The organism is Moritella sp. JT01 (genome assembly GCF_001574435.1).
Lineage (GTDB): Bacteria > Pseudomonadota > Gammaproteobacteria > Enterobacterales > Moritellaceae > Moritella.
In genome coordinates, this window is sequence record NZ_LOCN01000001.1 from 130,116 (window position 1) to 517,497 (window position 387,382).

The 387,382-nt window shown below is 40.3% G+C and carries 337 protein-coding genes, 10 tRNA genes, 1 pseudogene and 1 riboswitch (1 of these 349 running past the window's edge); of the genes and pseudogenes, 229 read left to right on the plus strand and 119 right to left on the minus strand.

Features of this window, described 5'->3' with window-relative positions:
- Together cls and AKG98_RS00545 are read left to right on the plus strand one after the other, a co-directional pair.
- Window positions 1-843, plus strand: the 3' portion of a protein-coding gene (cls, locus tag AKG98_RS00540) for a cardiolipin synthase (protein WP_067039759.1). It extends 630 nt beyond the left edge of the window; only the last 843 of its 1,473 coding nucleotides appear in the window; its start codon lies beyond the left edge, outside the window; its stop codon occupies window positions 841-843.
- 42 nt (window positions 844-885) lie between these two features.
- Window positions 886-1,152 carry a lipoprotein gene (locus AKG98_RS00545; protein ID WP_067039761.1) on the plus strand — a complete coding sequence of 89 codons (267 nt, stop codon included), beginning with the start codon at window positions 886-888 and terminating at the stop codon, window positions 1,150-1,152.
- 131 nt (window positions 1,153-1,283) lie between these two features.
- On the opposite strand, the gene AKG98_RS00550 is transcribed toward AKG98_RS00545, so the two are convergent.
- The gene (locus tag AKG98_RS00550; protein WP_067039764.1) at window positions 1,284-2,384 is read right to left on the minus strand and encodes a ketoacyl-ACP synthase III; all 1,101 of its coding nucleotides are present in this window, start codon (window positions 2,382-2,384) and stop codon (window positions 1,284-1,286) included.
- A 579-nt stretch (window positions 2,385-2,963) separates the two neighbouring features.
- On the opposite strand from AKG98_RS00550, the gene AKG98_RS00555 reads away from it, so the two are divergent.
- Window positions 2,964-3,437, plus strand: coding sequence for an Lrp/AsnC family transcriptional regulator (locus AKG98_RS00555; protein ID WP_067039766.1), 474 nt, complete (start codon window positions 2,964-2,966; stop codon window positions 3,435-3,437).
- 4 nt (window positions 3,438-3,441) lie between these two features.
- On the opposite strand, the gene AKG98_RS00560 is transcribed toward AKG98_RS00555, so the two are convergent.
- The 5 genes from AKG98_RS00560 to AKG98_RS00580 all read right to left on the minus strand — a co-directional run bounded on the left by AKG98_RS00560 (window position 3,442) and on the right by AKG98_RS00580 (window position 7,041).
- Window positions 3,442-4,158, minus strand: coding sequence for a DUF3581 family protein (locus tag AKG98_RS00560; RefSeq protein ID WP_067039769.1), 717 nt, complete (start codon window positions 4,156-4,158; stop codon window positions 3,442-3,444).
- Between the two features lie 143 nt (window positions 4,159-4,301).
- Window positions 4,302-4,742: a hypothetical protein gene (locus AKG98_RS00565; protein WP_067039772.1), complete on the minus strand. Its 441-nt coding sequence runs from the start codon at window positions 4,740-4,742 to the stop codon at window positions 4,302-4,304.
- Between the two features lie 135 nt (window positions 4,743-4,877).
- Window positions 4,878-5,711, minus strand: a complete 834-nt coding sequence (gene purU, locus AKG98_RS00570; RefSeq protein ID WP_067039774.1) for a formyltetrahydrofolate deformylase — start codon at window positions 5,709-5,711, stop codon at window positions 4,878-4,880.
- Between the two features lie 358 nt (window positions 5,712-6,069).
- Window positions 6,070-6,537: a YchJ family protein gene (locus AKG98_RS00575; RefSeq protein WP_067039777.1), complete on the minus strand. Its 468-nt coding sequence runs from the start codon at window positions 6,535-6,537 to the stop codon at window positions 6,070-6,072.
- Window positions 6,538-6,546: 9 nt separating this feature from the next.
- Window positions 6,547-7,041 (minus strand): DUF2947 domain-containing protein, encoded by a 495-nt coding sequence (locus AKG98_RS00580; RefSeq protein WP_067039780.1) that lies wholly within the window; start codon window positions 7,039-7,041, stop codon window positions 6,547-6,549.
- Between the two features lie 195 nt (window positions 7,042-7,236).
- On the opposite strand from AKG98_RS00580, the gene AKG98_RS00585 reads away from it, so the two are divergent.
- Entirely contained in the window at window positions 7,237-8,241 is a 1,005-nt protein-coding gene (locus AKG98_RS00585) for a hydrolase (protein WP_067039782.1), read from the plus strand.
- 310 nt (window positions 8,242-8,551) lie between these two features.
- Here AKG98_RS00585 and AKG98_RS00590 read toward each other — a convergent pair whose 3' ends face one another.
- From AKG98_RS00590 to AKG98_RS00600, 3 genes are all read right to left on the minus strand, one after another.
- A complete protein-coding gene (locus AKG98_RS00590) occupies window positions 8,552-8,983 on the minus strand; it encodes a universal stress protein (protein ID WP_067039784.1) in 432 nt (143 codons plus the stop codon).
- A 343-nt stretch (window positions 8,984-9,326) separates the two neighbouring features.
- Window positions 9,327-10,196, minus strand: coding sequence for a class A beta-lactamase (gene bla / locus AKG98_RS00595; RefSeq protein WP_067039786.1), 870 nt, complete (start codon window positions 10,194-10,196; stop codon window positions 9,327-9,329).
- 51 nt (window positions 10,197-10,247) lie between these two features.
- Window positions 10,248-11,012 carry an OmpA family protein gene (locus AKG98_RS00600; RefSeq protein WP_067039788.1) on the minus strand — a complete coding sequence of 255 codons (765 nt, stop codon included), beginning with the start codon at window positions 11,010-11,012 and terminating at the stop codon, window positions 10,248-10,250.
- A 309-nt stretch (window positions 11,013-11,321) separates the two neighbouring features.
- Between AKG98_RS00600 and AKG98_RS00605 the strand changes: the two genes are divergently transcribed.
- The 4 genes from AKG98_RS00605 to AKG98_RS00620 all read left to right on the plus strand — a co-directional run bounded on the left by AKG98_RS00605 (window position 11,322) and on the right by AKG98_RS00620 (window position 15,269).
- Window positions 11,322-12,380, plus strand: a complete 1,059-nt coding sequence (locus AKG98_RS00605; protein ID WP_067039790.1) for a hypothetical protein — start codon at window positions 11,322-11,324, stop codon at window positions 12,378-12,380.
- A 216-nt stretch (window positions 12,381-12,596) separates the two neighbouring features.
- On the plus strand, window positions 12,597-13,466 hold the full coding sequence (locus tag AKG98_RS00610; protein WP_157534039.1) for an XRE family transcriptional regulator: 870 nt from the start codon (window positions 12,597-12,599) through the stop codon (window positions 13,464-13,466).
- Between the two features lie 267 nt (window positions 13,467-13,733).
- Window positions 13,734-14,090 (plus strand): winged helix-turn-helix domain-containing protein, encoded by a 357-nt coding sequence (locus AKG98_RS00615; RefSeq protein ID WP_067039802.1) that lies wholly within the window; start codon window positions 13,734-13,736, stop codon window positions 14,088-14,090.
- 396 nt (window positions 14,091-14,486) lie between these two features.
- Window positions 14,487-15,269 carry an EAL domain-containing protein gene (locus AKG98_RS00620; protein ID WP_067039804.1) on the plus strand — a complete coding sequence of 261 codons (783 nt, stop codon included), beginning with the start codon at window positions 14,487-14,489 and terminating at the stop codon, window positions 15,267-15,269.
- 73 nt (window positions 15,270-15,342) lie between these two features.
- Here the strand turns inward: AKG98_RS00620 and AKG98_RS00625 are convergent, their stop codons facing one another.
- Window positions 15,343-16,101: an EAL domain-containing protein gene (locus AKG98_RS00625; protein ID WP_067039806.1), complete on the minus strand. Its 759-nt coding sequence runs from the start codon at window positions 16,099-16,101 to the stop codon at window positions 15,343-15,345.
- On the minus strand, window positions 16,073-16,474 hold the full coding sequence (locus AKG98_RS22945) for a helix-turn-helix domain-containing protein (RefSeq protein ID WP_083543844.1): 402 nt from the start codon (window positions 16,472-16,474) through the stop codon (window positions 16,073-16,075). The genes AKG98_RS00625 and AKG98_RS22945 overlap by 29 nt, the downstream gene beginning before the upstream one ends.
- Before the next feature lie 997 nt (window positions 16,475-17,471).
- Between AKG98_RS22945 and AKG98_RS00635 the strand changes: the two genes are divergently transcribed.
- A complete protein-coding gene (locus AKG98_RS00635) occupies window positions 17,472-18,776 on the plus strand; it encodes an OmpP1/FadL family transporter (protein ID WP_228140169.1) in 1,305 nt (434 codons plus the stop codon).
- A gap of 9 nt (window positions 18,777-18,785) precedes the next feature.
- Complete coding sequence (locus tag AKG98_RS00640; protein WP_067039816.1) at window positions 18,786-21,911, plus strand: Ig-like domain-containing protein; 3,126 nt, start codon at window positions 18,786-18,788, stop codon at window positions 21,909-21,911.
- 102 nt (window positions 21,912-22,013) lie between these two features.
- Here the strand turns inward: AKG98_RS00640 and norR are convergent, their stop codons facing one another.
- Window positions 22,014-23,555, minus strand: a complete 1,542-nt coding sequence (norR, locus tag AKG98_RS00645) for a nitric oxide reductase transcriptional regulator NorR (RefSeq protein WP_157534041.1) — start codon at window positions 23,553-23,555, stop codon at window positions 22,014-22,016.
- Window positions 23,556-23,736: 181 nt separating this feature from the next.
- On the opposite strand from norR, the gene norV reads away from it, so the two are divergent.
- The 3 genes from norV (at window position 23,737) to AKG98_RS00660 (ending at window position 27,680) form a co-directional block, all read left to right on the plus strand.
- Window positions 23,737-25,230, plus strand: a complete 1,494-nt coding sequence (gene norV / locus AKG98_RS00650) for an anaerobic nitric oxide reductase flavorubredoxin (protein WP_067039823.1) — start codon at window positions 23,737-23,739, stop codon at window positions 25,228-25,230.
- On the plus strand, window positions 25,227-26,390 hold the full coding sequence (norW, locus tag AKG98_RS00655) for an NADH:flavorubredoxin reductase NorW (protein WP_067039826.1): 1,164 nt from the start codon (window positions 25,227-25,229) through the stop codon (window positions 26,388-26,390). Before norV ends, norW begins: the two co-directional genes overlap by 4 nt.
- Window positions 26,391-26,801: 411 nt before the next feature.
- A complete protein-coding gene (locus AKG98_RS00660; RefSeq protein ID WP_067039829.1) occupies window positions 26,802-27,680 on the plus strand; it encodes an AraC family transcriptional regulator in 879 nt (292 codons plus the stop codon).
- A 61-nt stretch (window positions 27,681-27,741) separates the two neighbouring features.
- Here the strand turns inward: AKG98_RS00660 and AKG98_RS00665 are convergent, their stop codons facing one another.
- The 4 genes from AKG98_RS00665 to AKG98_RS00680 all read right to left on the minus strand — a co-directional run bounded on the left by AKG98_RS00665 (window position 27,742) and on the right by AKG98_RS00680 (window position 31,629).
- A complete protein-coding gene (locus AKG98_RS00665; RefSeq protein ID WP_067039832.1) occupies window positions 27,742-29,232 on the minus strand; it encodes a carboxypeptidase M32 in 1,491 nt (496 codons plus the stop codon).
- Window positions 29,233-29,268: 36 nt separating this feature from the next.
- Window positions 29,269-30,093 (minus strand): SDR family oxidoreductase, encoded by an 825-nt coding sequence (locus AKG98_RS00670; RefSeq protein ID WP_067039834.1) that lies wholly within the window; start codon window positions 30,091-30,093, stop codon window positions 29,269-29,271.
- 157 nt (window positions 30,094-30,250) lie between these two features.
- Window positions 30,251-31,228: a DUF2333 family protein gene (locus tag AKG98_RS00675; RefSeq protein WP_067039837.1), complete on the minus strand. Its 978-nt coding sequence runs from the start codon at window positions 31,226-31,228 to the stop codon at window positions 30,251-30,253.
- Between the two features lie 125 nt (window positions 31,229-31,353).
- Entirely contained in the window at window positions 31,354-31,629 is a 276-nt protein-coding gene (locus tag AKG98_RS00680) for a hypothetical protein (protein ID WP_067039840.1), read from the minus strand.
- Window positions 31,630-31,863: 234 nt separating this feature from the next.
- Here AKG98_RS00680 and AKG98_RS00685 point away from each other — a divergent pair, with 234 nt between their 5' ends.
- The 3 genes from AKG98_RS00685 to hemF all read left to right on the plus strand — a co-directional run bounded on the left by AKG98_RS00685 (window position 31,864) and on the right by hemF (window position 34,498).
- Window positions 31,864-32,643, plus strand: coding sequence for a DeoR/GlpR family transcriptional regulator (locus tag AKG98_RS00685; protein ID WP_067039843.1), 780 nt, complete (start codon window positions 31,864-31,866; stop codon window positions 32,641-32,643).
- A gap of 34 nt (window positions 32,644-32,677) precedes the next feature.
- Window positions 32,678-33,442, plus strand: coding sequence for a ParA family protein (locus tag AKG98_RS00690; protein ID WP_067039846.1), 765 nt, complete (start codon window positions 32,678-32,680; stop codon window positions 33,440-33,442).
- Window positions 33,443-33,595: 153 nt separating this feature from the next.
- The gene (gene hemF, locus AKG98_RS00695) at window positions 33,596-34,498 is read left to right on the plus strand and encodes an oxygen-dependent coproporphyrinogen oxidase (protein WP_067039849.1); all 903 of its coding nucleotides are present in this window, start codon (window positions 33,596-33,598) and stop codon (window positions 34,496-34,498) included.
- Window positions 34,499-34,538: 40 nt separating this feature from the next.
- Here hemF and AKG98_RS00700 read toward each other — a convergent pair whose 3' ends face one another.
- Both AKG98_RS00700 and AKG98_RS21775 read right to left on the minus strand, forming a co-directional pair.
- Window positions 34,539-35,108, minus strand: coding sequence for a CoA pyrophosphatase (locus AKG98_RS00700; protein ID WP_067039851.1), 570 nt, complete (start codon window positions 35,106-35,108; stop codon window positions 34,539-34,541).
- A 203-nt stretch (window positions 35,109-35,311) separates the two neighbouring features.
- Window positions 35,312-35,656 carry a tyrosine-type recombinase/integrase gene (locus AKG98_RS21775; RefSeq protein WP_083543845.1) on the minus strand — a complete coding sequence of 115 codons (345 nt, stop codon included), beginning with the start codon at window positions 35,654-35,656 and terminating at the stop codon, window positions 35,312-35,314.
- A 209-nt stretch (window positions 35,657-35,865) separates the two neighbouring features.
- Between AKG98_RS21775 and AKG98_RS00705 the strand changes: the two genes are divergently transcribed.
- Complete coding sequence (locus AKG98_RS00705; protein WP_067039854.1) at window positions 35,866-36,519, plus strand: beta/gamma crystallin domain-containing protein; 654 nt, start codon at window positions 35,866-35,868, stop codon at window positions 36,517-36,519.
- A gap of 520 nt (window positions 36,520-37,039) precedes the next feature.
- Here the strand turns inward: AKG98_RS00705 and pabB are convergent.
- Window positions 37,040-38,434 carry an aminodeoxychorismate synthase component I gene (pabB, locus tag AKG98_RS00710; protein ID WP_067039859.1) on the minus strand — a complete coding sequence of 465 codons (1,395 nt, stop codon included), beginning with the start codon at window positions 38,432-38,434 and terminating at the stop codon, window positions 37,040-37,042.
- A gap of 296 nt (window positions 38,435-38,730) precedes the next feature.
- Here pabB and AKG98_RS00715 point away from each other — a divergent pair, with 296 nt between their 5' ends.
- The 3 genes from AKG98_RS00715 (at window position 38,731) to AKG98_RS00725 (ending at window position 43,567) form a co-directional block, all read left to right on the plus strand.
- The gene (locus AKG98_RS00715) at window positions 38,731-40,239 is read left to right on the plus strand and encodes a fumarate hydratase (RefSeq protein ID WP_067039862.1); all 1,509 of its coding nucleotides are present in this window, start codon (window positions 38,731-38,733) and stop codon (window positions 40,237-40,239) included.
- Between the two features lie 306 nt (window positions 40,240-40,545).
- A complete protein-coding gene (locus AKG98_RS00720; protein WP_067039865.1) occupies window positions 40,546-41,193 on the plus strand; it encodes a TetR/AcrR family transcriptional regulator in 648 nt (215 codons plus the stop codon).
- Between the two features lie 85 nt (window positions 41,194-41,278).
- Window positions 41,279-43,567: an acyl-CoA dehydrogenase gene (locus AKG98_RS00725; RefSeq protein WP_067039868.1), complete on the plus strand. Its 2,289-nt coding sequence runs from the start codon at window positions 41,279-41,281 to the stop codon at window positions 43,565-43,567.
- 183 nt (window positions 43,568-43,750) lie between these two features.
- On the opposite strand, the gene pyk is transcribed toward AKG98_RS00725, so the two are convergent.
- Together pyk and AKG98_RS00735 are read right to left on the minus strand one after the other, a co-directional pair.
- Window positions 43,751-45,187, minus strand: a complete 1,437-nt coding sequence (gene pyk, locus AKG98_RS00730) for a pyruvate kinase (protein WP_067039870.1) — start codon at window positions 45,185-45,187, stop codon at window positions 43,751-43,753.
- 177 nt (window positions 45,188-45,364) lie between these two features.
- Window positions 45,365-46,213 carry a MurR/RpiR family transcriptional regulator gene (locus AKG98_RS00735; RefSeq protein ID WP_067039873.1) on the minus strand — a complete coding sequence of 283 codons (849 nt, stop codon included), beginning with the start codon at window positions 46,211-46,213 and terminating at the stop codon, window positions 45,365-45,367.
- Between the two features lie 369 nt (window positions 46,214-46,582).
- Here AKG98_RS00735 and AKG98_RS00740 point away from each other — a divergent pair, with 369 nt between their 5' ends.
- On the plus strand, window positions 46,583-47,950 hold the full coding sequence (locus AKG98_RS00740) for an L-serine ammonia-lyase (protein WP_067039876.1): 1,368 nt from the start codon (window positions 46,583-46,585) through the stop codon (window positions 47,948-47,950).
- A gap of 53 nt (window positions 47,951-48,003) precedes the next feature.
- Here the strand turns inward: AKG98_RS00740 and AKG98_RS00745 are convergent, their stop codons facing one another.
- The 3 genes from AKG98_RS00745 to flgA form a co-directional block, all read right to left on the minus strand.
- Complete coding sequence (locus AKG98_RS00745) at window positions 48,004-48,426, minus strand: flagella synthesis protein FlgN (protein ID WP_228140170.1); 423 nt, start codon at window positions 48,424-48,426, stop codon at window positions 48,004-48,006.
- A gap of 24 nt (window positions 48,427-48,450) precedes the next feature.
- Window positions 48,451-48,765, minus strand: coding sequence for a flagellar biosynthesis anti-sigma factor FlgM (gene flgM, locus AKG98_RS00750; RefSeq protein WP_067039882.1), 315 nt, complete (start codon window positions 48,763-48,765; stop codon window positions 48,451-48,453).
- 73 nt (window positions 48,766-48,838) lie between these two features.
- Window positions 48,839-49,540, minus strand: a complete 702-nt coding sequence (gene flgA, locus AKG98_RS00755) for a flagellar basal body P-ring formation chaperone FlgA (RefSeq protein ID WP_067039883.1) — start codon at window positions 49,538-49,540, stop codon at window positions 48,839-48,841.
- Between the two features lie 165 nt (window positions 49,541-49,705).
- Here flgA and AKG98_RS00760 point away from each other — a divergent pair, with 165 nt between their 5' ends.
- The 23 genes from AKG98_RS00760 to AKG98_RS00870 all read left to right on the plus strand — a co-directional run bounded on the left by AKG98_RS00760 (window position 49,706) and on the right by AKG98_RS00870 (window position 74,092).
- A complete protein-coding gene (locus AKG98_RS00760) occupies window positions 49,706-50,641 on the plus strand; it encodes a chemotaxis protein CheV (RefSeq protein WP_067039886.1) in 936 nt (311 codons plus the stop codon).
- 55 nt (window positions 50,642-50,696) lie between these two features.
- Complete coding sequence (locus AKG98_RS00765) at window positions 50,697-51,521, plus strand: protein-glutamate O-methyltransferase CheR (RefSeq protein ID WP_067039889.1); 825 nt, start codon at window positions 50,697-50,699, stop codon at window positions 51,519-51,521.
- A gap of 311 nt (window positions 51,522-51,832) precedes the next feature.
- Complete coding sequence (gene flgB / locus AKG98_RS00770) at window positions 51,833-52,228, plus strand: flagellar basal body rod protein FlgB (protein ID WP_067039891.1); 396 nt, start codon at window positions 51,833-51,835, stop codon at window positions 52,226-52,228.
- 2 nt (window positions 52,229-52,230) lie between these two features.
- Window positions 52,231-52,650 (plus strand): flagellar basal body rod protein FlgC, encoded by a 420-nt coding sequence (gene flgC / locus AKG98_RS00775; RefSeq protein ID WP_067039895.1) that lies wholly within the window; start codon window positions 52,231-52,233, stop codon window positions 52,648-52,650.
- 16 nt (window positions 52,651-52,666) lie between these two features.
- On the plus strand, window positions 52,667-53,377 hold the full coding sequence (locus AKG98_RS00780; RefSeq protein ID WP_067039898.1) for a flagellar hook assembly protein FlgD: 711 nt from the start codon (window positions 52,667-52,669) through the stop codon (window positions 53,375-53,377).
- A gap of 22 nt (window positions 53,378-53,399) precedes the next feature.
- On the plus strand, window positions 53,400-54,707 hold the full coding sequence (gene flgE, locus AKG98_RS00785) for a flagellar hook protein FlgE (RefSeq protein ID WP_067039901.1): 1,308 nt from the start codon (window positions 53,400-53,402) through the stop codon (window positions 54,705-54,707).
- A 185-nt stretch (window positions 54,708-54,892) separates the two neighbouring features.
- Complete coding sequence (flgF, locus tag AKG98_RS00790; protein WP_067039904.1) at window positions 54,893-55,636, plus strand: flagellar basal-body rod protein FlgF; 744 nt, start codon at window positions 54,893-54,895, stop codon at window positions 55,634-55,636.
- A gap of 49 nt (window positions 55,637-55,685) precedes the next feature.
- The gene (gene flgG / locus AKG98_RS00795; RefSeq protein ID WP_067039908.1) at window positions 55,686-56,474 is read left to right on the plus strand and encodes a flagellar basal-body rod protein FlgG; all 789 of its coding nucleotides are present in this window, start codon (window positions 55,686-55,688) and stop codon (window positions 56,472-56,474) included.
- Between the two features lie 47 nt (window positions 56,475-56,521).
- Window positions 56,522-57,277, plus strand: a complete 756-nt coding sequence (locus AKG98_RS00800) for a flagellar basal body L-ring protein FlgH (RefSeq protein WP_067039911.1) — start codon at window positions 56,522-56,524, stop codon at window positions 57,275-57,277.
- A gap of 141 nt (window positions 57,278-57,418) precedes the next feature.
- Window positions 57,419-58,555, plus strand: a complete 1,137-nt coding sequence (locus AKG98_RS00805; protein ID WP_067039915.1) for a flagellar basal body P-ring protein FlgI — start codon at window positions 57,419-57,421, stop codon at window positions 58,553-58,555.
- Between the two features lie 279 nt (window positions 58,556-58,834).
- A complete protein-coding gene (gene flgJ / locus AKG98_RS00810) occupies window positions 58,835-59,818 on the plus strand; it encodes a flagellar assembly peptidoglycan hydrolase FlgJ (RefSeq protein WP_067039918.1) in 984 nt (327 codons plus the stop codon).
- A 99-nt stretch (window positions 59,819-59,917) separates the two neighbouring features.
- Entirely contained in the window at window positions 59,918-61,897 is a 1,980-nt protein-coding gene (locus AKG98_RS00815) for a flagellar basal body rod C-terminal domain-containing protein (protein WP_067039921.1), read from the plus strand.
- A gap of 5 nt (window positions 61,898-61,902) precedes the next feature.
- On the plus strand, window positions 61,903-63,141 hold the full coding sequence (gene flgL, locus AKG98_RS00820) for a flagellar hook-associated protein FlgL (protein ID WP_067039923.1): 1,239 nt from the start codon (window positions 61,903-61,905) through the stop codon (window positions 63,139-63,141).
- 115 nt (window positions 63,142-63,256) lie between these two features.
- Complete coding sequence (locus AKG98_RS00825) at window positions 63,257-64,081, plus strand: flagellin (protein ID WP_067039926.1); 825 nt, start codon at window positions 63,257-63,259, stop codon at window positions 64,079-64,081.
- Between the two features lie 474 nt (window positions 64,082-64,555).
- A complete protein-coding gene (locus AKG98_RS00830) occupies window positions 64,556-65,383 on the plus strand; it encodes a flagellin (protein WP_067039930.1) in 828 nt (275 codons plus the stop codon).
- A 432-nt stretch (window positions 65,384-65,815) separates the two neighbouring features.
- Window positions 65,816-66,637, plus strand: a complete 822-nt coding sequence (locus AKG98_RS00835; protein WP_067039932.1) for a flagellin — start codon at window positions 65,816-65,818, stop codon at window positions 66,635-66,637.
- A 59-nt stretch (window positions 66,638-66,696) separates the two neighbouring features.
- Window positions 66,697-67,110, plus strand: coding sequence for a flagellar protein FlaG (locus tag AKG98_RS00840; RefSeq protein ID WP_067039935.1), 414 nt, complete (start codon window positions 66,697-66,699; stop codon window positions 67,108-67,110).
- A gap of 90 nt (window positions 67,111-67,200) precedes the next feature.
- Window positions 67,201-68,595: a flagellar filament capping protein FliD gene (gene fliD / locus AKG98_RS00845; RefSeq protein ID WP_067039938.1), complete on the plus strand. Its 1,395-nt coding sequence runs from the start codon at window positions 67,201-67,203 to the stop codon at window positions 68,593-68,595.
- Between the two features lie 47 nt (window positions 68,596-68,642).
- Window positions 68,643-69,065 carry a flagellar export chaperone FliS gene (gene fliS / locus AKG98_RS00850; RefSeq protein WP_067039941.1) on the plus strand — a complete coding sequence of 141 codons (423 nt, stop codon included), beginning with the start codon at window positions 68,643-68,645 and terminating at the stop codon, window positions 69,063-69,065.
- On the plus strand, window positions 69,065-69,385 hold the full coding sequence (locus tag AKG98_RS00855; RefSeq protein WP_198155365.1) for a hypothetical protein: 321 nt from the start codon (window positions 69,065-69,067) through the stop codon (window positions 69,383-69,385). The genes fliS and AKG98_RS00855 overlap by 1 nt, the downstream gene beginning before the upstream one ends.
- A 9-nt stretch (window positions 69,386-69,394) precedes the next feature.
- The gene (locus AKG98_RS00860; protein ID WP_067039946.1) at window positions 69,395-71,506 is read left to right on the plus strand and encodes a 6-hydroxymethylpterin diphosphokinase MptE-like protein; all 2,112 of its coding nucleotides are present in this window, start codon (window positions 69,395-69,397) and stop codon (window positions 71,504-71,506) included.
- A gap of 115 nt (window positions 71,507-71,621) precedes the next feature.
- A complete protein-coding gene (locus tag AKG98_RS00865) occupies window positions 71,622-72,809 on the plus strand; it encodes a Bcr/CflA family multidrug efflux MFS transporter (protein WP_228140171.1) in 1,188 nt (395 codons plus the stop codon).
- Window positions 72,809-74,092: a CinA family nicotinamide mononucleotide deamidase-related protein gene (locus AKG98_RS00870; RefSeq protein ID WP_067039952.1), complete on the plus strand. Its 1,284-nt coding sequence runs from the start codon at window positions 72,809-72,811 to the stop codon at window positions 74,090-74,092. The genes AKG98_RS00865 and AKG98_RS00870 overlap by 1 nt, the downstream gene beginning before the upstream one ends.
- A 64-nt stretch (window positions 74,093-74,156) precedes the next feature.
- Here the strand turns inward: AKG98_RS00870 and AKG98_RS00875 are convergent, their stop codons facing one another.
- A complete protein-coding gene (locus AKG98_RS00875) occupies window positions 74,157-74,930 on the minus strand; it encodes a DNA repair protein (protein ID WP_067039955.1) in 774 nt (257 codons plus the stop codon).
- 56 nt (window positions 74,931-74,986) lie between these two features.
- Window positions 74,987-75,724: a sensor histidine kinase KdpD gene (locus AKG98_RS00880; protein ID WP_198155367.1), complete on the minus strand. Its 738-nt coding sequence runs from the start codon at window positions 75,722-75,724 to the stop codon at window positions 74,987-74,989.
- 104 nt (window positions 75,725-75,828) lie between these two features.
- Between AKG98_RS00880 and cysB the strand changes: the two genes are divergently transcribed.
- On the plus strand, window positions 75,829-76,803 hold the full coding sequence (gene cysB, locus AKG98_RS00885) for an HTH-type transcriptional regulator CysB (RefSeq protein ID WP_067039958.1): 975 nt from the start codon (window positions 75,829-75,831) through the stop codon (window positions 76,801-76,803).
- 49 nt (window positions 76,804-76,852) lie between these two features.
- Here cysB and AKG98_RS00890 read toward each other — a convergent pair whose 3' ends face one another.
- The 13 genes from AKG98_RS00890 to AKG98_RS00950 all read right to left on the minus strand — a co-directional run bounded on the left by AKG98_RS00890 (window position 76,853) and on the right by AKG98_RS00950 (window position 91,521).
- Window positions 76,853-78,457 carry a wax ester/triacylglycerol synthase family O-acyltransferase gene (locus AKG98_RS00890; protein ID WP_067039961.1) on the minus strand — a complete coding sequence of 535 codons (1,605 nt, stop codon included), beginning with the start codon at window positions 78,455-78,457 and terminating at the stop codon, window positions 76,853-76,855.
- A 339-nt stretch (window positions 78,458-78,796) separates the two neighbouring features.
- A complete protein-coding gene (locus AKG98_RS00895; RefSeq protein WP_067039964.1) occupies window positions 78,797-80,188 on the minus strand; it encodes an L-serine ammonia-lyase in 1,392 nt (463 codons plus the stop codon).
- 353 nt (window positions 80,189-80,541) lie between these two features.
- Window positions 80,542-81,438 carry a heme o synthase gene (gene cyoE / locus AKG98_RS00900; protein WP_067039967.1) on the minus strand — a complete coding sequence of 299 codons (897 nt, stop codon included), beginning with the start codon at window positions 81,436-81,438 and terminating at the stop codon, window positions 80,542-80,544.
- A complete protein-coding gene (locus AKG98_RS00905) occupies window positions 81,435-82,463 on the minus strand; it encodes a heme A synthase (RefSeq protein WP_067039970.1) in 1,029 nt (342 codons plus the stop codon). Before AKG98_RS00905 ends, cyoE begins: the two co-directional genes overlap by 4 nt.
- A 25-nt stretch (window positions 82,464-82,488) precedes the next feature.
- The gene (locus AKG98_RS00910) at window positions 82,489-83,019 is read right to left on the minus strand and encodes a hypothetical protein (RefSeq protein ID WP_067039973.1); all 531 of its coding nucleotides are present in this window, start codon (window positions 83,017-83,019) and stop codon (window positions 82,489-82,491) included.
- A 2-nt stretch (window positions 83,020-83,021) separates the two neighbouring features.
- Entirely contained in the window at window positions 83,022-83,762 is a 741-nt protein-coding gene (locus AKG98_RS00915; protein WP_067039976.1) for an SURF1 family protein, read from the minus strand.
- A gap of 218 nt (window positions 83,763-83,980) precedes the next feature.
- The gene (gene pyrC, locus AKG98_RS00920) at window positions 83,981-85,012 is read right to left on the minus strand and encodes a dihydroorotase (protein WP_067039979.1); all 1,032 of its coding nucleotides are present in this window, start codon (window positions 85,010-85,012) and stop codon (window positions 83,981-83,983) included.
- Between the two features lie 145 nt (window positions 85,013-85,157).
- Complete coding sequence (locus tag AKG98_RS00925; RefSeq protein ID WP_067039982.1) at window positions 85,158-86,408, minus strand: DUF819 domain-containing protein; 1,251 nt, start codon at window positions 86,406-86,408, stop codon at window positions 85,158-85,160.
- A gap of 433 nt (window positions 86,409-86,841) precedes the next feature.
- A complete protein-coding gene (locus AKG98_RS00930) occupies window positions 86,842-87,738 on the minus strand; it encodes a cytochrome c oxidase subunit 3 (RefSeq protein ID WP_067039985.1) in 897 nt (298 codons plus the stop codon).
- Window positions 87,739-87,748: 10 nt separating this feature from the next.
- Window positions 87,749-88,288: a cytochrome c oxidase assembly protein gene (locus AKG98_RS00935; RefSeq protein ID WP_067039988.1), complete on the minus strand. Its 540-nt coding sequence runs from the start codon at window positions 88,286-88,288 to the stop codon at window positions 87,749-87,751.
- The gene (ctaD, locus tag AKG98_RS00940; protein WP_083543846.1) at window positions 88,288-89,910 is read right to left on the minus strand and encodes a cytochrome c oxidase subunit I; all 1,623 of its coding nucleotides are present in this window, start codon (window positions 89,908-89,910) and stop codon (window positions 88,288-88,290) included. The genes AKG98_RS00935 and ctaD overlap by 1 nt, the downstream gene beginning before the upstream one ends.
- A gap of 16 nt (window positions 89,911-89,926) precedes the next feature.
- Window positions 89,927-91,099 (minus strand): cytochrome c oxidase subunit II, encoded by a 1,173-nt coding sequence (gene coxB / locus AKG98_RS00945; protein WP_067039991.1) that lies wholly within the window; start codon window positions 91,097-91,099, stop codon window positions 89,927-89,929.
- 149 nt (window positions 91,100-91,248) lie between these two features.
- A complete protein-coding gene (locus AKG98_RS00950) occupies window positions 91,249-91,521 on the minus strand; it encodes a hypothetical protein (protein ID WP_067039994.1) in 273 nt (90 codons plus the stop codon).
- 458 nt (window positions 91,522-91,979) lie between these two features.
- Here AKG98_RS00950 and tig point away from each other — a divergent pair, with 458 nt between their 5' ends.
- From tig to AKG98_RS00985, 7 genes are all read left to right on the plus strand, one after another.
- Window positions 91,980-93,290, plus strand: coding sequence for a trigger factor (gene tig / locus AKG98_RS00955; RefSeq protein ID WP_067039998.1), 1,311 nt, complete (start codon window positions 91,980-91,982; stop codon window positions 93,288-93,290).
- A 95-nt stretch (window positions 93,291-93,385) separates the two neighbouring features.
- Window positions 93,386-94,009, plus strand: a complete 624-nt coding sequence (clpP, locus tag AKG98_RS00960; RefSeq protein ID WP_067040001.1) for an ATP-dependent Clp endopeptidase proteolytic subunit ClpP — start codon at window positions 93,386-93,388, stop codon at window positions 94,007-94,009.
- An 81-nt stretch (window positions 94,010-94,090) separates the two neighbouring features.
- Window positions 94,091-95,365, plus strand: coding sequence for an ATP-dependent protease ATP-binding subunit ClpX (gene clpX, locus AKG98_RS00965; RefSeq protein WP_067040004.1), 1,275 nt, complete (start codon window positions 94,091-94,093; stop codon window positions 95,363-95,365).
- Window positions 95,366-95,520: 155 nt separating this feature from the next.
- Complete coding sequence (gene lon, locus AKG98_RS00970) at window positions 95,521-97,872, plus strand: endopeptidase La (RefSeq protein ID WP_067040007.1); 2,352 nt, start codon at window positions 95,521-95,523, stop codon at window positions 97,870-97,872.
- A 129-nt stretch (window positions 97,873-98,001) separates the two neighbouring features.
- Entirely contained in the window at window positions 98,002-98,277 is a 276-nt protein-coding gene (locus AKG98_RS00975) for an HU family DNA-binding protein (RefSeq protein ID WP_067040010.1), read from the plus strand.
- An 87-nt stretch (window positions 98,278-98,364) separates the two neighbouring features.
- The gene (locus AKG98_RS00980) at window positions 98,365-100,269 is read left to right on the plus strand and encodes a SurA N-terminal domain-containing protein (RefSeq protein ID WP_067040012.1); all 1,905 of its coding nucleotides are present in this window, start codon (window positions 98,365-98,367) and stop codon (window positions 100,267-100,269) included.
- Window positions 100,270-100,394: 125 nt separating this feature from the next.
- Complete coding sequence (locus AKG98_RS00985) at window positions 100,395-100,775, plus strand: hypothetical protein (RefSeq protein WP_067040015.1); 381 nt, start codon at window positions 100,395-100,397, stop codon at window positions 100,773-100,775.
- A 5-nt stretch (window positions 100,776-100,780) separates the two neighbouring features.
- Here AKG98_RS00985 and AKG98_RS00990 read toward each other — a convergent pair whose 3' ends face one another.
- The 5 genes from AKG98_RS00990 to sapA are packed head-to-tail and all read right to left on the minus strand — an operon-like array spanning window position 100,781 to window position 106,062.
- Entirely contained in the window at window positions 100,781-101,605 is an 825-nt protein-coding gene (locus tag AKG98_RS00990) for an ATP-binding cassette domain-containing protein (protein WP_067040018.1), read from the minus strand.
- Window positions 101,590-102,603, minus strand: coding sequence for an oligopeptide/dipeptide ABC transporter ATP-binding protein (locus AKG98_RS00995; protein WP_067040021.1), 1,014 nt, complete (start codon window positions 102,601-102,603; stop codon window positions 101,590-101,592). The genes AKG98_RS00990 and AKG98_RS00995 overlap by 16 nt, the downstream gene beginning before the upstream one ends.
- Window positions 102,603-103,493, minus strand: a complete 891-nt coding sequence (locus tag AKG98_RS01000) for an ABC transporter permease subunit (protein ID WP_067040025.1) — start codon at window positions 103,491-103,493, stop codon at window positions 102,603-102,605. Before AKG98_RS01000 ends, AKG98_RS00995 begins: the two co-directional genes overlap by 1 nt.
- Complete coding sequence (locus AKG98_RS01005) at window positions 103,480-104,445, minus strand: ABC transporter permease subunit (RefSeq protein ID WP_067040029.1); 966 nt, start codon at window positions 104,443-104,445, stop codon at window positions 103,480-103,482. The genes AKG98_RS01000 and AKG98_RS01005 overlap by 14 nt, the downstream gene beginning before the upstream one ends.
- Before the next feature lie 3 nt (window positions 104,446-104,448).
- Entirely contained in the window at window positions 104,449-106,062 is a 1,614-nt protein-coding gene (gene sapA / locus AKG98_RS01010; RefSeq protein ID WP_067040032.1) for an ABC transporter substrate-binding protein SapA, read from the minus strand.
- Window positions 106,063-106,355: 293 nt separating this feature from the next.
- Here sapA and tyrR point away from each other — a divergent pair, with 293 nt between their 5' ends.
- From tyrR to AKG98_RS01025, 3 genes are all read left to right on the plus strand, one after another.
- Window positions 106,356-107,918: a transcriptional regulator TyrR gene (gene tyrR / locus AKG98_RS01015; RefSeq protein WP_067040035.1), complete on the plus strand. Its 1,563-nt coding sequence runs from the start codon at window positions 106,356-106,358 to the stop codon at window positions 107,916-107,918.
- 105 nt (window positions 107,919-108,023) lie between these two features.
- On the plus strand, window positions 108,024-108,734 hold the full coding sequence (locus AKG98_RS01020) for a DUF3108 domain-containing protein (RefSeq protein ID WP_228140172.1): 711 nt from the start codon (window positions 108,024-108,026) through the stop codon (window positions 108,732-108,734).
- Between the two features lie 22 nt (window positions 108,735-108,756).
- Entirely contained in the window at window positions 108,757-110,160 is a 1,404-nt protein-coding gene (locus AKG98_RS01025) for a cobyric acid synthase (RefSeq protein WP_067040041.1), read from the plus strand.
- 104 nt (window positions 110,161-110,264) lie between these two features.
- Here the strand turns inward: AKG98_RS01025 and pdxH are convergent, their stop codons facing one another.
- Together pdxH and AKG98_RS01035 are read right to left on the minus strand one after the other, a co-directional pair.
- Window positions 110,265-110,918, minus strand: a complete 654-nt coding sequence (gene pdxH, locus AKG98_RS01030; RefSeq protein ID WP_067040043.1) for a pyridoxamine 5'-phosphate oxidase — start codon at window positions 110,916-110,918, stop codon at window positions 110,265-110,267.
- Window positions 110,919-110,927: 9 nt separating this feature from the next.
- Window positions 110,928-111,191, minus strand: a complete 264-nt coding sequence (locus AKG98_RS01035) for a GrxA family glutaredoxin (RefSeq protein WP_045111421.1) — start codon at window positions 111,189-111,191, stop codon at window positions 110,928-110,930.
- A 315-nt stretch (window positions 111,192-111,506) separates the two neighbouring features.
- Here AKG98_RS01035 and pssA point away from each other — a divergent pair, with 315 nt between their 5' ends.
- The 4 genes from pssA (at window position 111,507) to AKG98_RS01055 (ending at window position 114,766) form a co-directional block, all read left to right on the plus strand.
- Entirely contained in the window at window positions 111,507-112,856 is a 1,350-nt protein-coding gene (gene pssA, locus AKG98_RS01040; RefSeq protein WP_067040046.1) for a CDP-diacylglycerol--serine O-phosphatidyltransferase, read from the plus strand.
- Window positions 112,857-113,112: 256 nt separating this feature from the next.
- On the plus strand, window positions 113,113-113,445 hold the full coding sequence (locus AKG98_RS01045) for an HlyU family transcriptional regulator (RefSeq protein ID WP_067040049.1): 333 nt from the start codon (window positions 113,113-113,115) through the stop codon (window positions 113,443-113,445).
- A gap of 35 nt (window positions 113,446-113,480) precedes the next feature.
- Window positions 113,481-114,122 carry a peptide-methionine (S)-S-oxide reductase MsrA gene (gene msrA / locus AKG98_RS01050; RefSeq protein ID WP_067040052.1) on the plus strand — a complete coding sequence of 214 codons (642 nt, stop codon included), beginning with the start codon at window positions 113,481-113,483 and terminating at the stop codon, window positions 114,120-114,122.
- The gene (locus AKG98_RS01055) at window positions 114,122-114,766 is read left to right on the plus strand and encodes a M50 family metallopeptidase (protein ID WP_228140173.1); all 645 of its coding nucleotides are present in this window, start codon (window positions 114,122-114,124) and stop codon (window positions 114,764-114,766) included. Before msrA ends, AKG98_RS01055 begins: the two co-directional genes overlap by 1 nt.
- Here the strand turns inward: AKG98_RS01055 and AKG98_RS01060 are convergent.
- Window positions 114,742-115,500 (minus strand): 4'-phosphopantetheinyl transferase superfamily protein, encoded by a 759-nt coding sequence (locus AKG98_RS01060; protein WP_067040055.1) that lies wholly within the window; start codon window positions 115,498-115,500, stop codon window positions 114,742-114,744. The two genes, AKG98_RS01055 and AKG98_RS01060, sit on opposite strands and share 25 nt — an antisense overlap.
- 158 nt (window positions 115,501-115,658) lie before the next feature.
- On the opposite strand from AKG98_RS01060, the gene AKG98_RS01065 reads away from it, so the two are divergent.
- The 4 genes from AKG98_RS01065 to AKG98_RS01080 all read left to right on the plus strand — a co-directional run bounded on the left by AKG98_RS01065 (window position 115,659) and on the right by AKG98_RS01080 (window position 120,448).
- The gene (locus AKG98_RS01065; RefSeq protein ID WP_067040058.1) at window positions 115,659-116,423 is read left to right on the plus strand and encodes an AraC family transcriptional regulator; all 765 of its coding nucleotides are present in this window, start codon (window positions 115,659-115,661) and stop codon (window positions 116,421-116,423) included.
- Window positions 116,424-116,563: 140 nt separating this feature from the next.
- A complete protein-coding gene (locus AKG98_RS01070) occupies window positions 116,564-118,291 on the plus strand; it encodes an MOSC domain-containing protein (protein WP_067040062.1) in 1,728 nt (575 codons plus the stop codon).
- Window positions 118,292-118,469: 178 nt separating this feature from the next.
- The gene (locus AKG98_RS01075) at window positions 118,470-119,189 is read left to right on the plus strand and encodes an AraC family transcriptional regulator (protein ID WP_067040064.1); all 720 of its coding nucleotides are present in this window, start codon (window positions 118,470-118,472) and stop codon (window positions 119,187-119,189) included.
- A gap of 101 nt (window positions 119,190-119,290) precedes the next feature.
- Window positions 119,291-120,448, plus strand: a complete 1,158-nt coding sequence (locus tag AKG98_RS01080) for a multidrug effflux MFS transporter (RefSeq protein ID WP_067040066.1) — start codon at window positions 119,291-119,293, stop codon at window positions 120,446-120,448.
- 84 nt (window positions 120,449-120,532) lie between these two features.
- On the opposite strand, the gene AKG98_RS01085 is transcribed toward AKG98_RS01080, so the two are convergent.
- Both AKG98_RS01085 and AKG98_RS01090 read right to left on the minus strand, forming a co-directional pair.
- A complete protein-coding gene (locus tag AKG98_RS01085) occupies window positions 120,533-121,315 on the minus strand; it encodes a TSUP family transporter (protein ID WP_067040069.1) in 783 nt (260 codons plus the stop codon).
- A 26-nt stretch (window positions 121,316-121,341) separates the two neighbouring features.
- Entirely contained in the window at window positions 121,342-122,223 is an 882-nt protein-coding gene (locus AKG98_RS01090) for an NAD(P)-dependent oxidoreductase (RefSeq protein ID WP_067040072.1), read from the minus strand.
- A gap of 215 nt (window positions 122,224-122,438) precedes the next feature.
- Between AKG98_RS01090 and AKG98_RS01095 the strand changes: the two genes are divergently transcribed.
- Genes AKG98_RS01095 through AKG98_RS01105 form a run of 3 tightly spaced genes read left to right on the plus strand, consistent with a single transcriptional unit; the run spans window position 122,439 to window position 125,326 of the window.
- Window positions 122,439-123,785 (plus strand): PLP-dependent aminotransferase family protein, encoded by a 1,347-nt coding sequence (locus AKG98_RS01095; RefSeq protein WP_067040075.1) that lies wholly within the window; start codon window positions 122,439-122,441, stop codon window positions 123,783-123,785.
- A 57-nt stretch (window positions 123,786-123,842) separates the two neighbouring features.
- The gene (locus tag AKG98_RS01100) at window positions 123,843-124,481 is read left to right on the plus strand and encodes a hypothetical protein (protein WP_067040077.1); all 639 of its coding nucleotides are present in this window, start codon (window positions 123,843-123,845) and stop codon (window positions 124,479-124,481) included.
- Window positions 124,482-124,516: 35 nt separating this feature from the next.
- Window positions 124,517-125,326 carry a DUF4344 domain-containing metallopeptidase gene (locus AKG98_RS01105; RefSeq protein ID WP_228140174.1) on the plus strand — a complete coding sequence of 270 codons (810 nt, stop codon included), beginning with the start codon at window positions 124,517-124,519 and terminating at the stop codon, window positions 125,324-125,326.
- A gap of 26 nt (window positions 125,327-125,352) precedes the next feature.
- Here AKG98_RS01105 and yfbR read toward each other — a convergent pair whose 3' ends face one another.
- Window positions 125,353-125,931 (minus strand): 5'-deoxynucleotidase, encoded by a 579-nt coding sequence (gene yfbR / locus AKG98_RS01110; protein ID WP_067040080.1) that lies wholly within the window; start codon window positions 125,929-125,931, stop codon window positions 125,353-125,355.
- A gap of 189 nt (window positions 125,932-126,120) precedes the next feature.
- Between yfbR and AKG98_RS01115 the strand changes: the two genes are divergently transcribed.
- From AKG98_RS01115 to AKG98_RS01140, 6 genes are all read left to right on the plus strand, one after another.
- Entirely contained in the window at window positions 126,121-127,269 is a 1,149-nt protein-coding gene (locus AKG98_RS01115) for a hypothetical protein (protein WP_369814908.1), read from the plus strand.
- Complete coding sequence (locus AKG98_RS01120; RefSeq protein ID WP_067040086.1) at window positions 127,259-128,164, plus strand: metal ABC transporter solute-binding protein, Zn/Mn family; 906 nt, start codon at window positions 127,259-127,261, stop codon at window positions 128,162-128,164. The genes AKG98_RS01115 and AKG98_RS01120 overlap by 11 nt, the downstream gene beginning before the upstream one ends.
- 3 nt (window positions 128,165-128,167) lie before the next feature.
- Complete coding sequence (locus tag AKG98_RS01125; RefSeq protein ID WP_067040090.1) at window positions 128,168-128,956, plus strand: metal ABC transporter permease; 789 nt, start codon at window positions 128,168-128,170, stop codon at window positions 128,954-128,956.
- Window positions 128,957-129,193: 237 nt separating this feature from the next.
- Window positions 129,194-129,610, plus strand: a complete 417-nt coding sequence (locus tag AKG98_RS01130) for a GFA family protein (protein ID WP_067040093.1) — start codon at window positions 129,194-129,196, stop codon at window positions 129,608-129,610.
- Window positions 129,611-129,815: 205 nt separating this feature from the next.
- On the plus strand, window positions 129,816-130,520 hold the full coding sequence (locus AKG98_RS01135; protein ID WP_067040096.1) for a hypothetical protein: 705 nt from the start codon (window positions 129,816-129,818) through the stop codon (window positions 130,518-130,520).
- A gap of 2 nt (window positions 130,521-130,522) precedes the next feature.
- A complete protein-coding gene (locus tag AKG98_RS01140) occupies window positions 130,523-130,705 on the plus strand; it encodes a hypothetical protein (RefSeq protein ID WP_067040099.1) in 183 nt (60 codons plus the stop codon).
- Between the two features lie 87 nt (window positions 130,706-130,792).
- Here the strand turns inward: AKG98_RS01140 and AKG98_RS01145 are convergent, their stop codons facing one another.
- Window positions 130,793-132,010, minus strand: coding sequence for a pyridoxal phosphate-dependent aminotransferase (locus AKG98_RS01145; RefSeq protein ID WP_067040102.1), 1,218 nt, complete (start codon window positions 132,008-132,010; stop codon window positions 130,793-130,795).
- 238 nt (window positions 132,011-132,248) lie between these two features.
- Here AKG98_RS01145 and AKG98_RS01150 point away from each other — a divergent pair, with 238 nt between their 5' ends.
- From AKG98_RS01150 to pabC, 4 genes are read left to right on the plus strand one after another with little or no spacing between them, the layout of a single operon-like run.
- Window positions 132,249-132,701 (plus strand): PaaI family thioesterase, encoded by a 453-nt coding sequence (locus tag AKG98_RS01150; protein WP_067040105.1) that lies wholly within the window; start codon window positions 132,249-132,251, stop codon window positions 132,699-132,701.
- A 38-nt stretch (window positions 132,702-132,739) separates the two neighbouring features.
- Window positions 132,740-133,543, plus strand: a complete 804-nt coding sequence (locus AKG98_RS01155) for a glycerophosphoryl diester phosphodiesterase (RefSeq protein ID WP_067040108.1) — start codon at window positions 132,740-132,742, stop codon at window positions 133,541-133,543.
- A 57-nt stretch (window positions 133,544-133,600) separates the two neighbouring features.
- Window positions 133,601-134,314, plus strand: a complete 714-nt coding sequence (locus tag AKG98_RS01160) for a hypothetical protein (RefSeq protein WP_067040112.1) — start codon at window positions 133,601-133,603, stop codon at window positions 134,312-134,314.
- Between the two features lie 15 nt (window positions 134,315-134,329).
- Entirely contained in the window at window positions 134,330-135,181 is an 852-nt protein-coding gene (gene pabC, locus AKG98_RS01165; RefSeq protein ID WP_067040115.1) for an aminodeoxychorismate lyase, read from the plus strand.
- Window positions 135,182-135,253: 72 nt separating this feature from the next.
- Here pabC and AKG98_RS01170 read toward each other — a convergent pair whose 3' ends face one another.
- A complete protein-coding gene (locus AKG98_RS01170; protein ID WP_067040118.1) occupies window positions 135,254-136,063 on the minus strand; it encodes a pyruvate, water dikinase regulatory protein in 810 nt (269 codons plus the stop codon).
- 190 nt (window positions 136,064-136,253) lie between these two features.
- On the opposite strand from AKG98_RS01170, the gene ppsA reads away from it, so the two are divergent.
- Window positions 136,254-138,629, plus strand: a complete 2,376-nt coding sequence (gene ppsA / locus AKG98_RS01175; protein ID WP_067040120.1) for a phosphoenolpyruvate synthase — start codon at window positions 136,254-136,256, stop codon at window positions 138,627-138,629.
- An 87-nt stretch (window positions 138,630-138,716) separates the two neighbouring features.
- On the opposite strand, the gene AKG98_RS01180 is transcribed toward ppsA, so the two are convergent.
- The 3 genes from AKG98_RS01180 to AKG98_RS01190 form a co-directional block, all read right to left on the minus strand.
- Entirely contained in the window at window positions 138,717-139,565 is an 849-nt protein-coding gene (locus tag AKG98_RS01180; RefSeq protein WP_067040124.1) for a hypothetical protein, read from the minus strand.
- Between the two features lie 271 nt (window positions 139,566-139,836).
- Window positions 139,837-141,684, minus strand: coding sequence for a formylglycine-generating enzyme family protein (locus tag AKG98_RS01185; protein ID WP_067040127.1), 1,848 nt, complete (start codon window positions 141,682-141,684; stop codon window positions 139,837-139,839).
- A 411-nt stretch (window positions 141,685-142,095) separates the two neighbouring features.
- Entirely contained in the window at window positions 142,096-143,940 is a 1,845-nt protein-coding gene (locus AKG98_RS01190; RefSeq protein ID WP_067040130.1) for an SUMF1/EgtB/PvdO family nonheme iron enzyme, read from the minus strand.
- 323 nt (window positions 143,941-144,263) lie between these two features.
- Here AKG98_RS01190 and AKG98_RS01195 point away from each other — a divergent pair, with 323 nt between their 5' ends.
- Both AKG98_RS01195 and AKG98_RS01200 read left to right on the plus strand, forming a co-directional pair.
- Complete coding sequence (locus AKG98_RS01195) at window positions 144,264-147,338, plus strand: FAD-binding and (Fe-S)-binding domain-containing protein (RefSeq protein WP_067040133.1); 3,075 nt, start codon at window positions 144,264-144,266, stop codon at window positions 147,336-147,338.
- 190 nt (window positions 147,339-147,528) lie between these two features.
- On the plus strand, window positions 147,529-148,698 hold the full coding sequence (locus tag AKG98_RS01200; RefSeq protein WP_228140175.1) for a hypothetical protein: 1,170 nt from the start codon (window positions 147,529-147,531) through the stop codon (window positions 148,696-148,698).
- A 73-nt stretch (window positions 148,699-148,771) separates the two neighbouring features.
- Here AKG98_RS01200 and AKG98_RS01205 read toward each other — a convergent pair whose 3' ends face one another.
- The gene (locus tag AKG98_RS01205; RefSeq protein ID WP_067040138.1) at window positions 148,772-149,659 is read right to left on the minus strand and encodes a D-hexose-6-phosphate mutarotase; all 888 of its coding nucleotides are present in this window, start codon (window positions 149,657-149,659) and stop codon (window positions 148,772-148,774) included.
- Window positions 149,660-149,742: 83 nt separating this feature from the next.
- Window positions 149,743-150,756, minus strand: a complete 1,014-nt coding sequence (gene gap / locus AKG98_RS01210) for a type I glyceraldehyde-3-phosphate dehydrogenase (protein WP_067040141.1) — start codon at window positions 150,754-150,756, stop codon at window positions 149,743-149,745.
- A 497-nt stretch (window positions 150,757-151,253) separates the two neighbouring features.
- On the opposite strand from gap, the gene AKG98_RS01215 reads away from it, so the two are divergent.
- Window positions 151,254-152,573: a hypothetical protein gene (locus AKG98_RS01215; protein ID WP_067040144.1), complete on the plus strand. Its 1,320-nt coding sequence runs from the start codon at window positions 151,254-151,256 to the stop codon at window positions 152,571-152,573.
- A gap of 32 nt (window positions 152,574-152,605) precedes the next feature.
- On the opposite strand, the gene AKG98_RS01220 is transcribed toward AKG98_RS01215, so the two are convergent.
- Window positions 152,606-153,439 carry a DUF2989 domain-containing protein gene (locus tag AKG98_RS01220; RefSeq protein WP_067040147.1) on the minus strand — a complete coding sequence of 278 codons (834 nt, stop codon included), beginning with the start codon at window positions 153,437-153,439 and terminating at the stop codon, window positions 152,606-152,608.
- Between the two features lie 364 nt (window positions 153,440-153,803).
- Between AKG98_RS01220 and AKG98_RS01225 the strand changes: the two genes are divergently transcribed.
- Together AKG98_RS01225 and AKG98_RS01230 are read left to right on the plus strand one after the other, a co-directional pair.
- A complete protein-coding gene (locus tag AKG98_RS01225; protein ID WP_067040149.1) occupies window positions 153,804-155,231 on the plus strand; it encodes a glyceraldehyde-3-phosphate dehydrogenase in 1,428 nt (475 codons plus the stop codon).
- Between the two features lie 208 nt (window positions 155,232-155,439).
- Window positions 155,440-155,730 (plus strand): YeaC family protein, encoded by a 291-nt coding sequence (locus AKG98_RS01230; protein WP_067040153.1) that lies wholly within the window; start codon window positions 155,440-155,442, stop codon window positions 155,728-155,730.
- 102 nt (window positions 155,731-155,832) lie between these two features.
- On the opposite strand, the gene infA is transcribed toward AKG98_RS01230, so the two are convergent.
- The 4 genes from infA to trxB all read right to left on the minus strand — a co-directional run bounded on the left by infA (window position 155,833) and on the right by trxB (window position 158,643).
- Window positions 155,833-156,051 (minus strand): translation initiation factor IF-1, encoded by a 219-nt coding sequence (gene infA, locus AKG98_RS01235; protein ID WP_006032603.1) that lies wholly within the window; start codon window positions 156,049-156,051, stop codon window positions 155,833-155,835.
- Window positions 156,052-156,188: 137 nt separating this feature from the next.
- Window positions 156,189-156,872: an arginyltransferase gene (locus tag AKG98_RS01240; protein ID WP_067040156.1), complete on the minus strand. Its 684-nt coding sequence runs from the start codon at window positions 156,870-156,872 to the stop codon at window positions 156,189-156,191.
- A gap of 11 nt (window positions 156,873-156,883) precedes the next feature.
- Window positions 156,884-157,612, minus strand: coding sequence for a leucyl/phenylalanyl-tRNA--protein transferase (gene aat / locus AKG98_RS01245; RefSeq protein ID WP_067040159.1), 729 nt, complete (start codon window positions 157,610-157,612; stop codon window positions 156,884-156,886).
- Window positions 157,613-157,686: 74 nt separating this feature from the next.
- A complete protein-coding gene (gene trxB / locus AKG98_RS01250; RefSeq protein WP_067040162.1) occupies window positions 157,687-158,643 on the minus strand; it encodes a thioredoxin-disulfide reductase in 957 nt (318 codons plus the stop codon).
- A 447-nt stretch (window positions 158,644-159,090) separates the two neighbouring features.
- Between trxB and lrp the strand changes: the two genes are divergently transcribed.
- The 6 genes from lrp to serS all read left to right on the plus strand — a co-directional run bounded on the left by lrp (window position 159,091) and on the right by serS (window position 166,300).
- Window positions 159,091-159,585 carry a leucine-responsive transcriptional regulator Lrp gene (lrp, locus tag AKG98_RS01255; protein WP_019440948.1) on the plus strand — a complete coding sequence of 165 codons (495 nt, stop codon included), beginning with the start codon at window positions 159,091-159,093 and terminating at the stop codon, window positions 159,583-159,585.
- 228 nt (window positions 159,586-159,813) lie between these two features.
- Window positions 159,814-162,465: a DNA translocase FtsK gene (locus AKG98_RS01260; protein ID WP_067040165.1), complete on the plus strand. Its 2,652-nt coding sequence runs from the start codon at window positions 159,814-159,816 to the stop codon at window positions 162,463-162,465.
- Window positions 162,466-162,468: 3 nt separating this feature from the next.
- Window positions 162,469-163,089 (plus strand): outer membrane lipoprotein chaperone LolA, encoded by a 621-nt coding sequence (lolA, locus tag AKG98_RS01265; protein WP_067040168.1) that lies wholly within the window; start codon window positions 162,469-162,471, stop codon window positions 163,087-163,089.
- On the plus strand, window positions 163,089-164,426 hold the full coding sequence (locus AKG98_RS01270; RefSeq protein ID WP_067040171.1) for a replication-associated recombination protein A: 1,338 nt from the start codon (window positions 163,089-163,091) through the stop codon (window positions 164,424-164,426). The genes lolA and AKG98_RS01270 overlap by 1 nt, the downstream gene beginning before the upstream one ends.
- A gap of 59 nt (window positions 164,427-164,485) precedes the next feature.
- On the plus strand, window positions 164,486-164,869 hold the full coding sequence (crcB, locus tag AKG98_RS01275) for a fluoride efflux transporter CrcB (protein ID WP_067040174.1): 384 nt from the start codon (window positions 164,486-164,488) through the stop codon (window positions 164,867-164,869).
- A 144-nt stretch (window positions 164,870-165,013) separates the two neighbouring features.
- Complete coding sequence (gene serS / locus AKG98_RS01280) at window positions 165,014-166,300, plus strand: serine--tRNA ligase (RefSeq protein WP_067040176.1); 1,287 nt, start codon at window positions 165,014-165,016, stop codon at window positions 166,298-166,300.
- A gap of 130 nt (window positions 166,301-166,430) precedes the next feature.
- On the opposite strand, the gene AKG98_RS01285 is transcribed toward serS, so the two are convergent.
- Both AKG98_RS01285 and AKG98_RS01290 read right to left on the minus strand, forming a co-directional pair.
- On the minus strand, window positions 166,431-166,760 hold the full coding sequence (locus AKG98_RS01285) for a TusE/DsrC/DsvC family sulfur relay protein (protein ID WP_067040179.1): 330 nt from the start codon (window positions 166,758-166,760) through the stop codon (window positions 166,431-166,433).
- 185 nt (window positions 166,761-166,945) lie between these two features.
- A complete protein-coding gene (locus tag AKG98_RS01290; RefSeq protein ID WP_067040182.1) occupies window positions 166,946-167,608 on the minus strand; it encodes a Bax inhibitor-1/YccA family protein in 663 nt (220 codons plus the stop codon).
- Window positions 167,609-167,801: 193 nt separating this feature from the next.
- Between AKG98_RS01290 and AKG98_RS01295 the strand changes: the two genes are divergently transcribed.
- The 3 genes from AKG98_RS01295 to AKG98_RS01305 all read left to right on the plus strand — a co-directional run bounded on the left by AKG98_RS01295 (window position 167,802) and on the right by AKG98_RS01305 (window position 168,669).
- Window positions 167,802-167,892: transfer RNA gene (locus AKG98_RS01295), tRNA-Ser, on the plus strand.
- Window positions 167,893-168,203: 311 nt separating this feature from the next.
- A tRNA-Ser gene (locus tag AKG98_RS01300) sits at window positions 168,204-168,294 on the plus strand.
- Window positions 168,295-168,578: 284 nt separating this feature from the next.
- A tRNA-Ser gene (locus AKG98_RS01305) sits at window positions 168,579-168,669 on the plus strand.
- A 75-nt stretch (window positions 168,670-168,744) separates the two neighbouring features.
- Here AKG98_RS01305 and AKG98_RS21780 read toward each other — a convergent pair.
- A complete protein-coding gene (locus AKG98_RS21780) occupies window positions 168,745-168,906 on the minus strand; it encodes an oxidoreductase-like domain-containing protein (RefSeq protein ID WP_083543850.1) in 162 nt (53 codons plus the stop codon).
- A gap of 374 nt (window positions 168,907-169,280) precedes the next feature.
- Here AKG98_RS21780 and uvrY point away from each other — a divergent pair, with 374 nt between their 5' ends.
- From uvrY to AKG98_RS01565, 52 genes are all read left to right on the plus strand, one after another.
- Window positions 169,281-169,925, plus strand: coding sequence for a UvrY/SirA/GacA family response regulator transcription factor (gene uvrY / locus AKG98_RS01310; RefSeq protein WP_067040185.1), 645 nt, complete (start codon window positions 169,281-169,283; stop codon window positions 169,923-169,925).
- Window positions 169,926-169,960: 35 nt separating this feature from the next.
- Window positions 169,961-171,838, plus strand: a complete 1,878-nt coding sequence (gene uvrC / locus AKG98_RS01315; protein ID WP_067040188.1) for an excinuclease ABC subunit UvrC — start codon at window positions 169,961-169,963, stop codon at window positions 171,836-171,838.
- Window positions 171,839-171,887: 49 nt separating this feature from the next.
- Window positions 171,888-172,466 carry a CDP-diacylglycerol--glycerol-3-phosphate 3-phosphatidyltransferase gene (gene pgsA / locus AKG98_RS01320; protein ID WP_067040192.1) on the plus strand — a complete coding sequence of 193 codons (579 nt, stop codon included), beginning with the start codon at window positions 171,888-171,890 and terminating at the stop codon, window positions 172,464-172,466.
- A 230-nt stretch (window positions 172,467-172,696) separates the two neighbouring features.
- Window positions 172,697-172,782: transfer RNA gene (locus AKG98_RS01325), tRNA-Leu, on the plus strand.
- A 51-nt stretch (window positions 172,783-172,833) separates the two neighbouring features.
- A tRNA-Cys gene (locus tag AKG98_RS01330) sits at window positions 172,834-172,907 on the plus strand.
- Between the two features lie 67 nt (window positions 172,908-172,974).
- Window positions 172,975-173,060, plus strand: a tRNA-Leu gene (locus tag AKG98_RS01335).
- Between the two features lie 88 nt (window positions 173,061-173,148).
- Window positions 173,149-173,222: transfer RNA gene (locus tag AKG98_RS01340), tRNA-Cys, on the plus strand.
- A gap of 67 nt (window positions 173,223-173,289) precedes the next feature.
- Window positions 173,290-173,375 (plus strand) — tRNA-Leu (locus tag AKG98_RS01345).
- Window positions 173,376-173,704: 329 nt separating this feature from the next.
- Window positions 173,705-173,790, plus strand: a tRNA-Leu gene (locus AKG98_RS01350).
- Window positions 173,791-173,928: 138 nt separating this feature from the next.
- On the plus strand, window positions 173,929-174,387 hold the full coding sequence (locus AKG98_RS01355; protein ID WP_067040195.1) for a hypothetical protein: 459 nt from the start codon (window positions 173,929-173,931) through the stop codon (window positions 174,385-174,387).
- Between the two features lie 223 nt (window positions 174,388-174,610).
- The gene (gene secD, locus AKG98_RS01360) at window positions 174,611-176,449 is read left to right on the plus strand and encodes a protein translocase subunit SecD (RefSeq protein ID WP_067040198.1); all 1,839 of its coding nucleotides are present in this window, start codon (window positions 174,611-174,613) and stop codon (window positions 176,447-176,449) included.
- 5 nt (window positions 176,450-176,454) lie between these two features.
- The gene (gene secF / locus AKG98_RS01365) at window positions 176,455-177,369 is read left to right on the plus strand and encodes a protein translocase subunit SecF (RefSeq protein ID WP_067040201.1); all 915 of its coding nucleotides are present in this window, start codon (window positions 176,455-176,457) and stop codon (window positions 177,367-177,369) included.
- Window positions 177,370-177,641: 272 nt separating this feature from the next.
- Window positions 177,642-179,108, plus strand: coding sequence for a sigma-54 dependent transcriptional regulator (locus AKG98_RS01370; RefSeq protein ID WP_067040204.1), 1,467 nt, complete (start codon window positions 177,642-177,644; stop codon window positions 179,106-179,108).
- Window positions 179,109-179,272: 164 nt separating this feature from the next.
- A complete protein-coding gene (locus AKG98_RS01375) occupies window positions 179,273-180,328 on the plus strand; it encodes a PAS domain-containing sensor histidine kinase (protein ID WP_067040207.1) in 1,056 nt (351 codons plus the stop codon).
- Window positions 180,329-180,332: 4 nt separating this feature from the next.
- Window positions 180,333-181,724 (plus strand): sigma-54 dependent transcriptional regulator, encoded by a 1,392-nt coding sequence (locus tag AKG98_RS01380; protein ID WP_067040721.1) that lies wholly within the window; start codon window positions 180,333-180,335, stop codon window positions 181,722-181,724.
- A gap of 121 nt (window positions 181,725-181,845) precedes the next feature.
- Complete coding sequence (gene fliE, locus AKG98_RS01385; RefSeq protein WP_067040211.1) at window positions 181,846-182,175, plus strand: flagellar hook-basal body complex protein FliE; 330 nt, start codon at window positions 181,846-181,848, stop codon at window positions 182,173-182,175.
- A gap of 22 nt (window positions 182,176-182,197) precedes the next feature.
- Window positions 182,198-183,907: a flagellar basal-body MS-ring/collar protein FliF gene (fliF, locus tag AKG98_RS01390; protein ID WP_067040214.1), complete on the plus strand. Its 1,710-nt coding sequence runs from the start codon at window positions 182,198-182,200 to the stop codon at window positions 183,905-183,907.
- A complete protein-coding gene (fliG, locus tag AKG98_RS01395; RefSeq protein WP_067040217.1) occupies window positions 183,900-184,943 on the plus strand; it encodes a flagellar motor switch protein FliG in 1,044 nt (347 codons plus the stop codon). Before fliF ends, fliG begins: the two co-directional genes overlap by 8 nt.
- 27 nt (window positions 184,944-184,970) lie before the next feature.
- Complete coding sequence (locus AKG98_RS01400) at window positions 184,971-185,774, plus strand: flagellar assembly protein FliH (RefSeq protein ID WP_067040220.1); 804 nt, start codon at window positions 184,971-184,973, stop codon at window positions 185,772-185,774.
- Window positions 185,774-187,111 carry a flagellar protein export ATPase FliI gene (gene fliI / locus AKG98_RS01405; protein WP_067040223.1) on the plus strand — a complete coding sequence of 446 codons (1,338 nt, stop codon included), beginning with the start codon at window positions 185,774-185,776 and terminating at the stop codon, window positions 187,109-187,111. Before AKG98_RS01400 ends, fliI begins: the two co-directional genes overlap by 1 nt.
- An 18-nt stretch (window positions 187,112-187,129) precedes the next feature.
- Window positions 187,130-187,576, plus strand: coding sequence for a flagellar export protein FliJ (gene fliJ / locus AKG98_RS01410; RefSeq protein ID WP_067040226.1), 447 nt, complete (start codon window positions 187,130-187,132; stop codon window positions 187,574-187,576).
- Window positions 187,577-187,696: 120 nt separating this feature from the next.
- Entirely contained in the window at window positions 187,697-189,286 is a 1,590-nt protein-coding gene (locus AKG98_RS01415) for a flagellar hook-length control protein FliK (RefSeq protein WP_067040229.1), read from the plus strand.
- A gap of 54 nt (window positions 189,287-189,340) precedes the next feature.
- Window positions 189,341-189,850 (plus strand): flagellar basal body-associated protein FliL, encoded by a 510-nt coding sequence (gene fliL / locus AKG98_RS01420; RefSeq protein ID WP_067040232.1) that lies wholly within the window; start codon window positions 189,341-189,343, stop codon window positions 189,848-189,850.
- Window positions 189,851-189,857: 7 nt separating this feature from the next.
- Window positions 189,858-190,904, plus strand: a complete 1,047-nt coding sequence (fliM, locus tag AKG98_RS01425) for a flagellar motor switch protein FliM (protein WP_067040235.1) — start codon at window positions 189,858-189,860, stop codon at window positions 190,902-190,904.
- Window positions 190,905-190,913: 9 nt separating this feature from the next.
- Complete coding sequence (gene fliN / locus AKG98_RS01430) at window positions 190,914-191,297, plus strand: flagellar motor switch protein FliN (protein WP_067040238.1); 384 nt, start codon at window positions 190,914-190,916, stop codon at window positions 191,295-191,297.
- 1 nt (window position 191,298) lies between these two features.
- Window positions 191,299-191,622: a flagellar biosynthetic protein FliO gene (gene fliO, locus AKG98_RS01435; RefSeq protein ID WP_067040241.1), complete on the plus strand. Its 324-nt coding sequence runs from the start codon at window positions 191,299-191,301 to the stop codon at window positions 191,620-191,622.
- Window positions 191,612-192,358, plus strand: coding sequence for a flagellar type III secretion system pore protein FliP (gene fliP / locus AKG98_RS01440; RefSeq protein ID WP_067040244.1), 747 nt, complete (start codon window positions 191,612-191,614; stop codon window positions 192,356-192,358). The genes fliO and fliP overlap by 11 nt, the downstream gene beginning before the upstream one ends.
- A gap of 66 nt (window positions 192,359-192,424) precedes the next feature.
- Window positions 192,425-192,694 carry a flagellar biosynthesis protein FliQ gene (gene fliQ, locus AKG98_RS01445; RefSeq protein WP_067040247.1) on the plus strand — a complete coding sequence of 90 codons (270 nt, stop codon included), beginning with the start codon at window positions 192,425-192,427 and terminating at the stop codon, window positions 192,692-192,694.
- Between the two features lie 3 nt (window positions 192,695-192,697).
- On the plus strand, window positions 192,698-193,483 hold the full coding sequence (gene fliR, locus AKG98_RS01450; protein ID WP_067040250.1) for a flagellar biosynthetic protein FliR: 786 nt from the start codon (window positions 192,698-192,700) through the stop codon (window positions 193,481-193,483).
- Window positions 193,484-193,518: 35 nt separating this feature from the next.
- Entirely contained in the window at window positions 193,519-194,649 is a 1,131-nt protein-coding gene (gene flhB, locus AKG98_RS01455) for a flagellar biosynthesis protein FlhB (protein WP_067040253.1), read from the plus strand.
- An 89-nt stretch (window positions 194,650-194,738) separates the two neighbouring features.
- On the plus strand, window positions 194,739-196,838 hold the full coding sequence (flhA, locus tag AKG98_RS01460) for a flagellar biosynthesis protein FlhA (protein WP_067040256.1): 2,100 nt from the start codon (window positions 194,739-194,741) through the stop codon (window positions 196,836-196,838).
- Window positions 196,839-196,885: 47 nt separating this feature from the next.
- Window positions 196,886-198,382: a flagellar biosynthesis protein FlhF gene (flhF, locus tag AKG98_RS01465; protein WP_067040258.1), complete on the plus strand. Its 1,497-nt coding sequence runs from the start codon at window positions 196,886-196,888 to the stop codon at window positions 198,380-198,382.
- 2 nt (window positions 198,383-198,384) lie between these two features.
- The gene (locus AKG98_RS01470) at window positions 198,385-199,260 is read left to right on the plus strand and encodes a MinD/ParA family protein (protein WP_067040261.1); all 876 of its coding nucleotides are present in this window, start codon (window positions 198,385-198,387) and stop codon (window positions 199,258-199,260) included.
- A 1-nt stretch (window position 199,261) separates the two neighbouring features.
- Entirely contained in the window at window positions 199,262-199,987 is a 726-nt protein-coding gene (locus AKG98_RS01475) for an RNA polymerase sigma factor FliA (protein ID WP_067040264.1), read from the plus strand.
- A gap of 99 nt (window positions 199,988-200,086) precedes the next feature.
- Window positions 200,087-200,470 carry a chemotaxis response regulator CheY gene (gene cheY / locus AKG98_RS01480; protein ID WP_017220961.1) on the plus strand — a complete coding sequence of 128 codons (384 nt, stop codon included), beginning with the start codon at window positions 200,087-200,089 and terminating at the stop codon, window positions 200,468-200,470.
- Between the two features lie 12 nt (window positions 200,471-200,482).
- Complete coding sequence (locus AKG98_RS01485; RefSeq protein ID WP_067040267.1) at window positions 200,483-201,235, plus strand: protein phosphatase CheZ; 753 nt, start codon at window positions 200,483-200,485, stop codon at window positions 201,233-201,235.
- Between the two features lie 11 nt (window positions 201,236-201,246).
- Entirely contained in the window at window positions 201,247-203,394 is a 2,148-nt protein-coding gene (locus AKG98_RS01490) for a chemotaxis protein CheA (protein WP_067040270.1), read from the plus strand.
- Between the two features lie 70 nt (window positions 203,395-203,464).
- Window positions 203,465-204,667, plus strand: coding sequence for a chemotaxis response regulator protein-glutamate methylesterase (locus tag AKG98_RS01495; RefSeq protein WP_067040273.1), 1,203 nt, complete (start codon window positions 203,465-203,467; stop codon window positions 204,665-204,667).
- A gap of 26 nt (window positions 204,668-204,693) precedes the next feature.
- Window positions 204,694-205,482: a ParA family protein gene (locus tag AKG98_RS01500; RefSeq protein WP_067040275.1), complete on the plus strand. Its 789-nt coding sequence runs from the start codon at window positions 204,694-204,696 to the stop codon at window positions 205,480-205,482.
- A complete protein-coding gene (locus AKG98_RS01505) occupies window positions 205,475-206,404 on the plus strand; it encodes a chemotaxis protein CheW (RefSeq protein ID WP_067040278.1) in 930 nt (309 codons plus the stop codon). Before AKG98_RS01500 ends, AKG98_RS01505 begins: the two co-directional genes overlap by 8 nt.
- 16 nt (window positions 206,405-206,420) lie before the next feature.
- Window positions 206,421-206,909, plus strand: coding sequence for a chemotaxis protein CheW (locus tag AKG98_RS01510; protein ID WP_067040281.1), 489 nt, complete (start codon window positions 206,421-206,423; stop codon window positions 206,907-206,909).
- 95 nt (window positions 206,910-207,004) lie between these two features.
- On the plus strand, window positions 207,005-207,418 hold the full coding sequence (locus tag AKG98_RS01515; RefSeq protein WP_067040284.1) for a DUF2802 domain-containing protein: 414 nt from the start codon (window positions 207,005-207,007) through the stop codon (window positions 207,416-207,418).
- Window positions 207,419-207,521: 103 nt separating this feature from the next.
- Window positions 207,522-208,154 (plus strand): cytochrome c biogenesis heme-transporting ATPase CcmA, encoded by a 633-nt coding sequence (gene ccmA / locus AKG98_RS01520; RefSeq protein WP_067040287.1) that lies wholly within the window; start codon window positions 207,522-207,524, stop codon window positions 208,152-208,154.
- A 1-nt stretch (window position 208,155) separates the two neighbouring features.
- Window positions 208,156-208,824, plus strand: coding sequence for a heme exporter protein CcmB (gene ccmB, locus AKG98_RS01525; RefSeq protein ID WP_067040290.1), 669 nt, complete (start codon window positions 208,156-208,158; stop codon window positions 208,822-208,824).
- Between the two features lie 98 nt (window positions 208,825-208,922).
- Window positions 208,923-209,663 carry a heme ABC transporter permease gene (locus AKG98_RS01530; protein ID WP_067040293.1) on the plus strand — a complete coding sequence of 247 codons (741 nt, stop codon included), beginning with the start codon at window positions 208,923-208,925 and terminating at the stop codon, window positions 209,661-209,663.
- Window position 209,664: 1 nt separating this feature from the next.
- Entirely contained in the window at window positions 209,665-209,871 is a 207-nt protein-coding gene (gene ccmD / locus AKG98_RS01535) for a heme exporter protein CcmD (protein WP_067040296.1), read from the plus strand.
- Window positions 209,868-210,347: a cytochrome c maturation protein CcmE gene (gene ccmE / locus AKG98_RS01540; RefSeq protein ID WP_067040299.1), complete on the plus strand. Its 480-nt coding sequence runs from the start codon at window positions 209,868-209,870 to the stop codon at window positions 210,345-210,347. Before ccmD ends, ccmE begins: the two co-directional genes overlap by 4 nt.
- 11 nt (window positions 210,348-210,358) lie before the next feature.
- Window positions 210,359-212,323, plus strand: a complete 1,965-nt coding sequence (locus AKG98_RS01545) for a heme lyase CcmF/NrfE family subunit (protein ID WP_067040302.1) — start codon at window positions 210,359-210,361, stop codon at window positions 212,321-212,323.
- 14 nt (window positions 212,324-212,337) lie between these two features.
- Window positions 212,338-212,886 carry a DsbE family thiol:disulfide interchange protein gene (locus AKG98_RS01550; protein WP_067040306.1) on the plus strand — a complete coding sequence of 183 codons (549 nt, stop codon included), beginning with the start codon at window positions 212,338-212,340 and terminating at the stop codon, window positions 212,884-212,886.
- Window positions 212,887-212,895: 9 nt separating this feature from the next.
- On the plus strand, window positions 212,896-213,363 hold the full coding sequence (locus AKG98_RS01555; RefSeq protein ID WP_067040309.1) for a cytochrome c-type biogenesis protein: 468 nt from the start codon (window positions 212,896-212,898) through the stop codon (window positions 213,361-213,363).
- Window position 213,364: 1 nt separating this feature from the next.
- Window positions 213,365-214,633, plus strand: coding sequence for a c-type cytochrome biogenesis protein CcmI (gene ccmI, locus AKG98_RS01560; protein ID WP_067040313.1), 1,269 nt, complete (start codon window positions 213,365-213,367; stop codon window positions 214,631-214,633).
- Between the two features lie 213 nt (window positions 214,634-214,846).
- Window positions 214,847-215,599 carry a hypothetical protein gene (locus AKG98_RS01565; protein ID WP_228140177.1) on the plus strand — a complete coding sequence of 251 codons (753 nt, stop codon included), beginning with the start codon at window positions 214,847-214,849 and terminating at the stop codon, window positions 215,597-215,599.
- 221 nt (window positions 215,600-215,820) lie between these two features.
- Here the strand turns inward: AKG98_RS01565 and AKG98_RS01570 are convergent, their stop codons facing one another.
- Complete coding sequence (locus AKG98_RS01570) at window positions 215,821-216,747, minus strand: patatin family protein (protein ID WP_067040319.1); 927 nt, start codon at window positions 216,745-216,747, stop codon at window positions 215,821-215,823.
- Window positions 216,748-217,132: 385 nt separating this feature from the next.
- On the opposite strand from AKG98_RS01570, the gene AKG98_RS01575 reads away from it, so the two are divergent.
- A complete protein-coding gene (locus AKG98_RS01575) occupies window positions 217,133-218,272 on the plus strand; it encodes a cupin domain-containing protein (RefSeq protein WP_067040322.1) in 1,140 nt (379 codons plus the stop codon).
- 271 nt (window positions 218,273-218,543) lie between these two features.
- Here AKG98_RS01575 and fusA read toward each other — a convergent pair whose 3' ends face one another.
- The 3 genes from fusA to AKG98_RS01590 all read right to left on the minus strand — a co-directional run bounded on the left by fusA (window position 218,544) and on the right by AKG98_RS01590 (window position 223,005).
- Window positions 218,544-220,631, minus strand: a complete 2,088-nt coding sequence (fusA, locus tag AKG98_RS01580) for an elongation factor G (protein WP_067040324.1) — start codon at window positions 220,629-220,631, stop codon at window positions 218,544-218,546.
- Between the two features lie 237 nt (window positions 220,632-220,868).
- Window positions 220,869-221,384 (minus strand): DUF3087 family protein, encoded by a 516-nt coding sequence (locus AKG98_RS01585; RefSeq protein ID WP_067040327.1) that lies wholly within the window; start codon window positions 221,382-221,384, stop codon window positions 220,869-220,871.
- A 271-nt stretch (window positions 221,385-221,655) separates the two neighbouring features.
- On the minus strand, window positions 221,656-223,005 hold the full coding sequence (locus tag AKG98_RS01590) for a DEAD/DEAH box helicase (protein WP_067040330.1): 1,350 nt from the start codon (window positions 223,003-223,005) through the stop codon (window positions 221,656-221,658).
- A gap of 329 nt (window positions 223,006-223,334) precedes the next feature.
- On the opposite strand from AKG98_RS01590, the gene AKG98_RS01595 reads away from it, so the two are divergent.
- Together AKG98_RS01595 and dbpA are read left to right on the plus strand one after the other, a co-directional pair.
- A complete protein-coding gene (locus AKG98_RS01595; protein WP_067040335.1) occupies window positions 223,335-223,541 on the plus strand; it encodes a cold-shock protein in 207 nt (68 codons plus the stop codon).
- A 130-nt stretch (window positions 223,542-223,671) separates the two neighbouring features.
- Window positions 223,672-225,072, plus strand: a complete 1,401-nt coding sequence (gene dbpA / locus AKG98_RS01600) for an ATP-dependent RNA helicase DbpA (protein WP_198155369.1) — start codon at window positions 223,672-223,674, stop codon at window positions 225,070-225,072.
- A gap of 184 nt (window positions 225,073-225,256) precedes the next feature.
- Here dbpA and glpC read toward each other — a convergent pair whose 3' ends face one another.
- From glpC to AKG98_RS01620, 4 genes are all read right to left on the minus strand, one after another.
- The gene (gene glpC / locus AKG98_RS01605; RefSeq protein ID WP_067040341.1) at window positions 225,257-226,465 is read right to left on the minus strand and encodes an anaerobic glycerol-3-phosphate dehydrogenase subunit GlpC; all 1,209 of its coding nucleotides are present in this window, start codon (window positions 226,463-226,465) and stop codon (window positions 225,257-225,259) included.
- A 12-nt stretch (window positions 226,466-226,477) separates the two neighbouring features.
- Window positions 226,478-227,818 (minus strand): glycerol-3-phosphate dehydrogenase subunit GlpB, encoded by a 1,341-nt coding sequence (gene glpB, locus AKG98_RS01610; protein WP_067040344.1) that lies wholly within the window; start codon window positions 227,816-227,818, stop codon window positions 226,478-226,480.
- Window positions 227,808-229,451, minus strand: coding sequence for an anaerobic glycerol-3-phosphate dehydrogenase subunit A (gene glpA / locus AKG98_RS01615; protein ID WP_067040347.1), 1,644 nt, complete (start codon window positions 229,449-229,451; stop codon window positions 227,808-227,810). The genes glpB and glpA overlap by 11 nt, the downstream gene beginning before the upstream one ends.
- A 169-nt stretch (window positions 229,452-229,620) precedes the next feature.
- Window positions 229,621-230,550 carry a LysR family transcriptional regulator gene (locus AKG98_RS01620; protein ID WP_067040350.1) on the minus strand — a complete coding sequence of 310 codons (930 nt, stop codon included), beginning with the start codon at window positions 230,548-230,550 and terminating at the stop codon, window positions 229,621-229,623.
- A 195-nt stretch (window positions 230,551-230,745) separates the two neighbouring features.
- Here AKG98_RS01620 and AKG98_RS01625 point away from each other — a divergent pair, with 195 nt between their 5' ends.
- The 9 genes from AKG98_RS01625 (at window position 230,746) to AKG98_RS01665 (ending at window position 238,878) form a co-directional block, all read left to right on the plus strand.
- Window positions 230,746-231,465: an SDR family oxidoreductase gene (locus tag AKG98_RS01625; RefSeq protein ID WP_067040724.1), complete on the plus strand. Its 720-nt coding sequence runs from the start codon at window positions 230,746-230,748 to the stop codon at window positions 231,463-231,465.
- 178 nt (window positions 231,466-231,643) lie between these two features.
- Window positions 231,644-231,952, plus strand: coding sequence for a hypothetical protein (locus AKG98_RS01630; protein ID WP_067040353.1), 309 nt, complete (start codon window positions 231,644-231,646; stop codon window positions 231,950-231,952).
- Between the two features lie 786 nt (window positions 231,953-232,738).
- On the plus strand, window positions 232,739-233,752 hold the full coding sequence (locus tag AKG98_RS01635) for an amino acid ABC transporter substrate-binding protein (RefSeq protein WP_067040356.1): 1,014 nt from the start codon (window positions 232,739-232,741) through the stop codon (window positions 233,750-233,752).
- A 100-nt stretch (window positions 233,753-233,852) separates the two neighbouring features.
- Entirely contained in the window at window positions 233,853-235,037 is a 1,185-nt protein-coding gene (locus AKG98_RS01640; protein WP_083543852.1) for an amino acid ABC transporter permease, read from the plus strand.
- 1 nt (window position 235,038) lies between these two features.
- Window positions 235,039-236,118 carry an amino acid ABC transporter permease gene (locus AKG98_RS01645; RefSeq protein WP_067040359.1) on the plus strand — a complete coding sequence of 360 codons (1,080 nt, stop codon included), beginning with the start codon at window positions 235,039-235,041 and terminating at the stop codon, window positions 236,116-236,118.
- 66 nt (window positions 236,119-236,184) lie between these two features.
- Complete coding sequence (locus AKG98_RS01650) at window positions 236,185-236,931, plus strand: amino acid ABC transporter ATP-binding protein (protein WP_067040362.1); 747 nt, start codon at window positions 236,185-236,187, stop codon at window positions 236,929-236,931.
- Between the two features lie 229 nt (window positions 236,932-237,160).
- On the plus strand, window positions 237,161-237,634 hold the full coding sequence (locus AKG98_RS01655) for a GNAT family N-acetyltransferase (RefSeq protein ID WP_067040365.1): 474 nt from the start codon (window positions 237,161-237,163) through the stop codon (window positions 237,632-237,634).
- 21 nt (window positions 237,635-237,655) lie between these two features.
- The gene (locus AKG98_RS01660) at window positions 237,656-238,423 is read left to right on the plus strand and encodes an AAA family ATPase (RefSeq protein ID WP_067040368.1); all 768 of its coding nucleotides are present in this window, start codon (window positions 237,656-237,658) and stop codon (window positions 238,421-238,423) included.
- Window positions 238,424-238,500: 77 nt separating this feature from the next.
- Complete coding sequence (locus AKG98_RS01665) at window positions 238,501-238,878, plus strand: DUF4440 domain-containing protein (protein WP_067040371.1); 378 nt, start codon at window positions 238,501-238,503, stop codon at window positions 238,876-238,878.
- Window positions 238,879-239,140: 262 nt separating this feature from the next.
- Here the strand turns inward: AKG98_RS01665 and ahpF are convergent, their stop codons facing one another.
- Both ahpF and ahpC read right to left on the minus strand, forming a co-directional pair.
- Entirely contained in the window at window positions 239,141-240,730 is a 1,590-nt protein-coding gene (ahpF, locus tag AKG98_RS01670) for an alkyl hydroperoxide reductase subunit F (RefSeq protein ID WP_067040374.1), read from the minus strand.
- A 220-nt stretch (window positions 240,731-240,950) separates the two neighbouring features.
- Window positions 240,951-241,508, minus strand: coding sequence for an alkyl hydroperoxide reductase subunit C (gene ahpC / locus AKG98_RS01675; RefSeq protein ID WP_067040377.1), 558 nt, complete (start codon window positions 241,506-241,508; stop codon window positions 240,951-240,953).
- 236 nt (window positions 241,509-241,744) lie between these two features.
- Between ahpC and AKG98_RS01680 the strand changes: the two genes are divergently transcribed.
- A complete protein-coding gene (locus AKG98_RS01680; protein WP_228140178.1) occupies window positions 241,745-242,239 on the plus strand; it encodes a GNAT family N-acetyltransferase in 495 nt (164 codons plus the stop codon).
- A gap of 78 nt (window positions 242,240-242,317) precedes the next feature.
- Here AKG98_RS01680 and AKG98_RS01685 read toward each other — a convergent pair whose 3' ends face one another.
- Window positions 242,318-242,947, minus strand: coding sequence for an outer membrane beta-barrel protein (locus AKG98_RS01685; RefSeq protein WP_067040382.1), 630 nt, complete (start codon window positions 242,945-242,947; stop codon window positions 242,318-242,320).
- A 224-nt stretch (window positions 242,948-243,171) separates the two neighbouring features.
- Between AKG98_RS01685 and AKG98_RS01690 the strand changes: the two genes are divergently transcribed.
- From AKG98_RS01690 to AKG98_RS01700, 3 genes are all read left to right on the plus strand, one after another.
- Entirely contained in the window at window positions 243,172-243,618 is a 447-nt protein-coding gene (locus tag AKG98_RS01690) for an N-acetyltransferase (protein WP_067040385.1), read from the plus strand.
- A 166-nt stretch (window positions 243,619-243,784) separates the two neighbouring features.
- Complete coding sequence (locus AKG98_RS01695) at window positions 243,785-244,423, plus strand: YqiJ family protein (protein ID WP_067040388.1); 639 nt, start codon at window positions 243,785-243,787, stop codon at window positions 244,421-244,423.
- 53 nt (window positions 244,424-244,476) lie between these two features.
- The gene (locus AKG98_RS01700) at window positions 244,477-246,228 is read left to right on the plus strand and encodes a flotillin family protein (protein ID WP_067040391.1); all 1,752 of its coding nucleotides are present in this window, start codon (window positions 244,477-244,479) and stop codon (window positions 246,226-246,228) included.
- Window positions 246,229-246,339: 111 nt separating this feature from the next.
- Here AKG98_RS01700 and AKG98_RS01705 read toward each other — a convergent pair whose 3' ends face one another.
- Both AKG98_RS01705 and AKG98_RS01710 read right to left on the minus strand, forming a co-directional pair.
- Complete coding sequence (locus AKG98_RS01705) at window positions 246,340-247,578, minus strand: cysteine desulfurase-like protein (RefSeq protein ID WP_067040394.1); 1,239 nt, start codon at window positions 247,576-247,578, stop codon at window positions 246,340-246,342.
- A 141-nt stretch (window positions 247,579-247,719) separates the two neighbouring features.
- Complete coding sequence (locus AKG98_RS01710) at window positions 247,720-248,352, minus strand: 2OG-Fe dioxygenase family protein (protein ID WP_067040397.1); 633 nt, start codon at window positions 248,350-248,352, stop codon at window positions 247,720-247,722.
- 439 nt (window positions 248,353-248,791) lie between these two features.
- Here AKG98_RS01710 and AKG98_RS01715 point away from each other — a divergent pair, with 439 nt between their 5' ends.
- The 3 genes from AKG98_RS01715 (at window position 248,792) to AKG98_RS01725 (ending at window position 252,955) form a co-directional block, all read left to right on the plus strand.
- Complete coding sequence (locus AKG98_RS01715; RefSeq protein ID WP_157534047.1) at window positions 248,792-249,649, plus strand: DUF547 domain-containing protein; 858 nt, start codon at window positions 248,792-248,794, stop codon at window positions 249,647-249,649.
- Window positions 249,650-249,772: 123 nt separating this feature from the next.
- On the plus strand, window positions 249,773-251,557 hold the full coding sequence (locus AKG98_RS01720; protein ID WP_067040400.1) for a DUF1302 domain-containing protein: 1,785 nt from the start codon (window positions 249,773-249,775) through the stop codon (window positions 251,555-251,557).
- Window positions 251,558-251,581: 24 nt separating this feature from the next.
- Window positions 251,582-252,955, plus strand: coding sequence for a DUF1329 domain-containing protein (locus AKG98_RS01725; protein ID WP_067040403.1), 1,374 nt, complete (start codon window positions 251,582-251,584; stop codon window positions 252,953-252,955).
- A 106-nt stretch (window positions 252,956-253,061) separates the two neighbouring features.
- Here the strand turns inward: AKG98_RS01725 and purB are convergent, their stop codons facing one another.
- The 7 genes from purB to rhtB form a co-directional block, all read right to left on the minus strand.
- Entirely contained in the window at window positions 253,062-254,429 is a 1,368-nt protein-coding gene (gene purB, locus AKG98_RS01730; RefSeq protein WP_067040406.1) for an adenylosuccinate lyase, read from the minus strand.
- Between the two features lie 24 nt (window positions 254,430-254,453).
- Entirely contained in the window at window positions 254,454-255,077 is a 624-nt protein-coding gene (gene hflD / locus AKG98_RS01735) for a high frequency lysogenization protein HflD (RefSeq protein ID WP_067040409.1), read from the minus strand.
- Between the two features lie 2 nt (window positions 255,078-255,079).
- Window positions 255,080-256,219, minus strand: a complete 1,140-nt coding sequence (gene mnmA, locus AKG98_RS01740; RefSeq protein WP_067040412.1) for a tRNA 2-thiouridine(34) synthase MnmA — start codon at window positions 256,217-256,219, stop codon at window positions 255,080-255,082.
- Between the two features lie 176 nt (window positions 256,220-256,395).
- A complete protein-coding gene (locus AKG98_RS01745; RefSeq protein WP_067040416.1) occupies window positions 256,396-257,103 on the minus strand; it encodes a pseudouridine synthase in 708 nt (235 codons plus the stop codon).
- Window positions 257,104-257,283: 180 nt separating this feature from the next.
- On the minus strand, window positions 257,284-259,161 hold the full coding sequence (locus tag AKG98_RS01750; RefSeq protein ID WP_228140179.1) for an acyltransferase family protein: 1,878 nt from the start codon (window positions 259,159-259,161) through the stop codon (window positions 257,284-257,286).
- 341 nt (window positions 259,162-259,502) lie between these two features.
- A complete protein-coding gene (locus tag AKG98_RS01755; protein ID WP_067040420.1) occupies window positions 259,503-261,740 on the minus strand; it encodes an NADP-dependent isocitrate dehydrogenase in 2,238 nt (745 codons plus the stop codon).
- A 774-nt stretch (window positions 261,741-262,514) separates the two neighbouring features.
- A complete protein-coding gene (gene rhtB, locus AKG98_RS01760; protein WP_067040425.1) occupies window positions 262,515-263,138 on the minus strand; it encodes a homoserine/homoserine lactone efflux protein in 624 nt (207 codons plus the stop codon).
- A gap of 116 nt (window positions 263,139-263,254) precedes the next feature.
- Between rhtB and AKG98_RS01765 the strand changes: the two genes are divergently transcribed.
- Window positions 263,255-264,139: a LysR family transcriptional regulator gene (locus AKG98_RS01765; protein WP_067040428.1), complete on the plus strand. Its 885-nt coding sequence runs from the start codon at window positions 263,255-263,257 to the stop codon at window positions 264,137-264,139.
- A gap of 62 nt (window positions 264,140-264,201) precedes the next feature.
- On the opposite strand, the gene AKG98_RS01770 is transcribed toward AKG98_RS01765, so the two are convergent.
- Window positions 264,202-265,053 carry a tetratricopeptide repeat protein gene (locus AKG98_RS01770; protein ID WP_067040431.1) on the minus strand — a complete coding sequence of 284 codons (852 nt, stop codon included), beginning with the start codon at window positions 265,051-265,053 and terminating at the stop codon, window positions 264,202-264,204.
- 177 nt (window positions 265,054-265,230) lie between these two features.
- Between AKG98_RS01770 and AKG98_RS01775 the strand changes: the two genes are divergently transcribed.
- The 10 genes from AKG98_RS01775 (at window position 265,231) to AKG98_RS01820 (ending at window position 278,267) form a co-directional block, all read left to right on the plus strand.
- Window positions 265,231-266,229: a DUF1800 family protein gene (locus AKG98_RS01775; protein WP_228140180.1), complete on the plus strand. Its 999-nt coding sequence runs from the start codon at window positions 265,231-265,233 to the stop codon at window positions 266,227-266,229.
- Between the two features lie 407 nt (window positions 266,230-266,636).
- Entirely contained in the window at window positions 266,637-266,933 is a 297-nt protein-coding gene (locus tag AKG98_RS01780) for a GGDEF domain-containing protein (protein WP_228140184.1), read from the plus strand.
- Window positions 266,934-267,250: 317 nt separating this feature from the next.
- A complete protein-coding gene (locus AKG98_RS01785) occupies window positions 267,251-268,867 on the plus strand; it encodes a BCCT family transporter (protein WP_067040437.1) in 1,617 nt (538 codons plus the stop codon).
- 204 nt (window positions 268,868-269,071) lie between these two features.
- A complete protein-coding gene (locus AKG98_RS01790) occupies window positions 269,072-269,482 on the plus strand; it encodes a nitrilase-related carbon-nitrogen hydrolase (RefSeq protein WP_083543854.1) in 411 nt (136 codons plus the stop codon).
- A gap of 302 nt (window positions 269,483-269,784) precedes the next feature.
- On the plus strand, window positions 269,785-271,401 hold the full coding sequence (locus AKG98_RS01795) for a BCCT family transporter (protein WP_067040440.1): 1,617 nt from the start codon (window positions 269,785-269,787) through the stop codon (window positions 271,399-271,401).
- Between the two features lie 222 nt (window positions 271,402-271,623).
- A complete protein-coding gene (locus tag AKG98_RS01800; RefSeq protein WP_067040444.1) occupies window positions 271,624-271,899 on the plus strand; it encodes a putative quinol monooxygenase in 276 nt (91 codons plus the stop codon).
- A 165-nt stretch (window positions 271,900-272,064) separates the two neighbouring features.
- A complete protein-coding gene (locus AKG98_RS01805) occupies window positions 272,065-272,694 on the plus strand; it encodes a LysE family translocator (RefSeq protein WP_067040447.1) in 630 nt (209 codons plus the stop codon).
- Window positions 272,695-272,731: 37 nt separating this feature from the next.
- On the plus strand, window positions 272,732-273,322 hold the full coding sequence (locus tag AKG98_RS01810) for a DJ-1/PfpI family protein (protein WP_083543855.1): 591 nt from the start codon (window positions 272,732-272,734) through the stop codon (window positions 273,320-273,322).
- Between the two features lie 302 nt (window positions 273,323-273,624).
- The gene (locus tag AKG98_RS01815; protein WP_067040453.1) at window positions 273,625-275,346 is read left to right on the plus strand and encodes a phospho-sugar mutase; all 1,722 of its coding nucleotides are present in this window, start codon (window positions 273,625-273,627) and stop codon (window positions 275,344-275,346) included.
- A 248-nt stretch (window positions 275,347-275,594) separates the two neighbouring features.
- Window positions 275,595-278,267, plus strand: coding sequence for a nitrate reductase (locus tag AKG98_RS01820; protein WP_067040456.1), 2,673 nt, complete (start codon window positions 275,595-275,597; stop codon window positions 278,265-278,267).
- Between the two features lie 16 nt (window positions 278,268-278,283).
- Here AKG98_RS01820 and AKG98_RS01825 read toward each other — a convergent pair whose 3' ends face one another.
- The gene (locus tag AKG98_RS01825; RefSeq protein WP_067040459.1) at window positions 278,284-278,970 is read right to left on the minus strand and encodes a hemolysin III family protein; all 687 of its coding nucleotides are present in this window, start codon (window positions 278,968-278,970) and stop codon (window positions 278,284-278,286) included.
- A gap of 235 nt (window positions 278,971-279,205) precedes the next feature.
- Here AKG98_RS01825 and AKG98_RS01830 point away from each other — a divergent pair, with 235 nt between their 5' ends.
- From AKG98_RS01830 to AKG98_RS01855, 6 genes are all read left to right on the plus strand, one after another.
- Window positions 279,206-280,162 carry a hypothetical protein gene (locus AKG98_RS01830; protein ID WP_067040461.1) on the plus strand — a complete coding sequence of 319 codons (957 nt, stop codon included), beginning with the start codon at window positions 279,206-279,208 and terminating at the stop codon, window positions 280,160-280,162.
- Window positions 280,163-280,299: 137 nt separating this feature from the next.
- On the plus strand, window positions 280,300-280,914 hold the full coding sequence (locus AKG98_RS01835; protein WP_067040465.1) for an elongation factor P hydroxylase: 615 nt from the start codon (window positions 280,300-280,302) through the stop codon (window positions 280,912-280,914).
- Window positions 280,904-282,037: an ATP-NAD kinase family protein gene (locus tag AKG98_RS01840; RefSeq protein ID WP_067040468.1), complete on the plus strand. Its 1,134-nt coding sequence runs from the start codon at window positions 280,904-280,906 to the stop codon at window positions 282,035-282,037. Before AKG98_RS01835 ends, AKG98_RS01840 begins: the two co-directional genes overlap by 11 nt.
- A gap of 3 nt (window positions 282,038-282,040) precedes the next feature.
- On the plus strand, window positions 282,041-282,310 hold the full coding sequence (locus AKG98_RS01845; RefSeq protein ID WP_067040471.1) for a YfcL family protein: 270 nt from the start codon (window positions 282,041-282,043) through the stop codon (window positions 282,308-282,310).
- A 595-nt stretch (window positions 282,311-282,905) separates the two neighbouring features.
- The gene (locus tag AKG98_RS01850; RefSeq protein ID WP_067040474.1) at window positions 282,906-283,895 is read left to right on the plus strand and encodes a triacylglycerol lipase; all 990 of its coding nucleotides are present in this window, start codon (window positions 282,906-282,908) and stop codon (window positions 283,893-283,895) included.
- Between the two features lie 71 nt (window positions 283,896-283,966).
- On the plus strand, window positions 283,967-285,088 hold the full coding sequence (locus tag AKG98_RS01855; protein ID WP_067040477.1) for a lipase secretion chaperone: 1,122 nt from the start codon (window positions 283,967-283,969) through the stop codon (window positions 285,086-285,088).
- Here AKG98_RS01855 and glgX read toward each other — a convergent pair.
- From glgX to AKG98_RS01885, 6 genes are all read right to left on the minus strand, one after another.
- Window positions 285,059-287,026: a glycogen debranching protein GlgX gene (gene glgX / locus AKG98_RS01860; RefSeq protein ID WP_067040480.1), complete on the minus strand. Its 1,968-nt coding sequence runs from the start codon at window positions 287,024-287,026 to the stop codon at window positions 285,059-285,061. The two genes, AKG98_RS01855 and glgX, sit on opposite strands and share 30 nt — an antisense overlap.
- Before the next feature lie 214 nt (window positions 287,027-287,240).
- On the minus strand, window positions 287,241-287,792 hold the full coding sequence (locus AKG98_RS01865; RefSeq protein WP_067040483.1) for an EF-hand domain-containing protein: 552 nt from the start codon (window positions 287,790-287,792) through the stop codon (window positions 287,241-287,243).
- Window positions 287,793-287,908: 116 nt separating this feature from the next.
- Entirely contained in the window at window positions 287,909-288,586 is a 678-nt protein-coding gene (locus AKG98_RS01870; protein ID WP_067040486.1) for a response regulator, read from the minus strand.
- Between the two features lie 3 nt (window positions 288,587-288,589).
- Complete coding sequence (locus AKG98_RS01875; RefSeq protein WP_067040489.1) at window positions 288,590-290,011, minus strand: ATP-binding protein; 1,422 nt, start codon at window positions 290,009-290,011, stop codon at window positions 288,590-288,592.
- Between the two features lie 217 nt (window positions 290,012-290,228).
- On the minus strand, window positions 290,229-290,759 hold the full coding sequence (locus tag AKG98_RS01880; RefSeq protein ID WP_067040492.1) for a hypothetical protein: 531 nt from the start codon (window positions 290,757-290,759) through the stop codon (window positions 290,229-290,231).
- 9 nt (window positions 290,760-290,768) lie between these two features.
- Window positions 290,769-292,895, minus strand: coding sequence for an LruC domain-containing protein (locus AKG98_RS01885; protein ID WP_083543856.1), 2,127 nt, complete (start codon window positions 292,893-292,895; stop codon window positions 290,769-290,771).
- Window positions 292,896-293,545: 650 nt separating this feature from the next.
- On the opposite strand from AKG98_RS01885, the gene lamB reads away from it, so the two are divergent.
- Entirely contained in the window at window positions 293,546-294,784 is a 1,239-nt protein-coding gene (lamB, locus tag AKG98_RS01890) for a maltoporin LamB (protein ID WP_067040495.1), read from the plus strand.
- 192 nt (window positions 294,785-294,976) lie between these two features.
- Here the strand turns inward: lamB and AKG98_RS01895 are convergent, their stop codons facing one another.
- Complete coding sequence (locus AKG98_RS01895; RefSeq protein ID WP_083543857.1) at window positions 294,977-296,053, minus strand: alanine/ornithine racemase family PLP-dependent enzyme; 1,077 nt, start codon at window positions 296,051-296,053, stop codon at window positions 294,977-294,979.
- Window positions 296,050-297,207 carry a DUF1611 domain-containing protein gene (locus tag AKG98_RS01900; RefSeq protein ID WP_067040498.1) on the minus strand — a complete coding sequence of 386 codons (1,158 nt, stop codon included), beginning with the start codon at window positions 297,205-297,207 and terminating at the stop codon, window positions 296,050-296,052. The genes AKG98_RS01895 and AKG98_RS01900 overlap by 4 nt, the downstream gene beginning before the upstream one ends.
- A 329-nt stretch (window positions 297,208-297,536) precedes the next feature.
- Between AKG98_RS01900 and AKG98_RS01905 the strand changes: the two genes are divergently transcribed.
- Window positions 297,537-299,099 (plus strand): BCCT family transporter, encoded by a 1,563-nt coding sequence (locus AKG98_RS01905; protein WP_067040501.1) that lies wholly within the window; start codon window positions 297,537-297,539, stop codon window positions 299,097-299,099.
- A 143-nt stretch (window positions 299,100-299,242) separates the two neighbouring features.
- On the opposite strand, the gene AKG98_RS01910 is transcribed toward AKG98_RS01905, so the two are convergent.
- Both AKG98_RS01910 and malK read right to left on the minus strand, forming a co-directional pair.
- Window positions 299,243-300,922 carry a methyl-accepting chemotaxis protein gene (locus AKG98_RS01910; RefSeq protein WP_067040503.1) on the minus strand — a complete coding sequence of 560 codons (1,680 nt, stop codon included), beginning with the start codon at window positions 300,920-300,922 and terminating at the stop codon, window positions 299,243-299,245.
- A gap of 393 nt (window positions 300,923-301,315) precedes the next feature.
- The gene (gene malK / locus AKG98_RS01915; RefSeq protein ID WP_067040505.1) at window positions 301,316-302,425 is read right to left on the minus strand and encodes a maltose/maltodextrin ABC transporter ATP-binding protein MalK; all 1,110 of its coding nucleotides are present in this window, start codon (window positions 302,423-302,425) and stop codon (window positions 301,316-301,318) included.
- A gap of 396 nt (window positions 302,426-302,821) precedes the next feature.
- Here malK and malE point away from each other — a divergent pair, with 396 nt between their 5' ends.
- The 7 genes from malE to AKG98_RS01950 all read left to right on the plus strand — a co-directional run bounded on the left by malE (window position 302,822) and on the right by AKG98_RS01950 (window position 310,671).
- Window positions 302,822-303,997: a maltose/maltodextrin ABC transporter substrate-binding protein MalE gene (gene malE, locus AKG98_RS01920; RefSeq protein ID WP_067040507.1), complete on the plus strand. Its 1,176-nt coding sequence runs from the start codon at window positions 302,822-302,824 to the stop codon at window positions 303,995-303,997.
- 142 nt (window positions 303,998-304,139) lie between these two features.
- Entirely contained in the window at window positions 304,140-305,738 is a 1,599-nt protein-coding gene (gene malF / locus AKG98_RS01925; protein ID WP_067040510.1) for a maltose ABC transporter permease MalF, read from the plus strand.
- A 51-nt stretch (window positions 305,739-305,789) separates the two neighbouring features.
- Window positions 305,790-306,680 carry a maltose ABC transporter permease MalG gene (malG, locus tag AKG98_RS01930; protein WP_067040513.1) on the plus strand — a complete coding sequence of 297 codons (891 nt, stop codon included), beginning with the start codon at window positions 305,790-305,792 and terminating at the stop codon, window positions 306,678-306,680.
- Window positions 306,681-307,071: 391 nt separating this feature from the next.
- Window positions 307,072-307,431, plus strand: a complete 360-nt coding sequence (locus tag AKG98_RS01935) for an Imm51 family immunity protein (protein ID WP_067040516.1) — start codon at window positions 307,072-307,074, stop codon at window positions 307,429-307,431.
- Between the two features lie 484 nt (window positions 307,432-307,915).
- Window positions 307,916-308,590, plus strand: coding sequence for a M15 family metallopeptidase (locus AKG98_RS01940; RefSeq protein WP_067040518.1), 675 nt, complete (start codon window positions 307,916-307,918; stop codon window positions 308,588-308,590).
- A gap of 97 nt (window positions 308,591-308,687) precedes the next feature.
- Entirely contained in the window at window positions 308,688-309,479 is a 792-nt protein-coding gene (locus AKG98_RS01945) for a PhzF family phenazine biosynthesis protein (RefSeq protein ID WP_067040529.1), read from the plus strand.
- A gap of 310 nt (window positions 309,480-309,789) precedes the next feature.
- On the plus strand, window positions 309,790-310,671 hold the full coding sequence (locus AKG98_RS01950) for an NAD(P)-dependent oxidoreductase (protein WP_067040532.1): 882 nt from the start codon (window positions 309,790-309,792) through the stop codon (window positions 310,669-310,671).
- A gap of 228 nt (window positions 310,672-310,899) precedes the next feature.
- Here the strand turns inward: AKG98_RS01950 and AKG98_RS01955 are convergent, their stop codons facing one another.
- Window positions 310,900-311,115 (minus strand): DUF2798 domain-containing protein, encoded by a 216-nt coding sequence (locus AKG98_RS01955; RefSeq protein WP_067040537.1) that lies wholly within the window; start codon window positions 311,113-311,115, stop codon window positions 310,900-310,902.
- Between the two features lie 109 nt (window positions 311,116-311,224).
- Here AKG98_RS01955 and AKG98_RS01960 point away from each other — a divergent pair, with 109 nt between their 5' ends.
- Window positions 311,225-312,109 (plus strand): LysR family transcriptional regulator, encoded by an 885-nt coding sequence (locus AKG98_RS01960; protein WP_067040539.1) that lies wholly within the window; start codon window positions 311,225-311,227, stop codon window positions 312,107-312,109.
- Window positions 312,110-312,233: 124 nt separating this feature from the next.
- Here the strand turns inward: AKG98_RS01960 and malT are convergent, their stop codons facing one another.
- Window positions 312,234-314,945, minus strand: coding sequence for an HTH-type transcriptional regulator MalT (gene malT, locus AKG98_RS01965; protein ID WP_067040542.1), 2,712 nt, complete (start codon window positions 314,943-314,945; stop codon window positions 312,234-312,236).
- Window positions 314,946-315,327: 382 nt separating this feature from the next.
- On the opposite strand from malT, the gene AKG98_RS01970 reads away from it, so the two are divergent.
- From AKG98_RS01970 to AKG98_RS01990, 5 genes are all read left to right on the plus strand, one after another.
- Window positions 315,328-317,784 carry a glycogen/starch/alpha-glucan phosphorylase gene (locus tag AKG98_RS01970; protein WP_067040544.1) on the plus strand — a complete coding sequence of 819 codons (2,457 nt, stop codon included), beginning with the start codon at window positions 315,328-315,330 and terminating at the stop codon, window positions 317,782-317,784.
- A gap of 18 nt (window positions 317,785-317,802) precedes the next feature.
- Window positions 317,803-320,010: a 4-alpha-glucanotransferase gene (gene malQ, locus AKG98_RS01975; protein WP_067040546.1), complete on the plus strand. Its 2,208-nt coding sequence runs from the start codon at window positions 317,803-317,805 to the stop codon at window positions 320,008-320,010.
- Window positions 320,011-320,032: 22 nt separating this feature from the next.
- Window positions 320,033-321,967 (plus strand): 1,4-alpha-glucan branching protein GlgB, encoded by a 1,935-nt coding sequence (glgB, locus tag AKG98_RS01980; RefSeq protein WP_067040548.1) that lies wholly within the window; start codon window positions 320,033-320,035, stop codon window positions 321,965-321,967.
- 701 nt (window positions 321,968-322,668) lie between these two features.
- Window positions 322,669-323,763 (plus strand): OmpA family protein, encoded by a 1,095-nt coding sequence (locus AKG98_RS01985; RefSeq protein ID WP_067040550.1) that lies wholly within the window; start codon window positions 322,669-322,671, stop codon window positions 323,761-323,763.
- A gap of 228 nt (window positions 323,764-323,991) precedes the next feature.
- Window positions 323,992-325,641 carry a response regulator gene (locus AKG98_RS01990; RefSeq protein WP_157534050.1) on the plus strand — a complete coding sequence of 550 codons (1,650 nt, stop codon included), beginning with the start codon at window positions 323,992-323,994 and terminating at the stop codon, window positions 325,639-325,641.
- Between the two features lie 96 nt (window positions 325,642-325,737).
- Here AKG98_RS01990 and AKG98_RS01995 read toward each other — a convergent pair whose 3' ends face one another.
- The gene (locus tag AKG98_RS01995; RefSeq protein ID WP_067040554.1) at window positions 325,738-326,184 is read right to left on the minus strand and encodes an Rrf2 family transcriptional regulator; all 447 of its coding nucleotides are present in this window, start codon (window positions 326,182-326,184) and stop codon (window positions 325,738-325,740) included.
- Between the two features lie 279 nt (window positions 326,185-326,463).
- Between AKG98_RS01995 and AKG98_RS02000 the strand changes: the two genes are divergently transcribed.
- Window positions 326,464-327,099, plus strand: a complete 636-nt coding sequence (locus tag AKG98_RS02000; RefSeq protein ID WP_067040557.1) for an alternative oxidase — start codon at window positions 326,464-326,466, stop codon at window positions 327,097-327,099.
- Between the two features lie 241 nt (window positions 327,100-327,340).
- Here AKG98_RS02000 and AKG98_RS02005 read toward each other — a convergent pair whose 3' ends face one another.
- Entirely contained in the window at window positions 327,341-327,874 is a 534-nt protein-coding gene (locus tag AKG98_RS02005) for a cobalamin adenosyltransferase (protein WP_067040562.1), read from the minus strand.
- Between the two features lie 75 nt (window positions 327,875-327,949).
- A riboswitch (cobalamin riboswitch) is annotated at window positions 327,950-328,033 on the plus strand.
- A gap of 61 nt (window positions 328,034-328,094) precedes the next feature.
- Between AKG98_RS02005 and AKG98_RS02010 the strand changes: the two genes are divergently transcribed.
- The 5 genes and pseudogenes from AKG98_RS02010 to AKG98_RS22950 all read left to right on the plus strand — a co-directional run bounded on the left by AKG98_RS02010 (window position 328,095) and on the right by AKG98_RS22950 (window position 331,197).
- Window positions 328,095-329,009: an ABC transporter substrate-binding protein gene (locus AKG98_RS02010; RefSeq protein ID WP_067040563.1), complete on the plus strand. Its 915-nt coding sequence runs from the start codon at window positions 328,095-328,097 to the stop codon at window positions 329,007-329,009.
- Between the two features lie 2 nt (window positions 329,010-329,011).
- Window positions 329,012-330,052, plus strand: a complete 1,041-nt coding sequence (locus AKG98_RS02015; protein ID WP_067040564.1) for an iron ABC transporter permease — start codon at window positions 329,012-329,014, stop codon at window positions 330,050-330,052.
- Window positions 330,049-330,831: an ABC transporter ATP-binding protein gene (locus AKG98_RS02020; protein WP_067040565.1), complete on the plus strand. Its 783-nt coding sequence runs from the start codon at window positions 330,049-330,051 to the stop codon at window positions 330,829-330,831. Before AKG98_RS02015 ends, AKG98_RS02020 begins: the two co-directional genes overlap by 4 nt.
- Before the next feature lie 103 nt (window positions 330,832-330,934).
- A tRNA-Arg gene (locus AKG98_RS02025) sits at window positions 330,935-331,011 on the plus strand.
- Window positions 331,012-331,066: 55 nt separating this feature from the next.
- Window positions 331,067-331,197: pseudogene (locus AKG98_RS22950) on the plus strand (helix-turn-helix domain-containing protein).
- Window positions 331,198-331,200: 3 nt separating this feature from the next.
- Here the strand turns inward: AKG98_RS22950 and AKG98_RS02030 are convergent.
- Window positions 331,201-331,857: a nitroreductase family protein gene (locus AKG98_RS02030; protein WP_067040571.1), complete on the minus strand. Its 657-nt coding sequence runs from the start codon at window positions 331,855-331,857 to the stop codon at window positions 331,201-331,203.
- A gap of 88 nt (window positions 331,858-331,945) precedes the next feature.
- Window positions 331,946-332,239, minus strand: a complete 294-nt coding sequence (locus AKG98_RS02035) for a putative quinol monooxygenase (RefSeq protein WP_067040579.1) — start codon at window positions 332,237-332,239, stop codon at window positions 331,946-331,948.
- Window positions 332,240-332,352: 113 nt separating this feature from the next.
- On the opposite strand from AKG98_RS02035, the gene AKG98_RS02040 reads away from it, so the two are divergent.
- From AKG98_RS02040 to AKG98_RS02050, 3 genes are all read left to right on the plus strand, one after another.
- Window positions 332,353-333,270: a LysR family transcriptional regulator gene (locus tag AKG98_RS02040; RefSeq protein ID WP_067040581.1), complete on the plus strand. Its 918-nt coding sequence runs from the start codon at window positions 332,353-332,355 to the stop codon at window positions 333,268-333,270.
- Window positions 333,271-333,358: 88 nt separating this feature from the next.
- Window positions 333,359-334,576, plus strand: a complete 1,218-nt coding sequence (locus tag AKG98_RS02045; protein ID WP_067040583.1) for a Xaa-Pro peptidase family protein — start codon at window positions 333,359-333,361, stop codon at window positions 334,574-334,576.
- Window positions 334,577-334,895: 319 nt separating this feature from the next.
- Window positions 334,896-336,926, plus strand: a complete 2,031-nt coding sequence (locus tag AKG98_RS02050; RefSeq protein WP_067040586.1) for a M4 family metallopeptidase — start codon at window positions 334,896-334,898, stop codon at window positions 336,924-336,926.
- A gap of 109 nt (window positions 336,927-337,035) precedes the next feature.
- Here the strand turns inward: AKG98_RS02050 and gfa are convergent, their stop codons facing one another.
- The 3 genes from gfa to AKG98_RS02065 form a co-directional block, all read right to left on the minus strand.
- Entirely contained in the window at window positions 337,036-337,641 is a 606-nt protein-coding gene (gene gfa, locus AKG98_RS02055; RefSeq protein ID WP_067040588.1) for an S-(hydroxymethyl)glutathione synthase, read from the minus strand.
- Window positions 337,642-337,653: 12 nt separating this feature from the next.
- Window positions 337,654-338,049, minus strand: coding sequence for a hypothetical protein (locus AKG98_RS02060; RefSeq protein WP_067040598.1), 396 nt, complete (start codon window positions 338,047-338,049; stop codon window positions 337,654-337,656).
- Window positions 338,050-338,461: 412 nt separating this feature from the next.
- Entirely contained in the window at window positions 338,462-338,746 is a 285-nt protein-coding gene (locus AKG98_RS02065; protein ID WP_067040600.1) for a CHASE3 domain-containing protein, read from the minus strand.
- 939 nt (window positions 338,747-339,685) lie between these two features.
- On the opposite strand from AKG98_RS02065, the gene AKG98_RS02070 reads away from it, so the two are divergent.
- The 19 genes from AKG98_RS02070 (at window position 339,686) to AKG98_RS02160 (ending at window position 364,288) form a co-directional block, all read left to right on the plus strand.
- Window positions 339,686-341,038 (plus strand): ImpA family type VI secretion system protein, encoded by a 1,353-nt coding sequence (locus AKG98_RS02070; RefSeq protein WP_067040602.1) that lies wholly within the window; start codon window positions 339,686-339,688, stop codon window positions 341,036-341,038.
- Window positions 341,039-341,077: 39 nt separating this feature from the next.
- Window positions 341,078-341,596, plus strand: coding sequence for a type VI secretion system tube protein Hcp (locus tag AKG98_RS02075; RefSeq protein ID WP_067040604.1), 519 nt, complete (start codon window positions 341,078-341,080; stop codon window positions 341,594-341,596).
- 67 nt (window positions 341,597-341,663) lie between these two features.
- Window positions 341,664-342,173, plus strand: coding sequence for a type VI secretion system contractile sheath small subunit (gene tssB / locus AKG98_RS02080; RefSeq protein WP_067040606.1), 510 nt, complete (start codon window positions 341,664-341,666; stop codon window positions 342,171-342,173).
- The gene (gene tssC, locus AKG98_RS02085) at window positions 342,173-343,654 is read left to right on the plus strand and encodes a type VI secretion system contractile sheath large subunit (RefSeq protein ID WP_067040609.1); all 1,482 of its coding nucleotides are present in this window, start codon (window positions 342,173-342,175) and stop codon (window positions 343,652-343,654) included. The genes tssB and tssC overlap by 1 nt, the downstream gene beginning before the upstream one ends.
- Window positions 343,655-343,695: 41 nt before the next feature.
- On the plus strand, window positions 343,696-345,066 hold the full coding sequence (locus AKG98_RS02090; protein WP_067040611.1) for a type VI secretion system contractile sheath domain-containing protein: 1,371 nt from the start codon (window positions 343,696-343,698) through the stop codon (window positions 345,064-345,066).
- 2 nt (window positions 345,067-345,068) lie between these two features.
- Window positions 345,069-345,491: a type VI secretion system baseplate subunit TssE gene (tssE, locus tag AKG98_RS02095; protein ID WP_067040613.1), complete on the plus strand. Its 423-nt coding sequence runs from the start codon at window positions 345,069-345,071 to the stop codon at window positions 345,489-345,491.
- The gene (tssF, locus tag AKG98_RS02100; RefSeq protein ID WP_067040615.1) at window positions 345,484-347,268 is read left to right on the plus strand and encodes a type VI secretion system baseplate subunit TssF; all 1,785 of its coding nucleotides are present in this window, start codon (window positions 345,484-345,486) and stop codon (window positions 347,266-347,268) included. The genes tssE and tssF overlap by 8 nt, the downstream gene beginning before the upstream one ends.
- On the plus strand, window positions 347,250-348,230 hold the full coding sequence (locus tag AKG98_RS02105; protein WP_067040617.1) for a type VI secretion system baseplate subunit TssG: 981 nt from the start codon (window positions 347,250-347,252) through the stop codon (window positions 348,228-348,230). Before tssF ends, AKG98_RS02105 begins: the two co-directional genes overlap by 19 nt.
- 8 nt (window positions 348,231-348,238) lie before the next feature.
- Complete coding sequence (gene tssH / locus AKG98_RS02110; protein WP_067040620.1) at window positions 348,239-350,848, plus strand: type VI secretion system ATPase TssH; 2,610 nt, start codon at window positions 348,239-348,241, stop codon at window positions 350,846-350,848.
- 61 nt (window positions 350,849-350,909) lie between these two features.
- Window positions 350,910-352,064, plus strand: a complete 1,155-nt coding sequence (locus AKG98_RS02115) for a D-alanine--D-alanine ligase (protein WP_067040623.1) — start codon at window positions 350,910-350,912, stop codon at window positions 352,062-352,064.
- Between the two features lie 8 nt (window positions 352,065-352,072).
- Window positions 352,073-354,295, plus strand: coding sequence for an MFS transporter (locus AKG98_RS02120; RefSeq protein ID WP_228140181.1), 2,223 nt, complete (start codon window positions 352,073-352,075; stop codon window positions 354,293-354,295).
- On the plus strand, window positions 354,292-355,428 hold the full coding sequence (locus tag AKG98_RS02125; protein WP_067040626.1) for an ABC transporter substrate binding protein: 1,137 nt from the start codon (window positions 354,292-354,294) through the stop codon (window positions 355,426-355,428). Before AKG98_RS02120 ends, AKG98_RS02125 begins: the two co-directional genes overlap by 4 nt.
- Window positions 355,429-355,499: 71 nt before the next feature.
- Window positions 355,500-356,153, plus strand: a complete 654-nt coding sequence (locus tag AKG98_RS02130; protein ID WP_228140182.1) for an ABC transporter substrate-binding protein — start codon at window positions 355,500-355,502, stop codon at window positions 356,151-356,153.
- A gap of 1 nt (window position 356,154) precedes the next feature.
- The gene (locus AKG98_RS02135) at window positions 356,155-357,177 is read left to right on the plus strand and encodes a type VI secretion system-associated FHA domain protein (protein WP_067040629.1); all 1,023 of its coding nucleotides are present in this window, start codon (window positions 356,155-356,157) and stop codon (window positions 357,175-357,177) included.
- A 1-nt stretch (window position 357,178) separates the two neighbouring features.
- The gene (gene tssJ, locus AKG98_RS02140; RefSeq protein WP_067040631.1) at window positions 357,179-357,652 is read left to right on the plus strand and encodes a type VI secretion system lipoprotein TssJ; all 474 of its coding nucleotides are present in this window, start codon (window positions 357,179-357,181) and stop codon (window positions 357,650-357,652) included.
- Between the two features lie 2 nt (window positions 357,653-357,654).
- Window positions 357,655-358,977, plus strand: a complete 1,323-nt coding sequence (gene tssK / locus AKG98_RS02145) for a type VI secretion system baseplate subunit TssK (protein WP_067040633.1) — start codon at window positions 357,655-357,657, stop codon at window positions 358,975-358,977.
- Between the two features lie 8 nt (window positions 358,978-358,985).
- The gene (gene icmH / locus AKG98_RS02150; protein ID WP_067040637.1) at window positions 358,986-360,134 is read left to right on the plus strand and encodes a type IVB secretion system protein IcmH/DotU; all 1,149 of its coding nucleotides are present in this window, start codon (window positions 358,986-358,988) and stop codon (window positions 360,132-360,134) included.
- Complete coding sequence (tssM, locus tag AKG98_RS02155; RefSeq protein ID WP_067040639.1) at window positions 360,134-363,589, plus strand: type VI secretion system membrane subunit TssM; 3,456 nt, start codon at window positions 360,134-360,136, stop codon at window positions 363,587-363,589. The genes icmH and tssM overlap by 1 nt, the downstream gene beginning before the upstream one ends.
- A 3-nt stretch (window positions 363,590-363,592) precedes the next feature.
- Window positions 363,593-364,288, plus strand: coding sequence for an RIO1 family regulatory kinase/ATPase (locus AKG98_RS02160; protein ID WP_067040641.1), 696 nt, complete (start codon window positions 363,593-363,595; stop codon window positions 364,286-364,288).
- Here the strand turns inward: AKG98_RS02160 and AKG98_RS02165 are convergent.
- From AKG98_RS02165 to AKG98_RS02190, 6 genes are all read right to left on the minus strand, one after another.
- Complete coding sequence (locus AKG98_RS02165; protein ID WP_067040643.1) at window positions 364,274-364,570, minus strand: PAAR domain-containing protein; 297 nt, start codon at window positions 364,568-364,570, stop codon at window positions 364,274-364,276. The two genes, AKG98_RS02160 and AKG98_RS02165, sit on opposite strands and share 15 nt — an antisense overlap.
- A gap of 1 nt (window position 364,571) precedes the next feature.
- On the minus strand, window positions 364,572-365,141 hold the full coding sequence (locus AKG98_RS02170) for a Twin-arginine translocation pathway signal (RefSeq protein ID WP_067040646.1): 570 nt from the start codon (window positions 365,139-365,141) through the stop codon (window positions 364,572-364,574).
- Window positions 365,141-367,147, minus strand: coding sequence for a type VI secretion system Vgr family protein (locus AKG98_RS02175; protein WP_067040649.1), 2,007 nt, complete (start codon window positions 367,145-367,147; stop codon window positions 365,141-365,143). Before AKG98_RS02175 ends, AKG98_RS02170 begins: the two co-directional genes overlap by 1 nt.
- A gap of 262 nt (window positions 367,148-367,409) precedes the next feature.
- The gene (locus tag AKG98_RS02180; protein ID WP_067040652.1) at window positions 367,410-368,144 is read right to left on the minus strand and encodes a glutathione peroxidase; all 735 of its coding nucleotides are present in this window, start codon (window positions 368,142-368,144) and stop codon (window positions 367,410-367,412) included.
- 234 nt (window positions 368,145-368,378) lie between these two features.
- The gene (locus tag AKG98_RS02185) at window positions 368,379-369,737 is read right to left on the minus strand and encodes a heavy metal sensor histidine kinase (RefSeq protein ID WP_067040655.1); all 1,359 of its coding nucleotides are present in this window, start codon (window positions 369,735-369,737) and stop codon (window positions 368,379-368,381) included.
- On the minus strand, window positions 369,734-370,408 hold the full coding sequence (locus AKG98_RS02190) for a heavy metal response regulator transcription factor (protein ID WP_067040658.1): 675 nt from the start codon (window positions 370,406-370,408) through the stop codon (window positions 369,734-369,736). The genes AKG98_RS02185 and AKG98_RS02190 overlap by 4 nt, the downstream gene beginning before the upstream one ends.
- 283 nt (window positions 370,409-370,691) lie before the next feature.
- On the opposite strand from AKG98_RS02190, the gene AKG98_RS02195 reads away from it, so the two are divergent.
- Complete coding sequence (locus AKG98_RS02195; protein WP_067040659.1) at window positions 370,692-371,036, plus strand: DUF3316 domain-containing protein; 345 nt, start codon at window positions 370,692-370,694, stop codon at window positions 371,034-371,036.
- Between the two features lie 73 nt (window positions 371,037-371,109).
- Here the strand turns inward: AKG98_RS02195 and AKG98_RS02200 are convergent, their stop codons facing one another.
- The 7 genes from AKG98_RS02200 to gndA all read right to left on the minus strand — a co-directional run bounded on the left by AKG98_RS02200 (window position 371,110) and on the right by gndA (window position 379,652).
- Complete coding sequence (locus AKG98_RS02200) at window positions 371,110-371,610, minus strand: plastocyanin/azurin family copper-binding protein (RefSeq protein ID WP_067040661.1); 501 nt, start codon at window positions 371,608-371,610, stop codon at window positions 371,110-371,112.
- A gap of 130 nt (window positions 371,611-371,740) precedes the next feature.
- Window positions 371,741-372,619 (minus strand): copper resistance protein B, encoded by an 879-nt coding sequence (locus tag AKG98_RS02205; RefSeq protein WP_067040662.1) that lies wholly within the window; start codon window positions 372,617-372,619, stop codon window positions 371,741-371,743.
- Window positions 372,616-374,466: a copper resistance system multicopper oxidase gene (locus tag AKG98_RS02210; RefSeq protein WP_067040664.1), complete on the minus strand. Its 1,851-nt coding sequence runs from the start codon at window positions 374,464-374,466 to the stop codon at window positions 372,616-372,618. The genes AKG98_RS02205 and AKG98_RS02210 overlap by 4 nt, the downstream gene beginning before the upstream one ends.
- 299 nt (window positions 374,467-374,765) lie before the next feature.
- Window positions 374,766-376,598 (minus strand): glutamine--fructose-6-phosphate transaminase (isomerizing), encoded by a 1,833-nt coding sequence (gene glmS, locus AKG98_RS02215; protein ID WP_067040666.1) that lies wholly within the window; start codon window positions 376,596-376,598, stop codon window positions 374,766-374,768.
- A 352-nt stretch (window positions 376,599-376,950) separates the two neighbouring features.
- The gene (locus AKG98_RS02220; protein WP_067040668.1) at window positions 376,951-377,253 is read right to left on the minus strand and encodes an AzlD domain-containing protein; all 303 of its coding nucleotides are present in this window, start codon (window positions 377,251-377,253) and stop codon (window positions 376,951-376,953) included.
- A complete protein-coding gene (locus AKG98_RS02225) occupies window positions 377,250-378,011 on the minus strand; it encodes an AzlC family ABC transporter permease (protein ID WP_067040670.1) in 762 nt (253 codons plus the stop codon). The genes AKG98_RS02220 and AKG98_RS02225 overlap by 4 nt, the downstream gene beginning before the upstream one ends.
- 138 nt (window positions 378,012-378,149) lie before the next feature.
- Window positions 378,150-379,652 carry an NADP-dependent phosphogluconate dehydrogenase gene (gene gndA / locus AKG98_RS02230; protein WP_067040673.1) on the minus strand — a complete coding sequence of 501 codons (1,503 nt, stop codon included), beginning with the start codon at window positions 379,650-379,652 and terminating at the stop codon, window positions 378,150-378,152.
- 398 nt (window positions 379,653-380,050) lie between these two features.
- Here gndA and AKG98_RS02235 point away from each other — a divergent pair, with 398 nt between their 5' ends.
- From AKG98_RS02235 to AKG98_RS02260, 6 genes are all read left to right on the plus strand, one after another.
- Entirely contained in the window at window positions 380,051-381,064 is a 1,014-nt protein-coding gene (locus AKG98_RS02235) for a LacI family DNA-binding transcriptional regulator (RefSeq protein WP_067040676.1), read from the plus strand.
- A gap of 84 nt (window positions 381,065-381,148) precedes the next feature.
- The gene (locus AKG98_RS02240) at window positions 381,149-381,661 is read left to right on the plus strand and encodes a gluconokinase (protein ID WP_067040679.1); all 513 of its coding nucleotides are present in this window, start codon (window positions 381,149-381,151) and stop codon (window positions 381,659-381,661) included.
- 316 nt (window positions 381,662-381,977) lie between these two features.
- Window positions 381,978-382,994: a TRAP transporter substrate-binding protein gene (locus AKG98_RS02245; RefSeq protein WP_067040682.1), complete on the plus strand. Its 1,017-nt coding sequence runs from the start codon at window positions 381,978-381,980 to the stop codon at window positions 382,992-382,994.
- Between the two features lie 18 nt (window positions 382,995-383,012).
- Window positions 383,013-383,594, plus strand: coding sequence for a TRAP transporter small permease subunit (locus AKG98_RS02250; RefSeq protein ID WP_067040685.1), 582 nt, complete (start codon window positions 383,013-383,015; stop codon window positions 383,592-383,594).
- A gap of 1 nt (window position 383,595) precedes the next feature.
- Window positions 383,596-384,918: a TRAP transporter large permease subunit gene (locus tag AKG98_RS02255; RefSeq protein ID WP_067040688.1), complete on the plus strand. Its 1,323-nt coding sequence runs from the start codon at window positions 383,596-383,598 to the stop codon at window positions 384,916-384,918.
- A 407-nt stretch (window positions 384,919-385,325) separates the two neighbouring features.
- Window positions 385,326-387,382 (plus strand): Ig-like domain-containing protein (locus tag AKG98_RS02260; protein WP_157534054.1); only part of this gene is annotated, 2,057 nt, incomplete at its 3' end.

Consider the following 387,382-nt stretch of genomic DNA (forward strand, 5'->3'; position numbering starts at 1 on the left):
TTACCTGTAGGGCCAATGCGGATATTCTTCCATCGTCAAGATTTACGTATGCACCGCAAGCTCATTGCTATTGATAGTAATGTTGGCTACACCGGGAGCATGAACTTGATCGATCCTCAAGTATTTAAACAAAATGCCGGCGTGGGTGAGTGGATTGATATTATGATCCGCATGCAAGGGCCGATTATTCCTATTACTGGTTCATTACTTGAATGGGACTGGGAAATGGAAACTGGAGATAGTTTAGTTAATACCACTATTTCTAAGTACAAGGAAAGTTCGGTCTTTGAAGAGAATAGCCAAGTACAAATGATTCCATCTGGTCCTTATTTTGATGATGATAATATCCATCAAGTATTGGTTTCGGCAATTTATTTAGCACAAAAATCATTAATTCTAACCACGCCTTATTTTGTGCCTGATGAAGCGCTACAGGCGGCGCTTAAAACGGCCAGTGCGCGCGGTGTTAAGGTACAAATTATTCTGCCAGAAAAAAATGACTCACGTATGGTGGATTATGCATGCAAAGGTTTTTTTGATGAATTGTTAGTTTGCGGCGTCGAAATATATCAATATCAGGATGGCCTACTGCACACTAAAAGTATACTTGTAGATAATGAATTATGTTTGGTAGGGACGGTTAACTTGGATAAACGTAGCTTTTGGCTTAATTTTGAGGTCACATTACTTATAGACCGATCCCCTTTTATTGCCGAACTTTATCAATTACAGCTATCCTATATAGCACATTCACATAAAGTTTGTTTAACGGAATGGCGACAACGAAGTCGAGTACAACGGTTTTTGGAAAGCCTATTTTATTTATTTAATCCACTATTGTAGATATAAATAAGCAGCAATAATAAATGATTAGCAGGTATTAAAATGAAAAAAATTATTTTATTGGCGTTAACGGTATTTGGCCTAGCAGCGTGTAGTAACTCTGAAACCACGGCTGAGACAGCAAAACCATTACCCATATTACCAAGCTACAGCCATAGTTGCCCTGATGAACGTCCACAAATGTGTACGATGGATTACCGTCCTGTGTGCGGCACTACGACGTCGGGTGAATTGAAAACATTTGGTAATGCGTGTGGTGCATGTACAGATGCCAGTGTTAGTGGCTATTCAGAAGGTGAGTGTAAGTAGTGATATGAATGTAAGTAGTTTGGGTATAGATCGTCCATATAAAAAAGCCAAGCGTATGAGTTTCATCCACTTGGCTTTTTTGTACTTTTAACAAGTTAATAAGTTAATTCATCAACGCGTTAGCTATTATATTAATCGGTTTGTGATTCACTGGCTAATTTAGCATCTTGGCAGCCTTTAATTGCATCTTGGATTAGATCTAAAGCAGTACCATTGTACTCAGGTAGAGCCACTTCTGATGTTGCGATAGGCGTGGTGCGTTCACCCCATTTGATCATCGTTGCCCCCCAAGTCAGGCCTCCACCAAATGCAGCAAGTAGCACATTATCACCCGCCTTAATACGGCCCTCTTCTAGCGCTTCACACAGTGCAATCGGCACTGTCGCAGATGAAGTATTCCCGTATTTATGTACGTTAACCATGACTTTTTCTTTGCTGGCACCCATGCGTTTTGCCAAGAAATCAATGATACGTAAGTTAGCTTGATGTGGGATTATGAAATCAACATCTTCAGCTGTCATGCCAGCTTTCTCGAGTGCGATAGCAGAGGCTTCACCCATGCGTGTTACGGCGCGTTTAAAGATCTCTTTACCCTCGAAGTTGAAGTCAAATAGACCATCAACATTCTTGAAACGGGCTCTGTCTGTACCAAAATTAGGGACTGAAAGGATATGGCCAGCATCGCCATCACAGCCAATTTTATTACTTAAAATACCCTGCTTCTCAGTACTTGATTCCAGGATCACAGCACCAGCACCGTCACCGAACAGCACTGCGGTGCTACGCTCTGTCCAGTCAAGGAAATAACTGATACGTTCAGCACCAATCACTAAAATCTTGTTCATTTGACCACTTTGGATGAACGCATTTGCTGTACTTAGGCCATAAATAAAACCCGTACACGCTGCGTTCATATCAAATACTGCCGCGTTGCTTGCGCCTAATTTTGCTTGTACTTTTGATGCCGCACTTGGCAGTGTGCAATCGGCAGTACAAGTGGCAAAGAAAATACCGTCAAGTTCTGATGCATTAATGCCTGCTGCGGCAATAGCTTGGCACGCAGCAACATAGGCTAACTCTGATGTACTTACATGGGAGATACGACGTTCTTGCATACCTGTTCGAGATTGGATCCACTCGTCATTAGTATCAAGAAAAGTGCTTAGGTCATCGTTTGTTAATGTCGCGGGTGGCAGGCATTTACCCCAACCGGTGATGTTTGCATAATGCATTGAAATTTACCTGTGTTTTGTGACTGGCTAATACAGACGGAGTCGCGAAATGTACGCAATACGAAGTGATTAAGTACTTTATTATACGCTGTATAGCGAAATGACAGTGATTGAAATTGAAATTATTTTGTCAATTATAGAGGCTCGCCTTTGAAAGTGGTAGCTAAATTGTCATTGAAGGGTAGCGGTGGTAAAAATTAGGCACAAAAAAGGCATCGTTTAGGATGCCTATCTTTGTGTTAATATTGCCGGTCACTTGTGGTGAAGATTATCCTGGATAAGGAGTTGTGCCTGATTGGTCGCAAGAAGGGTACTTCTATCACCGCATCGACCTAGGTTAAGGTGTCTGCTAATCAGCTTTTGGCGTAATCTTTAACTGGGTTTAGTATAGCCAAGTTGATGGGGTATGTGGTTGCGATGTTTGCACTAATAGTGGATTTTTTAGCAATTAAATTTGCAGTAATGATGATAATTAGCAATAATTAACCCTAGGTATATTATCGTGCGCTATTTGTAGTCTCTATTTTTAATTTAGAGGGAATACGAAACAAGTAAAAAGATGAAATAGGGGTGATGAACATGAAATTAGACAGAACAGATAAGTTAATTCTTAATTTAATACAAGAAAATGGCCGGATCAGTAATTTAGAGTTAGCGGATAAAATTGGCTTGTCAGCGTCGCCTTGCTCCCGACGTGTGAAGCATTTAGAAGAGTTAGGCTTAATTGATAAACATGTCACCTTACTTAACCAAGCTAAACTTGGTTTAAAGTTGACGGCTTATATCCATATTAGTATGGATCGACATACACCTGAACGTTTTGAGAATTTTGAATCTGAGATCGCTGCTATTCCAGATGTGATGGAGTGCTGTATTATTACCGGTAGTGATGCTGATTTTCAATTAAAGGTTATCGTGCCAGATATGGAGCATTACCAAGAGCTACTGTTAGGAAAACTAACGGGGATTAAAGGAGTAACGGGCGTGAGATCGAGCTTTATGTTACGTAATGTTTTAAGCCGAACGGTATTACCGCTCGACCACATTAAATAGGTGACTAGCTTGCTGCAGAAAGGTACTTGTTTTTTGCAGCTTGATAATCGGCAATGACACCATCCATTACAGATTCTTCATATGGGATCAAACCGCTTAATAGCATTTCTTTTTGGCCAGTTCCGACTTTTTCATCACCTTCGTAGAAATCAAATTTAAAGGTGACGGTTGCACGTTTACCATGTACGTTGATGATCGCTTCATCAAACTTCAGCGCAATACTTTTAACGTCGACACGTGTCAGGCTTATTTGCATGCATTTATACATAATTAATGCACGAGCAGGGTTAAACATGAGATTTTCGCTGCGCATGAGCGGCACCATTATTTCAGGAAAATTCTTTCCTGAAAATTGCACATACTCTTTAATGATCTTACTGATAATTTCTTCATCATGAGATGTGTTTCCGCCGAGCTCTAATTCCATAAATGCTTGTTCATCAGCATTCACTATCGCTGTTTTATTGTTTAATAGTGGTGAAAATTGCAGATCAACGTCATTTTTCACCATACCGGTAAAATCAATCTTCATCGTTTCTGATAAGCCGAACTTAGCCAAAGAAACAGCAAAAAGTAAATCACCTGGTACACAAAAGCGTTTATTATCCACATCATGGATCTTGTTATAATCGTTCGCTACAGCTTTAGCGAATCGACTAGCTTGTTGTTGAGTAAAGCGAAAAGAGCTGTCTTTTTGAGAATAGAATTCGTTTAGAAACATATTTAATTAAACTACGGGAATGAAAAATCCAGTTTACATTACTTTTGTTTATAGGCAGGTCGATCCAGTTGCAAATATGACGTTTTTAAATGCAACGTGGATCACGTGATGGGACTCTTGACTCAATGAATGACTGTAAATGACTACTTTTTAATATCTGGAGTGACACTTCGTAAGATGCCAATACCGGTACTGAGTAACGTTGAGCTAGTTTTGAGAAGCGTTTCTGCCGGTATTGCTGCAGCAGACCCCATCATGGTCGGAATAAACTTTTTAAAGGCATTATCGACACCATCTTCAACTTCTTTACTGAGTTGGGGTAAGAACTCATCAATAATTTGATCTAACTCTTGTTTTACATGTGCTTCTAATTCAGGTTGTATTTCTGCAATTTTGGCCTCGATAGCGTTCGCAATGTCTTTACTTATTTGGGGTGATACTTGATTGATCGTAGCTTCTGCTTCTGTTTTTATTAAGGCGATTTGTGTGGCTAAATAGGGCTTAATTACGTTATTGAATACATATAAGAAAGCAAGTGCAGTAAAGATGCTACTGAGTAAGGCCGTAAAGATAATTGTTAACATGATGAGCCATTAAATGATGAATAAGCTATTAATATTAACAATTTAGTGATTGCTGTAAAGGGATATCTGAAAGGAAGCAGGGATGGACCCAAAATGATTTATGGATCCTCCATGGTTTATGAAATCGAAAGTGAGCTAAAATACCACCGTTCGGTTTTCATAAATAAATACGCGCTCTTCAAGCACCAGACGCAATGCTTTACTGAGTACTGATTTTTCTACATCTTTGCCTGAACGCGCCATATCTTCGGCGTTGTATTTATGATCTACATGAATGACATCTTGTAAAATAATCGGCCCTTCATCTAAGTTGTTTGTTACATAGTGGGCTGTTGCACCAATAATTTTTACACCACGTTCGAAAGCTTGTTTGTATGGCTGTGCGCCAATAAAAGCCGGTAAAAATGAATGATGGATATTGATGATTTTGTTTTCAAATGCAGCCACAAAATTAGGCGTTAGAATACGCATGTATTTAGCTAAAATAACATAATCAGGCTGGTATTTTGATACTGTGTCAATGATACGCTGTTCATGTTCCTCTCGGCTGATATCGAGATGAGAAACTGTGTGATAAGGCACATCAAATTTTTCTGTTAATTCAGCAAGGTTATCGTAATTACCTACCACTGCAGCGATCTCAACATCCAAACCGCCGTAATAATTCTTCATTAAAATGTCGCCAAGGCAATGCGCTTCTTTGGTGACTAAAATAACGATGCGTTTACGACCCGCAGAAACGAGCTTACGGTGTGACCCCGTTGGTAGCGCGCTATCGAGGTCGGCAAGTAAGGTTTCATCGTTGAATATCCCTTCGAGCTCGGTACGCATAAAAAATCGATTGTGGGTGTTATCGACAAACTCGGTGTTATTGACAATATTGAGTTGATGTTTATAACATATGTTGGTGATCTTCGAGATAAGTCCTTTTTGATCGGGACAGTCGGCCAGTAATATTTTCTTTTCCATAATATCTACTACTTTATTTGATGTTTAATATGATATACCCAAGTTACTTCAAGATGCTATATCAGAGACGAGAAGGGATATCAGAACAAGGCTCAATATGTAGATAATGGTTATTCCATTTTCAAATATTGTAACGCTGTGCTGTTATTTCTGCTCGCCTCCCGTAGGGCAATCCGAAAGAATCTTCGGCGTTATGAAGTCTTGATTTAGAATAACTAAATCCTCGACTTCATGCCTTGAAAATCCTCTCCTTTCGGTTTGCTGATTGTGCATTTTGAAGTAGCTTGGGTATATGACTAAATGCAATACTTATTTCTAGTATGCCGTTAGCCATATTTACTGTATTTAGCAATGACGGTTAGCCACAGCACTTCTTATATTTTTTACCACTGTCACATAAGCAAGGATCATTACGGCCTTGTTTTAGGGGCGCTGGGTTTAATTCGCCATTGGTATAAAACCACTGCTGATCTTGAAATACGAAGTTGGAGCGTTCATGCAAACACGCCTCTTCTTCACCTTCTTGAAACCACGCTTTGAACTCGACAATGCCAGTCGCGCTTTCTTCATCACCTTGGCTCATCATTATTTCTAACCGTAGCCACTGGGTATGTTCGGCTGTTTCTGCAATCAAGTCTTCATTTAAATCGGCAATAAAGTCAGGGTGATGTGTTGCCATTAAATAAACGGGTACATTGTTTACATAAGCACTGTAGCGTGAACGCATCAGTTGCTCTGCGGTTACTGGTATCGCGGTACCATAAATGTATTTACCGCAGCAATCTTTAAAGGGCATTGCTAAACCACAGCTACAAGAAGTATGCATAATGGCGCTTTATTTCGCTTGCTGAATAGGAGTTCGAGTACCAATTAATACAGTACCGCTCTCTTTAAATGAAAGGACTTCTTTACGTTTCGCCGAGATTAATAATGCACCGTCATCATAGAATAAAAAATTTTTCCAGTTACGTTTAAATGTGCCCCAATTCGTTTCAATCATATTGAAACGTTCATAGCAAAAATAAATTTTACTGTTATCATCCCAAGTTAAATGTGCGAGCACTTCTTCAGGTAATTCATTACTATCATCATTGTCCCAAGCTTGCTGCCAATTAGCTTCTTGCAACCAGGTATTTTGGTCATGTGGCCAGTCGCCTTTACTGAATTGATCGGTAAAGTTACATTGCGAGCTAATAAGTTGGCTCCATAATTGACCGGCTCTTGCTTTGCTAAAGGGCTTGATATTAGCGAGATCATCCGCATTCACGGGTAACGACGAATGATTAAATATCCATTTTCGAGAATAAGATTCAAGTTCTATATAATTCATTAATGACACTGGTTATAAGTAAAATTGTTTTCAGTTTACAACATTATTAACCTTGGCGGTATCAATTACTCAACGGGGCCCAATTAAACGAGTGTAGTGTTATTATAAAATATCCTAGAGGTGTTATTATAAAATATCCAATAAAATGCAAGACGTTGTTTAAACAACCAATTGGTTAACTTAAGGTATTCAAAGATGTTTCAACCGAGCCAATTTCAGCCGCAGTGGTGGATTCGTAATGCGCATTTACAAACAATGTTGCCGACGATTAGCCGCCGAAATCTGACGTTTCCGACAATTAATGAAAGATTAGAACTTGAAGATGGTGATTTTCTTGATCTTGCTTGGACTGCTCTGCCAACAGCTGAAAATAATAAACCGATTGTTATTATTTTTCATGGTCTTGAAGGCTCTGTGGAGTCGCCTTATGTCAAAGGGATTATGCGTGCGATCAGTGCGGCAGGCTGGATTGGTTTAGTCATGCACTTTCGTGGTTGTAGTGAAGAATCAAATCGTTTATTACGGGCTTATCATTCTGGTGATACCAGTGATGCAAGTTATGTGATTGGTTTGATTGCTAAGCGCTACCCTCATGCTCCGTTATTTGCTGTCGGGTATTCGCTCGGAGGTAGTGTGTTAACGCATTATTTGGCCCAAACAGGCAAGCAATCTCAATTATTAGCAGCATCTGTTGTATCTGCCCCCTTATTGTTAGCTGAAAGTGCTGAGCGGATTAAAAAAGGCTTTTCTAAAGCGTACCAACGACGATTGATTAAACGTCTGCAGGCCAGTGTAGTACGTAAATTCGAACATTTGGATATGCGCACTGCGTTGAATTTGACGACCAAGCAAGTCAAAAAATTAAACACGTTTGTCGAATTTGATGATCGTGTGACAGCGCCGCTACATGGTTTTAAAGATGCTCTGGATTATTATCGGCAATGCAGTAGTTTACAGTTTTTACACAAGATCCAAACGCCTACATTATTTATTCATGCCGAAGATGATCCATTTTTAACTAAAAAAGTGATCCCTGAGTTAAAAGATATGTCGGCAAATATATTATTCGAATTAAGTCGCTATGGCGGGCACGTCGGTTTTGTATATGGCTCAATTCTAAATCCAAAATATTGGCTGGAAGAGCGAATACCCACTTGGTTTAGTGAATTCACTAAAGATAAAAAGACTAATACCAAATAGTTAACCCTATTTAATTCACCTATTTTTTGAGACCGAAATTGCATTGGCAATGAATCTTAAAAAAGTGTTCTATTTTTAATGGTAGCGACTTTTTGTAGCACTATTTCATACTAATTTAGAAACTTGGGCTAGAGAGTACGGTTCTGCTTATCCATCAATTTACAAACGAGTATCGACAAAAAATAGCAACGAGCACCGCGCCGCTTATTTCAGCAGAACGTTTAGTTATCATGGAAGGTAAGGCTGTTATTTAAGTTAATCAAAAGCCCCATTAAATTATCTGAGTTAATGGGGCTGGCTCATGTTTATTTTATTTCACGATTAAGACAGGGCAGTGAGAATGGCGAGTCACTGATTCTGCGACACTGCCAATTAGGATATGCTCTAATCCAGTACGACCATGACTTGCTATGACGATCATATCACAATCAAAATTAACAGCGGCTTGCGTAATTTCCGTTGATGGGTGTCCCTCTAATACCGCAGTATGTAATGGTATGCTTGGCTTAATATCAGTGGTTAATTCATCGAGCTTTTCTTGCGTTATCTTTAGCATGTGTTCGTGAATGTCATTGGGGGTGATTGCAAGTACTTGAAAGCTATCAAAGCCATGGATCTCATTAATCACACTGACTAAATGCAAGGTAGCATCATATTTTAATGCCATTTCTGCCGCATAGCTTATCGCTTTATTCGCTGTATTTGAAAAGTCGGTTGGGCAAAGGATATTGTTAATGGTCATGATGAGGCTCCTAGTTAAGATGGGACTAACGAAATAGTCGTGAAATACACTATTAAATATACTCACTTGGGGCTAGTAAACTGTTACTTAGATCATAAAATATAACTTAAATATTTTGCGATGACCATTTCAGTATAGGACAATAATATTTCAGTATAAAACAAGTGCATCTAAGTTTTAAAAAGAGTCACGGACTAAATAATCATGCCTAACGAGGTAAATGTGGGATACGGGAAATGAAAAATGGGAGGGGCAGCTGATGATAATGAAAAGACTAGCGAATCATCACTAGTCTTTATAGTAAGGAGGTGACTCTTATGCAGTTAGTGTAAGTGCATTATAGTTAGTTAGTTACTTGCGGAGTTATCTGGTATTTATCAAAAACTTGCTTACTGATATCTGCTACCACTTTATTTAGCTCTAGTAATGTTTTTAATTTTGAGTTCGCGATAAAGATACCGACAAACACCGGCTTATGATCTTTCTTCCAAACCATGGCCGTTAATGTACGAGAGCCATTTACCCCACCCCCACTGCGATCCGCAATTTTCCAACCTTTGGGTAAAACGGCACGCGCCAAACCATCAGACACCATATTATTAGTCATCCACACTTGAAGTTGAGCTTTACTTTCAGCATCAAGTACATTACCTATTAACAGCTTTCTGATGGTGTTCATCATCGCAACAGGAGTTGTTGTGTCGTTTTTAGCACCTTTCTTAACATAGTTTACCTTGGGTTCAAAATGGTCAAGACGAGTTTCATTATCACCAATAGAACGAAGAAACGCAGTTACTCCTTTCGGTCCATCTATCTGTTCTAATGCTAAATTAGCCGCATAATTATCACTCATTATCATTGCTGCCCCACAAACACTTTTAAGTGACATTTGAGCACCAATAAAGTGTTGAGTGATTGGATTCCAATTGATTAACCCTTCTTTACTCACGTTAATTTTTTGGGTTAAGCTCAACATATTATGTTGTACGTCGTACAGCACGTTAGCACAGGCTAATGTTTTAAATGTACTCATCATTGGGAATCTTTCTGTTCCATTAAAACTCCACTGAGTATTATTTTCGGTATCAATCACTGAAACACCAATTTGTCCCTCTATCTGTTGCTCAATGTGACGCAATGATGCATCAATATTTGCGGCCGAAGCCGTATAAGAACACAACAAGAATAGACTATACGCTAAATGTTTTTCCATTATTCTTATCCATTAAGGGAGTAGGTGGTTGATTATGCTTAGCTATTGCACTTAGATTTGCATGGCTATTTCATCTGTAACGCTATCATGTAAATTGTTTTCTCGACCATCGATAAATTCGATACTCACTTTGCGATCTCGTGGATATTGAATAAGATCTCCTAGCTCAGAACTGGCTAATTCCGCACCAAAAGAGTGTACTTGGATATTGCTTTCGTTCACCCCTAACGAGATAAGCTGATCATGAACTGCTACTGCTCTTTGCTGTGCTAAATTAATGTTCAGTTCTTCTTGTCCGCTTGGATCCGCGTGACCTGATAGAACGATGCTTATGGTTGGGTTTTCTATTAAGTAATCTGCTATTTGTGTTAACCGTGCTTGATTCGTTATATCAATCACGCTTTGATTGACTGCAAAGAGTAGGTCTAACTGTAATGCATCCAATACTAATTGTTGGTTTAACTCGTCTGTTTCTGATATTTGTTGGATCTGTTGGTCCAAAATTAATACATCTTGTTGCAGCTGATTATTCTGCAATTCACTTGCCAATAGATTCTCTGCTATCTGCTGGTTTTCTGAAATAAGCTGATCAGATTCAATTGATTTGTCCCAGGTATTATTAATCCAATCTCCGGCGGCAACACCGAGTATTAAGCCAATTGGACCACCTGCAATGGTGCCGACGATAATGGTTGATGAAAATACACCTGCTTTTTCCCATGTTGTTAGTGGTTCTTGTTCTGCTGCATTTGCTGAGATGCTCGTGAATGCCATTGACGTAATAAGTAATGTTTTTGCGAAGATAGATTTTTTCATGGTCAGTTTCCTTTTGATTAAGACTGCTTAACAAGCTATGACTCTATTAAAGCAACCAATAAAGGCTTTTTACTGCCAACAAAATGACAAGTTAGGTATCAATAATGACGAAAAATGACAATGTTCGAAAAGAGCGATACCCAAGTTACTTAACTATACATGTGCGAGAAGAATTAAATTAACGTCAGTACAAAGTACTATTTTGATATCTGTGTGAGATTAAACACGCATTAACTGTTTTCGATATCGCGTTATTTGTTATTTTAATGAAGTTATATTTAAGGGGGCAGGTCATTATTGGATGGTGTTATGGATGGTTATACATTGAAAGTTTTTTTCAGCAGCGTTATGGCGGGGTTGCTATCTGGTTGTGCTACGTCTGTGGATGATTTATTGCTACATGATAATTTAGCGTTTCGAAATATAAATGAACAATCGTTAGTCAGTGGCGATAAAAAGCTCGATATCCAATATCTCGGCGTCGGGGGATACTTATTTCAATATGGTGACGATAGCATTATGACTGCACCTTCGTTTACCAATCCGGGCTTAATTAATGTGTCTTTGCCATTACCTATTGAACCAGACCATGCCCTGATTGATGAATTATTACCTGTAGAGGCAAAGCAAGCCGAATTTATTTTAGTCGGTCACGCGCACTATGATCATTTGATGGACGTGCCTTATATTATGCAGCAGCATATGCCGACGACAATTGCTGTTGGTTCAACGACGATGACGAATATTGTGACAGCTGTTATCGCTGATGAGCGTTTACTTGATATTACGGATTATGCTGCAGAAGGTCAACAACCGGGTCGGTGGATATATAACCGTCATAACACCATTCGTTTTATGCCTATAAAATCAGATCATGCACCGCATTTCATGGGTATTAAAGTGATGTCTGGTACCTATGAAGACGCATTAACGGAATTACCCAGTACAGCTTATGGTTGGAAGGAGGGGCAAACCTATGCTTATGTCATCGACTTTTTAGATAATCAACAACAACCGATTTATCGTATCCACTATCAAGATGCCGCAAGTAACTCTCCGGACGGATTAATGCCCGTGATGAATGATACTAAAGCGGTCGATATGACCATTTTATGTGTTGCTGCATTTCATCAAGTTGATGATTATCCTGAAGCTATTTTGCAACAGACACAGCCAAACACAATTGTGCTAGGACACTGGGAAGACTTCTTTAATAACAACAGTTTTGATAATCAGAATAAACCGGTTAAAGGTGTGCGGATGACCAATATCGATGATTTTATTCAGCGGGTTGATGCGGTAAAAAAGGTCGGAGCTAGATCGATATTACCAACCCCTTTTTCTTTTTTTATCAACCATATTCTTTAATAAAAGTATTGGTTATTGGACAACATCGATAGAAGTGCTTGTGACAGCTTACACTCCCTTACTCTTCCTTACACTTTAATTGAGTTACCTTAAGGTTTCTGCACTTTCCTACGCTTTTTTGCGCAACCTTAAGTTTGCTTACAATACTTTGAGTTTAATTACATTATTATCATGTGAAGTTAGTCTAATCCATATATTTTGGTCATTTATCTCCCCATGAAAAAAAATAATAAAGTACTTCATACTCTGGCTGATCATTTAACAATAGGAGCAAGGATTGCATTAAGATGCCGGGATGTGGGCTGTAGTCATTACGACATTGCTAAATGCTGTAATGTGACAGAGCGCACAGTGTATAACTGGTGTAAAAGCAAGAGCATACCTGAATTAAGATATATTCCATCCCTTTGTTTTATCCTTCGCTCACAGATCTCTTGGTTGGTTACAGGACGTATAGATAAATACCAATGGGTTGATGAGTTCCCTATTGGTTTTTTTGATTTTCTTGTTTCTATTCGTACTATCAATATTGAAAACCGTGGCGACGTTCTTCGTAGTGTGTTTGAAATGGCGATGACATTACATTTTAGTATCAATAATAGCGCTCATAAAAAACACAGTTTTAATTGCTTTGTGGGTAAAGAGCCTACGCATAAAGTACATGAATTTAAGTGTTTTATGAATAGAGTAACGACAAATAGTCCATTTCATCATGTGGAAGAAGTTAAACATGAGGTGCAAGAAAACCTAACTTTTAGTGGTCGCTTCAATATACGAAAATCGGAATTAGAGTTATCAAATAAAGGCATCTCATTATTTTGTGGCGTTTCTGAAAAAACAGTCTACAACTGGGGAAAAGGAAAGTCCTTACCAACAATTATGCAATTTCCTGCATTATGTTCCATTTTAGATGCTGATATGAGTTGGTTGGTCACAGGCTGCTGTGATCTTCCACAGTGGATAGGTATGACTCCTACGGAGTTAAAGGTAATGCTGGATAATTTAAATCGCTTACCGAGCCGAACTGTTAATCAAATATATCTATCTGTATCTGTAATTGTTCACGAACTTGATACTATAAATTAGTTATATGATATAACCGTTTTGCATAGTCACAGAAATAGTAGCGCAAACACTTTAGGTGTATGTTTATAATAGATTTATTATATGAGCGAATGTCTCTCATATAGGTTATTCGAATGGAATAAGATTTCAATATAAAATGGTAAATGGCGGAAACAGACGCCCGAAATGGCAATTTAAAATTTACTTATCTAATTTATAGGGTAATGTCTTTACTAGCTTGTAGCTAACCCTAAAGTAGTTGAATTAAAAGTGGAGGTTGTTCAAATAATGTATATATCAAAGAATGAAGTTAATATTGAAAGGAATGAAGTTAATATTGGTTATATTAAAATCAACCTCAACAGTGGGTTGATAAAGCACCAAAAACCAAATTTTAAAATTGAACGGATGGGGAAAAGAGAGCTAAATGCTTTAAATGTTCTACTTCATAATGAGAACGATGTTGTGAGTAAAATTACCTTGATTGATTCAGTCTGGAAAGATCGTGTTGTAACAGAAAGCTCTTTAAATGTTGCAATATTCAACTTGAGGAAACTACTTGATAAATATGACGAAAATAATCACTACAGTTTAGTCAATGTAAGTGGTTATGGCTATGGTTTATACAGTAATATTCTTAGCTAAATATACCGTAATAACTAGATTGATAACTATCATTTTATGGAGGTTATTAATCTGAAGTTATATTATTTAATAATTAAAAATATTGTTTATTTTAAATAAAAAGTCTGAAATCTAATTAAGTTAGTAATTATTTTATACGTATTTATAAGGAGAAGATTAACTTACGTGAAATAAATTGTTTTAAAGAATATCGGAGAGCAAGGTAAATGAAATTTGGATAGGTGGAATAACATGTCTGTTTATTATTAAATAATTATAAATTTGTTAAATGTCGATTTATTATGATTATGGATAATAAATAAGGTTATAATTAATTTTATTTATTATTGATGTTATATTTTATGATGGTAATGAATCGTATTGATAGCGCCTACTATATGTATAGAAGAGGTTGTGATGAAAATTTATTTTTGTGATGTAAAGGAAGCATACTGCCTGCTATTTAATAATTATATTATTAGAAGTGCTTTTCAAGCGATTGTAGATGTTGATGGACATATTATTGGGTATGAAGCTTTAGCTCGAATATGTTTAAGAGATAGTGGGTTAGTAGTTCGACCTGATGTGTTTTTTTCTATCTTGAAAAGTAATGATGAATCACGAGATTTATTATTTTTAATTAATCGTTTACATTTATGCAGTTATCGCTCATCTAAATTTTTTAAAAAACATCATAAAATATTTCTCAATTTGACGCCAGATTTTTTTGAACTCTTATCTGATTCCCCTCGAATTATTGTGGAGGTAAATAAGATGCTTAAAGAGTTTGATATTCCTTTAAGTAATGTCGTCGCTGAAGTAACTGAGAGCAGTGCTGTTTGTGAAGATAAGTTGGCTCGAGGTGTAAAGTTGATATCGGAATATGGTTACATTCTAGCACTTGATGATTATGGTGATGAAGCGTCTGATTTTGAACGCTATAAGCTGTGTCACCCTGAAATCGTAAAAATTAGTCGAGATTTCTTTCTATCTCATAAGGCAAGTGGCTCTTATATAATCTTTAAAACTCTTATTGATGCATTTAAAGGATATGGCTCAAAAGTGTTAGTTGAGGGGATTGAATTACAAGATGATTACAAAGTATTGTTATCATTGGGTGTTGATTATTTTCAAGGTTTTTTCTTTCATAAGCCAGAATGTGTTTCCCCCTGTGTTTTGGTAAAGGGAGCTGTCGCATAATGCCTTTCGATTACATTACGTTCAGTTCAGTATTTTTATATGCAAATGCTTCTCAATAATTCTTTTATTCGGATTAGAGTGATAGTGAAGTAAATTGATGCTCTCGGATGCTTTCTAAGTTAAACGATCTACAATAGAGAAATCCTTGGCAAAGACAATTCAGCTTTGCAACCCGATCATGCTGGTAATCAGATTCGATTCCTTCAAAGATCAAATTATTTAACGAATTTTTAGATACTAAATGATATAAAGCTAAAACGATAGAGTGATTATTCATATGTTTATAAATAAATGTTCTATCAATTTTAACTCTATCCCAAAGTAATATATGTAATACATCAATAGGTGTTTCTTCAGACATAAAATTATCCAACCATAGCTCATGACCTTGTGATTTTAGTATACGAATAGATCTCTTTGCACTGTCGGTTATTGTGTTACTTTTAAAGTTACAGATTTCAAATGCAAATCTAACTTTGCTTAAAGAGACGACTTCTTTAACAAATACACTGTCAGATAATAAACTGAATGGACAATTTATAGATGCTATAATTCGTTCCGAATTTAATTTGTACTCACTCATATTGAGTTCTTCAATTTGTATTAAAATTAACTCTTTTACAAAATCACCTGATATAGTTTTAAAAAATTCTTCTGTGTTGATATTTCCCTTAGAATTGTGGTTGAAACTGGTTGTTATTTCTAGTGCAAATACCTGCTTGTTTTTGGGATTGACAATTGATTGAGCAAGTAAAGTGAAATCGGCAGCGGAATTGTTATTAATGTTTTTTATGGTCACAGAGTTATGATTCTGTACTTTTATATAAGACATAACCTACTCCTGAAAAGTTTTTTATTATAATATCACTGGATACAGATTTTATAAATTGTCTTAAATTATGAACGGTTACATTTAATGAACTATCGGTCACTATTCGGTTGGACCAGACTGTTTTTACGATTAACTCTTTTTCTATTATATTTGCAGGGCTTTTAAGTAAAAAATCGAGTAATAATAATTCTCTTTTACCTAGTTTTTTATATGTTGATATATCTAACTTATTACCGACGTTACAATACAAACCTGAACGTAAGTTTAGTTCGACATTACCGATCTGCATACACGTTGTAGTCACCGTTTCACAATAGTTCATAATTATCCTTAAAGATGTGCGAGACACCCTGTCATGTTGTTTTAGGACCATTTTATAGAAATTAAAAGAATAATCATTACTAAATAATTATATTTTTATTAAATAACGGTGTTTATTTAAAAATGACAATGCACACATGTAAATATTCATGTATGTACACCCTAGCGTTTATTAATTTAAACGATTTAAGTTTGTTGTAATGAAAATTAATATCTTGTTTATTTATATATTTATATGTTTTTTGTTTAATAAATATATGAATAATTAAGTTGTATAGATAGGGTGTAGTAGTGAGAGCTTATTATTGTAAACATAAAGATAGTTATGGCCTTTCTTTTAAGGAATAGATTATCCGTAGTGCACTAAGTATTACTGCCGTATTGTGTGCATTATTTGTATCGTTAAGAATAGCTTTATGTCACCGCACGTTAACGTGCACATCCTAACGATATGAAGGTGCAGAAATTACAGTTACTGCATTTTAATTTATATTCCTTTTTATGTATAAATGTCTCTTCAATAAATGTTCTTTTTACTCGCATGAGTAAACCTTTCCCATTGCATTTATTGCACTTTTTTTGAAACATAGCTGATACCCGCTAAAAACTAGAATTATATTTGATTGATTAAATACCAATCTTAAAAGAATGTAATGATTATTTTATTAAAAAAATATTAATTTCATTGGTCGCTGATTATTTCAAATTAATATGAAAAATATTCTACTCATATGCAGGAGGGAGCCTTTGAGTACCAGTAGGCAAAACAATGAGTATGATGTGAGGAGATGTCAGATAGCTAAGTAGATTTAGATTCGTTAAAAATGAGTACGGGATCTGAATTGGTACTTTCTCCTGATTACACGCTGAATAACTAAATAACACGAGTTAGGCACTGACATTTTATAGGTTAATCAATGTACATTTGCAGTTATAAAAATGACAAGGTGTCCACTCGGGCATGTCTAACAATTTGACTGTATTCCGTTGTTGTGGCTGGAGCCACTAGAGAATACTTATTTTAGTTTCGCTAAATGGAGTTAGCAACAATGACTAAGAAGACACTTTCTAACAATATCTCTCTACTTTCTGTATCCGTGGCATTAGCACTGACTGCGGGAACTGCTCAGGCGAGTTTAGGTAACTTAGGTACAACGTTTGGCTTATCACCTGTTGATATTGCTTCTGCACAGTCTTTTTCTTTATTTAATTCACAATCATCAGCGGCATATTACAATCCATCAGCACTTGCCGCGACGGATCAAGGCGAGATGTATGTGGGTTTATTATCAGCCACTCCGGACATTACTGCTGGCGATCAAAAATTTGATGACGCAACGCAGCCGATACTCGCGGGTATGAATGTGAATATAACCAACCTTTTTAATTTTTCTTACCCAATTTATTTTGGTCTGATTGCTGGTATCGAAAATTATGGTACTGAAATGATGGCGTTTAGTTCGGCAACGTCAGAGACAGGTCAGTTAGTTAATTATGGTGAGAAGCCATTATTTGTTGCTGCATCGGGTTCAATTCAAATTATGCCAGGTTTAACCATTGGTGGTGGTGCTCAAGTATCATTGCATGCTGATGCTGATATGAGTCTAGAAAGTGAATTAGACGGTACTGCGTCAGGCAATGAACGTGTCTCGGTTGCTGCAGAGCCAGTTATCACCCCCATCGCTGGTATTACCTTAGATTTAGGGCGTATGGCATGTGGCAGTGATAAGAGCTGTGCGGGTAATGGTATTGCATTTGCTGTCGCTTTTCGTGGTGAAAGTTACGGTCAAGCAAACATTAAAGCGGCCGCAACGATTACACAAACTGTATCCGATTTACCCATCAACCTACTCACGTATGATGCATACCAGCCAGATATTATTTCTGCGGGTGTGCGTATTAAAGCGGGAATGGTGAGTTTAGCATTCAGTGCCGAACAACAAAAATGGTCAGATTTGAATGGTTTGATGCTCGGCGACACAGTGAAAGATCAAGCGAGTGTAGGCTTTGAAGACATCATTATTCCACGCGCAGGTATTGAGCTGAACTTCAACGATACAGTTAGATTAATGGCGGGTGCAAGTTATGAAAAATCGCCATTAGACGCTGATAAAGCAACGTTGGATGTGAATTATTTAAGTGCCGATAAATTAGTGGTTGGTGCTGGTTTCTCTTATTTCCATAAAGGTACTGGTTTAACGGCTTACCCTTGGCAGATTGATTTTGCGTATCAACTACAAGTACTTGATCCAACAGATCACACTATCTCACATCATGATAGTGCAAACAATTCTTCAGTTGAGTTAGAAGGCACGGTGTCAACCATTTCACTTTCATTTTCGACTAAGTTTTAAGGGGGCTTTATGAAAACAGTTAACTTTCGTTTAAATTCTTTTTTTAGCTCTTTTGTGAAGAGTGGCCTCGTTGCCTCGGCTGTTATGCTTGCTGGTTGTGGTCTTGAACCACAAGATAATGAGAAAGTGGAAGAACCAATTTTAACGGCAGAAGAAAGCCGGGATGAATTAGCAAAACGTCGTGCTAAAAGTTTATTTGATGCGCATGAATTCTATTCATTCCCATCGAATGGTCAAGGTGATGTCGCGGTTAATACCTCTGTACTACTATCATTCTCGCATCCGTTAGATAGCTTTTCGGCGCAAGATTTTAGTTTAATAGACAGTGATGGTAATGTAGTTGAAGTGACCTCGGTCGAAGTAACTGAGGGGAGTTTTGCGACTGATCCTGAAAACAAAAAAGCGAATGGTTTGGCATTTAAACCAAAACGCGCACTTAAAGCGGGCGAACAGTATTCCGTTATTTATGAAATAGGCTTGATTAATGAAGTCGAGGGTAATAAAGAATTAACCGTAGAAAGAACGGCGAAAAATTCCCTGACGTTCACGACGCGATTAGGTAAAGATTCAGCTAATTTTGCATTGGATAAAAATGGTTTTTATCCAACGGATGATTTGCCGTTTACGACGTTTACATCATTACGTCTACGCATGACCAATGAAATTGATATAAAGACTCTGGTAGTAGGTGATACATTTAAATTCCAAAAAGTCGGTTCGACAGAGCAAGTTGCGGGTGATTTAATTGCCAAGGGTCGTTATGTCACATTCGATCCAACGGTTGACCTTGATGTTGATGCTACGTATGAATTAATCGTCAGTAATGGCGTAAAGGATAAGGTGGGGAATAGCTTTGCGGGTTTAGAAAAAACATTTACCGTATTAGACCCAGGTGAACGAGCATTTAAGCCAATGAACATAACCTTGAATAATGGCAGTCAGGAGTCACCTTATTCTGGTGAACTCATTAATGCGGTAACCATTAAATCAGTACTGATTGGTGCTAATGATACAACTTATGTTGATTCGGACCTGATCACTGAATTAGCGAATCTGGGTAACTTCAAAGGTTCGGCTCCACTTGTTATCCGCAAAGGTTCTATTTTAAATAGTTCTAACCTGACGGTTAAAGTGGGGGGGGTATTTCCAACGGGTTTCGATACCGGTAATATTCGCATGACTAATATTTCTGATGCGACGGGTTATTTAATTAATAATACCAGTTCAGATCATAAATATGCCCCTAAGCAATTGCATCTGTTTATGGATGTCGCCATGACTACTGATGGCTATAACGAAGACGGCAAGCTTAATGGTAAAGCTAATGGCGGCTTAAGTCAGAATATTATGCATCTTGAATTGATGGGGACTGTCAGAACGGAAGGCCCTGCGATGATCATTGATGCTGTCAGTGAAATTGATTTGAAAATTTTAGGTGTTGATGATGCACATGCGCAAGTATCATTCCATATGGAGTCGTATACTGAAGCAGAAACACCCGCACCAGCTGTCGATCTACTCTCACCAGTATTCCATTCTGCTTACCCTAATATGAACACCGCGCACTTTAGCTTAGGTGACAATGTTACGATTACTTATAATGAAGCGCTAGATTTAGCGTCATTACAGAATCTTATTCTTAAAGATGAAAATGGTATTAGTGTAGATACATTTATTTCACAGGACGGTGCTTCCATTATTATTGACCCGACAGATAATTTAATTCCTTTAACGGATTATACCGTCACTGGTGTAATTAAAGATCTTTCGGGTAATAGTACCTATGTAATGCAAAATTTTTATACCCCAAATAAAGAGCAAGGTACAGAATTTGAAGAGCATGATGAGATTGCAGCTCGCTATACAGCCCCTATGGTAGAAGGCATGGTGCCGGGTTACTCATGTGCCTTTGAAGATACAGATTTAGGGCTTGATTTTGCGGGTCGTTGTGCCGGAGGTAAAACGACTGACCAAAAACTGAATGTGTTTAGTTTAGCTGAAAATCGCGATATTTTTATTGTTTTCAGTCAGCAGATGGATGAAGCGAGTATCCGTTTAGGTGAAACGTGTAATACAGGTTCATTCCGTGTGGAAATTGTAGAACCTAATGGTCTAGGTCATTGTGTTGGAACCGTTCCTGGTGTGCTCAATTATGAGAATAAAATATTAACCTTCTCTCCAGACGAGAACTGGCAAGATCAAGGTTCAAATTTATATCGTTATTCTTTAATTTCTTCAGAAGGTGCGACCAAAGGTGGTGTTGATTGTTCTACAGGTGAGGTTCTATGTAGCGTACAAGGTTACCCTTTACAAACAACCTTGTTAAAGTCTGACAGTCGTGAAGATCACGGTGGTCCAGATATGCTAATGCCATTTCGTGCGGTTCCCGCTAGTAAGTTAGTGTTTAACCCATTAATGATGCCAACAACCGATACGAATCGTGATTACCGTTGGGATGATATAAAGGAAGAGGTTGTCAGTGGTAACTTGGCCAAACTATCTCTACTTAAAACGAGTGGTGCATTAATTCGAGCGACGGTTGGTTGTGAGTTAGATCAAACTTGTAGTGACGATTATGCTAAAACGTATATCAGTGGCTTTATGCCAACGGAAGTTGGGGAGTACGATTTCGAGAATAACCGTATTCCTGTTAAGGTCCATGCCGAGCAACTGATATCTTCAAATGTAAACGTTGCAGCTATACTTGGTTTCTTGAACATTGGTCTTATTAAATCTGAAGTACCAACAGGCACTATGGTTATGCGTCCAATGTATCCGGTCGTAAATGGGAAAACAGAAGTACCAACGGGCTATATTATTTGGAATGAAGAAGAGAACAGACTTAATTTCAAAATTGACTTAGATATCTATATGGATAATCCATTCATGAGCGTGTTAGGTGGTGTTGTTTCACATAATCTACATAGTTATCCAATTAAAGCTAAGTTACAAGGTCCGTTGACGTTTTTAGATGATGGCCGAATGAATATTGAATTAATGAATTTAGATCAGATTGAGCTGGATGTAGTCCTCAACCTTGGTGGCTTTAATTCAAAAGGTGGGATCGCTGGAATGACGCTTATTATTGAACCTGGTGACATGTCACTACAGCAGATTTCACAGCCAATGAAATAATCATTTATATCAGTTAAGTAAAAGTTAATAAAACACAGGCCGCACATCTTTATTAATATAAATGTGCGGCCTTTTTATTTTTCAACGTTACTTTTTCAATTGCTATTGTTTCAATTCAATTCGCTTAGCTAATCGGTGCAGGTTACCAACATCGACAGAAAGGTGGCGTGCCGTTGCAGCCCAGTTATTGTTGTTTTCTTTGAGTGCTTTGCTAATTAACTGTCGTTGAAATTGCTCGGTCGCGTCACGTAAATTATCGACGGGTATGCTGGTGATGGGCATCATTGGTTTTTCAGTCGTATCTGTTACTCCAACTGAAAAATGCTCAAGCTTAAAATGTGCAGGTTGAAGCACCACGTATTCATCTTTAGCTTCTGCTCTGGCCAGAATCGCAGCGCGATTAATACTGTGCTCCAATTCTCTGATATTACCTGGCCATGGATAATTCATCAATATAGCTTGGCAGGTGGAGCTTAAACTCAGGTGGCTTAATTGCAGTTTGCTGCGACAGCGTTCAATGAAAAAACCAGCCAGTAATATAATGTCTTCGCCACGTTCGCGCAACGGTGATACTGTAATGGGAAATACGCTAAGGCGATGATAAAGATCTGCTCTAAAACGACCTGCAAGTACTTCTTCTTTTAAATCTTTGTTGGTTGCCGCTATGATGCGCGTATCGACTTTTAAGTTTCGGTCATCACCAATACGTTGTAAGTCGCCATATTGTAATACCCGTAATAGCTTTGCTTGTAAAGTCAGGGTTAACTCACCAATTTCATCAAGAAACAGGGTGCCTTTATCTGCTAATTCAAATTTACCACTGCGGTTACTTATCGCACCGGTAAATGCGCCTTTTACATGTCCAAATAATTCACTTTCTGCAATAGATTCTGGTAAAGCTGCGCAGTTAAGGTATATCAGAGGTTTGTCGGCTCGGGAAGATTGCTGGTGGATTGCGGTGGCGACTAATTCTTTACCAACCCCTGTTTCTCCCAAGATTAATGCGGTCATATCGGTGCTCGCAACGACGCTTATCTCTTTTTTTAAGGCTTGGATCTGCGCGGATTGACCAATAATTTCAGTGTTACTTTGGGGTTGATGTTTGGCGGGATCTGATTCTGTCATATCGCCTGCCGCTTTTTCCAGTTTATCCATCAATAATGCAATATTAAGTGTTGCGGCTGCAAGCGCACTCACTGTGCGTAGTTCATCATTGCTGAAGTTATCAAACTGGTGGGGATCAAAGCTATCGAGGGTAAGAGCACCAATCAGGCGTTGGTTTGCCATTAAAGGTAAACCAACACAGGCATGCACATGCAAATTACCTTCATGTGAGGTAATCAGGGCGTCATAAGGATCGGGCAGAGAACTGTCTGCAGGAAACCTGACCACATCACCAGCTCTGGCAATGGCTTCTAATCTAGGGTGTTCACTGATATTGAATTGTCTGCCCAATACGTCAGCATTAAGGCCATTAATTGCTAAGGGTTTGAAATGCAGTCCCTTAAACTCTAATAGCGCAGATGCATCACACTTGAATAGTCTACGCATTGTTGTAAGTAGGCGTTCGAAACGATCCTGACTGGAGATATTGGTTGTTAAATCTAAGGCGATATGGATAAGGTCTTTAGTACTAGTTTGCATAATGTCAGCCATATTAAATACTGTCTTATCGACAGTGTATAGTCATAATGACAATATGTAAAGATAGTCATAATGACAGTGATACTTGGATATTCTCTTTAAAATCAATGCATTAACTTTTGGCATGGTACCTGCAATTAGAGACGATATAAATTCGTTAACTCTTTAATTGGAATACAATATGGCTATTCATGTAAAAAATAATATTTCTTGGGTTGGACAGCGTGATTGGGAAGTGCGTGATTTTCACGGTACTGAATTTAAAACAGAAAAAGGCACTAGTTATAATAGTTATCTTATTCAAGAGGAAAAGACGGTACTGATTGATACGGTTGACCACAAGTTCTGCTACGAATTTATTCAACAATTAGAACTGGAAGTTGATCTTAACAAAATTGATTACATTGTGATTAATCATGCTGAAGAAGATCATGCAGGTGCATTAGCTGCGTTATTAAATAAAATACCGAACACCCCTATTTATTGTACTGAAAATGCGATTGACTCAATTACTGGTCATCACCACCACCCAGAGTGGAACTTCAACGTGGTTAAGACGGGCGATAGTTTAGATTTAGGTAATGGTAAGCAGCTGGTCTTTATTGAAACACCCATGTTGCATTGGCCTGACAGTATGATGACGTATATGACCGGTGATGCGATTCTGTTTAGTAATGATGCATTCGGTCAGCATTATTGTGATGAACGTTTATTCAATGATGAAGTTGATACCAAAGAGTTAATGGATCAATGTTTACGTTATTATGCCAATATTCTTACTCCGTTTAGCCCGCTCGTTACCGCAAAGATTAAAGAAATATTAGGCTTTAATTTACCCGTCGATATGATCGCGACAGCACACGGTGTTGTGTGGCGTGATAATCCGATTCAGATCATTGAACAATATCTGGCGTGGGCAGATAAATATCAAGAAGATCGCATCACTATTTTTTATGATTCTATGTCGAATAATACTCGCACGATGGCGGATGCTATTGCACAGGGCATTCATGAGGTGGATAGTAATGTTGCGGTGAAAGTATTCAATGTGGCACGTCATGATAAAAATGAAATTTTATCGAATGCCTTTATTTCCAAAGGCATCTTAGTGGGTTCATCAACGATGAATAATGTGATGATGCCTAAAGTCGCCGCCATGCTTGAAGAGATTACTGGTCTGCGTTTTAAAAATAAAAAAGCGGCGGCATTTGGCAGTTATGGTTGGACTGGTGGGGCGATTGATCGCATTGAAAACCGACTGCATGAAGCGGGCTTTGCACGTTACCCAAGTCTTAAAACAAAATGGAAACCAGATGGTAAAGCGATATTAGCATGCCGTGAATATGGACGCACGCTAGCGAAAGAGTGGGCGTTAACAAATCATACGGTTGCAGATGTAGTCGCACCCGTAAAAAATCAAGCTGTACTAGAAAAATCTCCGCAGACCGTTGCAGTTGAAAAGTCAATACCAGAAAGTGCAGTGGCACAGTTTGACGCAGAGAGTTCGATGTTATGTACTGTATGTCAGTGGGTATATGATCCTGCGCAAGGAGAACCAAATCAAGATATTGCACCGGGTACAGCATGGTCAGACGTACCTGATTATTTCCTTTGTCCCGAGTGCGGTTTAGGTAAAGATGTGTTTGAAGAGATAAAAACTAAGGATACAGCATGAGTTCACCCATCGTTATCATAGGCAGTGGATTTGCTGCTTATCAATTAGTTAAATCAATTCGTCGGTTAAGCAAGGAACAAGCAATCATTGTGATCACTGCTGGCAGTGGTGATGATTATGTCAAACCGGAACTGAGTCATGTATTTAGCAAAAAATTGACTGCGCAAGATATGGTTAAGCAAAGTGGGATAGATTTTGCGGCTGAATATAATATTATCCTGATGAAAAATACCTATGTTGATGAAATCAATCGCACGGAAAAAACAGTGAGTTGTCACGGTATCGAGATAGCATACGATAACTTAGTACTTGCTACGGGGGCACAATCGTTTGTGCCATTTGTTGATGGGGATGCTGCCAAAGAGATTATTACGCTGAACAGTCTGGATGAATATCAGCAGTCACAGGAACAATTAGCGAATGCTAAATCTGTATTAGTTGTTGGCGCTGGCTTAGTTGGAACTGAAATTGCGATGGATTTAGCCATCGCTCATTATGATGTCATATTAAGCGACCGGTCAGATTCATTACTGCCGAATTTACTACCTGAATTTATATCATCTCAGCTGTATCAAGCAATGAGAAGGCAGGGAGTTCAGTTGCAGCTGGGTAATGAACTCAGCAAGATGACAAAAACGGATGCTGGTATCGAGGTTCGTTTTAAGAGCGGACATAGCGCCAAGGTTGATTGCGTGGTGTGTGCAGCTGGTTTGAAACCTAATACTACATTAGCGAGTCTGGTTGGACTCGCGGTCAATTGTGGTATTGTTGTTGATAAGCAATTAAGAACAAACGATCCACATATTTTTGCAATCGGCGATTGCGCTGAGATTGACGGTAAACATTTGGCTTTCTTACAGCCAATAATACTCAGTGCTAATGCGTTAGCAAAAACGCTAACGAATGCCGCGACGAATGTGATTTTTCCTGCGATGTTAGTCAAAGTTAAAACGCCGCTATATCCTATTCAATTAAGTGGGAATACCACTGCGGCAGATGCGCGTTGGCAAGTAGAATTTACTACCTCGGGAATGACTGCAAAGGCTTTTGATCGTGATGAGGTGTTAATGGGTTTTGTGGTGACGCAGGCAAACATGCCTGAAGCGTTTAAGTTATTACGCTTGTTACCTAACGTACCCCAAGTGGCTAAAATATTATAAGACGATTCTTAAATAATTTAAAATTGAAAGCAGCAGGCGATAGAAGTTAGCCTGGTGCTTGTTCGATTAAATCACTACTGCTTAATAGAAAAGTATTTTATTAAGTCTTGGCTATAATCTTCTATTGATGTGTATCCGTAGTACTTGAGTGCATCATTACTGTCAATACCGTATCCATAGGTAATTAGTCCAATCCATTCACTACGGTTTTCGATAATTAGTTGATTAATTCTGTTTATTAAAGCATTCATATTATTATCTCCAGTTGAGTCGTTCACTTACTTTCAAGTTTACTCTGTTGGCGACAACACATGAGTGTTACCCATCCACATAGCAATACTATTCGCTCATTAGTTACGTTATCATTACTTATTAGTACTAATCAGTATTATTGTTCTATAGGTCGAGTATATGAAAGAATATATTGAGAAGGTACCGCAACGTATTGGAGTGTCTTGGCGGTATAAGAAAGTATTGGAAGAAGTAAAAAATTTTGATTGGCACCAACATGAAGAATATGAAATTGCCATACACCGCAATTTTAATGGGCTAAGTCTTATTGGAAACTATTGCAGCGATATCAATCATAATCACATGGTATTATTAGCGCCAAGTATCCCACATGCATTTTGCTCTGATAAACTGCCGATATCGCAGCGTTGTGAAACGCACGTGTTATGGTTTAAAAAAGAATGGATCGAGCAGTTAATCTATTGCTGCAGCGAACTCAAACCATTACGTTCTGTTTTAAGCGAAGCGCAAAAAGGCATACAGTTTTCACATACGACTGCAGAGCAAGTTTTCTTGTTGCTAGATGACGTGTTATTACTCAATCCCGTTGAGCAATTAGCAACTTTAATGCGTGTTTTTTCGCTTTTAATTGATGATGAACAGCAAACGCCATTGTTATTGAGAAAGACCGTTCAAGGTGATCCGGATAATCACGTTGAAAATAAGCTTAGAAAGGCAGAAACGTTTCTTCTTAAAAATTTTCAGCGTCCTATTTATCAAGCGGATTTAGCGCGCCATTTATATGTTAGCGAGAGTACGATTAGACGGTTTTTCTTCAAACATTATAAAGAAAGTTTTTCACAACATTTGATGAAAATTAGGTTAAACGTTGCCTGTGAACTGCTCGTTAACACTCAATTACCAATAAATATAATCATGGAAAAAGTGGGTTACTTTAATCAAGCCAACTTTAATCGTCAGTTTAAAGCCTATAAGCACGTGCCCCCAAATAGCTACCGAAAAGCATTGAAACTGTTAGATGATGGTAAACAAAACTAAAAAGGCCGCGAACTTGAAGTTGCAGCCTTTTTATCGTTTATTCATTTAAATTAAATGGGCATTACAAATAACGCGCCTGTAAATGGGTTTTAAAGTGCGCAGGGTTTAATGTTTCACCTGTAGCTTTAGCGACTAAATCATTGGTACTTAGCAATGATGCATTTTGCCAAATATTGGTTTTAAGCCAGTTAAAGATAGGCGATAAATCACCACTGGTAATGATTGCTGGCACATCCATCTGTTGGTTAATCGTCGCCATGAACTGCGCCGCATACATAGCGCCAAGTGTATAAGACGGGAAATAACCAAAGCTACCATCAGTCCAATGTACATCTTGCATACAGCCATTACGGTAATTCCCTTTGGTATCTACACCAAGGTATTGCTGCATTTTAAGCGCCCACAACTCAGGAATATCATCAACTTCAATATCGCCATTCATCAATGCTTGTTCGATTTCGTAGCGTAACATTACATGGGCAGGGTAAGTGACTTCATCGGCATCAACACGGATAAAATCAGGTTTAACTCGGGTATAGCATTGGCTTAAATTCAGCGGGTTATAAATTGCTTTATCTGTGCCTGAAAATGCTTTTTGTATTTCTGGTGTTAGTAACGTTAAAAACTCTTTACTACGGCCTAATTGCATTTCAAATAACAAGCTTTGGCTTTCATGAATGCCCATCGAGCGCGCTTGACCTACAGGCAGGTGGTTCAATGCTTTTGGTAGACCTTGCTCATAACGTGCGTGACCCGTTTCATGGACCACCCCCATCAGGCTTTGGGTGAAATCATCTTCTTCGTATCTCGTTGTTATCCGCACGTCTGATGCAACACCACCACAGAATGGATGCGTTGATACGTCAAGACGACCATGATTAAAATCAAAACCGAGGATCTGCATGGTCTTTAAACCAAGCTGTTGTTGTGCTGCAATTGGAAAATGTCCTGTTGGCATGATGACATTGTCACTGCGTTGTTTTTCCTGGGCTGCGAGCGTTAATTCCGGTAACCAAGATTTTACTTCATCAAAAATAGGGTTTAGTTGTGCACTGGTCATGCCCGGTTCGTACAAATCCATCAAGGCATCGTAGTTACTGCAATTGTTAGCTTGAGCGCGAATACTGGCTTCTTCGCGAGACAGTTCTACAACGGTTTTTAAGTTTTTAGAAAAACCTTCCCAATCATTTTCTTTACGCTGAGTACGCCAAGCGTGTTCACATTTAGAGCCTGCGAGGGATTGAGCTGCAACGAGGGCTTCTGGTACGACATTGGCTTGTTGCCAGCTACGATCAATTTCGGCCAAGCTTGCTTGTTGTTCACTTGACAGGTTTTCAGTTTGAGCTTGGTTAATTAAGTCGGCCAGTTGTGGTGCGGTACTTTGCTGGTGGATCATGACAGCTAGTTCAGCCATTGCTTCAGAGCGTGCTTCATTACCGCCTGCTGGCATCATGGCTGCTTGATCCCAACCACAAATAGAAGATAGGTGGCTTAGGTTATGGATCTTTTTAAAGTGCTTAGATAACTCTTCATATGCTGAACTCGTTGTCATGTTAACTCCAAGGTTGAGACTATTAATAGGGGAATATCAGCCTGATTTAGCTAATATTTTATCTAATACTCTAAAGGGTAAAATACGTTTTAACAAGGCAAATAAATAGGTTGGAAAGGTCACGTAATAACGTACTTTCGGATTTTTGCTTTCTATCGCATGAATAAGTGCTTTAGTTACCGCCTCAGGGCCAAGGGTAAACTGACTGCTGACGTCTTTTTTACCTAACCGACTAATTTGCTGCTGGTAATCAGCACTGTGGATACTATTTTCGATATCAATATTGGCTTGAAAGGCTGACAATGAATTAGCTCTAAATTGGCTTACAATAGGACCAGGTTCAATAAGTGACACCTTGATTGGGGAATCCAATAACTCCAGTCTTAACGTGTCTGTTAGTCCTTCTAGCGCAAATTTACTTGCGTTGTATGCCCCGCGATATTTCATCGTCACTAAACCTAGAACTGAGCTGTTTTGAATAATGCGGCCGCGGCCATTGGCGCGCATTAATGGAATAATTTGTGTGGTTAGCTCGTGCCAGCCAAAGACATTGGTTTCAAATTGAACACGCAACGCATCTGTCGGTAAATCTTCGACAGCGCCCGGTTGACCATAAGCGCCGTTATTAAAGAGTACATCAATCTTACCATCGGTGAGTTGCGTTATATGTGCGACCGCAGCAGTAATAGAGGCTGTAGAATTTAAGTCCAATTGTACACTTTCAAAACCTTGTTCAATTAACTTAGTCACGTCTTGCGTCTTTCTCGCCGTTGCAAAAACACGATAACCTGCCGCTTTCAGGGTGACAGCAGCGTGATAACCTATCCCTGTTGAAGCGCCGGTAATTAATACTGTTTGCATTGTTTATATCCCCATGTTGCTTTGTGCTTAACGTATAATAAAGAGTTGATGGTTTTTTGTTAGGTATGCAGTTTGTCATGAATTTCAGACACAAAAAAGCCCGTTACTATTTTAAACATAGAGTGACGGGCTTAAGCGTTATTTATACCAACAAAGATTAACCTTGTTCTAGTAATCTGCGTAGGTCAATTACGGCCGCATTAGCACGAGACAGGTAGTTTGCCATTACCAGAGAGTGGTTAGCAAACATACCAAAACCAGCACCGTTTAGAATGATAGGGCTGCTTACAGGCTGAAGTGATGCCTCTAATTCAAGAATGATTTGGTCAACACTTGCCAGTGCATTCTTCTTCTCTAATACGCCTTTAAAGTCAATACGTGCTGCTTTTAAATAATGATATAGTGCCCAAGAAGAACCACGTGCTTCCCAGAATACATTATCGATTTCTAACCATGGTGTTTTAACGGTAGAACCAGATTCTGTGAATGTGGATTGCTCCGCGCCAAGATCTCCCGATAAATCAGTATTGATACGGTATTGACCAACAGATGCACTTAAACGTTGTGATAATGAACCAAGACGTTTTTCCACTTGTTTAAACCATTCTGCCAGGTTATCAGCACGCGCATAAAATTGTGCATTTTTTGATTGTGAATCGTTTAATTTATCTAGGTATGTTTGAAGATTAGAAATTGTTTTTTTGTATTCAGAATTGGCATTGGTTGGGAATAAACGTGTATGTTCAACGTTTAACGAACCGTGGGCTTTCTGTAGGTCTTTATTTTCAGTTGACTGCGTTTGTGAGCGGCTTAAGTCACGACGTAATACTAACATCAGATCACGTGATTGCTCTAATAATCCATATTCCCATGATGGCATGTTATCCATCAAGATCGCAGGTGGTAATACGGAATTACTGAGATAACCGCCATTTTTGTCGTCTAATGTTTGGAGTGTTTTAATCAGGGTGGCAGTGGTGTAAGAACCTACCGCAATATCAGCATTATTCTTAGTTAACTCTTCCGTGACTTGTGTTGGACTGAAATTAGCGGGTTCAGCACTCCAATAAATAGTCGTTGCATAAAAGATAATACTGACGGCAGCAATACCTGCAATGATTTTAGATTTACTCATCTGGTCGTTCCCTCGAATCATACATTAAGTTTAGTAATATTTACTCTAGTGTAACTCGCTGAAATGCTTGCAACAAGCCTAATCACAATATAATAAAATACAGGCCAATACTGACATAAAGTACGTTATGTTTTTTTAATTCTGACTACATGCATAATTTCTATCTTGAATCCTGCGACGTTTTCGACCTCAGGGTAATAAGTCAGATTTACGTATACGCCGGTTAATGATCTATAAGCCTTTTTGCGTTTAAATTTGAACGGTACACGGTGGCCTTCTATCATGACAGTATTGAGGTACCATTCGTCTTTTTCTCTTTGTACATGGGAAGTGACTTTTTGGAGTTCTGAATGGGTTAATCCGGGATGCTTGTTGAGTAATTTATCGGGATCGGAAGCCATTTATTATAGTCTCATTGTATTTTAGTTACTTGAATATAGACGTTGCTTGCAATGTTGAACTTGTTGACTGCAACTTGAAATTATCGATGTTCTGCCATGAGTATATCTCAAAATGGCGTTAAACTTTGTTTATTGACGCTATTTTTCAGGTTTACGGGTGTAAATATGATATAAACTAAGAGTAAATTTCAACTCCCTTTCGATAATTACATTAGGGGTAACAGGGAGAAAGATGTGAGACAAAATACACGTCATCAAAAAATAATTTCGCTGGTTAAAGAAGAAGGGTTTGTCAGTACTGAAGTCTTAGTTGAACATTTCTCAGTCAGCCCACAAACAATCCGTCGAGATTTAAATGAATTAGCGGATAAAAACTTGGTTCGCCGTCATCATGGTGGCGCCTCATTACTAGAAAGCAGTGTAGTTAATGATACATACGTTAACCGCAAACAAAAAACAGCTAAAGGTAAAATGAAAATAGCGCAAGCGATGGCGGAACGCATTCCTGATGGTTCATCGTTATTTATTGATATTGGCACCACATCAGAAGCCTTAGCGCACGCATTACTTAATCATACTAATTTACGTATTGTTACCAACAACTTGAATGTTGCGACTATTTTGATGCAGAAGCCTGATTTTAGAGTGATTGTCGCTGGTGGTGAAGTACGTAATAAAGACGCCGGTGTTGTGGGTGAAGCAACGGTCGATTTTATTAAACAGTTTAGAATGGATTTCGGTATTGTGACTATCAGTGGTTTAGATATGGACGGTTCATTACTCGACTTCGATTATCAAGAAGTGCGAGTGACACAAGCGATTATCGAATGTTCACAAGAAGTATTTTTACCTGTTGACCACACTAAATTTGGCCGTAATGCTATGGTTAACATTGGTAATGTAAATCAAGTTAATAAATTATTTACAGATATCGAACCGCCAGAAGAACTTGCGAAGTTATTGTTGTTACATCAGGTCGAGTCGATAGTCTGTAAATCAACGTTAGAGAGTTAAACTATTAAATAATTATTAGAGAAGGGAGTGTCTCGTGATCCGTGTTGTTTTTAATCAAAAAGGTGGCGTAGGTAAATCTACGATCTGTAGTAATTTAGCTGCTATAGCTGCATCAGAAGGTAAGCGTACGCTTATTATTGATTTAGATAGTCAATGTAATACCAGCGCCTATTTATTAGGAAATGATTATAAGGTTGATTTTAGTGCTGCTGAGTTTTTTGAGCAGACATTAAATATTATTATGAAAGGGCGACCTTATAATGATTTTATCACGCCGACGCCATTTCCTAACCTTGCTATTATGCCAGCGTCAGAATTGCTTGGTGAATTGATTGTTAAATTAGAACAACGCCATAAGATCTATAAATTGCGTGATGCTATGGTGAAGTTAAGACGTGATTACGATGAGATTTACATCGATACGCCGCCAGCATTTAACTTTTATAGTTTGTCGGCCTTGATTGCCGCGGATACTTGTTTGATTCCCTTCGATTGTGATGATTTCTCACGTCGTGGTTTATATAGTTTATTAGCCAATATTGAAGAAACACGACAAGATCATAATGATAAATTAAGGGTAGAAGGGATTGTGGTTAACCAGTACCAAGGGCAAGCAAGTTTACCAAAAAAACTGGTTGCAGAATTAAGAGCGGAAAATTTACCGATTTTAAATACCCTGATCCACAGCTCAGTGAAAGTAAAAGAATCACATAATATTTCCCAACCCTTGATCAATTGTGCGCCTAAGCATAAAGTGACGCTGCAATTTTGCGATCTCTACGCTGAGATCTCTGCATAATATTTTCGATTGCTTTGGCTAAGGATATGAAGCCTTGGCTAAAGCGGTTTGACTTCTTTTCATACTCATTTGTGTGAGTGTATTTTTATTAATCATCTTTTTAGACAGCATTCGGCCTCAATGTTTGCTGTTTAAGTGATAAGCAAGGTAGTTATGTCAGTTAGTATTAATGACCTAGAATCATTTTTTCGTAATATCCAACAATCCATTATCACGGCTTTTCAGGCTGAAGAAACCAATGGCGAGTTTATCGCTGATCATTGGACCAGTCATCTCGGTCGGGGCACTAGCTGTGTATTACGCGATGGTGAAGTATATGAAAGCGCGGGTGTAAACTTTTCGATGGTAAGCGGCGATAAATTACCGGCAGCTGCATCGGCTAAACGTCCACAATTTACCGGAATGTCATATCAAGCGATGGGCGTGTCGGTAGTAGTTCATCCACGTAACCCGCATGCACCGACAAGTCATGCCAATGTACGCATGTTTATGGTGACTGATAACGACGGTCAACAGCACTGGTGGTTGGGTGGTGGTTTTGATCTAACGCCAATTCATTTGTACGCGGATGATGCCCGTCATTTTCATACTGCGGCGCGTGATGCTGTCGCTCCATTTGGTGATGAGCTGTACCCACAGTTCAAACAAGATGCAGATGAATATTTCTATATGCCACACCGTGAAGAATATCGTGGTATTGGCGGCATTATTTATGATGACCTGAATCAGTGGGACATTGAAAAAAGTTTAAGCTTTATTGAATCTGTTGCTAAAGGTTATACGCAAGCTTATGCGCCAATTATTGCTAAACGTAAAAATCAGCCGTACACAGAACAAGAACGCCAGTTCCAATTGTTCCGTCGTACTCGTTATGCCGAATTTAATTTGATTGTTGACCGTGGCACTATTTTTGGTCTGCAAAGCAAGGGGAGAACGAAGTCTATTTTGATGTCTATGCCTCCGCTTGCCAGTTGGCACTATGATGATCTAGAGCCGCAGAACGAGGCACAACAAGCGTTAGTTGATGTTGTTTCACAACCTCGGACTTGGCTATAGTTTTTATTTTGGGCCACGCTTAATTGCGTGGTTTTAACGTTCAATTCGAACGAATGTGTTTCGAAAAATCTTTAATTATCGCCGCTGTTGTTCCCCATATCGGATATTTACCCCAAGGCATAAAGGTGACTTCACGGTACTTACCTTTAAATAAACTTCTTTCGATAATGTGATTGTCATCATCGAGCAGGAAAGATAAAGGCACTTCAAATATTTCATCAACTTCATTGGGGTCAATCTTGGATTGGTAATCACTGTCGATCAAAGCCACGACGGGGGTGACATAATAGCGGCTAATCGTGACTCGACTGGGTAGTGTTCCTAATACGGTGATTTTATCGGCTGGAATACCAATTTCTTCATGGGTTTCACGTAATGCGGTGGCAATGGATGAACTATCGGTTTCTTCGGATTTACCACCGGGTAGCGCTATTTGACCACTGTGGTGGCGTAGATGTGACGCGCGACGAGTCAAAATTAAATTCAGTTCTTGCTCTCGTTCGACAATAGGAAATAGGACGGCCGCAGGCGTAAACATTTTGGATAATTTACTCACCGATTTACTGCCAGGCGACAGTACAAAACGTGAAGTTAAAGAATTAATATCCATACGCGTCCCTGCAACTAATTAAGTTGAAATAAGTACTTTAGTTTATTCACTGATTTATTACGTTCATTAACTAAAGTACTGGATGACTCATTTAAAGTATAGGTAATATTTTACTTATAAAGAGTTAGTATTTTATAATCTTTAAAATCAACCACTTAAATTTAATGCTTTTTACAGTGGCGATTAAGTGGCGATCCCATATTCTAACAGCCTTTTCTTTTCTTCATATCAACAGGGTTAAGCAATATCGCATCATTCAAATGTGACGGTGCGAAATGAGAATATGTCATCGTCTGCTTAATATTAGTATGGCCTAATATTTGCTGTAACACTAAGATATTGCCGCCATTCATCATAAAGTGACTTGCAAATGTATGCCGCAATATGTGGGGTGCTTGTCCTTGTGGCAATTCATCTATACTACTTTTTATCCTATCTCTAATGTCATTATAAGTGCAGGAAAATAATGGACCAGCAGCATCGCTGTGTATTTCGTTGTATAGGTCTTTTGAGATGGGTACCGTTCTGTTGCGTTTGCTAATGAACACTTAGCACACGAATAATGATTATTATGGCAAACAGTTATTGTTACTAAGTAATATTTCGGTGTTTGTACTATTGAATAAGCAATTACCTTATGTGATTTGCATCCCTAAAGTGTTACTTGGTGATTTAATTTTCTTTTAGTGTTGTTATATTTAATTGTGCTTTTAATTAAGACATTCTTTCAATATATAAAAGGGAAATTACACATATTATGGAAAACACTAAAATTACTGCTCGTACTGTATTATTCTTTTCAGATTTTAGCTTCGAAGGTTCTCAATATGGTCCTTATGAGGTTACTGATAAGGTGTATGACTGTGTTAGAGAAGGTTTCAATGACAAAGCTTATTCAGTTAAAGTTGGATCTGCTTGCTCTCTCCACTGCTGGGAACACCAAGGCGCAGCGGGTGTTTATCGAGAGTACAAAGAAGACCAGGCTAATATAAATGAACTCCATGGACTCTCTTGCTTTAAAATTGTTCCAGAAGAAAACCAAGTTGTTAAAATTCGTCTCATCGACCATTCAGGCTCTAATTCTAACGAATACACCTTGTTCGCTAAAATCGCAGGTAGCATTGGCGTTATGCCTGAAGTCATTACAACGTCTAATGATAATGATTATATTGCTGTTGGGGATATGACTCCTGAGCATGATATGTACATTTCGGTACAAGTTCGTGACACTGACCGTGCATCTAGCAATTATGGTGAATTTGTTGCTAATGGGGCGCTGTATTTTAAAACCGATGGTGTTGAAGCATCTGTTGATTGGGACGCTTCTCTGAATTATCCTAAAAATATGACTGTAGAGATTAAAGGTAACAATTTATTCAATTTGATCATTGATACTGTCAATTTTATGTAAACCAACGACGAGAATCGCGTTATAACCCTTTCGTCAGATTATTTTAACACTAACACGTATGGGTTGCATGTTTCACCATGTTAAGGCAAGTTTAAAATGTCACATCGGTTATTTATTTAGAAATGTCACATTGTTGATATCTTTAATCCCAAGATTAACTTGCCTTGATTTACTGCTCCAACATTACCACTGCGAATAACGAATTTTATGGTTAGTGGGGATAAATAGAACCGCTTGATTTCTTCATTACCTCTACAAAATATAATGTGTATTGACTAGGCTAGTACAATAACTTTAAGCCATTTTTGTCCAAATATAAGATAGAAGACGTTAATGAAATACTTTCTACCCCTGCACTGCGTTTGTATTAAACATTTTCACAGTCTGGATAACGGCGATTAAATGGCGGTCAACAGGTGACTTTGTGCAATTAAATGTAACTATATGCATAGCGAGGGGAATAGAATAAACATTGAAAAACAATGATTTACTTGTTTTTCAATGCGTTACCATTAATCAGCTAAAGAATAGGTAATATTTTTGCTAATTTATCGAATGTTTCTTGATATTCCTCTTCGCCTACCGAGTCTGCGACAATACCACCGCCAGCCCAGCAATATATCTCACCGCTATCACATAATAGAGTGCGGATAGTAATACTGGTATCCATATGCCCGTGTGCCGATAAATAACCGATGCTACCGCAATACAATGAACGACGATGGGGTTCTAATTCTTCAATAATTTGCATTGCTCTTATTTTTGGCGCACCAGTGATTGAGCCGCCAGGGAAACACGCTCGTAATAATTCACTTGGTTTTTTGTCTGCTGGCATCTGACCGATGACCGTGCTTACTAAATGATGGACTGCGGGAAAACTCTCGACATCAAATAATTTAGGAACACGGACCGAACCTGGTACTGCAATTTTACCAATATCATTACGCAGTAAGTCGACAATCATTAAATTTTCAGCTCGGTCTTTCTCTGCACTTTGCAATGCCTGTGCATTCGCACGATCAATGCTCGGATCTTGACTGCGTGGACGGGTACCTTTAATCGGCTTTGTCTCAATCTGCGTATCTTTAACTTGAATAAAACGCTCTGGCGAAATAGATAATATCGCTTTATCTTCGAGGCGCATAAATGCAGAGAAGGGCGCTTTATTATGCTGACTTAAAGTGCAGTAGGCTTGCCATTCATCGCCTTGATATTGATTGTTAAAGCGTTGGGCTAAATTAATTTGATAACAATCACCCGAGCGTAGATATTGCTGGATTTGATCAAATTTTTGGAGGTATGTCTGTTCTGACATATTAGAAATCCAGCTGTTTTTCAATTCAAATGTTGTTGCAGTTTTTTTGTCTGATAATTGTCTGCCTACACCTTGCTGTACTAACCAATCATAACGATCTTGCCAAGCTTGTTCGGCATTGTCACTAAATTGTATTTGCCATGCTTGTTGCTGCTTAATATCAACGACAATCGCCCAATCATATAAACCAACCGCCATATCTGGGAAGTTCAGATCGTCCTTGGCAAGGTTGCCAATTTTTTCAATATTTCGTCCTAAGTCATAACCCAAATAACCCAGCGCACCGGCAATGAAAGGTAAATCAACATCCAGCGTATGCGGTGCTATGTCGCCAATAAGTTGTTGGTTAAGGGTTTGTAATACTGAAAATGAATCTTCGGTGGTGACGGTTTTACCACTGGCCTGATTAATGGTTGTTTGGGTCTCTTCTGTGACGAGGGTTGCAATCGGATCCGCCACAATAATGTGGAAGCGACTATCAATGTGATCAACAGAACCTGACTCGAGTAAAATTGACCAAGGGGCAGCACTTAGCGGGGAAAAAAGTGAGTGAATGCCATTGCTAGGAAAGGCGATTGATTTTATTACAAGTGTTTTCATCGGTACAGCATATCCCTCAATTTTGATGCGCGCAGATTATCATAAATCGTCTGATTAATCTTGGCTCTAAGGCGATATAAAATGAATTCGGTGTTGCTATCAAGTTGTGCTGCTGTTGTTATTTCGTATAGATTAAGCACAGTTTTTAGTGGAGAGAAGTGATCAGCAAAGGTATGATAGAGAAAAATTTAGAAGTAAATACCTTAACGTTAACTATTTTGAGGCCGTTCTATTGCCTTGAACATGATAAATATAATAATTAGTTAGCACAGTGAGTAAGCAAAAGGGAGTTGACCATGAGTACAGTTATCCGTAAAGCGGACTTTATCGACAGTATTGCAGATTCGCTACAATACATTTCATATTACCATCCGCTTGATTTTATCCAAGCAATGGAAAAAGCCTACAACGCAGAAAAAAGCCAAGCCGCTAAAGATGCGATTGCACAAATCCTCATTAATTCACGTATGTCTGCGGAAGGTAAGCGTCCAATCTGTCAAGATACTGGTATTGTGACTTGTTTCGTTAAAATCGGCATGAATGTGCAGTGGGAAACGGATCAAACAGTGCAAGAAATGGTTGATGAAGGGATTCGTCGTGGTTATGGATTTGAAGGTAACCCACTCCGTGCTTCAATTGTCGCTGATCCCGCTGGCGCACGTAAAAATACCAAAGATAATACCCCTGGCGTCGTGCATGTCGAAATGGTACCTGGCGCGAAAGTTGAAGTGATGATCGCAGCGAAAGGCGGCGGTTCTGAAAACAAAAGTAAGATGGTGATGTTAAACCCGTCTGATGACGTTGCTGAATGGGTTGAGAAAACAGTTCCTACAATGGGCGCAGGTTGGTGTCCACCGGGTATGTTAGGTATAGGCATTGGTGGCACTGCTGAAAAAGCGGCAATCATGGCCAAAGAATCATTAATGGAACCGGTTGATATCCACGAGTTGATGGCGCGTGGTGCGGAAACAACGGATGAAAAAATGCGTTTAGACATTTTTGACCGTGTCAATAAACTCGGTATTGGCGCGCAAGGTTTAGGCGGAATGGCAACGGTATTGGATATTAAAATTAAATCTTGCCCAACTCATGCAGCATCAAAACCTGTCGTTATGATCCCGAACTGTGCAGCGACACGTCATACTCACTTTATCCTTGATGGTTCAGGTCCTGCAGAATTGCATGTACCAAGATTAGAAGATTGGCCTGAAGTGACTTGGGAAGTAAGCGATAGCGTTCGTCGTGTTAATGTTAATGACATCAAACCTGAGTCAGTACTCGAATGGAAAACCGGCGAAACGGTTTTATTATCAGGTAAGATCTTAACAGGTCGTGATGCGGCGCATAAACGTATTAAAGACATGTTAGACAGAGGTGAAGGCTTGCCAGAAGGCGTAGACTTTACTAACCGCTTTATCTATTACGTTGGTCCGGTTGACGCTGTGGGTGATGAAGTCGTCGGTCCTGCTGGTCCAACAACTGCAACACGTATGGATAAGTTTACCGATACTATGTTAGAACAGACGGGTTTATTAGGCATGATCGGTAAATCAGAACGTGGTCCTGCAACCGTTGAAAGTATCAAGAAGCATAAAGCCGTTTATCTGATGGCCGTTGGTGGCGCTGCGTATCTAGTATCAAAAGCGATTAAGAAGTCACGTGTTGTCGCGTTTGAAGACTTAGGTATGGAAGCGATTTACGAATTTGATGTTGTTGATATGCCAATGACAGTTGCAGTGGATACTAATGGTGTATCTGCACATGTCGAAGGTCCAGCTATCTGGAAAATAAAACTGAATGAATAACGCGAAAATAACGCATTAGTGTTTTAAAAAACTGTTTGAAAATGAATAAAGCGGCAACCTAGGTTGCCGCTTTATTCATTTTAACTGTGCTATTTTTAAGGAATTGAAGATAAATATCGGCGCTCGTGTTTATCTTTAAAACCTTAGCTGTGGATACCTACTAATGGGTGCTTTTTATTTTATATACGTAGAAAAATGCGAACTAGGGCAAGTTCAAAACATTTGTTTCAAACATTTGTTTACATTGTGTTGACATTTTGTCCGTCAGAACGTAATTTTAAAACGTTCGTTTAAAAAGGGTTAATTATGGTTAGTAAGTTGGATACAAAAACTCGCATTCTCGATGCAGCCGAAAGCTTGTTCGCTGAACATGGGTTTTCAGATACTTCTTTACGCTTGATAACTACACGAGCAAGTGTGAATTTGGCATCGGTTAATTATCATTTTGGTTCTAAGAAAGAATTGATTCAGGCGGTTATCGCCCGACATCTCGAACTCTTCATGCCTCTACTGAATGAGAAGTTAACCGCCTTATGTGCACAAGCTGAAAAACCATCGTTGTTAGATGTGTTTAACAGTTTTGTTGATCCGCTATTAGCGTTAGAGCAACAAAGTAAAAATGGTACCGTGATTTTTATGCAGTTGCTTGGTCGAAGCTATACTGATGAGCAAGGGCATTTACGTTGGTACACCACAACGCATTACGGTGAAGTCTTAGCCAACATAACTAAGGCTTTATTGAAAGCGAACCCAGCGTTGTCATCGCAAGAACTCTTTTGGCGATTACATTTTACCTTGGGTACAGCAGTATTTACGATGGGCTCAAGTGGCGCATTGATGGATATTGCGAAAGCAGATTTTAATCAAGATATTGATGTCGAGGGACTAATTCGTAAAGTGATCCCTTATTTGGCATCTGGAATGAATACCTCAACAGAAACTACAAGCATGTAGATGCAATTTAGCTATTTGGATGTTGTGAATTCAGATCCAAAGTTGTAAATACAGCATCAAAATAGTGAAACAAAAGGAAATCGTTATGAGCGCAATGAGTGAGTTTAGAAAGAAAAATATCACAGCACCATTATTTAAAGTGTTTAAGAGCATCTTGCCACCGCTTTCACAAACAGAGCAGGAAGCAATGGAATCTGGTAGTGTGTGGTGGGATGGTGATTTATTCGCAGGTAGCCCTGATTGGAATAAAATGCTTAGCTACCCAACGCCTAAGTTAACGAAAGATGAGCAAAGCTTCATTGATAACGAACTTAAAACACTAATGTCGATGCTGGATGATTATAAAATCGTTCATGAAGATCGTGATTTACCAAAACCAGTTTGGGATTTCATTAAATCAAACGGTTTCTTTGCGCTTATCATTCCAACAGAATACGGCGGTAAAGCATTCTCTGCTTACGCTAACTCAACAATTGTAACAACGATTGCTACACGTAGTTTATCTACGGCTGTAACAGTAATGGTTCCTAACTCATTAGGTCCAGGCGAATTACTTGCACATTACGGCACACAAGCAGAAAAAGATCGTTGGTTACCAGGTCTAGCAAACGGTACTGAAGTACCATGTTTCGCACTGACTGGTCCTGAAGCGGGCTCTGATGCTGGTGGTATTCCAGATATGGGTCGCGTTGTTAAAGAAGAATTTGAAGGTAAAGAAACGCTTGGTATCCGCGTATCGTGGAGTAAGCGTTATATTACGTTAGCACCTGTTGCTACTGTACTTGGTCTGGCATTTAAACTGCAAGATCCTGATGGTCTACTGGGTGACAAAGTTGATATCGGCATTACCTGTGCATTAATCCCAACGTCACACGAAGGTGTTGAAATTGGCGACCGTCACTTCCCAATGGGTCTGGCATTCATGAATGGTACCACTTATGGTGACGATGTATTCATTCCTATGGATTGGGTTATCGGTGGCGCACCAATGGTTGGTAAAGGCTGGCGTATGTTGGTTGAATGTCTATCTGCTGGTCGTGGTATTTCTTTACCCGCTCTAGGCAGTGCTTGTGGTCATTTAACTGCACGTATGACGGGTGCTTACTCATATGTACGTAAACAGTTTGGTTTATCAATTGGTAAATTTGAAGGTGTGCAAGAGTCTCTGGCTCGTATTGGTGGTCTAACTTACCAACTTGAAGCTGCGCGTAAATTTACAACAGGTGCACTAGATCTCGGTCAAAGTCCTGCGATTGTTACGGCAATCTCTAAATACCACATGACTGAAATGGCGCGTACTGTTATTGATGATGCACTTGATATACAAGCTGGTAGTGGTATTCAGTGTGGTCCTAAGAACTATTTAGCCAGCGCTTACTGGGGTATTCCGGTAGCGATTACGGTTGAGGGTGCAAATATCCTTACACGTAACCTAATGATCTTCGGTCAAGGTGCAACACGTTGTCACCCATATGTACTCGGTGAATTACAAGCGGCTGCAAATCCAAATGAAAAAGAAGGTTTAGCGCAATTTGACGAATTATTGTTTAAGCATATTGCCTTTGGTACGAAAAACTTCTTTGGTGCATTAGGTCAAGGTCTGACTGGTGGTCAGTTAAACTCTGCACCAGTATCGGGTCCAACGAAGAAATACTACAAACAACTTACTCGCATGAGTAAAGCATTAGCATTGTGTGCTGACGTATCTATGCTTGTGCTTGGTGGTGACTTGAAACGTCGTGAAATGATTTCTGCACGTTTAGGTGATGTACTAAGTAACTTGTACCTTGCGTCTGCAACGTTGAAACATTTTGAAGAGCAAGGTCGTCAAGCTGAAGATCTACCTATGCTGTCTTGGGCTATCGAACGTAACTTGTTTGAAATTGGTAAAGCATTTTCTGGTTTCTTCCAAAACTTCGGTAACAAAGCCATTGCGAATACACTTAAAGTGGTGGTATTCCCATTCGGCATCAGCTACAAAATGCCTGCTGATGATATTGCAAAAGATATTTGTAAAGTACTGCTTAAACCAAGCGAAGCGCGTGACCGTCTGACACACCTTTGTTATGTTGGTGACGAGAAAGATGCAAACACGGCAATGTTCGATATGGAATCTGCGTTCCAAGCTATGTATAAAGTGGAGCCAATCGAGAAGAAAATCGCGATTGCTGCATCTAAAGGTACTATTCCACGTAAGTTAGCTGCAAAAGTTGCTGCGCCACTTGCTGTTGAAAAAGGTATCATTACACAAGTTGAAGCAGACGAATTACTTGCTGCTGATGAACTACGTTTTGCTGCGATTAACGTTGACTCATTCACACCTGAAGAGTTTGCGGGTATTTCAAAAGTAATAAAAGACGATAAAGTAGCTTAAGTTTTAACTGAGCGACTCATTAAAAATCTAGCTTACGGGCTAGATTTTTAATAAATAAAAAAAACCGAGACTGCTATCAGTCTCGGTTTTTTTATGTCTGTATTATTTCTACAAGGTTAAGCATAGTTATAAAATGACGCTTAACCTTTATTCGTGCAGGACTCATTGAGTACAGGAATACAGTTATTTTACTTTTAGGATTTTACTGGTGTTGGTTGAACCAACGGTATCCATTTTATCGCCTAATGTGAACAAGATAATATCACCTGATTGCACTTGACCTGTTTCTTTAAGTACCGCGTAAGTACCTTCTACGATTTGTTCCTGAGATAAACCTTCCGTGTTAAATTGTAGTGGGGTTACACCACGGTAAAGGGCTGTCGCATTCAATGTTTTTTGATGTGGAGACAAGCAGAAGATCGGTAAGCCAGAGCTAATACGTGACATCAATAATGGCGTAGTACCTGACTCACTCAATGCAACAATAGCCTTTACACCTTTTAAGTGATTCGCAGCATACATCGTCGACATCGCAATGGTTTCTTCAATTGAATCGAATGTATACTCGATACGGTGGTTCGAGACATTCATGCTTGGGTGTGTTTCTGCACCTAAACATACTTCTGCCATTGCTTTCACTGTTTCTACAGGGAAGTCACCGGCCGCTGTTTCTGCAGATAGCATGACCGCATCTGTACCATCAAGAACCGCATTTGCCACGTCCATCACTTCTGCACGCGTTGGCATTGGGCTCGTGATCATTGATTCCATCATTTGTGTTGCGGTGATCACGACACGGTTATATTTACGTGATAAGTGGATCAGTGATTTTTGTACACCCACAAGTGCTGCATCACCAATTTCAACGCCTAAATCGCCACGTGCAACCATAATTGCGTCAGATGCGAGAATGATATCTATCATGCTTTCTTTTGTTGCTACAGTCTCTGCACGCTCAACTTTGGCACAGATTTTCGCATTAGAGCCCGCAGCACGAACAAGTTCACGCGCATAATTGATATCACTGCCGTTACGCGGGAAAGAAACCGCAATAAAGTCGACGTCAATTTTAGCTGCGGTTAGAATATCTGCTTTATCTTTGTCGGTAAGCGCTTCGGCAGATAACCCTCCACCTTGCTTATTGATACCTTTGTTATTTGATAATGGACCCGCTACCGTCACTTCTGTGTGGATCTGTTGACCTTTAATCTCGGTTACTTTTAACTGTACACGACCGTCATCAAGTAGCAGTACATCACCCGCGAAAACATCATTAGCTAGTTCTGGATAATCGATACTAACGCGTTCTTGGTTACCCGCTGTTTTATCAAATGTTGCGTCTAAACAGAATTTATCACCTAAATTTAGTTGGATCTTACCGTCTGTAAATTTAGATACACGGATTTTAGGCCCTTGTAAGTCACCTAAAATAGCCACGTGTTTATTGTGTTTTTTAGCAATAGCACGAACCTCTTCGGCACGCTTGATGTGGTCTTCCGCGTTACCGTGAGAAAAGTTCATACGTACCATATTGGCACCAGCAAGAATAATTTTTTCTAGATTATTATCGCGATCTGTTGCTGGACCTAAAGTGGTTACAATTTTAGTTCGACGTAACATAATGACTCCATATGAATAATGAGATGATATTTTAAAGTATGCTATTTAAATACTGTCAGACAAAAGGTGATCTTCAATCGTATTAGTATGCAAAAGGTTGATTACCGTTTGGTGACAAGAATAAGTAAAAAGTGACAGGGGAAATAAAAATGGCCACATATCAGCGGCCATTTTGGATTAATCTATTTTGTTAAAGCGTGAATCCTTGATTGCGGATTTTACTTTCTTCAAGTTCTCTCTGAACTTTTCACCGCGACGTAATGTGAAGCCTGTCGCCAGTACATCAACCAGTACCAATTGCGCGACACGTGATGCCATTGGCATATAAACGTCAGTATCTTCCATTACATCAAGTGAAATAACCAGATTCGAGTACTCTGCAAGTGGAGAATTTTCAGCTGTGATACCAATCACGATTGCATCATTTTCACGTGCGAGTTTCGCCACATCAACCATACTTTTAGTACGGCCTGTATGTGAGAACAATACCACTACCGAGTCTTCAGTACTGTTAATTACACTCATGCGTTGCATCATAATGTCATCAAAACAAATGACGGGTACGTTGAAACGGAAGAATTTATTTTCAGCGTCACGGGCAACCGATGCCGAAGCACCTAAGCCGAAAAACGAAATTTGTTTCGATTGAATAAGCAGATCAACCGCTTTATTAATTATTTCTGGATCTAAGCTGTTTTTTGCTAAGTCTAAGTGAGCGATTGTGGTTTCAAAGATCTTCTGAGTATAAACTTCTGGGCCATCGTTTGCTTCTACGTTTCTGTTTACGTATGGGGTACCGTTGGCTAAGCTTTGCGCTAAATGCAATTTAAAATCAGGGTAACCTTTGGTATCTAGACGACGGCAAAAACGGTTAACTGTCGGTTCACTTACATCTGCAACTTTGGCAAGTGTCGCAATACTTGAATGAATAGCTGATTGCGGAGATTCTAGAATAACATCAGCAACCTTTTTTTCAGACTTACTGAATATTTCTAAATTTTGGATTATTTTTTCGAGCATACTCATGATATTTCCCTGGCAAGCTCCGCAATGGGCGCATGATAAAGTAATGAAGGTTAATGCGAATCTATAGCGGCATTATAAACCTTGCTGGATATTTATTACGTGAATTATGTAAAAAATATGAAGTAAGTCGAACTATTATTACATTTTTTACTTATGTTTAGCATCGTTCCATATGTTTTTGTGACTTTATTATGGTTAAAGCAGCTTAAACAGCATAAACGTGGTGCTAATGACGATTTTACAGGCAAAGTATATGTAGGTTTATAACTAATTATAGTCGTAATATTTGTTCAAAATAGTAATTAAATTGCACAAACAATCATGTGCTATACCTACAGTAAGTCATATTCATTAATCAGGGAGTATTTTATGATCAGTACCTTTGATATGTTTAGTATTGGTATTGGGCCGTCGAGTTCACATACTGTTGGTCCTATGCGCGCTGCATTTGACTTTTTACAACAGCTTAAAGCACTCAATAATCGTGAACCTATTTTAGGTATTAACGCTGCACTCTTTGGTTCGTTAGGACAAACAGGTGTTGGTCATAGCAGTGATATTGCTGTTATTTTGGGGCTAGCAGGTTATGAGCCAGACAAGATCGATTCTGAGCTAGTGCCCGCTATATTAACGAAAATAGAGGAACAACAAGGCATTGACCTGAACGATATTGGCTTTGTGCCTTTTACGCGTGCTGAAAACATCATACTGCACCAGCGTAAAACTTTGTCTTATCACAGTAATGGGATGACGATAACTGCTTTAAGCCAAGATAATATTGTATTGAGTAAGACATATTATTCAATTGGCGGAGGTTTTATTCTTGACCATGACCACATCGAACAGCCATTGGAAGTGAATGCCCAAACACCGCCTAAATATAAATTTGATAGTGCTGATGAACTCCTCACTATTTGTCGATTACACGGCTTATCTATTGCCAAGCTTATGTATGAAAATGAGCGCCAATTAAATCCCGATGATGTCATCAACAAAAAGCTATTACAGTTGCATAGCATCATGGTTGATTGTATTCATCGAGGTTGTCGTAATGAAGGGATTTTACCCGGTGGTTTAAAGGTTCGCCGTCGTGCACCTGGATTATACCAGCGATTACAAGCGCCAGATGCCAAAGATGATACGTTTCACGGCATGGACTTTGTTAATATGTATGCGATGGCTGTTAATGAAGAAAATGCGGCTGGTGGACGTGTTGTTACGGCGCCGACCAATGGTGCTGCGGGTATAATTCCTGCGGTGATGTATTTTTATGATCAGTTCGTTAGCCCGTTAACGGAAGAAAAAATAAAAAACTACCTATTAACCTGCGCCGCAATTGGTACTTTATATAAGAAAAATGCCTCTATTTCTGGTGCTGAAGTGGGTTGTCAGGGCGAGGTTGGTGTTGCTTGCTCTATGGCCGCAGCTGGCTTGACGGCTATAAGGGGCGGGACACTTGAACAAGTCGAGCACGCTGCTGAAATTGGCATGGAACATAATTTGGGGCTGACTTGTGATCCGGTGGCAGGCTTGGTACAGATTCCTTGCATCGAACGTAATGCGATTGGTGCGGTGAAAGCGATTAATGCGTCACGGATGGCGCGTATGGGATCTGGAGACCACAAGGTATCGCTTGATCAGGTGATTAAAACCATGAAAGCCACAGGTGATGATATGAAGAATAAATACAAAGAGACATCGAAAGGTGGTTTAGCGATTAATGTGACGGTTTGTTAACTTAAATGTGACAGTAAAGGGAATTAAATCAGAGGGTTCAGTAAGGCGCTGGCTCAGGATTTGAATGTTAGCCCCAGTGTCGAAGATGATCCGCGAGTACGGCCTAACTTATCATAGGTAATATTATTACGTGAGCGACTGCGGATGATCGTATCGGTTAGCCGTTTGGCATTACGCAGATTGAGTTCAATCAGTTTACCATTAACGTCATTTAATTCTTGGCATTGAGTAAGTTCAGTTTCAATTTGTTGTTTTTGAGAGAGATAGGTAGACAATAATTCAGCAGCATCAGGGTGCTGGTTTATTTGGACATCAAGTTCGGCAATTTGGGTTATTTTTTGTTGCTTATCTTGACTGAGTTTTTCTAGTGCCGTGACGTCGCGTGACTCTAACGCTGATTTTTCAGCTGTCAGTAGAGCCAGTAATTGTTCTACATAAGATACTTGTAAAACGAGTAATTCGGGTAATTCTTGCATTTTCATGTCTGTTACGGTACTCGGTTATGCAAGTAAAGATTCGAAGTTAGACATATTCTTTGCTAATTTATTCGCATCAACGTGATAGCTACCATCAGCAATGGCCTTTTTCAAACTCTCGACTTTCGATTCGTTAACAGGTGTACCTTGAGCTAAATCATGTTCCATAGCGGTCAAACTTTTGGCTTGTGATGTAATGTTAACTGAGTCGCCTTGTGCTATACGTTGCGGTGAAGTTTGAGTCGGATTACCATTTTGAACTCTGGTTTTCTGCTGCGCACTTCTTGCTTGATCTAGCTGGAGACTACGGTTATTTAAATTGGTTAAATTTATGGCCATTTTTCTACCTATTGAATTGTAAACAGGTGTACTAAAAGATTATCGACTTATGACAATAAAACTTTAGCAAAATTTAATAGTTTATTTGGATGGTTCCTGCTGCTTGGACAACACCCGAAACAATTCGTTTCGATTTACTGTTACGCACCTTGATTTTTTCATCCAAAATACCGTTAGCCAATGCTACACCATCAGTTTTTACGGTTAGATTTCCCACTGAACTGGTAATTGTAACGCTTTCGCCTTTACACACAAGACATATATCTCGTGTTGAGATCATTTGTTCAGTCGAGAGGGGTCTTTTTAAGCGTGCCCTATTAACAAAAGCCAAATCTGAAATATAACCCGAGCGTAATAATACACGGTTCATATATTCTATTTTAGTATTGTTTTTAGTTAATCGGCTACCTTTTGATAAAGGTCGATTGCTAACCATCACAGGTACTAGTCGAATAATCTTTAACGGTACGTAAAGTTGCCAGTTATCAGCATTATCGCAACTTATTTTTACCGTCGCGGAGCGTTGTAAACTTTTATTACCAACTAACTCTGCAGACATATTACCTTCACACTGAGTTACTGCTATTCTGCGGTCAATTTTTGTTACTTTTATACTTACTCTTTCATTCTGAGAGCTAGGTAGTTGCGCTTTGATAAAAGATTCCGCAAACTCTTCAATAACTTGATGTTGGTCTATTGTTGCGTTCGCAAGTGGTAAATAACTCATTAAACTGAAACAATAGAAAAACAACAATGAAAAAATATATTTAAGCATTTAGGTTTCTAAGCCGATATAAGATTAACGATTACGTATAAAGTGATTTAAGAGCCAATTTTTTGACTGCTTTATACTGTAAACAACAAATATAAATGAACAATACAGTGGTAAGCAATATTTAAGCCATGTTGAAAATAAGCGACATTTACCTGAGGATGAATAATGGCAGGATTACTCGATACGGTTAATCAACGTACACAATTGGTAGGACAAAACCGTCTAGAATTACTGATGTTCCGTTTAAACGGGCGTCAGCGTTTTGGTATCAATGTATTTAAAGTAAAAGAAGTATTACAATGCCCGCCATTAACGACTCTTCCAAAGCTTCATCCTGTAGTGCGTGGCGTTGCCCATATACGTGGTAAAACGATCTCTGTGATTGATTTAAGCTTAGCCACGGGTGGTCGTCCAATTGAGGATTTAAGTAAAGCATTTATCATTATTTCTGAATATAACCGTTCAGTGCAGGGCTTTTTAGTCTCGAGTGTTGAACGTATTATCAACATTAATTGGGAAGCTATTTTACCACCGCCAAAAGGTACAGGCCGGTTTAGTTATTTAACGGCGGTGACAGAAGTAGATAAAGAACTCGTTGAAGTCCTCGATGTGGAGAAAATCCTGCATGAAGTTGCGCCAGTGAAAATGGAAATTAGTGAAGAAATACTTGAAACGGCAACACAAATTAATAAGACAGAAATAGAGAAAGTGATTCTTGTTGTGGATGATTCAAGAGTTGCACGTAATCAGATTAAAAAGGCGGTTTCTGATCTTGGCTTTAAGATTGTATTAGCTAAAGATGGCCGAGACGGATTAAATAAACTCCGTGAAATGGCAGCCAATGGCCCAATTACCGACCAAATCGCATTGATGATTTCAGATATTGAGATGCCAGAAATGGATGGTTATACGCTTACTGCCGAAGTGAGAAATGATCAGTCATTGAATGGTTTATATATTATTTTACATACGTCGTTAAGTGGTGTATTTAATCAGGCGATGGTAACTAAAGTTGGCGCAAACGATTTTATCGCAAAATTTAATCCCGATGAACTTGCGGGTGCGGTTTTAAAAGCATTAAAAGCAGCTGACCCTAGCTAGGGGCATCGTTGTGTTGAATAAATGTATTTTCATATAGAAAGTTGAGTAAAAAATAGTGCAAACATTGTCAAATGAAGTTTATACCCGTTTTAGTGAATTTCTTGAAATTCAGTGCGGTATTGTATTAGGGCAAAATAAACAATATTTAGTTAAAAGTCGCTTATTGCCACTATTGGCAAAGCATAAAATGACCAGTTTAACTGAGCTAGTACAAAAATCGATGACTATGTTAGCGCGTGATTTACGTAATGATGTTATTGATGCGATGACCACTAATGAAACGTTGTGGTTTCGTGATATTTACCCGTTTGAGTACTTACAGGCACAAATCTTACCTGAATTTATTAATAAAGGTCAGCCAATTAAGATCTGGTCTGCCGCCTCTTCATCTGGACAAGAACCATTTTCGATTGCCATGTCAGCGATTGAAACGCAAGAAAGGCTCAAGCGTTTAGTTAAACCTAATGTGCAAATTATTGGTACGGATATATCACCGACAATGATTCAACACTGTAAGAAAGGGGTATATGACCGCTTGGCGCTTGGTCGTGGTTTGTCTCCTGAACGTAAGCGTCAGTTTTTCACGACACTACCTGATGATAAAATGCAGGTGAATCGTGACGTGCAGCAGTTAACGACATTTCGTGAAATCAATTTATTGGAAAGTTATGCTTTGCTCGGTAAGTTCGATATTATTTTTTGTCGTAATGTACTGATTTACTTTTCCCCGAAGATTAAAAGTCAGATCCTTAATCAATTTGCGGGATCATTAAAACCGGGTGGGTACCTCTTCTTAGGTGCATCAGAATCCTTGACTGGGTTAACGGATAAGTTCGAAATGGTCCGTTGTAATCCAGGGATCGTATATAGGTTAAAATAGCTTATTTTATGACGGTTACTGTTTGAACATGGATGTTCGTTTATTGGCGGTAACCGACCGCCATACACCGTCAAAAAATTGATTTTTTAGATACACTTTACTATTTTCATCTACAACGCTTATTTTCAAAGTATCGCTACATTTCACGGTTTAATTTAAGCTATTGATTTCAATTGCTTTTATCCATTCACGCTGTAGATTCAATAAAACTTTACTGTTACTTATTATTTTGGCACATATGTTGCTTCCATTATTTGTATCATCGTAATTATCATACGATTGATTACGATATAAATATATAGGAGGCGTTCATGGCTATTAATTTTGATAATGCATTGGGTATACACCAATATTCTGTTGGCGTAAGAGAGCGTCGTGCAGAGGTATTAGCCAGTAATATTGCCAATGCGGACACGCCGGGGTTTAAAGCAAGAGATTTAAGCTTTAAGGATGCACTTGCCAGTGCGACCCAGGGCAGTAGTTTTAATTTATTAAAAACCAGCGAACGTCATATATCAGGCGGCAGAAGTATGGCGTCTGATCTTCAATATAGAATTCCGAATCAACCCGATACTGGTGACGGTAATACTGTCGATGTACAAATTGAGCGTGCGAGTTTTATGCAAAATAGCATGGAATACCAGGCATCACTGTCATTTTTGAGCAGTAAAATTCAAACTATGCGTAAGGCAATTAAAGGGCAATAATTATGAGTTTATTTCGAGTCTTTGACGTTGCCGGTTCGGCAATGAGTGCACAATCGGTTCGTTTAAATACAACCGCGAGTAACCTTGCTAACGCGAATAGTGTGAGTAGTAGCGCCGGTGAGACCTATAAAGCACGTTATCCTATTTTCCAAGCTCAATTTGATCAAGCTAATGCTGCGCAAAATGAAGCTGTTGGCGTAAATGTTGCAGGGATTGTAGAAAGTGATGCGCCATTAGTTAATGAATTTAATCCAAATCATCCATTAGCTGACGAAAATGGCTATGTATATCGTCCGAATGTAAACATAATGGAAGAGATGGCAAACATGATTAGCGCATCTCGTTCATACCAGACTAACGTGCAAATAGCTGATTCTGCTAAACAAATGCTGAATAAGACATTAACGTTAGGCCAAGGTTAATAGAGGATATTGGGCTGTGACGACAATTAATAACAGTAATAACATAGCTGACTTTAGCAGTCAGTTTAAAACAGACAAAAAGGATGCGGCAGAGCAAGCGGCAGAAACTACCCGCAAAAAACTCGGTCAAGAAGACTTTTTCTCATTATTAACACAAGAGCTGGCTTATCAAGACCCGTTCAAACCCGTAGAAAACTCAGAGATGGTGGGGCAGATGGCGTCATTCACTACTGCTGATGGTATTACTAATATGGGTCACAAGTTTGATCAGTTAACTACAATCATGAGCTCAAACCAAGCGCTACAAGCCTCTAGTCTTGTGGGGACGAAGGTATTAGCCCCGGCATCGTCAGCATTTTTATCTGATGGTGAAAATGTATCTGGGCGTATTGATTTGCCTCAGAGTGCACCTAATTTACGTTTGCAAATTGCCAATCAAGTCGGTGAAGTCGTTAACGTTATCGATTTGGGTGAACAAAAAAGCGGTGCTATTGCCTTTGATTGGGATGGTACTGACATGAATGGCAATAAAGTGGCGGAAGGAAGTTACCGCTTAAAAGCATCGGCCTCGATAGACGGCAATGCACAAGACCTCAAAATATCAAGTTTTCAGCATGTTGAAAGTGTCAATATTGGCAATACTGGTAACGGTATTATGCTAAATCTGAAAGGTATGGGTAGTCTTCCTCTGAGCCAAGCAACAGAAGTTGCAGCTAAAACTTACTAAATTTATCGAATAAGGAAATCTTATGTCATTTAACATCGCCTTGAGTGGGATTAATGCTGCTCAGAAAGACCTTAATACAACGGCAAATAACATTGCTAACGTTAATACCACGGGTTTTAAAGAGTCTCGCGCCGAGTTTGGCGATGTTTATGCAACATCGATTTTCTCAAATGCAAAAACGTCTGTTGGTAACGGTGTGGCAACTGCCCATGTTGCACAGCAGTTCCAACAAGGTAGCCTGAACTTTACCGAGAACTCACTTGATTTGGCGATTAACGGTAATGGTTTCTTCGTTATGTCTGATGGACTTGAGTCTATGGACCGTAATTATACGCGTGCAGGTGCCTTTAAGCTTGATGCAAATAGTTTTGTGACTAATTCAGCGGGTAATTATCTGCAAGTTTATGATGTTAATGAAGATGGTTCACCAAAAGCGGTGAGTATGGCGTCAACAAAACCGCTACAAATACCTGATACCGCAGGTGTGCCAGAGTCAACTAGCAATGTTGATATGACGATGAATTTACCGGCGACATCACCAGGATTAGACCCATTGAAATTTGATCCCGCAGACAGTGGTACCTATACCTCTTCGACGTCTGTCTCTATTTATGATTCGTTAGGTGAGTCTCATACCTTATCAACTTATTATATAAAAGATGGCTCAGCGGGTGCACCATCAAACTCTTGGTTAGAACTTAACTACGTGGATGATCAACCTCTTGATATTGTTGGTGGTCAGGCTGTTGCATCCGCTCCAGGAACACCAGTAAAACCGACCGCCATGCGAATGACGTTTGATTCATCAGGGCTATTGCAACAGCAACTCCCTGCGATCGCAGAGACCGTGCCACTCGGTGCTATTTTAATCAATGGTGCGGATACTACTCAGACGATAAAACTTAATATTAATAACCCGACTCAGTTTGCGTCTGCGTTTGAAGTTTCAAAGCTTGAGCAAGATGGGGCGACTGTGGGTCGATTAACGGGGATTGATATAGGCCCGGATGGTATGGTTGCGGCGAGTTACAGTAATGGTCGTAATGACAAGTTGGGTATGATTGCGATGGCGAAGTTTGCCAATGAACAAGGATTGAGCCAGACGGGTGATACGGGCTGGCGTGCATCACAACTTTCGGGTAATGCGATTGCTGGCGAAGCCAACTCAGGTACCTTTGGTAAAATTAATTCATCAGCACTAGAGCAATCAAATGTAAACTTGACCAGTGAGCTTGTTAACTTAATTACGGCACAACGTAACTACCAAGCCAATTCAAGAACGTTAGAAGTTAACTCTAAATTACAAGATACAGTATTACAGATCCGTTAATGTAACGGGCGAGTAAGCCATAGAGCAAGCGGAATTATTCGACATATAATTTACCAAAGAGATACATTTTTGATAAAAAGCCATCCTATTTAGGGTGGCTTTTTCATTTTGGCACTTTAATTGCTTATTGTTGATATTAGACGGGTAATTAACGATTTCAACGAAAAGTGACAGAGGATTGACGAATGGACAATATGCTTTATATCTCGATGTCGGGTGCCAAAGAAAATATGAATGCATTGGCTGTTCGTGCCAATAATATCGCCAATGTGAATACACATGGTTTTAAGGCTGATTTTGAACAAGCGCGTTCAATGCAAGCTTTTGGTGAAGGCCTACCAACCCGTGTATTTGCTATTACCGAAAGTCCGGGGCAGGATTTTACTGCTGGGGGACTACAACAAACGGGTAATGCACTCGATGTGGCGATCCAAGGTGATGGTTGGTTAAGTGTGCTGGATGATCAGAATAAGGAAAGTTATACCCGTAGCGGCAGTTTGCACATGAGTCCGACTGGCGAGTTATTGACATCGTCAGGTCGTTCTGTACTTGGTGAAAACGGTCCTATCGTGATCCCTGTACCCGTTGAACAAATAAAAATCCATGCCGATGGCCGTATCGAGGTTCGTCCTCAGGGGGCTCCGGCAAATGCATTGGAAGAAGTCGACCAATTAAAGCTGGTTAATCCTGATGTTCGAAATTTAGTTAAAGGCTATGATGGTATGTTTCGACAAGCGGATGGTATGCCAGCCGCCGTCGATTTAAATGTCCAAGTAGCAGGTGGCGCGTTAGAAACCAGTAATGTTAGTGCTGTTGGTGAACTCACCGGAATGATTAATTTGCAACGTCAATTTGAAATGCAGATAAAAATGATGAAAACAGCAGAAGAAAATGACAAAGCATCAGATTCGCTATTACGAGTGAATTAATTGTTCATTGATGAGTCCACACAAAGTATAAATTAGACGAGGAAATGTTATGAATCCTGCATTATGGATAAGTAAAACCGGTTTAGAAGCACAGCAAATGAATATCTCAACGATTTCAAATAACTTAGCCAATGCCAGTACGGTTGGTTTTAAGAAAGAACGCGCTATCTTTGAAGATCTATTGTACCAAGCGATAAATCAGCCGGGTGGTCAATCTTCGCAAAATACCAAATTACCGTCTGGGTTAATGGTTGGTTCGGGTGCGCGGGTTGTTGCGACCCAAAAAGATCATTCTCAAGGCAATATGCTGACGACTGATAACTCGCTGGATTTAATGGTCAGTGGCCGTGGTTTTTTCGAAATTGAAATGCCGGATGGCACTACGTCATATACCCGTAACGGTCAATTCACCTTAAATGATGAAGGGATTATCGTGACACCAGGCTCGGGTTATCCATTGCAGCCGCAGATCCAAATACCTGCAGATGCACAAACTATTACCGTTTCGGAAGATGGTGAAGTCTCGGTAAGTTTACCGGGTCAGACAAACAACCAAACCGTTGGCCAGATTAATATTTCAGACTTTGTTAACCCTGGTGGTTTACAGCCAATTGGACAAAACATGTATATTCAAACGGGTGCGAGTGGTGATCCGGTACAAGGTCTTCCAAGTACTGAAGGCCTGGGTAAATTAGTGCAAGGTGCGATTGAAACATCGAATGTAAACGTGACGGAAGAATTAGTAAACCTGATTGAAAGCCAACGTGTATATGAGATGAATTCGAAAGTAATCTCAGCGGTTGATGAAATGTTAAGTTACACCAATCAACAGCTATAATTTAACGGCTAACCGTTAAACATTAATTAATAACATCGAGAATTATAATGCGTAATTTTATCCTTGCTCTGTTTGTTTTTATCCAGCTAACGGGTTGTGCATCTTTAATTAAAGTAAAAGAAAATGCAGTCTCTAAAAATGAAGACGCGACCAAAACCGAAGATGCGGAAGAACCTGCTGATGTGAACGAAACGCCACAGCAAGACTCACCTGATTATGCACCGATTGTACCCGATGATAATCCAGTACAAGCGAAAGTAACGGGATCGTTATTTAATCCACAATACAATAATAATATTTTCTCGGATATTAAAGCACGTCGTGTCGGTGACATCATTACTGTCATATTGACAGAGTCAACCAGTGCTAAAAAGAAAGCCAGCTCAAACCTAGGTAAAGATAACTCGTTTGAATTAGACCCTATTAAGCTTGGTGGTGAAGAGGTGGTTATTGGCGGTTATACAATTGAAGGTAGTTTAAATCAAAAGAGTTCTTTTTCTGGAAATGGTTCTGCCGATCAGAGTAACAGTTTAGTAGGTAATATCTCTGTTACCGTCGTGCGTGTGTTACCTAATAATAACTTAGTTATTCGTGGTGAGAAGTGGCTCATGCTGAATAATGGGAGTGAGTATATTCGTCTTACTGGCTTATTACGTCCACAAGATGTAGACGCAGATAATAAAGTGAATTCATCTTTGATCGCGAACGCGCGTATTCAATATGGCGCAATTGATGATTTGGGGGACGCGCAGGTACAAGGTTGGGCAACTAAATTCCTGAATGGTAATAAATGGCCTTTCTAATCTGAGTCAGTGTGTAAATAGCATCTTGGTATGACAATTGCTTTTAGCTCTATAACGCCCATTATTTAGCGGTTGTCATAATTTTGGCAGTAAGTAGTACAAACCAAAATAATGACAATTCTTATAGCACAGGTTATTTAGATGAAATTATCAACTCGGATTAAACGACAACAACATGTTTTATTTGGCATTAGCATTGCTTTGTTAAGCTTTTTTGTTGTTACGATCAGTACTGCACATGCAGCGCGAATTAAAGATATAAGTTCTGTGCAAGGGGTTCGTGATAACCAATTAATCGGTTATGGCTTAGTGGTTGGTTTACCGGGCACAGGTGAAAAAAGTAATGCGTTTTCAGCGCAAAGTTTTAAAACCATGCTGAATAATTTTGGCATCACCATGCCAGAAGGCGCGAAGGTTAAAATTAAAAATGTCGCGGCCGTTGCGGTAAGTGCGATATTACCCGCATTCACGAAACCAGGTCAAACGATTGATGTAACGGTTGCAGCTATCGGTGAAGCGAAAAGTCTACGTGGTGGTTTATTATTGCAGACCTTCCTAAAAGGTGCTGATGGACAAGTGTATGCGTTAGCGCAAGGTAGCCTTGTTGTCGGTGGCCTTGGCGTTGAAGGGAGAGATGGTTCAAAGGTGATTATTAATACGCCTACCGTCGGCCGTATCAGTAGCGGTGCTATTGTTGAAAAGGAAGTTGCGAATCCGTTTGGCGATGGTGATTACCTCACATTTAATTTACATCGTGGCGATTTTACGAACGCGAAACGTCTTGCAGACTCAATTAATAATCTGGTCGGTCCTAATACTGCTTATCCAATGGACGCGACGTCAGTACGGGTACTTGCTCCTCGTGATATTTCCCAACGTGTTGCTTATTTAGCGACATTAGAAAATCTTGAATTAAAAATGGCGGACGAATCAGCAAAAATTATTGTTAATTCACGTACCGGCACCATTGTTATTGGCCAAAACGTCAGGCTAAAACCCGCTGCAATCACTCATGGTGGATTAACGGTTACCATTAATGAAACTCAAGAAGTCTCACAACCCAACGCCTTCGCTAATGGTGAAACTGTGGTTACTAATAAATCGACCATTAATGTGACTCAAGAAGATGCACGTATGTTTAAACTTGATGCGGGGGCGACACTCGATGATTTGATCCGCGCTGTCAATCAGGTTGGTATCGCGCCGGGTGATTTAATGTCAATTTTAGAAGCGCTTAAAGATGCGGGTGCATTAGATGGGCAGCTAATTATCATTTAATGACGTGAAGCTAATTAAGCACGCTATGATTTATTTTATGAGCGCTATAACCAGTGATTGGCTATAGCGCTTTTTTGTATCTATTTCATTCTATTATCAGAGTTGGTTTAAGAATTGCATTGTTATATATAAAGGTTGAAATTAATACATGATTTACTTTAAGTGATTGATTATATTGTTTTTAACAGTGGCAGGTAAATGGCAGTAGCTTTCAATTATTAATTAATACGAATAACTGACTGATAAATAATAATTATCGAAAATAGTAACGGGCTGGGTATGGATAATTCATTTAAAACAAATGTAAGCAGTAACGTCTTAGATACACATAATCTGGATTCTTTGCGTAAGCGAGCGCTGAATAATGATGAAACGGCATTGAAAGAAGTCGCAAAGCAGTTTGAGTCTTTGTTTACCAACATGCTGATGAAAAGCATGCGTGACGCGAATGCCGCATTTGAAACTGAAAGTCCAATGAATAACAACTACACCCAATTTTATCGTGATATGCAAGATAAGCAGATGGCCGCGGATATGAGTCAGTCAGGCAGCATGGGGTTAGCGGATGTTATTGTTAGGCAGTTGTCGAATAATGGCGGCAATTATATGCCAGCCTCGTCATTGCAAGGGGATACTAACCCACTGCAGAATCTGCAAGCCGCTAAGGCTGTAGACAAAGGGTCGGTAGAAGATAAAGACGCAGCTGTAGTCCCTACTATTGATAAGGAGGGGAGTTCTATCGCTGATGGGAAACAAGCGAATGCCACATTATCAACGGCAGAAAAGCCTCGCCAGATACAATTCAACAGCCCTGAAGAGTTCGTTGCTTCATTAACGCCTTTTGCGGACTCAGTAGCAAAACGCTTGAATGTCTCTCCAGATGTATTACTTGCTCAAGCTGCGTTAGAAACAGGCTGGGGTAAGAAGGTATCGACTGATAATCAAGGCGATAGCTCACACAACTTATTCAATATCAAAGCAGATAAACGTTGGGAAGGTCCGACAGCAAGTGTGGATACCTTAGAGTTTACCGACGGTGTAGCTAAACGTGAAAAACATCAATTTAGAAGTTATCAAAATTTTCAGTCTAGCTTTAATGATTTTGCTGATTTCTTGCAATCAGGCGATCGTTACAGTGAGGCGTTACGCAATTCTGCAGACTCGGCACAGTTCTTGAATGGTTTACAGAACGCGGGTTATGCAACAGATCCTAACTATGCAGCGAAAATACAAAACGTCATGAAACATGATGCATTTAAATAGCCGTGCTTAGTTGAGTAACTGAATAAGTAATAACTGAATATAAAGAAATACAGATAATCTATTTTGGAGTGATGATCTGATGGTTGGAGCAGTAATCTGATGGCAAATTTATTACAAATAGGCACGTCTGGTGTTTTAGGTCACCAGCAAATGCTTAATACCACAGGTAATAACATTTCGAATGTTAATACGGATGGATATAGTCGCCAGCGCACCCAGCATAACTCACAAACAGATAACATGGGGCTTGCGCGATCCGTCACTGGTCGAGAAGTGAATAAATTTGCACAAGCAGAGTTATTAATTGATACCAGCGCTTCTAGTAATAAAGATAAGTTTCTTGCTGAAATTACGCGTACCGATCAAGTATTATCTGATGACTCAAATAATATGGCGGCTGGTGTATCGCAACTATTTGAATCTTTTCACACTGCTAACGATGATCCAACCTCTATCTCTAATCGCCAGTTGGTTATTTCTGATGCGCAAACATTGGCTGCCAGCTTCCGTAATGTTGGTGAGCAGTTAAATAATCAAGCAAAAACAGTAAACAGTGAACTTACAGAGAAACCAGCGTTACTGAACTCTTTAATTAAAGAAGTTCAAGGGTTTAATAAGCAGGTGATGATTGCGGAAAATACCTCACGAGGTGCTTCTGGCACGTTACTTGATCAGCGTGATGTTACGATCGAAGCGCTCGCAAAAGAACTCGACATATCAACGATTGTGAATGACAACAAAAGCATTTCAATTAACTTGCTTAACGGGCAACCGTTAGTAATGCAAGACAGTATTAGTCAATTTCAGGCTATTGGTGGAGATCCAGATCCAAGCAATATAGAACTGGTCTTAAATATCAATAAAAATACGATGCCGCTACAAGATATTGAGCTTGGTGGACGTATTGGCGCATTGATAGAATTCCGCGATAAAACCATTAATTCATCGTTACGAGAGATAGGCCAATTAAGCCTTGGTATTGCTGATGCAGTGAACACTCAAAACAAAATGGGCTTAGACTTGAATGGCGAAATGGGTAAAGAGATATACACAATTCCGTCAACACAAGCAAAACATTATTCAGGTAACTCTAATCCTGCGCATGTGATCACAACTCAACTAATCGCAGGCGAGGGGAGTTCGTTAACAACCAGCCAATATCAAGTATCGATGACCAGCTCGATGACTTTCGATGTTTATGAAATTAAAAATGGTGAGCGCAGCGCGAATCCGCTGGCGATTAATGGTGCTTACCCTGGTCCTATCGAAGTCACTGACCATGGTTTTGAAATCGATTTTTCTGCAGCAACTGGTGGTTTTCAAAGTGGAGATAAATTTTTAATGAGTCCGACATTGTTTAATCTTAATGATTATGATGTCACCCGCTCGCAACCAGAAGATATTGCTTTAGCCTCGATCTTACGAGCAAAGACAGGGCAGGCCAATACGACAATGAGCCGAATTTCCGTTACGGAAATATCAGATTCAACCCTCTCTTTTAAACATAACGATTTAAATATAACAGCACCGCAACAGATCTCAGTGAATAACAGCGGTGACTTTGATATTTATGATGGTAATGGTCGTTATATGGCAACCAGTTCTGGCGCATTGAATGGACAGGATTTATTTGCGAATGCTATTCCTCCTTTAAACCCAGGTGTGGGTTATGAAATTAAAATGGATGGTAAACCAAATCCAGGCGAAATTTTCACGTTAGCTTACAACCGCGATGCCATTGCAGATAACAGTAATGGTTTAAAACTAGCGGGCTTAGAAAATGACGCCAAATTACGTAAAAATCATAAAAACAATGGTGAAAACCAGATGACGTTTGCGGAGGGTATTTCAACCATGATCTCAACGGTTGGTAATAAAACCCGTGCCGCACGCGTTGATTCAGCTGCAAATGAAGCGAAATTAGTGCAAAGCCGTAATTGGATTGAAAGTGTGTCTGGAGTTAATCTTGATGAAGAGGCTGCAAATATGGTGCGTTATGAACAGGCTTACAATGCATCCGCACAAGTGGTGAGTATTTCTCAAAAAATATTCGATACCATTCTGAATGCAGCGAGGTAATTTAGATGCGATTAACCAATAACCAAATATTTTCTCGCTCGATGCAAGACATGTCGCAAACACAAAAGCGCTTGAATACGGCACATTCGCAAGTCACCTCTCAAGAAAAATTTCGTACTTCGGGTGATGCACCAGCTGAAATAGCGAAATCGAGTTACCTGAATGATGAAATCAAAAAAAATACCCAATACCAAACCAATGGTTTGATGCTGAAAAGTACATTAGGCTTAGAAGAAACAACACTCAATAACTTACATACTGCGATGGAACGTGGACGGGTGCTTTCGGTTCGTTCGCTTAATGGTACCGTTGATTCGCAAGACAGATACGCCATTTCGTTAGAAATAGACCAAGTACAGAAAGAAGTATTCAGTTTAGTAAATAGTAAAAATGCCAGTGGCGATTTTATTTTTTCTGGTACAGCGTCGCATCTACAAGCGTATGTCAAAGATGATCAAACGGGAGAATATACCTATCGTGGTAATGAACAAGACAATGATATTCAAATCGCGACCAATGTCTATATTAAGGGGAGCGATAATGGCAAGCGAGTGTTTGAATCTGCTCCTGCTCGGTTAACCACGAATAGCAGTAATCTTACCGGTAATCTCATTACCGTGACGACTGAAGTCGTAGACCAAGGGGAATATGATAATTTCCACGGCAAGAATTATGATCATAGTAACCCAGCAAACAATACCTTTAAGCTTAATATTATAGCGCCGTTACTCCCTGGTAATAGTGATATTTTTGAGATCTTAGATAGTACTAATAGTGTGCTTCAAAGTGGTAATTTCACGTCAGAAAAGGGGATTCGTTTTAATGGTGTCAACATTACGGCGCAAGGGACTTCACCGGGTAGTGTCGATATATCTTTAGAACCACCGAATAATGTCAATATTTTGAACACACTCGAGTCATTAAAAACGGCACTAACGGATACTTCATTATCAAATACCGAATTTCGAGAGCGGATGGCGGATGCACAAATAGGTATTGAAAATGCTAAATATTCAGTGATGTCTACTATGTCTACGGTTGGTGGCCGTAATAACACGATTACACGTGTTACTGAGTCCAATGAATCGTTTAAGGTCATTAATCAGGAAGCGATGGCAATTCTTACCGAGGCAGATCTTGCCGCGGCAATGACGGACTTAACGAAAGAGCAAAACATTCTTGAGATGAGCTATAAGTCATTTAACAAAATCAATAACTTAAGTTTATTTAATTCGGTGTCATAGCTTGGCACACAACTTGCTTTTTAGATGTATAAATAATTTATAAATGGATACTTAAGCACGACTTACATACAAATTATGTCACTGCTTAATCACGTTACACACAGAGGGAAAACGAATGGCTATATATGTAAACACTAATGTTGCGTCTTTAAACTCGCAGCGTAGTTTAACGAACTCAACGAACGCCCTACAAACGTCGTTTGAACGTTTATCATCAGGTAAACGCATTAACTCCGCTGCTGATGATGCTGCGGGCTTACAAATTGGTTCTCGTTTAGAAGCACAAGTAAACGGTTTAAACCAAGGCGCTCGAAATGCCAATGACGGTATCTCAATGGCGCAAACTGCAGAAGGTGCGTTAGATGAAACAACTAATATGTTACAACGTATGCGTGTGCTTTCAATCCAATCTGCCAATGGCTCAAACAGTGATGCAGACCGTACTGCACTTAATAAAGAATTTGGTCAGCTACAAAATGAAATTGATCGTGTAGCAAAAGATACAACGTTTGGTGGCGAGACGTTACTTGATGCATCATTTAATAATGATTTTCAAGTGGGTGCTGATGCTAACCAAGTTATCAATGTTAAAATTACTACAAACATGAACTCACTTGGTTTAGGTGTTGGTACTGCTGCGTCTAATGTACTTACTGTGGCGGCAGCTCAAACTGCTATCCAAAGTTTGGACACGGCGATTGCGTCGGTAACAGATATACGAGGTGATCTGGGTGCGAAACAAAACCGTTTCTCATCAACAATTCGTAATTTATCAAATATCTCTGAGAATGTATCGGCATCTAAATCTCGTATTATGGATGCAGACTTTGCTGCTGAATCGGCGAAACTAGCGCAAAATCAAGTATCTCAGCAAGCTGCAAGCACAATGCTAAGTCAAGCTAATCAGCAATCTCAAGTTGCTATGTCATTATTAGGCTAAGAGGGCGGGCTCCCTCTGGCCCCTTTGGGGCCGCCTAATATATTGCTTTTACCTATATCCTTATCATTATTGCCCTATGTAAGCGTATAGGTAAAAGTATTTACCTTCCTATTCCTACCTTTTACTCTCTTTTATTACACCGAACCTTAATCATTTCGATATTAAATCTTATCTTTTAAAATCATTGTTTTACTTGTACTGGTGGTGTCATTTTTTGTCATCAAAAATATAACTGACAATTATTTGTTGTTGAATATTCGCAACTGGCAATATGATGGCAAAATTTTGTCTTGATGGTTATTAGGGTTTATTAATTATTAATATATCAAGCGATAAAAATTAATAATTGGTTTAATTATATTTAAAAACAATTGGTTATAACTTTTTTTTGTTTTAAATGTATTTGGCATGCAGATTGCTTATCTAAAAGATATAACATTTATTTAATTTGAAACAAGCAAAAAGGAAGATACCGTGGCCTTATATGTAAATACAAATGTAGCATCTTTAAATTCACAACGTAATTTGACGAAGTCTACAAATGCGTTACAAACATCATTTGAGCGCCTATCTTCTGGTAAGCGTATTAACTCTGCTGCTGACGATGCGGCGGGATTACAGATTGGTTCTCGTTTAGAGTCTCAAGTTAATGGCTTAAATCAAGCTGCACGTAATGCCAATGATGGTATATCTCTTGCTCAAACAGCGGAAGGTGCATTAGACGAAACCACCAATATGCTTCAACGTATGCGAGTATTATCAATTCAGTCTGCGAATGGCTCAAATAGTGCCGCAGATCGTGTTGCGCTTGATAACGAATATAGTCAACTGCAGGAAGAAATTAACCGTGTGGCAGAAGATACTACATTTGGTGGTATGGATCTGTTGAATTCGACGTTTAATCAAGATTTCCAAATTGGTCCTGATGCGAATCAAGTCATTAATGTAAAAATATCGACGAACATGAATGCGCTTGGCTTAGGTGTCGGTACCGCCACATCTGATATTTTGACCCCTGTAAATGCGCAAACGGCGATTACTAGTTTGGATGCCGCGATTGCAACGGTGACTGAGATCCGTGGTGATCTGGGTGCGAAGCAAAACCGTTTCTCATCAACGATCCGTAATTTAACTAATATTTCGGAAAATGTGTCTGCGTCTAAGTCACGTATTATGGATGCCGATTTTGCCGCAGAATCAGCAAAACTGGCTCAGAATCAAGTATCGCAACAAGCTGCAAGCACCATGCTTAGCCAAGCGAATCAGCAATCGCAAGTGGCTATGTCATTATTACAAGGTTAATCGTTGCAAGGCTAATCGCCTATTATTTTGGCTCGAAAGGGCCAAAATAGCACATTTCTATTCTTGTAAATTTCCTTTTCAATTTTTCAAGTTACCCCTTCCCCTTTTTTAATCTAGATTAATGTATTGCTCTCTAATAACTGTGACGGTTTCTTTGGTTTGTTATTTATAACATTAGTTTAAATTAATTAACAATGATTCAACACCCCTAGAGGTTGAATTGTAATTGATTGAAATTAAACGGTTAAATGTGGATATCTGTTCAGGTTTAGAACGAAATTAGAAAGAAATTAAATAAAAATAAAAAATAACTCTAAAGGATGTATTTTTATTGTCGATAACTTTCATGACGATACAAATAACTGATTATTAATAAGGGCTGTATTTTATATACACAGCAGTCCTTTACAGGATTTCTTTTAGGAGACGAATATGGCTGTTTATGTAAATACCAATGTAGCATCTTTAAATTCACAACGTCATTTAGGTAATGCTACCAACGAATTACAAACTTCTTTTCAACGTTTATCATCTGGTAAGCGTATCAATAGCGCTGCTGATGATGCTGCTGGTTTACAAATCGGTTCTCGTTTAGAGTCACAAATAAATGGTTTAAACCAAGCATCTCGAAATGCAAATGACGGTATTTCAATGGCGCAAACCGCGGAAGGTGCGCTAGACGAAACAACGAACATGTTACAACGTATGCGTGTACTTTCAATTCAATCTGCGAATGGTTCAAATTCTCAAGCTGATCGTAATGCATTGCAATCAGAGTTCAATGAATTACAAACTGAAATCACGCGTGTATCAACGGATACAACGTTTGGTGGTGAAAAGTTACTTGATGGTAATTTCAATCGTGAGATTCAAGTTGGTGCTGATGCGAACCAAACCATTACACTAAAAATGACAACAAGTATGGATGCGACAGCGTTGGCTGTGGGTAGTGGTACAACGAACGTTTCAACTGCGGGGGGCGCACAATCAGCAATTACGGCTCTTGATGCAGCGCTTGAAACGGTAACGGGTACACGTGCTGACCTAGGTGCGAAACAAAACCGTTTTTCATCAACGATTCGTAACATCAGCAATATTGCTGAAAATGTATCAGCGTCTAAATCACGTATTGTTGATACCGACTTTGCTGCTGAATCCGCTAAACTGGCACAAACTCAAGTACAGCAACAGGCGGCAAGTTCGATGTTAAGCCAAGCCAATCAAACTTCACAAGTAGCACTATCACTGCTTTAATCGTTTAGGTTTATGTTTGCCCTGCACCTTGTAGGGCATTTTGGTCTTTGGGAGTTACCATGTCCATTGATAATAATATGGATCATAAGAGCATTCGTTTTAATCCTGACCCTGTTGTGACAAAAGAACCTGTCATAACGAATCCTGCCGTTTTAATTTCACCAATCGAACAAGTTTTACCAATCGAAAATTTATTATCTGAACCAGAAATAGCGAATGATGTAAATTTGGAACAAAAATTGCTTGAAGCAAAGGATACGCTACAAGCTCATTTTGATGTTAATAATAAGAAGCTAAACTTTAGTGTTCATGGTGACACTGGCCGTATGGTAGTTAAAGTTGTTGATCCCGAAAGTGGTGAAATACTGAAAGAACTACCATCAGAAGCGGTTTTAAAGATGGTCGCTAACATTGAGCAATTTCAAGACAATATATCAGCTAGTTCAGGTCTCTTATTTGATGAGATGGTTTGATTAACATAGCGAGATAAAATAGTAGGATGTTTAATGTGGCAGGCAACTTATTGCCTATCACATTACTATTGATGAAAATTAAGGATACGCATGGCTGGTATTACGATGGCAGGTTCAGGTTCTGGTTTAGATCTGGAAACGATCATTACAACATTTGTAACTGCTGAAAAAATGCCTAAAGAAACACGCTTAAATAAGAAAGAAACTAACCTTACAGCGGAGTTATCTGGTATTGGCACTTTGAAGGCGGGCTTGGCCGATTTTAAGGCCATTACTGGCCAATTGGGTAATGTGGACTCTTTTTATCAAAGTAAAACTAATATTAGTTATCAAGGCCGAAATGTCGAACAAACCACTGCTGGTAACGGTGTTGATAGCGCTGCGTTGCCTATCACTATTAAAACGAAAGGTGTGGTACCAAAAGGTGCATTTGATGTTGAAGTGAAACAGCTTGCACAGGGGGCGCGATTAGAGTCTGATTTTTTACCCGATCGAGAAACCAAACCTGGGCAGGGCATGCTGTACTTTGACGCAGGTAAAGATACTTTCCAAGTAAATGTTAATATCACTGATACATTACAAAACATTCAAAAAAAGATTAATGATGCGCCTGACAATTACGGTATTAGTGCCAATGTAATTAGTTCTGATCTGGGGGCTAAAATTGTCTATACCTCAGAAAAAAGCGGTAAAGCAAATGATTTATCGGTTTTCACCTCGGATTCGAGTTTGAGTATTATTTCATCTAGTATGAACGGGCACCCAGCCACCGATGCGATTATTACGGTGGATGGAAATACTATAACCAGAGAGACTAATGTCTTTAATCATGCGGTATCAGGCGTCACTATTACTGCCAATAGTTTGACTAAACTGAACGAGCCTGCCAATTTTTCAACGTCGACAGATCATGCTGCGGTGCAAGAACTCATTTACGGTTTTGTAGATGGTTATAATACCTTGATGGACAGTATCAATGTATTGACCAACCCTGAGACGGGTGTCTTGAAGTATGACTCAAGTGCACGAAGTATCAAGCAGCAGCTGCAGAGTATTACCGGCGGCGTGGTTAATGATGCCAACAAGAAACTAAACACCTTATACGGCGCAGGTATTTCGTTAGAAGAAGGTGGGATGTTAGCGGTTAACCCATTTGGTATGAATGGGTCTAAGTCTGGTACCCAACGCTTAAATGACGCAGTAAATGACTCATTAGATGATCTTGGCAAACTTTTTGCAGGGAATAATGGTATTGCGGCACAAGTGAATAGCGTGTTGGCAAACAATTTGGGAAATCGGGGGATGATTTCTCAGCAGGAAAATATGCTGAATGATAATTTACGTGATATTGGTGATGATCGCGATAAATTAGATCGTTACATTTCATCATTTGAAGATACATTACGGAAGAAATATACCGCCTTAGATAATACGGTGTCACGTTATAATGCCACCGGTGATTATATTCGTAATGTATTAGGTTAATCATATTATTTTTTGGTATTTAAATAAATCAATAGTTAGGTAAAAACATGAGAGCTAATATAAGACGTTATCAGCAAGTCAGCCGAGAAAGTGGTATTTCTACTGCTGATAACCACCAAGTGATTTTTATGTTGTTACAGGGGTTATTAGATTCTGTAGCAGTAACAAAAGGCTGTATTTTACGTAAAGATATTGAAGGTAAAGCCAAATCTATTAATAAATCAATTAATATTACATCTGGTCTGATCGATGGTATTAACCATAAGATTCATCCCGAGATTGGTGAAAACTTTGATGCGCTTTATCGTTATATACAAGTGCGTTTAAATGATGCGTCATTAGAGCGTTCAGTCGAACCGTTAGATGAAATCACAGCATTAGTCACACCGATTAAAGATGCATGGTTAAACATTCCTCAAGCGGAAAAAGAAAAAGCGGAATCGATGCGTAAGCAAGCTAGCGGTGCTTAATGATGGATACCACTGACGTTGAATTAATGGCGAAGATATCGGCTATCTCCGCGCAAGCAAAGCAAGCAATTATAGAAGAAAAGTTGGCTGAATGTGATCAACTATTAATCCAACGTCAGGTTTTAATTGAGCAGTTAGTGCTGCGTTCGAACCCTGCTCAATCCCTTAATACCCATGCTTTTCTTACTCAGTTAATGGCGGATGACCAAACGCAAATCGCATCATTAAAAAAAACGAAATTAGCCCTTGAATCACAGCAAGCCATCACTAAGCGTAGTGCCAAATTAATTAATCGCTATCTTACTATTAAACAATTTTAGGTTGTTATTATGGACCATTTAAATCACGATATTGCCGCACACATTGCTGCGCTAGAAGTACAACAGCAACAGCGTAAAAAGCAGGTGAGTCTGGCTCATGCCATCGATGCGATTAATGCTAAAGTACAACCTAGCGCAGACCCTATCGCCTTATACCAGGCGAATATGCGTGCGTTTGAGCAGTACATTCCTGATATCTACCAATCTTTTGTCAATTATCAACCGACTAAATTTGAGTTAGCGAGGGTTGATGACGCATTACATTTGGTTGATGTGGATAATAACGTGGTATTAGGTGAAGATTATTTTCATGATAGTTTGATTGATTTTGAGCAATTTCGGGTTAATCCTCAATTGGCTCGTATTGATTTTTCGGAAGAGATCGAGAGTGTTGGTGATTTCATTCATGTGAAATATCTTAATCAATTTATTCGGGCTTTAAAGGGGATTAATAGCAAACATAAAGACGAATTTGTGTTGCCTGAAGCGGTTAATATGATGGTGTTTTTCGGCTTAGGTTTGGGCTATTTCTTACCTGAAATGCTAAGTAAGCACAGTGTAAAACGGTTATACATTTATGAACCAGAGAATGATTTTTTCTATGCGAGTTTATTTACGCTAGATTGGGCTGATATTCTACAACGTCTTGATGATAGCGGCAGCAGTTTACACTTGTGCCTCGGGGCAGATGAAGATGTATTTTTTAATGATATTTCCTATCAATTAATGACCAAAGGTCGTTATGACTCGACATTTAGTTTTTGTTATCAGCATTACCAAACAGAACAAACAAATAGCGCGTTAGAAAAATTCAATCAGAAAAATTTCCATGTCGCGTTCGGTTTAGGCTTTTTTGATGATAGCTTAATGGCGTTAGCACATCAGTATCATACTTTAAATAGTCACGTGCCTTTATTAGCAAAAGTTGAACCGCTACCAGAATGTGCAACACGCTCTGTGTTTATATTAGGGAATGGTCCCTCACTTGATGAGCATATTGACTATATTCGTGAAAATCGAGACAAGGTATTACTTGTTAGTGGAGGGACGACAATTCGTGCCTTACAGCAATATGGTATTACCCCTGATTTCCATCTAGAAATGGAGCGTACTAAGGTGACCTATACGGTTCTAAAATCGGTTGCTGATGATGCCTATTTAAGATCAATCCCACTCTTAACGCTAAACACGGTGACACCTGATGTGCTCAATTTATTTGATCGCAGCTTGATGGGGTTAAAATTACAAGAGCCCTCAACTGAGATAATTCTGAATTCAGAGTTAGGCTGTGACAGTGATAATTTAACGCAATTGGTCTTTGCTAATCCTACGGTGTCTAATTTAGCCTTATCTTATTTCACGCGAATGGGCTTTAAAAACATTTATTTGTTTGGTATTGATCTTGGTTTTTCTGGTGATGCCCATCACAGTAAAAAAAGTATTTATTACCATGAATCTGGAGAAGATAAGTTATTATTTGATAAGAAAAAACTATCTGGTTTTGTCTCTCCTGGTAACCATGTTGAAGAAGTTGAAACGACAATGATTTTCCAAATGTCTGCGAAAGGCATGGGCGAGTTATTAGATTTTTATCCGGATGTTAAATGCTACAATCTCGGCAATGGTATCAAGATTAAAAATGCCATACCAACGTATCAAGCCGATGTTGTATTGACAGATGAAGTGTTTGATAAAACTGAATTTGTTGATCGTATGTTGGCACATTATTCTGCAGATACGACGGTGCTAGCGAAGCAGTACAGTGCGGTCTTAGATCAAGATATATTTGTCCATTTTGTCGATGAAATGATTGCGATGGTTAAATCACCCGTTGCCAGCCGTTATGATGCATTAGAGCAACTACAACAACAATTTATGTTATTAAATAGCCAGCTTAAGACGAAGCATGCATTCTTAGTTGAGTTATTAAACGGTACGTTACAGCATTGTCATGCCGCACTCATTAAAATGTTGTTGTTACCAGCGGCTGCTGAGCAAGGCCTTGTTTATTATCAACAGGGCATCGATATTTATATTAACTACCTTGAAGAAACGAAGGTGAAATATAAGCGAGAACTGTTCGAAGTAGATCAAACGGATATTTCAGATATTTGGAAATAACAGACGTTAGTTTACGCTGGGTTTATTTCGTTAAGTAAGGTGAAAGTCGCGGGATAAGACTGCATCTTACTATTATTTAGGTATATAATCATAAGCCATTCAAACAGTTTGGCTTATGATGAAAACATATTTTTTAATCCCTTTCCTTGCACTATTATCCGCATTAACGCCCCTTGCTGTTGATATGTACCTGCCCGCGATGCCAAGTATTGCGAGCGATTTTAATATCTCGATTGAAATAATTCAAACAACGCTTAGTACCTATCTATTAGGTTTTGCAATTGGTCAGCTTTTTTATGGCCCTCTGGCAGACAGTTATGGCCGTAAACCTGTGCTTATCTGTGGATTAATCACTTATTTAATTGCCAGCATTGGCATTGTTTACGGTGATACAATCGAACAATTTAAGTGGTTACGGTTATTGCAAGCGATAGGTGGCGGGGCTGCATCTGTGGTGGTTAGCTCACTGCTGCGTGATCTATTCTCTGGTTCACTGTTTTCTAAAATGATGTCTTATGTTGTATTATCAATGACATTAGCGCCGTTAGTTGCTCCGTTAATTGGTGCGCAGCTATTAGTGTGGTTTAGCTGGAACAGCATATTTGTGCTGCTCGCGATTATTACTGTGTTATGTATTGTGGTGAGTGCTATCGGCCTTAAAGAAACATTACCGAAAGAACGTCGGGTCGCGTTTAATTTACGGCAGGTATTTCGTAATTATTGGCTGATTTTACGTAACCGTAAAGTGCTTGGTTTAATGCTTTGTGGCGCGTTTAATGTGTCTGGTATGTTTGCCTTTTTAACTGCTTCACCATTTGTTTATATCGATTATTTTGGCATTGATGCACAAAATTATGGTTACCTTTTTTCCTGTAATATTCTAGGCATGATGGTCGTGACATGGATGAATGCCAAGATTGTGATGCGTTATGGTTATCAACAAATATTACGCGCTGGTATTATTATTAGTGCGGTGATCTCGGTATTATTTTGGGTGATAAATGTAAACCTAACATTTGGCTTAGTTGGTCTGATAATTTCGACCGTTGCTTATATATCATTGATTAGTTTAATCGGTTCGAATGTGATGACGGGAGTATTAGCCGAATTCCCTCATATATCGGGGACGGCTTCAGCGTTGTCTGCGACGATCCGATTTGGGTTTGGTGCTATAGCAGGGTTAATTATCAGTATCTTACATGATGGAACACCATTGCCTATGATCATGGTGATTAGTGGTTGTGGTATATTATCTTTCCTCAGTTATTTTATACTGACGGATAGAGCAAATAAGGACAGTTAATGCGAATTGAATTTATTAGTACTGGCGACGAAGTATTATCAGGTCAAATTGTCGATACCAATGCGGCATGGATATCACAATATTTTTTTCATCAAGGTCGAGAGTTTACCCGTCGTCATACCGTCGCGGATGATCTCGAATCGCTCATTGATATCATTACGGAAACAAGCCTTCGTGCTGATGTGGTGATCATGAATGGTGGTTTAGGTCCAACGTCAGATGATTTAAGTGCTGAAGCAGCGGCGAAAGCGATGGGCGTACCATTAACATTATCGCAAGAGTGGTTCGATCATTTAGTGGCTAAATATGCCAAATCTAATCGTACTTTGTCTGTGAGTGACGAAAAACAAGCTTGGTTACCACAGCGTAGCGAAGTGGTTGATAATCCAGTTGGCACTGCATGTGGTTTTAGTTTTCAATTTAATCGTGCTCGTTTTTACTTTACCCCTGGGGTACCAAGTGAATTTAAACATATGGTTACCGAGCAAATACTACCGGATATTCAACAACGTTTTACGCCAGTAACAATACCTACTTTAATCAAGATTAAAACATTTGGTATTTCGGAATCTGTGTTGAATGAACGCTTAGCCGCATTGTCACTTCCGCAGTCAATTACGTTGGGATTTCGTGTTGATTTTCCGACTGTTGAAGTGAAATTATTATCGATAGTTCAAGCTGATTTAGCGAAGGCCAGAGAGCGAGTACTTGCAGAGCTTGGTGAGTTTGTGCTGTTCGAAGGGGATTATTCGTTTGCACAATACTTGCAAAATATAATACTCGAAAAAGGGCAAACATTATCGCTTGCGGAGTCTTGTACTGGTGGACTTATCGCGAGTGAATTAATTGCTGTCGCGGGTAGCTCTGGTTACCTCGATTCGAGTCATGTGACTTATAGTAACGAATCTAAGAGTCGTTTAGTCAATGTTGATAAAACGACGATAGCTAACCACGGGGCTGTTTCAATAGAGGTCGTTGCCGAGATGGCTGAAGGCGCGATGCTGAATGCGGGGGTTGACTTTGGTATTGCGGTGTCCGGTATTGCTGGTCCTGGTGGCGGTAGCGAAGCAAAGCCAGTTGGCACGGTTGCGTTTGCTCTGGCTAGCAAGACACATACTTACAGTCAGTTGCTATTTATCCCTCGATGGAGTCGTCAAGGGATTAGAAAGGTGGCGTTATACGTAGCTTTAGATATGTTGAGAAGAGAGTTGTTGGGATTAGGTTTAGCGGCAGAATTTGGTTCGATAGAGCGTCGAGCTGAACAGGATAAGGTGAAGGACTAGTCTTTTCGTACTGTAATAGCGTTGTGATAGCAGCAATCACAACGCGTTCTTTATTTTGTCCTTGTTACCATTTCTGTTTTGGTTGAAACAGTAGGTCTAATTCATTTTTTTCGTTTTCTTTTTCTTGGCGATCTTTTAAATCATCTGATGAAGCTTGAGTGAGTTGTTCGTTCACATCATTAAGTAAAGAGGTGAGTGTTTGGTGTTTATTGACAAGGGATTCATTTTTATCATTAATATTATTTAAGGTATCTATACCCTTACGGAGTAATTGCTTACAAGAACCAAATTGACTTGTTGCCCGCGCTTCATAAGCACGCTTCAATAAATTATCAATGTTGACGTTCAGTTGCATCAGCTCAAGTTTACGATCTTCAATCACAAATGTTTGGGTATTTAGTTTGCTTTTTGCATGTTCGACACGTAGTACAGCGCGAATTTTTTTAATTTGTTGTAATAATATAATGGCTTCACGATCGGAGTTCGGAGAGCGAAACATTTTGTTTTCAGTCTGAGCGGGTGCATCTTTTAATTGGGCCATTTGCGCTTTAACATTCACTAAGCGTTGACGGACTTGCGGCAGGGAAGGGTCCATTTGTAATGTCGCTGTAAGTGAATCATGCATACGGCTATGTAGCACTAACATAAGAACTTTACTGTAAGGTAGTGATGTTGAATTTAGCAGTAGTTCTTCAGCTTCTTCAATTACTTGTCTGTGTTTTATGATTATCTGGCGTTTTTCGGTTTCAGCTTTACGCTTGTACTGTAAGATGATGTTATAACCGATCACCAAAAATAGTAGAACAGCAATCGCGATAATCATAAGAGTGAACTTCATTGTATAATAGACCTAATTTTGCTGCGGTATATAAGATATTACTATAAATACTTTAGTTAAGGTAGTGTTAACGTGAAGATACCCCCACCAAGACTTCCACCATTTTTTAGCGCGATATGTCCTATTTTCCCTTTAATTATATGCGCGTTAGCAATTAATCGAGCAAAATATAAGCCTAACCCAGTGCGCCCTTGCTTACAACTTAACTCGCCCATTGCACTGTGCTGTGCTTGTAACATGCTGTCAGGGTAGCCATCGCCGTTATCGGCAATTTCGATCACAAGCTGTTTATTGACGATATTCGCCGTTACGAGGATTTGTCCTTTGCTGTAGCGTAATGCATTGATGAATACATCGGATAATAAGTAACTAATTAAATTGTGATCACAATACCAAGCGAGATCGATATCGATGTTAATATTAATTTCAATGTTATGACTGTCACTATACATCTGATTTTTAATGCGAAACTCATTGAAATAATCTGAAATAAAGCATTCGGCAATGTTTAATGGTAGCTGATCATGTTCATCACGGTACAAAGAAAGTACTTGGATTAAGCCGCTATTAAGACGTAATACTTCATAGTGTAAATCAGCGAGTTTAGCGCCGTGTTTACGGTCATCTTGCGAGGGGTTGATATCTGCAGACATCGATTCAATTGATTGTAATAAGAGGCACAAGGAATTTTTCATATCATGTACCGCAGATGTTAGGATCAACGCATAATCAACTGTGTCTTTGCTTGGTTTAATGTTATCGTCTAAAGGTGTCATGATATTTTTGTTCGGCATAAAAGTAATGACCCCTAGGATATATTATTAAGAAGAAATAACAGTATTCTGCTATTGTTTTGTTAGAATACAATTAATTATTTGGTATATAGAGCACATCACGAATGAAGTTACAGCAATTTAGATACATAGTCGAAGTCCTAAACCATAATTTGAATGTGTCGGCGACAGCAGAAAGTCTTTATACTTCGCAGCCTGGTATTAGTAAACAAGTTCGTATGCTAGAAGATGAGCTGGGAGTGCAGATCTTCGAACGTAGTGGCAAACACCTCACCAAAGTGACGCCTGCAGGTAAAGATATAATTCGTATTGCTACTGATATTCTGGGCAAGGTTGAAAGTATTAAAGCTGTTGCAAGTCAACATACGCATCCTTCTAAAGGCACGTTGAACATTTCTACCACGCATACTCAAGCGCGCTATGCCTTGCCAAAAGTAATTAAAGGCTTTATTGAACGTTACCCAGATGTATCACTGAATATGCATCAAGGTACACCTGCACAAATCAGTGATTCAGTTTCTAAAGGTACTGCTGATTTTGCTATCGCCACTGAAGCATTGCATTTATACAGCGACCTAGTAATGCTGCCTTGTTATCACTGGAACCGTTCAATTATTGTTAAACCGGGTCACCCATTAACGAAAGTTGGTAAGATCACGGTTGAAGATATCGCAAAATATTCATTGGTGACTTATGTATTTGGTTTTACTGGTCGTTCAGAATTAGATTGTGCGTTTGATGAAGCGGGCTTAGAGCCTAAAATTGTCTTTACCGCAACCGATGCTGACGTGATTAAAACATACGTGAAATTAGGCATTGGTGTCGGTGTTTTAGCGACAATGGCATTTGATGACGAAATTGATGATGATTTAGTTCGCATCGATGCAAGTCACTTATTTACGTCGAGCACGACTAAAATTGGTTTCCGTAAAGGGACGTTCTTACGTACTTATATGTATGATTTTATGGAACGATTTGCACCGCATTTAACGCGAGATATTGTTGATAAAGCGATTATGCTAAAAACAGCAGAAGAGATTGATGAGATGTTTAAAGATATCCAGCTATCAACGAGGTAACGAGATAACGAGATAACGAAATAGTATTCACTCGGCTAACACAGTGTACTTAGTCGAGGGTGTTTTCAGTCTGTTTAGTTACTTTTTTTGATTTCTTTTTGACTGTCTTTTTATGATTACTTTTTATTTTTCCCACTTCTTTCTTCGCAGACCCCTGCACGACGGTAGAACAAGCATTATCGTTAATAACACTAATTAACGCATGCATACTTTGTGACAGACTATCATCATGGGTAAGCCGTGTTATTTGTTCGCTGACAATATCGATAGCACTACTCATCACGACTTGTTCTAACTCTGTAAAGGCATCTTCGATGTAACCGGATAATTTCGTCAGGTCAGGTAGATTTGTTCGACATGCGATTAAACCAACATTGAGATTATTCATGTAACTGTACAGTGTTATATTCAGTGACATGCCAGGTGGTAATGCTGATAACGGGAAGCATTCTTGCATTTCTGCGCCCATCATATACATGGGCTTGCGCGGTCCCGGCACATTTGAGATCAGCACATTACCGACTGGTGGTAATACATTATCGAGTTTCAACAACTCACTGATTACTGCTAACCCCTGACTTGCTAGTGTGTAACTCGTTAGCGCTTCATCTGATAATGATCTTGCTTCTTTCTTTAATTTATCACAAGACTCTTTAATGGCCATCAATCGAGCGAGTGGAACTGTATTGCTGTGACCTAATTCCACCATAGTAATTGCAATGCGGTTATTTGATGTGGTGTCGTTTGATGCTCTAAGATTCATCGGGATTTGTGCTGTAAGCGGCTGCTTAAGTTTATAATTAAGGTCGGATAAATAACGATGTAATGCGATATCACAAATACATACCACGACATCGTTGATCGTCGTTCCCGCTATTTTGCCTATGTTCTTTACACGCGAAAGTGGCAGTACGCTTGTTGCGGCTCGACGTGCACGTTTAGGACTCACTGAAAAAGGGGTTTTGGGTGCTGTAAATGGCGTTGGTATACTGGTTTTATAAACGTTAGCAGCTTGTAATAACAGCCGAGAACCAAGTCCAATAATCGAGGGTATAGCACGCACTTGTTTTGTTAATAAAGCACTGTTTTGTTTTAATTTATGTACCAAACTCGCTTTAATTTCAGGGTTAGGTTGCTTACCTTCAAAGCCTTTTAGGCTCCAAAATGCTTGTAATGGACCTTCGGCTTGCTGTGATAAATAGCTAAGCATGATTTGGTTACCTTTAGCACCGTCAGTGAAAGCGTGATGCATTTTTAGATAAACCGCAAATTGATTGTTAGCGAGACCTGAAATTAAATGTATTTCCCATAATGGACGGTTACGATCGAGCAGATTTGAGTGGGCGTGTTCTATGTATTCAATGAGTTGCTCTCGTGTTCCCGGTTGAGGTAAGCGAACGCGGCGAACGTGATAATCTAGGTCTATATTATCATCTTCTTGCCAGTACATCATGCCCGAGTAAGCAGTATATAGTTTGTAATTAAAAGGCTTTTCTATTTGCGTGAATTGCATCAGTTGTTGATATAGGTCTGTACCGTAATCGCCTTGATAGTCATTCGGAATATCAAAAATTTGCATTGCAGCTACATGGTTTGGCCGCGATACCGTTTCGCAATATAGGAAACCCATATCGGGTAGAGTGAGCGCTTTCATTATATTTCCCTAATTTTTGCAGAGCGGACAGCTAGCTACGTCGTGCGATTTGAATAGAATAAGTGACCTAATGAGTAGAGAATAATTAAACAGTAAAGTCATTAGTCTCGATGCTAATCACTGCTATTTACACCTAAAAGTATGAGTGTTTATCTCATAGGCTGCTGAGTATTAAAATAAATGCGTAATCAAAGGGGTGAGGGAAGCGTAATACCTGTTATAAGGTAGTCTGTGGTTACTTTCTTTGTGGTATAAAAAAGCCAGAATAGTGACGAGCACATTCTGGCTTTTATTTTATCTACATCTAAATAATTTATGCTTATTTAGGTTAGTGTCAGACTAAGTACAAGTGTGCGCTTTTTTGATGTCGCCTACATTTAATACTTTAATTGCTAAACCACCTTGTGAAGTTTCACGGTATTTAGCATTCATGTCTTTGCCTGTTTCGTACATAGTTTCGATAACTTGGTCTAACGATATACAAGGCTCACTGGTACGACGCATCGCCATACGTGAAGCGTTAATTGCTTTTACAGCTGCAATCGCGTTTCGTTCGATACAAGGTACTTGTACTTGGCCACCAACAGGATCACAAGTTAGACCTAAGTTATGCTCCATGCCGATTTCCGCCGCTTGGCAGACTTGTGAAGGACTCGCCCCCATTAATTCCGCAAGACCAGCGGCCGCCATTGAGCACGATACGCCTACTTCACCTTGGCAGCCTACTTCTGCTCCAGAGATTGATGCATTCGTTTTGTATAGGATACCAATAGCACCTGAAGCAAGGTAAAATTTAGTCTGTTCTTCACGCGTCAGCGGACGAATAAACTTATTGTAATAAGCTAATACTGCCGGAATGATACCCGCAGCGCCATTGGTTGGTGCTGTCACTACTCGGCCACCGGCTGCATTCTCTTCACTAACAGCAAGTGCGAACATGTTAACCCAATCAATAATAGTCATTGGATCAGTGTTAAAACCATCACTGGCTTCTAGTTGGCGTTTAAGCGCGGGAGCACGACGCGGTACACGTAATGGACCAGCAAGTAAACCTTCTGTTTTACAACCGCGTTCGATAGATTCAGACATTGCAGTCCAAATGTTAGAAAACGATTGATATGTTTCATTTTCACTGCGGAAAGAACGCTCATTTTCTAACATTAATGCACTGATAGATAATGCATTTTCGTTACAGTGCTTGACTAATTGAGCCGCGTTGGTAAATGGGTATTTAACGTTTGCCGTTTCACCTTGTGTTAAACCGAAGTTTTCTTCGTCAACGATGAAACCACCACCGGTAGAGTAGTACGTTTTTGTAAACGCAACTTCACCATCGATGTAAGCATGAATTTTCAAACCGTTTTCATGTAGTGCAAGCGGTTCATCAATAAAGTTCATAGCTGAAGCGGGAAAATCAACAGTATGACAGTGTAGACCGATCGTTAAACGACGTGTTTGTTCAACACGGAGGATAAATTCTGGGATTGAGTCAATATCAACAGTTTCAGGTAAATTACCTGCTAAACCCATGATGATAGCAATATCAGTGTGGTGACCTTTACCAGTCAACGATAATGAACCATGCACATCCACTGTGATTTGAGTGACTTCGCGGATCTTCCCTGTCGCTCGTAGGTCGTCGATAAATTGTTTGGCAGCTTTCATTGGACCAACAGTATGAGAACTAGATGGACCAATACCAATTTTGTAGATATCGAATACACTGATCATAGTAATTCCTCAGCAGATGCTTAAGTTATATAAGCTTAAATAAATAAATAGCGCGCTAACAGACTTTTGCTAGGCAGAATAATAGAGACTAAACTTTTTTTTAATCTCTCAAATTTTTAGGTCGTTATCATAGCGCTTTAATTGGAAAACACAACTGCCAATATAGCAGTCTGCACTGTTATTTAGAGGTTGATCCCATATAACAATTCATTATGTTTCATAATTGCAGTGTAAAGCTTTGCTGTATTTATTTAGTGAAGATAATTAGAGTGCGAAGGTAATAATGACGTTTATTTAGAATGTCATCATTACCTTTAATAATGAATGGCTTAGCGTGTTTGTAATGTTTACTGTTAATAGTTAATAATCCAGTGATCAACTAATAATAATATAAATAACACCATTAAATGTATGATTGAGAATTTGAATGTTTGAAATGCAGTTTTACGTGTGGGGCTGAATTTTAAGCGATAAGCGTAATAAATAAAGCTTATTCCTAGGATAGTAGAACCCGTTAAATAGAGTAGACCACTTAACTGGGTGAGCCAAGGTAGCCAGGTTACAGGTAGTAGTAGCAGTGTATAAAGCAATATCAGAGTCTTAGTGTATTCAGCGCCATGGGTAACGGGTAACATAGGTATCTTGGCTTTGGCGTATTCTTTCTCTTTATGGATGGCCAATGCCCAAAAGTGTGGCGGTGTCCAAATGAAAATAATCATCACCAATAATAATGCCTGCCCAGTCACTTCTCCTGTCATTGCGGTCCAGCCAAGCAGTGGTGGTGTTGCACCAGCTAGCCCGCCAATGGCGATATTTTGTGGCGTAGCTCGCTTCAAGTACATAGTGTAAATGACGGCATACCCAATCAGGCTGGCAAAGGTCAACCAGGCGGTTAACGCATTTACAAACACAAAGAGTGTTGCCATACCGATTATTGCCATACTTGTAGCAAAGAATAATGCTTTTGGTGTACTAATCGTGTTCTGTACTAATGGCCGGTGGTGGGTTCTGGTCATGATGGCGTCAATACGCTGGTCAAGAATATGATTGTATGCTGCTGCGGCGGCAGAAAGTAACCCTATGCCGACTAATGCAGGGACTAATAAACTGAGTGAAGGTAAATCGGGCAAGGCGAGTACCATCCCGACTAAAGCGGTCAATAACAATAAGGCAACGACTTTGGGCTTCGTTAGTTGGTAATATGCGCGCCAGTTTGGTGTGAGCGTTAATTTGATTGATTGCGTATTCATAACACCTCTTGCAGTTGCTGTTGGTTTAACCAAAGTAGGGTTACTAAGGTGATGAGTAGGATCGCAGCGACTAAATTATGTGCCACAGCAATGCTAAGTGGTAATTGAAAAAACACGTTTGCTACCCCCAAACTTACTTGTACACATAAAACGATAACGAGTACCTTGGCGGTAAGGCGGATCTTTTTTTCAGGTTGAGATTTAAATAATTGATAGGCGGTTAATAGTAAAAAAATGAAGGTCACACCAGCCCAAATCCGATGAGTAATATGAATATTCATTCTGGCGATCGTATCGCGCACACCGTACTGATAAGTTTCGGCCAAAGGACTCAGGCTAAATACATCACTAAAGTCAAAACGGCTGAGCCAGTCACCGTTGCATATTGGGAACTCAGTGCAGACAATTGCAGCGTAATTTGAGCTTGTCCAGCCACCGAGTGCAATTTGAATGATTAATATCGGCAGGGCAATGCCGCAGTATAATTGGATCCGCATCAACCGTTGCCGCTGTGTTGGTAATATAACCTTGTTATTGAGTGTTTGCGTAGCTTGGATGAGTGTCCCTTTTATATTGGATAGCCGTAATCGCAGTAACACAAGCAGGGTTAAAATACTAAACCCGCCTAATAGGTGCCCCATGACAATAATGGGTTGTAAGTTCATGGTCACTGTCCACATACCTAAAGCAGCTTGAAATAGCACTAATAAGACTAACAAAGTCGCTAATGGAACGTGTTGTTTGCGCTTGCCACACGTGATGAAAATGAGCAGGATAAGCATGCCTAATAGTCCTGCAATATAGCGGTGGATCATTTCGTTCCATGCTTTCTCGGTATGCAGTGGTTTATCAGGATAAGCTAATTGAGCTGATGCGATATCTTTTGCGTTTGCGGGGACTGAGTTAAAACCATAACAGCCCGGCCAATCAGGGCAACCAAGTCCGGCGTCGGTTAAGCGCGTATAAGCCCCGAGTGCAATCACTAGAAAGGCAAGTAGTATCGTCAGGTTGAGCAGTTTTGACATAGACAATCCTTGTATATTCGCTGACTTATCCGATTTTAGATATTTTAAGTAAGCGTTTTAAATCCTTTAATAAGCCCGCTGATACCTTTATTGCCGCTGTCCTATCTGCTGGGTATTGATAGTGCATAAAGATATTTCCATGCGGATCAACTAAATATAGTGTATCCGTGGATAATTGGTTTTGGTTTATCTCACTTAATTGCAATCTTTCTAGGGCTGGTATTTCAACGTTATCGCGAGATAAGTTTGCTGGCGGTATGACGGTTACTGGGTATTTAGTGAGATAGCGCTGTACTCTCGTTCCTTCGGCGGCCAGTAACGTATGTACTTGCTGCATTTGCCATAAACTTTGTTGGCATTGTTGTGCGCATCTATCACTTGGATTATAGAGCAGTAACCATGCTTGCGGTGGCTGTGACATGGTTAGCGGTGGTGATAAAAGTTTTCCTGTATTGGTTTTAGCCCCCTGATACCAGTCATTAACTAGCACTAATTTAGCGATTAAAATGGGCGCTATAAATAAGCCCACGATGATGAATAATGGCTTTTTCTGCATGACTAATCCTTATCTTGCATGTGCTTATATTGAGTTTGATATCTTTTTAACCAATAGCCACTCGATAGGCTTAACGCAAATGCTAAAGCAAACCATTGGACCGCATAAGCCGTATGTTTAGCGGGTGGCATGACCGTTATTGTCCACGTTTTGATAAAGCCGATGTGCGTGTCTGGATTTAGTTGTAATAGTAGTGGATGGAGTGGCATGTCTAGCGTGGTCCGTAGTTGGGGTATATCGGTACGCTGTATTACCAAAGGCCCTTGTGTCGTAGGGGCGATATTCTCACCGAGAAGCAAAGGTGAACCTTGCTGTGCACTTAAAGTACCGTCTAACTGATAATGCCCTATCAGTAGCGGAATATCAGGTAACAATGAACGTGACGCTGAACCAGGTAACCAACCAAGGTTAACGAGAATAGTTTGTTTATCGCTGTGAAAGGGAAGATACAAATGATAGCCAAACTGTTTATTGTAAGTTTGATTATCTAATAATATCGGTGCTTCATTATCAAAGTAACCGTATAAAGATACCTTTCGATGTAAACTGCCAGCGGTTATTTGAGTGAGAGATGTGAGCGTTGGTTGGTTGATATCTAATAGCGCTTGCTTCTCTTGTGCGCGGGCTACTTGCCATAACCCTAATTTTATACAAACGATAATCGCGAGTAGGCTAAACAGAGCAAAACTGATTAAGCGCTTAGAGAGTTTATAGCCTTGCATCGTGCTAAATAAAGTCTGCATATTTAACCTTAAAAAATAACGGCTTGGATCGAGTTATAAATGCCCGTTTTGAGCATACTATTAAGGATAGAGTTATTTTTATAAAGTGGTAGGAAAACAGATGAAAATTGAAGTTAATTAACAGCTTGCAGACGAATATCCCAGCGAATGACGCTGGGATAGAAGCGTTATCAGAATTGCAATGATTAACGTGAAATTAAGGTTAACTTAATCGTGTGTTATTTTACTTGCCAAGCGATAGTTTCGCCCGTTCTGATTGGCACCATTTTAGCGTCACCAAAAGGCAGTGTTTCAGGCACTTTCCATGCAGATTTTTCTAACGTGATAGTGTCCGCGTTACGTGGTAAGTTATAAAAATCAGGACCATTGAAGCTTGCGAATGCTTCTAATTTATCAAGTGCATTTTCTTGTTCAAATACTTCAGCATAAAGCTCAATTGCAGCATGTGATGTATAAGCGCCAGCACAACCACAAGCAGATTCTTTTTTATCATCGGCATGTGGTGCAGAGTCCGTACCAAGAAAAAATTTGTTGCTACCACTTGTTGCAGCTTTAACAAGTGCCGCTTGATGCGTATTACGCTTCAAGATTGGTAAGCAATAGTAGTGAGGTTTAATACCACCCACTAACATATGGTTACGGTTGAATAATAAATGGTGTGCTGTGATGGTCGCAGCAATATTGTCACTGGCATTATTTACAAATTCCACGGCATCAGCAGTGGTAATATGCTCAAGTACAATCTTTAAATTTGGAAAATCAGCAACAACGGGTTTTAATACGGTATCTAGGTAAACTTTTTCACGGTCAAAGATATCAATGTCAGCATCTGTTACTTCACCATGCAATAACAATGGCATACCTGCATCTTGTAACGCTTGTAGTGCAGGGTAAACATTCTTAATTGATGTTACACCCGATGATGAATTTGTCGTTGCACCAGCAGGGTAAAGCTTTGCCGCATAAACAATACCGGTTGCTTTTGCAGTGCGGATATCTTCAGCAGTTGTTTGATCGGTAAGATAGATAGTCATTAATGGACTAAATGAAGAATCGGCTGGTACGTTAGCTAAGATACGTTGGCGGTATTCTTTGGCGATCTCAGCATTTGTTACTGGCGGTACCAGGTTAGGCATAATGATTGCGCGACCCATGTAACGGCTAATGTCAGCAACAGTATGTTTTAAAACATCACCATCTCGAAGGTGCAGGTGCCAGTCATCTGGGCGGGTGATCGTTAAAGTTTCCATTTGATTTCTCCATCGCTAATTTCCGCAGATTCTAAAGAGTAATGTAGGGGAAGTCAAAGACGTAGTCTGAATTGATGATAAAAGACGAAACCAAGTAAGCTTACTATTAATATTAGCTTACTTGGCCTCTATTTTATCAACTTAATTACATGCCGAAGCTAGCAGCCCATTGCATCATTAAACCACTTATATAAGCACCGTACGTTCCTAATGCGTAACCTAATACAGCAAGTAAGATGCCCACGGGTGCTAATGATGGGTGGAACGCAGCCGCAACAACGGGTGCTGATGCTGCGCCACCGACGTTAGCTTGACTACCGACAGCCAGAAAGAATAAGGGTGCACGGATCATTTTAGCGACAATAATCATTAGAATGGCATGGATTGATAACCAGATGATACCAATGAGGAAGTAACCTGGATTGTCAAAAATAGCGGTAATATCCATATTCATACCGATGGTCGCAACCAAGATATAAATAAAGCCTGAGCCAACTTTTGAAGCACCAGCATGTTCAAGTTTACGAGACATAGGTAGGCAAGATGCAATCAGTGCAAATGTTGTCACCAAGACGATTAACCAAAAGAACCCAGATGTTAGGCTGTATTTTGCTAATTCTGGTGCGTTAATTTGGATCCAAGGGGCAATTTTATCACTTAAATAGTGCGCAAGACCGGTTAAACCAAAGCCAACAGCAATAATTGACATGATGTCTGGGGTTGTAATTGGACGTGCATTTTCAGCTTCATATTTTGTAACCGTTTCTTTAAGTTCATCAATTGCACTGGTATCAGCTTTAAGCCATTTATCCACGCGTTTTTGATTACCCGCCATGATCAATAGAATCGCCATCCAAATATTGGCAGTGATAACATCGACAGTGATCATTGCTGAGAATAAACTATCATCAACAGTGAATACTTCTTTCATTGCTGCTTGATTCGCACCACCACCAATCCATGAACCGGCAACGGTTGTGAGGCCACGCCATACATCGCCACTTACAATGTCAGGGTTGATTTGATCAATAATAAGGATCGCGATTGGACCACCAATCATGATACCAAACGTACCGGTTAAGAACATGATAATGGCTTTCGACCCGAGTCCCATGATCTTCTTCAAATCAGCTGAAATGATCAGTAGTACTAACGCTGCAGGTAATAAATAGCGGCTCGCCACAAAATATAGACTTGATGAACTTGCATCGATAATGCCAAATGTATTAAGGAGTGACGGTAGGAAATAGCATAACAAGAGACCTGGAACGAACTTGTAGAACTTCTTCCAAAAAGGATGTTCACTTTTTTCAGTAATGAACACCGCGCCCAAAATTGCTGCGAGTAAACCCATCACCACAGCATCGTTGGTAATAAGATTGATTGAGTTTTCCATCTTCTTCCTTGTGAGATTAACACTGTACAACGCGTTAATACATTGTTGAATTATTTATCACGGAATATACATTAATCACTGCTTTATGATCAATTGGAAGAGTAAGTGAGTGTACTGGTACGCATGGGTGGCGTTATATTCTATTTGTGGGGGTGGTATGAATTATGTGCACATTTAGTTTAATGCGTTTAAATATAGTAATATCTGTATGATATTAGTACATGGTAGAGGCGTTTTAGGAGGGGGTAACTGAGATCACAAAACAGAACTTATTACCCTAAAGAGGTGGGTTTGAATCTCGTTGAATAAACCGATACATAGAAAAAAAGTGTTTAACCGTGAAAAGATCCTCATCACGACACTTATTTAAGTACCGTGACGAGGGTGAGTAATTCGTGCTGCGCAGGTTTATTTATGGCTAAACTATTTATGACTAAATAATATAGACAAAAATGAACAGAATTATCCACACAACATCGACAAAATGCCAATACCAAGCAGACGCTTCAAAAGCAAAATGTTTACCCGGAGTAAAATGCCCGTTGATAATACGAAATAACATGACGGTTAGCATGATGACCCCCAGCGTTACGTGCATGCCATGGAAGCCAGTGAGTAAATAAAAAGTATTGCCATACACACCAGAATCAAATTTTAATGACAATGCGTGGTAAGCATGTACATACTCTTCAGCTTGAAAAAATAAGAAGGTAACCCCTAAAGCAACGGTAATGGCTAGCCAGATGACCAACCTTTTACGTTGTTTTGCTATCAGGCTGTGATGGGAGAAATGTAATGTTACCGATGAACTAATTAGGATAATGGTGTTGATGAGCGGCAAACCATACCAAGGCATTGCTTGTGTTTCTCGTCCATCGGGTGTGATTGTTAATGGCCACTGGGGTATGAAGTCAGCCCAAATCACAGCATGGGTCATGGCATTGTTACCTTCACCGCCCAACCAAGGTATAGATAGATTACGTAGGTAAAACAACACTCCAAAGAGCGCGAAAAAAAACATCACTTCTGAAAAAATAAACCATAACATGCCCATTCTTAAAGAACGATCAAGTTGCTTATTGTACAACCCGTTCATTGATTCGGTGATCACATTTCTAAACCAACTAATGAGCATAAACAATAGTATGCCAATGCCGATTAATAAAATAGGTATCCCGCTGTTACTGCCGTCTTTATCGACTTGCTGAACTGTCGTTGCCGCACCGATGGCAATGATAAAGAGCGCGATAGCACCGACGAAAGGCCAAATACTGCTTGCTGGAACATAGTAGTTTTTTGGGGCTTTGGCATATTCATTATTATCTTGCATTACAGGGCTCCTAGCGCATAGCTACTTCTGTCGGCTCATTTTTAAATAGGGTGTAGGCGAGGGTTAACGTTGATATATCGGATGGTATATTAGGGTCGATATAAAAGATCAGCGGCATCATTGCTTCTTCGTTTGCCGTTAACATTTGTTCTTGAAAACAAAAACATTCTGTTTTTACCAAATATTGCGCACCATAACCAGGGGAAATGGAAGGCACAGCACGGCCGAATGTATCTTGGTCACTTTGATTAATGGCAACAAAACTAACCTGATAGCGTTCGCCTGGATGTAGCTCTACGCTCCTGATTTCAGGTTCGAATGTCCAAGGTAATTGCTTATTTAAATAAGTGACAAACTCAACTTTCACCGTGCGTGATTCATCAACGCTCGTTATTGGTATTGTTGATGCTCGGCTATAATCTTTACCATTGAGTCCCGTAATATCGCAAAACACATCATATAAAGGCACGAGTGCAAAACCAAAACCGAACATACCAACGACGCTGAATATTAATAGCCGTAAGTGCTTTTTCATTTTAGGTGTTGTCATTATTTCACCTCGGGTGGTGTATCAAAAGTGTGATATGGCGCTGGAGATGGTACGGTCCATTCTAATCCTTCGGCACCTTCCCACGGTTTTGCAGGGGCTTTTTTACCACCGCGAATAGCCATCATTACAACAATGACAAAGATGATCTGAGAAAGACCAAACAGGAAACCACCAATACTGACTATTTTATTAATATCGGCAAATTGCAGTGCGTAATCTGGGATCCGACGAGGCATCCCTGCAAGTCCCAAGAAATGCATAGGGAAGAAGAGAATATTGACAGATATTAATGAGCACCAAAAATGTAACTTACCAAGCTTTTCATTAAACATGTATCCGGTCCATTTTGGTAGCCAGTAATAAGCGGCAGCCATGATAGAGAATATGGCACCAGTCACGAGCACATAATGAAAATGCGCCACAACAAAGTAAGTATCATGGTATTGGAAGTCCGCAGGGGTAATCGCCAGCATCAATCCCGAAAAACCACCGATAGTAAATAACACGATAAATGCGAGTGAAAATAGCATGGGTACTTCAAAGGTAATAGAACCACGCCAGAGGGTTGCTATCCAGTTAAATATTTTCACCCCTGTAGGCACGGAAATGAGCATGGTGCAATACATAAAGAACAGTTCAGCGGCCAGCGGTAAACCAACGGTAAACATATGGTGAGCCCATACGGTAAAGCTAAGAATAGCAATGGATACGGTTGCATAGACCATTGAGTGGTAACCGAATAATTGCTTACGTGCAAATGCGGGAACAATCGCTGAAATGATACCAAATGATGGTAAAATCATGATATATACTTCGGGATGACCAAAGAACCAAAAGACATGTTGGAATAACACCGGATCACCACCACCTGCGGCATCAAAGAAACTGGTACCAAAGTATTTATCGGTGAGGATCATGGTGACCGCGCCAGCAAGAACAGGCATGACGGCGATTAATAAAAATGCAGTAATTAGCCAAGTCCATACGAACATTGGCATTTTCATCAATGTCATCCCTGGTGCACGCATATTTAAGATGGTCACGATGACATTAATCGCCCCCATAATCGAACTGATCCCCATTAAATGAATAGAAAATACAAACATGGCGGTACTGTCAGGACTGTATTGAGTCGATAGTGGAGGATAGAAGGTCCAACCAAAGTTAGGCCCACCGCCTTCGGTAAATAATGACAATAGTAATAAAGAGAATGCGAAAGGTAGGATCCAAAAACTCCAGTTATTCATCCGTGGCAATGCCATATCTGGCGCACCAATCATAAGCGGTAGCATCCAGTTCGCAAGTCCTACAAAAGCAGGCATTACCGCCCCAAAGACCATAATTAAACCGTGCGACGTGGTCATTTGATTAAAAAAGTTGGGTTCAATCAATTGTAAGCCAGGTTGGAATAACTCAGCCCTAATGATCATTGCCATCGCCCCACCGATGAAAAACATGGTCAAACTAAACCACAGATATAATGTACCGATATCTTTATGATTTGTTGAAAATAACCACCGTTTATACCCATGGGGAGCGCCATGGTGATCTGTTCGTATTTTTATTGCTGGCACATCCAAGATGGTTTGATCAGCATTATCTTTTAATTGTATCTCACTCATTTTTCTGTCCCTTGAATTACTGATTGATACTATTTAATGCCGCATCTATTTGTGAAGGTTGTATAATATCACCGGTATTATTACCCCATGCATTGCGTTCGTAAGTGATCACTGCCGCGAGTTCTTTTTTGGTTAGTTGTTTTGCGAATGATGCCATTGCAGTACCGGAAACGCCTTGAAGAACAACATTGATATGTTTATCCACATCACCCAGTGCGATAGGACTATTCTGTAATGCTGGGAATGCACCTGGAATACCTTGTCCAGCAACTTGGTGACAAGCGGCACAGGTTCGATTATATACCTCTTCTCCGAGTGTCATCATGGTCGGCATATCCATGGTTGTCGTTAAACTTTGTTGTTCCGCTTGTAACTGCTGTTTTGCCGTGACTTGCGCTTGGGCTAACCAATCATCAAATGCTTCAGGCTCTAATGCCGTAACCACAATTGGCATAAAGCCATGGTCTTTACCGCATAATTCGGCACATTGACCTCGGTAAGTTCCGGGAGTGTCTATTTTGGTCCAAGCCTCATTAATAAAGCCGGGGTTCGCGTCTTTTTTCACTGCAAATGCAGGCACCCACCATGAGTGAATGACATCATCAGCCGTGATTAGAAAACGGACCTTTTTATTGATCGGTAATACGAGTGGATTATCCACCTCTTTTAGGTAGTGCGGTTGCTTCTCTATTTCGTTGTTGATTTCAGCTTGGCTGGTGGTTGAACGGCTATAGAACTCAAGGTCATGGTCAAAATAACGATAGTGCCACTTCCATTGTGAACCGGTGATTTGAATGGTGATATCAGCTTTAGTGGTATCTTCCATTAAGATTAGCGCTTGTGTTGATGGGATCGCCATACCAATTAAGATAACGATGGGGATCGCAGTCCAAATTATCTCAACAGTTGTACTTTCATGGAATGACGCCGACACAGCGCCTTTGGATTTTCGATGACTATATAAGGACCAAAACATGACGCCAAACACAATGAAGGCGATGGCTATGCAAATGTACAAAATTGTCATATGTAAACTGTATACGGTATTACTTATCCCTGTGACCCCTTCAGTCATATTTATATTTGACTGCTGAGCAAATAATGGTGTTGAAACTATCCCTAGCATAAATGTGTTTATTATTTTTTTTGGTTTGAATAAGCGCACATAACCTCCCTCAAAATTATCCATAACGATATAGATTAGATAATGAGTGAATTGTGTTAATTCGCTGCTACAGCCCTAAGCATCTAACAATTCACTGTTATTTGCCAAAGTATAGTTACAGAAATGTTAAATGTGCTACTTTGTTTCTCAGATAATTTCGTTTATATTTTTTCCTATGCCTCAAAGGTGATGACTTCAAATGATTGTTTTAGCGCTGTAATTTGTTTCTGCAGTTTAGCAATGTGATTAGAGACTGAGCACGAGAGGTCCAGCTTGTCTTGTTCTTGAACGCTGTCTAAGCGCATCACTTTTAGTTTGATGATTTGTGTATCGGTCATGAGATTATTAATATGCTGAACCATTTCTGGATTGGGGTACTTCTCTTTGAGTAATTCTAGTTGATTCGAAAAGTCTAAAAAGATACGTTCAATTTCGATAATAGTCATAGCAACCCCTAAACATTATTGTTGATGATCCAAAGAAGATTAATGTGAACAGCTTAAACGTTATTATAGTGTAAATTCCAATTTTCAACGCTGAGACCTAAATACGGGCTGTTTGTTGTTATTTTTGTTGTTATAGTTTGTTACCTTGCGGCGAATGCTTTAATTTAAGGAGAGAGGTGAGTACTTGGTGATGGAATTGATTAACGGGATAAAAGGATGGCGAGTAATTAACCAAACTCAAGATTGAAAACAGTAAATTTCCTGTTTTTCATCTTATTTACCCATAAAAATCATTTTTATTCTTGAATTCTGACTTTTCATCCATACATTATAAGCAAATAAAAATATTAAAGCGTTATTTAGAGTCGCAATGCTCGATTTTATTCTTGCTGCTAGTTATAATATCGCGTCATAAATTTCCAGTTGGAAATGTTAATAAATTCATTAGAGGTATCTAAATGCAAGTTTCTGTAGAAACGACTCAAGGCCTAGAGCGCCGTTTAACTATCACAGTTCCAGCTGCAACAGTTAGCAAAGAAATCGAAAACCGTTTACGTGGTTTAGCAAAAACTCAACGTATCGATGGTTTCCGTCCAGGTAAAGTACCAGCTAAAGTAATCAAAAAACGTTTTGGTGCTGCTGTAGCTGAAGAAGTTGCTGGTGAAATCATGCAACGTAACTTCTACGAAGCAATCGTAGCTGAAAAATTAAACTTAGCTGGCGCACCAACGCTAGAGCCTGCAGAAGTTAAAGAAGGCGAAGACTTCTCTTTCACTGCAACGCTTGAAGTTTACCCAGAGTTTGAAGTTTCAGGTATCGAAGCAATCGAAATCGAAAAATCAGTATCTTCAGTAACAGACACTGATGTTGATGGCATGATCGAAACTTTACGTAAGCAACACGCTGAGTGGGTTACTGCTGATCGCGCTGCTGAAGCTAACGACCAAGTTAAAATTAACTTCAACGGTAGCATCGACGGTGAAGAATTCGAAGGCGGCAAAGCTGAAGACTTCACTCTAGCTATGGGCCAAGGTCGTATGATCCCTGGTTTCGAAGAAGGCATCGTAGGTAAATCTGCGGGCGAAGAGTTCACTGTTGAAGTAACTTTCCCTGAAGAATACCATGCAGAAAACCTAAAAGGTAAAACTGCAAGCTTCGCTATCACGCTAAACGCTGTTGAAGCACAAGAATTGCCAGAAATTAACGCTGAATTCGTTGGTAAATTCGGTGTTGAAGACGGTACGCTTGAGTCTCTAAAAACTGAAATCAGCAAAAACATGAGCCGTGAACTTGAGCAAGCTATCAAAGCTGACACAAAAACTAAAGTTCTTGACGCACTAGTTGAAACAAATGACATCGAAATTCCTGCTGCATTAATTAAGCAAGAAATCGTTACATTACGTCAACAAGCTATGCAACGTTTTGGCCAAATGGCACCACAAAACGCACCAGAACTTCCTGATGAACTATTCACAGAGCAAGCTAGCCGTCGTGTTAAAATCGGTCTAGTTCTTGGTGAATTCATCAAATCAAACGAAATCACAGCGGATGACGCACGTGTTCAAGACATGATCGCATCTATGGCTTCTGCATACGAAGATCCAGCTGAAGTTATCGCACACTACAAAGACAACGACCAAGCTTTAGAAAACGTTCGTAATGTAGCTGTTGAAGACCAAGCTATTGATTTAGTTTTAGAAAAAGCAAATGTAACAGAAAAAGAAGTTGCGTTCGAAGAGCTAATGAATAAAGCGACTCAAAACGCATAATTGTTTATTAGATTGAACAAAATACGTAATTAAGCGCTATAATGGCTCGAGTGGGGGGTATTTCACTTGGGCCATTTTTATTTAGGGATGATAATATGTCACAATTCTTTAATAATATCACAGAGTCGCCGTCAAACACGTTAGTACCTATGGTTGTTGAACAAACAGCTAAAGGCGAACGTTCTTATGACATTTATTCTCGACTTTTAAAAGACCGTGTAATCTTTTTGACTGGCCAGGTCGAAGATCATATGGCGAACCTTGTTGTTGCACAGCTACTGTTCTTAGAATCAGAAAACCCAGATAAAGATATTTTCCTTTATATTAATTCGCCTGGTGGTTCTGTTAGTGCTGGTATGTCAATTTATGACACCATGCAATTTATCAAGCCAAACGTATCTACGATTTGTATGGGTATGGCGGCGAGTATGGGAGCTTTTCTACTTGCTGGTGGCGAAAAAGGTAAGCGTCACGCATTACCTAATGCTAAGATTATGATCCACCAACCTTTAGGTGGTTATCAAGGTCAAGCATCTGATATTGAAATTCACGCGAATGAAATTATTAAAACTAAGCGTAAATTAAATGAAATATTAGCTGAACATACTGGTCAAGAGTATGATCGCCTTGCTACAGATACGGACCGTGATAATTTCATGACGTCAGCTGAAGCGATGGATTATGGTTTGATTGATTCAGTAATAACAAAACGTGATTAAGTAATTTTTGACAGGTCGATTGTCTTTTAGCCATAATGAAGATTAGGCATTGGGCTTTTACTTGTAATATGAGGTTATCGAATGACAGAAACAAAAAGTGGGGATAACGGCAAATTACTCTATTGTTCTTTTTGTGGCAAAAGCCAACATGAAGTGCGCAAGTTAATTGCCGGCCCATCTGTCTACATTTGTGATGAATGTGTTGATCTTTGTAACGATATTATTCGTGAAGAGATTAAAGAAATTGTACCAAAACGTGAAGGTGATGCATTACCGACACCGCATCAAATTCGTGGCAAGCTCGATGATTATGTCATTGGTCAAGACCATGCTAAGAAAGTGTTAGCTGTTGCGGTATACAATCACTACAAGCGTTTACGCAATGGCGATACATCAAATGGTGTAGAACTAGGTAAGAGTAATATCCTGCTAATTGGTCCAACGGGTAGTGGTAAAACATTATTGGCTGAAACACTAGCACGTATTCTTGATGTACCTTTTACTATGGCTGATGCCACGACATTAACTGAAGCGGGTTATGTTGGTGAAGATGTTGAAAATATTATTCAGAAATTATTGCAAAAATGCGATTATGACGTAGAGAAAGCCCAACGTGGTATTGTCTATATCGATGAAATTGATAAAATTTCGCGTAAATCTGATAATCCATCTATTACTCGTGACGTATCGGGTGAAGGTGTTCAGCAAGCATTATTAAAACTGATTGAAGGGACTGTTGCTTCAGTACCGCCACAAGGTGGTCGTAAGCATCCTCAACAAGAGTTTTTACAAGTAGATACATCTAAGATTTTATTCATCTGTGGTGGTGCATTTGCTGGTTTAGACAAAGTTATTGAAATGCGTACTAACAAAAATAGTGGTATTGGTTTCACAGCTGAAGTGAAAGGTGAAGCTGAGAAAGCAACTTTATCTGAAGTCTTCTCTAAAGTTGAACCACAAGATTTGGTTAAATTCGGTCTTATCCCTGAATTTATCGGTCGTTTACCTGTGACTGCGACATTAACAGAACTTGATGAAAGTGCATTAATTCAGATCTTAACAGAACCGAAAAATGCACTGACTAAACAGTATTCTGCACTATTCGATTTAGAAGGTGTTGATCTCGAGTTTTGTGAAGATGCACTTACTGCAATTGCAAAAAAAGCGATGTCTCGAAATACGGGTGCTCGTGGCTTACGTTCAATTGTAGAAGCCATTTTACTGGATACTATGTATGATCTACCTTCTGTTGACAATGTGAGCAAAGTTGTGATTGATGAATCTGTAATTAATGATGAATCAGCACCAATTTTGATTTATGAAAATACAGAGAACAAGGCTGTATCAGCAGATTAGTGTTAGATTTTTAAACACTTAATCTTAAAAAGGGGGCGCAATGCCCCTTTTTTTATATTATTTTTCATATTTTAAGCTCCTAGCATTGATTGTTGAGTAATAACCCCTATATATTCAATATTAGCCCTTAGTCCAGTTTTATAAGTGAGGACAAGATGAGTTTTGAGCGTACGGAACGTGTAGATATACCTGTATTACCATTGCGTGATGTTGTGGTTTATCCCCATATGGTAATCCCTTTGTTTATTGGCCGAGAAAAGTCAATTCGTTGTCTTGAAGCCGCAATGGATACAGATAAGCAAATATTTTTAGTTGCACAAAAAGATGCAGCTCAAGATGATCCCCAAGTTGATGATCTGAATAGCGTGGGTACAGTCGCTAATATTTTACAAATGTTGAAATTGCCTGATGGTACGGTAAAAGTATTGGTCGAAGGCACACAAAGAGCAAAATTAAATAGCTTGAGTGATAGCGATGATTATTTCCAAGCCGAGATTGAATATATTATCTCTGAATCAGTATCTGATGAAGAAGAAGATGTACTTATTCGATCTGCAATTGGCCAGTTTGAAGGCTATATAAAACTAAACAAAAAGATCCCAGCTGAAGTTTTAACCTCAGTGACGGCGATCGATGAAGCTGCGCGTCTTGCTGATACAATGGCTGCTCACATGCCATTAAAATTAGAAGATAAGCAGGTGGTATTAGAGTTAAGTAACGTTGGAGAACGTCTTGAGTTCTTAATGGCACAGATGGAATCTGAAATCGACCTATTACACGTTGAAAAGAAAATTCGAACACGTGTTAAAAAGCAGATGGAAAAAAGCCAGCGCGAATACTATTTGAATGAGCAAATGAAAGCGATTCAAAAAGAGCTTGGTGAGTCTGAAGATGGTGTGGATGAATTTGAACAATTGGCTGATAAAATTGAGCAAGCACAGATGCCTGCTGAGCCTAAAACCAAGACCATCGCTGAGCTGAATAAATTAAAAATGATGTCACCTATGTCTGCAGAAGCAACTGTAGTACGTAGTTATATCGATTGGATGATTTCAGTTCCTTGGAAGAAACGTTCAAAAGTTAAAAAAGACATTGGCAAAGCGTTAGAAGTTCTCGATGCAGACCATTATGGTTTGGATAAAGTAAAAGAACGTATTTTAGAATATCTAGCAGTACAAAGCCGAGTTAATAAACTCAAAGGTCCAATTCTTTGTCTTGTCGGTCCTCCGGGCGTAGGTAAAACCTCGTTAGGTCAATCGATTGCGAAAGCAACAGGACGTAAGTATGTTCGTATGGCTCTGGGTGGCGTACGTGATGAAGCGGAAATTCGTGGTCATCGCCGTACTTATATTGGTTCTATGCCGGGTAAAATCATCCAGAAAATGGCGAAAGTTGAAGTGCGTAATCCGTTATTCTTATTAGATGAAATTGATAAGATGGCATCGGATATGCGTGGTGATCCAGCATCGGCATTATTGGAAGTTTTAGACCCAGAGCAAAATACAACGTTCAACGATCATTATCTTGAAGTTGATTATGATTTGTCTGACGTTATGTTTGTTGCGACATCGAATTCAATGAACATACCAGGTCCGCTACTCGACCGTATGGAAGTGATTCGTTTATCGGGTTATACCGAAGATGAAAAACTGAATATTGCTAAACAGCATTTACTGGATAAGCAAATTGAGCGAAATGGTTTAAAATCAAAAGAGATTACCATTGAAGATAGCGCGATAATGGGTATTATCCGTTATTACACTCGTGAAGCGGGCGTACGTTCACTTGAGCGTGAAATTTCAAAACTATGCCGTAAAGCAGTGAAGCAAATATTGCTGAACAAATCACTTAAGTCAGTGACGATCAATCAAGATAATTTATCTGAATATTTAGGCGTTCAAGTCTTTGATTTTGGTAAAGCTGAAGGTGAAAGTCGTGTCGGTCAAGTAACCGGTCTGGCGTGGACAGAAGTTGGTGGTGAGTTATTGACTATCGAAACTACATCTGTTCCAGGTAAAGGCAAGCTGAATTACACCGGATCATTAGGTGAAGTGATGCAAGAATCTATTCAAGCTGCGATGACGGTTGTTCGCTCTCGCGCGGATAAGTTACGTATCAATGGCGACTTTTATGAAAAGCGTGACATTCATGTGCATGTGCCTGAAGGTGCTACACCAAAAGATGGACCAAGTGCGGGTATTGCCATGTGCACAGCGCTTGTATCTAGCTTAACGGGTAACCCTGTGCGTGCAAACGTTGCAATGACAGGTGAAATCACGTTAAGAGGTGAAGTATTACCCATTGGTGGCTTGAAAGAGAAACTGCTTGCAGCACATCGTGGTGGTATTAAGTGTGTCTTGATTCCAAAAGAAAATGAACGTGATTTAGAAGAGATCCCAGCCAATGTAATTGGTGATCTTGAGATTCATCCCGTTCGTTGGATTGAGGAAGTGCTAGAGCTTGCTTTAGAGCATAGCCCTGCTGGTTTTGAAGTTGTGTCAAAATAGTTTTATTGCTTTAGGTTAGAGTGCTGTAGATACTTGAATAGTAACTCTAACCTTGTTATAAACGCTGTTAAAGTTAGTTATATTGATGTTCAACTATTACATATAAATGATTATAATTAGGGGAAGAAAGTGAATAAAGCTCAACTGATAGATTGTGTTGCCGCTAAAGCTGATATTTCTAAAGCTGCTGCAGGTCGTGCTATTGATGCAATGATCGAATCTGTAACAGAAACACTAGAAAAAGATGAATCTGTTACTTTAGTGGGTTTTGGTACTTTTAGTGTACGAGATCGTGTTGCACGAATTGGTCGTAACCCACAAACCGGCGCAGAGATTCAAATTGCAGCATCTAAACTACCCGTATTTAAAGCTGGGAAGTTATTAAAAGAAGCATTGAAATCTTAAGCTATTGATTTTAATTTTTGAGTAAAGGCGCATCATGAGGTGCGTTTTTATTGTTATTTACTGTATTGCAGTTTAGAGAATACAATTATGTTAGAGAAGTTTCGCGAAGGTTCACAAGGACCGGGTGCTAAGATTATTTTAGGCGCAGTGATCGTTACGTTTGCCCTTGCTGGTGTAAGTAGTTATCTAGGTAGTGGTAGCGCTCAGTCCGCTGCGACAGTGAATGGCGTCGATATTTCAACGCAAGCACTTGAAAATCAAGTTAGAACTGACCGTTCTCGCTTAGAGTCTCAACAGGGTGAATCATTCGCCGCGCGTTGGGAACAACCCGAATTTCAAAATCAAGTACGTCAACAATCATTAAATACATTAGTTGCTCAAAATTTATTACAGAAAATGACAGATGACTTAGCGTTACGTATTGGTGATGAAAAGATCCGTAGTTATATTTTTGCGATGGAACAATTTCAAACGGATGGCGTATTTAATGACGAACGTTACATTAGTTTATTACGTCAAAGCGGCATGACGCCTGCACAATTTGTTGAGCGTTTACGTGCTGATTTTGCACAACAACAATTGACTGATGCATTAGTAAACTCAGAATTTAGCTTACCAAGTGAAGTTAAACTATTAGCTGCGTTACAAAATCAACAGCGTGAATTAAGTCAACTTATCGTGCCAGTAAATAAATTTGCTAGCGATGTGGTGGTGACTGATGCTGAAGTGAGTCGCTATTACGAAGACAACAAAGCGTTCTTTCAAACGCCACAGCAAGCATCTGTTGATTATATCCTAGTTGATATGAAGAACATTAGTGCAGGTATTGAATTAGACGCGGATGCGGCTGAAAATTACTATAACGAACACTTATCATCTTATACTCAAGAAGATAAACGTAAAGTTGCACATATCCTTGTTGCATTCAATGATGATGAATCTGCTGCTGAAGCAAAGGCACAAGACTTACTGGCTCAAATACAATCAGGCGCAGACTTTGCTCAATTAGCTAAATCATCATCTGATGATACGTTTAGCGGTGAAAATGGCGGTGAACTGGATTGGTTAGAAAAAGATATCATGGATCCAGCATTCGAAACGGCTGCATTTGCACTGAAGAATGACGGTGACGTAACGACTGAGCTAGTGCGCAGTGATTTTGGTTTCCATATCATTAAACTATTAGCGGTTGAACCGGGTAAAGTAAAAGCATTTGCAGACGTTAAAACAACAATTGAAACACGTTTGAAGAATGAGCAAGCCGTTACCCATTTTGATGAGTTAGCTGAAACATTAGCAGAGCAAGCATTTGAAGTACCTGATTCACTGGATGTTGCATCTGAAGCAACGGGTTTAACAATTGTATCAACAGAGCTATTTTCTGCGAATGCGATTCCTGCACCCTTGAATGATCCAAGAGTTGCTTCAACGTTATTCGATCAAGACTTTATTGCCGAAGCGCTAAACTCTGAAATCATTAACATTTCTGATGAGCAAAGTATTGTGGTTCGTATTAACGAATATAAACCACAAACAACGAAATCATTAGTGGATGTAAATGATGAAATTGTAGAACGTTTAAAAGCAATGAAAGCAGAACAAAAAGCACGAAGCTTTATGGCTACTGTATCCGCTAAGATTGATGCGGGTGAAAGTGTTGCTGCTGAACTTGCAACGGTTGGTGTAAACTTTACTGCACCTGAATGGTTAAGCCGTTTTGATTATACCAAAGCGGACTTTAAAGTATTGAGTACATTATTCTCAATGCCAAAACCTGCTGCAGAGCAAGTAAGTGTTGCCACTGAGACATCATTGAATGGCGATGTGACACTGCTGAAGTTCACATCTGTTCGTGACGCTGAAGTAAATGCTGAAGAAGCGGCTCGTTTAGGCGATACATTAAAAAATATTAATGCGCAAGCTGACTATGAAATGTTAATACAAACATTGATTAAAGCCGCTGACGTATCTTATCCTGTTGCTGCAGAGTGATATAAAAACTAAGTAATACTATAAAGCATTACTTAGTCGTTTAATTAATCCCAATGTGATTTTATATTGCGTTGGGATTTTTTTGCACTGTAATAATAGGGATTTATTAACTAGAATAAGAAGTTATGGCTAAATACATTATTACATTTATTACTATTACTCTCTTGTTACTCGCTGGCGCATGGTTTTATTCGCCAAAGGATAACCCGATCTTGGGGCATTGGGTGTCGACTGATGATTTTTATGGCAAGCCTGAGCTATTAGTGTTTACAGAATTTGGCATGTTGAAAGATGGTCGGCATGTGCCCGCTGATTTTGTGATTGGTCGTCAAAAGGTGACAGTAACAACTAATATAGCAAGCACCGAATATCTAATTGTGAGTGAGAATATGATTAAGCAGCGTGTGCCACGTCAGACGTGGCGGTTTTACTTACGTGCCGAGGCATTTGAAGATATGGAAGCAGAGTTAAATCAGAATGAGATTAAGCGCTATATTCAAGAATAAGGACATTAGCAGCTGTGTCTCTTCATGTTATATTGATTAGATAATATTTGTCCACATAATGCCGCTGTAGGCCGAGAGAATAGCTGCTCTGTATTACCTTGCTCGATGCATTCCCCTTGATGCATAACAATCATTTTGTCGCTTATGTGCTTAACGAGGCCAATATTATGGGTAACCACAATATAAGAGATGCCAATTGTTTTTTGTAGATCTAGCATCAAATTGATCATTTGTGAGCGCAGCGATATATCCAGCGTTGATAATGTATCATCAGCAATAATAATCTTCGGGTTTAAAATAAGCGCCCTGGCCAGAGCAATACGTTGTTTTTGGCCACTCGATAACATCGGTGGGTAGAAGGTTGCATATTCTGGTAGTAGACCGACCAAACGTAGCGTTTCGGTGATTTTTTCTGCGCGCTTGTTTACTGACATATCCGTATTTAATTGCAATGGCGCATCTAGAATTTGACCGACACTGGTACGGGGATTAAGTGATGTTTCAGGATCTTGAAATACCATTCTGATCGAACGGCAACGTAAGTCTGTATTGCTGTCATCTAGTTTGCAACCATCAATATAAATATTACCTTTAGTCGGCGGTATTATGCCTGCCAGTAAACGTGCTAGTGTCGATTTCCCCGAACCGGTTTCACCAATAATCGCGAGCGTTTCGGAACGGTTTAAATTAAATGAAATATTATTGACCGCCACGACTTCTTCGCGTTTAAAAAAACCCGTTGGATTGATATAGGTTTTCCCTAAGTTTTCTACACGCAGTAAAGGTTGCACACGCTTTTCCGCTGCGATGTCGATTATTTTTTCTGACATTTTGTACCTTTTAATTCATCTGCATTTAACGGGAAATGGCAACTAAACATATGGCCTTTTATCTTTTGCATTGGTGGTGTTATCACACAGTTTTTTTGGGCATTAGGGCAACGCGGTCCAAGTCGGCAACCAATTGGCAAATGGTGTAAGAGCGGAACCTGCCCAGCCAAGGTATTTAACCGTCCTTTATGTGGCACTTGGCTAAAATCTGGATTGGCACGTAATAATGCTGCAGTATAGGGGTGGTGGGTATGATTAAACACTTGATCTATTGTGCCACTTTCAACCATCTGCCCACAGTACATCACGGTCATATTATCTGCTAACAAACTCACTGTTTCTAAATCGTGGCTAATAAGAAGAATGGTGGTGTGTGATAACTTATTTAGCTTATCGAGTAAACGTAAAATTTGGTTTTGCGTTTTAGGCTCCATTGCAGTTGTCGGCTCATCAGCAATCAACAGACGGGGTTTTTTCGCAATTGCCATTGCTATCATCACTTTTTGACAGAGACCTTCAGAGAGCTCAAAAGGGTAGCTATTCATCACCTTTTTATGATCTTTTACACCGACTTTATGCAATAGGGCAATGGCTTGTTTTTTACGCCAGTTAAAACGATTCCAAAAATGGCCGGTAAACTGATCACACGGGATGGCCTCTGCAAGCTGATCGCCGGCTTTTTCTGATGGATCCAAATGCGCGGCTGCATCTTGAAAGATCATACCAATTTCTTTGCCCATCACTCGGCGACGTTGTACAGGGGTTAAGTTAAGTAAATCGATATCACCTAATCGTAAGCGGTCTGCACGAATACGCCAGTTATCTTTGGTGATCCCCATAATTGCTTTTGCAACAAGGCTCTTTCCTGAGCCCGATTCACCTACGAGCCCACGTACTTCACCATCACTGAGGGTCAGGTTAAATCGATCTACCGCTTTTAAGGTACCTTGTGGTGTTTCAATTTCAATGGTGAGATTTCGAATGTCGAGTAGTGCCATTAGTCAATTCCCGCAATAATAGATTGTCTTAAACTTTCGCCAACGACATTAACAATGAAAATAGTCACTAAAATCGCTAGACCAGGTAATACAACGGTCCAAGGTGCGATAAATACAAGGTCGGTTGCACCCGATAACATCGTGCCCCATTCCGAAAGGGGGCGTTGTGCACCTAAGCCTAAAAACCCTAATGCACTTATATCAATTATAGCTGACGAGATCGCACGAGTAAGTAAGTTTACAAGTGTTTCAATGATATTTGGAAATACGCCATAACGAATAATGCGGTAGTGATTTGCACCGTCAAGTTTGAGTGCAATGATGTATTCTTTTTGTAGTTCTTGATAAACCGATAAATAGACACCGCGAATAAATTGTGGGATAGAAGCCAGTAAAATTGCTAATAAGCTGTGATCCAAGCCTGGTCCAAGTATTGAAATAAAGATAATCGCTAATAACAACGACGGAATCGATAACGCTGTATCCATTATATGATGCAAGATGCTGGATAGCAGGCCACGGCTGATTGCAGCGGTAATACCAATTGTTGTGCCGATGATTAAGGCGATAAAGCTAATCAGCAGGGCGTTACCAAAGGTTAAAGGTAAACCATATAATAACCGTGATAGCACATCTCGGCCTAAATCGTCGGTGCCAAAGAAATAGTCAACGGTACCTTGATCATCCCATGAGGGTGGTTGTAAGAGTAAATGGGCTTGTCGTAGGTCTGGTTCATGGGGTGCAATCAAAGGTGCAAAAACCATTAAGAAACATAAAAAACCAAGTGCCCATAGCGCGGCCATCGCAATTTGTTGGGATGAATAGTGCTTCCAGGTTTGTTCGGTAGGGGAAAGAATATGTTCATCCGCAAAGACATTAATGTTGGGCATAAAGTTCTTTCCTGCGAATTGGATGAATGACGACAGTTAATATTTCGGTTAATACATTTGCGGTGACCACAAAGATGGCCACTGTTAACATCCCGCCTTGGATAGCAGCATGGTCTTGCTGATAAATACTGTTAATTAGCCAACGGCCGATGCCGGGCCATGAAAATACAGCTTCAGTGACCATTGCTGTCGTTAATACGGTACTAAATTGCAGACCAAGGTGCGGGATCATGTTTGGGATTGCATTACGCAGTACATGGCGCAGGATAATTTGGGTTTTACTTAAGCCCTTACTGGCTGCGGCTTTAATGTATTTTTGCTTCATGACATCACTGACGTGGTTACGCATTTGGCGAATAACTTCCGTGGTCGGCACCGTTGCTAATACAATTGTCGGTAAAAGTAAGTGCTTAAGCGCATCGTAAAATGCATCTTGGCTATGCGGGTTATCGGAAATAAGTGTATCAATAAGCATAAAGCCAGTTACTGAGTCAATCTCATAAAGTAAGTTCAGTCGACCTGTAACAGGTAGCCAATTCCAGTTAAGGGCAAAATACATCATGACTAACGATGCTAACCAAAATACCGGAATGGAAAAGATAAACAGAGAAATAGCCATGATGGTACTGTCGAGTGAGCTACCACGTTGCATCCCCGCCATTGTGCCAATGGGTACCCCAATTAAAATAGATAATATGAAGGCACTAAAACAAAGCTCTAATGTCGCGGGAAATACCGTTAATATTTCATCGAAAACGGGTTGACCCGTACCCGTGGTAACCCCCAGGTCACCTTGTGAAATTGCCATCAAATAATCAAAATAATTACTGAATACATTCCCATCTAAAGCTAAATCACCGGCCACACGGGTTCGGAGGTAGAAACCAATGACGGTTAATGCTGCGACCGTAATGACCAACAGGTTAATACGTCTTATTATATAAAAAAACATGAGTTACTGCCGTACTGTATTAATGAAATTGATGCCACCGAAAGCGGTTGTTTCAACGCCTTTTAGTCCACTTGTATAGGCATGTAAACGTAACGAATGTGCCAGTGGAATGAGTGGTAGTTCTTGTTGAATAATCTCTTGAGCGCGATAATAGAGTGTTACGCGTTCAATGTATTCTGTTTCAGTGACCGCTTGATTAATTAAATCATCGAATTCTGAGTTACACCAACGGGTATAATTCGATCCCGTGTTAATAGCATTACAACTCAATTGAAAGCGGAAGAAATTATCTGGGTCATTATTATCAGCAACCCAACCTAGTAGGTAACTATCATATTCACTCTGTTGTAATTTCTTTTCCATGAGCTGCCACTCATATTTAATAATTCTTACCTCAATACCGATTTGTGCTAGTTCAGATTGAATAAGTTCCGCCATTTTAACGGCATCTGGATTATAAACTTGTGATGATTTCAGCGCCATAATATCCATGCTAAAACCATTTGGATAGCCGGCTTCGGTCAATAGCTGACGTGCATATGCAAGGTTATATTTATAGCTTTTAAGGTAAGGGTTATAGGCCCAAGACACTGGTGGCAAAATAGATTTAGCATTGACCCCGGTATTGTAATACACCGCTTGTAATAGGGTTTCTTGGTTGATTGTGTGCGCTAATGCACGGCGAATCTTGGGATTGTCAAATGGTGCTTTTTCGGTATTGAATGCCCAATAAGCGACGTTTAAGCCTGTTTCTACTGATATACTGACTCGGTCATGCTCACTGATCATTTCAACCTGGCTGGCCGCTGGATAAGCCATGATATCGCATTCTTGAGTCAGTAATTTCGCTAATCGAGATGATGCATTTGGGGTGATATCAAAGATCAATTGTTTTATTTTGGCATTGTCCCCCCAATAATCATCATGTCTTTGATAGCGAATAAAATTATCAGTGCGGTATTCTTTAAATTTAAATGGGCCTGTACCAATAGGTAGATTGTCTATATCGGCCTTTTTGTTTAACGCAATCAAAGTATCGGCATATTCAGCGGATAAAATCACACTAAAATCACTGGCTAAATTAGCAATAAACGAAGAGTCAGGTCGCACGAGTTTAAATTCAATCGTGTAATCATCAATCTTTACGAGGGCTTGGACTTGTTGGTCTAATTCAATACCTTCAAAGAAAGGGTAGCCCGTCGGAGAAACGTCATGATAAGGATTCGTTTTATCTAAAATACGCGAGAAACTAAAGATGACATCATCAGCATCAAATGGTCGTGTTGGTGTAAAGTAATCGGTTTGATGAAAACGGACATTTTTCCGCAAGAAAAAACGATAAGAGAGGCGGTCTTCAGATATTTCCCAATCAATGGCCAATCCCGCTTTAAATTGCTGCGTATTTGGATCAATAAATAGCAAGCGGTTGTAAAGCTGGCTAGTCGTCGCATCAAGCGTTACATTTGATGTAGCCGTTTGAGGGTTAAATGAGGACGGACTTCCCTCGGTGCAATAAGAGAGACCGTCCTGTTTAATTTTGGTTTGCTTATCACATGCCGTTAAGGAGAACATAACGGTCAATGGCAGTATATATTTAATCAAATTTGGAATATGCATATTGTTTTATCACGATTACTTACCTCGCTAATTTATCACTAAGGTAATGTTCAACCAAGTTAATCTGTGTCTTTTACATCATAATAGTTAAGTTTATTGCAATATGATGTAAAAATTTTAATTATATCAGCTAGTTTTTGCCGTGAACGAGTAATATTTAGCAGTATTATTAAGCGATCTATTCAAATCAGGTATTCGGACTATATTAATCTTAGTGGCTCTATTTTTATTGACGATAGGCCTCTTGTTTACATGCTATTATATGCGCATAGAACTTTATGGTGGTTACAGTAATGCGTTTGGAATTAGTTTGTGAAGATAGAGTCGGTATTAGTCGTGAGATCCTTGATTGTTTTTTAGCTCGAGATATTAATTTATCCGCAATTGAGATCCAGCAACCCGACCGGATATTTATTAAATCACCTAATTTAGAATTTTCTGATTTACAGGCATTAATGACGAGTCTGCGTCGTATCAGTGGTGTATGCGATGTGAAAACAGTCGGTTATTTACCTTCTGAACTCGAGCATCAAGAAATTCAGACTTTGATGACTAACTTACCTGATATCGTATTTTCAGTTGATGTTAAAGGCTCCGTTTCTTTGGTTAACACACCCGCATTGACTGCGCTTGGGCTATCTGAGTCGCAGGTGAAAGGTCATTGTATTAGCCATTTTGTGAAGGGTTTCTCTATCTTAAAATGGTTGGAATCAGATGAAGTTTGTGCGCAAACGCAAAAGCTAACGTTATTGGATGAAGACTTCCTTGGCGATATATTACCCTTGAATATTAGCAGTGATATTAATCAAGTAGCACGTTCAAAAGCAATGGTAACACCAGACGAGCTCGTTGGTGCGGTGATTATTCTTAAATCGGTAGATCGCATTGGCAAGCAGTTTAATTTCTTACGTACTTTCCAGTTTGCTGCATTTGATGAAATTCTCGCCAAAAGCGATAAAATGCATACGCTAATTAATACGGCGAAAAAGTTAGCCATGCTTGATGCGCCGTTAATGATTTTAGGTGAGACAGGGGCGGGTAAAGAACTTATTGCTAAAGCCTGTCACCAAGCAAGTGGGCGCTCACAAAATCAATTTTTAGCATTAAACTGTGCAGCGGTGCCTGATGCGGTTGCAGAGTCTGAATTGTTTGGTGTGGTCACTCATGATGGTGAAACCAAACGTGGTATTTTTGAACTTGCGAATGAAGGTTCGGTATTGCTTGATGAAATTGGTGATATGTCACCTTACTTGCAAACTAAGTTTTTACGCTTGTTAGAAACAGGTTGTTTCCGACGGGTTGGTGACGAGCAAGAGGTATGTGTTGATGTGCGTATTTTTTGCACCACACAAAACGATCTGGCTAAATTAATCAGTGAAGGTAAATTCCGCCAAGATTTATATTATCGTTTAAATGTATTATCGATGACGGTGCCTGCACTGCGTGAACGTAAAGAAGATATTATCCCGCTATGTCACTCTTTCTGTTCCGTGTTCAGTCATGAACTACAGCGTACTAAACCGCTGTTAAGCCGCAATGTATTAGATCTATTACAATCTTACCCTTGGCCGGGTAATGTGCGTGAATTACGTAACGTGTTATATCACGCATTGACCTTGTTAGAGGGGGATACGCTAAACCCATGTGATTTAAATTTACCGAAAGCGAAAAATGAAAGTTATGATGAAGACTTGTTTGATGGCTCATTAGATGAAGCGTGTAAACGTTTTGAAAAGCTGTTACTGCAGCGCCTATATCCGTCTTACCCAAGCACACGTCAATTGGCAAAGCGCTTGGGCGTATCTCATACTGCCATTGCCAATAAACTACGAGATTATAAAATTACTAAAAAATAGTATTACGCCGCAAATGTCGTTATAAGCTAAAATTATTAAGGCTTATAGGCCAAAACAGTGACGGCTTGCATCCCTCGTATGCGAGCTACTGTGAAGGGAGTCCATATGATGGATACATTTGCTAAATTTTTTTACTCGATTGCTTTGAGTATAGGGACTTTCTCTATGACCGTATCTGCAGCCCAAGCTGAAGTCTATCCTTTTCAAGCTAAGTATGCGGTGTATTACAAAGACGTAAAATTTGGTAGTGGTGAGCGTACATTACGTCGTTTAAGTGGTGATAGCTATAAGCTCACGACACAAGCGAGTGTATTATTTGGTACCGGCGGCTATAAAAATAATTCATGGTTTAGCTTTAAAGACAACATCTTAACCACTGACCGTTACGAGCATGAAACATCGGTAATGGGCTTTGGAAACATATCATCAGCTTCCTTTGAAGATAATGGTGACATTTTAATGGATTTTGAAGATGGCCATGTAGAAATTAAATCAAAGCCGGGTGTGATGGATGTTGGTGCCATGACTATTGTTGTTCAAAATGATCTTAAGTTAGGTAAAACAGCATTCAGCTACGAATGGGTATTTGAAAAAAAACTAGAAACCATTCAATTTGAAGTTGTACAGAAAGAAACGATCAACACTATATTTGGCGACATGACAGCGGTTAAAGTCAAAGAAGTTAAAAAGAAGAAAAACCGCGCGACTTATTATTGGTTTATTCCCAAACTAGATTACCAGCTTGGGCAAGTTGAAGTATATAAACATGGCGTACGCAAATCGTACTTAAAACTCACAGATCTTACTTTTCAGTAACCTACCATAATTAGAAGATAAAATGACAAAGCCAATCATGATCATGGGGTGCACGAGCGACGCCGGTAAAAGTTTCGTTGTCGCGGGCTTATGCCGTATGTTTGCCAATCGTGGTATTAATGTCGCGCCATTTAAAGCGCAAAATATGAGTAATAACGCCGCTGTCACAGCACAAGGAGAAGAGATCGGCCGCGCGCAGTATCTACAAGCCATTGCTGCCAAAGTCCTTCCCGATGTACGCATGAACCCTGTATTACTAAAACCCAGTGCGGACACCCAAAGCCAGCTTATTTTAAACGGTAAACCAGCGCCAGAATTAAGTAACATTCCGTGGATGGAACGTAAGTCTCACCTTTTTGAACATGTTGAAAAAGCACTTAACGATTTACAACAAGACTACCAGCAAATCATTATTGAAGGCGCGGGCAGTCCGGCCGAAATTAACTTACGTGCCAGTGATATTGTGAACATGAGTGTTGCGCTGGCTTGTAATGCCGATGTTTATTTAGTTGCTGATATTGATAAAGGCGGTGCATTTGCGCATCTACTCGGTACTTTTATGTGCCTTGCAGAAGAAGAGCAAAAACTGATTAAAGGTTTTGTATTAAATAAATTTCGTGGTGATCCGTTATTATTGGGTAATGCCATGACTTGGTTGGAAGAGAAAACCGGTGTACCGACGGTTGCTAATATTCACTATTTTCCGCATCGTTTACCTGAAGAAGATACCTTACATCACCGTGCAACTTATCAAAGTGGACATATCAATATCGCGTTGATTACTTACCCCTATGCGGCGAACATGGACGAGTTTGATAACTTGATCCACCAAGATAATGTCAGCGTAGTCCCACTACGAGACGGTCAATCATTGGCTGACTTTGATGCCGTTATCTTACCCGGTAGTAAAAATACAGCGGCGAGCTTATTACATTTACGCGAATCCGGCTTAGCCAATGAGATTTACAAAGCGGCGCAGCGTGGGCAGCCTATTATCGGTATTTGTGGGGGCATGCAATTACTTGGTGAACAGATCTTGGATCCGCACCACATTGAAGGCGGTGATGAACAAGGTTTAGGACTGCTCCCTATTATCACATCACACGCCCAGACTAAAACCACCCGGCAGCGTGATATTGACTGGCAAGGTTTTAAATTATCGGGTTATGAAATTCACCACGGTAAAACAACGATTAGCGATGCGAGTCAAACGACGCGTTGTAAAAGCTTTATCGAAACCGATTTAGGCTGGCAGAAAGGGAATGTTTATGGCTGCTATTTACATGGATTGTTTGATAATAAAGGTTTTATCAATCAGTTTTTAGCGAATTTAGGCTGGGTAGGTGAAGCGGACGATCATGCCGTAAGCTTAGATGCGGAACTAAACCGTGTTGGTGATATGTTTGAAAAATTGAACTGGTTATAAAGTGTAGATAAAAATAAAGCAGGTAAACGGAGTTACCTGCTCAAATATAGCTGTGCTAGTAATAAGAGTTTATCAATAATTAATCTTATTAAGGGCGGACCTTATTAAGGCGCTAGGCGATCAACACGCCAGTCATTTCCATTTTTCACATAACTAAAACGATCATGCAAGCGATCGGCTTTACCTTGCCAAAACTCTATACTTGTCGGTTTTACCACGTAGCCACCCCAAAACTCAGGTAGTGGCACTTCTTTATCTGCAAATTTATCGGTGAACTGTTTAACTTGTTGTTCAAGGATTTTGCGTGAAGTGATTACTGCACTTTGCTCTGATGCCCATGCGCCGATTCGGCTACCACGTCCACGAGACTGGAAGTAGGTATTAGAATCTTCAGCTGAGATCTTTTCGACCACACCTTGAATTCGCACTTGACGCTGTAAAATATTCCAATGGAATGTTAACGCGATATGTGGGTTTTGAGCGAGTTCCTTGCCTTTTCGACTGTCGTAATTGGTAAAGAAAACAAAGCCTTCTTTGCTCAATTCTTTGAGTAGTACAACACGACAAGAAGGGTAACCATTCGCATCAACAGTAGACACTGTCATGGATTCAGGTAAGACAATGCCGCAGTCTTGCGCCGCTTTGAACCAGTTCTGGAACTGATCAAATGGATCAACACTCGGATCAAGGTCGGGCAAGTCGACTAATACGCCTTGCCCTAAGGTAAATGCACAACGAATCTTATTTAATAAAGACATTGTTAAGCCTTATGCATATAGACCCAAGTTTTCTTTAGCGTACTGTTCAAACTCAGTACAACCACCAAGGTGTTTTTCATCAATGAAGATTTGTGGAACCGTATTTACTGGTACACCGGCTGATTTTTCTAGGTCAGCTTTACTGATGCCTTCAGCAAGCATATCGATGTAGTTGAAATCAAAATCTTCATGCTCAGCTTTTAATGTTTCTGCAATTTGTTTTGCACGTACGCAGAAAGGGCAACCAGGGCGACCAAAAATAACTGTAAACATAATATAAGATACTCCACGTAAAAAAAATTGGTTAGCATGCTATGTGTACTCTATGATCAAGTACCAGTTGCTAGTGAGTGAGTTCACTCTAATGTGTACATAGTATGTTTTTCTGAAATAAAATGAAATTGTTTATTGAATAATAATTGATAGGTAATAACTATTGATGATGAATTTAACATGATACGTATAACTTCTGTTAATAAATGTAAATTTTTAGCACCGAGTTCTAATAATTGCAGAGATACATAGCAATCACAGTGGGAATCAGTGATAATTATCGATTAACTTTTATAAATCAGCTTGAAACGACATATGAAATCATTAGAGTTTTATCAGTCTACGATTACCAACTTAAAGCAACTGCCAATGTCGGCAGGGCATATTGATGTTTTATTTTCAGCGCGTGATTTTAAAGCAAAAATATTAGACTTAATTGCTTCATCTTCGAAACGCATTTATATTTCGGCTCTTTATATCCAAGACGATGAAGCAGGCAGAGAAATTCTTGATGCGCTTTATCAAGCTCGTGTAAATAATCCTAGATTAGTGATTAAAGTGTTTGTTGATTTTCATCGAGCACAACGCGGTCTTATTGGCCAAAAAGATCATGGTGGTAATGCCGACCTCTATAAAGATATGCGTAAAAGACTCGGTGACAAAGTAACGATCTTAGGCGTGCCAGTGAAAGGTAAAGAAGTATTAGGTGTATTGCATCTAAAAGGCTTTATCTTTGATGAAACCGTGCTTTACAGTGGTGCGAGTATTAATGATATCTACTTACATCAAGCGGATAAATACCGCTGCGATCGCTATCATGTGCTTTATAATCCTGCGCTAGCTGACTCGATGGTCTCTTATTTAGAAGACTATTTTGTAAGTCAAAATGCGGTGACACGACTTGATGATGATATTATTCCGTCAAGCAAAACCTTGAAACAAGATATTCGTCAGTTCAAACAAACGTTACGCAGTGCGCAGTATCATTACATTAATACTACGCCAGAAAGTACTGAAGTGGGTATCACTCCTATTTCTGGTTTTGGTCGTCACGGTAATAAACTAAACCAAACGATCACCAATTTATTACGTGCGGTAGAAAGCGAAATCACTATTTTTACACCGTATTTTAACTTGCCATTATCCATATCAAAAGACATTAAACGTCTGCTAAAACGTAATGTGAAAGTAACCTTGGTTATTGGTGACAAAACGGCTAACGATTTCTATATTCCACCGTCAGAACCGTTTAAAGTTATTTCTGCATTGCCTTATATTTACGAAAGTTACCTGTATAAGTTTGTGAAAAGTTGTCAGTCATTTATCGATCAGGGTCTGCTTAATGTTAGATTATGGAAAGATGAAGGTAACAGTTTCCACCTTAAAGGTCTGTGCTGTGATTATAAGTACCACTTATTAACAGGTAATAACTTGAATCCACGTGCGTGGGGCTTAGATTTAGAGAATGGTATTTTAATTCATGATCCTAAACAGTTATTAAAAGATACTCTACAAGCTGAGCAAGAACATGTGTTGAAAAATACGCGTCGTATTAAGCACCTTTCTGATTTAGACAGTTTGGCGGACTACCCTGCACCAGTACAAAAATTTATGCGTCGTATTAAAACAACACGCTTGGATATGTTACTCAAACGTATTCTATAATTTAGCCGTTCTAAAAAGCTAAATTAATAGGATAGCAAAAGCTTGTTACTGTCTCGGTAACAAGCTTTTTTATTTTTGACTATTTTTAGTTACTAATATTTTGGTACTCGCGTCACTTTCACCATTATGTCTCGTTATATTTACCGCCAACGGATGAAGTAAATTAGTTTCATTCTACGTAAATGCTATTGCTCTGTTCTAGCTTGCTGATTATACTCTGATTAACTATTAAACAACTAAATTGGCTGTTATTTTCATGTTCGGATTTTTAAAACGATTTTTTTCTGATTCAGATGCTAAACCTGTCGACAATACGCCGAGTGTTGAACCTGTACATTACAATGGCTATCTTATCTTTGTTATTCCGAAGGAAGAGGGGGGGCAATATCGTGTTGCGGGTTTAATTGAAAAGCCGATTGGAAAAGACATGGCAGAGCGAGATACGGATGAAAAAGAAAACGAAGTGGAAAATTTAAGACATTCATTTATTCGTTCTGATCTTTGCATGAGCAAGCAGCAAGCTGAACAAATCACGTTACAAAAATGTAAGCTATTTATCGATCAAGTAGGCGATAACATGTTTAAGTAATTTACTTATTCGCCTAATTAACGCTGGAGTTCACTATGTTTTTTGCAAAAAATAAATTAACCATGGTTAGTGAATCAGATGCACTGCCTGATAATCCGACTGCGGTAACCGTTGATGCGTTACATTATGTATCGGCAACGAGTATGGTTCCGCCTTTTATAGATCAACATCAAGTCTGCTATTTTGCGATGGGCTGTTTTTGGGGCGCTGAGCGATTATTCTGGACTGTATCGGGTGTTGTGACGACAGCTGTTGGTTACCAAGGTGGCTACACTGTGCATCCGCGTTATCAGCAAGTTTGCTCAGGTCAAACCGGGCACACGGAATCGGTGCTAGTTGTATTTGATCCTGCAGTAATTAGTTACGCGGAACTTTTGATCTTGTTTTGGGAAAATCATCAGCCAACGCAAGGTATGCGTCAAGGTGCTGACCAAGGTACGCAATATCGTTCTGCGATTTACTGTACTTCACAGCAACAATTAGCTCAGGCTAAAGCGTCTGTTGGCCATTATCAACAAGCGCTTACAGACGCGGGAAGTGCTGACTCAATCACTACTGAGGTCGATCTGGCTGCGCCATTTTATTATGCAGAGCAAGATCACCAGCAATACCTTGCTAAAAACCCACAAGGCTATTGCGCTCTAGGCGGCAGTGGTATCTGCTACCCTGGTAATTAATGATGAAAGCGAGAAATAGACGAATCTTATTTATACTCGTGTTTACCATTCTCGCTTTTATGTGGCAAAGCGCGTTAATTGCTCCACTTAAGATACTGGTTGTTTTTTTACATGAGCTAAGCCATGCGCTTGCGACTTGGTTAACCGGCGGTAAAGTCGTGGAGTTTGTCGTATCTGCCTATCAGAGTGGGCATGTTCGCTCTGCGGGTGGATCGCGGTTTATTATTCTGAGTGCGGGCTATTTGGGATCGTTACTGTTTGGTTTGCTGTTTTATGCTGCCAGTAGTCGCCGTCAAACAACTGATATTAGTTTAGCCTTGTTAGCGCTCACTATGTTGTTGGTTGCCGTGTTCTTTGGTGGCACCTTATATACCATAGGTTTTGCTGCTGTGATTGCAGTGATGATCATGGCATTACTTAAGTATGCGAATACAGGCATTAAGCAAACAGTCTTATTGGTGTTTGCCAGTGCTAGCATGATCTATGTGCCTTTAGATATTTGGCAAGACACCATCATTCACAGCGGATCATTATCTGATGCTCGTATGTTAGCGAACGAAATGGGTGGCGCGACCTTTATGTGGGGGGGATTGTGGTTTCTTGCCAGCTTATATTTTATTTATTTAACGCTACGAAAATCCTGATCTAACACACCCGTTAGTATTTTGATATTATCAGTGAAGACAAGGTCACTGATAATACTTAAATCAAACTCTTCATAACAGCCTGAACGCACATGTAGTTGTTCGCAGTGGTTAAATACATTGTCGCGGAGTAGTGCTGCTATTGGTTGCTTAATTGCTTTTGCTAATGCTTCTTTTAATGTCCAAATACGATAAAAAGCCTGCGCTTTTAATATTAAGGATTGTGCAGTACAAGCCGCCAATTCTTCGGCATGATAATAGTGGTTTGCGATTCTTTCGAGAGAACGTTTGGTTGAAATCCATTCTAAATCGACTCCCAGTTTAATTTGCAGTGTTGTCGGTACTAGGGCAATAAGAACTTGTCCGTGAGAATGAGAAATACAACATTTTAACGGAATTATGTCCTCATTATGGTATATCTTTAAGTCATGTTTTTCAGTATCGAATAACACATAAAGCTCAGCAAAATCATAACCTAAGCATTGGCTAGCATAAGCCTTAATGATAATGCGAGTCGCAAGGTATTCTTGTTGGGCTTGTTGCTGTTTACGCTTCGTAAATACTTCATATTCACGAGGATGCAAATAATGCTCAGCAAATGATGTTATCTGTTCGCTACTGATGGTGTTACTGTTAAATAGGTAAGCCTCAATTGTTGAATCGATATTGGCAGGTAAGTCGGCATGAGAGGTAAACGTTAATTGTTGGCTAAAAAATGATTCAGTGTGTGGCATTAGAGATGAAACCGTTATATCACTATTGATGGAAGTATAACATAAGTAAGATACCGCGTAGTCGTTGTCGTTAAGACTCTATTTGAGGTGGTTTGGGTGTATCGTTTTTCGATTATATTTTCCAGCGTCATGATTGAAGTGATAAAGATAGGTTACATATGTCTATAGTTAAAGGTAGTCATGATTATATTTGTGATGAAGAATTTGATGATGTTTATGGCTTTGTTTCTAATGATCACCAATTTGACTGGGGCATGCATTCCCATCAAGAAAGCCAGTTAATACTGTCTCCTTCAGGTTGTATCACGGTAAATCTTCAATCTCAGAAACTGGTGATTCCACCAAATTGTGCAATTTGGCTACCGCCAAAAATAGAACATAGTATTGAGCGTCGCGGTGGAGAGAGTTTGGTTACATTATTCTTTAAATCAAGCATTGGTTATACAGTCCCCAATGATCTGCGTGTATTAAGATTAAACTCTTTGTTAAATGCATTAATACAGCGAGTATCTTACGCCTCTAGTAATCGCCAATTCCATCCCTCATTGATTGAGTTACTGTGTTATGAAAGTTATCAAGCGCCACTTACTGACTTATCACTGCCATTACCAACGGATAGTCGTTTGTTGGCTTGGTTAAATTCTTTAGAAGAATATTCCCCCCAGAAACTCGGCGTTATGGCAAAGAAAATTGGTGCAAGTGAAAAAACCATCAGCCGTATTTTCTTTAAAGAAACGGGTATGCACTATCAAGAATGGAGAAAAAGGTGGCTGTTATTAAAAGCCATTGAGCTGTTGTCAGAAGGCGAATCTGTGACAGGTTGTGCGTTAACGTTAGATTTTTCAACTACTAGTGCTTTTATATACTTTTTTAAGCAGGCAATGCATACCACTCCAAGTCAATATAGAAAGTACTTTGAATAGCGGTTAGGGTTTATCGTTCTACTTATAAAGAGATATTAAATTGTCTGATTATCGTTACTCAATGTCCCCAGTTTGATAGTCGATAATTATTATCCTGTTAGCATATTTGATTCAATTAAGTTGATAGTGAAGAAATGCTAATGAAAAATTATGTCGTCGCTTTAAGTGTCTCAAAGCCTAAACTTGAGAACATTAATGGAAAAGATTTAAAAACATCAATTGTTAGAGAGCCCCTCTATCATCCCGTTTATTTTGATCAAACGGGCCCCGTTGGAAATAAGCCTGCAGACCATATCGAAGATGTCTTTGTATATTCAGAAAATCATTACGACTATTGGTGTGAAGAATTTAATATTGAGCGTTCGTCATGGAAGCATGCGCATTGGGGAGAAAATATTACCTTAAACCATGCCTGTGAGGAAACGTTACGGATTGGTGACATCGTACGTATTGGAAATGAAGCTGTGTTACAGGTGACGTTTCCTAGAATTCCGTGCTTTAAGCTGTCTTGGCGTTTGGGGCAAGCGATCAGCGTATTATCCGATATTATTGATTCAGGACGAATTGGTTTTTACATGAATGTTATTGAACCGGGAACAATAAAGCCCAACGATACATTCACTGTCATAAAGAGTCATCCACTGCATCCTACCGTCGCTGGCGTATCTCGTATGTTGCAAAGTACAGATACGAGCATGGCACAAATGCTTGAGGTAAAAAATCTGCCAGACCTTAGCCCCTGGGGACTTACGTGGATTAACAAAAAAATACATACTATTGAAGAGCTATCACAGTTAAAAGAATATCGTTGGTTAGGATGGCGGTCGTTTACGATTAATCATATCGTTGCAGAAACCCATGATATCTATTCTTTTTATTTGTCACCATCTGATACACAAGCTATTCCTGTTTTTCGTCCTGGTCAGCATTTAGCTGTACGCTTACAAGTTGAAAATGAAATAATTGAGAGACGATGGAGCCTTTCTGAATATTGCCCAGACAAAATGCAATATCGCATATCAATTAAAAAAGTAGATAATGGTGTAGGATCTTCATGGATGCATGCAGCAAAAGAAGGTATGCAAGTTGAGATTAAAGCACCATCGGGTGATTTTTATTTAGATAACACTGATATTATGCCTATTGTTTTGATATCGGGCGGGATAGGTGTGACACCGATGTTTGCGATGTTACAGGCACACCTTATGAAGAACAGAAACTCGCGAGCACCGATTTATTGGATTCAGTGTGTGAGAAATAAAGATAATCACCCGTTTAAAGATGCTGTGTTAGCAAAAGTTGAAGAGCTAGGTGCGCGTATTCATTTTGTTTATTCAGAGCCCACTGAAAATGAGACGATTGGGCATGATTATCATTCATGCGGCCTGCTGTCTGTTGATAAACTTATGTCTATATTAAAAACAGAAAACATTGAGTTTAACGGTAAAAAAATCGCTATCCCTTCTGCATTTTTTAGTTTCTATCTATGTGGACCTAAACCATTGCAACACGCGTTGTATTCAGGTTTAAAAGAAAAAGGCGTAGAAAGGGTCTTTTTTGAAGAGTTCGTTTCAGGTCTGGTAATGAATAATGCGGATAATAGGTTAGATGTCGCAACGGTTACTTATAAAAACGCGCAAAAGCAATTAAGTTGGCATTTAGAAGATGATGTATCACTTTTGGAATTGGCTGAATTTCATGATTTAAAACCACAGTATCAATGTCGAAGTGGTCAATGCCACCGTTGTAAGGTGAAAGTGCTAGAAGGTAAAGTAAGGCACACATTAAGCGTCGAGGGAGTAGGGGAAGATGAAGTGCTTTTATGTTGCGGTGTTCCAGATAGCTCACAACTCGTCATCGATGTTTAGACAATGCTGCTAAACGCCATTATTTCAGGGTGTATACCTATGTGTTAAGACATTATCGTCAGTATAATCAGCCTTTTAGGTTATCACTCCTGTGTGGGTGTTACATCAGTAAATTGTACAACAATCTAGGGTTCTGGCATATAATCAAATGACCATCTATTGAAGAGTTATATCGTTAATGCCGTTATATCACCACTTAAGAACTGATGTTAAAGTTGCCGAGAATAGCTTTCACCAACACGACGATAAAGTGCAGCTTGTCTACATACACTCTGGCTGTTGTATTATCTCTAGCCGCAGTGATAGCACCCTTGCGGTTAACGGACAGTTACTTTGGATACCTGCTGGTGTCGAACATCGTTTAGAGGTGCTAAAAAGCACGACTTTCAGTGTGCTATTCTCCGCACCTAATGAACTACCGATGTTTAGTAACAACATGTGTGGGCTCACCGTTAATGGTCTATTCGTATCACTGATGGAGTATATTAATGAAATTGAATTGACCGAGGTCGACGATATCCCCGCACATTATTTAGCGGTACTAAAAGATCAAATTAGTCAGCTGAGCATCAAAGAACAAGGCTACAAAGCCACCGGTGAGATCGACAGACGCTTATTACCAGTAATTCAGAGCCTTACCCTTAAGCCCGATATCAAATTATCGCTAGAGGATTTTACCGAGAGTTGTGGCGCCTCGACCAGAACGCTTAATCGGATGTTTCAAAAATGCTTTGAGCAACCGTTCCGCAGCCTGAGGTTGCAGATTGTGATGGAGAAGGCTTTGCAACTCAACCGCCAAGGCATACCGCACACTGAGGTTGCCCTAGAACTTGGTTATAACAGTCTCTCCGCTTTCTCCACGGTGTTCAATAAATACCTTCGCGATAAAAAAATCTGAGCCAAGTTGGCGGCTACGCGCAATAGACTGGCGTTTAGACTAAAGCGGTTGAGTTTATAAGTGAGTAAAATAAAGGCATATTCAATCTAGGAACATCTATTATGCCATTGTTTAAAGTACTCGCAATTAGCCTATTAATGGCAAGCAGTTATTTTTTTGCTGCTGACATGTACGCCCCGAGTCTACCGTATATGGCTAACGCGCTAAACGTCTCAAGTGGCACGGTACAGCAGACTGTCAGCATTTTCTTTATTTTCGTGGCTATAAGCCAGCTGTGTTGCGGCCCCTTATCGGAACGTTTCGGACGCCGTCCTATCGCGATAATAGGTAGTCTGGTATTCGCACTCGGTTCGCTCATTTGCACCAGTAGTCAGGATATTAATGTACTTATTTTAGGCCGCTTAGTGCAGGGCATTGGTGTTGGCGCTCTGTACCTATTGTGTCGAACAATTTTGCAGGACTCTTTTTCTAAGATGCAGCTCGTCGGCATCATGTCTTGGTTCGGTATTTTATTTTTAACCTTGCCGGGACTAACGCCAGCGCTCGGTGGCATATTACAAACGCATTTTGGTTGGCAAGCTAGTTTTTGGTTTATGTTCGGCTTAGCGATAATAATATTTTTGGTCATTACGTTGTGTCTTGGTGAGACGCATCAGCAAAAGAATGTGCATGCAGTGAGATTGTCTAATATTGCGCAAGACTACTGGATGATCGCATCCAACAGTAAGTTCTTGCGTTATTTGTTGCTGATGATTGTCTCAAACGGTGGCGTTATTGTATTCTATCTGATGGGCGCCTTTATATCGCAAGAAAACTATTCGATTGCCCCGCACGCGTTTGGTTTAACCTCACTACTATTGATAGGTAGCACGATCTTTGCACGGCTCGTGTTTAACAGCCTACTCAAACAGCGCTTTAGCGAAAAGCAATTGCTGCTTTCTGCTAGCATCATCATGGTTATTGGTAGTTGTGGTTTATTGGCCAATATTACTTATGCTCACTTTAGCCTAATGATACTTAGCGTCGCTGTTTATTGTTTTGGTGCCGGTCTTATCACCAGTATCGCAGCGGTCAATGCCCTGTACTTATTCCCTGAACACAAGGGACAAACAGGCGCTATCTTCGGCTCGCTGCAAATGGCAGGAATGTTCTTGTTAACGTTATTGGTCAGTCACATCGCTAATACGGAACTTGTTATGGCGGTTGTGTTCGTCATGATGGCCACACTTAGCCTTGCTACCCAGTGGCGGAAAGGCTAAGTGCTAGAGGGATTTGTTGAGACTTGTGTACAAGGCATGCCGCACATAGCGGTTGCCTTGGAACTGGTTTCGACAGCTCTGTCGTTACATCAAAATAAACTTATAGCCTAATGATGCCATCAGTAACATCAGCGATACTGATAGTGTTTTACGTACAAAGCCGGGACCAAATTTCATTGCAGATGCGCTACCTAGGTGATTACCAATTAGATTCATCATGGCTAAAGGGATCGCCAACATATAAAGTAATTTACCTGCCAGCATAAACGCAATCAGTGCGCCGATATTTGACGAAAAGTTGAATAACTTCGACGTTGCAGAAGCCGACACTAAATCAAACTTTAATAAGTAGTGTAAAACTAATATCAAGAAACTACCTGTACCTGGGCCAAAGAATCCATCATAAAAGCCAATGATAAATACAGCCAATGGCACACCAAAATAAATGATCTTCGTGTTGATCTTTTGATCGCTTTGGTGATTTTCTTGCTTTGGAATGAAAGATATCGCGATACCGATGGGCAACATACCGAGAATTATTTTACCGACTGTATCAGGATCAAAGTATAAGATCGCTTCGGCACCCACGTAAGCACCAACTAGACCAGCGGGGATCCCGGATGCCACCGCGGTCCAAATGACCTTTTTGTTTTTGACGAAATTACGGATCGCTGCAATGGTGCCCAGTGTGCTGACTATCTTCTCCTGCCCCAACGCGACCTGTGGTGGTAGCCCAGCTAAGATGAACGAAGGCACCAGTATCAAGCCGCCTCCGCCAGCAATACTGTCAATAAAGCCTGCTGCGAAAGCCGATGCCATTAACGCGATTAGTATCCATACCGTGATATCTGAACCAAAAAATTCCATTTTAATATTCTCCTACGTTGCTATCCTTAGGCTGATTTTATCGCGTTCGCTTTGATGAGCGCTGATGTGTCCATATTCCCCAGTCCGTGCTGCTGTAATATCTGGTAATCACTATCGACTTGACTCGTCAATGGTAATTGCAGTTGATAGCGTGCCGCTTCTTCCAAACAGATCCCGAGATCTTTTCTCATTAGATCTATCGCAAAGCCAAAATCAAATTGATCGTTTGCCATCGTTTCTGCTCGGTTCTCCATCTGCCATGATCCCGCTGCGCCATGCTTAAGTGTCTCTACTACGAGTGCCACATCTAATGATGCCTTTTCTGCTAACGTTAAAGCTTCACTTAAACCTTGTAAAATCCCTGCGATACATATTTGATTGACCATTTTACAACGCTGACCTTGGCCGTGGCTGCCCAGCAACGTTACCTGTTTCGCATAAGCGCTAAGCACTGGTTGAAGTGTCGTGAAGGTCTCAGCGTTACCACCACACATGACGGTTAACGTGCCATTTTCGGCACCTGCTTGCCCTCCTGAAACGGGTGCATCTATAAATTCAACTTCATGGTTTTCACATGCTGCGGCTAATTCTATGGCAAGATGTGCTGATGTCGTTGTGTGATCCACTAAGATCGCGCCCGGTTTTAGGCTGGCTAATACGCCTGATTCACCGTATACCACGCTGCGTACATCGTCGTCGTTACCAACGCAAATGAACACGATATCTGCACTTTCAGCGGCTTCTTTAGGGGACAAGGCTAATTCTCCTTGGTAGTCTTTTACCCACTGTATGGCTTTTTCTGTTGTACGATTAAATACCTTGGTTTGGTATCCAGCACGTTTTAAATAACCCGCCATTGGGTATCCCATGACCCCAAGGCCTACAAACGCAACGTTTAAATAATTCATGTTTTACACTCCAATCAGTAATGACATATGTCAATTTATGTTTGTAATCTATTGTATTACCTAGTGGTAAGTCAATTGTTTTGTACAATTAATTAACAAACATAATTATATGAATAGGAAAATGTTATGGATCTAGCGCTGTATGTTTTATTTCAGCAAGGTAAACTAGGGTTTATCAACGTTATGTTTTTGCAGTGTTCATTAGAGGTAAGTTAATGAGTGATATTAAGTTTCGACAAATCGCCGAAACAATTGAAACTAGAATTAATACTGGTGTATATCAACCTAATACTAAACTACCGCCGCACCGGGTGTTAGCCAATGAGCTTGAGACCACGCCGACAACTGTGTCCAAGGCCTATAAATTATTGGTTGAGAAAAACAAGGTTGAATCCTTTGTTGGCCGTGGCACGTTTGTTTGCGGTAATTCTGAATTGGAAACAGTGATCCAAGCCTCTGACGATGATGCAGATTATAACTTCTCAATTTTACAGCCCTGCCTAAAATATAATGTTTTACCTTTACAGGCTGCATTTCAACAAACGTATGCGGCATTGCCGAGTGAGCTATTGGGTTATATTGAACACTCAGGGCATTTATCTCACCGAGAAGCGGGAGTTAAATGGGCGGCTGAATTTGGTTTATCCGTTTCTGATCCTGACGAAATACTACTTGCCAGTGGCGCGCAGAATGCACTGGAAATACTGATCCAGACCTATACTAATCCAGGTGATTGCATTGCCGTTGAAGCATTTACTTATCCTGGTATTCTTTCTATAGCCAATTTATTGGGTCGCCGCGTTGTTGACGTTGCAATGGATAATGAAGGGATGTGCCCGACTGCACTTAAAGACGCTATTCTTAACGATAAGCCGAAATTGGTTGTCATTGTACCGTCACACCAAAACCCAACGGGTGTGACTATGCCGCAAGCGCGTAGAGAAACCATTGCTAAAGTGATCGAAGAAGGGAATATCTGGTTATTAGAAGATGATATTTATGGCTTCTTAAACCCAATGACGATCCCGGCAATCACAAACTATATACCCGAAAAAAGTTTTCATATTACCAGTCTGTCGAAAGCGATTAGCCCTGCGTTACGTTGTGCATTTATTAAAGCGCCTAAAAGTGAGATTCGTAAAATAGGCGCATGCATCCGTACTTCTATCTGGCTGGCGTCACCACTTAATTTTGCTGTGGCAGCACAATTAATTAACTCTGGTGAGGCTTTTATTATGGCGCATCAACAAAAATTACTGGCCGCGCAGCGACAACAGTTTGTGACAGATAAATTGGGGTTTTTATCTTGCTCTAGCCAGCCGACAAGTTACCATATTTGGGTGGCATTACCGGAACATTGGCGACAAGAGCATTTTGTGATGGAAGCTAAAAACCAAAAATTACTGGTGAGTAGTGGTGGTTACTTCTCGCAACAGAGTGATAAAAGCAATCATATTCGCTTATCTTTAATGGCGATAGATGACGAACAACGCTTTCAGCAAGGTGTTGTATCTCTAGCTAATTTACTCCAAGATGGGCAGGGTTCACACTTCCTGTTTTAATTATTTTAACTGTTCATGATGTAGACCCATAATAGGACATTAGGCTAAGGAGAGTTTATGTTGAAAAATACGATTACGGGTATACTTATTTTAAGTTGTTCTGGCTGTGTTTTGTTAGCCAAAAAAGATCCGACACCACCAGAGATAGATCCGGCGGATGCAGACGTTCCGGTATTACTATTACCGCCAACAGCAACGCCGACCTCGGCAGCGGAATGTGCAGGTGATATGGAATTACCTGTAGAGTTTAGCCGTAAGTTCACAGCTGTATCTGATCCTGAATTATTAGCGCAATCTATTGGTGAACCTGAAGAAGGCAGACTCTGTCAGGGGCAAGTATATGTTGCTAAAAAGAACTCCAAAATTTTACTGTTTCGAGCTTGGAATGGCACTAATCCAACGAGTAAACTCGGTGAGTGGTGGGCATTAAAGAGTCCACGTGGACAAATATCGCAATACCGCAGTGATTATCAAATATGTTATCAATGGTCGCCGTTAGATAAACTCACCTTGTGCAGTTTAAAAGCAGGAGCGAAAGTAGTGATTGGCACTGGCCAAAGTGCGACTTGCTCAGATTATCTTGAATATCCAAGCTCAGGGAAGAAGCAGGTATATCTGGCCAATGCAGACGTGGATCTAGTTGATTGCACTAGCTACAACGCTGAATTTAACTGGACGCCCATTATTAATAATTAATGTGTCCTTAGTCATAAACGATAGGTAGGAAAGGAATGAGATATGATCAACGCAGGTGGTTATTCACCGTAATTTTCTTTTTCTCTAGTATGAGTATCGCTGCTGATAATGTCATTGTGCGTTATCTTCCGACGAATGATATTACGTTACAGCCTATCGCTAAAAAATTGCAGTCAGACAGCAGTATTCAAGATGCAATTACCTTGATGAATGAAGAATTTATTTTTCTTCAACCGTTAACTATCGTCTTTGGTGCTAATGATGGCCCGTTATATGATCCTACCCGTAATGACATTCTAATTCCTTATACTTTTCTAGACGAAGTCGAGCAGCGCTTTAACGCCGTTAATTACGCGGATGATAATCAAGGTAACGCTAATCCAGAAAATCTGGTTCAGGTGGTGATGGATGTGGTGATACATACGTTATTCCACGAACTTGCCCACGCTTTGATTGCGACGTATGAATTACCGATTGTGGGTAAAGAAGAAGATGCGGCAGATAATTTAGCCGCAGTATTGTCGATTGAATACTTTGAAAATGGGGCTGAAATAGCAATTAGCGCAGCCGATCTATTTTATCTTGAAGGCGATGAGATAACCGAATTTGAAGAGGCCGATTTTTGGGATGAACACAGCCTTGATTTACAGCGTTACTATGCCACCCTTTGCCATGTTTATGGCAGTGATGAAACTCAATACGCCTACTTGTTAGAAGAGACTGGATTTTCTGATGAACGCGCTGAACTGTGTATTGGTGATTATGAACGCATGACAAATAACTGGCTAACACTCTTAGACGTTTATATGTCGCCTGAGGTTGATGCTACTACGCCAGCTAAATAAAATCAGGGTGTTTGTCGTACACCAGTTTAGTCCATATCATCAAAAGGCTGACCAATACTCGGTAAAAACACATCAAGGAAATACCGGATTTCATCTGTCATACGCTCGTCTAATGCTTTTTTACAGCGTAATTTGGCTTTCTCAAATTCATGGTTACCACAGCTTTCCTCTTCAATACACTTCATATAAGCACAGAGAATATCTGCATCTTTGACTAATTTTTTATAAATAGGATCAAGATCAGGGGTTGATAATAGTGGTTTATACGCGTCACGTAATTTTGCTGGCAACATATCGAGTAAGGTTTTTTCAGCGGCCAATTCAATCTTGTTATATTCACGAATAATGGCTTTATTATAATATTTCACCGGGGTGGGTAAATCACCGGTAAGCACTTCGGTGGTGTCGTGGAACAATGCCATTGACGCTGCTTTGTCAGGCTCATCGCTTTTACCGTAATAAGTATTCCCGATCAGCACAAGTGCATGGGCAACCATCGCAACCTGTAAACTGTGTTCGGCAATATTCTCATTGGTGACATTACGCATCAGCGGCCAACGATAAATTAACTTCATGCGGGCAAGGTGGGCAAAAAAATGGCTCATGCTTTTCTCCAAATCAAAAGTATCTAATGACGATACAGGCTAAAACCGCGTAAGTCATCGGTTTCATTACTGTAGCACTTCTTTGCATACTCTCAAAATTTCAAATAGTTAGATTTCTCGCTTTGCATTTAAACTGTTATGTTATAACATAACAAAATATGAGTGTTATATTATAACAATAAAGGAAAAATAGTTGTGAAAAAGAAATTGGTTTCCCTCGCGATTGGTAGCATCTTGGTATCCCCTGCTTTTGCTAATACGTTATCAAATCCACAAATTGGCGTTGTACTCGATGGTTATTACCAAAATGGTGAGCGTAATAACTCTGAACGTGGCGAGGGGTTCGGACTTGGGCACACTGAAATTAGTATGTCCGCTAATATTGATGACAAGTTTCACGGTGTATTAACGACAGTGTTAGAGGGTCATGGCGATGAAACCGAGCTTCTTTTAGAAGAGGCGTTTGTTGAAACCGTGGCAATGCCTTATGGTCTTAATATTCGAGCTGGACGATTCTTGTCAGACTTTGGTTATTTGAACAACCAGCATGTACACACGGACAGTTTTGTTGAGCGTCCAATCGCTTACCGTACTTTCTTAGGTTCTCATTATTATGATGATGGTTTGCGTGCAAACCTAGTACTACCAACGGATATGTATGTGAAATTGGGGATTGAGGCATTGAGTGGCAGTAAGATGTCTGCTGTGGAAGATGGTGCTGAAGTGGGTGTTTATACTACGACATTAAAACTGGGTGATGATTTTTCAGAATCGTCTAGCTGGCAGTTTGGTTTAAGTTATCTGCGTAATGACAACGGTAAAACCAAAAAATTGGAAGAGCATGACCACAGTGCGGATTCCGGTCATGATCACGACCACAGCCATGCATCAGCGGTGACGGGGTCAAATCTATACGGCGCTGACTTTGTGTGGAAATGGGCGCCCAATGGCAACTATAAATATCGTAACTTAACGCTATCAGCTGAATACATGTTGTTAGACGATATTCTGGATAGTAAATACAAAGGTGAAAAGAATGCACCAGATAATCTAGCCGCGTATTACGTATCGGGTGTATATCGTTTTACTCCTAGTTGGTCGACAGGTCTACGCTACGGTGAAGCTGAAAGCTATGACGGGCATGCACATGGCGATCATGTACATTTGACCTCTCTAAAAGACCGTGAGTTTGATGCGATGCTGGCGTGGAACTCTTCTCATTTTGGTACCGTTCGTGCCCAATACTCACGTGTTGAAAACCAATCTAAAGAAACGGATAACGTATTTACACTGCAATATGTGATGACGTTTGGGGCGCACGGTGCACATGCGTTTTAAGAAAAGCACATTATTCGTGATCGTGAGTGCGGCAATGTTGTCTGCACCTGCACTCGCGTTGAATATCTTTGTCTGTGAGCCAGAGTGGAAAGCACTATTGGCTGCACATGCACCCAAAGCAACTATCTATTCTGCGACAACAGCACTGCAAGACCCACATTACGTACAAGCGAGGCCATCTTTGATTGCGAGGATGCGCCAAGCGGATATGGCCATGTGCTCTGGTGCTGAGTTGGAAATTGGTTGGTTGCCGATGTTGCAGGCGCGAAGCAGTAATCCGGCGGTGCAAAACAATAAGCAAAGTATGCTGTATGCGTCAGAGATTGTCAGCATGTTGGATACGCATCATCATGTTGACCGCAGTATGGGGGATATTCACGCCTATGGTAATCCGCATGTGCAGTTTGCTGCCAACGATATGATCCGAATTTCTCGCGTGGTGAGCAAACGCTTGGAAAGTATAGATCCCGCTAATGCATTTAGTTACTTAGTCAATGGCGTGAAGTTCCGTGAGCATTGGCGACAAAAGTTAGTTGAATGGGAACTGCGAGCTGAACCGCTGCGAGGTATGCAAGTGGTGAGTTATCACGAGACCTATCGTTATCTGTTTGACTGGTTGGGGATGGGGCAGGTTGCAGACCTTGAGCCTAAGCCGGGTATTTCACCGACGACTGCACATTTGCAATCGTTGACGAAGTTAGACCCAGCGTCGTTTGATGCGATTATTTACTCTTCTCATCAGAATCAACGTCCGGCTAATTGGCTGCATCAGCAAACACAAAAGCCAGTGATTCAATTACCACTCACGGTATCGGAAGGGCAAAGCCTTGACGAACTGTATGATGGCATATTGGATAACTTGCTCGATGTGCTTGTTGAATCAGCGAAGAATTAACCTATGCTCACAGATTATCTTTGGCTAGCCCCGGCGGTGCTGTGTGGTCTGATTGCGCTGGTGGGTAATGTGATATTGGGGCAGCAAGTGCTACAGCGTAAAATCATTTTTATTGATTTAGCCGTGGCTCAAGTTGCTGCATTAGGTGCCGCGTTCAGTCAGTACTGGCTAAGTAGTTTTGATATCTTACCCGAGACTTGGTTAGGGCAGATGATTGGTCCTTGGGTATTGTCGCTGATGCTATGCGGTTTAATTGCTTTGATGGAAAAGCACTATCAACAGCACCTTGAACCTATGATAGGTAGCTTGTTTGCGGTGTCTGCCTCATTGGCTATTTTGCTGGCAAGCAAAGACCCGCACGGTGCTGACTTTATTCAAGGTATCTTAAATGGGCAGTTGTTATGGGCAACATGGGATGATGTTTGGCCGTTGGCTATTATCACCGCCGCGATGGTGACTTTGGTAACGATGAAACCTGAGTTTATGCGCGGCAGTGGTTTTTACGTTATCTTCGCGATATTAATGCCAATAACGGTCAAGTTGACGGGGATTTACCTTGAATTTGCGTTATTAGTGATCCCCGCTCTTTGTGCATCTGCGTTAAAAGGCATACGTTTTTTTATCGCGAGCATGGGAATTGGCGTTACAGGTATTTTGTCTGGTATCGCAATGTCTGCTCACTATGATTTACCCAGTGGTGCAAGTATCGTCATTACCTTGTTTGTATCTGGCGTACTGTTTCATTTATTGCTGCAACCTTTAGTTGTGAAGACTGAGGTTCGCGCTTCATAAAATAAAGTAACACGTTAAACAAAGCCTGATCTCAGAATGCTACTGGGGTCGGGCTTTTTTCATTTCATATCAATATCGCTTACCTTTTTGATTTAGAGATCAACAATTGATTTATAGCCGTCAGGAATAGATTTAATCGACATTAATACCGTCTTAGGGTACTGTTATTATATACAGTGTTTTGTCGGCGTGCTAAATGGAACACATCTATGGTTATAAACTAAGGGAAATATATAAATGTTACATTCAAAAGCAAGCTGCCTCTGTGGAGCAGTAGAAATTACCGCAAACGAAATTAATCCTAAATTTACTGTCTGCCACTGTGACTCATGTAGAGGATGGGGTGGCGCTCCATTTTTTGCTGTTCAATGTGGAACGAATGTAAGCATTACAGGCCTAGATAAAGTGAAGATGTATAATTCATCATCTTGGGCATCTCGTGGTTTTTGCACTGATTGTGGAACCCATTTATTTTTTAAATTTAATGACAGTGGTGATTACAATATGCCAGTGGGCATATTTAAAGATTTGAATGGATTAGAAATGGATATGCAATACTTTAGTGATCAGCGACCTGACTATTATTGCTTTTCAAACGAAACGAAAGAAATGACCAAAGCTGAAATTATGGCTTATTTTGCAAAAAAGATATAACAAGCATGTTTAAAATAGCCAATAAAAAGCATAGATATTAGATTTTTATTAAAAAGGCGTCATTACGACGCCTTTTACTATCGATAATTTGGTACTTTATTAATATTCTTAACTTATAAAAATAAGCTAAGTTAATGCATTGTTTTAGATTAACGTTATTGTTGTTACTTAATTTTTTAGAATAAGCCAAGGGAATGGAGACATTATGGGACAAGTGGAAAATAGGGAGTTAAATGCTTCAATGGCTGCGATGGAAAGTAGTATTACTAATTTTGGTGTTAGATTTATTCCTGACTCAATGGTTAGAGCTGAATATAATATTCAAGCTAAAAAATTATCTAGAGAAATTATATCTGATGTTACTTCAGGAAAAATAACTGCAGCTCAGGGAGCTGAAAGAGCTTCTTCAATGAGAAATCTCATCATGGATACGATGAGAGGAAAAACATCTGAAATAGCCAAAGCTTATGCAGTTAACCAGAAAACAAAAGGTAAATCACTTAGCTTTCTTGAACAGAAATATTCAAAAAAACTATTCAGCGTAGAGTTTGAAAAGCTTAATGGATCTCAGCAAAATAAGATTTGGAAAGAGATTGTCTTTTCAGCAGGACGGCCTCAACTACAGGCTAATAAATTAGCTAAAATACTAGGTCGTGCTGGCAAGGGATTTATCGCACTGACCATTACGATTTCGATCTATAATATTGCAACAGCTGATGATAAGTTAATAGCAACAGCGAAAGAAAGCGCTGTGCTTGGTGGTGGTTTACTTGGTTCCGTTGCGGGAGGTGCGGCTGCTGGTGTTATATGTGGTCCTGGTGCGCCGGTCTGCGTGGGTATTGGTATATTTGTAGGCGGAGTAATGTTTGCTATTGGTTCTGAAATTACATTTAACTCATTCTGGACCTAAATATGAATATTAGATCAATACTTGCTACGGCATTTATCTTTGGCGTTTTTGGCGTATTTTTATTTTGGTTATACTCAATTGGTAAAGTTAGTATTCTAGGGATCGTTGCTATTATCTCTGTGGGTGCCGTATTGATAACGTTGACGCATTATTTTTATAAAAAAATATGGTCTGAATCAGAATGATACAGATATTAATCTGTAATCAAAATACAATAAAGGCGCTAATATTAGCGCCTTTATTCGTTAGGTATTCTTGATAGTAATCAGAAACTAATCCTGACGGTAAGTCTTTAAGAAGTTAGCCAGCTTGTTGATCGCAACCGTTAACTCTTCAACTCGCGGTAAAAATACTACGCGGAAGTGATCAGGGCGAGCCCAGTTAAAACCAGTGCCTTGTACAATCAATAGCTTTTCTTGCTGTAACAGATCTAATGCAAATTTCTGATCGTCTTTGATATTGTACATTTCTATATCAATTTTAGGGAACAGATACATTGCACCTTTTGGTTTTACACACGTGATACCCGGGATATCATTTAACATCTTCCAGGCTAAATCACGTTGTTCCAGTAAACGACCGCCCGGTAGAATCAATTCATTAATACTTTGATAACCACCCAGCGCTGTTTGTATTGCATGTTGCATCGGTACGTTCGAACACAGACGCATCGAGGCGAGCATTTCTAATCCGGCAATATAGTCTTTAGCAAGATGGGTCGCGCCACTTAACACTAACCAACCAGAACGGAAACCGGCAATACGATACGCTTTCGATAAACCATTGAAGGTAACAATCAGAATATCTTGTGCCAGCGTACACATAGGCACGTGCTCAACACCGTCATATAAGATCTTGTCATAGATTTCATCAGAAAAAATGATTAACTGGTGTTGGCGAGCAACTTCAATCACTTCGAGCAAGAATTCTTTGCTGTATACAGCACCCGTTGGGTTGTTCGGATTGATTAACACAATACCTTTGGTATTTGGTGTGATCTTGGCTTTAATGTCATCCAGATCAGGATACCAATCAGATTCTTCATCACAAATGTAGTGCGTTGCTTTACCTCCCGAAAGGGTAATTGCCGCTGTCCACAATGGATAGTCTGGAGACGGTACTAATACTTCATCACCGTTGTTTAGTAATGCCTGCATTGACATCATGATTAATTCTGAAACGCCATTACCCAGAAAAATGTTGTCAATAGACACATTCAGTAGACCTTTCTGTTGATAATGTTGCATCACTGCTTTACGCGCAGAGTATAGCCCTTTTGAGTCACAATAACCTTGGCTCGATGGCAGGTTATGAATAACGTCTTTTACGATTTCCTCTGGGGCTTCAAAACCAAATGGGGCGGGATTCCCGATGTTTAATTTGATTACTCGATGACCTTCTTCTTCTAAGCGATTCGCTTCTTTTAATACTGGTCCACGTATGTCGTAACACACGTTATCTAACTTATGAGATTTTTCTATTGAGTACATCCCGGCTCCAACGCTGTAAATATGTAAATTGTTTTTATTTCTGTAATAAAAGTAACGTATATAAGGCATTGTTGGAAGTGATATTTGGCGTTAAGGTCGATTTATTGTTGCGCGATTGTTAATTGACAAGGTTCTGGTGTAATATTGTCAGTAATGGTTACCAGATTACGGTGATTTTGTGAGAATATTGTTGTAATACAGCAGTTAAATTCAATGTCAATAGAAGCAAGGAAGGCGCATGAGTCAGCAGTTAAACCCAGCAAAAATGAGTGGATTAGAGATACTACAAGCAATGGTTGAAGGGATTTTTCCACATCCTTCGATTTGCCAAACAATGCCAATGCAATTTGTTGATTTAAGCGAAGGGCATATTCACTTTAGTGTGCAAGCCGACGACCGTCACTTAAATCCGATGGGTGGTGTGCATGGTGGTTTTGCGGCAACAGTACTTGATTCTGTCACTGGCTGCGCGGTACATTCCACATTAGCCGCGGGCGAAAGTTACGGCACCGTCGATTTGAATGTAAAAATGGTGCGTCCAATTCCAAAAAATACCGTATTGCAGGCCAAAGGTAAGGTATTAAACGTATCAAAAACCGTCGCAATCTCGGAAGGGGATATTCGTGATGCCGATGGTAAGCTTTATGCGCACTGCACCGCTACGTGTGTCATTACTCGCCCAGCTAAATAGGTTTTCTTTATGATAAACACTACATCTGAGATTAGTTTATGCCAAATAGCTATTCTGAAATAGCACCGCATACATTTCAGTTCAATCCATCGGCCAGTGAAAATGCGGGGAAGATGGTGATGGGGCATCGTGGTGCGTCATCTATAGCCCCAGAAAATACCTTGGCCGCTTTCCAACTAGCAGAGGACAATAATGTGCCTTGGATTGAAGTCGATGCCGATATGCTTGCTGATGGTACTGTGGTTATTTGTCATGACAGAACCCTCGACCGTTGTAGTGATCACAGGGGGTTACTACACGATAAAACTGTCACCGACCTCGATGATATTGACGCGGGTGCTTGGTTCGGACTGGATTTTGTTGGCGAACGCATTCCGACGCTGGTGGATCTTATCTTATTCACCAATGAAACCGGCATGAATCTGAATTTAGAATTGATGTCAGGAGCGGACAAAGCCACGACAGACCGATTGATAGACGGTGTTATTCGCGACATTAACCATCATTGGCAAGGTGGTCAGCAGTTACTTATCTCTAGCTTTAATCATCTATTATTATCTGAGGTCAAACGCCGAGCACCGGAAATAAGTTTAGCGTGCTTGTTCGAAGCGCCATTACCGGATGATTGGCTAACCTCGATGCAATATGTCGGTGCCGAATTTATTCATCCTAAGGATAGTGGTTTGACTGAACTGCAGGTTAACGCCATGACTGACGCTGGTTATAGCGTGAATGTATGGACGGTTAATTGTTTGGCGCGTGCGAACCAGCTCTATAATTGGGGCGTAACGGGGATTTGCACTGACATTCCTCAACAGTTTCCGCCTTGTTACCGGAATTAATAGCGAGATAACTTAAAGTATATTGGTGAAAATATCGTACGGAAAGGACAGCAGTGCATGACGGATAACAATATCAATGCAGTCAGTGAACGTTTAGCCCTGCGTTGGCAATTATTACTGCAAGATAACTTTGCGCATTTGACGATGGCACAAATACAGCAAGCTTGGTCGCGTTTGTTATCCCATTACCAAGAAGTGCATCGGTATTATCATGACCTCTCGCATATTGAAGCCTGCTTTACTTGGTTTGATCTCGTTAAGGAACAGCTTGACGATCCATTAGCGGTTGCATTCGCCATTTGGTTCCACGATGTTATCTATGACGTGAGACGTGCTGACAATGAAGTCAAGAGTGCGCAGTATGCGGTGACTGCACTCACCAACTTTGCGGTATCGACACAGTTAGTACTGCAAGTGTATGAGCTAGTATTGTTAACTCAGCACCCCAGTAAACCAAGTCGTATAATCAAAAGGCAATCGGGAAAGTTTTTATCGAAGACAACCAATACTGTGCGAGCAAGCCTTAATGATCAGGCGTTATTTTTAGACATAGATTTAACTATATTAGGTCAGAATAACGGTATTTATGAAAATTATGAAAACGCCATTCGCAGCGAATACCAACATGTGCCACTGTGGTTGTACAAACGTGCTCGGAAACGTTTGTTAAAACGGTTTTTACGCCAGCCAATTATTTATTACTCTCGTTATTTTAAAGAAAAATTTGAACAGCAAGCCAGAGTGAACATACAATCAGTACTCTGCTCCTAATGGAATACATAAATCATGATTATTAATGGCTCCCCTAGTCAAGATGTTGCAATTGCCGACCGTGGTTTCAATTTTGGTGATGGGCACTTCACCACCATCAAGATGGCAGCAGGGCAAGCCTTATTACTTAATTTACACCTAGCGCGCTTACAGCAAGCATGTACGGTGCTCGCAATCGAGTTTACCCAATGGGATGAACTGGTCGCGGCAATCACTCAGCAAGCACAGGTATTACAAGACGGAGTATTAAAAGTCACCATTACCCGAGGCGAGGGTGGCCGTGGTTATGGCCCGCTAGGTTGCAGTCGCGCAAATTGGTTTTTACAACATCGTTCGATTCCTGCGCAATACAGTGAATGGGCGAGTGTGGGTATTGAATTAATGCTTTGCCAATATCAACAAACCGTGAACCCAGTATTAGCCGGATTGAAGACGTTAAACAGACTTGATCAGGTGATGATTAAGCAAGAACTCGATGCCAATAACATGGCTGATGGACTGGTTTGCTCGACAGACGGTTATGTTATCGAGACATCTGTAGCCAATGTGTTTTGGGTTATTGGGGATAAAGTCTATACACCGAGTACTAAACGCAGTGGTATTGAAGGGGTGATGAAAACGCACATTTTAAACTTGTTGAATAAACTGGGATTGAAGATAGAAACCGGAGATTACACTATTACTGATGTGCTGGGTGCAGATGAAATTTTTATTACCAACTCAGTGATGGAAGTGGTGCCTGTTAACCGTATTTTAAAGCAGGGAGCTCAAGACAATATTCATGTTGTTCGTTATGATCTGGCAGTGAATGATTCATCGGTATGGCGATTATTACAACAAGAATTGCAACAAACTCTGCACGCTTAGTCTATTTGATTAATAAGGATGAATAACGCTAGCTGACTCGCGTTATTCATTATTACTAACATAAATGGGGTGTTAATAAATACGACGTTTAAGCCCTTTCTTATCCAAGATCTTGGTGGCGATCTCTTCAACCGAAAATGACGTACTGTTAATGTACGGAATTTTTTCGCTACGGTATAAATATTCCACTTCCGAAATTTCTAATTTGCATTGACGTAGTGACGCATAAGTACTGTTAGCAATACGTTCACTACGAATATCTTGCAGACGTTTCACATCGATGGTTAAGCCAAATACTTTATGTTTATTGCGTTTTAATGCTGGTGGCAGTGTCAAATGATCCATATCATCGGCAATAAATGGGTAGTTGGCAGTCTTGATACCAAACTGTAATGCCAGATATAAACTGGTTGGTGTTTTGCCACTACGGGATACACCGACTAAGATTAAGTCGGCATCATCGTAATCTTTACAGGTAATGCCATCATCGTTGGCGAGGGCATAATTGACCGCTTCAATACGGGCATCATAAGTGTCATTTTTAAGGCTGTGCGTACGGTGTGATTTTGGCTCTGCTTTGATATTTAATTGTTCAGAAAGCGGCGCAACAAATGTACTCAGAAAGTCGTGAGAATGGCCTTTATTTGATTCGATGATTGTCCTTATTTCAGATGAAACTATCGAATGAAACACTAGTGGCTTCTGTCCTGTTTTAGCAACATGTTCATTAATTTTTTGAGTAACAAATTTTGCTTTTTCTTCGGTTTCAATAAAGGGATAAGTATGCTGATCAAATTCGATCGGAAATTGGCTTAGAAGCGCGTGACCAAAGACTTCGGCGGTGATCGCTGTGCCATCAGAGACATAAAAAACAGTTTGCATTAACTCTATCCTTTTCATAAACAGATGAAATTTTCTAAGTTAGTATCTTACATTGAAATTAATAGCTGTGTATGATTAAAAACACTAAGGAAAGCAAGATGATTATTTTGCATTAATAATATGTGAGCAATATCGAATATAGCCCACAATTAAAATCATTTTTGAGATAGATTAAATCTGGAGAACTGCCGTGATAGAGTACGTAATTGGGTACGAAAAACTTGGAATGAACGACGTAGAACGAGTTGGCGGCAAAAACGCATCTCTAGGTGAGATGATCAGTAACTTAGCTGGCGCAGGCGTGCAAGTTCCTGGTGGTTACGCGACTACCGCTGATGCGTTTAATCAGTTTTTAGAGCAAAGTGGTGTAAACGATAAAATTTATGCACTACTTGACGATCTCAATGTTGATGACATCGCAGCGCTAACTAAAGCGGGTGCCACTATTCGTCAGTGGATCATTGACACACCTTTCCAACCTGAATTAGAAACCGCGATTGCTGAAAGCTATGAAGTACTCGCTGGTGAAGCTGGCGAGCAAGCATCATTTGCAGTACGCTCTTCGGCAACAGCTGAAGATATGCCTGATGCATCATTTGCTGGTCAGCAAGAAACATTCTTAAACGTACGTGGTTATGACAACATCATTGTTGCAATTAAACACGTATTCGCATCACTCTTTAACGATCGTGCTATCTCTTACCGCGTGCATTCTGGTTATGACCACCGTGGCGTGGCATTATCTGCGGGTATTCAACGCATGGTGCGTAGTGATGAAGCATCATCTGGTGTGATGTTCTCTATTGATACTGAGTCTGGTTTTGAAGATGTCGTATTTATTACTTCTTCATACGGTCTTGGTGAAATGGTTGTACAGGGGGCTGTTAACCCTGATGAATTTTATGTTCATAAACCAACACTTGCTAAAGGCAACCCTGCGGTTGTACGCCGTAACATCGGTAGCAAACTGATCCAAATGATCTACTCTGCCGACGAAGGGCATGGCAAACAAGTTCAAATTGTGGATGTTGAAGCAAGCAAGTCACGTCAATTCTCTATTACTGATGAAGAAGTAATGGAACTGGCGAAACAAGCTGTGATCATCGAAAAACATTACGGACATGCGATGGATATCGAATGGGCTAAAGATGCGATTGATGGCAAAATTTATATCGTTCAAGCACGTCCAGAAACGGTACGTAGCCGTGAAGATAAGCAAATTATGGTACGTTTCCACTTAGACGCTAAATCAGCTGTGGTTACTGAAGGCCGTGCGATTGGCGGTAAGATTGGTGCCGGTCCTGCTAAAGTCATTTCATCAATTGCGCAAATGGATGAAGTGAAAGAAGGCGACGTATTAGTAACAGACATGACAGACCCAGATTGGGAACCTATCATGAAACGTGCTTCTGCAATCGTAACAAACCGTGGTGGACGTACTTGTCACGCTGCAATTATTGCACGTGAAATGGGTATCCCTGCTGTTGTTGGTTGTGGTAACGCGACAGACCTAATCGTCAATGGTCAAGAGCTAACAGTATCTTGTGCTGAAGGCGACACTGGCTTTATCTACGAAGGTATCTTACCTTTCCGTGAAACGGCTTCAGAAATTGCTAACTTACCGGACATTCCAGTAAAAGTAATGATGAATGTGGGTAATCCTGATCGTGCATTTGACTTCGCTGCATTACCAAACGAAGGTGTTGGTCTAGCACGTCTTGAGTTCATCATTAATCGCATGATCGGTATTCACCCGAAAGCGCTGCTTAACTTTGATAAGCAATCGCCAGAGCTGCAAGCTGAAATCAATGAAATGATCGCAGGTTATGCATCACCAGTTGAATTCTACATTGCTAAGCTACAAGAAGGTATTTCAACACTGGCTGCAGCTTTCTATCCGAAAAAAGTAATTGTGCGTATGTCTGACTTTAAGTCAAATGAATACGCTAACTTGGTCGGTGGTGAAAATTACGAGCCTGAAGAAGAAAATCCAATGCTAGGTTTCCGTGGTGCATCACGTTATATCTCTGAAGACTTCCGCGATTGTTTCGCGCTAGAAACAGACGCGATTAAACGCGTACGTAACGACATGGGTCTAACCAACGTTGAAATCATGATCCCATTCGTGCGTACATTAAGCGAAGCGGCATCAGTTATCGATTTACTGGCAGAGCACGGCCTGAAACGTGGTGAGAACGGTTTACGCGTTATCATGATGTGCGAGCTGCCTTCAAATGCATTACTGGCTGATAAGTTTCTACAATACTTCGATGGTTTCTCGATTGGTTCAAATGATTTAACCCAGCTAACACTGGGTCTGGATCGTGATTCAGGCATTATCTCTCATTTGTTTGATGAACGTAATGAAGCGGTGAAAGTTCTGCTATCAATGGCAATTAAAGCGGCTAAGAAAGCGGGTAAATACGTTGGTATTTGTGGTCAAGGTCCATCGGATCATGACGACTTCGCTGCTTGGTTAGTTGAACAAGGAATTGACAGCGTATCGTTAAACCCTGATACAGTATTAAGTACTTGGTTATACCTAGCGGATAAACACGCTAAATAAATTAAGCGCGTTTAAACCTGTTTAGTTTAATATAGAGAAAGCCCCAAATCAGTGTTCATTAGCACTGGTTTGGGGCTTTTTCATTGGTTATGCCGCGTACTTATTTATGCTTGTCGATGTGTGCAGTTGATATTCGACATTGTTAAGTTGATTGTCAAAATTGGCTAAAATCATATCGATGGACTCTGTCGCTATATTAAAAAACCGATCCGCTTTTATTGTTGGTCGACTAATCATAATTTCACTCTCAATCACTTTGATCAAATGAGATATTTTTAATAAGTAGTCTGGATTGTGTTGAATATTAATACTTTGTTCTAACGACTGGCAAAGATAGTTAAGTCGAATTTGCTCTGCGCGTGTACAGACTTTGGCTGCCGCAATCCCTGTGCCTAACGCACGTATCTGTGCAATGCTTTCTGCGGTAAATAGTAACTCTTGCCATAAGAATTGGATTGACTCGCTGTTATCATTATTGAGTTGATGTAGCTTATTATCAAACGCAACATCGTTGATAAGGTAGAGTAAATTTAATACTAACTTATTGTGTTGTTCGAGATTATTCCGAGTATTTAAGTTGAAGTAATCGATGGCTAAACGTTGCCAATGGTCAGCCATGGCTTGCCAGCGTTCGTTTTCTAATAAATCAGGATACATATCGATGATTTCTATATTTAATTGATTTATCTGTTCTGTTACCGTTTCTAAACGCGGCTTTAGATCTATTTCGCCGTGTAAAATCCCATTCGATAGCCCACGATGTTGCTGCATACGTGTTAATAACTTACGTATGATATTGAGCTTAATTAAACCATCGAGTTGTAACTGCCGGCGTTTATGTTGCTGCTGCTGCATCTGCAGTAAGAGGAAACATAAGCCAATCAAGGTGCAAAGAATGAGTGCTCCAGTGAGCAGGACGGTTGATAGTGAGTTCATATTGCATACCTTATATCCATCTAGGGTTGTATATACTTAAGCAAGTATAGTACCAGCGTGTAAGTAGGTAAATCGGCCTATATAGCGGTAATCATGCACCGAAATTGTGAAAGTATGACTTTAATTCCCTAAAATGGTGAGAGGTTATAAGAGAGATTAATTTAGGTTTTGTCTACGGGGGGCTTAAAATGCAAAACGCCCGATGTGCTACACCGGGCGTTTTAAGTTATATCTTAGTCAATATCTTTCAAGGTTTTTCATTCTGCTGATTTTAGTTTTCGCGTAGCGCTCTAAAGCCAACGTAATTAGCTCGAAAATTGGGTTTTAGTGCTAAGCGAGCATCAACCAGAGCAAGTTTTGGAGTGAAGTTCCAAGCGCCGCCTCTTGCCACTAAATTATTTCCACTGGTTAGTTCCCAAACGTTACCTACGGTATCATATAGACCAAATTTGTTGGCTTTAAATGATTGTACTGGCGCGGTACTTATATTTGACCATTGGCTGCCACAATAAGCGCAATTGGCTTTTGAGTTGCCCACATCGTTACCCCACCAGTAGTTGTAGCTACTGCCTGCACGCGCCACATATTCCCATTCGCTATTATTAGGTAAACGGTATTTTTGGCCTGTTGCTTTTGATAACCAAGTTAAGTAAGCCTTGGTATCGGCTGAATTGATACAGACAACGGGATGCTCATCGGTCTGTGCGAAACCGGGGTTACGCCAGTTTAAGTCGGCATTATATGTTTCTTTACCGTCAAGGTACTCCATGCAACCATTACCTGATTCTGCTGCGGTCGTATAGTTACTGGCATTAACAAAATGCTTGAAATCAGCGACTGTGATCGGGCTTTGACCTACTGAGAAAGCCTTGATAATTTGCTTTTTGATTTGTTTAACGCCACTATCTGCGGATGCTGTTAATTGGCCCGCTGGCACCGAGATTAATTCTGGACCGCGTTCACCTGACGCCAAAAAGTCTTGTACAGTCTGACCATTTTTCAATGACACAGTGGCTTTAACTAGCTCTGCTCTTACCATCAGGTTGTTTTTTAGTTTAACGTTTTGTTCAAAATCCATGTAGTTCGGTTTTTTTACCACAATATGGTGGGGACCTGGTGATAACATCACTGAAAGTTTGGTCGAACCATAGCTAACGCCATCAATAAATACTTCATCATCATATTGGTTAGAACGGATGGTGAGTTCATATAACGCACCTTTATTATCGTTGTTATCCGCTTTTGTGGTGGTTTGTTCTATTTTCGGTGATTGTTCTGCGCAGTAACGAGTTGAGATATTTAACAGCTTACACGCCTCATTTCTTGGTAAAACGCCCTGCATTGTCACCTGCATGGTCGAGCTATAAGTACCTTGACCACTGAATTCACTGGTTAAAACTTTGTGACCTAATAATTTAACATGCGCGCGAGAGTTCGTTTTATGTTTACTGACTAGTTTAGCTTCTGTTACTGAGTTAAATAGCGTATTTAAATACGTTTTTGAGGCTTTTTGCTTACTCAATAGATTACTACGAGTGATACATTTTGAGAATGAAGTTTGTAGATCACAGCTAACGCTTTGGTTAACATCGAGTGAGTGAGCTTGTTGCATCTCATTTGTCAGGCGGTTTATACGTGAAATATTTATCTCTTCACTGATTGTTTCACGTTGATTTAGTAGTCTAACACGCTCAATATTTTTCTCTGAAACTTGTTTATTGAGTTGTGCTAGGGTGGCAACAGAATCTTTAATGAGTTGCTTATTTTTTTGCTGCTGCTGAATTGCATAGCGGTAGTCATTCTGTGACGTGGTGATGTCTTGCATTGGATTATCAATCATCAATGCATACTGCGCATTCATTTGCGCCAAGGCTTTTACTGTTTGTCCAACAAGTGCTTTTCTTTGCGTTCTTGCTTGTGCTAATTTGGTATTCTCGATAGCTATATTGTCATTTATCACAGCGAGTGATGTGATAAATGTGTCATATTCAGATTGAATACTTTTAAGCTCTGTTTGTAAATTGCCTACAGTGTTATTTTGTTGGTTTGTTTCAGTGGATTGAGCTGTATTCATAATCAAAATACAACTCGCTGTAAGGGCTCTTAAAGCAACACGCATTTTTAATATTTCCTATTGATGTTGTCTGAGATGACAATGAAAAGAACCCTCATCTACGCCCAGAACTGACTAACGTATAAGTTATGTAGTAAATTCTACGCATGATATTTCTTAAGGTGTTAAACTGCAAGTTAAACAATAGTTTGATTTTAATATTATGTTACGTAAAGCATATATTACGATTAAAACAGTGGGTTTTAGGTTAATGCTTATACGTTATTAGAGAGATAAATTTAGCCTTTATCTATGGGAGAGAAGTTAATTCCCTAAAATGGTGAGAGGTTATTAAAGGGCGATTAATTTAGGTTTTGTCTACGGGCGGCTTAAAATTAAAAACGCCCGATGTGCGACACAGGGCGTGCTAAGTGATATTTGAGTCAATATCTTTCAAGGTTTGTCATTCAGCTGATTTTAGTTTTCGCGTAGCGCTCTAAAGCCAACGTAATTAGCTCGGAAACCGGGTTTTAATGCTAAGCGGATATCAATTTGTGACAGTTTTGGGGCGAAGTTCCAAGCACCGCCTCTTGCGACTAAATCATTTCCACTGGTTAGTTCCCAAACGTTACCGACGGTATCATATAGGCCAAATTTATTGGCTTTAAATGATTGTACTGGTGCGGTGCTTTTATTCGACCATTGGCTACCACAGTAAGCGCAATTAGCTTTTGAGTTACCTGCATCGTTACCCCACCAGTAGTTGTCGTTACTGCCTGCTCGCGCTACATATTCCCATTCGCCGTTATTCGGTAAACGGTATTTTTGACCTGTTGCTTTTGATAACCAAGCTAAGTATGCATTGGTATCGGCAGAGCTGATACAGACAACAGGATGCTCGTCGGTCTGCGCAAAACCTGGTTGGCGCCAGTTTAAATTGACATTATATGTTTCTTTGCCGTAAACATACTCCACACAACCACTACCTGATTCTGCGGTTGTAATATAGCGGCTAGCGTTAACAAAACGTTTAAAATCAGCGACAGTGATCGGATTCTTACCGACAGAGAAGGCTTTGATTGTTTGATTATTAGTGTTATCAACCGATGTTGTTAATTGGCCTGCTGGCACCGAAATTAATTCTGGACCGCGTTCACCAGAAGCTAATAAGTCTTGTACTGCTTGACCATATTGCAGTAAAACTAATTTTTTCAACAGCTTAGCTTTTACCATCATGTTGCTCTTTAGTTCAACATTTTGTTCAAAATCTATGTAGTTCGATTTTTTGATTACGACATGGTGGACACCTGGTGACAGCATTACCGAAAGCTTAGTAGAACCATATCTAACGCCATTAATGTACACTTCATCATCGTATTTGTTAGAGCGAATAGTGAGTTGATATAACACATCTTTCTTATCTTTCTTATCTTTTAGATCCTTTTTGATGGCGGGTAGTACCATTTGTGATGCTTGAGCAGCGCAATAACGCATTGCAATATTTAATAGCTTACACGCTTCATTTTTTGGTAATACTCCTTGCATTGTTACCCGTATGGTCGAGCTATAAGTACCTTGCCCACTGAATTCGCCCGTTAATATTTTGTGCCTTATCAGTTTTACATGCGCGCTGGAGTTGGCTCTATATTCACTGACTAGCTTAGATTCTGTTACTGAGTTAAATACTGTATTTAAATACGTCTTCGAAATTGCTTGCTTACTCAATAGGTTACTACGATCAATACATTTTATGAATGAAGCTTTTAGATCACAATTAACGCTTTGGCTAATGTTTTTTGATTGAGTTTTTTGTATCTCATTTTTCAAACGATTAATACGTGCAATGTTTATCTCTTCACTGATTGTTTCACGTTGATTTAGTAGTCTAATGCGTTCAATATTTTTTTCGGATAGTTGTTTGTTCAGTTGCGCTAGGATTGTAACAGAACCTCTAATAAGTAGATTATTTTGTTCCTGCTGTTGAATTGCGGCGCGATAGTTATTTTGTGATGTAGTGATATCTTGCATGGGGTTATCAATCATTAATTGATATTGGGCATTCATTTTGGCCAAGGTTTTTTCCGTTTGCCGATAAAGCATTTTTTTTTGCATTCTTATGTTTGTTAATTTGCTTTTCTCGATAGCTATATCGTCATTTATCACAGCGAGTAATTCGTTGAATACGTCATATTCAGATTGAATACTTTTAAGTGCTATCTGTATATTAACTACTGTCTTTTTTTGTTGTTCTATTTCAGTGGTTTTGGCTGCATTACTAATTAGAATGCAACTCACTGCAAGGACTCTTAAAGCAACACGCATTTTGAATGTTTCCTAATAATTTTTTCTGAAATTACAATGAAATAACCTTCATTTACGTTCAGATCTGATCAACGTATAAGTTATGTAGTAAATGTCGTTTATGGCATTTTTCAAGGTTGAAACCACAAGTTAAACAATAGTTGATGTTACTATTATGTTATATAAAACGCATATTGGCATTAAAATCGTTAATTTTAGGTGAATAGCTTGCCTAATGGAGAGTCGTTATAAGAGAGATAAATTTAGCCTTTATCTATGGGAGAGTAATTAATTCACTCATGTTACACTGTATTTAGTTGAAAATTGTCACAAGGGAATGGATGATGATCCCCGAATTAAGTTATCAGGATGCAGTAAAATCAGAATATCTCGCTTTTTTGGCTGCGTTAGCGCAAAGTAAATTTAGTGGCGATATTGAAAAGTCGTATGCCAGTCGGTTAGCGGTTGCTACCGATAACAGTATTTATCAGTTACTACCACAAGCCGTTATATTACCTCGTAATCATCAAGATTTAGTTATCATGACGACGTTGTCATTACAGGCCGAATTCAAAACGATTACTTTCTCTCCTCGCGGTGGTGGAACAGGTACAAATGGCCAGTCACTCACTGACGGTATTATTGTTGATATGTCGCGACATATGAATAATATTATTGATATCAATGTTGAAGAGGGTTGGGTACAAGTTCAAACGGGTGTTGTTAAAGATCAACTGAACGAATTTCTTAAACCCTATGGTTTCTTTTTCTCTCCTGATTTATCGACCAGTAATCGCGCGACTATTGGTGGCATGATTAACACGGATGCTTCTGGCCAGGGGTCATTAAAATACGGCAAAACCAGTGACCATGTACTGTCTGTTTCGGCAGTATTAATGGATGGCACCGAATTGGTGACAACAAGCCAGTCTGCTGAACAAGTGCAGGAGCAAGCTCAGAGCAATAATTATTTGGGTAAGGTTTGCCATCAAGTTATTGATACGATCGCGCATAAGCAGCAAAAAATTGCAGACACCTTTCCGCCATTAAACCGTTTTCTTACCGGTTATGATTTAGTCCACCTTTATGATAAAAGCACGGATGAATTTGATCTCGGGCGGATCCTGTGTGGTTCTGAAGGATCACTGGCCTTTATTAGTGAAGCGAAACTTAATTTAACACCCATTCCAAAATACCGCTGTTTGGTTAATGTCAAATATGACAGCTTTGACTCTGCTCTGCGTAATGCGCCATTTTTAATTAAAGCTGATGCACTGTCGGTAGAAACCGTTGATTCGGTGGTATTAAATTTAGCCAAGCAAGATATCGTTTGGCACTCAGTAAAGTCACTGATCACTGATATACCAAATAAAGACATGCAAGGTATTAACTTTGTGGAATTTGCTGAAGATGATGGTGATATTCAGCAACAAAAAATAGACTATTTAACGGCTGAACTTGATCGTCTAATGGCGGCTGGAGAAGCGGGGGTCATTGGTTATCAAGTCTGTGATCAGCTAAGTGATGTATTGAAAATATACGGTATGCGTAAAAAAGCCGTTGGTTTGCTTGGGGCTACAAAAGGTCAAGCTAAACCGCTCGCGTTTGCTGAAGATACCGCCGTGCCGCCAGAAAATCTAGCTGACTATATTGTTGAGTTCAGAGCCTTATTAGATAGCTATAAACTTCATTACGGTATGTTTGGACATGTTGATGCGGGGGTTTTACATGTACGTCCAGCACTCGATATGCTGGATCCTCAGCAAGAAGTTATCTTGCGTGAAATATCCGATAAGGTTGTAGCCTTAACGGCTAAATATAAAGGACTAATGTGGGGTGAACATGGCAGAGGTTTCCGTTCAGAATACGGCCCAGAATTCTTTGGTGATGAATTATTCACTGAATTACGCAAGATTAAAGCCGCGTTCGACCCCGATAACCGTTTAAATCCAGGTAAAATATGTACGCCGATTAATAGTGATGCAAAGCTTGTTTCTGTTGATGCGAAAAAGCGTGGTGCTTTTGATCGTCAAATACCCATTTCAATCCGTGAAAGTTTCACCCAGTCCATTGATTGTAACGGTAATGGTTTATGTTTTAACTATGATACCAAAAGCCCTATGTGTCCTTCCTTTAAGCATACTGGCGATCGTCGTCATTCGCCAAAGGGCCGCGCTGGTTTAATGCGCGAATGGTTACGTCAATTGTCTTGTCATGAGATGAATGAGCAAGAGCTAGGTCAACAGTTAACGGTACAGAAAAATGGTGTTGCGACGTTTACCATACGTTTAAAAAACAGCTGGAACAAAGCGCGTGGTCGTTATGATTTTTCACATGAAGTCATGGACGCGATGCAAGGCTGCTTGGCGTGTAAGGCATGTACAGTTCAATGTCCTGTAAAAGTGGATGTACCTGAGTTTAGATCGCGATTTATAGATCAATACCACAGCCGCTATATGCGTCCCGTTAAAGATTTTGCGGTTGGCTATTCAGAAAACTACACCCCTGTGATGGCAAAGATGCCTAACTTCTTTAATTTTTGGTTAGGGCAAGATTGGGTGCAGAGCGCAGTAAAGCATACAATCGGCATGGTGGATATACCGTTATTAAGTACACCGACCTTATCGGAGTCATTACGTGGACATTATGCGCAAAGTTTTGATTTGGCCTTTTTACAGCGATTAAGCGCGGAAGATAAGGCGCAACATGTCTTAATTGTACAAGACCCGTTTACCAGTTTTTATGAAGCCGAATTAGTGGCATCACTGGTGAACCTAGTGGAAAAACTGGGCTTGAAACCGGTTATATTACCGTTCAAACCAAATGGTAAACCGCAACATGTGAAAGGCTTCTTGGCTAAATTTGCCAAAACAGCACAAACGGCCGCTGACTTTTTAAATTCGCTACACGCCTTAGGCATTCCAATGGTCGGTGTCGAGCCTGCATTGGTGCTTTGTTATCGTGATGAATACAACCAAGCACTGGCGGATAAACGCGGAGACTTCTCTGTTCAGCTTATTCAAGAGTGGTTATTGAACGATAAGGTACAAGCAAATTTGAGCGCGTTAATTAAGCGCGAAGCAGGTGACGCTCAACCTTATTACTTATTCGCCCATTGCACTGAAAAAACCAATAAGCCAACAGCTGAACAAGAGTGGCAACGTGTATTTGATGGTTTTGGTTTAGCATTAGAGACTGTGGCGACAGGCTGTTGTGGCATGGCCGGAAGTTATGGGCATGATGCCAAAAATGTAGTCGCATCAAAATCAATTTATGGCCAAAGTTGGAAGCATGCTTTGGCGCAACGAGATTCTTCGCGTTGCTTAGCGACGGGGTACTCTTGTCGTAGCCAGGTTAAACGAATTGATGAAGTACGGTTGAACCATCCGATTAAAGCGTTATTAGGCGCTTTAGGTTAGTCATTATTAAGTATGAGTGGCATTAGTTGTTAATAATATGCTGCTCATACCTTCTCCTCCTTTAGTGTTTAGCCAAGTGTTATTTTATAACGCATTGTCGCATTTATCTTTTTATAGACACATTATTTGATATTAGCAGCGTATGCTGTTGTTGCAACTCAAGTCTGTCTCGAACAAAAGGAAGATGTTCATGCCTATTACATTACCAATCAAACGACAATTTAAATTATCGCTAAAACTCTCTGGTGTTTTATTGGCGACAAGTATGTTTTCTGGCTGTGCATCTATGGCCGATTTTACCAATAGTGCCGATAGTTTTGTTATGTCAGAAGCGGCGCTCGAAGAAATGAATGCGGTAAATGCGGCGATGAATGCGGTAGAGATTTTATATCAACGTGGTCATAAACAAGAGCTTGCTTATTACTCACCGATTCATTTTAAAATAGCTGTTAAAAAACGTGAAAAATTATTGAAAATGTATGAAAGCTATACGCCTAATAACGGTGGTTGGTTTTCTAATTCGGGCAGTGAAGATATTGAAACTGAATCAGCGCTATTTGTTCAGAGTATAAATAAAGCATTTCAGGCTAAACTTATTACAGCACCATTGCTATCAACGATTCGTGACCATGATGAATTTATTCATAATGTCGATATGAATGGTTTTGAAGCACGCCTTAGAAAATTACGAGATTTGACTATTCAGTTTGCGAGCCTCATTGAAAATAGAGGCTCGGGGTTAGGTTTAGAACATCAAAAAATCAAATTAGAGCGTGATTATAAGGTGCTCGAAATTGATATAATAAAACGTAAAGTATTACGTTTACCAACGTCTGAATTTAATTTACTCGATCAGGAAATTATTCCAGAAAGCTACAATCGAGCACTGAATAGTTTATATAGTTTAGAGCGGTTAATTGAAACAGATCCGCGTGATAATACCGCGATTCAACAACAGTTAACAGCGAGTCACAATAAAATAAAACAGGCAGACAGTATTGCGAAAGAAGTGATTTGGGTTAAGTCGAGAATTGAAACATCGGCTGAGCGGGTCGTGATCAATTACCGTGACCACTTAAGCTCGTTAAATAGCTATTTAGGCACGGAAAATTTAACCTCATTGGATTTTCAATCACAGGTGAGTGGTATTAAAGATGCGGTTGCATCGAAATTATCACAACGAGACAAAGAAAAAGTACGCAATGATCAAGATTTACGAAATCAACTTGCAGAGTTAGGTCGTTTGTTAACGGGACAGGATATGAGTAAATACAGTATTCCTCAGCAAGTGGATAACCTTATTTTTGCTGCGCGTTCACTGGTTGATGAGAGTGTGGATACACCGTTAGCACAACGTTAATCGTGTCGTTATACCCAAATTATTTCAAGATGGGCACAAAACTATGTATTATCAGCTCATTTTGAAATTGTATTTATGCTGGCGTTACACTTAAAATAGTTGTTAGTGTATGACTGGCTCCTGCCGCCACTGTCACCGCATTTTTACCTATAATTGCAGGCTCTAAACAAAACATGGTTTGATAACCGTCATCAGACATATCCACAAATGCTTTTGCACCCGCTTCCCAAGGGTTCCAAACAACCATCGCATTGTTACCTTCGTTCTTGATCTTGATCTGATGCTGATGTTGTTTATCATTTAGTGTAATGACTGTGCTTGGGTTTTTATACACGATATCAATATAGCCATCTAATGTGCACGTTGTTTGAGTGTCATTATCTAACCCTGCAACGGAGACTGCATCAGGCTGTGAAATTTGGAAATAACTGTGTAATGCACCACCATAATCAAAACTGTGATTACCTGTGTTGTGGGTGGTGAGGTTTATCGTTAGTGTATCGCTGATAATAAACTCAACAATAAGGTTAAAGCTGTGTGGCCATAATCGTTTGCTTTCAGGACTTTCTGTTAGTTGTAAACGGATACGGCAGGCATTATTATTGCTTTTGCTCTCAAGTAATTGCCAATGATTATTCCGAGCAAAACCGTGAGAGGGGAAATCTTGTGTTTGTGCAAGTGGCTGTACTGTCGGGCTGTCCTTTGCTGGACCAAACCAAGGCCAGCAAATAGGTACGCCACCGCGGATCGCTTTTACACCGTTAAAAATAGCATCATCACTCATCCAGATAACAGGTGCTGAACTTGCCGGTGTGAAGCTAAGTAGATGCGCACCAAACAGACTGATATGTGCAGTCGCTTTTGGGTGTGCAACATGAAGATATTTAAGACCGTTACTTGTGACTAACTGAATGTGCTCAGTTAATTTAATTTGATCCGTGATTGTATTGCGATATGACATAAAGTCCCCAACATAGAAAAGGCGGCCTATTGGCCGCCTTTACATTATAATTCAATTAACTTTGAATTATTAATCAAGTTTGATTATTTAGCGCTCATCAGTAGGATTGCGTTATCTAACATACGGTTAGAGAAGCCCCACTCATTGTCGTACCAAGACATAACTTTAACAAGTTTACCTTGAACTTTAGTTTGAGTCGCATCAAAGTTAGATGTGTGTGCATCGTGGTTGAAGTCACTAGAAACTAGAGGCTCTAAATTAACAGCTAGTGCGCGCGCTAGGATTGGATCCGCAGCGACTGCATCAGTGATAAGTTGGTTGATTTCTTCTGGTGTTGTATCACGGCCAGCTTCAAACGTAAGGTCAACTAGAGATACGTTGATTGTTGGTACACGTACCGCCATTCCTTGGAATTTGCCTTGTAGTTCAGGAACTACTAGGCCTACAGCGGCAGCAGCACCAGTACCTGTTGGGATCATGTTTTGTGCAGCAGCACGAGCACGGTATAGATCTGTGTGATATACATCAGATAGACGTTGATCATTTGTGTAAGCATGAATAGTTGTCATCATACCGCTGACGATACCAACGCTGTCGTTTAAGATTTTAGCAATTGGAGCTAGGCAGTTAGTTGTACATGAAGCGTTTGAAACAACAGTCATGTCAGCAGTCAGTACGTCTTGGTTAACACCGTAAACGATAGTTGCATCTACATCTTTACCAGGTGCAGAAATAAGTACTTTCTTAGCGCCTGCATCAAGGTGTACTTGACATGCGTCTTTACTTGCGAAGATACCAGTACATTCTAGTACTACGTCAACTTCTAGTTCAGCCCAAGGCAAATCTTTTGGGTTGCGTTCTGAGAAAGTTTTGATACGGTCGCCGTTGATGATTAGTGCCTCAGCATCAAAATCAACAGTACCAGGGAAACGACCATGTGCAGTATCATATTTAGTTAGGTGAGCGTTGATTTTTGAATCACCTAGGTCGTTGATTGCAACGATTTCTAGGTCTTGTTCTTTACCACCTTCGTAGAATGCACGAAGTACGTTTCTGCCGATTCGACCATAACCATTGATTGCTACTTTAATTGTCATAACTTGTATCCATTAAATTAAATGTAAGTTTGAATTAATAATCTTGCTTGGTTGTAAATTTACAAGATTTTGATAGAAAGACAAGAATAAATACCAAAATGTATGCGTTGAATCACAAAATGTTGCAAATTTACGAAAATTAACTGATTTATGTCAATTATGTATGTTTTTTTGTACTATTTATTACAAAAGATAAATAATCTAGATCACAAATTGAGATCATAGACCGCTATATTGGCATGAATATTTCCCTGAAATGTTTTTGGGTTTCATTTGTAACCATGTAAAGTTCTGACTAAGTGTCTTATTTGTATCATTTTTTTAATCGATAGATAAAATCTAGATGCATTTGTTTGAATAATACAAATATTCACTTTAGTGGCGTATAGGCAAGCGTAGATAAAAAATAATTAACTGAATTATTGTTATACGGAGTATTCTCGCATCTTAATAGTGATAGCGTATAATGGTGCTAGGTTTACTATTTAAGGTGTCAAATGACAGCACAACACATTCTGCAATTAGGCCAAATGATTGGTCTTAGCTGTACCGAATTAAACGCCAATGGCGAAGAACAAGCGTTACCTGCAACGTTAATTACTCAAGCATTGGCTGATTTTGGTTTTACAGACGAATTAGACGTAAAACTAGAAGAAGAGATTAAGCAGTTTTGGCTACATGCATTACCACCGGTGATAATAGCGGATGAATCAGCGATAATTCAATTTGATCTGCATCTTCCTATTGAGTTTGTGACCGAAGATTTGATCTGGGAAATAAGAGCAAATCGAGCTGTCATTGAGACTGGTGAATTTACACCAATTGAATGGTCATTAAATGGTATTTATCATTTGCATGATATGGAAATGCAGAGCTACCAAATGAGTCTCGAGCAGCCGCTTGCTGTTGGTGTTTATCAATTGGTTATTCTTGACCAAGGCAGTGAAGAACCGTTAGGTGAGACTTGGGTATTTAATCCACCTACCACGTTAGCATCGGTTAATGTCGCTGTAGCGGAACCGACAACCGTGACTGCATTACCAACAACGGATGCATTACTGAGTCAATTGTACATACGCGCGCAGTCTAACTTGTCTGCTTTCGTTACTGATAACTCAGACGCAGAACTGTCCCTGCAAGCGCAATTGCAGCGTCATTTTAATGTCGAGAAAGAGCAAGGCGAATTTGCAACTACACTAAAAATCGTGAGCGAAACGGCAGCGCTTTATCAAACTCATTTAGCACAATATTTAGCTGCTTATGTTAATGATGGTATGACCGCGCCTCGACAAGAAACACAAACGGTTGAATGGCAAGATGCCAATCGTGACAGCTATGATTTTTACCTATGGTTATTAGTATCTGTAAATGACGAGAAGAACAGCGTCTCGCTATTACGCGATGTTAATTTTGCGAATGATAGCGCGAACTCAGGTACATTTACTGCTTGGTTATTAGCGGATTATGAACTAGCGCATTGCCAATTAGACAATGCATTGGTCAGTGGTGTTGTAAAAGGTATTAACAGTTATCAACTTCGCCAAGATAACTATGCGGCGTTTCGTGCGCTTATTGATTTTACGACGGTACAGTCAGCAGGGTTAGTGATTAATCAGCCATTATCGATTATGCAGCAATGGTTAACGCTTGGTGACGCTGGTATATGGCAGAATCATGAGTTTAATGAATTGCTGAGTATTATCTTATTAAGCTGCGAACGTCATGCTTGTGCTTGTTATTATCAAGCGGATAATGCACTGCCTGTCGAATTAACGGTTTATTTAGAAGGGCGTGGCATTCAACCGTTATCACTATAGCGGGTTAGCTTACTTACTGTACGTAACGGGTTTTAAAGCCTGACTGATGAGAGTATGTATTGATAGCTCTCGTCAGTAAATTCTTGATCTTCTATTTGTTCTGCAATCCTTGTTGCCAATATTTCTAAACGTGTCTTTTTAATTTGCGATATTTTGTTATGCGTGAATAGCGTCAGATTTATATTTTCAACCTCTAAAATAATAGCCACATGTGACCATAAATATGCGAGGTCATAATTTCTTTGATGCATATAAGCGGTGATTAACCCATATATAAGCTTTGTTGTCATCTCGTGATCATCGTCGAGTAGACGGATGCCTTTCAATAAATTAACAGCAGCTTTGTCGGTATTGTTGTCATAAATATTAGCAATGGCGAAATACAATACTGGATCATCAAAGCTTTGTTTTTTAGATAGAGCGATAAAGCGTCGTTTTGCCGCTTCATTATTATGAGTGACCCAGTGGTAATTGAGGATATACGGGTTATTGCTGTTAAGTGTCTGTTTTTCTAATGCCAGTAATTCATCATAAGTACTTAACATCGCCGAAACACGTAGGGTTTTTAATTCTGGGTGTGTTCTTGGCTCGATTAGCGCCGCAATTTTTATACATTCTTGATAAGTACTGAGGGATGTTAATAGTGAATACTGTGTTTGTTCTGTCTCATTCTGCTTTAGGTGAAAACGGGCAGTGATAAGACTATCTCTTTCTCTTTGACACCATTGATCTGAATTTAGATCTTGGCAGAGCGCATCATCATTTTCACATATAGTCACTACATGGCTCGGCTCGCCACAGGCTGCCAATAAACTAGCAATAGTAATAACTGGAATTAAACGACCAATAGAGAATAAACGATACATAAAAATAAGACTAAAACGAGTGATTTTGGAACACTACCACAGATTAAGTAATTGTGTCTAACTCCGCTTTTTAAATTACTCGGAGAGTTAAAACTATCGATGTTTGTGTTTAATTTATGCTTCATCGCCTCGGTCATAAAGTGAGCAAGCGGAAAAAGTAAAGCCGTTACTATTTCATTGTTAAATTTTTGTGTTTTGAATGAAAGCAAGAAAGTAAAAAAAGACCTAATTCACATGATTAATTGGTAAGTTAGTGGTTATTTTTGTATGATTACGTTATCTGATTGATTAAAAACCAGCCGTTAGTTAACCGACTGTTGTTTTAATGTTTCTTACATGTAGTTGTGATTAAAAGGGAAAAAAGATGCCATCTGAAAGTCATTTGTTGAACTGGCAAGAGAGCCAAGAACTCGCAGAATCTATGCTACCGTTGTTAGGAAAGCTGTACCGTAATAAAGGCGTTGAAGTATTAATTTACGGTCGTCCATTACAAAATGCCACAGCAATTGATCTCCAAAAAGCACACCGTGTAGTTAAACGTCATGAAGGACGTATATTACGCTTCACTGAAACTTTCCCATTACTGCAAATTATCAGTGAATTACCAATTAGCAATTCTCAAATTGATATCGGTCGTTTGGCTGTACGCTATTGGGCTGATAATGAAGATTCTACTGGTATCGACGCATTCTTACGTGCTGAATTAGCACCTGCATTAAATAACGATACTCAGCCTGAACCTCGTGATGTTGTTCTATATGGTTTTGGCCGTATTGGTCGTTTACTTGCGCGTTTACTTGTTGATAAAACAGGTGAGAGCAATCTATTACGTTTACGTGCAATTGTTGTACGTGGTGGTCCTGGCGATATTGAGAAGCGTGCTTCTTTATTACGTCGTGACTCTGTACATGGTCAGTTTAATGGCACTATTGATATTGATGAAGAAAACAATGCAATCATTGCTAATGGTACTTACATTAAGCTTCTTTATTCAAATGGCCCTGATCAAATCGATTACGCTGCGCACGGCATTAAGAATGCACTCGTAGTAGATAACACGGGTATTTGGCGTGATGCTGATGGTCTAGGTCTGCACTTAAAAGCCAAGGGTACAGAAAAAGTATTATTAACAGCTCCGGGTAAAGGCGATATTAAAAATATCGTTTACGGTGTTAACCATACTGATATCTTACCTGAAGATAAAATTGTATCAGCAGCAAGCTGTACAACGAATGCAATTACACCGGTACTGAAAACAATCCAAGATAGATATGGTATTGCGAACGGTCATGTTGAAACTGTGCATTCATATACCAATGATCAAAACTTGATTGATAACTTCCACAAAGGTGATCGTCGTGGCCGTGGTGCTGCAATGAACATGGTATTAACGTCTACAGGTGCAGCATCGGCTGTAGCAAAAGCACTGCCTGAATTAAAAGGTAAGCTGACTGGTAACGCAATCCGTGTACCTACACCAAACGTATCAATGGCAATCATTAACTTAAACCTTGAGAAAGAAGTTGAAAGAGAATCTCTAAACAGCTACTTACAAGAAATGTCGTTAAGTTCGTCATTACACAATCAAATTGATTTCAGTACGTCTAAAGAACTCGTATCAACAGACATGGTTGGTAGCCGCTTCTCTGGTATTGTTGATTCATTAGCAACGATTGCTGAAGGTAACCGCGCAGTATTATACGTTTGGTATGATAATGAGTTTGGTTATAGCTGCCAAGTATTACGCGTAATGCAAAAAATGGCTGGCATCGAGATGCACGAATTTGCATAAGTAAATCGTTTATTAAGCTTGTCCAGTAAGAACGTTATTAAGGAAGCCAATTGGCTTCCTTTTTTTATAGCAAACTCTGTTCGAATATGTAAATCGAGTAATACGCGAGCGCTGTTATAGTTTAAATCAGCGCGTATTTATAGTAGGGTTGCTGTATATTTTATTATTTAGCAGGGGACGCCCCTGAGCATTAACCAAGGACGTAAAGATGTCAGTTGATAAGTTACTTGAAAGCATGACCCCAGAAGTGTATGAAAAGCTTAGAACGGCGGTAGAGCTCGGTAAGTGGGAAAACGGTGTAGTATTGACATCGGCACAAAAAGATAGCTCACTGCAAGCTGTGATGTTATATCAGTCACGTTTCAATACTGAACCAGAGCATTTTACAATTGGTACTGATGGCGAAATTGCGATGCTTAAAAAAGCGGTATTAAAGCAACAATTCAGAGATGAAAAAGCAGCGCAGGAAGAAGAAATTTTACGCGTTGATGTTGAATGATCGATATGGGCTTGTAATCAGGTAACGGGCTGTGGATTATAAGATATTAAATCGTAGACCTAAAAAAACCAGCCTTACGCTGGTTTTTTTAGAGGCTCGTGATTAACGGGCACGGAAGACGATACGACCTTTAGATAAATCGTAAGGTGTTAGTGCTACAGTTACTTTATCACCAGTAAGAATTCGAATGTAGTTTTTACGCATTTTACCAGAGATATGCGCAGTAACAACGTGGCCGTTTTCTAATTCAACACGAAACATTGTGTTAGGAAGTGTATCTAGAACCGTACCTTGTAGTTCAATGCTGTCTTCTTTTGCCATGAGTCCTCTTAAAATTTAATTATAATAGCTATATTTGACCGCAAGATGATGCCAGATTTACACTGGTCTGTATATATTATAGGTAAGATATTTACGTTTTATTTTTAAAACGCTTTATTATTGACTCTTCGGCAGGATTAGCGCTGCCACTTTCCTGCCACTAAGCGCTCATGCGGGTTAAATTTAACCTTGTAATTCATCTTGCTACACTGGTCAATTTGATAGCCTAAATATAGCCATTGCTTGCCTGTCGACTTTGCTAATAAAAGCTGCTGTAAAATAGCATAGGTACCTAAGGAATTATGTAGAAAATCGGGGTCATAAAAGCAATACATGGCACTCATGCTATCAGCCATCACATCGGTGACAGCTACCGCGATAAGGGTGTCATTAAGATAGAACTCGAGAAAGGTGGGTGTTAACCAAGCGCTGGTAATAAAACCATCATATTGAGATTGGCTGGCGGGGAACATGGCGCCATCACTGTGTAAGGTATTAATGTAACGTTCGTACAATGGATAATAATCCGGCTGTGGCTGATGGCTAACCCGCATTTCAATGTGCTTATTTTTGTTGAGTAAGCGTTTTTGGCTTTTACTTGCCTTAAATAATTGGCAATCAATACGTATTGATTGGCAAGCCTGACATGTTTGACAGTGTGGTCGGTATACGTCATTACCACTGCGACGAAAGCCATTGAGTAATAAGACTTCATAACCCGCTTGGCTGTGTAATTCGTCATCTTGGACAACAAAAATTTGTTCTTGCTGTTCGCTAAGGTAACTGCAAGGCATTGGCGGTGTTAAGGCGACTTTAATCATATTATTGTGTCCTATGTACTGGCCTTATCTATTAAGTCTAATACAAGCGCTTGAGGCTGCCATAGATGTTGGTTCGCGGTTACGTCTCGGTTATTGAGTTGCTTGATAAATGTGTCACGACTAATTTCTGTTGCCCCTAATGAGGCCAAGTGTTCATTATGTAATTGGCAGTCGATCAGCTTACAGCCAATATCCGCCAGATGTTGCTGTAGACCGATGAAGGCGATCTTAGAGGCATCGGTAATAGTATGAAACATCGACTCTCCACAGAAAATATCGCCAATATATAAACCATATAAACCGCCAACTAATTGTTCGTCTTGCCAGACTTCAATAGAGTGTGCGAAACCCATTTCATGCAGTTGTAAATACGCATTTTGCATCGAATCTGTTATCCAAGTCTCACCTGAATAGCCACGAGGCTCTGCGCAAGATTCAATCACCTCTGCAAATGCATGGTTGATAGACAGGCTAAAATTTTGGCGACGATAAGATTTACGTAAGCTACGTGATATATGCATTGCACCTGGGGTTAATACCATGCGTTGACTCGGTGACCACCAAAGAATAGGCTGATCTTCTTCAAACCAAGGAAAGATACCTTGTTGATACGCATTTACAAGCCGCTCAGGGCTGAGATCGCCACCCATAGCAAGTAAACCATCGGGTTCGGTTAACGCGGTGTTGACTGGTGGAAAGTAAGCTAAGTCGTGATTAAGTTCAGGTAAATAGATTGGCATATAGGGGGATCTTGAAAAAGGAGGAGGCTTGAAAAAGGTGATACCTTGGGTATCACCTTAGCAGAATAAACGGATTAATCGCCTAATCCATCAAGAAAGCGCTCTGCATCTAATGCAGCCATACAGCCTGTACCAGCTGATGTAATTGCTTGACGGTAAATGTGATCTGATACATCACCCGCAGCAAATACACCTGGGATAGTGGTTTGCGTTGCGAAGCCTTCTGTGCCTGAATTTACTTTCAAGTAGCCATCTTTCATGGTTAATTGATCAGTGAATAAATCCGTGTTTGGCTGATGACCGATAGCGATAAAGGCACCCATTACATCAAGGTCGTTGGTTTCGTCAGTACGTGTATCACGCATACGGACACCGGTTACACCCATCTCATCACCTAATACTTCATCAAGTGTTTTGTTCAGGTGCAATGTGATATTACCGTTGGCTACTTTTTCTTGTAAGCGCTTAGTTAAGATCTTTTCACTGCGGAATTCTTCACGACGGTGAATTAAATGCACTTCAGATGCGATATTTGATAGATAAAGCGCTTCTTCAACAGCGGTATTACCACCACCAACAACTGCCACTTTTTGATTGCGGTAGAAGAAACCATCACAGGTCGCACAAGCTGATACGCCACGGCCTTTAAATGCTTCTTCTGAAGGTAGACCAAGGTATTTCGCTGATGCGCCAGTACAAATGATGAGTGCATCGCATGTGTACTCAACATCATTGCCTTTTAATTTAAATGGGCGCACTGATAAATCAACATCGTTGATATGATCAAAAATGATCTCTGCTTCAAAACGCTCTGCGTGTGCTTTCATTCGCTCCATCAGTGCAGGACCCGTTAGCCCTTCAGCATCACCCGGCCAGTTTTCAACTTCAGTCGTAGTGGTTAGCTGACCACCTTGCTGCATACCGGTGATTACTACAGGGTTTAGATTAGCACGGGCAGCATAAACTGCTGCGGTGTATCCTGCTGGACCTGAGCCTAATATAAGTAGACGGCAGTGTTTTGTATTACTCATTACGATTCCTTAATACCAATAATTGAGGTCAATTGTAAAAACTTTGTGGCCCGGGGTAAATAGGTGAGTAAAAATATAATTTTAAAATGCATAATAATGCAAAAATAGTGAAAACCGCGCTTCAGCTATATATTTTGTATATCGCCCCTTTCAATGGAATTAATGTTCTGTTAATGTCTATTTAAACCAACGAAACGTCTATTTTGATGGTTGGGACATAAAACATCGATGTTAGCCTATTGTTATGTAAGCAACGTCTTTGTAAATATTATGTTTCTCTAGAGACGGGAACACATAACATAAGCCTCGTAAATTGAATTATTGTAGGCTATTATAATCTTGGTTAGGATTTAGCTAGTACTTTAAGTTAGTTCTAACTATAGCGTATTCAAATGAATGGATTATTTGAAAAACAAAGTTTTACTGGGATGTAAAAGGGTGGAAATGATGATGGAAGTAAAAACTCGACCAATGAAGGAACTAGATCGAATCGACCGTAATATTCTTAATGAATTACAAAAAGACGGCCGAATTTCCAATGTAGAGTTGTCGAAGCGGGTAGGTTTAAGCCCTACACCGTGTTTAGAGCGTGTTCGACGCTTAGAACGCCAAGGATATATTACAGGTTATACCGCAATTCTAAATCCACAATTTCTGGATGCTTCATTGCTTGTTTTTGTTGAAATCACCTTAAATCGTGGTGCTGCTGATGTATTTGAGCAATTTAATAAAGCGGTTCAAGAGCTTGAAGAAATCCAAGAATGTCATTTAGTATCTGGCGACTTCGATTATTTATTAAAAACACGTGTATCTGATATGTCAGCTTACCGTCGTTTACTTGGTGAAACGTTATTACGTCTACCGGGTGTTAATGACACACGTACTTATGTTGTTATGGAAGAAGTAAAACAAAGTAACCGTTTAGTTATTAAAACGCGTTAATTGAACTTATAGCACATAATCTTTTAGCGTAATCCTAGATTAACGCAAATAAAGTGATAAATAATCAACAAGCGGCATATTGCCGCTTGTTTTGTTTCTAGCATTTATTTAAAGTTGATAGCTCATATACCCAAGTTACCTTCATTCGGTTTGCTGATTGTGCATCTTGCAGTAACTTAGGTATAGTAGATAACGTAAAACCGTCGCCTTCAAGAGTCATAAATCAAGATGAACAAATTTAATTTAGCTATTCCATCTAAATATCTTGCCCCATTATCAGGTATCCAGCGCGTTTTTGAAGTTGGATTCATTTTTTCTACCTTTATCGCTTGCTATGCAATGGTCGCATTAGTGACTTTTGATCCTGCAGACCCCTCATGGTCCCAAACTAGCTGGGAAGGCCCTGTAAAGAATGCCGCGGGCTCACTCGGAGCGTGGATGGGCGATGTTTTATTCTTCATTTTTGGTATTTATGCTTATGCAATACCACTTGCATTTGTATCATTGGCTTGGTTTACCTTTTGGCGTCCGAGACAACTTGATGAAATAGACTTTTTTACTGTTGGTTTACGCATGATTGGCGCATTATTGCTGTTAATTGGCGTTTGTGGACTGGCATCTGTTAATTTTGATGATCTTTATTACTTTTCATCAGGTGGTTTAATTGGAGATGTCGTTGAACAAGCGATCAGTGAGTTATTTGGTATATTGGGTTCAACACTTATTTTACTGAGCTTTGTTGCGATTGGTTTTACGCTGTTAACAGGGATATCCTGGTTAACAATTGTTGATATGCTTGGTGCGAGCGTGATTAATGCCTGCCAATTTGTTGTCGATAAAGTGAAAGAACTCAGTAATCGTCCTGCGAAAACAGAAGTAAATGAAGACGCGTTGGTATCTGAAGATGAATCTCAAATAAATAGACAGCATACTCCTACGCCGCAAACACGTATTCCCTCTGTAAATACTCAGGTTGAAAGCGAAAAAGTGATACCTGAACAAGCGGATAAATCACTGACCGATGAATATAATGATGACGCTAATATATCATTCACAGCCGTTGATGAACTTACATCACGCCAAGAGCCGTCAAACTCAGTATTCGATGTTGCTGAGTTTGAGCATATGCAGGACGACTACCCTGCTGATAATGATATTCAAACTGACAATCATGGTATTATCGAACCTAAAAACGTACATACGCAAAGCTTTAATAACCAGCGCGCTGAAGAATCGATTGTCGTAGAGCAAGGCACAGACCAGCAACGAGATGAACCAGTACTGGTACCTGTTTTCCATATTAATAATAACGGCACTGATAATGCCTTTGAAATTGTCGGAGACCAAGTTGTATCAACGAGTCCTCTGCAATTTAAAGAAAAATCATTAACCTTATTGCCGGGTTTAGAGTTATTAGATAAGCCAGACAAGAAAACCAATCCGATATCTCAAGCGGAACTTGACCATGTTGCGCGCTTAGTCGAAGAGAAATTACTCGAATTTAATATTAAAGCACAAGTTGTCGATGTACACCCCGGGCCAGTTATTACACGTTTCGAACTAAATTTAGCGCCCGGTATTAAAGTCAGCAAGATCTCGGCCTTATCGAAAGATTTAGCCCGCTCATTATCTGCAATGAGTGTACGTATTGTCGAAGTTATCCCGGGTAAATCGGTTATTGGTCTTGAACTGCCGAACAAGTATAGAGAAACCGTGTTTCTTTCTGATGTGATGTCGAGCCCATCGTTTACGGAAGCTAAATCAAAAACCTCAATGGTATTGGGGCATGATATTGCTGGTGATGCTGTGGTGGTTGATCTGGCTAAAATGCCACATCTATTGGTTGCGGGTACCACTGGCTCGGGTAAATCGGTTGGTGTGAACGTGATGATCATGAGTTTACTTTATAAGGCCTCGCCAGAAGAAGTACGTATGATCATGATCGATCCAAAAATGTTGGAACTTTCTGTGTACGAAGGTATCCCACATTTATTAACTGAAGTTGTTACCGACATGAAAGATGCGGCTAACGCGTTGCGCTGGTGTGTGGGTGAGATGGAACGTCGTTATAAATTATTATCAGCCGTAGGCGTTCGTAACCTTGCTGGTTTTAATAGCAAAATACAAAAAGCGATTGATGCTGGGCAGCCAATACTGGATCCATTATGGAAGCCGGGCGATAGTATGGATGAGACGGCACCAGCGTTGATTAAGCTGCCTGCGATTGTGGTGATTGTGGATGAATTTGCCGATATGATGATGATTGTCGGTAAAAAAGTTGAAGAGTTAATCGCACGTATTGCCCAAAAAGCGCGTGCTGCGGGTATCCATTTAATCTTAGCAACCCAGCGTCCTTCTGTTGATGTGATCACGGGGTTAATTAAAGCGAATATTCCAACGCGTATTGCGTTCCAAGTATCAAGTAAGATTGACTCTCGTACCATTCTTGATCAAGGCGGTGCTGAGACACTATTAGGTATGGGTGATATGTTGTATCAGCCAGCCGGTACCAGTGTGCCAATTCGTGTTCATGGTGCATTTGTTGACGACCATGAAGTGCATCGTGTTGTAGCGGATTGGAAATTACGTGGCGAACCGAATTATGTCGATGAAATTTTACATGGTGAAGCGACGGCTGATACCTTACTACCCGGTGAAGTCGCTGAAGGTTCATCTGATGTTGATGAGTTATTTGACCAAGCGGTATATCATGTCACAGAAACACGCCGAGGTTCAGTATCGGGCGTACAACGTAAATTTAAAATCGGTTATAACCGTGCAGCACGTATCGTCGAAGAGATGGAAGTGCAGGGCATTGTGAGTTCACCTGGACATAACGGTAATCGAGAAGTATTGGCGCCACCGCCTCCGAAGGATTAATTTATGAAACAGAAAATATCACTAAAAAAAATCGTAGCAACTGCAGTACTCATGACTGCATCAATGCTAACGCACGCACAAAGTGTTAAAGAAGAGCTACAAGGTCAACTTGCTCAGTTAAAACCATTTAGTGCTGACTTTACACAAACGGTTACGTCCGCTGAGGGGGATAACTTATCGACAGCGCAAGGATCTATGCAATTGCAACGCCCGAATCAGTTTCGTTGGGAGACTGTGTCACCTGATGAGCAATTGATCGTATCGAACGGTGAAAGTTTGTGGTTTTACAATCCGTTTGTTGAACAAGTTAGTATTTACTCACTTAAAGATGCGATTGCAAATACACCCTTTATGTTAATTGCAGGCTCAGAGCAAGCTGCATGGGAAAATTATCGAGTAACTAAAAAGGCGGGTATGTATACTGTTATCACGCCTAATGATCCTGCTGCGGCTGTATTCACTTTACAATTTAAGCAAGGTGAAATGTCACAATTCTCGGTACAAGAGCAACAAGGTCAACATAGCCAGTTTGTGTTAACAAATCATAAGACAATGAATAAGATGGATCCTGCGTTGTTTAACTTTATTATCCCGGAAGATACAGATATAGATGATCAACGCTAATGAATAATACGATGTCACTTGATTTTAGTCCTGATTTCCAACCTTTAGCAGCCAGAATGCGACCAGAAAAAATGTCGCAATATATTGGTCAAACTCATATCCTTGGTGAGGGGAAGCCTTTACATCGTGCATTACTGGCTGGTCATGCTCACTCGATGATTTTATGGGGGCCTCCTGGTACAGGTAAAACCACGATCGCAGAGATGATTGCCCATTACTGTGATGCCAGAGTAGAACGAGTACATGCCGTTACATCGGGTATTAAAGATATTCGTTTAGCGATAGAAAAAGCCAAAGATAATGCTATCCAAGGCTATCGCACCATTTTATTTGTGGATGAAGTACATCGCTTTAATAAAAGCCAGCAAGATGCATTTTTACCACATATCGAAGATGGCACCATTATCTTTATCGGCGCGACGACCGAAAACCCGTCATTTGAATTAAACAACGCATTATTATCACGTGCGCGTGTTTATGTGTTGAAAAAGTTAACTGCTAACGAGATCCAACAAGTCGTAGATCAAGCTCTGACTGATACGCGTGGTCTTGCGAATGTTAAATTTAATTTTGCGCCTAGTGTGAAAGAAAAGCTCTGTGAGTTAGCTGATGGCGATGCCAGAAAGAGCCTTAATTATCTCGAGCTATTAAATGATATGGCAGAAGACGAAGGGCAAGGCAAATTTATCACCCTTGAAAGGCTGATGTCTGTTGTGGGTCGTAAAGTAAATAGTTTTGATAACAAAGGTGAGCTTTATTACGATCTGATGTCAGCCCTACACAAATCAATTCGTGGTTCATCACCCGATGCCGCCTTGTATTGGTTTGCACGTATGCTGGCTGGTGGTTGTGACCCACTACACGTAGCACGACGTTTACTTGCGATTGCGTCAGAAGATATCGGTAATGCGGACCCAAGGGCAATGCAAGTTGCTGTGTCAGCATGGGACTGTTTTAGTCGTATTGGTGCATATGAAGGTGAGCGTGCGATTGCACAAGCGATTGTTTACCTTGCGTCAGCAGCAAAGAGTAACTCGGTTTATACCGCCTTTACTCAAGCGAAAATGTTAGTACAAGAACAACCTGATTTTGATGTGCCGATGCACTTACGCAATGCGCCGACGAAGCTAATGTCCGATCTTGGTTATGGGGATGACTATCGTTATGCCCATGATGAAGTCGGGGCGTACGCATCCGGGGAATGTTATATGCCGGAAGCATTACAAGGCACTAAGTTATATCATCCTGTAGACCGCGGTGTTGAAAAGCAAATTAAGCAAAAACTTGATTACTTGCATCAGCTCGATATCAATAGTCCAAGACAACGTTATAAATAAACATGGTGCTATTAATTAATAAACACAGAACTATCAATTAATAAAGCAGGGTACTACCAATGAATAATTTTGCATTATACGGTTTTGTTGCACTTGGCGGAGCAACAGGTGCGGTATTACGGACTGTTATTGCCCAAGCCGCAACGGCGGTACTGGGTAAGGGCTTTCCTTTTGGTACACTAATCGTTAATATTTTAGGTTCGTTATTGATGGGCGTATTGTTCGCCCTACTTGATGATAACATCATTGCAGAAACACCTTGGCGCCAACTTATCGGTTTAGGCTTCTTAGGTGCATTGACGACATTTTCGACATTTTCGATGGATTCATTGTTGCTATTACAAGATGGTCAGTGGTTAAAAGCAGGGCTAAATGTATCTTTAAACGTATTCGTGTGTATTTTTGTTGCATATTTAGGTATGCGCTTAGTATTTCGAGCATAAAGACCCGTTTTTTAACTATAAATACGTGATGAAAGTGTAAAATCACGTTAAAATAATACGTATAAACAATACCAACAGATATTTCTATCTAAGAGCCAGTAACGTGCTTTTAGGTTTAAATTAAACAAGCAGAGTAGGTAAAGAATGTTAGATCCTAAATTTCTTCGCGCAGACTTAGAAGAAGCTAAACAGCGTTTAGCAAGCCGTGGTTTTGAACTAGACGTTGATACGATTAAATCGTTAGAAGAACAGCGTAAAGCATTACAGATCCGTACAGAGCAATTACAAAATGATCGTAACGTACGTTCTAAATCCATTGGTAAAGCAAAAGCAAGTGGTGAAGATATTCAGCCACTATTAGCTGAAGTTGGCAAATTAGGTGAAGAACTTGATGCGGCAAAATTAGAGCTTACTGAGTTATTAGCTCAAATCGAAGCAATTGCATTATCGCTGCCAAACCTACCACATCCATCTGCACCACTAGGTAAAGATGAAGATGACAATGTAGAGCTAAAGCGTTGGGGTCAACCAAAAGAATTTGATTTTGAAATTAAAGATCACGTTGATGTAGGCGAAGCGCTTGGCGGTCTAGATTTTAAAAACGCAGTTAAAATTACCGGTTCACGTTTCATCGTTATGCGTGGCCAAATTGCCCGTATGCACCGTGCTATCGCGCAGTTCATGCTGGATACGCACACTGAAGAACATGGTTATACAGAATTATATGTACCTTACCTTGTTAACACTGATTCGTTATACGGTACGGGTCAATTACCAAAGTTTGGTGAAGATCTGTTCCACATTAAGCCAGCAACAGAAGAAGGCCAAGGTTTAAGCCTGATCCCTACTGCTGAAGTACCTGTGACGAATACGGCACGTGATACCATTACTGACGAAGCTGATTTGCCAGTACGTTTGACTGCTCATACGCCTTGTTTCCGTAGTGAAGCGGGTTCTTATGGTCGTGATACACGTGGTCTAATTCGTCAACATCAGTTTGATAAAGTAGAAATGGTGCAATTAGCACACCCTGAAAAATCATACGAAGCACTTGAAGAGATGCGTCAGCACGCTGAAAACATCTTAATCAAACTTAACTTACCATACCGTGTAGTCACATTGTGTACGGGTGATATGGGCTTTGGCGCAGCGAAAACATACGATCTAGAAGTATGGGTTCCAGCACAGAAAACGTATCGTGAAATCTCTTCAATATCAAACTGTGAAGATTTCCAAGCTCGTCGTCTACACGCGCGTACGCGTCTTAAAGACAATAAGAAGCCGGTACTACTACATACACTAAACGGTTCAGGTTTAGCGGTAGGTCGTACGTTAGTTGCGATTCTAGAGAACTATCAGTTAGAAGATGGCCGTGTTGAAGTGCCTGAAGTATTACAAGGCTACATGGGTGGCCTAACACACATGGGTTAATCAGTTTAATGACGGGTAGTTTTGCTACTCGGTTATGAATGATGAGCTTAATAAAAAGCCTCACTTAGTTATTGCTAAGTGAGGCTTTTTTTTGTGGTCATTAACGTCGCACTTGCGATTAATCAGAGGCCTACAGACATTTAGCCGGTTTAGGTAATCCCGCTATCTTAGTTGCTTGCTTAGCAGGGCCTTTCGGGAACAGTTTATATAAATAGATACTGTTGCCTTTATCTGCACCTAGTTTCTTCGCCATTGCTTTCACTAATGCGCGGATAGCAGGGGAGGTATTGTATTCAAGGTAAAAATTACGCACGAAATGAACGACCTCCCAATGAGGGGGACTAAGGCTGATACCTTCTTGCTCAGCAATAATCGGCGCAAGTGCTTCACTCCAATCGCTAGAGTTAAGTAAATAACCCAGTTTGTCGGTTGCGATTTCTTGTTCATTGATAATTAACATAGGCATAAACTAATCGTAGAGGGAAAACAAAAAAGCCTCGTCAAACGAGGCTTTTTACTATGTATCAATATAACTTAATTTCTTATGCCGCAGTATAACTTAAATCAATTCTGCATGAGTAGCATTTAAATTAACGCGACTTAACTAATACGGCGTTATATTTACTTTATTCACTAACAACGAGATTAGTCGTCGCTACTCATAATACCTAAGATTTGTAATAAGCTAACAAAGATATTATAGAGTGATAGAAAGATAGTGACAGTCGCTGAGATGTAGCTTGTTTCACCACCATGAATGATTGAGCTTGTTTGCATCAAGATCGCAGCCGATGAAAACAGAATGAACATTGCACTGATTGCAAGGCTAAGCGCTGGAATTTGTAAGAAGATGTTACCAATCATAGCCACGATAAGTACCACAAAACCAGCCATCATCATGCCATTAAGGAAAGACATATCCTTCTTTGTTGTTAACACATAGGCAGACAGAGCAAAGAACGTAAATGCAGTACCAGCAAATGCCATTACCACAATGTCACCCATACCGGCACTTATGTATCGGTTAATTAATGGACCAACGGTATAGCCTAAGAAACCGGTGAACAAGAATACAAATAGAATACCCATTGAATTGTTACGGTTCTTTTCTGTTAGGTACATTAAACCATACACACCAACTAGGGTAATGATGAAACCTGGAGAAGGTAAGTTTAATGTAACTACTGCGCCAGCAACTAACGCTGAAAACGCTAGCGTCATCGCTAATAGCATATAGGTATTTTTAAGTACCTTATTCGTCGCGAGTACGCTTGCTTGCGACTGAGTCTGAATCGTACGTTGTTGCATTGTGTCTTTTCCTTAAATAATTAACACTGCTTGTTAGAGTAGTAGTATACCCTAAAGTTCCGACATAATATGACGATGTAGTTAATTTATAGCCAAATAAGTTAAAAACAAGCCTTTCTGTTTAAAAATGTGATTAAATTTCAAAAACACTTTATCTTTAGATAAAACGCTGTATTATACGCTCCATTGCTGCGGAGGGGTGGCAGAGTGGCCGAATGCACTGGTCTTGAAAACCAGCAGGGGTTAATAGCTCCTCGAGAGTTCAAATCTCTCCTCCTCCGCCATCTATATAGAGAAAGGCGCTATCTGAAAAGGTAGCGCCTTTTTTGCATTTTAGCATCCCTCATCTATCTAATTTTGACAGTGAATATTCTCACGATTTTGGTTTAGCCGAACTTCTTGCTTTACTCGCATATTGTGTCGTTTCGTTAACATAACGTTTATTTATCTTTATCCATATCAATTCGCACACTCTATTTGTTGGATTACAGTGCGAAGCGAGTGAAAAGTAAACGGTCAGGTCGTTGGACGTGTTTTTTTAGCTTCTAGATATTTACAACGCTCAATCATATCTCTACTATACGTTCATTGCTGCGGAGGGGTGGCAGAGTGGCCGAATGCACTGGTCTTGAAAACCAGCAGGGGTTAATAGCTCCTCGAGAGTTCAAATCTCTCCTCCTCCGCCATCTATATAGAGAAAGGCGCTATCTGAAAAGGTAGCGCCTTTTTTGCATCTTAAGCCTTATTCTTCTTTCATCACGCCACTGCTTCTTTGCCATTATTCTTCAGTGTAGTTTATTCCCACCGTTATTCTCGGATAAACATATCGAATCTGATATTTTTTAAACACTTGCTTTACGCTGTCGCTAGGAAGTTGATCAAGTTGGTTTTATTTTGTGCGAAGTTTGAAGGTTTGGTCTTTTTACTTTACAACTGGACGCTGTATCTCTATTATACGCTCCATTGCTGCGGAGGGGTGGCAGAGTGGCCGAATGCACTGGTCTTGAAAACCAGCAGGGGTTAATAGCTCCTCGAGAGTTCAAATCTCTCCTCCTCCGCCATCTATATAGAGAAGCCGGTACTTATTTATTTGAGTACCGGCTTTTTGCTATTTGGTATTATTTAATCTCTCTAATTTATTCAGTTTCTTCAAGCTGTGCGGCACGTTGTGCATTCCATCGTTTTCGTTGTTCGTAGTAATAATCCCAAACACAAGGGCAGCAAGCGCCACCACCACAACAATCATCATCTGCGGGTGGGTAGGGTTTTTCTATTAACTGTGGTTGCGGTTTTTCCATTGATTTATCCTTTTCGCTAGCGATAGACAAAATGTAACATATTTTCAATGGCACTGATCAAATCAGTGGTGGTTAATTAATAAGCTGTATTATCAATAATAAAAATGTATAAGGCCTTTATATAGATATATAAAGGCCTTATACATAGCTTGATATTTCATGTTTTTTTAGTAACTATGTTTATTTTGCTAACTGAACCGCATTTTAGCTTTAAAGTAATATAGTTATTAAATTATTGATATATAATGCCATATTATTATTTTGTATAAATATATTAGCTTCTATGGTTAACTTAAGCGTAAAAATAACAACCTATTTTTGGCCATCTAATGTATTATGTTCTTTAGAAATTATGTGTATGCGGAGATATTCTTTTGATTAATGTATTCCTTGTCGATGATCACGAATTAGTCCGTACCGGGATTCGCCGAATTCTTGAAGATGTACGTGGTATTAAAGTCGTGGGTGAAGTTTCATGCGGAGAGGATGCCGTTCAGTTTTGTCGAGAAAATCAACCTGATGTGATCTTGATGGATATGAACATGCCAGGTATTGGCGGATTAGAAGCTACTCGCAAAATTTTACGGAACAATGCTGATATTAAAATTATCGTATTAACGATACACACGGAAGAACCATTCCCAAGCAAAGTAATGCAAGCTGGTGGTGCAGGCTATTTAACTAAAAGTGCAGCACCTGACGAAGTGTTAAGTGCAATTCGTAAAGTACATAGTGGTCAGCGTTATATTGCACCTGAAATTGCACAACAGATGGCATTAAGTCAATTTTCGTCTGCAGATGAAAACCCTTTCCAAAGTCTGTCAGAGCGTGAATTACAAATCATGATGATGATTACGAAAGGGCAACGAGTGGTCGATATTGCCGAACAATTACACCTTAACTCTAAGACGGTTAATGCTTATCGCTATCGCCTATTCAGTAAGCTTAATATTAATGGTGACGTAGAACTGACTCACCTTGCGATCAGGCACGGTATCTTAGATGCAGATACACTATAATCAAGCATGACCTTACTTAATTTAAATTGAGAAAGATGCCTTCGGGCGTCTTTTATTTTATGCCTTCAAAAGAACAATTCAATCATCAAGATTTCTTGAAAACCGTTTCACACCAACCCGGTGTTTACCGTATGTATGACCATAAAGATGTGGTTATTTATGTCGGTAAAGCGAAAGATCTACATAAACGCCTAACCAGTTATTTTAGAAAAACCGTCGATCGTGAAAAAACGCGTGTATTAGTCACCCATATTACGAGTATTGATGTCACCGTTACGCATTCTGAAACCGAAGCGTTAGTGCTTGAGCATACTTATATTAAACGCTATCAGCCACGTTATAATGTTTCACTACGTGATGATAAGTCTTACCCTTACATTTTGATAACCGATCATAAGCATCCGCAATTAACGTCTATTCGTAATAAAAATAAGCGTAAAGGCCAATATTTTGGTCCCTATCCAAGTGGCAGTGCTGTACGAGAAAGTTTGCATTTAATGCAAAAGCTATTTCCTGTGCGTCAGTGTGAAGATAGCTATTATCAAAATCGTTCACGTCCGTGTTTACAATTCCAACTTAAGCGGTGCTTAGGCCCTTGTGTAAAAATGGACAATCCTGAGGAATATCAACAGCAAGTTGAACTGGCTGCACTATTTTTGAAGGGTAAAAATATTGACGTGATTAATGAATTAGTGATTAAGATGGAGAAAGCCAGTCAACAGTTAGCATTTGAAGAAGCGGCACGCTATCGCGATCAGATACAAGCATTAAGAACGATTCAAGAGCAGCAGTATGTAATATCTGATTTAGGTGAGATGGACGTTATCGGGTTTGCCTTTAAAAATGGTATCGCCTGTGTACATTTGTTATTCGTACGCTCGGGTAAAGTGTTTGGTAGTCGTAGTTATTTTCCTAAAGTGCCTGCAAATACAGAAATGAGTGAAGTGATTCAGGCATTTTTATTACAGTATTACTTGAATAAAGAGACTGAACAGGCGATCCCTAAGGAAATATTGTTAACGGAACTTGCTGAAGATAATGACTTGATTGAATCAAGTTTAAGTCAACTTGCGGGTCGTAAAATAAAGCTAACTAGCCCTAAACGAGGGGACAGATCTAAGTTTTTAAGGTTGGCGCTTACTAACGCTGAAACGGCTTTAACAACAAAGCTAGCAACGAAAAGCACGGTACTTAATCGTTTTAAAGAATTAGAAAAAGTATTAAAATTTGATGGTAAAATCCAACGTATGGAATGTTTTGACATTAGTCATACCGGCGGTGAACAGACGGTTGCTTCATGCGTTGTATTTAATCGAGATGGGCCCAATAAAGCAGATTATCGACACTTTAATATCAGTGGGATCACGGGCGGGGATGATTATGCCGCGATGGCACAAGTATTGGAACGCCGCTTTAAGAAGGTTACTGAAGTCGACAAAATACCTGATATTCTATTCATCGATGGTGGTAAAGGGCAAATGACACAGGCGGAGCAAGTGCTAACTCAATACGCTGATAATTTTACTGTTAAACGGCCCAAAATCATTGGTATTGCTAAAGGCGTGACGCGTAAAGCAGGTTTAGAAACGTTAATCTTGTCGGGTGCGTTGGATAATGTACCTGATATAGAATTCTACTTACCCAGTGATTCAGCAGCGTTGCATCTTGTTCAACATATTCGTGATGAATCTCACCGTTTTGCGATTACTGGTCATCGCGCTCGTCGTAATAAAGTTAAACGTACCAGCCCTTTAGAAAATATTGCAGGTGTTGGACCGAAGCGCCGCCAAGCATTACTTAAATTTATGGGCGGATTACAGCAATTACGTCGTGCGAGTAGGGAAGAAATAGCAAAAATACCAGGTATAAGTATTGATTTAGCAGAAAAAATTTATGATTCATTGCATCAATAAGCAAGATATAGGACTATAGGGATGTTTCAATTTCAAAAGCATGAGAATAATGAAAAACATACCAAATATTTTAACTTTGTTTCGCGTGATTTTAATTCCTTTTTTTGTTCTCGCGTTTTATTTACCAATTGAAAATTCGTTTTATATTGCTGCATGGATCTTTTTTGTTGCAGGTGCAACTGACTACCTTGATGGTTATTTAGCTCGACGTTGGGATGTATCAAGTAAACTGGGTGCTTTCCTTGATCCTGTCGCAGATAAAATAATGGTTATCACTGCATTAGTGATGGTTGCGGGTGATCACGACCGTATCGCAGCGACTGTCGGCGAACACAGTGCATTGTGGATCATGATCCCAACACTCATCATGATTGGCCGAGAGTTGGCTATTTCAGGCTTACGAGAATGGATGGCGGACTTGGGCAAACGTGCTAATGTTGCTGTCGGTAATGCGGGTAAATGGAAAACAAGCCTTCAAATGATGGCGTTAGGCGGTTTCGTTTGGCAACAAGGCCCTTGGATGGTTTACCTTGCTTATATCGTGTTTTATGCCGCGATGGTGTTAACGATTATTTCTATGGTGCAGTACTTTTCTGCGGCGTGGGGCGAGTTAATGAGTGATGATTAAAGTATAATTTCTATCGGCGATATCGGTTGTTTTGGAGTATCGCGCCATTTCGGTGGTATTACCCCCTTTTTAGCTAAAAAACAGACCGGTTAGGTTGAAACGTAAGCGTTTTAATCAATGCGATTAAAAGGGTGTTGACTCTGTCTTTTAGGTCTGTAGAATGCGTCAGCACATAGGGGCTAAAGCAGTTTAATTAAAACAGCTTAGATGATATGTAAAAAGAATTCTGTGCCCGAGTGGTGAAATCGGTAGACACAAGGGATTTAAAATCCCTCGCTTAATAGGCGTGCCGGTTCAATTCCGGCCTCGGGCACCAATTTCTTTTTGTTAGATATAACGTTAAACATATACTTTAAATAAAATATTTGGCGGGTTGGCAGAGTGGCTATGCAGCGGATTGCAAATCCGTGGACCTCGATTCGACTTCGGGACCCGCCTCCATGATTTAAGCTTGAAAGAGCAAGTTTGTTGGTTCTGCACTGGAACGAATAAATTATAAAAATTCAGTGCCCGAGTGGTGAAATCGGTAGACACAAGGGATTTAAAATCCCTCGCTTAATAGGCGTGCCGGTTCAATTCCGGCCTCGGGCACCAATTAATACAAATACTAGAAATAGTATATCTCGCTAAGATGTAAAATTAGCACCCTGTATTAGCAACGAAAGTTGTGATGGCAGGATATGGCGGGTTGGCAGAGTGGCTATGCAGCGGATTGCAAATCCGTGGACCTCGATTCGACTTCGGGACCCGCCTCCATGATTTAAGCTTGAAAGAGCAAGTTTATTGGTTCTGCACTGGAACCAATAAATTATAAAAATTCAGTGCCCGAGTGGTGAAATCGGTAGACACAAGGGATTTAAAATCCCTCGCTTAATAGGCGTGCCGGTTCAATTCCGGCCTCGGGCACCAACTTTTATAAAAAACCAGCTTATAGCTGGTTTTTTTATGCCTGAAATTTACCTATGCACTAAAACCAGCGATTTCCTTTGTTCGGAATTATCTGATTTAATCAAAGTCGGCTTGTTCGGATAACGTTTTGTATTGTAGTTTTTGGTGTTAGTCGATTCCACATTGAACTGTAAACAATTGTCGATTGTAAAATCGTTGTGATAATAAGCATATTGAATTTATTTTCAACCATCTGATATATATATAAAGGTTTTCATTGACTCATATTTAGAATGCGGTAAAGTGAGCGCATATCCGGTTAGGCAGCTAGCTTAATTGTTTATCACTCAGCCCGAGTGGTGAAATCGGTAGACACAAGGGATTTAAAATCCCTCGCTTAATAGGCGTGCCGGTTCAATTCCGGCCTCGGGCACCAAATTTAGAAAAAGGCTTACCATTAGGTAAGCCTTTTTTGCTTTCTGGCATTTAAAATAATTCTTGTTTCTTCTATTCCAAGTGCTTATGATACGTAATTATACTTTATGATTATTTGTCTTCTATGCTACTTCGATTGATGCGCTATTTTACTCTGTTATTTGTTATGGTTATGGGCTTTAATGCTCAGGCTGACACATACACAGAATTAGCGATACCATCAACACCGTTATTAGCGCCAGCCTCTTTACTTGTAAATGCGAATGAAGCGGGTACTGCTTACCAAGATGTCGGTGAATCAGAACAACCCCCTGTCTCATCGCCAACTCATGCTTATGAATTTGCTTTAACGGAAACCTCCCGTTATACCAGTGCTGGTCGTTTACGGTTAAATAATCCCGAACCGGACTATCAGATAGAGATTGAATTATCGATTCCACCATCAGCGTCGTTGGTGATCGGCTATGCGGTAAATATTAATTTCGAGCAATACTGGTTAACCGGCACATCTTTTTCTAAGTCGCGAATATCGGGCTGGAAAGACAGTAATTTATTATATTCTCACCGCCAATACCCCGCTGTTATTACCTCTGTTTAGACAAAAATGTAAGTATTAACCATACTGCTTTTTTGTTGTATTTATCTGCTTAACTATCCTAGTTTCACTAGACATAATTACTAGAAATAGTACTGAACATAACGCGTTCATAACGCTCTTGTCAGGCTCTATAAGCAAGTTAATCACCAATATGCCTGCGTTTTATGTAAGAACGTTATATATCTATTTTCTATATATACCTTTTATATAGAAACGGGCATTGATGGACAGCGATCAAATGACAAAAAAATTAAATTCAAAAGCCCAACGTAAACGATTAAACCATTATGCAGGTTGGAAGTATGTGGTTCTAATCTGCACTGTCTTAATTATGCTATTAAGTGCGATCCCTACTTTATATGGTGAAAATCCGGCACTGCAAATTAACCATAAACAAGGTCAACAACCTGCTATTCACGTGCTTAAGCAGACACTAGAAGAAAGTAATATTGCGGTAACACGTATCGATCAAGACATGGATAAAACCACGATAGTGTTAACAGACTCTAGCACTCAAACACGTGCTAAGGCGATACTCGAAGCCATATTGCCTGCAAATGATGACATTACTTTAGCACTCGTTTCTGCCGCGCCGTCTTGGTTACAGAGTATGGGACTAAAGCCGATAAAATTAGGTTTGGATCTACGTGGCGGTGTGCAGTTCTTGCTAGATGTTGATATGGAACCGGTATTCAATATCAGAGCACAGCAATTGGTAGATAACTTACGGGCTGATTTTCGTGAGGAAGGGTTTCGAGGTGTTCGAATTAGCATTAATCATAATAATAGTTTGCAACTGAACTTGCCCACCAATGAAGAAAAAGTCACATTATTGAAATTAATGCACAACAGCTATCCACAATGGAAAGTAACTCAGAGTTCGGGGTTATTGGTTGAGGTGAGTATTCCACAAGCTGAAAAGACCGACATCATTAACCTAACTGTGCAGCAGAATTTACAAACAATGCGCAGTCGTATCGCAGAGTTAGGTATTACTGAAGCGATGGTTCAGCGCCAAGGTGAGCATCGTATCCGTATTGAATTACCCGGTGTGCAAGATCCTGCGACGGCAAAAAACGTTATCGGCGCGACAGCCAGTCTTGCCTTTCATGAGCTTAAAAACACAAGCAATGGAAGTATGCTCGTGAATAATAATCAGGGGATGCCAATACGTATTGATCGTGATGCCATATTAGGTGGTGAACACATTATTGATGCGCGAGCCAGTGTTGGTGAAATGGGGGCAGCAGAAGTTAATATTACGTTAGATAACGCCGGTGGTAAAAAAATGTCGAGCTTTACCAAGCATAATATTGGCAAGCCGATGGCAACGCTCTATAGCGAGTACAGTCGTAACGCGGATGGTTCTACCAAAAAGACTAGCAACATTATTAGTGTCGCCACCATTCAAGCCCAGTTAGGCAGTCAATTTAGAATCACGGGTGCAGGTAGTATGGTTGATGCAAAAGAGCTTGCATTGTTGCTACGTGCGGGGTCGTTAACTGCACCAGTGACGATTGTTGAAGAAAGAACGATAGGTCCTTCACTGGGGGCCGAGAATATTCAAAATGGCTTCTCAGCATTAGCGCTCGGGCTAGGTTTAACCTTGGTATTTATGGCGCTGTGGTATCGTCGCCTAGGCTGGGTTGCGAATGTCGCACTCATTGCCAATATTATTATTTTATTTGGTTTATTGGCTCTGATCCCTGGTGCTGTCTTAACGCTACCGGGTATTGCAGGGTTAGTACTTACTGTTGGTATGGCCGTCGATACAAATGTACTGGTGTTTGAGCGTATTCGAGACAAATTACGAGAAGGACGTAGTTTTGCACAAGCTATTGATCGTGGTTTTGATAGTGCATTCGCTACGATTGTTGATGCCAATATCACCACCTTAATTATTGCGGTTGTACTGTATTCGGTCGGTCGGGGACCTGTGCAAGGATTCGCTTTAACGCTGGGCTTAGGTATCTTAACCAGTATGTTTACAGGCATCTTGGTATCACGTGCATTAATTAATAAATTATGGGGTCGTGATACTCGTCATGACTTGAAGGTATAGTGAATATGAACAAAAACAATAGAAATAAATACAGTACATTACGTTATATCAGTAGTGCTATGTCAGTGGTTTTTATGCTTATCGCAATTGCATTTATTAGTATTAATGGACTGAACTGGGGCTTGGACTTCACTGGTGGCGTTATCACCGAAGTGCAGCTTGATCCAAGCATTACAATGAGTGAGATCTCACCATTATTACAGTCAGTACTTAATCAAAATGTCAGTGTGATTGAAGGGGGAGAACTTGGCCGCTGGATCTTACGTTATGCTGAGCCTGCTGCAGGCATGAGTATTCCGGATATTACGCAGGTACTCGCGCCATTGGCAACCAATATTCAAGTATTAAACACCAGTATTGTTGGCTCTCAAATCGGTCAAGAGTTAGCGGAGCAAGGTGGTCTTGCACTCTTAGTGTCTATGCTGTGTATCATGGCGTATTTAAGCTATCGTTTTGAATGGCGTTTGGCGTCGGGTGCATTATTTGCCTTAATACACGATGTGTTATTTGTACTCGGGGTATTTGCTGCGCTGCAACTTGAGTTTAACCTGACGGTATTTGCGGCGATATTGGCGATTATTGGGTATTCATTGAATGATTCTATTATTATTGGGGATCGTATCCGCGAGTTACTTATTCTTAAGCCAACCTTAGCGATAGCTGATGTGAATAATGAAGCGATTGCGGCAACGTTCTCTCGCACTATGGTGACATCGGGTACCACCTTAATGACAGTTTCGGCATTATGGTTACTTGGCGGAGGACCTTTGAACGGATTCTCTACTGCGATGTTCATTGGTTTAATTGTCGGCACATGGTCATCGATTGCTGTTGCGACGACTTTACCTGAATGTTGGGGCTTAAATGCCAAACATTATCAGGTTGTTGAGCGAGAGGATCGATTTAGCGAAGGCTTGTAAGTTTCAGATTGTTGCTAATTTAAGCGCGTGGGTTTGGCTAATAGCCCCGCGCTTATTTATGATCAGCGGATCTATCTGTAGATATTGTGATATAGCACAGACTATTTTTATCCTAATATCTAATTAACTCATCCGACTATTTCATCTTTATTTAGGAATGTGTACTATAGCGATGTCAATTAATTGGCGGAGGTTAATTTTTGACACACTTTAGCTGTAGTTAAAGTGATTTAATTATTTTAAGTTTAAGCAAGGTTAGCGCAGGCTGTAATATGGATACTACTGAGTCAGTTTTTGTAATTGATGAGAATATTGAACGCAGAAAAAATTTAGAAACAATCTTGTCCTTTCTTGGTGAAAGTTGGCAGAGTTATGATTCCCATATCAATATTAATGCGAAGATCGATCTTGCTGCCAATAGTGTTATCGTTTCTTCAGATAATTACTCAGAAAAGGAATTATCTGCATTACTTGATGCTAACCCAATGAATCCGTTTTTGACTTTTGGTGTACAAAGCACTGCATCAGAGGAAGGTAATTTAATTGGTCATATCGAGCTGCCTTTATCTTATCAACAACTGACACTCTTACTTGGACGTTGCCAATCTTATCGCCAATGTGTGGCGAGTAAGTTAGGACAATCAGCATCCGCGTCAAAAGCATTAATTAAGCAGTTGGTTGGTCGTGGTGATGCGATCCAAAGTGTCCGTCATTTGATCACGCAAGTGGCGAAAAAAAGCGCGAATGTTTTAGTGTTGGGTGAATCCGGCACGGGTAAAGAAGTGATTGCCCGTTCAATCCATGATGCATCATCACGTAACAATGGTCCATTTGTCCCTATTAACTGTGGTGCTATTCCGGCTGAATTATTAGAAAGTGAATTATTCGGTCATGAAAAAGGTGCATTTACCGGCGCGTTTTCAGCCCGTAAAGGACGTTTTGAACTGGCCTGTGGTGGTACTTTATTTCTTGATGAAATCGGTGATATGCCACAGCCAATGCAAGTGAAATTATTACGTGTTTTACAAGAACGTGTTTTTGAACGCGTGGGTGGCAGTAAAGCAATTAAAGCTGATGTCAGGATTATTGCGGCAACACACCGTAATTTAGAAAAAATGATCCTTGATGGTGAATTCCGTGAAGATCTCTATTACCGTTTAAATGTATTTCCAATTGAAAGCCCTGCATTACGTGAGCGCCCAGATGATATCCCATTATTGATCCAAGAGTTATTACGTCGACACGAAGCAGAGCATGATGCGACAATCTTATTTACGCAACGGGCAATGGAATCGTTAATGCAACATTCATGGCCCGGTAATGTACGTGAGCTATCGAATTTGATCGAACGTTTACTTATCATGACGGCTGGTAATATTGTTGATATTGGTGAGCTACCTGCTAAATATCGTTATAACGATGATGGTGAAAGTCAGATTGTGAGTTCAGAATTACCGAGTGAATTAGCAGAGCGTGACGCTATTTCGGCTATGTTTAATGATGATATTTTTGCCGATGTAGAAGAATCACAAGAAGATGGTTTCTTCTCGATGCCAAATAGTTTGCCTGAAACGGGTGTGAATCTTAAAGAGATGCTGGCTGAATTCGAAATTGACATGATCAAACAAGCCCTCGATCAACAAGCGCACGTTGTCGCCAGAGCGGCGGATCAACTTGGCATGCGTAGAACGACACTGGTTGAAAAAATGCGTAAGTATGGATTACAGAAAGAAGCTTAAATAAATGTAACCAAGCGTAAATTTACTTATCATTGATAAAAAACGAGAAAGCTCAACATAATGTTGGGCTTTTTGTGTTTAAAACCAGGTGGTTACATTGTTTGAATTGTTGGCACACTAAATGCATTGTTAGGTGTGAGTCAATTTTTTAGCGGAGTGCTACCATGGTACAAGAATCTTATCCCGGCGAATTAGCAGAACTACGAGCGCACAAAGATCGTAGTGAAAAGTTAGTAGAAGCATTGCCGTCAGGGTTGGTTATTCTTGATGGCAACGGTATTGTCATTGAAGTCAATAAAGTTGCCGTGCAATTACTTGGCGAGCCATTGATCGATTCACGTTGGATGGATGTGATTCAACGTGCGTTTACCCCTAAAGAAGATGACGGACATGAAATATCATTAAAGAATGGCTGTAAAGTTCAACTTTCGATCACGACACTTGGCACGCAACCTGGTCAGTTAATCATGTTGACAGACTTAACGTATACACGTCATTTACAAGAGCGTGTCAGTCATATGAAACAGTTGTCGTCGTTGGGACGAATGGTAGCGTCATTAGCACACCAGATCCGCACGCCATTATCAGCGGCATTATTATACGGCTCTAATCTTGCTAACCCGAATCTCCCGCCAGCATCAAAGAAACGTTTTCAAAGTAAACTGATTCAACGGCTTAATGATTTGGAAAACCAAGTTAATGACATGCTGCTATTTGCACGCACGGGCAAAGATTTAGTGGTTGAAGAGATTTCACTGCAGAACTTATTAGTGCAAGTGCAAGCGGGCAGCGAAGCTATGATGTTGCAGACTGGTAGCAACATGGACGTGACACTACCCGAACCCGATTTATTAATTTTAGCTAATCGCAATGCATTATCTAGCGCGATTGGTAATTTGATACAAAATGCATTACACGCTTGCGGTCAAGGGGCTAACCTCGCTATTTCTGCCGTCCGATCCGGTGACGACAAAGTCGCAATTGTGGTATCTGATGATGGTCCTGGGATCTCAAAACTCATGCAAGTAAAAATTTTAGAACCTTTCTTTACCACCAAATCACAGGGCACGGGTCTTGGCCTCGCCGTTGTACAAAGTGTGGTAAAAGCACACCATGGCAGTTTAGAGTTAGACTCAACTGTCGGTGAAGGCAGTCGTTTTAGTATAATCGTACCGCTACATCGCGTAGCAGAACCTCAACCAATGGTAATAGGTGGATAACAGTATGTCCCATTCTCAAATTCTTGTAGTTGAAGATGATTTAGGTCTTCGTGAAGCCTTGGTTGATACCTTATTAATGGCTGGTTATGAATGCGATGAAGTTGATAGCGGTGAAAGCGCACTGATTGCATTAGGTAAAAAACCCTATGATATGGTCGTGAGTGATATCCAAATGGGTGGCATGACGGGATTAACTTTACTGCATAATATTAAACAAAAATACCCCGATTTACCGGTATTGTTAATGACGGCCTATGCCAAAGTAGATGATGCGGTAACGGCAATGCGTAATGGTGCTGTTGACTACATTGGTAAACCTTTCTCTCCAGAAGTATTGATTAATCAGGTTGGTCGTTATGTACCACCACAAAAAATAGCTAAGCGCACACCTTGTTACGGTGATGAGAAAACAGAGCAACTATTAAGTTTGGCGCGTAAAGTGGCCAAATCAGATGCAACCGTCATGGTGACAGGCCCAAGTGGAACGGGTAAAGAAGTGCTATCACGTTATATTCATGATAATTCGCTGCGTTATGACGGTCCATTTGTGGCGATTAACTGTGCGGCGATCCCAGATAATATGTTAGAAGCAACACTGTTTGGTTATGAAAAAGGCGCATTTACTGGCGCGATACAAGCATGCCCAGGGAAATTTGAGCAAGCACAAAACGGTACCATTTTACTGGATGAAATCTCGGAAATGGATTTATCGCTGCAAGTTAAATTATTACGGGTATTGCAAGAGCGTGAAGTTGAGCGCTTAGGTAGCCGTAAAACCATTAAACTTAATATACGCATCATTGCTACCAGTAACCGTAATATGAAACAAGCTGTCGCGAATGGTGATTTCAGAGAAGATTTATATTATCGCTTAAATGTATTCCCATTAGCTTGGTTACCGTTAACTGAGCGTAAAGGTGATATTTTACCGATAGCAGAGCATTTATTAAAATCACACTGTAAGCAAAATAATATTCCAACACTAGAGTTACTTAACTGCGCGAAGGCGAAGTTACAGATTTATCATTGGCCGGGTAATGTACGTGAATTGGACAACGTGATCCAACGCGCGATGATTTTAGCGGTTGATGGAAAAATAAAAGATGCAGATCTTATTTTAGAAGATTTTACAGCCGCAGATTTACAAGTAATAGTACCGATTGGTCAAGCGCCAAAGCTGAATATTAAAGCAGAAATCCCTATGCGCCGCATTAATTTACCCAATGAGCCTTTAGGTAACGAATTACGTCAACAAGAGTATCAAATTATTTTGGAAACGTTGATCGGCTGTAATGGCGTGCGTAAAAACGTTTCAGAGACATTGGGTATCAGTCCACGTACATTGCGCTATAAATTAGCAAAAATGCGAGAACAAGGCATCGAAATCCCTGCATAACTATTTATAAAAAACAATCGTTATAAAAAAGGCCGTAATCAATTGAAATTACGGCTTTTTTTGTTGGCATGTTAATTGCTAAATTCAAGGTAGGTCAAAAATATGACAATGAGGATAACCAATGAATATCGCAGCCAATAATCTTTACTCTGAAATGCAAAGCATGTCGTTACAGGCGACTAAATTTGAAGCAGATCCTACCGCGATAAAAGTGCCAACCACAACATCAGCCAATTTTGGTGATATGTTGCAGCAAGCAATGGATAGTGTGAACGGATTACAGCAAAATACTGGCGATTTACGCACCCGTTTCGATCAAGGTGATCGCAGTGTGTCCCTAAGTGATGTTATGATAGCATCGCAAAAATCGGGGATAGCATTCGATGCTACGGTACAGGTTCGTAACAAATTGATCGAATCTTATAAAGAAATAATGAGTATGCCTGTTTAATCTCGGGTAAAGGAGTAACTCTGTGGCTGACATAGCTTCAAATACAGGTATCGTAAGTAATGACGATATGGGTAATGATTTAGCGCAATTAGATGAGAATGAGCAAAAAAGCTCAGCATTTGGTTTTTTTACTAATGCCGATATCTTACGTCAAATCATTCTAATCTTAGCATTAGCGATCTCGTTAACCTTAGTGGTATTTATTTTACTCTGGGGAAAAGATCCTGAAATGCGTCCTTTAGGCATGTATCAAACAGCTGAACTCATTGAAACCCTCGAATTTTTAGACCAACAGAAAATAGAATATAAAATTAATGGTGATACGGTCTCTGTTCCTGCTGAGCAGTATCAAGACATTAAATTACGATTACGTCGTTCAGGACTCGTCACTGCTGAATTACAAGGTGACGATATTTTGATGAAAGATATGGGCTTTGGTGTCAGTCAGCGTGTCGAACAAGAACGTTTAAAACTGGGTCGTGAACGTCAAATATCACGGGCATTAACAGAATTTAAACATGTATCAAAGGCACAAGTATTATTAGCAATCCCAAAAGAGAATGTGTTTGCTAAGCGTGATAAGAAACCCAGCGCAACAGTCGTATTGACGGTACGTAACAGCAGCGCAATCTCACAAGAAAATATTGATGCTATGGTGCAATTGGTTGCTTCTGCTGTTCAAGGCTTAGAGCCAACCCGCGTGACCTTGACTGATCAAAATGGCCGTTTATTGAACTCGGGCAGTCAAGACATGATGGCAGTAAAAGGCCGACGTGAATTTGAAATGGTAAAAAATCATGAACGTGAGTACCGAGAAAAAATAGATTCTATACTTATCCCTATCTTAGGTGTCAGTAATTATACCGCTGAAGTTGATGTATCAATGGACTTTAGTGTGACAGAGCAAACACAAAAACGTTTTAATCCCGATTTACCTGCAATACGCAGTGAAATGTTATTGGAGCGTCAATCGATCGGTAATGCTAGTCAAGGTATTCCGGGTGCATTAACCAATCAACCACCATTAGACGCGGATATACCTGAAGAGGCCGCTGGAGACAATGTCGCTGCTCGTCCTATTGGCCAATCTCAAAAAGAATCAACGCGAAATTATGAACTTGATACAACGATCAGTCACACTAAATCACAAACTGGTATTATTCAGCGCTTAAGTGTGTCTGTTGCGATAGATTACATTAATAGTACGGGTGCAGATGGAACATTGGTGAGAGAACCTCGTAGTCAAGCTGAACTCGCCAATATTCGTCGTGTCTTACAAGGTGGTGTGGGCTTTAATGTTAACCGAGGTGATGTTCTTGAGGTTGTTTCAATCCCATTTCATCGTCCTGAATTGGCTGCGATGGCTGAACTTCCAATTTGGGAAGAAGAATGGTTTTGGCGTGCCGTACGTATTGCAGCTAGCCTAATCGTGATTGTGATATTAATCATGGCCATTATTCGTCCTATGATTAAACGCTTAATTAACAATGAACCTGAAGAAAAACTAGAAGATTTAGACTTAGGTATCAGTGCGATTGAAAATGACGAAGATATGCAATTGCTTACTGCCGATACCGATGTTGATACCGACTTTGCAATGCGCAGTGGTCATTTACAGTTACCTAACTTACACAAAGATGAAGACTTGCTCGAAGCGGTTCGTGCACTGGTTGCTAACGAACCTGACTTAACTGCATTAGTAATTAAAGAATGGATGATAGAAGATGCCTGATTCTAATAAACAAGTAGCCACAACGCCAAAGTTTGATGCAACGACCTTAACAGGTATTGAGCGCTCTGCGATCCTAATGTTGAGTTTAAATGAAGCCGATGCTGCCACTATTTTTCGCCAGCTAGAGCCGAAACAAGTACAGCGCCTTGGTATGGCAATGGCATCAATGAAAGATTTTTCTCAGGTTAAAGTAGCAGGTGTACACCGTGCGTTCATTGATGACATTCAAAAGTTCACTAATATTGGCGTGGGCAGTGAAGACTTCGTTCGAAATGCATTAACAGCTGCGCTGGGTGCTGACAAAGCCGGTAATCTGGTTGATCAAATTATCATGGGTAGTGGCGCTAAAGGTCTCGATTCATTGAAATGGATGGATGCACGTCAGGTGGCTAGTATTATCCATAATGAGCATCCGCAGATCCAAACTATTGTATTATCTTATTTAGAACCAGAGCAGTCAGCTGAAATTTTATCGCAGTTCCCAGATAAAGTACGTATCGATTTAATGATGCGTATTGCTAATTTAGAAGAAGTACAGCCAGCCGCACTGCATGAATTAAACGAGATCATGGAGAAACAGTTTGCTGGTCAATCTGGCGCTCAAGCCGCGAAGATGGGTGGCCTGAAAGCGGCCGCCAATATTATGAATTACCTCGATACCAATATCGAAGGCCAATTAATGGATGCTATTCGTGAGTCTGACGAAGAGATCAGTCAGCAGATCCAAGACCTTATGTTTGTGTTTGAAAATCTGATTGATGTGGATGACCGTGGTATTCAAGCATTACTGCGTGAAGTGGCACAAGAGCAATTACAAAAAGCACTTAAAGGTGCTGACGATCAGCTTAAAGATAAGATCTTTAAGAATATGTCGAAACGTCAAGTTGAAATTCTGGAAGATGATCTGGAAGCGATGGGACCAATTCGTGTTAGCGAAGTGGAATCTGCGCAGAAAGAGATCTTATCAATCGCGCGTCGCTTAGCGGATAGTGGTGAAATTATGCTGGGTGGAGGTGGTGGTGATGATTTCTTATAATAACATGATTATTAATGGTAAATTATCATGACTGAGTCTTTGAAGCCAACGTTCGCACCGCTTGATAGTAGTGGTGAACATCAAATTGAAGATTGGTATTTACCGGACTTTGAAAATACGCAAGCTGCCGCACTGAATACTAATGCGCTTGGTATGAAATCCGATTGGTATGAAGGTAAGCTTGCGCCAGGTGAACAGGTTGAAGAAGTTGAACCTCAGCCAATGACGGCCGAAGAACTTGATGCGATACGCCAAGCGGCGTATGACGACGGTTACAATGAAGGGAAAGAGCAGGGCTATCAAGATGGATTTACGAGCGGTACCGCTGAAGGTCTTAGCCAAGGTGAAACGGAAGGTTTGGCGCAAGGTCTAGCGCAAGGCTTAGCTGATGGTCAGCAACAAATTGTTGATAAAGCGGCGGCTTGGGAGCAATTGCAAACGCAAATGCATACACCTCTTGCCGCGGTAAATAGCGAAGTTGAAAACGAATTAATTCGCGTAGCAACAGGCTTAGCAGAAGAATTAATTAAAACCGAAGTGACGTTTAATCACGATATATTACTACAGACATTAAAGCTCGCGTTGGATGCTTTACCTGTGCTTGAACAAAAAATTACCATTACATTACATCCTGATGATTTAGCGGTGATTAATGAATACTATTCGGTTGAAGAGTGCGTAAAGCGTGATTGGGTATTAATTTCAGAGCCGATGATGAAACAAGGTGATCTGGTTATCAATAACGAGGTATCTTCGGTCGAACTGTTAATGGAACAGCGTATAAAACAGATGATGCGTCAGTTCCTTATTGCTAATAAACCGGGTGCATAATGACGGAATTACTGACTCGTTTACAACAACTAAAAACCGACTCATTGGCGAGTAAACCCACTGTCGCCGGTAAGCTGACGCGTGTCGTCGGCTTGACACTCGAAGCCGTTGGTTGCCGGGCTGCGATTGGCAGTTTGTGTTCTGTCGAAACCGATAATAGTTTGATGGATGCCGAGGTTGTCGGTTTTGATGGTGATAAGTTATTCTTAATGCCCAGTGAACAGGTCACTGGTATTATTCCCGGCGCAAAAGTAACACCACTCAATGAAACCCAAGGTATTCCGGTTGGTATGGAACTACTTGGTAGGGTATTAGATGGTGTCGGTAAACCGATTGATGGTAAAGGCGAGATCATTACTGGACAAACTACGTCTTTTACGGCCAAGCGTATTAATCCGTTGGCGCGTAAAAAAATATCACAACCACTTGATGTCGGCGTTAAAGCCATTAATGCCATGCTCACCGTAGGTCAAGGTCAGCGTATGGGGCTTTTCGCTGGTTCTGGTGTCGGTAAGAGTGTGTTGTTAGGTATGATGACGCGTGGTTCGACCGCTGACGTTGTGGTTGTCGGTTTAATTGGTGAGCGTGGCCGTGAAGTAAAAGAATTTATTGAAGAGATCCTCGGTGAAGAAGGGCTTGCGCGCTCTGTTGTTGTTGCTGCGCCTGCAGATTCATCACCACTGATGCGCCTAAAAGGTTGCGAAACATCATTAGCGATAGCAGAATACTTCCGTGACCAAGGCTTGAATGTATTGCTGTTAATGGATTCATTAACCCGTTTTGCACAAGCGCAGCGTGAAATTGCTCTCGCGGTGGGAGAGCCTCCTGCAACGAAAGGTTATCCGCCATCAGTATTTGCAAAATTACCGCAGTTGGTGGAGCGTGCTGGTAATGGCAGTGAGGAGCAGGGCTCGATTACCGCATTCTTTACCGTATTAACCGAAGGTGATGATTTACAAGATCCCATTGCCGATGCATCACGCGCAATTCTTGATGGTCATATCGTATTGTCACGAGAGTTAACGGATGCTGGACACTATCCTGCGATTGATATTGAAAAGTCGATTAGCCGAGTTATGCCAATGGTCACAACTGATTTCCATCAAGCCGCCGCTCGTGGATTCAAGCAAGCTTACTCGCTATATCAGCAGAACAAAGATCTGGTTGCTATTGGTGCTTATAGTCAAGGTGCCGATGCTAAAATTGATCGCGCCATTCGTTTAAAACCAGCAATGGACCAATTCTTACAGCAAGGCATGAAAGAAGTTATTCCGTTCTCGCAATGTGAAGAAATGCTTGCTGCTATCGCGCCGCATCTCGGCGTGGCAACCTCATAATGAAACAGTGTCAATATAATGTCTAATACAGCGCTACAACGAGTCTATCAGCAATTTGAAGAACAAGAAAAACACGCCGCGAGAGCTTATGCGCTGATCCAACAAGATGCTGAGCGTTACCATAGTCAAATGCAGCAATTAAGTGATTATCGTAAACAATATTTACAGCAATTCACTGAACGTGGGGAAGAAGGTATCTCAGGTAGTAGTTATGCGCATTATCATAACTTTATGAAAAAACTAGAATTAGCTGAATTTGAGCAGAAACAAGCACTCGATAATATCAAACAAACAGTCAATAATAAGCATGCGGATTGGATGGAAATTCGTAAGAAGCGTGATGCGCTGGGTTTATTATTAGATAAACGCAAAGTCGCTGCACAGCTTGTCGAACAACGACGCGAGCAAAAAGATCTTGATGAATTTTCTAACTTCCAATATTTCAAGCGTAAAAATAACCGATAATACGATTAATCTAGCCATATTTAGCGATTCATATTTTACCATCATTATTAATAGTAATTTGGCGTGAATTTTGCATTTATTTCGCTATAACTTTTTATTGATGACATTTAGGCTTGAACTATGACTTTCTCTCTACATAAATCAACAGCGATGACTGATACACAGGCGGCGAATAATAAATCGCAAGCGCTTAATGTCAAAGGCGATACAGCTGAAAATATGGCGAGTGATGGGGAGTCGAGTACGCCTGAAAGTAGCTTTTCTAAGCTATTTTCTATCTTTAGTAGCAATAATAAAACAGATGCTATCGTCGGACAAACAGCCATTGATAGCGCTGATAATATAACGGTGGAGAGTGCGGCTGAGAGCTCTTTACTTAGTGCTGAGCCTGGTTCTGACGCGAGTATCGATGATGGTTTTATCGCAGGGCGGATAGCTAAGACTAATGAGGTTGAAGCGATAGCTGGCGATGACTTAAATGTAATAAGCCAAGATGACAGCTTGCTTAAAAATGAAAGTAGCGATGACTTTTTGGCGCGTCTCGATCAATCATCTATGCTGTTGCAAAGTAATGCTGCGAGTGACGCAGGGGCATATATTCAGGGTAAAGCTAACGGTAATGAATTGCCTTTACAAGCAAAGGGGGCGAATATTGCCTCATCAGCCCCCGTTAGTATGACTGACTTATCCACGCCAGATAGTCGTGTGGCAGGTACGACGGATGTTAGTAATAATGAGCTGACACAAGTATTGCAAATGAGCGCGTTATCTACAGAGCTAACAGCTCTAACAGATTCAACAGATTCAATAGATTCAATAGATTCAATAGATTCAATAGATTCAACAGATACGATCACAGCGTCAACGTTAGTCGGTATGTCGACAGTCGCTGGCCTTACTGATAATAATCCTCGATTTACGCAAGGCGATTTATTAGCTACGGGCGATTCAATTAATGATGATGGCACACTTGATCCTGAACTCTTAGGTGGCGCTGGGAAGGTAAACTTAGCCACTGGTTTTGGCGAAACAGGGTTGGCGAAAAATAAACCTGTTGGTCAAGCTAATGGCATGGCCGCAGGGATCAGCAGTGCAGTAACAGAGAGTAATTCAGCACTAGAACAGCTGGATATGACATCGCCTGAACCCATTGAGCAATTAGATTTTGCGCAAATTATGGAATCAGCACGTAAGCAAGAGCCGTTAGACCAAACCACTCGTACCTTGGTAAAGACACCAGTATTAACGGACGCGGAACAACAAGTATTAGAGAAACGGGTTAATCTTAATAACAATCTCGCGACCTCTGAATTAAATGAAAAAATCGCTATTATGGCGGGTAAAGAATTACAAACAGCGACAATCCGCTTAGACCCGGCAGAATTAGGTAGTATGAATATCAAATTGGTTGTGCAAAACGATCAAATACATGTGACAATTCAAGCGCAGAATAATCAAAGCCGCGATTTACTTGAACAACAAATGCCGAGATTACGAGAAATGTTACAGCAACAGGGCATGACACTGGGTGAGACGCAAGTGCAAGCCGACAATGGGCAGCAGCAATCTGCATTTCAACAGTCAAGACAAGAAAACGGACAAAAAAATAGCAATAACGAAGCGAATTATACGATAGATTCACAGACTGAAGTCCCTGTTACTACTCAGTATTGGCAAGACTCGGCTAAAGGGGTAGACTTTTACGCCTAAACAGTTTAATTAGCATTTATTTAGCGTAATATAAGATTCGATTTAAGGACGATAATGGCCGACGACAACGATTTGAAAATAGATGATAAAAGTAAAGGTAATAAAAAAATCATTATTATTGCGGTGATTTTAATATTAACGCTTGCAGGGGCTGGCGCGGCGTTTTTCTTTTTAAGTGGGGATGATAGAGACACTACCGATAGCGCAGAACCTGTGACTGAAAGTGTCGATAGAAGTGTAACTGAAACGGCATATTATGTTGCTATGCCACGTCCTTTTGTTTTTAATATTATAGGATTAAAACGCGAACGCTTAGTGCAGATTAAAGTTCAATTAATGGTACGCGGTAGTGACAATCAAAAATTAGCGAAAACCAATGTCCCTTTAATTGAAAGTACCTTGTTGCAAGTTTTTAGCGCAACCACAGAGCAGCAGCTCGCTACATATGAAGGCAAAGAATTATTGCGTTCAGATTCATTGCTGAGTGTGCATGAAATTTTGATTAAATATACTGGAAAAAGGGTTGTTGAAAAGATCCTATTTTCTGGTTTTGTAATGCAGTAGGTTATGTGTGAGTGATTTATTAAGTCAAGACGAGATTGATGCGCTATTACACGGTGTTGATGATGTTGAAGAAGATGAGTTTGACTCCGTAGAAGAGAGTGGCAATATTGTCGATTTTGACTTTTCATCGCAAGACCGTATTGTGCGTGGACGTATGCCTACGCTGGAGTTGGTGAATGAACGTTTCGCACGGCATATGCGGATCAGCCTATTTAATATGATGCGTCGTACAGCCGAAGTGTCCATTAATGGCGTGCAGATGCTGAAGTTTGGTGAGTATGTTCACACATTATTCGTACCAACCAGTTTAAACATGGTACGTTTTCGTCCATTAAAAGGCACGGCGTTAGTCACCATGGAAGCACGGTTAGTGTTTATTTTGGTCGAAAACTTTTTTGGTGGTGATGGTCGTTATCATGCAAAAATTGAAGGTCGTGAATTTACGCCAACCGAACGCCGTATTATTCAAATGCTATTAAAGATTGTCTTTGAAGATTATCACGAGGCATGGGCACCGGTTATGGATGCGGAATTTGAATATCTTGATTCTGAAGTAAACCCGGCAATGGCAAATATTGTAAGTCCCACCGAAGTGGTGGTGGTGAGTTCATTCCATATCGAGCTTGATGGCGGTGGTGGTGATTTCCATATTACCATGCCATATTCTATGCTCGAACCGATTCGTGAGTTGCTCGACGCGGGTGTGCAAAGTGATAAAGAGGATACTGACGAACGTTGGAGCTCGGCATTACAAGAAGAAATTTTAGATGTTCCGGTAGAGTTAAGTACAAGATTGCTTGAAACTGAGCTTTCATTAAGGCAGATCATGGAATTGAAAGCGGGGGATATCATCCCGATTGATATGCCAGAAGACCTTACCGTTTTTATTGAAGATTTACCGAGTTATAAAGCCAAACTTGGCCGAAATAGAGATAACGTTGCGGTTAAGATTAGTAAAAAGTTAAAAGTAAGTAATTTAACTAAATCAGAGATTGACCACGTTGCATTACGTGGTGGGCTATTGAATTTAGGCGATAAAAATGACGATAAATAAGGTATTGACATGAGTACAGATCAAGATCAGATGGCAAATGATTGGGCTGCAGCAATGGCTGAGCAAAGCAGTGTTGAGGCCACTGAATTAGAAGATTTTAACAATGATGAGGTTCCATTCTCGGCGGTCCAGCAACAAAAGCTAGACAGTATTCTTGATATTCCAGTTGTGATTTCGATGGAAGTTGGTCGTAGTAAAATTAGTATTCGTAATTTATTACAGTTAAACCAAGGCTCTGTTGTTGAACTCGATCGCATTGCGGGTGAACCGCTCGATGTCATGGTTAACGGTACATTGATTGCTCACGGTGAAGTCGTTGTCGTCAATGATAAATTTGGTATTCGTTTAACTGACGTTATCAGTCAAACCGAACGTATTAAAAAGCTTAAATAATATGAACGATATCGATATGCTGCAATGGCTATTATCATTGCTTGTAGTTATTGCGGTTATCGTAATACTCGCTTTTTTGGCGAAAAAGGCGCGTGTATTTGGCAGTAATCACCAACAGCTAAACGTTGTCGCAACATTACCGCTAGGGCCGAAAGAACGTATCATGGTCGTACAAGTGGGGTCAGAACAAGTGCTACTAGGTGTGACAGGACAACAAATCAATCTGCTCAAAGAACTTGAACAACCACTGGTAAATAGCCAACCAGAACTCAATCCATTTGCTACTAAATTAGCCCAGATGATGAAACAGCATAATGAAAAATAAGTTTACGGTATTACTGTCGCTGGTACTGCTCTTCTTCACTTCTGCTGCATGGGCTGATAATTCGGTGATGTCGGCGGTGAAAGTGATCACAAACAGTGATGGCTCACAGGAATATTCGGTGTCATTGCAAATTTTAGCCATGATGACGGCGCTGAGTTTTCTACCCGCTGCGCTGATCATGATGACCTCTTTTACTCGCATCATCATTGTACTGTCTATTTTACGCCAAGCCTTAGGGTTACAACAAAGCCCCTCTAATCAAGTATTAGTGGGTATCACTTTATTCCTGTCCTTTTTCATTATGTCGCCTGTATTTGAGCGTATTAATGACAATGCGCTACAGCCTTATTTGAGTGAAGAACTGACCTCGATGCAAGCCTTTGAACAGGCTAAATTGCCGATGCAACAATTCATGTTGGCACAAACCCGGGTGACCGATATTGATACCTTCATGCGGATAGCGAAAGTCGAAGCTAATTCTCCAGAAGAAGTCCCTTTCCGCGTATTGATCCCCGCATTTGTTACCAGCGAATTAAAAACCGCCTTTCAAATTGGATTTATGGTGTTCATTCCATTTTTGATTATTGACTTGGTAGTGGCGAGTATTTTGATGGCGATGGGTATGATGATGTTATCTCCGATGATTGTTTCATTACCTTTTAAGCTTATGTTGTTCGTGTTAGTCGATGGCTGGAGTTTAATTATGGGCACGCTTGCGGCTAGTTTTGGTTTATGACGACGCTCTTTATATACAAGTTCATCAATCGGCTTATAAGCCTGTTAATAAGTAATAGGGAGCATCATGGCACCTGAAGTCTTTGTCGATATATTTAGACAAGCATTATGGACCGTATTACTGCTGGTATGTGCGGTTGTTGTTCCGGGGTTATTAGTCGGTTTAGTGGTCTCTGTCTTTCAGGCCGCGACCTCAATTAATGAACAAACATTAAGTTTCTTACCACGTTTAATCGCGACCTTGTTGGCACTCATTTATGGTGCGCATTGGGGCTTTGCCCGTTTGATGGATTTTTTTACCAATATGATGCTCCAGATCCCACAAGTTGTAGGCTAATTAGTGGAGATTCTATCGGCTGATATTATGACGTTTATGGCCAGTTATATTTGGCCGTTTGCACGCCTTTCTGGCATGGTTATGGTCATGATAGTCAGTGGTGCGAAAACAACGCCACCCATGATCCGGTTATTTTACTGTCTTGCGCTCACCGCGATGGTCGCGCCTGTATTACCACCTATGCCTAATGTCGAACTGTTCTCTTTGGGCAGTTTTATGATTATCCTGCAACAGAGTCTGATTGGTATTGCGATTGGTTTTGTCACCGTCATGCTGATTCAGACATTTGTTATTGCGGGGCAAATTATTGCGATGCAAACCAGTTTAGGTTTCGCTGCGATGGCCGATCCTGGATCCGGTCAGACTTCACCTGTTATTGGTCAAATCTATATTTTATTAGGCACTCTGGTTTATCTATCCGTTAATGGTCATTTATTTATGATCGAAACAGTCGTTAAATCTTTTGAGACACTTCCGGTGTCCGCGTCTGGTTTAATGGCTGTTCAGTACTATGAAATAGCGGGCTGGATGTCGGTAATGATCGCTGCTGCATTGAGTATGTCATTGTCTGCGGTTGTTGCTATGCTCGTGATTAACTTTTCATTTGGTGTGATGACCAAAGCTGCACCGCAACTAAATGTATTTAGTTTAGGTTTCGCGGTTGGTATGGTGGCAGGCTTATTTATTATTTACTTATCATTAAAAAGTTTTATGTTTCATTTTAATGCCCAATGGCAGAGAGCGGGTGAATTGATTTGTTCGCTGCTCAATAATGCTTGTGCGTATTAACGCCGCTCACCACATTAGGATAAAGGTATTTCCTCATGGCTGAAAAAGACGGACAGGAACAAACCGAAGACGCCACCGAGAAAAAGATCACCCAAGCCAGAGAGAAAGGTCAGGTAGTACGTTCGAAAGAACTCGCGACGACCTTGGTACTGACGGCAAGTGGTGCCGCTTTCCTTGCTTTTGGTGATGCACTCGCCCGTGCGCTAGTGACTAATATGACGCGTTTATTTAAACTCGACCGTGAAGATGTATTCAATCCTGATGCCTTGATCGAAATTGTTGGCGCGAGTGTTAAACCGTTATTTTGGCCCCTGTTCGGTATTATGATTGTGGGATTTTTTGCCGGTATTATTGGTAATGTTATGATGGGGGGCATGGTTTTTAGTGGGGAATCTATTCGTCCGAAAGCATCAAAAATGTCACCTAAAGCAGGTCTTAAAAGAATGATGGGACCGCAAGCCATGGTTGAATTGATTAAATCAATTGCCAAGGTTACGGTTGTCGTGACGATTGCCTTGTTGGTGCTAAAAGTGCAGTTTTTACAGATTATGGAGTTTAGTCTCCAGCCATTGCATATTTCGATTGTCCAATCGCTGAGTTTTTTGACTGATATTTTTATTTGGTTGTGTGCATCTTTGATTATTATTGTCGCGATTGATGTGCCTTACCAATATTGGAAACATGCGAAAGAATTGCGGATGACCAAGCAAGAAGTTAAAGATGAAATGAAAGATGTGAATGGTAATCCACAGTTAAAAGGCAAGATCCGACAAATGCAGATGGAGGTATCGCAACGTCGTATGATGGGTGATGTTCCTGACGCTGATGTGATTATTACCAATCCAACACATTATTCTGTGGCGTTAAAATATGAAAAAACCGGTAACACCGCCCCTAAAGTTGTGGCTAAAGGTGTTGATCAAGTGGCATTCCGTATTCGTGAAATGGCGAAAGAACACAAAGTACCAATCTTAGAGTCTGCGGCTTTAACACGTGCTATTTATCATACCACTGAGATTGATGATCCAATACCTGAAGGGTTATTTATCGCGGTAGCACAGATACTTGCCTATGTTTATCAGCTTGAACAATTTAAACAACGTAAAGGTAATCGGCCTAAACCGCTACCAAAAACCATAGATATTCCTGATGACCTAAAATATTAGTGTCATTTGTGGACTTCAACACTGAATGCTTTTGCCTTCGGTATGATTATTGCTTTATACTATCAAGCATAAAATTTTGAGGTCTCGTAATGCAAGTAGCAGCAAATCTGTCAAAAATCTGGGGTAAAAGAGCGATTGCGCTAGAAAATATCGGTACCCCGATAGTTGTGTTAGCTACACTCGGCATGGTTGTATTACCGATACCTGCATTCCTATTAGATGTGTTCTTTTCTTTTAATATCGCTTTATCGTTATTAATTCTGCTTGTTTCTATATACGTCAATAAACCACTTGATTTTGCTGCATTTCCGACGGTTTTGTTAATTGCAACATTACTACGCTTAGCCCTGAATGTAGCATCAACGCGAGTGGTGTTGTTAGAAGGGCATAATGGCGGTGATGCTGCGGGACAAGTTATCGATGCCTTTGGTTCTGTTGTGATCGGCGGGAATTTGGCGGTGGGCCTCATCGTGTTTATGATTTTAATGATTATTAACTTTGCCGTGGTGACCAAAGGTGCGGGACGTATCTCGGAAGTAAGTGCGCGTTTTACGCTCGATGCTATGCCAGGTAAACAGATGGCCATTGATGCCGATTTGAACGCCGGTATTATTGACCAAGAGCAAGCCAAATTACGCCGAGAAGAAGTTACTCAAGAAGCTGATTTTTATGGTTCGATGGACGGTGCCAGTAAATTTGTAAAAGGTGATGCGGTTGCCGGTTTATTGATTTTATTTATTAATATTATCGGTGGCCTTATCATTGGTGTTTCACAGCATGATTTAAGTTTTGCGGAAGCGGGTGAGATTTACACATTATTGACCATTGGTGATGGTCTGGTTGCGCAGATACCGTCACTACTCTTATCGATCGCTGCAGCGATAATTGTTACCCGTCAAAATAAAGACGAAAAACTCGGCACCCAAGTCACGAGCCAAATGGTGGCTAATCCCAAAGCATTGGCTGTTGTTGCTGTCATTATGACGGTAATGGGGTTAGTACCGGGTATGCCACACCTTGCTTTCATCGGTTCTGGTGTGCTTACTGGCACTTGGGCTTGGTGGTTAATGAAAGCAGCAGCTAAGCGTGAAGAAGAGAAAACCAATATTCCAGAAAATACCGCCATTGACGCGACGTTGAATGATCAAAAAGATCTGGACTGGGATGATGTTAAACCGGTAGATACGATTGGTTTGGAAGTAGGTTACCGTTTAATTCCGATGGTTGATAAGAGCCAAGGTGGTGAGTTATTAAACCGTATTAAGGGTGTTAGAAAGAAACTTTCTCAAGAATTGGGTTTCTTGGTGCCCGCAGTGCATATTCGTGACAATCTCGAATTACCACCAAATTGTTATAGTATTAACATTATGGGGGTCTCAAATGGCGAAATTGAAATTTTCCACGATAAAGAATTAGCCATTAACCCTGGTCAGGTTTACGGCAAGATCGATGGGATTGCAACCATCGATCCTGCTTTTGGCTTACCGGCTTTGTGGATTAATCCCCAACAGCGTGATCAAGCGCAAACCTTGGGTTATACAGCTGTTGACTCTGCGACAGTTGTTGCGACACACTTGAGTCAGTTGTTACTGAACAATGCCGCACAATTACTCGGTTATGAAGAAGTGCAGAATTTATTAGATGTGTTAGCGAAAACACACCCTAAATTGGTCGAAAGCTTAGTCCCTGAAATTTTACCGTTAGGGGTTGTTGTGAAAGTATTGAAAGGACTTTTACATGACAACGTGCCAATTCGAGATATTCGCACCATTGTTGAAACAATGGCTGAATATGGTACCAAAACACAAGATCCAGAAGTGTTGATTTCTGCTTGCCGTGTAAGTTTACGCCGCATGATTGTTCAGGATATAAATGGTATCGACAGTGAATTACCTGTTGTGACACTGGCACCAGAATTAGAGCAAATATTACACCAGTCTTTACAGGCAGCAGGTAGTGAAGGTGCGGGTATTGAACCTGGTTTAGCTGAACGGATGCAAACCTCATTAACAGAGGTAGCACAAAATCAAGAATTAGCGGGACAACCGGCGATCTTACTTACCTCTGGGGTATTAAGGTCAACATTGGCGAAATTTGTGAAATACTCAATACCCTCATTACGCGTATTATCATATCAAGAAGTACCTGATGATAAACAGATTAGAATTGTCAGTGTTGTTGGTCAATAACACGTAAATAAAAAATTTAAGTAGCGAACTGAACTAAGGATGTTAAGTTGAAAATAAAGCGCTTTTTTGCCAAAGATATGCGAGCGGCATTGGCTGAAGTCAAAGAGGTTCTTGGCCCTGACGCTGTTATTATGTCTAACAAAAAGGTCACCGGCGGCATTGAAATAGTTGCTGCTGTGGATTTCTCTGAAAGTAAGCCTGTCGCAGCCGAAAAAGCACGCGAACCAAAAACTGTAGCAAATAAATCAGACCGTCAACTTTCTGAAGACTCCGTCAATTTATCGGCATCTAAATTCAGTTTCAAAAGATTAATCAATAATGAACTGTCACAGCAAGCAGAACCAGATCGAGCCGTCGCGCCAAATGACTCATTAGCGAGCTTATTAGCGCGTCAGCAAGAACATAAACAGCAAATGTCACAAGTAATAAATAACGATGATAATGCGCGTGAAAAAAATAATTGGGATACCAGTTTTTTAAAGAAACCGGTCGCTCGTCGCTTTGCTGAACGTCCAAATACTGCTCCGGCGACACTTGCAGAACAAAATGAAATGCGTGATGGTATGGCGCGCTCTTCTCAACAAAATGGTTATAAGCAGTTTGAGTCTACGGCACCGAAAAGTGACAACCAACAAGACATTAGTGCGATGAAGGCAGAGCTTGCTTCAATCCGAAAGTTGCTTGAGCATCAAGTATCAGGATTACAGTGGCAGGAAGTTGAACGTAATGAACCTATTCGTGCTATGTTGATCAAACATTTGGTTAAGATTGGTTTTACCGAAGAGGTTGCAGACCAACTAGCTAACTCTGTGGCTGAAAACTGTTCGATTGAGTCGGCTTGGGATCAGATTGAAGCGTTACTGACGGACAGCGTTCTCATTGCGCAAGATGATATTTTAAGTAAAGGTGGTGCAGTTGCATTAGTTGGCCCAACGGGCGTGGGCAAAACGACAACTATCGCCAAATTAGCGGCAAAATTTGCCATGTTACATGGTTCAGAGAATGTTGCGCTGATTACGACTGATACATATCGTATTGGTGCTCACGAACAATTAGCGACTTACGGCCGTATTATGGGGTGTGTTGTTAAAGTTGCCCGTGATGAAGCAGAATTGGCACAATACTTGTATCAATTAAGAAGTAAACGTTTAGTTTTGATTGACACTGCCGGTATGGGACAGCGTGACAAACGTTTATCCGAACAGCTAGAAACATTAGTTAATAATGAAAAAGTCGTTATTCGTAACTATTTGGTTGTCCCGGCAACTGCGCAGCGTAGAGTTGTACAAGAAACATTAGAGCATTTTCACCACATTCCGTTAGCGGGCTGCATTTTAAGTAAAGTGGATGAAAGTTTAAGCTTAGGTGAGATTTTAAGCGTATTAATACAACATGAACTACCTATTGCATATATCACAAATGGGCAAAGGGTTCCTGAAGATATAGATTCAGCCAATGCGCAGCAATTAGTTCGTACTGTACTGAACAGAGATACGCTAGAAGAACAAAACGATACGCATTTTTGGTTAGGCGATGATAAATAGTAATGAATAAAAATATTTTTTTCGATCAAGCAAGTGGTCTAAGACAAATGAGTAATAACAAAAAAGTTAAAGTTATTGCCGTTTCAGGTGGCAAAGGTGGCGTAGGTAAAACTAACGTAACACTGAACATGGCAGTATCACTCGCGGCCCAGGGCAAGCGAGTCATGGTTTTAGATGCCGACCTTGGGTTGGCAAATGTCGATGTTTTACTCGGCTTACGTGTACATAAAAATATTTCTCACGTTATTTCAGGGGAATGTACATTAGATGATATTTTGATTGAAGGTCCTAATGGGATCTTAATCGCGCCAGCAACCTCTGGTACGCGTTCGATGGTTGAGTTATCAATACAAGAACATGCTGGCTTAATCCGTGCGTTTGCAGAATTGAAAACACCGATTGATGTGCTGCTGGTTGATACTGCTGCGGGTATTTCGGAGATGGTATTAAGTTTTTGCCGTGCTTCACAAGATATCATCATGGTGGTGTGTGATGAACCGACATCAATCACGGATGCTTATGCATTAATTAAATTACTCTCCAAAGAACACGGTGTTCATCGTTTTAAAATTGTGGCCAATATGGTGCGCAGTTTACGTGAAGGCCAAGAATTATTTACTAAATTGACGCGTGTAACGGATCGGTTTTTAGATGCAACATTAGAGCTTGTTGCTTGTATCCCGTTTGATAACAGTGTTCGTCAAGCCGTTCGTAAACAGAAAGTGGTTGTCGAAGCATTTCCAAAAGCGCCCGCTTCATTGGCGTTTAGAGCGTTAGCAAGTCGAGCTGCAACTTGGCCAGTACCGAATAAAGTCGGCGGTCATTTGGAGTTTTTCATTGAGAACCTGTTTGAAAACAAATCTAGGGTAGAAGATTGAAGTGAATAAGGCATCCGCTTACAGTAACATCCAGTCGCAACAGAATCATGCTGTTGAGCAATTCGGTTTTTTAGTAAAACGAATTGCCCATCACTTGCTTCTCCGTTTGCCGCCGAGTGTTCAGTTAGATGATTTAATCCAGTCGGGTATGATTGGATTACTGGATGCTGCGCGCAACTTTGATGGCTCTAAAGGCGCTAGCTTTGAAACTTATGCCGGTATTCGTATCCGCGGCTCAATGATTGATGAAATGAGACGTGGGGATTGGGTTCCAAGATCGGTACATAAAAATGGCCGTGATATTGCTGCCGCCATTGACCGTATCGAAAAACAAACGGGTACGGATGCAAAAGATACTGATATTGCTGAAGAATTAAGCGTAAGCCTGACTGACTACCATAGTATGTTGATGGATGTTAATAGTGGGCATATATTGGCGGTCGAAGATTTGACCGCGAGTAATGAAGATGCCTATTCAGTTTACGAAGGAAAATCAAGCACCCCTTGTGCTGATTTTTCTGAGCAGCGTTTTCAGCAAGCATTAGCAAACTGCATTAAAACACTACCCGAAAGAGAAAGCTTAGTCTTATCGCTTTATTACGATGAAGAGTTAAACCTAAGAGAGATCGGGGAAGTACTCAGTGTCAGCGAGTCTCGTGTGAGTCAAATACACAGCCAAGCGATGCATCGAGTGAAAGCGCGTATGCATGCTTGGTTAGATGACTAAGTTTAATTGGTACTATTTATCTAGTACTTGAATATTGAAGTAATATATTTATGGGTTCAGGGACTGTAAATATTGTAATTACTTATTTTGGAGAACAACTTGAAAAAGCAAATTAAAATTCTTATTGTCGATGATTTTTCTACGATGAGACGTATCATTAAAAACTTACTTCGTGATCTTGGTTTTAGCAATACCTATGAAGCTGATGACGGCAACACGGCATTACCTATGCTAAAAAATGGCGATTATGACTTTGTTGTCACTGATTGGAATATGCCCGGCATGCAAGGTATCGATCTACTTAAAGAGATCCGTAAAGACCAAGCGCTATGTCATATCCCAGTGTTGATGGTTACCGCTGAAGCGAAACGCGAACAGATTATTGAAGCTGCTCAATCAGGTGTGAACGGTTATATCATTAAACCATTTACAGCAGCGACACTAAAAGAAAAATTAGAGAAAATCTTCGAACGAATTCAATAAGCAAGGATGCGCATGAGTGAACAACAAGAACCGTTGATTTCATTAGAAGAAGCTAAAGAACTGGTGACACTGCTAGAGTGTGGCCAGGTAGAGATGGCAAATGAAATAATTACTAAAATTCAGAATGAAAATTCAGATGCTCTATTTGAAAAAGTGGGCGTGTTAACACGCCAGTTACATGATTCATTAGAAGATTTTCAATTAGACACGCGTATTGAAAGCTTCGCTAACGATGAGTTTCCAGATGCTCGTGAGCGTTTGAATTATGTTATTGAGATGACGGATAAAGCCGCCAATCGAACCATGGATGCTGTTGAAGCCTGCTTACCTATTGCAGATAGTTTTAACGATCGCATTCAACAAGTGATGCCAAATTGGAAAAACTTGATGAGTCGTGATTTACAACTGGGTCAATTTAAAGAACTTTGTAAATTATTAGACGATTTTCTTCAAGTTTCAGTATCTGATGCCGATAGTTTAAGACAGTATTTAACTGAAATTCTCATGGCGCAAGATTTTCAAGATTTGACTGGTCAAATGATCCGTCGCGTGATTAATTTAGTACAAGAAGTTGAAGTTAAATTAGTTGAAATGTTAACGATGTTTGGTGAGGCCTCAAAGCCACTAAGTATAATAACAGAACCAGTTAAAAAAGAAATAAATGGCATTGAGGCGGAAGGTCCAATCATGAATGCGAGTGAACGCGTTGATGTTCTAGACGGCCAAAATGATGTTGATGATTTACTATCAAGTTTAGGATTTTAAGGGAGATATTGATGAGCTTTGATGTTGATGAAGATATTCTACAGGACTTCCTGATTGAAGCATCTGAAATTCTGGAATTACTCTCGGAACAACTCGTTGATTTAGAAAAAAGCCCAGAAGACGCTGAGTTGCTTAATGCAATTTTCAGGGGCTTTCATACCGTTAAAGGTGGCGCAGGGTTCTTAGCATTATCAGAATTAGTTGATATTTGCCACGGTGCAGAAAATGTGTTTGATAGCCTGCGTAACGGCTTAAGAACAGTAACATCAGAGCTGATGGATGTCATTCTTAAATCATTGGATTGTGTCAATGTGATGTTTGTAGCGATTCAAGAACGTGAACCATTAATTGCTGCAGATGCGGAATTAATTCATCAACTTCATTTGCTTACTCAACCTGAATCTGCTGCGACAGAAACTGTCGTAGAGGTGGCTTCTGAACCGGTAATAGCGGCTACAACGTCTGCTACTACTGGTAATGAGTCTGGTATTGAGGGAATGTCAGAACTTGAATTTGAACAATTGCTGGATGAACTACACGGTAAAGGTACCGCACCAACAGCAACGAATGCTGATGCTACGAAGCCGAGCACTGTTACTGTCGCTACCAGTTCCAATTCAGATTTTACGGATGATGAATTTGAAAAACTACTTGATGATCTGCATGGTGTTGGTCAGCATGCTAGCGCGACGAATATAAAGGCAACGTCAGCCCCTGTTGTTGCTACGCCAGCCGCTAGCAGCACTGAACTCAATGACGATGATTTTGAAAACTTACTGGATGAATTATACGGTAAGGGTAATGCACCAAGTGCCGCTGCAACAATCAAGAATGTGGTTAATGCTGCTGATTCTGTGGCAGCTATCAAGCCCGCGCCTGTTGCACAAGCTGCAACTGCTACACCAGTAGCAAAAGTGGCTCCAGCCGCCAAAAAATCGACTGAAACCGTGGCTGTAAAAGTAGAGAAAAAAGCGAAACCACAAGTTGATTCAACAGTGCGTGTAGATACTCGTACCCTCGATGAAATAATGAATATGGTCGGTGAATTAGTACTTGTCCGTAATCGTTTAGTGAGTTTAGGTATTTCAAGTAATGATGAAGACATGACGAAAGCTGTGTCTAATCTTGATGTTGTTACTGCCGATTTACAAGGTGCGGTAATGAAAACACGTATGCAACCAATCAAAAAAGTGTTTGGTCGTTTCCCGCGTGTTGTACGTGATTTAGCACGTAGTTTATCAAAAGACATTAATCTTGAAATGGTTGGCGAAGAAACCGATTTAGATAAGAACTTAGTGGAAGCACTTGCTGATCCACTGGTTCACTTAGTGAGAAACTCGGTGGATCATGGTATTGAAATGCCAGATGTACGTGAAAAAAATGGCAAACCACGACAAGGGAAGATTACCTTATCAGCATCGCAAGAAGGCGATCATATTCGTCTAAAAATTGTAGATGATGGTGCGGGTATGGACCCTGAACGATTAAAAGAAATTGCGATTAAGCGTGGGGTACTTGATGCTGATGCAGCAGCAAGGATCTCAGACAACGAAGCATACAACCTTATTTTTGCTCCAGGTTTCTCAACCAAAGATCAGATATCAGATATTTCTGGTCGTGGTGTTGGTATGGATGTGGTTAAGACGGGTATCAGCAAACTGAATGGTACAATTTCGATCGACTCAAAACTGGGTACTGGTACAACGATTGAAATTAAAGTGCCGTTAACACTGGCGATTCTACCAACCTTGATGGTCGAGGTGGGTAAGCAAATCTTTGCTTTACCATTGACGAGTGTGAATGAAATCTTCCACTTGGATTTAAATAAAACCCATGTCGTCGATAACCAATTAACTATTATTGTCAGAGAAAAAGCGATCCCATTATTTTATCTGCAGGATTGGTTAACTAAAATGGACCCACAAGGCACTACGCGTAATAATCGTGGATTAGGGCATGTGGTTATTGTTCAGCTTGGTATTAAGCAAGTTGGCTTTGTTGTCGATAGCCTTATTGGGCAAGAAGAAGTTGTTATTAAAGCGTTAGATAACTTATTGCAAGGCACGCCGGGTATGGCGGGAGCTACAATCACCAGTGACGGTGGTATTGCGCTGATTTTAGATATTCCAAGTCTCTTAAATCATTACGCAAAACGCTAATTTGTTGATGCAGGGGGAAACCCCTGTGTGCTTTTACATTGAAGTAAACACATTGAAGTAGATAGATTAGATGAAAATAAAAGTTTTAGTCGTTGATGACTCCAGTTTTTTCAGACGTAGAGTAAGTGAAATCATTAATGCAGATCCAGAAATGGAAGTGATTGATACTGCTAAAAATGGTGAAGAGGCTATTACTAAAGCGAAGTCTTTACGTCCTGACGTTATCACCATGGATATTGAAATGCCGGTTCTTGATGGTATTTCCGCTGTTAAAGCGATCATGAAAGATACACCGACACCCATTTTAATGTTTTCGTCATTGACGCATCAAGGTGCTAAGTCAACGATTGCAGCATTAGAAGCGGGAGCGGCTAACTTCTTACCGAAAAAATTTGAAGATATAGCCAAAGACAAAGCGGAAGCGGTTCGATTACTACAACAAAACATTAAAGAAATCAGTAAACGCAGAAGTTTATTGAGAACACCCCGTATCACTCCTGCACCAGTTCGCAGCGCGACAGTTGCAGCTGATAACCGCATTAACACCGCAATTTTACAGCGTAAAAATACAGATGCAAGTCGATTACATACGACGAATTCGGTGAATGTTAGGCACGTTGCTCATGTCGATAACGCGGCAGTTGAAGCCCGAACGCCCGTTACAGTAAGCCGTGTGAGAAAACGTGCATCAGGTAAAAAATACAGTTTAATGGTTATCGGTGCTTCGACAGGCGGTCCTGTGGCATTACAAAATGTATTAACGCCTTTGCGCAGCGATTTTCCTCTGCCTATTTTGTTAATTCAACATATGCCCGCTACCTTTACTGCTGCATTTGCTGCACGACTGAATACCTTATGCCAAATTAAAGTAAAAGAAGCTGAGCATGGTGATCGTTTACAGCCTGGGGTTGCCTATTTAGCGCCTGGTGGTAAGCAGGTGCTAATTGAAAGCAAAGCGGGCGGCTTTACTTTAAAAGTAATAGAAAGTCCTGCGGGAATTAATTATAAACCGAGTGTTGATATTTCATTTGGCTCTGCGGCTCAGTTATATCACGATAAAGTATTAGCGATTGTACTCACGGGTATGGGCGCAGATGGACGTGATGGTGCTAAATTGCTAAAACAAAAAGGCAGTACGATATGGGCGCAAGATGCACAGTCTTGTGTTGTTTATGGTATGCCACAAGCAATTGTGAACGCTGGTTTAGCGGATGATCAGGTGAACCTGCAACAAATTGCAGAGCGCATTAATATTGAAGTTGGCTGTCGATAACGACATGCAGACAAGGTAGGGTAAAGTTGAAAGTTTGGACTGTTGCTAATCAAAAAGGTGGTGTTGGTAAAACGACCACTGCAATCTCTTTAGCAGGCTTACTGGCAGAACAGGGGCAGCGAGTATTATTGATTGATACGGATCCGCATGCATCATTAACCAGTTATCTAAATTATGATAGTGATGATTTAACTGTCGGATTGTTTGACCTTTTTGTCGCAGCCAAATTGGATGCAGAGCTGGTTCATAACGCGATAATAGAAACGCCTTACAACGGCATTAATTTATTACCAGCTACAATGTCACTGGCCACGTTAGATAGAACGTTAGGGCATCGTGATGGTATGGGACTTATTCTTAAGAATATTGTTACTTTAGTTACCGATGATTATGATTTTGTACTTATCGATTGCCCGCCTGTACTGGGCGTGATGATGGTGAATGCACTCGCCAGTTGTGATCGTATTTTAGTGCCAGTACAGACCGAGTTCTTAGCATTAAAGGGCTTAGATCGCATGGTGAAAACCTTTGAAATTATGCAGCGTAGTTGTACTAATAAATTTCAGTATACGGTCATTCCCACCATGTTTGATCGGCGTACTAAAGCATCGTTGATATCGTTACAAACCTTGCAGAAAAATTATAGCCGCAATGTTTGGCGAGCAGTGATCCCTGTAGATACGCAATTTAGAAATGCTAGCTTAAAACATATGCCACCATCTATGTATACTCGAAGTAGTCGAGGTGTTGCAGCCTATGCCGCATTACTACAAGATCTGCTGATTGAGGCAGAACAGGACCGAATGTATGGATAAGCCCACAAAGCATTCTGCGTTGGATGATTATTTTACATCCATGCTATCTGAGCCTGTTGTTGAAAAACCACAGGATGCTAAGGCTGCTGTAGAAAAAACGGTAGAGCCAAAACCTGCATTTAAAAAAGAGTTAACAAAAGAGTCGCAGAAAGTATTAACACCCTTATTTTCTGAAACAGAGCCTACGATAAAAAGTGATTTTAAAATACCTGAACCAGATGGTTCGGGATCATTAAGCGATTTAGATCAGTTGTTAGGTTCTGTCATTGATATTGACTTGGCGGATATTGATTTATCGGTATTAGATAATATTGACGCGACAACAACGCCGATGGTTTCTGAAGTTGAAAGCACTGATACCATGATAACGATCACACCTGCAGAAACTAATACTATCCTAGATAATCATGTGGAAAGTGTGTCGGTATCGGACATTGAGCGAGTACAGGAATCTGAACCTGTTGAGCAATGGAAAAATATTGAGTTAGAAGAGAACTTTCAAGCTCTGTTCTTTGAAGTCGCAGGTGTTATTTTTGCGGTACCATTGACCGAGCTGGGTGGTATTCATCAAGCCGAAACAGTAAACAGCTTATTTGGTAAACCGGATTGGTATTTAGGCCTTATGCAGCACCGAGAGCAGAAATTGAGTGTTGTCGATACTGCACAATGGGTTATGCCAGAGCAAAATATGGGCGAGATAGATTATAAATATCAGATCCAATTAAGTCAGTCGAATTGGGTACTAGGCTGCGAAAGCCTGCATGGTACTGAAACTTTAAACAGTAATGATATTAAATGGCGAAGTACACCTGGTAGTCGACCTTGGTTAGCTGGCATGGTTAAATCCCGCATGTGCGTATTATTACACGTAACCGAAATGATTAAATTGCTGGATAATGGCATCAATATTCATGGGCAATAGTAGAAGGAAATAAAACATGAGTCAGTCTCGAAACCTAGTGGAAAATGTAGCTGAAGATGAAGTACTACAATGGGTTACATTCAAGTTAGAGAATGAAATCTACGGTATTAATGTAATGCAAGTACAAGAAGTATTACGTTATACAGAAATTGCCCCAGTGCCTGGTGCACCAAACTACGTGATTGGTATTATTAATTTACGTGGTAATGTTGTCACTGTGATTGATACACGTGTACGTTTTGGTTTGATGCCATCAGAAGTGAGTGAAAATTCACGTATTGTTATCATCGAAGCTGAAAAACAAGTGATTGGTATTCTCGTTGACGGTGTTGCTGAAGTAGTATATCTACGTTCTTCAGAAATCGATATGGCACCTAGTGTGGGTACTGATGAAAGCGCTAAATTCATCCAAGGTGTATCGAACCGCGACGGCGAGTTACTTATCCTTGTTGATTTGAACAAGTTTTTGAGTGATGACGAATGGGATGAATTAAGCGGTTTATAAGCTTAATCCACCTTACTATCTAGAAAGCACTGTAATGATTGTTACAGTGCTTTTTTAATTGCTTTTTTAATTGCTATTTTATTGAAGGACTCAATATGCTTGCTTTGATTTTGTCTGGCGTTGCGCTTACAACAGCTGTTGCTGCGGTTATTGGCTACGTTGTATTATTTCGTAAGTTAACTAAACTACAGGCAACGCATAATCTATTGCTCAAAGATTTATCTAAATCAAGAGACTCTCTTCAAAAGCGTATCATTGAGTTAAGTACTTCAAATATTAATCTTGGTGGTGCAATTCAAGGAGTGGCCTCGGAATTACAGCAAACTAAATTCCAGCAAGATGAAATGAAAGAAGAGATGACTACACACGAACAACAAGACCCTGACAGCCGTTTTTATACGCGTGCAGTGAAGCTTGTTGAACTTGGCGCTACTCTTGAAGAAATCATGCGTGAGTGCGAACTACCACGCGCAGAAGCAGAATTATTATTAAGTTTCCATAAAAAGTAGCTTTAATTGCTTATATTCGACCAGTTATTGATATTGCTTAATTATGCTTAAAGCAGGAATATGTTAATATTCTTCCAGATTGATGCTGAAAGAATAAAAATGTATGTTGGAAGTTGTTAAGTTAAGCTGTATACGTGAAGATAATGTGTTGTTCTCTGATCTTAGTTTCACCGTTTCTAGTGGTGAAATAATTCAAATCGAAGGCCCGAATGGCGTAGGTAAAACCAGTTTACTGCGTTTATTAGCCGGACTTTCATCGCCAGCAGATGGCCATATTCTTTGGCAGAAAAGCAATACCTTAGAAGATCGTGAGGGCTATCATCAAGACTTACTCTACCTTGGTCATTTACCCGGTGTAAAAGCAGAACTGACCGCATTTGAAAATCTATTCTTTTACCATGCCATGCATAAAGCTGTCGCCAAAGATAAAATTTGGGAAGCACTTGCACAAGTCGGCCTTGCTGGTTATGAAGATCAATTAGCTTGTCACCTTTCAGCAGGACAGCAACGCCGTATTGCTTTAGCACGCCTATGGCTGTCGGACAAAAAGTTGTGGATCCTTGATGAACCTTTTACTGCTATTGATAAAAATGGCGTGAAAGTATTAGAGCGTTTATTTTTAGCCCATGCCGATAAAGGTGGCTGCGTTATTCTGACAACACACCAAGATTTACAATTTTCTGCGGGACGTTTACGTAAGATCACCTTAACCCGTCAACACTTAACTGAGTATTAATATGTTTGCTGTTTTTATACAGGTGATAAAGCGTGAATTGATCACAGCTTTTCGTCGTAAATCAGATATTTTAAATCCACTCTGGTTCTTTATTATTGTGATCACCCTTTTTCCGCTAGGAATAGGCCCTGAGCCAAACTTATTATTACGTATTGCCCCTGGCGTTATCTGGGTCGCTGCATTATTATCGGCATTATTGTCGATGGAACGTTTATTTCGAGATGACTTTCTCGATGGTTCATTAGAGCAGTTAATGCTAACGAACACCCCGTTAGGTGTTATTGTGACGGCGAAAGTTGTCGCACATTGGTTATTAACGGGCTTGCCGATTTTGTTTGTCTCACCTTTACTTGCGGTATTTTTATCGCTGGATAGCAATACATTTATTGCCACCTTTATTACGCTGTTACTCGGTACGCCTGTACTGAGCTTTGTTGGTGCGATTGGCGTGGCATTAACGGTTGGTTTACGTAAAGGAGGGGTATTACTGAGTCTGCTTATTTTACCGTTATTTATTCCGGTATTGATTTTTGCAACAAGTGCCATTGATGCGGCGAGTTTTGGCGTTTCCTATTCTGGACCCGTGGCGATTTTAGGGGCGATGCTCGTGGCGTCGGTTACTTTATCACCGTTTGCAATTGCCGCGTCATTGCGGGTTAGTTTGAGTTAAATTGTTAGTTAAAGCTTTTAATTAAAGAAAAGTAAAGTTAGTTTCAATCACTGTTTAGGTTCATATAATTGAGCCGTTATTTATGTAGAGAGTTTAATATGTGGAAATGGCTCCATCCTTATGCGAAACCAGAAAAAAGTTATAACTTAGCCGGTAAAATGTTGCCTTGGTTTGCATTATTTAGTGTTATATCACTGACAATCGGCATGATTTGGGGTTTTGCATTCGCGCCCGCTGATTATCAACAAGGCGATAGTTTCCGTATTATCTATCTACATGTACCTGCTGCATCACTATCCATGGGTGCATACTTAAGTATGGCGATAGCTGCTTTTATTGGTCTGGTCTGGCAATTAAAAATGGCTGACATGGCTGTGGCTGCGATTGCACCGATTGGTGCTGTATTTACAGCAATCGCATTATTCACTGGCGCTGTATGGGGTAAACCTATGTGGGGCGCTTGGTGGGTATGGGATGCACGTTTAACATCTGAACTTATTCTATTATTTTTATACCTTGGCGTGATTGCCATTTATGGTGCGTTTAGCGACAAAATATTAGCAGGCCGTGCTGCGGGAATTCTTGCTTTAGTGGGGGTCATTAATCTGCCTATCATTCATTATTCTGTTGAATGGTGGAACACCCTACATCAAAAAGCCACTATCAGTAAATTCGATAAACCGTCGATGGATACTGATATGTTGTGGCCATTACTGATTAACTTATTAGGCTTCGGTTTACTGTTTGGTACCTTGACCTTGATGCGCTTTAGAAATGAGTTAATTACCCGTGAGTCGCATAGACCTTGGGTGAAAAAATTATTTATCGAGGACAAGTAACATGCAATTTGATAGCTTTTCTGCTTTTTTAGCGATGGGTGGTTACGGCTTCTATGTCTGGCTAGCTGTGGCTTTTAGCGTACTGACATTGGGCTCATTAACGGTGAGTACTATTGTCAAACGTCGCCAAATTATTAACGAAATTCAAAATAAGCATCAACGTATTCAGCGAATGCGCGCAGCTGAAAAAATGGAGAATACTCTATGAACCCAAGACGTAAAAAACGCTTATCTATCGCTCTGGTGATTATCATTGGTTTAGGTAGTATGACTGGTCTTGTTCTATACGCATTAAAACAGAACATTGATTTATTTTACACGCCGACGCAACTTGTTGAGGGCTTAGGTGAAGATAAGGTCAAGCCTGAAATCGGTCAGCGTTTACGTATTGGTGGCTTAGTAATGCCTGGCACTGTCAAACGTAATATGGAAGATCTTAAAATTAGCTTTGTACTCAGTGATGATGGCGGTGGTCTTGTAACATTGGAATATGAAGGTATTTTACCCGATCTATTCCGTGAGGGGCAGGGTATTGTTGCTCAAGGTGTACTGAAGTCCGCGAATGTTATTGCCGCATCTGAAGTACTTGCTAAACATGACGAAGAATATATGCCACCCGAAGTTGCTGAAGCAATTAAAGGCATTAAGCATATGAAACCAGAATACGGTAACGAAACTAAATAAGGTAATTTGTAATGATTCCTGAGATAGGACATTTTAGTTTAATTGTCGCAACGGCGTTGTCGTTCTTGCTGGCAATTTATCCACTTATAGGCGCAAAGATTAATCATCCTGGTATGATTAATAGTGCTAAACCATTAGCCATTATGCAATTCTTGCTAATGAGTCTTTCATTTGCTGTTTTAGCTTACTCATTCGCGACGGATGATTTTTCAGTCGGTTATGTTGCAACTAACTCAAACTCATTATTACCGATACAGTATAAAATATCTGCTGTGTGGGGCGGTCATGAAGGGTCATTATTACTTTGGTCTTTAACGTTAGCTATTTGGACTGCTGCTGTTGCTGTGTTTAGCCGTGGTATTCCGAAGGTTGCACTCGCTCGCGTGCTTTCTGTGATGGGTATGATTGCGATTGGTTTTAACTTGTTTATTTTGTTAACGTCAAATCCATTTGATCGTACTTTGCCTTACTTACCGCTCGATGGTAATGACTTAAATCCATTGCTCCAAGATGTTGGCCTGATTTTCCATCCACCGATGTTATACATGGGTTATGTTGGCTTTTCTGTTGCTTTTTCTTTTGCGATTGCGGCATTGATGGCTGGTCGTCTTGATTCGGCATGGGCGCGTTGGTCTCGTCCTTGGACATTAATAGCTTGGGTGTTCTTAACATCTGGTATCGCATTGGGTAGTTGGTGGGCTTATTATGAACTCGGCTGGGGTGGTTGGTGGTTCTGGGATCCAGTAGAAAATTCATCATTTATGCCTTGGCTTGCAGGTACTGCGTTGATTCACTCACTTGCGGTAAGTGAAAAACGTGGTGTGTTTAAATCATGGACAGTACTATTATCGATTGCGGCCTTTAGCCTGAGTCTATTAGGTACCTTCTTAGTACGTTCTGGGGTATTGGTATCTGTGCATGCATTTGCGTCAGATCCTGCACGTGGTTTGTTTATTTTAGCCTTCTTAATTGCGGTTGTTGGTGGTTCATTACTGCTCTATGCAGTGAAAGGTTCAGAGATTAAGAGTCGTGGTAAATACGCTCTGTTTTCTCGTGAAACCTTCTTGTTAATGAATAACGTATTATTGATTGCAGCGCTATTAGTTGTACTGATTGGTACTTTGTTACCACTGGTACATAAAGAATTGGGTATGGGCTCGATTTCAATCGGTGTACCATTCTTTAATAATATTTTCTTCTACATGATTATTCCGTTTGCAATTGCCTTGGGTGTTGCTCCGTTATTACGTTGGAAGAAACAAGAAGCAGATTTACGTCCACTGTTTAAACAGTTAGCGGTAATTGCGGTAGCGAGTATCGTGTTAGCCGTTGCATTACCGGCAATCTTTGCGGACAAAATTAAGATTGTTGCAGTTGTTGGTTTTGCATTAGCTTTCTGGGTGATAATCACCAGTGCGCTAGAAGTGTATATCCGTGCAACGCATCGCCATAGTTTTGCTTCTGGTGTGATTAAACTCGGTCGTAGTCATTGGGCTATGGTACTTGGTCACGTTGGTCTAGCGATGATGCTGATTGGTATTTCTGCAACTCAGAATTACAAAATCGAAAAAGACTTACGTATGCAACCGGGCGATGAAGTGGTCTTTGCTGATTACTTATTCGAATTCGAAGGTATTGGTGAAGCGAATGGCTCGAATTACGAAGGTTATAAAGCGGTATTTAATATCAGTAAAAACGGTAAGTTTGTAACTGTAATGAACGCAGAAAAACGTAGCTATTTCGCACAACGTAGTATGCCAATGACTGAAGCCGCTATTGATTGGGGTGTGACGCGCGACCTCTATATAGCACTTGGTGAACAGTTAGAAGATGACTCATGGGCAATTCGTATTTATTACGAACCCTTCATTCGTTTCATCTGGTGGGGTGGCTTAGTCATGGCTATCGGTGGTTTATTAGCTGTATCTGATCGCCGTTACCGTTTTGTGAATAAACGTGTAGCGAAAGCACAATAATTAGGACAAGAATAATGACTAATGATGTGAAAAAAAAGAAACAGTTAATGACACGACTTATACCCTTAATCGTATTTTTATGTGTGTCTATTTTCCTTTACATTGGCTTATTTCGTGACGCAACCGTTTTAGAGTCGACCTTCATTGGTCGACCTGTTCCTGAGTTTGCATTAAACGATTTAGTTGAACCTGAGTTACAGCATGATAAAAGCGTGCTGTCAGGCAAACCTATGCTGTTAAACGTATGGGCTACGTGGTGCCCAACGTGTTACGCCGAGCATAAGTACTTAAATGAACTTGCTGAAGACGGTGTCTACATTGTTGGCATGAACTATAAAGACGAGCGCAAAAAAGCACTAAGATGGTTAGAAGAGCTAGATAACCCATACAAGATCAGTCTTTATGATCCTGATGGCATGCTCGGTCTTGATCTGGGTGTTTACGGCGCGCCTGAAACCTTTTTCATCGACAGCAAAGGCATTATCCAATACAAGCACGTAGGTGACATTAACCCGCGTAATTGGAATGGTGAACTGAAAGCTGTTTATGAGCAGTTAAAATAAGGGGTTAAGATGAAAAAATTATTCGTATTAATGACTTTAATGCTTAGTTTCAGTGTGGCGGCGGTCATCGATGTCTATGACTTTGAGACTGACGAGCAAGAAGCCTTGTTTAGAACATTAACGGCAGAGTTACGCTGCCCTAAATGTCAGAACAATAACCTTGCTGATTCGAATGCTTCGATTGCCAAAGACATGCGTCAAAAAACGTATAACATGGTGATTGAAGGTAAGGAAGAAGATGAGATTGTTACTTATTGGATCGATCGATTTGGTAACTTTGTTTTATACAAACCGCCAGTAACCTTAGGCACGGCCATTTTATGGGTTGGTCCAGGTTTATTTGTATTATTTGGTGGTCTGATTATTGTTCGTAACAGCCGTCGTAAAGTCAGTGTTGAAACGGATGATCGCGACGAAGAGTTATCGAGTGCGGAAAAAGACCGTTTGGCCAAAATTTTAAAGGATAGCGAGAAATAGCATGTTGTTATTTTGGATAGTAAGTATTGTATTAGTGATCGTTGCCGCGCTGGCATTTGTTATCCCTGTTACGGGTAAGAGAAAATTAACTGGCGCGACACGAGACCAATTAAACAAAGACCTTTATAAAAGTCGAATTAGTGAATTGGTTGACGATGAAGATCAAGGTTTGTTAGACAAAAGCGAAGAGTTTATTGATGAAATGCAACGTGGTCTATTGGACGACGTTCTTGATGAGAAAGTGGCAAAAGTAAATACAGCTAACTCACCATTCATCTGGCTTGCTGGTGTTGTGTTTTTAGTTGTGTTCTCTGTGTCTATGTATCTGACATTAGGTGCACGTGACAAGGTAGCTAACTGGGAAGACGTATATTCACGTTTACCTGAGCTAACAAATCGTGTAATGAATGAAGGTGATATAGTTACTGATCAAGAGATTTCAGACTTTAAACTAGCATTGACTACGAAGATGATAGAAGAGCCGGACAATGAATTTGGTTGGTTATTATTGGGACGTTTAAACGTTGCTTTAGGTGATCCAAACGCGGCATTCATTGCGATGGACCGTGCTTATAAGCTAGCTCCGATGAACACATCAATCGTGACTGGTTATGCGCAAGCATTAATGCTGAGTGATGATCCAGAACAAAATAACTTAGCACGTAAAATATTGATGGATCTGAAAAAAGAAAAACCTGATGATATCGAAGTATTATCTACTTCTGCTTTCATGGCGTTAGAAAACCAAGATTATCTTGGTGCAATCGAGCAATGGCAACGTATGTTACCGTTACTTGCTGGCCAACCAGATCGTATCGAGATGATTCAAGGTAGTATTGAGTATGCAAGAAAACAGATTGAAGCGAAAGGTGGTACAGCTCCTGGCATTGCTGACACCGCAACCGATAGCCGCCCTGCAGCAGCCGAAAATGAAGCCGCGGCGGGTAATGAGCAAGTGACGATCACTATCACTGCTGATCAAGCGCAGCTTAAAGGTTACTTGTATATTTACGTGAAAGCGGCTGCGGGCCCTAAAGCACCGCTTGCTGTTAAACGTATCACGAACCCAACATTCCCATTAACTATCTCGTTATCTGATAGTGATGCGATGATGGCGCAAATGAAGATGTCACAATTCCCATCGATCAAAGTGAGCGCTAAGCTTTCTCAAGATGAGAATGTGATGACGAAAGATGATGACATCAATAGTAATATTGTGACGGTTAATGAAGGCGATTCACGTTCTGTGACGCTTAATTTTAGTCGTTAATTTAATGAGCGTGTTACTGATGTTGTGACATTTTATTAGCGCTTGTTAATCAGCCCTGCGGAAATTATTTATATAATATCCGCAGGGCTTTTTAGTATCTGTTATCTGGTTTTTAAATTAAACACTGATAAAAAAGTTTATGATTAAATGCCAAAAAAATACTAAGCTGCACGCCAGTTGATAAGGCGTTAAACAGCATCGAAGGAGTTGTTAGTGCTAAACGTAAGAATGAAAATTTCAGAGAAACAAGCGAAAAAGCTCATTTTTGATCTGGTGAAATATAGTGACCACTCAAATCGAAGTTTGACTGATGGATTGAAAAATAAAACAATTGAGCAGTGGTTCGAGCAGAATAAATACCCTTTTAAGCGTTTAGTCTCAGATACTCGAGATTGGGAATATGTTGTGCCGTTTGTCGAAAATACGATGGATAGCAAGGTTTACATCAGCGGTGCTGGCATTATCAATGTGAGTGATTATCAAGGTGAGTTTGAGTCAGCACTGGAATACCGTAATACGGCTATTAACAACGCTGATATTGAAGCGTACCACGCATGTATTGCTAAACTGTTCGTATCTTTAGCATCATATTTATCGTTTAAAGCTGAATGCTACAATGCTGAAAATGAAGACAAGTTAGAAGACGCTCAAGGAAGCCCTGTTTCTTTAGAAGAAAAAATAAAATTGTGGATTCCAATATTATCTGGCGGCAAAGAACTAGATAGTAGTAAGAAATCTTGGGATCTGTTTCAAGCACAATTGGCTCAGTATAATGAGGACGCTATCAATCCTACATTTTTAGCTCAAGATTTATCCGCTACACAGCTTGCTGAAAAAGTGAATGACTTGCGAGGTGGTATTATCAATATCATGTATGAGCTGCATGTGTTGCTGAGCGATGAAATTAAATCTCAGTTGGTTAGGGCTGTCTATTTTCCCGATGTTTATGTATCCGAGGTCGCTTAGTACTTGATTCAAGTAATCAAGTAATCAAGTACTAAGCCAATCCTGTAGAGCTTAAATATATACCCAAGCATCTTGAAATAGCTTGGGTATAGCGAGTCGTTCGCTTCGCTGTATTTAGCCCTCAGCCTTCTTCGAAATTAGATTGTTTATTACAACACTCTTAATACGATTAAGTTAATAAGAGGTAGTCACACAAATTTGGGGACTGGGTTTCTACATCATTAGTACATATCAATCCCTTGATAAGATTTTAAAAATTGCCGACCACAATCAAGTCCTTGCTGATAATCATAATCAAGTGATGTCTTCTTGCTACCAATCAATTTTGATTTTAATAATTTAGTTGGATGCAGTTCGTATATGGAAACATCTTCTGGTGGACTCTCTAAAAACATCTGAGCTCTGATATACGATTCTTCATGATCGATTAAGTTATTCACTATCTCTTTGGTTTTTAAATTTTTAATATACGGTGTTAGCTTAGCTAAAATTTTATGTTCACTTTTGACCTCTGGCGGTGCAGTTCTAATCACAACAATATGCTTATAGCCTCGTCTATGTACCTCTTCTAGCGGTATTGGCGCCTGCACACCACCATCTAACCAATGATATTTATCGAGTGTAGCAGGCGTATTATAAATGCCTGGAATAGAACAACTCGCTTTTAATGCCAGCTCCCAACCGGCCCCAAATAAATCAAAATAATCCACTTGGTTATTATCAGCTTGAGTTGCTGTTACTAACACTTCACGGTTTTTCATGTTTTCATCACCGCGGTTCCAATCAAGCGGTATCTTTGTTTTTGTTTGTTCAATCAACCAATCAAGATCCATACCTTTATTATCGAATAAAAAAGAGCGCATGTTAAAGAAGTTTTTATGCATTGTGGCTTCTGTAATCACACGATAGGCGTGTCGATATTGTCCACAAATATAGGAGGCAAGATTTAATGCGCCTGCCGATGTACCAATTAATAATGAAAACGGATTAAATTTTTCTTTAAGAAAAGCATCTAGCACCCCCGCAGTGAAAATACCTTTTTGACCGCCACCTTCGACAACAAGCGCAATAGAATTGGCTTTATTAACACTGTAATCTCGGTTTTCTTGGGAACGAATTGCTGAATAGTAGTGGTGATTACCTGGCATTAAAACTCCTAAAGTCATCCTGATCAAGGCTCGTAAAAACACGCGAAATGCACGAATAATTTGTTTAGATAAGTAATTACATCGAGGATGTTATGCTATTTCAGCCATAGTAAATGACCTTCAATAAGCTAATACTACAGGGTATTTTCTTATATGACTTTCGAGTTAGCGACATTATGTTTCTAAAAAACGACAAGATTAATGACAATTTAGGGATTTGAAATCTCATTGAGATGTTTGATGGGCTTGTTGCAAAAACTCCCGTCTAAAAATAAGCCAATAATAAAATTAAAATGGCTACAGTAGGTGAACAGGGACTTGCTATTATCGCGAAAATACCTATGATACGCGCTCTATTACTTCGATTATTGAATGCGGGTTGACTATGTATAAATTAAATCTTGATATTGCTGATTTCATGGAAAATTATTGGCAGAAAAAACCACTGTTAATTAAAGCGGGATTCAAGGACTTTATCGATCCAATCAGCCCGGATGAAATTGCTGGTTTAGCGATGGAAGAAGAGGTTACGTCACGTATGGTTTCACGTGAAGATGGTAAGTGGGAAGCTAAATGCGGTCCGTTTACTGACTTTGAGCGTATGGAAAAACCAGGTGCTGCGATTCTAGTGCAAGCGATTAATCACTGGCATGATCCTTCCGCCGAACTGGCGAATGTGTTTAACTTTATTCCAAGCTGGCGCTTTGATGATCTGATGGTTTCTTACAGTACTGATACAGGTGGTGTGGGTCCGCATATCGATCGTTATTGTGTATTTATCATTCAAGGCTTAGGCAAGCGTCATTGGCGTGTTGGTGCTCAGGATATGAATCCTCAAGAGTTTGCTGCTAACGGCGCTCTGAAGCATTGTGAAGCGTTTGACGCGGTTATTGATACTGTATTAGAACCCGGTGATATTTTATATATCCCACCTTATGCACCGCATGAAGGTTATGCTGTTGGCGAAGCGATTAACTACTCAGTTGGTTTCCGTGCCCAAGATCAAAAAGAACTGTTAAACGACTTTGGTGATTACCTATTACAACAAGACAAAGAGTTTGTTCGTTATAGCGATCCTAAGTTACAACCACGTGCACAGCATGGCTCTATCGAATCTGGTGAAGTGCAAGGTTTAACAGACATAATGACATCATTAATGGCTGATAAAAGCGTTATGCATGATTTCCTTGGTCGTCATTACAGTGAATCTGCACATGAATTAGATTTGGTTGTACCTGAAGGTGGTTACATTGCAGATTACGCGATTGTAGTAGATGAAATCGGTATGGAGTCTTATTTGCGTAAAGTGAACGGACTGAAGACATTATACTTCCCAGAAATGCCAACGAGTTGCTTTATTGATGGTGAGCGTTATGACTTTGATGCCAGCATTGCTGCGAGTGTACAGACGTTATGTAACACCACAGAGCAGACAGCAAAAGAACTTGAAGTATTAATGGAAGATAAAGTATTTGGTCAACTGTTGATTGAATGGGTTAACTTAGGTTACTGGCACTTCGAGTAACGGTTAATACGCTGTTAGGTTAAGTTAAAAGCACAATAAATAGCACTAAGGCTTGATGGTCTTGGTGCTTTTTTTTGTCTGTAATTTGGCCGTAATAGTAAAGCTAGCAGAGTAGAGGGTAAGAAAAGAGTAGAGGGTAAGAAAAGATAAGAGGTTAAATATTATCAGCTAAGCTGGAATCGGGTAGGAGGGTGTTCACTGTTTTTCAGGTAAAAAATAACCCCAGTTATTTACATAACTGGGGTTAGGAAGATTAACTAAAAATAATTACTTATTTTTTAGCGTTCTCTTCTTTAACTTTAGCAATTACGCCTTCAGCTACGTTCATTGGACATGCGTTGTAGTGTGAGAACTCCATAGAGAACTGACCACGACCAGATGTCATAGTACGTAGTGAACCGATGTAACCAAACATTTCTGAAAGAGGTACGTCAGCTTTAATACGAACACCAGTAACACCAGCCATTTGATCTTTGATCATGCCACGACGACGGTTAAGGTCACCAATAACATCACCAACGTGATCGTCTGGAGTGAATACGTCAACAGCCATGATAGGTTCAATCAGTTGTACACCCGCTTTAGGGATAGACTGACGGAACGCGCCACGAGCTGCAAGTTCGAATGCTACTGCTGATGAATCCACTGCGTGGAAGCCACCGTCAAGTAGTTCAATTTCAACATCGATCATAGGGAAACCAGCTAGAACACCAGTATCCATCATGCCTTTAAAGCCTTTTTCAACTGCAGGCCAGAATTCTTTAGGTACGTTACCACCAACAACTGAAGATTTGAACGTGAAACCAGCACCCAGTTCGCCTGGCTTGATGATGTAATCGATTTTACCGAATTGACCACTACCACCAGATTGTTTCTTATGCGTGTAGCTATCTTCAATTTCTTGTGTAATAGTTTCACGGTAAGCAACTTGCGGAGCACCAACAACGAGTTCAACGCCGTATGTACGCTTAAGGATATCAACCTTAATGTCTAGGTGAAGTTCACCCATACCTGAAAGGATTGTTTCACCTGAATCTTGGTCAGTTTCAACTTTAAATGTTGGATCTTCAGCAACCATTTTACCGATCGCAATACCCATTTTCTCAGTTGAACCTTTATCTTTAGGTGTTACACAGATAGAGATTACTGGTTCTGGGAATACCATCGCTTCTAAAATGATAGGATTTTTAGGATCACATAATGTGTGACCTGTTTGAACGTTAGTTTTCATACCAACAATCGCGATAATATCACCCGCTTGTGCGTATGCTAATTCTTTACGTTCATCCGCTTGCATTTCACACATACGGCCTACACGCTCAGTTTTACCTGTTGCAGCGTTAAGGATCGTATCACCTTTTTTCAACGTACCTGAGTAGATACGAACGAAAGTAAGGGCACCAAAACGGTCATCTGAAATTTTAAATGCTAACGCTTTGAATGTTTCTTCAGTTGATACAAGTGCAAATTTACCGTTTGGCTCGCCTTCTTCATCTGTAAGCGGCTGAGGATCAACATCTGTTGGGCTTGGTAGATAATCTACAACAGCGTCAAGAATGTTTTGAACACCCTTGTTCTTAAATGCTGAACCACAGTAAGTTGGGAAGAAGTCCATTGTACGAGTACCTGCACGGATACAACGTTTGATGTCTTCCATAGCTGGCTCGTTGCCTTCCATGTAAGCTTCTAATAGCTCATCATCTTGCTCAAGAGCAGTATCAAGTAACTTTTCACGGTATTCTTCTACTAGTTCAACCATGTCTGCTGGAACAGCAGTGATTTCGAAGTTTTCTGCTTCGCCTGTATCATCCCAAACGTATGCTTGACGCGTAAGAAGGTCAACAACACCTACGAAATCGTCTTCGATACCGATTGGTAAAACCATAACGAGTGGGTTAGCACCAAGTACGTCTTCAGTTTGCTTAACAACGCGTAAGAAATCAGCACCCATACGGTCTAATTTGTTTACGAAGATGATACGTGCAACTCGTGATTCATTCGCATAACGCCAGTTAGTTTCTGATTGTGGTTCAACACCACCAGAACCACAGAATACACCGATACCGCCGTCAAGTACTTTAAGTGAACGGTAAACTTCTACTGTGAAGTCAACGTGTCCAGGAGTATCAATAACGTTAAAACGGTGATCTTTCCAGAAACAAGTTACAGCTGCTGATTGGATAGTAATACCGCGCTCAGCTTCCTGTTCCATGAAATCTGTAGTTGATTCGCCGTCATGTACTTCACCAGTTCTGTGGATCTGACCAGTAAGTTTCAAAATTCGTTCAGTTGTTGTTGTTTTACCAGCATCAACGTGAGCGAAGATACCGATATTTCTGTATTTAGATAAATCTGCCATTATGTTCTCTATAATTTATTTATGTAAAGATTCGCGCGGAGTATATCACGTTTTTTTAGCAACAAAAAAGAGATGGGCGCTTATAAAATGGCATTTACTGGGTTTTTTTCAATATCTATATAATTAATTCGTATTAAGACTATTAAAATTGAAGGTTTGGTTAAAATGTTGGTTTTTTATCCTAAAAACAGGCGCAATTATAGTCGAGCCTGTTTTGATATGCTTACAAAATGTGGTTTAAAACAGTTTTAATAAACTTGGCTGGTAGTCATCTAGGGTAATAGTTAAATTATTTTCTGCTATGAGCTTATCTAATTTTTCTATGTTAGCCATTAAACCTTCCATCGTTAATGTATTGTTGTCTAGATTGTATTGTTGCTTCGATGCCGCGTAATAGTAATTTAGGATGGTGATGGCATCGATATTGGTGTTGTCACTGTCGCTTAATGCCGTTTTTATATGATGCAGTTTGCGGTAAATTTTATTGTTTACTTGTTTTAGGTCCCAGACATACATGACTTCAGCGAGATAAGGATGACGACGAACGAGGCTGAATACGACCAACAAGCTAATCACACCTAGGATCACCCCAGCTAAATTTAATTTAAAATTATTCTCGTCAGCGCCGCCAAAAAAATGGATTAATACTTGGCCATAAAATAATGAAAATGCGATTAACACCGCTGTCGCGACAATACTCGCCATGTTTAAGTGTTTACGGTAACGAGTTTTGTCTATTTGTTGTAATTTCATTTACTTTCCGCTCTTTAATGAAGAGTGAATATTCTAGCAAATAAGGGCGTAAATAATAATATTAATCAGTGATTAATGATTAAATAAATGTAAAGTAATTGATAGCTGATTGAATCGAAGATTATTAATTAAGAATGGGATAAGAATGGGATAAGAAGGGTATCAATGACGTGATAATAAAACGCATCGTCTTTATTGCTAAAGACAATGCGCATAATATTATTTATAGATAAGCGGAGACTTGTATCACGCGCTTATTATAGATAAACGCTTAAGTGTTACTGCTTTTATTTGCAGAACCAGCAGGGCGACGACGATTGCCTTTGTTTGCTGATGGATTTGCTTCACTGCGTGGGCCTGTGTGACGACGGTTTTTACTTGCCGGTTTGTGACCACGTGAATTTTCACCTGAACGTTGACCATCTTGATGATCTTTCTTAGGCTTTTTCTCTTTTGGTGGACGAATACCCGGTGTAGTCGGGAATGAATCCATTGGTGCAAAACCGTCAACAACAACACGCTCAAGGTGTTTTTGCGTTAATTGTTCAATCGCTACTAGCTCTTTCATTTCGTCCTGACAGACTAATGAGATTGCAGTACCTTCAGAGCCAGCACGACCGGTACGACCAATACGGTGAACATAATCTTCTGGTACGTTTGGTAAATCGAAGTTAACGACTTGTGGTAGTTGCACGATATCGATACCACGCGCGGCAATATCAGTGGCAATAAGTGCTCGAACTTCACCTGATTTGAAATTTGCTAGTGCTTTAGTACGTGCACTTTGGCTCTTGTTACCGTGAATCGCTGCAGCATTGATGCCTTGCTCTTCTAGGTGTTTGGTTAACTTGTTCGCGCCGTGTTTAGTTTTGGTAAATACCAATACTTGTTTCCAGTCGTTTTCTTTAATTAGGTGTGTTAACAGCTGTGCTTTTTTCTTCTTATCAACCGGGTGCATCCATTGTTCAACTGATTTAGCAGCTGCATTACGTGGCGTCACTGAAATTTCGACTGGATCGTTGATTAAGCCTCTCGCAAGCTGACGGATGTCATCAGAAAAAGTTGCTGAGAATAATAAGTTTTGACGTTTTTGTGGTAGTACCGCAAGGATTTTACGGATATCACGTAAGAAACCCATATCCAGCATGCGATCGGCTTCATCTAATACCAAAATTTCTAATTGGTGAAAGCGAATAGCGTTTTGATTATATAAATCTAATAAACGGCCAGGCGTTGCCACTAAGATATCAACACCACGACGTAAACGCGTCATTTGTGGGTTAATTTTAACGCCACCAAATACAACGGTTGATGTTAAACGTAAGTGTTTGCTATAGACTTCAACGTTTTCTGCAATCTGTGCTGCGAGTTCACGTGTAGGCGTTAAGATTAATGTACGTGCTTGATTGGCACGTGGGCGCGGGCCTTGGCTTAGCTTTTCTAAAATAGGTAGAGTAAAACCAGCTGTTTTACCTGTCCCTGTTTGTGCCGCAGCCATTACATCCCTACCTGACAGTACAGCTGGTATTGCTTGCGCTTGAATTGCCGATGGTGTGTCGTAGCCTTTTTCTGCTACAGCCTTTAGGATTGGAGCGGATAAACCGAGGTCGGTAAAACTCATATAGTGTCTCTTTATTTATGTGGTTGCTATTTATGTGCTAATACTATGCGTTAGTACTTAGTATAACAGCGGTGCTGCAGGGTACATGATAGGCTAGTTAAGTGCAAACTGGATAATTATTGTTGTCTATAGCGCAATGATAAATAACTTTGTTGACAGCAAATTTTAAGTCTATATAATTCGCTGCAGCTTTAAGGTTAGTTTTATGAATGAATTCCATTTCGAAGTTTTTTTAGTACCTCGTCCTGTTTGATCATAAGTAAGTAGTAACACTTCCAGCAACACCGGCTTTATGCCAATTAAATTACTCTGATAAATAGGATTCTATTATGTCTACAATTACTGGTACAGTAAAATGGTTCAACGAAACTAAAGGTTTCGGTTTCATTCAACAAGAAAACGGCCCTGATGTGTTCGCACATTTCAGCGCTATCAAGAGCGACGGTTTCCGTACTCTTCTTGAAAACCAAAAAGTTGAATTCACTGTTACTGACGGCCAAAAAGGTCCTCAAGCAGAAAACATCGTAGTACTTTAATTCTTCTGAATTAATAGTCACTAAGATTGTTAACTTAAATGGATTGATGGTAAATCAAAAAGTTTAAGTATAAAGGGCATGTTCTTCGGAGCTTGCCCTTTTTGTTTTATCTATTATAACCATTTAAGGTATGCCCGTGAGCCAAACTAATTTTTCTTCTCTCAATTTACGTCCAGAGCTTGTCTCTAATCTGGATACTCTCGGTTATGCCGAAATGACACCGATCCAAGCACAAAGCTTACCGAGTATTCTTGAAGGTAAAGATGTAATTGGTCAAGGTAAAACAGGTTCAGGTAAAACGGCTGCTTTTGGTTTAGGTTTACTTCAGCGCTTAGACGTTGAACGTTTCCGTATTCAAACGTTAGTACTTTGTCCTACACGTGAACTTGCTGATCAAGTAGCGAAAGAAATTCGTAAATTGGCACGTGGTATTCATAACATTAAAGTACTTACATTGTGTGGTGGTATGCCATTTGGCCCACAAATCGGTTCATTAGAACACGGCGCACATATTATTGTTGGTACGCCTGGTCGCGTATTAGATCACTTAACGAAAGGCACGTTACGATTAGATAATCTAACAACATTTGTGCTGGACGAAGCTGATCGCATGTTAGAAATGGGTTTCCAAGACGCACTTGACGCCATTGTTGAGAAAGCACCAAGTGATCGTCAAACATTACTATTTAGTGCTACGTTCCCGAAAAAAATCCAAGCTATTGCAGCGAAAATAATGAACAACCCTGAAATGGTTGAAGTTGCGTCAACGCACGATGACAGCACCATTAAACAACATTTCTATAAAGTAAAAAACTTTGGTGAGCGTTTAGACACAGTACGTGGCTTATTACTACAGCACAAACCTGAATCAACGGTTATCTTTTGTAATACCAAGAAAGACGTGCAAGATGTTGCTGATGAATTAGGCCATTTTGGCTTTAGCGTTATTGCACTGCACGGTGACTTAGAACAGCGTGACCGTGACCAAGCGTTAGTGCGTTTTTCTAATAAAAGTATTTCGGTGATGGTTGCAACTGACGTTGCATCACGTGGTCTTGATATCGAATCATTAGACGCGGTAATCAACTTCCAAGTTTCTCATGATAGTGAAATCCATGTTCACCGTATTGGTCGTACTGGCCGTGCGGGTAGTAAAGGTATGGCTTACACTATATTTGATGATAAAGAAGCATACCAAGTTGCGTTATTAGAAGATCGTTTTGGTATGATCACGCCAGAAGCATTACCGCCAGAAAGTGTGCTAAATGAATCACCAATGACACCACCGATGGAATGTATCCGTATTGATGGTGGTAAAAAGCAGAAAGTACGTGCTGGTGACATTTTAGGTGCATTAACAGGTAAAGATGGTATTGATGGTAAGCTAGTGGGTAAAATCCAGCTGTTTGATAACTGTGCCTATGTTGCTGTTGATACTAAAGTGGCGAAAGCTGCGGTACAGAAAATTGGTAAAGGTAAGTTGAAAGGCCGTATGTTCCGCGCTTGGATTGTACGTTCATTTAACGATTAATCGTTAATATATACCCAAGATACCTTCATTCTGTTTGCCCTACGGGAGGCTAGCAGTTTGAAGCAGTTTGGGTATAACTGTCAGTAGCGATCGAATGACTCGTTACTGACAGTTATTATTTTCTACCTATCTTCATTACTTATTATCGCTTCCTATAAGTGACCTCCGATAAGCGTATAACGCTTTAATCGATTAAACACTGCGCTAATAAACTCACCGGATGGATAGTTTCTAGATCCGAGTTCTCTTCAATCTGCCATTTGCAGGTCTCACAATCGGTGATAGCAAAGTCTGCATCACTCTGCTTAATCTGTTCAAACAAACCTTTACCTATCTTCATCGATACCTCATAGTTTTCTTTCTTAAAACCATACGTACCGGCAGAACCACAACATTCACTGTTCAGTACTATCACGTTTAAACCGGGAATAGTACGTAACAATTCGATAGTAAATATAGCCAAACCACTGCGCTCTAAATGACATGGGGTATGGTAGACAATGGTTTTATTGACGGGTTTTAATGTTGGCATATTACCATTCATAAACTCACGTAATAAAAATGGCGTGATGAACTCAAGCTTATTCGTGATCTTGCTGTTATCAACCTTTAATACATGCGGGTACTCTTGCTTCAAGGTTAACGAACAGGTTGATGATGTCGATAAGATCGGGGTATTAAATTGTTCGACAGCTTCGGTCATGTGTTTAACATTAAACTCTGCATTTTTACGGGCTTTGTCATGAAAGCCATTGGCGATCAGCGGTACACCACAGCATTTTTCTTTCTTCAGCAACTTAACACCAATATTCATGGCATTTAACAGCTTAACTAAATCTTTGCCGAGTTGTGGGTTATTGTAGTTAACATAACAGCCGTGAAAATAACTAATTTGGCGTTCAAACTGTATTTGCGTGTCGGCTTGTTTTTTATACCAATGTCTAAATGAACCAAATGAATATTTAGGTAGAGATTTACGTTTATCAATCGCGACGGTTTTATCCATAATGGTTTTGATGATTTTAGAATCAGTGATCTTATTAACCAAAGGTGCGAGGGGGGTCGATAATGTGCCGAATAAATCTGTGTGGCTTAAAATGTAATCACGCATTAATTTAGGATTAAGTTTTTTCTTCTCAAACTTGCCGCGCGCCACCGCAATAATATCACCGACATTGACGTTGGACGGACAAGCTGTTTCACAGCGCTTACAGTTAGTGCAAAGCTTTAATGCTTCATCGTAATATTCTGGGCTTTTGATTCTTAACCGCTCGCCATCAGGGCCTGATTCTTTTGGCCCTGGATAATTTGGATTAGCTTTGGCAACAGGGCAATATACGGTGCAAATAGTACACTTGATACATTTTTCAAAACGTGTGGATGCTAAATTCATTGTGTTATCCCCTTATACCAAGCTGTTGCTGATAGGTTGTTGTGAATGAGCCTTGCTACGTTGCTGTAATAACTGATTTACGGCGTGATAAGCAGTACTGATCGCGACACCGCTGCCACAGCCTTCAGCGATAGGATCGTAGCCACCTAAATTCGAACCTGCACAAAATAGATTATTGATTATTTTGCCTTTTAGCATGGGGTTAAATACTTGGTTTGTTTTAATACCGAGTGATAAAAATGGCTGTGAGTTGGTAGCAAAAAATTGTGGGTTGTACCAGGTGCTGCGTGCTTCAAGGCTGTTCATGTCTAAGTTAAATACAGGCTCTTGTAATTTGTCATGGTGAGCAATTAAACCTTTATTGAAAAAGCTACCGGATGCGAAGATATAGTTGTCTGCGGTTAATGGCATGCTTTCTAAGTTACGGGTGTAAACGCGCTTAAGGGTTAACTTGCCGTTATCTTCTGCTATATCACCATGAGTGACTTGATCGCCTTTTAACAGCATTCCGCCGCGCTTGATGAATAAGTCAATCATGGTTTCTTCAAGCCGGATCCCCAGCATTGAAGGTGGCATAGTTGGCACTTCATGAAAGGTTAGGTTAGTTAAGGCATGTAATTTGTTAAGTACCGATAGTCCCATGCCATTACCTGTAATTGCAGGTAGGATCACAAGATCATCAGGTGTGGCAATAGCACTGAGCTTAGTCGCTAATGCCTCGACTTCATTTTCGTTCATTAAGATACGTGCAATATCAATCGAGCGCAGCTCACAAGCATTACGTTTCAGTTCTGAGAATCCATCAATGGAAATACTGACATGCGTTATTTCTACGTCTTTAAATTCGGGGATCTGGATTAAATTATCGGTGAGCATCTTGGCATTGAAATCTCGGAAGTCATTAATTTGAACGACCACAATACGCGTGATGGTATGTTCCGTTAGCCGCATTGGTAGCTGTTGTACATAAGGTTGTGATAACCATGTTGATTTTAACGTACCCAGCGGAGTGATGCGAAAGTGATTATCACCATTATCTTGCTGCGTTAGCGGAATACCAGCAGCGGTCAGTAAATTTTTATACCACTCTAGGGATTCAAATACGGTCTCTTTACCAACCTTACTATACGGATGGTCAGGAAACTCATGAGTAAATTTATTAAATATCGCAGCAGGATTACGAACAGCCTTGCTGGTTGGGGTATGTGAAAGCAGGTCGATAGAGCCTGATGAAAAGTGTAGGGCGCTTTGACCATTTGAAATGATAGCTGTTTTTAGTCCAGCTTCGAGGCAGCGTAATCCCGCGGTATAACCCGCAATACCACCGCCAATAATGATGCTATCAAATTTCATAATATTCCTTATCTTGTTGTTTTTCACCTAACTGATTAATATCAGTTACCCCAAACAGCCCTTCATACAACCAATAGGTAAACTCAGCTTCTCGTAGTGCATCACCAAATAACACGGGTTTAATGCCTTTCCAGCGTTCTTCAAAAAACTGCATTAATAATTTACTTGATTCATTTCCGCTACAGTTGGCAAAATCACAAAATAGACTGGAAGCACGATAGGTACACAATTCTCCCTGACACGACCCCATACCGAGGCGAGTGCGTCTTCTTAAATCGACTAAGTTGGTGACATCGAGTTGTTTGATGGCGTATTCAATCTCACCAACAGACACCATTTCACACTCACAGACAATGGATTTACCCTTGGTGCTTTGGTCAAATGTGGCCACTGCATTTTCACCGTGACGGTGAGTGGCTGCTTTGGTTGTGAAGACTGTCTTTTGAGGTTTACTCTTTTTATTAACAACAGAACCGGGCAGTGGTTGTAAATGCGTTGTACAGGTGCTGGCATTCCCTAGTTTACTGGCAATAAGATCGGTGGTCATTTCAGCCATTAAGCGGCTTGTCATTAACTTGCCACCAAGAATACTGTTAAAGCCTGCTAAACCATCGCGTTGTTCATGATCGAGTAATACGATACCACGACTGATATTACGGCCATCTCCACCGCCTACATCGACTAGCGGTCGTACACCTGCATAAGCACGCAATACACGAGTTTGTGCGAGTATGGGCGCGAGTTTTGCCCCTTCTTCAATTAAGATATTGACTTCTTTTTCACTGGTTTTGAGGGAGTCGATATCGTTGTAATCAATTTCTTCGGAAGTGGTGCCAATTAATGAAATTGAATCACCGGGTACTAAAATATCGGCATCGGCAGGCTTACGACAGCGGTTGATCACCATATCGTTAATGCGGTGTTCGAATACTAATAACGATCCTTTAGCTGGTAACATCTGCACGTTTAGTTCTGCGTAGTGGCAAATGTTTTTACCCCAAATACCTGCCGCATTGATAACCTCTTGGGCATAGACTTCAAACCGCTCATTGGTACGAGTATTAATACATTTTGCGCCAATGATACGATCGCCAATACGGATCAAGGATTTTACCATCGAATAGGTAAGCAGTTTTGCACCATGGTTTTTTGCATCTAGTACATTCGATGCACATAAACGGAAGGGGTCAAGGGTGCCATCAGGGACTTTTACTGCGCCGAGTAGACTTCGGTTTACATTTGGTTCAAGGTCGATAGCTTGTTGCGGGGTGAGTTTTTGTGTATCGATACCTGCGCTACTGCAAGCATCAATGAAGGTACGTTGAAAGTCCAGATCATCTTCTGGTAAGGTAATAAATAATCCGCTGGTGTCTTCGATACAGTGACTGGCGATAGTTTTTAGGATCTTGTTTTCTTGAATACATTCACGTGCAGACTCGCTGTCAGTGACCGCGTAACGCGCGCCGGAATGTAATAGGCCATGATTACGGCCTGTTGTACCTGATGCGATATCACCTTTATCAAGCAATATGCATGTTATACCACGTAGTGCGCAATCGCGCATAATACTGGTGCCAGTCGCGCCACCACCAATGATCAATACTTCGGTATTGAAACGGGTTATTTTCCCCATAATTCATCCATATATTCTGGTCAATTAACTACTTATAAGTATGACTAATATATTTGTTGATGAATTGATCTTAATCATTAATGTTCGAATGAGCGACTTTGGAGTTCTTATGCGAACATTTATACGTGAGGCCGTTTTATTACGACTAATGCCCTGTTATTGGCAGATTTTAAAATTGATTAAAGTGTTGGCAAATAAAATCAATTAACACTTTTAATCGTAAGGGTTGATAACGATTGCGATGATACAGCAGAAACAGTGGTACATTTGGTGAGTGCCATTGTTCTTCATGCGATGCTGATATTAAAGCTGGAGCTAAGGTATTGGCCTTAATTTCAGTGTCGCAATACAGCTCGGGTAATCGCACAATACCATTACCATTCTTAGCGGCGTTAATTAATGCGCGACCACTCTTACAACTAAAATTACCCTTCGCGTGTATCTCTACTTCGTGTATTGGCGCATTATTGTGTTGAAGTGATTTTTGATGGAAGCGCCAGCGCTTGATACTACCGGTTAAGCAGTTATGTTGTTCTAAATCTTTTGGATGAGTTATGACAGCGTGCTTGGCAAGGTAATCAGGACTGGCTAACACTTGCACTTTAATGTCTGTGAGCTTTCTAGCGACCAAGCCTGAATCTTCTAACTCCCCCATGCGCACGACCAAATCAAAAGCTTCTGCAATCAAATCTACACGAGGACTACTAAAGTCGAGCTCAACTTCAATATCGGGGTACTGTAAATTAAACTCGCTGATAATGTTCGTTAAGATATCCTCGCCAATCACCCCACCAACACAGTTAATACAAATGCTGCCTTTTAATTGTTCTGTATCATCTTTGGCTGCGATCACGGCTTGGTTAATCGTTTGCAGCGAGTTAAGGCATTGCTGAAAGAATTGTTCGCCAACAGGAGTAAGACGCTGTGCTCGAGTTGTGCGAATAATCAATTGCACACCTAACTGTTGCTCTAGCTGTGCGAGTTGACGGGATACATGGGCGCGAGATGACTGTAGAACTTCAGCGGCTTTGGTAAAGCTTCCTTGTTCAGCAATAGTGACAAAAGCGCGGATGTCGGCAAGAGAAGAGTTACTTTGCATACTATGCCTGTATTGATTAAGTGAATAAAATAAACTTTATTATTGTAGCTTAATACGTAACAGTTATGTTCTTTATTGTGTATATATCAACAATAATCATTTATATATACTCTCTTTCATCCACTCAGAAGCGCTTAGATCTAACATTAAGAGATACGTTTTGGGTATGAATATAATCAAAATAGAGAGTATATGATGAAAAAATTAGTCGTGATCACAGGTGCAAGTTCTGGTATTGGTGAAGCTACAGCGAAGCGTTTAAGCGCAGCTGGTCACCCGTTATTATTAGTTGCTCGTCGTGTTGAAAAACTAGAAGCGCTAGATTTACCAAACTGTTTATGTGAAAAAGTAGACTTAACGGTTCACGCCGAATTCCACGCTGCACTTGCTAAAGCTGAAGCGTTATACGGTCCAACAGATCTATTGATTAACAATGCTGGCATGATGTTATTAGGTCAAATCGATACCCAACCAGCTGAAGAATTCAAAACCATGTTCGATATTAATGTGATTGCATTATTAAACGGCATGCAAGCAGTACTTGCGCCAATGAAAGCCCGTAACACTGGTACTATTATTAACATTAGTTCAGTTGCTGGTCGTAAAACATTCGGTGCGCACGCTGCTTATTGTGGTACTAAATTTGCGGTACACGCTATTACTGAAAATGTTCGTGAAGAAGTGGCAACATCTGATGTGCGTGTAATTACTATCGCTCCAGGTGCTGTTGAAACTGAATTGTTATCACATACAACTTCAGAAGACATTAAAGCGGGCTACGAAGAGTGGAAATCAACGATGGGTAATATTCTTGCCCCTGATGATGTTGCACGTTCAATTGAATTTGCTTATGCACAACCGCAAGATGTATGTATCCGTGAGATCGTATTAGCAAGCACACGTCAAGAACCTTAGTAAATACCTATTATCGCTACTTGTTTGAGTGGTGTTAGATTTTAAAAGTGCGAATAACCCGTTTCACAACGAATAAACGGATTATTCGCACTTATTTCATGCTTGGTGATGACCTTGCTTCGCTAAGATAAAAGGAACAATACAATTGCTATAAACTTTACATTAAGGATGATGTGAAATGAAATTATGGATATACAGACCTGCGCAACTGTTGGATGCGGTGCGAGATTATAAATTATATGCTGATGGTAAATTTGTGACCTACGTGAAACGCGGTCAACGTTTTGCTATTGACGTCCCCGATGATACTCAAATATTGCAAGCCAAGCTCAGTTGGTGTTCTAGTCAACCCATCTATACTAAAGATCTCTCCCACGGTGCCGTTACTGTTAAAAATGCCTTTTCTCATAACCCGATACTCGTTCTATTTTGCTCTACTCTGTTTGCAACATTTGGGCGTAAACATTATTTGAAACTGGTTATTTGAAACTGGTTATTTGATGCGGGTAGATTTATAGATGGAATAACTTGCGCGACCTAAATGAAAGCAAGTTATTCACATTATCTTGACCGACCAACATTAACGTTAAATCAATACTCCGCAATCTCATCATACTCTTCACGCTCACTTTTCGTGTTTAAGACCTATAGTTAATACTGAATTGACTGGCGTATCGGCTGTGTTCGTCACTACCATGGTTCTATTGTGTGAGCTATGCAACAGAATATCGCTGATGCTCATCGGAGGAGAGTCACATGGTATTATCAATCATTTAATACGGACCATAAGATTGTCATTGTTATCGAGAGGGCTAGGTAAGGCTTGGCTTGTCAGTATTGTTACATTTATACATGTTTAAATTAATTCTATATACGAACGACGTTAAAAGTGACTTTAATACTTGATAGGGCTTATGAACAGGGTGATTACCTACGGTGTCGATATAAAATAACTATGTTAAAACACTGCTAATCTTTAAAGCATATTACCTGCCATTATAGAATGAAATATGGATAAAAGCCTTAATGTGAATATCCATAAAGTATTATTCACCTTAAATTACTTAATTTATGTTAATTAAGTGTTAGATATGTGACCGCCATCAAATAGTTGTTAATGCTTTTGTTAATCGATTGTTGCCACGTAGATGTTGTATAAAAATTCCCTTATGATTATTTTGTGTTCCCGAATCAGAGAAAATAACACTTTCAAGTGGTGCTTAGCTGCTTAAAACTGATATTTACAATAATAAAAATAGACAAGGAAATTAATATGAAGGTTACAAAAATAGCTTTAATACTAGGTCTAGCATCAACATTACCGAATTTAGTTAATGCTGCTACATTAGATAAGGTGATGAAAAAAGGCGCATTGAATTGTGGTGTATCGACAGGGATCCCTGGCTTTTCAGCGACTGATTCAAAAGGTGTTTGGAAAGGTATCGATGTTGATTTTTGTCGTTCAGTTGCAGCCGCCGTATTAGGTGATGCATCGAAAGTGAAATTTATTCCACTGACTGCTAAAGAGCGTTTCACAGCATTACAAAGTGGTGAAATTGATGTGTTAGCACGTTCATCTACTTGGACTGCAACGCGTGATACTTCACTTGGCTTAAACTTTGCCGGGGTTAACTATTATGATGGTCAAGGTTTCTTAGTTAAAAAAGAACTTGGTGTAACATCTGCGAAACAACTCGACGGAGCATCTTTCTGTATCCAGGCCGGTACAACAACAGAACTTAACCTAACTGATTATTTCAAATCAAACAACATGGAATATAAAGCCGTTACATTTGATACATCAGGTCAAACAATTGATGCATTCAAAAAAGGCCGTTGTGACGCCGTTACATCTGATGCCTCTCAGTTATACGGTTTAAAAATAAAATTAGACAATCCTAACTCTGCAATAGTGTTACCGGAAATTATTTCTAAAGAACCATTAGGCCCTGTTGTTCGCCAGGGTGATGATGAATGGTTTAACGTAGTACGTTGGAGCCTATTCGCATCACTAGAAGCGGAAGAGCTAGGTGTAACAGCAAGCAATGTTGATAAGCAATTAAAATCAACTAATCCATCTGTGAAACGCTTATTAGGTGTTTCTGGTAAAGCCGGTGAGAACTTAGGGCTTAAATCGGATTGGGCTTACCAAATTATTAAGCAAGTTGGTAACTATGAAGAAATGTTCGAGAACAACGTAGGTAAAAATTCACCTCTTAACATTGATCGCGGCATCAATAATTTATGGAATAAAGGCGGCTTAATGTACGCAATGCCAATTCGATAAATTAATACCTCAGTCACTTCATCTTATTAGCACTACGGTATGTTGAAGTGACCTTGGTATATCGGGGGCTTGGCCCCCTTTTTAAAAGGTTTATTTTGTTATGAATAATTCAAAGCTCGCTCCGACCTCCAACGGTTTATTTAACAGCCCCAAAAATCGCGCTATTATTTTCCAAGTTATTTCTTTGGCTGTTGTGGTTTTATGCATTTTTTACTTCGTTAACAACATGTTTGATAATGTAGCAAAAAGGGGTATTACCACAGGTTTTTCGTTCTTAGGTGACACAGCTGGTTTTGGTATCAGTCAATCGCTTATTCACTATGATGATACAACCTCGACTTTTTTAGATGTATTTATTGTTGGTTTATTAAATACAATCCTAGTGGGTGTTATTGGTATTTTTTTAGCTTCAATTATTGGCTTAATGGTTGGTATTGGTCGCTTATCATCTAATTATTTAATTGCGAAACTGTCTCTGATTTACATTGAAACATTCCGTAATATTCCCATCTTATTACAGATATTATTTTGGTATAACGTAGTACTTGCTACGCTACCAAGTCCGCGTCAAAGTATTTCTTATTTCGACTCTATTTTTATTAATAATCGTGGTTTGATTATTCCAGATCCTATTTTTGAATCTGGTAGCTTCTCTATATTAGTGGCGTTTGTACTTGCTTGTATCAGTGTCGTGTTTTTGTCTAAATGGGCGAATAAGCGACATGATTTAACGGGTGAAGAATTCCCTGTTATTAAGGTTAGCATTAGCATGTTGATCGGTGCGCCATTGTTAATATTTTTCCTTGCTGGACAACCCATCAGTGCTGAATATCCGGCATTGAAAGGTTTTAACTTCAAAGGTGGCATCACCATTATTCCTGAGTTACTGGCGCTGATTTTTGCGTTAAGTATCTATACCGCTACTTATATTGCAGAAGCAGTGCGTGCGGGGATTGAATCTGTACCCCAAGGGCAAAAAGAAGCGGCCAAATCGTTGGGTTTAAAAGAGCATGTAATCTTACGTAAAGTTATTTTACCGCAAGCATTACGCGTGATCATTCCCCCTGTTATTAATCAATATCTTAACCTCGTTAAAAACTCATCACTGGCAACTGCAATTGGTTATCCGGAAATTGTTACCTTGTTTTCGGGGACGACGCTTAACCAAGTTGGGCAGGCTATTGAGATCATTCTAATGACGATGGCTGTGTATCTTGTTTTCAGTATTGTTATATCACTACTGTTGAATTGGGTTAATGCAAGAATGGAAATTAAAGGAAGATAATATGGCTGTTTATACGATTAAAGAGGCCAAACCTGCACCTTCAACCAGTAAGGGTGTTGTATTCTGGTTACGAGAGAATTTATTTTCTACTATTCCTAATACACTGTTAACACTGCTTGGCATCTACTTTATCTATTCTACGATACCACCATTGTTGGATTGGATGATCTTTGATGCGACTTGGAGTGGCACTAAAGAAGAAGTGGTAAAAGAAGGCGCTCGTTGGATATTTATCATCGAAAAGTTCGACCAATTTATGTATGGATTCTATCCAGAAGCCTTACATTGGCGTCCAAACCTGGTTGCAGTGTTGAGTTTAGCGCTTATATTTGGCGTGCCACGCATTGGCAATATTAAGATTAAACTTGCGGCAATGTTATTGTATCCAATTGTATGCTTTATCTTGATCCGTGGTGGGCTAGGGCTTGAAGTTATTGGCACCGAAAAATGGGGCGGCTTAATGCTGACTATTTTGGTTGCTGCAGTCGGTATTATCGCTTCGTTCCCAATCGGTATTTTATTGGCGTTAGGTCGTCAGTCAGACAACATGCCAATTGTTAAAACCTTATGTATTGGTTTTATCGAATTTATTCGTGGTGTGCCGCTCATTACTATTTTGTTTATGGCGTCGGTAGTACTGCCATTGTTCTTTAGCGATGGTATCGAGTTTGATAAGTTATTACGTGCGTTAATTGGTATCACATTGTTCCAAGCTGCTTATATTGCCGAAGTTATTCGTGGTGGTTTACAAGCTATTCCAAAAGGTCAATACGAAGCCAGTGAGTCATTAGGGTTAACCTATTGGCAAGGGATGATTTTTATTATTCTGCCACAGGCGTTAAAGATCTCGATCCCGAACCTAGTGGGTTCTTTCATCTCACTGTTTAAAGATACAACGCTGGTACTTATTATTGGCTTATTCGATATTCTCGCAATGGTCACTCTGACTAATAGTGATACCAGTTGGCTTGGTTTTGAAATCGAAGGGTACGTATTTGTTACTATGATTTATTGGGTGTTTTGTTTCAGCATGTCGCAATACTCGCGCGTGATAGAACGTAAATATAATACCGACCATTAACAATCACCGTAAATTTTACAGTTTAAACTGACCATTTACGTAAGGTAATTGGTATAAGGAAGTATCATGTCAGAACAAGAAAATATGATCAGCATGCAAGGCGTTAACAAATGGTATGGTGATTTTCACGTACTTAAAGACATTAACTTAAATATTAAAAAAGGTGAAAAAGTGGTTATCTGTGGCCCGTCAGGCTCGGGTAAATCCACCACTATTCGTTGCCTGAACCACCTTGAGAAGTTTCAGGAAGGTAAAATTAGTATTAACGGTACTGACCTGATTGATGATGTAAAGGTCGTACGTCATATCCGCTCGCAAGTCGGCATGGTATTCCAGCACTTTAATTTGTTCCCACATCTTTCTGTATTGGAAAACTTGTTATTAGCACCAACTTGGGTGCATAAGAAACCAAGGCATGAAGCGATTAAAACCGCGATGTATTACCTTGAGCGTGTGAAGATTGCCGACCAAGCCCATAAGTTTCCAAATCAGCTTTCTGGTGGTCAGCAGCAACGTGTTGCGATTGCCCGGTGTCTGTGTATCAACCCAGAGATCATGTTGTTTGACGAACCAACATCGGCACTGGATCCAGAAATGGTATCAGAAGTGTTAGACGTAATGGTTGAGCTTGCAGATGAAGGTATCACCATGATTTGTGTAACCCACGAAATGGGCTTTGCAAAGAAAGTTGCAGACCGCGTTATCTTTATGGATGCAGGGCAAATTATTGAAGAAAATGAACCGCATGAGTTCTTTGATAACCCGCAATCAGATCGTTTAAAAATGTTCTTAGATCAGATCTTATCGCACTAAGCTAGTCGGTACTATTAAGAAGCCTTACTCTGAATCCGTTGTTACAATGGAGTCGGGGTAAGGCTTTTTTTATACGTACACCGATGCATAGTTTGATGATAAAATATTATTTTAAATCATGTAACTATGAGCTACATTGATTCAATGCATTCTGCTTTTATTCTGAGCTTAAAATACTTGTATAAGTATTAATTTCAGAACTTGGTACATATTCGTTGTAAGGACTATCATGGAAATTAAATCATATTTTTCCGAATGGGCGACTGAGATTGCTGACTTATTTCATCAATCTGTTCACGCAATAGATCCTTCGGTATATACCCCAGAACAGAAAGAAGCTTGGTCTTCGACGCCTCCTGACTATGCTAAATGGACCCTGCGATTAGACGAGAAAAGACCGTTTGTGGCTATCGTCGATGGTCTTGTCGCTGGTTTTATCGAGCTGGATGCCGATGGTCATATTGATTGTACTTACACACACCCAAACTTTCAGGGGATGGGCGTCGCGTCTGCACTTTATGCGCATTTGCTTGCGGAAGCAAAACTCAGAAATATCGAACGTTTATATGTTGAAGCATCACTCATTGCTAAGCCGTTCTTCGAGCATAGAGGGTTCTCTGTAATAAAGAGAAATACCTTCCTGCGAAATGGTGTTACTTTGGTTAACTTTACAATGGAAAGATATATAAGTGTATCGTTCTGAGAATTAAACAGCCTGGATAATATGAACTTACTCGATTCAAAACACTATTTACTCTCTGCAACGTTGAAAGAAGAGAAAATTGATGGATATGATGCCTACCCTTTATGCTTACCGGCAATCAGAGGGCTAACTGATAAGTTAATGTTTCATGACGCGGTAACATTTATTGTTGGCGAAAATGGCACGGGTAAATCGACTTTACTTGAAGCAATAGCGGTATCTCAAGGGTTTAATCCAGAAGGGGGAACTAAAAATTTCAACTTTTCGACGAGAAGTTCTCACTCCAATCTTAGCGATTACCTCCGTATTGCTAAAGCGATTAAAAGACCAAAAACAGGTTATTTTCTTCGGGCTGAGAGTTTCTATAATGTAGCCACTGAAATCGAGCGGCTTGATAATGAACCGTCATTCGGTCCGCCAGTCATCGACTCCTATGGTGGAGTGTCGTTACACGAACAATCACATGGGGAATCTTTTTTCGCCCTAATGCAAAATCGATTTGGTGCAAATGGCTTATACATTTTAGACGAACCAGAGGCTGCATTATCACCTAACCGACAGATGGCCATGATTACTTTGTTACATCAACTTGTTAACCAAGGCTGCCAGTTTATTATTGCCACTCATTCGCCGATATTACTTTCTTACCCAAACTCAACGATTTATGAAATACGTGAACATGGATTAGTACAAGTTGATTATGAAGATACAGATACATATTCAGTCACCAAGCATTACTTGAATAATCATAGGTCAATGTTAGACATACTTTTAGAGGAAGAAAAATGAGAATATTAAACGGATCATGTTTATGTGGAAAAGTTGGTATTGAAGTACCCGATGATTTTGATTATATGGAGGTCTAGATGAATATTTTAATTGAACAAGAGATCGCGCTTCATCAATATGAAGTAAGACAGAATAAAGCTGACATTATACGCCTATTACATCCTGAATTTAGAGAAGTTGGAGAGTCAGGCTCGAGTTACGATTTCCAAAGTATTAATGCCATGATGGAAGAAGAACAAGTATCAAACGGGTATATTCATTCTCAAGACTTCGAATGTATTAATTTAGAGGCATCCGTGCAAATGCTGCTATACAAATCAGCATCGGTTAATGAATTAGGAATCAAAAGCCACTTTGCGAAACGTGTTTCTATTTGGGTATTAAATGGTGAGCAATGGCAATTGAAATATCATCAAGGTACTCCGTGCGATTCATTCTCAATTACCACATATTAAAGTTGCAGATGGTAAGGGTAAAAGCTCGGCCGCATATTCAAAGTAAGCTATGGCCAACTTTAGTACTGCTAAAAGACGGGCTGGAGGTTACACGTCTTGTCAGACCAACTAGTATAACTGAGGTGCGAGATTTACTGGTTATCATATAGTAAAAACCCAGCAATCATAAGTAATTGCTGGGATAAAACACAGATTTTGGCAGGGATGATAAGCCTTACACGTGGGGACTAGTGTGACGTTTATCTTTTGCTATGTTTTATATTTACGTGTTGTCTGCTGCAATTGGCGCTGGAGTACGAATTAAATGGTCAAATGCACTTAAACTGGCTTTTGAACCTTCACCCATGGCAATAATGATTTGCTTATAAGGCACTGTGGTTACGTCACCGGCTGCAAATACACCTGCAACAGAGGTTTCACCTTTGGCATTCACTTCAATTTCACCACGCGGTGATAAAGCAACACCACTGCCTTTTAAGAAGTCACTGTTTGGCATCAAACCAATTTGTACAAAGATACCAGCAAGTTCGATCTGTTTTATATCACCAGTAGCACGGTCTACATAATTAAGTGCAGTCACACGCGTACCGTCACCGATAACTTCTGTGGTTTGTGCTTGTTTAATTATCTCAATATTAGCCATGCTGTTGGCTTTGTTGACGAGTACTTGATCGGCACGTAAGGTATCTGCAAACTCAAGTACAGTCACATGTTCAACAATACCCGCTAAGTCGATAGCTGCTTCGATACCAGAGTTACCGCCACCGATCACGGCAACTTTCTTCCCTTTGAATAACGGGCCATCGCAGTGTGGGCAGTAAGCAACACCTTTGTTACGGTATTCTTGTTCGCCGTGTACGTTCATTTCTCTCCAACGTGCGCCTGTCGATAAGATCACACTGCGGCTTTTTAATATCGCGCCACTGTCGAGTTCAACATGAATATAGCCATCGGCTGTTTTTTCTGCACTGACTAAACGACTCGCTCTTTGTTCGTTCATGATATCCACATCATATTCTTTTACGTGTTCTTCAAGTGCAGCTGCGAGTTTCGGCCCTTGGGTTTCTTTTACCGAAATAAAGTTCTCGATAGCCATTGTATCCATGACTTGACCACCAAAACGTTCGGCTACGACACCAGTGCGAATACCTTTACGTGCTGCATAGATTGCAGCAGATGCGCCCGCTGGACCACCGCCCACAACAAGCACTTCGTACGGTTCTTTTTCATTTAATGCGATAGCTTGTTTTTTTGCTGCGCCAGTATCCACTTTTGATAATATTTCCGTTAATGAAATACGACCTTGGGTGAATATTTCACCGTTTAAGTAAACACTTGGTACTGCCATGATATTACGTTCAGCGACTTCATCTTGGAACGCAGCACCGTCAATCATGGTTGTTTTAATATTTGGGTTAGTTGCCGCCATCATATTTAATGCTTGCACAACGTCTGGGCAATTCTGACAGCTTAATGAAATGAATATTTCAAAGTGCATCTCACCTTCAAGATTAGCCATTTGCTCAATCACTTCAGCATCTAGCTTCATCGGGTGACCACCACTGTGCAGTAGTGCCAATATCAGTGAGGTAAACTCGTGCCCCATTGGTAAACCCGCAAAACCAATCGCGGTTTGTTTGATGGGATTGACTACCTGCATAATTGGTTTACGCGGGCTTGCACTTTGATCTTCAATTACGATGACTTTGTCGCTTAATGAAGCAATGTCATGTGCTAACGTATGTAATTTTTGCGCGGTATCACTGTCATCAAGACTCAGTACAAGTTGTACTTCTGTCTTTAAATTTTCTAAATACGCCTTTAACTGGGTTTTCATATTTTGGTCTAACATAGTGACACCTTTTAGATTTTGCTTATGGCTATATGAGATACGTTTATTAAAAACGCTATGAGCAATTTGGTTAATTTAAAAATCTACTTTCTTAATGAACAGTCGGCTGTGGTATTGGTACAGAGATGTTCATCGAAAATGTATTTTAAAATGACCTCAGCCACTGCTAAGCGATACTGAGGTCGTCTTATTTTTATTTATCAGTTAATCAATCTTTAAATTAGATTTTACCGACTAGGTCTAGTGAAGGTGCAAGTGTTGCTTCGCCTTCTTTCCATTTAGCTGGACAAACTTCGCCTGGGTTAGCAGCTACGTATTGTGCTGCTTTAACTTTACGCATTAAGTCTTCAGCGTCACGGCCAATACCTTCCGCAGTAATTTCCATTGCTTGGATAACACCTTGTGGGTCAACTAGGAACGTTGCACGGTCTGCAAGACCTTGACCTTCACGCATTACACCGAAGTTGTTTGTAATGTTGCCCGCTTGGTCGCCTACCATGTAGTAGTTGATTTTGCCGATAGTGTCTGAACTGTCGTGCCATGCTTTGTGAGTGAAGTGAGTGTCAGTTGATACTGAGAAAACTTCTACGCCACGTTTTTGTAGTTCTTCGTAATGGTCTGCAACATCACCTAGTTCAGTAGGGCAAACAAACGTGAAATCAGCTGGGTAGAAGAAGAATACAGCCCATTTACCTTCAACGTCTTTTTCAGAGATTTCTACGAATTCGCCTTGTTTGAAAGCGGTTGCGTTAAACGGTTTAATTTTAGTGTTGATCATGTTGTCATCCTATTAATTAGTTGATTACTCGATTGGATTCTGGTTGCGAATCCATGAGAAGGATTATGGGGTAAATAGACGGATAGGTATACTTGATTGAATCTATGAAATCGATAGTTAAAATCTATCACTGGTTTTGAACGTGATTAAGCGCCGTGGTATAGTTCTGTGATTGGTATGATGCGCAGTGATTGTGAGCGTATTGGAAATAGAGATAATCGAGAATGGATAGTGATATGAAAATAGAGCTTGCACACATGGCGCATTTAACCGCCTTCAAATCTTATGTCGATGAATGCGTAGATGATGGTATTAGCCTCTATGAGTTTATCTTCAATAATTACGCTGGCTATCTTAACAAGCGCATTGCTTATGCTCGTGGTGAGCAACTCCCGAAAGGTTGGACACCGATCATTACTTATTTCTGTATCGAGAATGGGGTTATTCTTGGTTCAATACGAGTGAGGCAGGGGACTAATGCTTATATCGAGGACGTTATCGGTCATGTTGGATACGAAACGAGATCATCTGCTAGAGGCAAAGGTGTTGCTAAATTCATGTTAGCGAGTATTCAAAAAACAGTATTAACCGATAATGTTATTATCACTTGTGATCCTGTCAATATTGCGTCACGTAAAGTCATCGAAAGTTGTGACGGCGAATTTATTAATCAATTCTATTGTGAAGAAGAAAACCAACACGTGCTGAGATATCAATTATCTTCGGCATAATCTATTTTTAGATATAACGATGGCAGTTGCAGCGGCTAAATTGTATTAGCCGCTGCAACTGTTTGGTATACCGAGCAATTAAAAGTCAAATTGCAGGCCAAAACCAAACCCTGAGCTTTCTTCATACATCACACCACTTGCGACGAACGCTAGATTTGGCAGTAGATGGGCAACGAGTTCTGCACTGTATTCAATTTCTGACTCATCACCAATCTCGATATAAGCCGCATCAATAATAAACTCTAATTGGTGACTGAATTGCATGGCTAGACCTACAGCCGCATTAAACCCGAATTCACGGTCAAAATCATCATTAGTAACGGAAACTGAATTCGATTTAAGTTCGACTTCTTTACCAAATTCATAAATAGCACCACTTTCAATCGTGAGGTCAATTTTAGGTAATAGCGCCAACCTTGTGCCCATGTTGAATACGGCTTGCATCGACGTTGTTGTCATTGAATTTTGTGCATCAATAATCGTTTCTCTGCTTAAATAGTTGAAGCTTGTTCTGCTAAAGATATAAGGGCTGATTAAGTTGGATATATTGATCTGGTACGTTTTTAACGGGTCATTAGTATCTTCAGCTGTAATTTCTGTATAGTTTAGTTGGTAATAGCGATAGCTAACCGGAGTGTAATTATTATTGGCAAAAGTAGCGCTAGAAAATAGCGTAGCTAATGTGAAGTACAGATATATTAGTTTCATTTTACGTTCCTTGTTAAATGAGCTAAAAAGTCGTGAGTTAATTTTTATTGGTTATAGTGTATCGTAGTATATCGACAAATAATCTGGCTAAAGTATGAATAAATAAGGAGTTTCTGGTTATTGTAATTTAATGAAATATTGATATTCTGGATGAACAACTCGTTAAAATAAAAGTGTGTATTCTTCTGACTACTCGCTATTTATTCATATTTAAAAGGGATTTTATGAATATTAAACAAGCCTCACTTGAAGAGTTAAACGATCTCGTTAGTTTATTTGATCAATATATGGTGTTTTATAAGCAACCTTCTGCACCGCATAAGTATCGCCCGTATTTAGGTGAGCGTTTAATGAATAACGAAGCGACAGTCTTTATTGCTTATAACAAGGTAAATGAAGCAATGGGGTTTGTCCTTAACTATCATTCATTTTCGTCTGTGTCACTGGGTAAGACTATTGTATTGAATGACTTATTTGTTGCACCAGCATACCGCCAACAAGGTGTTGCTAATGAATTGATTCACCGTGTGGTGAGAGAAGCTAAACAAATTGGTGCAATCCGTGTTGGCTTGAATACCGCGAAAGATAACTTTTCAGCGCAAGCATTGTATGAAAAATTGGGATTTGTAAAAGAAACTAAATATTTTTCATATAACCTGTCTGTAAAATAGAGATAGAAAAATGCGTTAAACTAGGCTAAGCATATTTGTGGAATGCTTATAGTATATAAAATAATTTATGTGACTAAAGCCTCGAAATGTAGAATGTTAAGTGGTTTTTTCTATATGATTCAAGTAGCTATATATGTTTGGCTTGGCGATATTTTATGGAGTACACATGCTGGCATTCTTTTTGTCTGATATAAACTTACCTTATACCATCGCGATTAGTATCGTATTTTTGTTTACTCTAATAGAAATACTTGGATTATTCATCGGACTCAGTGTGCTGGGGATGTTTGACAAGATTTCGCCCTTTGAACTAGATGGAAATGCTGATGTATCAGTGGAAGCTGGTGGGTTAACGGCAACTTTAGATTGGTTATGTATTAGTAAATTACCACTTCTTATTTGGTTAATTATTGTCTTCACATTATTTTCTATTTCTGGATTTATCCTTAATTTCATCGCGCTATCGACCTTTCAATGGTCACCATCATTATTGATGACACTGCCGATAACGATCGTTATGACCGTCGTGCTAATACACTTACTTGGTTCAACACTCGCTAAAATATTCCCTCAGCGTGACTCTTCAGTTGTTTCTATTGCTAATTTTCACGGTAAGTTAGCCAAAATCACCATAGGAACAGCAACCAAAGGCAATCCTGCAGAAGCAGTACTCATCGATGATGTTAATCAAAAACATTACTTGATGGTCGAGCCTGCCTATGAACATGAAATATTTCCCCAAGGCACAGACGTTGTCGTGGTAGAAAAATTGAAGTCTAGCTGGCTCGCGATCCCATTTAACTAGACAGTAACTCACTAAGCCGCAACATTATTATTCATACCAAGGAAGATTATTATATGGAATTATCAGAAAATATCACATTCATTCTAACAATAGCGGGTATTGTGTTTACCGCGTTATTGACGATAGGTTTTATCATGGCCAAATTGTATGTGCGTTCAACCAAAGAAGTGGCTTTTGTACGAACAGGGATGGGGGGAGAAAAAATTGCGAAAGATGGTGGTATGTTGGTATTACCGGTATTGCATGAAACCATTCCTGTAAGCATGAATACATTACGTATCGAGGTGGAAAAGACGCAGAAAGATGCGTTGATCACCAAAGACCGCATGCGTGTTGATGTGAAAGCCGACTTCTATTTACGTGTTTCACCGACTAAAGAAGGTATTTCAATGGCGGCGCAAACACTTGGTCTTAGAACCATGCGCGTGGAAGAATTGAAAAAGTTAATGGAGTCTAAATTTGTTGACGTATTACGTGCTGTTGCAGCAGAAATGACGATGACAGAGATGCATGAAAAACGCTCTGACTTTGTGCAAAAAGTGCAGCAAAATGTGATTAATGATTTAGAAAAAAATGGACTGGAACTTGAATCGGTATCGTTAACAGGTTTTGATCAAACAGACCTACAATATTTTAATAAAAATAATGCCTTCGATGCTGAAGGTCGTGCGTTACTTGCACAGATTATTGAGCGTAAACGTAAAGAAACCAATGACATTGAGCAAGAGAATAGAATTCTGATTGAGCAACGTAATGTACTTGCAGAGAAACAATCATTAGAAATTGAACAAGAAAAACTGAATGCACAATTAAACCAAGAGCAAGCTATTGAAATGCGTAAAGCAGAGCAACAAGCGACGATTGTTAAGCAGCGTGAGCAAAGAGCACAGGAAGAACGCGAAGCTGAGATCGCAAAGCAAAGAGCAATTGAAGCGGCTGAAATTGAAAAATCTAAATTCATTGAAACAGCGGAAATTGAAAAAGTAAAAGTATTAGAGCAGTCAAGAATTCAACAGCAGCGTGATATTGAAGTGGCGATGCAAGAAAAGCAAATTGCAGTTGCGGTTAAGTCTGAAGAAGAATCAGCTGCACGTGCTAAAGCGGCGGAAGCAGAGAAGAACAAAGTAGAAAAAGAAGAAGCGGTTATCACTGCACGTGAAGTTGCACAAGCAAACCGTGACAAGCAAATTGAAGTTATCGCGGCAACCAAAGAAGCCGAACGTGAAGCTGTTGGTATTACTGTTCAAGCACATGCGGCAAAACAAGCAGCAGAAGATAATGCCGAATCAATTTTAATTGAAGCAAAAGCATCAGCAGATGCGTTAAAACTGAATGCTGAAGCAAACGAGAAAGTGTATGCCGTTGAAGCTGCAGGTAAACGTTCGCGTTACGAAGCGGATAATATTTTGAGTACTGAGCAGATAGATTTACAAAAATCATTGGCAATTTTACAAGTACTACCAGAGTTAATTGCCAATGCGGTTAAGCCATTAGAGAACATTGAAGGCATCAAGATCCTGCAAGGGTATGGTGGCAATAACGGTCACAGCGTTGCTAGTGTGGGTTCGAATGATGAGCGCTCATCTGCGCCACAAAGCCTATCTGAGCAAGTCACGACTGCAGCGCTAAACTATCGTGCGAATGCCCCCTTGATTGATAATATGCTTAAAGAAATTGGCTTAGTTGATAAAGAAACAGGAACATTAGAAGATCTTATTACAGGAAAGCATAACCTTGTTAAGCAATCGGTTACTCAGGCTCCAACCAATGATCCGATTAATGAATCAGACAGTCATATAGGCTAAGTGAATCACGATCTTTAAGATTGACGTCGTATTTCCCCCTTGTCTGTTTATGTTACAGGCAAGGGGCCCATCCAATCCACTGGGACCTTTAAACGTTGTTGTGTTAAGTACTTATTTAGCTAACACAGTGGATAGAACATCAAATAATGCATCAATTTCGTTAGTGGTATTGTAATGCATAAAGCCAATGCGGATCACACCACCTTTATCTAAGATGTCTAGCTGTTTACATAAGCCGATCGCATAGAAATGACCGTTCCAAACACACATATTATGTTGACCAAGCAGGCCTGATACATCTTCTGGTGAGGCATGGTCAATACGGATAGAGAAGGTAGGGGTACGCTCTGCTAATCGGTCTATATCACTAATGCCATACAGTCTTACGTTGCTGTATTGCGCTAGCTTAGCAAGGAAGTGTTGGCTTAGTTTTTGTTCATGGGTTTGGTATAGCTTAAAGCTTTGTACAAGTCTTTCTCGTAGCGGTAGCGTTTGATCACCTGCATGCGCAAGGTATTCAACTGCAGCGCTAAATCCAGCTAGCGCTTCAAAGCTTTGCGTACCGGTTTCAAAGCGACCTGGCCCTTGGTTTGTAGCGGGTTCTACTTTGTATGGCGATAAGGTATGTAACCATTGAGGTGCCACGTAAGCGATACCTACGTGAGGGCCAAAGAACTTATAGGCCGAACAGGCGAGGAAATCACAACCCAATGCTTGTACATCAACAAGCTTGTGTGGCGCGTAATGTACCGCATCGATATACACTTTAGCGCCCACTGCATGCGCCGCTTCAATGATTGGCTTCACGTCTACCAATGAGCCTGTGGTGTTCGATGCAAACGTTAAAGCCACTAATTTAGTTTTGTTTGAAATTAATGAGATTAAATGTTCGCTATCTAACGTGCAATCGGCTTCATTAACGCGAGCTTGATGCACTACTGCACCTTTGTCATCCGCAGCTTGCTGCCACGTTGATACATTTGAATAATGATCGAGAGCAGTCACAATCACTTCATCACCCGCTTGCCAATCACGGCTAATCGCACGGCTTAATTGGAACGTAAGTGACGTCATGTTAGCACCAAATACGATATTATCTGGTGATTCGGTATTAAGTAATGCTTGGCCGCTTAGGCGTGCGTTACGCATTACATCAACGGTTTTTTCACTTGAGAAAAAACGACCGCCAAGGTTCGAGTTATATTTACCTAAATAAGCAGTCATTGCATCAAGCACTGATTGTGGGACTTGTGAACCACCAGGACCGTCAAAAAAATACACTGACTTGCCATTCACTTGCTGTTGTAAAGCTGGGAAAGCTTGGCGAATTGACTCAATACATAAGTTCATAGGTTATTCCTTTAATAAATTACTTGTTACTTCTGCATCTTCTATTTGTGCAAAGAGTAATCTTGTTCTCTAAGTGTGAGTGATGTTTTGGTTGCTGCTTTATGACAGATTACATTGTTGATTTATCGCTGGTTTTATAGATCAAGCGGTGAAAACAAATACGTCACGCAGTCCGGTTTCATCTTGTTGAGCTGGCAGTGTTTCTGTTACGTAGTGGTAATAGCGACGATCGTTAAAAATGATAAATTGGTTTTCTTCTAACGTGGTGCTCATGTGTGGATGCTGGTCAACGGGCGATGAAAATATCTGTGTAAATGCACCGGCGATGTTGTCTCTTTTTACACAGAAAATACCCACAAAATCAAAACCGTCTTGATGGATACCTTCGGGTGCTGGTGACCCAGACTTATCTTGTGAACAAACAACACGGATCTGGTGAACGCCAATCGGCTGTTTTGTGGTATCGACGTTTGTTCGTTCAAGAAATGCACTTAATAAATTTTGAAAATCAGGATGCTGGTCAAGCGCCGGGGAGATGTCTTCGAACTTGCGTTCAATATTACCGATAAGACGGTTTACATCAGATGACTGCATGAAGGTACTTGTACCTAATTTTTCAAATTTCGTATCGGTCTTTTGATATTGCGAGAATGCGCGGAATCGACAGTTACTTTCAAGGTAAGGATCAGCACCTAAATCATTAAAAAAATCACCTAAGTTTTGCGCGTAGGTTGAGGGTGCTTGAAATGCTTCAATAAGAAATGATCCATTCATGGTGTAAATCCTTGGTTAATCAAATGTAGATAAGGTGCTGATTATCCGTGTATGGAGATTACTTTCAAGATAGGATCTGAACTTCAAAGGTATATTTTACAAGTGACTAATTCGTTGTTTCGAGTTGAAATGTTTGATCTGTTTTTTGATTTCGTTTTGAATTTATATATTGTAAATGTGTACTTTTACAGTCTTAGGTTTATTGATTTACAAAATTGAAGTGATAGCTGGCGCACAAAAAAGACGAAGAAATAACAAACTATTTCATCATTTTTTTAACAATTGATTCGATTTCATAAGGGAACACACACAAACTGGATCTAATTTGTTAACCAATCTTTGTTCGTGCGTTATTTATTGGACAGCTTAATGCTACCTAGTTATATATAGTTACATAATAAGTATATATATGGATGTGTATACATAAAGGGATGTAAGGATGAATCATACGATAGTTCGAGAACAGTTTGAAAAGACCACTAAAATACTGAGGAATAAAATAGTCACACTCGTTTTAATTCTGTTTTCTGGCAATGTTTTTGCCGAACCTGATGTTTATTGGGAGCAAAGTAATGAGTCTGAAGAGCACGTTATTAACCATGATTCGTGGCAATTATTACTCGATAATTATTTAATTGTTTCAGAAGACAAGGCTATCATTAACTTATTCGATTATAAGGCCGTAACAGCAGGTGATAAGCAAATATTGAGTCAGTATTTAACACGTTTACAGGGGCTTAATCCACTCGATTTAAACCGTAATCAACAAAAGGCGTATTGGATAAATCTATATAATGCGCTGACTGTTAAATTGGTGCTAGATAACTATCCAGCATCGTCAATTATCTGGATGGGGGATACATTTTTTGCTATTGGCCCTTGGGATGATGAACTCGCAACAATTAATAATAGAGCGATTAGCTTAAACGATATTGAGCAAACTATATTACGTCCTATCTGGAAAGATCCACGTATACATTATGCAATAAATTGCGCGAGTTATGGGTGCCCCAACTTATCCGCTCAAGCATTCACTGCTGATAATACCGAGCAACAATTAAATACTGCCGCGATAAGCTTTATTAACCATTCTAGGGGGGTAATGGTATCTGGTGATGATTTAGTATTATCCAAAATATACAGTTGGTATGAAGACGATTTTGGAAACAATGAGAATGATCTCATTGAGCATTTAAAGTTGTTTGCTAAACCGACATTAAAACAAGCCTTGGTAAAGTTCCAACAAAACCCCGAAGACATCGATTATGACTATGACTGGCGATTAAACCAGCCATAGCAAGCGATCAGTTCAAATCACGTCTACATCTTTACATCAATCAACAGTGCGTTGTTCGACCCAGTGTGAGCCTTGACATTCGTGCTGGTTAATTTTTAATAAAGGGATGAAATTAAAGTTAGTATGGATGTTATTAAACAGAAAAAAAAATATAAAAGTAAACGCGTTACACTTGCATTAATTGCACTCAGTTACGCGAGTTCGTCAGTTGCACAGGAGTTTAATTGGGGGGACGTAGAAGGTGCGTTTCATTCCCAGTTTTCAGTTGGATCAAGTTGGCGAGTTGAAAGTGCAGATGTGAAAAACTTAGGTAGGCAAAATGGGATCACTTATGCGGGCGCTGCATCACCGGGTATGGTTGGTAACTCCTCGTCTGGAGATGACGGTAATTTGAATTATAATCGCGGTGATGCCTTTTCGCAGACGGCAAAAGGACTTCATGATTTAACATTGCAATATGACAATTTTGGCGCTTTTTTTCGTGGTAAGTATTGGTACGATTATGTGCTTGATCAAAAAAACGTTCACCACGGTAGTGCGACAAATAGTTACGTGCCGAACCAGGTTATTAATGATGATGATTTTAATGCCTTAACAAAAGCGAAGGGCGTAGCATTATTAGATGCCTATATTTTTGCTGATTTTGATATTGGTGATTCGGTTGTTGATCTTCGTCTCGGTAAGCAAGTGGTTAACTGGGGCGAGAGTTCTTATATTCAAGGTGGTATTAACGCGGTTAACCCTGTCGATGCTGCCGCATTTCATCGACCAGGCGCTGAAGTTAAAGAAGGTTTGTTGCCTGTTAATATGTTATTTACAAATATTGGCATTACAGCAGATCTGGCCGTAGAGGCTTTCTATCAACTTAAGTTTGAACCAACTGTCATCGATAGTTGCGGTACTTACTTTTCAACTTCAGATACTTTTTCTGAAGGTTGTAACGTCTCTCTTATTACCGATGCAATTGGTGAACAAGCAGGGTATAACGCAGGTTACTATCAACGTCGTGGCACTGATGAATATGCATCGGATAACGGTCAGTTTGGTCTCGCGTTGAAGTACTATGCAGAGGACCTTAATTCAACAGTATTTGCACTGTATTACATGAATTACCACAGTCGGCTCCCTTACGTTAGTCTAGAGGCCGGACTCTCACCCTTTAATCCTTATGCGTCTGACCCTAGTATACTTGCGAAATATCATACGGCCTATCCTGAAGACATTCAATTACTTGGTTTGAGCTTTAATACGACGCTCAGTGATTGGGCGATATCGGGTGAGGTTAGCCATCGTTTAGGCTTGCCATTACAGATTAATGGTTCTGATTTATTTACGCCTGCGCTATCTGCATCGCCAACAGGATCGCCAATGGATGAAGAATACCGAAGCCTTGCTGTAGGAGATACGATTGATGGTTTTGATCGTTTCGATTATACCCAGACCCAGCTTACTTTTATTCGGTTGTTTGATCAGGTATTAGGTATAGATCGGATTAGTACAGTTGCTGAGTTTGGCTTTGGTCATGTATGGAGTTTAGATAACTCAAGAAAGTATGGTCGTAGCTCTATCTATGGTAACAGCTTTGATACCAGTGATGGTCACAATACTGATGACGGTTTCACGACATCAAATAGTGCGGGTTATCGTTTATCGGTGCAAGCGAATTACCGAAATGTTTTTTCGGGTGTCGATTTATCCCCTTCTATTGCTTGGTCTCACGATGTTTATGGTTATAGCCCTGAACCACAAGGTACCTTTCAAGAAGGACGAAGAGGTATTAATTTGGCATTGAAAGCGGATTACGCACAGCGATATAGCATGTCATTAAGTTATAGCGGATTTGAAGGACGATTTAATCCTATTTCCGACCGTGATTATGTCTCTCTCGTATTTGGTCTGTCATTTTAAAGCAGAGTAAAAAGGATTTAACGAATGAAAGCATTTAATAAAGCACCTTGTGTGGTTGCTCTTTCGATGATGATTATGTCATTAACTGTTGTGGCAAAAGTAAGTAAAGAAGAAGCGAGTCAGTTGGGACGTACATTAACGCCCGTCGGAGCTCTTGTTGCGGGTAATGAAGATGGCTCTATTCCTGCTTGGACTGGTGGAATATCTAATGCGAGCTTAGGTACAAGTTATGGTGAAAACGAGCGTGTCGGAAACCCTTATATAGCAGAAAAACCATTATTCACGATTACGGTTGATAATCTTGAGCAGTATAAAGATAACTTAACACCGGGTCAGATCGCGATGTTTAAGACTTATCCTAAGACGTTCAAAATGCCTATTTATAAAACCCATCGGAGTTTTGCATTAAAAGATGAAATGTATGATGTGATTAAGGCCAATGCGACAACTGCAACATTGACTGAAGGAGGGAACGGCTTGAGTAATTATAATATAGCGATACCTTTCCCGATCCCTAAAAGCGGCTTAGAGGTGATTTGGAATCACATTACCCGTTATCGTGGAGGCCGTGCCGAACGTGTAGTGACGAGCATACCTGTACAACGAAATGGCTCTTATATCAAAATCAAGAGTGAAGAGGTATCTTCAATACCTGAGATGTTAAGAGGTGGGGTCGATATTATTAAAGATGACAACATTCGGTTTTATTATATGCGACGTATTGTGGAGCCTGCGCGTTTAACCGGCACTATTACGCTAGTTCATGAAACCATGAACCAAGTGAAAGAGCCACGTAAAGCTTGGATTTATAATGCAGGCCAGAGACGTGTTCGTCGCGCGCCTAATGTTGCTTATGATAGTGAATCTACTGGCACTGAAGGTTTATCGACATCGGATAATTTCGATATGTATAACGGTGCCCCAGATCGCTATAACTGGAAGCTTGTCGGTAAAAAAGAACTCTATATTCCTTATAATGCCTATCAATTATCATCTACAGATTTAACGTACGATGACATTATAAAACCGGGTCATATTAACCAAGATTATACACGCTATGAGAAGCACCGAGTGTGGGAAGTTCAAGCCACGCTGAAAGAGGGCAAGCGCCATGTTTATGCAAAACGTAATTTCTTTATTGATGAGGATAGCTGGCAAGCGAGTATTGTCGATCACTACGATTCGCATAATGTGTTATGGCGAGTATCTGAAGCGCATGCCGTTCAATATTATAATGTCGGCGTGACTTGGGTGGCCGCCGAAATTTTATATGATCTGATTTCAGGGCGTTATCTAGCGAGTGGATTAACGAATGAAGAAAGTAGAGGAACGCAGTTTGATATTGATGTGAAGCGTAATGATTTTTCAATATTTGCACTGAAACGATTAGGGCGTTAACAGGTACAAAAAAGCCCAAGCAACCTTTCGCTATTTCTAGTTTAAGGTACGAAGCTTGGGCTTTTATTATAAATTATTTACGGTTTAGCGATCATTTACTTGGCAATTATAGTTCGTTAACAAACTCAACAGCACGACCGATATAGTTAGCTGGCGTCATTAATTTTAATTCCGCTTTAACTGCATCAGTGAGTTCTAGTGTATCGATGAATTCTTGCATAGCTGGACCATCAACACGACGACCACGTGTAAGATCTTTTAGCTTTTCGTATGGTTTTTCGATGCCATAGCGACGCATAACTGTTTGGATTGGCTCAGCCAGAACTTCCCAGTTACGATCCAGATCAGCAAGTAGCGCTTCTTCGTTAAGTTGTAATTTACTGATACCTTTTAACGTTGACTCATAGGCAATAACAGAATAACCGATAGCAACACCAAGGTTACGTAATACCGTTGAATCTGTTAAGTCACGCTGCCAGCGAGAAACCGGTAGTTTTGCAGAAAGGTGATTGAATAGTGCGTTAGCAATACCGATGTTACCTTCAGAGTTTTCAAAATCAATCGGGTTCACTTTGTGCGGCATGGTTGAAGAGCCAATTTCACCAGCAATGGTTTTTTGCTTAAAGTGGCCTAGACAAATATAACCCCAAATGTCACGGTCAAAATCAAGAATGATTGTGTTGAAACGTGCAATTGCGTCAAACAGTTCAGCAATGTAATCATGCGGTTCGATCTGTGTTGTGTACGGGTTCCATACAACACCAAGGCTAGAGACGAATTCTTCAGAGAATTCGTTCCAATCAACAGCTGGATAAGCTGAGATGTGTGCGTTGTAGTTACCTACAGCACCGTTGATTTTACCTAAAATTTCGACGTTAGCGATTTGTAGCATTTGACGGCGTAAACGCACAACAACGTTAGCAAATTCTTTACCCATCGTGCTTGGCGTTGCAGGCTGGCCGTGAGTACGTGATAATAATGGTACAGCAGCATATTCTTTTGCTAATACTGTTAGGCTATCGATAAGCTTTTCACAGTAAGGTAAAAGAATTGTTTCACGAGCTTCCGTTAACATTAACGCGTGAGACAAGTTGTTGATGTCTTCTGAAGTACAAGCGAAATGGATGAACTCAGAAACAGCATGTAGCTCTGCGTTATCAGCAACCTTTTCTTTCAGGAAGTATTCAACTGCTTTTACATCGTGGTTTGTTGTGCTTTCAATTGCTTTGATACGCGCAGCGTCAGCTTCAGAGAAGTTATCTGTGATGCTGTTTAATGCAGCATTCGCGTCAGCGCTTAGTGCTGGTACTTCTGCAATTAAGTCACATTCAGCTAGTTTTTGTAACCAGCGAACTTCTACTTGTACACGGTATTTGATTAGACCAAATTCACTAAAAATTGAACGCAGGGCTACTGTTTTACTACCGTAGCGACCATCGACCGGGGAAACAGCTGTTAACGCTGATAATTCCATTACATACTCCTGGGTGTGTTTAGGTTAAATTCGAGCTAATTGTTGCTTAGCTTGTTCTACCATGTGTTTACGATTGAAAACTACTTGGCGACGTTTACCGCCTGTTTGTCGCCATAACACTGCTGAGCGAATACCGGCGAATAATACTGCACGGATCTTATCTCTCACCAATGTTTGTTGTAGGAAACTTGACGTTCCTGCAATTTGGATCTTGGTGCCAAGTGGACTGATTAAGTCCACATAGATTGACGCCATGTTACTTAGAATTTGTGCATCCGTTAACTCATAGTGATGAGTTTGACGTTTCACTTGTGAGATTCGCTCACCTAACATACCAAGAATGTCATTACGTTTAGCAAGTTTACGCTCTAGAGCCACAAGACCAATCATATAGCGTGTTAATGCGCTATCTGGCCCCGTAGACGTATTACTTAACTGTGCAACGAGGGTCTTATACCCTAATTCTAGGTTTGCGTAATCGCCATAAACCTCAATAGTCTGGCTTGGATCCGTTACGATCACACAGCGTAAAGTATTATTTAATTGTGTGTTATCACAATTGCCGGTTGTCGCAAGTTGGTGTACAAGTGCAGCAGCCTGACAAACGCCTGCAAAGGCGATATTTGATTCTTGGAAGTTAGTTGACACTGTTAGCCCCTAATTTGAACGTCAATAATTGCGCCACCTAGGCAAACGTCATCAAGGTAAAATACCGCTGATTGACCTGGTGTAACCGCAAGTTCGGGTTTATCAAAAGTTACTTCTATTTGGTCTTCGCCGATTGGTGTCACTAAACAAGGTACATCAGTCTGACGGTAACGTGTTTTTACAGTGCATCGCAATGGCTGTGTTAATGGTTCGCGGCTAACCCAATGGAGTTGCGAGGCCATTAAACCGGTTGAAAATAAACGCGGGTGGTTGTGACCTTGTGCCACAAGCAATACGTTACGCTCCATATCTTTATCAACGACATACCAAGGTTCTTGGCTGCTGTTGTTTTTCATACCGCCGATATGTAGGCCTTTACGTTGACCCAGTGTGTGGTACATCAGACCTTGGTGTTCACCAATTTCTTCGCCATCAACACTTTCAATTTTACCCGGCTGTGCAGGGAGGTACTTGCTTAAAAATTCAGTGAATTTACGTTCACCAATAAAGCAGATACCAGTACTGTCTTTTTTGTTTGCTGTGATCAGGTCTTGTTCTTGAGCAATTCGACGTACTTCTGGTTTTTCTAATTCACCCACAGGGAACAATGAACGTGAAACCTGTACATGATCGAGCGTGTATAAGAAATAGCTTTGATCTTTATTGCTGTCTAAGCCACGTAACATTTCAAAGGTGCCATCGGCTTTTTGACGACGACTAACGTAGTGACCCATCGCAATATAGTCAGCAGCAAGTACTTCTGATGCAAACTGCAGGAATGCTTTAAATTTGATTTCTTTGTTACAAAGAATATCTGGGTTTGGTGTACGACCTGCTTTGTATTCAGCTAAGAAGTATTCAAATACGTTATCCCAGTATTCAGCAGAGAAATTAATAGCGTGTAACTCGATACCTAATTTATCACATACTGCTTGTGCATCTGCTAGGTCCTCAGCAGCGGCACAATATTCATCATTATCGTCATCTTCCCAGTTCTTCATGAACAGGCCTTCTACTTGATAACCTTGCTGTTGTAACAGGTAAGCAGAAACAGATGAGTCAACACCGCCGGACATGCCAACGATTACTTTTTTAGTACTGTTTAACGCTTTAGTACTGGCGTCGATTGTATTATTTGTCATAGGACCTTTTAATTACTCTTGTAGTAATGCAAATAAAGTTAAAGGCTTTTTTGCTAATGTATTAAATATATAACTGAAATAGGTGTTATGGCCACAGTTAGTTACTGTTCTTAGGATCTCAAGATCCAATCGCGCGAATTTTACCATGAAGGCTAGCGCAAAAACAGACTTTGGTACTAATTCATCACGTTAATACTGCTTTCAACTAGTTCACCTGGTTGGATGTTATCCAACGTCCAAGGACCAATGCGATAGCGGATCAAACGCAGGGTAGGGTGCCCAATGTGTGCTGTCATGCGACGTACTTGACGGTTGCGGCCTTCTATAATGGTAATGGCTAACCATGTCGTTGGGATATTTTGACGTTCACGAATTGGCGGTATACGTGGCCATACCTTAGGTTCTGTCATTATTTCAACTTTAGCTGGCAGCGTTGACCCATCTTTTAATACCACGCCGTAACGTAAATCGTTCAGTTTTTCTGGACTTGGTTCACCTTCAACTTGGACCCAATAGGTCTTTTCTGTTTTTTCACCTGGCTGAGTAAGCTTTGCTTGGAGGCGGCCATTATTGGTTAATAATAATAATCCTTCGCTGTCGCGGTCTAGGCGACCAGCTGCATAAATATCCGGCACCTTGATATAGTCTTTTAAGGTTTCGCGGTTATCGGCGTCGGTAAACTGGGTTAGTACCATGTAAGGCTTATTGAATACATACACTTGTGTTGGACCAGCTTCTTTTGGTTTAGTATGTTGTGGGCGATTGCTCTTACCACGTGGTTTTACCGTATTGGTGTAGCTGATTTGGCTCTTTTTAGCCTGTTCAGATGGGCCTTTCTTTCGACCTAGAGTTAGTTTTGGCTTTGCTGGTGCTGGTGTTGACATGGTATCGCTAATAATTAAAATGCTTATGATGCAATTGTAGCAAATTTTGAAGGGCTATTTATGGGTAATTTAATATAGAGAAGTTTAATAAAGGGTAATTTAATTAGCCGCTAAAATACATTGGTATGACAGCGACTATTGTTAGGTGTTTTTGTTAGATACAGTTTAAGGCTAATCAGTTTAGGGTTCATAGAATTCTGCGGGTAATAGTGGCTTCAACCTGTCAGAGAGATACCTAGCCCCTTGTTTTGTTGTATGTACTTCATCATAGTAAAATGGCAGGCCATTTTTATCGACGACATTACATTTTTTAACTGGGCAGAATGCGTAAGTCATATTAATAAATTGATAACCGGAATCCTGATGTTTACGGAAGAAGTTATTATTTTTAATATTAGTAGCAGGCAGTGATTTGAACACGACTTCGCTTACATCTTGATCATCTTTAAAGGCGTTAAGCATTATAATGGGCAGTGGTTTGTTCATACCTTTATTACCGATAATATATATTTTAGCGTGTGGATTTTTTTGTTTTATCTGTTTAATTGCGTCGAGGTTATAGTCTAAAGACCAGTTACGCCAATTCATCGCAAGAAAAATAAAGTCAGCATTAACTAAGCGAGAGTCCGCTGTTATTTTTCTGATTTTTGCGGCACATTTAAGTAATTTTTTCTCGCCGATATTCTCAGAGAGGTTAATCCTATCGTAGAGCGCATTTAATGGTTTAGGTAGGTGGTAAAAAACACCACATTTGGCTGATATTTTTTGAGCCATAAAATTAATTCGATCATTATTAATGACACTTACTTTCTCATTGATGACATTAACAAAATCAGCAGATTGAGAATCACCGATAAACATAACATTTAATTTATCGTTATCAATCTTGTTCTTTTTTAATGTGTTCATCATTTGCCAAGTATAAAGCTCCCCTTTATCTGATTGGTCTAAATTTGCGGCAATAATGTGTTTCGGCATACCGGATACTTGATATAACAGAAAGGGGGTCGATTTATAAAACATGACAAAAGCCAAGATCGTTATTAGTGTAAAAACAAGTGTGTTTTTTGGGTTTTTAAACTGATTTTGTTCAATGAGATAATAACTAAGTGCACCAAAAACCACAGACAATACTATGCCAATTGGTACCCAGTTATCCAATTGATAATACACGCCATAGACCGCAATAGGCCAATGCCAGAGATAGATTGAGTATGACCATTTTCCGAGTGCTTGAAATAACCTGTTATTAGTAAATATACTCGTCTCTCGGTTACTGAGTAGAATGAGATAGGTACCAAATACAGGCACGCAAGCCACGTAGCCCGGCCAAGGCGTCATTTTAGACGTGAACGTAAATGATAATAATATTAACGTAATACCGATAATTTCGAATAATATTTTTTGATTTCTGTGTAATTTTATCGGATAAAAATAAGCGACACCGCCTAACAACATTTCCCAAGCGCGAGTTGAGAGAGAAAAATAAGCGAAGGTTGGCCATTTTTCTGTTGCTACAACGCAAAATATAAATCCTAGGACAGTGGCTACGATTAACAGGCGTTTTAAATGTTCGAGAGAAAAATAGCGTTTTAAAAACAGCAGTATAATGGGATATATAATATAGAACTGCCATTCGACGGACAATGACCAGGTATGTAGCAACCATTTTTCATAGGCGCTAGCATCAAAGTAACCAGACTCATAATAATAAGTAATGTTTGATAGAAAAGTGATGCTGCTAGCGACATGCTTACCTAAGGTTAGATAGTCTAATGGCGGCAATATAAACCAAGTAACGAATAATAATATGAAGCAAAGGGCTGCGAGCGGGGGAATTATTCGATTTGCTCTGCATAAATAAAAATCAGCTAAATTTAATGAATCTGTGTTTAATCCTTTAAAGATAATACCAGTCATTAAAAAACCAGAAATGACAAAGAAAATATCGACACCAGCAAAACCTCCGGGCGCGATACTCGGATTAAAATGGAACAATACGACAGCAATAAGTGCAATTGCTCTTAACCCATTTATATCGTTTCTAAATTTTATCATGTACACCTTCAGACGTAATTGTCGTGATTTTTGCTTTCAATGTATCGCAACATTCGATTCTACGTCATTGTCACCTTTCATATACTATTTTAAATCACGGTGTCCAAAAAGAAAGCTTTAGCCACAAGAGACATCAAAATTATGATGGGGAATAGGGGGAAATAGGGGGGAATAGGGGGGAATAGGAGGAATAGATATGCGATATATTAATTGACTGTGACTCGTGTCTTTAGAAAATAGGGACAGCCATTAGCAAATAATTACAGTTATTAGAATATAAAAAGTAAAAAGCCCGCAACAGATTAATCTATTGCGGGCTGAATATACGTAGCTGTTATTACTTAGCTAAGCGCAGTACTCAGTAAATCATTGAATGTTTTACTTGGGCGCATAATTGCTTCTAATTTAGCTGGGTCTGCGTTGAAGTAACCACCAATATCGACCGCTTTGCCTTGAACTGAATTTAGCTCTTCGACAATTTTCTGTTCATTTTCAGCGAGACTTGCAGCCAGAGGCGTAAACTGTGTAGCGAGTTCTGTGTCTTCAGTCTGTTCAGATAGGCACTTAGCCCAGAACAGAGACAGGTAGAAGTGACTACCGCGGTTATCCAGCTCACCAGTACGGCGTGATGGTGACTTACCGTTATCAAGTAGCATTTCAGTTGCTTGATCGAGTGTCGCTGCCAGTACTTTTGCTTTCACACTGCCTGATTTCTTCGCCACTGCTTCTAAAGAAACGGTTAACGCCAAGAATTCACCGAGTGAGTCCCAACGTAAATGGTTTTCTTCAACCAGTTGCTGTACGTGTTTAGGCGCTGAACCACCGGCACCCGTTTCAAACAAGCCACCGCCAGCCATTAACGGCACAATAGAAAGCATCTTAGCACTTGTACCTAATTCCATAATTGGGAATAGATCGGTTAGGTAATCACGTAAAATGTTACCTGTCGCTGAAATTGTATCTAGGCCACGTACAACACGTTCAAGTGTGTAACGCATCGCACGTACTTGTGACATGATCTGAATGTCTAAACCTTCAGTGTCGTGATCTTTAAGGTATTCATTTACCTTAGTAATCAGTTCATTTTCATGCGGACGGTAGCGATCTAACCAGAACACGACGGGTGTATCTGAATCTCTTGCACGCTCTACAGACAATTTAACCCAGTCTCGGATTGGCGCGTCTTTAACTTGGCACATACGCCAGATATCGTCTTTCTCAACGTTCTGGATCATCAGTACTTCGCCAGTGTCGATATCAACGATACGTGCTTCACCTGTTGCTGGTGCTTCAAATGTTTTGTCGTGTGAACCGTATTCTTCGGCTTTTTGTGCCATTAAACCAACATTCGGTACGCTACCCATAGTCACAGGATCAAATGCGCCGTTAGTTTTACAGAAGGCAATTATTTCTTGGTAAATACGGGCGAAAGTTGATTCTGGGATCACGGCTTTAGTGTCTTTTGGACGACCATCAGCACCCCACATTTTACCACCACTACGGATCATCGCAGGCATAGACGCATCAACGATAACATCGTTTGGCGCGTGTAGATTCGAGATACCTTTATCGGAATCAACCATCGCCAATTCTGGACGATGTGCGTGACAAGCGTGTAAGTCACGACGAATTTCTTCACGTTGTGAACTTGGTAGATCAGCGATTTTTTCGTAAAGGTTAGATAAACCATTATTTACATTTACGCCAAGCTGTTTAAACAATTCATCATGTTTTGCAAACGCGTCTTTGTAGAAAATTCTTACAGCATGACCAAACACAATCGGGTGAGATACTTTCATCATGGTTGCTTTTACGTGTAGCGAAAACATCATGCCTGTTTCGTAAGCATCTTGCATTTCTTGTTCGTAAAATTCACATAGCGCTGTTTTGCTCATAAACATGCTATCGATAATTTCGCTATCTAGCAGCGCAATTTTTTCTTTAAGCACGATACTTTCGCCAGTTTCTGTAAGCAGTTCCATTCTTACATTACGTGCACGATCTAGTGTTATTGATTTTTCGCCGTGATAGAAATCACCTTTACGCATATGCGCTACGTGAGTTTGTGATGCTTGGCTCCATTTAGCCATTGAATGCGGGTGTTTACGTGCGTAATTTTTTACGGCTTTAGGCGCTCGACGATCTGAATTACCTTCACGAAGTACCGGATTTACCGCGCTACCAAGTGCTGTGGAATAGCGTTGTAAAATCGATTTTTCTTCATCAGACTGCGGGTTTTCTGGAAGGTTTGGAATCGGGAATCCTTGGGATTGCAATTCACTAATTGCTGCCTGTAACTGAGGTACAGATGCACTAATATTTGGCAGTTTAATAATGTTGGTATTTGAGTCTTGAGTTAGACGACCTAGTTCGCTGAGGTTATCTGGTAACTGTTGTTCTTCAGTTAAATAATCTGGAAATTCGGCCAGAATTCTGGCTGCAACGGATATATCACGTTTAACGATATCAATTCCCGCTGTTGACGTGAATGTTTCGATAATAGGTAGCAGTGAGTAGGTTGCCAATAACGGCGCTTCGTCCGTTAATGTATAGATAATCGTTGAATTTTTGTCAGACATATTATTCCCTGGATTACTAGCGTATTGTCCCCCCTGTTACTATTCGGAACATCGTCTGCTAGCGTCTTTTAAATAAGTGCAGATTCTAGAGGGATTGAAAATTGTTATAGCTAGGTTGCAGAAATCGCAACAGCTGTTATCCTAGCAGATGCTCCGTATCTACTTTTTTCATAGTATCATAAAAATCGTATTATCCATCTTGTTTAACTTCAAAATACTTGAAATCATACCACTTTGTAATTATTTATAACGCCAGTACTTGTCATTAAATAGCTATATGTTCGTGTTCATTAAAACTAAACGGTGGGTTGTTAGTAACCATTGATTAACTAAATATCTACATTTTAAGGTTCTGCGGTTCGCTCTCTATATATAATAACGGGACAGTGAACGACTTTTGTTCTTAACTAGTTTATTTACGCAGATTCATATAGTTATATATTGAATTTTGGTGGAATAAAATGCTGCTTTGATTTGAGTATCCATAAGCATTATTTGGTGAAACTGAAGGATTTTGTAATCGGTATATTCACGATAATGCAGCGCAATGTATTGTTGTTGAAAATTCGAAGACAGCGCTAAGAGGTTTTTCTGAAGAGAGATATTTTGTCAAATAGCTTTTAGTTAACGGTCAATATTGAGATGTGAAGCACATGTATATTTTTCGGAATTCAGCTTAGAGGTGTTTTGATGTAACACCTCTAAGCTGAAAAAACTAAGCTGCCCTCCAATTAATATTTAAGACGACAGTTTTGGATTGAGTAAAAGCTAATATTAGTTTCTACTGATCGCTGCCAGTAACGTGCCTGCGCCAATAAACATGCAGCCGAAAATTCGATTCTGAATCATAAGATGGCGTTTGCTCTGTATTAAATGAGCCACTCTGGTCGCTAACATTGAATAACCCGCCATTACCGTCAGATCCACAACGACCATAGTGATACCAAGAATTTGCATTTGCTGTAAGTATGAGCCTAATGGATCGATAAACTGAGGCAATAAGGCAACTAGAAAAACAATGCTTTTAGGATTGGTTATGTTGATAAATACTGCTTGAGTAAACACTTTCCATGCGCTTTCATCTTGACGACGTTCTAATTCATTACAGTCGGTGGTACTTTCTCTGAATTTCTGGATCCCCAGATAAATCAGATAAATAATACCTGCCCACTTGATCGTAAAAAACATGACCTCAGACTGGGCAAGTAATGCACCTAGCCCTGCACCTACAATCGTAATATTAATGATATTACCAACTTGTAATCCAAGGTTAGAGATTAAACTACGTTTAAAGCCATGTTTCATGGCGATAGACATGCTATTTACCGCCCCTGCACCAGGGGATATCGCCAGTACGATGCAGGCAACTAAAAATGCCAGCCATAAATCAAAATTCATAGATTACTCCGGTTAATAGTGACAGCTCTGGACTTGAGCTGTAATTAGAGCTAGTTTAATTAGCATTGTTCGTTAGACATAATATGTTTATGTTTCTTTCTTCGTAAGGAAAAGTGATGGATACTAGATTTATTGATAGCCTGATTGCTGTTGCAGAGGAAGGATCAATTGCTGGGGCTGCAAGGTCACAAATGATAACCGCTGCCGCAGTCAGCCAGAGAATTCAGTCACTCGAGCGTGAATTTAAATGTAAGTTATTCAGCCGAGCTGGCAATACGGTACAGCCAACCGATGCTTGTTTAACTATTCTTCCAAAAGCTAAATCCTTTGTTAGGGAGGCTAGGGATCTACTTGAAGTCGTTCAGGGTTCAGGGTTTAGTGGTACGTTAAGGATTGGGGCTAATTCTACCTCGTTAGCTGCTTTTATTCCGGCGACACTTAAGTCAATTAGAGCCTCGGCACCTGAAGCAAAGTTTCATATTACACCGGGTAATTCGATTGATTTATACCGCAGCCTGATCGATGGTGATATTGACACTGCTATCATGGTTATGCCTGCCTCTACTATCCCTAAATCGTTGAAATACTGGATTCTAAGGGATGAACCTTTGGTTCTAATTCATCATAAAAGCATAAAAGGGACTATAACTGAAATACTTGATAACAACCCTTATATCCGATATGACCCTACTTGTTGGGGAGGGCAGATGTCAGAGTTATGCATGATTGAAAAAGGGATGACTAAAAATACGATCTTCGATCTGGATTCACTTGAAGCGATTGCTCAACTTGTTTCTGAAGAGGTCGGTGTGTCAATGGTACCAGTCTGGGCAGGATTAGAGCAGTACAACGAGACCATTACTAGCGTTATTATTCCTGATAGAAAGTATGATCGAAAAATGGTGCTAATGCATGCTTATCATCCCCGTCAGCCCAGGCTACAGGAACTATTCATGAAGCACTTAAGTGAGCTGGAATCGATTGATGTTACTGAGCCTTAGGGGAGGGCTGTAAAGTACAATAAAACCCTGAGCTTGGTGCATCAGGGTTTATGATTTAACTATCAATACATTAAGCTATAGAGTTTACGGCGGTAGTCTGCCACGAGTGCTGCATCAGTAATTACCGATAATAATTCTAAATAAACTTTTCTTGCGCCACCCTCTAAGAAATCATATTCCGTGCTTAAGATCTTAAATAACAATACTATCGCATCGTTATGTTTGTTGGCAATTTGCAGTTGCAGTGCCAGATCATAAGCAACTTGTAAATCATCTGGGTTTGCTTCATGCGCAGCTGTTAATGCGATGATTTCCGGTGTTTCTGCTGATTTTTTAGCTGTCTCTAAATGTGAACGTAGCGTTTGATATTGGTTACTTTGTTGTTCATCTTCAGCAAATGTATCAAGTAATGCTTCGGTGGCTTCAACTTGGTGTGAACCGAGAAGTGCTTGTGCATAAGCTATTTTGATATCGGTATTATCCGGTGCCAGTTCGTAAGCTTGACCCATTAGCGGCACTGCTTCTGCAAACTTGCTGTCCATTAACAACATCTGTGCTTGTTGCAACAATACTTCTTCTTGCTTTGGTAAATGACGGCTAATGATTTCACGGATAGCCGCTTCTTCTTGTTCTCCGACAAAGCTATCAACGGGTTTACCATCCTTAAAGATGGCAATGGTCGGTAGGCTTTTAATGCCAAATTGCTGAACTAATTCTGGATGACGGTCGCAATTTAATCGAGCCAGAATTATTTGACCATTTAAGCTTTGGGCGATATTTAATAGGCGGGCACTTACCTGGTTTTCTGGCGAACGTTCAGACCAGAAATCAATGACGATTGGTTGCTCGTATTTACCTTGTAGTAAGATCTCTTGAAAGTTTTCACTGGTAAGGTCAAGGATATAATTCTGCACTGATTAACTCCGTCAAATTGCGTATCGATATAAATTCGGTATATGAAAGACATATGGGGGGTAAAGTTAGCATAATCAAGTCTAATGTATCTGTCTATGAGTGAGATCTTGATCACTGTCGTCAAAACAAAAACAGCATATATTGATAGGTTACTGGTATCAAGGATGTGTTCTAGGATGAGTAAGTCTTTATTTATAAACAGCATCAGTTGTGCTCTGCTTGCTTGTTTAAATTCAACTTCTGCGTTTGCCAGCACTAATACAGAAGTGACTACAGAAAATGGCAATGCGGCGGAAAAATTATCGTATCAAGCTAGTTTTGGGCCAACACCTGAAACATTGTTAAGTGCTCAGCAAATCACGCGTCAGCAATGGATTACTGCGCAGCTGCAATTGGCACCCAGTTGGCATTATTCGTTAGCGGCGAAAGATCAATTACATCAACGGGTGGCATTTGCTTTGTCTCAGATTTTTGTGGTGTCGAGTCAAGAACCTGCATTGGCTAAATACAGTGATGGTTTAGTTTGGTATTACGATCTGTTCGTGAAGCATAGCTTTGGTAATTACCGTGATTTATTGCAAGACATCACTTTGTCTCCCACTATGGGGACTTACCTGTCGATGCAAGGTAATCGTAAAGCTAATCTGAATGAAAATACACTCCCAGACGAAAACTATGCCCGTGAAGTGATGCAGTTATTCAGTATTGGCCTGTATCAATTAGATATCAGTGGAGACGTTATTTTAGATAAGCAGGGGAATAAAATTCCGAGCTACCAACAAGCGGACGTTGAAAATTTAGCGCGGATATTTACAGGCTGGGATTTAGTCGAAAACAAACGCTATGGTCATCGTCGTAGTGGGCGTTATGACACCTTTATGGAATTGTCGCCTAAGCAGCATGACTACAACGAAAAAATATTACTTGGTCAGCACATCATAGCGGGAATGAAAGCGGATAAAGAATTGTCTGTCAGTCTCGATGTGTTATTTAATCACCCCAATGTCGGACCTTTTATTAGTCGCCAGCTGATCCAGCGTTTGGTGGAATCAAATCCATCACCTGATTATATTAAACGCATTGCAACGGTATTTAATGATAATGGCGAAGGTATACGCGGTGATTTAAGTGCTGTTGTGCACGCTATTTTACTTGATGATGACGCCCAGGTTTAAAGCTTTATCCTTTTCAGCTTTCATTGCTGTTATGGATATGTAAACCCATGCCATTATATTATTGATATATCTTGGCATGATTAGCCCCCGCTAAATCCTCTGTGAAAACGAAGTCCTCACTCATATGAACTTAACGGGGACGAATAAACCAAATTCCTATATTTGAATGTTCCAGTTAGCCAAACTCTAACGTACCACTGTCATCAGCATTGAAGCTGAGTACATGCTTAGCCGAAATCTTTGTATCCCATCTATATCTTCTTCTATATCGTCATCGATATTTCAATAATTCTTAATTCTAAAATCTCAATTGTTCGCTGTAATAAATCGTACATGTTAGATATTGCATGACTATTTATTACGTCCATTTCTAAATAAATTTTAAACGAACTAAAGCATTATCAAATATTGGTACATTAACCTTGCTGCCGAATAGAAAACGTTGTGTGGAGTTGATGACGTTACAAATGCAAAAGAAAGAATCCTTGTGTTGCTTCTTTATAGACCTAAATGGTTTTAAACAAATTAATGACACGATAGGTTACCAAGGCGGTGATGAGGTGCTTAAAATTATAGCGAAAAGAGTATCGCATAGTATCAGCGGCAGTGATATTTTTGCTCGTCTTGGTGGTGATGAGTTTATTTTAATTCTGTGTGATTATGGCTCGCCGAGTCATATTGATATCATCGTTGAAAGAGGGTAATTCGAGTAATTATCAATATTACTAATTTGTTGTTTTTATCTGAGGGGCTTTTTCTTTTAAGGCATTGAGTATACAAAGTTAAGTAAAGTGTTGGATTTTTTATAGTGGTGGATTGTTATTTTATTGAACATTTATTTATAGGATTACAAGTTATAATCGATTAAAATAGAGGCAAGGTTGAGGTTTTTTGAGTTTCATCACATTTCTGTGCTCTGTTAACCACTATCTATTTCTTGGTAGAATCATTTTTACATTTGATCGCCAATTCGTTTCTACTTTCGATAAAAAGTATTGCAGGATATACCCAAGCATTAATTATGGATAGTTCGTTAAATAAGTACCGTTCGACAGATAAATATAATTCGACAAATAAATACAGTATTGAAACTACTAATTACCAAGTTGGTCAGGACAACATTAAAAAATGGGGTTTCGATATACACAACACTGTATTCGGTATTAGTGCAGGTTTAATCTTCCTGTTAATTTCAGTCCTCCTCTACGTAGACCCTTCCACTGCAAAAGAAGCCCTAACGAATGTTCGAAATAGCATCATGGCAGAATTTGATGTGGTCTTTATGTGGTCAACCAACTTCTTTGTTCTTTTTACTATGCTATTGATTATATCGCCGTTTGGTAAAATCCGTATTGGTGGTAAAGAAGCAAAAACAGATCACTCAACCCTATCTTGGTTAACAATGCTATTTGCCGCGGGTATGGGCATTGGCCTGTTGTTTTGGGGGGTTGCTGAACCAACCGCTTATTTCACTAACTGGTGGGGTACGCCATTAAATGTTGAACCATTTACGGCAGAAGCTAAATCATTAGCGCTGGCGGCAACGGTTTATAACTGGGGGATTCACGGTTGGGCTGTTTACGGCGTTATCGGTCTTGCTCTGGCTTTCTTTTCTTATAACAAAGGTCTGCCACTATCCATTCGTTCGGTATTTTACCCGATTATTGGTGATCGCACGTGGGGTTGGGCTGGCCACATTGTTGATATTATGGCTGTACTGGCGACATTATTTTCGCTAGCGACATCACTTGGCCTCGGCGCACAGCAAGCGGCAAGTGGTATTAATCATGTATTTGGTACTGAAGGCGGCCTTGGCTTGCAGTTGGTTGTCATTGTGCTTGTGACCCTAGTGGCAATAATCTCTGTGATCCGTGGTATTAATGGCGGCGTTAAAGTATTGAGTAATATCAATATGGTTTTTGCATTTGGGTTATTAGCCTTTGTACTGGTTATTAATTTTGATGTCATCATCGTAACAATTCCTGACACATTTATTGCTTACGCAGAAAACTTTGTGACTTTAAGTAACCCGCATGGTCGTGACGATCTGGCGTGGATGCAGGGTTGGACGGTATTCTATTTTGCATGGTGGATTTCATTAGGACCATTCGTCGGTATGTTCATTGCGCGTATTTCCAAAGGCCGTACAGTACGTGAGTTCTTATGTGCAGTGATTTTTGTGCCAACGTTAGTGACACTGATATGGATGGCGACGTTCGGTGGTATTGCTATCGATCAAGTGATTAATAAAGTCGGTGAGCTTGGTACCAATGGTTTAACTGATATTTCTTTATCATTATTCCATGTATACGATGCAATGCCGTATGGTGATATGTTGTCAGTATTATCGATTGTATTGGTGTTAATATTTTTTATTACCTCATCAGATTCAGCTTCGCTAGTCGTCGACAGTATTACGTCGGGCGGTAAAGTGGATGCACCTGTTCCACAACGTATTTTCTGGGCTGTTATACAAGGCTCAATTGCGGCGACGATGCTTTGGATTGGTGGTACCGATGCGCTGCAGGCCTTGCAAGCGGGTGTTGTAACGACAGGACTACCATTTGCCTTGTTAATGTTAGTAATGTGTGTGAGCTTAATGAAAGGCTTGAATTCAGAGTATCATTTATACAAGTAATGATCTCGCTTACAATTTAAGTGCTAACACTTAATATGCTAAATGCCGACGGCCTCAAATGTATGTTTGAGGCCGTTTTTGTTTTTGTTCGCATGGATGGGAATTTATTTTCGGATATTGTAATTTGTCGTTTCAAAACGTTCTCGACTAGACTCATAACTTAGCTTTACTTAAAGTTTATAACTTACTAGGCGGGAGTTAAGTATGGCTAAAATTGCCATTATTCAAGAAGCGCCTTATGTGCTTGATAAAGCGAGAACGGTAGAGCAAGCCGCGAATATTATTAATACGGTCGCCGCTCAAGGCGCTGAACTTATTGTATTTCCAGAAGCGTTTATTCCGGGTTATCCGGCATGGATATGGCGGCTTAGACCCGGTGGTGACTGGGGGGTAAGTGAAGAGTTACATACGCGCTTACTTAGGAACGCCATTGATCTTTCTTCAGATGATCTTAAGCCTATTATTGCCGCTGCAAAATCCAATAAGGTCACTGTCGTTTGTGGTATGAATGAAAGTGATAATGAGAATAGTAGAACAACCCTCAACCTCAAAACGTGCGCTCGATGTCGCCGGACACTATTCAAGGCCAGATGTTTTTACACTAGAAGTGAATAAAGTACGTCAATCACCAATACAATTTAAAAATTAAAACGGATAAAAGCATCTACTCATGTTGATTTAAAGGCCGTTACTCATAGATTGGTTATACATATATAAATGTATATATAGATTTTTATGTGTTTCACATAGTTATCTTGTTGAAAGCCCTATAAATAGAGTTTATTTGAGTTTTAATGGTATCTTTGCTACCCTGCTAGGCGTTTTATTACTGGTATCACCATGGTTGTAACTGGTGAACTTTTCGTTTTTACTTTTCGATTAAAAAGTATTGCAGGATATATGCTTAAGCATAATTTATGGATAGCTCGTTAAAAAATAATAATTCGTTAAACAAAAATAGTACGTTCAACAAATATAGTATTGACACCACTGACTACCAAGTCGGTCAAGATAACGTTCAAAAGTGGGGTTTTGATATACATAACCCCGTATTCGGCATTAGCGCTGGCCTCATTTTCTTCTTCCTTTCTGCACTTCTCCTCGTTGACCCAACTACCGCTAAAGAAACATTAAACAGTGTGAGAAATAACATCATGGCAGATTTTGATGTGTTCTTTATGTGGTCTACTAATTTCTTTGTATTTTTCACTATGGTATTGATCTTATCGCCTCTTGGTAAGATCCGTATTGGTGGTGTAGGAGCAAAAGCAGAGCATTCAACCATTTCTTGGATGGCGATGTTATTTGCAGCAGGTATGGGGATTGGTCTGTTGTTCTGGGGTGTTGCAGAACCTACTGCTTACTTTACTAACTGGTGGGGAACACCATTTAATGTCGAGCCACTAACGCCAGAAGCAAAATCGTTAGCACTTGCTGCAACGATTTATAACTGGGGTATCCATGGCTGGGCTATCTACGCTATCGTTGCTTTATCATTGGCTTTCTTTGCTTATAACAAAGGTCTCCCGTTATCAATTCGTTCGGTGTTCTATCCGATAATTGGTGACAGAGCGTGGGGCTGGGCTGGTCACATTGTTGATATCATGGCTGTGCTTGCGACGTTATTTGGTCTAGCGACATCGCTTGGCTTGGGCGCGCAACAAGCGGCAAGTGGTATCAATCATGTGTTTGGTATTGATGGTGGCATTGGCTTACAATTGATTGTGATTGCCTTTGTGACATTAATTGCGATCTTCTCGGTGATGCGTGGCATTGACGGTGGCGTTAAAGTCTTGAGCAATATCAATATGTTGTTTGCGTTCGCATTACTTATTTTTGTCATGATCATTGGCTTTGATGTGATCACGGTATCAATTCCTGAAACCTTTATTGCTTATGCACAAAATTTTGTTAGTTTAAGTAACCCTCATGGTCGTGATGATACAGCGTGGATGCATGGTTGGACTGTATTCTATTGGGCGTGGTGGATTTCATGGTCACCATTCGTCGGTATGTTCATTGCGCGTATTTCTAAAGGCCGTACAGTACGTGAGTTCCTTTGCGCTGTGATCTTTATTCCAACGTTAGTCACACTTGTGTGGATGGCGACGTTCGGTGGTATTGCTATCGATCAAGTTGTTAATAAAGTCGGTGAATTGGGTACCAATGGTTTAACTGATATTTCACTGTCTTTATTCCAGGTATACGATGCACTGCCGTTTGGTGATGTGTTATCAGTATTATCGATCATCTTAGTATTAATCTTCTTCATTACGTCATCTGACTCTGGCTCACTTGTGATCGACAGCATCACATCGGGCGGTAAGATTGACGCGCCAGTGCCACAACGTATTTTCTGGGCAACTGTAGAAGGTACAATTGCGGGTGTTATGCTATGGGTGGGTGGTACGGAAGTTCTACAAGCGCTGCAAGCTGGTGTTGTAACAACGGCATTACCATTTACGTTTGTATTGCTAATCATGTGTGTCAGCCTCATTAAAGGTCTGAACTCAGAGCGTCATTTATACAAGTAAAAACTGGGCTTAAAGTTAAGTGTTAAAGCTTAAGTATTAAATCTAAGTTTGAAAACGACATCTTTAAAAATGTCATCTGGTGAACGTCTACGGCCTCAAATGTATGTTTGAGGCCGTTTTTTGTTCTAGTCAGATCGCAAATTTCATGCATTATAATTTCAACTGTGTGTTTTACGTTATATTTTAGGATATGGGTTATTTTAAATACACACGGAGATATGGATGAATAAAGTAATTCTAAAAGGGTTTATCATAGTCCCTACGGCTGATTTATCTGCGGTTAAGAAAGCGCTAATAAGTCATAAAGAGTTAACGCGTAATGAACCCGGATGCTTGATGTTTAACGTCACTCAATCTGAAGTTAACCTTAACCGTTTCGATGTGTATGAAGAATTCATTAATAAGGCTGCGTTTGATCAGCACCAAGTCAGGGTTAAAAACTCAGCGTGGGGCAAGGCTGCCGCTAATGTAAAAAGACATTATGAAATACTTGAGTAAGTTATAATCGATTAAAAATGTGAGTTAATACAGAGAAAGGAAGTGCTGATGGATATAGAGGTTTTTGGCCTTGAGTGTATGCTTGAGATAGATTGAATGGCTATGATATAGTCATTTTATTAAACAGTGTTGTTTCTTTAAAGGTTTATTTAAAAGGAGTTATAAATGTCACTTGAGTCCGCAATTACATTTTTTATCGCAATATTTATTTTTGGTATCACACCTGGACCTGGTGTATTTGCGATCTTGGCGCGAGCCATGGTTGATGGACCCAAGAAATGTATCATGCTCGCAATGGGGATGATTGGCAGTGATGTGCTTTATCTGATATTAGCTTGTTTGGGTCTTGCGACAATTGCTGAGAACTGGTCAGAAGTATTCACCGCTATTCGTTATTTAGGTGCCAGTTATTTGATTTATCTTGGTTATAAAATGCTGAAAGCCTTACCTCAGATTAAAAGTGACATTCAAGCGGAAACAACCGCGCAGAAAGAAAAAGCAATGCTAGCGAGTTTTACGCAGGGCTTTTTAATTTCGGCCTCAAACCCGAAAGTGATCTTGTTTTATATTTCATTTTTGCCAACGTTTATCGACTTGACTGTACTAACGGCGCAAGATATTGCGTTAGTGTCCGTCTTGTCATCGATAGCCTTGATGTCTGGGTTGATGTTGATCGCTTTTGGTGCGAGTCGAATGGCTGGAATGCTAAAGACACCAGCGGCACATCAGCGATTAAACCGAGGCGCTGGTGGCATTATGATTGCGGCAGGTGCGTACTTGGCTATAAGTAAGTAATATTGATTTTTTATCTGCAACCACAAAAGAAAACACGATGAAAATTTTAGCGTTGGTATTTGATGATTATGAAACATTGGATTTACATGGGCCAATTGAGATGTTTGGCCATATGGAAAATGTAGAAATAAAACTCGTTGGTGCTAAATATATAACGAGAAGCTATCAAGGACCAAGAGTCGTTACAGATGCTAATTTAGATGCTGTGACTCCATGTGATCTGCTTATTATTCCTGGTGGTTTAGGAACTCGAAAGCTGGTCGAAGATCAAACATTGATGATCTGGTTACAAAAACAGGAAAAAGTGTCCGCAAAGGTATTTTCTATTTGTACTGGTTCAGCTTTATTGGCTCAAGCAGGCATATTGGACGGGATCCAAGCGACGACAAACAAGATGGCTTATAATTGGGTGACGAGTTTATCAAATAAAGTGTATTGGCAGTCTAGTGCTCGTTGGGTTGATGATGGCAAGTTTTTGACTTCTTCAGGTGTCTCCGCGGGCACTGATGCCGCGCTTTTCTATATACAGCAGATCAAAGGTAAGTCTGAGGCTAAACGTATTGAGCATTTGACTGAGTACCATTGGAATGACGACGCGACTAATGACCCTTATGCTGTTATGAGCTGAAGGTCATTTAATCTTTTCTTAGCTCCTAGGAACTAAGGCTTTTTGTAAACTCAGAATATAGAGTCGCTGGTACCGCCAGTGATTACGTCAGTTAGTTTTTTTATGGCTCATCGCTTGTCCCGTTTTGTTTGAACAGTAAGTCACCTATGATGATTAATATCATATTTTTTTATCTACCTTTTCTTCTAAAGTGAAAATTTTCTTGTTCTCTATGGATGCTAGGATTAGTGTAATGATAATTATTTTCATTTGCTGTCACGGTTTTGGCTAGGCAGTACAATTGATACCAGGTGAAGTGAATTATGGACACAAAATTAAAGTTTAAAGTTAATCATTGGATTAAAAACGATCCCGATCCTCGTACTCGACAGGAATTGCAGGCGCTTCTTGATACCAGTAATGAAACTGAGTTGCAGCAACGATTTTCGGGGCGACTGGCATTTGGTACTGCTGGGTTGCGCGGTATTGTTGCCGCTGGTCCTATGAGAATGAATCGTTTAGTCGTGCAGCAAACCTCTGCGGGCTTAGGTGCATACCTTAAACAACAGATAAAAGATATTGAGGCTCGAGGTGTCGTCATTGGATATGATGGCCGCCATGATTCAAAGCAGTTTGCCCACGATGCAGCAGGTGTACTCGCTGCAATGGGAATTAAAGTCTATCTGACCAGTAAGGTTGCGGCGACACCGTTAGTTGCATTTGGGGTAACTCATCTTAATGCCGCTGCGGGTATTGTGGTGACGGCGAGTCATAACCCCCCTCAGTATAATGGGTATAAAGTATATTGGGGGAACGGTGCACAGATCATCCCGCCTCATGATTCAGGAATCGCAGCATGTATCGATAAGGCAGCAACAGAAAGTATTCGTGTACTAACACCGGAAGCCGCGATTGCTGAAGGTCGACTTATTATGCTGGAGGATGATTACTATCAAAGCTACCGCCAAGGAATAAAGGATGCGGCTGTACTGCAGAATCATACCCAGCCAGAGTTAGTTAGCCTATCCTATACCGCCATGCATGGTGTTGGCGCCGAAATGGCTGAAACAGTGCTTAATGATGCTGGTGTCTCTCAGGTTTATTCAGTGGCGTTGCAGCGAGAACCCGATGGAGACTTTCCGACAGTAAATTTTCCTAATCCTGAAGAGAAAGGGGCGATGGATCTCGTTATTGCCGAGGCGCAGAAGTATGATGCAACGCTGGCTTGTGCTAACGATCCGGATGCAGATCGGTTTGCTGTAGCAGTGCGTACAGAGACAGGTAAGTATCAGATGCTCACTGGCGATCAGGTCGGCGTATTATTGGGTCATTACCTCATGAATCATGCAAGTGAACATAATCGTTTAACCTGCACAACTATTGTTTCCTCTAGTTTATTATCGAAAGTAGCAGCGAGCTTAGGTGCGACTTGTTTGACAACTCTGACTGGTTTTAAGTGGTTAACGAATGTGGCTATGGCTGAGCAAAGTGATGATAACCAGTGTCTGTTTGCCTATGAAGAAGCTTTAGGCTATATGGTTGGTTCAATGGTATGGGATAAGGATGGTTTATCTGCACTCGTGGCATTTGCCCAGTTAACGGCTGAATTGGCTAGCCAAGGACAGACTATTTGGGATCGGTTAGAAGAGATTTATCGTGAGCATGGTTTTCACTTAAACACTCAGGTGAGTATCGCCCTTAAGCCTACGACCCCGAACATTGGGGATTGTCTGCGTAAAGATCTACCGACAGAGATTGCTAATAAACAGGTTTTGAGTACAGATGACATTAGCTGCGGTCTGAGAATCTTTAAAGATGGGTCTACAGAGTCAATTGATTTACCTGCTAGTGATGTGCTTATCTTCAAGTTAGAAGGTGGCTCGCGCGTCATTGTTAGACCGTCAGGCACTGAGCCTAAAATTAAATGTTATTATGAAGTGGTCGAAACTATGACCGATGAAGATGGTTTAGATAGTGTTCAGGCTCGAGCCCAGGCAGAGATGGACGCCTTTATTTTGGTCCATCAGGCATCATTGCCTCAGTAACATAGACTTTTATTTTTATTATTTCGCGCACCAACTTGGTGCGCTCAACACTCTCAAGCACTACTATCGTCCTCTTAAACCTTATTTCAAAGTACTAAAATTTACTGTAACCCTTACTTTCACGCATTTTCAATACATTTTCCTCGTGATCTACGTCTACTTCCCCCCAAACGATAGACTTGGCTGAGTTTTTGCTTTATCTATATATATATAAATGAATATGAATATGCGTAAACAAGGATGAACATATGCAGAAGCTAACAAAAATACCCAAGTGGGTTAAAACGACATGTCCTTATTGCGGTACCGGTTGTGGTGTCGAAGCGCAAGTAAATCAAGACAACTCAGTTACTATTCGTGGTGATGAATCACACCCAACCAATTTAGGTAATCTTTGCTCAAAAGGATTAACGCTAGCCGATACCCTAGTCCCAGAAGGACGTCTTACTGAATGTTATATTCGTGGTCAAGCGCAGAGTATGGAAACCACATTAAGCTATGTTGCATCATCGTTTAACAAAGTGATCGCCGAGCACGGCCCTGACGCTGTGGCCTTTTATGTATCGGGTCAGTTGCTCACCGAAGATTACTATATAGCCAACAAATTGATGAAAGGGTTCATCGGCAGCAGTAATATCGACTCTAATTCACGCCTGTGTATGTCTTCTGCCGTAGTCGCGCATAAACGTGCCTTTGGTGAAGATGCGGTACCTGCTTGTTATGCGGATATCGAAGAAGCTGAACATATTTGTTTAGTGGGTTCTAATCTCGCTTGGTGTCATCCCATCTTATTTCGTCGTATTAAACAGGCGAAAATGGCAAATCCGAATTTAAAAATAACCGTCATCGACCCGCGTCGCACGGACACCTGTGATATAGCGAGTTTGCATTTAGCCATTCGACCGGGCACGGATGTCGCACTTTACAATGGTTTGTTAGAGTTTCTTGATCAAGAAAACGCATGTGACCTCGATTATATTGCCCAACATACCGAAGGTTTTTCAGAAGCACTTGCGTCTGCTTATCAATCAACCCCAAGTTGGGTCGAACTGGCTGAATTCTGTAATCTAGAACTCGATACTATGATGGCTTTTTTCCGTCGTTTTACCGATATTGATAAAACCTTAACGCTATTTAGTCAAGGTGTGAATCAATCAACCAGCGGTACTAACAAAGTAAATGCCATTATTAACTGCCACCTAGCAACTGGCCGTGTCGGTAAGCCTGGTGCGAGTCCATTTTCCGTGACCGGTCAGCCAAATGCAATGGGTGGCCGTGAAGTGGGTGGCCTTGCCAGCATGTTAGCCGCGCACATGGACTTTACACCAGAGAGTCATAAGCTGGTGAGTGAATTTTGGCATACCGATAAATTGGCGACCAATACTGGTGCCAAAGCCATTGATATGTTTGACCAAGTGCATCAGGGCAAGATAAAAGCAATTTGGATCATGGGTACTAATCCCGTCGTAAGCTTACCGGATTCAGACAAAATTCAGCAGGCGTTATTAAATTGCCCGCTGGTGGTTGTCTCTGATTGTATCGCTAAATCAGATACCATCGCCTGTGCGGATGTATTGTTACCGGCGCAAGGTTGGGGTGAAAAAACCGGTACAGTGACTAACTCAGAGCGCTGTATATCACGTCAACGTGCTTTTTTACCGAGTGTCGGTGAAGCAAAAGCCGATTGGTGGTTATTAGCGGAAGTGGCCAAACGCATGGGGTTTGGTAAAGCGTTTAGTTTTGACAGCGAAGCGGACGTATTTGCTGAGTATGCGCAGATGACCGGATTTAAACAAGACACTTTACCGCGTGGTTTAGATATTTCGGTATTGGCAGAACAAGATTACCAACAACACCAGCCTATGCAATGGCCAATACATGGCGACGAGTCACAAGCGCGATTATTCACTGATGGCCAGTTTTCAACACCGTCAGGTAAAGCGAATTTCATCCCGCTTTATTACAAATCAGCGGCAAGTGAAGTCTGTAAAGATTACCCGATGATCTTAAATACCGGTCGTAATCGAGATCAATGGCACAGCATGAGCCGAACAGGATTAGCGACCAAACTTAATGGTCATATGCCTGAACCGTTATTGTCGATTAACCCGCAAGATCTAACCGACCGTGGGATCAAGGATGGCAGTTTAGTTGCGGTCGAAAGTTTACAAGGGAAGTTACTGGTCCGTACACATGCCACGGTGAGTCAAAACCCGGGTGAGTTGTTTTTACCTATTCACTGGAGTCGTCAAAATGCCAGTGCAGGGGCCATTTCGAGTTTAGTGGCAGGACATACCGATCCGTTATCTGGACAACCGGAAAACAAATATACTCCGGTGAGCGTCAGTGCGTGGTCACATTCATCTCGTGCTGCGTTATGGAGTCAACGTCGTTTACAAGTTGCTAAGATATTACCTATGGTAGATTACTGGGTTGAGCGTCGTTTAGAACAAGGTTTCTTATATTACCTTGCGAGTGTGACTGAGCCCGCGACTTTCTTTCAGCAATTAAAATTAGCTTTGTATAATGGCTATATGACCAAACAAGTTGATTATGAAAATACGGCAGAAAAAAAATACCGTTTTGCCATGAGCTTCCAAGACAATTTGGATGTCAGCCTAATGGTGACCCTCGCGAACGATGTTGATGATGATTCTTGGTTAGCCAGCCTAACCATGTTAACGCCGGATGTGGGTTTACGTGCGACGCTAAAAGGGGAAGCGGAAACACCGCCTAGTCGTATGGTATGCGCATGTCATCAAGTGACCGAGAATGATATTATTAAAGCCGTTGAATCGGGCGCTGATACCGTTGAAGCGGTTGGTGGTTGCAGCAAAGCGGGGACTGGGTGTGGTTCTTGTATTCCCGAAATTAAACGGGTAATGGCAAGTTGTGAAATTGCCATTACCTTAGTTAGTTGATTATTGGATTATTGGCTTATTGGCTTATTGGCAGTATATAGAAGTAAATCGTCACAAAGTGGCAAGCGCTGCCAAGCAACACGAATATGTGCCAAATAGCATGGTTATACGGAATACGTTTATTGGCATAGAAGATAGCGCCAATTGAATAAGCAAGTCCACCGGCAATCAACCAGTACAGGGCGCCGGTGGCGAGTTTACCTAATAATTCATCGCCAGAAAAAACAATTAACCAACCCATAATAAGATAGAAAAACAGCGATACTTTCTTAAATCGTTCAGCCCAATAGATTTTAGCTATGATACCAAATATCGCCATTGACCAGACTACACCGAAGATACTCCAGCCCAGTACACCACGCAGTTCAATCAGTAACAATGGCGTATAAGTACCTGCGATCAATAAGAAAATAGCACAATGGTCGAGGGTCTTTAATTTCGCTTTAGTCGCTGGATTCGATGCATAGTGATAAGCGCTTGATGCAAAAAATAATAAAAACATCGAGATGCCATAAATACTAAAACTGGTAATACGCCAAGGATCTGCTTGTTGTATTGAGGGTACTAATAGTGCGATAAGCGCGGCAATACTCAGTAATGCACCTATAATATGAGACCAAGTATTCGCGGCTTCTTCTTTTACACTATAAGGGGCGGCGACTGCGCTGGTCGCAGTGATTATCGGTGTAGCACTTTGTGACATACATCATCCTCTGTTAAGTTGTCCTGGCCATTAGGCGTACAAGTGTACGCTTAAAATATTTTAATTTAAAGGCAATAAATTCATTCTATTGTTTTTTAGTATTATCAAATGACTAAATTAATAAAATTAAGTACTATTATCAATATTATAATAGTTACTATATTATTTTATACGTTGGTTGTAGATACCTTATCGTGGATTTTATAGAGAATTAAGAGGGTTATAGATAATTGTTATGACAGTATTGAGATGGACACTGAAAATAGTCGTGTGGGGCTTATTGATTGCAGGCATTGTTGCTGTCATCGGTCATTTTTATTGGTCAAAACCGCTGCAAAACTATCCTGTACTTGAGATACAGATACAAACATCACTACAAAATAGTGTGAAGGAAAGTTCTTCGCTGGCTCAATTTAGCGGCCAAATTTGGACGGCGAACGATAGTGGTGACGGTGCTAATTTATATCAAATAGATGAGAAAACAGGGCAGGTTATTAAACAGGTGCATGTCAATGACGTCATCAGCTATGACTGGGAATCGTTAGCGCAAGATGCCGGTAATCTATTCGTTATGGATTGCGGTAACAACCAGGGAACCCGTGACAGTCGCACCATTATTAACATAGATACTGACGTGCTAATGAAAGCACAGGACGGTTCAAGTATTGCTGCGATTAACACCACTCGTTTTTCAATGGCGGATAAACCAGACGAAGCGTTAACTATGTATATGCATGATTATGATTGTGAGGCGTCGGCTGTGGTTGATGAAGAATTGTGGGTTTTAAGCAAAAATTGGACGAACTTTCAAAGTCGCTTGTATCGTCTAGATTTAATTGAGATTACTCGCGGTACTGCAAGTGATAAGGTAATCCCAGTGATTCCAGACCAAACACTGAATGTGGACGGGTTGATAACAGCGGCAGATTATAATGCTGCCACAGGTCAGCTGGTTTTACTTGGTTATGATGACAATATTATTTACAAACATCCCTTCATTTGGATTATCCCTGTTGAAAATAAAGACTTGAATTGGGATGTGGCAAAGCGCTTTAATCTTGCGCCTTACGGACAATGGGAAAGTATTCTTTGGCAGGGCGAACAACAGCTATTACTGACGGCTGAAGCCAGTTGGTGGAGTGCTGGACGTGTTGGTATTGTGGCATTAAGTTCGTTAACAGTATTAGATTAATATCGCGTAAAGGAGTATTCTACTAGCGAAAATTACCGATTTGAGTACGATATATTAGCGGACATACCACTACCATAGAGGTATAATTCTGCACGTCAACAGCGTATTCAGTGATTTAATGATTAGCTAGGCGCAGTATGCAAGACGATTTACAAAATAACTTACAAGATTGTTTACCAGACGATTTACATAATAAGCATCAGTATCAAGATTTGATTCGTATTTTTAACCACACATTTTCAAGTGAATTTAATACTCAATTAGTCAAAGGCGATGATGAACCAATATACATGCCGATGAATACTGATTTTGAACAATATGTTAGTTGTAATCATCACCGTATTATTTTTGCCCATGGTTTTTTTTCCAGTGGCATGCACGAAATTTCGCATTGGTTAGTGGCGGGATTAACGCGTCATCAATTGGTGGATTTTGGTTACTGGTATATTGCTGATGGTCGTAATGCGCAGCAGCAAGCTGAATTTGAAAAAGTAGAAATTTCGCCTCAGGCGATTGAATGGATTATTTGTGTTGCCGCAGGTACTAAGTATCGTGTCAGTGCAGATAACTTATCTGATATTATTATTGACCGATTGGCTTTTCAGCACAAGATCCACAAGCAAGTACAAATCTATTTAGAAAAAGGCTTATCAACGCGCACGCAAGCTTTGGTAAGTGCACTAAAAGCGTTTTACAAGACCAAACCGCTGACATTAGCAGATTTTGATTATCGAGGTATGTATGAATGTTAAGCCATTTAAACTGGGTATTATTGTTAATCCAGTTGCCGGAGTTGGTGGCAGCGTTGCATTAAAAGGCAGTGATAATGTTGCCCAGCAAGCGCTTAGTTTAGGTGCTATTCCGCAAGCGAACAATCGTATGTTACAAGCATTGGGCCAGTTTTCTGATCTTGCTCAGCGTTTTACCGTTGTGACTGCGGGTGGCGAAATGGGCGAGCGCTGCAGTTTAGAACTAGGGTTTAATGTTGAAGTTGCTTATAGACCTAAAAATGATGTTACAACCGAGCAAGATACCTATGCGGCAGTTGATGCATTATTAACGCAAGATATTGATTTATTATTGTTTGCTGGTGGAGATGGTACCGCGCGTAATATTTGCGCCAGTATTAACGATACCGTCCCTGTATTAGGCGTGCCAGCGGGCTGTAAAATCCATTCTGGTGTTTATGGTGTGACCCCGAAAGCTGCCGGTTGCGTTGTACGTCGACTGATCTTAGGCGAACTTGTTACCTTGGCTGACGCTGATGTTATGGATATTGACGAAGTCGCATTTCGTCAAGGTACAGTAAAAGCGAAACGTTATGGCGAGATGATGGTGCCGTCTGATTTACGTTATGTACAAAGCGTGAAAATGGGGGGGATTGAGTCTGATGAATTAGTGCTAACAGACATAGCTGCCGATGTGATGGCCGATATGGAAGATGAATATTATATTATGGGTTCCGGATCAACGGTGGCATTCACCATGGCTGAACTGGGACTGGATAATACATTATTAGGTGTTGATGTTGTGCATCAGCATGAATTGATCGCTTCGGACCAAACGGCTGCGCAGTTATTAGCGTTGACGGAAGACAAATCCTGTAAATTAGTGATCACCTTAATTGGTGGGCAGGGCCATATTTTTGGACGTGGTAATCAACAATTGTCGCCGCAGTTGATTAAAAAAATCGGCAAAGAAAATATTATTGTGCTGGCAACCAAAACAAAGTTGTCGGCATTAGCAGGACGTCCCTTAATTGTAGACACAGGGGATGTTGAATTAGACCAAGCATTATCAGGTTTTATTCGTGTAACCACAGGTTATCGTGATTACATCATGTATCGTGTCGCCAACCCAGAGTATGAGGAATAATCATTGTCTAAAGCTACTTATCAAAGCAAGCTAATGGAAAAGCTTGATGGATTTGTAGAACAAGGAACGTCGGATCAACTATTTGCGGCTGAATATTTACACGGCCACGTTATTTTCGCAACAGCGAAGTGCGAAAATATAGGTAAAATATATCCCCACGATATTAAATTTCAGGTCGTGCACAGTTTGCGAGATGCGCTTGTTGCTAATGAGTTAACCCCTCATAAACAAGAGCTAGTACTTAGCATGTGGGATGCGATCAATAAACATTGATATTCGATAAAATGATTATTAATAACCAAGCTTGTTAATTATTCACTATAAATTAATGTTGTTTGCCAGTTAAAACCAGCGATTATATTGCTGGTTTTTTTTCGTCTATTATTTACCGTAATTAAGATTACATCTTTTAATAAAGTGCCAACTTGATATCCACATAAATTTAATTTATTTGCTCTGCTTAACGTCCAAGCCATACCTTAGTATGATCTAGGTCTAATAAATATAAATATGTTTATAAAAATAAAGCTTAATTTAAATATTAGTTTTTCACAACAATGTTATTTATTAACAATGAGTTATTTAAAACCATAAAATTAATGATACGAAATCCTTAATGGCAGTGAATTTATCTAACTTGGTGTCTTATGCTGCCATTTTTGTTTATTGTGATTACTAGTGCTAACTTTAAACTTTAAACTTCCCATTTAATTCTGGTATATCTGTTAATTTGATGAATAACACTACTAGATGCAATCTGGTTGTACCTGTTATTTTTTTGCGTTATAACTTTCCTGCACTCAAATCGAGACAGGTTGTCACTATCGGGTGCGTTATTTTGCGATAACTCAAAAATAAAGGATTAGATATGTTAAAAAAAACTCGGACTTTACTCCCTATCTTAATTGGAGCCTTGTGTTTCATCGTCGCACCTGTTCAAGCTGATACCTCGGGTAAAACCAAATATCCGGTGGTATTAGTACATGGACTGGCGGGATTTGATAGTGTGTTAGCAGATTATTTTTATGGTGTTAAGGGGGCATTAGCAGATGTTGGCGCGACTGAAGTATATACACCACAAGTCAGTGGTTATGATACAAGCGAAGTACGTGGCGAACAGTTACTCAGTTATTTAGAAGAACTCAGTGCTATTACTGGCGCGGAAAAATTTAACTTAATTGGTCATTCTCAAGGTGGGATTGATTCACGCTATGTTGCCTCTGTGCGACCAAACCTTGTGGCTTCGGTTACTTCTGTGGGCTCTCCACATCTTGGTACAGGTACCGCCGATTTAATTAAGGACTCGCCATTAGAAGGTCCTGCGATGGCAATCGGTAATGCCATTGCGAGTTTATTAGCTGTTGTAACAGGTAATAATGAGCAGCAAGCAAATGTGATGGGCTCACTCGAAGCTTTGAACTCTAAAGATGCGGCTATTTTTAATGCCAAATACCCTGAGGGTTTAAGACAAGGCGAGTGTAAAGCGACGCCAAGTTATAACGCTGGTTCGTGGTGGTGGCCAAACTGGATTTATGATTACTCAGTCAATGACGGCGATCATAACGTGAATGGTGTTTCTTATTATTCATGGAGTGGGACATACAATCCACTATTCAACTCAAATGTAATTGACCTTGCTGATGGTTTACTTGCTGTTACCTATTTAACGATTGATGAAGCCAATGATGGGCTTGTAGGTCGTTGTTCGTCACACCTAGGTAAAGTGATTCGTGATGATTATACCATGAACCATGCAGATGAAATTAATGGTATGTTTGGTCTACGTGGTTTAGGTAGTACAAGTCCATTACCGTTATATGCTGCACATGCTAAGCGTTTAACGAGCGCAGGCCTGTAACCAACTTATTTTTAATAAAGCACTAAGCACTGTAAATATATTGCAGTGCTTAGCTACGTAGGACGCTTGCTATGTCATTAAAACCAAACGCACTTCTTGTTGTCACTGTATTATTCTGTGGTATCGCCATTGTTGGTGGTACATTATTTCTATCGGAAGGTGATGCTAACTCGATTGCCATAGAGCCAGCCCCAACGTTAGAGCCGCATCAAGATATTTATCCATTATCAACGGAGAAAATTAACGCGCTAGTTAATGTGACAAGAGAGAGTTCGGCTCAGGAACGGGATTCTCAACCAGTACAAGTAATACCTTTGTTACTACCAAGCTCATTATTAGGTTCAACGCTACCATTAACACTTGATGTTAATGAGAGTGGGGAACTGATCATTAATAAAAAAATTCAGCATTTATTCGATTTTTACCTCTCGGCTATGGGTGAGGAAAGTTTAGATATCATCGTTACACGCATTAAACATAGTCTTACATCACAACTCGTTGATCCTGCTCTGACACAAAGTGTGGACATATTAACGGGTTATTTGCAGTACCTTAATGAAGTTTCGGCAATTAAGCAGCAGTTTGAACAGGATATTGATCCAGAGAACATAGGGGAGTATGCATTAGAGAATGTTATTCAAGTCCGAGAAATGGTACTTGATGCCAGGGCGAGTTATCTTGATAGTAATGTGATCGATGCTTTTTTTGGTCAAGCTGATGAGTACGAAGATTACATGTTAAGTCTGGCTATGATTAATAAAAATAATGAATTAGATACTGCCGAAAAGCAATCGGCAAAAGCAGAACTCGATGCCGCAGCACCTGCGTGGTTATTGGCGCAGCAGCGTAATGCAAATCAGCTAAATACATACCGAGATCAATATAAGACGCTGCAAGAACAAGGGGCGAGTCAGACTGAATTACAAGACTTCACTCAACAGTCATTTTCACCAGAAGTGGCTGACCGATTAGCGACACTTGATGAAAAGCGTCAGCAGTGGCAAGTCAAGCTAGACGAATACAGAGAGCAACTTGCTGTTATTACAGCTCGCGCTACTTACAATAATAACGACAATGATAGCGATAGTGAGCAACAACAGCTGGAAATTACACAGTTGCGGAAGGTTTACTTTACCCCCCAGGAAATTAAACGCGTTAGTGCATTAGATGGAATCACGACCACTGCGTTGTAATACCACCATAGAACGGCCTGATAATTGATAGTGATCGTTTACATTCAGAGCGGCTAATTGCATCGAACTGGTATCACAAACACGATGCCAAATTGGCGGTACATTAGGCAGTTTAAAATCGACTGGAATATCGACTTGATTGAATAATAATAATAATTCATCGCCATCAGTGCCTAGGCCTAGATGTAACCCCATGCAGGTTTGGTGCTCCCAGTCATGTTGTTGCATGGTACTACCATCACTGCAGTACCAATGAATGCGGTGGTCATTACGGCCATCCCCCGTAAACGCATTAATGAACGGTAGCATGTATTGCTTACGCACTTTGATCATCTTGCTTAACCAATCTTGGAAATCTTGTTTTACCTCGTCCATTTCCCAGTTTAGCCAGCTGATCTCATTATCTTGGCAGTAGGCATTATTGTTCCCGCCTTGTGTATGAGAAACGGTATCGGCGGCTAATATATGTGGAATACCAAAACTAAACATTAACGTGGTGATCAGATTACGCTTTTGTTTTTCACGAAAAGCGATGATAGCTAAATCATTTGTTTTACCTTCAATACCGCAGTTGTATGAGCGATTGTCACCATGACCATCGCGGTTGTTTTCACCGTTGGCGTTATTATGCTTATCGTTATAAGACACTAAATCTTGTAGAGTAAATCCATCATGATAAGCGATATAATTTACCGGGAGTTTGTGTGGCCAACGTCCACCACTAAAGAAGTGGCGAGAGCCCATGATCCGCGTCGCGAAATCTTTTAGATAACCGTTATCACCTCGCCAAAAACTACGCACTGTGTCACGGAATTTATCATTGCATTCATTCCAACCATCTGGGAAATACCCTAGCTGATAACCGTCAGGACCAATGTCCCACGGCTCGGCGATAAGCTTTGTAGGCTGTAAAATAGGATCTTGCGCAACAGCGTGGAAAAATGGTGCTTGTTGATTGAAACGGTCGCCATCACGGCCAAGTGTCGCGGCTAAATCAAAACGGAAGCCATCAATATGATATTCAGTTACCCAATAACGTAGGCTATCCATGACTAAATTAAGGCTAGCTTGGTGGGTCAGATCCAAGCTATTACCACAACCAGTGTAGTTTCTCAGGCCGTTTTCATCACGTAAATAATAACGGTGATCCAAGGCTTTAAGATTGAATATCGGCCCATCTTGGCCACCTTCTGCGGTGTGGTTGAATACCACGTCCAAGATCACCTCGATGCCGTGTTTATGTAATTCTCTGATCGCTGTTTTTAATTCGATTACTGCATCTTTGCTAGCAAAGCGAGGATCTGGCGCCATAAAGGCGAGGGTGCTATAGCCCCAATAATTTACACCTTGCTGGTTTAATAAGTGCGGCTCGTGCATGCAAACTGCAACAGGTAAGAGTTGTACGCTAGTGATGCCTTGTTGTTTTAATAATGTGATATTGGCCGGATCGGCGAGCGCTTGGTAAGTACCTGGCTGCGCTGAGGTGATGGCAGGGTTGAGTTGAGTAAACCCTTTGGTATGTGTTTCTAGCAATAAGGTTTCTGCCAGGGGGACATCTGGCTGGGGTACACCTTGCCAATCAAATGCGTTATCGATGACAACCGCTTTGGTTAGATGCCAACTTTTTTCAGCATCATAAGGAGGTTGATAATAAGGCGCTTCGCTGACGGCTCTTGCATAAGGGTCGAGTAATAGCCAGTCTTGCCCGTCAATATTGGCGGAGAATCCATACTCTTGTCCCGCGGTGACATCTGGGATAAATATATGGTGAATGCCCGCATATTTTTCTTCGATAGTGAAACTACGTTGTGTTTTGTCATTAAACAATATCAATTGCAAATTGCGGCAGTCTGGTGCGTATATCGCGAAGTTACAGCCTTGCTTTGTTAAAGTGTTGGCTGGTTGTAAGTGCGCTCCAAGGGGATAAGGTTTTGACATAAATCACTCAGTTTGTTAGCTAGGTCACATTTATAGGTTAGCTTCATCTTATGTAATTCAGGGTGTTAAAAGGAGCTTTTACACGAATAAACATGATCGAGTTAACATTATATTTTAACTTTCCGGTTAAAAAGATGTCAACGACCAATAAAAATGCCTGTGAGTTAAAACTCACAGGCATTTTTATATGTAGGGATGAATTATTTTTGATTTATTAACGCTTGTTATGTTGCGCTGCCATGTCTTCTTTCGTGATGAAACCATCGCCGTTAGTGTCTAATTTATCAAAGTATTGATTCATTTCCTCTTTTGAAATTTTACCGTCATTGTTGGTGTCCATTTTCTTGAACATCATGCCTTTATGATGTCTACCACGTTTTGGTAGTTCATCTTTGGTAATGAAGCCGTCGCCATTTTTATCTAATTTATCAAAGTTCTCGGCTAGACGGCCAGTTGCTTCTTCACGAGAAATTTTACCGTCGTTATTGGTGTCCATTGCTTTAAACATTTTACCTCTATGATGTCTGCCTTTGTTTGGTAAATCTGCTTTGGTAACGAAACCATCGTTGTCAGTATCAAATTTATCAAAGTTGTCAGCTAGGCGTCCTGTAGCTTCATTTTTCGAAACTTTACCATCTTGATTGATGTCCATTTTTTCAAAAGACATGTGATGACGCTGATTGTTATCGCTATTTGCATAAGCAAACGTTGTGGTTGTCATCGCTGTTAATAAGGCGGCGGTAATAAAGAATGTCTTTTTCATCATAATCTCACTTTGTTACTTGTTGTTAATCTGTTGATGGGGTAACTATAAGCAACAAATGCGCAGGAATTATGGAGAAAATATGGAGATTAATTGTAATTTTAAAAAAGTATGGATAATCACAAGGTAAACTTATAACCAACCCCATAAATTGATTTGATGTATTCACCCTCTGGATTTGCATCTTGTAGCTTTTTACGTAAATTTTTAATGTGGCTGTCAATGGTACGATCGGTGACTAAGCGATTATCGGCATAAATTTTTTGCATGAGTTGGTCACGGTTAAATACTTGCCCTGGGTGCAGATTAAAGAAACTCAGTAAGCGAAATTCTGCTGGCGTTAATGTTAACTCTTGTTCATTAAATGCTACTTTCATTTGTTTATCATTAATAACCAAGCCATTTTGTTGTGGTGTAGCAGCTTCTACAGTACGACGTAATACATTTTTGATACGCGCCACGACTTCACGCGGGCTATATGGTTTACAAATGTAATCGTCAGCGCCGAGTTCAAGTCCCAATAATCTGTCTATTTCATCCACACGAGCAGTTGCCATGACGACTGGGACTTGGCTAAAAGTACGTAACTCACGATAAATATCTAAACCGTCACGATTAGGCAACATCAAATCAAGGATCAGTAAGTCAGGACTTTTTTGCTTTACCCAGTCAATAACCTCGAGGCCGTTATCAATGATGTGGGTTTGAAATCCTGCCTGGGCGAGGTATTCACATAATACGATAGCAAGGGAAGGTTCATCTTCAACCACGAGTATTTTTTTTGCTAAATTTATCATGGGTTAATTGTCCTTAATCGGAAGTGATATCGCTATTTTTAAGCCGCCAAGTTCGGAGTGCTGTGCACTGATATGACCGTTATGTCTTTTGACGATGTTTTCACAAATGGATAAGCCTAAGCCGGAACCGCCATTGGCACGACTACGGGATTTATCAACGCGGTACAAACGCTCAAACAGCTTTGGTAATGCGGCGTCAGGTACGGTGGGTGCACTATCTTCAATGGTTAATAATATGTTGTCGTTGATTTGTTGTAAGTTGATTTGTATGTGTCCATTTTGATCTGTGTAGCGATAGCTGTTTTCGAACAGGTTACCGATAAGCTGAGCTAATGATTTGGCATCGGCATGTAATAACGTCGGTTGATGGTGATCGTATAAACGTTGTATTACAATATGCTTGTCTGCTAAACGTACTTCGTTTTGGTTGGCGATATTGTTAATGATATTGGTGATATCGACATTGTGTGATGTATCGATAAGGATGCCACTGTCTGACTGTGATAATGAATATAAATCATCAACTAAGCGGGTTAGAGTCATGACTTGATTATGTAATGACTTAATATATTTAGGTTCCGGTTTACGAATACCGTCTTCAATCGCTTCTATTTCGCTGAGCAAGACGGCAATCGGCGTACGCAGTTCATGAGAAATATCGGCGAGCCATTGCTCTCGTGATAATTTCTGAGCCTTTAAGGTGGTGGTTAATAAATTAAATGCGAGTGATAGTTCGGCGAGTTCATCTTTACCGCGCACGTCAATTTGATAATCAAAATTACCATTAGACAGTGATTTCGCTGCGGAATGTAAGTTTTTTAACGGTTTTAAAAAATGACGAACTAATAACGCAGCAACGATAAAGGAAAATAAAGCGGCCCAAGCGGCAATCCAATAAAAGTTGTCCAGTTGTTGCCTTAAGAAACGTTCGGCTAAATGACCTTTAATTTTTTCTCTTTGTAAAATAGATAACCAACCAATGGTTTGTTCATTTTTGGTGATCGCAATCTTAGTAATTTGTATATTTGCATGTAAACGATGAAAATTTTTAGGATCGCCGATAATAGTGTTGCCATTTAGATCTAGTAAGTTAAGGCGTGCTGCGAGTCGGTTGTAATTTGATCTGGTTTTCCTTGATGTCATTTCGGCGACTTTTTTTGGTTTTCTGGGATACTCACCAATGTTTCTTAATAGTCTTCCCCATAATTCTGGCTGCTGTTGTAGCTTGCGCCAGCCTTGGTCTGATGAATAATAATCACTGATATTTTCAGCCATATTTTCAATGCGTTCTACTTCACTTTGATTCAGATAACTTTGAAAACCATTTTGAAAGCTATTGTTAATCAACAACGCCATGCCAATCATCATAATTGAGCTAATTAGCATTAAAGAGATGAACAATTTATGAAAAATGGTTAAACGCATTTAAGTGCCTTTTGAATGAGTGAGTCCATATCATTATATGTGTTTGTGACTGATTATGGAAAATTAAATAGCTGGTCGCGACAGAGGAGGCTGTTTCTCGTTATATAAACTGAAATGAATTTTGGCGGTAAAATAAAAACCACCACCAATTAATATTGTGTGGTGGTTTTTGCTGGAGGATTACTTTTGGAATTAAATTAACGTGCTGTTAGCACCGCTATCGTATTGCAACTTCAATAGCAGTGTTTTGTATTGTTTCCTCATAATAGCTGGTTGTGTCTTCTAGATTTAAGTTAATTACCTCGATTAATAATTTACGTTGCTGACTTAGCAGGTAGATTGAGCCTGAATATGCACAGTTTTCTGAATACATTTGCAGGACTCTGCTGCCTATGGCAGGGGAAAATTTATGCCCTGAGACTTTATTATATTTTGTGTATATATTGATATGACAAGCGTCACCGCTCTGTGATGTTATCGTTAATTCCTGCTGTTTAGCTGCTGTGAATTTTTGTGTTATTGGTGCGACTATATCCTGTAATCTGAGGTCATCACTCTCTGTGGAAATAAACCCATCATCGTCAGAGAGTAATACTTGTTTAGGACCATCGATTGCAGGAGTGGCAACATTCCCTGTGGGGGTACTTACATTTCCTGTTGGGCTGTCGCTTGCACTTCCACTTCCACTATCACTACAAGCAGAAATAAAGGCAATATTACAAATAATCAGTGTTTGAATAAGTTTCATGATCTGCTCCTAATCGACGACTTTATGGAAAACTGGGTTATCAAACCAAAATTCGTTATTGACACCATCACTGGTGATGAATGTATTGAATTCAGGATAAGCACAAGCAATATCTGTTTCTTCGAGTGGTGCTTTCCATTCGGTATTACCTATCTCAGCAGCCCAAGGTAAATTGGTTGAGGTTCTGAATGTGGTAGTCGGTGGATTTGAATCATCATCACCAAGTCCGAAGTAAGCACTGTTACCTAAATCCGTGAGAGGTTTATCTGGTAAATGAATCTCTAAATCACGTCCAATTTGCCCACTAAAGAAATCATTTCTGGTATGGTTTTCGGCCCCAAATATAAAGGGGTTCAGTGGCATTGCTGGCATGCTAGCAACATCAATTGGATTATTCAGTGGAATGTTGACTTCGAATGTAAAGATACTCGTGTTGCCCATACAAGCAGGCTCGGTATTAAAGAAGAACTCTCCACAAGTCGAAGTAAATTCTGTTTTTAAGTTATCAGAAATAACAACGACAGCATCAGTCTGACCCGCTTCTAAAACACCGCTGGTAGGCGCTGATACAGAGTTAAAACTGACTTGTAATAAGTCTTCATCAACATTACTACGCAGTATTCCCGGTAAGTGGACAGCAAAACCGTTGGAATATGAGGCACCATAATTGATGAGTTCACCTTGTATATCGATACGAGAAACTTGATTGTTTTTAACTGTCTGCACTACTCGATAAAAAATAACGACATCGTTAAAATCATAGTCACCTTGTTCTGGCCAGCGATCTTCGTAAGCAAGTGTGACAAATTCATCCTCAGCTGGGTAATAAATACTGGTGGTATTACCATCTACAATGGTAATCGGATAATCTTCGACTTCACCATTTGCGTAACCACCACCACTGGTTATATTATCTTGGTCTCCGACACGGAATCGCGCCCACGTATTACCGATTAATGCGGTAGCTGGCACAGTTAAAGTGAGATTGTGTGAATTTGAGTCTAGCGACCGACTATCAAACACATGCTCACCTGCATCATCAAAATCGCCATCTTGATTCCAATCAAACCAACCATTGAAATAGACACTGTCTTGACCACCACTGATCGTGGCATTTATTTGTGCATCTAAACCTGTGATGAGTGTGGTTTGAAATAGAATGCCATCTTCATCTGCAAGGTTATCTGCATCATCTGTATTGGGTGATACGTTAGCATCATCTTCTGCATCAATAAGGCTACCAAGTATATAGTTGTTGTAGTCAATCAGATGTCTTGCCCCATTTGCCGCTAAGCTTGTTCCATATGAGTCGGGAGCATCACCATAATCCGTATTTGTTGATACAACAGCCGCCTCAGAACAACGAGCACCGTCATTACTGTTACTTGCTGAAGCTTTAGCAAAATACACGGATGCGCCAGTAATATTGTTCGGATCGGTAATGTCAGTCCGGTAAATATTACCGTCATTATTACGGAGGAAATAAAGATAACCAGCGGAGTCGAAGTAAGCAGCACCAAACGCACTACGTGGGGACTTAAACCCGGTGCTGGCTACATTGGTTGCAACACCTGTCGTTGGATCAATACGGTATAAGTTACCCGTTCTACCTTCTACTGCGTATATATTGCCATCGGTCGGGTGGAATGCAAAGTCAGCAATTCTAATGCTTTTATTCGACCCCACTATTTTTGTAATGGTGAGGTAGTCGGGTGCACTGCTGTCTAGATTTGTGTAATAAAGACCAAGGTAGCGGCGATAGAAATAGAACTTATTATCTTTTATATCACCCACATAAAAATTATTGTTTGGTGGGTTAGTAAAGTTTAAAATGGTTGCTTTAAAATCGCTATCAAATTTGACTAATGCCAGTTGATTGCGGTCGAAACCATAGATATATTTATCTGTGTTATTGAAGGCAATTGCATTAATTGAATCAGAGCCTAAGCCATCATCGGTTTGTAGCGTTGTGATTAAACCTGTACTCAGGTCCACCGATTTATAATGTGTTCTACCATTTTTGTATTGGGATAGAAATGCTTCAGTCGGGCAACTAGCAAAAGGCGCCGATATAGCATTTAAGCTATAAAGGCAGGTAGACATTAATAATAGTGTCTTGTACTGACATGTTTTCATAAGCAGTCCCTTGATTGCGAAGTATAAAAAGAAATATCATTGGTACCGTTGTTATGGCATATCTCGTGCCATATTTTTTGTACTTTAAAAACATAGATTTATTTTTTTTGTTGTTTTTTTTTTGTTAAATCGATCGCATTTTAAGAATTAATTTTCGCAAAATGCAATTTTAATTCGCAGTTTGCAAAGAACACAATGGCTTGTTAATTTGTTTTTATTTGCTTGTTAGCCAACGCGATAGAATGTCGTGATGAGTTTGGTTATTGCGTGGTTGAAGAGTTCATTTATAAAACCAGTATTAATTCATTAATCATTCAGTTTGCAGCTTAGATCACATTTATAAATGAGCTGGGTTTTATGTAATTCAGAGCGCTAATATAGCGATTTAGACGATTAAACATGATCCAGTTAACAGTGTCTTTTATGTAATTATTTAAAGATCATGTAAATACGCCCTGCTTTGGTGATCTCCCTCATAAAAATAGGCCACTCATTTTTTTCTCAGCCTTTTTCATCCTCCTTAAATTAACACGGGGTGGAGGAGGTCAGTTATTTGAAAATTCTTTAGTATGAATTTGTCTTCTGAGCCAATCCTATCTTGGTCACAGGCTCGAAAAATGACACCAAACTCATTCAAGGATTTAGATTATATGAAAAACTTAAATCGTGTTGCGATTGCTGTATCAGCAGCCTTACTTTCTTCTGCTGCAGGCGCTGTTGATTTTAATGGTTACATGCGAGCAGGTACTGGTATTAGCGGAAATAATGGCGAAAATATTAGTTTTGAGAAAAACAAAATTGGTCGTTTAGGTAATGAAAATGATCTTTATGCTGAGTTTGGTTTCCGCCAAGAACTACCAAAAATAACCGGAATGGAAGATCAAACTTGGATTGTTGACGCCATGATCGCGCAGGGCAACTCAGGTAATAATGGTTGGGAAGACGGTGACTTCAACGTGGCTCAATTTAACGTACAAGCGACGGGATTGATCGCGAGCGATAAAGAAGCAACGATGTGGGCGGGTAAACGTTATTACCAACGTAAAGATATTCACATTACTGATTTTTACTACTTAAATACCTCAGCGGGTGCTGGTGGTGGTATTGAAAACTTAACCGTCGGTCCTGGTAAATTGTCTGCAGCTTGGATGCTCGATGAAGGTAGTCAAGCGAGTACGAATGGCTTATCACAAGACAGCTCATGGTCTAATGATTCCCAGGTAAATGGTAATATTTTTGATGTCCGTTATTCAGGTCTTGAATTATGGAGTGGTGCGAATTTAGAAGTCGCTGCGATTTATAATTTTGCCAATGAGAAAGCAGAGCAGACTTTAGAGGCTGATGATGGCGTGATGTTAACGGCTATTTTACAACAGGGATTAAGCAACGGTTTTAACCAAACCGTATTGCAATATGGTACCAGTTCTTATGGTGCTCAAATGGCTGACTTAGGCAGTGGTGCTTGGTTTGACCGCTCTGGAAAACAAAATGATGCGACAGGTTACCGCGTGATCAACTGGGGCGTGGTTAGTGTTGGCGATAAGATCGAAGTAGGCCATCAATTAATGTATGCAAATTCTACTGATGTAGGCTTGGCCAAAGAAGAGCATGAGCTGTTCAGTGTTGTGGTACGTCCGATGTACAAATGGAACCAGAACATGAAAACCATTTTGGAATTAGGTGTGTTCTCTGAATCACAAGGTTCTACAGATAAAGGTGGCAGTAAAGCGACCATTGCACAAGCATGGTCAATGGGTGAAAGTTTCTGGGCTAGACCTGAACTGCGCGTATTCGCGTCATACATCACAGATGATGAAGGGACGACTTTGGGATCAAGTAAAGGCGACAGCGACTATACTATAGGTATGCAAGTTGAAGCTTGGTTCTAATACCTCGCGTATAGCTGGCATAAGTAGAAAGCAAGATAGTTAAAAAGGGGGCGCATTTTTGTTTGCAGCAAAAACCCCGAGTCATAAGAATGCCTAACAGTGAAAGCTGTTAGGCATTTTTTTGTCATATCGTATTTATTCTGTGCATAGAATCAGTCATCGCTTAGTGACATACAACGTTATCGTTTTGAATTATGTATCAAAATCCTGATGGTTAAACGATTTATGTGTATAAGGCGAGGACATAGCAAGTAAAATCGCACCGTAATCTAAGTTGAACTGTACCTTTTGGCCGACGAGCAAGGATTCTCCAGATGTTTCAATAACCAGATGATCACTGGTTGATGAAACAATTTTTATGCCTGCTGGCGGTTTAAGTCCTGAAATATGGACATCTAGGCGACCTAATGCGATCAGCGCTTGTGACACATCCCCTCTATTTGGGATGGCTTGTTTTTCTCCAAAGGCATTTTTGCCTCGCTCACCCCAAGGTAAAGACGGTTTTATTTTTGACTCAATAACTTCGGCCGTGAGCGTGATGGCATCGGTAAACAATCCTTCGATAGGCTCTTGATATAATGGTTCGCAACCGAGGAAAATGGCTTCACCTATTCGTAGGTTGTTAATACGGCTGTTTTTACCATGATTTACTGCCCAACTAATCGAGGCTGAATTACCGCCTGAGATAATGTCTAACTGAATAGAAAATGCTTCTTCGACTTCATTTGCAAGTGCAGACAGTTGAGACATTTTGTCATTATCAGGTGATATACCATAGCGGCAGGCCAAATTTGTACCTATGCCTTTTATTACTATGTTCGGTAAATTAATGATCTTACCGATAAATGCCAATAAATTGTTCGGCATTACGCCTTCCCGCAGATCCCCTAGCTCGACCATGATGATAATGCCATGGATAATATTTGTTTGGTTAGCAATAAGGGATAGTTGTTCAATTACAGCTATTTCACTGTTAAGGCTGATATTACAATACTTAACAACGTTTGAAGCCTGACTTAACATAGGTGTACGGATCAGCATAGTCGGTAATGACATACCCGACTTCCTCATCTTTTCAATATTCTCGACACGGGAATCCGCAATCATATGCGCCCCTGCGCTAATCAAAGTATTAGCAATGATAGGGTGGCCTAAACACACTTTGGTGACGGGGGTTACCGATATGCCTTTATGATTTAATCGATTTATCAATGTTTGAGTATTATGGTAAATTTTAGCGCAGTTGATGTCTACCCTAGGGTAGTTCAAGACGTTAACGTCATTTTGCGTTCTAGGTGGGGATAAGCAGAAGAAACGATTTGTACAAGGTGGTCTGTTGGTTGGGATAGCGCGTCGGTAACTGGTATCCTTAATCGAGTTGCGAAGTCATCAATCGAGTCTAGTGTTTCCTGCGAGGACATATCTTCATGATTAAGCGTTAAGCCAATCACGTTGGTATCTGAAAATGTTTCAATAAGATTTATTTCTGACGCGACTGAAGGCATCAGTGCTTTAGGGAAATCAGCACGGTATAAACGTTTAGGCGCATGTTGTAAAATGACACTTGTTGGGCAGCTGCCGCGAAGTATAAAAGAACTAGTAGAAAATGCGGGGTGACTCAATGATCCTTGTCCTTCAATAATGATCAGGTCTGGATTTTCTTGTTCGTACGCTTTGACGATGATCGCTTCTAGTTCACCTGCACAAAATTGAGAAGGAACTGCATCTAACGCAACACCATAGGGTGCGCCTTGAATAATGCCAGTTTGCCCTGTTGCAATCATGACAACGTTAAGCCCTTTTTCTCGTAGTGCTTGAGTTAATATTGTGGCTGTTGTCCGTTTTCCGATAGCACAATCGGTTCCCATAATTGCGATACGTGGACATTTTACATTATGTATTTCGCCGCTGAACGTCTGTAATTCTTCTTTGTTTTTAGGTTTTCGGATATCTAAAATACTGACATTGTGTTTTATGCTCGCCGCTAAAAAAGTAGGGTCCTCGCTTAAGAATTCATGTAATCCATTAACTATATTCATCTTTAATGACATAGCATCTAAAATAATCGTTTTTTCAGCATCGGATAACAAACCACTTGATGGTGCAATCCCAAAAATGAAGTAGTCAGGAATTGTGCCTGCATGTGTTAGTGCTGCTTCCATGTTGGTCAAAATAGGGATGTCATTTGTTCCTTCATTCAGCACTTCACCTGAATTTAAACCTGCCGTTTTGCTATCAATCACAGAGAGAATGCGATAGTTGTGAGAATGTCTAACAAGACCATTCGCTGTTTTACCATCAATTTTGCCAAAGTGACCTTCACAATAAATAATCGCAGTGGGTATTACGGAATCGTTCGTTTCTGTGTTTTTTGTTTTAGTAAAAGGAAAGATATTCGTTAAATTCTGAGTTGAATCAGACATAATATTACCTAGTGCTTTAAGGCTTAGGAGGGCGACTGAAAAGTGCCGATATACAACGTCGGAAAATATGAGAAGTCCCTACTAAGCGGTAGGGGGGGGACATATACCGTAACATAGTTAACATATTAATGTGGATATATTAACAATTGACTTTTGGTTTATAGTCATGGTGGTTATTAGAGAAAATCTAATTTACCTACCTGTATTCATTATCGGTATTTTTAAGTGGTTTAATCTTAAAATTCAATGTTTTATGTTGAATTGACTTGCGTAAATTATATTTAGGTAGAGTATGTGTCTTTTAGTTACACTACTAGGCTATTTAAATCATGTTAAAAACTTTGCTGTTGGGAGATCCGACAAAAAACTCTCCCTCAATTGATTGGTTATCAATATTAGTATCCTCTTTCTTTGTTTTTATTGTTATTGGTAATATAGTCATTTATCCAGAAGCCGTTAATGATTTTTCATTAATGATCATGGATGTACTTTTAATAAAATTTGGTTCTGTTTATTTATTCTTAGGAATAATTGTTTCTTTATTTTTACTCTGGCTTGCGTTTGGGAAATACGGTGATGTGGTTCTTGGCGGCTCGTCAAAAAGTATAGAGTTCTCGACGTTTAGTTGGGCGTCTATGATTTTCTGTGCCGGGATTGGTTCCAGTCTTTTTTACTGGGCATCTATTGAAGTTATTTACCATTATATATCACCTCCTTATGGGTTGGAGGCCGGTTCTCAAGCCGCTGCTTCTGTTGGGATGGAATATGCTCTCTATTTTTGGGGGTTACCTGGGTGGTCTATTTATACTTTATGCTCAATTCCTATTGCTTATTCTTTTCATGTAATGAAGAGACCATATTTAACAATAAGCTCAGTATGTCATTCAATTATCGGGTCGAATGAAAGAAGCTGGAAAGCAAGAGTTATCAATATTATCTTCTCAGTCTCACTGATCCTTGCCTCTGGTGCTTCAATTTCATTAAGTGTCCCACTCATTTCTAATATATTTAGTCAGCTATTCAATATTGAACATAACTTTTCGCTCGATATTTTTGTGATTTTAATAACAACTATCATTTTTTCTATCAGTCTTATGTTAGGACTTAAAAATGGTATTAAACGCTTAAGTAATATGAATGTGATCCTGTTATTCTCTTTTGTATTGTTTGTTTTTATTGCAGGGCCGACGGTATTTATTTTTAACTTTGGGCTTGAAAGTTTAGGGGCGATGTTCAGTAATTACATAAAAATGAGCACCTGGACATCCAGTTTTGGTCAATCTGATTTCCCGTTTAAATGGACTGCATTTTATCTAGCATGGTGGTTTGTTTATTCTCCATTTGTGGCTATTTTCATTGCGAAAATATCAAAAGGAAGAACGATTAAACAAATACTTATCACTGGAACCTTGATCGGAAGTCTATCTTCTTGGTTATGTATTATTGTTCTGGGTGGCTATACTATCAATTTAAATATTTTTGATATTGCTGATACAGTCAGTGTACTCCAATCCACAAATGCAAGTACGGCCATTATAAGTATATATAATAATTTACCTGGGTTTAAAATTGTTATAGCTGTTATCGCGATCATCTGCATTATATCTCAGGCATCAACGTTTGATTCTGTTTCCTATGTTCTTGCTTTATCCTCTTGCAAAGAGATAAAAGAAAATGAAGAGCCTAAAAATCTTCATAAATTCTTGTTTTCATTTTTAATCTCGATTATTCCTCTTGGTTTTGTTTTTATTGGTGGTTTAAATATACTCCAGACATCATTAATATTGGCTTCTGTACCCATTGTTTTAATTTATATTTTAATGTTGGTTTCTTTTCTTAAGGATATAAAAAATAAAGACACCGCCAGCGTATCTCATTCAGACGAGAATTAACGTCAATAAGTTGTAGTTGTTTAGTGAATTTGGCCTCCTCGTTGGAGGCTTTTTTAATCGTGAGGTAAAACCGTCAATATGCGACAGAACTGGCCGTTTACGGTAAGTACTCAGTCTTTTGATATTTTTCTGCAGCTGGCGAGTTACTTTAATTTGAAGTAACTGATTGAACTGAGTAGCTCCTTGCTAAGGCCTGATAGTGACGATGCTGAAGTCATTGATACGTGAGCGCGAGTCGTGTTCTCCTCGGTGACTTGATTGACATCGTTGACATTGGTCTGGATCTCATCAAGTGTGTTAGTTTGCAATAATGACGCGGCCGATGTTTCTTTGGCAATGTCTTTAATTTGGTTAACGGACCTATTAATCTCATCTATCACGTTGCCAGCATTTGATACATATTCCACACTTTCCAGTGATTTGGTATGACTGTTATTGATGGCTGATACAGCGATAAGGGTGCTCTTCTTAAGTGTCTCAAGTGTGAATTGAATTTCTGCTGTAGCATCTTGAGTCCGTTTCGCTAAATTTCTGACTTCATCAGCAACCACCGCAAAGCCACGACCTTGTTCACCAGCTCGAGCCGCTTCAATGGCTGCATTTAACGCCAAGAGGTTGGTTTGTTCGGCAATGCTCTTGATGACCTCAAGAATACTGGTAATACTGTCCGCTTCGGTATCCAGTTGCTGAATTACAGAGACTGAATTTTCAATTTCGCCTGCTAAATTCTCAATAGACGCAATGGTTTCATTGACGATTGTTTTCCCTTTTTTGGCCGATGCAATCGCATTATCTGATTTAGTCAGTGCGTCGTCTGCATGTTCAGAGACCTGTGTTGAAACTGAATAAAGCGCGTCGACAGAACCAGAAAGCTTGGTCATTTGTGAGTGCTGGAATTCTGCGTCATTAATCCTTTGCTTGTTGTCACTGAGCAGGCCATCTGTTGACTCGTTTAAATTGTTAGCCAGTAACGTGACAGACTTAAAAATATTATTCAGGTTGTCAGTCATGCTGAATACCGATCTTTTTATTTCACTGATTTCGTCCAAATCGTCTCCAGCTTCGAGCGTTCGGCTAAGATCACCTTTGGCTAAGCAATGTGTCACTGACACAATAGACTGTAAATCTTTTTTCAGTTTCCGAAGCATCAAGAAGGACATAATAATAACGATAAAGAAAATGCTGATTGCTAGAATCGTCGATTGAATAACAATTTTATTTTGAGCTGCAATGATTTTTTCTGACCGTATGCTGACCAATTCGTCATGCATCAGGTTGATGGCGTCAATGGTTTCAATAACGGGTGGAAAAGCGAGGTTAGCCGCCTTTTCTGCTTTTTTTCGGACGACAAACGTTGCCTTGGTTAGCCAAACATTGGTTAATGTTGCTAGCGATGAATTAAGGTGTTCTGCTCGCTCTACAAGTTGGTCTCGAGTATAAAATACGCCGTCCTCTTGACGGAGTTCCAGTACTGAGTTCCATTCATTTTCAAGCGTTGTGTTCGCAGTCAATAAACTGGCCACGTAATCGTTAATCAGCGTTTCAACTTTAGTGGTGGCTTCTTCTAGCTGTGCTTGTTCCACTGCTCTTGCTGAAAATTTCATGCCCATATCTTCTGAAAATTTATAGGCTTTGAGAATGTCTTTCCACTTATTATTGATGTTTGAATAAAATTGCCTAATTTCAGAATCTAAGACGATGTTTTCAACCACGGCTCGACTATTGACGATAAGATTGACAGAAATAAACAGCAATGAACACAGTAAAACAATGACAAGGCTTGATATTTTAAATGATAGCGTTAAGTTTCTAAATAAATCCAAGCTAAGTACCTATTGTCTAATAAATTCTGTTAAAAAGGCGATTGAGGAATAAGTTTTTGACAAGCATCTTAGTTTGCATAAACTTTATAAAACCTACGTCACGGATGGGGTGAATAGAAGTACTTTCACCAAAACTGCTTGGTCGAATAATACTTCCATCTACCCATTTCACATTTATACAACATTTTATCAACATTTGTTATTACCCTTTGGAAGTATCGGTTTTTGTTCGCTGGTTTATCTGACCGTGACTCATCTTTTCCGTATGGGGGAATATATGGAAAATAGATTAAGCATATTTTGAGGGCGTTGAAGTGCTAATACAGAAAGGGATATGTCGAGTTAGCGAGGCTAGCTAACTCGTTCGTGGGTAGGAGAGTGTGAGAGTATCGATTAGCGCGTCGTTTCTTTATGCAAACGCTGGCAAGCTAAACCATCTTTATGGAACAAGTGGCAGCGGTGCGCAGGAATACCAATATCTAGCTTCTCACCCGCATCTATCGACAGGGTATCAGCGACGCGATAAATCACATCTTCGTCACAGCCTTCAATGTGCAAATAGACTTGTGTTTCATTACCCAATTTTTCTACCACAATGGTTTCACCCGCAATGACGATATCAGCATCTTCAGCTGGCACTAAGTGTTCAGGGCGAATACCGAGGATCATTTCATCACCGGCATTCACCGTTTTCCCGTCAACGGGGATCCAAATACTCTGGCAATTCGGTAACAGTACTTCGACACGTTCAGCTTCGACAGCTTGGATATGTACGTTAATGAAGTTCATTTTTGGTGAACCAATAAAACCTGCCACAAAAAGATTTTTAGGGTAATGATAAATCTCTAATGGTGCCCCGACCTGGGCCACATCACCACCGTCGAGTACCACGATCTTATCGGCCATCGTCATCGCTTCAACTTGATCGTGGGTCACGTAGATCATCGTACAGCCCAATTGTTTGTGTAGTTTGGCTAATTCAATGCGCATTTTTACGCGTAACGCCGCATCTAAATTAGACAGCGGCTCATCTAATAAAAATACTTTTGGTTGTGATACCAAGGTACGACCAATCGCTACACGTTGACGTTGCCCACCGGATAAAGACTTCGGTTTACGATCTAATAATGGTGTTAGTTGCAGAATGTCAGCGGCATGTTTAACGCGATCTTTGATGAGCTGTTTATCTGCTTTCGCTAATTTTAAGCCAAATGACATGTTATCGGTTAAATCTAAGTGAGGGTAAAGGGCATAAGATTGGAATACCATACCGACACCACGTTTTGAGGGTTCGACATCGTTCATGCGTTTGCCGCCAATAAATAAGTCCCCCGAGGTGATATCTTCAAGGCCTGCAATGCAACGGAGTAAGGTTGACTTGCCACAACCTGATGGACCAACGAAAACCACAAATTCACCATCATTTATTTCGAGATCTACGTTTTTAGAGATAAGTACATCGTCATATGCTTTACATACATTTTTTAACGTGACATTTGCCATCTCGCGAGTCCTTTTTATGATTAATTATAATATCTTACACAGCATTATTCGATGTTGATAGTGTGTTTTATATGCCCTTATACTGCATCATCCTTGGCAAAAACTTTTAGGGTGGAGAAGACAGGAGGAGTGCATGGATCACATTTTAACAATAGCTGTCTAATTATTACTCCAAATAGGTACTTGATCGCGTTTTAGTGTGCGAGCCATCGCATTTTTATCGCCTTTATTAGCCAACTAAGTAAAATTAATCGTTCAAGTTCACGCTTTTTGCTTTGCAGGGGTTAGGCGTAGGATAAAGGATGATGTGAGCAGTGGGCTTTTGTATGACTATATCCTCCAACGCAGACAACTTGTCTGGTAAGTTTGAAAGCTAATTTAATAAGGATATAAGTGATGAGAAAAACCTTAACCGCGGTAGCACTGCTAACTGCAATGAACTCTTTTTCTGCTTTTGCTGCTATTGAAGAAGGCCAGTTAACAATTTGGATTAACGGTGACAAAGGTTACAACGGTCTTGCTGAAGTAGGTAAGCAGTTTGAAGCTGATACCGGTATCAAGGTGACGGTTTCGCATCCAGATAGCTTACAAGACAAGTTCCCTCAAGTTGCTGCTACGGGTGATGGTCCTGATATCGTATTTTGGGCTCATGATCGTTTTGGTGGTTATGCTCAGGCGGGTTTATTAGCCGAAATTAAACCATCAAAAGAGTTAAAAGACAGCATGATTGACTTTACTTGGGATGCGGTTAAATACAAGGGTAAATATATCGGCTATCCAGTGGCGGTTGAATCACTCTCACTTATCTACAATAAAGATTTAATTAAAACCCCACCAAAAAATTGGGAAGATATTGCAGCATTAGACAAGCAGCTTAAAACCCAAGGTAAGTCTGCGATTATGTGGAATCTAAAAGAACCGTACTTCACTTGGCCGCTAATGGCGGCTGACGGTGGTTATGCCTTTAAAGCCAATGCTAACGGGTATGATGTGAAAGATGCGGGTGTAAATAATACGGGCGTTAAAAGCAGTATGCAGTTAGTGAAAAAGCTATTGGCCGATAACGTCATTTCACCCGATATGGATTACTCGGTATCAGAATCTGAGTTTATCAAAGGTAATGTGGCATTAACGATTAATGGTCCGTGGGCATGGGGCAATATAGACAAGTCTGAGATTAATTATGGCGTTGCGCAGTTACCTAAATTTAATGGTCAGCACTCTAAACCGTTTGTCGGTGTATTAACGGCGGGTATTAGTACTGCGTCACCAAATAAAGACTTAGCGGTTGAGTTTATCGAAAACTATTTATTGACCAATGAAGGTCTGGCTACAGTGAATAACGACAAACCATTAGGTGCCGTTGCGCTGACATCATTCCAACAACAATTGTCGAGTGATAGCCGTATTGCGGCGACGATGGACAATGCGATGAACGGTGAGGTGATGCCGAATATCCCACAAATGAATGCATTTTGGGGCGCGACTAAAAATGCCATCATTAACATTGTTGATGGTCGTCAATCGATTGATGCGGCATTAAGCGATGCAGAAAAACAGATGACGAGATAGTGTTTTTAAGTACTCCCTGTTGTAGTGATAGGAAGTTATAAAATAAGAGGATAGATTATCTCTCCTCTTGCTGTTTATACCCGTTGCATTAAATAAATGATCATCTGTTTAGTGTGATAGGTATTATGAGGTAGGTTTTTCCATGCAGACTGTTAAAGTAGCTGAGATTCTGGGTGATACACCAGAATCTCAACAGACTTGCGACCAAGTCAATTCTAGATTTTTTTCTCCGCATTTTATTAAATGGTGCACCCTCACACTTATTGGGTTAATGAACGGTTATGCGTCGGTATTGATGTACTCACGTGGTGAGACGTCATTTGCGGTGTTAACGCTTATTTTAACCTCGTTAGCTTTGTATATTTTTGGTAGTAAAAAGACCTACGCACACCGTTATATTTACCCAGGTGTCGCGGGCATGATCTTGTTTATTGTTTTTCCACTGGTATATACGGTGGGTATCGCGTTTACCAATTACAGTGCCAAAAACCAACTGTCTTTTGAACGCGCGCAGTCAGTGTTACTTGATAGTACTTATCAAAGTGGTGACAGTTATAAATTTGATTTGTATCGCAGTGAAAATGGTTATCGTCTTGCGATTAAAGACGGTGCGCAATTATTAGTGACTGATGAGATAAATTTAACGTTGCCAGCAAACCGACGTTTAGTGCTAACCGCGGCAGATGCCGTTGTTGGCAGCAAAGCGAAAATAAAAGAAATTATCAAAAACCGCGCCACGTTAAACACGGTGGACTTGGTATTACCCAATGGTAATGAAATTCGCATGAGCGGGTTACGTAAATTTGCCGCAGTACAACCGCTTTACAGTGTTGAAAGCGACGGGACCACGTTAATTAATAATAAAGATAAAACGGTATTGATCCCGAATATGGACACCGGTTTTTATCAAACCATTGATGCCGAAGGTAACTATATTGGCGATCCATTATCACCGGGTTTTACGGTAGTTATCGGTACCGCCAACTTTGAACGAATTTGGCAAGATGATGGTATTAAAGAACCCTTCATTAGTATTTTCTTTTGGACGATTATTTTCTCTGGATTATCTGTGGTTGCTACTGTGATCATCGGGTTGGTGCTGGCGAGTATTGTGCAATGGGAAGCGTTACGCGGCCGTGCTATTTACCGTATGCTGTTAATTTTACCTTACGCCGTACCGTCATTTATTTCTATCTTGATTTTCAAAGGGTTATTCAACCAAAGCTTTGGTGAAATTAATATGGTGTTAGAAGCCATGTTCGGTCTGTCGCCAAGTTGGTTCTCGGATCCAATCTCGGCTAAAGCCATGGTATTAATGGTTAATATTTGGCTCGGTTTTCCGTACATGATGATCTTAAGCATGGGCATGTTGAAATCAATACCGGATGATTTATACGAAGCATCGGCGCTTGATGGTGCAGGACCGCTGCAAAACTTCAAGAACATTACGTTCCCGATGATGATGAAACCATTAATGCCGTTAATGATTGCCAGCTTCTCGTTTAACTTTAATAACTTTGTATTGATTCAGCTGTTAACGCAGGGGGGGCCAAACATGATCGGTACCAGTGAACCGGCGGGTTATACCGATTTGTTAGTCAACTATACCTATCGTATTGCCTTTGAAGGTGCTGGTGGCCAAGACTTTGGTTTAGCCAGTGCAATTACAACGCTTATCTTCTTGTTAGTGGGTGGTTTAGCGCTCTTTAACTTACGTTTTACCAAGCTGTCAGAAAAATAAGCGACAACAGTAACTGACAGCACTAACCTACAACAAATGAGGAGTAACAGTATGGCTATGGTACAAGGAACATCATTAAAATATCGGGTATGGGCTGCCCACCTAGCACTGTGTGCACTGCTGGTGGTGATTATTTTCCCCTTGGTTATGGTAGTGGCAATTTCGTTGCGTGAAGGTAACTTTGCGACGGGTGGCATTATTCCGACATCACCGACATTAGATCACTGGCGTTTAGCGTTAGGTTTCTCGGTAACGAATGCAGATGGCAGTATTACACCGCCGCCATTTCCAGTGTTGTTGTGGTTGTGGAACTCGGTAAAAGTAGCTGCAATATCGTCAGTGATGATTGTGGCGTTGTCGACCACGTCTGCGTATGCATTTGCGCGTTTACGTTTTGGTGGTAAAGACACCATTTTAAAAGCGATGATGATCTTCCAGATGTTCCCAGCAGTATTAGCGCTGGTGGCGCTGTATGCTTTGTTTGATAAGTTAGGGCAGTATATTCCCTTCTTAGGGCTGAATACCCACGGCGGTCTCATCTTTGCTTATCTGGGCGGTATTGCACTGCATGTATGGACAATTAAAGGTTACTTCGAGTCGATAGATGGTTCATTAGAAGAAGCGGCTGCATTGGATGGCGCTACGCCTTGGCAAGCATTCCGTTTGGTATTGTTACCACTGTCAGTGCCCATTCTTGCTGTGGTCTTTATCCTTGCGTTTATTGCAGCGGTAACAGAAGTACCAGTAGCTTCGTTATTATTGTCTGATGTGAATAACTACACCTTAGCGGTTGGCATGCAGCAGTATTTGTATCCACAAAACTACCTGTGGGGTGACTTTGCAGCGGCAGCCGTGCTATCGGCATTACCTATTACAGCGGTGTTCTTAATGGCGCAGCGCTGGTTAGTTGGCGGCTTAACGTCGGGTGGTGTGAAAGGCTAGGGTTAGCTCATTTTGTAATGCTTCTTAATATAACGAAAGCGACGTAACAAAATCGAGAGTATTGAAGCCAGCGGATAATGTACTATTCTTTAAAAGACGTCGTTGTCCACTGGCTTTATTTTTTGCGTTAAGTCTTTGTCGGTACAAGAAATTACATTAACGTGTTTCAGCAAGTTTGTCTTACTTCCTCACTTTTCGTTAATGTCATCTCTGTGCTCACAAATATCATAAATAGCGGTGTTTCACTATGCTATTCTTAACGGTAATAAGGCAAAACATGATGCACCTATCATTTAATTTAAATACAAAGAGTAGGCTGAAGATACTTTAACTTCTTGATCTCTTCCGAGAAGTTATTCAATGACAATTCCCATCATATTAGAGAGATATTATGAAGCAAGCAAATGTTTACTATCCATTTTTGTTTTCAACTTTCAAACGCGACCATAGCTTGATGTTAAGTGATTTAAAATGGAAAGCTTTTGAAGCGCATGACTTTTTAGGAGATGGTGAAGATTGGGCGTTGCTGTTAGAAAATATGCTGTCAGAAAAGGACCCAAGCTTATTCGAAAAACTGACTTTTGGTGATGAAACCTTGATGTTTACTATTCATAGTGAAGACAAAGATGCATTGCATACAATTGTTGATATGGTCTCTGAGTTTTATGATGATGAAGATTTATTAGATGCTTGTATTGCCCGTTATGCTCAGTACGAGTTCGAACCTGAATTAATAAGTAAATCTAACTGATTCCTAAGGCGAACCTGATTTAAACGTTAATTTCAACTTAGCAATACTTGCAGTAATACGAGCCTTCCAGTTTGAAACCTATGCTCTATGCCATTAATATCCATTATTGTCTGACGTGAATAACTGTATCTTAGCAGTCGGAATGTAACAGTATCCTTGTAATAGTTTTTATATAACGAAAGCCAGCGGATGATGTACTCTTTATTTTATAAAGACGTACTGTCAGCTGGTTTTTTTGCGCTCGATTTTTAGATTAACGCGTCTCAGAAGTTGTAGCCGTTTAGGCAAATTTATTTATCTAGACCCTATAAAAAATCTCAATCATTATGGAGTAAAGTGGTCAGTTCTGGCTAAGTGAAAGTATGTAATGCATTGATTTTAAAATTAGTTTAAGGTGGTATTTAAATTTAAATTTTAAGTTTAGCAATGCTATAAACCAGACCCAGCAAGTTATAGCGGCGTTAGTCGTTTAAGGTCATTGAACATGAGTGCATCGCCACAAGAGATACTGATAATTGATAATAATGAGGAACTTATTGACGTCAGGCTTAGCGGCGGGATTCATTATGGACCACCACCTGAATGCCCTGAAACTGAGCAGGATTATTGTTTGATCCGCATCGGAGTTTATCAGCGGTTGCTTCAAGTCCAGTCCTCGCTACCAACAGGTCTGTTTCTGCGTTTGTATGAGGGTTTACGAAGTTTATCTGTACAGTCGCAACTTTTTGATGAGGAACTAAATAGAGTTAGGCAAAGGTTTCCGTCATTTAGTGATTCCGATATTCACATAGAAACTGAAAAATTGGTATCGTCTGTCAGAAATCATGATGGCTCAATTAATATACCTCCGCATAGTACAGGAGGCGCGGTAGATGTTGAGATTATAGATGAGAGTGGTCGTGCTATTGATTTCGGAATGGAAATTAAAGATTGGGTTAATGTGGCTCCTGAACTTATTACTCCTAAGCCTATAGGACTATCTGTACAGGCCGCCAAAAATAGGCTGTTGCTCGTGACGAAGATGCAAGAATCTGGATTTGTCCTCTATGAACATGAGTGGTGGCATTTCTCGTATGGTGATCGATATTGGGCAAAAAAAACAGGGGCTTCGCACGCAATTTATGGTGCCTGTATTAATTTAACCAATACAGTATCTTGAGTGACATTCGACTAATAATACGTAGTACATATATTAATAGTCCCCGGTAGTTGAGTCGGGCGTATAAAGCAATTATATACTAAGGAGTAATTCTAAAATGGATTTAAAAATTAATGTTATAGACGCATTCTCTGATGCTACTTTTAAAGGTAACCCTGCCGCTGTAATTATTACTGAAAACTGGCTATCACCTGAGCTAATGCAATCAATTGCTGTTGAGAATAATTTGTCAGAAACGGCATTCGTCAAAAAAATTGATAGCCAACATTATGAAATACGCTGGTTTTCACCTATAACAGAAATTGCTTTTTGCGGGCATGCAACCCTTGCAGCCTCATTTGTAATCTTTGCTGAGAATAACGGCTTAAAAACGATAAATTTTTTCGCTGAAGCGGTTGGGAACTTATCGGTTACAGAGACAGATAGTGGCTATATTCAAATGAACTTTCCAAATAGGAAACCTGAAGTCATAAATGATATACCATTAGCCTTATTGAACGGTTTATCAATTAAGCCAATAGAAGTTCTATTAAATGACCAAGCATATTTCGTTGTTTATGAACAAGAAAGTGATGTGCTTTCAGTTGAACGCAACAATGAACTACTAAAAAAACTTGCCCCTTATGATGTAGTCGTTACATCTAAATCTACTGAGTATGATTTTGTTTCTCGTTACTTCTGGCCTGCAAATGGTGGGGATGAAGATCCGGTAACTGGATCTATCCATGCTGGCTTAGCGCCATATTGGGCTGATAAATTAAATAAGCCTGAACTCGTTGCCTATCAAGCATCTAAGCGCGGTGGAACATTAATATGCAGTGTTGAAAGTGATAAGGTTTATATTTCAGGCAAAGCTGTTCAATACCTAGAAGGAAAAATAACGGTTTAGTGGTTCTTACTTTATAGCAAACTATTTAGAAGTGCGTTAACAGGGCGTTAATCTAAATTAAGTCATATTTTCAAGGGGCTTACCCGCTTACATGAACTATGGCTTAGAGTAATAACGCTAAGCCATTCCTGCCCCTTTTTGTCTTAGGGTTAAAACTCACACATTATCCAGTAACAGCATTTTGACTGAATTTTTCTAATTCATAAATACTTGTTTGCGGTATTTTTTGGTCAATGCAATACCGAAGAGGAAGACCATACCATTCGTAAACTGATAGAATAGACTCTTGGATTCAAACAGGTAGTAAAAGTTGAAAATTTTAGTTACAGGATCAGCTGGTCGAGTAGGACGTGCAATTTATATAAAATTGATGAAGACACACAAAGTCGTAGGAATAGATAAAACTCCTTGCTCTACAGTAGACTATGTTGGAGACATTCGTGATATTGGTTTGTTAACTGAGGCTGTAGAGGATGTGGATGTCATTGTTCATACTGCTGCATTGCATGCGCCGCATGTAGGCTTGGTATCTGACCACGAATTCGAAGATATCAACATAAAAGCAACGGAGCAGCTAGCACTATTAGCAGTAAAAAAAGGGGTTAAACATTTTGTGTTTACGAGCACTACAGCCCTCTATGGTTTTTCTTCAACGCCTGATGGCGTTGCAGGATGGGTCAATGAAACGGTTACTCCTAGACCTAAAACGATTTACCACAAATCCAAGATACAAGCAGAACAGATTTTGGAAAATATCTCAAACTTGTTTAATTTACCTGTCACTGTACTTCAAATGTCTCGCTGCTTTCCTGAACCTGCAAATTTAATGGCTCTCTATCGTCTTACGCGTGGCATTGATGCTCGAGATGTAGCGAATGCTCATGCTTGTGCCATCGAAAAACGTCTTTCGGGGTTCAGACGTTATATTATTTCTGGAAAAACACCATTTAATAAGACATGTTGTGAGCAGCTTTATCTAAACGCTGATGATGTCGTAAAAGAGTATGCCGCGAAGCTTGCAAAAGACTTCGCAGATCGAACTTGGCATTTACCTAAAAGTCTCGACCGAGTTTATGACTCTAGTTTGGCGCAATTAGAATTAGGGTGGCAGCCGAAATATGGTTATGAGAGTGTATTAGATATGCTGGATAATGATTTCGCAGAAGTGCTTCCCGCAATTAGTATTAGCTAACAAAATTTAATATTTCAGGATACTGTTCCTAATCTAAGTTCACTGCGTTAGAGTATTAAATCTAACGCAGTCCTGTCCATTTATGGATTAGAGCAATAAAACTAAACTGAATTTCCCCCATACCTGCTTAGATGCAAAATCTCATTCACATACTGCTAATTTGGACTTGTGATCTCAGTGCTAATGTGAAATGGCAGACGTTAGACCTTCACTCTGCCCAAACTTTTTCTAGCCCAATCCTAAAACTCTATGTGTAATGCGTTGTGCTAAAGGTGAAACAATAAACGAAATAACACCTGCAGCAGGCCACGCTAACAGGAATGCAGTTCCCCACATGTTTAAAAATTCTGGTGTATTCCCTAGGTTGATATAGGTTACCCACAATGTCATTAATGAAGAAAGGAAAAATGACATTATTACAGTGAACAAAATACGTTGTTTCATACTAAATACCTCGAAGATGTTAATGATTGATGACAAGTACTATATTTTGTAGCGATAATGATATCTAGACCTTAATTTGGGTTCATGAAACCCATATATGGAATTGAGTATGTTTGATGATATTTCGTTATTTATAGCGGTTGTGGAAGCTGGTAGCCTAAAATCAGCAAGTGAAAGTTTGAAAATCCCGTCATCTACCGTGAGTAGACGTATAAAAGCATTAGAAGTTGAGTTTGGTTGTAAACTATTGAATAGAAGTAGTCACAATTTTGAAATGACGAGAGAAGGGCATAAGCTTTTTAACAATGCATACTTCCATGTAAACTCGGTTGATTCGATTATCAATGAAATTCAAAACGATATATCAGGAGATAAAGGCCACATCAAAGTACTTGCTCCAACCAATTTGGTTGCAAGTTGCTTGCAAAGATATATGTCTTGTTATTTGCATCAAAGCCCTGAAATAGATTTGGAGTTGGAATTAAGCAATACCCTTACCGAATTCTATTCTTCCAATGCTGATTTTGCTATTAGAGTCGGTAAACAAAAAGATTCAGATCTTACCTCGCTTAAGTTAGGTAGAATAGAAACCATGCTGGTTGCGAGTCCTTTGTATATAGAATCCCAAGGCATGCTAGAGCAGCCTCAAGATCTTGAAGAAGCGGACATCATTATTAGCAACCCTTTGACTGCTTCATGGGAGTTATTTGAATGTGCTAACACGAACAATCGAATAGTCTTCAAACCTAGAAAAAGAAGAATAGTGGTTAACGATCTACAGATTGCAAAGCAGTTTTCAATTAGTGGGTTAGGCATCACGTTGCTACCATCAACTGAGATAAAAGATGAGCTTAAAAATCAGCAATTGGTTCGGGTTTTACCAAATTGGCAAGGTGCAAATAGAGATGTTTATGCCGTTTGGTATAGACGGCAGCTATTGAGTTCCAGAGCCTCGAAGTTAATTGATTACTTGAAACAGAACGTTGATTTCTAATATGGGTGTTTATGGGCGACATTACTCGGTGCCGTTAGCCTGTAAAATATAAAAAATAATCTGATTACCATAGATAAATGCTAACGGTATTAACCGCTAGCATGTAAGTCATCCCTCGTTAGTACTAATAGCCAATCATCTTCAATAAATTCTCTGCGGTTTCAATCGCCTCTCTACGATTGGCAATATTTAACTTCTGATACAGATTACGAATATGGGTTTTGATGGTCGTAGAAGCCACATCCAGCTCTATTGAGATCTGTTCATTGCTGTAACGGGAATAAATCAAGCCAAGCACTTGCCACTCTCTATGCGTCAGTGGGCTGGTGCGGATCAGTTCTGGCAGATTGTGGTTGTTCAATAGTTTATGTACAAAGTCTTTATCAAAATAAATCGCGCGGTTGTGACGTTTTATCGACATTTCAGCAAGTAGCTTTTCAGCACGATAACGTTCTAACTCGGCCATATTACCTTGTTTCAATAAGCCGTTAAGTAATTCTGCAATCACTTTGGCATCAATCAAGAAATCGCAAATTGAGCTGGTGGTATTTGTCAATGTCAGTGCGGTTTGTAACTTGTCTAACGCTTGTATTTGGTCACCGGATTGGCTGTTGAGCACGGCTTCCAAGGTGGCATTTTTTTGCTGTTCGAAAACCAGTTGATGACGCGTTGCCGCCTGTTGTAAGTGGGCGAGGATCTGGAGTGCTTGCGTGTAGTTCTCCGTTAGCATATAAGCTCGCGCCAGATTACGACCGTGACTCTGCGTAAAGTGGTTACAGGCATTGTCTGCGACTGGCAGGCTTTGTTGCAGCCATTGCTCAACTGGACTGTTCAGTCCCTTAGCTTGCCAGTATAACAATTGCGAAAAGTTAGCATTGGCTATCCAGTCAGCATGGTAATCGGACTGATCGATAAGCTCGCCACACAAGTCGATATAACGACCGGCTTTATCCAGTTCTCCACGCGATATATGTACGCGCGCTAAGATGGCATACGATTGTAAATATTTAGACTGACAATATTTAGGTAACACATTTAACCCTTTATGGGCGAACTCTTCTGCTAGGTCTAAATGATTCCAACGCCAATAGATTTGACTACGAATGCGTTGTAAAAATTCATACAAGGGCAGTTGCTGTAGATGTTGTTTGTCAGCGAGTTGGTCAGCACTGTCGAGTAATTCAAACGCGGATTGGATATGACCTTGGGCAATTAAAATCTCACTTTGTTGTAACAGCGACCATAATGCTTGCGGGTAAACATGGTACTGGCGCGCCATGCGTTCTGCTTGTTGCATCATGGCCAGTGCACGGTCTAAATGACCGAGTACATGGTTTACTTCACCAATTACCGAGGTCGCGACAATTCGGCTGCGATAATTACGAGGATCTAATTGTTCCAGGGCATTTTCAGCCAGTTGTAATGCCAGTTCTGGGTTGTTTTGGTTAATTGCTACCTGCGCACGCAGGGCATTAAATTCACCTTGCTCAGCTAATGTTAACTCGATATTACGCTGTTTTAATTCGATTAATGCTTGCGCGAGTAAATCACCAACTTGATCATAACTGTGTTGGCTTTGGGCTAACCAAGCACGTAATAACGGCAGGCGGGGACTTTGATATAAGGTATCCGGTTGCAGCTGGCCAATGGTGGTTTCTAAATTGGCTAATTCACCCTGATTAAACATGTGCCAACCGTGTGCTAATAAGATCTCGGCGGTTAAGGTGCTGTCTTTGGCTCGTTGGGCATGAAACAGTGCTTGTTGGGGGTTATCGTGTTTTAACCAAGCGCGCGCTGCGTCTTTATGTAATTGCTTGCTACTCTGTGCAAGCTTGGTATGGCGTTGGTGTTTAAGAAAATCAGAAAATAAGTTGTGAAACCGATACCAATTCTGTTCACCTTCGAGGGAGTGTAGAAATAACCCGTGTTTATCTAATGATTCTAATAAGTTGTTTGCTGCTTCATTATCAAAGAACTCAGTGATTAAACTGGTATTGAATATGGTAAAGACTGAGCATTGCATTAAAAATACTTGTAAGGGTTTATCTAATAAATCAAATACTTCTTCAGCCAAATAGTCCCACAGGTGGGATTGCTTGATTTGTGAGATCCACTCCGTCGATTCGGCCACACTGTGTTGCTTCTGTTTTACTTGCAGGGCGATTAATTGTAATGCCGATGGCCAGCCTTCAATTTTCTGTTGTAATTTTTGGACTTCAGTATCGCTCATGTTAAAGCCAATACGTTGTTCAAAAAATTGTACAATTTCTTGGTCGTCAAACGCTAATAATTCACTGTCGAGTTCGATAAGCAGATCGCGAATACGCAAGTTTGCGGTATTCAGGGGGGGCAAAGTACGACTGGTGACAACTAACGTGCAGTTCGCTGGCATGTATTTAAGGAAGAAACGTAAGCCTTCATGGATCTCATCATTGTTAATACAGTGGTAATCATCTAAGACCAGATAAAACTCACTTTGATAGTTAGCCAGTTCGGCAAACAGTTCACTAAATAAATTAGGCAGCGAGCTATATTGGCGACGTTCGGCCAATGCTTGTGAATTGATGCAGGCTTGCTCGGTGACTTTGTTAATCGCTTGAATAAAATAGTTCACAAAACGAAACGTATCGTTATCGGTTTCATCGATATTAAACCAACCTACTTGGCTGTGGTCTTTGAGCCATTGCGCTGCCATGGTGGTTTTACCATAACCCGCAGGTGAACGAAATAAGACTAATTTATTAAATGCTGCGTCTTGAAGGTGACCTAAAATACGAGTACGGGAGATTGAATTGTGTAAGCGAGTTGGGCGATTTAATTTTGATGTTATCCACATAAGCTGTTCTTATTTGTCAGAGTATAAAGGCGAGGTCGCGTCTTGCTGATTTTTATTTTCATTATCAATATTTATATAATAACTAAACCAGATGCTAAAAACGGTGATAGGGCTATAACTTGTTTCATTTTGTTACATTTAAATGTGGTAATAATGCGACTAAAATCACTTAAATTCGTTCATCCTCCCCCATAAACTGCGAACTCTATCACGGCGACTATCACGCCAGCCTAGAAATAGACGCGTCTACGCCTAAACCACTCCTCCTTTAATTTATCGACACAGGAGGATGTTGGTGTTTACGGATTAAGGCAAGATTCATCTCATTGAAAATTTATTTAGTTTTAACTTTGAACCTGTAGCATTAGCATTAGGATGTAAGATGAAATCGACAGTAAACAAAAGCTTTGATAAAACAGCATTCCAAGCCGCCGTTAATAAATACTTAACGACAAAATTAGTGACATTACCAGCGCAAGCGAGTGCACATACGTGGCGCTTAGCGATGGAGTATGCGCTAGCTGAAACCACGACGATGAATTTGCTTGCAACAGAACAAGATACCAAGATAAAAAATGCCCGCAGCATTAACTATCTCTCATTAGAGTTCCTCATTGGCCGCCTTACTGGTAATAACCTGATTAGCATGGGCTTGTATGAACAAGTCACAGCAGCAATGGCTGAGTTTGGTCAAAACCTCACTGATTTATTAGAAGAAGAGCGTGACCCGGCATTAGGTAATGGTGGTTTAGGTCGTCTAGCGGCTTGTTTTATGGATTCACTTGCAGCGGAAGAATACCCCGCGGTAGGTTATGGTTTACATTATGAATATGGCTTGTTTAAGCAAAATTTTAATGACGGCCGTCAACAAGAAGCACCGGATGTATGGCGTGATGAAACGGGTTACCCTTGGGAAGTTATTCGTCCTGCACTGGCGCAAAAAGTCGGTTTTTATGGTCATGTAGAAGAGTATTTCGATCGTGATGGCATCAGTCAACGTCGTTGGGTTCCGGGTTTACAAGTCGAGGGTATGGCGTGGGATTTACCGATTGTTGGTTATAACAATAATTCTGTGTATCCATTGCGTTTATGGGAGTGTCGTGCACCAGCGCCGTTTAATTTGAACCGCTTTGATGAAGGTAATTATGTTGCAGCACAAGCAAGCCATATTCAGGCCGGTAATCTCACCAAAGTGTTATACCCAAATGATAATCATGACAAAGGTAAAGAACTACGTTTGATGCAGCAGTACTTCCACTGTGCTTGCTCTGTGGCGGATATTTTACGTCGTCATAAAGCCGCTGGTCATTCGATTATGGATTTAGCTAAGTTAGAGTCTATTCAACTTAATGATACCCATCCAACGATTGCGATTCCTGAGTTATTACGCATCTTACTTGATGAGCATCACTTAAGTTGGGATGACGCATGGGCGATCAGCTCAAAAACATTTGCTTATACCAACCATACCTTACTGCCTGAAGCATTAGAGACATGGGGGGAGGACTTGATGAAGACGTTATTACCTCGCCACATGGAGATCATCTTTGATATTAATTTACGCCTAATGGGGCTGGTAGCAGACAAGTGGCCAAACGATATTGAGAAATTACGTAAGTTGTCAATTATCCAAGAAGGGGGCGAGCGTCGTGTTCGTATGGCCAATTTATGTGTTGCCAGTACGTATGCGGTAAACGGTGTTGCGGCGATGCATTCTGACCTTGTGAAGCGTGATCTATTCCCTGAGTTTAATGAGTTGTTCCCGGGGCGATTACATAACGTCACCAATGGTGTCACGCCACGTCGCTGGCTGAAGTTCTGTAATCCACTACTGTCCGATTTAATTAGCAGTAAAATTGGTAGCGGTTGGGTTAAAGATCTGGACCAACTAAAACAGTTAGAAGCATTTGCAGATGATCGTCAATTTCAAACAGATTTTATGTGTGTTAAAAAAGCCAACAAACAACGTTTAGCAGATTGGGTTGCTGAGCATATGGATATAACCCTTAATCCTGATGCTATTTTTGATGTACAGATTAAACGTTTACATGAATATAAACGCCAGCACCTTAATTTACTGCATATCTTGTCTTTGTATCATCGTTTAATTAACGATGCCACTTTCACTATGCAACCAAGAGTGTTCATTTTTGCTTCAAAAGCGGCACCAGGATATGAGTTAGCTAAAGAAATTATATTTGCAATTAACAAGGTCGCAGAAAAGATTAACAATGACCCGCGAATTGGTGATACCTTAAAAGTAGTATTTTTGCCTGACTATCGAGTCAGTTTAGCTGAAATTATTATCCCTGCAGCGGATGTATCTGAGCAGATCTCAACGGCGGGTAAAGAAGCCTCGGGTACCGGCAATATGAAGATGGCACTGAATGGTGCGTTGACGATCGGGACGATGGATGGTGCCAATGTTGAGATCCGTGAAGAAGTGGGTGATGACAACATCTTTATCTTTGGTCTTAATGTTGATGAAGTGCAAGCACTACAGGCTCAAGGTTATAACCCTTACGATTATTATGATGCTGATCACTTATTACGTGCTTCGCTGGATCTGCTGGCGGGTGATGAATTTACACCGGGTCAATCTGGGCTACTGAATGCCACACGTCATAGCCTGTTAGAAGGCGGTGACCCATATTTAGTATTGGCGGATTTCGCTGATTATGAGCAGGCACAAGCACGTATTGATAAGCAATATTGTGACCCACAGGGCTGGGCGAAAATGGCAATTTTAAATACAGCACGTAATGGTAAGTTTAGCTCTGATCGTAGTATTCGTGATTATGCTAACAACATTTGGCAATTAAACGCGGTTAGCCGTTAAGTATTCATGGAGGATAAAATGGAACAAAGTAATGTGCTGAAAAAAGTTGCAGAACAAGCGGGTATCGCAGATAGCTATACCAATGCTTGGGGTAACAATGAAGTCGTCTCCGATGACACGCTAACACGTTTATTAGCTGCGCTAGGCTACGATACTCAATCTGAACAAACACTACTCGCGTCGGCTGATAAAAAGCACCAAACGCCAATTTTAGCGGCTGTAAAAGTGGTTAAAGATGGCGAATCTATTCATATTGATTTGAATTTGGGGCAAAGCGCGCGAGTCAGTGATTTTAGCTGGCGGCTCGAAACGGAACAAGGTGAGGTTGTAGAAGGTTATCTGCAATCGCAAATTGTTGCCGATACCCGTGACGAAGGCGGAGTACTTACCTTTTCGTTACCCAATGATCTTGCTTTGGGTTATCACAAATTACAGGTATTACGCCGTCGTCGTAAATCACCTTACGAAATGACGCTGATCATTGCGCCCCAAGCGTGTTACAAACAACCCGCGATTGAGCAAGGTAATAAGTCTTGGGGCCCAAGTGTGCAGTTGTATACTTTGAAAACCGATCATAACTGGGGTATCGGTGATTTTGGCGACCTGAAACAGCTGGTGGCTGATATTGCGGCGCGTGGTGGTGATTTTGTTGGCTTGAATCCGATACATTCTTTATTTCCTGCTAATCCCGAAGGCGCGAGCCCATACAGTCCGTCATCGCGTCGCTGGTTAAACCTGTTATACATAGATGTGACTGCGGTACCTGAATTTGCATTATGTTCAACAGCCCAACAACGCGTTGGTAGTAGCGATTTCCAGCAAGCCTTACATGCTGTTCGTGCCACTGAGTGGGTTGATTACAGTGAAGTGTCACGTTTAAAAATGAGCGTGTTACCGCTATTATTTAGCGAGTTCCAACAACGTCATTTAGCGGCGAATAGCGCACGTGCACAAAATTTCTTAGCATTCGTGGCGAAAGGTGGGGATAGCTTATTACATCAAGCAAGCTTCGATGCGCTGCATCAACAGCTACATGATAAAGATGAAAGTGTGTGGGGGTGGCAAGTATTCCCTGCTGAATTGCGTGATATTAACAGCGATGCAGTACAAACCTTTATTAAACAAAACCAGCCCGCTATCCAACGTTATATGTACTTGCAGTGGATTGCGGATGAACAGATCGCAGATGTACAAAAATTTGCGTTAGAACAAGGCATGAACATGGGTATTTACCGTGATCTTGCGGTTGGCGTTGCCGATAGTGGTGCTGAAGTTTGGGCTGATGAAGGTACTTTGTGTCAAGATGTGAGTATTGGTGCGCCACCTGACGTATTAGGGCCTTTAGGACAAAATTGGGGCTTGCCGCCGCTTAATCCAGCGCAATTAAAAGCCACGGGTTATGATGCCTTTATTCAATTATTACGTGCCAACATGCAGCATTGTGGTGCCCTGCGTATCGATCATGTATTAGGACTGCTACGTCTGTGGTGGATACCAAAAGGTGAGGCTGCGACATCTGGCGCTTACATGTATTATCCGGTTCAGGATATGCTGTCTATTTTGGCGTTAGAAAGCCATCGTCATCAGTGCGCTGTGATTGGTGAAGATCTTGGCACCGTGCCTGATGAGATCGTGAGCTTGTTAAGTGACGCGGGTATTCATTCTTACAAAGTCTTCTTTTTTGAAACAGCTGAAGATGGTGGCTATTTTTCACCAGCCCATTACCAACCGCAATCAATGGCAACACTGTGTACCCATGACATGCCGACACTACGTGGCTTCTGGCATTGTGAAGACCTTAAATTAGGTCAAACCATAGGGCTGTATCCAGATCAAGCACAGTTGGATGGTTTGTTTGATGATCGCTGCAAATCGAAACAAGAAATACTCAATAGTGTGTCGTGGCACGGTAATTTGGCAGAATCGGTAGGGCGCAATGCAAACTATGTTGCTATGGATCAAGCACTGAGTAACAGCTTACAATTACATTTAGCAGCAGGTTCAAGCAGCTTGTTGAGTTTACAGCTCGAAGACTGGCTAGCCATGGATAAGCCTGTTAACGTACCGGGAACGGTAGATGAATACCCGAACTGGCGTCGTAAATTATCAGCAACATTGGATGACATGTTTAGCTGCCCGAATGTTAATTATTTAACCGCAGAGTTGACTGCCGCACGCGCAAAAGCCAGTGATGAAGCTGCAAGTCGCGACGTAGTGAACAGCTAATCGTAGTAGAAAGGACGTTTTAATGCAATTGGTTGCAAATGTGGCAGTGATCCACAACCTTGAAGCATATTCTGGCTTGATGCCAAGTATGGAAACATTACATACCCCAACACTCATGCACAAAGAGATGGGGGCGCAGTGTGTCAGTTTTATGCACGACGGTCAGCGCGTATCGGGTGTGCGCTTTTTAGTGTTTGCACCGCATGCCAGTAAAGTCAGTGTGATTGGTGATTTCAATGATTGGAATACTAACGACCATGCCTTGCGTCAATTGGACGCAGGTCTATGGGGTGTATTCATTGCTAACTTAAACATTGGTGAGCGCTATAAGTTTGCCATTGTGGATAGCAATGGTAAGAGCTTGCCATATAAATCCGATCCATGGGGGGCGCATGCAGAACAGTACCCTTCATTTGCATCCTTGGTGTATCAGCAAGATAGTTATCAATGGCAGGATGATACATGGCAACAACGTGCTGTCACCGAAAAGCACAAACAAGCATTATCATTTTATGAACTTCATGTCGGTTCTTGGCTGCGTGATGCAAATGATGAGTTTTTAAATTATCGTCAATTAGCGGAAAAACTTATTCCGTATCTGCAAAAAATGCATTACACCCATGTTGAATTGATGCCAATTTCAGAGCATCCGTTTTACGGTTCTTGGGGCTATCAGCCGATTGGACTGTTCGCCCCAACCAGTCGTTTTGGTCACCCCGATGATTTTAAGTTTTTTGTTGATCAGTGTCATCAAGCAGGCTTTGGCGTTATCATCGATTGGGTGCCTGCGCATTTTCCTGAAGATGATCACGGTTTAGCGAATTTCGATGGCACGGCATTATTTAATGATCCCGATCCGAAACGTGGTTGGCACCAAGATTGGCACAGTTATATTTATGACTGCGGTAAAGATCATGTACAGCGATTTTTAGTGTCGAATAGCTTGTATTGGTTAGAGCAATTTCATGTGGATGGTATCCGCGTTGATGCTGTTGCGTCGATGCTGTATCTGGATTATTCGCGTAATGATGGCGAGTGGATCCCTAACTGCGATGGCGGTAATCATAACTACGATACCATCAAGGTATTAAAGTGGATGAATGAAGAAATTTATAACCATTTTCCTAATGCCATGACGATTGCAGAAGAGTCGACTGCATACCCAGGGGTATCGAAACCGACTTTCTTAGGTGGTTTAGGGTTTGGTTTTAAATGGAATATGGGCTGGATGCACGATAGCTTAAACTACATGCAAGAAGAGCCGATTAACCGTCAATACCATCACAATACGATCACGTTCCCGCTAGTTTATGCATTTAGTGAAAACTATGTATTAGCCTTATCCCATGATGAAGTGGTTTACGGTAAAGGTTCTTTATTGGGTAAAATGCCCGGTGATGAATGGCAAAAATTCGCTAATTTACGTGCTTATACGGGTTATATGTATGGCCAGCCGGGTAAGAAACTGAACTTCATGGGGGCTGAGATAGCGCAATCACGAGAGTGGAACCATGATAGTCAACTGGATTGGGGGCTGCTACAACATGCCCACAATGCGGGTGTGCAACAATTGACTGCAGATTTGAACCAGTTGTATCAGGCGGAACCTGCACTGTATCAACTAGATTGCGATCCAGCGGGTTTTGAGTGGCGCTTACAAGATAACAATGCCGAAAGTGTGTTAGCGCATGAACGTATTAGCGAGAGTGGCGAACGCATCTTGGTGATCAGTAATTTTACGCCAATACCAAGAGATAACTTCCGTCTCGGTGTGCCGAATGCTGGTCGTTATGATCTGTTATTAAACACCGATGCTGAATGCTACGCTGGCAGTAATTATCCACTGGTAAGCAGAGCTGACAGTGAAAAAGTACAGAGTCAGGGGCTTACAGATTCTGTTCGATTAATATTACCACCATTGTCGACGGTATTTTATCGCTGGGTACCTGCAGGATGAACAATCAATATAAATAGATTCACAGGTTATCTAATTTAAAGGTAAGCGATCTTCTTGCCTTTTTTTACTTCATTCTACCGAAAACTTCTCATTAAACGGATAATTCAGCAGGTGGTTGTTATACAAGGTTATATGTTTTACTCGTAAGACTAAGGAAAATATTTTCTAGCGTACTCAGCTGATTTAGCAAGTATAAATAGTGATGGAACGATAATCACAAAACCTAAAGTAAATATTAAATTTTGATTTTCTAATAACTCATATGCTGAATAAAAAACAATACACGGTAATAGGGCAATATGCACCTTATGGAGTTTTGGGTTGCTTATCGAAAATTTACAGTATTTTCTAATCATAATTTCCATCTTGTGCTATTTAGTGCGTTAGTATGGCGATGATTATACATATAATTACATATGCTTAAACACATGTTTACATCCGGACATTAAAATATGTATTTTGGAGTAGTAATTTATTAATGCTATGAGTATGGCCATTTAGTAACATTATGTGTGAACGTTAATCCTTATTATTCTATTCAATATTGGTATTTATATCCTTTAGTGTTAACTGTTTTGTGACACAGAGCGTCACATTTACCTAACTTGATTTATACTTATCTTGATTTTAAATATTTTTAAATAAAACCATGTACTTTCAATATCTATTAGTTAATATTGTTTAAATACAAGGAGAGGTTAATGAAAAATATAAATGGAAAATTAAGTTTGATTATGTGCGCTATGGTCGCATCTGTGCAACCTGCTCTTGCTGAAAAGGCCGGAACGATTTATCTAAATCCCGCCGCCGGTTATCATATGTTTGGTTCAAAATTAGGCGTTGAAGACGGCGCAGCATTGGTTATTGGTGGAGAATACGTTATTAGCCCGAAGTTTGGTGCAGAAGTCAGTTACCTCTATGGTAACTCTGATATTGACGGATCTTCTGTCGATGTAGATAACGCACAATACACGCTTGATGGGCTTTACTACACACCTGAAATAGGGAATTGGCAACCATTTATCAATGCCGGTGTTGGCCATGGCACATTTGATTCAGGAGCCAATGACACCAAAGAAACACAACTTAATGTCGGTGTTGGTAGTCGTTATCACTTTAATGATAAATGGTCTGCTCGATTACAAGCTAAGATGATTAACAGTTTGGACGAGGAACGTTGGGATTCATTAATTACTGTGGGTGTGAGTTATGCATTTGGTCGTAAGAGTAAAGCACCTGCTGCTGTTGTGGTATTGCTGGATGGCGATGGCGATGCAATCCTTGATAAGAATGATCAATGTTTAAATACGCCAAGTGGTGTTTATGTTGATGATAGTGGTTGTGCACTCGATCGTGACGGTGATGGGATCCCTGATTACCTCGATCACTGTCCTGATAGCGTGTCGACTGATTCTATTGACGACAATGGCTGTGTAATTGTAATGGAACAACCCGCATCGATGAAACTCAAAGTTCATTTTGGCAATAACTCGGCAGTCATTCCTGAGTCCGCAAAAAGTGAAATTAGAGACGTTGCCGACTTGATGACGCAGTTTTTAAATGCGAATGTGGTGATAGAAGGGCATTCTGATAGTAGTGGGAAAGCAGCTTATAATAAAGCCTTGTCACAACGTCGTGCCGATGCGGTACGTGATATCCTGATTAGCGAGTATGGAATTGATACTTCACGGGTATCTGCGGTAGGCTATGGGCAAGAACAACCGGTTGCCAGTAATAGTACAAAAGAAGGTCGCTTAGAAAATCGACGTGTAATGGCTGAAATCAGCTATAAATAAAGCGTATTAATGATCGAGACTATTGTTTCGTTCGATCTAAAGATACAGAGCTCAAATTAAGAAGCCAGCGAAAGCTGGCTTTTTAATATCGTATTATCAATCAATACTAGTGTGTTTTATGTTTAAAACACTATAACCATAACATTTTAATGATAATTTCTGCTGTAGAATACCTACTGATCTATTCTTAATAAGAACTATGTTTCAAATGGATTTGGGGGGTGTAAGGTGATAAATAAAAAAAGATTTTTAATCATTGATGACTCTATCACTATCATCTCTTTAATGCGTTGGATGCTCAACAGTGCTGGTGTTTCGAATGACTTTATTGATAGTACTACTGACAGTTTAAAAGCTATTCGTTTGTTATCTCAACATCAGTATGATGTGGTTCTCTGTGATTATAATATGAATCATCATATCGATGGTGCGCTTATTTTCGATGAGGTTAAACAGCGAAAATTAATTTCATCCAATACCGTGTTTATTTGTGTGACTGGCGATAGTTCACGTTCTGTAGTTACACATTTGATTGAATTAGAACCCGATGATTATTTGCTTAAGCCTTTATGCTCACAAGAGTTTATTCATCGTATTGAAAGCGTATTAGTACGTAAAGCCGTGATCGCACCGTTATTATCGGCCATGGATAATCAAGATTATCAATTAGCCCTGGAGTTATGTGATAACTATCGCACCAATAACATGCAATATGTTAATTATATAGATCGTATCTATGGTGATTGTTTATTACGTTTAAGACGGCATGATGAAGCCTTAGCATTTTATCAAAAATCCTGTGAAGAAACGGACTCCATCTGGTCTGAAATCGGTTTAGGTCAAACTTACCAATCGCTAGGCGATTTGGATAAAGCTGAGAATGTGTTCAAGGCGATATTAACCAAGCACCCTCGTCAACCTGTTGCCCGTCAAAGCCTTGCTAATTGCATGATGGTTAGGGACAAATTACCGGATGCCATTCGTGAATTTAATATTGCGCATAAAGTGAATCCTGCAAACCCACATCGTGAGCTCATACTTGCTAATTTGTATACGGCACTGCAGCAACATGATAAAGCGGCGGCTGGTTTTCAGCGCTTTATTACTAAGGTTAAAGATACTAGTCGTTATAGCTACGGCGTTGCGATGAATACTTATGTGTCACTTTTACTCGCAAGTTTATATACTGAATCGACCCAAGAACACGATGAATTATTGAGTCAAGCGCAGTATAAAATTCATGAGTATAGTGCGAAACCTGAAGGCGACAGCATCGCTGAGTTTAATTTGTTAATTGGGCTTGGTATTCTTGCTTACATCAATGGTGATATTAAAAACGCTTTGATTGTGGTGCATAAATTAAGTGTTGCTGATAAACCAACAGTGGACTTTTATACTGAATTGAACATTACAAGGCTATATGGCTTGTGTGGTATTCCGGAGTTGTATGAAGCGTCGGTGTTACGTGCGCAGGCATTGTGTAAAAACACCAATGAAGATATCTTAATGTTAAGTCAAATTAAGATGCTCGATGGCGCCAAACATGAAATCCAGCAACGCCTACAAGAAGGTAAAATACTGACCGAAAAAGCACAAGCACAACGTCAAGAAAATGCGGCTAATCAAGCGATTAGCTATGCTTATAAAGCTTTTCACCGAGTCCCGTTTAATTATAAGAATTGCCGTTTGATTATTGAATTAACGGCATTGGCAACACCCTCAGAATCTCAATCAGAAACCAGTATTCACGAACGTGAAAGTATTCTTAAATCTTGCGACTGGATCTACGAAAATGATAACCGCCCCACAACAGAAGAAAAACGTCGTACACATGAACTGTTTCATTTAGCCATCGATAAGCTGAGCTTTCACATGTAACGTTATCAATAATGCCGGGTATTTACGCTAATGTACCTAAATATTGGGTTAATTCATCAAGCAGTATTATCTACAACATTAAGGGCTTGTCATCCTTTAATTTGCTCGTATGTAGGTATTATGCATTTCGATAATTTTGCCGCCAGTCGGCGCCGCTATTATATCGGCTAGAGTGTATTTGTTCATTTCGCAATAGAACGCGTTGAGTCCGAGGCCCAGTATATGTTTCAGCTGACAACCGTTGCGCAGGACACAGACGCTAGCTTCGCAATCGATTAGCATTGTGCAGTTCTCTAGTTCGCGAAGGGCTTCTCCGATGCTGAGATCGGCTGGGTTAATTGACAATCTCAGGCCGCCGTTAGGGCCTCGTAGGGTTTCGACCCAACCAAGATGACCGAGCTTGTTTGCCACTTTGATAAGGTGATTGCGTGGTACATTGAACTGCTCGGCAATTTCAATGATTTTTATAGGTGCCTTCCTGTCCCCTTTGGCTAAGTACATTAGGATTCTAAGACCAAAGTCTGTGAAATTTGTTAGCTGCATACTTATACCAGTTTATTTACTATGACTCTATAATAATAAAGATGTATTCATAATACAACATTTCATCTCCATCGTAAGTGATGTAGCTTCTTTCACGACTCCTTTTTCATACTAAATCAGTGGCCTGCTACTTAGCTGCTACCCTTCTGTTGTTAAAATAAACATGCTTGTATTTTATTTATAAAATAGAGTTGAATATCACAAATTAAAGGTGTATTTTAAATACAACAATAAAGATGCATTTTAAATGCAACAATAAAACTAAAGAGAGTTCTCGCTATGTCTGATTTTGAAATGAAGCATAAAACTGCCTCCAAATTCTATGAGCATATTGCGTATAAAATTACGCAGATCCTTAAGTTTCTTTTAAATATTTTTTATGGAAAAAAATACGCAAAACGAGCTGTAATTTTGGAAACTATTGCAGCTGTTCCCGGTATGGTAGCTGGTATGTTTAATCATCTAAAAGCTTTACGCCGGATGAAAGATGATGAGGGGTGGATTAAGGAGCTACTGGAGGAGGCTGAGAATGAGAGAATGCACCTGATGATATTTATTGATATTGCCAAACCAAGCTGGATTGAGCGAGCATTAGTGCTAATTGGCCAAGCTGTATTTATTGTGGTGTATAGCTTGATTTATGTGTTGTCTTCTAAGGTCGCGCATCGAGTTGTGGGTTATTTCGAAGAAGAAGCATGTAAAAGTTACACCGAATACCTTAGCAAAATTGATGCTGGTGAAGTAGAAAACGTAGCTGCGCCACAAATTGGCATTAACTATTATCAATTACCTGCAGATGCCATGCTACGAGATGTTATTGTGAAAATACGCAATGATGAAGCTAAGCATCGTGATCGTAATCATTTATTTGCTGATTCGTATGAAAACAATGACTTACCAGCGCACCAGCAATGATCTTTCTAAGTAAGACGTAAATAATGGTGGGGGTAAATTAAACGAATAGTCTTTGTGTTACTTTCCTTCGTGATAATAGGTCGTCAGTAATATGGCGACCTATCCAAAATCGACAGTAAAATGTATTCTATCGATCAAAATATTCAGGTAAATCACGCTAAGAAAAGCAGCCTCTAAACTTTTTACAGTAGACTTCAGTATATTAGCAATGAAGCTTTTTACCGAGTCCCGTTTTTAAACATCATCTTGGTTTTGGGTAATTAACACTCACGTACTCAGGTTCTTCGATGCCAGCTTCTTGATTAAGTACACGGGTTAATGCAAAGTAATAATTAGCTAAAGCATTGGCAAATCGCGGCAGGGTATCTGGAATTTTCTTGCCTGTTTTGTCTACTAAGACTAGCTGGCGAACCACCTTTTTACTTAAGCTTCGGCATTGATGCAATTGGATCACTGGGCCTGTGCCTCTTGGTAATACGAAACGTTTGGCATCATCAGTGACTTGGGCTTTAAAGTGATAAAGATCGGTTAAAAGCGCTTGTATGTCTTCTTCAAATATCCCACATTTACCTCGTATAGAGCCATTTAGATTGAAAATTTTGGGCTGTAAACGTTCCAGTGATTCGCGTACTTCTGTGTTGGTGACTTGCGATAATGCTAATCCGGTATAAGTGCATAATTCATCGGTTAAGATCTCAAAGTCACATAACGGACTGTCTTCAAAGATGAATGGGTAGCAAAGTTCACCTACATTGCCAGATGCTTTTAATGTCATTACGTTATCGCTTAATCAAAATTTAGAATACGCTACCATATCATGTAATAGCCAAGTACAATACGCGCCATCTTCGGAATACGGTGAAAATCCGTGACGGGCGCGCCACTGTGTTGTGTCACTGGCATTATAGACGTGCAAGTACACAGAGTCAGATACGAAGAGCACGATTTACATGAGGTGAACCGTTTAAATTTGTACGCGATTTACAGGAGTTACCATGCCTTGGCCTCGATTTAAGCCTATTTTTTATATGTTCGTTTTGCTCGTTACCTTTCCCTCTTTGGCTAATACTACCTATCCATTAACAGTGATGGATGGATTAGGTAATCCCATTGTCATCGAGAAACCACCACAACGGATTTCATCAAAAACATTATTTACCGACGCGGTGTTATTAGACCTAATTGATGAATCGGCATTGTCGAGCTTGACCGATCTGGCTATCAACCCAAACTACTCGTTAATCATCGACCGTTTACCTAAGAATGTGCCGTTAATGGGATTGAATATTGAAATGATTATCGCTAATCGCCCCGATATTGTATTCGCCGCTAATTGGAGTGATGCGTCTAAGCTCAGTATGTTAGAAAGAGCAGGAATTACTGTTTTCCGTCTACAAGCACCTAAAAACATCCAAGAGATTGAGAACGAAATTTTACGGGTTGGGAAGATAGTTGATCGTAATAAAGCCGCGAAGCAGATTGTTGCCACCATGCGTTTACGCTTAAAAGCAGACATTATTCCTGTAGAACATAAACTCACTGGTATGGATTACAACCCATGGGGAACGTCCAGTGGCCAAAACTCTTCATGGAATGGTTTGTTAGAACAAGCGCATGTGGACAATATTATTAAAGATTACGCAACGGATAAATATGGCCAAGTACCTGTTTCTAAAGAAATGATCATCTTGCTAAACCCAGATGTATTGTTTATACCTGAATGGGTATATGGCAATGAAAATACCGCCGAACAATTTAAACAACAGGTGTTATCTGATCCTTCATTACAATCCGTGAATGCGATTAAATATAACCGTGTTTATCAAGTGCCGCATGCGCTGCGAGGTGTATACAGTCAGTACTTTGTGGATGCGATCCGTTTTATTAATCATTCAGTATATAAGAAGTAACCATGCCATTTTATCGACTTACGTCAGTGCAAACACTGTTTTCTGTGTTGTTATTTTGTGGCTTGTTTTTGTTGTATCTCAGCTTAGGCGCTATTCATATTCCTATTGTCGATATTTTGGCGTTGTTTAAAGCGTATCTTGTGGGTGGCAGTGAACTCGCGCTGAAAGAACAACCTTTAGCGTCTGCTGTAGTTGTACATATCCGTTTGCCACGTGCTTGCGCAGCTATTTTAGCGGGTGGTGCGTTGGCGTTGGCTGGGGCGTGTACACAAGGTCTATTCAAAAACCCATTAGCCAGTCCAGATGTGTTGGGTGTCAGTGCCGGTAGTAGTTTTGGTGCTGTGGTGGCTATTGTGACGGGCTATTCATTTATGGGTCCTATGTGGTTACCTATTTTTACGACTGTGGGCGCATTGGCAGCAGCAGCGGTAATTTATACGTTAGCATCGCGTCATGCTTCAACACAGATCTTGTTTTTGATTTTAACCGGTTTGGCGTTATCAAGTTTATTGGGCGGTGCCAGAATGGGGTTACTTCTGATGGCGCAACAATATGAAATGAGCCAATTTGTATTTTGGGCTATGGGGGGATTAGACGGTAGTACTTGGTCGCAGTTAATTTGGCCTGCGCCGATTATCGCGATTGTATCGATTCTGTTGTTAAGGGAAAGCCGGGCATTAAATCTACTCGCATTAGGCGAAGAAAGCGCCCATGGTATGGGATTAAACATCAAGCAGACACGCTTTAAATTATTGATGTTTGCCACCTTATTAACGGCTATGTCGATTGCCGTCGCTGGGCCTATTGGTTTTATTGGTTTGATGGTGCCACATTTAGTACGTTTAATTGTCGGGCCTCGGCATGAAAAATTATTACCTTTTTCTGCGGTGTTCGGTGTTATTTTTTTGCTTGTTTGCGATCTTATTGGGCGATGGGTCATTGCCCCTAACGAATTGAAAGTCGGGATCATTACTTCTTTTATTGGTGGTTGTTATTTCATTGGCTTAATCATTCGCTTTCAGCGTAAAGGGAGTTTTGTATGAGCGTGGCATTATTGACGGTTTCGCAACTGAGTTATAAGGTGGGATCAAAACATTTATTAACTGATATTTCATTGTCTATACAGCCGGGAGAGCTGGTGGGGATTATCGGTCCCAATGGTGCGGGTAAAAGTACCTTGATGAAATGTCTAAGTGGCTTCCAAGGATATAGCAGTGGTGAGGTGTTAATAAAAGGCCAGTCATTAACCAAGTTATCTGATATAGATCGCGCACGTGATTTAAGTTATTTACCACAATACAGTGATACCGCATTTCCTTTTAGTGTGATGGAAACAGTGGGATTTGGCTTTCATGTCAAGCAACAAACGCAAGTCATGTCTGCTCAAACAATAACAGAGCAAACTATTGACGCGTTAACCTTAGTTGGTATTTCGCATTTAAAAGACCGTACTATCACGGCATTATCTGGGGGAGAAAAACAGTTAGTACACTTCTCGCGTTTATTAGTGCAAGGCGCGCCGTTAATGTTACTTGATGAACCAACCGCCAGTCTAGATATTGGCCATGAATCACAGCTAATGAATGTGCTGTATCAAGCATGTCAGCAAGGTAAATCTGCATTGGTTGCGATCCATAACTTAAATACTGCGGCAGAGTTTTGTGACCGCCTCATTTTAGTGGACCAAGGGCAGATAATCGCGGAAGGGAAACCGAATGATGTTTTGACAAAAGATAACATCCATCGTTTGTATCACGATCTCGTTATGGTATCTCAGCATACCGAAACAGGGAACACCATCGTCTCACCGTATAAAAAGTAATGTGATCTTAGAGTCAAATTGATAAGAATATTTGATTTTATTGCTTTGAATATGTGAGGCAAGGCTTTTATTCTTGTTTTTTTAATATATAATAACTAAAAATGTCCTTGTAGCTCAGCTGGATAGAGCAAGCGCCTCCTAAGCGCTAGGTCGGAAGTTCGAATCTTCTCTGGGACACCAATTTTATCACCTTTGACGAAAAACACTGTCCTTTAGGGCGGTGATGTAAGTCCTTATTGCGTATAAATACAGATTCTACCCAAACAATGAGCAGGTAACAATACTGCTCATACATTTGGTTGTGTTCGTTTCGCTTACAATTCAGCGCTTGGCTTCTCTAAAGCGCAATACGAATTGGGTAATTAATTATTATATTTTAACGATCACATCTTCGATTGCTAAACGTGATTTTGGTGGCGTGATATTGTAATCATTTTCTTCATCACGGTAGCCAATCGCCAATGCTACATCACTCACATAACCATCTAATTCTACAGCAAATTCTTTGCTGATTAATTCGCTATCAATACCTTCCATCGGGGTAGAATCAATATTCAGACGTGCCAGCGTATGCATTGTATTACCTAACGCAAGGTAGGTTTGTGCTTTAGTCCATGGCGCGGTATTGCCATGTTCATCGGTATTTAGTTCAACAAAAGCAAATGCACCAAAGGCACTTTCTTTGTCTTCTGGTTTAGTACGTTTATCTGCAATGCCTTTATCGATCACTGCTTCATAGTTTGCACGGGTATACGCTGGGTTATGGGCAAAAATGATAATGTGCGATGCACTCATAATATGCGGTTGGTTAAACTGAAATTTATTGGCAAAGGTATTATGCATACGTTGTTTTGCTTCATCGCTTTCTATCATAATAAACTTCCAAGGTTGAGAGTTAATTGATGATGCCGATAAACGCATTGCTTCCATAATCACGGCAAGTTGGTCTTGCGATATTTTTTTTGATGAATCAAATTTTTTGGTTGTGTAACGATTGCTAAGATCTTTGATAATTTGGTGAGTCATGGATAAACCTTAATGATAAATTGGCACTGTTAATGTGTACTTACTAACAGTGTAAGTGTAAGTCTGAGCATTGATGAATGTATGTTGCTTATTCTATTTTCGTTATTTCATTTAATGTGAAACTTGCGACAGCCCCTTCGGTTGTTTGCACATACATTTTTAAATGCGGGCTATTGAGGTGTTTTTGCAATAATTCATGACTCGTCCAATTCTCAACGAAAGTAAATAGCGCTGGGTTGTTATTGTCTTGATGCAAGTCGTATTGAATGCAACCTTCTTCAAGTCGTGTTGGCTCAATCAACTTTAATAATTCTGTTTTTACTAACTCAACTTTATCTGCTTTAGCTTCGATGTTTGCAACAATCGTTAGTGGGGTTGGCATATTATCGTTCCCTTTTATTGACGATACACATTAGTGAATGGGGACATTATCCTTGATTATTGCTATTCTGAAAACATGGTAATTAAACTAACAGTTTCAAAATTTATTTGATAATGAATATTCAAGATCTCACTCTTTTTGTGCGAACAGCGCAAACATGCAATATAACCGCCTCAGCACTGCAGTTAGAGATGACTCCAGCTACGGCAAGTGCTGCGTTAAAACGTTTAGAGAAGCAACTCGGCGTTCAGCTCTTTATTCGCTCGACACGTAAGTTACGTATCACCGCCGAAGGTGAGCGCTATTTAGTACATTGCACTGAGGCTTTAGCGGCATTAGAAAAAGGTAAAGCCTCATTAAATGAAATACAGGGTAAAATTGCCGGTGAAATACGTTTATCCGCGTCATCTGATCTAGGGCGTAATATTGTCTTACCTTGGATCGATGAAGTGATGGATGCTTATCCCGAATTATCTATTCAGTTCAATGTTGGCGATAACCGGGCTGACTTTTATCATGACAAAGTTGATATGGCACTGCGTTATGGTGAGCCCGAAGATTCCTCGCTGGTAGCCTTTCTGATTGCGAAAATAGATCGTGTCGTCTGTGCATCACCCGCTTATTTAGCGCAATATGGAGAGCCGAATCATCCTAACGAATTGTCACAACATAACTGCTTGCTCTATCGTTTTGGTGAGCGTGTTTATGATACTTGGCCATTTGTTGATCGTACTGGAGACAGTACTGGAAAAAATGGCGGTAAATACAAGGTGAAAGTGACCGGTAATCGATTAAGTAACGATGCTGATGTCGTCCATCGTTGGGTTGTCGCGGGCAAGGGTATTACGATGAAGTCGCGGTTAGATATGGCAGCCGACTTACGCTCGGGTCATGTTGTTGAACTACTAAGTGACTTTAATTCACCACCCATTAATTTATGGTTAATTTGTCCTAACCGAACACAGGTTACCCCTGCGATGTTGATGTTGCGCGATCTGTTACGCAATAAGTGTGAAGCTGAATTAAGTTAGCTCTGCTTGGTGCTACATCTCGCTAGTCAGGTATGCTAAAGTGATTTCATCTATATTTTGTTAATTAATCTGTATAACAAGGACTTTTATGACTATTGGTATTGGTGGTTCAACTGCGGAATTAGAATTAGCTAAACTCGCTGATATGACTGCAGACGTTAAAGCGATCTCGTTACAAGAATTTAATGAACGTATTGAAAGCGCACAAGTAATCATGCAGCGTGAAGGCATTAAAGCGGTATATCTTAATGCCGGCACAAACCTGTATTATTTCACGGGTATGCGTTGGGGCGCTGGTGAGCGTATGGTTGGTGCTATTTTACCTGCGCAAGGTGAATTACAGTTTATCGCGCCACGCTTTGAACAAGATACCATTAATGAATTTATGCAGGTACAAGGTCCACTACATTGCTGGCATGAACATGAAAGTCCTGCACAATTATTTGGTGAGATCCTCGCTAAACTTAATATTACTGACGGCATTGTTGGTATTGATGAAGCGACCGCTTTCTTTATGTTTAACAATATTCGTCATGCGTATCCGCAGTTTGAATATATTGATGCGAAGGTTGTGACAGCAGGTTGCCGTCAGCAAAAATCAGATACCGAGATTGCCTTATTACAACGCGCTAAAGACATGACGTTAGAAGTACATAAAGCGGCGGCCCGTATTTTACGTTTAGATATTTGTACGACGGAAGTGGAAGAATTCATTCATCAAGCACATAAAGTGGTTGGTGCACCAAAAGGTTCTTATTTCTGTATCGTATTATTTGGTAAAGCCAGCTCGTTCCCGCACGGTGTTAAAGACCCGCAATTCTTGAAACAAGATGATGTGGTATTGATTGATACCGGTTGCCAGTTACATGGTTACAATTCTGATATTACCCGCACTTATGTATTTGGTGAAGCAAGTGATGAAGTACGCGCAGCTTGGTTAAGTGAAAAGAATGCGCAACAAGCCGCGTTTGATGCTGCACAGATTAATGTTGCTTGTCAGGATGTTGATGCCGCCGCTCGTACTTCACTGGAAGCAGATGGCTTTGGGCCGGGTTATGATTTACCGGGGCTACCGCACCGTACTGGTCACGGCATTGGTTTGGATATCCATGAATGGCCATATTTAGTGGGTAACGATACTACGCCATTAGCGAAAGGTATGTGTTTCAGTAATGAACCTATGTTAGTGATCCCGGGTAAGTTTGGTATTCGTTTAGAAGATCATTTTTATATGACTGATGCGGGACCTGAATGGTTTACACAACCATCACATTCGATTGATGACCCATTTGGTTATGAAGTGTAATTTGTTATACCTATGATTCATAGACTTGCTCATTGATGAGTGAGTCTAGTATGTTTTTTTAAGCCACATCAATGCTAATAAACCTCGCTCTATTTTTCTAAAGATAGTACGGGATAGTTAGGTTATCTTCTCGCCTTATCTTCATTCTAAACCTATCGTGACACACTGTCATTAAAATAATTTTGAGAAAGAAGTTTTAATGAGCAGGATCATAAAAACACGAGTACTCAGTTTGAGGTATCGATAAGGTGGGTGATAATGCCAATTCATAAAAATAATAAAATAATAAATAAAACAATGAATTGGGAAAAATACAATCATGAAAAAACAACATTTTATCTTGTTAGGATTAACACCACTCGTATTTTCAGTGCAGAGTGCCACGTTGGTCAACGTTAACGACGTTAACATTACTTCACTATTAAATCCCTCTACTGCTAGAGGAGCAATCCCCGAGTACAGCTTTACCGAACAAAACCACGCCCAACTACAAGGAAAAGAATGGGTTCGCCATCAACAGCGTTACCGTGGCATTCCTGTATATGGACAATCCGTCGTATCATTGAAAGATCAACATGGTGTGGTTCAACCTATTGCGGGTAAAGTGGTGCAAGGTATTGGTCAAGACATATCTTCAATGTTACCGTTCATCAACAAAGAACAAGCGATTGCTCTTGCCAAAGCATCACAGCAAGCTGTTCAAAGCGCAACTATGCCAGCACGTACTGATGCAGAGTCTGCGGACCTAATGATTGTCATGGATGATCAAAATACTGCAAAATTGGTCTATCGCGTGTCTTATGTGACAGTGGAAGGCATCACGCCGTCAAGGCCAATTACCTTTGTAGACGCTAAAGATGGTCGAATTCTAGACCGTTGGGACGGTATTGCGTTTAGGCAAGCAGAGGGGCCTGGAGGTAACCAAAAAAGTGGCCGTTATTATTTTGGTAACAACACTAAATTTGGCAGCTTTGAAGTCAATGACTCCTGCCAGATGGACAGCCCTAATGTTGTCACGTACGACATGAATAGTAGTCAATGGGGTGGGCGTATTCACCAATTTACCTGTCCGGTAAACACCACTCGTTCAGCCAATGGTGCCTATGCGCCAATGAATGATGCACAATACTTTGGTCAACGTGTGTTTGACATGTACCGCGAGTGGCTAAATAGCCGTCCGATTCGTCAAAAGCTCACTATGCGTGTTCACTATGGTAATAATTATGGCAACGCTTTTTGGGACGGTCAGCAAATGACCTTTGGTGATGGTGGCTCGTATATGTACCCACTAGCGACATGGGATGTGATCGCCCACGAAGTCAGTCATGGTTATACCGAACAAAACTCTAATTTAGAGTATCGTGGCATGTCTGGTGGGATGAACGAATCCTTTTCTGATGTCGCAGCTGCAGCTTTGAGCTATTTCATCCACGGTTCTTTCAACTGGAAAATGGGCGAGCACGTAATGAAGCATTCAGAAGCGATGCGCTTCTTCATTAATCCTTCAGATGATGGTGCGTCTATTGGTCACATCAGCCAGTATTATAATGGCATTGATGTTCACAACAGCTCGGGCATCTTTAACAAAGCATTTTACCATCTAGCTACCAGCCAAGAGTGGGATATCAAGAAAGCTTTCTTAGTCTATGCAACAGCCAATAAATTGTTTTGGCAGCCGCGCTCTACCTTTCAACAAGGTGCTGACGGTGTTTGCCAGGCTGCAGCGCAACTAGGTTATGAAACCCAATCTGTTATGAATGCATTCCAACAAGTTGGTATCACGGTACAAGAGTGTGGAGGGTCTTTACCAACACCGGATCCAACACCAAACCCACCGACACCAAGTGATGAAACTGCCTTGGTACTAAATCAGCAGATCATGATTCAAGGACGTTACGGTGAAAATTTACGATATGTATTGAACAATGCGCCATCACAGGGCTATGTCAATATTGAGACGATGGGTGGGCAAGGTGATATCGATGTTTTTATTGCCATTGATCGCCAACCTACGCAGAACGACTACGATTGTGCCTCTCAAAATGAGGGTAACTTTGAAAGCTGCCTGTTCTTGGATTTCCCAGCCAGTCGCTATCATGTGTTGATCGTGAGTAAGTCGGATTTTTCTGATGTCGGCTTGATGATTTCAGGGGATTACCAGCAGCAACCTCCAACGCCGCAACCAGAAGACCACTGTGCTTATGTACCTGAATGGAGCCCGTATTATACTTATTATTACGGTGAGATTGTACAGTCTAATGGTTATATGTTTACTGCTCTTCAAGCATCGACTGGCGTGGACCCTTTTGCTTACTCAGGTGAATGGCAGTACCTTCAACCTTGCCAGTAGAAGCACGTTTGGTTGAGTGATAGCTAAAAACACGGTAATGAATGTCATTAAGATAATATGAAAAAAGCCCGCTAAGATTAGTCTTAGCGGGCTTTTTTAACTGTATTGATTATTTGTTATTAGCAACGTGTGTTGCAATCACATCCATCAGTGTTGGTGATAGGCAATCATAAGATTCAAGACCTAATGCATTCAAACGTGATCTGATTGCTGTCATGTCTTTTGGATCTGTACCTGTTTCAATGATAGATGAAACAAAGGCGGCAAACTCAGGTGCTGACCAACCTTTATCAGCAGACAGTTCAGTGTGAACGAAATCTAGACCAAAGAATGGGTGTGTTTTATCTTCAATACGACCATACATGTGTACACCACAGACATTACACGCAAAACGTTGGATTGTTGCTGTGTCATCAACAACTTTTAGTTTTGAACGGTTGTTTGTTACGCTTAACTTATCTTTTGACACAACGGCAACTTGTGAGAACAGTGCGCCTTTGGGTTTCCAACATTTTGAGCAACCACAAGCATGGTTATGTGCTGTTTGGCTGTCGATTTTTACCGTAACTGGATTACTGCTACAGTGACACTGTAATGTGCCACCACTAAAGTCATTCGCTGTTGGGGTAATACCCTTGTCCATTGCTGGATGGATTTTGGTGTTACTTGTTGGGCAAAATGCGTTTTTATAGGTATTTACAATTTTATTTATCATATTCAATTCCAATTAGTTTGATGCAGGTGCGAAAGATGAATCTGCGTTTCTGTGTGCGGTATAGATTGCTTCGCCATCACTTTCGGCATCAAAAATAACGGTTACATTGGGAGAAAAAAGGATCACATCGCCGACTTCTGCAACGTATTTATTACCTTGCTTGTCACGTACGACAATCTTACCTTTGGTAATCACTTTGTATTCAACTGAGTCGTAAACGTACTCGAACTCAACACCTGGTTGCATAGCAAAATGACCAATGGTTAATGCATTGCTATTGTTGGTTACGGCAACTTCGGCCATTTGGCTTTTTAGGCCTTCTACTTCAAGTAATTTACTTAGATCATTTAATTTGAATGATCCAGATTTAAACAGAAAAATACCCGGCTGAGCTGTTAATGTCGACATCTAATATCCTTTATTTAATCAAATCACATCGTGTGGATTATTTAATTTTTAATGTGGTTTATGTTTGCGATGACGAGCATTCTACATTTGGAAGAGAACAAAACAATATACTAAAACGGTAAAAGATTATTACCTTAAAGGTAACAATAAGAATTTAAGTTACTGTTTATTTTTTAATTGTTGTTGATATTGAAGTGGTTTTGATGGCAGATTGATGAGTTCAATCGCCATTATTTAAACATTATTTAAACATTATTAAGGCGATTATGTGTAATTATCGGTGAGTTTAAAGCGGGATAGCATAGATTTTAATAACTCAGCTTGTTGAGATAGTTGCTCTGCTGCTGCCGCACTTTCTTGTGCTGTGCTGTTATTTTGTTGAGTGACACCATCGACTTCGCTAACGCCTTGGTTAATTTATTCGGCGGCTGTTGTACTTCTGCCATTGCTCAATGGTATTGTTAATGTCTTTTATTAATGCGACTTGTGCAGGATTATCAGAAACAGTTTCAGAAAGGCTACTGGTTAAGGTATTAAATGTTTGTTCACCATGTTCATAAGGTGCTAAAAAATCGGTTTTACCTGCCAGCAGATAACCGCGCATACCGGTCTCCATTTCTACAGTAGCCGCTTCAATACTTGATGCTTTAGCTAAGACTTTATGAGTGTGGTTTACCCAACCAAAGTTACTGACCAAAGATTCAACGTCCTGTAAGTACGCTCATCCACATGAATTGTTGATTGAAAGTCTGTATGGGTATGAAGTCTAGTCGCTCAGGTGGAATAATTTTTCGATTGGCTGTTTTTAACAGTAAAATGTGATCTGTGTTTAGAATGAATGACTTAGCGCTGTTACAAAGATAAGTCGTTGGATTTAAGTTTGGTTTAAGCCACCGTCGATGATAGATTTTTGGGTATTTTAACCTGCCACTGTTGTAATTGGTTTTGCATTCTTTTTATCTAATGTTCACTGACGATCTAATTCTATATTTGAAAGCATAATATCCCCTTACGTTTATAAACATGATCACAGAAAAATCACAGTGAAATACAAAGTGTAAATATTGTTAATAATTGTATTTTGTGTTTTTAATATATTACATCGTAGTTTAAATTTCAAAGTCTATATTTTAATGTGATGTTAATATGTTGTAACTAAATAACTGTGCTGTGATTAAATGTTATTTCAACACTTTCATTTTAAAGTAACTTAAATTAAATAATTAGTGTTACTGCTCTATATTTTAGTCTGTCATAGTTAATAATTTAATTTTTGTTGTTTTTAAAACAATTTGGTTAAAGTGTAAATGCATGTAACCTTATTTTAGTTTATTAACCCCCATGATTTGAAATAATATTTCAACGTGGTTAAATGTGATTTGTTTATGATATTGTTTATTGCAAGCCGTTGATATTAAGTTGAATTATTGTTTGTTGTTTTATTTTGTTATTTATTTTTAAGTACGTATTTAATTATTCCACATCTTTTTTAAAACAGTTTAACTTATATCGACTATCCCATTGTAGATATTTAACTTACCCCTCTTACATCCCTTACATTCCCTTACTATAAGTTTATTTACAACGAATACTCCTGTTGGAACAATGGATGTAATTTAAATATGTAAGAACATATATGTTATTCAATCAAACATTACATGAATCACTTTTATTACCAATTGATGGCGATCAATTTTGTGGGATTTATTTAAAATCAGACAAACAAAAATTTAGACCGCTTAGAAATGAATTTAATGTGGCACAAACATCTCAGCGTCAATTAATGCAGACACCAGACCCTGCAGAAATGGATAGTTTACAAGATGCCAACATTGAACATTGGCGTTCGTTATCAAGCAGTTTGATTGAAATATTTAAAACAACATCTAAAGATATTGAGCTAGCGGGTTGGATGCTAGCGGCTCAGATAGTCATTGACCCTGAATTAAATGGGTTGCGTGAAGCAAGTCAATGGTTACAAGCACTTGTTGAGGGGCATTGGGACGAGGTTCATCCCGTACTCCCTGACAATAAAATAAAGTCAGAAAGTGACAAATTAAAAGAAATTAATGCATTTAAAGTGAAGGGCTTTGTACAACTAGTCGGTGAAAGTGAAGACAGCAGCTTAGTGTATTCACCTTTCTTAATGTTACCGCTAATTGGAGACTTAAATTATTCGCGTTATTTAAGTGAAGAGCGTAAAGGCGGTTTACCTGAGTTACGCCAACAGTACCAAAATGTGGCGATGGGTGAACGGGCTAAAGTGACTAGCTTAATGCAAAATTTAGTATTGATACGTGATGCCATTAATGCTGTCGAAGCACATGTTGTGAGCGTATGTCAGCAGTATTTATTACCTCAACCTGGATTTAAATTTGTGGTCGGGTTAATCACTAACGTATTGAAAGCGATGGAGTATGTATCCGGTTTAAAGAGCAAAAATACATTGGTAACTAAGGCTGAACGTCAGCCTGAAACGAATGAATCGAGTCATGTTGATGGCGGCGAAAAGAATATGCAAGTTAAAGAAGATAGTGTTAATCATCACGCTTCGTTAGGTGGTTTACCTGATAATAATCAGTCGTTTAATCGCGATGATGCGTTTCATCAACTACGAACGTTAGCTGAATTTTTTAGGAAAGTAGAACCACACAGCCCGGTATCTTATTTGTTAGAAAAAGCAATTCGCTGGGGCTATTTGTCGCTCCCTGAGTTGATGTCGGAGCTGTTATTAAATCAAGAGGATACGATTAAACAAGTATTTCATCTGTCAGCTCTTGATGAGAATGGGGATACGAATGTTATTCAGCCAGCGCACAAAGCAATATTACCGCTATCAGGTGTGGATGCATCTATATCTGTGCAGCACAACACAAGAACGGTTAGTTCAACAACGAGTCACTCTGTTTTGAACAATGTAACTGCTGTCCCTGTAGAAGAAACTCAAGAAAAACCAGTATCTACCTCGAGCAGTAATTCTCTCTGGTAATTGGTTTTCAATCCCAAGTAGAAATAAGTGAGGAATATCATGGCTAGTATATATATGAGAATTGATGGCGTTAAAGTTAATGGTGGCGCAACAATTGAAGGTTTACCACAAGATGGCTGGTTTGCTTTGAGTTCATATAGTTGGGGCGCTGTGCGCCAAGTAGCAATGGACATTGGTAGCGGTAACAATGCTGACTCAGGCATGGTTGCTATGAGCGAAGTAAGTATTACAAAAGAACTTTGTGGTGCGTCTGAAGATCTTCTGTCGTTCCTATTCAGCCCAGGTGTTGAAGGTAAAGAGGTTGATATCGTATTTACTAAAGCTGCACGTGATGGTACTGGTGCTGAAATTTATTACCAAGTAGGCCTAAAAAAAGCACGTGTTGTTTCATACAACCTAAGTGGCAGCGACGGTTCTCAACCGTTCGAAAGTATCTCACTTTCTTACATCCAAGTTGATAAGAAACATCGTCATGAACTTGATGGCGGTAAGCTAGAAGACGGCGGTCTTGTTTCTTATAACGTTCCACAAGGTAAGTTAATTTCTGGAACTAAATAATTTTGACCGGTGTGTTGCTTAGGCTGCGCACCGCTTTATTTTTGTTAAAAATAAAAGGTAGGGAAGCATGGCTCTCAACTCACAACATAAGCGTATAAGCAAAAACCGCGTCAGTATCACCTATGATGTTGAAACTAATGGCGCAACAGAAACCAAAGAATTGCCCTTTGTCGTTGGTGTTATTGGTGACTTCTCTGGTCATAAAGCTGAAAGTGATAAAATTGACTTAGAAGAACGTGAGTTCACGGGTGTTGATAAAGATAATTTTGATGCTGTGATGGGACAAATTAGCCCGTCATTGTCATATAAAGTTGACAACAAATTAGCCAATGATGATAGCCAATTTGACGTTAACCTGAAGCTAAGTTCAATGAATGATTTTCATCCTGAACGCTTGGTTCAACAAATTGCTCCCCTGAAAAAACTGGTTGAAACACGTAACCAGTTAAAAGAATTACTAAGCAAAGCGGATCGCTCTCGTGATCTAGAACGCTTATTGAAAGAAGTACTACAAAGTACCGATTCAATTCAACATTTAGCTGAAGAGCTAGGTGTAAAAACTGGGGAGACTGAATAATGAGCACGGAACAACAAGCTGCAACAGAACAAGCCGGTGCCATCGAAGGTGAATTAAACTTTCTTGACCGCGCTATTTCAGCAACAAAACAGACACCAGCAGACACGACAAAAGAATTGCTATCTGTACTCACTTTACAAGCGCTAGACGGTACTGTTACTTGGGATAAAAACCTAACACTAACAATCGAAAAAGCGATTTCTGCATTAGACGTAAAAATCTCTGAACAGCTTTCAGCAGTGATGCAAAACAAGGCGTTCCAAAAACTGGAAGGTACTTGGTTAGGTTTGCAAAAATTAGTTAAAAATAGTGAATTAGGCCCAGACTTAAAAATTAAGCTTGCGGACTACACGAAAGACGAATTATTAGAGCAATTTGAAGATGCGCCTGCGATTGATCGCAGCCGTTTATTTACGATGATTTATCAAGACGAATTTGGTACAGCTGGTGGCCAACCTTACGGTGCGCTGTTGGGTGATTACGAATTTGGTTATGGCGATGAAGATGTAGCGTTAATGCGTTATATGGGTGAAGTTGCTGCGGCATCTCATTCACCATTTATTGCGGCTGCAAATGCAAGCATGTTTGATTTTAGTTCATTTGTTAACTTTAACGAAGGTAAACCAGTTGCCGCTGGTTTTGATTCACCCGCTTACGCCAGCTGGAATGCATTCCGTGAAAGCGATGATTCGCGTTATGTTGCATTAACACTACCAAAAACAATCGCACGTCTACCCTATGGTAAACAAACAGTATCTGTTAAGTCATTCGATTTTGAAGAATTAAAACATGACGCTAATGGTAATGCTTACCCAGAGACACAAGATGATCTTGTGTGGAGTAATGCTGCGTTTGAATACGGTTTATTATTAACGCAAGCATATACACAATTCGGTTGGTGTACTGCTATCCGTGGTAATGATAATGGCGGTAAAGTTGAAAACTTACCGAACTTTACTTACTACACCCCATCGGGTGATTTAGTTCAACAATGTCCATCTGAAGTAAACCTAACAGATGAACGTGAAAAAGAACTGAGTGACTTAGGTTTCTTACCGTTAGTGCATTATAAAAATACGAGCTATGCCGTATTTATGGGCGCTCAAACGGCGCATAAGCCAAAAATGTATACCGATCCTGATGCGACAGCAAACGCAGCCATTTCAGCACGCTTGCCTTATACAATGGCAAGTAGTCGAATCGCACAGTACCTAAAAGTAATGGGGCGTGATCGTATTGGTTCTAACCTAGATCCGGCTAACATTGAAAAAGAATTAAGTAACTGGCTCCACCAGTATGTTAATCCAAGTGCGATTGGCAATGAAGCAAAATCAACACATCCATTGGTTGAAGCAAAAGTAACAGTTGAAGAACAAGTGGGTCGCCCTGGTTGTTATTCTGCCGTGGCTTATTTACGCCCTTGGTTACAAATGGAAGAGTTATCATCGTCATTACGCATGGTTGCTAATATTCCAGGTTAATAGTTGATGCCCGGGGGATCCCCCGGGTTGTTGAGGTTGTTATGAGTACATCAAATCTAACATCATCCGCCAACGTCCTGACGGATGCAGGGCTGTGGCGGATGCTGTTAAGCCATGCTCAGAACGATAATCGTTCAGAATTCAAATCACAGTTAAGCAAACTGATCACGCAACTTGATGATGTCATGAGCGAGCAACTTTCTGCGGTCATGCAAGCCACTGACTTCAAAGAATTGGAAGCGCGCTGGTTAGGACTACATAGCTTAGTTTTACTGCCTGTTTCGCAACGCCGCGTGCAGGTTAAGTTATTAGACCTTAGCTGGGACATGGTGTCTGCCGATCTTAATCAATCTTTCAATGTCACCCGCAGTGCGTTATATCAAAAAATATACGCGAAGGAACTCGATACCGCAGGCGGCCACCCATTTGGACTGTTGGTTGTTGACCATCTTATTCACTCTGACTTAGACGATGATGCTGATTTTGATGATCTGTACACACTGCAGTTATTAGGTGAATTAGGTGAACGTGCGCTGTGCCCTGTAAGTCTTGGCGTTGACCCGTATTTCTTTGGTGACGAACCCGCTCGATTAATGCCTGACCATAAGCGTATACAGCGTATTTTAAGCAGCTCAGATTTAAAAAGTTGGCAGTTATTGCGTTCTCATAGTGCGAGCCGTTTCTTAAATTTGGTGTTACCAGAATACCATTTAAGAAGCCCTTATCAGCATTATAAAGCCGGGTTTGTGTTTAACGAACGAGCGCTGACGGAACATGTACTGTGGGGAAATGCAGCGTATTTATTGGCTGCAAACGTGATCCGTGAATTTGACCGTATCAGTTGGTTTGGTTTTTTACGTGCCTACGATGAAAGCGGGCGTTACGGCGCGATAGTGCAAGTGGGTAATGGTCAGCAAGATCCACTGTTATCACGGATTGATCTGTTTAGTGAAGATGATGATTTTTGGTCTGCACAAGGATTTGTTCCTTTATCAAGTGTCTATCTCAGCGGTCAAAAAGGCATTTTCAGCAATCAGTCCGTGTGGAAGGCAACGACTGAAACTGAAAAAATGAGTGGTATGTTACAGACCAATCTCATGGCCTGTCGTTTTGGTCATTACATTAAAGCGCAGATCCGCGACCAAATCGGCAGCTTTGATAGCCCGTCTACATGTCAGCGTTCGTTAGAAAAGTGGTTAAACCAATATATCAGTGGCGTTGATTTTGGTGATGAGTCTATCATGGCCCGTTATCCTCTTAAACGCGCTGATGTTAATTTTACGCAAGACCTGCTTGACCCAACAAAATACCGTTGCCAAATAAACCTACAGCCGCAATATCAATATGAAATGTTAGACACACACATTGTTCTGCTTACCGACGTGTCCGCAACAAAATTAGGGGAGCAATAATCATGAGCTTATTTGCAAAAATGAAAGGTGATTGGACGGCGAATATTGATGATCTTCGCGATGCCATTATTGAAAATATCGCGTCATTACTTTCTGCTAAAGCGCCCATTTGGGGTGGCGATGATGTTGCCAAATATACCGGTGAATCTATCGCTTTACTTGGCATGAGCCATGCGGTGAGAGGGCAGAACAGAGCCAATAGTGAACATATTTTAGAAAATGTTAAGCAGTTAATTACGGCATTCGAACCCCGTATCAAGGATCTTAATGTTGAGCTGGAAGAAGAGTCTGTCGTCACGAATAAACTGAAATTTAGAATCGAAGGTGTGATCGTCAGTGAGTTTGGTGAAGAGCTTGTTGTTTTTGATTCAAGCCTCGATTTCACCACAAGCAGTGTCGATGTAAGGAAAACTAACTTTGTCTGAATCATTATTAAGTTATTTTGAACAAGAGTTAGCATTTATTCGTCAAGACGCAGGTAACTTTGCTCAACGTCATCCCGGTGCAGCTAAGTCACTTGGGATCAGTCGCGATAGTATTGATGATCCGCAAGTGACACGTCTTATTGATAGCGTGGCGTTGTTGAATGCACGTTTACAGCAGCGTCTAGATGAGGATTACCCGCAGTTAACGGATAGCTTGTTACAACTTTTATTTCCACATTATCTACGCCCTGTGCCTGCTTATAGCATGGTGAAAATGCAGCCTCACGAAGAAGTCACTGCAAAGTACACTCTGCCTCGCGGTACGCATTTAGGACTTGATGATGTGGATACCGACACCTTGGTGTTCCGCACAACGCAAGATGTTGATTTATACCCGATCAGCTTAACAGATTGTTCAGCGTCTATTGCTCCCTTTGATATTCAGAAACCAAAAGGGGCTGAGCATGCGAAAGCGATGCTTGAACTAACATTAACAACGACAGATCCAACGATCCTGTTTTCTGATTTGGAACTGACGGAATTATCGTTATTTTTACGTGGTGAAACATCAACAATATTGCGCCTTTACGATCATTTGTTTTCGGGGATCCAACAGATCTCAATTCAATATGACGACAGCGTTGTTTTATTAGGGGCGGACGCCCTTTTACCGGTTGGTTTTGAAGATGAAGAATTCGTCTTACCTTATAGTGTACGTAGTTTCGGTGGCTTTAAGTTATTAACCGAATTTTTTATGTTCGCAGAGCGATTTCATGCGATTAAGTTAGTGTTATCGTCTGCATTGCAACATGCGAATACCAACACACTTAAAGTCCAATTTTTTTTAGACGACATGCCAGTGGAGTTAGCGCGTAGCTTAGGTGTTAATAATTTTAATTTATTCTGTTCGCCTATCATTAACTTGCAGCCAATCACCGCAGAGCCATTACGTATCGATTTTAGCCAATCGCAGTATCCAATCATGCTGGATGTTGGCGGGCAGGCGCAGTTGCAGTTATTTTCGGTTGATGATGTGACGGACGTAACTGAACAAAAAAACCGAAATGTACCGCCGCTATACGGTGAAAAATTTAACAGTGCTGAAATAGGATTACGCTGGCAGTTATCGCAGTCTGAAAATATGAGCGATCAGTCGGTGTCGAGTGCATTGCGTGTTGCAAATTTAGACCATAGTCATGTTGATAAATCAGCCCACACTTGGTTAATTTCGACGACTTGCACAAATGGCAACGCGGCGAGTCAATTGTCTACGTCTTGTGAGTTACATTGTCACGACTCTATTTCTTTACCTGCGGATTTGACCTTATTACGTCGCCCGACAAAACAAATTAACATCAACACTGGTGAGCAAGGCGCATGGCCGTTGTTGGCGCACTTACATTTTAACTACCAAGCCCTGTTTGGTAGCGATGATCCGGTGTCGGCATTAAAAATCATGCTGCAACTTTATAATCATAACAAGAGTGCTAAAAATAGTGCTTATATCGAATCCATTCAAGGTTTATCGCAAGCGCATGTTGTTGCGCCTGTGCGTATTTCGGGGAAAAGTTGTTTTGCTAATGGCACACGACTGAGCGTGACAATAAACCCGACGGGTCTTGCTGGTGGGGTGGAGCTACTAGCCCAATTATTGGATCGATTTTTTGCGTATTTCTCTGGTTTTAATAGCTTTACACAAGTAGTGATATTACTTGATGGCCGGGAAGGCGAATACCGTGTTTTCCCGCGGAGGCTCGGATGCAAAAATCTATATTAGGCTCGCTACGTTGCGCGCCTTATCAGTTTGAATTACCGCAGGCGATGCAGTTAGTGAAGCACCATGCGGCTAAGTTAGGTGTGCGTCCTGAGCTTAATTTTATTACGCATTTACTGCCGTCATACCATCAATCAGACATTGTTGAAGTTCAGCAATACACTGACAATTCATGGCATTTTACGTGTGACTTGCCTGCGCTGTCTGGCAGTCAAGGGGTCATGCCTCGTTATAACTACAGCGAAGCGTTACGTGAGTTATTTGAGCAAGGTAATAGCGCATTAGTCGATTTTTTGGATGGCTTTAATAATCGTTATTTCCGCCTTTATTGTCAGACCGAAATCAAGAACAACATCGTTATCCAAGCGGAAGAAGAGCGGTTTAGCTGGAACCGTCATCACCAATCACTCACTACGATGCTGTCTAGCCTTGCGGGTGACACGAGTATTAATACTGCATTACCACAAGGGCACCTTATTCAATACACCGGGTTAATGGGATTGAAGGTGACATGTCTAACAACACTCAAGCACTTATTAGCGGATTACTTTGGGTATGAGTTTGAAGTAGATCATGGCGATATTGAATATCAGCCGCTACTAGGGTGCTGTTTGACACGCTTAGGCGCAGCAGGGCAAAACAACCAGTTGGGATTTGACGCATTACTTGGGAAAAGTGCGGTTACCGCATTTCAACAACTTGACGTCAAAGTGAAACCCAATCATCACGACTTTGAACAACTCAATCAAAATAAAATGTTGAACGATGCCATCTACGCATTTATTCGCCATTACATGGGCTCGAATATTAAAATCAACTTAGCAATGAAAGTTGCTGGACAACAATTACCGGTTTGTCAGTTAACACGAGATGCGAGTAGTGGTGTGCGATTAAGCCAATCAGCGAGGTTGGCATCGACTGAAATAACACAACAGTACGTGGTTATGCCACTAAAACTAAAGTAGGACACTGCATGATTAACGTTGAATTACAAAAACTAGTGACGCGATTAACGCCCACATTAAAGAGCGCACTCGAGCAGGCAGCTGCAGATTGTATGGCTCGAACACATTTTAGTGTCGATGTTGAACACTGGTTTTATCAATTATTAAATGAGTCAAAATCAGGTTGGCAAGGCGTGTTATCGCAAAGCGGTATCGAACGTGAACAAATCATTGATTTGCTTAACCGTAACTTAAATTGTTTAGCACGTGGTAACGACAGCTCGCCATCACTTGCACCGTCGTTGATTGAACTGCTTAAAGATTCTTGGTTATTGGCGTCGCTTAACCACAGCAACGCATCGATTAATGGTTATCACGTACTGCTCGTACTTAAGCAGCGTATTGAACAAGGTGGATACAACGGTGAATTGACTACATGGTTGAACACGGTATCGATTGAATCATTAAAAAGTGTTGCCACAAAGCAAGGTGCTCAAACAACCGCAGGTGAAGTACAACATAATGACATGGTTCCGAATGGGTCTGTGGGTACTGTTGCACTTGATAAATATACGCACAATTTAACTGAAGCAGCACGTAAAGGTGAATTAGATCCAATCTCAGGGCGTAATCCTGAAATCCGTCAATCGATTGATATTCTGTGCCGTCGTCGTCAAAATAGCCCGATCCTTGTCGGTGATCCGGGTGTGGGTAAAACCGCGATTGTTGAAGGATTAGCACAGCAAATTGTTGATGGTAATGTACCACCGTCATTGATGAATGTGGAATTACGTACGCTGGATCTGTCTTTATTACAAGCGGGTGCAAGCATCAAAGGTGAATTTGAAAACCGTTTGAAAGATGTGTTAACGGAAGTGAAGCAATCTGAACGCCCAATTATTGTGTTCATTGATGAAGCTCACACGTTAATTGGCGCTGGTGGTGCTGCAGGACAAAATGATGCGGCCAACTTATTAAAACCCGCGTTAGCACGTGGGGAGTTCAGAACGATTGCTGCAACAACGTGGGCTGAGTATAAGCAGTATTTTGAAAGCGATGCCGCATTGACTCGTCGTTTTCAGCTTGTTGCTGTGGGTGAACCGAGTGAAGAAGATGCCATTCAAATGCTACGAGGTGTTGCGGGCAGTTTGCAAAAACACCATAACGTGACGGTATTGGAAGAAGCAATTGAAGCTGCGGTTCAGTTGTCAGTACGCTTTTTACCAGAACGTAAATTACCTGATAAAGCGATTAGTTTATTAGATACGGCGTGTTCACGTATTGGCTTGAGCCAGAGCGCATTACCGCAACAATTAGATGGGTTAGCTGAACAAATCCGTTATGCGCACAATGAGCGCACCTCGTTTGCATATGAAGATGCGATGTATGCGAACGGCACTGAAAAGTTGGTGGCTATTGCACAGAAATGTAATCAACTGGAGTCTGAATACGAGGCGTTAAATTCACGTTGGAATCTAGAAAAAGAATGTGTGACTGAAATTTTAAGATTACAGGATGTTATTGCAGAACGTTTTCTTGCGGGTGAACAGGTTGCAGATACGCCAATGCAGGCACTGTTAAGTGAAAAAATGACGGAACTGCGCAGCATTCAAGGTGAGTCACCCTTGGTGATGGCACAGGTTGATAAGCAGACTATTGCTGAAGTGATTGCGTTATGGACTGGGATTCCCGTTGGTAACATGGTGAAAGATGATGTGAAACGATTACTTAATCTTGAAGCTGAACTCGGACAGCGTGTTATTGGGCAACATGCCCCTATTCATGAAATAGCTAAAGCGATTCGTATGTCTCGCGCTGGATTAACAGACCCACGTAAACCCGTTGGTGTGTTCTTAATGTGTGGACCGAGTGGTGTGGGAAAAACAGAAACAGCGTTGGCATTAACGGATCTGCTTTACGGTGGTGAGAAAAATATCACGACCATCAATATGACTGAATTTAAAGAAGAGCACAAAGTATCAATGTTACTTGGCTCGCCTGCTGGTTATGTTGGTTACGGTAAAGGTGGTGTGTTAACCGAAGCGGTACGTAAAAATCCTTACTCGGTATTGTTACTTGATGAAATGGAAAAAGCACATCCAGGCGTTCACGATATATTCTATCAAATCTTTGATAAGGGCACTATTTCAGACAGTGAAGGTCGTGAAATTGACTTTAGAAATACGCTTATCATCATGACATCTAATGCGGCAGATAGTGCGGTTGTTGATGCCTGCCAGATCGAACGTCCAGATGTATCGGCTTTGACTCAGACGATCTCGCCTGTTTTACAGCAGTATTTTAAACCTGCCTTTATTGGTCGTACGACCGTGGTGCCATATTTCCCTCTCAATGATACTGAAATGGCTGAAATTGCGCGTCTTTCTTTACGTCGAATTGAGAAACGAGTGAGTGGTTATTATAACGCTGAGTTCAGTTATGACAGTGACTTGGTGGATTATTTAGTGAGCCAAAACAATTCGCCAGAAACAGGTGCGAGAGCCATTGAACAAATCATTAATCGTCGATTAGTACCAGAACTGGCGACGCAATGTATCACCAGAATAAGTGAAGGGCAAAGCATCACCAGCGTCAATATCAGTGTTGTAGATGGTGCAGTGGCCATCGCCATTAAGTAACTCAGAGGCGTGATTAATATTAATCACGCATTCGTTTAAATTTTTGTAAGAAGAGAATATTTTGGAACAAAGCACATTCACAATCGAACAAATCCAATGGATTCGACGTTCACTTAACATTGCCGTTGTGCATGGAGGCGAAAAAACACAGCCGGGTAGCTTTATTTATAAGAATTTGAGTCCGCGTTCAACAAAAACATATCAGCCTGTGGCTTATGATATTGCAGATGCTTTACGTGAGTCGGGATTTCAACATATTGATGTATTACCTGAAAATATGGACTTGCCACAACGCTTAAAAGCGCTAAAGATTGATTTGGTGATCACCAATAGTGGTGGCCTTCAAGGTTTTGATTCGATGTGCCATTTACCGTCGATGTTGGAAATGTTGGGGGTGCCTTATGTTGGTCATGCGCCAATGACGGCTGGCTTACTTGATAACAAACATTTGTTCAAACATGAAATAAAAGCAGCTGGGATTCCAACTGCGCCCTTTATTACCGTTGGTTTGGGTGAGTGCATTACCGATGCGGTGAATAAAGAGGCGTTAGATGAAATGGACGCTGATTTCGGTGGCAGATTTATCGTAAAACCTGTTTCTGGCCGTGCCTCGATACATGTTTATCCGGTGTTTGATCGTGCAGACCTCGCTGGTAAAGTAAAAATAGTGCAGGCCGCGACGAATAATATCGTCATGATTGAACCTTATCTGTCTGGTCGTGAGTTTGTGGTCGCGGTTGCAGGTTCGGTGATATTTAAAAACGACAAGTTAAATCAGTTAGATTCACCTTTTGCCTTTTCGGTGACGGAACGTGTACTTGCAGACGATGAACCCATTTTTACGTCGATGGATGTAAAACCGATTACCAGTGATCGTTTATTAAAAGTAGATGAACCTGAATTACGCCAGTCATTAATTGATTTGGGTAATAAGATTTATCAGCAATTGGGACTCGGTACGCTTGTGCGTGTTGATTTACGCATGGACAGCAAGGGTAAATTATATGTCCTTGAAGCGAATCCAAAGCCAGATTTGAAACGTCCTGAAGGCGATAAACTCAGTATTGTTTGTCACGATATTCATAATGAAGGCATGAGCTATCAAGACCTGATCCAATCTTTGGTTTTCAATCGTTTGGTGTATTTACAAGCACAGCGCCCTGAATCGTTAGCGCATTGTTTTAACGATGACTTCTTCAGTTTGAAAAGCGCTTAGGAGCGACAGTGAGAACCGTTAACGATAATCTTCGGCTTACGTTTGGTGTAGCAGTAATGACAATGTCATTACTGCTTATACTGGTTGTAGGTTATGCACAAGCGCTAAAAAGTCATCGCGAATTATCAACCGACACCATTTTAGCGCAAACTCAAGCGGCTAAATTAGGTATCGAACAGATACTCAACTCGGGTGTGCCGTTACCTGAAATCGCAGGGCTAAATCTGGTATTGCAGCCGATTGTTAACTCGAATTCATCGGTTACTGGGTTAGCGTTATTCGCTGGTCAGGATGAACTGTATCATGCGGGAGAAAGTATCCTCGATGATAACTACATTACGATCCCACTTAACAATAAATTCACGCAGGTGGGTTATGTAAAAATTGCATTTAGTCCTGAAAAAGTAGAAGAAGTCGTGACCGATGTTTTTCAACCTATGGTGTGGTTGATTGCATTTTTACTGGTTTTATTTATTATTTCAGTGCTTCGAAGTCAGCGTCGGAAAGTGTATTTAACGAGTTTTATCGTGGTTTTTTTTAGTATGGCAATCAGTGTCGTGCTACTTGTTGGTAGCTTATATCATGATGGTTTGCGCAATAAGGCCGTATCATTAGCGGATATTGTGAGTCACCGTTTAGCCCCTGTGCTGGAATATAATATTGACCAGAGCATGGTGACGGGGATTGATGGCATGTTGGATAACTTCCGCAAAGCTAATCCTGAAGTGGCAACTATTGCTGTGTATAAAAATGCCGAGTTAGTTGCGAATTCTCAATATAACCAAAGCAGTATGCTACCGATGTTGGGGCGTACAGGGTGGTTAGATTATAGTTTAACGACGTCTGAATTTGCAGAGGTGCACCTTACTTATCAATCAAGCGTTGTACTAGGGCAGTTAACCAAAATATTAAAAAATTTCGCAATCTTATTTTTTGCTTGTGGCTTGGTCTGTTTTGCCTTTATCCGTTTACTTGGTGGCGAGGCAAATCAATCTTCATCAGAACAAGTGCTTGAACGTCTAAAACCGTTGTTTTTAGGTGCTGTGCTGATGGAGTCTTTAATGGCTCCAATCATGCCGCAGTTCTTAACCTCATTGGCAGAATCGTCAGGGCTTGATGCAAGCACTTCTGCTATTTTCTTCACACTCTACTTTTTAGGTTTTGCCTTAACTTTACTACCTGCCGCACGTTTAATTGAAACTTATGATATTCGCACTGTGCTTGTATGTGGCGTGCTTTTGTCGACGTTAGGTAGTGGGATCCTTAGTGTCAGCGCTGAAGGTAGTATTGTGAGTGTATTGATTGCGCGTGTTGTGTCGGGTGTGGGCCAAGCCTTCGTATTCATTTCGGTGCAAGGTTATATTTTACGCTTTAGTGATAAGAAAAATAAAACCCAAGCCGCAGGTATTATCGTATTTTGTTTTAATGCTGGGTTTATTGCCGGCGCTGCGATTGGCGCACTCTTAGCTAACTACTTTGGCGACCGCACTATCTTCATGATCGCGACTGCAATTGGCGGTGTTATGACGTTATTTAGCTTTGTACTACCGAGCATGAAAGCGTCTACGAAAGCCTCGGGTTCGTTGTTAAATAATATCTCGATGATGATGCGAGATTCTTGGCGGTTAATGAAAGTGCCCGCGTTTATTCGCACCATGTTATTGGTGGGTATTCCGACTAAAGCGGCGTTAACTGGTATCGTTTCTTTTGCGGTGCCGTTAATGCTTGCGGAGCGTGGTATCAGTAAGGAAAGCATCGGCCAAGTGTTGATGACGTATGCCGCAGTGGTGTTGTTGGTGAGCCACAAAGCTGGGCCTTGGGTCGATAAGTTAGGCAGTAGTAAGCTTGCATTGAGCGTTGGTAACCTACTTGCGGGGATCGCGCTCATTATCCTTGGTACTGCATTTGAAATGGAGGACAGCCTGATGATTGTTGTCTTTACTACTCTTTCAATGATGTGCATGGGGCTATCGCATGGTCTTATTAATGCGCCGGTTGTGACGCATGTTGTGAATGCGATGGCGGATAGACAAGAGGTAGACTCAGTTATTGCTGCGACGTATCGCTTCCTTGAACGACTGGGCCATGTGTCTGGGCCGCTTGTTGTTGGGCAATTATTATTCTGGGTTGGCGTAGACTATACGCTAACAACACTGGCTATTGTATTTGTCGTAATGGCGGTGTTGTTTTCTGTATTCGATAGACAGACATCTAAGGCGGTAAACGTATGATCCGAATATTATTAATTTGGGTTGCATGTTGTTTACCAACGTATGCTGCAACAGAATGGCCAACATGGCTGGGCGAAGAGTTGCAACCTAAAGCCGCCAGTCATTGGCGTGCTGAGTCTGTCGCTGAAGGGGTGTCGTTTGTGCCTACGCGTTCATTGTCTAAAATATTGGTGATCGTGTCACGCAAGGCATCGTCTTATGATGTGGCATTAAAAACGCTGTTAAATGTATACAGTACCCAATTACCTCAAGTGCAGTGGGTGGTTAAACGCTTACCTGTAGATAATGCCATGTTAGTGAATTTGCTTCATCGTGCAGAGAATGAGGTTGACTTGGTGTATACCTTAGGCTCTAAAGCGACGGTGTCTGTGCACAAGGTGTATCAAGGTGGTTTATTGCCAGTTGTTTCTGTTAATTCAAAAGATCCGGTGTTATTAGGCCTCACAGATGACTATGCAGGCACGGGGAACAATTTTGCATTCACGTCATTGAATCTACTAACAGATGTAACCCTTCGCATTATGCAACGCTTTAATCCACAGCTTAAGCAAATCGGTATTTTGTATTCACGTACCAATCAGAGTGCATATCTCACGCAATTTTTGCCAATGAAAAAATTTGCTGAAAAAGTGGGATTAACTGTTGTGCCAATTGTAGTTGATGAATCGAAATCAGCTATGGGTTTGAAGTTAGTGATGGACACTGCGATGACGAGGCTTAAAAAAACGGATCCAGAACTGAATAATACCTTGCTTTGGTTAACGGGTAGCTCGTCGTTACTCGCGCGCGTGGATGAAATTAATCAACTTTCACAGCAACTTGCGTTGATTTCTGCGGTGCCTGATGTGGTGAATGGGACGAAAGCCAGTGCGTTAATGTCGTTTGGTGTTAGCTTTGTGAATAATGCGACACAAGCGGCGTTGTATGGCATCCAAATTTTAAAAAAAGAGGCCGTTGTGGGAGACCTTCCTGTTGGTGTTATCTCGCCACCTGACATTTCAATTAGCTTTAGGCAAGTGGCCCGTATTAACCAATCAATCCCATTCGAACTAATGGAAATGGCCAGCGATGTGTATGACATCGAAGGCAGAATGATCCGCTCTAACGGAATGTCTGTGGAGGACGGTCAATGAACGTAATACATAACGTAAGCAGAATAATGCCTTTAACATTGGTGTTAAGTTTGTTTTTCGGAGGGGCATTTATGGCAAAAAGTGAAATCCGTCCGGAACGATTACTGTTAGCGACACAAGTGTGGAGTCCTTATCAATACCAAGAAAACGGTGCAATGAAAGGGCTTGGGATTGTGAAGTTGAAATGTATTTTAAAGGTAATGAAACAGCCTTATCAAATAACGATGACAGACTGGGACCGTTCTCAGATTCTAACGGAAGTAGGGGAACTACATGGCCTTTTCCTCGCGTCTAAGAATGATACCCGCGATAAATATGCCGAGTATTCCGCGCCTTTAATGAACCAAACATGGAGTTGGTTTAGTTTGTCTGACGCGATTGATACCAAGAGTCCCCAGTTTAAAAAAGAAGTACCAGTGACCGCATTATTTGGCTCGAACAAGTGGTTATGGTTACAAAAACAAGGTTACCGAGTCGAGAAAAAACCGCGTCGTGCTACCGTGCTTATTGAATTATTACTGTCAGGCGAAGTAGGTGCAGTATTGGCGAATGATGTGGTGATGGAAAATGCGATTAATCAATTGGGTATTAGCCATCGAGCAATAACTAAAACAATGGTAAATGAGACGCCACTCGGTGTGTATTTCTCGAAGAAGTTCACGAGGAAATATCCTTTATTTATCAATGAATTCAATCAAGCCGTTGTGGCGTGTGAGGGTCAATAATATGCCGTTATCATTACGAATCATCAGCTCTCCTGATGGAGAACCCATTCCAGAATGGACAGTCAATTTCCCCGATGAAGGAGGAAGCATTGGTCGTGCTTATGGTATGACGATGCAATTATCGGATGCCTCTAGAGAAATTTCGGGTACGCATGCGTTAATTAACCGCGGCAGCCGTGGTTATCAAATTATGGATGTGAGCACGAATGGTGTGTTTTTAAATGGCGCGACTAAACCGTTAGGTTCAAATAATCAATCGACCTTGAACGATGGCGACGTGGTTAATGTGGGGCAATATCGCCTAATGGTGTCTTGTTTCACTCCCGATAAAGCGGTTGTAAAGGCGTCGGAACAAACAGGAACACAAGGTACAGATAAGTCGTCACTACTGAGTGGCTGGGATGACGATCCGTTTGGCGATGCCTTATCGACTGCCCGCGTTAACGCTCATTCAGTTAATGACAAAGCAGATTCAGCACCAGAGTCGTCAGATGACCTTGCAGTACCAGAATGGGTGTTTACTGATCCAAAAAAAGAGTTGGACGGCATATTTTCAGACCCATTTATTGCGAATGAACCTGTAAAAAAACGCGGGCAAGGGATGCTTCAAAATACCTGGTTGGATGATGATAGTTTTTCTGATGATCCCTTTGGTGATGAGATGCTTAATACCGCGTCTGTAGTGATTGATGAGGGCCAACAGTTTGCTGATAAGAGTTCACGATCTAGTTACTCTGCGTTGGAATCACAGCAACTGATGCTGTTACAACTTAAGCAGCATGATCTGATGGTGCAATCAGCAGAAATGGCGTTAGAACGATTACTGTCAGATATTTCACCGACGGAGCTAGAAAGCTTCTTTGATGACTTTGCGCCGCGGCGTTTCTGGCAAAAAAAAGCGGACTATTGGACTATGTATAAACGCTACTTTACTCGTCAAAAAGAGAACAAAGAATGGCAGATGAAATTTAAAGCGTATTTCAGTGAAAGTTTACGGATTAAGCAGTCAATGGGAGACAAGTAATATGCAACGTGTGTTTGTCTTTTTGATGTGTACTTTATTTTTAAGTGGCTGTAGCAGCTGGATGTTTTGGCGAGACGCACCGCCATTACAAGTGGTCGTTAATATTGAGGCCGAAAACAACATTAACCCTAATATAAATGGCTTAGCGTCACCCCTTGAGATTCGAATCTATCAATTGGCTGACAGTGAGGCATTTACGCAGGCGAACTTTATTGATTTGTATCGTGATGATCAAGGTGTGTTAAAAGCGGGATTATTATCTAAACGCCAGCTCGATAGTATCTTACCGAGCGAAACACACAAGGTCGAGCTGCCACAAAACAGCGAAATTAAATATGTCGGTGTGGTAGCGGCTTTTTCTAATTACAGAGAAGCCAAAAGTACCGCAATTTTGAGTGTGCAATCTGGATTTTCGATTGTTGTAAACATCAGTATTGACGGCGTAAACATTACCGTGACAGGTGAAGAGGATTAATAATGGATAAGAAAAAAGTAGTTTGGTCTGAGGGGATGTTTTTAAGCCCGCAACATTTTCAACAACAAGAGCGTTATTTTGAAGAGTTTACCAAACAATATTGCAGCCTGATGAATCCAATGCGCCACGGTTTGGCTGAGTTAGAACTTGATTATTCATTAGTTAATATTGGCAAAGTTGGGATCAAGCGTGCAAAAGGTATTTTTCCTGATGGCACTCCTTTTGATATTCGTAATGGATTAGCACTTGATATTCCTGCTGGTGCCATGGATAAATTAGTGTATTTAGCGATGCCAATTTATCGATCTGGTGTGATGAATGTAGGCAGTAAAGATGACCCTCATCGCCGTTACCACCGCACTGATTACGACGTGTTTGATACGACCCGAGATAATGCCGATGCGTTGCAATTAGAGTTAGCGGAATTAAATATCGTACTCAAGCTTGAAGGCGAAGAGTTACAGGATTATACCCAGATCCCGATTGCGCATATCACTGAACATAAGTCAGATGGCGGGATTGAGCTAAACCGTGCGTTTATCCCAATGTCACTTTATTTCACGGTGTCTGAATACTTAAAAGATAACGTGAATGATCTGTATGCACAGATGAAATACCGCGCGAGCACCATTTCACAACGCTTACAGGTAGATTCTGTTAACAAAAGCTATCAAGCGTTAATTCGTGATTATTTATGGCTACAGGCTTTAGGTCGTTGGTTACCAAATATTAAGTATTGGCTTGATAGTGGCACCACATCACCGCAAGAAATTTACCAAGAATGTATGTCAATGGCAGGTGAAATGCAGGGCTTAGATACTAAGATGCCGAAAGAATATGACAGCTGGAACAATGGCCGTTTGTATAGCCTTTTTTCAACCTTGTTCTCTGATATTCGCGTGCTATTACGTGAAGTTCAACTCGATAGCGTGACTACGTTAGTCTGGGATAAGAGCTTGTTTGATAAGCGTCGTTTATTGCGTACGTTAGTACAGGACTCAAGTCTTTATAATGCGGGTCGATTTATTTTGGTGGTATCGTCACCGTTAGGTGCTGTGCAGTTAAGTAAACAATTCCCACTCGCGGTTAAGCTAGCAGGTAACAGCATGGTTGCTGAACTTGTGCGAAATGCGTTATCTGGTGTGCCAGTACGCGCGTTACCTATTGCGCCATCGGAATTAAAATCACGCACTGATGTGGCCTATTTCGAGCTGGATACGAAATCTGATTTGTGGCAGCAGCTCGTGAAGAAAGACGAACCGATAGCATTACATGTCGATAATCGCATTGGCGATGTTGATATTGAATTGTACGTAATTCGTTAGGGGACGCTATGACATCATTATTTAATGAACAACCGACGATTTCAATTCGTCGCAGTAACAGTCCGCGTAAAGCAGTGAAAACGAGTAGTGAGGTACAGCTTGATTTAAGAGGCTCGGAAAAGTTAATCGCTCAATTAGCGAATTATAACAATCCAATCTTAAAAGAATGCAGTGAATTACTGGGTATTTTGGCAAGTGTTGAAAGACAAACCTCACCTTTAGATATTAATGCCTTTCGTCAACAATTGCTGGATGGTATCGCAGACTTTAAACGCAAAGGGTTGTTTTTAGATTATCACCCAAGTGTGATTGAAAAGGTTTGCTTTATATTATGCGCGGCGTTTGATGAATTGATCTTGTATACCTCGTGGGGCGAAGTGGCTCGTTGGGAAAATCATTCATTACTCAGTAAGGTCTTTAGCCAACGTAATGGTGGTGAGGTTTTCTTCCAACTGCTTGAACAAGCAGGCCGTCAACCTGCAAAGCTGGTGGACTTCTTAGAGCTTCAATATGTGTTGATTATGCTCGGTTTTTTAGGCAAGTATCGTCATGATAATCGCCAGAAAATGAATGAGTTACAGTCTGAGCTTTACAGTACGATCCGACACTACCGTAGCGAATCCATACTGGAACCGCCAACGCCGATTTCGATGCCGGAAACGACCTCGCCTTGGCGATTTATCAGTGCGGTTAAATTATCTTGGATTGGCGTATTATTAATTATCAGTACGTATTGTTTTTCAGAATTTTGGTATGACCAGCGTAGTCAATCAACCTTAATCGCATTTAGTTCGTTGGATATGGCTGGTTTTATCAATAGCACTAATAACAATGATTTGATTTACACCAGTACGCCTGAAGACTTAGGTATTGAAGTGCAAGAAGCAGTGAGCGTGAAACCGACTGGGCTTATCGATACAATCTCGTGGAATATCGTGGTTGCGAATTTTGCGACGAAAGCCAGCGCTGCGCGGTTAGAGAAAGACATACAAGCTATTGGGTATAAAGTGGTATTAAACGAAGTGCCTACCGGTGTGGAATTATTTATTCCGAACAATCGCGATTTAGCAAAGGCGAAACTTTTAAAAAATGAAATTAATGCTCGCTTTGGATTAAATGCAGTTATACGCCGTAGTCATAAGGTAGATGATAAATAATGAAAAAAATAACATTAAAAATAGCGTGTTTACTCATTGCGTTAGCGTTATTGATTTGTACCGGACTTAGCTGGATATACCTCCCAACCTTAGATGAAGGGGATAAATTAGTAAGGCTGGTGGTTACGATTTTTGGAGGGGGGTTGATTGCGATAGCCCTCGTGGTTGCGGTTTGGCAACACCTGCGTGAAGAAAAGTCGGCTGTCCATGAGCAAGTTATTTTATTTAAACAAGATGTGAAAATCATTAATTCACTGTTTAAGTCGGCTGTTATAAAGTTGAAAGGGCATAAGGGTAGTAAGCTTAGTAGTTTGTATGAACTGCCTTGGTATGTTTTGATTGGAGGTGAAGATGATGCTAAAAGTAGCTTACTACACCAAAATAACCTAGAGCCGGTTAACTATCGCGATCGTGATAAAAGTGAAACTTCACAATATATGCGGTTTTGGAGTAATGAAAACATGGTGGTTATTGAAGTCGACCACCGATTATTCGATCGAGACGGTATTGATGACGCGTTGTGGCGTGTATTTGCTCAGCAATTAATGAAATACCGACCTCGTCAAGCAGTCAATGGCGTGTTAGTCGCGATTAGCTGTGAGCGATTATTAACGGGGGATAAAAAAGCACGTTTATCTCTTAGCTCAAATTTACAAGATGCTATTTTAACACTCGGCGAGCATTGTGGGTTAGCGTTGCCTGTTTATACATTGTTCACGAAGTCAGATACGATTGCTGATTTTGTTGAATTTTTCTCGAGTAACTCGGGATGCGATATCGATCGACCTTTGGGTATTACGTTTCCAAACACGGATGACCATCGATTTGAAGTCAGCATGTTTGAGCTGGAATGTCAGAAATTACTCGATGTGTTAGCTCAGCAGCAATTCCAATCATTACGAGAAACACGTCAAGAGGATGCGCATTCTATTGTTGCACTCCCTTATCAGTTACGTCTTTTCTTTGAGCAAGTTACCGAGTTCTTAGAGGGAATAAGTCGGGAAAATAGGGTTCGAGATGTTGTGTGGCTAAGAGGCATGTATTTATGTTCGACACAGCAAGGTGGCAACAGTCACGATTTACTGACACAACTCGTCGCTAGCAGCAGTGCGTTTAATGCGAATACGACAAGAGAACAATTATCAGGCCGTAAGCAGTTGTTCTCAGTAAACATATTACAGCAGACTGTATTACCTGAATCGAGTATTGTTGGTGTTAACCAGCTGCGTCATTATAGTTACCTTGTATCGCGAATATCGATGATGTTAGGTTTTATCGGGATGATTGTTGTACTTGGCTTACTGTTGCGCGATAACTGGAATAAAGATGAAGATTATCGAAACCATGCAGTCACTCAATTAGCATTGTACCAGCAAGACATGGAACGATTACGTAATACTGACGTTGGTTTTGAAGACATTATTCCAGTGTTAAATGAATTGCGCCTGGTGGTTGAAGAAGGGCGTAAACCTACGCCTTTGTATCAACGTATCAGTGTTAATCAGCCTAACACGACGGAACAAATCTACTTGAGCTATGAAGCCCAATTACAGATGTTCTTGTTACCTCAGTTGGCTGAAGTATTAAGTAGTGAACTGTATGTATATGTTAATTTAGGCAATCCTAGCAAGATATTTGAAGTGCTGCGTTATTATCAAATGTTGTTTGATAAGCAACGTTTAGACATGACTGAATTATTAGCTTATTTGGTTGAAACGCTAAATGAACAAGGTGATATTTCGCTGGATAATATAGAAACGTTGACCATGTTAATGGAAGATTTATTCAGTAGTGATTATGAGACGGTGCTTGTTCCGAGTGATGATTTGATTTCGGTGGCAACGCAAAATTTAGAAGGTTTGTCACCAGAGCGCCTGATTTACACTCGCATAAAATCACTCCCTGAATACCGTAATCGCGTTGATACGCGTCGTCAATTAGGGGATAAGTTTGATGTGCTCTTTCAATTTAAAGCCGGATTTAACGGTTATTTATTGCCTGAGTTATTTACTCGTCAGGGACAAGCAAATATCGATCTGAGTGCGAAATCAAGATTACTTAAAAAGCAGCTGAATGAATTTAAAAGTATTCAAGGGGATATGTCGGGTGCGTCTATTTCTGAGCTTGTAGATCTGAGTAAGAAGATACAGCGTCTGTATTATGCGGATTACATATATCAGTGGAAAGAGCTTATTAACCACATCGAAGTGAAGCCATTTAATACGATCGATGATCTTGCTTATGCGGTTAAAACTGCGCGTTCACCCGCCAGTAGCCCGATTATTGATGTGCTTGATGCATTGATTGTTAATACCACACTTGCTAAAAATGCTGAGGGTGCACCTAACGCAAAGGTTGTCGGTAAATTAGGCTTGAAAAAAACGGCATCGGTATTGAAGAAAGTTGAAAGAGTTAATCGCCTTGCGGGTGATAAATTATTACGCTTACAGCCTTCGTATGTTGTTAATGAGGCGTTTAGCCCTTATTCAATCTTCATGGCGAGCAAAGGTAAAACAACACCCGTAGATGAATTGATGGCTGAATTAGATCAATTGAATACGTATTTCGATACTGCGTTATCAAGTGGCGATCCAAGCCGTGCGTTATATCAGTATGCGCAAGCTCATGCGTCAGGAAGCCAAGATATACTGGTTAATTTCCGTCGTCAATCAAGTCGTTCGCCGAACCAAGTGGCAAACTGGATTAAATCCTTGTACGCGCAGTCATGGAAGAGTGTGATCAACGGCAGTGCAGAGCATGTTAATCAGCAATGGAAAGAGCAAGTATATGGGTTTTATCGCCAAGCGGTTGAAGGACGTTTCCCATTTTTGTTAACAGGACGTGGCGAAGTTGCTATTGATGATTTTGCATTGATGTTCAAGCCAGAAGGACGTATAGATAAGTTTGTCAGTGAAGTGCTTCATCCCTTTACATATTGGGATAATGGCACCTTAAAATTGGCTGAATTTGATGGTGAAAAACTGCCAATCAATGCGAAAAGCTTGCAGCAACTTAAGCAGGCAAAAACGATTAGAGAGTTGTTCTTCGGTGTGTCAGGGCAAGAGCTAGCAATGACGTTGAAGTTAAAAGCGAGTTCGATGAGTACCTCTGTGACGCAATTTAATATCATGGAAACAGAAAACATATTCTCGTATCGCCATGGCCCTCGATTATGGCAAAGCATTGCATGGCCATCAATCGGTGAAGATGATTACATGTCGGTGAACTTCTTTAGTGGTGAGAACCGTGTCGCGAGTAAGTCATATTCAGGACAATGGGCGCTGTTCAGAGCCTTATTTGATGGACGTACGAGTGCAACGGGTGATCGACGCATTAAGAAGTTAACCTACACGCTTAATAATGAGAACATCGTCTTGCAATATAGCCTGAGAGGCAGTAACCAAATCTTTGATAAGTACTTGTTTACCCGCTTTGGCTTACCAGCGCGTTTATAAAGGATGACAGGCGCGATAAACGGTCGACTTGCTTCTCGTTTTACAGTAATTAAATTACTGTCATCGACGACATGGATGGTTCGAGATAGCCAATCTGCTTCAGCATCAGAGTATGTGGTGCTGAAGCGGGCAGAGCCCATTGCAATAGAACGAGAGTTACTCTGTTTAACTGACTGTCACTCGTATTACATTCGCCCTGTGAGGGAGTATTTAAAGGCGGAAAATTTATTATTGATGCCATTCATTGAAGGGGAGTCATTACTATCTTTTACTGTGCATCAAACAAGTGAATTTCTGCCACTTGTACCACAGATAGTACGTGCGATTATGGCGATGCATGCGCAAGGTTGGGTGCATGGCGATATTAAGCCATCGAATGTGATCTATAATGTGGATAAGGGTGAAATATCGTTAATTGATTGTGGTTCTGCATTACCGTCTGGTACGGCATTATCGAACTTGTCATCATGGCAAGTTACCCCAGGTTTTTGTTCCGCAGATCGTTATGAACAGTCGCACATCGTGCTCCCTCAGGATGATTGGTATGCTTTTTATCAGTGGTTATTGCAGTTATATAATTCGGATTTAACCTTGCCGGAACAGCAGTTATTAACGCGTTGGCTTAATTGGCTTACAAAAATGAAAGATAAACCGGATGATTTATCTTTGTATGATAAGACTGAATTATCCGCCAATTAATACTGTTGGCATCCCCATGATAATGGTACCGCCATGAGCAGTTGTATCACCCATTCTTGCTGCGGGTTTATTGTTGATTAAAACCGTAGCACTGCCTTTTACTACACTGTCGGGTGGGCCAACACACATACATATTTGTCCTACGGTCGCCGCGGGTAAATTACCGATTAATACGGTTGTCGGCAGTGGTAGCAGCGGCCCGCCAACATGTGGGATCGGTACTAATGCGGGTGTTTGCATTGGACATATATGCATGTCGGTCGCGCGTGCTGCTGGTAACATATTATTCTCCTAACTTACCATTGCCACCTTGGGCAATATGTAATCCAAGCTTAAAATAGTGTTCATATCGTTCTGTGGCATGCTCGCCATCAGGCAGGGCTGCAGTTAAGTTAACCGCCCCTGCGACTGCTTGTGAATATAAGTATTCAGGCGGCTGTACAATGGGTTCGCACGGAGCCGTCATACTACCACCGCTCCAGAATGCAGCCTGAGCAACCCAACCCGCACCGGTTTGTAAATCTGCTTTTTTTGCCATATCTTCGGCAAATCGACGTGCTGTTTCATCGGGTTCATGAACCCATGCTTTGGCAGAACGAATCGCATTGGCTTCGTCTTCATTCCAGTCGCTGCGTTGACTGGCGCAGCAACATGCCCACCAGATTGCTTCTCGAACCGGTAATGCATGCGCAAGGAATAAGGCGGTGTCGGCAAAGAGTTCAGCTGCAATGGCCATATCGATGACCGCTGCGGGCGTAAGATGTTGCGCGGCGAGCGCGGTTATTTCATCACTTGCTTCATACAAAGATAAAATGTCTTGTGCATGCTGGTGTGGGATCTTTAAATAATGCATTAGTTTACCTTTGTAATCGCGCCCTGTATTTGAACCATGGCCCCTGCTTTAATTTGTGTCATTGCACTGCCATTAATGCCGACTAGTGCACCTTTAATATCTGTTTTTGCTTTGCTTTCGACAGTGACGATAGTGGCTTTGAGGGTCGCACTACCTTGTCCTTCGATTGCGATCTGTGGGCCCGTTATTTTTATACCGCTTGGACTTATTTCGATACTGCTGCCCCCGACGGATAACGTTATTTTTGTTTTACCTTTTAATTCAATTGTCTGACCATCAATCTTGATCGCAGAAGTTGCACTCATGTTGGCATTTTTACCTGCATCTAAACTGATGTTCGCATCTGACGCTATATTCGTATCTTTTACAGATTTAGTTGATAAGGCATCTTTACTTTCTAGGCTTGTCGCTTCTTTACTGCTGATATTTATTGTTTTTTCGACGGTTAATAACGACGTACCAGTGACGGTTTTTTTGCTATTTTGCTTTACATTGATGGTCAGATCTTTTTCGGCTTGTAAAAATATTTCTTCTTTGTCTTTTTTGTCTTCGAATCTGAGTTCATTTGCAGTACTAGCATTACCTTTCGGTGTGCTTCTGGTTTTGATCCCTGATTGTGTTGCTGCGCTGTAGGGCGGTTTATTTTTCCCTGTGTAGATAGAGCCACAAACAACAGGGCGGTCAGGATCGCCATCAATAAAGTTAATTAATACTTCGTCACCAACACGAGGAATAAATTGCACGCCAAATCCGTTACTGGCAGTGGCTTGAGAAACGGGTACCCAGCACGAGCTTTTTTCGTCTTTTTTACCTTGCAGGTCCCAATGAAAGTGGATTTTAATTCGTCCTTGTTTATCTTGATTTGTTTCTTCACCATTTGGCCCGGTGACTTCTGCACTTTGTACACTGTGGATTTGTGGTTTTGGCAAGAAGGGTGGACGCCATAAAATGGATGCAGGCATACATTGAAATGTATTGGTGTATTCGGTTTTATGACCGCTTTCTGTTGCTGAGAAATGATGCTCTGCTTGTGTCACCACGTATTCTTGATTGTGCTCACTGTCACTGTGGTCAGTTAGTGTAAAACGTAATCCAGCCCCTAATGCCGGGATGGATGATTGTGCCGTAATATTTATTTTTTGTGTATCGATGCTTTCCATTTGGCGCTTAGCTGAATCTCTGATGGTATTTTTATCGCTATGTCCCTGACCAAAAAAGTATTGTGTTAAGGCATTATTTTTAACGCTATTGGTCGTTGTCCTATTGCCACTCGACAGGCATTCGGCGAGTTCGGCATTGTGATCGCCAAGTGATAATTTGCTTACGCCAAGGATACAACGTGAGTGCCAATGTATGATGGCGTGTGTTTTATCTTTCGCACCTGTAATAAACGGAATTTTGCTGTTATCTAGATTTGCAAAGTCTTGATTGTTATCACCGATGATAATACACGGCTGATTTCCGTTATGATCACTGTGATAATGCCAGCCTTCTCTTGCCATCATTCGTCTTAAGAAATCGTAATCGTTTTCGTTAAATTGGATACAATAGGAGTGCTTACTACCAGCACTACGCATTGATAGTTTGAAATAGCTTTTTAAACCGGAGTCGGACAAGACCTTTTCAATGATTTGTTTGCTGGTCATGTCTTGGAAAGTACGACTCGATACGCGATAGTTAAATACGGACAATGGATCTATCGCTTCGATACGGTAGGTGTAAAGCGCTTTTGCAGGATCAAAACTGAGACTTTCTATCGATGAGACTAATGCATGAAAACGGCGCGCTTCTTTTCTGTTTCCTTCGAGACCCGGTGAGTAGCTGAGATCTATCGCTTTGCCTAATAAGGATTCTGATATCTTGTCTTTGGATATTAATACTGCGGCATAATCGGAACGTGAAAATATCTGTTCTGTAACGGTTAAGTCGGTGACAATATAAGGGCCTTTACCGTCTAACTTAGCCAGTGTTGGCCTGTGTTTTTGAGTATATGCTGAAGCTGTCATAATGGACCCTTGTTACTATTTTTTACCATGCGATGGTTACTATTTGTTATATCAATTCGCACTAAATCCTAACATAAGAAAAAATAATGCAGGATTGCTTTTATGTAAGCGTTTGTGAGCGTTGTATCTTGTGGGTAAAGGGGGGCAGCGCTGTATTTTTGATACGAAAAAAGGAAGCATTTCAGCTTCCTTCGATGACGAATAATGGCATGTGAGTATGGCTATTCGTTAGTGTCTTATCCGATAATATTAAATCGAATGATTAAGCGAAGTGCTTCTCTAATTCTTCGCTACCACCGATGTGTTTACCACCGATAAATATTTGTGGCACTGTGCTGCGACCTGTTACTGCACGTAGACTTACTGTTGTTGCGTCTTTACCTAATACCACTTCTTCGTAGTTCAGACCTTGGTCGATTAACGTTTGTTTTGCTTTTGCACAGAACGGGCAACCCGGTTTAGTAAATACGGTGATTGACTCTTGTACTTTGTATTCAGGAGCCACATAACCTAGCATAGTATCTGCATCAGAAACGTTGAACGGGTCGCCTGGTTCGTCAGCTTCGATAAACATTTTTGCTACCACGCCGTTTTTAACCAGCATGCTGTAACGCCATGAACGTTTGCCAAAGCCGATGTCAGATTTGTCGACTAACATACCCATGCCTGCAGAGAATTCACCATTACCGTCTGGAATGAAGGTAATGTTGTCTGCTTCTTGGTCATCTTTCCATGCGTTCATTACAAAGGTATCGTTTACTGATACACATAATATTTCGTCCACACCGTGTGCTGAAAAAACGTTAGCTAATTCGTTGTAACGTGGTAAATGGCTTGAAGAACACGTTGGTGTGAATGCGCCTGGCAGGCTGAATACAATCACAGTTTTGTTTGCAAAAAGTTCTTCTGTTGTACGGTTTACCCATGCATCGCCTTGGCGAATAGGGAATGTAACTTGTGGAACCGCTTGGCCTTCTTTCGATACTAATGTCGTCATAATATATTCCTTAACGTAGCTATTAATTAAGCTAACTTGCTTGTTTGATTTAAAGTGTTTTCTATAAAAGTAAATGTGGTAAGACGTTGTGTCTGTGTCGTCTTGATGTAGCTATTATGTCAAAATATTTAACATAGGTACAGTCGATTAAACCTTTTATTTAAATAGGTGTAGGCTATTACTTCCTGTCGATATCTTAATGTATCGCTTTAACTTGTCTTTGATAGGTCATGATTATGGCAATATAATATCGCTTGTTTTAGGCAAACGAATATAAAATTGTGTACTTTGTTGTGCGGATTCGACCCAAATACGGCCGCCTAGCGCATTGAGTAACGCTCTTGATAGGGTTAATCCGATCCCGATATTGACGGTTGAATTTTTATTTCGGGTAAAATTTCGTTCAAACAAATGCGTGCAGTCATCTGTTGGAATGGCCTTTCCTGAATTAGATACGGAGAGTTGGATATTTTCATTTTCTTCTCCAATCGTAATTATTATTTTACTATTATCATCGGCATGGCGTACTGCATTTGATAATAGATTAGCGATAATTCGGCGTAATAGTGCGCTATCGGTACTGAGTTCAGCCTGTCCTTTGATAATAATATTAACGTTTTTCTCATCAGCCAATAACTGAAAATAGTCAGCCAGTTTAGAAGATAGTTCGTATACATCGACCACTTCATTATTGACGGTGAGTTGCTCACTTTCGGCTTTCGCCATAAGCAGGATATCGGTCACTGTTTTTGAAAGAAATTCTAACTCTTCAATATTAGATTCTAGGGTATCTTTGTATTCTAGTGCGCTTCTTTCACCTTGCAACATACACTGATTTCTCACTGTCATGGATGCCAGCGGAGTTCTTAATTCATGAGCTAAGTTTGCAGCATAGAATGATAACTGATCGAATGAGCCCTCTAAACGCTTGAGCATCAGGTTGAAGACTTGAATTGATGATTGCATCTCCTTGGGATATTCTTGCTGATCAAGTCGAGTGGCAAGGGTATTGATATCTATTTTGCTGGTCTCTATGCTAAATTTACGTAATGGTGACAAGCCATACCAAGCAACAAAAGCCCCTATTACACTAAGAACAAAGAACATCAATCCCATGCTCAAAATCATATTTTTTGTTGAGTTACTTAGAAATTCAGCATGATAACTGACATCCCTGATTACGATTAAACGAAAATTATCACCTTGTTTATTTTGGGTTATGGTCGCAACACCTTTGAAGTAGACCGCCTTATCTTGCCAGTTCACAAGTTGCCCTGGGGACCCATTACGCAGTGTCGATGGAAGAATAAGACCTTGATAAGATGATGGGATTAATTGGTTGGCGTCGTTAATGGCTAAAACATGCGTATTCGGATGATCGGTAAGGATGGTATTAAAATTGATATCCTGATCTTGATTTATGTTATCAATAGCTGAAATTACCATGTCACTCTTGTTAAGAATGTATTGTTTATCCATATCATTGAAATGTTGGCTGCTGAACCACCAAAAAAAGGCAATTGAAGCACTCACGATAAGAAAATAGCTCAGGGTAAAATACAAGGTTAACTTGGTGGCAATAGAACCTGTCACGATCTTAGCTCCAACACATACCCCATACCTCGTACAGTATGAATCAGCGGCGATGAGAAACCATGATCTATTTTGTTACGTAAACGTTTGATTGCTACTTCAATAATATTGGTATCACTGTCAAAATTGATATCCCATACATGGCTGGCTATCTGGGATTTAGACAATACTTGCCCCTGACGAGTAAGTAGAAATTCAAGTAAGGCGAATTCTTTAGCGGTAAGGTCTATTGTTCCACCGTCTCTTTTTACTTTTCTTTTTAATCGATTAAATTCTAAATCTCCGATGGTGAGAATTGTGCTGTGTGTTGAACTTTTGTCGCGTAATTGATTGTGTATTCGTGCCAATAACTCACAGAAAGAAAACGGTTTACTCATGTAATCATCTGCGCCAAGCTCCAGACCTTGGATCCTATCTACCACATCATCTCTTGCTGTTAGCATTATTACGGGTAAATATTGGGGTTTTAGGCGTAGGCGTTTTAGGATATCCCAGCCGCTCATTCCCGGTAACATAACATCCAATAAAACGAGGTCGTATTCCACTTCGGTTGTCTGATGTAAACCGTCAATACCATTATCAATAAGATCTACGTTGAAACCACTTTCATCCAGCCCTTGTTTAAGGTATTTACCTAACTTAACTTCATCTTCAATAATTAGAATTTTCATTGATTTCCCACGCGTTTTTCAACCGTATTGTTGGACTGGTTAGAGACTTTATGACACTTTTTTAATTTATTAATCATAAACTAATGGAGATTATAGTGAGTTTATGACAGAAAACTGTCTTCAAGATTACAATTTTGTCATTTTTATCATGTAATCATAAGCCATAGTATTGAAAAGTAAGATAATTTGAAGCTGACAAACTTGTAATATTGATGACATGCTGATGATAGATTAGGACACTAGTATTTGATGTGTATCTTCTAATCACATTAAGGTGAACAATATGAAAACATTAATTTTAGTGACAGCATTAACCCTTAGCTTTCAATCTTTAGCTTCCCCTGTAAGAGAAATATCGAGTAATACAGAAATATATATAGGTATAACCGAGAGCCGAGCCGAAGCTTACGAGCAAGGGGTCAATACATTACAACAACTTAAGCTGTTAACGGGTAATCAGGCTTATAAAAAGCTTAATTTAGTGAATGTTAGTACAGTCAGAAATTCGGTTAGGGTTAATGATGGGCGTGTTTATGTGGATGAATTTGCAGATGCAGATGGCTCGTTAAAGTATCAGGCTAAAGTGAAGCTAAGTTACAGTTATAAAGAGTCGGGTAGTAATCGATAGGTTCTTTAAGGCTCCAGATCTGATCTGGAGCTGATTTTTAATTCAATTATTTCTTATCTTGATAGCAAGCTCATTACATCACCATTATTTTACCTTTCATGCCTGCTTCTCTGTGTCCCGGTAATAAACAGGCAAAATCAACATAGCCTGTTTGAGTGAACTGCCATATCAATCCGCCGCGCTGGCCAGGTCCCAAACTTAACATATTATTTTCTACATGGTCCATCCCCGGCATGTCGCGCATCATTTTGGCATGTTCCTCTAGAGCCTCTGCCGAACCAATGACCAGTTCGTGGGATATTCTTCCTGCATTCTTAACAAAAAAGCGTACGGTTTCTCCCGCATTAACGTGGAACTGACTCGGGGTAAATCGCATGTTGTCATTCATGGTGATATCGATAGTCCGAGTAATATCAGCCGCCTTACCGGGTTGTCCGGATGCTGAATTTGTCATATTCATCATACCTGCCATGTTGTGGTTAGTATCGTGACCAGTATTATGGCCTCCGCCAGCGAACACTAGGCTAGGTAGTAGGCTTAATAGCAAAATAGGTAGTGTTTTGGTTGCTTTCATGTCGTTACTCTCTGTTGTTTATCGTTAGTAAGATCGATACCCAAGCTACTCCCGCCAGTCTCTGAACTCGCATATTGAAGTGGCTTAGGTATATAGTAGATGTACTTGGTATTATTAAATTTGACTCGCGTTAAAACCAAAAATGGAGCCCAGCAAGCCAGCGGGTTTCTTCTGTTGCGGCATTATCTTCTCGAATGAAGTCGGCGGTATTACCAAAGGACTTCGTCCAGTCAACGCCGACGTAAGGTGCAAATTGCCGGGTTAATTCGTAACGTAATCGCATCCCGATGGCTAGATCAGACAGACCTTTACCACTTTTACGCTCGGCATCATTTTTACCATAGAGGTTCATTTCCAAGCGTGGTTGTAATACTAAACGCTGGGTAAGTAATAATTCGTATTCAGCTTCTAGCGATAAGGCTGTTTGTCCGTCGTTACTGACATAGGCAGTGGCATCAATTTCAAACCAGTAAGGGGCTAATCCTTGGATACCAAAGGCTAACCAGCTCTGATCCGGACCTTCGCCAGTATCATATCTAGCCCCTAATTGTGTATTCCAAAACGTCGTGATGGCATGGTTCCATAATAATTCGGTATTCGATTCCTCTAGTTTACTATCGACAATATCGCCTTCTAATTTGACGACTACACGATCATAATCCCGGCCATACCAAACTTGACCGTCATAGACCCATGAATCTTCATTATTGGTAAATACTCGCTCTAGACGATCGATTAACAGTCCGCCACGGCTATGTTCGTCTGCAAACTTTAACTGGCGTGGACCAGGGAGTGCATAAGCACCAGATTCCAAAGTAAAACCATCTGCATAGGCGTGGGGATCCCGCGCATCAGATGGGGCCGAGCCACCTTGCATTTGCATACTGTGATTACTCATATCAGCCATATTATGTGACGGTTCTGCTTGTGTGCTAAAGGAAATCAGATTCAGCGTCGTTATTGCCATCAAAGTCGTGACGGAATTGAGCGTACGGGGAATTGTATTCATGAAACCACCACTTCACGGAACATGCCCGCATCCATATGGAACATAAGATGACAATGCCAAGCCCAGCGTCCGCGTGCGTCAACAGTAACCAGAAAACTGATACGTTGTGCTGGCTGTACCGGAATGGTATGGCGACGTACCTGGAAACTGCCATCTGGATTTTCGACTTCGCTCCACATACCGTGCAGATGCATAGGGTGCGTCATCATGGTATCGTTGTGTAAAATAATACGTACTCGCTCGCCGTAGTTGAAATGAATAGGCGTTGAACTACCGAATTCTAGCCCGTCTAGAGACCAGGTATAGCGCTCCATATTACCAGTTAGATGGAGTTCAATCTCACGCTCGGCAGTTCGAGGATCCATCGGTCCACCTAAGGTTTTAAGATCAGCTAGGGTTAATACCCGTCGTCCGTTATTACGTAAACCGACACCGGGATCGTCAAGGTTGGTGCGAGGCATATCGACCCGCATATCGACGCTGGGGCCATATTCTGTTTTAGCATGTCGTACCTGCTTACTGGCTGTCGCTAACTTAGCGGTCATATTTGACATGGCCGAGTGGTCCATATTACTCATCATACCGGGCATAGAACTATGATCCATACCGCTCATGCCCCCCATATTATCCACGCTAGAATGCTGCATACCGGACATAGAACCATGATCCATTCCGTTCATTTTATCCATCTTACTCATTGCCCCCATACTGCCCATCATGTCGGTCATGGTCAGTGATTCGGGTTTATCTAATGCTGGAACATCAGTGCTGAGGCCTGCTTGCGTCGTTAAGGTACCGCGAGCATAACCGGTTCTATCCATCGATTGAGCAAACAGGGTATAGGTATCAGCGCTAGGTTCTACGAGTACATCGTAGGTTTCACCTGGCCCAAAGCGAAATTCATCCACGGTGATGGGTTCTACATTGACGCCATCGGCCTGAACTACCGTTAATGCTAGCCCTGGGATCCGCACGTCATAAAAACTGTTACTGGCTCCATTGATAAACCGTAATCGGACCCGCTCACCAGGTTTGAATAATCCAGTCCAGTTACCTGCGGGTGTTGTGCCATTCATGAGATATGTAAGCGTTTGCGCGGAGAGGTCGGCGAGATCAGAGGGACTCATGCGCATTCGATTCCACATCTGGCGTGACTTCACCGCGGCCTGCAGGCCATTTTCGGAGGCGTCTTGGAAAAAGTCGAATACTGTGGGTTGATTAAAATTATAATAATCGCCCTGAGTTTTTAGCTTAGCGAAAACCTGCGAGGGGTTTTCATCAGTCCAGTCTGAAAGTAGAATCACGTGCTCACGATCCGCTTGGATACTATCCTCTGCTGCGGGCTCTATCACGATAGCACCATACATACCGGTCATTTCTTGCATGCCGGAATGGGAGTGATACCAATAGGTACCGCTTTGTTCTACTTTGAACTGATAAGTGAAGGTTTCACCCGGCGCAATGCCAGCAAAGCTGATTCCGGGCACACCATCCATTTGATAAGGCAGGATCATGCCATGCCAGTGAATGGAAGTATGTTCTTTCAAGTGGTTGGTGACTCGTATTGTCACGATATCGCCTTCACGCATATGCAGCGTTGGAGCCGGAATAGAACCGTTGATGGTGGTTGCCATGCGTATTTTTCCGGTGAAATTAACCTGAGACTCCGCGACGACTAGATCAAACTCAGTACCGCTCAGCACTGGGGCGTTTTTCGGTAGGTTATTCAGTCCACTGGCCCTAGCGGGTTGTAACAGGGGATATAAACTAAAAATCACCCCTCCGGCGGCGAGGCCTTTCACGAATTTACGTCGTGGTAAATTAGCTGAATGTAAAGAATGCTTCATATTTACTATGCTCCTTTATTCAAAATTTCCTTGTTATTAATGGTCTATTCTACAAATAGGGTGCTTTCTAGAAGCTGACTAGAAAATGACAATTTTGTCATTATCGATAAATATGGATAAAATAGGGGGAGTAGTGACTCCTCTATTAAGCAGCACCTTGAAGAATACTAGTATAGTTCGGAGATGTTTGATGGCAGAAACGGGGATGCGATCTGATAAAAATAGGGCAATAAAAAACCGCCAGTGAATGAAGTACTCACTGGCGGTTTAATTATAAGTAGGTCTTAGCTAATTAGTTATTATTCTACAGTAACCGCTTTAGCGAGGTTACGTGGTTGATCCACGTCTGTCCCTTTAATCAGTGCAACATGATATGAAAGCAGTTGCATTGGTAATGTGTAGAAGATCGGCGCTGTAATTTCACTTACATGCGGCATCGTGATGATCTTCATGCCTTTTGATTCAACAAAACCAGCGTCAGCATCTGCGAATACATAAAGTAGGCCGCCACGAGCGCGAACTTCTTCAATATTCGATTTTAGTTTTTCTAATAATTCATTGGTTGGTGCGATAACCACAACAGGCATGTCAGCGTCAATGAGCGCTAAAGGACCGTGTTTTAATTCACCCGCTGCATATGCTTCTGCGTGAATGTAAGAGATCTCTTTAAGCTTAAGCGCTGCTTCCATAGCGATAGGGTAGAACTCACCGCGACCAAGAAATAAGGTATGGTGTTTATCAGCGAAATCTTCCGCTAATGCTTCAATCTCTTTATCAAATGACAATGCATTTTCGATTTGTGCTGGCAGTGCATGTAATGCAGTGACGATTTCAGCTTCTTTGGTTGCATCGATAACGTGTTTTTGTTTACCTAATGCAGTTACAAGCATTAATAATGCTGATAATTGTGTCGTGAATGCTTTAGTCGAAGCAACACCAATTTCGGTTCCCGCACGGGTCATAAATGCAAAGTCAGATTCACGCACTAATGAAGAACCGGCCACGTTACAAATGGTCATTACAGCCATGTAACCTTTTTCTTTCGCCAAACGCATTGCTGCTAACGTATCCGCGGTTTCACCTGATTGGGATAACGTGATCAATAGGCTATTCGGACGCGTTACAAATTTACGGTAGCGGAATTCAGATGCAATTTCGACATCACAACTTACACTTGCTAACGATTCAAACCAATAACGGGCTGTCATACCTGCGTTGTAAGACGTACCACAAGCGATGATCTGAATGTGTTCAACTTTCGCTAAAATCTCAGCCGCGTTAACGCCGATACTTTCTGTAATAACGCTGTTAGCTGTAAGGCGACCTTCCATTGTATTTGTCAGCGCTACAGGTTGTTCGAAGATCTCTTTTTGCATGAAATGGCGGAATTTACCTTTATCAGCAGCGTCATGCTCTGCATTCGATTCAGTTACTTCACGTGTTACTGGATTACCATCAATATCAAATACAGACACATCTCGACGCGTAACTTCAGCCACATCACCTTCTTCAAGGTACATGAAACGGCGAGTAACATTAAGCAGTGCAAGTTGGTCGGATGCTAAGAAGTTTTCGCCTACACCTAAACCTATCACAATTGGGCTGCCTGAACGTGCCACAATTAATTTACCTGGTTCGAGACGGTTTAGTACTACAGTACCGTATGCACCGTCTAATTGAGCTGCTGTTTTTTGAACGGCATCAAGTAGGCTATCTGTTGAACGTAACTCCCATTCAACAAGATGCGCAATGACTTCAGTGTCTGTTTGAGATTGGAAAATATAACCACGTTGTTGTAATAATTCACGCAACATCTCATGATTCTCAATAATACCATTATGTACTACTGCAATATCACCTGATACGTGTGGATGTGCATTTGCTTGTGAAGGTTCACCATGTGTTGCCCAACGTGTATGGGCGATACCAGTACCGCCAACAGGCTGTTCAGTGTCAACGGCATTTGCTAGCTCTTGCACTTTACCTAGGCTACGTACACGCTGCAGATTATTGTCTTGATCAACAATCGCAACACCTGCAGAGTCATAACCGCGGTATTCTAAACGACGTAAACCTTCAACTAAAATTTCAGCGATATCTCTTTGCGCTACTGCACCAACAATGCCACACATGGTCTTCTCCTAAATGTATAAACTTTTTAAACAAGTAATAACCACGTGATAGTTCTGTCTATCGATCCGTGACGACGTTCGTCCTTATACAACTTGTTTTAATGATTTTGAAAGCGAAACTTTTATCATTAAAGTATTCAATCGTAACTTAACATTGAATGTATTAGTTACGTTTCATTTAAATATAGTGCGTAATAGTAATTTATCTAGTTTCACTTACCCACTACACCGCTTGATTTAGCAATGAATACCAATTAAGTTTCGTAGTTGCGCTATATTAGTTTCGTTTGTTTCGTTTGTCTATCTAAAGTTGTCAGTAATAGGTGATTTAAAACAAAACAATGAAACAAAGCTAATGAATTAAGAAAAAAAGTAGCATGCTAAGAATGGCTGTCAGTAAGGTATTACGCGTAATAAGAATGAGTAATACCGCAAAAATGGCACCAATCAGGTAACTGTTATCCAAATTTAGGTGCAAGGTATTGTCTTGGATAAATACAATCGGCGCTAAAATAGCGGTGAGTACGGCTGGGGCTGAATAACTTAAAAACTTCACTACACTGGCGCTAAGACGCAATGGCAGCTTAGGTTCAATGAAAATATAGCGACTAATGAAGATGATGACTGTCATAAGTATGATGGTAAGCCAGATCATAAGCCGTCTCCTGGTCTGGTTAATATGGTTTTATTAGGATGCGTTTCATGGGTTAATTTGGCTGTCAACATACCTGCGCTCATACCAGATAAGGCCGCAATTAATAATCCACCGGGTATATGAAACAGTTCGCAAAGTACCGCGGTCACTAAAGACACTAATACACTGACTAAAATTGAGGGCGTCTTAATGGAAGGGACGACTAAAGCAATGAAGGTTGCAGCAATGGCGAAGTCTAAACCGAGTTCATCTAAATTGGGGATCCGTTTACCAGCAAAAATACCGACCGCAGAAGCAATATTCCAAATAAGATAAAAACTAAAGCCACCCCCAAATGCAAACCAGCGATCAAATTTATGCTGTTTGGTTTCACTGCATATGGCAAACAATTCATCGGTGAGCAAAAAGCCTAATGTTAGTCGCCAGCGTAAAGGTAGGGGACTCATTTGATGACGCATGGCCATACCATATAAAAAGTGGCGAGAGGTAATGAGTAGGGTAGTTAATAGTATACTCGCCAGTCCAACCCCTGATTTGATCATCCCTACCGCAACAAGTTGTGCTGCGCCTGCAAACACAATAGCTGACATTGCTTGGCTTTGAATGACATCTAACCCTGCTTCAATGGCATAAGAGCCTGCCAAAATACCCCAAGGGATCACCGCAATACTTAATGGCATTGCCGCCGCCGCGCCTTTTAATGCTGATTTAAGTTTAGATGGTGGCACTTGTTCTGAGTCGGATTGTTGAGCCTGCATCGCGTTATCCTTGTGATGGCGGTGGTGCACTGTATTTGAGAATATCAAAAATACTGGAGGTAATAAAAAACCCAGCGAACTGGGTTTTTAATCGTCATATCTACGAAGATATATTACTTATGATTTATCAGCAATCAATTAGTGCTGCGCTTTGTGCTCGCCGCTGCCAAAGTGCCAATCATAGTGGAAGCTTTGACTTGCATCTTGATCTTTACGACGGTAAGTGTGGCCACCAAAGTAGTCACGCATTGCTTGAATAAGGCTTGCTGATGAATCTGCTTCACGGTAGCAATCGTAGTAGCTCATTGCTGCGCTAATTGAAGGCATTGGCATACCTTGCATGATTGCTTTCGCTAATACTTCACGCCATGCCATTTGGCTTTCAGCTAAAGTGTTAGTGAAACGGTCTGCTAACATTAGGTTTAACAGTTCAGGTTCAGCTTGGTAAGCTTTAGAGATATCATCTAAGAAGTGAGCGCGGATCACGCAACCTGCACGCCATATTTTTGCAATTGCAACGTAATCAAGCGTCCAGTTATGTTCTTTTTGTGCTGCAGACATCAATTCAAAACCTTGTGCGTAGCTACAGATTTTTGAACAATAGAGTGCGTCAGCCAGTTTTTCTAACCACACGTTTCGATCTTCGAGCGTTACTGTTGGACCTGCAAGCTTCGTCGCGCCAACCTGACGGATAGATTTTTGTGTACTTAGGCAACGGGCAAATACAGATTCTGCAATTGCGTTTGCTGGCACGCCTAGCTCGAGAGCTTCACGAGCGGTCCAGTTACCCGTTCCTTTTTGGCCTGCTTGATCCATGATCACGTCAACCATAGGTTTACCTGTTGCTTCATCAACAACTTTTAGGATGTTACCTGTGATCTCGATTAGGTAGCTTTGTAATTTACCTTTGTTCCATTCACTGAATACTTCGCCAACTTCAACGGCTGACATACCTAAGATTTGACGCATGAATTGTACAATTTCAGCAATCATTTGCATATCTGCGTATTCGATACCGTTATGTACCATTTTAACAAAATGGCCAGAACCGATTGGACCGATATATTCGGCACAAGGTTCACCTTCTGGTAGTGGCTGATCTACGTGTGTACGTGCAATTTCAACACCTGTGATAGGATCTACTTTCGCAGACATTGCTTGCCACATAGGTTTTAGCCATTCCCAAGCTGCTTTGTCGCCACTAGGCATTAACGATGGACCAAAACGAGCACCCACTTCACCGCCAGAAATAGCACAAGTGAAGAAGCTAAACTTACCAGCGTAAGTATCTGCACGAGCAATAGAATCACGCCATTGGCTATTACCTGTATCAACAACAATGTCGTTTGCTTCTAAGCCTGCCGCAATTAAATCATTGCAAATAATATCAACAACAGGACCAGCTGGAACAGAAAGCACGATTCGACGTGGTGTTTCAAGTTGGTTAATTAGCTCTGTAAGATCGGCAACCGCAATTAATTTTGCTGCTGTTAGAGGTTGATGACGCTTAACGATGTCAGTACGACGGCTTTCGTTAATGTCAAAAGCTGCAACGGAAAATCCACGTTCAGCTAAGTTTAATGCCATGTTGGCACCCATTACGCCTAAACCTATTACTGCAATATCAATATTTTTATTCATCTGGTCCGTGCCTTAGCAAGTCATGAAGGTGAGAATTGGGCTAATGCCTTGTCGTTTAAGGCATGATATAGAAAGTAGAAAAAGATACAATATGAACACTACTGTTATTTACTTTTTTCATTTAAATCGCTATTTTTTGATGAGCTAATTTTAAATCATTAAAATCTATATGGTTAATCTGATTGTCGAGATGAGATCTGTCTCACATAATCATTGTTAGTTTGAATTTAAGCCTGTGCCTTTCCTGTTCAGTTATACAAGTTTAACTAAAATTATTTACAGTTATGTTAAAAGTTATACAGATTTTCTGGTTTAAAGTTAATAGGAAACTTTACTTACCCCTAATTATATATAAGTGTAATATAGGTAAGTATTTTATAAATAAGGATATTAGGTGTATGAGTTCCAACAGTCGTAAGTCTGGTCGCGTGACCTTACAAGATGTTGCTAATAAAGTTGGTGTTACAAAAATTACTGTTTCAAGAGCGATCCGTACACCCGAGAAAGTGTCTGAATCATTACGCTTGACGATCCACAAAGCCATTGAACAAATGGGATATGTGCCAAATCGTGCAGCTAGCATGTTAAGCACTAAGCAAAGTAAAACCATTGTATTGATTGTCCCTTCCTTATCTAACGGTGTATTTTCTGATGTAGTACGCGGTATTAATGATGTGATGCTAAATGAAGGCTTTCAGATCTTACTGGGTCACTCTGGCTATTCTCTATTAGAAGAAGAACGTTTAATCGAAACCTATTTACAGTTTGGTATCGATGGCATCATTATTTCTGGTACGCATCACACTGAACGCAGTAATCGTTTATTACGTAAATCAAACTTACCGGTTGTTGAGATCATGGAATGCAATGATAACGCGATTGATATGTCAGTGGGTTTAGATCATGCCCTAGCGGGTTATAAGATCACCGAGCATCTAATCGGTAAAGGTTATAAAAATATCGGTTTTGCCGGTGCGCGAATGGATTTACGTGCACAGTTGCGTTTAGATGGTTGGCGTAAAGCAATTTGGGAAACAGAATTGAGCGATAAGCGTGTGGTGACCAGTACCTATGCTTCGACTTACCAAATGGGTGCTGATATGTTGACTGAGTTATTAGGTGAATGGCCTGATACTGACTGCATCTTCTTCTGTAATGACGATTTGGCTGCAGGGGCACTATTTGAGTGTCAACGTCGAAATCTGAAAGTACCGAAAGATATTGCTTTAGTTGGTTTTAACGATCTTGATATTTGTTCTGCGACAAATCCAAAGTTAACGTCGGTATCTATCCCTCGTTTTGATATAGGTGAGCAAGCGGCTAAATTGTTACTTAAAAAAATCAATGATGAACCGATTGAAAATAAGCATTTAGATCTCGGTTTTATTATTTCTGAGCGTGCTAGCACCTAAGTCACACTGATAATGCTTGTGTTTTATTGTGTTAACGGTAACATTGCGTTAGTTGATTTAGAGTGATGTTAAGAAGTAAAGAATATGATAGGCAGAAGTATTATAGTCATGGGCGTTTCTGGTAGCGGAAAGTCTACGATAGGATTAAAAATTGCACAGCAGCTCGGTGCTAAATTTATTGATGGTGATGACCTACATCCTAAAGTAAATATTTTAAAAATGGCTGCTGGCCAACCGTTAAATGATGCAGACCGTACGCCTTGGTTAGAACGTGTTCGTGATGCATGTTTTAGCATTGAACAAAAAAATGAAACAGGCGTTATCGTTTGCTCTGCATTACGTAAAAATTATCGAGATCAAATTCGAGATGGTAATAAATCCGTAACTTTTATCTACTTAGATGGTAGTTTTGATTTGATTTTAGCACGGTTGAAAGCGCGAGCAGGGCACTTCTTTAGTGGAGATGACATGTTAAAAAGCCAGTTTAATACTTTAGAGTTACCACTTAAGGATGAAAAAGACGTACTTTCTGTTCCTATTGATGGTACAATTGACGACATCGTAAGCCTCAGTATTACTGCTTTAACGCGCTACTAGTATTACGATGTTGGATTGATGTTTTATAGGGTTCATAAAATATCAGCATATCCAAAAACCATAAAATGGTCATATTTTAATCAAAATATGACCGTTTTTTTTATCTCGATTTTTATATTTCAAATGAAAATTAAAAGTTGATCATATGTAACAATAGTGACTTAAAAGTTGAAATCATCCGGTTATTTTATATAAAAATGTGATGTTAACCCTAGGGTTTAGCTGTTTGTAATAGTAAGATTACCTCAACAGTTACCGGTAACACGGTTGGGTAACATCATTATCGGGTTTGTCAGAAACAAGGATACCGCTACTAATGAAAACCATTTCTAAAACAATTCTTGCAGCATCAGTTGCAACTATGATGAGTGCATCAGCATTCGCTGCTGAATTTAACTTCAAATTTCAATCATCTGATCCATCGGGTGAGAAAAACTTCCAAGTGCAACAAGCATGGGCTGACCAATTAGAAAAAGATTCTAACGGTCGTATCGATGTGACAATGTTACCAGTAGGTGCCGTAATTAAGCATACAGAAACACTTGATGGTATTAAGTTTGGTGTTTTACAAGGCCACATTACAGCAACAAGTTTCTTTGCTGGTAAGGATCCCGCATTTGGTTTAATGGGTAACACAGTTGGTGCTTGGTCTGATCCAATACAACTACTGGATTACATGTATAACGGCGGCGGTAACGAGCTAATGCGTGAAATCTACAAACCTTATGGTATTTACTATATTGGCGCATCAGCAACGGGTCTTGAAGCGTTTGTTTCTAAAGTACCACTTAATGGTGTTGCAGATCTTAAAGGTCTTAAATTACGTGCACCAGAAGGTCTAGTGCAACAAGTATTTGCAGCTGCAGGCGCTTCACCAGTTAATTTACCAGGTTCAGAAGTATTTACAGGTTTAAGTAAAGGCGTTATTGATGCCGCTGATTACACGGTATTCTCAACGAATCATAAAGCGGGTCTAAATGATATCGCACCACATCCTGTATATCCTGGTTTTCATTCTTTACCTGCAATTGAAGTATCAATCAGTGCCAAATCGTGGAATAAACTGCCTGCTGACTTACAAAAACTAATGCAAGATTCAGTTAAAACATTTGCTTACACTATGGTTGATACTCTGAAAAAAGCAGATGCGGAAGCGGTTGCAGACGCAATGAAAAATCCAAACATCACCATACATGACTGGCCTGTAGAAGAACGTAAAAAATTCCGTACTATTGCGCGTAGCCAATGGGAAATTTACGCAAAACGTTCTCCAAACGCACAAAAAGTATATGACTCTATAACAACATACTTAAAAGCGAAAAACTTACTGTAATTTAAGTAATCGATATATATGAAGGCTGCTTCGCAGCCTTTTTTCCACTTAGAAGATAAAAAATCAATGAGTAATCCAGAAGAACTGCAACCAAAAAATCGTCTCGATTCAGGCATTATATGGACAGGTAATGTATTAAGTATCTTGTTTCTGTTTACGGTATTAATATCGTTTTATGAAGTGCTTATGCGCTACGTATTCAATGCGCCAACAATTTGGGTTCATGAAACAGCTTCCTTCGTTGGTGGGTCATTATTTGTGATCGGTGGTGCTTATGGATTAGCAGCAGATAAACACGTACGCGTTGTGCTTATTTATGATCATGTATCGGAGCGTGTAAAGCAGTACTTGAATGTATTCCACCATATTATGGGTTTGTTGTTTACGGTATTACTTTCTTATGCCGCTTATACCATGGTGGAAAGCGCCTGGTATGCACCTTGGGGTGAAATGCGTTTAGAGACATCTGGTTCAGCTTGGGATCCTGTATTTCCTGCGCTACTTAAAGCGTTAATTTTTGGCACTTTATGCTTAATGTCAGTTCAATTTGTGTTGCACCTCATTCAAGAAGTCCACGGTTTAATTAAGAAGAAAAAATAATATGTTTGATCTTTCATCTATTGGTATTGGTTACGGCAGTTTATTAATGCTGGTGCTTATGATTGGCCTGTTGTTAACAGGTATGCAGTTAGCATTTGTTACTGGTTTAGTTGCGGTTATATTTACATTCGGTTGGTTTGGGCCAGAGGTTTTACCGCTCATTACCAGTCGGATTTATAGTTTTGTTAGTGGGTACGTATTTTTAGCCGTGCCTATGTTTGTATTGATGGCTGCCTTGCTTGATCGTTCTGGTATTGCGCGTGATTTGTTCGATGCAATGAAAAAAGTCGGCCGTAACGTCCGTGGTGGTGTTGCAGTTCAAACACTATTAGTAGCGGTATTACTGGCGTCAATGTCGGGTGTGATTGGCGGTGAAACAGTACTACTTGGTATTCTTGCATTACCACAAATGCTGCGCCTTGGTTATGATCGTAAATTAGCGATCGGTACAACCTGTGCAGGTGGTGCGTTAGGTACTATGTTACCACCAAGTATTGTATTGATTATTTATGGTCTAACGGCCAGTGTATCAATTGGCGATCTGTTTAAAGCGTCATTTTTACCTGCCGCGATATTAGCGTTACTGTATATTTTGTATGTATTAATTCGTTGTCACTTAAACCCGTCATTAGCACCATTACCGACAGCCGAAGAATTAGCTGAAGATGCAGCGAAAGATATTAACTTCAAAAAAGCATTATTATTCCCAATGTTATCTGTGGGTGTTGTTCTGGGTAGTATTTACACTGGTGTTGCGTCAATTACTGAAGCATCTGCACTCGGTGTTGTAGGTATTGCGATCAGCGCAGCAATCCGTGGTGAACTTAACTGGAACATGTTAAAAGAGAGCTCGATTGCGACTTTGCGTACTTGTGGCATGATCATCTGGATCGGTATTGGTGCGAGCGCATTAGTTGGTGTTTACAATCTAATGGGCGGTATTGATTTTGTAAGTGAAGGTATTCTCGCTATGAGTGGCGGTAGCCCAATGGGTACTATCCTCATAATGATGGCGGTATTGTTTGTATTAGGCATGTTCCTTGATTGGGTTGGTGTTGCACTGTTAACGATGCCAATTTTTGTTCCGATTGTGGTTGGGTTAGGTTTTGATCCTATTTGGTTTGGTGTGGTGTTCTGTATGAATATGCAGGTTTCATTCTTATCTCCACCATTTGGTCCTGCTGCTTTCTACCTTAAGTCGGTAGCACCAAAAGACATCAGCTTAGGTGAGATTTTCAGTGCGCTTGTACCGTTTATCTGTTTACAAGTGGTAGCTTTAGCACTACTTATCATCTTCCCAGAATTGGCATTATGGTGGAGATAGCCTCTCCGTATAGTAAGGCATAAATTTGTAAAAAAGCCCGATGTTAGCAATAACATCGGGCTTTTTTACAAATAAATTACTTGTTTCTTGTACCCTTTCTTTATATATCTATCTAGCCTTAACGTAGAATGTTCAATATTTATCCATTTAGTGTTATTTAAATATGTTATTTAAATGTGCATTATGTATTCATATGTCAGGAAATGTAAGCGAGTGTAATTTCCGTGTGTAAAATGTGAGCTATTCTGGGGCTTAAATCTTAATTATGTAACGTATTGTAACTTACCATAACCAATTGGCAATACCCCCCCAGTCTAATTACATTAATCGCTTGACAATAACGAATTAAATAATCGTGTTATGTATAACTGCTCCTGAATAATGGAAAATAACGGAAGGCTTTAGCTATGATTACATTTGTCACCCCACAGCATGCACTGGTAATTAGTGTTACCGGTAAGGCAACGTTTAGGTTGGAACTGAATGAGGAGTTGTTAGCTGATGGGCATGCTATACCTGCTGGCGGTAAAATTGACATAACGCCTGGAACCGAGATTGTTTTGCAATACGCAGATGGCTCGACTGCTATTATCAATGAACATTATTCAGAGGCTAAGGTTTCTGCACCTAATGACTCGGCTGATTTAGCAAACAAACAAATAGATGATGAAACATTAAAAGAAATTGAGGCTATTCAAGCACTCATTAAATCGGATGCTGAATTCATCGACCCTGTTAGTACTGCTGCAGGTAATGTGAGTGATGGAGGACGTTCTTCTGCGGTATCTTTAGAGCGAAGTGCGTCGGAAACATTAGCTGATGTCGAATTTAATACCACTGCATTTTCTAGTGTGAATGGGGATGACTTTGAAAGCGATGATTCCAGAGATGAAGGGGTTTCAGCTAATCAACTTCCTGCATTAACGGTAACATTAGGTAACGATACCGCGGTTAATGATCTAATCACCAGTGATGGAGCTCTCGTTATTGGTGGCAAGCTAGATGGCGCCACGATTGAATATAGTATTAATGGTGTCGATTGGAGTAATACTTTTGTTCCTGTTGAAGGTAATAATACGGTTTATGTTCGACAGGTTGATGGCTTTGGGGGCGAATCTTTAACGACGTCTTTATCATTTGAACTTGACACTCAAATATCACCTCCAGTAGTCGTATTAGCAAACGATAGCGCTAACAGCAGTGACTTGATTTCAAGTGACGGTACGTTAAATGTGTCCGGTATTGAAAATGGCGCAACAGTTGAATACAGCGTTGACGGTGGTACAACTTGGACTAACAGCTTTAGCCCGGTTGAAGGTGTTAATACAGTGTCAGTTCGTCAAACTGACGTGGCGGGTAATGTCTCTAATAGCAGTGACTTAACCTTCACATTAGACACTCAGATCACAGTACCTATAGTTATATTAACTAACGATACCGCTAACGGTAATGATTTAATTTCAAGTGATGGCATATTAGATGTGTCAGACATTGAAAGCGGAGCAACAGTTGAATACAGCGTTAATGGCGGAGATTGGTCGACAGAATATACACCTGTAGAAGGTAATAATAGTGTCGTTGTTCGTCAAACGGATATAGCTGGTAATAGCAGCCAAAGTGCTCCTCTTGAATTTATTTTAGACACTAATGCAACAGACGCCCCGACAATAACCTTTGAATCAACCGGTGATGACGCAATTTATAACGCAGCAGAAGTGGGGGGCGATGGAACTATCACCGCCACTATCACTGTTCCTGATGATGCGGTTGTTGGCGATATTTTAACTTATACCGTTGATGGTGCAGCTCCTATTTCGGTTGAATTGACTGAAGTAAATATCGCGACAGGCATCAGCGTTGAAGTGACGCCAGGCGATACGGTAACCGCGACGATAACTGATGTTGCAGGTAATACCTCAGCATCTGCTGATGCTATTGCTGCTGGTGCAGATTTACAAGCCGACGCAGGCATTGTTACGATAGCGACCGTTGCAGGCGATGACGTGATCAACGCAGTAGAAGCAGGCGCAGCAACGATAGCGGTGAGCGGTACAGCGACTGGCGGTGATATTAGCACTGGCGATACAGTTACAGTGACGGTTAACGGTCAAGATTACACAACAACAGTGGATGGTTCAGGTAACTACACGGTTGATGTAAATACTTCAGATTTACAAGCGGACAATACCATTGATGCAAGCGTGGCTTCATCAGATACGGCGGGTAATACTGTTGTCAGTAACGCTGCTGAACATGCGATCTCATTCGATACAAGTGCCGATGCTGGTACGGTAACAATAGCAACGGTTGCTGGCGATGACGTGATTAACGCAGTAGAAGCTGGCGCGACAACGATAGCGGTGAGCGGTACTGCGACTGGTGGTGATATCACTGCTGGCGATACGGTAACTGTGACGGTGAACGGTCAAGATTACACAACAATAGTGGACGGTTCAGGTAACTA

What these genes read in the sequence shown, in the direction of transcription:
- AKG98_RS00545 (WP_067039761.1), top strand. Translation starts at nt 886, where the DNA reads ATGAAAAAAATTATTTTATTGGCGTTAACGGTATTTGGCCTAGCAGCG.
- AKG98_RS00550 (WP_067039764.1), bottom strand. Translation starts at nt 2,384, where the DNA reads ATGCATTATGCAAACATCACCGGTTGGGGTAAATGCCTGCCACCCGCG.
- AKG98_RS00555 (WP_067039766.1), top strand. Translation starts at nt 2,964, where the DNA reads ATGAAATTAGACAGAACAGATAAGTTAATTCTTAATTTAATACAAGAA.
- AKG98_RS00560 (WP_067039769.1), bottom strand. Translation starts at nt 4,158, where the DNA reads ATGTTTCTAAACGAATTCTATTCTCAAAAAGACAGCTCTTTTCGCTTT.
- AKG98_RS00565 (WP_067039772.1), bottom strand. Translation starts at nt 4,742, where the DNA reads ATGTTAACAATTATCTTTACGGCCTTACTCAGTAGCATCTTTACTGCA.
- purU (WP_067039774.1), bottom strand. Translation starts at nt 5,711, where the DNA reads ATGGAAAAGAAAATATTACTGGCCGACTGTCCCGATCAAAAAGGACTT.
- AKG98_RS00575 (WP_067039777.1), bottom strand. Translation starts at nt 6,537, where the DNA reads ATGCATACTTCTTGTAGCTGTGGTTTAGCAATGCCCTTTAAAGATTGC.
- AKG98_RS00580 (WP_067039780.1), bottom strand. Translation starts at nt 7,041, where the DNA reads ATGAATTATATAGAACTTGAATCTTATTCTCGAAAATGGATATTTAAT.
- AKG98_RS00585 (WP_067039782.1), top strand. Translation starts at nt 7,237, where the DNA reads ATGTTTCAACCGAGCCAATTTCAGCCGCAGTGGTGGATTCGTAATGCG.
- AKG98_RS00590 (WP_067039784.1), bottom strand. Translation starts at nt 8,983, where the DNA reads ATGACCATTAACAATATCCTTTGCCCAACCGACTTTTCAAATACAGCG.
- bla (WP_067039786.1), bottom strand. Translation starts at nt 10,196, where the DNA reads ATGGAAAAACATTTAGCGTATAGTCTATTCTTGTTGTGTTCTTATACG.
- AKG98_RS00600 (WP_067039788.1), bottom strand. Translation starts at nt 11,012, where the DNA reads ATGAAAAAATCTATCTTCGCAAAAACATTACTTATTACGTCAATGGCA.
- AKG98_RS00605 (WP_067039790.1), top strand. Translation starts at nt 11,322, where the DNA reads ATGGATGGTTATACATTGAAAGTTTTTTTCAGCAGCGTTATGGCGGGG.
- AKG98_RS00610 (WP_157534039.1), top strand. Translation starts at nt 12,597, where the DNA reads ATGAAAAAAAATAATAAAGTACTTCATACTCTGGCTGATCATTTAACA.
- AKG98_RS00615 (WP_067039802.1), top strand. Translation starts at nt 13,734, where the DNA reads ATGTATATATCAAAGAATGAAGTTAATATTGAAAGGAATGAAGTTAAT.
- AKG98_RS00620 (WP_067039804.1), top strand. Translation starts at nt 14,487, where the DNA reads ATGAAAATTTATTTTTGTGATGTAAAGGAAGCATACTGCCTGCTATTT.
- AKG98_RS00625 (WP_067039806.1), bottom strand. Translation starts at nt 16,101, where the DNA reads ATGTCTTATATAAAAGTACAGAATCATAACTCTGTGACCATAAAAAAC.
- AKG98_RS22945 (WP_083543844.1), bottom strand. Translation starts at nt 16,474, where the DNA reads ATGGTCCTAAAACAACATGACAGGGTGTCTCGCACATCTTTAAGGATA.
- AKG98_RS00635 (WP_228140169.1), top strand. Translation starts at nt 17,472, where the DNA reads ATGACTAAGAAGACACTTTCTAACAATATCTCTCTACTTTCTGTATCC.
- AKG98_RS00640 (WP_067039816.1), top strand. Translation starts at nt 18,786, where the DNA reads ATGAAAACAGTTAACTTTCGTTTAAATTCTTTTTTTAGCTCTTTTGTG.
- norR (WP_157534041.1), bottom strand. Translation starts at nt 23,555, where the DNA reads ATGCAAACTAGTACTAAAGACCTTATCCATATCGCCTTAGATTTAACA.
- norV (WP_067039823.1), top strand. Translation starts at nt 23,737, where the DNA reads ATGGCTATTCATGTAAAAAATAATATTTCTTGGGTTGGACAGCGTGAT.
- norW (WP_067039826.1), top strand. Translation starts at nt 25,227, where the DNA reads ATGAGTTCACCCATCGTTATCATAGGCAGTGGATTTGCTGCTTATCAA.
- AKG98_RS00660 (WP_067039829.1), top strand. Translation starts at nt 26,802, where the DNA reads ATGAAAGAATATATTGAGAAGGTACCGCAACGTATTGGAGTGTCTTGG.
- AKG98_RS00665 (WP_067039832.1), bottom strand. Translation starts at nt 29,232, where the DNA reads ATGACAACGAGTTCAGCATATGAAGAGTTATCTAAGCACTTTAAAAAG.
- AKG98_RS00670 (WP_067039834.1), bottom strand. Translation starts at nt 30,093, where the DNA reads ATGCAAACAGTATTAATTACCGGCGCTTCAACAGGGATAGGTTATCAC.
- AKG98_RS00675 (WP_067039837.1), bottom strand. Translation starts at nt 31,228, where the DNA reads ATGAGTAAATCTAAAATCATTGCAGGTATTGCTGCCGTCAGTATTATC.
- AKG98_RS00680 (WP_067039840.1), bottom strand. Translation starts at nt 31,629, where the DNA reads ATGGCTTCCGATCCCGATAAATTACTCAACAAGCATCCCGGATTAACC.
- hemF (WP_067039849.1), top strand. Translation starts at nt 33,596, where the DNA reads ATGTCAGTTAGTATTAATGACCTAGAATCATTTTTTCGTAATATCCAA.
- AKG98_RS00700 (WP_067039851.1), bottom strand. Translation starts at nt 35,108, where the DNA reads ATGGATATTAATTCTTTAACTTCACGTTTTGTACTGTCGCCTGGCAGT.
- AKG98_RS00705 (WP_067039854.1), top strand. Translation starts at nt 35,866, where the DNA reads ATGGAAAACACTAAAATTACTGCTCGTACTGTATTATTCTTTTCAGAT.
- pabB (WP_067039859.1), bottom strand. Translation starts at nt 38,434, where the DNA reads ATGAAAACACTTGTAATAAAATCAATCGCCTTTCCTAGCAATGGCATT.
- AKG98_RS00715 (WP_067039862.1), top strand. Translation starts at nt 38,731, where the DNA reads ATGAGTACAGTTATCCGTAAAGCGGACTTTATCGACAGTATTGCAGAT.
- AKG98_RS00720 (WP_067039865.1), top strand. Translation starts at nt 40,546, where the DNA reads ATGGTTAGTAAGTTGGATACAAAAACTCGCATTCTCGATGCAGCCGAA.
- AKG98_RS00725 (WP_067039868.1), top strand. Translation starts at nt 41,279, where the DNA reads ATGAGCGCAATGAGTGAGTTTAGAAAGAAAAATATCACAGCACCATTA.
- pyk (WP_067039870.1), bottom strand. Translation starts at nt 45,187, where the DNA reads ATGTTACGTCGAACTAAAATTGTAACCACTTTAGGTCCAGCAACAGAT.
- AKG98_RS00735 (WP_067039873.1), bottom strand. Translation starts at nt 46,213, where the DNA reads ATGAGTATGCTCGAAAAAATAATCCAAAATTTAGAAATATTCAGTAAG.
- AKG98_RS00740 (WP_067039876.1), top strand. Translation starts at nt 46,583, where the DNA reads ATGATCAGTACCTTTGATATGTTTAGTATTGGTATTGGGCCGTCGAGT.
- AKG98_RS00745 (WP_228140170.1), bottom strand. Translation starts at nt 48,426, where the DNA reads ATGCAAGAATTACCCGAATTACTCGTTTTACAAGTATCTTATGTAGAA.
- flgM (WP_067039882.1), bottom strand. Translation starts at nt 48,765, where the DNA reads ATGGCCATAAATTTAACCAATTTAAATAACCGTAGTCTCCAGCTAGAT.
- flgA (WP_067039883.1), bottom strand. Translation starts at nt 49,540, where the DNA reads ATGCTTAAATATATTTTTTCATTGTTGTTTTTCTATTGTTTCAGTTTA.
- AKG98_RS00760 (WP_067039886.1), top strand. Translation starts at nt 49,706, where the DNA reads ATGGCAGGATTACTCGATACGGTTAATCAACGTACACAATTGGTAGGA.
- flgB (WP_067039891.1), top strand. Translation starts at nt 51,833, where the DNA reads ATGGCTATTAATTTTGATAATGCATTGGGTATACACCAATATTCTGTT.
- flgC (WP_067039895.1), top strand. Translation starts at nt 52,231, where the DNA reads ATGAGTTTATTTCGAGTCTTTGACGTTGCCGGTTCGGCAATGAGTGCA.
- flgE (WP_067039901.1), top strand. Translation starts at nt 53,400, where the DNA reads ATGTCATTTAACATCGCCTTGAGTGGGATTAATGCTGCTCAGAAAGAC.
- flgF (WP_067039904.1), top strand. Translation starts at nt 54,893, where the DNA reads ATGGACAATATGCTTTATATCTCGATGTCGGGTGCCAAAGAAAATATG.
- flgG (WP_067039908.1), top strand. Translation starts at nt 55,686, where the DNA reads ATGAATCCTGCATTATGGATAAGTAAAACCGGTTTAGAAGCACAGCAA.
- AKG98_RS00800 (WP_067039911.1), top strand. Translation starts at nt 56,522, where the DNA reads ATGCGTAATTTTATCCTTGCTCTGTTTGTTTTTATCCAGCTAACGGGT.
- AKG98_RS00805 (WP_067039915.1), top strand. Translation starts at nt 57,419, where the DNA reads ATGAAATTATCAACTCGGATTAAACGACAACAACATGTTTTATTTGGC.
- flgJ (WP_067039918.1), top strand. Translation starts at nt 58,835, where the DNA reads ATGGATAATTCATTTAAAACAAATGTAAGCAGTAACGTCTTAGATACA.
- AKG98_RS00815 (WP_067039921.1), top strand. Translation starts at nt 59,918, where the DNA reads ATGGCAAATTTATTACAAATAGGCACGTCTGGTGTTTTAGGTCACCAG.
- flgL (WP_067039923.1), top strand. Translation starts at nt 61,903, where the DNA reads ATGCGATTAACCAATAACCAAATATTTTCTCGCTCGATGCAAGACATG.
- AKG98_RS00825 (WP_067039926.1), top strand. Translation starts at nt 63,257, where the DNA reads ATGGCTATATATGTAAACACTAATGTTGCGTCTTTAAACTCGCAGCGT.
- AKG98_RS00835 (WP_067039932.1), top strand. Translation starts at nt 65,816, where the DNA reads ATGGCTGTTTATGTAAATACCAATGTAGCATCTTTAAATTCACAACGT.
- AKG98_RS00840 (WP_067039935.1), top strand. Translation starts at nt 66,697, where the DNA reads ATGTCCATTGATAATAATATGGATCATAAGAGCATTCGTTTTAATCCT.
- fliD (WP_067039938.1), top strand. Translation starts at nt 67,201, where the DNA reads ATGGCTGGTATTACGATGGCAGGTTCAGGTTCTGGTTTAGATCTGGAA.
- fliS (WP_067039941.1), top strand. Translation starts at nt 68,643, where the DNA reads ATGAGAGCTAATATAAGACGTTATCAGCAAGTCAGCCGAGAAAGTGGT.
- AKG98_RS00855 (WP_198155365.1), top strand. Translation starts at nt 69,065, where the DNA reads ATGATGGATACCACTGACGTTGAATTAATGGCGAAGATATCGGCTATC.
- AKG98_RS00860 (WP_067039946.1), top strand. Translation starts at nt 69,395, where the DNA reads ATGGACCATTTAAATCACGATATTGCCGCACACATTGCTGCGCTAGAA.
- AKG98_RS00865 (WP_228140171.1), top strand. Translation starts at nt 71,622, where the DNA reads ATGATGAAAACATATTTTTTAATCCCTTTCCTTGCACTATTATCCGCA.
- AKG98_RS00870 (WP_067039952.1), top strand. Translation starts at nt 72,809, where the DNA reads ATGCGAATTGAATTTATTAGTACTGGCGACGAAGTATTATCAGGTCAA.
- AKG98_RS00875 (WP_067039955.1), bottom strand. Translation starts at nt 74,930, where the DNA reads ATGAAGTTCACTCTTATGATTATCGCGATTGCTGTTCTACTATTTTTG.
- AKG98_RS00880 (WP_198155367.1), bottom strand. Translation starts at nt 75,724, where the DNA reads ATGCCGAACAAAAATATCATGACACCTTTAGACGATAACATTAAACCA.
- cysB (WP_067039958.1), top strand. Translation starts at nt 75,829, where the DNA reads ATGAAGTTACAGCAATTTAGATACATAGTCGAAGTCCTAAACCATAAT.
- AKG98_RS00890 (WP_067039961.1), bottom strand. Translation starts at nt 78,457, where the DNA reads ATGAAAGCGCTCACTCTACCCGATATGGGTTTCCTATATTGCGAAACG.
- AKG98_RS00895 (WP_067039964.1), bottom strand. Translation starts at nt 80,188, where the DNA reads ATGATCAGTGTATTCGATATCTACAAAATTGGTATTGGTCCATCTAGT.
- cyoE (WP_067039967.1), bottom strand. Translation starts at nt 81,438, where the DNA reads ATGAATACGCAATCAATCAAATTAACGCTCACACCAAACTGGCGCGCA.
- AKG98_RS00905 (WP_067039970.1), bottom strand. Translation starts at nt 82,463, where the DNA reads ATGTCAAAACTGCTCAACCTGACGATACTACTTGCCTTTCTAGTGATT.
- AKG98_RS00910 (WP_067039973.1), bottom strand. Translation starts at nt 83,019, where the DNA reads ATGCAGAAAAAGCCATTATTCATCATCGTGGGCTTATTTATAGCGCCC.
- AKG98_RS00915 (WP_067039976.1), bottom strand. Translation starts at nt 83,762, where the DNA reads ATGCAGACTTTATTTAGCACGATGCAAGGCTATAAACTCTCTAAGCGC.
- pyrC (WP_067039979.1), bottom strand. Translation starts at nt 85,012, where the DNA reads ATGGAAACTTTAACGATCACCCGCCCAGATGACTGGCACCTGCACCTT.
- AKG98_RS00925 (WP_067039982.1), bottom strand. Translation starts at nt 86,408, where the DNA reads ATGGAAAACTCAATCAATCTTATTACCAACGATGCTGTGGTGATGGGT.
- AKG98_RS00930 (WP_067039985.1), bottom strand. Translation starts at nt 87,738, where the DNA reads ATGCAAGATAATAATGAATATGCCAAAGCCCCAAAAAACTACTATGTT.
- AKG98_RS00935 (WP_067039988.1), bottom strand. Translation starts at nt 88,288, where the DNA reads ATGACAACACCTAAAATGAAAAAGCACTTACGGCTATTAATATTCAGC.
- ctaD (WP_083543846.1), bottom strand. Translation starts at nt 89,910, where the DNA reads ATGAGTGAGATACAATTAAAAGATAATGCTGATCAAACCATCTTGGAT.
- coxB (WP_067039991.1), bottom strand. Translation starts at nt 91,099, where the DNA reads ATGGATAATTTTGAGGGAGGTTATGTGCGCTTATTCAAACCAAAAAAA.
- AKG98_RS00950 (WP_067039994.1), bottom strand. Translation starts at nt 91,521, where the DNA reads ATGACTATTATCGAAATTGAACGTATCTTTTTAGACTTTTCGAATCAA.
- tig (WP_067039998.1), top strand. Translation starts at nt 91,980, where the DNA reads ATGCAAGTTTCTGTAGAAACGACTCAAGGCCTAGAGCGCCGTTTAACT.
- clpP (WP_067040001.1), top strand. Translation starts at nt 93,386, where the DNA reads ATGTCACAATTCTTTAATAATATCACAGAGTCGCCGTCAAACACGTTA.
- clpX (WP_067040004.1), top strand. Translation starts at nt 94,091, where the DNA reads ATGACAGAAACAAAAAGTGGGGATAACGGCAAATTACTCTATTGTTCT.
- lon (WP_067040007.1), top strand. Translation starts at nt 95,521, where the DNA reads ATGAGTTTTGAGCGTACGGAACGTGTAGATATACCTGTATTACCATTG.
- AKG98_RS00980 (WP_067040012.1), top strand. Translation starts at nt 98,365, where the DNA reads ATGTTAGAGAAGTTTCGCGAAGGTTCACAAGGACCGGGTGCTAAGATT.
- AKG98_RS00985 (WP_067040015.1), top strand. Translation starts at nt 100,395, where the DNA reads ATGGCTAAATACATTATTACATTTATTACTATTACTCTCTTGTTACTC.
- AKG98_RS00990 (WP_067040018.1), bottom strand. Translation starts at nt 101,605, where the DNA reads ATGTCAGAAAAAATAATCGACATCGCAGCGGAAAAGCGTGTGCAACCT.
- AKG98_RS00995 (WP_067040021.1), bottom strand. Translation starts at nt 102,603, where the DNA reads ATGGCACTACTCGACATTCGAAATCTCACCATTGAAATTGAAACACCA.
- AKG98_RS01000 (WP_067040025.1), bottom strand. Translation starts at nt 103,493, where the DNA reads ATGCCCAACATTAATGTCTTTGCGGATGAACATATTCTTTCCCCTACC.
- AKG98_RS01005 (WP_067040029.1), bottom strand. Translation starts at nt 104,445, where the DNA reads ATGTTTTTTTATATAATAAGACGTATTAACCTGTTGGTCATTACGGTC.
- sapA (WP_067040032.1), bottom strand. Translation starts at nt 106,062, where the DNA reads ATGCATATTCCAAATTTGATTAAATATATACTGCCATTGACCGTTATG.
- tyrR (WP_067040035.1), top strand. Translation starts at nt 106,356, where the DNA reads ATGCGTTTGGAATTAGTTTGTGAAGATAGAGTCGGTATTAGTCGTGAG.
- AKG98_RS01020 (WP_228140172.1), top strand. Translation starts at nt 108,024, where the DNA reads ATGATGGATACATTTGCTAAATTTTTTTACTCGATTGCTTTGAGTATA.
- AKG98_RS01025 (WP_067040041.1), top strand. Translation starts at nt 108,757, where the DNA reads ATGACAAAGCCAATCATGATCATGGGGTGCACGAGCGACGCCGGTAAA.
- pdxH (WP_067040043.1), bottom strand. Translation starts at nt 110,918, where the DNA reads ATGTCTTTATTAAATAAGATTCGTTGTGCATTTACCTTAGGGCAAGGC.
- AKG98_RS01035 (WP_045111421.1), bottom strand. Translation starts at nt 111,191, where the DNA reads ATGTTTACAGTTATTTTTGGTCGCCCTGGTTGCCCTTTCTGCGTACGT.
- pssA (WP_067040046.1), top strand. Translation starts at nt 111,507, where the DNA reads ATGAAATCATTAGAGTTTTATCAGTCTACGATTACCAACTTAAAGCAA.
- AKG98_RS01045 (WP_067040049.1), top strand. Translation starts at nt 113,113, where the DNA reads ATGTTCGGATTTTTAAAACGATTTTTTTCTGATTCAGATGCTAAACCT.
- msrA (WP_067040052.1), top strand. Translation starts at nt 113,481, where the DNA reads ATGTTTTTTGCAAAAAATAAATTAACCATGGTTAGTGAATCAGATGCA.
- AKG98_RS01055 (WP_228140173.1), top strand. Translation starts at nt 114,122, where the DNA reads ATGATGAAAGCGAGAAATAGACGAATCTTATTTATACTCGTGTTTACC.
- AKG98_RS01060 (WP_067040055.1), bottom strand. Translation starts at nt 115,500, where the DNA reads ATGCCACACACTGAATCATTTTTTAGCCAACAATTAACGTTTACCTCT.
- AKG98_RS01065 (WP_067040058.1), top strand. Translation starts at nt 115,659, where the DNA reads ATGTCTATAGTTAAAGGTAGTCATGATTATATTTGTGATGAAGAATTT.
- AKG98_RS01070 (WP_067040062.1), top strand. Translation starts at nt 116,564, where the DNA reads ATGAAAAATTATGTCGTCGCTTTAAGTGTCTCAAAGCCTAAACTTGAG.
- AKG98_RS01075 (WP_067040064.1), top strand. Translation starts at nt 118,470, where the DNA reads ATGCCGTTATATCACCACTTAAGAACTGATGTTAAAGTTGCCGAGAAT.
- AKG98_RS01080 (WP_067040066.1), top strand. Translation starts at nt 119,291, where the DNA reads ATGCCATTGTTTAAAGTACTCGCAATTAGCCTATTAATGGCAAGCAGT.
- AKG98_RS01085 (WP_067040069.1), bottom strand. Translation starts at nt 121,315, where the DNA reads ATGGAATTTTTTGGTTCAGATATCACGGTATGGATACTAATCGCGTTA.
- AKG98_RS01090 (WP_067040072.1), bottom strand. Translation starts at nt 122,223, where the DNA reads ATGAATTATTTAAACGTTGCGTTTGTAGGCCTTGGGGTCATGGGATAC.
- AKG98_RS01095 (WP_067040075.1), top strand. Translation starts at nt 122,439, where the DNA reads ATGAGTGATATTAAGTTTCGACAAATCGCCGAAACAATTGAAACTAGA.
- AKG98_RS01100 (WP_067040077.1), top strand. Translation starts at nt 123,843, where the DNA reads ATGTTGAAAAATACGATTACGGGTATACTTATTTTAAGTTGTTCTGGC.
- AKG98_RS01105 (WP_228140174.1), top strand. Translation starts at nt 124,517, where the DNA reads ATGAGATATGATCAACGCAGGTGGTTATTCACCGTAATTTTCTTTTTC.
- yfbR (WP_067040080.1), bottom strand. Translation starts at nt 125,931, where the DNA reads ATGAGCCATTTTTTTGCCCACCTTGCCCGCATGAAGTTAATTTATCGT.
- AKG98_RS01120 (WP_067040086.1), top strand. Translation starts at nt 127,259, where the DNA reads ATGCGTTTTAAGAAAAGCACATTATTCGTGATCGTGAGTGCGGCAATG.
- AKG98_RS01125 (WP_067040090.1), top strand. Translation starts at nt 128,168, where the DNA reads ATGCTCACAGATTATCTTTGGCTAGCCCCGGCGGTGCTGTGTGGTCTG.
- AKG98_RS01130 (WP_067040093.1), top strand. Translation starts at nt 129,194, where the DNA reads ATGTTACATTCAAAAGCAAGCTGCCTCTGTGGAGCAGTAGAAATTACC.
- AKG98_RS01135 (WP_067040096.1), top strand. Translation starts at nt 129,816, where the DNA reads ATGGGACAAGTGGAAAATAGGGAGTTAAATGCTTCAATGGCTGCGATG.
- AKG98_RS01140 (WP_067040099.1), top strand. Translation starts at nt 130,523, where the DNA reads ATGAATATTAGATCAATACTTGCTACGGCATTTATCTTTGGCGTTTTT.
- AKG98_RS01145 (WP_067040102.1), bottom strand. Translation starts at nt 132,010, where the DNA reads ATGTACTCAATAGAAAAATCTCATAAGTTAGATAACGTGTGTTACGAC.
- AKG98_RS01150 (WP_067040105.1), top strand. Translation starts at nt 132,249, where the DNA reads ATGAGTCAGCAGTTAAACCCAGCAAAAATGAGTGGATTAGAGATACTA.
- AKG98_RS01155 (WP_067040108.1), top strand. Translation starts at nt 132,740, where the DNA reads ATGCCAAATAGCTATTCTGAAATAGCACCGCATACATTTCAGTTCAAT.
- AKG98_RS01160 (WP_067040112.1), top strand. Translation starts at nt 133,601, where the DNA reads ATGACGGATAACAATATCAATGCAGTCAGTGAACGTTTAGCCCTGCGT.
- pabC (WP_067040115.1), top strand. Translation starts at nt 134,330, where the DNA reads ATGATTATTAATGGCTCCCCTAGTCAAGATGTTGCAATTGCCGACCGT.
- AKG98_RS01170 (WP_067040118.1), bottom strand. Translation starts at nt 136,063, where the DNA reads ATGCAAACTGTTTTTTATGTCTCTGATGGCACAGCGATCACCGCCGAA.
- AKG98_RS01180 (WP_067040124.1), bottom strand. Translation starts at nt 139,565, where the DNA reads ATGAACTCACTATCAACCGTCCTGCTCACTGGAGCACTCATTCTTTGC.
- AKG98_RS01185 (WP_067040127.1), bottom strand. Translation starts at nt 141,684, where the DNA reads ATGCGTGTTGCTTTAAGAGCCCTTACAGCGAGTTGTATTTTGATTATG.
- AKG98_RS01190 (WP_067040130.1), bottom strand. Translation starts at nt 143,940, where the DNA reads ATGCGTGTTGCTTTAAGAGTCCTTGCAGTGAGTTGCATTCTAATTAGT.
- AKG98_RS01195 (WP_067040133.1), top strand. Translation starts at nt 144,264, where the DNA reads ATGATCCCCGAATTAAGTTATCAGGATGCAGTAAAATCAGAATATCTC.
- AKG98_RS01200 (WP_228140175.1), top strand. Translation starts at nt 147,529, where the DNA reads ATGCCTATTACATTACCAATCAAACGACAATTTAAATTATCGCTAAAA.
- AKG98_RS01205 (WP_067040138.1), bottom strand. Translation starts at nt 149,659, where the DNA reads ATGTCATATCGCAATACAATCACGGATCAAATTAAATTAACTGAGCAC.
- gap (WP_067040141.1), bottom strand. Translation starts at nt 150,756, where the DNA reads ATGACAATTAAAGTAGCAATCAATGGTTATGGTCGAATCGGCAGAAAC.
- AKG98_RS01215 (WP_067040144.1), top strand. Translation starts at nt 151,254, where the DNA reads ATGACAGCACAACACATTCTGCAATTAGGCCAAATGATTGGTCTTAGC.
- AKG98_RS01220 (WP_067040147.1), bottom strand. Translation starts at nt 153,439, where the DNA reads ATGTATCGTTTATTCTCTATTGGTCGTTTAATTCCAGTTATTACTATT.
- AKG98_RS01225 (WP_067040149.1), top strand. Translation starts at nt 153,804, where the DNA reads ATGCCATCTGAAAGTCATTTGTTGAACTGGCAAGAGAGCCAAGAACTC.
- AKG98_RS01230 (WP_067040153.1), top strand. Translation starts at nt 155,440, where the DNA reads ATGTCAGTTGATAAGTTACTTGAAAGCATGACCCCAGAAGTGTATGAA.
- infA (WP_006032603.1), bottom strand. Translation starts at nt 156,051, where the DNA reads ATGGCAAAAGAAGACAGCATTGAACTACAAGGTACGGTTCTAGATACA.
- AKG98_RS01240 (WP_067040156.1), bottom strand. Translation starts at nt 156,872, where the DNA reads ATGATTAAAGTCGCCTTAACACCGCCAATGCCTTGCAGTTACCTTAGC.
- aat (WP_067040159.1), bottom strand. Translation starts at nt 157,612, where the DNA reads ATGCCAATCTATTTACCTGAACTTAATCACGACTTAGCTTACTTTCCA.
- trxB (WP_067040162.1), bottom strand. Translation starts at nt 158,643, where the DNA reads ATGAGTAATACAAAACACTGCCGTCTACTTATATTAGGCTCAGGTCCA.
- lrp (WP_019440948.1), top strand. Translation starts at nt 159,091, where the DNA reads ATGATGGAAGTAAAAACTCGACCAATGAAGGAACTAGATCGAATCGAC.
- AKG98_RS01260 (WP_067040165.1), top strand. Translation starts at nt 159,814, where the DNA reads ATGAACAAATTTAATTTAGCTATTCCATCTAAATATCTTGCCCCATTA.
- lolA (WP_067040168.1), top strand. Translation starts at nt 162,469, where the DNA reads ATGAAACAGAAAATATCACTAAAAAAAATCGTAGCAACTGCAGTACTC.
- AKG98_RS01270 (WP_067040171.1), top strand. Translation starts at nt 163,089, where the DNA reads ATGAATAATACGATGTCACTTGATTTTAGTCCTGATTTCCAACCTTTA.
- crcB (WP_067040174.1), top strand. Translation starts at nt 164,486, where the DNA reads ATGAATAATTTTGCATTATACGGTTTTGTTGCACTTGGCGGAGCAACA.
- serS (WP_067040176.1), top strand. Translation starts at nt 165,014, where the DNA reads ATGTTAGATCCTAAATTTCTTCGCGCAGACTTAGAAGAAGCTAAACAG.
- AKG98_RS01285 (WP_067040179.1), bottom strand. Translation starts at nt 166,760, where the DNA reads ATGTTAATTATCAATGAACAAGAAATCGCAACCGACAAACTGGGTTAT.
- AKG98_RS01290 (WP_067040182.1), bottom strand. Translation starts at nt 167,608, where the DNA reads ATGCAACAACGTACGATTCAGACTCAGTCGCAAGCAAGCGTACTCGCG.
- AKG98_RS21780 (WP_083543850.1), bottom strand. Translation starts at nt 168,906, where the DNA reads ATGGAAAAACCGCAACCACAGTTAATAGAAAAACCCTACCCACCCGCA.
- uvrC (WP_067040188.1), top strand. Translation starts at nt 169,961, where the DNA reads ATGCCTTCGGGCGTCTTTTATTTTATGCCTTCAAAAGAACAATTCAAT.
- pgsA (WP_067040192.1), top strand. Translation starts at nt 171,888, where the DNA reads ATGAAAAACATACCAAATATTTTAACTTTGTTTCGCGTGATTTTAATT.
- AKG98_RS01355 (WP_067040195.1), top strand. Translation starts at nt 173,929, where the DNA reads ATGCGCTATTTTACTCTGTTATTTGTTATGGTTATGGGCTTTAATGCT.
- secD (WP_067040198.1), top strand. Translation starts at nt 174,611, where the DNA reads ATGGACAGCGATCAAATGACAAAAAAATTAAATTCAAAAGCCCAACGT.
- secF (WP_067040201.1), top strand. Translation starts at nt 176,455, where the DNA reads ATGAACAAAAACAATAGAAATAAATACAGTACATTACGTTATATCAGT.
- AKG98_RS01370 (WP_067040204.1), top strand. Translation starts at nt 177,642, where the DNA reads ATGGATACTACTGAGTCAGTTTTTGTAATTGATGAGAATATTGAACGC.
- AKG98_RS01375 (WP_067040207.1), top strand. Translation starts at nt 179,273, where the DNA reads ATGGTACAAGAATCTTATCCCGGCGAATTAGCAGAACTACGAGCGCAC.
- AKG98_RS01380 (WP_067040721.1), top strand. Translation starts at nt 180,333, where the DNA reads ATGTCCCATTCTCAAATTCTTGTAGTTGAAGATGATTTAGGTCTTCGT.
- fliE (WP_067040211.1), top strand. Translation starts at nt 181,846, where the DNA reads ATGAATATCGCAGCCAATAATCTTTACTCTGAAATGCAAAGCATGTCG.
- fliG (WP_067040217.1), top strand. Translation starts at nt 183,900, where the DNA reads ATGCCTGATTCTAATAAACAAGTAGCCACAACGCCAAAGTTTGATGCA.
- AKG98_RS01400 (WP_067040220.1), top strand. Translation starts at nt 184,971, where the DNA reads ATGACTGAGTCTTTGAAGCCAACGTTCGCACCGCTTGATAGTAGTGGT.
- fliI (WP_067040223.1), top strand. Translation starts at nt 185,774, where the DNA reads ATGACGGAATTACTGACTCGTTTACAACAACTAAAAACCGACTCATTG.
- fliJ (WP_067040226.1), top strand. Translation starts at nt 187,130, where the DNA reads ATGTCTAATACAGCGCTACAACGAGTCTATCAGCAATTTGAAGAACAA.
- AKG98_RS01415 (WP_067040229.1), top strand. Translation starts at nt 187,697, where the DNA reads ATGACTTTCTCTCTACATAAATCAACAGCGATGACTGATACACAGGCG.
- fliL (WP_067040232.1), top strand. Translation starts at nt 189,341, where the DNA reads ATGGCCGACGACAACGATTTGAAAATAGATGATAAAAGTAAAGGTAAT.
- fliN (WP_067040238.1), top strand. Translation starts at nt 190,914, where the DNA reads ATGAGTACAGATCAAGATCAGATGGCAAATGATTGGGCTGCAGCAATG.
- fliO (WP_067040241.1), top strand. Translation starts at nt 191,299, where the DNA reads ATGAACGATATCGATATGCTGCAATGGCTATTATCATTGCTTGTAGTT.
- fliP (WP_067040244.1), top strand. Translation starts at nt 191,612, where the DNA reads ATGAAAAATAAGTTTACGGTATTACTGTCGCTGGTACTGCTCTTCTTC.
- fliQ (WP_067040247.1), top strand. Translation starts at nt 192,425, where the DNA reads ATGGCACCTGAAGTCTTTGTCGATATATTTAGACAAGCATTATGGACC.
- flhB (WP_067040253.1), top strand. Translation starts at nt 193,519, where the DNA reads ATGGCTGAAAAAGACGGACAGGAACAAACCGAAGACGCCACCGAGAAA.
- flhA (WP_067040256.1), top strand. Translation starts at nt 194,739, where the DNA reads ATGCAAGTAGCAGCAAATCTGTCAAAAATCTGGGGTAAAAGAGCGATT.
- AKG98_RS01470 (WP_067040261.1), top strand. Translation starts at nt 198,385, where the DNA reads ATGAATAAAAATATTTTTTTCGATCAAGCAAGTGGTCTAAGACAAATG.
- AKG98_RS01485 (WP_067040267.1), top strand. Translation starts at nt 200,483, where the DNA reads ATGAGTGAACAACAAGAACCGTTGATTTCATTAGAAGAAGCTAAAGAA.
- AKG98_RS01490 (WP_067040270.1), top strand. Translation starts at nt 201,247, where the DNA reads ATGAGCTTTGATGTTGATGAAGATATTCTACAGGACTTCCTGATTGAA.
- AKG98_RS01495 (WP_067040273.1), top strand. Translation starts at nt 203,465, where the DNA reads ATGAAAATAAAAGTTTTAGTCGTTGATGACTCCAGTTTTTTCAGACGT.
- AKG98_RS01505 (WP_067040278.1), top strand. Translation starts at nt 205,475, where the DNA reads ATGGATAAGCCCACAAAGCATTCTGCGTTGGATGATTATTTTACATCC.
- AKG98_RS01510 (WP_067040281.1), top strand. Translation starts at nt 206,421, where the DNA reads ATGAGTCAGTCTCGAAACCTAGTGGAAAATGTAGCTGAAGATGAAGTA.
- AKG98_RS01515 (WP_067040284.1), top strand. Translation starts at nt 207,005, where the DNA reads ATGCTTGCTTTGATTTTGTCTGGCGTTGCGCTTACAACAGCTGTTGCT.
- ccmA (WP_067040287.1), top strand. Translation starts at nt 207,522, where the DNA reads ATGTTGGAAGTTGTTAAGTTAAGCTGTATACGTGAAGATAATGTGTTG.
- ccmB (WP_067040290.1), top strand. Translation starts at nt 208,156, where the DNA reads ATGTTTGCTGTTTTTATACAGGTGATAAAGCGTGAATTGATCACAGCT.
- AKG98_RS01530 (WP_067040293.1), top strand. Translation starts at nt 208,923, where the DNA reads ATGTGGAAATGGCTCCATCCTTATGCGAAACCAGAAAAAAGTTATAAC.
- ccmD (WP_067040296.1), top strand. Translation starts at nt 209,665, where the DNA reads ATGCAATTTGATAGCTTTTCTGCTTTTTTAGCGATGGGTGGTTACGGC.
- ccmE (WP_067040299.1), top strand. Translation starts at nt 209,868, where the DNA reads ATGAACCCAAGACGTAAAAAACGCTTATCTATCGCTCTGGTGATTATC.
- AKG98_RS01545 (WP_067040302.1), top strand. Translation starts at nt 210,359, where the DNA reads ATGATTCCTGAGATAGGACATTTTAGTTTAATTGTCGCAACGGCGTTG.
- AKG98_RS01550 (WP_067040306.1), top strand. Translation starts at nt 212,338, where the DNA reads ATGACTAATGATGTGAAAAAAAAGAAACAGTTAATGACACGACTTATA.
- AKG98_RS01555 (WP_067040309.1), top strand. Translation starts at nt 212,896, where the DNA reads ATGAAAAAATTATTCGTATTAATGACTTTAATGCTTAGTTTCAGTGTG.
- ccmI (WP_067040313.1), top strand. Translation starts at nt 213,365, where the DNA reads ATGTTGTTATTTTGGATAGTAAGTATTGTATTAGTGATCGTTGCCGCG.
- AKG98_RS01570 (WP_067040319.1), bottom strand. Translation starts at nt 216,747, where the DNA reads ATGCCAGGTAATCACCACTACTATTCAGCAATTCGTTCCCAAGAAAAC.
- AKG98_RS01575 (WP_067040322.1), top strand. Translation starts at nt 217,133, where the DNA reads ATGTATAAATTAAATCTTGATATTGCTGATTTCATGGAAAATTATTGG.
- fusA (WP_067040324.1), bottom strand. Translation starts at nt 220,631, where the DNA reads ATGGCAGATTTATCTAAATACAGAAATATCGGTATCTTCGCTCACGTT.
- AKG98_RS01585 (WP_067040327.1), bottom strand. Translation starts at nt 221,384, where the DNA reads ATGAAATTACAACAAATAGACAAAACTCGTTACCGTAAACACTTAAAC.
- AKG98_RS01590 (WP_067040330.1), bottom strand. Translation starts at nt 223,005, where the DNA reads ATGAGTTTTACCGACCTCGGTTTATCCGCTCCAATCCTAAAGGCTGTA.
- AKG98_RS01595 (WP_067040335.1), top strand. Translation starts at nt 223,335, where the DNA reads ATGTCTACAATTACTGGTACAGTAAAATGGTTCAACGAAACTAAAGGT.
- dbpA (WP_198155369.1), top strand. Translation starts at nt 223,672, where the DNA reads ATGCCCGTGAGCCAAACTAATTTTTCTTCTCTCAATTTACGTCCAGAG.
- glpC (WP_067040341.1), bottom strand. Translation starts at nt 226,465, where the DNA reads ATGAATTTAGCATCCACACGTTTTGAAAAATGTATCAAGTGTACTATT.
- glpB (WP_067040344.1), bottom strand. Translation starts at nt 227,818, where the DNA reads ATGAAATTTGATAGCATCATTATTGGCGGTGGTATTGCGGGTTATACC.
- glpA (WP_067040347.1), bottom strand. Translation starts at nt 229,451, where the DNA reads ATGGGGAAAATAACCCGTTTCAATACCGAAGTATTGATCATTGGTGGT.
- AKG98_RS01620 (WP_067040350.1), bottom strand. Translation starts at nt 230,550, where the DNA reads ATGCAAAGTAACTCTTCTCTTGCCGACATCCGCGCTTTTGTCACTATT.
- AKG98_RS01625 (WP_067040724.1), top strand. Translation starts at nt 230,746, where the DNA reads ATGAAAAAATTAGTCGTGATCACAGGTGCAAGTTCTGGTATTGGTGAA.
- AKG98_RS01630 (WP_067040353.1), top strand. Translation starts at nt 231,644, where the DNA reads ATGAAATTATGGATATACAGACCTGCGCAACTGTTGGATGCGGTGCGA.
- AKG98_RS01635 (WP_067040356.1), top strand. Translation starts at nt 232,739, where the DNA reads ATGAAGGTTACAAAAATAGCTTTAATACTAGGTCTAGCATCAACATTA.
- AKG98_RS01640 (WP_083543852.1), top strand. Translation starts at nt 233,853, where the DNA reads ATGAATAATTCAAAGCTCGCTCCGACCTCCAACGGTTTATTTAACAGC.
- AKG98_RS01645 (WP_067040359.1), top strand. Translation starts at nt 235,039, where the DNA reads ATGGCTGTTTATACGATTAAAGAGGCCAAACCTGCACCTTCAACCAGT.
- AKG98_RS01650 (WP_067040362.1), top strand. Translation starts at nt 236,185, where the DNA reads ATGTCAGAACAAGAAAATATGATCAGCATGCAAGGCGTTAACAAATGG.
- AKG98_RS01655 (WP_067040365.1), top strand. Translation starts at nt 237,161, where the DNA reads ATGGAAATTAAATCATATTTTTCCGAATGGGCGACTGAGATTGCTGAC.
- AKG98_RS01660 (WP_067040368.1), top strand. Translation starts at nt 237,656, where the DNA reads ATGAACTTACTCGATTCAAAACACTATTTACTCTCTGCAACGTTGAAA.
- AKG98_RS01665 (WP_067040371.1), top strand. Translation starts at nt 238,501, where the DNA reads ATGAATATTTTAATTGAACAAGAGATCGCGCTTCATCAATATGAAGTA.
- ahpF (WP_067040374.1), bottom strand. Translation starts at nt 240,730, where the DNA reads ATGTTAGACCAAAATATGAAAACCCAGTTAAAGGCGTATTTAGAAAAT.
- ahpC (WP_067040377.1), bottom strand. Translation starts at nt 241,508, where the DNA reads ATGATCAACACTAAAATTAAACCGTTTAACGCAACCGCTTTCAAACAA.
- AKG98_RS01680 (WP_228140178.1), top strand. Translation starts at nt 241,745, where the DNA reads ATGAAAATAGAGCTTGCACACATGGCGCATTTAACCGCCTTCAAATCT.
- AKG98_RS01685 (WP_067040382.1), bottom strand. Translation starts at nt 242,947, where the DNA reads ATGAAACTAATATATCTGTACTTCACATTAGCTACGCTATTTTCTAGC.
- AKG98_RS01690 (WP_067040385.1), top strand. Translation starts at nt 243,172, where the DNA reads ATGAATATTAAACAAGCCTCACTTGAAGAGTTAAACGATCTCGTTAGT.
- AKG98_RS01695 (WP_067040388.1), top strand. Translation starts at nt 243,785, where the DNA reads ATGCTGGCATTCTTTTTGTCTGATATAAACTTACCTTATACCATCGCG.
- AKG98_RS01700 (WP_067040391.1), top strand. Translation starts at nt 244,477, where the DNA reads ATGGAATTATCAGAAAATATCACATTCATTCTAACAATAGCGGGTATT.
- AKG98_RS01705 (WP_067040394.1), bottom strand. Translation starts at nt 247,578, where the DNA reads ATGAACTTATGTATTGAGTCAATTCGCCAAGCTTTCCCAGCTTTACAA.
- AKG98_RS01710 (WP_067040397.1), bottom strand. Translation starts at nt 248,352, where the DNA reads ATGAATGGATCATTTCTTATTGAAGCATTTCAAGCACCCTCAACCTAC.
- AKG98_RS01715 (WP_157534047.1), top strand. Translation starts at nt 248,792, where the DNA reads ATGAATCATACGATAGTTCGAGAACAGTTTGAAAAGACCACTAAAATA.
- AKG98_RS01720 (WP_067040400.1), top strand. Translation starts at nt 249,773, where the DNA reads ATGGATGTTATTAAACAGAAAAAAAAATATAAAAGTAAACGCGTTACA.
- AKG98_RS01725 (WP_067040403.1), top strand. Translation starts at nt 251,582, where the DNA reads ATGAAAGCATTTAATAAAGCACCTTGTGTGGTTGCTCTTTCGATGATG.
- purB (WP_067040406.1), bottom strand. Translation starts at nt 254,429, where the DNA reads ATGGAATTATCAGCGTTAACAGCTGTTTCCCCGGTCGATGGTCGCTAC.
- mnmA (WP_067040412.1), bottom strand. Translation starts at nt 256,219, where the DNA reads ATGACAAATAATACAATCGACGCCAGTACTAAAGCGTTAAACAGTACT.
- AKG98_RS01745 (WP_067040416.1), bottom strand. Translation starts at nt 257,103, where the DNA reads ATGTCAACACCAGCACCAGCAAAGCCAAAACTAACTCTAGGTCGAAAG.
- AKG98_RS01750 (WP_228140179.1), bottom strand. Translation starts at nt 259,161, where the DNA reads ATGATAAAATTTAGAAACGATATAAATGGGTTAAGAGCAATTGCACTT.
- AKG98_RS01755 (WP_067040420.1), bottom strand. Translation starts at nt 261,740, where the DNA reads ATGTCTGACAAAAATTCAACGATTATCTATACATTAACGGACGAAGCG.
- rhtB (WP_067040425.1), bottom strand. Translation starts at nt 263,138, where the DNA reads ATGAATTTTGATTTATGGCTGGCATTTTTAGTTGCCTGCATCGTACTG.
- AKG98_RS01765 (WP_067040428.1), top strand. Translation starts at nt 263,255, where the DNA reads ATGGATACTAGATTTATTGATAGCCTGATTGCTGTTGCAGAGGAAGGA.
- AKG98_RS01775 (WP_228140180.1), top strand. Translation starts at nt 265,231, where the DNA reads ATGAGTAAGTCTTTATTTATAAACAGCATCAGTTGTGCTCTGCTTGCT.
- AKG98_RS01785 (WP_067040437.1), top strand. Translation starts at nt 267,251, where the DNA reads ATGGATAGTTCGTTAAATAAGTACCGTTCGACAGATAAATATAATTCG.
- AKG98_RS01790 (WP_083543854.1), top strand. Translation starts at nt 269,072, where the DNA reads ATGGCTAAAATTGCCATTATTCAAGAAGCGCCTTATGTGCTTGATAAA.
- AKG98_RS01795 (WP_067040440.1), top strand. Translation starts at nt 269,785, where the DNA reads ATGGATAGCTCGTTAAAAAATAATAATTCGTTAAACAAAAATAGTACG.
- AKG98_RS01800 (WP_067040444.1), top strand. Translation starts at nt 271,624, where the DNA reads ATGAATAAAGTAATTCTAAAAGGGTTTATCATAGTCCCTACGGCTGAT.
- AKG98_RS01805 (WP_067040447.1), top strand. Translation starts at nt 272,065, where the DNA reads ATGTCACTTGAGTCCGCAATTACATTTTTTATCGCAATATTTATTTTT.
- AKG98_RS01810 (WP_083543855.1), top strand. Translation starts at nt 272,732, where the DNA reads ATGAAAATTTTAGCGTTGGTATTTGATGATTATGAAACATTGGATTTA.
- AKG98_RS01815 (WP_067040453.1), top strand. Translation starts at nt 273,625, where the DNA reads ATGGACACAAAATTAAAGTTTAAAGTTAATCATTGGATTAAAAACGAT.
- AKG98_RS01820 (WP_067040456.1), top strand. Translation starts at nt 275,595, where the DNA reads ATGCAGAAGCTAACAAAAATACCCAAGTGGGTTAAAACGACATGTCCT.
- AKG98_RS01825 (WP_067040459.1), bottom strand. Translation starts at nt 278,970, where the DNA reads ATGTCACAAAGTGCTACACCGATAATCACTGCGACCAGCGCAGTCGCC.
- AKG98_RS01830 (WP_067040461.1), top strand. Translation starts at nt 279,206, where the DNA reads ATGACAGTATTGAGATGGACACTGAAAATAGTCGTGTGGGGCTTATTG.
- AKG98_RS01835 (WP_067040465.1), top strand. Translation starts at nt 280,300, where the DNA reads ATGCAAGACGATTTACAAAATAACTTACAAGATTGTTTACCAGACGAT.
- AKG98_RS01840 (WP_067040468.1), top strand. Translation starts at nt 280,904, where the DNA reads ATGAATGTTAAGCCATTTAAACTGGGTATTATTGTTAATCCAGTTGCC.
- AKG98_RS01850 (WP_067040474.1), top strand. Translation starts at nt 282,906, where the DNA reads ATGTTAAAAAAAACTCGGACTTTACTCCCTATCTTAATTGGAGCCTTG.
- AKG98_RS01855 (WP_067040477.1), top strand. Translation starts at nt 283,967, where the DNA reads ATGTCATTAAAACCAAACGCACTTCTTGTTGTCACTGTATTATTCTGT.
- glgX (WP_067040480.1), bottom strand. Translation starts at nt 287,026, where the DNA reads ATGTCAAAACCTTATCCCCTTGGAGCGCACTTACAACCAGCCAACACT.
- AKG98_RS01865 (WP_067040483.1), bottom strand. Translation starts at nt 287,792, where the DNA reads ATGATGAAAAAGACATTCTTTATTACCGCCGCCTTATTAACAGCGATG.
- AKG98_RS01870 (WP_067040486.1), bottom strand. Translation starts at nt 288,586, where the DNA reads ATGATAAATTTAGCAAAAAAAATACTCGTGGTTGAAGATGAACCTTCC.
- AKG98_RS01875 (WP_067040489.1), bottom strand. Translation starts at nt 290,011, where the DNA reads ATGCGTTTAACCATTTTTCATAAATTGTTCATCTCTTTAATGCTAATT.
- AKG98_RS01880 (WP_067040492.1), bottom strand. Translation starts at nt 290,759, where the DNA reads ATGAAACTTATTCAAACACTGATTATTTGTAATATTGCCTTTATTTCT.
- AKG98_RS01885 (WP_083543856.1), bottom strand. Translation starts at nt 292,895, where the DNA reads ATGAAAACATGTCAGTACAAGACACTATTATTAATGTCTACCTGCCTT.
- lamB (WP_067040495.1), top strand. Translation starts at nt 293,546, where the DNA reads ATGAAAAACTTAAATCGTGTTGCGATTGCTGTATCAGCAGCCTTACTT.
- AKG98_RS01900 (WP_067040498.1), bottom strand. Translation starts at nt 297,207, where the DNA reads ATGTCTGATTCAACTCAGAATTTAACGAATATCTTTCCTTTTACTAAA.
- AKG98_RS01905 (WP_067040501.1), top strand. Translation starts at nt 297,537, where the DNA reads ATGTTAAAAACTTTGCTGTTGGGAGATCCGACAAAAAACTCTCCCTCA.
- malK (WP_067040505.1), bottom strand. Translation starts at nt 302,425, where the DNA reads ATGGCAAATGTCACGTTAAAAAATGTATGTAAAGCATATGACGATGTA.
- malE (WP_067040507.1), top strand. Translation starts at nt 302,822, where the DNA reads ATGAGAAAAACCTTAACCGCGGTAGCACTGCTAACTGCAATGAACTCT.
- malF (WP_067040510.1), top strand. Translation starts at nt 304,140, where the DNA reads ATGCAGACTGTTAAAGTAGCTGAGATTCTGGGTGATACACCAGAATCT.
- malG (WP_067040513.1), top strand. Translation starts at nt 305,790, where the DNA reads ATGGCTATGGTACAAGGAACATCATTAAAATATCGGGTATGGGCTGCC.
- AKG98_RS01935 (WP_067040516.1), top strand. Translation starts at nt 307,072, where the DNA reads ATGAAGCAAGCAAATGTTTACTATCCATTTTTGTTTTCAACTTTCAAA.
- AKG98_RS01940 (WP_067040518.1), top strand. Translation starts at nt 307,916, where the DNA reads ATGAGTGCATCGCCACAAGAGATACTGATAATTGATAATAATGAGGAA.
- AKG98_RS01945 (WP_067040529.1), top strand. Translation starts at nt 308,688, where the DNA reads ATGGATTTAAAAATTAATGTTATAGACGCATTCTCTGATGCTACTTTT.
- AKG98_RS01955 (WP_067040537.1), bottom strand. Translation starts at nt 311,115, where the DNA reads ATGAAACAACGTATTTTGTTCACTGTAATAATGTCATTTTTCCTTTCT.
- AKG98_RS01960 (WP_067040539.1), top strand. Translation starts at nt 311,225, where the DNA reads ATGTTTGATGATATTTCGTTATTTATAGCGGTTGTGGAAGCTGGTAGC.
- malT (WP_067040542.1), bottom strand. Translation starts at nt 314,945, where the DNA reads ATGTGGATAACATCAAAATTAAATCGCCCAACTCGCTTACACAATTCA.
- AKG98_RS01970 (WP_067040544.1), top strand. Translation starts at nt 315,328, where the DNA reads ATGAAATCGACAGTAAACAAAAGCTTTGATAAAACAGCATTCCAAGCC.
- malQ (WP_067040546.1), top strand. Translation starts at nt 317,803, where the DNA reads ATGGAACAAAGTAATGTGCTGAAAAAAGTTGCAGAACAAGCGGGTATC.
- glgB (WP_067040548.1), top strand. Translation starts at nt 320,033, where the DNA reads ATGCAATTGGTTGCAAATGTGGCAGTGATCCACAACCTTGAAGCATAT.
- AKG98_RS01985 (WP_067040550.1), top strand. Translation starts at nt 322,669, where the DNA reads ATGAAAAATATAAATGGAAAATTAAGTTTGATTATGTGCGCTATGGTC.
- AKG98_RS01995 (WP_067040554.1), bottom strand. Translation starts at nt 326,184, where the DNA reads ATGCAGCTAACAAATTTCACAGACTTTGGTCTTAGAATCCTAATGTAC.
- AKG98_RS02000 (WP_067040557.1), top strand. Translation starts at nt 326,464, where the DNA reads ATGTCTGATTTTGAAATGAAGCATAAAACTGCCTCCAAATTCTATGAG.
- AKG98_RS02005 (WP_067040562.1), bottom strand. Translation starts at nt 327,874, where the DNA reads ATGACATTAAAAGCATCTGGCAATGTAGGTGAACTTTGCTACCCATTC.
- AKG98_RS02010 (WP_067040563.1), top strand. Translation starts at nt 328,095, where the DNA reads ATGCCTTGGCCTCGATTTAAGCCTATTTTTTATATGTTCGTTTTGCTC.
- AKG98_RS02015 (WP_067040564.1), top strand. Translation starts at nt 329,012, where the DNA reads ATGCCATTTTATCGACTTACGTCAGTGCAAACACTGTTTTCTGTGTTG.
- AKG98_RS02020 (WP_067040565.1), top strand. Translation starts at nt 330,049, where the DNA reads ATGAGCGTGGCATTATTGACGGTTTCGCAACTGAGTTATAAGGTGGGA.
- AKG98_RS02030 (WP_067040571.1), bottom strand. Translation starts at nt 331,857, where the DNA reads ATGACTCACCAAATTATCAAAGATCTTAGCAATCGTTACACAACCAAA.
- AKG98_RS02035 (WP_067040579.1), bottom strand. Translation starts at nt 332,239, where the DNA reads ATGCCAACCCCACTAACGATTGTTGCAAACATCGAAGCTAAAGCAGAT.
- AKG98_RS02040 (WP_067040581.1), top strand. Translation starts at nt 332,353, where the DNA reads ATGAATATTCAAGATCTCACTCTTTTTGTGCGAACAGCGCAAACATGC.
- AKG98_RS02045 (WP_067040583.1), top strand. Translation starts at nt 333,359, where the DNA reads ATGACTATTGGTATTGGTGGTTCAACTGCGGAATTAGAATTAGCTAAA.
- AKG98_RS02050 (WP_067040586.1), top strand. Translation starts at nt 334,896, where the DNA reads ATGAAAAAACAACATTTTATCTTGTTAGGATTAACACCACTCGTATTT.
- gfa (WP_067040588.1), bottom strand. Translation starts at nt 337,641, where the DNA reads ATGATAAATAAAATTGTAAATACCTATAAAAACGCATTTTGCCCAACA.
- AKG98_RS02060 (WP_067040598.1), bottom strand. Translation starts at nt 338,049, where the DNA reads ATGTCGACATTAACAGCTCAGCCGGGTATTTTTCTGTTTAAATCTGGA.
- AKG98_RS02070 (WP_067040602.1), top strand. Translation starts at nt 339,686, where the DNA reads ATGTTATTCAATCAAACATTACATGAATCACTTTTATTACCAATTGAT.
- AKG98_RS02075 (WP_067040604.1), top strand. Translation starts at nt 341,078, where the DNA reads ATGGCTAGTATATATATGAGAATTGATGGCGTTAAAGTTAATGGTGGC.
- tssB (WP_067040606.1), top strand. Translation starts at nt 341,664, where the DNA reads ATGGCTCTCAACTCACAACATAAGCGTATAAGCAAAAACCGCGTCAGT.
- tssC (WP_067040609.1), top strand. Translation starts at nt 342,173, where the DNA reads ATGAGCACGGAACAACAAGCTGCAACAGAACAAGCCGGTGCCATCGAA.
- AKG98_RS02090 (WP_067040611.1), top strand. Translation starts at nt 343,696, where the DNA reads ATGAGTACATCAAATCTAACATCATCCGCCAACGTCCTGACGGATGCA.
- tssE (WP_067040613.1), top strand. Translation starts at nt 345,069, where the DNA reads ATGAGCTTATTTGCAAAAATGAAAGGTGATTGGACGGCGAATATTGAT.
- AKG98_RS02105 (WP_067040617.1), top strand. Translation starts at nt 347,250, where the DNA reads ATGCAAAAATCTATATTAGGCTCGCTACGTTGCGCGCCTTATCAGTTT.
- tssH (WP_067040620.1), top strand. Translation starts at nt 348,239, where the DNA reads ATGATTAACGTTGAATTACAAAAACTAGTGACGCGATTAACGCCCACA.
- AKG98_RS02125 (WP_067040626.1), top strand. Translation starts at nt 354,292, where the DNA reads ATGATCCGAATATTATTAATTTGGGTTGCATGTTGTTTACCAACGTAT.
- AKG98_RS02130 (WP_228140182.1), top strand. Translation starts at nt 355,500, where the DNA reads ATGGCAAAAAGTGAAATCCGTCCGGAACGATTACTGTTAGCGACACAA.
- AKG98_RS02135 (WP_067040629.1), top strand. Translation starts at nt 356,155, where the DNA reads ATGCCGTTATCATTACGAATCATCAGCTCTCCTGATGGAGAACCCATT.
- tssJ (WP_067040631.1), top strand. Translation starts at nt 357,179, where the DNA reads ATGCAACGTGTGTTTGTCTTTTTGATGTGTACTTTATTTTTAAGTGGC.
- tssK (WP_067040633.1), top strand. Translation starts at nt 357,655, where the DNA reads ATGGATAAGAAAAAAGTAGTTTGGTCTGAGGGGATGTTTTTAAGCCCG.
- icmH (WP_067040637.1), top strand. Translation starts at nt 358,986, where the DNA reads ATGACATCATTATTTAATGAACAACCGACGATTTCAATTCGTCGCAGT.
- tssM (WP_067040639.1), top strand. Translation starts at nt 360,134, where the DNA reads ATGAAAAAAATAACATTAAAAATAGCGTGTTTACTCATTGCGTTAGCG.
- AKG98_RS02160 (WP_067040641.1), top strand. Translation starts at nt 363,593, where the DNA reads ATGACAGGCGCGATAAACGGTCGACTTGCTTCTCGTTTTACAGTAATT.
- AKG98_RS02165 (WP_067040643.1), bottom strand. Translation starts at nt 364,570, where the DNA reads ATGTTACCAGCAGCACGCGCGACCGACATGCATATATGTCCAATGCAA.
- AKG98_RS02170 (WP_067040646.1), bottom strand. Translation starts at nt 365,141, where the DNA reads ATGCATTATTTAAAGATCCCACACCAGCATGCACAAGACATTTTATCT.
- AKG98_RS02175 (WP_067040649.1), bottom strand. Translation starts at nt 367,147, where the DNA reads ATGACAGCTTCAGCATATACTCAAAAACACAGGCCAACACTGGCTAAG.
- AKG98_RS02180 (WP_067040652.1), bottom strand. Translation starts at nt 368,144, where the DNA reads ATGACGACATTAGTATCGAAAGAAGGCCAAGCGGTTCCACAAGTTACA.
- AKG98_RS02190 (WP_067040658.1), bottom strand. Translation starts at nt 370,408, where the DNA reads ATGAAAATTCTAATTATTGAAGATGAAGTTAAGTTAGGTAAATACCTT.
- AKG98_RS02195 (WP_067040659.1), top strand. Translation starts at nt 370,692, where the DNA reads ATGAAAACATTAATTTTAGTGACAGCATTAACCCTTAGCTTTCAATCT.
- AKG98_RS02200 (WP_067040661.1), bottom strand. Translation starts at nt 371,610, where the DNA reads ATGAAAGCAACCAAAACACTACCTATTTTGCTATTAAGCCTACTACCT.
- AKG98_RS02205 (WP_067040662.1), bottom strand. Translation starts at nt 372,619, where the DNA reads ATGAATACAATTCCCCGTACGCTCAATTCCGTCACGACTTTGATGGCA.
- AKG98_RS02210 (WP_067040664.1), bottom strand. Translation starts at nt 374,466, where the DNA reads ATGAAGCATTCTTTACATTCAGCTAATTTACCACGACGTAAATTCGTG.
- glmS (WP_067040666.1), bottom strand. Translation starts at nt 376,598, where the DNA reads ATGTGTGGCATTGTTGGTGCAGTAGCGCAAAGAGATATCGCTGAAATT.
- AKG98_RS02220 (WP_067040668.1), bottom strand. Translation starts at nt 377,253, where the DNA reads ATGATCTGGCTTACCATCATACTTATGACAGTCATCATCTTCATTAGT.
- AKG98_RS02225 (WP_067040670.1), bottom strand. Translation starts at nt 378,011, where the DNA reads ATGCAGGCTCAACAATCCGACTCAGAACAAGTGCCACCATCTAAACTT.
- gndA (WP_067040673.1), bottom strand. Translation starts at nt 379,652, where the DNA reads ATGAATAAAAATATTGATATTGCAGTAATAGGTTTAGGCGTAATGGGT.
- AKG98_RS02235 (WP_067040676.1), top strand. Translation starts at nt 380,051, where the DNA reads ATGAGTTCCAACAGTCGTAAGTCTGGTCGCGTGACCTTACAAGATGTT.
- AKG98_RS02240 (WP_067040679.1), top strand. Translation starts at nt 381,149, where the DNA reads ATGATAGGCAGAAGTATTATAGTCATGGGCGTTTCTGGTAGCGGAAAG.
- AKG98_RS02245 (WP_067040682.1), top strand. Translation starts at nt 381,978, where the DNA reads ATGAAAACCATTTCTAAAACAATTCTTGCAGCATCAGTTGCAACTATG.
- AKG98_RS02250 (WP_067040685.1), top strand. Translation starts at nt 383,013, where the DNA reads ATGAAGGCTGCTTCGCAGCCTTTTTTCCACTTAGAAGATAAAAAATCA.
- AKG98_RS02255 (WP_067040688.1), top strand. Translation starts at nt 383,596, where the DNA reads ATGTTTGATCTTTCATCTATTGGTATTGGTTACGGCAGTTTATTAATG.